Origin of the sequence: Streptococcus constellatus subsp. constellatus (genome assembly GCF_023167545.1) — a bacterium.
GTDB lineage: Bacteria > Bacillota > Bacilli > Lactobacillales > Streptococcaceae > Streptococcus > Streptococcus constellatus.
Genome location: NZ_AP014647.1, coordinates 57,672 through 519,044 on the forward strand (window position 1 = coordinate 57,672; position 461,373 = coordinate 519,044).

The window sequence follows — 461,373 nt, forward strand, 5'->3', positions numbered from 1 at the left end:
TAAAAAAATATTATCCAGAGTATCCACAGAGAGAGCCTTTGGTAAAAGAAACGTTTGAGTTAAAGAATATTCCGCTCAGTGAGAAAGTTAGCTTATTTGAGACTTTAGAAGATATAGCGCAGCCAATCGAGAGTCTGTATCCTATGAAAATGGAGGAGTTGGGCCAAAATGTTGGTTATCTGCTCTATCGTACACAAGCAGAATGGGATGCGGATAAGGAACGGGTTCGTGTCATTGACGGGCGTGATCGGATGCAGCTTTTTGTAGACGGGAACTTTATTACGACCCAATACCAGACAGAAATCGGACAAGACATCTTTGTTGCTGCTGAAAAAGGTACCAATCACACAATTGACATTCTCATGGAAAATATGGGACGGGTCAACTACGGACATAAATTGCTGGCAGATACGCAGCATAAAGGTATTCGCACAGGAGTTTGTAAAGATCTCCATTTTATGCTTCATTGGAATCAGTATCCATTAGAGTTCAAAAATCCAGAAGCGATTGATTTTACGAAAGAATGGCATGACGATCAGCTAGCATTCTATGCGTTTGATGCGGAATTGAAAATGCTTAAAGATACTTATCTGGATTTGACCAACTTTGGCAAAGGAATTGTCTTTGTCAACGGTGTCAATATTGGCCGTTTCTGGGATGTTGGACCAACCTTATCACTTTATATTCCACATGGTCTATTACGGATCGGAAACAATCGCATTATTATTTTTGAAACCGAAGGAAAATATAGTAAATTCATTGATTTAGTTCATAAACCTACATTTAAACCAATAAAGGGGGACAAATTATGACAATTATAGCTAATCGGATTGATGGACGCTTGATCCATGGCCAAGTAGCCAATCTTTGGACTACAACATTAAATATTTCACGCATTATGGTTGTGGATGACGAAGTAGCAGAAAACGCTATTGAAAAGAGTGGCTTGAAGTTGGCGACACCAGCTGGTGTAAAATTGAGTGTGTTACCAGTTGCAAAAGCGGCAGAAAATATCCTAGCAGGCAAATACGATAGCCAGCGTCTGCTCATTGTTGCGAAAAAGCCAGATCGTTTTTTGAGATTAGTAGAAGCAGGAGTACCAATCGAAACGCTCAATGTGGGCAATATGTCGCAGACATCTGAAACGCGTTCGGTCACACGATCGATCAATGTGGTGGATGAAGATGTAGCCGTATTTAACAAATTACATGACAAAGGTGTGGTTCTAACAGCCCAAATGGTTCCAAACGACCCAGCCGAAGACTTTATGAAATTATTGAAATAAATTTAGGAGGTCATTGTTATGATACAATGGTGGCAAATTCTCTTACTAACGCTGTATTCAGCGTATTAAATTTTGGATGAGTTGACGATTAACTCATCAGCAGGATCTCCTGTTTTTGCAGGATTTATTACGGGTCTGGTCATGGGTGATCTGAAGACAGGCCTATTTATCGGTGGTAGTTTACAACTGGTTGTACTCGGTGTGGGAACATTCGGCGGTGCTTCTCGGATTGATGCAACCTCTGGTGCAGTTCTTGCAACAGCTTTCTCAGTAGCTACAGGTATCAAAGCGGAATTGGCGATTTCAGCTATCGCAGTTCCGGTAGCAGCGTTGCTGGTTTATACTGATGTTCTTGGACGCTTCTCTACAACTTACTTTGCACATCGTATTGATGCAGCGGTTGAAAAATTTGACTACAAAGGTGTTGAACGCAATTACTTACTCGGTGCTATTCCATGGGGGCTTTCACGAGCACTTCCAGTATTTTTAGCTTTGTGGCTTGGTGGGGATGCTGTAAAAGCATTCTCTGATTGGCTTGCCAATAATGCACAATGGATTGCAGATGGCTTGATTCTTGCAGGTAAAATGCTTCCTGGTGTCGGTTTTGCAATTTTGCTTCGTTACCTTCCAGTAAAGAAAAACCTTCATTATCTTGGTTTAGGCTTTGCCATTACAGCAATGTTGAAAGTTGTTTTTGACTATATTTCAACATTAGCGACAGCATCAAGTGCTGTCAAACCCATTGCAAAGGCTCTCGGTGGAGCTAAGTTTGAGGGGCTTCCAATGATTGGAATTGCGATTATTGGCTTTGCTTTAGCAGCTCTTAGCTATCAAAATGCTATCAACAAACAAGTGGTGACTGTTGCTGCGGAACAATCAGAAAATGGGGAAATTGACGATGACGAACTCTAATTACAAATTAACAAAAGAAGATTTTAAACAAATCAACCGTCGTAGTCTCTTTACTTTCCAATGGGGTTGGAACTACGAGCGTATGCAAGCATCAGGTTATCTCTATATGATTTTGCCGCAGTTGCGTAAGATATACGGTGATGGTACGCCAGAATTAAAAGAAATGATGCGAACACATACGCAATTTTTCAACACGTCTAACTTTTTCCATACTTTGGTGACAGGGATTGACCTTGCGCTTGAAGAAAATGAAGGGGTTGCGGCTAAAGATACTGTTACAGGGATTAAAACTGGGTTAATGGGTCCATTTGCAGCGATTGGTGATGCGATTTTTGGTTCAACTATTCCTGCAATCATGGGTGGTTTGGCAGCAGGTCTTGCCATTGATGGCAATCCTCTTGGTATTTTCCTTTGGATAGGAGTAACGATTGCGATTAACGTTTTCCGTTGGAAACAATTAGAATTTGCCCACAAAGAAGGCGTTAAATTAGTTACAACGATGCAGGATAAATTGTCCGCAATCACAGATGCTGCAACTGTTTTGGGAACATTCATGGTAGCTGCTTTGATTGCTACAATGATTAACTTTAAGTTTACTTATGTACAAAGTTTCGGTGGTGTAAAATTCAATCTTCAAGAAACGTTGGATAAAATCTTCCCGCGTCTGGTTCCGGCATTGTTTACTGGATTTGTTTATTGGCTACTTGGTAAGAAAGGTATGAATTCAACCAAAGCAATCTTTATTGTCATTATTATTGCAATTGGTGTTTCTGCGCTTTCACACTTTACTCATACGCCAATCTTAGGTGTTTAAAAGGAGCTTTTCTATAAATGACAAAACAACTTGTACTGGTCAGCCATGGTCATTTTTGTGAAGAATTGAAAAAAAGTACCGAAATGATTATGGGGCCTCTGGAATTTGTTCATACAGTTCCCTTACTTCCAGAAGAAGGAATAGACGACTTTACGGCTAAATTTTTAGCGGCTGTAAAAGAGTTAGACGATTACATTGTCTTTGCTGATTTGCTTGGAGGAACACCTTGTAATGTCGTTAGTCGCCTGATTTTGGAAGGACTTCAAATTGAACTCTATGCAGGAATGAATATGCCCATGGTGATCGAATTTATCAATTCTGCTTTGACTGGTGTGGAAGCGAAATATATTGAAAAAGCAAACAGATACATTGTGAAGGTCAATGATATGTTGGCAGCAATGAATGATGAGGAAGATGAATAAAAATATATCCAGTTAATAGTGGCTGAGAAAGCGCATACTTGGTATAATAAGGAAGAGGGGATAAGAAAATGGATTTCTTAGAAATCCTTATTTCCCGCCCCCTTCTTTTGGTTAATAGAAAACATCACATCTGCAAAGCAGAAAGGAGAAATATGCTCAATTATACAAAGGAAAAATTAGTTGAATTAGGTGCGGAAATCACCACGAGAGAAATTTATCAACAGCCACAGGTTTGGCAGACGGCTTTTGAAAATTATAAAGCACAAGTTGATGAGATTGTAGCGTTTCTAAATGGTATTGATGAAAAGCATGACTATATCAAGGTTATTTTGACAGGGGCTGGAACATCAGCCTATGTTGGAGATACGCTTTTACCTTATTTTAGAAAGCTGTATGATGAACGCAAGTGGAATTTCAACGCCATTGCAACAACGGATATTGTAGCCAATCCTTTGGCGTATTTACACAAAGAAATACCGACTGTTTTGGTTTCTTTTGCCCGTAGCGGAAATTCGCCAGAGAGTGTGGCAACAGTTGATTTGGCAAAGGACTTGGTTGAGGAACTGTACCAAATTACAATTACATGTGCAGCAGAAGGGAAGTTAGCGCAGCAAGCACATGGTGATGAACGCAATTTGCTCTTGCTTCAGCCTGCACTATCAAATGATGCTGGCTTTGCTATGACCTCAAGCTTTACGTCTATGATGTTAACCGCTTTGCTCGTCTTTGACAAGGCAGATTTAGCTGTAAAAGAAGGGAAGATTTCTGCTTTAATAGCTTTGAGTCAAAAGGTGCTAGATTCGGCAGAAATGATTCAAAAGATGGTATCCTTGGATTACAATCGAGTCATTTATCTGGGGGCAGGGCCATTCTTTGGTTTGGCGCATGAAGCCCAACTGAAAATTTTGGAATTGACTGCCGGGCAAGTGGCAACGATGTATGAAAGCCCTGTTGGTTTCCGCCATGGTCCAAAATCATTAGTAAATGAAGAAACGGTCATTGTGGTGTTTGGTTCGACAGACTCATACACCAAATTATATGATCTTGATTTAGTACGAGAAGTGGCTGGAGATGGTATTGCCCGCAAGGTGATTTTATTGACAGATCAGAGGGAAGATTTGGAAAATGTTGAACAGTTCATTCTTTCTAGCCAATCACTAGCAGATGACGTTTATCGCGTATTCCCTTATATTGTCTATGGTCAATTATTTGCCTTATTAACATCCCTTAAGGTTCAAAATCGTCCAGACACACCGTCTCCGACAGGAACTGTCAACCGTGTTGTGCAAGGTGTCATCATTCACCCGTTTGATAAAGAATAGGAAGGAATCTATGGAAAAATTAAAAATTAGTCACGAAAAGTTATCACATTTAAAGAAGCTGTCAGATGAAAATGGTATGATTGGAGCTTTGGCGATTGATCAGAGAGGTTCGCTGAAAAAAATGCTGGCAAGTGGTGCACGTACTGTATCGGGCAATGAAGCACTGATTGAGTTTAAACAATTGATTTCCAGTCAGTTGACTCCGTATGCAACTTCTATTCTTTTGGATCCAGAATATGGTGTCCCCGCTACTAAATTACGAGCATCAGAGTGCGGTCTTATTGTTGCTTATGAAAAGACAGGGTATGATGCGACAACAGAAGGTCGCCTGCCAGACTTGCTACCAAATTGGTCTGCTAAACGCATTAAAGAACTAGGCGCCGATGCAGTCAAAGTTTTGATTTATTATGATGTAGATGACAAACCTGAAATCAATGATATCAAACAAGCTTGGGTCGAACGAGTAGGGAGTGAATGTCTAGCAGAAGATATACCTTATTTCCTTGAAATTCTGACTTATGATACGAAGCGTGCTAGTGTAGTAGATGCAGATTATGCAAAAGTAAAACCTCACAAAGTCAATGAAGCCATGAAGCTCTTTTCAGAACCACGTTATAATGTAGACGTTTTAAAAGTCGAAGTTCCTGTAAATATGAATTTTGTAGAAGGTTTTGCCAAAGATGGAGTAGAACCAGTTTATAGTCTCGCAGAAGCTAAGGCTTTCTTTAAGGAACAATCTGATGCGACGCATTTACCATTTATTTTCTTGAGTGCTGGAGTTAGCGCAGAGCTTTTCCAAGAAACACTGAAAGTGGCGCATGAGGCAGGTTCTCAATTTAACGGTGTCCTTTGTGGTCGTGCTACCTGGAAAGAAGCTGTTACGGTTTTTGCAGATCAAGGAGCGGATGCAGCTAGAGCTTGGTTGGATGAAACAGGACGGCAAAATATTAATGACTTAAATCGTGTCTTACGTGAAACAGCTGTTTCGTGGATGGAGAAGTTAGAGATTTAAAATAGGAAAATGTAAAATGATAATAAAAACAAGGAAAGTTGTATGAAATCTTATCAAGAAGCTATTTTCGGAACATTTCAAGGGCAAGATATTGTTTCTTACACATTTGAAAATGATTTGGGCTATCGTTTGAAAGTCATGACTTATGGAGCGACTGTCTTAGAATATGTCACTCCGGACAGAAATCATGAATTTACAAATATCGTAGTTGGGTTTGATTCTTTTGATGCTTATGTAGGCAATAGCCCTAAATATGGCGCAAGCGTTGGACCAGTTGCAGGACGGATTGCAAAGGCTGAGTTCGAGTTGAATGGAGAAATCTATCCGTTAGAGGTCAATAATGCAGAAAATTGTAATCACAGCGGATCTACTGGCTGGGATAGTGCCATTTTTCAAGTGGAAGAGGTCACGAATGAAAGTGTCACTTTTTATATTGAACGCACAGACGGAACAGGTGGTTTCCCAGGAAATTTGAAGGTCTGGGTTTCTTATACTTTAACAGAATTGGGTGAGCTAGAGGTTTCGTATCAAGTTCAAACGGACAAGGACACTTTAGTTAATCCGACCAATCACAGTTACTTTAACTTAACAGGCGATTTCCGTCAGCCAATTGATCATTGTATTTTGCAGCTGAATACTCTTGGTGTCTATCCTATCGCACCAGATGGAATACCTGCTAAAATACCAGATTCAGAACATAACTTTGTAAAACAGCTTTGCCAAGGCGTTTCTATGAAGGATATTTTTGCAGATCAAGATGAGCAGATTCAGATTGTATCAGGCTTAGATCATCCATTTGTTTTGGATAAAAAACAGGAATATGCTGGCTCTCTTTATGAGCCAGAATCTAGACGTTATCTCACTTTCAAAACTAGTGCACCTTGTTTGGTGACTTACTCAGCAAACTTTGTGGATGACACGGTCATTTTAAATGGGCATCCCATGATTCAGCACAATGGCTTAGCTCTTGAAACTCAGGCACTTCCTGATGCCATTCATAGCGACTTGAAAGCAGATGTTATCTTAAAAGCGAGTGAGATTTTTACCAGCACGACCATTTATCATGCTACTGTGGAGCAGGATAAATAGCTATATCGAAAAAATATTGATAGATTATTCTGTATTTGAATACAAACAACCCAGCAGAATTGAACTGCTGGGTTGTTTTATATGAAGTGATAGCTTTATTTTTCTTTAACACTCGTTACAATACCATCTGAGTTAAAAGTGTAATATTTTCCGCGAATTAAAAGAGTTTCATCGTGTGCCATTTTTCCATCTTCCTTTAGATAATATTGGCCGTTCCATGCAGATGAGGACATAACGCCCATGCCTCTTGTGAAATGATACCAATCGCCATCAATTTTCCGCCAACCTTCAACTCTATGTCCATCTTCTGGATCAAAATAACGCCAGTAGTAAATGGTTTCCCCATTTGCATAGGAATGTGGTAATTTATGCCAACCTGTCTGCATATCGCCGTTGGTTGGATGGAGATAGTAATATTTTCTAACTCCAGGTGCGCCGATTTGTTTAACTCCCGTTAGCATATAACCTTCTGTTGGATCAAAATAGTACCATTTTCCATTAATGGCTTGCCAACCTGTTTTCATATCTCCGTTTGTGGGATCAAAATAATACCAGGATACCTCTTTGTGTTTATTAAAGCCAGTTAGCTGCTTCCATCCAGTAGTAATATAACCCTGATTGTTAAAGTAGTAATATCGGCTATTGATTTGTTTCCATTGGTTTTTCGGATATGTGCCATCAGGATATTTGAACCACCAACCAGTAGCGTCCTTAATCCATTGCCCATCAGCGCGATTGACCAATTCTTGTCCAGCTTGAGGTGTTTCTTCGGCAGTTGCAGGAACATTAGTGGCTAGAGCTATTGCACTAGCTGCCAGTCCTAAGAAGAAAAGCTTTGAACTGTATTTAAGGATGTTGTTCATTTGATATCTCCTCTCATAAAACAACAATGTATGCGCATACAAAATGAATCATATTAAAGGTAACATATTTTAAATGATAAATCAATCCGTAATCATCAAAGGGGTTCTTTGATTTCTAAATGACATTCTGTTTGATTGGAAAACAAAATGGAAGAGGATTGGTTTTTTAATAGTGAAAACTGCCAGTATCTGTATGGATGAGGAAGTGAATAGAAAGTAGGATGCCAAATTAGGCAGATTTTCTCTGGCTATTAATCTACTTTATCCATCTAACCTATTTTTTGTTATAATAATAGTTATGAATAGAATGTTAGATAATGAATTGATGGGAGACGAAGAGCTCGTTGAGCGGACATTGCGTCCCCAGTACTTACAAGAATATATAGGCCAAAATAAGGTTAAAAATCAACTGAAGATTTTTATTGAGGCAGCCAAGTTGCGAGATGAAGCATTAGATCATACCCTACTTTTCGGGCCTCCGGGATTGGGTAAAACGACGATGGCTTTTGTGATCGCCAATGAGCTAGGAGTCAATCTCAAACAGACTTCGGGGCCTGTGATTGAGAAAGCGGGCGATTTGGTAGCGATCTTGAATGATCTGGAACCAGGAGATGTCCTTTTTATCGATGAAATTCATCGCTTACCCATGTCTGTTGAAGAAGTGCTTTACAGTGCTATGGAAGATTTTTACATTGATATTATGATTGGTTCTGGTGAAACTAGTCGCAGTGTTCACTTGGATTTACCACCTTTTACTTTGATTGGAGCAACGACCCGAGCTGGTATGTTGTCAAATCCCTTGCGGGCTCGCTTTGGTATTACTGGACATATGGAATACTATGAAGAGACGGATTTGACCGAGATTGTAGAGCGAACGGCCGAAATCTTTGAGATGGAGATTACACATGAAGCGGCTGAGGAGTTGGCTTTACGTAGCAGAGGGACCCCTCGAATTGCCAATCGGCTTCTCAAACGCGTACGAGATTTTGCTCAAATCATGGGGAACGGATTGATTGATGATCGGATTACCGATCAAGCCCTGACGATGCTTGATGTGGATCAAGAAGGTTTAGACTATGTGGATCAGAAGATTCTTAAAACCATGATTGAGGTGTATGGAGGCGGACCTGTTGGTTTAGGAACCTTGTCTGTCAATATTGCAGAAGAGCAAGAAACGGTGGAAGATATGTATGAGCCATACTTGATTCAGAAAGGCTTTGTTATGCGAACTCGAGCAGGGCGTGTAGCAACGCGTAAAGCTTATGAGCATTTGGGTTATGAATATTTAGAAAAGTAGAATTTATGAAAATAGCAGAGCAGGATGTTTTAAAACAATTCGCAGCAGATAAAGATTTAATGACTATGTTGACGCTTATTCGCAGTTTGCGATTAAAAGATAGTTGGTTGGCTGCTGGTAGCGTACGAAACTTTATCTGGAATATTCTATCGGGTAAATCGGGTTTTGATGCAGAGACAGATGTGGATGTGATTTTCTTTGACCCAGATATTTCGTATGAGGAAACGATCAACATTGAAAACCGACTTAAGCGAGCTTACCCTAGTTATCATTGGGAAGTCAAAAATCAAGTCTATATGCATCTCCACAGTCCCAATACCCACCCTTATACTAGCTCACAAGATGCCATGAGTAGATATCCAGAGCGATGTACAGCTGTGGGGTTGCGTTTGCTAGAGAATGGCCAGTTGGAACTTTTTGCTCCTTACGGTTTAGATGATATCTTCCATTTTTATGTTCAGCCCACTCCGCATTTCCTAGAAGATGCAGACAGAAGGCAGCTCTATAACATGAGAATACAGAAAAAAGATTGGCAGAAGAAGTGGAACAATCTTCAAATTGAATTTCTTTAAAATTTTTTAGAAAAAGGTAAAATCTTTAAGAAAAATTTAAGTCAACATCGTTATACTATAATCACAAGTTGAGAAAAGCTTAACTTGAACTCCTAAAAACTTTTCTTTTTCATAATAATCTCCCTTAAAAACCACCTGTAGGTGGTTTTTATTTTTTAGGCAAAAACTAAAATATTAAATCCCAATGTAAGAGATAATGGTTTTCCCTAAAAAGAGTAAGATGTGTATAGTAAAAATGTTCATATAGGAATACCGCGGCACTCCAATTTAACTGCGTTCCATTCTGATCTATTTTTCAATCAAGTTCTGTCCAACTATTATCAAAAACTTATAGTCATTTTATATCTCAAAGTACTCCGTTCTAATGTGTAGTACATGTAAATTGCATTATATTTCTAGGGTGTTTTGTTAAAATTATATGGAAAGAAGTTGATTTCATTATAGAAAATACAAAAAAGAGTTGAAATTCTGAAATAAATATAGTATAATCTATAAGGGTTGAAATAAAAAATTATATTACATCCCAAATAAATCTTGAAGTAAAAATTGAGTTAAAACGTATTCTTAAATAAAAAAACCGTTTTGGGCTGGTATGACGCTAAAAAAATATGGAGTATTTTAACGTTAAAAAATTTTCAAGGATTGATTTTTTGCAGTTAGACTTGTGGAGGGTGACAGACAGTTGAGAACACGATCAGTGAGAAAAAAAGAAGAAAGAAATAGTTTAAAGAAGCTATCACGTTTGGAAATTCTTGAATTATTTCTTAAACAAAGTGAAGAACTGGCACAAGTCAAGGAAGAGCTAAAAATTGCTAAGGAAGAATTAGCAGAACGTAGAATAGCCATATCAGAGTCTGGGTCAATTGCTGAAGCTGCGTTAAAGCTTTCAGGTATATTTGAGGTTGCTCAGAAGGCAGCAAATGAGTATCTTGACAATGTGAAAACACAGAAGTCGACAGATACCCATGGCAGTACGGTGTTACAAGAAGCAGCAGAAGAATATGTTGAAGGTACAGTGCTCAAAAATCAATAGATTTATTCGTCTTTGAAAACCGACAAGGTTGCGGTTGCAAAGGTGGGAGAAAAAGGACTGCAAAAGCGTATGCCGTCTATCATTAAGGGCTGACTATTTGGATAGGATTGTTGGCAAAAGAGGAGATTGGATTGGCTCTATCAATTGTTAAGAAGAAAAAACGAACGGATATTCCGGAAATAAAAGAAATTGAAAAAGAGATTGAACGCGTCCGATATAAAGGGCGATATCGCTCAGTCTTTCGGAGCACATTGTTTACACTAGTAGTCGTTTCAGCTATAGCTGTACTGGTGGCGACATTGTGGATGCCAGTTCTGAGGATTTATGGACGATCGATGTCTCCAACCTTAGACAATGGTAATATTATGATTAGTTTTAAAGAAGGTCGATTTAAAACAGGTGATATTGTTGCTTTTTACTACAACAATAAAATTCTTGTAAAACGTGCCATTGCTCAATCAGGGGATTGGGTTGACATTGACAAAGATGGGAATGTCTCAGTCAATAACAAATCGTTAAATGAGCCTTACATTAAAACGAAGTCGTTAGGAAATTCAAACATCAAGTATCCTTATCAAGTACCAGATGGTAAAATATTCGTTTTAGGAGATAATCGTGATGCTTCAATTGATTCTAGAAATACAGCAGTTGGCTGTATTTCAGAAGAACAAATAGTTGGAAAACTTGTGTTTAGGATATGGCCACTGAAAGTTTCTGGCTTTATTAGGTAATAGATTGGAGAAAGATAGTGAAAAAAGAAAAGGGTTCAAACTCGATAGACAGATTAAAGTCGCTATTTCGCATGAAGAAATTCCATAAAAATTGGTTGAGAGTTTTAAGCATTTTAGGTGCGGTAGTTGTCTTCTGTACAGTTTATGCTTTGATCCTTCCAGCAGCTACAATGGAAAAAAATAAAGCGACCCAAGAAACAGGTGTCTATCTTGATAATAGCAAAGCATTAACAAAAGCTTCACAAGATAGTTCTGTTCCAAATTCTTCCACAGAGAGTTCTGTTCCAAATTCTTCCACAGAGAGTTCTAAAGCGAGTGGTACAGATTCGGAATATCTAAATGGGACTTTAACTCATGAAGTTGAAAACAGCGATGCTGTTGTTAAGCTCGAAGCTAAGAGCAGTGCTCGTATTCCTAAAACAGCCACCTTGAAAGTGGAAGAGTTGAACAAAGACTCAGAAGCGTACAAGGCAAATCTAAAACTGGCTAAAGAAAAGGCTGCTAAGAATGGGACATCCGTGTCTTTTGCTAATTTCTTTAACATTACACTTTTAGATGAAAACGGCAAGGAAATTCAACCACAGGATTATGTTTCTGTGAAAGTGGAGTTTAAAAAGGCTATTTCGACTCCTAAAGAAGCCAATGTTCAGGCTGTCCATATCAAAGGTTCTGATGTAGCAGAGGTTCTGAATGTTGAAGAGAGGGCAGAAAACAGAGGAAAGAAGAAAGAAATTACTGATGTTAAATTTAATGCTTCAGGATTTTCTGTTTACGGAATTGTAGGGACAAATAAACTTGAAACCAAGTACATTACTGCTGACGGGAAAACATGGTCTGTAAAAATAGCCTATGATTCATCTGCCAATATCCCTGAAGGCGCCACTCTAGATGTGAAAGAAATTGATAAAAACAGTAATACTTACGATGATCACCTGAAAGAAGCAATGGAAAAAGCTACACCTTCTAAAGATGAGTATGTGGTAGCAGCCAACTTTTTTAGTGTTAAAATCATGTCAGATGGCAAGGAAGTTCAACCTGCAACACCAGTCAAAATCAGCCTCAAATATGAAGACAAGAAAAACAGCAAGAAAGGCGACTACACTTATAAAGCAATCCATTTTGGGCATTCTGGAACAGAGGTAATCACGCCAGAGAAGAGCGAGAAGTCTGGCAGTAAAACAGAATTGGTTTATACACAGGAAGGTTTCTCTGATATCGGTGGCATAAGGGTTGAAAGGATTGGTTCAGGTCTTCCTAAAAATGCTCTTGAAGCTAATATTGGAGCGGAACCTGCGCATGAAAAAGTGTTGACCCCAAATGGAGATGGAACCTATAAGCTCTCCCTCAGTGTTACAGGGAAGTCTGCTTCTTCACATTTCCATACTGGTACCCGTGCCAATGTCCTATTCGTTATTGATACATCAAGCAGTATGTATGAACCAGCGAATGATGGCACAAATCGGACCAAAATGCAGGCTACCAAGCAATTAGCTCAAGATATGGCTACTCGACTGCTGAAGAACAACACTAGTACAAATCCAACTGCGATTGAATTGGGCTTAATATCGTTTGACAGAGAGGCTTATACGCAAAGCTCTTGGACAACAAATGAAAGAGAGTTCAACAAGAAAATTGCAAATCTGGAACAACATAAGGGAACCAATTGGCAAGATGCTCTGAACGCAGCTAGGAAAATGAGTTCTGATGGAGATCCAACCTATGTCATCTTCCTGACAGATGGGAAACCTACTCAGTATAGAGATGAGAATGGCGAGATTCAGTGGGGAACTCCCGGACCTCATGGCCAGCCATATCATGCTTTTACAAAGTCACTGGAACCTGCGAGAAAATTAGTGGAATCTGGTCGTACCCTTTATGGTATCTATGCTTTTGATGGTAGAGCGGAAAACCTTAAGGATCTGATTAATTATGCTTATAATTCTCAACAGGCTGCAAATAGATACCATTTTTATGCAGAAAACGTGAGTGCTTTAGAAAAGGCTCTAAAGCAAATTGAGACAGATATTATTACTAGTGTCGGTTTCAAGAATGTTTCTATTACTGACGGTTTGACGGACTGGACAGGTAGCACGCTCGTTGAAGGCAAGAGCGATGGCTTTACCTATTCTCGAAGCGGTGGTAGGTACGGTAAAGGTCAAAATTGGACAGATGGTCCCAAAGCAGTTTATTCCAATGGTAAAGTGACATGGGACTTGTCATCATTGGGAACGCTGGAAGATGGGGTGACCTACAAGGTTAGCTTTACCGTCTGGCCGAAGCAGGAAGCCTATGACTTGATGGCTGACTTGCACAATGGTAAGGTCTCTTATGATAACTTACCGCCTGAACAGAAGAGTATGATTGTCAATAAAAATGGCATCTATTCTCTGAAAACAAATACGGAAGCATTTGTTGATTATAAGAAAGTTAAGACAGAAAACGGAAAAGAAGTCGAGGGAGAAACAGGCTATTCAACATATGGTGATCCTGAGCCAATGCGTCTATCCTATACAATGATGAAGGTCACTAAAAAATGGGTTGATAACACATTGGACAATAAAAGTACTCGACCAAATCCAATTAAAGTTTGGATTCTTAAAGACGGTGCTAAGTACAAAGAGGTCACTCTCAGCCAAGCTAATAATTGGGAGCAGACGGTTTATATTGCACCAGGTCTTAAGGTCAAACCAGGAGATCATGGCACAGCCAAAACAGGTGCCAATGCTGGTATAATACAGTCTAGTTCTGGACATGTCTATACTGTGGCAGAAGAGAGGATTGATCGACGGTATGAGTTGGATGTCAGTCCAGTCAAGCCGTTGCTAGATGGTACAACTACTAACACTACTGATGACCTTATTGATGGCTTGTCTAATACCAAGTGGCAAGGCAACACTGCTACGATTACTGCTAAAAACATCTTAAAGAATAGTCTCAAGATTTCAAAGGTTGTAACGACTAAAGATGATGCTTCAGACAGCATCACAGTAGATAAGACTTTTAAGGTAAATCTTTCATTGACTAATCGCAATGGCCAACCATTGACAACAATGGATTACGATGCAGACGGGAAGATTAGTAAGGGTGGATTGCAGTATGCAATTTACGATCGATCTAATCCGCACAATCCAATTAAAACGGGTGCGATTGATTCACCGACTATGAGTTTTGATCTGAAGACAAGTCAGTATGTCAGAGTCTTTAACATCCCATCTGGTGCATCCTATATGGTAACAGAAGATGTATCAAGTATCCCAGCGGGTTATAAGCTCCTGAAGATTACTAATAAAACGGGTAAACTAGATGGAGATAAATCTGTAGATGTGACGGTCTATAACAAGCGCAATGCATTAAACGTTGCGATATTGAAAGTAGACACAGCGAATGTCAACAAAGTGCTTAAAGGTGCTGAGTTCGTTCTTTACAAAAAAGACGGCGTGACAGAAGCAACAAATGCAGATGGACAGAAGATTGGAAAACTGGTAACCAATTCAGAAGGTAAAGTTGTCATAGGCAATCTTCTTGAAGGTGAATATGTTTTGAAAGAAACAAAAGCTCCATCTGGCTACAAACTTGCAGCTCCAATTACTGTGAATGTATTAGGAAATAAAGTTGTATTTACCCAACAAGGTATACAAAAAGATGGAGTTCCGAGTGCGGATGGCTTTACCTATACAATGACAATTACCAATAGTTCTGGAACGGAACTTCCTGTGACAGGTGGTTCAGGAGTGAAACTGTTGATGATTATTGGTACAGTATTGGTAGTTATTTCCCTTTCTTATGGTTTTAGACTTTGGTATAGACGTGAAAGGGGGGAGGAATAAGAATCCCTCACTAAAAGGGTTATACCAAAGATAAAATAATATTTATTGGCATGGTAATTTGCTAAGACACATCTCATTAGATGGTTAAACTATTATACCGTCAAAGCAAATTATTCAACTTATTTCGTTATCAATTATATTTTTTAAGGAGTTTACTTATGAAGTTGATTAAGAAACTATTTGTTGCAGTGGCAGCGATTGCGATGGCACTGCTCACAACGACAGCAGTATCGGCTGCTGGAACTGGTTCGATTACAATCACACCTCCACCTGGACTAGATGCAAACGCTTCTAATACTTATACTATTTATAAGGTATTTGATGCGGATGGGAATGGTTCAGCTATCAGCTACAAACTGAAATCAAATCATTCCACTGCTCCTGCTGGTTTTTCAGTAGATGGTCAAGGAAATGTATCTTATACTGGTACTGGACAAAATGGTCAGTTAACACAGGCTGATATTGACGCCATCAAAGCTTATGTTACAGATGCAGATAAAGTTAAAGAAGTAACTGCAAAAGGTTCAGCTCCAGTAACTGTTGGTGGTCTTGAAAATGGGTACTACTATGTAACAACAACTACTGGTACTGCAGTCGTTATCAACTCTACGAATCCAAATGCTAGAGTTGAAGATAAGAATACTGTTCCAACAGTAGACAAGAAAATCACAGATGCCAACAGTTATGATGCCGATGGGAAAAAAGCATTGGCAGAAGTAGGCAAAACTGTTAAGTTCGAATCAACTATTACAATTGGTGCAGGTGCAAAAGGGTATGTTTACCACGATAAAATGACTGCAGGTTTGAAATACAACAGTGATGTGAAAGCATATGTTGATGGTACGGAAGTTCCTGCAGCAAACTATGAAGTTACAGCTGAAAACGGTGATACTTTCACAGTGAAATTCAAAGATACATATACTGCAACGCTTGAAAAAGGTAAGAAAATCGTCCTTAAATATTCTGCTGTAGTAACAAGTGATGCTTTATCTAAAAACCCTGCAAAAAATACAGCTTCTGTCAGCTACGGTTCAAACGGAAGTGTCAACACAACTCCAGAATCTAAAACAGAAGTATACAATGCTAAGTTCACTGTAACTAAACATGATGATAAGAGTAAGCCGCTTGCTGGTGCAGGCTTTGTTATCAAAAATGCGGCTGGTAAATACTACAAGTATGATGCTGCCACTAAAACTGTAACTTGGGTAGCTGATATTAATCAGGCAACAGAACATAAATCTAATGCAAAAGGTGAAGTTGAAGCATTCGCAGGTCTTGCTAACGGAACTTACACTCTTGTGGAAAAAACAGTTCCAGCTGGATACAACAAAGCAGCAGATGTAACCTTTACAGTTGCAGAACATAATTACACAGCTGCTAACCTTGAACAAAAAGCAACTGTTGTCAACAAACCAGGTACTGAACTTCCTAGAACAGGTGGATTAGGAACAATGTTGTTAACTCTTGTTGGCTCAATTCTTGTAATTGGTGTTGGTGTTCTTATCGTTACTAAGAAAAGAATGTCAGCAAAATAAACAATAAATCTATTATTAAATCTTTTAGGAACCTATCTGTTGGTACAGGTAGGTTTCTGAAGATTTTATAGTTAATCAACTTATTTTTTATACACAGTCATTTTGCAACCAATAAAAAAATAAGTTGATTAACTATAAAATCAAACTGAGTGGTATAATAAACAGTATAACGATGAAAATAAGGAGAAGTGTTGTGCGGAGGAGACCCGTCAGAATGTCAAAAAAGCAAAAGCAGAGTAAAGTTATGAAAAAAGGCAAGTTACAGATGTTCGGTCTGCTAGCTTTGTTTTTTATAGGAGTGGGTCTTCTCGTCTATCCTTCTTTTTCAGATTATTGGAATACATTTCATCAGTCTCGTGTCATTATGAAGTATGCAGATCGAGTATCTAATATGAATAAGGATGAATATGCACGACTGATTAAAGAAGCAAATCAATACAACCAGGAGCTTCAGAAAACAGGGATAAAATGGAATATGACAGATGCAGAAAAAGCGTCCTATAACCGGTATCTTGATTTTGAATCTTCTGGTGTTATGGGTTACATTACCATTCCTAAGATAAATGTTGAGTTACCTATTTATCATGGAACATCGGATAGCATCCTGCAGACATCTATTGGGCATATCGAGGGTTCTTCACTCCCGGTTGGTGGATTAGGGTCACATACAATCTTATCTGGACATAGAGGCTTACCTTCTGCACGTTTGTTTACAAATCTCGATCAGCTTGCAGCAGGTGATACCTTTACATTGACGGTTTTAAATGAAACTTATACCTATGAAGTAGATCAGATTCGAATTGTGGAGCCTACGGATTTGTCTTCATTACAATTGGAACCTGGTAAGGACTACTGTACGTTAGTGACCTGTACACCCTACGGGGTTAATACTCATCGCCTCTTGGTGCGAGGCCATCGTGTAGAAAATGTAAATGGGAACGCCGAGTTAGTTGCTGATGCCATTCAGATTCGACCAATCTATATCACTCCGTTTGTTATCATCCTACTTTTATTTGGACTGTTCTTGTGGTCTAAGCTTCGTAGAAATCGAAGGATATAGTTCTATCTTAGATATCACTGGAACAGGTATCATGGCTTATGTTGAGATTCCTAAGTTAAAGACTAAGCTTCCTATTTATCATGGAACAGATGAGGCTGTGTTGGAAATAGCAATCGGGCATATTCCAGGGACGACATTTCCCATTGGAGGGAAAGGGACTCATGCAGTTATTTCAGGTCATCGCGGTCTGCCTTCAGCAAAGTTATTTTCAAATTTAAATCAATTAAAAAACGGTGATACATTTATGATTCACGTTTTAGGAAGAACGCTGATTTATGAAGTAGATCAGAGTTTGACTGTGAAACCAGAAGATTTGTCTGCTTTAAAAATTGACCCTGTATAAGATTATTGTATGCTTGTGACATGTACACCTTATGGTGTGAATACACATCGTTTGTTAGTTAGGGGACATCGAATATTTAAAGAGAAAGAAAATTCAGAGGCAATCAATAAGTCGACTAGACAGCATCCTTTGTTACATCTTATTCTGATTACGGGAGGAACGATTCTTTTTATTATTTTTGCACTTGTCTATTTTCGACACAGAAGACGACAGCTCAAAATGAAAGTTTATTAAAATATTAAAGGCTGAGAAGAGTGTACTGACCTCCAAAAGTTAGACATAAAAAATCTAACTTTTGGGGATCAGTACAAAAGAGTTCAGTCTTTTTATTTGTGTGAGATAATCTTTGTTATGATAATTGTGTTAGCTTTGCAGCTTAGAAGTAAGAGATTGTAAGAGTCTATTTTGAATTTTTTTATTTACTAGAGAGGATTAAAAGTGATATTTCTTTAGATTTTGTTATAATAGTAAAGAGGTCTATGTTATGAAGAAAATTGTGTTTGTTTGCCTGGGAAATATCTGTCGCAGTCCAATGGCAGAATTTGTGATGAAAGATTTGACAGATGAAGTTTATGTTGAAAGTCGTGCGACTTCGGATTGGGAACATGGGAATCCAATTCACTCTGGAACGCAGGCAATTTTCAGGAAATATGCCATTCCTTATGATAAAGGTAAGACTTCGCAGCAAATATCAATACAGGACTTTGAACGTTTTGATTATATTATCGGAATGGACCAATCCAATCTTCAGGATTTAAAGAAAATGGCGCCAAAGCAATATGCTAGTAAAATTTTCCAATTTGAAGAGAAAAGTGTGCCAGATCCGTGGTACACAGGAGATTTTGATGAAACCTATCAGCTTGTATTGGAAGGTTGTCAAAAGTGGCTGGAGCAGATGAAGAACGAAGATTAAGTAAAAAATGGATACACTAAAAGCATTTTACGAAAAATATAAAATTTATCTTACAAGGCATAATTTAGAGTTGCTAACAGTAACAGTTATTGTCATATCAGCGATTGTTGCCTTTACATCAGGGATTCCAAGTCAAGGGGCTTTGACGTTGGATAAAGGAGCAATCAAGTACAATGGTAGCCTTGTTCGTGGGAAAATGAGTGGACAAGGAACCTTGACTTTTAAAAATGGCGATGTCTATAAAGGGCATTTTAAAAATGGAATGTTTAATGGGCAAGGAACTTTTACCGCTAAAGCTGGCTGGAAGTATGAAGGAAATTTTGTAAATGGTCAAGCAGATGGTCAAGGAAAATTGACGACAGAGGACAATGTTGTCTACAAGGGAAAGTTTAAACAGGGGATTTATCAAAATGCGCGTTAAATGGTTTTCATTAGTGAGGATTACAGGGTTACTTCTGGTCCTGCTCTACCATTTCTTCCAGAAAGCTTTTCCTGGCGGTTTTATTGGTGTGGATATTTTCTTCACTTTCTCAGGCTTTTTGATTACATCTCTCTTGATTGATGAATTTGCCAGAAACAAGGGAATTGACATCAAAGGATTTCTGAGACGGCGATTTTATCGGATTGTGCCGCCGCTTGTGCTAATGATTTTGGTTGTTATGCCTTTCACGCTTTTAATTCGGAGAGATTTTGTGGCGGGGATTGGAACGCAAATCGCTGCTGCATTCGGCTTTATGACCAATTTCTATGAAATCTTGTCCGGTGGAAATTACGAAAGCCAATTTATCCCGCACCTTTTTGTGCACACTTGGAGCTTGGCTTTGGAAATGCACTACTATATTTTATGGGGGTTGGCAACATGGTATTTAGCAAAGAAAAGTAAGAATGTTGGACAATTTCGTGGTGTCATCTTTCTTGTTTCGTCTGCTTTGTTCTTCATTAGTTTTCTTTCTATGTTTGTCAGAGGTTTTTTCTCTTCAAACTTTTCTGTGATTTACTTTTCGAGTTTTACTCATATCTTCCCATTTTTTGTAGGAAGTGTTCTAGCTACGGTTTCAGGTGTGAGCGACTTGGGAGCACCTTTCCGTAAAATAGAGCAAGCGCTTGATTTGAAAAAAACCTTTTATCTACTTGGTGGAAGTTTTGTAGCTTTGCTACTGTTGACTTTTCTTCTGAGGTTTGACAATTTATTGACTTATCTGTTTGGTTTTCTTCTTGCAACGGTATTTTCAGTAGTGATGATTTTAGCAACACGTGTGCTCCATGAGAAGACGCCACATGTTGATGAGCCACCGATTATCACTTTCATTGCAGATACGAGCTACGGTGTCTATTTGTTCCATTGGCCATTCTATATCATTTTCTCTCAATTGATGAGCAATGGTTTAGCTGTGCTCTTGACAACCATTCTCTCCTTTGCTTTCGCTGCCGGCTCTTTTTACCTTTTGGAGCCAACATTAGCAGGTAAAGAGCCCAAAGTATTTGGCTTGAAAATGAATATTAAGCAGATCACAACACCTGTATTTTATAGTTTGATTCCTTTTACTTTGATAACATTGATCATTATGATGATTGCTCCCAAAATCGGTGCCTTTGAAGAAAATTTATTGGTCAATGGACTCAATCAAGCTGATAATAAAATGCAAATCACTCGTACACAAGTTGATCATGCGACAGCCAGCCAATACAATGTTACGAAAGGAACAACTGTTATCGGAGATTCTGTTGCTTTACGGGCAAGCGAATGGCTCAAACAAGCTATGCCAGAGGCTCAAGTAGATGCAGCTGTTAGCCGTAATTTAGCATCAGGATTGGAGGTTTATCAAACAGATATTTCCAATAAAGTGCTTCTGGAAAATGTTGTGCTAGCGTTGGGCGCTAATACTGTTGATAACTATGAAAGTCTGCTCAATCAATTTATTTCAAAATTACCAAAAGGTCATCGCTTAATCTTGGTAACGCCTTATGACGGACGCACAGCGCATGATGGGACCAGTATCGCTGTAAAAACACGTCAGTATGAATTGGAATTGGCTAAAAAATACGATTATGTCTTTGTAGCAGATTGGTATCAGGTAGCTATCGAACATCCTGAAATTTGGTACGGTACAGACTACGTACACTTTGGTTCAGAGTCGACTACAATCACCAAGGGTGGAGAACTTTATGCTCAAACCGTCAAACAAACGATTGAGGAGGCAACGAAAAAAGGAACCGTTAAGAAATAATAGTAAATAAATTAGGAGTCATGGATTGCATTGCGATTCATGGCTTTTGTGTAGCGTAAGAAGTGAGTGTCATGTGAGCGGAGTAAATAAGGCAGCAAAAAAGGCTCTTTGATACAATCTTTTCGCCTATAAAACCTTGGCTCAAGTATGTGAAATATATTTTTTGTGTTTTGAAATTCACAAACAATGCTTTAAGACACAGCAGAAAACACATATTTTGAAACAGATTCACAATATAAAAGAAAAAGTTTGTGAAGTTTACTTGAAAGTGTTTACAAGAGAAAGAAAATAAGGTATAATAATCTTGTGAAAAAATTAACAAAGGATTTTTAAAAATCCTGAGAACCATTGGAGGAACACATGGCTGATAAAAAAACATTAACTCCCGAAGAAAAAAAGTTAGCTGCTGAAAAGCATGTCAACGAACTTGTTCAAAAAGGGCTAATTGCTCTAGAAGAAATGAGAAAATTAAATCAAGAACAAGTAGACTACATTGTTGCAAAAGCTTCAGTTGCTGCTCTTGATGCGCACGGTATCTTAGCTGAGCATGCTGTTAAAGAAACAGGTCGCGGTGTCTTTGAAGACAAAGCAACGAAGAACCTCTTTGCCTGTGAGCATGTTGTTAACAATATGCGTGGTGTTAAAACTGTTGGTGTTATTGAAGATGATCCAATTACAGGTTTGACTAAAATTGCTGAACCGGTTGGTGTTATCTGTGGTGTAACTCCTACAACCAACCCAACTTCAACTGCGATTTTTAAATCTTTGATTTCATTGAAAACACGCAATCCAATTGTGTTTGCTTTCCACCCATCTGCTCAAGAATCTTCTGCTCATGCAGCACAAATCGTTCGTGATGCAGCGATTGCAGCAGGAGCACCTGAAAACTGCGTGCAATGGATTACTCAACCATCTATGGAAGCTACAACAGCTTTGATGAATCATGAAGGTATTGCAACCATTCTTGCGACTGGTGGGAATGCTATGGTAAAAGCTGCTTATTCATGTGGAAAACCAGCCCTTGGAGTTGGTGCTGGAAATGTGCCAGCTTATGTTGAAAAATCAGCTAATATCCGCCAAGCAGCACATGACATCGTTATGTCTAAATCTTTTGATAACGGAATGGTTTGCGCATCTGAACAAGCAGTTATCATTGATAAAGAAATCTATGATGAATTTGTAGAAGAATTCAAATCATATCATACTTATTTTGTAAACAAAAAAGAAAAAGCCCTTCTGGAAGAATTCTGCTTTGGTGCTAAAGCGAACAGCAAAAACTGTGCTGGTGCTAAGCTAAATCCAAATATCGTTGGTAAATCAGCTGTTTGGATTGCAGAACAAGCTGGGTTCACTGTTCCAGAAGATACCAACATTCTTGCAGCAGAATGTAAAGAGGTTGGTGAAAAAGAACCTTTGACTCGTGAAAAATTATCACCAGTTATTGCAGTCTTGAAATCTGAAGACACTGAAGACGGACTTAAGAAAGCACGTCAAATGGTTGAATTCAACGGTCTTGGTCACTCAGCTGCTATCCATACAAAAGACGAAACTCTTGCAAAACGTTTCGGTACGGAAATAAAAGCAATGCGTATCATCTGGAACTCTCCATCTACTTTCGGTGGTATTGGGGATGTATATAATGCCTTCATTCCGTCATTAACGCTTGGATGTGGTTCATACGGACGTAACTCAGTTGGTGATAACGTATCCGCTATCAACCTTCTCAACATCAAGAAAGTAGGGAAACGTAGAAATAATATGCAATGGTTTAAAGTTCCTTCAAAAATCTACTTCGAACGTAACTCAATCCAATATCTTCAAACTTGCGAAGGCATTGAACGTGTTATGATTGTTACCGATAAATCTATCGAAAAACTTGGCTTTGTGCAACGTGTGATTGATCAATTGAATCTCCGTGCAAATAAAGTGACGATTCAAGTCTTCTCAGATGTTGAACCAGATCCAGACATCACAACAGTCCGCCGCGGTACTGAAGCAATGCGTGAATTTGAACCAGATACAATCATTGCACTCGGTGGTGGTTCTCCAATGGATGCGGCTAAAGGAATGTGGATGTTCTATGAACAACCAGAAGTTGACTTCAGCGATCTTGTTCAAAAATTCATGGATATTCGTAAACGCGCCTTCAAATTCCCATCACTTGGTAAGAAAGCGAAATACATTGGTATCCCAACAACATCTGGTACAGGTTCAGAAGTAACACCGTTTGCTGTTATCTCTGATAAAGCAAACAATCGTAAATACCCACTTGCTGACTATGCTTTGACGCCAACCATTGCGATTGTTGACCCAGCTTTGGTAGAATCTGTTCCAGCATTTATCGCAGCAGATACAGGTATGGATGTTCTAACTCACGTTACAGAAGCCTATACTTCAAACTTTGCTAATGACTATACAGATGGTATTGCCCTTCAAACTATTAAGTTGGTCTTTAAATACTTGGAAAAATCTGTAAAAACGGCTGACCCAGAAGCCCGTGAAAAGATGCATAATGCCTCTACAATGGCTGGTATGGCCTTTGCAAATGCCTTCCTTGGAATGAGTCACTCAATGGCGCATAAGATTGGTGCTGTTCACCACACCATTCACGGACGTACAAATGCTATTTTACTTCCTTATGTTATCCGTTACAATGGAACTCGTCCATCTAAAACTACAACATGGCCTAAATACAATTACTGGAAAGCTGATGAAAAATTCCAAGACATTGCTCGTATGCTTGGTTTGCCATGCTCAACACCAGAAGAAGCGGTTGAAGCGTATGCTAAAGCTGTTTATGACCTTGGTGTAGCGGTTGGTATCAAGATGAACTTTAAAGATCAAGGAATTGATGAAAAAACTTGGAAAGATAGCTTACATGATATTGCCGTTCTTGCTTATGAAGATCAATGTTCACCAGCAAATCCACGCTTGCCAATAGTTACTGACATGGAAGAAATTATGGCTGATGCCTACTATGGCTATGCAGAACGTCCAGGACGTCGTAAATAGACAGTAAAGTTTGTTCTAATTTGAATCGTTCGTCATTGTACAGACAATGTATTCAGATTTTTAGACATAAAACAGTTTATCAGTCACCATCTCCCTGCTTTTGTAGGGAGATTTTTCTATTTGGAGAGAGTGTCCTTTCTCTTGCTTGATATTGTATGCGCTTTCCTGTAAACTAGTTGTGAAAAAAGGAGGGCGGTCATGTTTCAATTGTTGGTATTTGATATGGACGATGTCATTGTGGATACGGAATATCTAGATTTTCAATTACAATAAGCATTTGTGTGCTTGTTTAGTTCAAGTCCAAATGAGTTGTCTCAGCAAGATTTTTCGATTTTAGTTGGAAAATCTTATACGGCTCTTTATCGTTGTATTAAACAGCTCAGCCAGACAAGTTTATCTTTGGAAACAATCGATCATCAACTAGACAAGTTTGCAGCAGAAAAATATCAAGAGGTAAACTACCAAGAATTGTTTCAGAAAGCTATCGTGCAGATTCTCTTATATGCTAGGAAAAATCATATAAAAGTAGCACTTGTATCGTCTTTTAGATATCAACATATTATAGAAGTTCTGACTTCTTGTGGAATTAAAGAATATTTTGACTTGATTGTCAGTGGTGAAGATTTTGCGGAAAGCAAGCCTAATCCAGCGATTTATCAAGTTATTTTAGAAAAATTGGATATAAATGTGGGAAATGCTGTAGCTATTGAGAATTCTTTTTGTGGTATTGCTGCTGCTAAGAGTGCAGGGTTAAAGATTATTGCTTATGAAGAAAAGAGGATGCCTGTTGACCAGAGTCAAGCTGACATGGTCGCAAAAGATATGATTGAGATTTTCTCAATACTACAAACCTTGAAGGAGAGTGAATGATTGTGATGCTTTGGGTATCGTTTTCTTGAAACTACTTTCAAGATTTAAGAGAAAAGTGAGCATTATCAGAAATTAGAACCTAAATATCGGATGTTATTGAAAGCGTTTTAAAAAACAGCTATAATAGCACTGTGAGATTGAAAGCGCTTTAAAAATCGATCTACAATAGTAAAGGAGAAGGCTGTCTATGGCAAAAATGACAAAAGACGAGCTGATTGCCAAAATAAAAGATGGCATCATTGTTTCCTGTCAAGCTCTGCCACATGAACCGCTTTATACTGAAGCAGGTGGGGTTATTCCTCTTTTAGTGAAAGCGGCTGAACAAGGAGGCGCTGTTGGTATTCGAGCGAATAGCGTTCGGGATATTAAGGAAATTAAAGAGGTCACTTCGCTACCCATTATTGGTATTATCAAGCGAGATTATCCACCTCAAGAGCCATTTATTACCGCAACGATGCGAGAAATTGATGAACTAGCAGCTCTGGATATTGAAGTGATTGCTTTTGATTGTACAAAGCGGGAGCGTTTTGATGGTTTAAAGATTGCGGATTTCATCAAGCAAGTGAAGGAGAAATATCCTCATCAATTGTTCATGGCAGATGTGAGTACCTTTGAAGAGGGAGCTGCTGCGGTAGAAGCGGGTGTGGACTTTGTAGGGACAACTTTGTCGGGCTACACTTCTTATAGTTTGCAAGGTGAGGGGCCGGATTTTGATTTGATAAAAAACTTATGTGATGCAGGTTTGGATGTTATCGCGGAAGGAAAAATTCATTATCCAAGTGAAGCCAAAACGATTCATGACTTAGGTGTTAGAGGAATTGTAGTAGGTGGTGCCATTACGCGTCCAAAAGAAATTACAGAGCGTTTTGTTGCAGCAGTAAGTGAAAAGTAGGAACAATTTTATCCTAAAAAGGATGACAATAAAAGGAGAAACAATATGAGGATGAAGAAAATACTTTGTTCGTTAGTTGCAGGAGCTGCAATTTTATCTTTGGCAGCATGTGGAAATTCAGGTGGTTCAAACAAGTCAGCTGATTCAGGTAATTCTTCTGGTAAGACAGAGATTACTTGGTGGGCTTTCCCAGTCTTCACGCAAGAAAAAGCAAACGATGGTGTTGGAACTTATGAAAAAGAAATTATCAAAGCATTTGAAAAAGCCAATCCAGATATTAAAGTGAAACTAGAAACAATTGATTTCAAATCTGGTCCAGAAAAAATCACAACGGCGATTGAAGCAGGAACAGCACCAGATGTCCTCTTTGACGCACCGGGTCGGATCATTCAATATGGTAAAAATGGTAAATTGGCAGAATTGAACGATCTCTTTACAAATGATTTTGTCAAAGATGTCAATAACAATCAAATCATTCAAGCCAGCAAAGCTGGTGACAAAGCTTATATGTATCCAATTAGCTCTGCGCCATTTTACATGGCATTGAACAAGAAAATGCTGAAAGAAGCTGGTGTGTTAGACCTTGTTAAAGAGGGTTGGACAACTGCTGACTTTGAAAAAGTATTAAAAGCATTGAAAGCTAAAGGGTATACTCCTGGCTCACTCTTCAGTAATGGTCAAGGTGGTGACCAAGGTACACGTGCTTTCATTTCAAATCTTTATGGTGGTTCTGTAACAGATGATAAGGTGACAAAATATACAACGGACAGTCCAAACTTTGTCAAAGGTTTGAACAAAGCAGTGAGCTGGATTAAAGATGGTTTGATGACAAATGGCTCTCAATTCGATGGTGGAGCAGATATTCAAAACTTTGCGAATGGGCAAACTTCTTATACTGTTCTTTGGGCACCTGCGCAAAAAGGCATCCAAGCTAAACTCTTGAAAGCCAGTGGCGTCGAAGTTGTGGAAGTGCCATTCCCATCAGATAACGGAAAACCAGCTTTGGAATACCTTGTAAATGGTTTTGGTATCTTTAACAATAAAGATAAAAAGAAAGTAGAAGCTGCTAAAAAGTTTGTCAAATTTATTGCGGATGATAAAAAGTGGGGGCCAAAAAATGTTATTCGTACAGGTGCCTTCCCAGTCCGTTCCTCATTTGGAAAATTGTATAATGACAAACGGATGGAAACAATCAGCACTTGGACAAAATATTATTCACCATATTACAATACGATTGATGGATTTGCAGAAATGAGAACACTCTGGTTCCCAATGTTGCAATCTGTTTCAAATGGCGATGAAAAAGTTGAATCTGCTTTGAAGACCTTTACAGAAAAAGCAAATGAAACCATTAAAAAAAGTAAAAAATAAATAATGTAACGATTTCCCTTTTTCTGTTGTTGGTTTCATAAAATAGGAAAAGGGAATTTTTTATCAAAAAGAGGAGGTCAGTATCTCCTCTAGCTAAATGAGGTGTTGAATGTGAAAGTGAATAAAATAAGAATGAGAGAAACGGTGATTTCCTATGCTTTTTTGGCACCAGTTCTATTATTCTTTATTGTCTTTGTATTGGCACCGATGGTGATGGGATTTGTAACGAGTTTCTTTAATTATTCTATGACATCCTTTTCATTCGTTGGATTGGACAATTACTCACGAATGTTTAAAGATCCAGTCTTTATTAAATCTCTCATTAATACGGTGATTATTGTTATTGGTTCAGTACCAATTGTTGTTCTGTTCTCTTTGTTTGTGGCTTCTCAAACCTATAGTCAGAATGCGATTGCACGGTCATTTTATCGGTTCGTCTTCTTCCTGCCAGTGGTGACAGGGAGTGTAGCTGTAACGGTTGTATGGAAATGGATTTACGACCCACTGTCAGGGATTTTGAATTTCGTCCTGAAGTCGGGTCATGTCATCAATCAGAATATTTCTTGGCTGGGTGATAAGCATTGGGCGTTGATGGCGATTATTGTGATTTTGCTGACAACTTCTGTCGGGCAGCCTATTATTCTCTATATTGCTGCTATGGGAAATATTGACAATTCATTGGTGGAAGCTGCGCGTGTTGATGGAGCGACAGAGCTGCAAGTTTTCTGGAAGATTAAATGGCCAAGTCTTTTGCCAACAACTCTGTATATTGCGATCATTACAACAATCAATTCCTTCCAATGTTTTGCCTTGATTCAGCTGTTGACATCCGGAGGGCCAAACTATTCAACCAGTACATTGATGTATTACCTGTATGAAAAAGCCTTCAAGTTATCTGAATATGGTTATGCTAATACCATGGGAGTATTTTTAGCTGTTATGATTGCTTTGATTAGCTTTGCCCAATTCAAGATTCTTGGAAATGACGTCAAATATTAAAGAAAGGAGAGACAAGATGAAACAGAAAAAAATGAATGCCTTTACGGTAATTTCAACGATTATTCTCTTGGTGTTGACCGTTCTCTTTGTTTTTCCTTTCTATTGGATTTTAACAGGGGCTTTCAAATCGCAGCCAGATACGATTGTCATTCCACCTCAATGGTGGCCTAAGATGCCAACATTAGAAAATTTCCAACAGCTGATGGTGCAAAACCCAGCCCTGCAATGGATGTGGAATAGTGTCTTTATCTCGCTAGCGACCATGTTTTTGGTCTGCATTACTTCTGCCTTAGCGGGTTATGTTCTGGCTAAAAAACGTTTCTATGGGCAGCGGATTCTTTTTGCAACTTTTATCGCTGCTATGGCTCTGCCTAAACAAGTAGTACTGGTTCCTTTGGTCCGTATTGTCAACTTTATGGGAATTCATGATACACTAGCTGCAGTTATTTTGCCTCTTGTCGGTTGGCCTTTTGGGGTTTTCCTCATGAAGCAATTTAGTGAAAATATCCCAACGGAATTGTTGGAATCTGCTAAGATTGATGGCTGTGGTGAAATTCGGACTTTTTGGAATGTAGCTTTTCCAATTGTAAAACCAGGTTTTGCTGCCCTTGCCATTTTTACCTTTATCAACACATGGAATGATTACTTTATGCAATTGGTCATGCTGACATCGCGGCAAAATCTAACGATTTCACTTGGAGTGGCAACGATGCAAGCTGAAATGGCAACGAATTATGGTTTGATTATGGCTGGTGCTGCTATGGCAGCTGTTCCGATTGTAACCGTCTTTCTTGTCTTCCAAAAATCCTTCACACAAGGTATTACCATGGGAGCTGTGAAAGGATAAGGAGGGAAAACGAATGATTTTCGATGAATTGGAAAATCTTGCCCATTACAAAGGTATCCATAAGCATTTGGATTGTGCCATTGATTATCTCCTAACTCACGATTTAAGCAATTATGAGTTAGGACGGTATGAGATTAATGGAGACAAAGTTTTCTTCTTTGTGCAGGAAAATGAGCTTAATCAAGAAGAGAATGATGAATTTGAATTTCATCATCGTTATTTGGATTTGCATTTTCTTTTGGAAGGGCGAGAAATAATCCAGTATGGCTATGAGCAAACGGAACTTCGCAACGTTTATGATGCAGAGAAAGATATTGGTTTTAACACTTGCAACCAAGTCTATCCGCTAGTTTTGGATCATCGGAATTTTGTGGCGTTTTTACCCGAAGAAGCTCATCACCCAAATGGTTTTGCTGGCAAGGGGTTGACGGTCAAGAAATGCGTGGTAAAAGTGCTATTTGACTAACTAGAAAAATAAAGGAGATTGAGCATGGAGAACAAAAGCTCTCAGTTAGTGAAATCTATTTTTAATACGGATAATTTATTCATGAGAATTTGTGAAAAAATTCTTGATTTAGTGACAGTCAATCTTCTTTTTCTGCTGTCTTGTCTACCACTTGTTATGATTGGTATTGCCAAAATTAGCTTGTATGAAACTTTGTTTGAAATCAAGGGTGCGCGTCGCGTAAAAGTCACAGCGATATACATGCAAGCATTTAGAAAAAATTGGAAAGTCGGTTTAAAACTTGGTTTGCTAGAACTGCTACTTGTAGGAATCAGTCTATTTGACCTCGTGCTTTTTTGGAGGCAGGAAACAATGCTGTTTCAAATGCTAAAAGCAACTTGTATCGGTGTCATCATTTTTACTAGTTTGCTGTTTTTATGCATCTATCCTTTGGCAGCTAAGTTTGAAATGACGATAAAAGATCTATTACAAACGGGACTGATCATGGTGAGTTTGCATTTCCCGTGGTTCTTTTTGATGATAGCCTTATTAGCTGTAATTGTCTTTTTCCTCTCTAGTTCAGGATTTGTATTGCTACTGGGCTTTACTCTTTTTGTATTAGTTGGCTTTGCAGCCTTAGGATTTTTGCAATTGCCTATTATGGAAACTATTTTTAATAAATATAAACGATAAAACCAATTAACTTGGAGAATAAAATATGAGAGATTTAAAAAAATATGAAGGGGTCATTCCGGCCTTCTATGCTTGCTATGATGATCAAGGCGAGATTAGTCCGGAGCGCGTGCGAGCTTTGGTAGAATATTTTCTTGAAAAAGGAGTTCAAGGCTTGTATGTTAATGGCTCATCTGGTGAATGTATCTACCAAAGTGTTGCTGATAGAAAATTGATTTTGGAAGAAGTAATGGCAGTGGCAAAAGGGAAATTAACTATTATTGCTCACGTCGCTTGCAACAACACCAAGGATAGTATGGAGTTAGCGCGCCATGCAGAAAGCTTGGGAGTGGACGCTATTGCGACCATACCACCGATTTATTTTCGTTTGCCAGAATACTCGATTGCTCAATATTGGAACGATATTAGCGCAGCTGCCCCACATACAGACTTTGTGATCTACAATATTCCGCAGTTGGCAGGTGTAGCTCTGACGCCAAGTTTATATACAGAAATGCTCAAAAATGAACGTGTGATTGGCGTGAAGAATTCTTCCATGCCTGTCCAAGACATTCAAACCTTTGCAGCACTTGGCGGGGAAGACCACCTCGTCTTTAATGGGCCAGATGAGCAATTTTTAGGTGGTCGCCTGATGGGAGCAAGAGCAGGTATCGGCGGAACATATGGGGTTATGCCAGAACTTTTCTTAAAGCTCAACCAATTGATTGCCGACAAAGAATTGGAGAGAGCAAAAGAATTACAATTTACCATCAATACTATTATCGGAAAATTAACTGCTGCTCATGGAAATATGTATTCTGTCATCAAGGAAGTCTTGAAAATCAATGAAAATCTAAACGTTGGTTCTGTTCGTGCTCCGTTAACACCAGTGACAGGCACAGATCGTCCGATTGTAGAAGAAGCAGCTCGTTTGATTCGTGCAGCTAAGGAAACGTTCTTGTAATAAAAAAGAGGTGGATTATGGGGAAATATATTGCCATTGATATTGGTGGAACAAATATCAAATATGGTCTGATTGATGATACTGACACCTTGCTGGAAGCACATGAAATCCCAACAGAGGCTTATAAGGGCGGTCCAGAAATTTTGCGCAAGGTAAAGGGAATTGTAGCACGTTATTTAGAACAAATTCCAGTTGCTGGGGTTTGTATCTCCTCAGCCGGAATGGTCGATCCAGATAAAGGAGAAATCTTTTATGCTGGTCCTCAGATTCCGAACTATGCAGGTACTCAGTTCAAGAAAGTGGTAGAAGAAACATTTGCCGTTCCTTGTGAGATTGAAAACGATGTCAATTGTGCTGGCTTAGCAGAAGTCATGTCCGGGAGCGGAAAGGGAGCGAACATTGCGATTTGTTTGACGATTGGGACGGGTATCGGTGGCTGTTTGCTGGTGGATGGTCAGGTTTTTCACGGCTTTAGTAATTCAGCCTGTGAAGTCGGTTATGTGTATCTGTCAGATGGTGCATTCCAAGATGTGGCTTCAACGACGGCCTTGGTCAATTATGTAGCAGAACTTCACGGAGAAGATCCTGCTATGTGGAATGGACGGCGCATTTTCAAGGAAGCAACAGAAGGAAATGCACGCTGTATCCAAGGCATTGACCGCATGGTTAACTATCTAGGACAAGGGATTGCGAATATTTGCTATGTAGTCAATCCAGAAGTGGTGATTTTAGGTGGCGGCATTATGGAGCAAGAGGCCGTTCTTCGTCCTCGAATTGAGGCTGCTATGAAAGCCTGCTTGGTACCAAGTATCGCTAAAAAAACCAAGCTCGCTTTCGCTTACTATCAAAATACAGCAGGAATGTTTGGTGCCTATTATCATTTTAAAAATAAACAACAATAGATAAAAAGAGCAAGTGAGGTTCTCAGGAAAATCTGAACTCAACTTGCTCTTTTGTTATTTATGTCGTTGGTAGTAACCATTTAATTTTTTATTTTCCCAATAGCTGTTGAAGATTTTTTCTTTTTTCTCCCGATCAATTTCAAGGAAAAAGGCATAGAGTAAGTCAATCACCAGCAACATAGAAAATTGAGCTGAGATGCGCAAAATATACTCTGGTTTGCTTTGAATGGCAACAGGAATGATTTCCGTAAATTGTTGGTCAACTTTGTCTGATTGGCCTGTTACCAATACAGTTTTAGCTCCCATTGCTTTGGCATCCATCAGACTATTGATGATAGATTGGGTTTGTCCTGATAAAGAGAAACCAATCACCAAGCAATTTTTGTCTAAAATACTGGTCGTCCAAGCAAAGCCGTCTTGATCTGTCAAAGCTTCGCAGATGACCCCAAGCCGCATGAAGCGCAGTTTCATATCACGAGCTACCAACCCTGAACTACCAATACCAAAAAAATACACTCGATCCGCTTCTTCGATAAACTGCACCACACGCAACAGTTTTTCTTCATCAATCAATTCCTCTGTCTGTTGTCGAATTTGAGTATAATTTCGCAAAACTCTACGGGACACATCGTGTTGTAAGTGATTGGTTTCTTCTACATTACTTTGCAATTGATGAATATATTGAAAATTAAACTCTCTGTAACCTTTAAATCCACATTTTTTTGCAAAGCGAGTAAGTGCCGCCTGGGAGATGAAAAGAGTTTGCGCAACTTTTTGCGAAGAAAGGTCGTCGTAGATACTAGAAGGATTTAAAAAGTAGTTTGCAATCCGCTTTTCTAAGTCGGTCATGCTGTCAAAATGGCTTTCGATTCTCGCCATAATATGTCGCGTATTTTTCATAGATGTACTCTCTTTACTTGTAGTGATATAGAACAAATGTTTTGAAAAACCTATTTGTATTATAACATAGTTTTACAAAATAAGACGCTGGGTAGCTTGATAAATAGCACACGGTGAAATGATTTCAATTAAGCGCAGAAAAGGAATAAAACTCTGTGACGAATGGTTTGAAAATGTGTTATAATTTACACAAGTAAACGTTACAGCCATTGTATGATACAAAGGAGGTGCAAGATATGACGAATGCTACTCTTGAGCAAATGCAAGAAATTGAGCGAGCAGCAGATGAAGTGCTAGCTGGTTATCAACATCAGATTCGGGAGTTGCAAGACCAAGCTGCTAGGGATTTGAAGCAGCTAGGGCGAGCCTATGATGAAGAAAAACAACAGTTGCTTATTGAGTTAAAGGAACAATCTGAAAAAGAGATTGCTAGCTTGACACAAGACTTGGAAAAAACGAAACAAGAGAACGAAGAAAAAGTCCAAGCAGCTTTGTCAAATAAAAAAGAGGCGTTACTGCAAATGATTGTAGACAGGGTGGTAGAAAAATATGGCAATTAGTCAAATGCAGGAGTTGTCGCTGCTGTTGCCAAAAGAATTGTTGGATGAAATCCTTTCCTATCTGCAAAATCTCCAATCGGTTGAAATTCAGGATTTACAAACAAAAGAGACCTGGAAAGGTGCTTTTGAGAAAGAGTTAGTGTGGAATCCTGATACATCTTTTTCGGAACACCTTCAAGCTTTGACTCGGCGGCAGGAAAAACTCGCACGTATGATTGAAAACCTGCAAGCATTTGTTCCTAAGAAAAAAATGCTGGAAGCATTGAAGGAAGCTCCGTTGGAAACAAGCTTTGTCAGTTTAGAACAGATGGGACAAGCGCGTGACGAAGAAGCGTTTCTTGCGGCGATTCAGCAACAATTTCAAGTGTTGGCAAGAGCACAAGAAGTCAAAGAAACGGCTCAGTCGGAAGTAGCGGAGTTGGAAAAATGGGTAAGTTTAGACGTTACTCCAGTAGCACTTAAGCAATTTAAACATCTTCGTGCGTTTGTTGGAACCATTCCAACCAGTGGAAACAATCAGTTCAATATTCGATTGCAGGATTATCCTAATCTGGAAGTTCAAGAGGTTTTTACTAGCAGTACAGAAAAAGGAATCCTTGTGTTATGTAAAGCAGAAGTTGCTAAAGAAACCCAAGCAGTTTTGACAGAACTTGGTTTCAAGCTGTTTGAATATGCTTTTGAGGAATTGCCAAAGGAGCGTTTGGTAGCATTACAAGCGACGATAAAAGAGCAAGAAGCACTCATAACTTCAACAAAAATACAACTGGCATCTTCAAATGAAGAATTAAAACAACTCAAGTGTCAGTTGGATTATGTATTGAATTTAACTTCTCGTCAAGAAAGCAAGGAAGCTCTTGCTAGTACACAGAATTTGGTTGCCTTAGAGGGCTGGATTGAGCAGGAGCAGATAGAAGATTTAAGAATGGGACTCACGCAGCAATTTGGTGGTGCTGTCTTGCTTCAAATCCATGAAATGACGGCAGCTGATCGACAGCGCGTGCCGACAAAACTCAAAAACAATGCGCTGATTGAGCCGTTTGAGTTGGTAACGGAAATGTATTCGCTGCCGAAGTACGAAGACAAAGATCCAACACCCGTTGTGTCGCTGTTTTATTTTATCTTTTTTGGTATGATGGCAGCTGATATTGGTTATGGTTTGTTGCTCTTTGGTGGAACAAGTTGGGCTTTGAAGGCTCTACATATCAAGTCAAATCTGGCTAAGAATTTACGCTTTTTTAGAATTTTAGGAGTCGGTGTTGCACTCTGGGGAGTCATCTACGGTTCATTCTTTGGTTTCAAATTGCCTTTTGCGATTGTTGATACCAGTACGGATGTGATCACCATTCTGATTATGTCGGTCGTGATTGGGTTTATTACAGTCATGACAGGGCTTTATCTCAGTGGTGCAAAGAATATTCGCATGAAAGACTATGCGGAAGCCTATAATTCAGGCTTTGCTTGGATGCTGATTCTCGTCGGGCTGGCTTTATTAGCAGCGGGTCGATTATTCCCATCGCTTGCTATTGCTGGTTTGATCGGACAATGGCTTGCTATTATAAATGCTGTGGGTATTGTACTCGTTTCTATTATCAGCGCTAAGAGTTTGAAAGGATTGGGGCCTGCATTGTTTAATTTATACAATATCAGCAGTTATGTAGGCGACTTGGTGAGTTTCACGAGGCTTATGGCTTTGGGTCTTGCAGGTGCGAGTATTGGTTCAGCCTTTAACTTAATTGTTAGTCTCTTTCCTCCTTTTGCTCGCTTCAGTATTGGTATTGTGCTATTTATCGCCCTTCACAGTATCAATATGTTCCTCTCCTTTTTATCAGGCTATGTACACGGAGCACGTTTGATTTTTGTTGAATTTTTTGGAAAATTCTACGATGGTGGTGGAAAAGCCTTTAAACCTTTGAAACCAGCAGGGAAATATGTTCGCTACAAAAAGTAGTTCAGCGAAATTGTTTTAATTGCTCAGACAGAATTTTATATCATTGACAATTAGAACAATCAAACAAATAGTATTTACTATTAGAAATGGAGTTTATTTATGCAAGCTTTTTCATCTTATTTTTCAACTTATGGCGGTGCCTTTTTCGCAGCACTAGGTGTGGTTCTGGCGATTTTTCTTAGTGGTATCGGTTCTGCGCGGAATGTCGGCTCGACCGGTCAGGCTGCGGCAGCCCTATTAAAAGAGCAACCTGAGAAATTCGTCAGCGCCTTGATTTTGCAGCTTTTGCCAGGTACGCAAGGCTTGTACGGTTTTGTTATTGGGATTTTGATTTTCTTTAAAGTTCAACCCGAAATGGCTCTCCAAACAGGCTTGGCACTCTTTTTTGCCGCACTGCCAATTGGAATTGTTGGTTATTATTCTGCTAAATATCAAGGAAATGTAGCGACAGCAGGCATGCAGATTTTGGCAAAACGTCCTGAAGACGTAATGAAAGGAGTAATCCTTGCTGCCATGGTCGAAACCTATGCTATCCTTGCCTTTGTTGTGTCTCTTTTAATGGTTTTGAATGTGAAATGAAAATGAGACAGTTTTTAGGGTCTTGAACCATCTGATTTCATAGAAGGAGGCAGATATGGGATTTGAATCTCAATTGAGGGATTCGGTTTTAGAGCAGGCGCATGAAAATGGGCGCCAGTTAGTAGCTAATGCCCAAGCAACCCTTGATCGCGAAACTAAAGAACAAAAAGCACGGCTGAAACAAGAAAAAATGCAACAACGTGAGCAAGAAGTAAAAGTGCTAAAACGTCAAGTACAGCGTGAAGTGCAGCAACTTGAAAATGAAAAACGTCAATCTACTTTGGTGACCAAGCAACGGATTTTGAAAGAATTATTTGCAGGAGCTTATGAGCAGATGGCGGCTTGGTCGCTCAAACAGGAACAGGCTTTTTTGGAGCAGATCTTAAAAAAGTATCCTCAAGAAGAGCTGGTTTTGACATTTGGTTCACGAACATTTGGTAAATATTCAGCCGTTCAATTAGAACAATTGTTAGAGCGTTATCCACAAGTGAAATTAGCTTCTTCAACTGTGAGTGGAGAAGCGGGTTTTCTCCTTTCTCGAGGGAATGTTGACGATAACTATCTCTACTGTTATTTGGTGGATTCTTTATGGCAGGAGGAAAGCTATCGGCTCGCTCAGGCTATTTTCCAAGATAAAGAAGAGTAAGGAGACTGTTCATGAATGACAATACTTTCGCACAAGTTAATACAGAAATTAGTATTCATGAGAGTAGTTTCTTAAGTCCTGCGCAGTATGAGCAGTTGTTGCGAGCTTCAAGTTCTGAAAGTCGATCAGCAGCTTTGGAAGGGACAGCATATAATCCGAATCATGAACAACTAACTGACTTAAATACGATTGAGAGATTTCTCATGAAGCATTTGTTTGCAGAGTATACATGGGCTTTTGAAGTCAGTCCAACATCTGCTTTGGTGGAGTTTTTCACGCTTAAATATACCTATCACAATCTTAAAGTGTTGCTTAAGCACAAGGCAACCGGCTTAAATTTAAGGCATCTGTTGATTCCTGTCGGGTCATATTCGTTAGACATGCTGGAGCAGCTGATTACAACTTTTTCTGCGGAATACTGTCCCAAATTGATGGTGGATGAAATAGAAGCAACTTGGGCAGAATATCAGGATTACCAAGATGTGCGTGTTCTAGAAATCGGAATGGATCTAGCTTATTTCGCGCACTTAAAAAGGTTGGAATCTGAATTTGAAGATGAGCGGCTTAAGCAGTTGGTGCGGTTGACGATTGATTTTTACAATGCAACAACGGTGCAGCGTGCCATTCGTCACCAAAAACCGCATAGTTTTATGACACAACTCTTATCTGATGATGGGTCTTTGACAAGTGCAGAGTGGATTGAGTTAGCAGAAAAAGGGCAACTAACGGACTGGTTTTCTCAAGTAAACCCATTAGAATTTGATGCAGAATTGCGCTCTTATGAAGAAAAAATGCATTTGGGGAAGCTGACAAATCTTGAACTGGAATATTTAGCAGACTTGGTTCCGTTTAAACTCTTAGAGCAAGGACGATTTGAAACAAGTGGTCCACTTCCATTAGCTCGCTATTTATTGGGAAAAGAGCTAGAAGTAAAAAATCTTCGACTTATTTTGACCGGTTTGACAAATCAGCTTCCAGTAGAAAACATTAAAGAAAGGATGAGACCGATTTATGGCCAGTAAAACTTATAAAATTGGTGTGGTAGGAAATCGTGATGCCATTCTACCTTTTCGTCTAATTGGTTTTCAGACTTTTCCAGTCACAGGAGCAGCTGATGCTGTGAATGCTTTACGCCGACTGAGTCGAGAAGATTTTGCCATTATTTATTTGACAGAGGATGTGGCTGCAGAAATCCCTGAAACATTGGCTTACTATGATAAGCAAGTATTGCCAGCGATTATTTTAATCCCGACTCATAAAGGAATAACGGGATTAGGACGGGGACGCATTCGTGAGAATGTAGAAAAAGCAGTCGGACAAAATATTTTAAATTAGAAGGAGCAAGACTTGAGTCAAGGAAAGATTATAAAAGTTTCAGGTCCTTTGGTGGTTGCTTCTGGAATGCAAGAAGCGAACATTCAGGATATTTGTCATGTAGGCAATTTGGGCTTGATTGGGGAGATCATCGAGATGCGTCAAGATGAGGCTTCTATTCAGGTATACGAAGAAACCTCTGGTCTTGGGCCAGGAGAACCAGTAGAAACAACAGGGAGTCCGTTATCAGTTGAGTTGGGGCCGGGTCTGATTTCGCAAATGTTTGATGGCATTCAACGTCCTTTGGCACGCTTTCAAACGGTGACACAGAGTGATTTTCTGGTACGTGGAGTTCAGCTACCTAATCTGAATCGTGAGACTAAGTGGGACTTTGTACCTTGTCTAGCTGTCGGCGATGAAGTCCAAGCTGGAGATATTCTAGGCACCGTTCAAGAAACCGAGCTGGTAGTGCATCGTATTCTGGTACCAGTTGGTGTTAGTGGTCGGCTGACAGCTATTGAAGCTGGTAGCTTCACGGTCGAAGAAGCAGTCTACGAAATTGAGCGTGCGGATGGTTCTGTCTTTGTCGGCAATCTCATGCAGAGGTGGCCAGTCCGGAGAGGCCGTCCATTTGCTCAAAAGCTGATCCCAGAGGAACCTTTGGTGACGGGTCAACGCGTGATTGACACCTTTTTCCCTGTGACCAAGGGCGGGGCAGCTGCTGTTCCTGGCCCATTTGGTGCTGGCAAGACTGTTGTTCAGCATCAGGTTGCCAAATTTGCTAATGTGGATATCGTGATTTATGTTGGTTGTGGCGAGCGGGGAAATGAAATGACGGATGTCTTAAATGAATTTCCAGAGCTAATCGATCCAGTAACTGGTCAGTCAATTATGCAACGAACTGTTCTGATTGCGAACACGTCCAACATGCCAGTTGCGGCGCGTGAGGCTTCTATCTATACAGGAATTACAATTGCTGAGTACTTCCGAGACATGGGCTACTCTGTGGCCATTATGGCAGATTCGACCTCACGTTGGGCAGAAGCTCTGCGGGAAATGTCCGGGCGTTTGGAAGAAATGCCGGGCGATGAAGGCTATCCTGCCTATCTCGGCAGTCGGATTGCTGAATATTACGAACGAGCTGGTCGGGTGAAAACCTTAGGTAGTGACGAGCGCGAGGGAAGTATTACTGCAATTGGTGCCGTTTCCCCTCCAGGTGGAGATATTTCAGAGCCAGTTACGCAAAATACTCTACGGATTGTCAAGGTCTTCTGGGGATTGGACGCTCAGTTGGCACAACGTCGTCACTTTCCGGCTATCAACTGGCTTAGTTCTTACTCACTTTATCTAGATGAGGTAGGGCACTATATCAATCAACATGAACAGTTGACTTGGTCAGAAAAGGTAACCAAGGCAATGAACATTCTTCAAAAAGAGAGTGAACTACAAGAAATCGTACGGTTGGTTGGCCTGGATTCGCTGTCTGAAAAGGATCGTCTTACCATGAATACAGCAAAAATGATCCGTGAGGACTACCTGCAGCAGAATGCTTTTGACGAAGTGGATACCTACACTTCCTTTAAAAAACAAGTAGCTCTTCTTACTAATATCCTAACGTTTGATGAAGAAGCTAATCGTTCTTTGAATTTAGGTGCCTATTTTACTGAGATTATGAACGGTACTGTGGAGTTGAGAGATCAGATTGCCCGCTCTAAATTTATCCCAGAGGATCAGTTGGAAGCAATTCGCAGTTTGGATACCGCTATTCGAGAAAAACTTCATGATATTCTCGCCCAAGGAGGAGCAACCAATGAACGTGATTAAAGAATACCGTACCGTCAGTGAAGTTGTCGGCCCTTTGATGATTGTGGATCGAGTAGAAGGGGTGCATTTCAATGAATTAGTGGAAATCCAACTCCATGATGGAACGAAGCGTCAAGGGCAGGTCTTAGAAGTGCAAGAAGATAAGGCGATGGTGCAGCTGTTTGAAGGCTCTAGCGGAATCAATCTAGGGAAAACTAAGGTGCGTTTTACCGGTCATCCTCTTGAGTTGCCAGTATCAGAAGATATGGTCGGAAGGATTTTCAATGGGATGGGTAAGCCTATTGATGGTGGTCCAGATATTTTGCCTGAGAAATACCTGGACATTGACGGTCAAGCGATCAATCCAGTAGCAAGAGATTATCCTGATGAGTTCATTCAGACTGGGATTTCAGCTATTGATCACCTCAATACTTTGGTACGTGGTCAAAAACTGCCAGTCTTTTCTGGATCGGGCCTGCCTCATAAGGAATTGGCTGCTCAGATTGCTCGTCAAGCTACTGTGCTCAATTCAGAAGAAAATTTTGCAGTCGTTTTTGCAGCTATGGGGACGACCTTTGAAGAAGCCGAATTTTTTATGAATGACTTGCGGGAGACGGGGGCCATTGACCGCTCTATCCTCTTTATCAATCTAGCAAATGATCCTGCTATTGAGCGGATTGCGACACCACGAATTGCCTTGACGGCTGCCGAATACTTGGCTTATGAAAAGGACATGCACGTTCTCGTCATCATGACAGACATGACGAACTACTGTGAGGCCTTGCGAGAAGTATCCGCTGCTCGTCGAGAAGTGCCAGGACGCCGAGGCTATCCGGGGTATCTTTATACCAATCTATCCACTTTGTATGAGCGTGCGGGACGTTTGGTAGGGAAGAAAGGCTCGGTCACACAAATTCCAATTCTTACCATGCCTGAGGATGATATCACTCATCCCATTCCTGATTTGACTGGTTACATTACTGAGGGTCAGATTATCCTGTCGCGTGACCTTTACAATAGTGGTTATCGTCCGCCGATTAATGTGTTACCGTCTCTTTCGCGCCTCAAGGACAAAGGATCTGGCGAAGGAAAGACTCGGGGAGACCACGCGGCAACGATGAATCAGCTTTTTGCGGCTTATGCACAAGGGAAACAGGCCAAAGAATTAGCAGTTGTACTAGGAGAGTCTGCATTATCTGATACGGATAAGCTCTATGTACAATTTACTGAGCGATTCGAAAAAGAATATATCAATCAAGGATTTTATACCAATCGAACGATTGAAGAAAGCCTAGATTTAGGTTGGGAATTGTTGTCTATCTTGCCACGGACGGAGCTGAAGCGGATTAAGGATGATATGATTGACCAATATTTACCAGAAAGTAGGCGGCAAGCTTAAGGAGGTGAGCCGATGACTCGTTTGAATATCAAACCCACTCGAATGGAACTCAACAATCTAAAAGAGCGCTTGAAAACAGCTACTCGCGGTCATAAACTTCTCAAGGATAAGCGAGATGAACTGATGCGTCGTTTTATTGAAGCTGTTCGCGAAAATAATCGCCTTCGCCAAAAAGTTGAAGAAGCTCTAGTTGGTCATATGCAGGACTTTGTGTTGGCAAAAGCTTTGGAAAGCGACCTTATGGTGGAAGAAATTTTTGCTGTCCCTATGCGAGAAATCAATCTCCATATCGAACAGGAAAATATCATGAGCGTGAGAGTTCCTAAGATGCATGCCCATATTGCGAATCCTTACGGTGATGATGAGGGAGATGTAGTTTATAGCTACGTGGCATCCAACAGCCAGATGGATGAGACGATTGAAGATATGAGTAACCTATTGCCAGATCTTTTGCGCTTAGCAGAGATTGAAAAGAGCTGTCAGTTGATGGCGGATGAAATTGAAAAAACTCGCCGCCGGGTCAATGGCTTAGAGTATGCAACTATTCCAGATCTCATAGAAACCATTCAATATATTGAAATGAAGCTAGAAGAAGCCGAACGCGCTAGTCTAGTGAGAGTTATGAAAGTGAAATAATGATGGGAGAGTGTTCAAAAAACTGAGGTAGCCAAATAATGTTGTGTAATAAGTCGGTAGTGGGATACTCGATATTTAAAATCACTGTCACTGACATTCAGTTCTATGGCTGACAACGATAATCAAAAAACAAAACGGACGATGCTTTGATGAGTTGACGTCTGTTTTTCTTTTCGATGATTAGACGTGCAAGCAAGAAGAAACCAAAAGTTTACGCACATTAGTATTTTCCATAGAAATGCGAGAATTTTCTGATAAGTCATGTTATAATAGAACAGACTACACGAAAGGGATAAAAATTTATGACTTTAGTTTATCAATCAACACGTGACGTAAACAATACAACGACAGCTAGCCGAGCTATTTTGCAGGGATTGGCAACAGATGGCGGTCTCTTTACTCCAATTTCTTATCCTCAGGTAGAGTTGGATTTTGCAAAACTAAAAGACGCTTCCTATCAAGAAGTAGCAAAATTAATTTTATCTGCTTTCTTAGATGATTTCACAGATCAAGAGCTAGACGATTGTATTGCCCATGCTTACGATAACAAGTTTGATACGCCGACCATTGCTCCCTTAATCAAGCTAGATGGTCAGTACAATTTAGAGCTTTTTCATGGTTCGACCATTGCTTTTAAGGATATGGCCTTGTCCATCCTTCCGCATTTACTGACGACTGCAGCGAAAAAGCATGGCTTGGAAAATAAAATTGTCATTCTGACGGCGACTTCTGGCGACACGGGTAAGGCAGCTATGGCAGGCTTTGCAGACGTTCCTGGGACCGAGATTATCGTCTTTTATCCGAAAGACGGTGTCAGCAAGGTTCAGGAGCTGCAAATGACGACTCAGACAGGGGACAATACTCATGTAGTAGCTATTGAAGGGAATTTTGATGATGCTCAGACCAATGTCAAGCAGATGTTTAATAACGCTGTGCTTCACAAAAAACTAGCAGAACACAAGTCGCAATTTTCTTCCGCCAACTCCATGAATATCGGGCGCTTGGTGCCGCAGATTGTTTATTATGTCTATGCCTATGCACAATTGGTCAAAACCGATCAGATTCGAGCTGGTGAAGCAGTCAATTTTTCTGTTCCAACTGGAAACTTCGGTAATATCTTGGCAGCCTACTATGCTAAACAAATAGGTCTTCCAGTTGGCAAGTTAATCTGTGCTTCCAACGAAAATAATGTCTTGACAGATTTCTTTAAAACACATATCTATGATAAGAAGCGCTGTTTCAAGGTGACATCTAGCCCGTCTATGGACATTTTAGTTTCTTCAAATCTAGAGCGCTTGATTTTCCACCTGTTAGGAAATAATGCCGAAAAGACAGCAGAGTTGATGACCAATCTCAAAAAACATGGTCAGTATGAGTTGACCAACTTTGACTCAGAAATGCTAGCACTCTTTGCGGCTGAATATGCCACAGAAGTGGAGACCGCGGCTGAAATCAAACGGGTTTATGAAATATCTAACTATATTGAAGATCCGCATACAGCAGTAGCATCAGCCGTTTATCAAAAATATCGGACCAAAACAGGTGACGACACGAAGACAGTCGTTGTTTCAACTGCCAGTCCTTACAAATTCCCAGTTGTTGCAGTCGAAGCTGTGACTGGACAAACCGGACTGAGTGATTTTGAAGCTTTGGCTCAGTTACATGATCTTACTGGTGTGTCAATTCCAGCAGCAGTGGATGGCATCGAAACGGCTGAAGTCCGCCATAAAATGATTGTTGCTGCTGACCAGATGCAGGCAGCAGTAGAAAAGGATTTAGGGCTTTAACCATTTTCAACACTCAGAGGGGACTCACCTGAGAGTTTTCGGCTTGTAAAAGTATATAAACAGTCTATTGCAAGTCTCGTACAGCAAAGGGTATAATCAAAGCAGGAGTTTCATAATGCATGACCACTTATAAAAAGATTTTAAACATAGCTTTGCCAGCCATGGTAGAAAACTTTTTGCAGATGCTAATGGGAATGGTAGATTCGTATTTAGTAGCTAGTCTAGGTCTGGTGGCTATTTCAGGAGTTTCGGTTGCTGGCAATATGATTAGCATTTACCAGGCCATTTTTATTGCGCTAGGATCAGCGGTATCCAGTCTAATTTCTAAGAGTTTAGGAGAAGGAGACCGAGATAATCTAGCTTATCATACTAGTGAAGCCATTAAATTGACCCTGATGCTGAGTGGGTTTCTGGGACTTTTCTCGCTTGCTTTTGGACGGCAAATATTGGCTTGGTTGGGAACGGAGCCTGCAGTCGCTAATGCAGGTGGTCTCTATCTCGCTTTAATCGGAGGAACAATTGTTCTTTTGGGAATGATGACAAGTCTAGGGGCTTTGGTTCGAGCGACCAGTAATCCCCGCCTGCCTATGTATGTCAGCTTTTTTAGCAATCTACTTAATGTTCTTTTTTCCAGCATTGCAATTTTTATTTTCCACATGGGAATTATTGGAGTGGCATTGGGAACTATTTTAGCTCGTCTGGTGGGCGTCTTCATTTTATGGAAAGAATTGTCACTACCTTTGGCGCATTGGAGTTGGAAGCCAGATTGGGAACTGCTGCGCTTATCTCTGCCAGCTGCTGGGGAACGATTGATGATGCGAGCCGGGGATGTTGTGATGATTGCTATTATTGTTAAGTTCGGGACAGATGCCGTCGCAGGAAATGCTATTGGAGAGGTTCTGACCCAGTTTAACTACATGCCGAGCTTTGGTGTCGCTACTGCAACAGTCATGTTGGTAGCTCATGCAGTGGGACAAGCAGACTTTCAAGCAGTTAGGAGGCTGACAAAGCAGACGTACTGGTTATCTCTAAGCCTCATGTTACCGATAGCTCTGTTTCTTTTTGGGCTTGGGCAGCCGTTAACACAACTTTATACAACTGACGGTGGTGCTGTTCAGGCTAGTTTGTCTGTTGTTCTGTTTTCACTTTTGGGAGTGCCTATGACATCAGGAACAGTCATCTATACAGCTGTTTGGCAAGGGTTGGGCAATGCTAAGCTGCCTTTTTATGCCACGACGGTTGGTATGTGGCTCATTCGCATTGTAGCAGGCTATTTTCTGGGGGTAACGCTGGGCTTGGGCTTATCTGGAGTTTGGACGGCTACTCTTTTGGACAATAGCTTTCGCTGGCTATTTTTACAAATACTCTACCAACGGAAAATGAGGGAGCGAACATGACAAGAGCTTTTATTTGGGATTTGGATGGAACATTACTAGATTCCTATGACGCTATTTTGGCGGGGATTGAAGAAACTTATACTCACTATGGATTGGACTTTGACCGAGAGGGTAGCCATGCTTATATTTTGCGGCATTCTGTTCAAAAATTGCTGGAAACAGTTGCAGTAGAAAAAGGCTTGAATGCAGAAGAGATGAATCGATTTAGAGGGCAAAGCTTGCAAGAGAAGAATGCTCAAATTAAGCTTATGGATGGTGCTAAGACAATTCTTGCTTGGGCGCAGGAAGCAGGTATTCAGCAGTTTGTTTATACCCACAAGGGGGAAAATGCCTACCAAGTTTTAGCTGATTTAGATATTTTGGATTATTTCACAGAAATTGTGACGACTGCTAATGGATTTGCAAGAAAACCTGATCCAGAAGGGGTGGATTATCTGGTGGAAAAATATCAGTTGAATAAAGAAATGACTTACTATATCGGTGACCGAATGCTAGATGTAGATGTTGCCTTTAACAGCGGTATTCAATCCATCAATTTCTGTGATTACCGACCAACGATCAATCAAAAAATCAATCAGTTAGTAGATATACAAAAGATAATCCGTTAAAGGGAAGCAAAATGGTTGCTTTTCTTTTTTATAGTCCACAATTGACTTGTCAATAGTTGACGAATCACCAAAACTAAAAAGGAGAACTAGGGTTCCATTCATCACCTACTATATCAACTACATTCAACGGAACAGGCTATCACGCAATTCTTTGCGTAATGAGCTTAACGTGGCATTTTTGATGAATCATATTCCGTGTAATCAGGCAGCTGTGCAAGAAGTCTTGAAAATTGATCCCGCGCAGTATTGCCCCAGCATTTCAGGCTCTTAGAAGGGCATGGATATGTTCAACGAAGTCGCAATCCCAAAAATAAACGAGAGATTAGATGTAATGAATCTTGTAAAAAAGCAACTTTTACAGGATTCACCGAGTCCCCATGTAGGTGTCCAAAATGAAGGCAGTCCTCGTCTAGAAATTGTGACTCTTTGTGTTTGGTCTGTCATTGGTATCGCAGGATATGGTGCAGTAACAGCTAATAAGAAAATCATCTTGATCCAAGGAGGTCCCGCTATTTTAGCTATTTTAAGTATTTTATTGTTTAAATAAGGCTAGCATTAACCTTTATAAAAGTTTAAGTGAATCACTATTAACGTTTTGTGCTCTAAATGATTTATTACTTCATTTTTCTCTAGAATAAATAGCTCAAAAGCGTTATAATGAAAGTGGAAAGATTCTCATATATGGAGGTGTCAAGATGGACGAATTGAAAAAAGTTTTGCTGGCAGGGATTGGATTGACTTCCATGACCTATGATAAAGCTAGTGAATTTGTCAAAGAATTGATTGCCAAAGGTCGCTTAACGGTGGATGAAGGCAAGCAACTTCAGTCAGAATTAAAGCGCAAAGCAAAAGAACAAACCGCTGAAAGTCAAGTTGAACAAATAGATAATGTATATGCAACCAAGCAAGATATTGAACGATTAGAAGACAAACTAGACCAATTGCTTAAAGGGCTTTCGAAAACAGAAGAATAGTCTTCCATGATAACGCAGTCACAACTTTATAAAGACTGCGTTTTTTGCTAAACTAAAAGCAGGATTTGAAAGAAAAATTGACAATTATAAATAGAAGGAGGATAACTTTATGGCAAACAAACGCTTACGAGAGATTCTAACAGCCTTTAGTGCTGTTGGTTGGTCCAATCTGAAAGATCGAAAGAAGCCACTGGACGAGAAAAAAGCTCCTAAGCAATTGCGAGAAGCTTTTGAGCAACTAGGACCCAGTTTTGTAAAAATTGGTCAAATTTTGTCCACTCGCAGTGACTTATTGCCAGAAATCTATATCAAAGAGTTAAGCAAGTTGCAAGATGACGTCAAACCTTTGGACAAAGAGACCGTCATGGTTGCGATTGAAGACGAGTTAAAACGCCCAATTGAGCAACTTTTTTTAGACGTCTCGCAGGAACATTTAGCAAGTGCTTCCGTCGCACAAACTCACCGTGCTGTTTTGTTAAATGGCGATGAAGTTGTGCTGAAAATTCAGCGTCCGCATATTCAAGAGCAAATTACAGAAGACATTGCGCTCTTGATTCGCCTAGCTCGTCATTTTCCTAAGCATTTGCTGCCTATGGTGGATTTGCCAAAGATTCTACAACAGTTGCAGACCACTCTCTTGAACGAAATTGACTTTCGCAATGAAGCTAAGTACATGGACGAATTTGCTCGCTACAATCAAGAGATTCCTTGTGTTGGCGTGCCAAAAGTCTATCCAGACTTTACTACTCCACACTTAATTGTGGAAGAATACATTCCTGGCGTCCGCATCAATCAATATGCTGTTTTACAAGAAGCGGGTTACGATTTGGCAGATATTGGTCAGAAACTCATGTTGAGCTTTATCAAGCAGGTATTTAAAGATGGCTTTTTTCATGGTGATCCACATCCAGGTAATCTTTTAATCTATGAAGGAAAGATTTATTTTATTGATTTTGGAATTACAGGGGAATTGGAAACGGGTTTTCGTGTGTCTCTAAATGACATGCTGTCTAGTTTTACGACACAAGACATTGATTCGATGACACAGGCTATTCTAACAATTACGACTACTAGTGAACCAATCAATAAATTGCAATTAGAGCAAGATATTGAGCGCATGTTAACCAAATACGGTAATTTAGAGTTGGGCTCCTTGTCGATTACAGATATGTTTGAGGATGTGGTGGCGATTTGTAGGCGTCATCATTTACAAGTACCTTCTCAGATGGCAATTTTAGAAAAAGCCGCTTTGCAAATTGAAGGTCTTTTTCGCGAGCTAGCTCCTAATATCAATCTGATGACCTTAGCCAAGCAATATTTCCTTGAAAATATGAAATCAGATATTTTACACCAAACCTTGAGTTATGATTCTTTCTTAATCGAACTACTCTATTTGCTGCGGCATGGGAAAAGCATTCCAAGACGGCTCCACCAGCTAGTGGAGCAGGTGGTGAATGGTCGCTTGGTTGTTAATCATGACTTGATAGACTACAATCAACGATTTCGTCGTATCGAATCTTTGACCAATCGTCTTGTACTAAGCCTTGTCTTTCTGGCTTTATTATTGACAGGGGGCATGTTAACCTTCAATCCGGAGCTGTTGCTTTTAGCGAGAAGTCTTTTTGCTTTAGCAGGATTGGTGTTGATATGGATTTTTTATCTGATTATCCAGTCCACAAAAAAATAACATAAAAAGAAAACGAGATAACTTGAATTATTGAAAATTACAATCTATCTCGTTTTCATCATTATTAAAAGCCTATACAACGATTGTATGTTGTAAGCTTATTATCTAAGATTAGGAATCTTATGAACCGCACCCCAAAAGTTAGACATAAAAAATCTAACTTTTGGAGGCAGTATAATCTTATCCTAGTCTTTTTCTTTACCTTCTAAACTATTTGTAACGATCAGTTTGTCATTAGAGGAAGTTTGCTTGAAACAAACATAGTCTGTGAGAGGGAAATGAATCAACTTTAAAAAGGTTTCTGCAAATTGTTCAGGAGGGGTAGGTTCAGGTTGGGTAATCCAAATTTCGATAAAGATCAAAATTCCTCTAACAAGAACTTGAGCAGCCTTTTCTTTTGGAATGTTTAATTTTTGATAGTCAATCGTAATATGCTGTTCAATCCATTGTCCATAGGTATTTCGTAAAAATTCCCTCCAATATGGATCTGCTGCTGTTGTAAAAAGACAGCTGATTTGTTTTCGGTGGGTGTATAAGATAGGAATCACTACCTCTGCAAAAAAGACAAAAGGATCAGGATAAACTTTCTTATCATAAGTTTGAAAAATCATTCGAAATTCAGCATCAAGTTCTTTATGAATATAGTCTAGAATTTCATGATTTCCATTGAAATGACGTTTGTAAATGGCTTGTCTTGAAATTCCAGCCTTTTTGGCAATTTCTGCTAAAGAAAAATGAATTTTATTTGGATGTTCCATAGCAAGCTCAAAAAAAGCCTCTAGAATTTTTTCTCTCGTATTAAGTACCATCTTGCTCCCTCCTTATAAATATTCTAATTTAAAAAATATATGTAGTCTAGCAAAATCATCGGAAAAAGTTTACGTTTTGTAAACCACCTGCACTATCCTGTTGTATATCAATGGGGTGTTTAAAACTTTACAGTTTGTCAAGAAATAGAACTAAAATATAGAGCATTTTGATTGAAAATACTATGAGGTAGTTGATATAATGGTATTAGTGGAGTTTTGTACTTTTGTACAAAGTCCTGAAAAACCATAGAAAGGAAATCGTCATGATTAAAAAAGCGATGAATCTTGTTGGGGTTGCATTATTGCTGGCTTCAACAATCTTATCACCAGCTAGTGCTGTTGCTCAGACATTGTCGAATCAATCTTCTACAGTGACAACTCAGTCATCTCCGAAAACAGGAACGACTGAACAGCCAACGTCTCCTACTGAGTCAACGCAAAAGGCAGCAGATACTAGTTCTAGTCAGGGGCAGCAGCCTGCTACTGAGAATAAAGCGGAAGCTAATTCAAATGAGCAGGAAAATAAGCCAAGCACCTCAAAAGAAGAAAGCTCTGATGCTAGCCAAGTAAAAGAAGATACATCTTCACAAAAAGCTAGTAAGGTAGAGGAAAAGAGTGAGACTCAGCCAGGAGCTCCACCTGCTGCTAAAGATACTAAAGATACCCAAGCAGCTCCTAAAACAAAAAGGGCAGCAAAAGAAATAGACGCGATTACGAAATTTAGTATTACAGATAAAGACGGGAAACCATTAAACAAACCGTTGCAACAATGGGAGCGGTTTAAAATAAATGGAACATTTACCTTACCTAATAATGAAGTTCAAGAGGGTGACTATACAACAATAACTCTTCCAAAGGAACTTGTTCTTGAAAAATCTTCTGATTTTGATATTGTAGATAAAAACGGTAATGTTGTGGCTCGTGCAGCTGTTGATGCAGAGAATCGAACGTTAAAGTTGACCTATACAAAATATGTTGAAGACAAATCAGATATCAAGGGTAGCTTTTATTTTTATACTTATATTAATCATCATATCGTAAAGGAAAAGAAAAAAGTTCCAATCGAAATTGCAGTTAATCGAAAAGTGATTAAGGTGGGAGAACCAGAATTTGGAGGTCCAAATCCGCCATCACAAGATAATTTGATAAAATCGGGTAATTTTCAATCGGACAGTACCATCACCTATGATCTTGTCGTGAATTCGTCAGGGAAAGCAATCCGTGATGCAAAAGTAACAGATATTTTAACAACACCGAAAATTTCCTATATTAGAAATAGTTTTAAAATTTACAAAGGGAAATGGGTTATTAAAGACAATCGTTGGGTTTTGCAAAACAGAACTGATGTTACAAGTCAATTTACAGTAGAGTTTCTATCTGATTCATCATTTTCTATCAGGTTAGGTAATATAAAAGCTGGTGAAGGCTACCATGTTATCTATAATGCGAAGCCAAACTATAAATTACAAAATGGTGAAATTATTAAAAATACTGCGACTCTTTGGTCAAGTCAAACTAAAATTGTAGAAACGATTCGCCCAAACATGTATCTAGAGGCGGGCGGAAGTGCAGAAGGCTATGTTTATTCTATAACCTTGCATAAAAAAGATGAAACCTCTGGAGCATCTTTGGCAGGAGCAGTCTTTAGAGTAACACGTGATCGGAATGGTGCTGTTGTAGGAGACTTCACTACGGATAGTACAGGAAAAGTCACGATTCCTAATTTGCTGAAAGATAATTATACTATTAAAGAAATCAAAGCGCCAGATGGTTATCAGTTAACAGGCAAAGAAATTAAGGTTAAACCAGAAGACTTTGGAACAACTAAATCCATAACAAAAGATATCGTCAATAAAAAAATTGAAAAAGTATTTACACAATTACAAATTGAGAAAGAATTAATTGGTCGGAAACTTAAAGATAGAGAATTTGAATTTGAATTGAAGAAAGAGGGAGACCAAAATCCAATTCAAACAAAAACAAATGATGTCAACGGTAAAGTAACATTTGATCCAATTAACTATACTGAAGAAGGTACGCATAAGTACATTATTTCTGAAAAACGCAAAGTAAACCCTGAAAAAGGGATTAATTATGATCCGAACGATATCTATGTGACAGTGGTTATTTCAAGAGATGCGTCTGGTAAGTTAGTGTCAACTGTCAAGTATGAAGGTATTGATGGCCAAGGTGGTAGAGAAGAAAAGAATAAGTTCACAAACTATTACCTTCCAGAGAAGACAAGCACAAAACTTTCTGTAACTAAGAAATTAATTGGTCGCAAACTTCAAAAAAATGAATTTGAGTTTGACTTAAAAGAAAATGGGCAAGTTCTCCAAACTGTAAAAAATGCGGCTGATGGTAAGGTTCAATTCAAAGAGCTTGAATATACTAAAGCAGGAACCTATCATTATACCATTAGTGAAAAGGCTGGTGATGTTCCAGGAGTTGAATATGAACCGAATCTTATCTCGGCAACTGTAACTGTCGAAGATAAGGGAGGAAAACTTGAAGTTACAAAGGTCACTTATTCGAAAGCTGGTGAGGAGACGAAGGCTCCAACCTTTATCAACCAATACACTCCAGGAAAGACTTTCGCTCGATTAGAAGTGAACAAAGTTCTGACAGGTCGTCAGCTACAAAAAGACGAGTTTGAGTTTGAGTTGACTGGTAAGGAAGATCATATTCACCAAACGAAGAAAAACACTGCAGATGGGAAAGTCCAGTTCGATCGGATTGAATATACTAAAGTAGGTGAATACCATTACACTATTAAAGAAAAAAACAATGGTCTAGGTGGCATCACTTATGATTCGAAAGAAATAAAAGTTACTGTCAAAGTTACAGATGACGGCAAAGGGAAACTGAATTCTGAAATTTTCTATGAAAATAATGATCAAACTTTCAAGAACACATACTCAGCTACTAAAACAAATATACAACTCTCCGTTAAGAAAGTATTGACTGGTCGCAAACTGAAAGCGCAAGAGTTTGAGTTTGATTTGGTTGATAATACTGAAGTTAGTCCAACTGTTGGTAAAATCTTGCAAACTGTTAAAAATAACGCCAATGGTGAGGTCAATTTCAAATCATTGGAATATACTAAAGCAGGAACTTATGAATATTTTATCCGAGAGAACAAAGGTTCTGCACCAGGAGTTACCTATGACCAAAAATTTATCACGGTAACAGTAGAAGTCAAGGAGAAATCCGGTAAACTTGAAGTTAGCAAAGTGACTTATATGACAGATGGAGAAGAAATTAAAAAACCAACTTTCAATAATCGCTATACTCCAGTTAAAACATCTGCTAAGTTAGAAGTGAAAAAGGTTTTAACAGGTCGTCCTCTTCAAGAAGGTGAATTTGAATTTGAACTCAAAGATCTACAACGAAATAAAAAGATTTTAGAAACTGTAAAAAATACGGCTGATGGTAAGGTTCAATTCAAAGAGCTTAAATATACTAAAGCAGGAATCTATCATTATACCATTAGTGAAAAAGCTGGTGATGTTCCAGGAGTTGAATATGAACCGAATCTTATCTCGGCAACTGTAACTGTCGAAGATAAGGGAGGAAAACTTGAAGTTACAAAGATCGCTTATTCGAAAGCTGGTGAGGAGACGAAGGATCCAACCTTTATCAACCAATACACTCCAGGAAAAACGTTTGCCCGATTAGAGGTAAATAAAATTCTGACAGGCCGTCAGCTACAAAAAGACGAGTTTGAGTTTGAGTTGACTGGTAAGGAAGATCATATTCACCAAACGAAGAAAAACACTGCAGATGGGAAAGTCCAGTTCGATCGGATTGAATATACTAAAGTAGGTGAATACCATTACACTATTAAAGAAAAAAACAATGGTCTAGGTGGCATCACTTATGATCCGAAAGAAGTAAAAGCTACTGTCAAAATTACAGATGACGGCAAAGGAAAACTACATTCTGAAATTGTCTATGAAAAAAACGACACTACCTTCAACAACACCTACACCACTCAAGCTACTTCTGCAACCTTCGATGTAACCAAGGAGTTAACGGGTCGCAAACTGAAAGCGCAAGAGTTTGAGTTTGAGTTGAAGGAAGATGGTAAGCCAGATGTTCTTCAAACGGCTAAAAATGATGCCAAAGGAAAAGTTCAGTTCCAAGCTATTAACTACGACAAGGCAGGTGAGTACCACTACACCATTACAGAAAAAAATAATGGTCTGACAGGAGTTACTTATGACTCGAGCAAAGTCAAAGTCACAGTTAAAGTAACGGATGATGGTAAAGGGAAGCTAAGTGCTTCCGTGACTTATGACGGTGGTAAAAAGACCTTTAAGAATACGTTCACACCAAAAGAAATCACAGTGCCACTGCAGGTGACAAAAGCCTTAACGGGTCGAAATCTACAAGATGACGAGTTTGAGTTTGAATTATACGATGGACAAAACAAGCTACTTCAAACAGTTAAAAATAAAGCAGATGGTACGATTCCTTTCAAAGCTCTTAAGTTCACCAAGACTGGTCTTTACAACTACCTTATCAAAGAGAAAGCTGGTAAGGTTCCAGGTGTTGGCTACGATAAACAACCAATTAAGGTTACCATTCGTGTTCAACAGGAAGAGGATGGACAGTTGATTTACAATATCGTCTACCTCGGTCTTGACGAGAGCGGTAAGAATCAAATTTCTAAACAAAGCTTTACAAATAAATATACTGCCAAAGGTACCGATGCTACTTTCTCTGTCACGAAGAAATTAACCGGACGTGCTTTGAAGGATGGCGAGTTTAGTTTTGAACTGAAAGAAGACGGCAAGGCAGACGTTCTTCAAACCAAGAAGAATGATAAAGATGGTAAGGTTCAATTTGATGCAATCAAGTATCAAACCGTTGGTACTCACAAGTACACCATTACAGAGAAAAACACAGGATTGGGTGGTGTGACTTACGACACCAAGACCATCAAGGTAACAGTTGAAGTCACCGATAATGGTAAAGGTCAGCTTGTTTCAAAAGTAACCTATGAAAACAATGACCAAACCTTCAACAATACATACTCTAGTCAAAAGGTTAGTGCACAACTAGGCGTGACTAAAGAACTGACAGGTCGTGCATTAAACGACCAAGAGTTTGAATTTGAATTAGTCGGATCTGATGACAACATTCGTCAAACGAAGAAAAATGCAGCAGACGGTCGTGTTACTTTTGATGCGATTGACTATACAAAAGTTGGCACTTATCATTACACCATCAAAGAGAAAGACAATGGCTTAGGTGGTGTGACCTATGATAAGAAAGAAATCAAAGCGACTGTCAAAGTTACTGATGATGGCAATGGTCAGTTAGTTGCCCAAGTATCTTATGATACAGCTAATCCAACCTTCCGCAATACTTACCTTGCTAAGGAAACAACTGCGACATTAGAAGCGAACAAAGTGCTAACTGGTCGCGACCTAGAAGCGAATGAATTTGCCTTTGACTTGATTGATCCAAACGGTAAAGTGGTTGAAACCGTTAAGAACGCTAAAGATGGTAAGATTTCATTTAAAGAGTTGGCATTCAAAACAACTGGAACCTATACTTATACCATTAAAGAACAAGCTGGTGCTTTAGGCGGTGTGAAATATGACACCAAAGTAATTAAAGCAACAGTCACTGTCACGGATGATGGTAAAGGTCAACTACATGCAACAGTTGCTTATGAAAACAACCAAAACACCTTCACGAATACTTATTCAGCAGATAAAGCCACTGCAACTCTTTCTGCTAAGAAGCTATTAGAAGGTCGTAACCTCAAAGAAGGGGAATTTGAATTTGAACTGACTGGTACAGACGATCAAGTTCGCCAAACGAAGACAAATGCACAAGATGGTAGCGTCACTTTCGATACCATTGAGTATACTAAGGTGGGTACTTATCACTACACCATCACCGAAAAAGATACGAAACTCGGTGGTGTGAAATATGACACCAAAGTGATCAAAGCGACTGTCACTGTTACAGACGATGGTCAAGGCCGCTTAGTGACAAAAGTTTCTTATGAAAAAGATGATCAGACCTTCAAGAACACTTATTCCGCTGCAAAAACAAACGCACAACTCTCTGTTAAGAAAGCCTTGACAGGTCGTGCTTTGAAAGATGGCGAGTTTGAGTTTGAATTGAAGGGCTCAGATGATAAAGTTACTCAAAGCAAGAAGAATGCTCAAGACGGTAGTGTCACTTTCGACACCATTGAGTACACAAAAACTGGCACTTATCATTACACCATCACTGAAAAAGATACAAAACTTCAAGGAATCACTTATGATAAGAAAGTCATTAAAGTTACAGTTGAAGTAACAGACGATGGCAATGGTCAGTTGCACGCTAAAGTAAGTTACGACAAGAACATCAAGACATTTGAAAATCGCTATACTCCACCGAAGAAGGGCTTACCTAAGACAGGTACTGTCATTCATACGTTAGCTATTTTCATTGGACTCATTGTTTTGGCTGGTGCAGTTTATCTTATTAAGAAAAAATCTTGATAGAATTAAGCTTGTAGGAAAAATATAAGTCTAAAATTGGAAATCTAGTGAGAATCCTCATGAAACATGTAGAGTCTCATTAGGTCTCCTTTTTTTGAGCTCAAAAAGAGAAAAAAGAATATAGATAAATGCTTCAAAAAGATGTATAACTATAATTATCTCAAAATACAGCATTTTAGGAGGTGTCTATATGGATCAAGAAGATCTGTTTTGGATAACGATTAGTTCTTATTACTATTTGTATATCGTTTATTCTCTATTGGTGGATCAAAACTTGTTTCGTGAGATTCAAGATACGGACTTGCATCTGGTATATAAGTATTCTGCTTGTCCTAAAACAAGTGTTTTCATACGTTGCTGCATGAAAAGTTTGTTTTATGTTGCCTTGCCTGTTTATCTCTTTTTAAACCGAACGCGTTATTATCAAGCTAGAGGTGAGGACGGGAAGCATCTGCACAAGCACGATTTTCTGTATCGCTATAGTGTTTACTTCACTTTTCCGCTGATTATTACTCGTATCATGGTTTATCTAGCGCAAGATGACACGAACGAAGTCGTCAATACGGTATCTAATCTATATTACACATTGATTTATCGGATTCCTTATTTTCAGTTATTATTTGCTTTATTTGTAGTGTATTTATATATTGTTGTGGCACATTATGTAGATAAAAGGTGTTTTCGATTTTACTTTATCAGCAATATAATGACAATTGTGGGCTCTCTTATCTTTATTATTCAATTTCTCGTTGGCTTCTATTTTTATTTTTTAGAGAGTGTTCCAGATGGGTTGAAGATTTTTTCTTTTTATTATGGAACAGTCCTAGCTTTAGAAAAGTTTTTGGCATGGTTAGTTATTTATATAGGCAATCACAACTATGGAGATCATTTGAGACAGTATGGTTTATATCAGAAAAAGAGATTGCTAGATTCACAGGCGATGAAACTTGTTCACTCTTTTGGAATGTGGATGATAAGTTTGTGGTTGTCTTTAAGGACACGGTTTGCTTTGGTTCTGCTAGCGGTGACTTCCATAAACCTATCTCGTATTATAGGATTTTTATCTAGAGGGAGTTTTCGCTGTGCAATGTGGCAGCTACTATCTATTTTTATTTTGTATCCAGCTTTATTTTTCCTTTTACCCATTTTCTTTCTTTATATTTTTCCGACGGATTCAAGCGATTCTCCGATAGGAAGTTACCTACTCATTCGAAAAACGGAAAGTCAAACGATTTATTATTCAACTCCATCTTTAAAAATATTTTCTAAAGGTCAAAAATTGCTCTATCGGCAGCAATTGTTTTTGTTGGTAGACAGCTGGGTGAGTAAGAAGAATGTTCACTATTTGCGGTATCATTCGGTAGAAACAGGAGTCACGTATTCTTTCATTTGGCAGCCACATACAAATTTGTTACGCTTGAATGGAGAAACATCGCAGGAGTTTATTCGAGATGGAACGAAAGATTATATTAAAAATTTGTCCAAGGATTCAATTACAAGTTTAGAAGGAACAGGATATGAAAAATGGGAACGACCAAAGGAAGAGTTGGAGCCATTTTCATGGCAAAAGCGAACGCGAAAGAAGCTATATAAAGGCTTGAGGTAATACTCGAGCCTTTCTGATGAAAAAGACACTGAAATTTTCACTTGACTCTTATTTTCTTTATGATATACTTAACTAGTAAAGAATTAACTGGTTAATCAGAAAGGGAGTAAAATGAGTCGGTTAGCACATGAAATTGATCGTTTTTTAAATGAAATCATTTTAAAATCTGAGAATCAACATGAGATTTTGATTGGATCTTGCACGAGTGGCATGCCATTGACTAATACTCAAGAGCATATTTTGATGTTGTTGTCTGAGGAATCTTTGACAAATTCAGAGTTGGCGAAACGTTTGAATGTCAGTCAGGCAGCGGTTACAAAAGCCATTAAGTCGTTGATTAAGCAAGAGTTGTTGGAGCCATTTAAAGATGTGAAAGATGCGCGCGTCATTTTTTATCGTTTGACAGAATTGGCGAAGCCTGTTGCAGCTGAACATCAACACCATCATCACCATACGATAGAAATCTACGAAAAAATTGCCAATCAGTATAGTTCTGATGAGCAAGTCATCATTCAAAAATTCTTAGAAACCTTAGTAGGAGAAATCGGAAGATGAGGTATATCACAGTTGAAGATTTGTCTTTTTATTATGACAAAGAGCCTGTGTTGGAGCATATTAACTACTTTTTAGATAGTGGCGAGTTTGTAACCTTGACGGGAGAAAATGGTGCTGCAAAGACGACCTTGATTAAAGCTAGTCTCGGAATTTTACAGCCTCGATTTGGCAAGATCACTATTTCTAAGACAAATACGACTGGTAAAAAGTTGCGGATTGCTTATTTGCCGCAGCAAATTGCTAGCTTTAATGCAGGCTTTCCAAGTACTGTCTACGAATTTGTAAAATCGGGTCGTTATCCACGAAAAGGTTGGTTTCGTCGTTTAAATGCTCATGATGAGGAGCATATTAAAGTCAGTTTAGATGCAGTTGGTATGTGGGAAAATCGTGATAAACGGATTGGCTCGCTGTCAGGTGGGCAAAAGCAGCGGGCAGTGATTGCACGAATGTTTGCTTCAGATCCGGATATTTTTGTCTTGGATGAGCCAACAACAGGGATGGATGCAGGCAGCAAGGATGAATTTTATAATTTGATGCACCATAGTGCTCATCGGCATGGCAAGGCTGTCCTGATGATTACACATGATCCAGAGGAAGTCCGAAAATATGCAGACCGCAATATCCATTTAGTGCGAAATCAAGATTCGCCATGGCGCTGCTTCAACGTTCATGAGAGTGACAAGGAGGTGAGCCATGTTTAATTTACTAACTTATGATTTTATGCAACGGGCTTTTCTGGCTGTGATTGCTATGAGTTTGTTCTCACCTATTTTAGGAACGTTTTTAATTCTACGTCGTCAAAGTTTGATGAGTGATACACTTAGTCATGTGTCGCTTTCAGGAGTTGCATTTGGCTTGGTATTGGGTATTTCACCTACAATTTCAACAGTCATTATCGTGATGATTGCGGCAGTTTTTCTAGAGTATCTGCGCACTATCTACAAAGATTTTATGGAAATCGGAACAGCCATTTTAATGTCGACAGGACTTGCTATTGCTTTGATTGTGATGAGCAGGGGCAAAAGCTCCAGTTCCATGAGCTTAGACCAATATTTGTTTGGCTCTATTGTTACGATTAGTACGGAGCAGGTGATTTCGCTGTTTGTTATTGCGGCGATTGTACTTGTGTTGACTTTTCTCTTCATTCGGCCAATGTATATTTTGACCTTTGATGAAGATACAGCCTTTGTGGACGGTCTACCTGTGCGTACTATGTCTATTCTATTTAATATCGTGACAGGTGTTGCCATTGCTCTCATGATTCCAGCGGCAGGTGCGCTGTTGGTATCGACCATTATGGTGTTGCCGGCAAGTATTGCTTTACGGCTTGGGAAAAATTTCAAATCTGTTATTCTATTAGCTAATTTTATCGGATTTGTAGGTATGATTGCTGGATTGTATATTTCTTACTATGCTGAAACGCCAGCCAGTGCAAGTATTACGATTATTTTTGTTGGTGTATTTTTACTAGTGAATCTATTAAAAAAATTTATCAAATAGGAGTGAAAAATGAAGAAAATTGGTCTATTAGTAGCAAGCTTACTAAGTCTCTTTTTAGTGGCTTGTTCCAATCAAAAAAGCGCAAATGGGAAGCTAAATGTTGTGACAACATTTTATCCAGTTTATGAGTTTACTAAGCAAGTGACAGGTGATACTGCTAATGTTAAATTGCTAATCGGTGCAGGGACAGAACCACATGAATATGAACCTTCTGCTAAGGCGGTTGCAACGATTCAAGATGCAGATACTTTCGTTTATGAAAATGAAAACATGGAAACTTGGGTGCCAAAATTGCTTAAAACCTTGAAAAAAGGTAAAGTGAATGTGGTGAAGGCGACTGGGAAGATGTTGCTACTGCCTGGTACAGAAGAGGAAGGAGATCATGATCATGGTAAAGAAGGACATCATCATGAATACGATCCTCATGTATGGTTATCACCAAAACGTGCTATTAAAATGGTGGAAAATATTCGTGACAGCTTAAGTAAACGCTATCCCGATAAGAAAGCGACTTTCCAAAAGAACGCAGCAGCTTACATTAAGAAATTAGAAACTCTGGATAAAGAATATACAACTGGTTTAGCAAATGCAAAACAAAAAAGTTTTGTGACGCAACATGCTGCTTTTCGATATCTTGCATTGGATTATGGTTTGAAACAAGTTCCTATTTCAGGTCTTTCACCAGATAGTGAGCCTTCAGCAGCGCGTTTGGCTGAATTGACAAAATATATTAAGAAAAACAATATTAAGTATATCTATTTTGAAGAAAATGCTTCTCAAGCATTGGCTTCTACATTGGCAAAAGAAACAGGTGTGAAGTTAGATGTCCTTAATCCGCTTGAAAGTTTGACTGAAAAGCAAACAAAAGATGGAGCAGACTACATTTCCATCATGCAATCAAACCTGAAAGCTTTGAAAAAGACGACAGATCAAGCTGGTACTGAAATTTCTGCTGAAAAAGAAAAAAATACAAAGACTGTACAAAATGGCTACTTTGAAGATAGTGCTGTCAAAGACCGTACGTTGTCTGACTATGCAGGTCAATGGCAATCCGTTTATCCATATTTGCAAGATGGAACTTTAGACCAAGTCTTTGATTACAAAGCAAAATTAAGCGGTAAGATGACAGCTGCTGAGTACAAAGCGTATTATGAAAAAGGCTATAAGACAGATGTGTCTCATATCAATATCACAGATAAGACTATGGAATTTGTAGTCAACGGACAAAAGAAAAAATTTACTTACAAATACGTTGGTAAGCATACATTGACTTATTCTAAAGGCAATCGTGGTGTGCGTTTCATGTTTGAAACAACGGATAAAGATGCTGGAAAATATAAATATGTGCAATTCAGCGACCATAATATTGCACCAACGAAAGCAGCACACTTCCATATCTTCTATGGTGGTGAAAGCCAAGAAGCACTTTTCAACGAATTAGAAAATTGGCCAACTTACTACCCAACTAAGCTGAGCGGACAAGAAATTGCCCAAGAAATGCTGGCACATTGATGAAGATGTAAGAGCGTAAAAACGTTCAGAAATTAGTCAAAGTTAGGATTGTTTTTATGCAAAATAATGAAAATCGAGTTGAGCAATCTTCTCGATTTTTTGCTTGACAATTTCCGGTTACAGATGTAAACTATAAAGGAATCAAAAATTACAATTGTAATCATAAGAGAGATGAGAGAATGGAGCAACAAAATATCAGTAGGGCAGAATGGCAAGTTATGCGCGTGCTCTGGGCGTATCCTCATAGCCGGAGTACCGAAGTGGTGGAACGTTTAGAAGCTGATTTTGATTGGAAACCAGCTACTGTTAAAACCTTGCTGAATCGCCTGAAAACCAAAGAGTTTATTTCAATGGAAAAGATTGAAGGGAAATTTTACTATGATGCATTGATTTTAGAAGATGAGCACTTGGAAAATAGTTGGCGTACCTTGCTTGACAATATGTGTAACACCAAGTATGGCGATTTAGTGGTTTCTATACTAGAAAGTAATCAATTTAGTCAAACGGATTTGTCTCGTATCCTAGATGTTGTAAAAGAAAAGCAGGTACAAGCACCTAAAAGAGTTCAATGCAATTGTCCGCTGGGTCAATGTACTTGCGGCGTGCATTGTCAAGATGAAATGAATAAATCCAAAATGGCGGAGTAAGAAATGGAAAATGATAAAAAAGAGTATAAATTGTCTGGAATGACTTGTGCAGCCTGCGCGATGACTATTGAAATGGTAGTCAAGGAACTTTCAACGGTAGAAGACGCTACTGTGAACTTGGCTACGGAAAAATTGACAGTTCTTCCCAAAGAAGGATTTGCAAGTGAGCAAGTCTTAGAGGCTGTGAAAGAAGCTGGCTACCAAGCGGCAGAAAAAGGAGAACAAAAGCAGTCTGATTATGCAAAACAGGTCGCAGAAAAGAAAGAAAAAGTACGCCAAATGGCGAGTCAGATTTGGTTTGCGGCAGGAGCAACTGTGCCACTTCTTTATATTTCAATGGGGAGCATGATTGGTTTGCCGTTTCCTTCCTTTTTGGATCACACGGTGCATCCCATTGCTTTTGTATCGGCGCAGCTTTTCCTTACTTTACCGGCTATTTGGGTAGGCTGGGGCTTTTATGTGCGTGGCTTTCGGAATTTGGCGAAACGGCATCCGAATATGGATAGTTTGATTGCTGTAGGAACGAGTGCAGCCTTTCTTTATAGTTTGTACTCGGTCGTTCAAGTGTTATTTGGGCATCATACTTTTGTACACCAATTGTATTTTGAATCAGTTGGTGTGATTATCACTCTTGTTTTACTGGGGAAATATCTGGAAGACAATGCCAAAGGACGAACCTCACAAGCGATTCAAAGTTTGATGAGCTTAGTACCCAATCAGGCAACTGTGATCCGTTATGGCGAAGTCGTAACAATTGATACGGAAGACATCAAGGTGGGAGACATTGTGCGAATTAAGCCGGGAGAACGCATGCCGGTTGACGGTGTGGTTATATCTGGACAAACCTATGTAGATGAGTCTATGATGACAGGTGAAAGTGTTCCTGTTGAAAAAAATGCCGGAGATGTGATTACGAGTGCCACTATAAATCAAACGGGTTCTATTGATTATAAAGCAACCAAAGTCAGTTCAGACACGACTTTAGCTCAGATTGTTCATTTGGTAGAGGAAGCGCAAGGGTCAAAAGCGCCTATTGCGGCTATGGCAGATAAAATCTCGCTTTACTTTGTGCCACTTGTCTTAGGCTTGGCAGTTTTAGCAGCTCTGTTGTGGTACTTTCTGGCGGGAGAGAGTTTGCAATTCTCACTTTCTATCTTTATTGCGGTGTTGGTCATTGCTTGTCCTTGTGCGCTTGGCTTAGCTACTCCGATGGCTATTATGGTAGGTACGGGAAAAGGAGCTGAAAATGGTGTCTTGATTAAGTCTGGGGAAGCTCTTGAAGCGGCTCATTTGGTAGATGTTATTGTTCTAGATAAAACAGGTACGATTACAGAAGGAAAGCCCAGTTTGACTGATGTACTGACTTTTAGCACTATTTCGCGAGAGGCTTTACTTAGTTTGGTAGCAAGTAGTGAGCAACATTCAGAGCATCTGCTAGCAATTGCCGTTTTGCAAGCAGCTCAAGCAGAAGACTTATCTTTGGCGCCGGTAACAGATTTTCAAGCGATTTCAGGTAAAGGAATTATAGCCCAAGTAGAAGCGCAAGAAGTGTTGATTGGGAATGAAAGTCTGATGAGACAATACCAAATTGAGCTTGGAGAACATATTTCTGATTTGATTTTCTTATCACATCAAGGAAAGACAGCTATGTTTGTCGCTTTGGATAGGCAATTGGTTGGGCTGGTAGCAGTCGCTGACCAAATCAAAAAAAATAGTCGTGAAGCTATTGCAAAATTGCAAAAAATGGGCTTAGAAGTGGTGATGTTGACAGGGGATCGTGAGGAAACAGCTCAAGCCATTGCAAGAGAAGCTGGTGTCGATCAAGTGATTGCAGAAGTATTTCCAGACGGCAAAGCAGATGTCGTAAGAACTTTGCAAACTCAAGGAAAGAAAGTTGCTATGGTAGGTGATGGGATTAATGATGCACCTGCTCTTGTACAGGCCGAAGTTGGGATTGCCATTGGTTCTGGAACCGATGTGGCTATTGATTCAGCCGACATTGTCTTGATGCATAGCGACCTTTTAGACGTGGTGACAGCCATTCGACTTAGTCAAGCCACGATTAAAAATATCAAAGAAAATCTTTTCTGGGCCTTTGCCTACAATACTCTAGGAATACCGGTCGCAATGGGACTCTTGCATGTATTTGGCGGTCCGCTGCTTAATCCTATGTTAGCTGGTCTTGCCATGAGCTTTAGCTCGGTTTCTGTCGTCACCAATGCGCTACGTTTGCGGCGCTTTAAAATAAAATCATAAAAGGAGAATTCATCATGAAACAAATCATCACTTTAGAAAATATATCTTGTCAAAATTGCGTAAAACACGTCACTGAGCACTTTCTGAAAATGGAAGGTGTATCGGATGTTCAAATTGATTTAGATACAAAGGTTGCTACTGTAACCACGGATCACATTTACAGCGCAGAAGACTACCAAGCAGCACTTACTAAAACAATTTATAAAGTTGTTGATGTTGCATAATTAAAAACGGATAGGCAAATATACTGACGCCTGTCCGTTTTTAGTTTTCTTTCTTTAATCCCTCTTCAAAACTTTCGGAAAAGGCTTCAATACTTAGTTTTTCAAGTGTAAAAGGATGTGTGAACGTTAAGCGATGAGCATGGAGCATGAGACGCTCTGTATTTTGCGAATTGTACAGTGGATCACCAATGATAGGATATCCGTGGTGAGCTAGATGTACCCGAATTTGATGAGTTCGTCCAGTTTTAAGCTGGCACTTGATGAGGGTATTGTTTCCAATCTCTTTGAGCTTGGTGACCTGTGTTTCAGCGTATTGACCGTTCTTGTGATCCACCAGACGTTTTCTGCGATCATGACGATTGCGTCCGATTTTATCCGTATAGATTTGATGTTTTTTTGGGAAAGTTCCTTGTACCAAAGCCCAATATTCGCGAGAAATTTCTTTGTTTTCTAGCAATCGATTTAAGATTGGCAGGATAAATGGATTTTTAGCAAAAAGGACAGCCCCACTAGTTTCCTTGTCCAAGCGATGAACGACATAGCACGTACTTCCAACATAAGCAGAGACATGATTTAAAAGCGCCAGCTCTGTCGGTTCATTGGCATGTGTTTTCATACCTTCAGGTTTATTGACAATGATGATGTGTTCATCTTGATATAATTCTTCCACAAGATCAGCTTTTCCTACTAGAATGAACTTTTTCGGATAATCTTCTTCGTCAAAAATCAATGTAATTTTATCATGTGGGTGGATAATGCTCTGCCAGTTAATCGGTTTTTGATTGACGAAGACATGTTTTTTGATACGCAAAAAATGGCGAATCTTCCGTGGAATCAGAAACTGTTCTTCCAGCAGTTCTTTGACTGTCATCTCTGGCAGACCTTGTGGAATCGTAATTGTAAAATGCATGATTTTATTGTAACAAAATAGTAGATGATTGCAAATAGTCAGCTAACTCTTGAACAATTTCTTAAAGTTTTCTAAACTACAAGCCTAATGAGAGGTCCTTTCTTGTCTGGATATGGAGAAGGTGATAGAATAGGGATATGAAAAAATTGAGTGAATTATTTGAAATAGTAGTGAATCATTTTAAAAAGGACAGTCCTGAGTGCAACCATCAAGAGGTGACAGAGGTAGAAGAAAGCGAATCACATTTGAGCCGTTCTGGGAAAAGCCGAAAAAAGCCAATTTCTCAGCATCCATTTCGTCAATTTTGGCGTCGCTATCACCTGACGAAGATTGTTTTGATTCTGGGACTTGGTTTTGGTTTGGTGACAGGGGGCTATCTCTTTTATGTTGCCAAATCCACTAATGTGAATGATTTACAGAATGCGTTGAAAGCAACGACATCAATTTATGATAAGGACGGAAAAAAAGCGGGCAGCTTGTCAGGGCAAAAGGGAACTTACGTAGAATTGTCCAAAATTAGTCCGAACTTACAACATGCCGTCATTGCGACAGAAGACCGTTCCTTTTATAAAAATAGTGGTATTAACTACGGTCGTTTTATTCTAGCAATTTTAACGGCTGGGCGTTCTGGTGGTGGTTCTACCATTACACAACAATTAGCTAAAAATGCTTACTTATCTCAGGATCAGACCATTGAGCGGAAGGCAAAAGAGTTTTTCCTAGCTTTAGAATTAACTAAAAAATATAGTAAAAAGCAGATTCTCACTATGTACCTCAATAATTCTTATTTTGGAAATGGTGTTTGGGGTGTAGAAGATGCCTCTAAAAAGTACTTCGGCGTATCTGCCAGTCAGTTGACCCTCGACCAATCTGCTACTTTAGCAGGAATGCTCAAAGGACCGGAACTATATAATCCGCTTGCTTCTATCAAAAACGCAACGAATCGACGCAATACCGTTTTACAAAATATGGTAGCAGCAGGTTATATCAATCAAAATACTGCAAACCAAGCAGCAGCAAATGGTTTAGGTAGTCAATTGGTAGATGCTTATACAGGAAAATCGGCAGATTATCGTTATCCGTCTTACTTTGATGCGGTTATCAATGAAGCAGTGCGAGATTATGGCTTAACAGAAGCTGATATTGTCAATAACGGCTATCGCATTTACACAGAGCTCAATCAAAATTACCAAGCTAGCATGCAAGTCATTTATGACCGTAAAGATTTATTTCCACAAGCAGCAGATGGTACGAGGGCCCAATCTGGCAGCGTAGCACTAGACCCTAAAACGGGAGGAGTTCGTGCGCTTGTTGGGCAAATCAATAGTACCAGTGCCAATTTTAGAAGTTTCAACTATGCCACACAATCTTCAAGAAGTCCGGGCTCTACCATTAAGCCCTTGGTTGTGTACAGCCCCGCAGTTGATGCAGGTTGGTCTATCAATAAAGAATTGGATAATAGTACAACAACGTATGGAAATTATACCGTGAATAACTATGCTGGGATTCAATCCAGTCCGACTGTACCAATGTATCAGGCTTTAGCACAATCCTTAAATATTCCCGCAGTTGCGGCTGCCAATGAATTGGGGCTGAAAAAGGTTTTTGAATATGGTAAAAAATTTGGCCTGAATATGGATAAAGTGAGTCAGACCCTTGGGGTAGCTCTTGGTAGTGGCGTAACAACTAATCCACTGCAAATGGCACAAGCCTATTCTACTTTTGCAAATAATGGGGTTATGAATGATGCGCATTTGATTACCAAAATTGAAAATGCTAGTGGGCAAGTCGTTAAAACTCATAAATCTACCTCGACTCGAGTACTCAACCGCTCAACAACAGAAAAAATGACGAGTATGATGCTGGGAACATTTACCAATGGTACTGGTGTGTATGCAGCACCTTATGGCTATACTATGGCTGGAAAGACGGGAACGACAGAAACTAACTTTAATCCAGATTTATCAGGAGACCAATGGGTTATTGGTTACACGCCAGATGTGGTGATTAGTCAGTGGCTGGGTTTCCCAAAGACAGATGAAAATCATTATCTTACAGGCACCAGTGCCAATGAAGCTTCAGCTATTTTCCGAAGTGTGGCAAATAGTATCCTACCGTATACAAAGGGTACGAAGTTCGGTGATGAAAATGCCTATGCAAAAAATGGTATTGCACCGGTTGATACGAGTGGTACAAATAACACTACGAATCAAAGTGACAATCGTTCAGATGTCTTGAAAGATGTGCAGGATAAAGCTAAGAACTTGGTTGACCAAGCTAAAAAAGCAATTGATGATGCTAAAATTCCTGAAAAAGCGAAAAATCTTTGGGATACAGTCAAGAGTTGGTTCCAATAGACTTGTCAAAAACGGGCTTTCCTGATATAATAAATAGAATGGAGGCGTTATGGCACTAAAAAGAGCAAGTCTGGCGTGCACGGTTTGTGGATCGAGAAACTATTCAATTAAATTGAGTAGTACGCCAAAACCAAAACGTCTGGAAGTAAATAAGTATTGTAAACATTGCAGTAAATATACAATTCATAAAGAAACTAGATAGGAGAAAGTTGTGAAATTCATCAGAGATACATTTCAAGTGTTAAAAGATACAACTTGGCCAACTAGAAAGCAAAGCTGGATAGATTTTATCTCAGTCATGGAATACACCGCTTTCTTTGTTGTTATTATTTATCTTTTCGATCTCTTTGTTACAAGAGGTTTAGTACGATTGTTAAATATCTTTTAATTTTTAACCTGCTTGCTATTTGTCAAGTAGGTTTTTATTGTAAAAAATAGCAGTTAAAAGGTTGCATTGGCTATTTTTGTGGTATAATAGGGCTAGAAAGAAACCGAAGCCCACAGGCTTTTTTATTTAGGAAAGGAAGAACTCATGGACAGTTTTGATAAAGGCTGGTTTGTTCTGCAAACCTACTCGGGTTATGAAAATAAAGTAAAAGAAAATCTTTTGCAACGTGCGCAAACCTACAATATGTTGGAAAACATTTTGCGCGTGGAAATCCCAACACAAACGGTACAAGTAGAGAAAAATGGAAAAACGAAAGAAGTTGAAGAAAATCGTTTTCCAGGTTATGTCTTGGTAGAAATGGTGATGACAGATGAAGCGTGGTTTGTCGTACGGAATACACCAAACGTAACCGGTTTTGTCGGTTCACACGGAAATCGCTCTAAACCAACTCCGCTTTTGGAAGAAGAAATCCGTCAAATTTTGATTTCAATGGGACAAACCGTTCAAGAATTCGATATTCATGTGAAAGTTGGCGATACTGTGCGTATCATTGATGGAGCTTTTGCAGATTATACAGGTAAAATCACCGAAATTGACAACAACAAAGTTAAAATGATTATCTCTATGTTTGGCAATGACACGGTTGCAGAAGTAAATCTGAATCAAATTGCAGAGCTATAATTCCTTGAAAAACATAAAAAGGGTTGGGAAAAATTTCCAGCTCTTTTTATATGCTATTTTAGCTTACTTACAAGTTTTGATATTCTCGCTAAGAGCTTATGCTCTTGATAATGATAGATTTCTAGTTGTTGAAAACGAATACATAATTCTTTGAAAATGTTATAATAAGGATTGATAGAACAAAAAAATCATCTTTAAGGAGAAGTTATGAAGACTATTTTTGAAAATCAAGAAGTCAAATTGAACCGTAAAAATGGAAGTACGGTCATTGTTAGAAATGATGGTTTTTCTTATCTAGATGCAAAAAGTGAAAAGAAAAATCTGAATATTTCATTTGATAAAGTTTCTACTATCTTGTCACTTCGTTATTGTAACTCTAATTCAAGTTATAATCTCATTTTTCGAGATAAGAATGGAAAGAATATGGCTGAATTTGATACAGATACCACCATTTACAATAATGGCCATAACATTTTAGAAACGAAAGCAATCCTACTGGCTTTTGCAGCAAGTAAACTTACAAAAGATTTCCCAAATAACCTAAGGGATCTTGATATAACACTGGCTTTTAGCATGAAAGAAAAAGAAATCCGTATTGCCAGTGGTATCATTTATGGCTCAAAGCATAAAATTAGTATTGAAGATATTCGTAGAGTACAATGTGTAACAAATGGTACGATTTCAAATCTTGCACTGTACAAAAGTGATAAAAAGACATTTTGGGATATGCCTGATATGAAGGTTCCTTGTAATGAAATTACTTTACCTTTATTTGAAGCGATTGTTACTAAAAATACAGGGAAGGGAATAGATTTCAGTCGTGGAAACGGTTTTGATCAAAAGACTTCTGAATTTATGATTATTCGTTACATGGATGCTAACTTTTTTGTCAATAGTGATGGAACTCTTGATAAAGAATGGCAAAAACAAATCTATGATAGAATGAGTGCATACAAATATGACCTTGCAACTTTATTAGAATGGGTATTGTAGATTGAGAGTATAATTTTTACATATAAGTTGCTTTGTAGAGATAGAAAAAGGGAATAAAATGAACTGTAGTCAGCTATTACAGTAAGCAATCCGTACAGAATTACGTGAATAAAATAGAAGCGGTCAGCGATGTCCGCTTTTTATGTATAAACAAAATAAAGTGTTACCAAATAGATAGCCTCAAATTTATTCCCAGATTAGTTTCAAAGTAAAACAAAAAGCCTGATTTCACAGGCTTTTTGTTCGGTTGATTCCTGACAGGTCAGGTATTGAAAGGCGGTAGACGGATTTGAACCGACGATCAAGCTTTTGCAGAGCCGTGCCTTACCACTTGGCTATACCGCCACAACTTTTACTATTTTATCGTAAAAAATCATTTTCGTCAAGAGTGTAGATTTGTTTCTATCGGTAAAATTGTAGTGCTTCATCATCTAAGATTAAACTCTAGAATAAACAGATGGAGATTGAGAAGACTATAAAAAAGCAGAATACCTCTTGTAAAATAGAAGAACTTTTGATATGATAGTAGATGTCGTGTAATCGGCAAATACTCATTTCAGATGAATTGTGAAATTGTTGCCTACGGGTGATTTTGCAAGTTGAAATCTGAAAGAGGAAAAAAACAAAAAGGAGATCTTACTCATGGCAGTAATTTCAATGAAACAACTTCTTGAGGCTGGTGTGCACTTTGGTCACCAAACTCGTCGCTGGAACCCTAAGATGGCGAAATACATCTTTACAGAACGTAACGGTATCCACGTAATTGACCTTCAGCAAACTGTAAAATTTGCAGATCAAGCATACGACTTTATGCGCGATGCTGCTGCTAACGATGCGGTTATCTTGTTTGTTGGTACGAAAAAGCAAGCTGCTGATGCTGTAAAAGATGAAGCAGAACGTGCAGGTCAATACTACATCAACCACCGTTGGTTGGGTGGAACTCTCACTAACTGGGAAACGATCCAAAAACGTGTTGCTCGTTTGAAAGAAATCAAACGCATGGAAGAAGACGGAATTTTTGACGTGCTTCCTAAGAAAGAAGTCGCTCTTCTTAATAAACAACGCGCTCGTCTTGAAAAATTCTTGGGTGGTATCGAAGAAATGCCTCGCATCCCAGACGTAATGTACGTTGTTGATCCACATAAAGAACAAATCGCTGTAAAAGAAGCTAAGAAGCTTGGTATTCCAGTGGTTGCGATGGTCGACACGAATACAGATCCAGATGACATTGATGTGATTATTCCAGCAAATGATGATGCTATCCGCGCTGTTAAATTAATCACTGCGAAAATGGCTGATGCGATTATCGAAGGGCGTCAAGGTGAAGATAACGTTGAATCAGTAGAAGTAGAATTAGCTGCAACTGATACACAAGCAGATTCTATTGAAGAAATCGTTGAAGTTGTTGAAGGCTCAAACGAATAATCAAGTAACGAACCTATGGGGCGGGGCCTAGCCCTCCCCTTTTTATTCAATCAAATCGTAATATCTTAATTGGAGGATCAAAATGGCAGAAATTACAGCTAAGCTTGTAAAAGAATTGCGTGAAAAATCTGGTGCTGGTGTCATGGATGCTAAAAAAGCACTTGTAGAAGTAGATGGCGATATCGAAAAAGCAATCGAATTGCTTCGTGAAAAAGGTATGGCAAAAGCTGCTAAAAAAGCAGATCGTGTTGCTGCTGAAGGATTGACTGGTGTCTATGTGAGTGGCAATATCGCTGCTATCGTTGAAGTGAATTCAGAAACAGATTTTGTAGCAAAAAATGCTCAATTTGTTGAATTAGTAAACGAAACGGCTCAAGTGATTGCAGAAGGCAAACCAGCGAACAATGAAGAAGCACTTGCTTTGATAATGCCTTCAGGAGAAACACTTGAAGCTGCTTATGTTAGTGCAACTGCTACAATTGGAGAAAAAATTTCATTCCGTCGTTTTGCAGTTGTTGAAAAAGCAGATGATCAAGTATTTGGTGCATACCAACACAATGGTGGACGTATCGGAGTTATTACTGTTCTTTCAGGTAGTGACGAAGATCTTGCAAAACATGTAGCAATGCACGTTGCTGCTATGAAACCGTCTGTTCTTTCATACAAAGAATTGAGCGAAGAATTTATCCATGATGAATTGGCTCAAATGAACCATAAAATTGACCAAGACAATGAAAGCCGTGCAATGGTTGGTAAACCAGCACTTCCACACTACAAATTTGGTTCTAAACTTCAATTGACAGATGAAGTAATTGCACAAGCTGAAGAAGATATTAAAGCAGGTCTTGCGGCTGAAGGTAAGCCAGAAAAAATCTGGGACAAAATCATCCCTGGTAAGATGGATCGCTTTATGTTAGATAACACAAAAGTCGACCAACAATATACACTCTTAGCCCAAGTTTATATTATGGATGACAGCAAAACTGTTGAAGCATTCCTTGAAAGTCAAGGGGCTACAATCGCTAGCTTCACACGTTTTGAAGTAGGTGATGGTATTGAAAAAGCTGCCAATGATTTTGAATCAGAAGTAGCTGCTACAATGGCTGCTGCACTTGGACAAAACTAAACCAGCCAATCCACTATCTAGAATTTAAAATAAGTAAAAAGGTTAGAGAACTAAGTCTGTTCTCTAACCTTTTCTAGTCCCATTTGCTATTATTTTACAATTCGTTTCGTGAATCCTTTGTGTGAAATGACTAAGTCTACAAAGATTAAAACAACTAAGGAGATAAGTAAATAAGTAATTTCAGAGTAGGTGAAAGCAATTCGATAAGTTTGTGTAAAAAGAATAGCAAAAACACTGGTAACAACAATGGCTAAATCAATTGTCCATTTTGTTTTGGGTTTTATTGAAGACGGTTCAAATAAAAACGGGGCAAATAAACAGGCGACTAATGTGGCGACTTGAACATCTACATAGTCAGCAGAAATAATTGTAAAAAAGAATAAAGTTGAAAACAACCAAACCAGTATATGACGTGTATATTTGAACCAATCCATTTTCATTCATTTGGCCTCCTTTTATTGATATCGTCAAATTTTCATCTATATTATAACGCTTTAAAATTAAAAGGCAAGCGTTTACACTTGAATTGTTGCTGATAGATAAGCTTTTTCACTTGCTTGAATAATCAGACTTTTCAGTTTTTCATTTAACTCTTTTTCTTTTAAAAAGAGAAGAATTTCGGTATAATATTAGTCAAAGATAGTCAATGTCAGTTGTGGGTAGTTGTTTATAGACTGAGACCAAAAAGAAAGGAGTTGTCATGAGTAATAAAAATACATCAGATAATATTGAAGAATATATTAAAGCTCTTTTGGCACAGGCAGGGATTGCGGAGCTGAAGCGAAGTGAGATTGCAGATGTTTTTCAGGTTGTTCCTAGCCAGATAAATTATGTAATAAAGACGCGCTTTACGGAGAGTCGTGGCTATGTTGTTGAAAGTAAGCGTGGTGGAGGAGGCTATATTCGGATTGGTCGAATTGAATTTTCCAATCACCATGAGTTGCTTTGTGATTTGTTGCATAGCGTTGGTGAGCAGATTAGCCATCAGGTCTTTACAGATATTATTCAGCTGTTATTTGATGAACAGATCATGACAGAACGAGAAGGGAATCTTCTTTTAGCAACGACAACAGACAGGGTGTTGGGGACAAATGCTGCACAGATTCGTGCGCGGATGTTAAAGAAAATTTTACAGCAAGTTGATAGAAAAGGGAAAAACTAATATATGAAACATTCAAAAGCTTTGACAGAAAGTATTGAATCAGCACAGCTATTAGCAAGTCATTTTGAAACGGATTATTTAGAGTCTTGGCAGCTGTTGATTGCTATGGCAAATAATCCTTATAGTGTTGCTGGTTCAGTTTTAAATGATTATCCACTTGAAATTGATGATTTTGAAAAGGCGGCTTTTCATATCACGGGGAAAGTCTATCAACAAGAGGGAGCTTTTACTATTTGGCCGTTTTCTTATCGCATGAAAGTGTTATTTTTGACTGCTGAACAAATTGCAGAGGCGGTTCATGCCAAGAACCTTGGGACAGAGCATGTGTTGCTAGCTATGTTATTTGACCGAGGAAGTTTGGCAGCGCGTATTCTTGAATTTATTGGTTTTAGTTACGAAGATAAAGAAGGTGCTCTACGCATGACAGATCTTCGGAAAAATTTAGAGCATAAGGCAAGCTGGAATAAAGAGGATTTAAAGGCGATTCGTCACCTAAATAAAAATGCTGCAGCAACAAGACAAACGATGGCTAATATGATGGGAATGCCTCCTGCAACCAGTGGCGGACTAGAAGATTATACTCGTGATCTAACTGAAATGGCTCATATGGGCCTTTTAGAACCGGTCATTGGGCGGGATAAAGAGATTTCTCGCATGCTTCAGATTTTAAGTTGCAAGACGAAAAATAATCCAGTTTTGGTAGGAGATGCAGGAGTTGGGAAGACAGCATTAGCCCTTGGTTTGGCGCAACGTGTGGCAGCTGGTCAAGTTCCAAATGAGCTTGCAAAGATGAGAGTTTTAGAGCTAGATTTAATGAATGTGGTGGCTGGAACTCGTTTTCGTGGTGATTTTGAGGAACGGATGAAGAATATTATCAATGATATTGAAGCAGATGGACATGTCATTCTTTTCATTGATGAGCTTCATACTATTATGGGGTCGGGTAGCGGGATTGACTCGACATTAGATGCAGCGAACATTCTCAAGCCAGCTTTGGCCAGAGGGACACTCAGAACGGTCGGCGCAACGACACAAGAAGAGTACCAGAAATATATTGAAAAGGACGCAGCTCTTTCACGGCGCTTTGCTAAGGTTGCTATTGAAGAGCCAACAGTAGCTGATAGTATTGCGATTTTACAAGGGCTAAAGAAAACTTATGAAGATCACCACAAGGTCGTGATTACGGATTCGGCCATTGAGACGGCTGTTAAGTATGCTTATCGTTATCTAACAAGCAAACATCTACCGGATTCGGCCATTGATTTGCTAGATGAAGCCGCTGCAACAGTACAAAATAAAGGTCCGCAAAATCACGTAAAAGCAGAATTAAGTGCAGCAGACGAGGCTTTAATGGCAGGCAATTGGAACAAAGTTAGTACGTTGTTGGAGAAAGAGAGTCAGCCGATTGTCTATAAATTAAGGGTGAAAGACGAGGATGTTTTGGCAACGCTCAGCAGTTTATCAGGTATTCCCGTGCAAAAGTTGACGCAAACAGATGCGAAGAAATACCTCAATTTAGAAAAGGAACTGCACAAGCGGGTCATTGGGCAAAATGAAGCAATTTCTGCTATTAGTCGAGCGATTCGGCGCAATCAATCCGGTATCCGCACTAGCAAGCGTCCAATTGGCTCCTTTATGTTCTTAGGGCCAACCGGAGTCGGAAAAACTGAGCTAGCTAAGGCTTTGGCAGAAGTTCTCTTTGATGACGAAACAGCACTGATTCGTTTTGATATGAGTGAATACATGGAAAAATTTGCTGCCAGTCGCCTCAATGGAGCGCCTCCAGGTTATGTTGGTTATGAAGAAGGGGGCGAATTAACTGAAAAAGTTCGCAATCGTCCGTACTCTGTACTCCTCTTTGATGAGGTAGAAAAAGCACATCCTGATATTTTCAATGTGCTTCTCCAAGTCTTAGATGACGGGGTGCTGACAGACAGCAAGGGGCGTAAGGTGGATTTTTCCAATACCATTATCATTATGACCAGCAATCTTGGTGCGACAAGTTTGCGGGACGACAAGACGGTTGGTTTTGGAGCACGTGATGTTCACTTTGATCATGAAAGCATGGAAAAACGGATGATGGAAGAGCTCAAGAAAAGTTATCGTCCAGAATTTATTAACCGAATTGATGAAAAGGTTGTTTTTCACAGTTTGACTAGCGAAGACATGCAGGAAGTGGTGAAAATTATGGTGCAACCGCTCATTTCTAGTCTTGCAGAAAAAGGAATTAAACTCAAATTCCAGCCGAGTGCTTTGAAGCTTCTAGCTCAAGAGGGCTATGATCCTGAAATGGGAGCTCGTCCATTGCGTCGAATTCTACAAACTCGGGTGGAAGACCATTTATCAGAATTACTTTTAGCAGGTGAGCTAAAAACGGGACAAAGCTTGAAAGTCGGTGTCAAGGCTGGAAAATTGAAGTTTGAAGTGCTCTGAGTTTTTATTCGAAGCATTCATCAGGGAATAGATAAGGTATTTTAATATGAACATTCGTGAAATGGTAGAAGCAGATTACGACCAAGTTTACCAATTATGGCTGTCATGTGCAGGTATGGGCTTAAATCATTTGGATGATTTTAAGGAGGGAATTGCACAGTTTCTAAAAAGAAACCCTCAAACTTGTCTGGTAGCAGTAGAAAATCAACTAATTCTTGGAGCGATTTTAGTTGGCTTTGATGGTCGAAGGGCGTATATCTATCATACAGCTGTTCATCCGCATTACCGTAGGAGAGGGATTGCTCGACAGTTGGTTGAAACAGTTTTAACTGTCTTAGATGAGTTGAAAATTCATAAGGTTGCCTTGGTTGTCTTTAAAAGGAATGTAGAAGGAAACAAGTTTTGGGAGAAATTAGGATTCTCTGTTCGAGAAGATCTCATTTACCGCAATCAACCAAGGACTGAAATGGTTCGGCTGGATACCTAGTAGAAATGACTAATAAAAAACATCAATCATTTAGGAATAATTTCCCAGATGATTGGTGTTTTTTTAATGTTTAAACTTGTAGCAATTCTTCAATTTCTGCAAGGCTGTTGGCTTGGGAAATAGCGCTGCGGAGTTTGGCAGCTCCTGCCGTTCCGCGGAGGTAATGAGGTGCTAAGCCACGAAATTCTCTAATGGCGATATGCTCGCCCTTGAGGTTAATTAGACGTTTCAAATGATCGTAAGCGACTTGCATTTTATCCTCAAAGCTGAGATCAGGCAGGATTTCTCCTGTTTCAAAATAGTGGTTAATCTGATGAAAGAGATACGGATTGCCCATAGCAGCGCGCCCAATCATGACAGCGTCAGCACCGACTTCTTCTATACGCTGTTGAGCATCTTGAACAGTACGAATATCGCCATTGGCAATAAAAGGAATCTTGGTTAAGGCTTGCGCAACATTGTGGAGGGTTTCAAGATCAGCGTGCCCAGTGTACATCTGCTCGCGTGTACGACCGTGCATAGCAAGAGCCGCCACACCAGCAGCTTCAGCTGCAAGGGCATTTTCCACAGCTAGTGAGGCATCTGCCCAACCAGTACGCATTTTCACGGTCAACGGAATATCTAGAACAGAACGAACTTTATTGATAATAGAATAGATTTTTTCTGGATCTTTGAGCCATTTTGCTCCAGCTTCGTTTTTGACAATTTTATTGACAGGACAGCCCATATTGATATCCACAATATCTGTTTGGGTATTTTCTTGGATAAATTCGGCAGCGCGCGCCAAACTATCTTCGTCACTCCCAAACAACTGAATGGAAACGGGATGTTCTTCTTCGTCAATATGCAACATATGGAGTGTCTTTTTGTTATTGTATTGAATGCCCTTGTCTGAGACCATTTCCATGACGACAAGTCCTGCGCCAAGCTCTTTTGCAATCGTCCGAAAAGCTGAATTGGTGACGCCTGCCATGGGAGCAAGAACAGTCCGGTTGGGAATTTTTACATCACCAATCAAAAAAGCGGTATTAAGATTTGTCACGAATGAGTTCCTCCAAGTCTTTTTCGTCAAAATGATATGTGCTTTGGCAGAATTGGCAAGTGATTTCAGCGCCGTGGTCTTCATCTCGCATTTCTTCAAGATCTGACTTAGGTAGGCTTGAGAGGGCATTTAAAAACCGTTCTTTGCTGCAATCACATTGGAAGCGGAGCTCTTCTTCTGACAAGCGTTTGTAGGGTTCGTTGCCATAGATAGCTGAAAGCAAGGCTTCAATATGGTTTTCAGATTCCAAAAGTGTTGAAATAGCAGGCATTTCTTGGATTCGTTTTTCAAAGCGGGTGATTTCTTCTTCTTTGGCACCAGGGAGAACTTGCAAGAGAAATCCGCCAGCAACCTTGACCTTGTCGTTGGTATCTAGTAGTACATTCAAGCCAATGGCTGAAGGAGTCTGTTGACTTTCTGTTAGATAGAATGCAAGGTCTTCTCCAATCTCACCAGAAACGAGTGGAGTCATAGAATGATAAGGATTTCCAGTTCCATAATCCGTAATAACGAGAAATTCGCCATTTCCAACGAATGGTCCAACCAACACTTCACCTGTTGCAGTTTTTTTAATGTCCACACCGGAATTTTGCACATAGCCTTTGACAGTACCTTTTGTATCTGCGACGGTGATAATCGCACCAAGGGAGCTTGTCCCTAGTACTTTGACGGTGATTTTTGTATCTCCTTTTTCGTTTGCGGCAAGGATTTGACTGGCAATGAGTGTGCGACCTAACGCTACGGTTGAGCTAGCAAGGGTCTGGTGTTTTTCCTGAGCTGTTCGAACAGTTTCGGTACTATCTAGTACATAAGCTCGGAAAGCTCCGTTTTCTGAAATAGTTTTAATAATCTTATCCATACCTTTTATTGTAACATAAAAAAGAAAAGGGAGCGGGACAAAAATCAGTATTTCGTAAGAAAGTGACTTTGTTGTCCTGCCCCGCACCATTGACGAGGTTGGTCATTATTTACATAGCAAAGAGTTAGTGCTATATACTGTTACTTTGTTTGGATGAAACAGCATACCACAAGAGTTTATTTTTGTATTACGTCTATGTTTCAGCTCGTTATGTTTCACTTGTAGTCGGTTTATCCACTTCTTTTTGGATTTCTTTTCCCTGATTTAGCAAAGCTTGGATAATTTTTTGGTCGCGTAGTTTAACAGAGTCATTAATGGTTTCAGCGGATTTGATTACAGTTGCTTCAAGGAGAGCGCGTTTTTCCCGCCCTTTATCAATGGCAGAGATGATTCCTTGGTTTTGAGCGACTAAGCTTTCAGCTAATTTGGTAACGGATTCGACAGCGATTGTTGGATTTTGGGAAATCCTCTCCATTTGTGGAATGATTTCTTTGCTGGTTTCAGCTAGCATTTGCAGCGCTGCATTGTTGGCATTAGAAATAGCGTCTGCTACTTGACCAGATTTCATTGATTGCTGCAGGATTCCTAGTTGAGCGATAGAGAGCTTCATAGTCGGAATGGTATTGCGACGGAGCATGCCAAGTTTTTGGCGCATATCAGAAGATACTTTTACGAGATTACGCATTTGCGGGGTAGTGGCCCAAGCGACATATAGACGGCTGATGTATTCTGTATGTTGTTGTTCCAATGTATTAACAACCTCAGTTAAGCGAGCCAATTCTTGTGATTTGGTTTGGTAATCGAGAGTGGCAGTATCTAATTGTGCCACCTCATTTTGAAGAGTCGAGGCACGCGCACCAGCTTCTTTTTGAGTGGCTTCGATAAAGGAAATGACACCGACTAGATTTTCAATGGATTTGGTGTTATCTTCAATTAACATTTCGGCAGAAACGATATTTCGTGCGAGCAGATCTTCTTGCTTGACGACAGTGGCAGCCATACTATCCATTTTTTGCTCAATATTTTGTGAATCAAAATAGAACTCTTGCAAGGTGTTCTTACTTTGTTTAAAGAGTTTTTCTAAAAAATTTGGCTTTTTATCTAGTTCTGCAATTTGAGTATCCTTATATTTAGCAACAAAACCATTTAACTCTTTGTTGGTGTTTTTTAACAATTCATCTACTTGTGGGATTTGAAGTTTCTTTTGTTCGGCTAAAATGCGATTAACAGTATTATTAACTTCTTCGACTGCAGCCTGCCCAAAATCTAAAAGAGTATTTTGATCGGAAATAAAGTTATTTAGCAGCTGAGGGACTTTTGCTATGATCGCATCTTGTTGTTCAGGAGTTAATTTCTCCAAAAAGTTCATCTGTCCGTTTGCTTGTGTTTCGGTTGATTCGATGATTTCAGTAGTTCTGTCTGTTTTGGAAATGGCATTATTAGCGATTTTGTCGATGTCAAAGTTAAATTCTTGGCTCATAAGGTCTCCTTTTGATGGTTATAGTTCGGTATTGGGTTCTTTTTTACTTAAAATCCTCAAGCTGATATCAAAATCTCGTAGATCTGCTTCATTGAGTTGACGGAGTGTTTCATCCAAGTCTAAATCAAACTGCTCAATAGCTGCTTTGGCGCTAGAAAGTCGTTCTTCTGCATTATAAAAATCTTTCGGTGAAGTCTTGATTTTTAGGTAGCCTTCCAAAATATCCTCATAATGCTCCATTTGAGACTGATGGATCGCAGTTAATTCTTCCTTGTTGTTGCTTTCTGACTGAGAAATTTTCTTGAGAATCGCTTCGTGGTCGATTTGAATATTGTGAATAGTTTCAAGTAATTCAGGTGCTAATTCCTCCAAGTTTGATTTTAAACTTTCGGAAGTTTGAGCGCGAAGATTGTGTAGTTGCTCATGGATATCGGTTGTTACATTTTGCACTTTCCGTTGAATTCGCTGGTAAATTTCAGGCGAGATATATTTTTTTAAGGTGTCAGCTCGGCCTTGAATATAACTCAATTGAGGCAAGAGCTGGTCAGCTAATTGTTGGTAATTTGCATAAGATTTTTCTTTCAGATAATTGTCCAGCTGTTTGATTCGACTATCTGCAGCTCTGATTTCCTGTTTCAAATCTTCAATTTGCTGACTGGCGCTGGGCTCTGTGATTTTTTTCGGTTTATGAGTTGCATAGTAGTAAATTCCGTAGCCTATGCCGATGGAAAGAAGGATTGGAATGAGGTACTGTATAATAATACCAACTGCGATAAGAATAAGCAGTATACCGATCCATCTTCTAGAACGTACATTGTTATAATTTCTTCTGGGCATAAATTATCTAATCCTGTTTCTTCTGAAATTTCTAAGTCTATTTTAGCATAAAAATGTATAAAAGACGGTACTGAATGATATGTTTAATAAAAAGTTTAGTTGAGTATAAGCAGAGGCTAGCAAGATTTTTCAAAAAATTCTTGACTTCGAGTTGACTCTAAGGTATATAACGAAAATATAACTGTTTCATCTTTTTAATAGAGAAAGGGGAAATAAGATGAAGGCAGCAGTATTTGTGAAGCTGGGGAGAATGGAAGTATAGGAAGTTGCGCGTCCAGGTGCTATTGTCGGACGAGTCGGCGTACCTCATACAGGAGACATCAATATTGGTGACTATTGGATGGTTAACTTGGCAATGGCTGGCGGACCAGCTTCTTGCACCACTTATGACAAAGAAGTCTTGCTAAAAGCAGTTCTAGACGGTCAAATCAATCCTGGAAAAGTGTTCACTCAATCTTACAAATTGGACGAGATTGACCAAGCCTACAAAGACATGGCTGACAGAAAAACGATTAAAGCTATGATTGTGATGGAGTAAGAGCGGTTCCTATTTTTGCAATTCAATCTCAATTTAATGAGCGGTCGACGACATTGTCTCGATCACTTTTTTATCGTTTGCATTTTTGCCCCAAAGTTCTCAAATATCTTAATTTTTGGTAAAATAAAAGAAAAATGGGTTAGAAAGAGGAAAGCGATGTCCTTAACTAGTCAAATTATTACAGCCGAATTTCCGGATTTAGAAAAAGTAGAACAACTCAATACAGAAGCCTTTCCTGAGGAGGAGCGTGCACCGCTATCCGAGTTGCTACGCTATGGAGATGGGGAATATTCTCATTTTTTTGCCTTTTATGATGGCAATGAATTTGTCGGTTTTGCCTTTTCAGTTTACAATGAAAGAGCCTTTTATATCAGCTTTTTTGCGATTATGCCTCATTTGCGTAGTCATGGTTATGGCGGGAAGATTATTGATAAGTTGGTGGATTTTTATCAAAGAACCATGGTTTTAGAAGTAGAACGTCTGGATGAGCCTTGTGATAATCTAGAACAACGAAAAGCTCGAATGGATTTCTACAAGCGAAACGGTTTTTGCTCTTCGCACGCCTATTTAGAATACGATGGGTTGAGTTTTGAAATCCTTTATAAAGGAGCGTTTTTTGATGAGGAAGCCTATCGGGACATTTTCAAAAAGATTCAAGAAGATGGCTATTTTGAATTTGAAATCAAACATGGTCATGGAAGAGACTGGGAGTAAGCTGCGAAGCATTATCAAACCGTTCTATTTTTATGCGAAAGTTATATATAAAAACGAGCTGTTTTGCTCGTTTTTTGTGGTATAAAGATTAATAGATTTCTGGGAAAAGTTTCGCTAAAATGTTAGGCGTAATGCTTTGACCGGGTCCTTCTGTACAATAGGTGTGCATATACATGGATGGGTTAAAATTAAGCTCAATGCAAGTACAGTTGGGCTCTTTTTTGCTGGCTGGCAATGTGCTATCTGGGATAATGAGATCTACACCGCAGACCCAAGCTCCTATAGCAGTTGCCATTTCTGCTGCTAGTTTCTTGTAGGAAGGATGCATAGCTTCAGTCATATCTATTGAATCTCCGCCAGTAGAAATATTAGAATTGCGACGGAGAAAAACTTGACCTCCTTTTGGTAAGATATCGTCTGCTTTATAACCTTGCTGTTCTAGCATGAGTAGCTCGATCTCTCCTAGTTTGATTCTTTCCAAAGGAGAGCGGTGATCTCGACCGCGCAGGGGATTGGTATTTTTCGTAGCGACCAACTCTCGAATAGTGTGCTGACCGTCTCCTCTAACGTTTGCCGGCAAACGTAGGAGCACCGCCTCACATTTGCCATCTAGGACGAAAAAGCGGTACTCGGTTCCTGCGATAAATTCCTCAACAAGAACAGAGCTGTCTTCTGAAAAGGCAATTTCCAATGCTTTTTGGTAACTATCTAGATTGGTAGGTTCTTGAAAAATAGAAATTCCTAAACCGAAGTTAGTGGATTTAGGCTTGATGACAATCGATTTGTCCTTGATCAAAGAATAGTAAGCTATACCTTCTTCTAGAGTGGAAAATTCGGCTCCAGCAGGAACAGGAAAACCAGCAGCAGATAAAATTTTCTTGGTTACCGTCTTATTTGCCATGGCTAAAGGGACAATGTAGTTATCTTTAGAAGTCATATTGCCATTTTTGACATACTCGATATGATCTTTATGTTGAAGCTTTAAAAACTGGTCACTTTCGTCTAAGATTTCTACTTGCACTCCTTTTTGAATAGCATCAAAGAGGAGCATTTGAGTGGAGAGTTCCATATTTTCATAGCCTTTCAGCGCATAATGTGCATGCCAAGCGTAGTTGTGGTATTCCTTGGCTTTTTCTAAACCAAAGGCTTCTAAGGACTGGTTTCGAAGATAAGGCAAGAGCTGAGCGGCAAGGGTCAGGTTGGGATCAGCTACTGCATTTCTTGCATGTTGAAGCAAGTTTTGATAGTAGGGACTTAGTTCAAAATGATGAATAACAGCTTGCATGGATTCAAGAAGTAAGTCGGTATCAGCTTCAACTGGTAGCGGAGCCAGAGGGTGGCTAAGAGCGATTTGCTCATTTAGAGCATGGGCTTGATTTAGAAGTTCATCAGGTTCTGCTATATCATCGAGCCAGAGCAAGGCAAGCAAAAAGAGATGAACCGTGTCCATTGTCTCCTGACTGATTCCCAGCACCTCAAAAGGATCAAGGTCAAAGCAGCGGAATTCTAAATAGGTGATTCCTTTTTCTAAGTAAAGTCGATTTTCTTTTTGCCCACGGAAACGAACAGGCATGTAGCATTCTTTCTCAGCAATTAAATCACCTTGTGCTACGTATTTCTCTATATCGCTCACATAAGATTCTAGTGAGGCATAAGAGATATGAATCTTTTGATCATTGACATAACCAAGATCACTATTGCGGATAGAGCGAACAGGCTGAGAAATCTCCCTGGTCAAGAATCCTTCCTCAGCAATTGGTGCTGCCCCGTATAAATAAGTCAGAAACCAGCGAAAACGTAAAAAGTTTCGAGCCAATTTGAGATAGAGGTCATTTTTAAACAGACGAATATTCTTGTAATCACTGACCTTGAAAAGAGCTTGGATCAAGTCTGGTCCCAACTCCATGTTGTAGTGAATGCCTGAGATAGCTTGTAGTGTTTTTCCATATTTTTTCGCCAGCCCCTCTCGATAATAGCGCTCAAAATCATTTTCTAAATGAGCGATTTGAATTTCTGCTGGCGATAATTTGGGGGGCATAGAGAGTGGCCAAATCACTTCGTTTTTGGGAATGGTTCGTCCAGCCACATCAGTAATTGCAGCAAGAAAACGCCTTGCTTCTTTTGTAGAAGGAGCAATTGGAGTGATGAGTTCTAACTGCTGCTCGCTAAAATCTGTCTGAATCGTTGGATGAAAATTGCGACTGCCAAATGCTTTTGGATGAGAAGTTTGTGCTAATTTCCCGTTTTGATTGACACGCAAGCCCTCTCTTTCCAATCCGAAAGTGGCTTGTAGAATAGGAGCATCTACTGCTATTTTTTCTAACAAATGATTGATGTTCATGGTAAATCCCTGTTTGTTTTCTAATACTTTTAGTCTATTATAAAAATGCTTAGAAGACAAATTTCTACTACGTTTTCCGAACTTTTTTAAAAGAAAATGATCATAATTTTAGATAAGATACAGATTTTACAAAGGCGGGATGTTCAAACTTCGTCATTTACAAATAACAATGGCGGTCTTATCTTGAAAAAAGAAGGAATTTTTCTTATAATAAAGTATAAGATATAATTGCAGGTGAGACTCCTGCCATGTAGACAAGAAAGGACGAGCACTTAGCTCAGACAAGATTATGACATCAGTTGTTGTTGTAGGGACCCAGTGGGGAGATGAAGGGAAAGGAAAGATTACAGATTTCCTTTCAGCCAATGCCGAAGTCATTGCCCGTTATCAAGGCGGAGATAATGCGGGTCATACCATTGTAATTGGCGGTAAAAAGTATAAATTGCATTTGATTCCTTCAGGTATTTTCTTCCCAGATAAAATTTCTGTTATCGGGAATGGAATGGTGGTTAATCCAAAATCTTTGGTACATGAATTGACTTATTTGCACGAAGAAGGTGTTACGACGGATAATCTTCGGATTTCAGATCGTGCTCATGTTATCCTACCTTATCATATTGAATTAGATCGCTTACAAGAAGAAGCAAAAGGTGATAACAAAATCGGGACGACTATTAAGGGAATTGGACCAGCTTACATGGACAAAGCTGCTCGTGTGGGAATTCGAATTGCTGATCTTTTGGATAAGGATATTTTCAGAGAGCGTTTGCAAAGGAATTTGGCTGAGAAGAATCGTCTGTTTGAAAAACTCTACGATAGCACAGCTATCAGATTTGACGATATGTTTGAGGAATACTATGCATATGGTCAGCAAATTAAACAATACGTGACAGATACTTCTGTTATCTTGAACGATGCTCTTGATCAAGGCAAGCGAGTACTCTTTGAAGGGGCGCAGGGAGTGATGCTAGATATCGATCAAGGTACTTATCCATTTGTAACGTCATCTAATCCTGTTGCAGGTGGTGTGACGATTGGTTCGGGAGTAGGACCAAGTAAAATCGACAAAGTTGTCGGAGTTTGTAAAGCTTACACCAGTCGTGTTGGTGATGGACCATTTCCAACAGAATTGTTTGATGAAGTAGGTAGCCACATTCGTGAAGTTGGCCATGAATATGGAACGACAACAGGACGTCCTCGCCGTGTTGGTTGGTTTGACTCAGTTGTGATGCGCCATAGCCGTCGTGTATCTGGAATTACCAATCTTTCTCTCAATTCGATTGATGTTTTGACGGGACTTGATACAGTTAAAATCTGTGTCGCTTATGATTTAGATGGTGAGCGCATTGATCATTATCCAGCTAGTCTGGAGCAGCTCAAACGGTGCAAGCCAATCTATGAAGAATTGCCAGGGTGGTCAGAAGATATTACAGGTGTTCGCAGTTTAGAAGAGTTGCCAGAGAATGCTCGCAACTATGTCCGCCGTGTCAGTGAATTGGTCGGTGTTCGTATTTCTACTTTCTCTGTCGGTCCTGGTCGTGAACAGACAAACATCCTGGAAAGTGTTTGGTCAAGTTTGTAATAGAAGTAGACAAAGCGGGTTTCGGCTCGCTTTTTATTGACGCAATAAAAAAGTTTAAAGAATAATTCTCTCTTAAGTTAATTTTAAGCTGGCTGGGTTATACTAAAATCATCAGATGAAGACCTCCTAACTTTATTTGATAGAAATCCTAAACTTTTTCATAATAATCTCCTGAAAGCCATCGAAAGGTGGCTTTTTTTATATTTTCAGGTTTATAACATGATATAATAAATGGAGAGCAAAGGAGATAAATAATGAACTTTACAGATTTATCTAATAAAGAGCAGGAAAAAATAATGATAAGTGAAATTATCAGGAATTTAAAAAAGCTAGGTGGCTATGCAACCAAACGAGAGTTGCTAGATGCTATTAAAAAGGGAGAAAATACGATAGAGGAGAAATTTTTTTGAGGAAGAAAAAGTGTCTTAAAAAAGTGGAAAAATTTATAAACCTAGTGATTACACTTTTAATTTTTCAGCCAAAAGTTTACTTACCACGGGCTATCTTTCTAAACCAAGCAATCGACTTTTGAATTGACAGAATTAGGTAGAAAAGTGAAACTGGATGAGCATTTTGCTAGCGATATTCAACAGAAAGCCATTCAATTTTGGAAAAATGAGAAGAAGTCAAAACAATTCTTCAAGTTATCCTTTGAAAAGGAACTAAAACATTCACTAGATGACTCAAAAGAAAATTGGAGAGTTGAGTTGACAAGAGCTTTAAAATCTATGTCACCACAAAAATTTGAAACTTTTGCTCGTGGTCTAGTCAAGGAGATGGGTGTCAAACTAGATGAAAAAATTGGAGTTAGTTATACTAATGATGGTGGTTTAGATGGTTTTGGCTTATTACTAGTACAGATGACTTCAGAACCAATCGTGTAGCTATCCAAGCAAAGCGTTGGGAAAACAATGTTCCTTCTCCGGAGATTGATAAATTCCGTGGTGCAATGGATAAATACAATGCAGAATATGGTATTTTTATTACAACTTCTGATTTTTCAAGAAGTGCTATTGAAGCAGTTCGTCAAGGGACTAGAGTCATTACTTTAATCAATAGCGAGGATATTGCGGATCTAGTTGCCAAATATAAACTTCATGTCAGAGAAGTCACGACTTATGAATTAGGAGATTTTTATCATACAGAGGATTATACGGTTAAAAGATGAACTACACAGTTGAAGAAAAAGAGTTTTTCATGCGGGAGGCTTTGAAAGAAGCAGAGATTGCGCTTGCTAATGATGAAATTCCGATTGGTTGTGTTATTGTCAAGGACGGGAAGATTATCGGTCGTGGACATAATGCACGTGAGGAATTGCAGCGAGCGATTATGCATGCGGAAGTGATGGCGATTGAGGAGGCCAATCAGCATGAGCATAGCTGGCGTCTGCTGGATACGACCCTTTTTGTTACTATTGAACCTTGTGTGATGTGCAGTGGTGCTATTGGTCTGGCTCGCATTCCACAGGTTATCTATGGTGCAAAGAATCCAAAATTCGGCGCAGCAGGCAGTCTTTATGACATTCTAACGGATGAACGTCTTAATCACCGAGTTGAACTTGAAACTGGGATTTTGGAGGTCGAATGTGCGGCAATCATGCAGGAATTTTTCAGACAAAGAAGAAAAAAAAGATAAAACAAAAGCAATGGCTTATTTCAGCTTTCTTACTTGGACTGGCAGCCTTTTTTATCAGCTTGTTAGTGCTGAATTTGGATTTTCAAGCTTGGGCTTTTAAATGCCACCAAAACCAGTTAAGCTGGCACACCCATCCTATTTTACTCCTTCCAATTTTATTTTTTCTTATCGGCGACAAATACTTGGTTATTTGTCAGTATTCTAGCTCTATTTACCAGTATGATTTGGTTTCCTGTTCCTCGGACAACGCTTCTCTTGGTTAAAGAATTTTTAACTTATGAACGGGAGTTTTTACAGGCTGGTTTGACGGGGGAAATTTATTCTTTGCTTTTCTTGTACTCAGTTTTTTTATTTTGCTGATTCGTGCCACCTGGTTGCATAGTTGGAAAATGGTGGGGCTTATTTTGGTTGTAACAGCTTTTTTAAAAATCATTTGGTCCGTAGACAGCGGACAGGCTGGTTTGACAATTATTCAGCTGGCTTTGATAGGATTAGTAGTTTGTCTGTTAGCCATCTCTTTTCTAAAAAAAGAAAAAATTCTAACTTTGCAGTTCAGATATTTTATGTTATAATGTTTATGGAGCAACAATTCTGCGTGAAGCGGGTCAGAGGAGGAATCCAGCAGCCCTAAGCGAGTGTGAATTGTGTGCTCTTTTTATTTTGAAGAATGGGATTAGAGAACGAAGTTTAGTATAGTCAAATGATGTAGTTTAAGCAGGAACAAACTTATTAATATTTTAGCTATTTACATAGCCCATTGCCTATAAGTCAAGTATGTGACTGTGATTACTGAGGATTGGAGTCAACAAATAATTAGAATCTTTCTAAAGTTTCTTTTTAAGGACACTATTGACAAAAAACTGATAGTGCTCTATAATATGAATGAATAATATTTTAGATTCATTCACATCCTGCTATTGTACGCTACTTAGGAAGGAGTTCATCATGTCGCAAGATAAAAAACAAAGATTAAAATCTGCTGCCTATGTCATTTTTTCAAGAAAAGGTTATAAGGCAACAGGAATTTCTGAGATTGCCAAGCAAGCTGGCATGGCGGTTGGTTCTTTTTACAACTATTATGACTCCAAGGAAGCCATTTTTCTGGATGTTTATATTGATGAAAATAACCGTGTGCGTCAAGCAATGAGAGACGATATTGATTGGCAAGGAGATGCGGTCGAACTCGTCGGGCAGATTTTTAGTCAGTCGCGAAATCTCGTTTCGTCCAGTAAAATTCTGGCAGAATGGTATAACCCGGCTATTTCTGATGAGCTGCATAGCTATTATTCTTCGGAAAAAGGCAAGGACGCGAATCCATTTCATCAGTTTTTAGTGGAAACCTTTACCAATCGTATGCTGGCAGAAGGCTATTCTCAAGAAAAAATCCAAGAAGTGCTGCAGGTTTATCAGCTTTTCTACTATATGGATACCCATATCACTGAAGAGGATTTCCCTCATATCAGTCAAACCATTGAAACCTTGGCGACTTACTTTGTCAAAGGACTTTTTTAATAAAGGATTGCGATTCTTTATTTTTTAAACAAAAATGAATGAATATAATTATTTGTTCATTCAAGATTTTTTTATGAATTGATTATTACGTAGTCACTCAAATTTTAAAATAAAAGGAGGAAAAGCATGAATACGAACGGAGGAAAACAAATGAACGGATTAACCATTAGTGGTCTTAGCCTAGCAGTAATCGGTATTTTAGTGATTATTTGGGGAACTACCAAAGTGTCTGTTAATCTAGCAAAACCTGATTTTATGTCATTTGCGACTGGTGGTCTGATTTTGCTTGCAATAGGTCTCTGTATGGTGCCTCGATTATCATTTATCTATCAAATTGTAGGAATTTGGTTGGCGGCAGTAGCTGTTATGGCTTACATTTACAGTCTGCCTAATATGGATTTTATTGTGATGGCAATAAGCTTCATTGTGATTATTGCGCTAGCACTATGGATATCATTTAAATTTTGGAAATAAAAGTTTTAAGGAGAAATCATGAAAGGACGTTCTAAAATGTTAATGATTACTGTATCAATCCTTGCTGTGGGCCTTCTTGGATGTCTCATTATTTGGGGTGCGATTGTCTATTTTGGGGACAGTCAATCTTTATCGGTTAAATGTATTGAAAATCCTAGCGACGATATTCACCTCATTCATCTGACAAAACCTAAAAATATGACTTGGAAGGCCGGTTCTTATGCTAAGATTGCCTTACCTAATATTAAAGAGAGCGGACAAAAGAATCGCTGGCTGACCATCGCCTCCAATCCTGATGACAATGAGATACTTATTCTGACGCACAATAACGGCAGTCTTTATAAGAAAACCTTAACCAGCTTGCCAGCAGGTAGTAAAGTTGAGATGAGTTGGTTAACCTCTAATTTATCAGTTGCAAACGACAAGGAACCCCTTGTTTGCTTTGCATCTGATGTCGGTATTGCAGCCATGAAGCCTATTGTCAAAGAGTGGGCTGGTAAACGTTCCATTGTTCTCAGCCACTTGGACAAAGGTGTCTTGGTTTTTGATAAAAAATTGTCTCAAATAGCTCAAAAATATAGTAACTTGGATTATAGCAAAAGTGCCAACCTTTCTCAAAGTAAAAAAAGACTGAAGCAAGCAGCAGAACAGTATGGCAACAAAGCAATTTATCTCTTGGCTGGTCGTCCTGGTGATACAGAAGCGATGAAAAAATTTCTTGAAGACAAGGGGATTGATAGCAAACAGATTAAGTTAGATTCTTTTAGGGGATTAAAATAATAAATTGGAAACGTTTTAGTCAAGAAAATCGCTTGATAAAAAAGCGGTAAAGCGGTATCATAGTAGGGAAGAAAAATTGGAGGACTATAATGACACATATTCAATTTAATTACTCAAACGTTCTTGGAAAATTTGTTGCACCACATGAAGTGGACTATATGCAAACGCAAGTTTCTGCAGCAGATGAACTATTGCGCAAAGGAACTGGTGCAGGAAGTGACTTCCGTGGTTGGCTTGACCTTCCAGAAAACTATGATAAAGAAGAATTTGCTCGTATTTTGAAAGCAGCAGAACAAATCAAATCAAACAGCGATGTTTTGGTGGTGATTGGGATTGGTGGTTCATACCTTGGAGCAAAAGCAGCGATTGATTTCTTGAACAATCATTTTGCGAACTTGCAAACCAAAGAAGAACGCAAAGCTCCTCAAATTCTATATGCAGGAAATTCTATCTCATCTACTTATCTTGCAGACTTGGTGGAATACGTTTCGGATAAAGATTTCTCAGTCAATGTGATTTCTAAATCAGGGACAACGACAGAACCTGCCATCGCATTCCGTGTCTTCAAAGAACTCTTGATTAATAAATACGGTCAAGAAGAAGCTAACAAACGTATCTATGCGACAACTGACCGTCAAAAAGGTGCTGTTAAGGTTGAAGCAGATGCTAACGGTTGGGAAACATTTGTGGTTCCAGATGACATCGGTGGACGCTTCTCAGTATTGACAGCAGTTGGATTGCTTCCAATCGCTGCATCAGGCGCTGACATCAAAGCCCTTATGGAAGGTGCCAACGCAGCACGTAAAGACTACACTTCAGACAAGATTGCAGAAAACGAAGCTTATCAATACGCAGCTCTTCGTAATATCCTTTACCGCAAAGGTTATGCGACTGAAATTTTGGTTAACTACGAGCCATCACTTCAATACTTTTCAGAATGGTGGAAACAATTAGCTGGCGAGTCAGAAGGAAAAGACCAAAAAGGTATTTATCCAACATCTGCCAACTTCTCGACAGATCTTCACTCTCTTGGACAATTTATCCAAGAAGGTGCGCGTATTATGTTTGAAACAGTTGTACGTGTGGACAAACCACGCAAGAACGTGACGATCCCTGAATTGGCAGAAGACTTAGATGGACTTGGCTACCTCCAAGGAAAAGATGTTGACTTCGTTAACAAGAAAGCGACAGATGGTGTGCTTCTGGCTCATACTGACGGTGACGTGCCAAATATGTATGTAACGCTTCCTGAGCAAGATGCCTTTACTCTTGGTTACACCATTTATTTCTTTGAGCTGGCTATCGCTCTTTCCGGTTACTTGAATGCGATTAACCCATTTGACCAACCGGGCGTAGAAGCTTATAAGAAAAATATGTTTGCTCTTCTTGGAAAACCAGGATTTGAAGAATTGAGCAAAGAATTAAACGCTCGTTTGTAATTTGTAAATGAGTGACAGAGAGGCTGGGACAAAAGTTTCCAACTTCTGAAAGAGTTTCGTGATAAACAAATGACGCAGTAGCTGATTGGACTCTTTTTTCGCTGTTCAAGCTCGCAAGAGTTCCTAATCATCTTTGCGGGGGTGGGACTACGAACTTAAAATTTTTAATTTTGAGTTCTGTCCCACTTCCTTTTTATATGTCTGAACTCGGATTCAAGTGAAATTTTCACAAAAACAGAAGAAAAAGATAGAAAGAAAACGCTTTATTGTGTATAATAAAAATAGAACATACAATGGAGGCGTTTTATGTCACAAGAAACTTATATCATGGCGATTGACCAAGGGACAACCAGTTCGCGGGCGATTATTTTTAATAAAAAGGGCGAACAAGTTGCCACGAGTCAAAAAGAGTTTACTCAGATTTTTCCACAAGCAGGCTGGGTTGAGCACAATGCAAATGAGATTTGGAATTCGGTGCAGTCGGTCATTGCAGGTGCCTTTATCGAAAGTGGCATTAAGCCAAATCAGATTGAAGCGATTGGGATTACCAATCAACGGGAGACAACGGTTGTGTGGGATAAAAAAAGCGGATTACCCATTTACAATGCGATCGTTTGGCAGTCTCGGCAAACAGCTTCTTTAGCAGAAAAGCTCAAACAAGATGGATATGTAGACTTCTTTCATGGAAAAACAGGTTTGATTATAGATGCTTATTTCTCTGCGACCAAGGTGCGCTGGATTTTAGATCATGTGGAAGGAGCACAGGAACGTGCAGAGCGAGGAGAATTGCTCTTTGGAACGATTGATACATGGTTGGTCTGGAAATTAACGGATGGTGCAGCTCATGTGACTGATTATTCCAATGCAGCGCGGACCATGTTATACAACATCAAGGATTTGAAGTGGGACGACGAGATTTTATCCTTGCTCAACATTCCTAAGGCTATGCTACCAGAAGTTCGCTCAAACTCAGAAATGTATGGCAAAACAGCACCTTATCATTTCTATGGGGGAGAAGTACCGATTTCAGGAATGGCAGGCGATCAGCAAGCTGCTCTCTTTGGTCAGTTGGCATTTGAGCCGGGAATGGTGAAGAACACTTATGGGACGGGCTCTTTCATTATTATGAATACTGGGCAGGAATGCAATTTATCAAAAAATAATCTTTTGACAACCATTGGTTATGGGATAAATGGCAAAGTGACTTATGCTTTGGAAGGTTCGATTTTTATTGCGGGTAGTGCTATTCAGTGGCTTCGTGACGGCCTGCGCATGATTTCTAATTCACCTGAATCTGAGAAATATGCAAAAAATTCCACCAATGAAAATGAAGTGTATGTTGTTCCAGCTTTTACAGGCCTTGGAGCGCCTTATTGGGATCCAGAAGCAAGAGGTTCTATTTTTGGCTTGACACGTGGAACGAGTAAAGAAGATTTTATCAAAGCAACTCTGCAATCCATTGCTTATCAAGTGCGCGATATCATTGATACGATGCAAATGGACACAGATACAGCTATCCAAGTCCTGAAGGTAGATGGTGGTGCTGCCATGAATGATTTCCTCATGCAGTTTCAAGCAGATATTCTGGGAATTGAGTTAGCGCGTGCGGCAAATTTGGAAACAACGGCTCTTGGAGCAGCTTTTCTAGCAGGACTTGCGGTTGGCTATTGGAAAAACATGGAGGAGTTGAAAACATTAAATGCGGTTGGGGAAATATTCTGTCCAACTATGTCAGAACTAGAGCGCCAAAAATTGTACAAAGGCTGGAAAGCAGCAGTTGCAGCCACACAATTTTTTGCAAAAGAATCTAATAAATAATTGGAAAATATGGTGTTGCCCAAATTTATAAATACGTGCAATCATTGAGTATCAGACGTAGAGAAGCGATTAGGAATAGATCTTAGTCGCTTTTTCGTTGTTCACCATTTTAAATAGCTTTCGCATAAAATTTTAAGAAGAACAGCTCACAAAATTCATTCTAATTTAGCTTGGAAAATTAGTAAAATGGCGAATATACCTGCTCTTATTGGTTTTTTTGAAAATTATGGTATAATAGATATAATTTTGGTAGATGGAGTTGAGTTTTGAAGAAAAGCTATCGCGTCAAGAGCGAGAAAGATTTTAATGCGATTTTCAAAGTTGGGCAAAGTTTTGCCAATAGAAAATTCGTCATTTATAAATTAGAAAAGAAACAAAAACACTTTCGAGTAGGAATATCTGTCAGTAAAAAACTAGGAAACGCGGTCATGCGCAACAAGATTAAACGTCGTATTCGACACGTTTTGATAACTCATAAACTAAAGTTAGCAACGCTTGATTTTGTCGTCATTGCACGGAAAGGTGTAGAAATTCTGACTTATCCAGAATTGGAACAAAATTTACTTCATGTACTAAAAATAGCAAAAATTTATCAGGAAGGTTTGAGTTGTGAAAAAGAAAAGTAAGTTGGTGGTGCTTTTAGCTCTGGCTTTGCTCATTCTAACAGCATGTGGAACGAGTGAGGTTACAGCGAGTTCGCCAGATTTATGGGAAAGATTTGTGTATTTCTTCGCTGTAACGATTCGGTTTCTTTCCTTTAATGGAAGTACGGGGATTGGGATTATCCTCTTCACTTTAATTATCCGGACTGTTCTTCTGCCAGTTTTCCAATTGCAGATCAATGCTTCGCGCAAAATGCAGGAAGCACAGCCATTGGTGAAAGAATTGCAGGCGAAGTATCCAGGGCGTGATATGGAAAGCCGTAATCGTCTGGCTCAAGAAACGCAAAAACTATATAAAGAATTAGGAGTGAAGCCTTCGGCATCATTTTGGCCCTTGCTCATTCAAATGCCTGTGCTGATTGCGTTATACCATGCTTTGATCCGTGTTGAGTTTCTTAAAGTTGGGCATTTCTTATGGATGAATCTTGGGGCGACAGACCCTTATTATATTTTGCCAGTTTTAGCAGCTGCGTTCACCTTTTTGAGCACTTGGTTGAGCAATAAGGGAATGGCAGAACGTAATGGTTTGATGACAGGAATGATGTTTATCATGCCAATCTTTGTCTTTTTCTTTGCGGTCAACGTAGCGAGTGGGGTTGCATTATACTGGAGTACGTCGTATGCTTATCAAGTGTTCCAAACGCTTTTACTGAGCAATCCATATAAAATCATTGCAGAAAGAGAAGCAAAGGCGACTGTCGAGCGTGAACGTGAAGAAAAGAAAAAACGTGCCTATCGTAAAGCACAAAAAAAGAAAAAGTAAGGAGGCGCTTGTATGGTATTATTTACAGGAGCGAGTGTTGAAGAAGCTATTCAAAATGGCTTGCGTGAGTTAGAGATTCCAAGGATGAAAGCACATATCAAAGTGATTTCTCGTGAGAAAAAAGGATTTTTGGGATTATTTGGCAAGAAATTAGCCCAAGTTGACGTAGAACCCATCAACGAAACGACAGTAGTAAAGGCGAATCAAAAGGCTGTCAAAGGTGTTCCAGAAGAAATCAATGCTCAAAATGAACCTGTCAAGAGCGTCAGTGAAGCAACTGTTGACTTAGGCCACGTTGTTGCAGCTATTAAAAAAGTTGAAGAAGAAGGCAAAGAAATTTCAGATGATGTCAAAGCTGAAATCTTGAAGCATGAAAAAGAAGCCAGCACGATTCTTGAAGAGACAGGAACGATTGACTTGTTGAAAGATAGTGATATCGTAAATTTTCAAAAATCGGTCGCTCAAGAAGAAAAGACAACCGATAAGATTATTTCTTTTGATCAGGCTATAGAAAAGCGCTCGGAAAGTCAACCGATAGCTGAAGAGCCGGCTGATTTTGAAGATTTGGGCATTCAAGTTGAAGAAAATTATGATGTTGAAGAAGTTGTTGCGAGTGTGACGGGTTATGTGCAAAACATCGTGGATGAAATGGACGTAGAAGCTAGCCTTGCAAGTGCTCATAATCGTCGGACAATCAATATGCAAATTGATACCAATGAGCCTGGTCGCATTATCGGCTATCACGGAAAAGTGCTGAAAGCTCTTCAATTATTGGCACAGAATTATCTTTATAATCGTTACTCTAAGAGTTTTTACATTTCTATAAATGTCAATGATTATGTAGAACATCGAGCAGAAGTTCTACAAAGCTACGCTCAGAAGCTAGCTGATCGTGTGTTGGAATACCAACATAGTCAAAAGACTGATCCTATGTCTAACAATGAGCGGAAAATTATTCACCGAATTATTTCTAAAATGGATGGGCTTACCAGCTATTCAGAGGGTGACGAACCAAACCGTTATGTTGTAGTGGATATTGATAGTGAATATAATTAAGGACTGAGAAGAATTTCTTTTCAGTCTTTTCTTTCCATTTAGTCCACTATTTGATGTGCTTGAGATTGAGAAGAAAGGAGCTTGCATGTCTATTTTTCCAGCTATTGAAGCTTACTTAGTGTTGCAAGGAAATAAATATATTTCTCCTGATAAAGCGGGAGAATTGAGAGGGACGATGCTTGATTTTAAACAGAAGGGGGGCAGGCTGCCCGCAAGGAATTTGTCGATTTGGTAAAGCAATTTCAAGCATTTTATCCAAAATTAACTCTGGAGTGCAGCAGCAACTGGATGAATCAAGCTCAAATTTTGCGATCCCATTTTTGGAACTACTTGCGTGGTTATGGCAATATCACAGAACCCATGTTTGCCTTGCGATTATATGGGAATCCGAAGGAATTTGGAGTGTCGCTAGAAGTTAGTTTTATTGAGCGTAAGAAAGATGAGACCAGTCTGACAAAGCAAAATCGAGTGCTGCAGGTATCAATCACAGATCCAGTTTATTATTTGGCTCAAATAAATGGTGTCAGTCAACGATTTGTTGGAACAGAAGAAAATCGGCAATATTTGACTCGACAAGTAAAAGCAGGGCAAATTCGTAAAGTCTTAGTGAAATACGATGTGGATTTAGCTCAAGCCACTTCAATAGGGGAAGTGCTGAATGAACTCCAAACTGCTATGACAACACTTATTCCTTTCTATGAGGCAACTCGATTGCTTTAAGAGATAGTAATGATGAAGAAGGCGTTTACTTGTAAGGGGCTATTGACAAATGTTGAAGAATCATATAGAATAGTTAAGTATGTTTAGTAACTGATCACATAGCCGGCTAAACGAATACAAGAATCTAAGAGGAGGTATTCAAAGTGAAACGTACTTATCAACCAAGTAAAATCCGTCGTGCGCGCAAACACGGTTTCCGTCATCGTATGGCAACTAAAAACGGTCGTCGCGTGCTTGCTAGCCGTCGTCGTAAAGGACGCAAAGTTTTGGCTGCATAATCCAAACGAATACAAGATGAAGAACCAACGGAAACTCGAGACCGCTGGTTTTTTTGTTGGATAACAACGAGACAAACTGCATTTACCGCGAGATTTTGATATAATAGAAAATGATATAAAGAGGATTGAACTGATGAATATTTTTGATACACATACACACCTTAACGTGGATAATTTTGCAGGAAAAGAAGCTGAAGAGATTGCTTTCGCACGCGAGCTAGGTGTTACCAAGATGAATATTGTGGGTTTTGATACAGAAACCATTGAAAAGTCGCTAGCGCTGTCTCGTCAATATGATGAACTATACAGCACGATTGGTTGGCATCCAACTGAGGCAGGCTCTTATACGCAAGAAGTTGAAAACATGATTGTCAGTCATTTGCACGATTCCAAAGTTATTGCCCTCGGTGAGATTGGTCTGGATTATCACTGGATGGAAGATCCGAAAGATGTGCAGATTGAGGTCTTCAAACGTCAGATTCAGCTGTCGAAAGACCACGATTTGCCATTTGTTGTTCATACGCGTGATGCGCTGGAAGATACTTATGAAGTTATTAAGGAAGCTAGTGTTGGCGAACAGGGTGGTATTATGCACTCGTATTCAGGCTCTTTAGAAATGGCTGAACGTTTTGTTGAGCTTGGTATGATGATTTCTTTTTCTGGTGTGGTGACTTTTAAAAAGGCTGTAGATGTGCAAGAAGCTGCGCAGAAGTTGCCTTTAGATAAGATTTTAGTTGAGACAGATGCACCTTATCTAGCCCCTGTACCAAAACGTGGTCGTGAAAATCGAACGGCTTATACTCGTTATGTTGTAGATAAAATAGCAGAGCTTCGCGGCTTGACGACGGAAGAAGTGGCGGAAGCAACCTATCAGAATGCTCTGCGCATTTTTGATTTAAAGGAAAAATAAATGAAAGAGAAAATTTCTCAAATCATTGTGGTTGAAGGTCGGGATGATACGGTTAATCTTCAACGATATTTTGATGTGAAAACCTATGAAACCAGAGGTTCAGCGATTAACCAAGAGGATTTAGAGCGAATTGCAAGACTTCATGATTTACATGGGGTTATCGTTTTTACTGATCCAGATGTCAATGGTGAACGGATTCGTAGGATGATTATGACCGCCATTCCTAGTGTTCAGCATGCTTTTCTCAATCGTGATGAAGCAGCGCCTAAGTTTAAAAGTAAAGGGAAATCATTGGGGATCGAGCATGCTTCTTATGACGATTTAAAAGCTGCTCTTTCTCAGGTAACTAAACATTTTGAAAAAAAGACTGATTTTGATATCACACGTTCAGATTTGATTCGCTTAGGATTTCTGGCAGGCAATGACAGCCGCAAACGTCGTGAATTTTTAGGAGAAGAACTCCGCATTGGCTATTCAAATGGAAAACAGTTGCTTAAACGACTAGAATTGTTTGGGATTGGATTGACAGATGTTGAAAATGTAATGAAAGAGTACGAAAGGAAGCGACATGGCAAATAGAAGTTATATTTATTTTAAAAACGGAGATGAGACACGTGTTTTAGCGGAGGGAATTTATAGTATTCCCTATTTCTGGCAACTGTTTTGGAATGAAGAAGATCTGCAAGCAGCTATTGATTTGTGGAAAAAAGTAGAAGAGCTTGAAAAAGAAGATAAAGAGAAAGCAGAAGAATTTTATCAAGAGCAGAATATGGGAGTTACTCTTTCCATTGAAAAATTCCAGCAAAATGCCCGCCACAATCGGTCTTTTTTAGAGCAACATGCTCCACAGGTGTTGCAACTGTATGATGATTTTGTTCGCTATATTATTGCAAATGTCAAAGAGGATGATACGCTGGGATTTGACGTTTTAGAAATTGTTTCTATGGACGAATTGCCTATCGCTTCTGATAAACTTTTAAAAAATATCCGTGCTATTCAGCAAAATCAACCAGAAGATTTAGATTTCTCTCTAACGGATAAGGACTTGCTTGGGTTAGCTATGGGGTTTCCAGATGATTATGCTTCAGACATGTTGCCAGAAGACAATATTCTAAAATCAGCTGCTTACCAAGATGAGTTGAAGAAGCGGCAAAATCAAGAAAGCAAGCAGGCAGATAATGTGATTGAATCCGATTCAAAAGGTAACAAACGCCGGATTCATCCAGCATTTTGGATTTTGCTTGTGCTAGGAATTATGCGGATTTTATATATTTTATTTAGCTAATGGATAGAAATGAGAATTATGAGAATTGCGGATTATAGCGTGACGCGAGCTGTACTTGAGCGTCATGGTTTTACTTTTAAAAAATCATTCGGTCAGAACTTCCTGACAGATACCAATATTTTACAAAAAATTGTGGATACAGCTGAAATTGATAAACATGTTAATGTGATTGAAATCGGACCGGGCATTGGGGCACTGACTGAGTTTTTAGCGGAAAATGCAGCAGAAGTCATGGCTTTTGAGATTGATGAGCGTCTAATGCCGATTTTGGCAGATACCCTGCAGGAATTTGAAAATGTTAAGATTATCAATGAAGATATTCTTAAGTCAGACTTACAAGCTTGGATCAAGGAATTTGCTAATCCAGAATTACCTATCAAAGTGGTGGCTAATCTGCCTTATTACATCACGACTCCGATTTTGATGCATCTGATAGAAAGTCGGATTCCTTTTTCAGAATTTGTTGTGATGATGCAGCGAGAAGTAGCTGATCGCATCTCGGCGCAGCCCAATAGTAAGTCTTATGGTAGTTTGTCAATAGCTGTGCAATATTACATGACAGCTAAGGTCGCTTTTATCGTACCGCGGACAGTCTTTGTTCCCGCCCCAAATGTGGATTCGGCAATTCTGAAAATGACTCGTAGAGACAAGCCGGCAGTTGAGGTCAAAGATGAACCCTTCTTCTTCAAGGTCTCAAAAGCTAGTTTTACTCACCGTCGGAAAACCCTCTGGAATAATCTAACTAGTTGTTTTGGCAAATCGGATGAAATTAAAACAAGACTGGAGATCGCTTTGAATAATGCTGATCTGTCTCCAAATGTTCGAGGAGAAGCACTTGATTTGCAAGAATTTTCCCGCTTATCAGATAGCTTATATGATGAGGGATTCAGATAAACTGAATAATAAGTATCACATAACAAAGAACCTCGCTAAGTTCATCTTAGTGAGGTTCTTCATAAGGAAAGGACGGGATTTGAACCCGCGCATGAATAAAATCCATTTGCCGGATTTCGAGTCCGGTGCCGTACCAAGCTGGGCCACCTTTCCAGAATTTAAAATAAGCACTTAATGGGGTGTATCCAACTATGTTATTTCGTTCCAAACGAGAAGACAAAGCGTAGCATAACTTGAGTAAGGTGCGCTACAATTGACGAAGTCTCAAACGAAATAAAAATGCGGAAAAAGGGATTTGAACCCTCACGTCCGAATGGACACATGCGCCTGAAGCATGCGCGTCTGCCGTTCCGCCATTTCCGCTTGGTTTCTATTATACCATATTAAAAACGTTTTTCATCATTTTTTTGCACTAAAAAGCAAAATACTGCTTTTTTTGTTATAATGAACTTATTAAGCGTTAAAGGAGTCCATTTGAAAGGAACAATTGTGAAAGCCTTAGCAGGCTTCTATTATGTAGAGTCAGAAGGCAAGGTTTATCAGACTAGAGCTAGAGGAAATTTCCGCAAGAAAGGACAAACTCCCTATGTGGGGGATGAGGTCGAATTTTCTGCTGAGAAAGATTCTGAAGGTTATATCTTAAAAATAGCAGAGCGAAAAAACAGTCTGGTACGACCACCTATTGTCAATATAGATCAAGCTGTTGTAATAATGAGTGCTAAAGAGCCAGATTTCAATCCTAATCTTTTGGACCGTTATTTAGTCCTCTTGGAGCAGAAAGCTATCCACCCGATTATCTATATCAGTAAATTAGATTTGTTGGCGGACGACAAGGAATTAGACGTTTTCCTTGATATTTATCGCTCTATCGGCTATGATACTGCCAAGACAATAACAGAACTGTTGCCGTTTTTAACAGCTAAGACGACTGTTTTCATGGGACAAACTGGGGTTGGCAAATCTACTCTGCTCAATAAAATGGTACCAGATTTACAGTTGGAAACCGGAAAAATTTCAGAAAGTTTGGGTCGTGGTCGCCACACAACTAGAGTGGTTAGTTTTTACAATCTCAATGGGGGAAAAATTGCAGACACACCGGGATTTTCTTCGCTGGATTATGAAGTGGACAATGCAGAGGATTTAAATCGAGCATTTCCTGAAATTGCAAAAGTCAGTCATGGCTGCAAATTCCGGACCTGCACGCATACGCATGAACCGAATTGTGCGGTAAAACCTGCCGTTGAAAAGGAACAAATTGCAGCTTTTCGTTTCGAGAATTACTTGCAATTTCTGAGTGAAATTGAAAACCGTCGTGAAACCTATAAAAAAGTAGCTAAAAAGCAACCTAAGTGAGGAGGAAGTCAAATGAAACCTTATAAAATTGCACCATCTATTTTAAGTGCAGATTATGCTAATTTTGAATCGGAACTAAAAAAGCTAGAAGCAACTGGTGCAGAATATGTTCATATTGATATTATGGATAGTCATTTTGTGCCCAATATCAGCTTTGGTGCGGGTGTGGTCGCAAGCATGCGACCGCACAGTAGATTGGTATTTGATTGTCATCTTATGGTATCTAATCCAGAACATCATATTGAAGAATTTGCTCGTGCGGGTGCAGATATTATCAGTATCCACGCTGAAGCAACCCCTCATATTCACGGAGCTTTGCAAAAGATTCGGACAGCAGGTGTCAAGGCAAGTGTCGTTATCAATCCAGGGACGCCTGTTGAAGTGGTGAAAAATGTTTTGAATTTAGTCGATCAAGTCTTGGTTATGACGGTCAATCCAGGCTTCGGTGGACAAGCCTTTCTGCCAGAAACAATGGATAAAGTACGGGAATTAGTTGTTTTGAGAGAAGTGAACCAACTAGACTTTGATATTGAAGTAGATGGTGGTATTGATGATGAAACCATTCGCGTTGCCAAAGAAGCCGGTGCCAATGTCTTTGTAGCGGGCAGTTACGTTTTCAAAGGAGATGTAGCTCATCAGGTTCAAACATTGAAAGAAGCATTGCATGACTAAAATTGCTCTTTTTGCTGGCGGGATGATAGATAGTTTTCAAGTGGATTTTGACATTTTTATCGGAGTGGACAGAGGAAGCCTGTTTCTCATTGAACAAGGCATTTGTCCAGACTTAGCGGTCGGTGACTTTGATTCTGTTTCGGAGGAAGAGCTGGCTTTGGTTTGTTCTCAATCTAAGGAGGTACTTCAAGCACAACCTGAAAAAAACGACACAGATTTAGAACTAGCTGTCAAGACTGTTTTTGTACGTTATCCGCAGGCACAAGTGACTATTTTTGGTGCTTTTGGCGGGCGCTTGGATCATACTTTGGCAAATATTTTCTTGCCGAGCGATCCAGAAATCACGCCTTATATGCAACAAATTCGGCTTTGTAGTGCGCAAAATGAGCTCAGCTATTGTCCTCAAGGGCGTCACGAGATAAAGCCGGTAGTTGGTATGGATTATCTAGCTTTTATGTCTGTGAGCAATAGTCAGTTAACGATTGAAGGAGCCAAATATCCTTTAAACGAATCCAATTATTTTTTCAAAAAAGTGTATGCTTCTAACGAATTTATAGATGAGCCCGTTTTTTTAGAGTGCCAATCAGGTTATGTTATTGTCATTTATAGCAAAGACAGGAGTTAGTATGGAGTTTATAATTATCCTCTTATTGCTGGGAAATCTTGTTGTGACCTTTCTTTTATGGCAAAAGAATCAGCAACAGGCAGATCAGGTACAGAAATTGTTGGAAGATCAAGCTGATCACTTATCTGATCAGTTGGATTACCGTTTTGAGCAAGAACGGCAACGAAGTCTTCTGACACAACAACAACTGGAATTGGCTCTGGGAGATCGTTTGGGTGAGGTGCGTACGGATTTACATCGGAATTTAACGGAAATGCGTTTAGAAATAAGTGAAAATCTAACCCAAAATCGTGATAAGACAGATGAACGAATGCGCCAAATTCAAGAGTCAAATGACCACCGTTTAGAACAAATGCGCCAAACGGTGGAAGAAAAATTAGAGAAGACACTGCAAACAAGATTGCAAGCTTCCTTTGAAACGGTCTCAAAACAATTAGAATCGGTCAATCGCGGTTTAGGAGAAATGCAAAATGTAGCGCGTGATGTGGGCACTCTAAACAAGGTACTCTCCAATACTAAAACGCGCGGGATTTTAGGCGAATTGCAGCTTGGTCAAATCATTGAAGACATTCTGACACCGAGCCAGTATGAGCGTGAGTTTGCAACAGTTCCAGGCTCTAGTGAACGTGTAGAGTACGCGATTAAATTACCGGGGCAAGTAGAAAAAGAATACATTTATTTGCCAATTGATTCCAAGTTTCCGCTTGCTGACTACTATCGCTTAGAGGATGCTTATGAGTCAGGAAACAAAGAAGAGATTGATTTGTACCGCAAGTCTTTGTTGGCTAGTGTCAAACGTTTTGCCAAGGACATCAATAAGAAATATTTAGCGCCTCCTGCAACAACGAATTTTGGAGTGATGTTTTTACCAACAGAAGGGCTTTATTCAGAAGTTGTTCGCAATCCGGAATTCTTTGACAGTTTGCGTCGGGACGAGCAGATTGTGGTCGCAGGGCCATCTACTTTGTCTGCTCTACTCAATTCGCTTTCGGTCGGTTTTAAAACGCTCAATATTCAAAGAAGTGCAGATGACATCAGTAAGGTTTTGGGCAATGTCAAATCAGAATTTAATAAATTTGGTGGCATTTTGCTCAAGGCGCAAAAACATTTGCAACACGCTTCTGGAAATATTGATGAATTGCTGACGCGCAGAACCAATGCTATCGAGCGAACTTTGCGCCATATTGAAATTTCGAACAAATCGGACTTAAATGGTCTGCTAGATTTCCAAGATGAAGAGGAAGAATATGAAGATTAACCAAATGAAGAAAGACGAGTTGTTTGAGGGATTTTATCTCATCAAATCCGCTGAACTGCGTCAGACAAGAGCTGGAAAAAATTATTTGGCATTCACCTTTCAAGATGATACGGGAACGATTGAAGGAAAATTATGGGATGCCCAACCTCACAATGTAGAAGAATTTACTGCTGGAAAAGTCGTGCACATGCAAGGGCGCAGAGAAGTGTATAACAACACCCCTCAAGTCAATCAAATTACCTTGCGATTGCCTAAAGTTGGCGAGCCAAACAATCCAGCTGATTTTAAGGAAAAACCACCAGTTGATGTCCAAGAACTACGTGAATATCTGTCACAAATGATCTTCAAAATTGAAAACCCAATTTGGCAGCGTGTGGTGCGAGCCTTGTATGCTAAATACGATAAAGAATTTTATTCTTATCCTGCTGCTAAAACGAATCATCATGCTTTTGAAGCAGGACTTGCTTTTCATACAGCTACAATGGTGCGGTTGGCAGATAGCATCGGAGATATTTATCCGCAGTTAAATAAAAGTCTTTTGTTTGCAGGGATTATGTTGCATGATCTAGCAAAAGTGCTGGAATTGACGGGTCCTGAACAGACAGAATACACTGTTCGAGGCAATCTCATCGGACATATTGCCTTGATTGACGAAGAAATGACAAAGGTATTGGTAGAATTAAAAATCGAAGATACCAAAGAAGATGTCATCATTCTCCGTCACGTATTACTAAGCCATCACGGTTTGTTGGAATACGGCAGTCCTGTTCGTCCCAAAATCATGGAAGCAGAGATTATCCACATGATTGACAATTTAGATGCGGAAATGATGATGATGACTTCAGCTTTAGCCTTAGTTGGTGAAGGTGAAATGACCAATCGAATCTTTGCTATGGACAACCGCTCCTTCTATAAACCAAATTTTGATAAGTAAAAAACGAAAAACGAATGTTATTGCAAAAATAATGTTCGTTTTTTGGTCTTATTATGATATAATGAAGAAAATAAAATAAAATTGGTGAAAAAATGAAATTAAGAAGAAGTGAACGCATGGTAGTCATTTCTAACTACCTAATCAATCATCCTTATGAACTAACTAGTCTCAATACATTTGCTGAAAAGTATGAGTCCGCAAAATCCTCCATTTCCGAAGATATTGTCATCATTAAACGTGCTTTTGAAGAAATGGAAATCGGATATATCGAAACCATCACAGGGGCAGGAGGAGGTGTTATTTTTACTCCTTCTATCTCGGATAAAGAAGCTAAGGCAATGGTAGAAGAACTTTGTACGAAATTGTCCGAAAGCAATCGGATTCTACCTGGTGGCTACATTTATTTGTCGGATTTGTTGAGTACGCCTTCTATTTTAAATAACATTGGGCGCATTATTGCAAAGACATTTAGAAACCAAAAAATTGATGGTGTTATGACCGTTGCTACAAAAGGAGTACCTTTGGCAAATGCAGTGGCAAATGTATTAAATGTCCCATTTGTCATCGTGCGCCGCGATTTGAAAATTACAGAGGGTTCAACGGTTAGCGTCAATTATGTGTCAGGTTCAAGTGGGGATCGTATTGAAAAGATGTTCTTGTCGAAACGCAGCCTAAAAGCTGGAAGCCGTGTTTTAATCGTAGATGATTTCTTAAAAGGTGGTGGGACAGTCAACGGCATGATTAGCCTTTTACGAGAATTTGATTCGGAATTGGCTGGTGTAGCAGTTTTTGCGGAAAATGCACAGACAGAGCGTGAGCACTTAGATTACAAATCTTTGTTGAAAGTAACAAATATTGATGTGAAGTCTAACAAAATCAGTGTAGAAGTTGGCAATATTTTTGACAAATAGATGAGGTGAGAATTTGAAAAATATATTGGATAAATTGGATCAAAGCTCTTTGTGGCTGAGAATTTCGATTGTTATAGCTTTGGCGCTCATTCTTGCTGCTGGATTATTTTTCGTTAAAAAGCAAGATGATGCGACGCGTGCAGCTGCTCCGACTGTAAGGCGAACCATTTCAACATCAAAATCTTCAGAATCGAAAGCAGAAAAAGAGAAAAAAGAGCAAGCCAAAATTGTACAAGAGGCAGAAGATGCTGTTAAAAAATTGGAGACAGAGCAGACGACGGCTAATGTAACGCCTGCTCAAGAAAAAGTGGACAAGTTGAAAGACGAAGCTCAAAAAGCTCAACTTCAACAACGGATTAAGGCAGTTAGTGACGCGATTGCTGCGCGTGAAGCCAATGAAGCAGCTGCTACAGCAAATCAAAACGCTGTGACGCCTCAAACAGATGCAGGGCAAACTTATCAACAAACCTATCAAGCTCCTGCAACTTCAGCTACCACAGGACAGGCTGAGACCAATTCAGCTCAAACTCCAACGACTAACGGAGCAGGTGTCCCAGCCACAAATACTGCGGGGCAATAGATGGGAACTCAGCAAGAAAACTATAAAAATATATTGACAAAGAAAGTGTCGTCGTGTTATACTAATAGACGGTACTTTTTACTTTTGGTCTCTCAAAAGTGTACAGAGACGTGCTGACAAATGTTGCAAAAGTACACGCAGATGATAGCTGTCACCAAGTGTATCATCACCAAAATTAAAAAAATACAGGAGAAATGTAGATGCCTACAATTAACCAATTGGTTCGCAAACCGCGTAAATCAAAAGTAGAAAAATCTAAATCACCAGCTTTAAACGTTGGTTATAATAGTCTGAAACGTGTGCCTACTCGTGAAAACTCACCACAAAAACGTGGTGTTGCAACTCGTGTTGGTACTATGACACCTAAAAAACCTAACTCAGCTCTTCGTAAATTTGCTCGTGTACGTTTGAGCAACTTGATCGAAGTGACTGCTTATATCCCAGGTATCGGACATAACTTGCAAGAACACAGTGTTGTGCTTCTTCGTGGTGGACGTGTAAAAGACCTTCCAGGGGTACGTTATCACATCGTTCGTGGTGCACTTGATACAGCAGGTGTAACTGATCGTAAGCAAGGCCGTTCTAAATACGGTACCAAAAAACCAAAAGCATAAGGAAAGGGGATAAAGATAAATGAGTCGTAAAAACCGTGCGCCTAAGCGCGAAGTATTGCCAGATCCGCTCTACAATTCAAAATTAGTGACACGTCTTATCAACCGCGTTATGCTTGATGGGAAACGTGGTACAGCCGCTTCAATTGTATATGGCGCTTTTGAGCAAATCAAAGAAGCTACTGGAAACGATGCACTTGAAGTATTTGAAACAGCTATGGAAAACATCATGCCTGTACTTGAAGTACGTGCTCGCCGTGTTGGTGGGTCTAACTATCAAGTCCCAGTTGAAGTTCGTCCAGAACGTCGTACAACTCTTGGGCTTCGTTGGTTGGTAACTATTTCACGTTCACGTGGAGAACACACTATGCAAGATCGTCTTGCGAAAGAAATTATGGATGCGGCAAACAATACTGGTGCAGCTGTTAAAAAACGTGAAGATACTCACCGTATGGCTGAAGCTAACCGTGCTTTTGCTCACTTCCGTTGGTAAGATTGCTACTCTTTTTAGAGACTTGCAAAAAGCTCAGTACTCTTACTAATTAGCATGAGTAATCAACAAGCGGGTAGGATTTGCCTACTCGCTTTTCTTAAAATATGTTATAATAAACTGTAAATAAAATAATAGGAGAAATAACCAAATGGCTCGCGAATTTTCACTTGAAAAAACTCGTAACATCGGTATCATGGCTCACGTCGATGCTGGTAAAACAACAACGACTGAACGTATTCTTTACTATACCGGTAAAATCCATAAAATTGGTGAAACACACGAAGGTGCTTCACAAATGGACTGGATGGAACAAGAACAAGAACGTGGTATCACCATCACATCTGCTGCAACAACAGCGCAATGGAAAGATTACCGTGTCAATATTATCGACACACCAGGGCACGTGGACTTCACTATCGAAGTACAACGTTCACTTCGTGTATTGGACGGTGCTGTAACTGTTCTTGATTCACAATCAGGTGTTGAACCTCAAACGGAAACAGTTTGGCGTCAAGCAACTGAATATGGTGTTCCACGTATCGTATTTGCTAACAAAATGGATAAAATTGGTGCTGACTTCCTTTATTCAGTAAGCACTCTTCACGATCGTCTTCAAGCAAATGCTCACCCAATTCAATTACCAATTGGTGCAGAGGACGACTTCCGTGGAATCATTGACTTGGTTCGCATGAAAGCTGAAATCTATACAAATGACCTTGGAACAGATATTCTTGAAGAAGATATTCCAGCAGATTACCTTGAACAAGCTCAAGAATGGCGTGAAAAATTGGTCGAAGCAGTTGCTGAAACTGATGAAGATTTGATGATGAAATACCTTGAAGGTGAAGAAATTACTGAGGCAGAATTGAAAGCTGCAATCCGTAAAGCAACGATCAATGTTGAATTCTTCCCAGTTCTTGCTGGTTCTGCCTTCAAGAACAAAGGTGTTCAAATGATGCTTGATGCAGTTATTGACTACCTTCCGAGCCCACTTGATATTCCAGCTATTAAAGGTGTAAACCCAGATACAGACGAAGAAGAAACTCGTCCAGCTTCTGATGAAGAACCATTTGCAGCACTTGCTTTCAAGATTATGACGGACCCATTTGTAGGTCGTTTGACATTCTTCCGTGTTTACTCAGGTGTCTTGAACAGCGGTTCATACGTATTGAATACTTCTAAAGGTAAACGCGAACGTATCGGACGTATCCTGCAAATGCACGCAAACCACCGTAACGAAATCGAAACTGTTTACGCAGGTGATATCGCTGCAGCTGTTGGTTTGAAAGATACCACGACTGGTGACTCATTGACTGATGAAAAAGCAAAAATTATCCTTGAATCGATCGAAGTCCCAGAGCCAGTTATCCAATTGATGGTGGAACCAAAATCTAAAGCTGACCAAGACAAGATGGGTATTGCTCTTCAAAAATTGGCTGAAGAAGATCCAACATTTCGTGTTGAAACAAACGTTGAAACTGGTGAAACAGTTATCTCTGGTATGGGTGAGCTTCACTTGGATGTCCTCGTAGACCGTATGCGTCGTGAATTCAAAGTGGAAGCAAATGTAGGTGCTCCTCAAGTATCTTACCGTGAAACCTTCCGTGCCCAAACATCAGCGCGTGGATTCTTCAAACGTCAATCAGGTGGTAAAGGTCAATTCGGTGATGTTTGGATTGAATTTACTCCAAATGAAGAAGGAAAAGGCTTCGAGTTTGAAAATGCTATCGTTGGTGGAGTGGTTCCACGTGAGTTTATCCCAGCCGTAGAAAAAGGTTTGGTTGAGTCAATGGCAAACGGTGTACTTGCAGGTTATCCAATCGTTGACGTGAAGGCAAAACTGTATGATGGTTCATACCACGATGTTGACTCATCTGAAACAGCCTTCAAGGTTGCAGCTTCACTTGCGTTGAAAGAAGCTGCTAAGACTGCACAACCAACTATTCTTGAACCAATGATGCTTGTTACCATTACTGTTCCAGAAGAAAACCTTGGTGATGTTATGGGACATGTAACAGCTCGTCGTGGACGTGTTGATGGTATGGAAGCTCATGGTAACAGCCAAATCGTGCGTGCTTATGTACCACTTGCTGAAATGTTCGGTTATGCAACAGTTCTTCGTTCAGCATCTCAAGGACGTGGTACTTTCATGATGGTCTTTGACCACTATGAAGATGTACCGAAGTCAGTACAAGAAGAAATCATTAAGAAAAATAAAGGTGAAGCTTAATTAAGCAAAACTTACACGTCCGCAGCTGCGGGCGTTTTTTATGTGACTTTCAATCCGTCTCGCTCCGTAAGGTGCGAGACAAATAAACCACCCGTTTGACGGATGGTTATGATTATAAAAGAGTTCAGATTCTTGTGGAATCTGAACAATTAATATTCAACCTTACGGAGAAAAGAGAAACTTAGCCGCATCATCGGAACTATCAAGAGCTTTTAAGGAGCTTTGACTTAAAAGAAAGACAGTATCACATACTTTGAAGACTTCAGATAAATTGTGAGAGGTCAGTAAAATAATCTTTTCAGGGCTGTATTCTTTTAGCAAATCGTATGCGGCGAAACGTCTTCGTTCATCCAGCCCGTCCAGCAACTCATCTAAAATAAGAATATCGCTTTGAATAGACAGAGCATATAAGAAAGCGAACAGCTCTTTCATTCCTAGAGAATATTTTCCGATTTTTTTCTTGAAATAATTAGCTCCGCCCATTCTAGCTAAATTTTTCTGAAATGTACTTTGCTCCTCTGAGGACAATAATGTGAGATAGTCATGGGCTGACAGATGCTTGTCAAAAATGTCTAGGCTTGGAATGTAAGCAACTTTTCCGCTTTGGATTTCTCCATCGAATCCTTTGATTTCTCCGTTGATTAGACTAAAGAGGGTGCTTTTGCCAATGCCGTTTGGTCCGATCATTCCATAAAGCCCTGGAGTTGTCAGTTCAAACGTTAACTGTTGAAAGATAGTTGTTGTTAGATTGTTTATAGAGAATCCTGTCATAATTTCCCATCCTTTCTATAATAGTAATGCTGATATAGATAATGGGAAGCTAGTATAAATCCCAAACTCAAAACGAGCAGATAAACAACTCCTATGAGGAAGGCATTCTGAGGGAGAATTTTAATGTCATTGATGAGCTGCCCATAGCCAAGATATTCAAAAGGAAAAAATTTCTTGAGAGGCTGGAACCATTCTTCTTGAGATAAAGTGAGAAAACCAGTCAAGAAGACAACAATCAGGCCGATGACAACCAGGCTTTTCTTGAAAATGAGAGACAGGAGCTGACCCAGGCTGGCCAGGAAGAGGAGGGCGACCAGAAAGAGGGGCAGGGTTTGCAGGACAATCTGCCAGATGGGCACAATAGTCCGGTCCAGGTAGAGATAAGGATAGTTCCAGGTGCCGAAACTGTCCAGCAGGCCTTTGGCTACATAGAGGACAGCGAAGAGCAGGAGGGTGAACAGAAAGGTCACCAAGATAGGAACCAGCAGTTTGATGAGCAGGTGCTTGAGCTTGCGACCGCCCAGCAGCTGATAAAAACGAATCTGCGAACTCTCAATCTCGCTACTGAGGGAATCGGCTATAAGGACGGTGATGAGAACAAAGATGGTGGTAGAGGACAGCCAGGCTGTCATGATGTGGCCTATGCTAAAGGCAGCTTCGCTTGTGCTATTAAATGAAAGACTCGGACTTCCTCCGACTGCTTTTACAGCTTCGCGGTAACGGATACTAGCTTTTAAATTCTGATAGTCATCAGAGTTTTTGTCTGTTGTGGAGTTAAGTAGGGTTAACAAGCCCTGATATTCCAGTTGAGCAACTTTTTCTAGATCCTTCTTTTTTAAAGCGGCTAATTCTTCTGATAGAAGAACTTCTCTTTCTTGTTCCAATTTTAGCTGTTGACTGATAACCTTATCGGCAGGATTTAGCTGAGCCTGACTTTGTAAATTTTTCACCGATTGTTTGCTTTGTTGGAGCTGCTCTCTGATAATAGCCAGATTGCTATTGAAGCTCTGCTTGTTTATTGCTGTTTGGTTGAAGATAAATAGCCCCAAAAAGATGGCAGCCAGCAGGATTAGACAGATTTTATTTTTGGGACTTTTTAGAAAGCGTTTCAGTTCAAAGCGAAAAAAATCCATAAATATACCTCGTACAAAAGGAACATAGAGGCTAGATTGATAGCCTCTATGTTTAGCTATTAATAAGTCTGATAGTGATAGATATAAAGAAATGCTGGATTAATACCTTCATAACGATTAATCCGTTCTATTTTGGATACACGAAAACCTCTGTGATAATACAAGTTCATCCAAGAATAGGATGTTCGAGTGACTCCACCCATAACAAGATGAACCTCATATTTAGTGTGTACAACTGAGGCTATGTTAGCAGCTGAGACGATATTTTTGGCACCTAGACCAAGTAAAGTTGCAAGAATTGCAATCAATAAAGCGTTTTTCTTAACTTTTTTCACCATTGTATTTATCCTCCTTACAATAAATATAAAAGTGTTTGTCTAGACATTTTTTATTATATGATAAATTGCAAAAAAAAGTGCAACAAATCTAAAATTCATCCATAAGAGCCTCAAATGCTGTTTTGTAACCTAAGCATTTTCTTGGACGGTGATTTATAGCAAGTAAAGCATTTACTAACGATTCATCAGTAATGTCGGTTAGATTAGTCCTCTTAGGAAAATATTCTCTAAGCAATCCATTTGAATTTTCATTACTTCCTCTTTGCCAAGATGAATAAGCGTCCGCAAAGTAAAAGTCTATTCCTAAAGCTTCCACTTGAGGATAACAAGCAAATTCTTTTCCTCTGTCTGATGTAAATGTTTTTAAAAAGTTCTTAGGAAAAATCTTCTGAAGTGTTTCTATGACTGAAAACATTGACCTAGCTGATCGGTCAGGTATTTTAAATGCCAGATAAAAACGTGTTTTTCGCTCTACAAATGTAGCCAAGCATCCTTTGCTTTTCCCTCTGGAAGAAACCATGGTATCTAATTCCCAATGACCGAAACTTTGCCTACTCTTCACTTCTTTAGGTCGTTTGGAAATAGGTTTACCAATAATGAATTTCCCTCTCGTCTCATGGGGTTCACGTATTTTACCTTTTCGTCTTAACGTCTCTACACTCACTTCGAGTTGGCCATTATATATCCAATTATAAATCGTTTTAAACGATACGATTGGCTTATTTTCGTACTGATAACGCCCATGAATCTGCTCGGGTGACCAGGATGCTTTTAAATGACGTTCTATATTTTTCTTCATCAGTGAAGTACATGCAGTTTTCCTTCCCTTAAGTCTAGATAATTCCTCATATTGCCTTTGTGCTTCTTCGGCAGAATATTTATTTGGACACCGTTTGATTTCTCGGCTAATTGATGAACGGTGAAAACCTAACTTAGTTGCAATATAGGACTGATTAAAACCTGCTTCAAGATATGCTTCTATCTTTAGCCGATCAATTATGGTAATATGTAAGTAGCTCATAGGATCTCCTCGTGTCTGTTTGTGTGCTTACTTACAGTTTACACGATTTGAGAACCTATGGGTTTTTTGTTGCACTATATTTTACAATTTATCATATCATAAAAACTGCAAAATGTAAAGCGCTTTCACATATAAAATGTCCACATTCTTGTTCTTTTTTTGATAATTTAGAAAAATCAAAAAATAGTTTATAGATAAATTACAGAACCTAAAAAGAATGAAAATGCTAATATTAGAAATCAAATGAAAACTACAAATAAATTTTATGATAAGGCATAGTACTTTTAGTAATGAATCTTTCTGTAATGTATGGGAGCTATCGTGAAAAAAGTTTGAAAAAACAAAAAGTGGTTTCTTTTACTATGCTGAAATCAGTTGCAATTTTAAGAGAGAAAGTATATAATAGATATGTTGAAAGGTGATTTGTAGCGACTCAAGTTACTCTTTTCACATAAAAATTTTTTTGATTTTCATAAGGAGGAAATCACGAATGGTAGTTAAAGTTGGTATTAACGGTTTCGGTCGTATTGGTCGTCTTGCATTCCGTCGTATCCAAAACGTAGAAGGTGTTGAAGTTACTCGTATCAACGACCTTACAGATCCAGTAATGCTTGCACACTTGTTGAAATATGACACAACTCAAGGTCGTTTCGACGGTACTGTGGAAGTTAAAGAAGGTGGATTCGAAGTTAACGGTAAATTCGTTAAGGTTTCTGCTGAACGTGACCCAGAACAAATCGATTGGGCTACTGATGGTGTAGAAATCGTTTTGGAAGCAACTGGTTTCTTTGCTAAGAAAGATGCTGCTGAAAAACACCTTAAAGGTGGTGCTAAGAAAGTTGTTATCACTGCTCCTGGTGGAAGTGACGTTAAAACAATTGTATTTAACACTAACCACGATGTTCTTGATGGTACTGAAACAGTTATCTCTGGTGCTTCATGTACTACAAACTGCTTGGCTCCAATGGCTAAAGCACTTCAAGACAACTTCGGTATCGTTGAAGGTTTGATGACTACTATCCACGCTTACACTGGTGACCAAATGATCCTTGACGGTCCACATCGTAAAGGTGATCTTCGCCGTGCTCGTGCTGGTGCTGCAAATATCGTTCCTAACTCAACTGGTGCTGCTAAAGCTATCGGTCTTGTTATTCCAGAATTGAACGGTAAACTTGATGGTTCAGCTCAACGTGTTCCAACTCCAACTGGATCAGTTACTGAATTGGTTGCTGTTCTTGAAAAGAACGTTACTGTTGATGAAGTAAATGCAGCTATGAAAGCAGCAGCTAATGAATCATACGGTTATACTGAAGATCCAATCGTTTCTTCAGATATCGTAGGTATGTCATTCGGTTCGTTGTTTGATGCAACTCAAACTAAAGTTCTTGACGTTGATGGAAAACAATTGGTGAAAGTTGTATCTTGGTATGATAACGAAATGTCATACACTGCACAACTTGTACGTACTCTTGAATACTTTGCAAAAATCGCTAAATAATTCATTAGTATATAGAGAAGAGAGGTTTGCCCTCTCTTTTTTGTTGTTATTTGAAAACCGTATATAATTACTCCGATTATGATTTGCTCCACGAAAAAAAGAACTTGAATCTAAATAGATTTAAGTTCTTTTTATATCTATGTAAGAATTCTGTTATAAAGTATCTTCATCTGGTGTTAAAATCATTGGAATAATGATAGGCTCACGCTCTGTATTTTCATATAAAAATGGTCGAAGAGCATTTACAATAGCTCCATTGACAGACTGGATGCTGGCATCTTTATTTTTCAATGCGATACGTATCGCATTGAAAAGAATACGTTGGCTATGACGGATCAGTTCACCTGATTCCCGCATATAGATGAAACCGCGACTGAGAATGTCAGGACCGGCTAAGATCATCTTCGATTTAAAGTCAACGGTAGCGACTGCAAGGACGACGCCATCTTCGGAAAGGTCACGTCTGTCACGGAGGACTGCAGCACCAATTTCTCCGATACGATTGCCATCGACATAAATATCTTGTGCATTGAAACTTCCGGCAATGCGAGCAGAATTAGCAGTTAAGGCTAAAACGTCTCCATTACTCATGATAAAGATATTGTCTTTAGGCACTCCAGTATCCATTGCAAGTCCCGCATGCACTTTTTGCATACGGTATTCACCATGGACTGGCATGAAATACTTCGGTTTTATCAAACGAAGCATAAGTTTTTGTTCTTGCTGTCCACCGTGTCCGGAAGTATGAATATTGTTGATTTTACCGTGGATAACATCAACACCAGCTTCTGAAATGGTGTTGATAAGCTTATTGACACTAGTAGTATTTCCTGGGATAGGACTAGAAGAGAAAATCACTGTATCACCTGGTTGAAGCTGTACTTGACGATGTGTTCCATTGGCGATACGTGAAAGAGCCGCCATTGGCTCTCCTTGGCTTCCTGTACACATGATAAGTATTTCGCCAGCAGGATAATCTTTAATCTCATTTGGCTCGATGAAAGTACCTTTAGGCGCCTTGATGTAGCCAAGTTCAATTCCATTGGCGATGGCTTTCTCCATTGAACGACCAAAAACTGCAATTTTCCGTCCTGTTTTGACGGCCGCATCAGTAGCCTGTTGTAGGCGGAAAATATTGGAAGCAAAGGAAGCAAAAATAATCCGTCCATGGATGTTTTCAATGATTTTCATAATAGACTGACCGACCACTTTTTCCGAATTTGTAAAAGTCGGAATTTCTGCATTGGTTGAGTCAGAAAGAAGAACTAGAACCCCATCCTCGCCAAGAGCTGCCATTCGATGCAAATCCGCTGGTTCTCCAACGGGTGTAAGGTCAAACTTGAAGTCACCTGTACATACAACTTTCCCTTGAGGTGTGTGAATGACAATTCCTAACGGCTCTGGAATAGAGTGGGTTGTGCGGAAGAAAGTTGCTTTTAAATGTTTAAATTGAAGTTCAGTGTTTTGATTGATCTCATAGAGCTTAGCATCACGTAAAAGACCGTGTTCTTCTAGTTTCCCGCGGATAAGTGCTAGAGCAAGTGGTCCTGCATAAATCGGAACATTGGCTTGTTTGAGTAGGAAAGGAATCCCACCGATATGGTCTTCATGTCCATGAGTAATCAGAACACCTTTGATACGGTCAACGTTTTCTACGATATAGGAATAATCAGGAATAACATAATCAATCCCTAAAAGGTCATCTTCAGGAAATTTGATACCAGCGTCAACGATGATAATTTCATCTTTGTATTCAATTCCGTAGGTATTTTTTCCAATTTCTCCTAAGCCACCAATGGCAAATACACCGACTTCTTCGGGTTTTAAAGTATAAGACATGGTTTAGAGCTCCGTAATTGTAAAGTTGCCTGATTCTTTTTCATATTCTAAATGTTTATCAGACAAGCGTGTGATAAATTCGACATTGTAAGGCGTTTTTTCTTCAACGAGTTTACGCGCTTTAATGCGTCCTTCTAATTCATCCTTAGCGTCAATATCCAAGTAAAGCGACTGTGTATTTTCGCGTCGTGGATTGCGCTCTTTTGTTTCTTGATAAAAAACTTTGTAAATCATTTAATTTCCTTTCTCATTCATAATCAATCTACCAGAAAATAGCCACCTTATTTTCAAGGGCGGTCTTCATCTATTTAATTTTCCGGGTAATAAATTGATTTTGATACGTTACAATTATAATCATTATATCATAAAAAGCTGATTTAGTAAAAGAAAGAAGTTGGAAAATCTAGGAAAATGATTTTCACAAGGTCTTATTTTTTTGGAAATCATATTGAGGAAATCCGTATTTTTTGTAGTATAATAGAAACTAGATTATCACGAAGGAAATATAAAAATGAAAATTTTAGCTTTTGATAGCTCTAGTAAAGCATTGGCAATTGCGATTTTAGAGGATGAACAGTTGCTTGCTGAGATGACAATAAATATTAAAAAAAATCATAGCATTACATTGATGCCAGCAATTGATTTTCTCATGGAAAGTTTGGATTTAAAACCAACGGACCTAGAACGCATTGTGGTTGCAGAAGGTCCGGGTAGTTATACAGGTTTGCGGATTGCTGTAGCAACAGCTAAAACACTGGCTCATACCCTTAAGATTGGCTTGGTTGGAGTTTCTAGCTTACGGATTCTGGTACCAGAAAGTATTGATGGCTTGGTTATTCCTCTCATGGATGCTAGACGCAATAATGTTTATGCTGGTTTTTATAAAAATGGTAGGATCGTTCAGCCAGAAGCTCATTTATCTTTTGAAGAGGTCTTGGAAAAAGCCAAGCCTGATTCTCAAGTAACCTTTGTAGGAGAAGTTGAAAATTTCACAGAGCAGATTCAAGCTGTTCTGCCAAATGCTCTTATCAAAGGAACTCTGCCAGATACTATACTTCTTGCAAAAATCGGGTTGCACTTGCCAGTTTGCTCTATCCATGACTTCGTTCCTAAGTATCTCAAGAGAGTGGAAGCGGAGGAAAATTGGTTGAAAAACCATGAAGAAACGAAAGATTCTTACATCAAACGCTTATGATTGAGATTAAAAAAGATGAAAAAAAGCAGACCGTTGATTTGACAGAGCGGATTTATCAGGTATTGAAAGACGTGTATGCAGTCAGTCCGTGGAGTATGGAACAAATAGAGAAAGATTTACAACATCCTTTGTCGAGCTATATTTTAGCTCTAGAGGGTCAAAATTTAATTGGTTTTCTGGCTTTTCAGGAGTCAGATTTTGAAGCGGAAGTTTTGCAAATTGCGGTTAAGAAGGCTTATCAAGGTAAGAAAATTGCGACCGCTTTGTTTGAACATCTGCCAATTAACAAAGAGATTTTCCTTGAAGTGAGGGAGTCCAATAAGCCAGCTCTGCTATTCTACAAAAAAGAAAGATTTGAAGAAATCGCGCGGCGGAAGGCCTATTACCATGCGCCAGTGGAAGACGCGATCGTCATGAAAAGGGAGAACTATGGAAGATAGATATATTTTAGCTTTTGAAACGTCTTGTGATGAGACCAGCGTGGCGGTTCTGAAGAATGAGACTGAGCTTTTGAGCAATGTCATTGCCAGCCAGATTGAGAGTCATAAGCGTTTCGGCGGCGTGGTACCGGAAGTGGCCAGTCGCCACCATGTGGAAACTATCACGGCTTGCATTGAGGAAGCCTTGGCAGAAGCAGGCATTATCGAGCAAGATGTGACAGCCGTAGCTGTGACCTATGGACCTGGTTTGGTGGGGGCTCTTTTGGTTGGATTGGCGGCTGCCAAGTCCTTTGCGTGGGCACATCATTTACCACTTATTCCTGTCAATCACATGGCGGGACATCTAATGGCTGCTCAGAATGTCGAGAACTTAGAATATCCTCTTTTAGCACTACTAGTCAGCGGAGGGCATACAGAGTTGGTTTATGTTAGCGAAGCCGGTGATTATCAGATTGTAGGGGAAACACGTGATGACGCGGTCGGAGAAGCCTATGATAAAGTTGGTCGTGTGATGGGTTTGACTTATCCAGCAGGGCGTGAGATAGATGAATTGGCCCATAAAGGACGGGATATTTATGATTTTCCGCGGGCTATGATCAAGGAAGACAATCTAGAATTTTCATTTTCTGGTCTCAAATCAGCCTTTATTAATCTACATCATAATGCCAAGCAAAAAGGTGAGTTTCTTTCCAAGGAAGATCTGGCAGCTAGTTTTCAAGCTGCTGTTTTAGATATTCTCATGGCAAAGACAAAGAAGGCTTTGGATAAATATCCTGTCAAGACCTTGGTGGTTGCGGGTGGTGTTGCAGCTAATCAAGGCTTACGTGAACGTTTAGCAGCTGAAATAACAGATATTAAAGTTATCATACCGCCTTTGCGTCTCTGTGGGGACAATGCAGGAATGATTGCTTATGCCAGTGTCAGTGAGTGGAACAACGCCAATCTTGCAACATTAAATCTGAATGCCAAGCCAAGTCTGGCGTTTGAGACAATGGAAGAATAAGAATGATAGGAAAAAATTTTAAGGCTGGTGTTAAGGCAGCCGTGCCAACAGCTCTGGGTTATATTAGTATTGGGTTAGCCTGTGGCATTATTGGTGCTTCTTATGTCACTCCTCTTGAAATGGCACTGATGAGTATTCTTGTCTATGCAGGAAGTGCTCAGTTTGCTATGCTAGCGCTTCTCGCCATCCATGCACCGGTGACAGCTATTGTTCTGACAGTCTTTTTGATCAATTTGCGTCTATTTTTGCTGGGACTTCACACATCTACTTTTTTTCGACATGCAAGTCTATGGCAAAATATCGGTATCGGAATCCTTTTGACAGATGAAACATATGGCGTTTTACTAAGTGAGCACGTTCATACAAAGGATATTTCGCTTCAATGGATGTATGGAAATAATATAACAAGCTACCTTGCTTGGATGATAGGAACGGTGGTCGGAACGACATTAGGAAGTCTTTTGCCAAATCCAGAAGTGTTTGGCTTAGACTTTGCGCTTGTGGGCATGTTTATTGGTATTTTTTCTTCCCAATTTTTAGTGATGCTACATAAAACAAAACTTCAAAAACTAATCGTAATTTTGGTTGTGGTAGCTTTATCGTTCTATGCTTTAAGTATGCTTGTTTCTTCGTCTTTAGCTGTTCTAATGTCGACCTTATTAGGCTGTGCTGTGGGGGTAATGCTAGATGATAAATAATTATATTTTTGCTGCCATTCTTTTCTCAGCTTTGGTGACATGGTTATCCCGAATTACTCCATTTATATTGGTGAAATATCGTGGTTTGCCTAAGATTGTAGAACGGTTTTTACAGTATTTACCAATTTCTATTATTTTTGCTTTAATTTTATCCAGCATTACAAATGGGAAGATAGGGCAGTTTCCAACCTTCAAATGGCTAGATTTAATAGCTGTTTTTCCAACAATTTATGTTGCTTTTCGCTATCGTAACTTAGTGGTGACCGTGATTTTTGGTGTGATATTGGTAGCTGGTCTGCGATTTATGTTTTTATGATGTGATGGAGAACCTTTATGATTGATAAAATGGAACTAGGTGAATTTTATAGAGAATTACGGGTAGCAAGAGGTGTGAAGCAAAATGAAGTTGCGTGTGAAGGACTGACAGCCTCACAGCTTTCTAAGTTTGAGTTAGGGCAATCTATGCTGTCGGCAGATAAATTATTTCTTGCCATTGAAGGAATCAATATGACATTTGCAGAGTTTGCATATAAACTCAATAGTTATCAAGAATCTCAACATGTTCAATTGGGACATCAAGTTGTTGATTTATTTGTTCATCAGGATAAAGACGGCTTGGAGGATCTGCTTCACAAAGTTCAAGAAAAAGTATCCTCTCAACAATATATCCGTCTGAATAAAATTGTGATTCAAAATGCCTTGCACTCCTTGGATTCTAGTTATATTTTAAAAGAAGAAGATAAGCAATTTATAACAGCTTATCTTTTTGCCATTGATTCATGGACTTGGTTTGAGCTCTATCTTTTCTGTAATGCTATGCCCTTTTTGGAGAATCAAGATTTAATTTTTCTTTCAACAAGTTTGATGGAGAAATCTAAGGAATTTAAAGAGTTAGTCTATAATCAAATTTATATGAAAAGTTGTTTCTTAAATGTCATTTCAGAAATGATGGAACGTGAACTCTATCAATACATCAGCATTTTTGAAAGTGAGCTAGAAAAGTTGCTGACACCCTACGATGTCTTTGAAAAATTACTTTTGCAATTTTTAAGAAAAATCAATATCTATCTTCAGACAGGAGGAGAAAATCAAAAAGAGATTGAAGATTTCATTCAATCTCTGAAAGTACTGGATAATCCGCAGTTAATAGCATTATTAACTTTGAAATTACAGCAATATGAAAAATTATTAAAAACAGAAGATAACAGGACAGAAAATAATAATATCCATGATAATAGTGAATAGAATGGCGATAAATTTGCGTTTGCTCATTTGGGATCTCCTTTTTAAAAAGTAGTATACTCTAAAAATTCAGAAAATTGCAAGAATTGCAAATTAGAAAGTTTATAGAATAAAAATGTCAAATATGCGATTTTAAAGAAATGGTGAATTTTAATGATATACTAGTCACATTAAGCATTAAATGATAAGAAAGAGTTGCAAGAAAAAATCAAAAGAATATTCATAACACGTTCTTATCGAGATAAACATCATTTATTAGTTTTTCAAAGTGAAAATAATCGGCAAGATGTTTTTGATTTTGGAATTGGGACATTGGGAATTTATTGGACATTATTGGGGAATAAATTCCCGTTTGAAATACACTTGGAGGAATGAAATTGAATATTTTTCTTTCAAATCGAAACTTTAGGCAACTTTCAATAAATGAATGGATTTCTACATTTGGTGATACAGTTTTTTACTTAGCGTTTATCAATTATGTATCTTCTTATGCTTTTGCACCTCTTGCGATTCTTATGATTACAACATCTGAAACATTGCCGCAAATTATGCAGATATTCACAGGAGTTGTAGCGGATTTTCAAAAGAATCGGATTGGAAAGTACTCTGTTTTGATGTTTGTTAAGTTTGTCCTGTACGCAACTGTAGCATTGATACTGGTCGGGACAAAATTTTCACTTGTTTCTGTTTTTCTTATTTGCCTCATCAATTTTGTATCGGATACGATTGGTTATTTTTCAAGTGCTATGATAACGCCTATTTATGTAAAAATTATTAACAATGATATGACATCTGCGTTAGGTTTTAAGCAAGCGACAGCAAATTTAGTTCGTGTCTTTGGTAATCTAAGCGGAGGCGCTTTGATTGGTTTTATCAATATTGGGATGTTTGCTGGGATGAACGCCTTAACTTTTTTATTTGCGTTTTTTGGTATCTTATTGATTAGAACAAATCTTGTTCGTTTTGAAGAACAGATTGAAATTACGCAGGCTTTAGATAGCAAAAATTTTTGGAAACATTTGCTGGATTCTTTAAAGATTTTAGGAAGCCTTGGAAATATTATTAAACTGATTGGGATTTTATCCATCAATCAAGCTGTCATAAATGTAACGATTCCTGTGACGACGCTTTTGTTAATAAAGTATCCTTTCGCTGGTTTAGAAACTGGTCAATCCATAGCTATCTTAACAACAGTTGAATTGATTGGTATAGTGTGCGGTAATTTCCTAAGTGGCAATGTGATGAAAAAAATGTCAACAAAAACAAGTGTTTATCTTAGCCAAGTGATGGAATTCGTGATTTTAGTCGGATTTTTGAACAATAATTTTCTAGTTGTCTTACTTGCTGCTTTTTTCAATACATTTTCAATTGGAATACTAAGCCCTCGTCTTCAACAATCTGTTTTTAGATTAGTACCGGAGCAATCAATGGGTGCTGTACAGTCTGGGATTAGTATGCTCAGTATTGTTTTACCAGGAATTTTATCTATAGTACTTGTTGGGATAGCAAGTAGTCTGGGGATAGTATATGTTGCTGTATCATTAGGAGTTCTATTATTTTTAGGAATGTTTTTAGTTTATTCAATAAAGAATATTGCTGAATAGAAATTAAAGTGAGGCATCATTTAGACAATCTGTGACTTTCATCTATCAAATAAACATTCTGCTTTGGAAATGATTTGCAATCAATTACTAAAGTAGAATTTTTTTGGTAAAAATACCATTCAGGATTTTGATGAATTTTTTTGATGGAGATTTGATAGAATAAAGGAGATACAAAATTAAATACAACCTTTCAATTGTTAGAAGAACAGGATTTAGCACAAATAACGGGCGGAAATCTAGCAAAAATCACTCCTGGCGGTGGTCCGGGTGCCCCTTATGGAACCTCCCGGCATCTATATGGGATGGGGAAATTCTGGTGGTAACGGTGCTTGGGGCTGGGTTGGTCAGCTAGCACCTGCTTTTTCAAAGAAAAGACCATAATGTGATGTTATAAAAGATAGAGGGAGGATGCTCTATGTGGAAGAAGACAATAGGATATTATGTATGCATAGGCTGTATTTGCCTATCTTATTATTCTGGTTTAGGGCTTCTGTTTCATTTAGACTTCGTTAGAAGTTTATCAGATGCTTGGTATTATTTTTGGCTAGCAATTGCTACAGCTTGCCATGTGGCTTTATTGACTTTTGTCATTTATAAACATAAAGAAAAATTGATTATCGTTAAACCGCAATTCAAATGGTCTTATATAGGTTATAGTGTAGCAGGTTTCGTTATGAATTTGCTGTGGAATGCATTGGCGACACTGATCTTTCCGCATGGACAAAATCAAAATGCCATCAATGAAGTTTTGCAATCAATAAGAGGTGCTGCTTTATTTTGGGGGATGTGGATTATTCTGGGTATTCTGACCCCCATTTGGGAAGAATTGATTTATCGAGGCGTTGTCATGACAGCCTTAAAGAGATTTCAAAGGTTCCGTTTGGATTTAGTCGTTTCTGCTAGTCTATTTAGTATGGGTCATATTGTGCAGTTTGGCTGGTCAACGACAGATTTTATCTTATATTTTGTTCCCGGGCTCATTTTAGGTTGGGTCTTTAGGAAAACAAATAGGATCTACTATAGCATGGCAACTCATGTTGCATGGAATAGCTTTCTTGCTCTCTTATATACTCTTTCACAAAGATAGTTTCTCCCAGCTATCTTTTTTTGATAAATATTTTAAAAATGTGTTGACTATGACCTTAGGTCAGGGTGTATAATCATCATTGTAAGGAGGAAATCATGTATCAAATCAAAGAAGCTGCGCAGCTTTCTGGTATTTCTGTTAAAACGTTGCATCACTACGATAAAATTGGACTTTTGATTCCGCAAAAGTCTGAAAACGGGTATCGCGTTTATAGTGAGTCAGATTTGGAGCGGTTGCAAATTATTTTATTTTACAAATATCTTGGATTTTCTTTAAAGGAAATAGCAGAGCTGCTAAGTCAGCAAGAGCAGGAATTATTGCCTCACTTGAACAAACAATTGCAGTTTTTGCAGCAGGAAAGGAAACATTTAGATACCTTGATTTCTACCTTACAAAAGACAATTCAAGCGCAAAAAGGAGAAAGAAAAATGACAACACAAGAAAAATTTGTTGGATTTACCTATCAAGATCATCAAAACTATCGCGACCAAGCTGTCGAAAAATATGGGCAAGCTGTTATAGATGAAGCGGCAAGCAGACAAGCAGGTCAAGAGGAGCAAGCAACGGAAGCCTTTAATCAAGTATTCCGAAATTTGGCAGAAAATCTACAAGTAGGTTTGAAAGTAGATGCAGCAGAAAATCAAGTGCAAGCAGCTAATCTTTTACAGGCTATCCGAACTTATGGTTTTGATTGCTCGTTGGAAGTTTTTGCTTCTATCGGAAAAGGCTATGTGGCAAATCTTGAGTTTAAAGAGAATATTGATAAATTTGGTTCAGGTACAGCTCAGTACGCTGCAGAAGTGATTGCGGCTTATGTTCGAACCAATGCGGAATAAATGAGTCTGAGACAAAATAGTTCTCAGTCACAAAAAAGCTAGAGATTCCCAATTATGGAACTCTAGCTTTTTAAGTTTGAGTCGTTCTCTTATTGTATTTAAGGAGATTATTGGCCATGAGCACTAAACCCATGTCAATTTTCACCTGACGCTTGCCTCTTAGGTTACATCTCTTGTAACCCAAATAAGCCTTTATCTGCCCAAAGACAGGTTCCACATCAATCTTACGTTGATTGAAAATCTGTCTACCTTCGGGAGATAAAAGCGCTTGGCATTCTTTAGCTTTTAAGTGTTGATAACGTTCGTTGATATATAGTCCCTTTTGAGGGGCTGATTTAGGTTCATCAGCGTAGTAAACCTTGATTTCCTGTTGAAAGTCCGTCTGTGTTTTCTGATGTTTGATATGATGAAAACGATAGCACCAGCCATCAGGATGAGTGTAGCTATCCTCCTTGTCATCATAGTACCAATTCGCTAAGTTTCTAGCCGACTGTTTATACCCTTTCTTCTGTTCCTGATCAAACATGGCATATTTAATCAGGTGGTTCACCTCCTTTTCATCTAAACGAAGGAGGTTCTCTTCACTTTCATATCCAGCATCTGCGACAACGGTCTTCAAGTCATGCGGATAGGTTTCAAGGAATGGCAGGAGAGTCTTGGTATCTGTCGGATTTGAGAAGACATCATAATGAAGAACAAATTGATTTTCAGTAGCGATTTGAAGATTATAACCAGCTTTGAGCTGACCATTCTTCATGTGGTCTTCTTTCATCCGCATAAAAGTGGCATCTGTATCTGTTTTGGAAAAGCTGTTACGCCCTTCAAATGTCTCTTGGTAGCCTTCATATTTTTCAGCACGTACTGAAAAATCATCCTTGACTTTACGCAGGACTTTCTTGAGTTTCCGACGTTGAGTTTTACGTTTATCCTTTCCTTTAACGGGTGTCTCCTCAATGTCTTGGTTCAGTTTTTCCAATTCTTCTTCGAGGACTTGAGCGAATTCAATCAACTGCTCTGAAGCAATCGGTTCTTCTTCGTCCAGCCTAATGGCCTGATGGATAAGGGGAGTGATTTCTTCTTGAAAATAGACCTGTATCTGTTCTTGAAGTTTGACGGAAAACTTGTCTGTGGCCTTTTTCCACACGAAACTATACTTGTTAGCGTTGGCTTCAATCTTAGTCCCGTCAATAAACAGACAATCTAAGGTCACTAACTCTTCCATTTTTAAACGAAGATTGAGGTCGATGAAAAGATCACGAATGAGCTCTTCCATTCCTTCAGCGACTCGAAAACGATTGATGGTGCGATAGCTGACAACCAACTGTCCTGTTAGGTATTGCATAGCCAGATTTTCAATCATCATTTTTTCGATTTTTCGTCCAGAGAAAATCCCTTGCGAGTAGGCAAATAGTAGAGCGGCTAAAAGCATTTTAGGGTGATAAGACGGGCGACCAAAGTTATGATAGAACGTGTGGAAGTGACGATCCTCCAAGGCATTCACCACTTTTTCAATAGTAAAGACGAGATGGTCTTGTGGCAAGAAAGAACTGATTTCTAGTGGTAAAGTTGTTTGATTTGTGTTATAGTGAATATGCATGGGATAGCCTTTCTAAATGGTTTATTGGGCAATTCTATTTTACCAAGACTATCGCAACCATGCAAAAAGCAACGGCAAATCCGTTGCTTTTTTTGTAGCAAAGGGACTATTGTCCCAGACTCATTTTGTTCTACTTCAAGTCTATCCAATCTGGAAACTCACCAAGAACAGCGTTGACAAATTCTACATTTTCGAGTCGATTCATTTTATGATTCCTTTTGTTTGAGCTGAATAGTAAAATATGAGCAATCACTCATAATGCATACTCCCTGCCACCCAGCCGGTACAAAGAGCTACGGTGATGTTAAAACCGCCAGTATGAGCATTGATATCTAACACTTCACCAGCAAAATGTAGACCAGGTACGAGCTTGCTTTCTAAGGTTTTTGGATTGATTTCTTTGAGACTGACTCCGCCTTTTGTGACAAAGGACTTAGCAAGGGACATTTTACCAGTCACGGAGATTTTGAGAGCCTTGATGGACCGGATGAGTTGATTACGTTCTCTATCCGTTAGCTGTTTGACTTTTTCAGGAAAGCCTTGAACAAAAAATTCAGCCAAGCGTTCAGGGAGTGAGGCTTTCAAGGCATTCTTCAAGGATTTTTCCCGATTTTCTTCTAAAAAGTCTGCCAAATCCTGTTTACTCATCTGTGGCAGAAGATCTAGATAGATGGTTTCGCCGCCTTTGACAAAGCTAGACAAGCGCAGAACTGCCGGACCGGATAGGCCAAAGTGGGTAAAGAGCAAGTCGTGAGTGATGACATGTTTATCGTAGCTGAGAGTGACGTCTTGAAGGGAAATTCCTTGTAAATCCTTGTGTGGGAAGTCAGTCAAAAGCGGGCTTTCAGCAGCTTCTAGCTCGGTAATCGTATGTTTGAAATGGCGAGCAATCTCATAGCCAAAGCCGGTAGAGCCAGTTGAAGGATAGGACTTGCCACCTGTTGTGACAATTAAGCGGTCGCAGCTCCACATGCATTTACTTGATTTGATGATAAAGCAATCTTCATTTTTCTTTACGGAAACCACTTCTGTCTGTGTTTTAATTGTAGCACCTAGCTCTTTCATTTTTTGTTCTAAGGCTTCAATAATCGTCCGAGACTTGTCTGTAGCTGGAAAAACACGACCGTGGTCTTCGACCTTGAGTTTGACACCATTCTCTGTAAAAAAGTTGATGATATCATAATTGTCAAATTGAGAGAAAACGCTGTAGAGGAAGCGACCATTGCCAGGAATGCCAGCCATGAGGTCATCCAAGTTACCGTTATTAGTCACATTGCAGCGACCGCCACCTGTTCCAGCTAGTTTTTTACCTAATTTTTTATTTTTTTCAAGGAGCAGGGTTTTCTGTCCATAAAAAGAACTGGAAATGGCAGCCATCATGCCGGCAGGACCACCTCCGATAACGATTGTATCAAAGTGTTTCATAGTATCTCTTTCTTTAGATAAATCTGTAAGGAATCTTTAAATTTCATTGTATCATAAATGCAGTGAAATTCCCTAAAATCCAGAGCAAATTTGACAGTTAAGCCTTGATATGATAAGATTTAGGTATCTATATCTAGAAAAAGTTTCAGAGGAAATTATGGCAATTGAAAAAACAGTCAGCGAGTTAGCCGAAATTTTAGGAATTAGCCGTCAGGCAATGAACAATCGAGTTAAAACTCTTGCACCCGAAGATACTGACAAAAATGAAAAAGGGGTCACTGTTGTAACGCGTAGCGGTTTGATAAAACTGGAGGAAATCTACAAAAAGACGATTTTTGAAGATGAACCAGTCAGCGAGGACGTGAAACAGCGTGAACTCATGGAAATTTTAGTAGATGAGAAAAATGCTGAAATCGTGCGCTTGTATGATCAGCTAAAAGCAAAAGATGTTCAATTGGCTAAAAAAGATGAGCAGTTGCGTGTGAAAGATGTTCAAATTGCTGAAAAAGATAAGCAATTAGATCAACAGCAACAACTGACTGCAAAGGCCATGAATGAACGTGAAACGTTGCTATTAGAATTAGACGAAGCTAAGGAAAAAGTACAAGCACAAGAACAAAAAGGCTTCTTTGCAAGATTATTTGGAAGATAATGAGAATCTCGGTTGAAGAAACTGGGATTTTTTTATAGAATGAAAAGTATGGTAAAGGAAGAACTAGCAAACAATATCAATATCCTTGGCTCTTTTTGTGGAAAACGCGATTTGCCAGAATTAACACAGTTAGCGTTGAAAAAGAAATATCACTTGAAACAAGTTGATGTCATGGTTCTGTTTGGCGGAAGTATTTTGGCTGGTGGAGACGTTTTGGCGCAGGCTATGTTAGAGGGAGTAGCAAAGACTTATATTATTGTCGGTGGGGTAGGACATACGACGGAGATTCTTCGGCAAGTGGTCGCAAAGGAATATCCGAAAATAGGAACCCAAACTTTTTCGGAGGCAGAAATTTTTAATGCTTATTTGAAAGAAAGGTATAATTTAACGGCTGATTACTTGGAATTTCACTCGACTAATTGTGGGAACAACATCACTTATTTGTTGGATTTGCTGAAAAGAAAAAAGATTGATTTTCATTCTATCATTCTTAGTCAAGATGCGACAATGCAGGCGCGTATGGAAGCGGGAATCAGGAACTATCTTTCTCCAGATACATGTATCATCAATTTTGCTACTTATCAGGCTGATGTAACCGTAAAGAATCAGAAGCTTGAATTTAAACAGTCTATTTACGGTATGTGGGAAATAGAGCATTATATCAGTCTGTTGATGGGAGAAATTCATCGTTTGTCAGATGATGAATCGGGCTATGGACCAAGGGGAAGAGGCTATATTTCGCATGTAGAAATTCCTATAGAGGTTAGAACTGCTTTTGAAACATTAAAGAAAAGTTATGGAGATTTGATTCGCATAGCAAATCCTCTCTATGCTTCTACTGATGAGATAGATAAAGGAGAATGATGAAACAACGTTTAGACTTTCATAAGCTGTATTACAACCTTGATAAAATTTTATTTTTATTTTTTATCATTTTTATGGTAATGGAGTATCTCTGGTTACCTTTTAATTCCTGGGCTGCAGATTCTTTGCTGAGGCTGACAGGTTATCAATTTTTATCGTACAATAATGTCTTAGCGGTACTATCCAGCAATCTGTTGCTAACTCTAGCATTTATTGTATTATTTCTGGTGAACCTGCTAGTCGCTTATTTTCAGGTTGGTTTGCTCTTTTTAGGTGCTCATAATTTGCTGACTCAGCAGGGAAGTACACTTTTTGCATTCACTAAAAAAACAGTCTCTGATGGTTTTTCACTTTTAAAACAAGTTCGTCCCAGCAAAGTTGCATTTGTTTTATTGTACATTGCTTTGCTTTTTCCGTTCATTCGGAAAATCTTGAAAATTTATTATTTAAATAAAATTTTAATTCCGAATTTTATCGTGTCTTATTTACGAGATACTTACTTTTTAGCTGGAATTGGACTTGCTTTACTAGTATTGCTGATGCTGTTGATTGCTGTCCGTTTGATGTTTGCGTTACCAAAAATTCTGATTGAGAATGTCTCCGTCGGAGAAGCGGTTCGATTTAGTTTGGAAAAAACACATAAGCGTTTGCTGTTCTATTCTTGGCACTTGTTTTGGATTGTTACCAAGAGTTTTCTACTCTTTTTCGCTATAACGATTCCATTATTGTGCCTTCAAACTTATACGGACGATCAGTCCAATCAAACTGCGCTTATAGCCGGAGTTGTCAATTATGTGCTGATGAAAACGACTCACTATTTGATGTTGACCTATTTTTTAGTTAAATTTGTAGCTTTTTTGACAGAGAAAAGACTTTGTCACAGTGCACGCAGGAAGTTAGATCGACTCTATCGTTGGGTTGTTATGTCGATTGCTTTTTTAGTATTTGCAGCTGAGGGTTATAGCTATCTTCAGATTCCGTTGAGCAACAATCCTGCTGTGATTTCGCATCGTGGTGTTTCACAGGCAAACGGTGTCCAAAATACGATTCAATCGTTAGAGAAGACAGCCTTATTAAAGCCAGACTATATTGAAATGGATGTTCAAGAAACAAAGGATGGACAATTTGTCATGATGCATGATGCGAATTTATCTGCCTTGACTGGAGTCAACGCGAAGCCACAAGATTTGACGTTGACAGAATTAACAGCTTTGGATGTTACTGAAAATGGCTATCGTACAAAGATTTCGAGTTTTGATGCTTATTTAAAACGTGCTAATGAATTGGGTCAACGCTTGCTGATTGAAATAAAAACTAGTAAGAAAGATTCGCCTGATATGATGGATCGCTTTCTGAACAAATATGGGAACACCATTAAACAATATGGCCACCAAATGCATTCACTGGATTATAAAGTCATCAACAAAGTAGTTAAATATGATGCCAGCATTCCAACTTTTTTCATTCTCCCTTACAATACCATTTTCCCACGCACTAAGGCAAGTGGCTATACAATGGAGTACTCCACACTTGATGATAATTTTATTTTCAAGCTGTGGCAAACGGATAAGAAACTGTATGATTGGACGGTCAATGATGAAAATGCTATTTCAAAATCGTTGCGTTTAGGTGTAGATGGCATTATCACTGATGATGTGCAGTTGGTACAAACAGCTATTAAAGAATTGCAAAATAATCCTAAATACGCCGACTTGCTAATCAATCAAGCTTTTGACTTTTTTAATTTTACATAAGGTAAGCCCCTCTTAGTAATGAACTAGGAGGGGCTGGTTTTTTAGTGTATTTAAAATGGTAACTTCCCTGCGAATGCACCCAATTTTTTCTTTGTTGCATTATCAATCTCATCAAGAGCTGCATTGATGGCTTGGGTTGTCATGTCAGATAAAGTTTCTAAATCTTCTGGATCTACAACGGCTTCTTGAAAGTCAATTTTGACGATTTTTTTATCACCTGTAAGGGTTGCGACTACGAGACCTTGGGCAGATTTGCCAATAAATTCTGTCGCAGCCAGTTCTGCCTGTCCTTTTTCCATTTGTTTTTGTAGCTTTTGTGCTTGTTTCATCATTGATTGCATGTTCATCATAATAATTGGTGTCCTTTCAATTTTAAAAATATCTCTTGCCATTATATCATGTTTCCTTGGAAATTCCTCTTAAAAACTGCGTTTTTATGCTATAATGAGGATAGAAGTATCAAGAGGAAAAGTTATGAACACCAGAGAACAGGAAAATTCAAAATTTTATATTATTGTTCCTAGTACTTCATCAAAAAATTGTTGTTATATTCCGATTGGCTTTTTAGGTGGTAGTGTTATTCCGACAAATTCAGCGATTATTATCGAAAACGCCACTCTATACGACCTCGGCATTCTCACCTCCAATGTTCACATGTCTTGGATGTGGGCGTTAGCAGGTCGTTTAGAAATGAGCTATCGCTACTCAGCTAAGAGTTCTCTACAACAATTTTCCATGACCTAAAGTAACAGAAGTGCAGAAGGACAAGATTACCCAAACTGATCAAGCTATTCTCAATGTGCATGCCCGTTCCCTCGACAGCTCCCTCGCAGACCTCTATGACGAACTCACCATGCAACCCGGATTCCGTAAAGTTCATCAAGCCAACGATCGTGCGGTCATGGGAGCTTACAACATGCCCAAAAAACTCAATGGCAAGAAAACCTGGAAAACCTGGATCAACGAAAGTGAAATTGTAACACAGCTGTTTGAGATATATGAGGGGACGATAGGAGGATAAAAGTGCCTATAAGTAATGAAAATTATGTTTTTAAATTAAATGTTCAGCCTCAAGTGCTAAAAAGATTTGGGATTAAGGGTTTTGAAACATTGAAATCAGAAGTTATTCCGAATGCCATCTTTAATTCATATAATGATTTGTTGGTCCAAGTGGATATTCAACTAGATGGATTGTCTTTTATTATAAGATAAATTGTAAAATATAGTTCAACCAAAAAACTCATAGCGTTTCATTGGTGTAAACTGTAAGTAACCACACAAACAGAACCCGAGGAAAAACTATGAGCTACTCCCATCTTACCATAACCGACCGAATAAAGATAGAAACCTACTTGGAATTAGGTTTAAAACCTTGCCAAATTGCAAGTAAACTTGGCGTCCATAAGTCTACCATTTCAAGAGAGTTAAGACGATGTCAAAATGGTTATTCCGCAGTCTTAGCACAGGAACAGTACGACCACAGGGCTAAGCAAAAAGGTCGGAAGTCTTGTTTAACACCAAAGTTGAAAAAGGAAATTGAGAACGGTTTAAAATCCTCCTGGTCGCCTGAACAGATTTGTGGGCGCTATCAGCTTGAACAAAAGCCAATGGTAGCTTTTAAAACCATCTATAACTGGCTCTATGCTGGTTTGATTGATCTGGATTTAAGCGTCCTCCGTCGTAAAGGAAGAACTCGACAACCCAAAGAAACACGTGGGACATTTAGGATTGGCACGCCGATTGCCAAACGTCCTAAAGAGGTTCGGAATCGTGAAACTTTTGGCCACTGGGAGCTTGATACTGTAGTGTCTTCCAGAGGCAAAAGCAAGGGGTGTTTAGCGACTTTTCTAGAGCGAAAAACTCGTTTTTACTTAGCTTTCAAGATACCAGATAGAACAGCCAAAGCCATGTTTTCAGCCATCGAACAACTTTGTAGGCTATTTCCAAAAGAGACTCTTAAAACCTTCACTTCAGACAGGGGAAAAGAGTTCGCCTGCTATCCTCTAGTAGAGAATTTAGGAATTTCCTTTTTCTTTGCGGACGCCTATTCATCTTGGCAGAGAGGAAGTAATGAAAACGCAAATGGCTTACTAAGAGAATATTTCCCAAAGAAAACAGATTTAGCTGCTATCTCTGATGAGGCTTTGAACAAGGCCTTATATGATATCAATCACCGACCACGAAAATGTTTAGCTTACAGAACGGCTTATGAAGCTCTAGTGGATGAGTTAGAGTAAATGTTGCACTTATTCTTGCAATTTATCATAACAAATGATTTTAGTTACATTTCACAATCATATGAATTTAATACATTATTAGAAGTAACGTCTGAAATAGCCTCTATGTATAAGGAAATTACGATTGATTATCAAAAAGAAAAGGGAATTTTTTATACACCGGTATTTTTGGATAAGCTAGATGAGGCTATTGAGTTAAGAAAACAATTAATATCTCTATATCCTATTTTATATCAATCTTCTTCACATTATCTAAATACTATGATTGAGAAAGAGATAGAAAAACAATATGACTTTAAAATTGATAATGATGTTGGTAAAGGAATAGACCATTTAAGACGAGTTAAAAAGATTGAATTATACATAAATGAATTGCTTGAAAAAGATGAAGAAGATGTTTCGGTTTATTATGATTATGATAAAGAACAACTCATTATATACAATGTTAGTATAGAGGACGCCTTAGAACATAGTAAAAGAATTGAAGAAAAAATAAATAGCCAAAAAACGGAGATTGGGAAGATAAAAATCAATCCTATTTATGAAACAGTCGTGCTAACGAAAAATGACTTTTCTAGTATCGAATTAGTTACAACCTACCCTAACGGAACTAATGATGAACTTGATATCTTAGAGGAATCAGCCTCTCGTACGGGAGCACGAGAGGTAAGGACTAAGCTCCTGGCTGCTGATGGACAACCTCTTGAACATTTTACAGATAAAGCCATAGAGTTGGCTAGACCAGCAGCACAAAAGGGCTATTTAAGTGATGTAAAATCAAATTCTAAAGGTGTTATTAATTACATTAAATCAAAAATAAGGAAAGTTTAAATGAAATCAGAAGAAACAGAGAAAAATCCACTAAAGATTGTTTGGATTGCTAGAAAAAATTTATTGCCTAAAAGCATCTGGAAAGTATTTATCTCCGTTATTTTACTAATTTGGATTCTTGATAATTTTGTACCTGATAGTATAGTTAGAATAAATTATAGTGCTGTTTCATTAGACAAGTTTATTGTTTTATCTGTATCCGCTCTAGCATTTATCTTGTCAATGTTCACTTTTTGTAGAGAGACATACAGTATGAATGATTTTTCTGATTTTTTTGTAACAAGACCTAAAGTTTATTATGAGTATTTGGCAGATTATTTATTTCCAAGTTTTTTATGGTTTTCAATTTTAATAATGTCTGTTATACGCTTGATAATAATATTAACATTACCAGACACGATAATTCATAATTTGAAACTGTTCTATCTATCGGTAGTATTTTTGGCGTTAATAACAACAATGACAGTTATTATTCGGAATATGAATAGATTTACTAATAAAGTGGTTATGCAAGGAAAGCGGGATGAAACTTAATGGTGTTTTTCTCCCTTATATCTTTCCCTTTTCTCATTTTAAACTAAATATAGAAAAAGGAGTTGCGCTAATAATCTCCTTGCAGAACCGTTAAAGAAGGTAGCTTTATTTAAAGATTATTTTTTATCGTGTATCAGGATTTAGCAAACTGGTGATGCTGGTATTAGGTTGATTGTCTATAATTAATAACAATTAAAAAATGGCTAGCATTAACTTTAAAAATAACTCTCTTTTTGTAGTGTTTTCTTTTAAAAAATGATAAAATAATTAAAAGAAACACAGAGGTGATGTAATGGAAAATCCTACAGATTTATTTGATGAGATTCAAGGACAGAAAGTTGTAAATGCTTTGATGCTGGGGCAGAGGCGCTATATTGATGAGCGACTAGAGAAACAGAGAACAATGGCGGTGTCTGATGGTTATGCTTGGACACGCTCTAATCATATAGATGATGCTTTTGCTAAATCTGAAATGTTTCCTTATCAATTAAAACGTGCAGGGCAAGCTTGGGGTTACTTAGAGTTTAAAGCAGATGCGGAACAATATGGAAATGTACTGCTAATTATTAAAGGTAAAAAACGTATTGAGTCCAAATTTTCAGAAGTACAAAAAAGTGGAACAGGGTATTTGTTTGAATACGCTACAATTAATACTCCTTATCTAAAGAGAGCTGGATTGGTAGATCAAACTGATAGTTCAGTGCTTCTTGGTGTGCAGATGGAGTTGATCTCTGATGATATGATACAAGAAATTGAAGAAGCAACTAGTCAGTCAAATATTGATAACTTCTTTATTTTGACACATGAGGCTGATAGTGAAAACAATATCGTATCAGTTCAAGTCTATATGCCAGATGCACGCAATGGGAAATTGCATCCGATTCAAGATTTATCAGAATATATTGCAAATAGTCCTTATACTTTAGCAAATGAGACCTATCAAAATCTTCCTAATTTCTCTGAACTGACTGAAACAGAAGAATTTGGTATCATTCCAGGAACGGCAGAACAAGAACAAGAAAACTAATAAGAGGTACACTATGTTTAACGGCCAAGTGTTAAAGGAGTTACGTCTCCTAAATGGGATGAGTAGGGCAGATCTTGCTCAGAAAATGGACTTGACTGAGCAGGCAATTTGGCAGTTTGAGTCCAACACTACTCAACCAAAACTCGAAACACGTTTACAGCTTGCCAATCAATTTTATGTTGATTTAACTTATTTTGAGCAAGAAGAAGAGGTGGAAAATTTTGATATCTCAGCTATTGCTTTTAGAAATGCGGACTTATCTACACGAAAAACTATAGATATTCAAACAGTTTATCTACACAAGATTGACCAATTTATTGATTATTTGGAAGGTTTTGTCATTATTCCCAATATTACCATTTATGATTTGAGTGAGAGGACGAACAAAGAGTATCAAGCTGGAAAATCCATAGAAGAGATTTCTCTTTTTGCGAGAAACTTTTTAGAGATTGCTGAAGATAATCATGATATCCTTTATAAAATAGAGCGTTCGGGCGTTTATGTATCAGAACGACTGATAAATGGTCAGGCGGATGCTTATAGTGCTTGGTCAAAATCCGACAGACCCTATATTGTATTAGGAACAAATAAATCAGCCGTTCGGAGAAATTTTGATTTAGCTCATGAGTTAGGACATCTTCTACTACATAAAAGCTGTGAAAAGGATGAAAATTTAGAGTTGTTAGAGCAGGAAGCAAACTTTTTTGCATCATGTTTTCTCTTGCCCAAAAACGATTTTTTTAAAGTATTTACAGAAAAAGTGGGAAAACGAGTAAGTAATCCAGATAGCTATGTTTCCATGAAAGTATTAAAGAATGTTTCTATCCAAGCTTTGGAATATCGTGCTTTCAAACTCGGTTTACTGACACCACAACAGCATTCGTATTTTTATCGTCAGATTGCTAAGAAGAAGTACAAGGTGGTAGAACCGTTGGATGAAGATATTCCTATCAGACGTCCAAGTAAAGTGAAGAGCATTTTAGATGTTATCTTGACGAATGGTTTAGCGAGTTTAACAACTTTAACTTCCCAACACAAAGTACATTTGAAGTATATTAGTGAACTTTTTTCATTTGATACTAGTTTTTTTGATAAGTATAAGGAAAGTAGTACGACTGAGCGACTTGATAATATTATTCCATTACTAAATGGGAAAAAAGCTAAGTAGAGATTATATCAAACAACCTCCTAGTCTCCTAGGAGGATTTGTTTTACTTCATCGTTGGTACTTCAAGACTAGACTGGCTCAGATCAATAGTCAAGTAATAGTCTGTATGATCACGGACGGTATGTTCAAAGTCAGTTGTGTAGAGAACGAGGCGGAGAGTATCGCCTGCTGCCATTTTATAGATAGTGGGTTGAAGTTCAAACGAAAATTCCATCCATTGGTCTGGTGTGACTTCTTCAACGGTTAGCAAATCAGTGCGATTTTGCAGGTTTAGGAATCCTTTGGTGATGACGCGGTGCGGTGTTTCCTTGAATGGCAATTCCATTAAATGATCGAGCATGTAAAAACGACCGTTGTCCATGACTTTTGGTGCAAGAACAGCAGGTAGAGGAAGAAGACGCTTAGCTGAACTAATATCTAATAGTTGTGCAGAAATCAAGCCTTTGTCAATGCTTGATTTGAGTCGAAGGTTGAGTTTGACAGGACCGTTTAAGAACAAATCCTTTTCTAGTAGCATATCAACTGTTACTTGATTGGCTTTTCCATCAAATAATTCATTTTTGAAGGTTTGATAGGTCTTGCTAAAGCGGTCGTAATCTTCTTGAGTATATTGATTTTTGATTTCTTGAGTGCTTTCACCCAGATTGAAATGAGTGTAGTGCTCTTGGTCGCCAAATGTTTCCAAAGACAGCCAACTTTGTGCTTGACGATTATCCTGCCAGATGACAGTTGGCAATTCAAACTGAGAATCGTATCCTAGCAATTTTTTGCTAAGAAGCGCATTCATGGACTCACGAAAGTCAATGGATTGCCAGTTATTCATATAGATATGGGCGCCATTGTGGAAGAAGAGGTGCTTTTTGATGTGTTCTGGTAGCGCGTGGAACATATTGTAGACATTCAGCGGCTTGACATTCCAGTCTTGAGAGCCATGCGTAAAGACAACTTCAGCTTTGACTTTGTGCGCGTGAATCAGATAGTTCCTGTCATGCCAAAATTGATTATAATCACCCGTTTCGCGATCTAAATTTGCCTTTAATTCTGTTAGACGAGATTGGTATGCTGCATTGTGGCGGAGATTTTCACCTGCCAGAAGATTGCGTGAGTAAGTTAATTCTGTCAAAGAGTCAAAATCTTCACCAGGATAGCCCCCAGGACTTGTCACCAAACCATTTTCACGATAATAATTGTACCAAGAAGAAATGCCAGCTTCAGCAATAATGACCTCAAGACCATCTACGCCAGTTGTAGCTAGCCCATTTGACAGAGTTCCGAGGTAAGAGATTCCTGTTGTAGCAACCTTCCCATTGGACCAAGTGGCTTTGATTTCTCGTTGTCTGGTATGGTCTGTGAAAGCACGACAGCGACCATTTAACCAATCAATAACATTTTTATAAGCCTCGATTTGATAATAATCTCCGCTCGTCATAAGACCGTCAGAGTCCTTTGTTCCCACACCTGATACATATAAATTAGCAAAACCACGAGGAAGAAGGTAGTCATTGAGTGTATAAGTTCCGATATGACCGAGTGTTTCTTCCGTTTGCTCAACTAATGTAGCTTGTCCTTGAGGTTCAACCAAGTGCAGTTCTGGGTCATGAACAGTAATTTTTCCAGTTTCTTTTTTAATCAAGTCCACATTCATGTTATACAGAGCTTTGTCGCTAGCCTTATCATTCGTTCCTTGATGATAGGGACTAGCAGTCATAACCGCAGGAATTTGTCCGTCAAAACGAGGACGAATGATACTGACCTTAATCAAATCAGGTAGACTATCCTTATCAGTATCCACGCGCGATTCTACATAAGCAACTTCACGGATAGCATTGTGACTGGTAAAAGTAGCTAAACTCTTTCCGTTGAAATAGTGATAGGTGTTGTCTTCGGGGATCAAGCCGTCGCTGATGAGTTTGTCAATCAAAAGATTACCATTTTTGGTGCGCGTATTGAGCAACTGATAGAGATTTTCAAGTAGGTTTCCATAGATAATGGGGAAATTTACGTTCTTTCGGAACTTTTCTACATCGTCAAAGTCAACAAATGGCACAAATTCTAGCAATTGAAAAGCAATCGTATAAAAAATTTTTGCTGTCAATTTCTGATTGGACGTAAAAAAGCTGAGTAAGTCTGTTTTTGAATTGGCAACCAAAGATTTTAAGGCATAGTCTGTATTTTTATAATTAAAAAAAGTTTTACGTACAAAAGTCTCTAAATTTTCTTTATCAGAATACTCTTGGCGGAAAGAAAATCCAATGCTTTCCATTTCAGCTAGGATTTTTTCGCTTGTTTCTGGTGTATAACTATACTGGTTGTAACGCATATTTTTACTCCTTTTTTACATTTTGTCAAAAAATAACCTTTACATTATCCATTGTAACTGATAAAATAGGATTTGTCTAAAATTTTTTAATGAAAGAGGAGAACAAAAATGGACGTCACATGGATTGTGAAATATATTACAGAATTTCTTGGAACGGCAATTCTCATTATCTTGGGGAACGGAGCTGTTGCCAATGTTGAGTTAAAGGGTACGAAAGGTCATCAAAGTGGCTGGTTAGTCATTGCAGTTGGTTACGGTATGGGGGTTATGATTCCTGCTCTTATGTTTGGAAATGTATCAGGAAACCATATCAATCCTGCTTTCACACTAGGACTTGCGATTAGCGGTTACTTCCCTTGGGTGCAAGTCGCACCTTACATTATTGCACAGTTATTAGGAGCAATGTTTGGTCAAGCACTAGTAGTAGCAAGTCACCGCCCTTATTACTTACAAACAACCAATCCAAATGCTATTTTGGGTTCGTTCTCAACCATTGTGAATACAGATGATGGAAGCAAGCAATCACATGCTGCTTCTATGATAAATGGTTTTATCAATGAATTTATTGGATCGTTTGTGCTGTTCTTTGCGGCAATGGCGATGACCAAAAATTATTTTGGTGCAGAAGTTATCAAATACGCTGCAACTCGAGGAGTTGATGCAACACAACTTCAAGGAAAAGTTGCCATTGGATCCCACATCAATGCTGGTCTCGCTGTGGCTCATTTAGCGCTTGGTTTTCTTGTGATGGCATTGGTGACATCACTCGGTGGTCCTACAGGTCCAGGTCTGAACCCTGCACGTGACTTAGGCCCACGTATTCTTCACTTCCTTCTTCCGAAATCAGTTCTTGGTGAACATAAAGGAGATTCAAAATGGTGGTATGCTTGGGTACCAGTCGTATCTCCGATTCTTGCCGGTATTGTTGCTGTGGCACTTTACAAGTTGATTTATGGATAATCCGTAAAAATGAAGAACGGTTCTTGCGAGCCGTTTTTTGATGGGCAAGCGACAGATTGAGCTAAAAATGGGAAAGTGACTAGACGCTTACTGAGTGAAAATGTTATACTGGCAGGTTAGAGATAACAAATGTAATGAGTTTGAGACCAAAATGTTTCAGCCTCTTACAATATATATTATTTTTACAACGAAACGCAGTGGTTGACTGGTAGTTCTAAATTCTTGCTGTGTGAAAAATGACAACAAAGTTAGTCATTATGCGGGAGTGAGAAGGCAAAATCGTTTTTTGCGAAATACCGATTTTGTCCTGCTCCCATCTTTTATTTGGGAGAGATGAGATGGAATTAGATAGATTAAGTGGCAGACGGACACTGTTATTCGGCATTTTGGCGATTCTTTTTGGAGTCATTATTATCGCAAATGGTGTTGATGTTACAAAATTCGCTCTAGATTTATTAGGTATCTACTTTATATTTGTCGGAGTTAGCAACCTCTTCTTTCGTTTTTTAGTCAAGAAGAATCGTATTAGTCTAAGCTCTGCTTTTTTTCATGTTCTTGTAGGACTGGTTGTTGGCTTTTTCAACCGTGCCAGTAATTTGCCGGTCAATATTATCATTATTATATTAGGTTGTTATCAGTTGTGTACGGCGGCAGTTTATGGTATTACTTATCTTCTTTATCGTCAAAATAAATTAAAAGGTGGTTTTCGCTATTTTTTTGATACCGTACTTTATGGAGGAATTGGTTTAACAACCATTTTTTCACCCAGTACAGATGGGCGTTTACAATTTTTGATCGTTGGTATTTACCTGATATTGTTAGGCTTTTCCAATGTTCGTGATGGTGCTTTTTTCAATACAGATTTGGAACAAAAACAGCTTTGGCGCCGTATTCGGATTAATCTGCCTGTCATTATTGCCGCCTTTTTTCCAGCAGAGCAATTGAATCGTTTCAATCATTTGTTGCAGGGTGAAAAACGAGGTCACCAAAAAGTTTACAGCCGTATTCAAAATGATCAAAAGTCGGTTGACTTAGAAGTGCTCGTTCATACATCGGATCAAAATCTTTTTGGGATGATTGGGCATGTTGATATTTGTTATCAAGGAAAAGTTATTTCTTATGGCAGTTATGATGTCTTTTCAGAGCGTTTATTTGGTACGATCGGAGATGGTGTTTTGTTTAAAGTGGATAAAGATGCTTATATTGAACTGTGTAAGCAAGAAAGCAAGAAAACCTTGTTTGGCTATGGTTTATATTTGACGGATGAGCAGAAGATCGCTGTGGAGAAACGCTTGGCTGAAATTGATGAACTACTGGCAGTGTGGAATCCATCGGCTGAGTTAAAAAATAATGACCATACATATGCTTATAAATTGAAGCATGGATTAGGAGCTCAATTATATAAGTTTAAAACGAGTCGTTTTAAAACCTATTTTGTCTTGTCTACTAATTGTTGCTTGCTTGCAGATAGTATCATTGGACAAGCTGGAACAGCCATTTTAGATATGCGTGGGATTATTACTCCGGGAACTTATCAATCTTACCTTCAATATGAATTTGAGTCAGCGAATGATTTAGTAGTGGCGCAAAATATTTATCAGTAATAGTACAATTTTTTCTATTTGAACATAAATATTTGTAAAATATACAAAAATTATTTAAAATAGAAAGGCTTGGAGGAAGTTATGCATTCAACAAATAAAATTGTAAATACGATACCAGTATTAAAAATCAATAATCGGAAAAACAATCTTGCCTTTTATTGTCAAACTTTAGGGATGAAAGATCTGTTAGAAGAAGGAGCTTTTGTCAGTCTTGGAGATCAAACAAAGGTTGAAAAATTACAGCTAGAAGAGTCACCCAGTATGCGGACTCGCAAAGTTGTAGGAACAAAGAAATTAGCTAAAATTATTATCAAAGTAGCCAATCCACGAGAAATTGAAGCACTTTTAGCGCGTGGCAATAAGATTGATACGCTGTATCAAGGGAAAAATGGTTATGCCTTTGAAGCAAGCTCTCCAGAAGGAGATAAGTTTTTATTGCATAGTGAGGAAGACTGGACGACTTTGGATAGAATGCTGATAGTCCCAGCATTTGAGCCGCTAGAGGATTTTATTGGACTTAGTCAATTTACCATAGAGCAAATTCAGATTAACGTTCTAGATGAGGAAAAGGCAGTCACTTTTTATCGGGAATGGCTAGAAAATCAGTCTATTCTAGCATTCTCACAAGCAGATGGGCCAGATTTGGTGACAGAGAGCAGTCAAACTTGGGACTTGGCAATGTTTAAATTTACCGTTGAACAGTTCGACGTAGCAGCTTTGCAAACCTTATTTCAAGGAAGAGAAAATTTTATACCTAAATCGGGTAAATTTTTCTTAACAAAAGATGACAGCCAGATTGAAGTTTGGATTGAAGCAGTATGAGTTTGAATAAGATTCTCTCAAAAGTCGAACAGCAGATATTGCAGCAAATCTATCCTGGAGCTAGCTTAGCTTTATATGCTCATGGAAAGTGGCAAGAATACTATTTTGGTGAGAGCAATCCTGAACAGGGTGAGAAAAGTCGGGCGGGATTATTGTATGACTTGGCAAGCGTCAGTAAGGTTGTGGGTGTCGGAACGATACTTGCTTTCTTGGTGGATCAGCAAGCTGTTGATCTTAATCAGCCTTTGACGAATTACTACCCAGCTTTTCAGGATGATTCTGTCACGGTGAGGCAGCTAGCCACTCACACATCAGGGGTCGATCCTTTTATTCCCAATCGTAATAAACTCAATGCCACAGAATTAACGGATGCCTTGAATCATTTGACAGTACTAGACGACAAGAGTTTTCGTTATACAGATGTGAATTTCTTGTTGTTAGGGTTTATGTTGGAAGAAATCTTTGGTCAATCTTTGACTGACATATTTAAGCAGAAGATTTTTCAACCATGGAATATGAAAAAAACAGTCTTTGGACCTGTCGCACAGGCAGTTCCGACTGTTCGTGGTGTAAAAGCAGGAATTGTACATGACCCAAAAGCGCGTGTATTGGGCAGACATGCAGGGAGTGCGGGTCTGTTTTCTACTGTTCAAGATTTAGAAATATTTTTGGAACATTATTTGCAGGATGATTTCGCAGCAATCTTGACGCAAAATTTTTCAAGAGAAGTTGGGAAAAAGCGCAGTCTTGCTTGGGATTTAGATGGAGAATGGTTGCAACACACAGGTTATACAGGAACGTTTATTATGCTTAATCGTGCGCAGCAGAAAGCAGTTATTTTTCTTTCCAATCGGACGTATGAGAAGGATGAACGTGAGCAGTGGATTTTAGAACGCAATAAGCTCATGGATTTTATAAAACAAGAACTGTAAAAATAAAGACAGTAGGAGTAAGAGCTGGGTTTCCTGCTCTTTTTCGCTGTTTTAAGGGTTGAAATAAATTAGTTTGTAATATAAAAGGAATTGAAAAATAACGATCGCTTTTTTCTCTGAATTATATTAAAATAATAGATGAAGTATGTGATATAGAGAGAGACTATGACGAAAAAAGTAGGTGTCGGTCGGGCACACAGTAAAATTATTTTGATAGGGGAACATGCTGTTGTATATGGTTACCCTGCGTTAGCCTTGCCTTTAAATAATATCGAAGTGACTTGTCGTATTCTACCGTCAAATCATACGTGGGTTTTATACGAGGAAGATACCCTCTCTATGGCGGTTTTTGCTTCTTTAGAATTTTTAGGGATACAAGAGGCTGATATTCGGTGCGAGATTGAATCAATGGTACCTGAAAAGCGGGGAATGGGTTCTTCGGCAGCAGTGAGCATTGCTGCGATTCGAGCTGTCTTTGACTATTATGAGCAAGATTTAGATAAAGAAACTCTTGAGATTTTAGCGAATCGAGCGGAGATGATTGCCCACATGAATCCGAGTGGATTGGATGCGAAGACTTGCTTGAGCGATCGTGCTATTAAATTTATCAAAAATGTTGGTTTTTCAGAGTTCGAGACGAATCTTGGAGCTTATCTTGTGATAGCAGATACAGGGATTTATGGGCATACACGCGAAGCGATTCAAAAGGTGGAAAGTATTGGAAGAAGGGCTTTGCCACATTTGCATCAGCTTGGTAAATTGACGAATGAAGTTGAAGCGGCGTTGAAAATTAAAGATTTAGAAGCAATTGGTATGGCTATGTCAGAAGCTCATCTAAGCCTAAAAAGTTTAGGTGTTAGTTGCTCAGAAGCAGATAAACTGGTTTCCATAGCGCAAGCAAATGGAGCAGTTGGTGCGAAAATGAGCGGTGGTGGTCTTGGCGGTTGCATCATTGCTCTAGTGGCTAACAAAGAAAAAGCTAGTTGGCTATCCCAGTTATTGAGAGAGAAAGGAGCGGTGCATACATGGATCGAAAGTCTGTAAACGTGCGGTCTTATGCCAATATTGCCATTATCAAATATTGGGGTAAGAAAGATACTGCTAAGATGATTCCTGCGACGAGCAGCATTTCTTTGACCTTGGAAAATATGTACACAGAAACGAGCTTATCAAGTTTGCCGGTCAGTGCCCAGTCAGATGAATTTTACATCAATGGTATTTTGCAAGATCAAACTGAACACAAAAAAATGGGTGAAATCATAGATCGTTTCCGTCCTGCAGGATCTGGGTTTGTGCGAATTGATACAAAAAATAATATGCCGACAGCAGCAGGGTTATCTTCTAGTTCAAGCGGTTTATCTGCCCTCGTTAAGGCATGCAATGAATTTTTTGGACTACACTTGTCCACAAAACAACTGGCGCAAAAAGCAAAATTAGCTTCTGGCTCGTCTTCGCGGAGTTTTTATGGTCCAATTTCGGCTTGGGACAAAGATAGTGGTGAAATTTATCCAGTAAAGACGGATTTGAAATTAGCCATGATTATGTTGGTCTTATATGATCAGAAAAAGCCTATTTCGAGTCGTGAAGGTATGAAACGGTGTGCAGAAACTTCAACAATATTTGATGATTGGGTGAGACAGTCAGAAGAAGATTACAAAGCTATGCTGATTTATCTTTCTAACAATCATTTTTCTAAAATTGGAGAACTAACAGAAAAAAATGCGCTTGCCATGCATGCTACCACTCAGACTGCAAGCCCTCCTTTTTCTTATTTGACCGAGAAAAGTTATGAAGCAATGGATTTTGTTAAGCAATTACGAAGTGAGGGAGAGCGCTGCTATTTCACCATGGATGCAGGACCAAATGTAAAAGTTTTGTGTTTAGAAGAAGATTTGGAACACTTAGTACCAATATTTGCTGAAAAATATCATCTCATTGTTTCTAAAACGAAGGAATTACCAGATGACTAAGACAGTAAGAACATGTGGGAAATTATATTTAGCAGGAGAATATTCTGTCTTGACGGCGGGGCAAGGAGCGATTTTGAAACATATTCCTATCTACATGACTGGGAAAATTCATTTTGCTGAACAGTATCGCCTATTTTCAGATATGTTTGACCATGCTGTGGATCTGACACCTGATGATGATTACAGTCTCATTCAAGACACGGTTGCTGTCATGGATGAGTTTTTACAAAGTCAATCTATTTCATTAAGCCCTTTTTCTTTAACCATTACTGGAAAAATGGAACGAGATGGGAAAAAAATCGGTTTGGGGTCTAGTGGTAGCGTAGTGGTTGTGACGATAAGGGCGATAGCATCTTTGTTTGATGTGCCATTATCTGCGGATGAAACCTTTAAGTTGGCAGCCTATGTCCTCCTTAAACGGGGAGATAATGGTTCAATGGGGGATGTAGCTTGTATCGCCTATGAGGACTTGATTTATTACCAATCTTTTAATCGAAAAAAAATAGCAGAGCAGATCAATGAGCTTCCTTTAGAAAAGATAGTGACACAAGATTGGGGATACATTATCCGGACAATCCATCCACAGCTTCCATGTGATTTCCTCGTGGGCTGGACGAGAGAACCAGCTATTTCTAGCGTTCTCATCAATCAAGTCAAAGCAAAAATCTCATCAAGCTTTTTAACACAAACGCAAGATGAAGTCCTTCGACTGGAGAAAGCGTTGCTTGTTGGTGAGAAAGAAATTGTGAAGCAAAGTCTAGAAAAAGTTAGTTGCCTCCTGCTGCAACTTAGCCCTGCTATTTATAATGAAAAATTGAGAGCTTTAAAAAGGTCTAGTCAAGGATTGGACTGTATGGCAAAAAGCAGCGGTGCTGGCGGTGGTGATTGTGGCATAGCCTTGTCTTTTGATTCCGAAGCCAGTCAAATCTTAGTGGAGCGTTGGCAAGCGGCAGGAATCGAGGTTTTATATAAGGAGAGGTGGGATAGATGAGCCGAAATCGTAAAGATGAACACATAAAGTACGCACTCAAGTACGAGTCGCCTTATAATAGTTTTGATGACATGGAGCTCATTCATTGCTCGCTTCCTAAGTATGATTTGGACGAGATTGATGTAACAACGCATTTTGCAGGTAGAGACTGGGAGTTTCCGTTTTACATCAATGCTATGACAGGTGGAAGCGAGAAGGGGAAAGACATCAATCAACGCTTAGCTCAAGTAGCGGAAGCGTGCGGTATTCTGTTTGTCACAGGATCTTACAGTGCTGCTTTGAATAATCCAGCGGATGATTCTTATGCCGTTAAAAAAGATAAGCCAGATCTACTCCTTGCAACGAATATTGGGCTGGATAAGCCGTATGAGTTAGGTCAGCATGCAATCACAGCTCTTCATCCTCTTTTTTTGCAAGTGCATGTGAACCTCATGCAAGAATTGCTCATGCCAGAAGGAGAACGCTCCTTTAAAACTTGGCGAGCACATTTAAAAGACTATGCTGAAAAAAGCACAGTTCCAATCGTACTAAAAGAAGTTGGTTTTGGTATGGACTTAGCGACGATTCAAACGGCTTATGACTTGGGTATCCGAACAGTAGACCTTTCTGGACGTGGCGGAACGAGCTTCGCCTATATTGAAAACAGGCGTGGCGGCAATCGAGATTATCTCAATGATTGGGGGCAGTCTACTCTCCAAGCCTTATTGAATGCTCGGTCGATGATGGATAAAATGGACCTTCTTGTTAGCGGCGGAGTACGTCAGCCGCTTGATATGGTTAAGGCATTTGTTTTAGGCGCTAAAGCTGTTGGGCTTTCGCGCACGATGTTAGAATTAATCGAGAGGTATTCAGTAACCGAAGTCATTTCTATTATCAATAGTTGGAAGGAAGATATACGCTTGATTATGTGTGCACTTGCTTGTCAAAATTTGACGGAGTTAAGGCAAGTACCTTATCTTTTGTATGGACGTTTGCGAGAAGCACAAAATCAAATGAAAAAAGAAACCCGATGAGTTGTTCACTTATCGGATTCTTTTTTGCTTATGATTTTTGACGAAAGTCTTCTAAAATTTCTTGCGCTCTTTTGAGACTAAAATTTTTCTCGGAAATGAGTTGAGAAACCAAAGGAGAGATTTCTGTGTCTTGAGCTCCGGCTAAAAGAGCGAGAGATTTAGCTTGCAGTTTCATGTGACCCTGCTGAATGCCGGTGCTGACCAGTGCTTTCAAAGCCGCAAAGTTTTGTGCTAAACCAATAGACGCAATGATACTGGCTAACTCTTTGGCGGTTGGTTGGTTTAGCAAGTCAAAGCTAACTTCTACTGTAGGATTGAGTCCGATGGAACCGCCTTTTGTAGCGATGGGAAGTGGAAGAGTAATCTCTCCGTAGAGTGTTTGAGTAGCTTCCTTGATGGACCAAGTCGTCAATCCTTGATAAGTTCCATTTCTGCTAGCATAGGCATGTGCGCCCGCTTCAATTGCCCGCCAGTCATTTCCTGTTGCCAGTACGACGGCGTCAATCCCATTGAAGATTCCTTTGTTGTGGGTGCTGGCGCGATAAGGATCTTGCTTGGCAAATTGGCTTGCTAACACTATTTTCTTAGCAATATCAAGGGCTTCTGACTTATTTCGGTCGAGAAAACGGATATCAATTTCACAGGTGGCAGTTACTAAGGCTTCCGTCGCATAATTTGATAAAATTGCCATCAAACTTTTACCACCAGATAACTCTTCTAATGGTGATTTTAATGCTTCTAGCATGGTATTGAGGATATTGGCTCCCATAGCTTCTTGGGTGTCAACTGTTAGGTAGACGATTAGAAATTCAGCTTCACCATTTAGGTATTCCGCATGCAAATGGCGTGCTCCACCTCCACGTTTGACAATTGATGGATGGGCTTGATTTGCCAATTCTAGTAACTTTTGCTTCTTTTCCTGAATGTTGTTTATGGCATTTTTAATATCTGGCACATGACAGAGGGCAACTTGTCCAATCATTTGGCGATTGTGAATGGTTGTTTTGAAGCCTCCAGAACGTTTAATCATTTTTGCTGCAAAGCTGGCAGCCGCAACGACAGAAGGTTCTTCTGTTACAAAAGGAACTTGATAAACTTGTCCGTCTACCATGACATCGGGAACGAAAGCGTAAGGAAGGGCAAAGGTTCCGATGACATTTTCGCTCATTTGATCAGCCGTTGAAAGAGGAAGTGTGTGATTATATTCAAGGTTTGCTTGATTGTTTTCGGTTAGCAAGTGATAATCTTGCAGGAACTTTAATCGTTCTTGTAGCGATTTTTTAGAAAAACCTGTCCAACTTAACTTCATGTTATTTTTCCACCTTGATGTATCTACGTTGGTGCTCAACAATTTCTGCTAAAGCAAAGTCCTGGTTTTCATAGTTTGTAAAGCTAGCAGATCCGTTTTTATCCAGATTTGCTTCTTCAAAAAATAGTTTCTCATAATCTGGAATGCTTAACAGCGTGCGATTGTTGAGTATTTCCAGATGATTGGTTTGCAGTTGCTGCTTAAAGCCTGCTACGAGCTGACCACTAAAGATTTCTGACACAGCCCCGCTCCCATAGCTAAAAAGTGCAATCCGGTCACTTGCTTTAAGAGACGTACTATTTTCAAGCAGAGAAAGTAGACCTAAAAAGAGAGAGCCTGTGTAGATATTCCCAACCTTTTGGCTGTAAAGAATAGATTGCTCGAAATTCGCTTGTAGTTGCTCTTGCTGCTCAATTGGCAAACTCTTATCCATAATCTTTTTCAGCCCTTTTAAGGCTAGTTTGGGATAAGGCAGATGGAAGCAAATTGCTGCAAAATCTTTTAAGGACACTTGGTTGCGTTTTTGATATTCTATCCAAGTCGTTTCTAAACTATCCAAATATTGCTGAGTAGAATATAGACCATTGACAAACGGCGTTGTAGAATAATTTGGTCGCCAAAAGTCCATAATATCTCGCGTCTGAGCAACATTATCTTCATTAAAAATGAGAATCCGTGGGTTATTTGTGATGAGCATAGCCACTGCTCCAGCCCCTTGTGTTGGCTCTCCCGGTGTTTCAATACCATACTTGGCAATGTCACTTGCAATGACCAATACTTTTGAACTAGGATGCTTTTCGACATGCAGCTTCGCATAATCCAGTGCGGCAGTAGCGCTATAGCAAGCCTCTTTCATTTCAAAGCTGCGTGTGAATGGCTGAATTCTGAGCAGACCATGAACAAAAACAGCGGAAGCCTTGCTTTGGTCAATTCCAGATTCGCTGGCTACGATAACCATGTCAATCTCATTTTTATCTTCTTCTGTCAAAATGGCTGCAGCAGCGCTTGCTCCCATCGTTACAATATCTTCTGTAACAGGAGCGACACTGAATTCCTTTACCAGAAGTCCCTTACTTAATTTTTCTGGCGCAATATTACGTGCCTCTGCTAAATCGGCTAACTTTAATACATAATTGGCTGTTGCAAAGCCAATTTTATCAATTCCAATGTTCATCATTACCTCTATATATTTTTCGGTTTGATACCAAACTTATTCTATTCCATTTTATCATAATTAAAGTGGAAACTGAGAAAAAAGCCTTCTTGCGAAAAGAAAGACTTGGGACATTTTCAGGAGTTATGTCGAATTATGAGGAGCGATGCTTTTGTAGATAATGGTATAGTCTAAGCACCACTGTGCCACTTGCCATTCCGATCGAAATCACTAAGGCCAGAATTACCACTAGTGTGGCATTTACCATAGCGTGGCTATAATTTCCGGTAACGAAAAAAGCGGTTGTACGATAGGAAAGGTAACCTGGAACCAAAGGAGCCAAAATGGCTAAGATAAAAACGACTGCGGGCGTTTTGTAGAGAATACTCAACACTTGACTAATGCAAGACCCAATAATAGCTGCGATGAACGTAGCAATGATGACATTTGTCGGACCTTTTAGTACATAATATAATAGCCAGATAAACATTCCAAGAGCTCCCCCTGGAATGAGCATGCTTTTTTGAACATTTAAAACGATTAAGAACGTTACAATCGCAAGAAAACTTGCTGCAGCTTGTAGTAAGACAATCAATGGATTCACCTTTTATTTCATTAGGACGAGAGCTACGGAAGTGCCTGCTCCTAGCGCTAGGGTAATTAGCAATGTTTCAAAGATTTTGCTCATTCCAGAGTTGAGATGATTGGTCATTAAATCACGTACAGCATTGGTTAGAGCAATACCAGGAACAAAAGGCATGACAGCACCTGCGATGATTAAGTCAGCACTTGAAGGAAAGCCAGAATAGCGTGCCCAGATTTGTGCCAGCAGTCCAAAAACAAAAGCACCGGCAAAAGCTGTGACAAAGGGAATACGCACATATTTATTAACCAAAAGAGAAAAAGAAAAGCCAAAAAAGGTCGCAAGAGCAGCTCCGAGTGCATCATAGAGATTGCCACCAAACATGATGGAGAAAAAAGGGGCACTAATAGTAGCAGCTAGCGTTAGCTGTTTATTTGTATAAGGCGCTTTTTTCTTTTTTAGCTGAACTAATTTCTCAAATGCTTCTTCAAGAGTGATATCTCCACTAACAAGCTCGCGTGATACTTGATTGACATCACATACTTTTTCAATATTATAATTTGAGTGAGTAATCCGTTTCATACGCGAAATATTGGTGTTTTCAATTGAAAAGAAAATGGCAACTGGCATTGCGAGTGCATTACAATCCATAATTCCTTGAGAATGAGCAATCCGAATCATGGTATCTTCAACCCGATAAATTTCAGAACCACTTTGAAGCAGAAGCGTACCTGCTAACATCAGGACATCAACAGTTAGATTAAATTTGTCTTCCCTTTCTACATCTCTTTTCTCCATCATCTGTACACCCTTTTCTTTTAACTAACAATACCTCTATTATAGCATAAAAAAGAAGAAAACCAGCTGGAATTTCCAACTGGTTTTTGAGAATAGAATTGAATTAGCTAAGGGCGTCATCCATTGAAAGCACTTCGTGGAAGACACGTTGAGTCAATTCAGTTTTTTGTTCTTTAGTAAGGTATTTGGTATTGACACAGTAACCTGAGATACGAACGATAACATCTTCACCATTCATAATCTTATCATAGACATCTTTAAGATCCATAACGTTCAAGTTGACGTGTTGTCCTCCATTTTCAAAGTAACCGTCAAGAATTGTGACCAAGTTATCCACTTGTTCTTCACGAGTCTTACCAAGAGCACGAGGTGAAACTTGTGTAGTGAGAGAGATACCATCTGCTGCATAGCCAAAGTCAAGGCTGGCTAGTGAGTTGAGGTTTTGCAACCAACCACCACGAGCTTTGTTAGATGGGTTTGCACCTGGTGAGAAGAATTCCAATTTAGATAAGTTCACTGAACCATCTTCGTTGAGGTATACCCCTTTGTGGACCGGTGAGTTACCAGTTTGTTTAGAGTAGGCAACGTTAGACGTGATTGTAAGAAGGGATACAGTAGCTTCTGCGTTCTTGTAGAGTTTGTGGCTGCGCAGACGAGTAGTGTAAGCTTCAATCAACCATTCAGCCAATTCGTTTGAGCGAGGATCGTCTTCGCCCCAACGTGGGTATTCGCCAGTAGTTTCGTAGTCGTAGATATAACCATTTTCGTCACGGATTGGTTTGACCGTCGCATACTTAATAGCTGACAATGTATCAACTGTATTGGCAAATCCACAGATACCAAATCCCATATTAGCACGTTGGTGGGTTGGCAAGAAGGCCATTTGAACAGCTTCGTAGTTGTACTTATCTGTCATGTAGTGAATGATATTCAATGCATCTACGTAAGTATCTGTCAACCAATCGAGCGATTTTTCAAAGTTTGCCTTAACAGTATCAAAGTTAAGGACTTCATCACGAATAGGTTCAATGTCAAATACTTTGTAATCTTTGTGAACATCATCGTAACCACCGTTAAGACCTGTAAGAAGAGCTTTTAACACGTTTACACGAGCACCGAAGTATTGGATATTATGGCGTTGTTCTTCATTTTCTGGGTCAAGCGGAGACACACAGCATGAAATACAACTCATTTCACCATAGCCATCTTTCGCCATTGTTGTTACACCTTCGTATTGGATAGAAGAGTGTTTGTGACTCATGTGCATGCAGTAATGACGGAATGCATATGGTAATTTATCTGTCCAAAGAACTGTTAAGTTTGGCTCTGGTGAGTTACCGATATTGTCAAGTGTATTCAAGAAACGGTAGTCCATTTTTGTCACACGGTGACGACCATCATTTCCCATACCTGCCATAGACGTTGTGATGAAGGTTGGGTCACCTGAGTAGAGTTGATCGTATGCTTTTGTACGAGCAAATTTTACAGTACGAAGTTTCAAGACGAAGTCATCAACGAATTCTTGGATTTCTGATTCTGTGAAAGTACCACGAGCAAGGTCGCGTTCTGCATAAATATCAAGAACGATTGGCACACGTCCAAGAGAAGTAGCAGCACCATTTACGACACGGCAGACAGCCATGAAAGCGATATTCACCCATTGAATAGCTTCTTTTACATTCATAGCAGGTCTGCGAACATCAAGACCATAAAGGTCACCTAGACGGACAACTTCTTTCAATGATTGGTATTGAAGGTTGATTTCTTCGCGGAGACGGATTGTTTCTTCGTCAATTTCAGTTAAAGCATTCCAATCTTCAACTTTTTCTGCCATCAAGTAATCTGCACCGTAAAGAGCAAGACGTGCGTAAACACCAATGATACGTCCGCGTGAGTAAGCATCTGGCAAACCTGTAACAGTATGCGCATGGCGTGCACGGCGGATATTTGTTGTGTACGCACGGAAAATACCGTCATTTACAGTTGTTACATATTTTGTAAAAATTTCATGCATTTTAGGATCTGGTTCATAGCCATGTTCCTTCAAAGCAGTTTCCGCCATACGGATACCACCTTTTGGCATGAAATTCAACTTAAACAATTCATCATTTTGGATACCATAAATCAATTCATTATCTTTGTCAATATATCCAGCTGGGATGTCAGCGATTGAAGTGGCGCGTGTATCCATTGGGAAACGCGTTTCTTCATAGTGTGCTTTTGTATCTTCAATGATTTTTTTAATGTGAAGAGAACGTTCAGTTGGTCCAGCTAAGAAACTTTCATCTCCATCATAAGGAGTGTAGTTTGCTTGTACAAAACGAGATACACTGGCTTTTTCTCGCCAATCTTCACCCTTGAAGCCTTCCCAGGCTTTGTCAAAAATATCTTGTGCTTCGACAACAGTTTTAACAACCATGTTTTTTCCTCTTGTATCTTTCTAGCAACAGAAAACTGTTACATTTATAAAGTAAGTATATCATATAGTAATCGTTTCCACAAATAGAATCTGGTTATAAAAGCACTTTCTTTTATAATACAGATTTAAAAACAAGAAATAATTGTATTATATATTTGAAAAAGCACAAGCTATTTTCAAATATTATATAAAAATTGTATAATGAAAGAACAGAAGCAAGAAAGGAGTTGTGTTGATGTTAATCTTTCCTCTAATCAATGATACGTCTCGGAAAATTATTCACATTGATATGGATGCCTTTTTTGCCGCTATAGAAGAAAGAGATAATCCAGCACTAAAAGGTAAACCAGTCATCATTGGAGCTGATCCCCGTTTGACAGGTGGACGAGGCGTTGTCTCGACTTGTAATTATGAAGCGCGAAAGTTCGGCGTGCATTCAGCAATGAGTTCCAAAGAAGCGTACGAACGTTGTCCGCAAGCGATTTTCATTTCGGGAAATTATGAAAAATATCAGGCAGTAAGCCAGCAAATTCGAGAAATTTTCAGGCGATATACAGATGTGATTGAGCCCATTAGTATTGATGAAGCCTATCTAGATGTGACCAAAAATAAGCTGAGAATGAAATCTGCTGTCAAGATAGCCAAGTTAATCCAGCACGAGATATGGACAGAGCTTCATTTAACAAGTTCTGCGGGTGTTTCCTATAACAAATTTTTGGCAAAAATGGCTAGTGACTATGAAAAGCCTCACGGGCTGACCGTGGTTTTGCCGGGAGAAGCAGAATCTTTTCTGTCTCAAATGGATGTTGCCAAATTTTACGGTGTTGGGAAAAAGACAGTAGCAAAGCTGCATGATATGGGTGTTTATACGGGGGAAGATTTGTTGAAAATTTCTGAGCTGACCTTAATTGATTTGTTTGGGCGGTTTGGTTTTGACCTTTATCGCAAGGCAAGAGGCATCAGCAATTCACCAGTGAAAGTCAATCGTATTCGTAAGTCTATTGGTAAGGAAAGGACTTACGGAAAATTACTATATGACGAAGACGACATAAAAAAGGAATTGACACTTTTATCGCAAAAGGTTGCTCGTAGTTTAAAAAAACATGAAAAGTCTGGAAAGACGATTGTCCTGAAGATTCGTTATGCAGATTTTTCGACGTTGACAAAGAGGCAAAGTTTAGTGACCAGGACGCAAGATGCAGAGCAGATTGAGCGCATTGCACATGAGATTTATGATAGCTTAGATGAGCAAGCAAGAGGTGTACGCCTTTTGGGTGTGACAGTAACTGGATTTGGAATGTAAAATGAGGCTGAAACGAAAGTCTTCAGCCTCAAAAGATATGATGCAATAAATCAAGAGTGTAGTAGCTAATGGCTCAAAGTGATGCTTTGGGGTTGAAGTTAGGATTTGCGAAGGAAGTCCTTCTTCATTCACTTTTTTAGATCGGAAGAGGATTTTTGATGAACGCTTCGTTTTTGTCATTCACCAACTCAACAGTTTTCGGGTTGTTGAGCAATTCTATGGGGGTGAGGTTAGGAATTAAAAATTTTCAAGTTTTAGTTCTGCCTCGCTCCTATTTTATATCATTCTCCAAAAACACTTTGAATATCCTCATCCGTTATTCCAATCATAGGGTTGATTTTCAAGAAATTTTCCTCAGTCAAGATATATTTTTCCACAGTTGTTTCCAAATTATCCACAGAAGTGTGTATAACTTTTTCTACATTGAGAAAGTCTTCAAAGCGCTCTTTCAGATAGGTTTTACGTGTTGTCCCAGTATTTTGGACAGCAAAAGCAAAGGCAGACTTTTCCCCAAGAAGAATCAATTTGCTCTTGGCACGGGTGATAGCAGTATAGATAAGATTGCGTTGCAGCATACGGTGGCTGCTGGATGTAATCGGTAAAATGACTACAGGAAATTCACTACCCTGAGATTTGTGGATACTCATAGCGTATGCCAGACGAATTTTATACCATTCACTGCGTTGATAAACAATCTCATTGCCGTCAAAGTTGATAGTCAATTCGTCCTGTTTAGAGTCCGTATATTTTGCTGGCAGCAAATCGGTGATATAACCCAAGTCACCGTTGAACACATTGCTTTCCGCATCATTGACCAGATGAATCACCTTGTCGCCTTGTCGGTATTGGCAATCCGTTGCTTCAAAGACGAGTTGTTCTTTTTCGGCAGGGTTGATTAGATTTTGCATGAGTTGATTGATGTGGTCAATCCCAGCCTGTCCGCGGTACATAGGCGCAAGTACCTGCACATCTTGAGCTGGAATGCCACTGCGGATAGCAGCTTCTACAATACGTTCAATCATCTGCGGAATATGTTCACTACGCGCTTCAAAATAAGAACGGTCAGCCTTTTTTTCTATAAAATCAGTTGGCAGGATGCCTTTTTGAATCTGACTGGCTAAGGTAACGATAGTGGAATCTTTGCTTTGTCGATAAATTTTTTCTAATTTGGTCTGTGGAAGAAGAGGGATTTTCAGTAAATCTGCCAGCACTTGTCCGGGGCTGACAGAAGGCAGCTGATCAGCATCTCCGACAATTAGGAGTTTGGTGTTTGATGAAATGTTGCTGAGGAGTTGATTGGCTAACCAAGTATCTACCATTGAAAATTCGTCGACAATAATAAAGTCTGCGTCCAAATAATCGTCTAAATGGCTAGTGTCATCGTCTCCTGTCATGCCTAAATGCCGATGAATCGTAGCGCTTGGAAGCCCTGTTAATTCATTCATGCGTCTGGCAGCACGCCCAGTCGGAGCTGCTAGCAGGATAGGCAAATCGTGAGATTTACGCAAATCCAACCCATTCAGCAGAGCGTAAACAGCAATGATTCCATTGATGACGGTCGTTTTTCCCGTTCCGGGACCACCCGTTAGGATAAAAATTTTGTGATTGATAGCGTCACAAATCGCTTGTTTTTGAATCACATCATAGGAAATGGCAAACTCAATTTCGATTTGGGTAATAGCAGCTTCGATTTTTTCCGGTTCATATTTATTTTGATTTTCCTTCTCCAGAATGCGTAAGAGATTGTTGCAGATTCCTTCTTCAGCAAAAAAGAGACTGTTTTCAAAAATCTTCGTATCGACATTTTGGACTTTATCTTCTTCAATCAAATGAGCTAGCTCATCTGCAACAGAATTTGGAGCTAGTTCGATCTGTCGGGAGCTTTCCAGAAGTTCAATCGTATGTTCCAGAAGCTCTTTTGCTTCAAGATAGGTGTCGCCTTTTTCCATGGACTGGGTTAGAAGTGTGTGGAGTAATCCTGCACGGAAGCGCTCTGGAGCAGTACTTTCAATTCCTAAGCTTTGCGCCAGTTGGTCGGCAATTTTAAATCCTATTCCTTGAATATCTTCCACTAATTGATAAGGATAGTGTTCGACAATTTCGAGAGTCTCTTCTTTGTAAAAATCTTGAATCTGAAAGGCAAGTTTATTTGAAATGCCGTATTCAGATAGCTTTGCAAGGACTCGCTCGGTACCGTAGTTCTGTCTTAGTTTCATAATAAAGGCTTCGCGATTTTTAGCAGAAAGGCCTACAATATCATGTAATTTTTCGGGTTCTGCCAAGACCTTATCAATCGTGTTATCGCCGTAGAGATCCACAATTTTTTGTGCTGTTTTTACACCGATTCCTTTAAAATGGTCGCTTGAAAAATATTTGACCAAGCCTTTGCTGGTTGGTTTAGCACGCTCATAGCGTATTAGTTTGAGCTGTTCACCATATTTAGGGTGTTGCACGAGATTTCCCCAGAAAGTATAGTCTTCCCCCTCTATAATATCTGCCATAGTGCCGGTGACAATAATCTCAAAATCATCAAAATCCGCATCGGTGTCGTCAATATTTAGCAACAGAATCCGAAAAAAACTGCTGGGATTTTCAAAGATAATACGTTCGATGGTACCTGAAAAGTAAAATTCCATAATTTTCCTGTTTAATACTAAAAGAATGGGAATGGGACAAAAGTCAGTATTTCGTAAGAAGTTACTTTTGTCGTCCCGCCTTCACATAAGCAACTAGCTTATCCACCTTTCTTGCTTGACAAGGAGCTAGAATGATTAACCAACCGTTATGATTTGTCATCAAAAAGATATGGTAAAAGCCTGGAAACGGATGTTCCAGACTCAAATAATCAAAGTAAAATTCCTTGACTAGAAAGTGCCGATTCTATTCAAAGGCCAGAAGCGGAATTTTGCTTCACCTTGAAGTTGACTAGCTTTAAACGTTCCTACCTGACGGCTATCTTTTGAAACGAGACGATCATCTCCTAGAAGTAGGTACTCACCTTTTGGAACTTCAATGGTGAAGTTTGTGTTGCCATTGGCATCTTGCGTAAAGGACTTGGCTTTATCTGCTAAAGATTGGAAATAACTATTATAAGAATAGGTTGACTGCAATTTATCTTCTTTGAATCTTGCTATATAGTTTTTAAGGTAGGGTTCATTAGTCTTTTTACCATTTATATAAAGTTGGTCATTTTCGTAACGGATAGTGTCTCCGGGAAGACCGATAACACGCTTGACAATTTGCTTGGTTTTTCCATCTTCGTCTTTTTCGCTTGCAACGACAATATCAAAGCGATTGACAGGGAGGTGTTTGACCACAAATAAATATTCTCCGTTAGCTAAAGTCGGATCCATTGAATGACCATCTACCTTGACAGGAACCCAGAAAAAGGCGCGTGATAAGAATAGAATCACCATAAAGAGGATAAAAAATCCCCATTCTTTCATAAATTTTGAAAAAGTAGTTGATTTTGCTTGCATAACTTACCTTTCTAGAAGTTTTTTTGCTTTTTCAGTATTTTTAAAATGTAGTTTTGCGCTCGCTTCCAAACTCTTCATACCGTAGGTTTGAAGAAGCTGACTTGCGATTTTATCGGACTTTACTCCTGCTCCACTAGGTAATTCGTAGCCGAGCTCTTGACTTAAATTTTCAAGATTTTCTAAAAATAAGTCGCGTGCGATCATAGAACTGACTGCTACCGCTAGGTATTTGCCTTCAGCTTTTTCCTCCAACGTAATAGAGTTTGGAAAGTGATTGCTTTCTCGCTGGAGATATTTTTGATAATTTTTGTCGCTGGTGAAAGCATCAATAACGATTTTTTGAGGCTGTACTCCTGTTTGTAGTAACAAATAAATAGCTTGATTGTGGAGAGCAACCTTGACAGAAACTGCGTTATAGCCAGCAGCAATGACTTGATTGTATTTTTTTGGAGACAGTAACAGAGCTTGGTGCTGAATCTTTTCCTTTAACAAAGGAACGATTTGCCTGATTTTCTGGTCTGTCAGGCTTTTAGAGTCATCAACTCCCAGCTTTCGTAGAAACCTATGCTGTTCTGGTGTGACAAAAGATGCCACAACAGCAAGCCCGCCGAAATAAGAGCCATTTCCGACTTCATCTGTCCCGATAAGAGGACAATTTTGCTGAGGAACTGTCGTTTCTTCTCTGGAAGACTGATAGCCAAAAAATTGTGCTGCCTGCTCTGCTTTTTCTCCTTGGAAGAGGACTTTTCCTGAAGTGTAGATGGAGGCAGTTGCCTTATCAAGCTTAAAAAGGTAACGAATATAAGGATTTTTACTAGAAACAAGCTGTTCCTGGTATTGGGCAACAAAATCTTGAATTTGTTTCTCACTGGGTTGTAAGGTAATACTTTCCATATTGTTATTGTACCATAAAAGTGATAAATTTCTTTAAAAACTGACAAAATGGCTTCCTTTTGGTATAATATTTTGAGGTGATTTTATGGCAAACTTAAATCGATACAAATTTATTTTCGGAAAGAAAAGCGTAACCTTAACAACAGAACACGATAATTTATTCATGGAAGAGGTCGAAAAGGTTGCGACAGAAAAATATCACGCAATTAAAGAAAAGATGCCTATGGCTGATGATGAAACACTAGCTATTTTACTGGCAGTCAATAGCTTAGCGACACAATTGTCACGTGAAATTGAGTTTGATGACAAGGAGCAAGAGCTGGAAGAACTTCGTAAGAAAGTGCTAGAAGCCAACAAGCAAAAAGTGAGCGAGCAAGAGGAAACCGTATGATTTCGTTAGTGATTTTGCTGATTTTAGCTTGGAGTTTTTACATTGGCTACTCGCGCGGAATTGTACTACAAACTTATTATACTATTTCGGCGGTCGTTTCAGCTATTATCGCAGGGCTACTATACCAATCTTTAGGTGAACAAATCAATCTTTTAGTACCTTATGCGAGTGCCCAGGAAGGGACATTTACGTATTTTTTCCCAAGTAGCCAATTGTTCCAGTTGGACAAGGTATTTTATGCTGGTCTGGCTTATCTCGTCATTTATACGATTGTGTATAGTGTAGCTCGTTTTATTGGAATTTTTATCCACTTGGTTCCAAATAAAAAAGCTAAAGAGCGTTGGTACAATGTTGCTAGTGGTGTTTTAGCTCTTTGTGTTACCTTGTTTGGGATTCAAATGTTCCTAACCGTTTTGGCGACGATTCCCTTGCCAGTTGTTCAAAATCATCTCAATACAAGTAGTATAGCTCGTTTTATTATTAGTCACACACCGATTACTTCAGGAGTGTTAAAACAACTCTGGGTGACCAAAATCATTGGATAATACAAAGACTCAGTTGGTGGTGCTAGCTGAGTTTCTTTTTCATCGAGAAAGATAAGCATATGAATAGAAAAATTTTAGAAACATTAGAATTTGGGAAAATCAAGGCACTCTTTGAACCCTATCTGTTAACAGAACAAGGCCGTTTAGAGCTAGGACAGCTTTTTCCATCTAATAAACAGGAACGGTTGGAGACAGCATTTTTAGAAATGACGGACATGCAGCAGATTTTTGTGCAACGTCCGCATTTCAGCTTAGCTGCGACTCAAGACATTACTGGACTGACCAAGCGTTTGGAGCTGGAAGGCGACTTAAATATTGAAGAATTTCTTGCTCTGAAGCGTATTTTAACTGTCACGCAAGAATTAACTGATTTCTATGATAAGTTGGAAAATGTTGATTTGCAACGCTTGAACCGTCTTTTTGAAAAATTACTGGCTTTTCCTAACCTGCAAGGATTGCTGCAAGCCATCAATGAGGGTGGATTTGTCGAAAGCTTTGCGAGTGACAATTTAGCTCGCATTCGCCGGAAAATTCAAGAAAATGAAGTTCAAGTGAGAGATATTTTGCAAGATATTCTCAAAACGAAGGGCGATATGTTGGTAGATCAAGTAGTAGCCAGTCGAAATGGTCGCAATGTTTTGCCAGTTAAGAATACATTTCGTAATCGGATTTCAGGCGTGGTACATGATATTTCTGCTAGTGGAAATACAGTATATATCGAGCCGAGGGCGGTAGTCAACCTCAATGAAGAAATCACCAATGCGCAGGCAGACGAGCGTCATGAGATTCTACGTATCTTGCAAGAGTTGTCCGATCGAATACGTCCTCATATTGTTGAAATTGCTAATAACGCTTGGATTATTGGGCATTTGGATCTAGTTCGGGCAAAAGTGTGTTTTATGCAGGAGAGAGGCGCGGTGGTGCCGATGCTGTCTGATAGTAAGTATATTCGCCTGCTCCATGTTACTCATCCCTTGATAGAAAATGCAGTGGCTAATGATTTGTACTTTGCATCGGATTTAACGGAAATCGTCATTACTGGTCCTAATACAGGTGGGAAGACAATTATGCTGAAGACCTTGGGCTTGGCTCAGCTCATGGCGCAGTCTGGTCTGCCTATTTTGGCGGATAATGGTAGTCGAGTGGGGATTTTTGACCAAATTTTTGCCGACATCGGAGATGAGCAGTCTATTGAGCAGAGCTTATCGACTTTCTCTAGCCACATGACCAATATTGTTGCCATTTTAGAGCAGTCAGACGAAAATTCTTTGGTGCTTTTGGACGAGCTGGGAGCTGGAACCGATCCGCAGGAAGGAGCAGCTCTTGCAATGGCTATCCTTGAGGACTTGCGGCTGCGGCAGGTCAAGACAATGGCAACGACTCATTACCCAGAGCTTAAGGCTTATGGGATTGAAATGGCTGGCGTACAAAATGCTAGCATGGAGTTTGATACGGCAAGTCTAAGACCAACTTATCGCTTTATGCAGGGAGTGCCGGGCTGCTCCAATGCCTTTGAGATCGCAAGGCGTTTAGGTCTATCTGATAGAGTGGTCAAGGATGCTCAAGAATTGACCGATACGGACAGCGATGTTAATCGAATCATTGAGCGACTGGAGGAGCAAACGCTGGAAAGCCGCAAGCGCTTAGACAATATCCGTGAGGTTGAGCAGGAAAATCTCAAATTTAACCGAGCACTTAAAAAACTTTACAATGAGTTTAACCGAGAGAAAGAAACCGAGCTCAATAAGGCACGGTTGGAAGCTCAGGAAATTGTTGATCTGGCTTTGTCAGAGAGTGAGAGCATTCTCAAAAATCTCCATGATAAGTCCAGTCTTAAACCGCATGAGATTATCGAAGCCAAAAGCCAGCTGAAAAAATTAGCTCCGGAAACGGTGGACTTGTCACAGAATAAAGTGCTGAAACAAGCTAAAAAAGCACGGAAACCAAAGGTGGGAGACGATATTCTGGTGATTAGCTACGGTCAGAGAGGGACACTTGTCAATCAGCTCAAGGACGGCCGGTGGGAAGCACAAGTTGGACTCATCAAAATGACCTTGGAGGAAGCAGAGTTTAATCTGCTCAAATCCGAAAAAGAACAACCTAAGCGCAAGCAGGTCAATGTGGTGAAACGAACAACCACAAGCGGACCAAGAGCCCGACTGGATTTGCGAGGAAAACGTTATGAAGAAGCCATGCAAGAGCTGGACACCTTTATCGACCAAGCCCTGCTCAACAATATGGCACAGGTGGACATTATCCACGGAATTGGGACAGGCGTCATTCGCGAAGGCGTCACCAAATATCTCCGCCGTAACAAGCATGTCAAGAGTTTTGGCTATGCACCGCAAAATGCCGGAGGCAGCGGAGCAACGATTGTGGTGTTTAAGTAAATAGAGAGTTGATGAACAAAGCAAGGCTATTCAGGATAAAAAAAGAAAGATAGAAGAGAGGAAACATTTATGAGACAAAAAGGTATGCAAGATTCTTGTACGACGATTTTAGTTGGGAAAAAAGCGAGTTATGATGGTTCAACTATCGTTGCACGTACAGAAGATTCACAAAATGGTGTGTTTACGCCCAAGAAATTTATTGTTGTTAGCCCAGAAGATCAGCCGCGGCATTACAAATCTGTGCTGTCAACCTTTGAGATAGATTTACCGGACAATCCAGTCCGCTATACAGCAGTACCTGACGCCATTCCTAAGGACGGGATTTGGGGCGAAGCAGGCATCAATGTTTACAATGTAGCCATGAGCGAGACAGAGACGATTACCACGAATAGTCGAGTATTGGGAGCCGATCCTTTGGTGGCGACTGGTATCGGAGAAGAAGACATGCTGACCTTGGTGTTGCCTTATATCAAAACGGCGCGTGAGGGCGTGCTGCGCTTGGGAAAGATTCTTGAAGAATACGGCACTTATGAGTCAAACGGGATTGCCTTTTCTGATGTGGACGAAATCTGGTGGTTGGAGACAATCGGCGGACATCACTGGATGGCACGACGCGTGCCTGACGATGCCTATGTGACCAATCCAAACCAGCTAGGCCTTGATTATTTTGAATTTGATAACCCAGAGCATTTCCTCTGCCATCCAAATCTTAAAAGTTTTATCGAGGAAAATCATCTCAATCTTAATTACTCGAATGAGGGCTTCAATCCGCGCTATGCTTTTGGTAGCCAGAAGGACAAGGATCGCCATTACAATACACCGCGGGCTTGGGATATTCAGCGTTTTCTCAATCCGGAAATTGAGCAAGACCCACGCTCCTTTTTCCTTCCTTGGTGCCAAAAACCATACCGTAAAATCACGATTGAAGATGTCAAGTATGTTCTCAGCGGTCATTATCAAGACTCTCCTTATGATCCTTATGACTTAGAAGGTACATCTCACAGTCAGCGGACCTTCCGCACGATTGGGATCAACCGTACAAGTCAAACGTCGATTTTACAGTTGAGACCCAATAAACCGCAAGAAACGACAGGCGTTCAATGGTTGTCCTATGGTTCTATGCCTTACAATACGGCGGTGCCTTTCTTTACCCAAGTCTCTACAACACCAGCCTACTTTGCCAACACGACGGACAAGGTTTCGACGGATTCCTTCTACTGGACCAATCGCTTAATTGCTGCTTTGGCTGATGCTCATTTTTCTAGTCATCTGGGAGATTTAGATGATTACCAAGAAACAACCATGGCTCTGGGGCATGAAATGATTGGTCGAGTTGACCGATCTTTGGCAAATGGCGATCCAGTTGACTTTGAAGCAGAAAACCAGACGATAAGTGATAAAGTACAAGAAGCAACTGACCAACTTCTAGATAAAATCCTCTTAGACGCTAGCAACTTGATGACGAATCATTTTTCTTTGAGTGACTAACTCTGCTCTGTAACACATTCTGTCACAATCGATGATTAATCTTAAGAACTTGCTGATTTATAAAAGACTATTTCTGGAATTATTGAATGCTAATCTGCTCCGTAGCAAATATTTTGCAAATTTCTCTTTTTAGTGTAGAATGTTGTCAAGAAATGAAATAGAGCGATGGCATCGGTCATCGTCAGAGGAGAACAATATGGTAACAGCAATTACAGATGCAAATTTTGCAGAAAAAACAAAAGATGGACTTGTCCTCATTGACTTTTGGGCAGCATGGTGTGGTCCTTGCCGCATGCAAACACCGATTTTAGAGAAATTAGCTGAAGAAGTGCATGAAGATGAATTGAAGATTTTCAAAATGGACGTGGATGCAAATCCAGCCACACCAGCTGAATTTGGGATTATGTCTATTCCAACACTTCTCTTTAAAAAAGATGGGCAAGTAGTGAAAAAACTGGTTGGTGTTCATTCAAAAGATCAGTTGAAAGCTATTGTAGCGGAATTGAGCTAATGATCCTATCAAAAAGAGTCTGGGACAATAGTCCCTTTGCTACAAAAAAAGCAACGGATTTGCCGTTGCTTTTTGCATGGTTACGATAGTCTTGGTAAAATAGAATTGCCCAATAAACCATTTAGAAAGGCTATCCCATGCATATTCACTATAACACAAATCAAACAACTTTACCACTAGAAATCAGTTCTTTCTTGCCACAAGACCATCTCGTCTTTACTATTGAAAAAGTGGTGAATGCCTTGGAGGATCGTCACTTCCACACGTTCTATCATAACTTTGGTCGCCCGTCTTATCACCCTAAAATGCTTTTAGCCGCTCTACTATTTGCCTACTCGCAAGGGATTTTCTCTGGACGAAAAATCGAAAAAATGATGATTGAAAATCTGGCTATGCAGTACCTAACAGGACAGTTGGTTGTCAGCTATCGCACCATCAATCGTTTTCGAGTCGCTGAAGGAATGGAAGAGCTCATTCGTGATCTTTTCATCGACCTCAATCTTCGTTTAAAAATGGAAGAGTTAGTGACCTTAGATTGTCTGTTTATTGACGGGACTAAGATTGAAGCCAACGCTAACAAGTATAGTTTCGTGTGGAAAAAGGCCACAGACAAGTTTTCCGTCAAACTTCAAGAACAGATACAGGTCTATTTTCAAGAAGAAATCACTCCCCTTATCCATCAGGCCATTAGGCTGGACGAAGAAGAACCGATTGCTTCAGAGCAGTTGATTGAATTCGCTCAAGTCCTCGAAGAAGAATTGGAAAAACTGAACCAAGACATTGAGGAGACACCCGTTAAAGGAAAGGATGAACGTAAAACTCAACGTCGGAAACTCAAGAAAGTCCTGCGTAAAGTCAAGGATGATTTTTCAGTACGTGCTGAAAAATATGAAGGCTACCAAGAGACATTTGAAGGGCGTAACAGCTTTTCCAAAACAGATACAGATGCCACTTTTATGCGGATGAAAGAAGACCACATGAAGAATGGTCAACTCAAGGCTGCTTACAATCTTCAAATCGCTACTGAAAATCAATTTGTTCTTCATTATGATGTCTTCTCAAATCCGACAGATACCAAGACTCTCCTGCCATTCCTTGAAACTTATCCACATGACTTGAAGACCGTTGTCGCAGATGCCGGCTATGGAAGTGAAGAGAACCTCCTTCGTTTAGATGAAAATGAGGTGAACCATCTGATTAAATATGCCATGTTTGATCAGGAACAGAAGAAAGGGTATAAACAGTCGGCTAGAAACTTAGCGAATTGGTACTATGATGACAAGGAGGATAGCTACACTCATCCTGATGGCTGGTGCTATCGTTTTCATCATATCAAACATCAGAAAACACAGACGGACTTTCAACAGGAAATCAAGGTTTACTACGCTGATGAACCTAAATCAGCCCCTCAAAAGGGACTATATATCAACGAACGTTATCAACACTTAAAAGCTAAAGAATGCCAAGCGCTTTTCTCTCCCGAAGGTAGACAGATTTTCAATCAACGTAAGATTGATGTGGAACCTGTCTTTGGGCAGATAAAGGCTTGTTTGGGTTACAAGAGATGTAACCTAAGAGGCAAGCGTCAGGTGAAAATTGACATGGGATTAGTGCTCATGGCCAATAATCTCCTTAAATACAATAAGAGAACGACTCAAACTTAAAAAGCTAGAGTTCCATAATTGGGAATCTCTAGCTTTTTTGTGACTGAGAACTATTTTGTCTCAGACTCCTTTTTGTGATAAAAATAGAGGGGCATTTGCCCCTCTACCTCTCTGCTAAGGCAGAGATATTAATGATTCTCTTTATCTAGCCAACGATAAACAATGTATGCAGAAGAAGTAGTTGCAATAGTAATCCACCATCTAAATGGAATTTTTAAAAATCTAGTTAATACGAATATAATGATCAAAGCCAGAATGTTATACATAAACAATTCTTTAAAGTATTTATTTCTTTTCATAAATCAAATATTAAAAATTGATTCGTCCATTATTTGGGACAGCATCTCTTGGTTTCATAGTTATCCTTTCCTAAAATTAGAAGTAAAAAAGTAGTAATAGTATTTTGATAATATTTAGATATGGTTGTATTTGTAGAATAATTATTTTAATGATTGTTGTCGTATTACAAATCGTGCATTTGAGTTGGCTAGGAAGTTGAAACGTTATGATCAATTGGGCTTCTCGCAGGTTCGGTTGGGTATCTGTAGGCATGACGAACAGTTAATTACTCAAGGGCTACAGTTATTAGAATTAACAAGGGAATTAGAATTTCATCGTATCCTTACAGAAGAAGTTCGTCATTTCCATCGTTCGGATTTTTAATCATTCTTTTTCAGAAAATTTCCTATAATTTCCCATTCATGTTATACTAAATGAGATGATTTTTCTGAATTTTGTTGACTGATGAGGTGAAACGAGACAATTTCACTTCGTCCGCGCGGCTGACAAGGCAAACGGCTTGTAGTTCAGACCGTCCGCCCGGCGGACGAGATAAATTTCTTTTGATTCATGCTGTCCGCCGAGCGGACGGAGTAAACCAAAAGGAAGAGAAACTTTCCGCCGAGCGGACGAAGCAAACGAAAAGTAGTTGAGGTCATCCGCCGCGCTGACGGAAAAAGGAGAGGTCATTGAGACTGTTGCTTTAAGTGACAAGTAAAAGAGGAAAGAAGGAATGTATGAAGCAAGAAAAGCTCATTGGACTTAAAATTAGCAATCTCCGCTCAGCCGAGTTTGTTCAGTTTATCACTCGGTTTTTGGATGATGTGGAAAAAGAAGGGTTAGACTTCAAAAATGAAGAAGTGTTAGCTGCTTTGGTAAAGAAGCTAAAAGCGGCTCTGCCATCTTATCAGGCTTCGCTGGGTCAGATTCGGGCGAGCGAAAAGTCAGCTTCGATTAGCGCGGCTGACGAGTTGCGTGACGCGGATTTGCAAGCTCTTCGTGATGCGATTAAGCCTTATCGAGCAGCCAAGCGTGAAGAGGAAAAGTCAGCGTATGAAAGTTTGAAACGCCTCTTTGAGCAGTACAAGGGTGCACACACCAAGCACTACGAGGAAGAAACAGCCCTCATTGACAGCTTGCTGGAAAAACTCAAAACAGCCCCCTATAAGGAGCAGGTGGGGACTTTGGCGATTGGGAAATTTGTCGACAATCTGACGGAGAGCCACGCCGCTTTTGAGCAACTCTTTGCCTCGCGCTCACAAGAGAAGTTACAAAAAGTGAGCTATGATGTCAAACAATTGCGCAAAGAAGTGGCGACGCCTTACCAACAGTTGGCAGACTATGTCGAAATTTTAAGTCAGGTCAAATCCGATGAGTTTTACCAAAATGTCCTTTCCGTACTCAACAACAGCCGCAAACATTATGCGGATATCCTTGCCCGCCGCAAGGGGAAAGTGCCTAAAGTAGAAGTGAACTAATTAAAAAATGAGGTTGGGATCTTCCCAACTTTTTTGTACTCGTAGATGAGGTGAAAGCCAGATAAATTATCCTTGACGACAGAGTACGTGCGCCGATAAGACTCGGATATGGTATAATAGAAATAAGTAGGAGGTAGCTATGCTATTTGCGAACAAGAATGTATTCTCTCGTTATTTTGAAAAACTCAACTGGTCTCATTTGGTAGATGATGTCTTTAGCAAGCTCGTTTCACTTTTGCTCTTGCTAGCTCTCTTTTACCTCGCTAAAAAGCTGGTACATGTACTCGTAAGAAAGATTATCTCCCCCTCTTTGAAACTCTCTAGTCAAGACGAAGGGAGGCAAAAGACCCTCACTCGTTTGATGGAAAATTTGCTGAATTACACCCTTTACTTTCTCTTGATTTATTGGATATTAGCGATTTTAGGCTTGCCGGTGTCTAGTTTACTAGCAGGAGCTGGGATTGCTGGGGTGGCAATCGGGATGGGAGCGCAAGGCTTCTTGTCTGATTTAGTCAATGGTTTCTTTATTTTGTTGGAGCGGCAGTTGGATGTCGGAGACAGCGTTCGTCTGACTAATGGCTCGATTAAAATCGCAGGAACAGTTGTGAGTGTCGGAATTCGGACGACACAAGTGCGCGATGCAGATGGCACTTTGCATTACGTTCCTAATCGCAATATTACTGTCGTCAGCAATCTCTCACGCGGTAATATGCGAGCGCTCATTGATATTCCATTATACGCTCAGACGGATTTGGAGAAGGTCACTCGGATTATCCAGCAGGTCAATCAAGAATATGCGGGCGATCAAGTAGAAATTTTGCAGGAACCGACGATTTTAGGTCCGCAAGTTAGCGAAAATGGTCAATTTTATTTTCGTATTAGTATCACCGTCCAAAGTGGTAGCCAAAGCATCGTTTACCATCAATTTTACAGACTGTATCATGACGCTTTATTAAAGGAAGGAATTGATTTGCCAACGATTTATGCACCAGCGTAAGCAGAAAGGAGATTATTATGGAAGAACAAGTACCGCATGAAATAAAAACCCCTGCCGGTCACGTCTATCGCTTGAAACAGCCCCTGTATAAGCAGCCTTTGTTTTGGACGACCATCATTAGCTGTGTCATGCTTGTATTCATGACCCTCGTGGTGGCTGGTTTAAGTATTTTTAACTTTGCCGTTCTAGGGCATGGTGTTCGAACTGCAGTTTATCAAGATAGTTATAAACATCACCGTCTGGGAGACAGCGTGCGTTTTGAAAATGGAATGAAAATCACTGTTCAATACATTCATGTGGACTCCAAAGAGCGGATGAAAGGGCAAGCAACAGGAGCAATGATTACCGCCAAGGTCATTATCGAAAATACCTCTAGCGAATCTCTCCCTCTCAATGTCTATGACTTTGATTTACAAGACGAAATGGGAGAATCCTATGTCTTGGATGACGCTACTTTTGACACTGCCAACATAAAAGAGGAGCTTGCGGCGGGCGAAAAGGTGGAATGGAAGCTGATGTATGACGGTGAGGACGGCTCGCAGCAGCCCTATACTCTCGCTTATGACAATGTCAAGTGGGGAGAAACCAAAAGCGTGAAGTTTTAGAAATAGCGATTGATTGCTTATTTCAGCAGAAGAACAGTAAAAGGCTGTGGACAAACCTGTCCACAGCCTTTTGTCATGTATTCGTTTAAACAATTCCTTGGGCAATCATCGCATTGGCAATATTTTCAAAAGCAGCAATGTTTGCTCCGGCTAGATAATCGTTACCAAGATCGTAGTTTTCAGCGGTTGTCTTAGCGGTGTTGAAAATATTTGTCATGATGTTTTGGAGACGACTATCAACTTCCTCACGCGTCCATGAAAGACGGAGGCTATTTTGGCTCATTTCGAGTGCAGATACAGCAACTCCACCAGCATTGGCGGCTTTAGCAGGACCATAAAGGAGATTATGTTCTTTGTAAACGGCAATAGCATCCAAATTGCTTGGCATATTGGCACCTTCTGATACACAGCGAACTCCTTGAGCAACCAAGCGTTTTGCTGCCTCACCGTTGATTTCATTTTGAGTAGCACATGGCAGAGCAATGTCAAAGGAACCTTCGTAAGTCCAGACAGAGCCTTCGTAGTAAGTGGCACTTGCTCTTTCGGCAGCGTATTCTGTCAGACGAGCACGGCGTTTTACTTTCACATCTGTCAGAAGATCAAAGTCAATTCCGTCCTTGTCAATGATATAACCATTTGAATCAGACACAGAAATGACTTTGGCACCGAGTTCAGTTGCTTTTTGCACAGCATACTGAGCTACATTACCAGCACCGGATACGACAACGGTCTTTCCGTCAAAACTTTCACCGTTTGCCTTGAGCATTTCTTGTGTATAGTAAACAAGTCCATAACCAGTTGCTTCTGGACGGATTAGAGAACCTCCAAATCTAAGTGGTTTACCCGTCAAGACACCGGCATCAAACTGACGTAGACGCTTGTATTGACCATACAGATAGCCAATCTCGCGTCCACCAACCCCAATGTCACCAGCAGGGACATCAAGAGAAGGACCGATGTATTTTTGCAATTCTGTCATGAAACTTTGGCAGAAACGCATGACTTCAGCGTCCGTCTTGCCTTTCGGATCAAAGTCAGCTCCACCTTTACCACCGCCGATTGGTAGACCGGTCAAGACATTTTTAAAGATTTGTTCAAAACCGAGGAATTTCAAAATCCCTTGGTTGACTGTTGGGTGGAACCGAAGTCCGCCTTTATAGGGGCCAACTGCGGAATTGAATTGAACGCGGTAACCGCGATTGACTTGCACCTTGCCGTTGCGATCAACCCAAGGGACGCGGAAGCTAATCACACGTTCTGGTTCGGTAATGCGTGCCAAGATATTTTCTTCGATGTATTCAGGATGTTTTTCAAAAACGGGCTCAAGTGTGTTTAAAAATTCTTCCACTGCTTGCAGAAATTCTGCTTCGTGAGCATTGCGAGCTTTCACCAGTTCAAAAGTGTTTTGGATATATTCTTTAGCAGTTGTCATAGACTTCTCCTTAAATAAGATACTAAGACCGTGAAAAACAAAAGAAAAATAGGAAATATGACGAAGAAGCGATGCTTCAAGGAATATTTATCTTTTTTCTGAAGTTTTTAGGTCGAGTTCAATTACGCTGAACATGCTAGACTTTCGTCCGAGTTCGGTTGCAATAAGATACTAAGACCGTGAAAAACAAAAGCATTCACATGACTATGTTTCTTAATATCCATGTCCGTAATTCACTATGCTCAAACGGTCATGGAAAAAATAGGTAGCCGAATAGAGATTGCTTTATATGATTAGTTAGATTTATCTCTTCTAGCTTTCAACAATCCTAGCTCCATCACAGAACGAGACTTTCGTCCAAATCAGTGTAGATTATCGTTTATTACGTGTGTCATTATAGCAGAAAAATTTTATACTGTAAAGAAAAAAGTTGAATTTTCTGAAAATTCCGACGGAGTTTGATGCCAGAATTTTGCGTATCAAAAATTTATTTGTTTATCCCGAACATTTTTTTCTTCTATTCTGTTCAAAGAGTCATATTTCTGCTTTTAGTGGTACAATAGAAAAAACTAAAGGAGTATTTCATGGTATCAACTCAAACACAAATTGCTGGTTTTTCTTTTGACAATTGCCTGATGAATGCGGCTGGAGTAGCTTGTATGACAATAGAGGAGTTAGAAAAAGTCAAACAATCTGCTGCAGGAACCTTTGTCACTAAGACAGCCACTTTGCAAGCGAGAGTAGGAAATCCTGAACCTCGCTACCAAGATGTGCCGCTCGGCTCAATCAATTCAATGGGGTTACCAAATCATGGACTAGATTACTATCTGGATTACTTGTTAGATTTGCAAAAGATAGAACCCGATCAAACATTCTTTTTATCTCTTGTGGGGCTGTCACCAGAAGAAACTCACATTCTTTTGAAAAAGGTACAAGACAGTGATTTTAAAGGATTGACCGAGCTTAATCTGTCTTGTCCCAATGTTCCTGGCAAGCCACAAATTGCCTATGATTTTGAAATGACGGAAAAAATTTTGAGTGAAGTATTTGCCTATTTCACTAAACCGTTGGGGATTAAATTACCACCTTATTTTGATATTGCGCATTTTGATCAGGCAGCAGCGATTTTCAATAAATTACCACTTTGTTTTGTCAACTGTGTTAATTCAATTGGTAACGGGCTGTATATTAACGATGAAACAGTTGTCATTCGTCCGAAAAAAGGCTTTGGTGGTATTGGTGGTGAATACATCAAACCAACTGCACTTGCTAATGTTCATGCTTTTTATCAACGACTTAATCCTTCGATTCAAATCATTGGTACGGGCGGTGTATTGACAGGTCGGGACGCTTTTGAGCACATTCTTTGCGGAGCCAGTATGGTGCAAGTTGGAACAACGCTGCATAAAGAAGGTGTAGGGGCTTTTGAGCGCATTACAAATGAGCTGAAAGCGATTATGGAAGAAAAAGGCTATGAAAGCATAGAAGATTTTCGTGGGAAATTGCACTATCTGGACTAACCACAAGTGGTATTTGGCAGTTCATTGCCACATCATTCTCAAGAAAGTTCTAATCAAATCCTTATAACATTTTAGGAATTTGTGAGAAAATAAGAACAAAGAAATGAGGTGTTTTTATGTCTGAAATTTATCTAGCAGGAGGCTGTTTTTGGGGGTTAGAAGAATATTTTTCTCGTATCAAAGGTGTGACTGCTACAACTGTCGGTTATGCCAATGGGCAGGTTGAGACGACAAACTATCAGCTGGTTAAGCAGACAGACCATGCGGAAACGGTTCATGTGACTTATGATGAAAATCTGGTTAGCTTGCGAGAAATTCTGCTCTACTATTTCCGTGTGATTGATCCGCTGTCTATCGATAAGCAAGGAAACGATGTTGGCCGTCAATACCGCACAGGTATTTATTATACAAATGACACGGATATGTCAGTCATCAATGAAGTCGTGAAAGAGCAAGAGCGGCAATGTGGTCAGGAGATTGCAGTAGAAGTAGAAGCACTGCGTCATTATGTATTGGCAGAGGACTATCATCAAGATTACCTCAAGAAAAATCCCAGTGGCTATTGTCATATCAGTGTTAATGACGCTTACCAACCTTTAGTAGATCCGAAACAATATGTGAAACCGAGTGAGCCAACTTTAAAGGAAACATTGTCTGAAGAAGCTTATCAGGTCACCCAACATGCTGCAACTGAACGACCATTCCAAAATGAGTATTTTGCAACTTTTGAAGAAGGCATTTATGTAGATGTGACAACAGGAGAACCACTGTTCTTTGCCGGTGATAAATTTGATTCGGGTTGTGGTTGGCCGAGTTTTACAAGACCAATTGCCAAAGATGTGATTAAGTATTATCAAGATAAAAGTCACGGTATGGAGCGAATCGAGGTACGTTCTCGTTCTGGAAATGCGCATTTGGGGCATGTCTTCACAGATGGTCCTCAAGACCAAGGCGGACTGCGCTACTGTATCAATTCAGCAGCACTACGCTTTATCAAAAAAGAAGAAATGGAAGCAGCAGGATATGGCTACTTACTTTCACATATGAAGTAGCGTGGGACGAACTGCCATTAGAATAAAAAAGAAGGACTGGGCAAAAAGCTTAGTCCTTTCATCTTTTATAAGTACGATTGAAATAATTTGTTATAAATATAAAAAGAGGCTGGGACAAAAGTCCGACCTCAAATATAAAAAGCGAACAAAACTAGTTTTCTGGTAATCAGAATTCTGCTTTATTCGCTTTTCGCATTTAATTATAGATTAGAAGGGCTTAATAATTAAGATTTTTAAAAATTGAAATCTTTTTGTCCCAAACTCTTTTTTACTTAAACACTCAGCAATTCTTTTTGCAGACAAAGCGCAACGCCAGCTGTTGCACCAGTGAAGTCATTGTAGGGCTCGATAATGAGTTCAGGCAAGTCTTTGAAGAGTAGTTTTGGTTGTTGTGAGATTTCTTGATAGAAAGCTGCAATGACTTTGTCATCAGTCAAGATGGGACTGTGCAGATAAATTTTCTTTGCATCAATCATCATGCTAAGGTTTAGCAGGGATTGTGCCAAATACTTAAATGCCAAATGCAGGAGATTGAGAATAGCTTGGTCTCCTAAGTTATATGCTGTGAGGATAGTTTGAATCGTGATCTCTTCTTTATCTGTGACAAGTGATTTTAAATGTGTCAACTCGGCAGTTTCAAAGATGATTTTTGCTTTTTTTATCAGCCAGCTTTCACTAGCATAAGTCTGTAAACAGCCTCTGCGTCCACAACCACAGACTTCTCCGTCAGGACAAACGACGGTATGACCAATTTCGCCGATGACAATATTGCTTTTGCCGTAGATTTTGCCATTGTACATATAAGAGCAGTGCATACCCCGTGCAAAATGAAAATAGATAAAATTCTCATCCAGTTGGTAAGCAGAAAAAAGGCGCTTTGCTAGTGCCATGCAATTGACATTATTAGAAAAGTAAATTGGAAAAGAAAACTCGTTTTTAATCTTCGCTAGATCAAATTGTTTCCATGTTTGATTGTTTGTTGTAATCAAATCATTGTGCAAATAGCGTCCAGGGATAGCTACTCCCACGGCTTGAATTGTATAGGAATTGTTCCGAAAAATGAATTGTTCAAGTAAATGACAAAATAAATCAGCGCCTTCTGCTAGAATTTTTTCCGAGGTGATGGTTGCTTTATCTTTATCAATCACATTTCCTGTATTATCACTCAACACAAAAGAAAAATATTTTTCTGATAGTTCGCAACCGATGAAATAAGAGTGCTGTTTTTTTATACCCAAGAGGATTTTCTTTCGCCCGACTTTTGTGTGTTCTTCATCTTCCCCCAGCTCATACAGCAGTTTTTCTTGGATCAAACTTCCTGTAATCGCACTAACTGTAGCAGGAGTAATGCCCGTCTCTTTTGAAATATCAATGCGAGAAATTGGCCCCTTGGCGTAAATTTTATCTAAAATAATTGTTCGTAATTCAGCTTGTTTTTTCGTTTGATTCATTATCTACCATCCTTCCCTGCATCTATTATATATTGATTATAAAAAATTATCAAATATAAGTGAAAGCGCTTGACTTTTTGGAATAATTGTTTTAAAATATAATTAAAAAGCGAGATAAAGTTGATTTTGTCTGCTATTTAATAATATATTATAATCAAAGGAGATTGTAAAGATGGATAAATTTTTACAAGCAAAACTAATGCCTATTGCTATTAAGTTGGGGAACAATAAAGGCTTAGTAGCAATTCGGGACGGCATTACGCTTGCGGTACCATTACTGTTGATTGGTTCTTTGTTTATGGTCATTGCTAGTTTTCCTGTTCCAGGATGGGAAGCTTATTTGACAAAAATTGGGGTTTCTGCCTATCTATGGAAAGGCGTGGATAGTAGTTTTGGTCTGATTGGTTTGGTAGCCAGTTTTGGGATTGCCTACTATATGAGCCGCCAATACAAAGTGGATGGGATTCCTTCTGGGATTATCTCGCTTGCTGCCTTTATCACAGTGACACCATTTCTTGCTACTAAAACAGGAAACGGTGTTCCCACAGCATTTTTAGCTTCACAAGGCCTTTTTGTAGCAATCATTCTTGGTTTGGTAAATGGTTATATCTATCAATGGTTCATCAATCATAATGTCCAAATTAAAATGCCTGATGGTGTTCCACCAGCAGTTTCAAAAAGTTTCAGCGCCATTATTCCAGGTGCAGTGATTATCACAGGCTGGTTGTTGGTTTATGCCCTTTTAGCCAGTTTAAAACTACCAAATTTGCATGCGGTAGCTCAAACTGTTTTAGGAAAACCGCTAGGTCTACTAGGTAATAATTTATTTGGTTTGATGATTCTAGTTGCTTTAAATAGTTCATTCTGGTTTGTTGGACTTCATGGAGGAAATGTTGTCAATGCGGTTATGAAACCATTGTGGCTTTCGAATCTCGATGCCAATAAAGTTGCTTATCAAGCAGGGGAAAAACTACCGCATATCTTTACCAGTGTCTTTATGGATAATTTTGTCTTCATTGGCGGTGGCGGCGCAACTATTGGCTTGGTATTAGCGATTGGTTATTTGGCGAAAAAGAGAAAATCAAGCAAGCAGATCAAAACACTGGCACCTATTACAGTGGTTCCAGGTTTGTTCAATATCAATGAGCCAACGATGTTTGGTGTTCCAATTGTCTTAAATATCTTGCTTCTGTTCCCATTCATTTTGGCACCGATTGCGAATCTCATCGTTGCATGGTCATCCATGGCAAGTGGTCTTGTACCGTTAACATATACTGACCCAGGTTGGACAACTCCTCCGATTATTAGTGGCTTACTGGCAACGGGAAGTTTTAAAGCGTCTATTTTACAAGCTGTTCTTATTGTGATTGATATTTTAATCTATATTCCATTTGTAATTACTATTGAAAAACGCTTTAAAGCAGAAGAAAATCAGTAGGGAGATGAGAATATGAAACGATTAATTAGTGCAAATCCTTCGGAAATTTTGAATATGACAGCCCAAGAGCTCAAGCAAAGCATTCAAGCGAGTGAAGGGCGAGTTGTTTTATCCGAAAATGTTGTCATTCGTGAAACCTTTATCGGAGATATTACCAATGCTGAGATTGCAAGAGCTTTTGGTGCAGATATGATTTTGCTGAATTGCTTAGATGTTTTCCAACCAGAAATATTTGGCTTAGATTGTAAAAAAGAGCAAATTGTTCACGAATTGCATCGCTTGGTAGGCGCTCCGATTGGAGTGAATTTAGAACCTGTTGATTTGGAAGTTGATATGTTGGAAGAAGTGCAAGTGATTGCTGCTGGTCGGCAAGCTAGTCAGGCTTCTTTTGAACAAATTGAAAAATTAGGCTTTGATTTTGTCTGCTTAACAGGTAATCCAGGAACAGGAGTTAGCAATAAAGAAATTATTGATGCAGTAAAATTAGCTAAGCAGCATTTTTCAGGTTTGATTATAGCTGGGAAAATGCATGGTGCAGGGGTATCTGAGCCGGTTGCAGACATTCAGATAGCTGAACAATTATTAGAAGCTGGTGCAGATGTGATTTTGGTGCCAGCGGTTGGTACAGTTCCTGCTTTCAGTGATGAAGAAATGAGAGCTGTCGTAGATCTAGTACATAGTAAAAGAGGTTTAGTCTTAAGCGCTATTGGCACTAGCCAAGAGACGTCGGATATTGAAACAATTAAACAAATCGCACTTCGTAATAAAATTTGTGGTGTTGATATTCAACATATTGGGGATGCAGGTTATGGTGGTTTGGCAGTAGTGGATAATATTTATGCACTGAGCAATACTATTCGTGGTGTTCGACATACTGTGTCACGTTTAGCAAGATCCGTTAATCGGTAGAAAAGATCGTTAACTTTAATGAATAGAAAGGAACAATTATGACTAAAGTTACCATTATGTTGGCATGTGCTGCGGGTATGAGTACCAGCTTGCTTGTTACAAAAATGCAAGCTGCAGCCGATGAAAAAGGATTAGATGCAGAAATTTTTGCAGCTCCAGCACCAGAAGTAGATGATATCCTTTCTGAGAAGAAAGTAGATGTTTTGTTATTAGGTCCACAGGTGCGCTATCTTTTAGATCAATTCACAGAAAAGTTAGCACAAAAGAATATCCCAGTTGGAGTTATCCCAATGGTGGATTATGGCATGATGAACGGTTCAAAGGTGCTAGCGTTAGCTGAGGAACTGATCGGAGGCTAGAAGATTGATATGGAAAATTCAAATTTAGAAAGTATCATGTCCCTCATTATGTATGGTGGCGAGGCGAAGAGCAATGCTTTTGAAGCGATTCAAAAAGCTAAGAACGGTCTCTTTGAAGAAGCACATGAAAAGTTAAAAGCAGCAGATGAGGCATTAGTTTTAGCACACAAGTCACAGACAGTGATGCTGACACAAGAAGCTCAAGGTGAAAAAATTGAGCTCAGTCTTTTGATGGTGCATGCTCAAGATCACTTGATGACGAGCTTAACGTTTATTGATTTAGCAAAAGAAGTTGTTGTAGTGTATGAACGACTAAATCAAATGGTTAAATAATCTAATAACATTCTCTTTAAGAACTTTGATAGGTTGAACGACTTGTCAAAGTTTTTTTAAATAATTAACAGACGATTATTTTATTTATCACCTGATAATTATTTAAAAAAGTTTTAGAAACCGCTCGCAAATCTCAAAATTTGTGCTATGCTTAATTCATGGATTGTTACTGGTCATGCAGGCAAAACCTAGACAAATACGAGATATAAGGTAGGAAAACTACTTTCTATTTGGTGTATGTTTAGGTTTTTTGTTACAGTTTTCTATATTTATATGTGTAACAAATGGCTGGCCTAAAAATTAAAGGAGGTCTATTATGGAAAAAGATTATACGGACTTAGCTCAGGATATTCTCAATCACGTCAGAGGCTGTGATAAGTTAGCAGTGTTAAGCACTGTGTAACCCGTTTACGCTTTACTCTAAAAGGTAAAAGCAAGTCAGATACTGACTATCTTATGGCGCGTGATAGTGTAATGACCGTAGTGAAGGCTGGAGGTCAGTATCAGGTTGTGATTGGAAATCATGTCCCTGATGTTTATGCAGCGGTATTGGCAGTCGGTGGTGTGCAGGTGTGGAAGCACATGAAGAAGCGGTGAAGAAAAATCCACTCGATGCCTTTATTGACTTTCAACCCTTCCTTGGTCCTTTAGCGGCAGCTGGGATTATTAAAGGTGTGGTCGCTATCCTGACCGCAATCTTAGGCTGGACAGCAAAGAACAATGGTGTTGCACTTGTCTTGACAGCAGCAGGTGACGGATTCTTCCAATTCTTACCGATTATGATTGCTCTCAATGCTGCTCGTAAGTTCAAAATGAATGACTTCACTGCATTAGCAATTGCAGCGGCTCTAGTCTATCCGAACTTGGAAGCTACTATGACAGCTTTGGGGAAAGTTGGAGCAGTAAACTTCTTTAGTATTCCATTGATCTTGCCGACAGGAGACTATCTGTCAACGGTTATTCCTGCTATTTTGGTAGTTTGGGCAGCATCTCACATAGAGAAATTCATGAAAAAAATCACGCCAGACTTTGTCAAAGTGTTCATGGTTCCATTCGTGACTCTTATATTGCAGTATCTTTGACCTTCTTACTTGTGGGACCAATCGCTAATACAGCTTCTAGCTTGATTGGTTCTGGTTTGACAGCTATTCAAGGTTTCAGACTGATTCTTTATGGTGTGCTGCTGGGTGCTCAGTTACGACTCCTATCATTGTTACCGATACAGCTAATTATAAGGCAGTTGAAGCGCTAGCTCATGGTGATGTACGGATAGGCAACGCATTATTAAAAGTAAGTAAATAATTTAAGAAAAAGGACAAGTATTTATACAGTTTCAAACAGTTGGTCGAAAAATCCAATTGAAGAACAGTATAATCTGCTTCGTCCTTTTTATTATTTATCATTTCTTGCGTCATGTTTGCTTCTTTGTGCTACAATGTAGATAGAGGAGAATGGAACATGAAAAGATCAGAACGAAAAATACAGTCAGCAACTAATTGGCAGTTTATTTTAGGCTTGCTTTGCGTAGTGTTTTTAGTAGCAAGTGGGATTTTATTAGCTGAGAAAATAAACGATAGTGTTAAGATTAAGGCAAAGCCGACAAAAACAAATGTTGTACAAAAGAAAAAAACGTCCTCTTTCCCAAACGGTGTACAGACGGCTCGTATCATGGCAAATGGAGATTTGCTGTATCATGACCTTCTATATATGAGTGTCTTACAGTCAGATGGGACCTATGATTTCACAGAAAATTATCAATATGTCAAGCCTTGGTTGAAAAAGGCGGACTTGGTATTAGGAGACTTCGAGGGGACTATCCGACCAAATTATCCTTTGGCGGGTTACCCACTGTTCAATGCGCCAGAGTCGGTGGTGTCAGCTATCAAAGATGCTGGTTATCAAGTTGTGGATTTGGCACACAATCATATTTTGGATTCTCAATTGAAAGGTGTTTTTTCAACGGCAAAAGCATTTGAGCAGCACGGAATTACACCGATTGGGGTTTATACACATAAAAATAGGGACAAAACCTCACTTGTGATTAAAAAAGTGAATGGGATTAAAATTGCGCTCTTAGCTTATTCCTATGGATTTAATGGCTTAGAGGAAAATCTCTCTCAGGCAGACTATAATCATCATTTGTCGGATTTAAATGAAGAAAAGATGAAAAAAGAAATTGAGCGAGCCGAAAAAGAGGCTGACATTACCGTTGTCATGCCACAAATGGGCGTGGAATACAAGCTTGAACCGACAGAGGAACAAGTCACTCTTTATCATAAAATGATTGAATGGGGAGCGGACATTATTTTTGGAGGACATCCGCATGTCGTTGAGCCGTCAGAAGTCGTCACACAAAATGGGCAAAAGAAATTCATTATCTATTCTATGGGAAATTTCCTCTCCAATCAACGAATCGAGACGATGGACGGTGTGGAAAATAAGAAATGGACAGAACGCGGCGTGCTCATGGACGTGACAGTTGAGAAATCAAAGAAAGGGACGATTATCAAGAAGGTACAGGCACATCCAAGTTGGGTTAGTCGTGTGGCGAAAGGGACGTATTCACCAGAAGGCTATCCTCTCTACACCTACCAGACCTATATTTTAGAAGATTTCATTGAAGGTGGAAAATACCGTAATCAATTAGACCAAGCCACCAAAGAACGAATTGACACAGCTTATCAGGAAATGAATGAGCATGTAAATTTGAAATGGGACAAATAGTTGAGATTAAAATAAAAAGCGCTTAAAAGAGTCTTGCAGCAGACAATGTTTAAGCGTTTTTTAGATATTCAAAATGGCTTTAGTTTAACCGGGCAGAAAATTGTTTTCCTAACCAAAGTGCAAAAAATAGATTGCTGATAACGATGAGAACGCCAATGAGACTGAAAACAAGAAGTTCAATTGTGTTGATATGAAGTAAAGTGGTGGTTTTCCAAATGATAATACTGCTAACAGGTAAACACAAGATAGAGGTTGCAAGAGCTGGTATATAGCGCCTAATCCAGATAGCTTGCAGGATATGAAGCACCAGATGAAGAGCGAAAGCGACGAATCCACCCAACCAGATGAGGTAAAGGAAGCGAGTATGGTAAAAAATAGCAAAGAAAGAGACAAAGAAAACCACGACAAATTCTTCTGCTACAGCTAGTGCGAACCCTTCTGTGGATAAGTCTTTGTGGGCCTTTAGAATGACCGTGGCTTTTTTGACCAGTAGCTGCTCATTCCGCTGTAGCCATGGTATGAAACCAATGATTTCTTCTAAATCATGAAAAATGAAAAGCAGCGGAAATAACCAGATAATATCTTTCATGGAGTCCCTCCTTGTTATTTTTTACGATATTGACTAGGAGTTAGTTGGTAATACTTTTTAAACTGCCGATTGAAGTTAGAGAGGTTGTTAAAGCCAGATTGGGCAGCAATTTCTAGGACGGGTAAGGTAGAATGCTGCAAGAGTTCAGCCGCTTTTCGCAAGCGAAATTGAATTACATATTCTATACAAGACACCCCCAAATGTTTTTTAAAGAAATTCATGAAATGCGTATCGCTGTAACTACAAATTTTGGCAAGTTGGTCAATAGTGAGCTCTTCTTGATAATGAGCGCTGATATAGTCAATAATGGTACGGATTTTTTCTTCCTTGCGATAGCCTTCTAAGGTTTGCTCTTTTGAAATGACATAACCATTTTCAAATAAAAGATAAAAGAGTTGATTGAGCTGGGCTTTGAGTTGAAATTCAAAATATTTTGTGCGATAATAGCCTATTTTCATAGCATCAAGTAAACATTGCCGAATGTCTGTATAGGCTGGTTGATTAGGCTTGATGACGTGTACAAAATCTAATTGTCCATTGTAAAGTGGCTGCAAATAGTCAATACTGGCTTGGTCCATAGTAGAATAGCCCATCAAATCCAAATGAAAGTTGAGAGCATCCATGTAATGGCGGCGATTTTCAATCGGGTGAATCGAGTGAAGAGCATTGGGACGAATAAGGATAATATCACCTGCTTCACTATTAAAGTAATCATAATCAATGTGAAACTGTGCTGTCCCCTCATGGACGTAAATCAGTTCAATATCCGTATGCCAATGAAAGAGAATGTCTGGTTGACCATTTCGGGTAATGGTTCGTGTGAGAGAGTACGGAGTACCTTGGTTTTTGTAAACGATATCTTTATGTAATGTTCCCAGATCCATAAGTGTAGCCTCTTTCGTAGAATAATACCAATTTATAAGAGAATTGTGCTAGAAAATACTCTTGCCTAAGATTATAATATAATTAAGTGAAAAATAAAAGAGGTAGAAGCCATGGGTAAATTTCCAGCAGATTTTCTTTGGGGTGGTGCAACAGCTGCCAATCAATACGAGGGTGCTTACGATGTGGACGGTAAAGGTCTTTCGGTTCAAGATGTGACGCCAAAAGGTGGCATACCAGCTAATGCAGGTGATCTCAATCCTTTGATTACAGATAAGCCAACAGCTGATAACCTAAAATTGGAAGGAATTGACTTTTATCATCGTTACAAAGAAGATATTGCCCTTTTTGTAGAAATAGGCTTCAAGGTTTATCGTACTTCTATTGCTTGGTCACGGATTTTTCCAAATGGTGATGAAACGGAGCCAAATGAAGCAGGTCTAAAGTTTTATGACGACCTTTTTGATGAATTGGCCAAATATAACATTGAACCTTTGGTGACTTTGTCACATTATGAAACACCTTTGCATTTGGCGCGTCAGTATAATGGTTGGGCAAATCGTGATTTGATTGGCTTTTATGAGCGCTATGTTCGTACCGTCTTTACTCGTTACAAAGACAAGGTGAACTATTGGTTGACCTTTAATGAAATCAACTCTGTTCTTCATGCGCCGTTTATGAGTGGAGGGATTGCAACTCCAGTAGAAGAATTGTCCAAACAAGATCTTTATCAAGCTGTTCATCACGAACTAGTGGCATCAGCTCTTGCAACTAAAATTGGGCATGAAATCAATCCAGATTTTAAGATTGGGTGTATGGTGCTAGCTATGCCGACTTATCCGATGACGCCAAAACCAGAGGATGTACTGGCTGCCCGTGAGTTTGAAAATCAGAATTATCTCTTTTCAGATATTCATGCGCGTGGTAAATATCCAGCATATATGAACCGTTTTTTCAAGGAAAATGGAATCAAGATCCAATTTGCACCAGGTGATAAAGAATTGATGGCAGAGCATACCGTAGATTTCGTCTCCTTCTCTTATTACATGAGTGTGGTTGCTGCCCATGATCCGGAAAGTTATTCTTCTGGTCGTGGAAATGTGCTGGGTGGGTTGCAAAATCCTTATCTAACTGCTTCAGAATGGGGCTGGCAAGTGGATCCAATTGGTCTGCGTCTGGTTCTCAATGCTTTCTATGACCGTTACCAGTTACCACTTTTTATCGTAGAAAATGGTCTTGGTGCGAAAGATGTCTTGGTAGATGGTCCTGATGGTCCGACTGTTGAAGATGATTATCGCATTGATTATCTTAAACGGCATTTACAGCAGGTCGGCGAAGCAATTGAAGATGGTGTTGAACTCTGGGGCTACACCACTTGGGGCTGTATTGACCTTGTGTCTGCTTCAACAGCTCAGATGAGCAAGCGGTACGGATTTATCTATGTTGATCGAAACGATGATGGAACAGGGACTTTGGCTCGCTATAAGAAGAAATCATTTGATTGGTATAAAGAAGTTATTGCAACGAATGGAGGAAAACTCTATGAAGATTGAGCACGCAGCCCTTTATGTTCGAGATTTAGAAGGAGCTAAACGCTTCTTTGAAACATATTTTGAAGCGAAAAGTAATCAGCTTTACCATAATAAAAAAACAGGTTTTCAGTCTTACTTCCTCAGCTTTGACGAAGGGGCGAGATTGGAAATCATGACTCGAAAGGAAGGTTTAGCGGAGAACAACCAAGAACTTCTCTTTTTGGGGTATCACCATTTGGCATTTAGTCTAGGAAGTAGAGAAAAGGTAAATGAACTGACAGCGAGGCTTCAAGCAGACGGCTATCAGCTTTTAAGCGGACCGCGTCTGACAGGTGATGGTTACTATGAAAGCTGCATTCTGGCTTTAGAAGGCAATCAGATTGAATTGACAGTATAATTTGATAAATTTGCTCCTTATAAAAAAGGCCGAATCTTTCGATTCAGTCTTTTTCAGATTACACAAATGAATTGAAGAATTGTAACAGAGGGGCAAGGGAAAATGGTTGAAGTGTAGATTATTGTAGTTTTGTCTTCAAAAATTTCTCAATAGAGAAATCATTTTAATAGTATTCTTTTTCAGTGGTATTTATTGGCTGGAAATCAAAAAGACAAACCTCAAAAAGAAGTTTGTTTTCGCGTTTTTGTCAGTGTTCGCTAAATAGTCATGTGCTTGCAGTTTAACCCCAAAATTTCTTAGCAATTTCTTGGCCTTGTTTGATTTTGGCCCATTGCTGCGGGATAGCCAACTCATTGCCAGAATCACAAGAAGCAAAACCGCATTGATGGGACAGCAGCAAACGTTCCTTAGGCAAAATGGTGCTGGCTTGTTCTAATAACTTGAGAACACGTTCTTCATCATCAAGATCAGTTGTCTTACTGGAAAGGAGTCCAAGAACAACCTCAGCATCTTTATCTTTAAGAGAAGCAAGGGCTTTCAAATCACCTGAGACGTCACTGTCCCATTCTAAGAAGAAGCGGTCATAGTGTTGCTCACGCAAGAATTTTTCCGCAATCGCTTCATAAGTTCCGCCTGAGGCAGAACGGCTTTCATAATTTCCGCGACAGTTATGTGTCCAAACTTTGAGTCCTAATTGATGACCGTAATCAGCTACTTCGTTATTGATCGCAATAAATTCATCCGCTAAGTCAGCTAGCGCAGCATTGCCATCAGCAAAAAACGAAGCAGGATTTGATTCATCAAAAAGTTCCCAAAGGCAATCATCAAACTGGATGATTGCCCCGCCAGCTTCCTTGTATTCTGTCAAGAATTCCTTGTAGGCCTTGATAAGACCAGCTTTTAATTCGTCATTGGTTTTGTAAACTTGCCCTTCACCAGCAAGTTTATCAAAGATAGCCAGTTCAGTATAAGCATGCGCAGGTCCCCAAATCGTTAATTTTGTTTGCGTATCACCAGCTTCTTCCTTGAGCAGTTTGTAACTATCTAAGAAATGATGATTTTTACCTGAAAGTGGCTGTCTAATGCGAATACCGATGTCTTTACGTGTTTCGTACTGTCCGCCATCATGGTCTTTAAAAGTGTAGCCGTGGTCTGCAATGTAACGTTCAATACCTTTAAGTCCCCAAATAAAATCTAAATGCCACATGGACTTAGAATATTCACCATCTGTCAAAATATCAATACCATTTGCCTTTTCATCAGCAATGACCTTTTTAATCTCTGCTGTTTCTGTTTCACGATAACCCGGAAAACTATCATAAAAAGGATACTGAATGTCATCACGATGTTCAATTTTATTTTTATAATTAAGCAGATCAGCTGGACGAAGAAGAGATCCAACTAGTTGGAATTTTGATTGTGTCATATACATGCCTCTTTCTAGATTTCTTGCTTTTTATTGTACAAAAGCTGAGCATGTTTGAAAAATAGTTAATTTAGAGAAAAGAATATAGTTTTAAACTATAACTAAAAAGACCAATCCTTGCTGGAATACAATTGTTTCCTCTTCAACTCTCTTTTTGGTAAAATAAAAGAAAAACTTTGTTTACTGGGATATATTTAGACGTAATATAATCCTTTTGAAATAAGATGTAAATGTAGCCAATAATGTTTTGCATTATCCAAGCGGAATTATAGAAATGGCGAAAGGATAGTCGAACATTATGAAATAAATGGATGACGAGATTTGAATTTGAAATGAATGATTGTTAGAGGTGATAACATGACAATTAAGATGATTGTGACCGATATGGACGGAACGCTCTTAGATGAAAAAGGGGAATTCGATCGAGGTCGGTTGAAAAATATATTGGATGAGCTGGACAAGCGGGAGATTCGGTTTGTGGTGGCAACGGGCAATGAAATTCACCGAATGCGCTTGTTATTTGGTGATTTGCTGGAGCGCTTGACCTTGATTGCCGCAAATGGAGCGCGGATTTTTGATAAAAATGAGGTACTGCTGGGCACATGTTGGTCTCCGGACTTGGTGGCACAGGTTTTGTCTTATTTTGAAGGGAGAGAATGCGATGTACACTTAGTTGTTACAGCTGAAAATGGTGCCTTTGTCAAAACGGGGACAACTTTTCCTATGATTGAAAAAGTTATGACAGCAGAAATGGCACGAGAATTTTATCGAAAGATAAACTTTGTCGAAGCATTGCGCCCGGACGATTTTCCACAAGTCTTGAAAATGAGTATGATGGTAAACGAGCAAGTAGCAGTTCAAGCTACTCGACAGCTCAATCAGGATTTTGAAGGTACCTTAAATGCGGTCACAAGCGGTTATGGAGCGATTGATATTTTACAAAAAGGGATCCATAAAGCTTGGGGATTGAAACAACTGATGCAGAAATGGAAAATTCAAGAGCAGGACATCATGGCCTTTGGAGATAGTGAAAATGACATTGAAATGCTGCAATTAGCAGGGATTTCCTATGCTATGGAGAATGCTGATCCGAGAGTAAAAACAGTTGCCAATCACCTTGCACCAGCCAATACAGAGGCGGGCGTCCTGACAGTATTAGAGAACTATTTGATCAAAGGAGCGTGTATATGACAGTTCAATTACTAGACCAATGGCTTTTAAATGAACAAGAACAAATTAGAAAAAAATACCAAGATTTGAATTGTATATCCATCAAAGATCCCGATGTACTTTTTCTGGGAGATTCTATAGTTGAATATTTTCCATTGTACGAGCTGTTGAAGACGCCCAAAACAGTGATAAATCGTGGTATTCGAGGTTATCGGTCGGATTTGCTACTAGAGCATTTAGACTCTCTCTTATTTGGGCAGGCAGTTGATAAGATTTTTCTTCTCATCGGCACTAATGATATTGGAAAGGAAATTCCGCAGCAAGAAACGGTGAAAAATGTGGAAACTATCATCCAAACGATTGCTAGAAATTATCCTCTTGCAGAAATCTGCCTTCTGTCTGTTTTACCAGTCAATGAAAGCCCTACTTACAAAAAGCGCGTTCATCTAAGAAGCAATCGAAAAATTCAAAGTCTCAACCATGTCTATCAAGAGTTGACTTCTGCTTATATGAATGTGACTTTTGTCAATGTCTACGACAGTCTGTTAGACGAAGTAGGACAATTGGCAGAAGCATTTACCACTGATGGACTGCATTTGACCGTTGCGGGATACCAAGTGTTGGCAGGGCGAATAGCCATGCAGTTATAATTTTTGCGTCAACTATAGATTAGCAATTTTGGCCTCGTTTCAATGAAACTAATATAAAAATCACTATTGTCATATAAAATTAATTTTATATAATTTAACTCATATGATATAATGAAAAATAAATTATAAAATGTTAAGGGAGTAGTATGAGTACATTATTAGCCACAAGATTAAAAAGTAAACGATTGGAATTAGGGCTATCCCAAAAAGAATTAGCAGAAGGGGTATGTGAACAAGGTCAAATTAGTAGAATGGAAAAGGGCAAGTATATGCCTGGTTCGGATCTTTTATATTCATTATCAAAAAAAATGAATGTTACAATGAACTATTTTTTTGATGATAGTGTACTTGGCGAGACATCTAAGTTGGTACAATTTAAAGAGTTGGTAGAATCTTTTCTAGTAAAGCGTGAGTATGATTCATTAAAATATTTATACAGTTTAGAAATTGATAAATGGCATAGATTGTCACTATCAGATCAAAATTATCTTGAATGGATAGGAGCAATTGTTTCATTTCATTGTGATAATAAAAGAGAGGAGGCTATTATAAAATTAGAACAAATGCTTGTGCGATTAAATAAAGATGAGTTAATGTACCTTCGTATCTCTAATACCTTGCTTGATTTCTTTTTAGAAGAAAAAAATAATGATGAATTTGAAAAATGTTATCAAGCAATAATATCTAAACTTCAAAATATTGATTTTACTCATACAATAGAACTGAAAATTTATATTAAAATTAGATATAATTTTTGCCGATATCTTTGGAAAAGTTTTCAGATTGAGAAGGGAATAGAAGAAACGCTTGATGTTATTGAAAAATGTAATGAATACAGTTGTAGTTATTTATTAGCAGATTTATACTGTATATTAGCGAATATTAGCGAGGATTTTTCTAGCCAAAGTATTGTAAAACAATATTTTACAATTTCGCAGGTATTATATAAACTAAGCGGCAATGAAAAAATGACATTAACGCTTGAAAAGTATCTTCGTGATAATTTTCAAAAAGTGTAAGTTAAAGATAAATTATAGAAAACACGAATAATCTTATGTCCAGTTGATCATGGGGCTAATTTTATTCGTGTTTTATTTTTGAAACTGCTACATTAAAACTAGAGGAACATATCCAAATACGCTAGATGATTATAGTTATAATTAAAAAAAAAATAACTATTATTATAAAAATCTATTGAAATAGTTTATTCAAAGGTATATAATGTGTACCTAGAAAGGAGATTTAACTCTGTTAAAACCATGAAAAATGTTATCAAAATTTTGTTGTTCCTATCAGGAATATGAGAATAAGGTAATTGTTACAAATAAATTACAAACATTTCTAAAATGTGTTGAATTTTACAAAACAAAGTTATATAATGACTTTGGAATTTAAAGATTTCTGAAAAAGAAAGGAAATACAATGAAAAAATCATATAAATTAGCAAGTGTAACCATGTTGTGCTCTATGCTCTTACTTGGTGCTTGTCATAAAAAAGAAGTCAAAAGTGGGACAAATGGACATTCAGTAAAAACAACGAAAACAACAAAAAGTAGTAGCTCTAAAAAGACAAAAGCTTCTCAAAATAACAAAACGTCTACTAATAATAATAAAACAACTGATAAAGAGCAAGACAATTCGGTTACAAATGCTCAATCATCAGAGATTAGTAATTCAAATAGCCAAAATAGTGCAAGTAGTCAGCGATCTTCGACACCTTCAATTGTTCAATCTCAAGGAGGAGGTACTCAAGTGACCTCTGGAACTCTTGAACTGTACCAAGACACGCCAGTTTATGCTTCACCAGATAAATCAAGCGAAGTTGCCTATACTTATCCTAAAGGAAATGTTGATTGGGATCAGTATGTTTTTGAAAACGGTGAAAATTGGTATAGTTTTGTAGTTTCTAATGGAGCAGAGTCTAAGCGTTACTACATAGCCTATTCAGATGTAAAACATTAAAGATATTGTTAACCTTTTTTCTTGGGCAAGAAAAATATTACAAATAAATTACAAACATTTCTAAAATGTGTTGATTTTTACAAAATAAAGTTGTATAATGATTTTGGAATTTGAGGATTCCTGAAAAAGAAAGGAAATACAATGAAAAATTCATATAAATTAGTAAGTATAACTATGTTGTGCTCTTTGCTTTTACTGAGCGCTTGCCATAAAAATGAAACAAAAAGTGATTCGAATGACCATTCGACAGTAAAGACTGCACAAAGTAGTTCTAAAAAAGCAAAATCATCTAAAGCTAAGAAAAAGATGACTGCTAACGCGAGTAGTAATAAAAAAGCAGGGGACAGTACTCAATCTGCTGCTAGTGAACAGATGTCACCTGCTCAATCGTCAACTACTCAACCCTCTTCAAGTACAACTAACGCCGATAGTAATACTTCTCCTGCAGCAGAAGCAAAGTCTACAGTTGACGTAAACGCTCTTGCTAGTGGTGATTTTTCAACAATTTCAGGAACTTGGAGTAATGACTTGGGAAAAAGTATTACCATTAATCCTAATGGTCAAGCTGCTTTTGCAGGTGAGAAAAGAGAGTATGGTCTTACTTCTGAAAAAATAGTCGCAAACACATTTTGGGGAACGATTTATCCTAAAGACGCTCAAGTAGGTGGTGCTGCTTTTATTGTGGTTCCTGCTGGTGTAGCTGATCCTGTTACGGGACAGGTTTCTAATACAGACCGGATTTTGAGTGGGCAAGATGAAAATGCCAATACACATCCTTTCTACAGAAATTAAGATGATAGAAATAAATTAGAAAGTAGGATAAGTGATGAAAAAAATGTTTGATCACAAAGAACAACGTTTTTCCATTCGTAAATATTCGTGTGGTGCAGCTTCTGTTTTGATTGGGTGTGTCCTCTTTATGGGTGGTCAAGCAGTATCGGCTGATGAACAAGTTACAACAGACACTAGTATTGAAACGTCTCAAGTAAATACTGCCGCAAAAAATAATATTCAAAACACAACTGGATCAACTGCTGTGGCTCCTCAAACAGCAACAACTCAAAAAGAAACTGCTGTAACAACAACTGCGCCAACTAGTTCTTCAGCGGATAAAGCTGTTTCTGTAGCTACAGAGACGACACCTTCTCAAACAACGACTGTTGATGCAGCGACACAGACAGAAGACGAAACAACAAATTCATCTGTTGATGCAACAACAGACACAGCTGATTCTTCAACAACTGCAAAAGTTGAAAAGAGTCCTGTCGAAAAAGAAGCAAGGAAAGAAGAAATTGATGTTGCGAAATTGATGGATAAAACGCAACCAGCACAACAAGCTCGTCTTGCAGAATCCAAAGTAACGCAAAGTGTACCTTCTTTACCAAGTCAGGGCTATTACACTTATACGAAACGTACGGAAGTGAAAAATGAACCGAAAGCAAGTGCAGCATTGCAATTTTATGTAAATGCGGGGGATCGTGTTTTTTACGACCAAGTTTTGATTGCAGATGGATACCAATGGCTAAGTTACCGCTCTTATAGTGGTGTTCGTCGCTATGCGGCTATTAACAAGCTGATTCAATCTGAACCTCAACAGCCAGCAAAGCAAACACCTTCTTCAACAGGAACTTTCCCTTCTAGAGGAAGATATATTTTCTCTGGAACGACAGAGGTTAAGAATGAAGCCAAATTGTCAGCTCCGACACAATTTACTTTTAATAGAGGCGATAGCGTTAACTATGATAAAGTGCTGGAAAATGATGGTTATCAATGGATTAGCTATATTTCTTATAGTGGAATGCGTCGTTATGCAGCTGTTACAAAGTTAGCTCAGCCAGCACCTCAAAGACCAGCTCAAAGTCAAGTGACAGGTACGATTCACATTGAAAATAAGACCTCGCAAGGCTTTGATGTGGTGGTGACGAATGTCAACTCGACCAAGGGTGTGAAGACGGTGAAGTTGCCTATTTGGTCTAGCCAAGGCGGTCAAGATGACATCATCTGGTACGATGCCACTAAGCAAAATGACGGCACTTATAAATTGAGTGTGAACATTCGTCGTCATAAGAATAACTACGGTGACTATAATGTGCACATGTATTACGTTCAGTCAGACGGCAGCTTGCAAGGTGTGACGGGTACCACGACTAAGGTGGAAGAACCTAAATATAGTGTGACCGGCACGATTCACATTGAAAATAAGACTTCGCAAGGTTTTGATGTGGTAGTGACAGATGTTAGCTCCACCAAAGGCGTGAAGACAGTGAAGCTGCCTGTTTGGTCCAGTCAAGGCGGTCAAGATGACATCATCTGGTACGATGCAGCCAAGCAAATAGACGGCACCTACAAGTTGAGTGTGGATATTCGTCGCCATAAAAATAATCGAGGCGAATACAACATTCACATGTATTACGTTCAGTCAGATGGTAGCTTGCAAGGTGTAACGGGTACCACGACTAAGGTGGAAGAGCCAAAATATAGTGTGACTGGCACCATTAACATTCAAAATAAGACATCTCAAGGCTTTGATGTCCTGATTACAAATGCGTCAGACAGCAATGGAATTTCTAGAGTGAAAGTTCCTATCTGGACAGATAAGGGCGGTCAAGATGATATTATTTGGTATGATGCCGCTAAGCAAAGTGATGGAAATTATAAAGTTTCTGTCAATATTGATAAGCACAAGGGTGAACGTGGCACCTATAATATTCACCTTTACTACATTGAATCAAACGGTAAAGTAAAAGGTGTTAGCGGCACTAAGACAAGTGTAGCTGAGCCAAGTTCTGCGAGAGAAATCATTCCGTCTCAAGGAGTTTATACTTTTAAAAAAGAGGTTGAAGTCAAAAATAGTCCCGTAATGGCGGCTAAGACTGAATTTACCTTTGCAAGAGGAGAACGGATTCGCTATGATAAGGTATTAGACGCAGATCATCATCAATGGATTAGTTATGTTAGCTACAGTGGTACACGCCGTTATATCCCAATTGCAACCTTAACAAATGAAGAAACTCCTAAGCCTGTTCAGGTGACTGGCACGATTCACATTGAAAACAAGACCTCGCAAGGTTTTGATGTGGTGGTGACGAATGTCAGCTCGACCAATGGCGTGAAGACAGTGAAGTTGCCTATTTGGTCTAGCCAAGGCGGTCAAGATGATGTGATCTGGTATGATGCAGCCAAGCAAACAGACGGCACTTACAAGTTGAATGTGGACATTCGTCGTCATAAGAATAACTACGGTGACTATAATGTGCACATGTATTACGTTCAGTCAGACGGCAGCTTGCAAGGTGTGACGGGTACCACGACTAAGGTGGAAGAACCTAAATATAGTGTGACCGGCACGATTCACATTGAAAATAAGACTTCGCAAGGTTTTGATGTGGTGGTGACGAATGTCAGCTCGACCAAGGGTGTGAAGACGGTGAAGTTGCCTATTTGGTCTAGCCAAGGCGGTCAAGATGATGTAATCTGGTACGATGCCACTAAGCAAACAGACGGCACCTACAAGTTGAGTGTGGATATTCGTCGCCATAAAAATAATCGAGGCGAATACAACATTCACATGTATTACGTTCAGTCGGATGGCAGTTTACAAGGTGTAACGGGTACCACGACTAAGGTGGAAGGCCCTCAAACAGGTGCAAAAGAAGTACAATATAATGGCTCCTACTACTTTATCCAAGGTAAATATGATGAAATTGTAGTGGCAAACAAAAAGCATCCGATGGCTGCTAACTACAATCCTGGTGAAAATCCAACTGCAAAAGCTGCCTTTCTTCGATTAAGAAATGATATGATTGCTCAAGGCTATAATGTTGGTTATGCTTACAGCGGATTTAGAAGTTATGATTATCAAAAAGTTCTGTATCAAAATTATGTGAACAAAGATGGTCAAGCTGCTGCGGATCGTTACTCTGCACGTCCGGGTTATAGTGAGCACCAAACAGGTCTTGTCTTTGATTTAACGGATAAAGCGGGCAATCTTTTAGAGGACGCTGCTGCAAGTAATTGGTTGAAGAACAATGCACATCGCTACGGTTTTGTAGTCCGTTACCAACCAGGGAAAGAAGCTTCGACAGGATACATGCCAGAAGCATGGCATATTCGTTACATCGGTAAGGAAGCTGATGAAGTTTACCATTCTGGTTTGAGTTTAGAGGAATATTATGGCTTTGAAGGTGGAGATTACGCTTCATCAGTAACCCCGTCAAAACCAACGACTCCGTCTCCCCAAACACCCTCTATCCCTGCTCAAGGTGTATATCGTTTTACAAAACGCTCCTCTATCAAAGCAGAAGCTAGAATGTCAGCTCCTGAATTGGCTTATTATGATGCCGGGCAATCGGTCACTTATGATAAGGTTTTGAATGCAGATGGTGCGACATGGATTTCTTACATTGCTTTTAGCGGAAAGAGACGGTATATTGCTGTTGCTTAATTCAAACTTTACAACATCTACGGTTGGGAATCCGTAGGTGTTTTTTTATATTTGAAAAGCATTGTTTATTATGTCACAAACTTAGATAAAGCATAAAAGGAAATGCTGTTGTGTATAAGCTTTTTGATATTTTCTGAGATTGTGAAAATCTGTGAGCAAATTTTTTGTAAACGAATTCAAAAAGTATTATGATATTACCGTAACTAAAAAACAGATTTTGAAATTGCAATTCCATTCTCTGAGATGGAGGATTATTATGTCTAATGTGAAAACAGTGCCTGCTGCTGTTGCTATGCTTCGTGTATTGGAAGCATGGGATGTGGAAAATGTTTACGGTTACCCTGGTGGTTCTGTCAATTCAACTATGAATGCGCTGGATCTGGAAAAGGAAAACCTTCACTTTGTTCAAGTTCGTCACGAACAAGTTGGAGCTCTTGCAGCTGCAGCTCATGCTAAATTGACTGGAAAAATAGGCGTAACTCTTGGGTCTGCTGGTCCTGGTGCTGTCAATCTTTTAAATGGCTTGTACGATGCGCGGGAAGATCATGCTCCGGTTTTAGCTTTGGTCGGTCAAGTGCCTAGCACAAACATGAACTATGATTATTTCCAAGAGTTTTCTGAATTACCGATGTTTAGTGATGTTGCGGTTTACAACCGAGTGGTTATGACACCAGAAAGTCTCCCTTATGTTGTTGATAAAGCGATTCGTGAGGCTTATAAACATAATGGTGTAGCTGTTGTTATCATGCCAAATAACTTTGGTTATGTAGAAATTCCAGATGTAGATTATGCTTCTCATACAGCAGAAAAAAACTTACCGCTGCCCCAAGCAACGGATGCCGAAGTGGATCGATTTCTTGAACTAGTAAAAGCAGCTAAGCGTCCTATTTTTCATGTGGGTTCTGGTATCGGGAACAATGCGCAGTTATTGATAGAACTGTCTCAAAAATTGCAAATTCCGATTGCTGTCGTGGGTCTTGCAAAGGGGAAAATCCCCGAAGACTTTGAAGCGAATTTAGGCACACTTAATCGGGCTGCTTCTAAGGTTGGTGATGAAGCATTTGCAGCAGCTGATCTTGTCATTGCTATTGGGACAAACTTTCCATTTGCTAACTTAGTTTATCGTTCTCATTATTTCAAGTTTGTATCGGTGGATATTGATGTGGCTAATTTTGGTCGTCATCACTATCTAGATTTAGGAATTTTATCGGACTCTGGAAGTTTTCTCCAAAAAACTTTGGAACGTAGTGCAACCATTGCTCCGCGTCCATTTTATCAAGCTAGTGTGGCAGCCATGAAGGATTGGAAATCCTATCTGGAACGTTTAATGCAAAAAATGGATGGACCATTAGAATTTGAACAAGTCTATCGTGAGATCAATCGTATTTCAGATGCCAATGCTGTTTATGGCATTGATGTCGGGGACAACATTATCAATAGCTTCCGTTTTTTGAACTTTACACTAGAGAAGAAATGGACAATTTCAGCTCTCTTTGCTACGATGGGGTATGGCTTACCAGCTTCTATCGCAGGTCAATTTGCTTTTCCAAATCGTCAAGTTTTCAATATTGCTGGAGATGGTGCGTTTTCAATGGTCATGCAAGATTTGACGACCCAAGTCAAATATCAGTTGCCAGTTATCAATATTGTCACTTCTAATAATTCACTCAACTTTATCAAGTCTGAACAGGAAGATTTGGTCATGAACTTTTCAGGTGTGGATCTTTATGAAGTAGATTTTGCTAAAGTCGCGGAAGGAATGGGTGTAGAAGGAATAACAGTTAAAACTTTAGAAGAATTGCTAGCTGCTTTTGATCGCGCCCTTGAAGTTTCAAGAGCTGGAAAACCTATTCTGATTGATGCCAAAATCACCGATAAGCGTGGCATCCCTGTGGAAGAGTTAGAGCTAGATATTGTTGATGGCGAATTTGTCGAAAGAATCTCTGCTGGTTACCAAGAAACTCATGGACAAATGAGTCCGGAAGAATTCTTTGCAACTTATGATGGGCAAGAACTTCGTCCGATTACAGCTTATTTCAAAGAATATGGTGTCAAGCCATAACACGCTAGACCATTTATTTTAATTTTTACAATCATTATAGGTGCAAGGGTGGGAAGTGATTTCCCGCTTCTGCCCTATTACAAATTGTAAAAGTTGTTTCAATTTATCAAAATGGTATAAATTTTATACATATTGCTATTATTCTCATCTGTTAGAGAATAGGATTGAGTTTTGTCACATAAAAATGAAAGCGCTTGCTTTAAAGACTCGATTGAATTTTCTCTATGGATATGCGCATATAAGACAGGAGGAAATATGATGTCTTACCAAACTAGTAATGCTGAAGGTCCAATTGATTTCATCAACACGTATGATTTAGAACCGATGGCTCAAAAAGTCATTCCAAAAGCTGCATTTGGTTACATTGCAAGTGGAGCTGAGGATACCTTTACTTTGCGAGAAAATATTCGTGCCTTTAATCATAAGCTAATTGTACCTCACACGCTTCGCAATGTAGAGAATCCAAGTACAGAGATTGAATTTGATGGGGATAAATTGTCTTCTCCAATCATTTTAGCACCAGTAGCCGCTCATAAGTTGGCAAATGAACAGGGAGAAGTAGCTTCAGCTAAGGGAGTGCACGAATTTGGCTCTCTTTATACCACCAGCTCTTATTCCACAGTTGACCTTCCAGAAATTTCCCAAGCCCTTCAAGGAACCCCCCATTGGTTTCAATTTTATTTCAGTAAAGATGATGGTATTAACCGTCACATTATGGATCGAGTCAAAGCTGAAGGATATAAAGCAATTGTCCTGACAGCCGATGCAACTGTTGGGGGGAATCGTGAAGTGGATAAACGAAATGGCTTTGTTTTTCCAGTTGGAATGCCAATTGTGGAAGAATACCTCCCTGACGGTGCTGGTAAGACGATGGATTTTGTTTACAAATCTGCTAAGCAAAAATTATCCCCTCGTGATGTAGAATTTATTGCTGATTACTCTGGTCTTCCGGTCTATGTCAAAGGACCGCAATGCCGTGAAGATGTGGAACGCTCACTTGACGCAGGTGCTTCTGGGATCTGGGTGACAAACCACGGCGGTCGGCAAATTGATGGTGGGCCAGCAGCCTTTGATTCCTTGCAAGAAGTAGCAGAAGCAGTGGACAAACGAGTACCAATTGTCTTTGACTCTGGTGTTCGTCGTGGTCAGCATGTTTTTAAAGCGTTGGCTTCTGGAGCAGATTTAGTGGCTATCGGACGACCAGTTATTTGTGGTTTAGCGCTTGGTGGTAGTATAGGAGTTCGCCAAGTCTTTGAACACATCAATGAAGAATTGAGAACCGTCATGCAACTGTCTGGTACACAAACGATTGAAGAAATTAAACATTTCAAACTTCGTCACAATCCCTATAATCCAACATTTCCAGTAGATCCACGAGATTTGAAATTGTATTAAATTGATAAAAAACACAGTTTCCTTTCAATCAAAGGAGGCTGTATTTTTTTGCTTCACAGTAAGATTAACATCATCTAGAGCCAGCTGTTGACCAAGTCTCTTACTGATGTGTTTCACATTCAAAATAGTTTCCATAATGTGACCTTCATTTTTTCTATCGTAGAGTTTCTCCTCTCTTCAAGGATTAGTATACAAAATGTTTGTCAAATAAGTCTCAAGTAATTCTCAAATATTTCTAAAATTTACAGAGTTAAGCTTTTTACGTGTAAAAAGAAGACTAAAATATAACGCAAACGCTTGCAAAGAAGTGAAAAATTATATAGTATGGAAGGTGAAAAAGATGAAAGTGAGATGCATAATGCAAAGAAAATGGTGGCATGATGCCGTAATTTATCAGATTTATCCAAAAAGTTTTATGGATAGCAATGGAGATGGAATTGGCGATTTACAAGGAATTACAAGTAAATTGGATTACTTGAAGAAACTTGGAATTACCGCTATTTGGCTTTCTCCGGTTTATAAGAGTCCGATGGACGATAACGGTTATGATATTGCTGATTACGAAGCAATTGCAGATATTTTTGGCTCTATGGAGGATATGGAGGAACTGATTGCAGAAGGAGAGAAGCGCGATATTAAAATCATTATGGACTTGGTGGTCAATCATACTTCTGATGAGCACGCTTGGTTTGTAGAGGCGCGAGAACATCCAGATAGTCCAGAGCACAGTTATTATATCTGGCGAGACAAACCAAATGATTTAGATTCTATTTTTGGCGGCTCTGCTTGGCAATATGATAAAAAAGCTGGTCAATATTACCTACATTTCTTTAGCACAAAACAACCGGATCTTAATTGGGAAAATGAAGCTCTACGTCAAAAAATTTACAAGATGATGAATTTCTGGATTGACAAAGGAATTGGTGGCTTTCGCATGGATGTGATTGATATGATTGGCAAGATACCTGACCAGAAAATTGTCAATAATGGTCCAATGCTACATCCTTACTTGCAGGAAATGAACCGTGCGACTTTTGGGGATAAGGATTTATTGACAGTTGGTGAAACTTGGGGAGCAACTCCTGACATTGCAAAACAGTATTCAGATCCAAAGAATCATGAATTATCTATGGTTTTCCAATTCGAGCACATTGGTCTTCAACATAAGCCGAATCAACCAAAATGGGACGTAGCAGATGAATTGGACGTACCAAAATTAAAAGAAATTTTTGCCAAATGGCAAAATGAACTAGGTGTAGAGGAGGGTTGGAATTCGCTTTTTTGGAATAACCACGACCTTCCGCGCGTTGTCTCCATATGGGGAAATGATACGAAATACCGCGAAAAGTCAGCGAAAGCTTTAGCAATTCTCCTTCATCTGATGCGTGGAACTCCTTACATTTATCAAGGGGAAGAAATTGGTATGACCAATTATCCTTTCAAGAACTTAGAAGATGTTGAAGACATTGAATCTCTCAACTATGCCCGCGAAGCCCTTGATAAGGGTGTGCCGCTTGATGATATTATGGCCAGTATTCGTACGATTGGGCGGGACAATGCTCGCACGCCTATGCAGTGGAATGCCCATCAACATGCTGGTTTTTCAACTGGTCAACCTTGGCTGGCTGTCAATCCTAATTATCCAACAGTCAATGTTGAAGCAGCTTTGGAAAATCCGAATTCTATTTTCTATACTTATCAACAATTGATTCAATTGAGAAAGAGCAATGATTGGTTGGTGACAGCAGATTTTAAACTACTTGAAACGGCTGATAAGGTGTTTGCTTATTTACGAGAAACGACAACAAAGAAATATCTGGTCGTGATGAACTTCTCAAATGAAGAGCAAAGTTTTGTCTTGGAAAATACTGTAAAGGAAGTTTTGATTGCTAACACAGATGTAACTAAGATACTTCAAACCCATAAATTACAAGGCTGGGATGCTTTTTGTGTGGAAATTGAGTAGAAAGATTGGCAAGAACAAAATCATAAAAAATACTGTGAGAAATTCCACAGTATTTTTTGTGTCGAGTTCTATCTTGGGATCAAAAGAGTCAAATTGATAAGGAGGAAAATCAAGAAGCAAGTAAGACTTGCACTTTTGGGTGTTTCCAATTGTCGGTAACAACTTCGCTTGATTGTTTCATCAAATCCGTGGGCGTACATAGCTTCTACGTAAGAATCTCGCCAATTAAAAGCGATAAAAATAGCTTTGATATAAAAGAGTGGTGACCAGAAATGAAGTGTTTTTCCTCGCAGGAGACTTGCTTCTCGGACAGCTTGGATTTCTTTTTGAATGACTGGAATGGCGTTTAGTACAACGAGCAGTCCATAGGTGAAGTGACTTGGAAGCCCTTTTTGATGCCAATAGCGCAAGAGCTGATTGAGATGAACGCTATATAAAAAGGTCATTCCCAAAGCTGCTAAAGCAAAAGATCGGGTAAACAGTATCATTGCTTGACTGTTATCTCCATGAAGTTGAATAGCCCAGTAATTTGCTAGTGCTGGTAGCAAAGGTAAGAGCAGTGTCCAGAAAATGCCCCACCATTTCTTTAGGTAAATGAGGTGGGCGAGTACTCCTACGACAATAGCACAGTTGAGCCACGTTGATCTGATAAAGGAGATTTCTAATGTCAAGGCAATGAGAAGGAACACAAGTGCGAAGACATTTGTTTCTTCTTTTTTCATAGCGACCTCCTTTCTGTCAGCCCGTCGGACGTCAGCTCGACCAAATGATCACTAATGCCGTCCAAGGGCTCCAAACGATGAGAAATAATTATAAAGCTTTGTTGAGCAGCCTTGTCTTTAATCCAATTGGCAAAAAAATCACAGGATTTTTTATCTAAGCCAGTAAATGGTTCGTCCATGAGTATAACAGGGGTTTCCAAGGTCAAGGTAGCCAATAATTGAATGATTTTTTTCTGCCCACCACTTAAGTGGAAAAGACTAGAATCCATTTTTCTGTCTAAACCAAATAAAGTTAAGGCTTCTTGTACCTTTGCTTGGTTTTCATTGGAAAGAGAGGGCAGGTTTAATTCCTCTGCGGGGGTCGTCCGAATGAATTGCTTTTCAGCATCTTGAACAACAGCAGTAATATGGCGATATAACTTCTTGTTCTTCTTAATTTTTCGGCCCTGATAACGCATACTGCCTTTGTATTTTTGCAATTGCAAAATGGCACGAAAGAGAGTGGATTTGCCGACACCGTTAGCTCCGATGAGAGTCGTAATACTTTGCTGAAAAGTAAAGTCCTCAATTGTAAAAAGTATTTTTTTGTCAAATTGACAGGAAACATGTTGCAATTGTAAGAGAGGACTTCGCTGGGTATTTTTACGTACCAGTTGATAGCTTGGGTGAGCCTTTTTTAAAAGAGCTACATCTTGTTCAAAAAGTTTCCCATTTTTTAATTCAACAAGGCAGTCGACATAGTCAGCATAGAGGCTACGATCATGGTCACATAAAATAACAGTCTTCCCCATTTTTGTCAAATCTGCTAGTAAATGAATCAAGCGTTTGCGTGCTACTTGATCGACAGAAGCAAAGGGTTCATCCAACAAAATAATTTGTGAATCCATAGCTAGCAGAACGGCTAGAGAAACTTGTTGTTTTTCTCCGCCAGATAAGGTCAGAAAATTACGATGGAGCAAGTGTTCCACTTTCCCAAGAGTGACAGCGTGCTTGATTTTTTCATCAATCTGTTCAGCAGGCGTTTGGAGATTTTCCAAGGTAAAAATCAATTCCTCATAAAGGGTTGTCATGGTGAATTGACGGCTTGGATTTTGGAACATCATACTGAGGTAGGTGACTCGTTCATGAATCGGTAAATGAGACAGCAATGTATGACCTAACTTTACCTCTCCAGCGAAGTCTAGTTCGTTGAAATTCGTTAAAATCCGAAAAAAAGTTGATTTGCCAGCACCAGTATCACCAATTAAGAGTGTCATTTTCCCTGTTTCAAAGGCGAAGGTTAAATCTTTAAAGACATCTCTAAAATAAATGTGCTCTAATGTTAGTTTCATCTTATTTACCAGCAGCTTGGTTAATCTTGTCGTAAAGATTCATAATAGTTTTGACTAGAACAGCACAGAAAAAGAACACAGAAAGGAAGCGGACAACAAGCAATGCTAAGACAAAACCGGGTTTGAAAGCGTAGTAACCAATTTTGAAATATTCATAGGTAAAGCTCAAAAGGGTCGTACCAATGGCGCTGTAAGTAAGTGACAACCAATCATAGCGTTTGTATCTGGTCGCAGCAAATCCAAGCTCGCTACCAAATCCTTGTATGAAGCCAGAAATCAAAGTGCTCATGCCAAATTGGCTACCGTATAGTACTTCAGCAAGCGCAGCTAAAAGCTCACCAATCGTGGCGCTCCCTGGTTTGCGCAGTAACATAGCTGCCATCGGAGCTGCCATACACCACAGACCAAAGAGAATTTCATTGGCAAAAGGCTCGAGCCCGATAGGTGCCAGAACAGCTGATAAGATATTGTAGAGAAAGCTAGAACCGACAAAGATTCCACCGAAAAGAATAGCCAAAAGAGCTAAGAGGATAACATCTCGTAAACTCCATTTTTGAAACATAAAAAACTCCTTCTAACAGAGCAGATGAGGAGTTTTAGCGCGACAAAATGAAATCTAATCAAAAGAATGGTTAGATTTTCTAGTTTTTCATTATACATTTCCCTGCGCCAGTATTAACTGTATCAGGTTCAATGGGTATAATCTCAGCCTCAGCACCCCAAATGTTCTTTGTTGTTTTATTATGCTGTTATTTTAACATTGATTTCTTAAAATAGCAAGGGACTAGGTTTGTCAATTGTACTGTCTAGTTCTTATCATTCAATAAGAAACAATGATAGATTTACTGATATGACAAGAACGAATAGCTATTTATACTAATTGTTCTTTAGCTAAGTCGCGAGCTAATTCATCTTTAATCGTAATGCCTTCGTGTTCTAATTTTTCAATCGCCTTTGCAAATTGCAGTAAATAGCTTTTGTGAGCTAAAAACAGCTCATCCCGATAAAGGCGATCGCCATATTACCTTGCTGGCGGGATCCTTATAAAGTTCAAATAAATCGTGTTCAATTTGTTTGACCTGCTCAGCACGCGTACCGATTGTCCGATATTCCTCTAAGTTATGAGTTGATATTTCTTCAAAACGATAATAATAGCGATGATAATCACAAGGAATCATCTTCATTTGTTGAAGCTGTTCTTTAAAGTAAGGAATTTCGTAAATATTCTTAGGAATTCCTTTACTGTTATCAAATAATTTATCAATCAAGGTTAAGGCGATATCATTGCTGTCTTTATCTGCAACCTTATGCCAATGAAAATGATTGACTCCAGCGAATTGGTAAATTAAATTTTCTGAATCCATACCAAGAACTTCAGCTTCTCGCATCTTGGCTGCAACTGGTATATTACAAATCCTGATGACTTTTTCCCAATTTCCATAACGCAAAACAGCTTCTGTGACCATACCTACTGGATTTGTAAAGTTGATGAGCCAGGCATTGGGGCAGAGTCATTTCATGTCTTCGACAATTGCTAAAATCACTGGAATCGTTCGAAGGGCTTTGAAAATTTCTCCAGGCTCCTTTGTTTCTTGCCCAAGTAGTCCATAGGAAGCAGGGATTGCTTGGGCAAGAATGCGAGTGGAGAGTTGTTCCACGCGAAACTGTGTTGTTACAAAATCAGCGTTCTTCAGAGCTTCTGTCCAATCCAAGGTTGAATGAATTTTCACATTATGTCCCGAAGCGTTCCACATTTTTTGAGGCATGGCGGCTATGATATCTTGTTTTTCTTTCCCAGCAGGAACATCAAGCAGCCAGATTTCTTTAATAGGAAGATCGGTATAACGTTTGGTAAATCCTTCCATTTGTCATTGCTGTCAATAAAGTGAAAACAGTAGAAGAATAATTGTAACTTTTAAAATAAATATGAACCTTTCCAGCTAGCTTTCTTTTATCTGTTGAAAAGGCTTTTTACTATTTTGAATTCTGATGAATCTGTGATGAGTAGATTGTTTTCTCTTTGCATTAGATGTGTATTTAGAAATATATTTCATAGAATAGTATCAGTATTTGTGAATATCTATAGAAAAGAGTAGGAAAAGAAAAATATAATAGAATAGTAGAAAATAATTTATTGACGAAAGCAGGTGAACTATAATGAAGGAAATTATCTTTTTAGATGTAGATGGTACGATTGTTGATTATGCGAATCATATTCTTTCCTCTGCTGTAAAGGCTATTTGTCAGGCGCGTGAAAAAGATCATCTGGTTTATGTCTGTACTGGACGTAGTAGGGCTGAAATGCCTGAGAAAATCTGGAAGATTGGTTTTGATGGTATGGTTGGTGGGAGTGGTTCTTATGTAGAGCACGAAGGTCAGATTATCATGCATCAGTTAATTCCGTTGGATGTGGAAAAACGAGTAGTGGACTGGTTGCATAGACGCGGCTTGGAATTTTACTTGGAGAGCAATAATGGTCTGTTTGCCAGTGAAGATTTTCGTGAGGTAGCTCGTCCAGTATTACGCGCCTATGCTCAGGGAAAGGAAGCGAGTGCAGAAGAAGTAGGACAATTGGAAGCTGAAGAAGCTCTTCATGGGTTAGTTTATGGAGCTGAACTTTATCGTGCAGATCTCAATAAAATCAGTTTTATTCTCAAATCTTATCAAGATCATTTGGATTCTAAAGAAGCTTTTCCGGAGTTGAAAGCTGGTACATGGGGTGGCAAAGGAGAGCACGCTCTTTTTGGTGATTTGGGAGTCAAGAATATTACAAAGGCTCACGCAATTGATGTATTGCTCGAATATCTAGGAGCGAAAAAAGAAGATACGATTGCTATTGGGGACGCTAAGGTAGATATTCCTATGCTGGAATATTGCCAAGTTGGAGTTGCTATGGGAAATGGTGGACCAGAAATTCTAGCCATGGCTGATGTGATTACTGATGATGTGGTTGAGGACAGTTTCTACAATGCTTTTGAAAAATTAGGACTTCTTTAGAGGAATAGTTTATGACAAAAACACTTTATTTGATGCGACACGGGCAAATTTTATTCAATAAGCGGTATCGGATTCAAGGTTGGTGTGATGCTCCCTTAACGCCTTTGGAGATTTATCAAGCTCAGGAGGCAGGTCAATATTTTAAGGATGCGGGCATTGTTTTTGATGATGCTGCCTACAGTTAACCTCAGAGCGAGCTTGTGACACATTAGAGCTAGTGACGGACGGACAAATTCTTATTTACGAGTAAAGGGGCTAAAAGAATGGAATTTTGGTCTTTTTGAAGCGCAGCCTGAGCGACTGCAATCTAAGTTTCGCGCAGGAGCCACTTCTTTTGAAGATTTATTTGTTCCTTACGGAGGAGAGGCTGTTGAACAAGTTGGTGAGCGGGTGTTGATGACATTGACTGAAGTTATGGAAAAAGCTCAAGCAGAACCAATTCTAGCAGTCAGTCCGGTGGTGCTATGTGGGCCTTCTATCTCAAGGCTACAGCTCAAAATCTGGATCCCAAGGAGCGCTTTGGTAACTGTGCTATCTGTCATTTCCATTATGACCAGGAGCATTTTAAGTTAGCAGAAGTTATTGATCCACTGACAGGTGATGTTTATGACTGTAAATGAAAAAAGTCTGGGAAAATAAGATTTCTCAGACTCTTGTTTTGTAAAGAGGGGGAACTATGATGCTTTAAGTTCTGTATGTGTTAATCCTTTTTGGTATCTTGTATGTCTATCTCCCATACGCTTCTGGTAAAAATCATTGAGAGTAGAGCTAGCCCGGCTAATCCAATTCCAACATACCAGTAAGGTAAATCCAGTGTGGTAGAGCGACCAGATAGATTGACAATACCGCGAAAAAGAACGCCAACGGCAATGGTTGCGACCGCAGAATTCCAAAGATTGAGACTGAGTCGCGAAAGATTAGGAATAAGTTTTTGAAAAATAAGGAGCACAACCCCACCTATCAGCGGTACTCCGAAGAGCCAGTGCATATAGACTGAAGTCTCTCCAAAACTGAAGTGTTCGTAAATGCGACTAAAGATAAAGAAGAATACTGTAATTAGGGTATAGACCACCGCTGTCTTTTTAAAACGTTTGTTGTTTGTTTTAGTAACCAATGTAGACAATGTCACTCACCGCCCTTTCTGAAATTGTTCCGTTAGTCGTTGGTTTATTGACGACTTTTCGATTAAAGTAAAGAGTAGACGAACCACCGCCATCCAGATTATAAGCAGTTTTAACACCATAGGATTTCATCACCTGAGCTAGTTGGTAAAGAGACAGGCCTTGACTTTCAGATGTTCGGCCGTCTGATACAACGATGACATAATGGGTTTTATCAATTATCCCAATAGCTGTACGTGGATTAGAAGCCATGGATTGCCCCACTTCCGAATTACTTGAAACAGTAATCTTACCGTTGTTAACTAAAGTAGGACCAAAGGCAAGAAGGTTTACAACACCATTTTTAACCAAGTCTTCAGCAGAAACATCATTTTCGTAAACAATTCCGAAACTCCCATCTTTATAAATCGCTAGATCACCATTACTAGCATCTTCACGAACGGTATTTCGATAGACAACACCATTGCGGATGACGTAACCAGTTGTATTTGCTCCGTAGAAATCACCGTTGATAGCCAGAATGGCATTGTTATTGGCTGCTGTAACCGAAGTCTTAGCGGTTACGTTATTTCCATATGTATTTTGTGCTAGAGCAGTTTTAAGATATTTGGGGGAGCTGACCGTAATATCTGCAATGTACACTTTTGTGTTGCTGACGTTTTTTGTAGTTAGGTTAATGGAAACATTATCGTCCTTATAGCTTTTATTTGTCTTTGTCGCATTTGTTGCTGTTTTAGCATTTGTTGTGCTGGTGGAGGTAGAAGAGGATTTGACTGTTGTAATAGCTTCTGATAGAACAAAAGTTTTTAACATGGAGTAGGTAAACGATCCTGTTAGCAACATACCAAAGAGACTAGCATAGGTATAGGATTTTTTTAAAATTTCATGATAAGGTGTGAGTCCCTTCTTTGAAAATAATTTTTTTTGAACGAGCCAAGATAGGCAAAAGAGCAGTGATCCGACAATGATTTTAACAATCAGCAAATTGAGACCGAAAATGGCGTAAAATAGTCTGATTAAAAGGGTGTCGAGGATAAACAAGCCCAAGGCTAACCCGAAATAACCAGTCCCTGTTTTGGTAACGCTGTCTTTATTTTTAAAGACCAGTTTTTTATTTGTGGAATAATTGACAATTGAGCTCGTGACACGAGCTACTCCATTTGCCAGTAAAATTTTGAGACTAGTTGGCACTGTAGCAAGCACCAAAAGGGCTAGCGCATAGACGATATAGTCAATCAAAAAACTACTAATTGAAGAAAGAGCAAATTTAAACATCTTTTTGTAAATCATGAATCCGTCGCGTATTGGTCTAAAGTGAGAAGCTTGATTGTCATTGATATAAATGGTTTCAATTGGAACTTCGCTGATAGGATATTTTGTAGAAGCAGATAACAGCATATTCATTTCGTATTCATAACGCTGTCCTTCAATCTCTAACATAAATGGAATCATATTGGTTGTAAAGCCACGAAGTCCGGTCTGAGTATCTGTCACAGAAACACCAGTCTGTCGCTGAAATGGGAATCGTGTTACTTTATTTCCAAAAGCCGAGCGCAAAGAGACCTTTCCAGAAAAAGAACGAACTCCCAGAATTAAGTGGTTGGGGTTTTCTTGAGCTTTTTTGCTCACGCGAAAAATATCCCATACGTTGTGTTGACCATCCGCATCAGCTGTAACTACTGTCCCATATTGTCCTAAGGTATCAATATAAGTAAAAGCGTTTTTCAATGCCTGTCCTTTTCCTTGATTGCTTGGATAGCATAAAATAATAGCGTATTTCTGAGCTTCTTGAAAAATCGAATCATAACTAGCTGGGCTACCGTCATTAACAACAACGACATGCAAGGAACTCTTTGCCTTCACCCTTTGTAAAAGATGAATGAGAGTGAGGTCAGGTTTGTAAGCAGGAATGACTAAAAAATCCATGTGCGCACTCCTTTCTTAGACGAATGATAGAAAAGATACACATTAGTATAGAGATGCTAACTTAAAGCTAACTGATATCAGCTTTCTTTAAGGTTTTGGAGTAGGAAATGTAAGGAACATGTACTAAAAAAGAAGATATTAGAGAACGTTTCAAAAAACACATACGGGTTTTTCTTGCTATTTCCCAAAAAGTTTAGTATAATAGTTATTCGTGAGAAAACCTCACTTACCCCTTGCAATGGCTGGGGGTCATTAGACCAAAAGGAGGAAAAATCAATGGCTAAATACGAAATTCTTTATATTATTCGTCCAAACATTGAAGAAGAAGCAAAAAACGCTTTGGTAGCACGCTTTGACTCTATCTTGACTGGCAATGGTGCAACTGTTGTTGAATCAAAAGACTGGGAAAAACGTCGTCTTGCATACGAAATCCAAGATTTCCGTGAAGGACTATACCATATCGTGAACGTTGAAGCTGAAGACGCAGTTGCTTTAAATGAATTTGATCGTCTTTCAAAAATCAACGCTGACATTCTTCGTCACATGATCGTCAAACTTGACGCATAAGAAGGGTTACTATGATAAATAACGTTGTACTTGTGGGTCGGATGACCCGAGATGCCGAGCTTCGCTATACGCCGCAAAATCAAGCGGTCGCAACTTTTACTCTTGCTGTCAATCGCAATTTTAAAAATCAAAGTGGCGAGAGAGAAGCAGATTTCATTAACGTTGTAATTTGGCGCCAGCAGGCAGAAAATCTTGCAAATTGGGCTAAAAAAGGAGCGCTTATCGGAATTACTGGTCGGATTCAGACACGTAACTACGAAAACCAGCAAGGTCAACGTGTCTATGTGACAGAAGTCGTAGCGGATAATTTCCAACTATTGGAAAGCCGTGCTAGTCGTGAAGGTCAATCTTCTGGTGGCTATGCTTCCAACAACTTCGGAAATTCATCTTCCAATTTTGGTAACGCAACTTCTGCCAACCAAGTACCTAACTTTTCTCGTGATGAAAATCCATTTGGGAATACCAATCCAATGGACATCTCAGATGACGATCTACCATTTTAATGGACAAACAGAATAATGATATAAAGGAGAAAGAACATGGCTCAACAACGTCGTGGCGGATTTAAACGCCGTAAAAAAGTTGATTACATCGCAGCAAACAAGATTGAATATGTTGATTACAAAGATACTGAGCTTCTTAGCCGTTTTGTTTCAGAACGTGGGAAAATTCTTCCTCGTCGTGTAACAGGAACTTCAGCTAAGAACCAACGTAAAGTAACAACAGCGATCAAACGCGCTCGCGTAATGGCTTTGATGCCGTTCGTAAACGAAGATTAAAATATAAAAAAGAGCTTGAATTTATAAAAATCAGGCTCTTTTTATATAAAGTCAAGTGAGTAACTTAACGGGTTGCTTTTCTTATGCTCGAAATTGATTTGAAGTGGTAATTTCTTATTCAAAACATCCGCTTGTTTCAGTTTCAACAAGCAGATGTTCAAATAAAAATATGACTAAAGTTGTCTTGGTGCGGTTAAAGCACTGCGGATATTGAATTTCTTTTTGAGATAGAAACGAAGTGCCAAAGTTGCTCCGCCAAACACTAGAATAAATAAGTTTGGCAGCTTTGGATTTAAAACTGCTGGCAACAGGAAGGTTGTTCCATAAAGAACAATAGCCCATAATATCGTAGCAGCTGAAATGATTAGGAGCGATTTGAAAAATGGTGGCTTTTGACTTTGGTCTTGGTCGGAATAATAAAAGCGGTAAATAAAGTAATACATTCCGTAAAATACGAGTGCACCTACTGCACTACCGAGCACAATCGTCACAATACCATAATTGCTAGGATTTTTGGAGAATAAGTTAACACTACTATTTAAGATAGCAAATAAACTAAAGACAAATAAGAAAGCGTCCATAATCATGAGATACGGATTGGTATTTTCTTTGATAGTTTGAGCTTCTTTTTGTTTTGCTTCTGAAAAATTCGCTGCCCAAACAGTAGGTGCTCCATAAAGTCCGCGAGCGGTAATTCCTTTTGCTTGATTTTCAAGAATCGTTGGGATGATTTCCTCTAGCAGGGCTTTGATTTCTTCGTTTGTCTTTCCATCTTTGATGAGTTGGTGGGTTGCGATACGGACAAATTCTTGATTTTTTTTGCTGAGTTTATCCAAAGAAACTTGTGTCATAAGATCTCCTTTTAATTAAAATAATTTTTTGTGAATGAGGTAAACTGTCAGTGAAACACTGATCGCAAAGGCGATGAAAATAATAATCCAAAAAGCATGTGGCTCCCCATTGAGTGGTAAGTCATTGTTTTTGAAATTCATTCCATAGGCTGAGAAAATCATAGTTGGAATGGACATGACAATCGTCACTAAAGCTAGAGCTTTCATGATGTTATTTTGATTATTTGAAATGATAGAAGCAAACGTATCTGTCATACTGTGCAAGATATTTCCATAAATATCTGCCATCTCAATTGCCTGTTGAGTTTCGATGAGTGTATCTTCTAGCAAATCCTCATCTTCCAAATATTTTTTGATATTACTTGTAGCACTGGTTAATTTTTTTATTACACGCTCATTGGTTTTTAAGGACGCTTTGAAATAGACAATCGTTTTTTCAAGTTCCATGAGTTCAATTAGTTCTTCATTCCGAGTTGATTTGTGTAGCTGACTTTCAATTTGCTCGCTTTTACGATCAATGGAACGAAGCGCTGTCAAATACAGCTCGGCGTTTCGATAAAGAATTTGGAAAATAAAGCGAGAACGCATAAACGTATAGAAATTACGTAATCGTCGATTAATAAAAATATCAAGTAATGGAAGTTTTTCCAAACAGGTAGTAATAATCGCATCTTCAGTGATGATAATTCCCAGAGGAATGGTGACATAGTAAGTCTGATTATTTCGCTCCTCTGTAATTGGAACATCCACGATAATCAAAGTATATTCATCTTCGATGGTAACACGAGACATTTCCTCTGCGTCAAGGGGTGCTCGTAAGTCCGTAATATCAATGTCAAAGGCATTGGAAATTTCAGTAGACTCACTTTGAGAAGGGTTGACTAAATTGATCCAAGTCCCCGACTCAAGTGTATCAATTTCTTTAAATTCAGTTGTTGTTGATAGAAAGACTTGTTTCATGTTTTCCTCCTTCAGTTATTTGCACACCGTACTATTATACTATAAAATTCCGAGTTTTTGGGTAAAAGATTGAAGAAAATTTTGTTATAATAGAAAGAAGTTTAAAATAAAGTGTGGTAAGAATGCAGGATAAAATTATCATTCATGGAGCACGAGCTCATAATTTAAAAAATATTGATGTTACGATTCCGCGGGACAAACTGGTTGTAGTGACTGGTTTGTCTGGTTCGGGCAAGTCTAGTTTAGCTTTTGATACTCTTTACGCAGAGGGACAACGGCGTTATGTGGAAAGTCTGTCGGCTTATGCTCGTCAATTTTTGGGTAACATGGAAAAACCGGATGTGGATTCAATTGACGGTCTTAGCCCTGCTATTTCTATTGACCAAAAAACGACTAGCAAGAATCCTCGTTCAACAGTCGGAACAGCTACAGAAATCAATGATTACCTCCGTTTGCTCTATGCGCGTGTGGGAACTCCATATTGTATCAATGGGCATGGAGCCATTAAAGCTTCTTCTGTAGAACAAATCGTCAATCAAGTTTTGGAATTACCCGAACGTCAGCGATTACAAATTCTAGCGCCAGTTATCCGTAAGAAAAAAGGACAGCACAAGACAATATTTGATAAAATCCAAAAAGATGGGTATGTACGAGTGCGCGTGGACGGGGACGTTTATGATGTAACCGAAGTCCCAGAGCTTTCTAAAACGAAAAAGCATGATATCGAAGTAGTGGTAGACCGGATTGTCATTAAGGGCGGTGTACGCAGTCGTCTCTTTGACTCGGTAGAAGCGGCTCTTCGTCTGGCTGAAGGCTATGTGGTGATTGATACGATGGATGGAAAAGAGTTGCTTTTTTCCGAGCACTATGCCTGTCCAGTCTGTGGCTTTACGGTTTCTGAGCTAGAACCGCGCCTTTTCTCTTTTAATGCCCCATTTGGGTCCTGCTCTGACTGTGACGGCTTAGGTATCAAGTTAGAGGTTGATTTGGATCTTGTAGTGCCTGATAGTAGTAAAACATTACGTGAAGGAGCTCTAGCACCGTGGAATCCAATTTCTTCTAGTTATTATCCGCAAATGTTAGCTCAGGCGATGGAAGCCTTTGGCATCGATATGGATAAGCCTTTTGAGGAATTGAATGAGGAAGAAAAACAGCTGATTTTCTTTGGCTCAGATGGTCGGGAATTCCATTTTCACTATGAAAATGAATTTGGTGGCGTGCGGGATATCGACATCCCTTTTGAAGGAGTAGTAACCAATATCAACCGCCGCTATCATGAAACTAATAGTGATTTTACCCGTAGCCAAATGCGACTTTATATGAATGAGTTGACTTGTGCAAGTTGCCATGGTTATCGACTGAATCCACAAGCCTTGTCTGTTAAAGTAGGCGGTGAAAATGGTCTCAATATTGGTCAAGTGTCTGATTTGTCTATTGCAGATCATTTAGAATTACTTTCTCATCTGACTTTGACTGAAAATGAAGTGGCCATTGCAACACCGATTATCAAAGAAATCCGAGATCGCTTGACTTTTCTGAATAATGTCGGGCTTAATTACTTGACACTATCTCGTTCTGCTGGAACTCTATCAGGTGGTGAGAGTCAGCGGATTCGCTTGGCAACTCAAATTGGCTCCAACCTTAGTGGAGTCCTTTATATCTTAGATGAACCGTCTATTGGCTTGCACCAGCGGGATAACAATCGCTTGATTGCCAGTCTCAAAAAAATGCGTGATTTGGGCAATACTCTCATCGTAGTTGAACATGACGAGGACACCATGCGCGAGGCTGATTGGTTGATTGATGTTGGACCTGGAGCAGGTGTTTTTGGTGGTGAAATTGTTGCGGCAGGCACTCCAGAGCAAGTTGCAAAAAGCAAGAAATCAATTACAGGTCAGTATTTATCGGGTAAACGTGAAATTCCACTGCCATTGGAGCGCCGCGTAGGAAACGGCCGCTTTATTGAAGTCACAGGTGCGCGCGAGCACAATTTGCAAAACATCACGGTCCGCTTCCCGTTGGGAAAATTTATAGCCGTGACAGGGGTTTCCGGTTCTGGGAAATCGACCTTGGTTAATTCCGTTTTGAAAAAAGCAATCGCTCAAAAACTCAATCGTAATTCAGACAAACCGGGTAAATTCAAAAATATTTCAGGAATTGAGCATATTGATCGTTTGATTGATATTGACCAGAGCCCGATTGGCCGAACACCAAGATCTAATCCAGCGACGTATACTGGCGTCTTTGATGATATTCGCGATCTCTTTGCTCAGACTAACGAAGCCAAGATTCGTGGGTATAAAAAAGGGCGTTTCTCTTTCAATGTGAAGGGGGGGCGCTGCGAGGCCTGCTCTGGGGATGGGATTATCAAGATTGAGATGCACTTTTTACCAGATGTTTATGTCCCTTGTGAGGTTTGCCATGGAACACGGTACAATAGTGAAACCTTGGAAGTGCACTACAAGGAGAAAAATATTGCTCAAGTTTTGGATATGACGGTCAATGATGCAGTGGAATTTTTTAAGCATATTCCTAAAATTGAGCGGAAACTTCAGACCATCAAAGACGTAGGACTAGGATATGTAACGTTAGGACAACCTGCCACAACTCTGTCTGGTGGGGAGGCTCAGCGGATGAAACTAGCCAGCGAACTTCACAAGCGCTCAACAGGTAAGTCTTTCTATATTCTGGATGAACCAACTACAGGTCTGCACACGGAGGATATTGCGAAACTTCTCCAAGTGCTATCACGTTTTGTAGATGATGGCAACACGGTTCTCGTCATCGAGCATAATTTGGACGTTATTAAGACGGCCGATCACATTATTGACCTTGGACCAGAAGGTGGTATTGGTGGAGGTACTATTATTGCTACTGGTACACCAGAAGAAGTAGCTGCAAACTCTGTTAGCTATACTGGCCAGTATCTAAAAGGAAAGTTAAAATAAGATTTAAAAGAGGCTGGGACAAAAGTCCGACCTCAAATATAAAAAGCGAACAAAACTAGTTTTCTGGTAATCAGAATTCTGCTTTATTCGCTTTTCGCATTTAATTATAGATTAGAAGGGCTTAATAATTAAGATTTTTAAAAATTGAAATCTTTTTGTCCCAAACTCTTTTTTATAATAAATTACGAATTTTTTCTTTTATAAATGGGTTAAGAGAATAGTGTTTATCCAGATATTCTAGGAGTGCTTGAGCAGACTCAGAAATGCGTTCGTAACCTTGCAAAAAAGTGAGGCAATTGCTTGGCTTCCTTGGGATAACCTTCTTCAAATCGTCTGTTGGTATTAAAGACATCTATAAAATTAGATTTAGAAGTTGTTTCCAAACTGATTAGTTCAGTCCAAAGCTTGACGGATCTGTTTTGGATGAAATCATAAGCAGCTAATTTTTCGCCTCGCTGATAGCGACCTAGCCCTAAATATAGATTACATGAAATTTCTCCCAACAGCCATTCACAGTCTCTGTTTTCTTTTGATGGCAGTCTTTGTGGCTGACAGATTGTTTCATCAAAACCGACCTCCTTCCAGATAATCTTGCCTTCAGCGAAGGGAATGTTTGCTAGTTCATGAGCTTCAAAGACAGCAAATTCACAAAAAACATCATCTTCAAATAGAACTTTATGTCCATCTACTGTATTTTGGTAGTGAAATGCAATTGGTTCTAGCTTACTTAACCAGGTTAGGTCTTGGATATAGGTCTGCTTGTAACCATCTTTTACAATAACAAAGAAGTCTAAATCTGAGTACTGATCCAATCGTTCTCTTTCTGTTCCGCAAGAACCAAGTGCCAGCAAAGCTAGTGCTTGGTTCGAATCTTTTAGAGACTGACCAATCTCATCTAGTCTTTGTAACAGTAATTCTGTTTTATTCATATCGTTACCTCATTCTTTCTTGTTTAACAAAAATTATACATTTAGCGCTTTCAAATGTCAATTTCATCTAATCCTAGCTATATAGATTGTATTATTTTCGGTATTTTTTTGCTATAATAAATTGAATCATTTTACGGAGGTTTTCTCATGTTATCAAGAGTTGAAAAATTTGAAGTAGCCTTAAAACAGACAGAGTGTGATGCTGTCTTAGTAACCAATTTGAAGAATATTTACTATCTGACGGGTTTTAGCGGAACAGAAGCGACGGTTTTTATTAGCAAAACGCGACGGATTTTTTTGACAGATTCCCGCTACACCTTGATTGCCAAAGGTGTGGTCAAAGGATTTGATATTATTGAAACGCGTGATGCTTTGGGGGAAATCGCTAAAATTATCGGGGACGATAAGTTAGAAAAAATTGGTTTTGATGATCAAGTGTCCTATGCTTACTTCGAGATGCTGAAACGCGTGTTTGCAGCCTATAAACTGATAGCTATGAGCAGTTTCATCGAGAATCTACGCATGATAAAAGATGCGGAAGAAATTGATACGATTCGAAAAGCTTGTCAAATTTCCGATCAAGCCTTTCTAGATGTATTAGACTTTATCAAACCAGGTGAGACAACTGAGTTGGCAGTTATGAACTTTTTAGATGCTCGCATGCGCAAACTTGGTGCTTCAGGTGCGTCTTTTGACTTCATCATCGCCTCAGGATACCGTTCTGCCATGCCTCATGGAGTAGCTAGTGAGAAAGTGATTCAAACTGGTGAAACCTTGACGATGGACTTTGGTTGTTATTACAATCACTATGTTAGCGATATGACACGAACTATTCATGTAGGTCATGTGACGGATGAGGAGCGTGAGATTTATGATATTGTCTTGCGTGCCAACAAGGCTTTGATTGATCAAGCCAAGGCTGGAGTCAGTCGTATTGACTTTGATCGGATTCCACGTCAGATCATCAATGATGCGGGTTACGGAGCTTATTTTACTCATGGGATTGGTCATGGAATCGGGCTTGATATTCATGAAATTCCTTACTTTGGTAAGTCCTCTGAGTCGATTGAAACAGGGATGGTTTTAACAGATGAGCCAGGTATCTATCTGGATGGTAAATATGGCGTCCGTATTGAAGATGATCTTGTCATCACGGAAACGGGTTGTGAAGTATTGACTCTTGCCCCAAAAGAGCTAATTGTGATTTGAGAATTGTCAATCTTTATGATAAAATAAAGAGAAATCTATTTTAAAAGAGGTAATAATAATGATTGAAGCAAGTAAGCTGAAAGCTGGTATGACGTTTGAAACAACGGATGGGAAATTGATTCGTGTCCTTGAAGCAAGCCACCATAAACCAGGTAAAGGGAATACTGTTATGCGTATGAAACTACGTGATGTACGTACAGGTTCAACTTTTGATACAACTTACCGTCCAGAAGAAAAATTTGAACAAGCGATTATTGAAACACGTCCAGCACAGTACTTATACCAAATGGATGACACGGCTTATTTCATGGATACAGAGTCATTTGAACAATATGAAATCCCAGTAGCAAATGTAGAGCAAGAATTGAAATTTATCCTTGAAAATTCAGAAGTGAAAATTCAATTCTACGGAAGTGAAGTTATTGGTGTTACGGTTCCAACGACCGTAGAATTAGTTGTAACAGATACACAACCTTCTATCAAAGGAGCAACAGTAACAGGTTCTGGTAAACCAGCTACTCTTGAAACGGGTCTCGTAGTAAACGTACCAGACTTTATCGAAGTCGGACAAAAATTGATTATCAATACGCAAGAAGGAACCTACGTTTCTCGTGCATAATTTATTCTAAGAACTAGAAGTTCTTAATTACTATTAAACGGGGACTTGGAGTCTAGCAATCATTGAACAGACTCCCAGAATATCTTTGTGTCTTAAGAAAGGACAAGTTATGGCAACTGAACAATTAGGCGAAATCGTTATCGCACCACGTGTCTTAGAAAAAATTATTGCTATTGCAACCGCTAAAGTAGATGGTGTTTACTCTTTCGCAAATAAAAGTATGTCTGATAACCTTGCAAAACGTTCTTTAGGACGTGGTGTCTATCTTCATACCGCCAGTGACGGCGAAGTAACTGTTGACATTTATTTATATTTAGAATACGGTGTAGGTGTTCCAGCGGTAGCAGTGGCTATTCAGAAAGCAGTGAAAAGTGCTGTTTCTGATATGGCAGAGGTTGAATTATCTGCAGTGAACATTCATGTAGCGGGTATTGTGCCTGAAAAAACACCAAAACCAGATTTAAAAGATTTGTTCGATGAGGATTTCCTCAATGACTGATGTACAACTGGAAGCAAGAAGAGAACTACGTGAACGTGCATTTCAAGCATTAATGAGTTTGGAATATGAAAAAGACATTGTAGAAGCGTGTCGTTTTGCATATCTCTATGATAAAGATATGACAAACGATTCTGATGTGGAACTTCCAGTCTTTTTATTGAACCTTGTCATGGGTGTTGAACAGTCTAAAAACGAGTTGGATGACAAGCTTAGCCAGTACCTAAAAGAAGGTTGGACTTTGGAACGTCTTACATTGATAGAAAAAAATATTCTTCGCTTGGGATTGTTTGAGATGACAGAGTTTAATACCCCTCAACTAGTCGCAATCAATGAAGCAATTGAGCTATCTAAGAAATTCTCAGATGAAAAATCGAGCAAGTTTATCAATGGTATTTTAAGTAAATTTGTTATAGAATAATTTTTAAGAAGAAATGAATATAGAATTGAGAGGACGAATTTCGTTCTCTCTTTTTCAATTTTTTCGCTGAACAGTTTCAGAAAACCTCTGAAGTTACAGGGATGCTGCTCACGAGACCCAGAAGAGATGCGCTAAGATAAAAAATAGATAGAAGAAAACCAAAGGTTTCTCCTTCATGCTATCCTTAAAAGGTAAGTAAAAAGAAGGAGAAGGAAATGGACTTCAAGGAGTTGTATGACAAGGTGAGAGGGATCGTACTGAAGTGTCGCCGGGAATATTATGTCCACCTGTGGGAGTTAAGTGATTGGGACCAAGAAGGGATGCTGGTCTTATATGAGTTGGTGAGTCGCTATCCGCAACTGGTAGAGTCAGAAAGTCGTCTCTATGTTTACTATAAGACCAAGTTCCGTAATCACATCAAGGACATCCTGCGCAAACAAGAAAGCCAAAAGCGCAAACTAGACCGTCAAGCTTATGAGGAAGTGAGCGAGATAGGTCACAAGCTCAGCCTGAAAGAACTCTATTTGGATGAATTGGTGATTCTCCGAGCCCAACTAAAGAGCTATCAAAAGCAGCTAAGTCCAGAGAAACAAGAACAGTATGAGCGCTTACTAGCAGATGAACGGTTTCAAGGACGCCAAGCGATGCTTCGGGAGTTACGGGCCTACTTACAAGATTACGATGAAAGAAAAAGCTAGAGGAAAATAAAAAAAGATGAAAAAAAGTATTGACAAGAAGAGGAGGAGGTGATATACTAAGATAGTTGTCGCTTGAGGGCGATAAAGACCTTTGAAAACTGAACAAGACGAACCAATGTGCAGGCGACTGTTGAGAGACAGTCCGTCAAACAAAAGAAAAATAAATCTGTCAGTGACAGAAATGAGTGAGAGCTCAAACTTTATATGAGAGTTTGATCCTGGCTCAGGACGAACGCTGGCGGCGTGCCTAATACATGCAAGTAGAACGCACAGGATGCACCGTAGTTTACTACACCGTATTCTGTGAGTTGCGAACGGGTGAGTAACGCGTAGGTAACCTGCCTGGTAGCGGGGGATAACTATTGGAAACGATAGCTAATACCGCATAAGAACATTTACTGCATGGTAGATGTTTAAAAGGTGCAAGAGCATCACTACCAGATGGACCTGCGTTGTATTAGCTAGTTGGTGAGGTAACGGCTCACCAAGGCAACGATACATAGCCGACCTGAGAGGGTGATCGGCCACACTGGGACTGAGACACGGCCCAGACTCCTACGGGAGGCAGCAGTAGGGAATCTTCGGCAATGGGGGGAACCCTGACCGAGCAACGCCGCGTGAGTGAAGAAGGTTTTCGGATCGTAAAGCTCTGTTGTTAAGGAAGAACGTGTGTGAGAGTGGAAAGTTCACACAGTGACGGTACTTAACCAGAAAGGGACGGCTAACTACGTGCCAGCAGCCGCGGTAATACGTAGGTCCCGAGCGTTGTCCGGATTTATTGGGCGTAAAGCGAGCGCAGGCGGTTAGATAAGTCTGAAGTGAAAGGCAGTGGCTCAACCATTGTAGGCTTTGGAAACTGTTTAACTTGAGTGCAGAAGGGGAGAGTGGAATTCCATGTGTAGCGGTGAAATGCGTAGATATATGGAGGAACACCGGTGGCGAAAGCGGCTCTCTGGTCTGTAACTGACGCTGAGGCTCGAAAGCGTGGGGAGCGAACAGGATTAGATACCCTGGTAGTCCACGCCGTAAACGATGAGTGCTAGGTGTTAGGTCCTTTCCGGGACTTAGTGCCGCAGCTAACGCATTAAGCACTCCGCCTGGGGAGTACGACCGCAAGGTTGAAACTCAAAGGAATTGACGGGGGCCCGCACAAGCGGTGGAGCATGTGGTTTAATTCGAAGCAACGCGAAGAACCTTACCAGGTCTTGACATCCCTCTGACCACTCTAGAGATAGAGTTTCCCTTCGGGGCAGAGGTGACAGGTGGTGCATGGTTGTCGTCAGCTCGTGTCGTGAGATGTTGGGTTAAGTCCCGCAACGAGCGCAACCCTTATTGTTAGTTGCCATCATTCAGTTGGGCACTCTAGCGAGACTGCCGGTAATAAACCGGAGGAAGGTGGGGATGACGTCAAATCATCATGCCCCTTATGACCTGGGCTACACACGTGCTACAATGGCTGGTACAACGAGTCGCAAGCCGGTGACGGCAAGCTAATCTCTGAAAGCCAGTCTCAGTTCGGATTGTAGGCTGCAACTCGCCTACATGAAGTCGGAATCGCTAGTAATCGCGGATCAGCACGCCGCGGTGAATACGTTCCCGGGCCTTGTACACACCGCCCGTCACACCACGAGAGTTTGTAACACCCGAAGTCGGTGAGGTAACCGTAAGGAGCCAGCCGCCTAAGGTGGGATAGATGATTGGGGTGAAGTCGTAACAAGGTAGCCGTATCGGAAGGTGCGGCTGGATCACCTCCTTTCTAAGGAAAAATCGGAAGCCATTGAGTTCGTTTTGTTTAGTTTTGAGAGGTCTTGTGGGGCCTTAGCTCAGCTGGGAGAGCGCCTGCTTTGCACGCAGGAGGTCAGCGGTTCGATCCCGCTAGGCTCCATTATCTAGGATGCAAAGAAATGAGATTCTTGTTCAACTAGATAAGATAGGATAGGTGTTCAACGGGTAAAGAAGTTGAACACGAACCTAATTAGCCCATTGAAAATTGAATAACGATATCAAATAGTAACAAGAAAATAAACCGAAACGCTGTGAATATTAATGAGTTTATGACTGAAAGGTCAAAATAAGGTTAAGTTAGTAAGGGCGCACGGTGGATGCCTTGGCACTAGGAGCCGAAGAAGGACGTGACAAACGACGAAATGCCTTGGGGAGCTGTAAGTAAGCGTAGATCCAGGGATGTCCGAATGGGGGAACCCAACAGGTACTACCTGTTACCCATATCTGTTAAGGATATGAGGAGGAAGACGCAGTGAACTGAAACATCTAAGTAGCTGCAGGAAGAGAAAGCAAAAGCGATTGCCTAAGTAGCGGCGAGCGAAAGGGCAGGAGGGCAAACCGAAGAGTTTACTCTTCGGGGTTGTAGGACTGCGAAGTGGACGTAAAGATTATAGAAGAAGACCTTGGGAAAGGTTGCCAGAGAGAGTAATAGCCTCGTATTTAAAATAGTCTTTATACCTAGCAGGATCCTGAGTACGGCGAGACACGTGGAATCTCGTCGGAATCTGGGAGGACCATCTCCCAACCCTAAATACTCCCTAGTGACCGATAGTGAACCAGTACCGTGAGGGAAAGGTGAAAAGCACCCCGGGAGGGGAGTGAAAGAGAACCTGAAACCGTGTGCCTACAACAAGTTCGAGCCCGTTAATGGGTGAGAGCGTGCCTTTTGTAGAATGAACCGGCGAGTTACGTTATGATGCGAGGTTAAGTTGAAGAGACGGAGCCGTAGGGAAACCGAGTCTGAAAAGGGCGACTTAGTATCATGATGTAGACCCGAAACCATGTGACCTACCCATGAGCAGGTTGAAGGTGCGGTAAAACGCACTGGAGGACCGAACCAGGGCACGTTGAAAAGTGCTTGGATGACTTGTGGGTAGCGGAGAAATTCCAAACGAACTTGGAGATAGCTGGTTCTCTCCGAAATAGCTTTAGGGCTAGCGTCGACATGAAGATTCTTGGAGGTAGAGCACTGTTTGGGTGAGGGGTCCATCCCGGATTACCAATCTCAGATAAACTCCGAATGCCAAAGAATTATGGTCGGCAGTCAGACTGCGAGTGCTAAGATCCGTAGTCGAAAGGGAAACAGCCCAGACCACCAGCTAAGGTCCCCAAATAATTGTTAAGTGGAAAAGGATGTGGGGTTGCACAGACAACTAGGATGTTAGCTTAGAAGCAGCTATTCATTCAAAGAGTGCGTAATAGCTCACTAGTCGAGTGACCCTGCGCCGAAAATGTACCGGGGCTAAAACAATTTACCGAAGCTGTGGATACCTTTATAGGTATGGTAGGAGAGCGTTCTATGTGTGGCGAAGGTGTACCGTGAGGAGCACTGGAACGCATAGAAGTGAGAATGCCGGTATGAGTAGCGCAAGATGGGTGAGAATCCCATCCACCGTAAGACTAAGGTTTCCAGGGGAAGGCTCGTCCGCCCTGGGTTAGTCGGGACCTAAGGAGAGACCGAAAGGTGTATCCGATGGCCAACAGGTAGAGATTCCTGTACTAGAGTATAGAGTGAAGGAGGGACGCAGAAGGCTAACTCAAGCGTGCGAATGGAAGAGCACGTCTAAGCAGTGAGGCGTGGTATGAGTCAAATGCTTATATCTGTAACGTTGAGCTGTGATGGGGAGCGAAGTTTAGTAGCGAAGTGAGTGATGTCACCCTGCCAAGAAAAGCTTCTAGCATTAATCTATATTCTACCCGTACCGCAAACCGACACAGGTAGTCGAGGCGAGTAGCCTCAGGTGAGCGAGAGAACTCTCGTTAAGGAACTCGGCAAAATGACCCCGTAACTTCGGGAGAAGGGGTGCTCAGTTTAACTGAGCCGCAGTGAATAGGCCCAAGCAACTGTTTATCAAAAACACAGCTCTCTGCTAAATCGTAAGATGATGTATAGGGGGTGACGCCTGCCCGGTGCTGGAAGGTTAAGAGGAGTGCTTAGCGGTAACGCGAAGGTATGAATTGAAGCCCCAGTAAACGGCGGCCGTAACTATAACGGTCCTAAGGTAGCGAAATTCCTTGTCGGGTAAGTTCCGACCCGCACGAAAGGCGTAATGATTTGGGCACTGTCTCAACGAGAGACTCGGTGAAATTTTAGTACCTGTGAAGATGCAGGTTACCCGCGACAGGACGGAAAGACCCCATGGAGCTTTACTGCAGTTTGATATTGAGTGTCTGTACCACATGTACAGGATAGGTAGGAGCCAATGAGATCGGGACGCCAGTTTCGATGGAGGCGATGTTGGGATACTACCCTTGTGTTATGGCCACTCTAACCCGGTAGGTTGATCATCTACGGAGACAGTGTCTGACGGGCAGTTTGACTGGGGCGGTCGCCTCCTAAAGAGTAACGGAGGCGCCCAAAGGTTCCCTCAGATTGGTTGGAAATCAATCGTAGAGTGTAAAGGTAGAAGGGAGCTTGACTGCGAGAGCTACAACTCGAGCAGGGACGAAAGTCGGGCTTAGTGATCCGGTGGTACCGTATGGAAGGGCCATCGCTCAACGGATAAAAGCTACCCTGGGGATAACAGGCTTATCTCCCCCAAGAGTTCACATCGACGGGGAGGTTTGGCACCTCGATGTCGGCTCGTCGCATCCTGGGGCTGTAGTCGGTCCCAAGGGTTGGGCTGTTCGCCCATTAAAGCGGCACGCGAGCTGGGTTCAGAACGTCGTGAGACAGTTCGGTCCCTATCCGTCGCGGGCGAAGGAAATTTGAGAGGATCTGCTCCTAGTACGAGAGGACCAGAGTGGACTTACCGCTGGTGTACCAGTTGTTCTGCCAAGAGCATCGCTGGGTAGCTATGTAGGGAAGGGATAAACGCTGAAAGCATCTAAGTGTGAAACCCACCTCAAGATGAGATTTCCCATGATTTTATATCAGTAAGAGCCCTGAGAGAAGATCAGGTAGATAGGTTAGGAGTGGAAGTTGTGTGAGCAATGGAGCGGACTAATACTAATAGCTCGAGGACTTATCCTAGATTAGTTACTAAGGGTGTAAAATCCACTTGAGAAATAGGGAATGGGAGTAGTGTTCGATGAACACCAGACCATTTATCTTTTTTCCAAGGATTTAACCCGAGTACAATTTTATTGAGAACACAGAATGTTTAGTTTATGCTTGAAACGATTTGAGAGCGTTATTCAATTTTGAGTGGACGAAATATCCAGTGGATGTTTTGGCTTGGGAGATAGAGGAAGCGAAGCTTTTGACCGAGTCCATTCATATAGTTAAGTGACGATAGCCTAGGAGATACACCTGTACCCATGCCGAACACAGCAGTTAAGCCCTAGAACGCCGGAAGTAGTTGGGGGTTGCCCCCTGTGAGATAAGGTAGTCGCTTAGCATTTATCCGGCATAGCTCAGTTGGTAGTAGCGCATGACTGTTAATCATGATGTCGTAGGTTCGAGTCCTACTGCCGGAGTTGTATATGATTAGAAATCTTGTTTAAACAAGATTTCTTTTATTATGTGTTCTTTGTCTGTCTGGGTCTGTGAGGCGGAAGATAAATATCTTCCGCTATGCGGGTGCGTATCAAAGGTTATACCTAAAGAACTCCAAACACCCTACAATAACGGTGCTCAAGCCTACCGTAAAGTAAAGGGAGAAAAATATGATACAAAAGGCACATAGTTTATCACACAAAGTGGAATTGTAAAGCTTGTTACTTTCTCTTCTTTATTTTTTATGGTTCTTGTATAATGTAGCTAAGATATTTCAATGGTAATAAAAATTGACTCTATCATGACTGTCATGATAGAGTCAATTTTATGCAAAAAATGCTTTGTATAGTGCTTTAATAGCTGCTTTTTCTTGTTCGGAATTGATAACAATCATGATTGAAACTTCACTAGATCCTTGTGAAATCATTTGGATATTAATGTGATTATCTGATAATGCTTTTGTTGCGGTAGCAGTCAAACCAATGTGACTTTTCATTTTTTCGCCGACAATCATAATGATTGAAAGATCATGTTCAATTTCTGCGTGGTCGACCTCTAATTTTAGTCTTAATTGGCGAAGAATCTCCTCTTCTTTAATGGGGGTCAACTCACGATCCCGAAGAATAATAGATAGGTCATCGATACCAGTAGGCATGTGCTCCCAACGGATATTTAGATCTTCCAATATTTGCAAAACTTTTCTACCAAAACCTATTTCACGGTTCATGAGGTATTTAGACATGTTGATGCTGGTGAAATGGGCATCTGCAGCGATACCTACCACAGGAATATCCCCGTTGCTATGCTTTAAAACAATTCTCGTTCCAGGATGAGTAGGGTTATTTGTATTTTTAATAACGAGTGGAATTTTTCCGCGGTAAGCTGGAATGAGTGCTTCATCATGTAATACAGTAAAACCTGCATAAGCTAATTCACGCATTTCACGATAGGTTAATTCTGGAATGGAATGTGGCATGTGAATAATGCCAGGATGAGCTGCGAAAATACCATCAACATCTGTAAAATTTTCATAAAGATCAGCTTTTACACCTGCAGCAATAATGGAGCCAGTAATATCAGACCCACCACGTGAAAAAGTGCAAATCTGGTCGTCTTTTGTTACTCCAAAGAATCCTGGTATAATCAATACTTCATCAGCTTCATTTAATTCTTCGATTTTATCATAACTGGAGGGGAGAAGTCGCGCATTTCCTGGTTCACTGGACACAATAAGTCCTGCTTCTCTGGGATGAACATAACGTGCATTTATCCCATTTTGGGAAAAATAGGCTGCAATAAGTTTCGCATTATTATTTTCACCTGCAGCAAGAAAAGTATCATATAGGAATTTATTATTTTCGATAGGAAGGCTTGCGAGCTTTTGGATACTTTTTGAAATTCTTTCTAGAATATTTGGCTTGAGCTCCAGTTCTATCGCCATGTCTTGATAGCGATGAATAATCCATTGTTGATGTTTTGTTACGTCATTACCAGCAACATGGTCTCGATAATATTTAATGAGGGCATCTGTTACCTTTGTATCTTGCGCGTTTCGTTTTCCGGGAGCAGATACAATCACAAAACGCCGTTCAGAATCTTCTTTGATAATCTGTAATACTTTTGCTAATTGGGTAGCAGAGGCAAGTGAGCTTCCTCCAAATTTAACAACTTTCATAACTTCTCCTATTGACTAATTGTTTAAATTATAGCAAAATTCTGAACTTTTTTCAAATTTACCTTCCCTCCTTGCAAAAGCAATTATTTTATGCTAGAATGTAATCGCATTATTTGATAGTCAAATAATTTAATTTACAAAGAAAATAATTGTCGGAGGCAATTAAATGCAATTTGAAAATATTTTATATAGTGTTAATGACGGTGTTGCAACATTGACTTTGAATCGCCCAGAGGTTTCCAATGGGTTTAATGTTCCCATGTGTGAAGAAATTTTAAGAGCGATAAAAATGGTTTCTGGAGATGAATTGGTTCAAATATTGCTAATTAATGCAAATGGAAAAGTGTTTTCTGTTGGAGGGGATTTGGCAGAAATGCAGCGTGCGGTGGAGGCAGATGATATTCAGTCTTTGGTAAAAATCGCTGAATTGGTAAATGAAATTTCTTACTCAATGAAACAATTACCTAAACCGATCATTATGAGTGTGGATGGACCAGTTGCTGGTGCAGCAGCTAATATGGTAGTAGCTGCGGATTTCTGTATTGCGACGGAGCGTTCTCGTTTTATTCAAGCTTTTGTGGGAGTAGGTCTCTCTCCGGATGCGGGAGGATTGTATTTGCTTGCAAGAGCGATCGGTGTGACGAGAGCAACTCAATTAGTGATGACAGGTGAGGCATTGAATGCTGAAAAGGCCTTGGATTATGGGCTGTTGTATAAGGTTTGTGAAGTTGAAAAATTAGGTAACGTGACAAGTCAGTTGATTAAGAAATTAAAGCGACATTCTATAAATTCCTACCAAGCTATTAAGGAGTTGATATGGGAGAGTATGTTTGCAGGTTGGCAAAAATATGCTGATTTGGAATTAAAATTGCAGAAATCTCTCGCTTTTACAGAGGATTTTAAAGAAGGAGTTCGAGCCTATGCAGAAAAACGTCGTCCTAAATTTTCTGGGAAGTAAAAAAGTAGTTGCAATTTATTTTGATATCTGATATACTTTTTTAGTCAAATGTTTTGATGATAAAAGTTTTTTGTTAGAGGAGGATAGATTTTTGGATTACCAATTGGTCAATGATTATTTAACGTCTATTTTCAATAATGTATTGGTTATTGAAGAATCTAGTTTGAGAGGCAGTCGCTTCAAGGATATCTCTATCAAAGAAATGCATACGATTGATGTGGTTGGAAAGAATCCCAATGCAACCCCTAGCAGTGTTGCGAAGGAATTGATGGTGACATTAGGAACCGTAACAACTAGTTTAAACAACCTTGAAAGAAAAGGTTATATTGAACGAACACGTTCGGAAGTTGATCGCCGTGTGGTTCATCTAAATTTGACAAAAAATGGCCGACTGATTTATCGTTTGCATAGACGATTCCACAAGAGAATGGTTGAGAGAATCATAGACGGAATGGACAGCAATGAGATGGAAGTGATGGGGAAAGGGCTAACTAATCTGTATCATTTTCTAGAGGATTTGAAATAATGAATTATGCTAAAATTAGTCAAGTTGCTCATTATGCTCCGAGTCAGGTGGTTACAAATGATGATTTGACAAAAATCATGGATACGAGCGATGAATGGATATCCAGTCGAACAGGAATAAAGCGTCGACATCTGTCACGAACGGAGTCAACGAGTGATCTGGCTACTAAAGTGGCAAATCAATTGTTGAAAAAGGCGAACATTAATGCAAATGAGCTTGATTTTATCATTGTGGCAACTATTACCCCAGACTCTATGATGCCTTCAACGGCTGCACGAGTTCAAGCAAATATTGGCGCCCATCATGCCTTTGCGTTTGATTTGACAGCAGCTTGTAGCGGCTTTATTTTTGCCCTGTCGATGGCTGAGAAGTTAATTTCCTCAGGTCGTTATCAGAAAGGTCTTGTTATAGGAAGTGAAACTTTATCAAAAGTCCTTGACTGGTCTGATCGATCAACTGCGGTTCTTTTCGGTGATGGTGCTGGAGGAGTGCTTCTTGAAAGTTCCTCGAAACAGCATTTTCTCGCTGAAAGTCAATTTACGGATGGTTCGCGTGGGGAAAGCTTGACTTGTGGTAAATATGGTTTGTCCTCACCTTATTCCGAAAAGAAAGAAGCGGCACTATATTTAACGATGGATGGTCGTAAAATTTTTGATTTTGCTATTCGAGATGTGGCAGCTTCTATTAAAGACACGATTGAATCCAGTAATGTTCAAGTAGAGGATATTGACTATTTACTATTACATCAGGCCAATATTCGTATTTTAGATAAAATAGCGAAAAAAATTGGTGTAGCTAGGGAAAAACTTCCTGCGAATATGATGGAATATGGGAATACGAGTGCGGCAAGTATTCCAATTCTTTTATCTGAGTGTGTTGAAAAGGGGTTCATTCATCTTGATGGCAGCCAAACAGTTTTGCTATCAGGATTTGGTGGAGGTTTGACATGGGGCACACTTATTGTTACAATTTAGTTATTATGTGGTAATCACATGAATATAAATATTTATTTTTAAAGGAGTCTATCATGGCAGTATTTGAAAAAGTACAAGAAATTATTGTGGAAGAACTTGGCAAAGAACCTTCAGAAGTTACTCTTGAGTCAACTTTTGATGACCTTGACGCAGATTCATTGGATTTGTTCCAAGTTATCTCAGAAATTGAGGATGCATTCGATATTCAAATTGAAACCGAAGAAGGATTGAACACAGTTGGTGACTTAGTTGCCTATGTTGAAGAAAAAACAAAATAAAAAGTTGAAACGGGGCTGAGATAAGATTCTCGCCCTCTTTTGAAAAAAGTATTGAGGTAGGCAGTGAAGTTAACTGTATAACCGATTTGCTTGAGAAAAAAGAACAGTAAAGAGTTAATTTTGTCGGAGTGGGATAATGAAGTCTATAGTTGGATGATATGTTCCGCTCCCTCTTGTTTAGGTAATAGTTTGATTTTCAAAGTATACAAGTGCTTGAATTGAAAGAATTGAGCCATTACTTAAGCAACATGTAAGGAGGTATTATGCAAACACGTGTCACAGAATTGTTAAATATTAAATATCCTATTTTTCAGGGTGGGATGGCCTGGGTTGCTGATGGTGATTTAGCTGGGGCTGTATCTAAAGCTGGAGGTCTTGGAATTATTGGTGGTGGTAATGCACCAAAAGAAGTTGTTAAAGCTAATATTGATAAGATTAAATCATTAACAGACAAGCCTTTTGGCGTGAATATTATGCTGTTGTCTCCTTTTGTGGAAGATATTGTTGATTTGGTCATTGAAGAAGGTGTCAAGGTTGTGACAACTGGTGCAGGAAATCCAAGTAAATATATGCAACGATTTCATGACGCTGGGATTACAGTCATTCCAGTGGTACCAAGTGTAGCATTGGCTAAGCGAATGAAAAAAATTGGCGCAGATGCAGTTATTGCTGAAGGGATGGAAGCAGGAGGTCATATCGGAAAATTAACGACTATGACACTGGTTCGTCAGGTTGTTGAAGCAATTGATATCCCTGTGATTGCAGCAGGAGGGATTGCAGATGGTCGTGGTGCAGCTGCAGGCTTTATGCTTGGTGCAGAAGCTGTGCAAGTGGGTACACGTTTTGTTGTCGCAAAAGAGTCAAATGCACATCAAAATTATAAAAATATGATTTTAAAAGCCCGTGATATTGATACGACTATTTCTGCTCAACATTTTGGTCATGCAGTACGAGCTTTGAAAAATAAACTGACTAGAGAATTTGATCAAGCAGAAAAGGATGCGTTTAAGCAAGAAAATCCAGATTTAACTGTTTTTGAAAACTTGGGTGCAGGAGCTTTGGCAAATGCAGTTGTTCGGGGTGATGTGGAATATGGATCAGTCATGTCAGGACAAATTGCGGGGCTTGTCAGCAAAGAAGAAACAGTTGAAGAAATTTTGAAAGATATTTACTATGGTGCAGCAGAGGTAATCCAAAAAGAAGCTAGCCGTTGGGCAGGAGTAACTAGAAATGACTAAAACAGCCTTTCTATTTGCAGGTCAGGGAGCTCAGTATTTGGGAATGGCTCGTGACCTTTATGATCAGTACAATGTAGTGCGAGCAACCTATGATGAAGCAAGCCAAGTGTTAGGTTATGACATAAGGAATTTAATTGATCGTGAGGAAGAAAAACTCAATCAGACACGGTATACTCAGCCAGCGATTTTGACGACTTCGGTTGCTATCTATCGGTTATTGCAGGAGGAAGGAATACAAGCTGCCATAGTAGCAGGTCTTTCTCTTGGAGAATACTCTGCTATGGTAGCCGCTGGTGCTTTGGAGTTTACAACGGCGGTTGCTTTGGTGGCAAAGCGTGGTGCTTTAATGGAGGAGGCAGCTCCTGCTGGCTCTGGTAAAATGGTTGCGGTTTTAAATGCTGATTTGGCTACGATTGAAACGGCCTGTCAAGAGGCTAGTCAGCTGGGAATTGTATCACCAGCAAACTACAATACACCTAGCCAGATTGTTATTGGCGGTGAAGTTAAAGCAGTTGACAAAGCTGTGGAATTGTTAAAAGAAGCTCGCGTGAAACGTTTGATTCCACTCAAAGTTTCTGGCCCATTTCATACAGCTTTGTTAAAGCCAGCTAGTGATAAATTGTCAAAAGTTTTAGCAGCAGTCGAATTTACTGATTTTAAACTCCCTTTGGTAGGAAATACAGAAGCTACTGTCATGGAAAAAGAACGGATAAAAGAGCTATTAACCCGTCAGGTAATGGAGCCGGTTCGTTTTTATGACAGCATTGCCAGAATGCAAGAAGCTGGTGTAACAAAGTTTATCGAGATTGGTCCTGGAAAAATTTTGTCTGGTTTTATGAAAAAAATTGATAAGACAGCTAATGTTTATCAAGTAGAAGACGCGAAGAGCTTGTCTGTTCTTCTAGAAAAAAAGGAATAGGTATGGAACTTAAAGGAAAAAATGTTTTTATAACTGGTTCAACACGTGGCATTGGACTTGCAATGGCTCATAAGTTTGCAAGCTTAGGTGCCAACATTGTTTTAAATGGTCGCCGTGAGATTGGTGAGGAGCTCATTTCTGAATTTTCAGATTATGGAGTTCAGGTGATTCCGATATCTGGTGATGTATCAGATAGTACAGATGCTAAGCGAATGGTAGAGGAAGCTATTGAAAAACTTGGAAGCGTGGATATTCTGGTCAATAATGCTGGTATCACAAAAGATAAACTTATGTTGAAATTAACTGAGGAAGATTTTGAGCAGGTTTTGAAAGTGAATCTTGTTGGTGCTTTTAATATGACACAAGCGGTTCTGAAGCCAATGACAAAAGCTCGTCAGGGTGCTATTATCAATGTATCTAGTGTTGTCGGCTTGATTGGGAATGTCGGTCAAGCAAATTATGCAGCTTCTAAAGCTGGGCTTATTGGTTTCACTAAATCTGTAGCACGTGAGGTAGCAGCTCGTAATGTACGAGTAAATGCTATTGCACCAGGCATGATTGAGTCAGATATGACCGATGTTTTGTCTGATAAAGTAAAAGAAACTACACTAGCTCAGATTCCAATGAAGCGTTTTGGTAATACCAGTGAAGTGGCAGAAGTAGCGACCTTTCTAGCTCGTCAAGAGTATTTAACAGGACAAGTTATTGCTATTGATGGTGGCTTAGCCATGTAACGATAAATTAAGTTGGACAAAAATAGAAGGTTTTGAAGAGATATTTTTCTTAGCTATAAATCAGAATAAAGGAGTTCGATATGAAACTAAATCGAGTTGTTGTAACAGGATACGGACTGACTTCACCGATTGGGAATACACCTGAGGAGTTTTGGAATAGTCTTGTAAACGGCAAGATTGGAATTGGTCCAATCACGAAGTTTGACAATAGTGATTTTGCTGTTCACAATGCAGCAGAAGTTCAAGACTTTCCTTTTGATAAATATTTTATCAAAAAAGATACCAATCGTTTTGATAACTATTCTCTTTATGCACTTTATGCCGCACAGGAAGCTGTAAATAACGCAAAGTTAGATGTTGAAAGCATCAATCATGACCGTTTTGGTGTTATTGTCGCATCAGGTATTGGTGGCATTAAAGAAATTGAGGATCAGGTTCTTCGCTTGCACGAAAAAGGTCCAAGACGTGTCAAACCAATGACGCTACCAAAAGCTTTGCCGAATATGGCAGCTGGGAATGTCGCTATGCGCTTTGGCGCAAATGGAGTTTGTAAATCCATTAATACAGCATGTGCTTCATCAAATGACGCTATCGGAGATGCTTTTCGCTCTATAAAATTTGGTTTTCAAGATGTTATGCTCGTTGGTGGGGCTGAAGCATCTATTACACCATTTGCTATCGCTGGTTTCCAAGCTTTGACGGCTTTATCTACAATTGAAGATCCAGTTCGTGCTTCTATTCCATTCGACAAAGATCGGAATGGATTTGTTATGGGTGAAGGTTCTGGGATGCTGGTTCTAGAAAGTTTGGAACACGCTGAAAAACGTGGAGCAACGATTTTAGCAGAAATTGTTGGTTATGGTAATACTTGTGATGCTTATCATATGACCTCCCCACATCCAGAAGGAGCTGGTGCGATTAAGGCGATGAAAATGGCACTTGAGGAAGCTGAAATTTACCCTTCAGACATTGCTTATGTGAATGCTCATGGAACTTCTACACAAGCTAATGAAAAAGGTGAAAGCCAGGCAATTGTCGCTGCTTTAGGAAAAGAAGTACCAGTTTCTTCCACAAAGTCTTTTACAGGTCATTTACTTGGAGCAGCTGGAGCTGTTGAAGCTATTGCAACTATTGAAGCGATGCGTCATAGCTTTGTACCAATGACTGCGGGAACACAAGAACTCTCAGACTACATGGAGGCAAATGTTATCTATGGTCAAGGGAAAGAGTATGATATTCCTTATGCTATCTCAAACACTTTTGGTTTTGGTGGGCATAATGCGGTTCTTGCATTCAAGCGCTGGGAGGCTTAAATGAATATTAATGAAATCAAAGATTTGATGGCTCAATTTGACCAATCAAGTTTACGCGAATTTTCTTATAAAAATCAAAGCGATGAATTAACTTTCAGTAAAAATGAAGGACAAGTTGCGACACCATCTGCCAAAGTAGTTCCGCAAGTAGCGCCAATCCAGCCTTCGGTAGGTATCGCAAATACTCTTTCACAAACAGAAATGCTGGCTCCAGATACAACTGAAGAAACAATATCTGTAGCAAAGTCGGATGCAGCTGAAGGTGATGTTGTAGAAAGTCCTTTGGTTGGGGTAGCTTATTTAGCCGCTGGTCCGGATAAGCCACCGTTTGTATCAGTTGGTGATCAAGTGAAAAAAGGTCAGACCTTGATGATTATTGAGGCCATGAAAGTCATGAATGAAGTTCCGTCACCTAAAGACGGTCTAGTTACAGAAATTCTGGTTCAAAATGAAGAAATGGTTGAATTTGGGAAAGGGCTGGTACGCATTAAATGATTGATATCAATGCAATAAAAGAAGCGCTTCCTCACCGCTACCCGATGCTGTTGGTGGATCGCGTTTTGGAAGTCAGTGAAGATGAAATTGTCGCTCTTAAAAATGTGACAATTAATGAGCCTTTCTTTAACGGACATTTTCCTCAGTATCCTGTTATGCCTGGCGTTCTCATTATGGAAGCTTTGGCTCAGACTGCTGGTGTGCTGGAATTGTCTAAAGAAGAAAACAAAGGTAAGCTAGTCTTTTATGCTGGTATGGATAAGGTCAAGTTCAAGAGACAAGTTGTTCCAGGTGACCAGCTTATCATGACTGCTAAATTTGTCAAACGTCGTGGAACAATTGCTGTTGTGGAAGCTAAAGCAGAAGTTGACGGGAAGTTGGCAGCAAGTGGTACTTTAACTTTTGCACTCGGACAATAAAAGGAGATTTCACCATGTTTCGTAAGATTTTAATTGCCAACCGTGGGGAAATTGCGGTACGAATTATTCGAGCGGCCAGAGAATTAGGAATTACGACAGTAGCAGTTTATTCAAAAGCTGATAAAGAAGCTCTCCATACCTTACTGGCAGATGAAGCAGTTTGTATTGGTCCAGCAAAGTCTACAGAATCTTACCTCAATATGAATGCAGTATTGTCAGCAGCTGTTTTAACAGGCTCTGAAGCAATTCATCCGGGTTTTGGCTTTTTGAGTGAAAATTCTAAGTTTGCGACCATGTGCGAGGAAGTTGGCATTAAATTTATTGGTCCGTCGGGAGCGGTAATGGATTTAATGGGTGATAAAATCAATGCGCGTGCTCAGATGATTAAGGCGAATGTGCCTGTAATCCCAGGTTCTGATGGTGAAGTTCATACGTCAGACGAAGCACTTGCGATTGCAGAAAAAATTGGCTATCCAGTCATGCTCAAAGCTTCTGCTGGTGGTGGTGGCAAAGGTATTCGGAAAGTTGAAAAGGCAGAAGATTTAGCAGCTGCCTTTGAATCGGCTTCTAGTGAAGCCAAAGCAGCTTTCGGAAATGGTGCTATGTACATGGAACGGGTCATTTACCCAGCTCGGCATATTGAAGTTCAAATTTTGGCTGACCAACATGGTCATGTCGTTCACTTAGGTGAACGCGATTGCTCGCTTCAAAGAAATAATCAAAAAGTGTTGGAAGAAAGCCCGTCGGTTGCAATTGGTAAGACCCTTCGTTGTCAAATTGGTGAAGCTGCTGTACGAGCTGCTCAATCTGTTGGCTATGAAAATGCAGGGACGATTGAATTTTTGTTTGACGAAGGAAAAAGAGAATTTTATTTCATGGAAATGAACACTCGTGTTCAAGTTGAACATCCGATAACAGAATTTGTAACAGGGATCGATATTGTTAAGGAACAGATAAAAATCGCTGCGGGGCAAGAGCTAGCTTTTGGTCAAGAAGATATACATATAACGGGACACGCTATTGAATGTCGAATCAATGCTGAAAACCCTGCCTTCAACTTTGCACCAAGTCCAGGAAAGATTTCCAATCTCTATTTGCCAAGTGGTGGTGTGGGGCTGCGTGTAGACTCAGCAGTTTATCCAGGTTATACGATTCCACCTTATTATGATAGTATGATTGCCAAAATTATTGTGCATGGTGAAAATCGTTTTGATGCACTAATGAAGATGCAACGCGCACTCTATGAATTAGAAATTGATGGTGTGGTGACAAATACTCGCTTTCAAATGGATTTGATTGCTAATCCAAATGTTATTGCTGGAGATTATGATACAGCTTTTCTTATGGAGAAATTTTTACCAGCTTATCAAGATAAAAAATAAAGGAGTAAGTAGAATTCATGGCTTTGTTTTCAAAAAAGGATAAATATATTCGCATCAATCCAAATCGTTCTAATCGCGAAACGCCTCAATCAAAGCCTGAGTTTCCCGATGAATTATTTTCAAAGTGCCCAGGTTGTAAACATATCATTTACCAAAAAGATTTAGGAAGTGAACGTATTTGTCCACAGTGTGGTTATACGTTTCGTATTTCAGCTTTTGAACGTCTCAATCTGACCGTAGATGCCAATAGCTTCGAGGAATTGTTTACAGGGATTGAAACGAAGGATCCTCTGAATTTTCCGAATTATCGTGAGAAATTGAAAAAGATTCGCGAAAAAACAGACTTGGATGAAGCAGTGCTCACAGGAATTGCTACAATTGATGGACAAAAGACGGCTTTGGGAATTATGGATTCAAACTTTATCATGGCTTCTATGGGAACAGTTGTTGGAGAGAAAATTACCCGCCTTTTTGAATATGCAACAGAACACCAGTTGCCAGTTACGCTGTTCACATCTTCTGGTGGCGCTCGTATGCAAGAAGGAATTATGAGTTTAATGCAAATGGCTAAAGTGTCCGCAGCAGTGAGACGACATTCCAATGCTGGTTTATTTTATTTGACAGTTTTAACTGATCCAACAACAGGTGGAGTGACGGCTTCATTTGCTATGGAGGGAGACATCATCTTGGCTGAAACTCAAGCGCTGATTGGCTTTGCAGGTCGCCGAGTGATTGAAACCACTGTCCGCGAAAAATTGCCAGACGATTTTCAAAAAGCAGAATTTCTGCTTGAGCATGGTTTTGTTGATGCCATTGTCAAGCGCTTGGAATTGCGTTCCACCATTGCTAGACTGCTTGCTTTCCATGGAGGTAAACAATGACGAAGATTACTCGAATTATTAAAGAAGCACGAGATCAGGCGCGGTTGACAGCTTTGGATTTTGCACAAGGAATTTGTGAAGATTTTATTGAATTGCATGGAGATCGCTCTTTCCGAGATGACGGAGCGGTAATTGGTGGTATTGGAACTCTGAATAGCCAGCCAATCACTATTGTAGGGATTCAAAAGGGACGGAACCTTCAGGATAATTTGCGCCGTAATTTTGGTCAGCCTCATCCAGAAGGGTATCGGAAGGCACTTCGTTTGATGAAGCAGGCAGAGAAATTTGCTCGTCCTATTGTGACCTTTATTAATACAGCTGGTGCTTATCCAGGGGTTGGGGCTGAAGAGCGTGGCCAAGGAGAAGCGATTGCGCGTAATTTGCTCGAAATGAGTGATTTAATGGTGCCAATTATCGCTATTATTATCGGTGAGGGCGGATCTGGTGGTGCGCTCGCTTTAGCGGTCGCAGATAGAGTGTGGATGCTCGAAAATTCGATTTATGCCGTTCTCAGCCCAGAAGGTTTTGCTTCCATTTTATGGAAAGACGGCAGTCGTGCTATGGAAGCAGCGGAACTCATGAAAATCACCTCTCATGAACTTCTTGAGATGAAAGTAGTAGATAAAGTCATTGCTGAGACAGGGCTTAGAAATCAAGATTTACTGAATGCTGTGAAGCAGGAAATTGTAGAAGAGCTTACTCATTTATCTAAGCAATCGGTTGAAGAATTGTTAGAAAATCGCTATCAACGATTTAGAAAATACTAATAAAATAGAGCAGAAGATAGTTTTCTACACTGCTCTTTTTATTTTTGCAAATCAGTTTTTTCGCTTTATTTTTTGATATAATAGGTAATAGACAAAAGGAGAAGAGATGTTTATTATTGATTTTATCTTGCATATTGACGAGCATATTTACAATATTGCCAATGCAGTAGGTGGCTGGACTTATCTGATTTTATTTTTGGTGATTTTTATTGAAACAGCTGCTGTTGTATTTCCGTTTTTGCCGGGAGACAGCTTACTTTTTGCCGCCGGTGCCTTATCAGCCAATCCAGAAATGCATTTTAATGTTCTGCTTTTTATGCTCCTATTTTTCGTTGGGGCTTTTGTTGGTGATACCTGTAATTTTTTTATTGGCAGAACCTTGGGCTATCGTTTTGTACATTATAAATTTTTCAGCAAGTTGATAAAAGAAGAGAATATCAAAGAAGCAGAGGTATATTTTGAAAAACATGGCTCCTCTTCCATTATTTTAGGACGTTATATTCCCATTATTCGTACCTTTGTGCCTTTTGTAGCAGGCATTAGTCAATTCCCTATTCATTCTTTTCTGAAACGAACTTTCCTTGCTGCCTTATCTTGGTCTTTGATTGCGACAGGGGCGGGTTATCTTTTTGGGAATATTCCCTTTGTGAAAACTCATTTTTCAGCTATTATTTTTGGAATTGTCATTGTTACCTTACTTCCAACTGTGATAAGTGTTATTCGCAGTGCAATGATTAAAAAGCGAAACAATCAAATGAAGAGATAAGAAAACTCTGAGATGATTTGAAAATCTCAGAGTTTTTATGTTACTTCGGTGCGATGACATCTACACCACCCATGTATGACCGTAGCACTTCTGGAATCGTAACAGAACCATCTTCATTTTGATAATTTTCAAGAATAGCTGCAACGGTACGACCAACTGCAAGACCAGAACCATTCAAAGTATGTAGAAGTTTAACTTTGCCGTCTGCTTCGTCACGGTAGCGGATTTGGGCCCGGCGAGCTTGGAAATCTTCAGTATTAGAACAGCTGGAGATTTCACGGTAGGTGTTTTGAGCAGGAATCCAAACTTCCAAGTCGTAGGTCTTAGCAGCAGAGAACCCCATATCCCCTGTAGAAAGTGCGACGACGCGGTAAGGAAGATTCAGCTTTTGCAGGATGTTTTCAGCGTTTGCAGTCATCTTTTCCAGCTCTTCATAAGATTCTTCTGGCTTGGCAAATTTGACCATTTCCACTTTGTGGAATTGATGCAAACGAATCAAACCACGGGTGTCACGGCCGGCAGAACCAGCTTCGGAACGGAAAGACGGACTCATAGCTGTGAAGTAGATTGGCAAGTCTTTCCCGTCTAAAATTTCCCCTCGGTAGTAATTTGTCAAAGGAACTTCAGCAGTTGGAATGAGAACATAATTAGTGTCGCTCAATTCAAAAGTATCTTCTTTGAATTTTGGATATTGACCTGTTCCAAACATTGAATCATGATTAACCATGTAAGGGGGGATGATCTCTGTGTAGCCCTCTTTTTGATGCTCGTCTAACATGAAATTGTAGATAGCACGTTCTAAACGAGCGCCAAGTCCCTTGTAGAAGAGGAAGCGAGCGCCAGTGACTTTTGCTCCGCGTTCCCAGTCTAGAATATCAAGATTTTCTCCAAGATCCCAGTGAGCTTTTACTTCAAAATCAAATACACGTGGTGTTCCCCAACGGCGGACTTCTACATTATCATCTTCATCAGCGCCTACTGGTACACTATCGTGAGGAATATTTGGTAATGTGGTTGTAAATTCAGTTAATGTAGCGTCAATTTCTGCTAATTCTGCGTCTAATGCTTTCACTTCGGTAGATAATTTTTGCATGGCAGCAATTTTATCATCAGCATTTTCTTTATTACGTTTTGCTTGGGCAATTTCTGCTGACACCGTATTTCGTTCTGCTTTTAAATTTTCGACTTTAACCAAGAGTTCACGGCGTTTGCTATCAAACTCTTTCATTTTATCAAGTGTTACAGCATCAACGCCACGAGTTGCTAGTTTTTGTGCAATAGTATCAAAATCTGTGCGAATGCGTTTAATATCTAACATAAGACCTCCTAGAGAATAAAAGTGCACCTGTGAAACTGTTGGAGTGGCAGGGCCACGGTTCCATCCAACTTCACATAAGTGCACTTGATTATTTATGAAATTAGTATTACGGTAGAATTTCAAGCTAGCTCTCTATCTGCTCACAGCTGCCGCAGACTTTCTGAAAGAGATACTAGATTTACTTATCCGTTTCTTACGATTATACAAAAATTCTTATTTTTTTGCAAATAGATTTTTAAAAAATTGACCAATTGTTTGAATCAGTGTTGGTAGTTTAACGACTTTGTCATTACCGATATGATTTCGGGCATGTTTCAAAATAGTCCCAGCATCTTTTGAGGCAAAGAGGAATTTACCTTTGTCGGTAAAAACTTCAAAATGACGACTAATTCGTTTGCCTGAAACATTAGCGCCAATTTGATTGATAGTATCCCAAGGGATTTGGATGTAATCTTCAACATTGGCATCCGCATAAAATTCAAGTGCTTTATCTCCAATTAAAAATTTACCAACTTTTCCTCCAATTCCCAGATAAGAAGTTCCGGTTGTTTGAAAATCAATTTTTGTATTTTGTGATTGTGCCATCTTTCCCTCTTTTTCTTAAATCTTTCCTTTTCATTATACCATATTTGCATTGAAAAATTTTTATTTTCTTCTTTGAAAGGTGTCTTTGATTGCCAAATTTTAAAAATTTAACAGTAAAAAAAGAAGGCTTCTGCCTTCTTTTCATTTTACATCAAACCAATAACCTTGGCGATAATACCAACGATGAATAATCCGATGATGATAGTAATTGGTGAAACTTTCTTCTTAAGCAACCACATGCAAAGGAAAGTAAGGAGAAGTCCCATCAAACCAGGAATCAATGAATTCAATTGACCTTGTAGCGTGTTTGCTCTTTCAGGAGTTAAGCTAAGTCCATTTGCGACATCGCCTAAGATTTTTTGAAGCTGTTCACCACTTACAGCACCTTTAGGGAAATTGATGTAAGCTCCTTCTGAGAGTTTTGTTGAAGGAAGTTGAAGTGCAAAGCTAACATTTACCCAGCGTTCAACAAGCACAGCAAGGATGAACATACCGAGAATAGAAGCTCCTTTAGTGATATCTTGAAGGATACCGCCTGACATATCTTTAGTAATTTCAGAACCAGCTTTATAACCGAGTTCTTGAGTGTACCACAAGAAGGCCATACGGATAAGATTCCAAAGAACGAAGAAGAGGATTGGTCCTATGATGTTCCCTGTTGAAGCAAGAGAGGCACCAAGAGCACCAAGGATAGGACGAACTGTGAACCAGAATACAGGGTCACCGATACCAGCAAGAGGCCCCATCATACCGATTTTAACCCCTTGAATGGCAGCATCATCAATTTCAACACCATTTGCTTTTTCTTCTTCCAAAGCAAGTGTAACCCCGATGATAGGTGCAGCTACGTATGGGTGAGTGTTAAAGAATTCCAAGTGACGTTCAAGAGCAGCAGCTTGGTCTTCTTTGTTAGTGTAGAGTTTTTTGATAGCCGGAATTAACGCATAAGCCCAACCTAAGTTTTGCATCCGTTCATAGTTCCAAGAACCTTGCAAGAAAGTTGAACGCCACCAAATTTTTTGACGATCTGATTTTGATAATTGAATTTTTTCTGTCATGATATTAGTAGCTCCTTTCTTAGTAGTCTTCTAAAATATCACCAATTGGGTCATTTGATGTAGCAGAACCTCCGCCGCCACCATTGCCACCTTTTTTAGAAAGGTTAAGGTAGATAAGAGCGATTGCAACACCGATTGTACCAAGAGCGATAAGAGTTAATTGGCTAACAGCTGCAAGTGCAAAACCGATAGCAAAGAATGGCCATACTTCGCGAGTTGCCATCATATTGATAACCATAGCGTAACCAACGGCAACGACCATACCACCACCGATAGCCATACCATCTGACAACCATGCAGGCATTGCAGAAAGTAAGTTTTGTACTGATTCAGCTGGGATAGCAAGAAGAAGCGCAGCAGGAATAGCGATACGCAAACCTTGAAGGACAAGAGCAAACAAGTGAGCACGTTCTACACTTGCGATATCACCTTTTTTAGCAGCGGCATCAGCACCATGAACAAGGGCAACTGAGATAGTACGAACGATCATTGTAAGGAAAAGACCAGCAACAGCAAGTGGGATAGCAACAGCAGTTGCGACAGCAACACCTTTGTTTGTAAAGTCTCCACCTTGTACCATAATAATAGCGGCAGCAACAGATGCAAGAGCAGCATCAGGCGCAACAGCAGCACCAATATTTGCCCAACCAAGAGCGATCATTTGTAGTGAACCACCAAGCATTACACCTGCTTCCAAGTGTCCTGTTACAAGACCGATAAGTGTACATGCAACAAGTGGTTGGTGGAATTGAAATTGGTCTAAGATTCCTTCAAGTCCAGCAAGAAAGGCAACGAAGACCACTAAAATCATAGAAATAATTGACATATTCTAAATCCTTTCTATTATTGAACGTTGGCTTTATTAATTAAGTCAAACAAATCTTTTTTAGAGTCGTTTGGTACTTTACGTACGTCAAATTCGACTCCTAGGTCACGCAATTTTTCAAAGGTTGCAACGTCATCTTTATCCATTGACAAGACGTTATTGACCATTGTTTTACCCGTTGAGTGAGCCATTGAGCCAACATTAAGTGTTTTGATATCGACACCGCCTTCAACCGCACGGAGTGCATCTTGAGGAGTTTCAAAAAGAATCAATGCATGTGTGTTACCAAAACGAGGATCTTTTGCTACTGCAATCAATTTGTCGATTGGGACAACATTTGCTTTGACATTACCAGGTGCAGCTTGCTTGATCAGCTCCTTACGAAGCTTATCTTGCGCTACTGAGTCAGAAGCAACGATGATACGATCTGCTTTAGAATCTGGTGTCCAAGCAGTCGCAACTTGACCATGCAGAAGACGTGTATCGATACGTGCAAGATTGATTTTTAACTTGCCATCGCCAATAACGGTTCCTTCTGGAATAGTAGCCTGAGCAGTCGGTGCAGTCGGCGCACTTGCTACTTCAGCTACAGGATTTAGTTCTTCAGGAAGAGCTTTTACTCCTTCCTTGGCTTCTTTGATGATGTTTGCGACAACAGTGTCAACGCCAGCATTGGCATCCATCATTCGTTCTGTATAAGCTTGAATCAACATTGGCAGATTCAAACCTGTAATGATCGCGAACTTACGGTCAGGATTTTCACCCATTACGCGGCTAGCTTGGTTAAATGGAGAACCACTCCAAAGGTCAGCCAAAACTAGAACTTCATCGTTCGCGTCAAAAGCAGCCACAGCATCATTGAACTTAGCATACAAATCATCAGGACCTTCGTTTGGCATAAAAGTTACAACTTGAACTTTTTCTTGCTCACCAAAAATCATAGAACCTGATTGATGAATACCAGCAGCAAATTCACCATGGCTTGCAATAATGATTCCGATACTCATTATTGTCTTTCCTCCTTATAAAATGTTTGACTTAAGTTTAAGAAAAATTTAAGACTATTTAAGTATAAAACGTTTTCATGAAAAATGCAATAGTTTAAGCTAAAAAAAGTCAAATTCTTTCATATTTTTGACAGATTGTAAACAGATAAGGCTAGTCATTTAAACAATATATTAACCTTGAAAAACGTTTACAAAAAATTATGAAAGTATGAAAAATATTCTTTCTTTTCTTGGAAAACATCGAATAGAAAAAGAAAACTCAATAAATAATTTAGAGAAATGTTAAATCCAAAAAGCTAAATTCATCATATAAAATTTATAGCATAAAACTGAATCCACTTTACTACATGATTTTGTAACAAACTACTAAAAAGAATCGGGCAGAAGACCTGTCCAACTCTAAGCATTGTTATAAAAATAGTTTCAATAATTGATGAGCCACTCCATCTTGATCATTGGTCAGTGGTAGTTGTTCATCTGCATAGGGAAGAAGTGTTTGACTAGCGTTTTTCATAGCATAGCCTGTACCGGCAAATGCTAACATCTCTGTATCATTGTGCTCGTCTCCGAAAGCAATTAAATCTTTTCGATCTACGTTCAGAATATCTAATAAATATTTTAAAGCAAAGGCTTTGTTTACGCCCTTTGGAGTGCATTCAAGGATATTTAGCGGTCCTCCCCAAGTGTTGATAGAGAGCTGCTGTTGATAAAATTGATTTAATTCATCAGCTAAGGCATATTTATCAGTAGCGTGTGTTTGCAAGAGGATACAATTGGGATTTTTAGTCACTAAGTCAGGGATGAATTGATTTTCAGGTCGAAAGGATTCCACACCGAACAATTTTGGATCGGCAATTGCTTCATTTGGTGTTGTAATATAAAATTTCTTTCGGTACTCACCAGCGATGAAGTCTGCTTTAATTTCTTGTTTCCGTTTGACAATATCCAATAGATATTCTTTGTCTAAGGTGATGCATCTTTCTTGTTGCCATTTTTTCTCAGGAATATGAGTCAAAGAACCATTGAAATTAATCATTGGCGTATGTAACTCCAACTCTTTGTAAAATTCTCGTGCCATCCGATAAGGTCGTCCTGTTGTGATAACAACATGGTGGCCTTTTTTAGAAATTTTTTTAATGGTTTCTTTTGTAAATTCAGAAAGTTTGCTGTCAGAATTGAGCAAAGTTCCATCTAAATCTACTGCAATTACTTTTTTAGTCATAATTTACTCTTTCATTTGTGCTGTTTTCTATTATAGCAGATTTTAAGATGAAAGTGCAGAATTTGTGATATAATGTTTTCTTATATAATGAAGGAGGAAATCAAGCATGCGTAAAACAATTGTCATTCATATTTTCTTTGCAATCATTTCTGCTATTGTTTATGTCGAAGGAATTTTAACGAAGGGGCCGGATTTGATCTGGAATATGTTTTTAGCTTTGATTGCCTATGATGCGGCTTTTCTAGCCATTCAGTTTAAAAAGAAATGGTTTTTCCTACCTGTCATTCTTCCTTGGCTAGCATTTTACCCCAATACGTTCTATATGATTACGGACCTGGTACACATGCACTGGGTGAGTGATACCTTGTGGAATCGAGAAAGCTTACATCTTTTTATGGCATTTGTTCCAAGTATTTTCTTTGGAGTTTTATGTGGAATTGAGAGCTGGAACATGATTGTACATTATTTAAAGTTGAATTGGTGGATAGAGTATTTAGCTATTGGAGCAGTGTCGTTTTTATCTAGTTTAGCCATCTATATAGGTCGTTATGATCGACTTAATTCTTGGGATTTAGTTAGTCATCCCACACTAGTTTTTGAGCGTCTGGCAGCGTCTTTGCAGCGGGAGAGTCTGCTGTTCATTTTAGGGTTTACCTTTATTCAAATCATGTCCTTGGTCTTTTTGAGTAAAAATCAGTCTAAATAAAGATTTTATATGAAAATTACTGTGATAATTTGTTTGTTTTTTGAAAATCTGTTGAAATTATGAATGTTTTGTGTTATTATATCTACTATCGTTCGTAAATTTTAAGGAGATTTAAAAATGGACAAGTTTTTTAAACTAAAAGAAAACGGTACAACTGTTCGTACAGAAGTTCTTGCTGGTTTAACCACTTTCTTTGCAATGAGTTACATTCTCTTTGTCAATCCTGAGATGCTCAGTCAAACAGGGATGCCAGCTCAAGGTGTTTTTTTGGCGACAATCATTGGGACTGTTGCTGGAACGCTGATGATGGCTTTGTATGCCAATATTCCTTATGCTCAGGCTCCTGGTATGGGATTGAATGCTTTCTTTACTTATACCGTTGTTTTTGCGCTTGGTTATACTTGGCAAGAAGCGTTGGCGATGGTTTTTCTTTGCGGGATTATCAGCATTGTTGTTACTCTAACCAAAGTTCGTACAATTATTATTCATGCAATTCCAGAAAGTTTAAAATATGCTATTTCTGGTGGGATTGGGATTTTTCTAGCTTACATTGGAGTTAAAAAAGCTGGACTTTTAAAATTCTCAATTGATCCGGGAACTTATAGCGTTACAGGAAAAGGTGCTGATAAGGCACAAGCAGCTATTACAGCCAATGGAATGGCAACACCGGGCTTGGTAGATTTTAACAACCCAGCTGTTCTTGTAGCTTTGTTTGGAATTTTCATCACCATTTTCTTTGTTTTGAAACGTGTGCGCGGAGGTATTGTATTATCTATTGCGGCAACCACAATCGTAGCCATTTTGGTGGGAGTTGTAGATCTTTCAAAAATCAATTTTGCTTCCAATAATATCGGTGCTGCTGTTCAGGATTTAGGAAAGATTTTTGGTGCAGCTTTAGGCAAAAACGGCTTATTAGCTTTATTTGCAAAACCTTCTCGCATCCCAGAAGTGCTTCTTGCTATTTTGGCCTTTTCATTAACAGATATTTTTGATAACATCGGAACGTTGATCAGTACAGGGCGCAAAGCGGGCATCTTTAACATTGCAGATGAAGAAGCTGCTAAAGATTCGTCTGGCCTTCAAACTAAAATGGATAAGGCATTATTCTCAGACATGGTTGGGACAACTATTGGTGCGATTGCAGGGACTTCAAATGTTACGACTTATGTAGAAAGTGCAGCTGGAATTGAAGCGGGCGGTCGTACTGGCTTGACAGCGCTTGTCGTTGCAGCTTTGTTTGCTGTGTCAAGTTTCTTTAGTCCACTTCTTGCTATTGTACCAACAGTAGCGGTAGCACCTATTCTTATCATTGTGGGAATGATGATGCTCTCTAGCATGAAAGATATTGAATGGGACGATTTATCAGAAGCAGTACCAGCATTCTTTACATCCGTTTTCATGGGCTTTACTTACAGTATTACTCATGGTATTGCTGCAGGTTTCATCATGTATGCTTTTGTGAAAATCATCAAGGGTGAAGCTAAGGAAGTTCATCCCATTATCTGGGTGTTGGATGTCTTATTTATCCTAAACTTTATCAGTTTAGCTCTGGCTTAATGATTGAAAAAAATGAGGTTGGAACGAAAGTTCCTAGTTTCAAGCACACTGTTGAATAAATCACCGATACAGCAGTTGATTGCTCAAAGCACAGCTTTGAGAGGCGAATAGAGATTGCGAAGCAAGTCTCAAGAATAGTTGCTTTTTAAACTCAGAAGAGTCCTTTTAACAAAAACTCTATTTTCTTTATGCATTACCTCAATAGTCTCTCAGACTGTTGAGCATCTTTGTGGAAGTGAGACTACGAACTAAAAATTTTCAAAACGAGTTCTGTCCCACTCCTTTTTCTTTTGTCAAATTTTAGCAGAAAACGAAAAATTTTGATATAATAGTAAAATGTTTAGTCATAATGAAAATGAGTTAATGGCGTGGGGCGAGAAATTAGGCGCTTTACTCCAAAAACAAGATGTTTTGATTTTAACAGGTGATCTAGGAGCTGGAAAAACAACCTTTACCAAAGGATTAGCACGTGGGCTAGATATCAAACAAATGATTAAAAGTCCGACCTACACGATTGTTCGGGAATATGATGGCCGCCTTCCACTCTATCATTTGGATGTGTATCGCATTGGGGAAGATCCAGATTCGATTGATTTAGATGACTTTCTCTTTGGTGAAGGGGTGACAGTCATTGAATGGGGTGAATTATTGGAAGATAGTTTACCAAGCGATTATCTCAAATTGACGATTCTAAGAAAAAATGATGGTCGAGAATTGATCCTTGACGCAAAAGGCCATCGAGCTGAGAATTTACTTGAGGAACTTTTCAATGGCTGAGTTAGAATTGCTGATAAGAGAAGCAGAGATTCAGGATGCTGTACATTTGATTGATTTTCTTAATCATGTTGGGCAAGAGTCAGATTACATGACATTAGATGACGCAGGGATTTTGATGACAGAGGAGCAGATGAGCTCTTTCATTGAACATCAGGCCGCGTCAGATAATCAGATTTATCTAATTGCACTATTAGATAATGAAATTACTGGTCTTGTGAGTATCACAGCTGATTTTCATGAGCGGATTCGGCATATTGGGCAGATCTTTATCGTAGTTAAAAGAGCATTTTGGAATCAAGGTATAGGCAAGTTTCTTTTAGAAGAGGCGATAAATTGGGCAGAGAATTCTGGAGTGATTCGGCGATTAGAATTGACTGTACAAGCAAGAAATGAACGTGCTGTTCATTTGTATCAGGCATTTGGGTTTGAGATTGAGGGCGTTCAAAAAAGAGGGGCCTATCTTACAGAAGGGGAATTTCTTGATGTTTATCTAATGGGAAAACTGATAGACTAGAATAAATATGTTTAAAAAAATTATCTTAATGTTTTTGAGCTTGTGTCTTGTAACTATCGCGGGGCTAGGCGTTTATGGATTTACTATTTATAACCAATCAACAGATGCTTTGTCTAAGACTTATAAAAGCTTTGGGAAAGAAACAAATGTGATTGCCGCTACCAAACCTTTGACCTTGCTTTTGATGGGGGTAGATACAGGTAGTGGATCACGGTCAGATCGGTGGGCTGGAAATAGTGATTCCATGATTCTCGTAACAGTTAATCCTAAGACAAAAAAAACGACAATGATGAGTTTGGAAAGGGATATTCTTACCAAAATTAAAACCGCTGATGGGACGACGCAAGCAAAACTTAATGCAGCTTATGCTAATGGTGGTGCCGAACTAGCGATTTCAACGATTCAAAAAATGATGAATATTCACATTGATCGTTATGTTCTGATCAATATGAAAGGTCTGGTACAATTAGTTGATGCTGTTGGAGGCATTACGGTCAATAACACTCTTGGTTTTCCTATCTCGATTGAAGAAAACGAGCCAGAATACAAAGCAGTTGTTGAACCAGGGGAACAACATATCAATGGTGATCAAGCACTTGTTTATTCTCGTATGCGTTATCAAGATCCAGAAGGAGATTATGGTCGTCAAAAGCGTCAACGAGAAGTCATTCAAAAAGTGGTCCAAAAAGTGCTGAGCTTAAACAGTGTCAGCCACTATCAAGCAATTTTAAAAGCTGTTAGCAACAATATGCAGACCAATGTAGAGTTGTCTTCTGGCAGTATTCCGCAATTATTAGGTTACCAAGATGCTTTTAAAAATATTGAAAGTAAGCAATTGAAAGGTGAGGGTGTCACTTTACCAGACGGTGGATCTTACCAAATCGTAACTTCGGAGCATATGTTGGAAATGCAAAATGTTCTGAGAAAATCGCTTGGCTTGGACGAAGTGACTGAATTGGAAACCAATGCGGTTTTATATGAAGAATTGTATGGCAGTGCTGCTCCTAGTTCCAGTCAGTCAGGAAATGGCGCAACAACTGGTGCTGCTGATTCTTCTGCGTATTCAAGCAATCCTTATGGAACAGATCAAAATGGACAGTATTACGGTCAATACGGACAATGACATAATAAAAAAGAATTTAGCGTGTGTCTAAATTCTTTTTAACTTCTTAGTTGATGTGAGCATTCCAGATATCTTGAATTTGCTGAAGTCGAGTAGTAGCGTCTTGCTCAAAAAGTTTGAATTGGTAAGTCAAATCCTGTGAAATTGTTTGGAGATTGTCTTTTTGCTCTTGAACGACTTGGAGATTTCGTTGAATATTTTGTAGATTGTCTTGAATCCTGTCCATTAGCTCATAACTTTCAACAGCCTCGTTCATGAGTTTTTCTCTATTTTTAACAAGGGAAAAGCTGGCTGCAGCTGCACCGGTGAATAATAATAAATTGCTAAGTTTCATGGTTTCTCCTTATGCTTTTGAAATTTTTTCGGCTAATTCTGCAAGAGCAGGGAAGTTCGGTTCGTGCGCCACGAAAGTCAGTTTTAAATCATCATTTTCTGTATAGCGTGGTGCTAAATGAACATGTGTATGAAAAACAGATTGACCGGCAATTTCTTCGTTGTTATTGATGATATTCATCCCCCTTGCACCAGTCGCCTTCATCACTTTACGAGCAATATCTGGAATGCGTGCAAAGAGTTGACTGGCAGCTTTACTGTTCATTTCAAGCATATTACGAAAATGTTTTTTGGGGACAACTAAGGTATGCCCGGGCGTTACTTGTGAGATGTCTAAAAATGCTAAAATTTCTTCGTCTTCATATACTTTAGAAGCTGGAATTTCTCCTGCAATAATCTTACAAAAAATGCAATTTGCCATCAAATTTACCTCTACTTTGCTAGATTTTGTTATAATATAAGAACATTATACCAGAATTTGGAGAAAATATGTTAGAAATAAAAGGGCTTACAGGGGGCTATGTGAATATCCCTGTTTTAAAAGACATCAGTTTCACAGTAGGAAATGGGGAACTGGTGGGGTTGATTGGTTTGAATGGTGCGGGTAAATCCACTACAATCAATGAAATTATCGGACTTTTAACTCCTTATAAAGGGGAAATTTTAATTGACGGCGCTAAACTGCAAGACAATCCCATGGCTTATCGTAAGAAAATTGGATTTATTCCAGAGACCCCTAGTTTATATGAGGAATTGACTTTAAGAGAGCACATTGAAACAGTTGCTATGGCTTATGATGTCGATCAAGAGGTAGCTTTTGCGCGCGTGGAGCAATTATTGACCAAGTTTCGCTTAAAAGAAAAATTGGATTGGTTCCCCGTTCACTTTTCAAAGGGAATGAAGCAAAAAGTCATGATTATTTGCGCCTTTGTAGTTGATCCGAGTCTCTTTATCGTGGATGAGCCATTTTTGGGACTCGATCCAGTAGCGATTGCTGATTTGATAGAGCTTTTGAAAGATGAAAAGGCAAAAGGCAAGTCTATCCTGATGAGTACGCATGTGTTGGACTCAGCAGAAAGAATGTGTGATTCATTCGTGATTTTGCACAAGGGGGAAATCCGAGCGAAAGGTAACTTATCAGAGTTGCAATCAGAATTTTCTATGCCAGAAGCTAGCCTGAATGAGATCTATCTGGCATTGACGGAAGAGGCAAGCCTATGAAAGAAGTGTTTCAAAAGCGCAAGCAAGTATTTCGCAATCAATGTTTGAAATATTCACGCTATGTTTTTAACGACCATTTTGTTCTATTTTTATTAGTTTTTATTGGCTTTTTAGCTGTTCAATATAGTCAACTGTTGCGAAATTTTCCTAAAAATCACCTGCCAATTATTCTTGCTTTAGCAGTTCTTTTGGTGTTCTTGTTGCCTTTGGGAAGAATTGCAACGTATATGGAAAAGCCAGATAGTCTATTTTTGTTGGTCAAAGAAGAAGAATTAAAAAGTTATTTACAAAAACAAATGTGTTCATCTTATTTATTATGGAGTGTATTTCAAACGGCTATTCTATTACTAGCAGCGCCACTCCTTTTGGCGCTAGGATTACCATTTTGGGGATGGTTTATTCTTGTATTTTTTATGTTAATAGCAAAATGGTTTCTATTTTTGAAAAAGAGCCAAAGATTTTATCAAGGTGTAGGCATAAATTGGAGCTATCTCATTGACTACGAGGAGAGACGAAAGCAGACAATCTTGCGTTTCTTTGCTCTCTTTACCAATGTAAAAGGAATCTCCAATAGCGTGAAACGCCGAGCCTATCTTGATAGTTTGACAACTATTTTGCCAAAAAGGCAATCAACAACCTGGCAGAATATGTTTTTACGCTCTTATTTGCGAAATGGTGATTTTCTGGCTTTGACCATGCGGTTGCTATTTCTATCTCTTTTAGGAATTGGCTTGCTCGGTCAATCTTGGATTGCGGCTGTTTTTGTGATACTGTTGAATTATCTTTTGCTATTTCAATTGACCGCTTTGTACAATGCTTTTGATTATCAATATTTGACATTCTTATTTCCTCTAGAAATCGGATTAAAGTTAAAGGGTGTGAGACAAGTGATTGTTCTTGTTGGTTACAGTGTGCTGTTAGTTGAAACAATTATGGCGTTGCTATTTTTCCAAGATAGAGTTGCATTGCTTTTCATGGCAGGAGTTACACTATTGCTTTATTTTCTCTATTTACCAGTTAAATTAAAAAGTTTGGTTGACTAAAGGAAGTAAAATTAGTAAAATAGATAGGAAACTTTTTACGGAGGGGAATCATGGACTTGGTTGATAATGAGCTAACTCTGACACCGATTGCAGGTAAAAGTGGAAAAGCCTACATGGGCACCTATCCAGATGGGGCGCGCGTTTTCGTCAAGATGAATACAACCCCAATCTTAGTAGGTTTAGCTAGAGAACAAATTGCACCACAGCTATTGTGGAGTCGTCGCATGGCAGATGGTAATGTCATGAGCGCGCAAGAGTGGCTGTCAGGAAAAATTTTGACACCGGATGAAATGGATAAAAAGCAAATTGTGAATATTTTGACAAGATTGCACCGTTCACGTCCGTTAATGACGCAATTACGCCGGCTAGGTTATGCTCTGGAAACTCCAGCAGATTTAGTTGAGTCTTGGTTAGATCGTGCGCCAATTGCACTTAGTCATAATCATTATTTGCGATCTGTTTTAAAAGATATGCACAGTAGTCTGCCACAATTTCGTGAGGATTATGCAACGATTGTACATGGCGATGTTCGACATAGCAATTGGGTTGAAACAGATAGCGGTTTGGTGTATTTGGTAGATTGGGATTCTGTGCGTTTGACAGATCGAATGTTTGATGTAGCCCATATGTTAAGCCACTATATTCCAGAAGTACGTTGGAAAGAATGGTTGACCTATTATGGCTATCGGTATAATGCAACCGTATTGAAGAAATTATACTGGTATGGTCAATATGCTTACTTGTGCCAGATTGCCAAGTACTATGAGAATGCAGACTTAGAAAATGTGAATCGGGAGATTTATGCACTACGTAACTTCCGTTCAAAATACGGAAGAAAGGTACTATGAGAGTCAGGAATCGTAAGGGAGCGACGGAATTACTAGAAGCAAATCCCCAGTATGTGATTTTAAATCCTACTGAAGCAAAAGGCAAGTGGCACGAGATTTTTGGAAATAATTACCCTATTCATGTTGAAGTAGGGAGTGGAAAAGGTGCATTTATTTCAGGAATGGCAAAAGCTCATCCAAAAATTAACTATATTGGAATCGATATTCAAAAATCTGTTTTGAGTTATGCTTTGGACAAGGTTTTAGCGACAGATGTTCCAAATATCAAACTTCTTTGGGTAGATGGTTCTGATTTGACTAACTATTTTGAAAATGGGGAGATTGATCGCTTGTACCTGAATTTTTCTGATCCTTGGCCCAAGAAACGTCATGAAAAGCGTCGTTTGACCTATAAATCTTTTCTAGATACCTTTAAGCGGATTTTACCAGATCATGGTGAAATTCACTTCAAAACAGATAATCGTGGTCTCTTTGAGTATAGCCTTGTTAGTTTTTCCCAATATGGTATGAAACTAAATGGCGTTTGGTTGGATTTACATGCGAGTGACTTTGAAGACAATGTGATGACAGAATACGAGCAAAAATTTGCTAATAAAGGCCAAGTCATTTATCGAGTCGAAGCAGCGTTTTAATGTAAAATAAATAATGAAAAAGACCATGCGGTCTTTTTTGGTTTTCAGGAAAATAGTTTAAATAACGAAGTAGTAGCCGATATTTCAAGCAATAAAATGAGTCTGAGACAAAATAGTTCTCAGTCACAAAAAAGCTAGAGATTCCCAATTATGGAACTCTAGCTTTTTAAGTTTGAGTCGTTCTCTTATTGTATTTAAGGAGATTATTGGCCATGAGCACTAAACCCATGTCAATTTTCACCTGACGCTTGCCTCTTAGGTTACATCTCTTGTAACCCAAATAAGCCTTTATCTGCCCAAAGACAGGTTCCACATCAATCTTACGTTGATTGAAAATCTGTCTACCTTCGGGAGATAAAAGCGCTTGGCATTCTTTAGCTTTTAAGTGTTGATAACGTTCGTTGATATATAGTCCCTTTTGAGGGGCTGATTTAGGTTCATCAGCGTAGTAAACCTTGATTTCCTGTTGAAAGTCCGTCTGTGTTTTCTGATGTTTGATATGATGAAAACGATAGCACCAGCCATCAGGATGAGTGTAGCTATCCTCCTTGTCATCATAGTACCAATTCGCTAAGTTTCTAGCCGACTGTTTATACCCTTTCTTCTGTTCCTGATCAAACATGGCATATTTAATCAGATGGTTCACCTCATTTTCATCTAAACGAAGGAGGTTCTCTTCACTTCCATAGCCGGCATCTGCGACAACGGTCTTCAAGTCATGTGGATAAGTTTCAAGGAATGGCAGGAGAGTCTTGGTATCTGTCGGATTTGAGAAGACATCATAATGAAGAACAAATTGATTTTCAGTAGCGATTTGAAGATTGTAAGCAGCCTTGAGTTGACCATTCTTCATGTGGTCTTCTTTCATCCGCATAAAAGTGGCATCTGTATCTGTTTTGGAAAAGCTGTTACGCCCTTCAAATGTCTCTTGGTAGCCTTCATATTTTTCAGCACGTACTGAAAAATCATCCTTGACTTTACGCAGGACTTTCTTGAGTTTCCGACGTTGAGTTTTACGTTCATCCTTTCCTTTAACGGGTGTCTCCTCAATGTCTTGGTTCAGTTTTTCCAATTCTTCTTCGAGGACTTGAGCGAATTCAATCAACTGCTCTGAAGCAATCGGTTCTTCTTCGTCCAGCCTAATGGCCTGATGGATAAGGGGAGTGATTTCTTCTTGAAAATAGACCTGTATCTGTTCTTGAAGTTTGACGGAAAACTTGTCTGTGGCCTTTTTCCACACGAAACTATACTTGTTAGCGTTGGCTTCAATCTTAGTCCCGTCAATAAACAGACAATCTAAGGTCACTAACTCTTCCATTTTTAAACGAAGATTGAGGTCGATGAAAAGATCACGAATGAGCTCTTCCATTCCTTCAGCGACTCGAAAACGATTGATGGTGCGATAGCTGACAACCAACTGTCCTGTTAGGTATTGCATAGCCAGATTTTCAATCATCATTTTTTCGATTTTTCGTCCAGAGAAAATCCCTTGCGAGTAGGCAAATAGTAGAGCGGCTAAAAGCATTTTAGGGTGATAAGACGGGCGACCAAAGTTATGATAGAACGTGTGGAAGTGACAATCCTCCAAAGTATTCACCACTTTTTCAATAGTAAAGACGAGATGGTCTTGTGGCAAGAAAGAACTGATTTCTAGTGGTAAAGTTGTTTGATTTGTGTTATAGTGAATATGCATGGGATAGCCTTTCTAAATGGTTCATTGGGCAATTCTATTTTACCAAGACTATCGCAACCATGCAAAAAGCAACGGCAAATCCGTTGCTTTTTTTGTAGCAAAGGGACTATTGTCCCAGACTCATTCACGAGTACAAAAATAGTGACAGCATAACGCTTCAAAATGTTACAGAAGATTGTGCTATCCATCAGAGGGCTTTTCCTTAACTTTAAAGTTAGCTATAATTTGTTACAATTATCTTGCCTTATGTTTGCTAAACAGTAAAGTTATCATTTTTTGAGTAGATATCTAAGGAATTTTATCTTAAAATAGTGGAACTTTTCTCATTTTCCGATTTTTTATTGTGTCCTATGAGATTTTTATTTATAATAATTCTAAATAAAAAAGAAAAGAGAAGTTTTAGGATGACAAATAATCAGGAGATTGATAAGAACTTTAGCGGTCGACTAAATATTTTACGGGCTGGAGTATTGGGGGCTAATGATGGTATTATTTCTATTGCGGGTGTCGTTATAGGAGTAGCAAGTGCAACGGAAAGTGTTTGGATTATATTTCTTTCAGGTTTAGCGGCAGTATTTGCAGGAGCTTTTTCCATGGCAGGTGGTGAATATGTATCTGTTTCAACCCAAAAGGATACGGAGAAGGCTGCAGTTGCCAGAGAACGAGTACTTTTAACAAAAAATCCAGAGATTGCTAGACAGTCACTTTATGCAGCTTATATCCAGAATGGCGAGTGTGAGACATCTGCCCAACTCTTGACCAATCGAGCTTTTTTGAAAAATCCGCTTAAGGCTTTGGTAGAAGAAAAATATGGACTTGAGGTGGAAGAATTTACAAATCCATGGCATGCAGCAATATCTAGTTTTATTGCTTTTGCAGTAGGAGCCATCTTTCCAATGTTAACCATAGTTTTCCTTCCTGCTAGCTATCGCATTCCAGCAACAGTCATTGTTGTTGCTTTAGCATTGTTAGGGACGGGATATACTAGCGCTAAATTAGGAAAAGCACCGATAAAAAATGCCATGATTCGAAATTTAGTCATTGGACTTTTGACCATGACAGTGACTTATCTTGTAGGTCAATTGTTTGTTATTTAAGTCCAAAATAAAAATTGTGTGGGGCGTGGTTTTAATGATAATTTCTTTTATTGAGTGTTATGGTGAATTTGCTTAAGAATGATTTGTTAGACACAATTATCAAATCAAATAAAATACAAGAATAAATTTTCTTGTATTTTCCTTTTTCTTATGCTATAATGTAGATAATGAATATGAAAGAGAGGCGAGGAAATATCTTCGCCTCTTATCTGTGAGGAGGTGTAGTCTTATCACAACGATTGTCAAATTAGTAAAAGAAGTTGTTGAACCGGTCGTTCAAGAGCCGTATGAATTAGTGGATATTGAGTACGGTAAAATGGGGAGTGACCATGTTCTTAGTATTTTTGTAGATAAGCCAGGAGGAATCACTGTAAATGATACGGCAGAATTGACGGACATCATCAGTCCACTTTTGGATACGATTAAGCCGGATCCCTTTCCTGAGCAGTATTTTCTTGAAGTAACTAGCCCAGGGTTGGAACGTCCGCTGAAAACGAAAGAACAACTAGCAGCTGCAGTTGGGGAATATATCCATGTTAGTCTGTATCAAGCACTTGATAAAAGTAAAGTCTTTGAAGGGACACTGCTTTCTTTCGAGGAAGATCATTTAACAATGGAATATATGGATAAGACTCGTAAGAAAGTTGTTCAAATTCCTTACCAGCTAGTATCCAAAGCAAGATTAGCAGTCAAATTTTAGCAAGAATATAATAAAGAAAGGATTGCTTTTGTTTCCACAAAAGCTGAAAAAACATGAGTAAAGAAATGCTAGAGGCCTTCCGTATTTTGGAAGAAGACAAAGGGATCAAAAAAGAAGATATTATCGAAGCGGTGACGGAGTCACTTCGTTCGGCTTATCGTCGTCGCTATGGTCAAGCAGATAGTGCAGCCATTGAATTCAACGAAAAAACAGGAGATTTTCGTGTTTATACCGTTCGTGAAGTGGTAGACGAAGTTTTTGATAGCCGTTTAGAAATCAGTTTAAAAGATGCTCTTGCTATTAGCTCGGCTTATGAACTTGGTGATAAAATAAAATTTGAAGAGGCACCAACTGAATTTGGACGGGTAGCAGCTCAGTCTGCTAAGCAAACAATTATGGAAAAAATGCGCAAGCAGACACGCGCAATCACTTACAATAAGTATAAAGAACATGAAAATGAAATCATGTCAGGAACAGTCGAGCGCTTTGACAATCGTTTTATCTATGTCAATCTAGGTAGCATTGAAGCACAGTTGTCGAAGCAAGACCAGATTCCTGGTGAAGTATTTGCCTCGCACGATCGTATTGAAGTTTTTGTTTATAAAGTAGAAGATAATCCTCGCGGTGTAAATGTTTTTGTTAGCCGGAGTCATCCGGAAATGATTAAACGTTTAATGGAGCAGGAAATTCCAGAAGTTTATGACGGAACAGTTGAAATCATGAGTGTTTCTCGTGAAGCAGGTGATCGGACTAAGGTTGCTGTACGCAGTCACAATCCCAATGTTGATGCAATCGGTACAATTGTTGGTCGTGGTGGTGCAAATATTAAGAAAATTACCAGCAAATTTCATCCGGCTAAATATGACGCCAAATCTGGTCGTATGATTCCTGTAGAGGAAAATATTGATGTCATTGAATGGGTGGCAGATCCTGCAGAATTTATCTACAATGCGATTGCTCCTGCAGAAGTCGATCAAGTTATCTTTGATAGTGAGGATAGCAAGCATGCTCTTGTTGTTGTACCAGATAATAAGCTATCACTTGCTATTGGGTGTCGAGGGCAAAATGTACGCTTAGCAGCTCATTTGACAGGTTATAGAATTGATATCAAATCTGCAAGTGAATTTGAAGCTATGGAAGAAGCAGGTGAGCTTGGTGGATTTGCTGAAGAAGCAGATGAATTTGCAACAATTGAAAGTCCTGTGGAAACAGAATTTTTAGAAAGTGAAGTTGAAGCAGAAGATTAAGGAGGGGGAAATGGCAAAAACAAGAAAAATCCCTTTACGAAAATCAGTAGTTTCTAATGAAGTTATTGACAAGCGTGATTTGCTTCGGATTGTCAAAAATAAAGAAGGCCAAATTTTTATTGACCCGACAGGAAAGGCCAATGGACGAGGAGCTTATATCAAGCTTGATAATGAAGAAGCACTTAAAGCTAAGAAAAAGCGAGTTTTTAACCGTAGCTTCAATATGGAAGTCGAAGAAGCATTTTATGATGAGCTGATTGCTTACGTGGATCATAAGGTTAAAAGAAGAGAGTTAGGTCTTGAATAAGCAAAAACTAGCAAATTTACTTGGCTTAGCACAACGAGCAGGTCGCATCATATCGGGTGAAGAATTGGTTGTTAAGGCTATACAAGATAGGAAAGCAAAGTTGGTCTTTTTAGCCAACGATGCTGCTCCAAATTTGACCAAGAAAATTACTGATAAAAGTCATTACTATAAAGTAGAAGTATCAACCGTGTTTTCAACACTGGAATTAAGCACCGCTGTGGGCAAGTCTAGAAAAGTGCTTGCCATCACTGATGCTGGATTTACAAAGAAAATGAGGTCTCTTATGGAATAGAAGAGGAGGACAAGATTTGTCTAAAGTAAGATTATACGAAATCGCGAAAGAACTGGGAAAAGAAAGTAAGGAAGTTGTGGCGCGTGCAAAAGAGCTTGGTATTGAGGTGAAAAGTCATGCCAGCAGCGTTGAAAATGAAGTGGCCGCGCGTATCACAGCCAGTTTTTCCCAAGTAGCAGCTCCTAAAAAAGAAACGAATCAAAAATCAGATCAACCTTTGGCTAAAGAGCAGCAGTCGGCTTCAGCAGCAAAAGAAGTAACAATGACTGAAAAAGTAATGCCTAAGCCAGCAGCGCCGACACAAAAGTCGGAAGTAGAAAGAAAAGCTGCACCAGCGAAGCCAAAAAGTCGTAATTTTAAGGCTGAGCGAGAAGCGAAAGCGAAAGAACAGGCAGAACGACGAAATAAACAGCGAGAAAATCGGCCACAAAAACAACAAAATGGTGAAAAGCGAAATCGAGAAGAGCGCAATCCGCGTAATAATCGAAACAACCAAAATCGAAATGACCGTGGGAATCGCAGCGAGAAACGCGACAATCGCGATCATCGCAATCAGGATAATCGTCGTCAAGAACAAAATCGTTCAAATATTGCAAATCAGAATCGCCCTCAATCAAATCAAGGACCACGCATTGATTTCAAGGCGCGTGCAGCAGCTCTGAAAGCTGAACAGAATGCCGAATATGCTCGTGGAAGCGAGGAACGTTTTAAACAGGCTCAAGCTGCAAAAGCAGCTCAACGTGAGCAGAAGAAACGGAAAGAACCGGTAGAAGAATTATTCAAAGCAGCAGCGCCTATCGTGGAGGCTACGAAGCCGGCTCCACAGTCTCAAGTTGCCCCTGAGGGGGTTCCGACTCCTGCAGTTGATACTCGTCGGAAAAAACAAGCTCGACCAGACAAGAAACGTGATGACTTTGATCGCGAAGAAGATGGTCCAAGAAAACAACAAAAGAATCGAAGCAGTCAAAATCAAGTGAGAAATCAAAAGAATAGTAATTGGAATCATAACAAAAAAAATAAAAAAGGCAAGAACAATCGGAATAACACTCCAACTCCAAAACCAGTTACAGAACGCAAGTTCCATGAATTGCCTAAAGAATTTGAATACACAGAAGGTATGACCGTTGCAGAAATTGCAAAACGGATTAAACGTGAACCAGCCGAAATTGTCAAGAAACTCTTTATGATGGGGGTTATGGCAACGCAGAATCAATCGTTGGATGGCGATACTATTGAACTTCTGATGGTAGATTATGGCATTGAAGCACATGCTAAAGTTGAAGTCGATAATGCAGATATCGAACGCTTCTTTGTGGATGAAGATTATCTTGATCCAGATGCTTTAGTAGAACGTCCGCCAGTTGTGACCATCATGGGACACGTTGACCATGGTAAAACAACACTTTTGGATACCTTGCGTAATTCTCGTGTTGCTACAGGTGAAGCAGGTGGGATTACACAACATATTGGTGCTTACCAGATTGAAGAAAATGGTAAGAAAATTACCTTCCTTGATACACCAGGGCATGCCGCTTTCACCTCTATGCGGGCGCGCGGTGCTTCTGTCACAGATATTACGATTCTTGTCGTAGCAGCAGATGATGGAGTCATGCCTCAAACAATTGAAGCGATTAACCATTCAAAAGCAGCCAATGTGCCAATTATTGTAGCGATTAACAAGATTGATAAGCCAGGTGCTAATCCTGAACGTGTCATCGGTGAATTAGCTGAATATGGAGTTATGTCTACAGCATGGGGCGGTGATTCTGAATTTGTTGAAATCTCAGCTAAGTTCAACCAAAATATTGATGAACTGCTCGAAACCGTTCTCCTTGTAGCTGAAATTCAAGAGCTAAAAGCTGATCCAAAGGTTCGCGCAATTGGTACAGTAATCGAAGCGCGCTTGGATAAAGGAAAAGGTGCAGTTGCAACCTTGCTTGTTCAACAAGGTACCTTAAATGTACAAGATCCAATTGTTGTTGGTAATACTTTTGGTCGTGTGCGTGCTATGACTAATGACCGTGGACGTCGAGTGAAAGTTGCGGGGCCATCGACACCAGTATCTATCACAGGTTTAAATGAAACACCAATGGCTGGTGACCATTTTGCCGTATATGAAGATGAAAAAGCAGCGCGTGCAGCTGGTGAAGAACGTGCAAAACGTGCTCTCATGAAACAACGTCAAGCAACGCATCGTGTTAGTTTGGAAAATCTCTTTGATACCCTTAAAGCTGGTGAAGTCAAGTCTGTCAATGTTATTATCAAAGCCGACGTACAAGGTTCAGCGGAAGCATTAACAGCATCTCTTCAGAAGATTGAAGTGGAAGGTGTTAAAGTAACAATTGTTCACTCAGCAGTTGGTGCGATTAACGAATCAGATGTCACTCTTGCGGAAGCTTCCAATGCCTTTATCATTGGTTTCAATGTTCGTCCTACTCCACAAGCTCGTCAACAAGCTGAAGCGGATGACGTCGAAATGCGTCTTCACAGTATCATTTATAAAGTGATTGAAGAAGTAGAAGATGCCATGAAAGGGATGCTTGATCCAGAATTTGAAGAAAAAATTATTGGCGAAGCTATCATTCGTGAAACCTTCAAGGTTTCTAAAGTCGGTACCATCGGCGGATTTATGGTGGTTAGCGGTAAAGTAACTCGTGATTCTAAGGTTCGTGTCATTCGTGATGGCGTTGTTATCTTTGATGGTGCCCTTGCTAGTTTGAAACATTATAAAGATGATGTGAAAGAAGTCGGAAATGGACAAGAAGGCGGTCTCATGGTTGAGGATTACAATGACATCAAAGTGGATGACATGATTGAAGCTTACATTATGGAAGAAATCGCAAAATAATATAAATGAAAGGGAGACAGACTGTGATATATTGAAGTCTGCCTCAACCTTTTTCTAAAATAAGTGAAAGGAGACATCATGGCAAATCAATTTCGTGTGGATCGTGTGGGGATGGAAATCAAACGCGAAGTCAATGAAATTTTGCAAAAAAAAGTTCGTGATCCACGTGTTCAAGGAATTACCATTACAGATGTGCAAATGTTGGGCGACTTGTCAATGGCAAAAGTGTACTACACGCTGATGAACAACCTTGCTTCTGAACAAGAAAAAGCTCAGACCGGTTTAGAAAAGGCGAAGGGAACCATCAAACGTGAATTGGGTCACAACTTGAAGATGTACAAAATCCCTGATTTGACTTTCATCAAGGATGAATCGATTGAATATGGGAACAAAATTGATCAAATGCTCCGTGATTTAGATCAAAAATAAGGCGTGATTTTAGCTATATCAATATATTTAAAAAGAAAGGAAATTCTATTTTTCTTTCTTTTTTTGATAAAAATGCTAAAAAAGGCTTGTTACTTTTACACTTATCCTTTAAAATAGAAAAGGAGATAATCCGCTACAGATTTTTCGGAGGAGAAAAGATGTCCATCAATTGGCAGCAAATTATATTTAGCTTTTTAGGCGGTTTAGGACTTTTCCTATATAGTATTCGGATGATGGGAGATGGTTTGCAGCAGGCTGCAGGTGATCGGCTTCGTTATTTCATTGACAAATATACCAGCAATCCATTTTTTGGTGTTCTAGTTGGAATTGGTCTAACAGCCTTGATTCAGTCAAGTTCAGGTGTGACAGTTATTACAGTTGGATTGGTGAGTGCAGGTCTTTTAACGCTCAGACAAGCAATTGGGATTGTCATGGGGGCCAATATTGGAACAACGGTGACCTCTTTTATCATTGGTTTTAAACTGGGCGATTATGCATTACCCATTCTCTTTTTAGGAGCGATTTGTCTCTTCTTTACCAAAAAACGCTCTATCAATAATATCGGTCGCGTTCTATTTGGGGTGGGGGGGATCTTCTTTGCTTTGAATTTGATGAGTGGTGCTATGGAGCCATTGAAAAATTTAGATGCTTTTCGTGAGTATATGATAAAGTTGAGTGGAAATCCAGTCCTAGGTGTATTTGTAGGGACAGGTATTACCTTGTTGATTCAAGCCTCATCAGCAACCATTGGTATTCTACAAAATTTATATGCGAGCGGCTTGATTGAGTTAAAGGGAGCCTTGCCAGTCCTTTTTGGGGATAATATCGGGACAACGATTACAGCGATTATTGCATCATTAGGAGCCAATATTGCTGCTAAACGTGTGGCAGGTGCCCATGTCACTTTCAATGTGGTCGGTACTGTTTTATGCTTGATCGTTTTAGGTCCATTTACGAGCTTAATTCATTGGTTTCAAGCAGCACTCCATTTAAGCCCAGAAATGACCATCGCCTTTGCTCACGGAACTTTTAATGTTACCAATACGATTATTCAATTTCCATTTATTGGCTTGTTAGCTACCTTGGTAACAAAACTGATTCCAGGTGAAGATGAAGTTGTGAAATATGAACCGCTTTATTTAGATCCGATTTTAATCAAACAAGCTCCGTCTTTGGCGCTTGGAAATGCCAAAAAAGAATTGCTTCATTTAGGACGTTATGCGATGCGTTCATTTGAGTTGGCTTATGATTATATTGTGAACAATACTGAAAAGTCAGCAGACAAGGGACACAAGGTAGAAGAAGCAATCAATAAAATTGATGAAGATCTCACACGTTACCTCATTGATTTATCTAGTGAGCCTCTTAGCCAAAAAGAAAGTGAAGTGCTGACAAATATTTTGGATTCATCTCGAGATTTAGAAAGAATCGGAGACCATGGTGAAGCGTTGATTAACTTGACAGATTATATCCGTCGGAAAAAGGTGGAATTTTCTCCAGCAGCTTTGCAAGAGTTGGAATTGATTTATAACATGACTCTGACTTTCATTAAAGAATCCCTGGCTTCTGTAGAAAATAATGACCTTGAGTTGGCGGATAGCTTAGTAACGAAGCATGAAGCGATTGATAAAATGGAACGAAAGCTACGGAAAACGCACATTCATCGTCTGAATAGAGGAGAATGCTCGACACAAGCAGGCGTAAACTTTATTGATATCATCTCTCACTATACGAGAGTAGCGGATCACGCCATGAACTTAGCGGAAAAGGTCCAAGCGGAACAAATATAATCATGAGAAACAAACTGCTGGTGCAGTTTGTTTTTTTGTACTCTACTTATCTTGCATGATCAAGTAAAAAGTTTATTAATAATGGCTCTATGAGATCAAGTTGGGTACACAAGAAAAAGTGGAACATCTGTGCTGTAATACTAGCTTGACTCTGTTATTAATCCAATGTGATAGAGCAAATAGAGGTTGAATAGAACTTGAAAGATGTCACAGTTTATCTTTATCAAAACTTACAAACTCTAAACCAGTTCATCAAGGAGAAAAATACAAATTTCGAAATATACTTTTTATTTTTGATTAAATCTTTCTTGTAAAATTGCATTTGTTAAACTATTCGAACCTCTTATTGCTGGCTATCAGTAGATTGTGGGTATTGAATTAAAAAAAGTTTTAGTATGTTCTATAAGCCAGACTCATGTTTTTTGATGAGAATATTATGGTGATGGGGAGATTGTCATAACTAGTTTATTAAGGATGTTCGGAAACTAGTCATATAAAAAGCCAATCCTCATAAAGCGAGGAATGGCTGGTTGTTTAATTTATTATTAGAACAATATGTATTGAAAGTTAATTTAGCTGCTATGTACTGTATACATACATGATGTGAGAGAAGCTAAACATTAGCTCCTACTGAATTATTCAAAAGTAACCTTAATTGGTACTTTGGCTATGGTTTCTGTGATATCAAAAATGACTTCTAAATTGCATTCTAGAACTTTTGGCTTAGTAATACTAACCGCTTCCAATGCATTTATTGGTAATTTAATCCCACCTTCAGAAACAGCAGAAGCTTTTAAGGTATCAGAACAAATGATAATTTTATGGTCATCACTATTAGAAATATTATTGACTTTACCATTACGAGTTTGCACTTCATATTCCTTATTGGAAGTATTTTTATAAGCTAGTTTAAGAGTATATTCATAATCATCTTTTTCCAACCCTTTATAGGTGACCGTAAGACCTTTGCTTTCATAAATAACTGTATCAGTAGCTGTGGTAGAAAATTCAACAACTTTTGATTTTTGTTCTGCTTTTTGACTAGAACTAGTCTTGGGTACTTCAGAAGATGATGTGTTTGTTGATTTCTTATTATTACCACAAGCAGTTAAAAACAGAATAGCAAGTAAGGAAACAACAACTGTAAAGACTTTCTTTTTCATGGTACACCTCCAAAGATAAGTGTGCTAGGTGAAGACTAAAGTCATTTAAAGCTGATTTGTCTCTTCTAAATTTGAATTTGGAATCAGCTCCTTGTGACAACAATCAACACAAAATACTTTTTCCTACTTTTATTATAGCATTATACAAATAATTATTCAATAAAAGATAGAACATAAAGACTTAAATAAGGTAGTAACCGGAAAGTCGAATATAAACTTGATGGTTTAGGTTGAGTGCCTTAATTGATTCATTTGACAGAAATTATCTATTTAGTACTAAAAATATGAAAACAACAAGAAAAAACAAGACGACTATAAGGTTGGTCTGAATTTAATATCGAAAAATATCTAGCAAACAAGACTTGCAAATGGAATGAGTACTAGTATTTGTCCTAAAATAAGCAGCATCAAAGTCGGCTCCTGCCAATATGGAACTTAGATCACTCTTTTAAACGAAGTGTACTACAAGTTTGTTAAATGGACAGTATAGAAAATAGTATAAACAGTAGTGTTTATACAATCACTTAAAATCTAGCAAGATAGGTCTATACCATTTACAAAAAGAAAAGAAAGCGATATAATGAAAGAGACATAATGAACAATGCGAGAGTGATTTAAAATACCATTTACAGTTGTCTAAAGTGACAGCTTATATAAACTCTCACTGAAAGAAGGAGGTTTTATTATGCCTAAATATATTCAAGCAGATCGATTTTTCTATCCCCATGGTATCCGTCAAGGTGGCTACTTAGAAATCACAGATGGTAAATTTGGCAAATGGACGAAAGCTATTCCGGCAGGTGCGGATGTGATAGATTATACAGGTTATTCTATCGCACCGGGACTGGTGGATACCCATATTCATGGTTTTGGCGGTGTCGATGTCATGGATAACAATATTGAGGGCACCCTTCATACGATGAGTGAAGGTCTCTTAACGACGGGGGTGACTAGTTTTCTGCCAACGACTTTGACTTCAAGCTATGAACAACTCTTGGCTGTGACAGAAAATATCGGTGCTCATTATCAGGAAGCGACAGGCGCCAAAATTCGTGGCTTATATTTTGAAGGTCCGTATTTCACAGAAAAATATAAAGGAGCCCAAAATCCAATTTACATGAAAAATCCTCGAATGGATGAATTTCGTGCTTGGAAAAAAGCATCGAATGGTTTGCTCAATAAAATCGCTTTAGCTCCAGAACGAGAAGGTGTTGAAGATTTTGTTCGAACCATTACTGATGAAGGCGTAACAGTTGCACTTGGGCACTCAAATGCAACTTTTGATGAAGCTAAAGTTGCGGTAGATGCTGGCGCTAGTGTCTGGGTTCATGCTTATAATGGCATGCGTGGTCTGACTCACCGTGAGCTGGGCATGGTCGGCGCTATGTACGAGCTGCCACACACTTATGCTGAGCTGATCTGTGATGGACACCATGTGGATCCAAAGGCTTGTGACATTTTGATGAAGCAAAAAGGTCATGAACATATTGCCCTCATTACCGACTGTATGACAGCTGGTGGACTAGAAGATGGCGATTATATGCTGGGTGAATTTCCGGTTGTAGTGGAAAATGGCACTGCTCGACTCAAATCAACAGGCAACCTAGCCGGTTCTATCTTGAAATTAAAAGATGGTCTAAAAAATGTTGTAAAATGGGGTATTGCTAATTCGCACCAAGCTGTTATGATGGCGACGCTCAATCCAGCAAAATCCGTTCATATTGAGGATGTTTGTGGTCAAATCAAGGAAGGTCACGACGCTGACTTTATCGTTCTTGACAAGGATTTGGAACTGGTTGCAACCTACTTGGATGGCGAAAAAAGATATGAAGCTAAATAGAATCTTTTTATCTTGAAAGAGTTGGGAAACCGACTCTTTTCATTTTACTTTTTAAAATACATGTAGTTAAGAAAAGGTTTTTAAGGATTTGAATTGCAATAAGGGGCGTGATATAATGAGGTTATCTGAGTCGTATGCTCATGATTGTAGTTGGCATAACTTTTATTACTTATAGTTTTCTCGGCAGGGGAATGGCACCAACCAAGGAGAATGTCTTTAAACCCAAATCTTTGAAAAAGAAAGCTAAGAAATAGATTTTTTGTTGGAAGGGGTAGTTGACTGGGCTGCCTGCTTGCTTAGTAAAGGAGACGGAGATGGAACGTTATCAATTAAACAATGGTGTAGAGATTCCGGTTTTGGGCTTTGGAACTTGGAAGGCTCAAGATGGTGAAGAGGCCTATCAGGCGGTGCTAACAGCACTTGAAGCAGGCTACCGACACATTGATACTGCGGCTGTTTATAAGAATGAGGGAAGTGTGGGTAGTGCAATCAAAGACAGTGGTATACCGCGAGAAGAGCTCTTTATTACGACCAAGCTCTGGAATGGTAATCATACTTATGAGGAGACTCAAGGAGCTTTTGCCCGCTCCTTAGAGCGTTTGGGGCTGGACTATCTGGACCTCTATCTTATCCACTGGCCCAATCCAAAACCTCTGCGAGAGCAGGAAGCTTGGAAGGAGCGCAATCGGGAGGTTTGGCGGGCTATGGAAGACCTCTATCGGGAGGGGAAAATCCGAGCTATCGGTGTCAGCAATTTCCTGCCTCACCACCTAGAGCCTCTGCTTGAGACAGCGCGTATTTTGCCCGCGGTCAATCAAATTCGTCTGGCGCCTGGTGTCTATCAGGCTGAAACGGTGGACTATTGTCGTAAGCATGATATTCTCCTAGAGGCTTGGGGTCCCTTCGGTCAAGGGGAACTTTTCCACAATGAAGAAGTCAAGGCTGTGGCCGATAAATACGGCAAATCTGTCGCTCAAATCGCTCTGGCTTGGAGCCTGCAAGAGGGCTTCCTGCCCCTGCCCAAGTCGGTTACGCCTGAGCGAATCAAGAGCAATCTGGACTGCTTTGACATTACCCTTAGCCCGGCAGACCTAGAAGTGCTGAAAAACATTCAAGGTCTTGAAGGTGGTGCTCCGGACCCAGATAAGATGGATTTTTAGATGATGATTGACTGAAACTGTAATCAAAACTTTCTCTTCTGTGCGATAAAGAAATCAAAGGGCTGATTGAGGAGGTTATTGAGCTACTGGGAGTGGGAAGATAAGGAAGAAAAGAAGCAGTCAAGGCTTCAGTCAATATCATTTATCAACGTCCTACTCCAATCTAGGAGTCGAATCGTCTTCCTTACTAAAATTTGGAGGGAATCTAGCTTTCAGATAGTCCTATTTATGAAAATTTCCAAATAATCTATCCCTCGAATGACAGGATTTACTAAAATTGATTGGCATTCTATGTCTAGGATGACACTAATCACTAAAGTTTCTAGGTATTCTAAGTCTTGAATGCTCGGATGATTCGTTTTTTATAGACAAATAGTTCCCATCTGAAGGTTTACTAGCAATCAGATGGGGATTTTTGCTGTCTTTTTTCTTTGATAAATTGTAAAATATAGTGCAACAAAAAACCCATAGGTTCTCAAATCGTGTAAACTGTAAGTAAGCACACAAACAGACACGAGGAGATCCTATGAGCTACTTACATATTACCATAATTGATCGGCTAAAGATAGAAGCATATCTTGAAGCAGGTTTTAATCAGTCCTATATTGCAACTAAGTTAGGTTTTCACCGTTCATCAATTAGCCGAGAAATCAAACGGTGTCCAAATAAATATTCTGCCGAAGAAGCACAAAGGCAATATGAGGAATTATCTAGACTTAAGGGAAGGAAAACTGCATGTACTTCACTGATGAAGAAAAATATAGAACGTCATTTAAAAGCATCCTGGTCACCCGAGCAGATTCATGGGCGTTATCAGTACGAAAATAAGCCAATCGTATCGTTTAAAACGATTTATAATTGGATATATAATGGCCAACTCGAAGTGAGTGTAGAGACGTTAAGACGAAAAGGTAAAATACGTGAACCCCATGAGACGAGAGGGAAATTCATTATTGGTAAACCTATTTCCAAACGACCTAAAGAAGTGAAGAGGAGGCAAAGTTTCGGTCATTGGGAATTAGATACCATGGTTTCTTCCAGAGGGAAAAGCAAAGGATGCTTGGCTACATTTGTAGAGCGAAAAACACGTTTTTATCTGGCATTTAAAATACCTGACCGATCAGCTAGGTCAATGTTTTCAGTCATAGAAACACTTCAGAAGATTTTTCCTAAGAACTTTTTAAAAACATTTACATCAGACAGAGGAAAAGAATTTGCTTGTTATCCTCAAGTGGAAGCTTTAGGAATAGACTTTTACTTTGCGGACGCTTATTCATCTTGGCAAAGAGGAAGTAATGAAAATTCAAATGGATTGCTTAGAGAATATTTTCCTAAGAGGACTAATCTAACCGACATTACTGATGAATCGTTAGTAAATGCTTTACTTGCTATAAATCACCGTCCAAGAAAATGCTTAGGTTACAAAACAGCATTTGAGGCTCTTATGGATGAATTTTAGATTTGTTGCACTTTTTTTTGCAATTTATCCTTTGAAAAAGAGAAAAATGCCTTTTCGGAGCTTAAAAACAACATTTCAGGGCATCCTTGCCAAAGATTTATCACCACATGCTATACTTGTTTTATCATATTTTTGGAAAGGATTATTATGACAAAAACCTACACCATTCGCCCCCTGCCTTACAGCAACTTTACTAACCGTGAGTTTGAGAGCCTGATGACGGACTCTCATCAGGTTCTTACTAGCTTTGCCAAGTCCTACAAGGATGAGGCTATGTATGATGATCATCTTGAAGTCTTTGATAGTAAGCTGGAGCAATTCCAAGCCCAGTTGGCCAGCGTAGAAAATAAACAAACCTTGAGTCTAGCAGAAGTGGATAAGGAGCGGGACAGTGCCCTAGTCGGACTGTTTACCTTGCATAGGGGCTTTGCCAAAATCAAGGAGCCCAATCTCAAAGCCGCCCACGAAACCCTAACGCCAGTTCTTGCGAAGTATAAGGACATCACCAAGCATACCAACGATGTCGCAACTGCTGAAATCAAGAGCCTCCTCAAAACCCTCAAGGAGGAACCTTATGATGCAGCAGTGACTACCTTGGGTCTTCTGCCGATGCTTACCGCCGTGGCAACAGCTCAGGAAGACTATGACCGGGCAGAAGCTCTGGCGCGTGCAGCCAAGTCCAGCAAAGAAGTCGGCAAAACCAAGCAGTTGCGTACCGAGCTCTCCCGTATCTATGACCTCTTTATGCGCTATACCGCAGCCTCCGCAGAAGCCTATCCCGAAAAACTCCACTTTGCTAAACTCCTCAAAGACCTCAACACCATCCGCGACAGCAAGCGCCGCCTATCCAGTCCAAGCAAGAAAACAAAAACGGAACCAGCAGTGGAAGTGGCTGGGTAAAGTCAATCCCTTAGAATGATTTCTAGGGGATTTTTGGTGCTTAATAGACATTGGCTAAGGAATGTGAAGGAAACCATATTATTAACAAAAAAATGAATTTTTAGGAATATCCAGAGAATTTTATTGCATAAAAACTTTATGGATTATATAATAACTGATATAATGTGAAGTGTATTTATCAAACAATGCTGGTTAAGAACTCAGGAGATAAAATGGAAGAAGAAATCATTACCAAGCAGTTAAGTTATTTTATAATGACTAAAATTAAAAATAATATTTTGATTTCTAATTTATGAAAAAGGGGAGTGATTAGTATAGTTAATATTGAATTTAAAAAAGAGTTATCTAAACGTATTTATGAGGCAAGAAAAAGATCAAGGCCTAAAAGATGTCTGCTTTGTGATAAAGAAATTACGAATCTTTGCAATTCACATTCAGTACCTCAGTTTGTCCTAAAAAATCTTGCTGAGAACGGGAAAATAGTCCAATCTACAATGCTTATGTCGTTTGAAGATATTGATTTTTTTGATATAGAAAAAGGAATAAATAATTCCGGAACTTTTAAATACATATGTGATAATTGTGATAATACTTTCTTTAAAGATTATGAGTCCGAAGAATCTTTATTGGGTGACATAACAGATAAAATGTTAGCTGAAATTGCTTTAAAAGATGAATTATTAAATGTTGCTAAAAGGAGTCAGGAGAAGGAACTATATAAGCAAATGGAAGATAGGATCTTTGGAATTGACATGTTAATGGAGCAACATGATTTAGATTTAAGAGATTTTCATTTTGATATAGAACTTCATAAAAAAGAAATCATAGATAATTCAAAAGGGGCATATCAAATTATATATAAAGAGTTGCTTCCATATGTTGTCCCGATTGCAACTCAAGTTTCAGTTACATTAAAGTCCGATATGTATGGATATCCAGTAAATGACATTTATGATTTTTCTCCTGATGTGAGAATGGAAGGGTTACATTTAGTTATATTCCCGTTAAAAAAACAAACACTTGTTTTAACCTTTTATCACAAGAAAAATAAAAAATATAGGAGTCTCAGGCATCAATTTAATAGTGAGAATTCAAACAAAGTGAAAAAATTTTTGAATTATGTTTTATTTGCCTACACTGAACATTATTTTCTATCTAAACAAATTAGTGAGAGAATCCTTCAACATGATAAATTGATACAATTAAGTAAAGAGATATTTCAGCGGCCTAAATTTAGTCGGACTATACAACCAAATTATGTTCCTGTGAAACCAGATGAAATTCCAAATTTACTGTCAAAAGAATGGGCGATTGGTGAATAAAAGATGAAAAAAGTACCTAAGACTAGATTTACAAATTACCAGGATATCTGGAGTGAAACAAATTTATCAACTATCTCTCCTTTGCGAGGAGGCTTTGCCTCTCGTTGAGGCAATTGACCAAACCTACTTTGGCCAGCTGGGCAGTCAGGTGTCAGATTTTAATCGGCTTTTACTAAAATTGGAGGAAAACGATGGTTAAGTTCTGGGTTGGTGTTGTTTCAGAAAATCATGTTAAACGTGGTGTTACTGGTGGTTTTTGCCAGGTTTGTCATGGGAAGGGCGGTCCTTTAAAACGCATGAAAAAAGGCGATTACCTACTCTACTACAGTCCTAAAATTGATCTTGATTCTGATCAAAAACTGCAGGCTTTCACAGCTGTGGGTAAAATGACAGGTGACGAGGTTTATCAATTTGAAATGGCACCAGATTTTATCCCTTTCAGGCGGGATGTTGAGTATTACAAATCTGTCCGGCCTTGTCCGATTGGAACTGCCAGGCAGCACCCAGACTGGAAAAACTATGCCAGCTAGCTACGCTACGGGCATTTTGAGGTCAGTCAAGATTTCTTTATGTATGTTTTTAATTCTATGAAGTTGGAGTAAGTCTGGACAAGATTGCCCTTTTTTGCTATAATACTAGTCAGAAAGAAAGTCTTATGGCATTTCTCAAGCGAGCCTGAGATAGTGGAAGTCGGGTGAAATAAAGTATGAACGGGCGCTTTCGGTAAATTTTAGTCCTTGATGTTATCTTAAGGCTATATTAACAATGAAGTAATAAACTAGGGTGGAACCGCGTTTTGACGCCCCTATGCAAAGCTGTATAGGGTGTCGTATCGATGCAGTTCTACTTTTTTTGATGATAAGGGATAAGGAGTTATAAATGTCTAAAAAATTAACCTTTCAGGAAATTATTTTAACGTTGCAGCAGTTTTGGAATGAACAGGGCTGTATGCTCATGCAGGCCTATGATAATGAAAAAGGTGCTGGAACCATGAGCCCATATACTTTTCTTCGTGCCATTGGACCTGAGCCATGGAATGCGGCTTATGTCGAACCTTCGCGACGTCCAGCAGATGGGCGTTACGGCGAAAATCCGAATCGCCTCTACCAACATCATCAGTTTCAAGTTGTAATGAAACCAAGCCCAAGCAACATTCAAGAGTTGTATTTGCAGTCGTTAGAATTGCTGGGGATTAACCCGTTGGAGCATGATATTCGTTTTGTAGAGGATAATTGGGAAAATCCTTCGACTGGTTCTGCAGGTTTGGGTTGGGAAGTATGGCTTGATGGGATGGAAATCACGCAGTTTACTTATTTCCAACAGGTCGGTGGTTTGTCTACTGATCCAGTTACCTCAGAAGTAACTTACGGTTTGGAGCGGCTAGCGTCCTATATCCAAGAGGTGGATTCCGTTTATGATATTGAGTGGGCAGATGGAGTTAAGTACGGAGAAATTTTCCGTCAGCCAGAATTTGAACATTCAAAATACAGTTTTGAAGTGAGCGACCAAGCCTTGCTTTTAGAAAATTTTGATCATTTTGAAGCAGAAGCAAAACGCTGCTTGGAATATAATCTTGTGCACCCTGCTTATGATTATGTATTGAAATGTTCTCACACCTTTAATTTATTGGATGCTCGCGGAGCTGTTTCTGTGACAGAGCGAGCGGGTTACATTGCTCGGATTCGTAATTTAGCACGTATTGTTGCTAAAACCTTTGTGGCTGAGCGCAAACGGCTAAGCTATCCGTTGTTAGACGAAGCAACACGTGAGAAATTATTGGCTGAGGAGGAATAAAAATGACGAAGAATTTATTGGTTGAGTTAGGGCTTGAAGAAATGCCTGCTTATGTTGTAACACCAAGCATGAAACAATTGCGTGATAAAATGGCAGCCTTTTTAACAGACAATCGTTTGACATTCGATAAGATTGAAATGTTTTCCACTCCTCGTCGCTTGGCTGTACGTGTGTCCAATCTAAGTGAAAAGCAAACAGACCTGACAGAAGACTTCAAAGGACCAAGTAAGAAAATTGCTTTGGATGCAGATGGTCATTTTACGAAAGCTGCGCAAGGCTTTGTTCGTGGAAAAGGCTTGACGGTTGAAGATATCACATTTCGTGAAGTAAAAGGTGAGGAATATGTCTATGTCACCAAACAAGAAATCGGAAAACCCGTTGAGGAATTGATTGACGGTATTGTGGATGTATTGAAATCATTAACTTTTCCTGTAAATATGCACTGGGGTAGTCATACATTTGAATATATTCGCCCTGTTCATACCCTCACCGTGTTATTGGATGACGAATCTTTTTTGATGAATTTGTTTGATATTGAAAGTGGACGGACAAGTCGAGGCCATCGTTTTCTAGGTCATGAAGTGAAGATTCAGTCTGCAGATTCTTATGAAGAAGATCTGCGCGAAGTTTTTGTCATTGCGAGTCCAATGGAACGGGAAAACATGATTTTGGATCAAATCAAAGAAATTGAGAGAATGCACAATGTTCATGTGGAAATTGATGAAAATTTGTTAGATGAAGTGTTGAACTTGATTGAGTATCCAACCGCCTTTATTGGGCGTTTTGACGATCGTTACTTAGATGTGCCAGAAGAAGTCCTTGTTACGTCTATGAAGGTTAATCAACGTTATTTTGTTGTTCGCAATGAAAATGGCAAGCTTCTTCCATATTTCGTATCGGTACGCAACGGAAATGCAGAACACCTCGAAAATGTCGTTAAAGGAAATCAGAAAGTTTTAGTGGCTCGGTTAGAAGATGCAGAATTTTTCTGGCGTGAAGATCAACGATTGATTATTTCTGACTTGGTTGACAAGTTGAAAAATGTAACTTTCCATGAAAAAATTGGCTCATTAGCGGAGCACATGGAACGAACAGCAAAGATCGCAGCTCTTTTAGCAGAAAAAGCACACTTATCTACTCGGGAAGCAAAAGATGTAGCCCGTGCCGCATCTATTTACAAATTTGATTTATTGACCGGTATGGTTGGAGAATTTGATGAATTGCAAGGTATCATGGGAGAAAAATATGCTCTACTTGCAGGAGAAAACACAGCAGTAGCTAGAGCTATTCGAGAGCATTATTTACCAACTGCCAGTGACGGTGAATTGCCAGATACGAAAGTTGGTGCTATTTTAGCCATTGCAGACAAGATAGACACGATTCTTTCGTTCTTCTCAGTCGGACTCATTCCAAGCGGTTCAAATGACCCTTATGCTCTTCGTAGGGCAACACAAGGTGTTGTGCGCATTTTGGATAAATTTGGTTGGCATATTGCCTTAGATGAATTGATAGAACAGCTCTATGCGCTGCAGTTTGATAGTCTCACATATAGTAACAAAGAGCAGGTACTTGATTTCTTCCGTGCGCGTATTGAAAAAATGATGGATAATGATATTCCGAAAGATATCGTAACAGCTGTGCTCAACAGCTCGACGTTTGTTGTACGTGATTTGGTCGAGGTGGCGGCCCTTCTAGCAGAAAAAGCACAAGAAGATTCTTTCAAACCAGCAGTTGAAAGTTTGGCACGTGTCTTTAATTTGGCAGAAAAAGCAGAAGCAGTGAGTGTTGTGGATGAAAGTCTGTTTGAAAATGAAGAGGAAAAAGAACTTCATACAGCAATCGAGCGCTTGACTTTATCTGATGACTTGGCGGATAATATTGAACAATTATTTGCTTTAAGTCCGGTCATTGATGCATTTTTTGATAACACTATGGTCATGGCAGAAGATGAAGCAATCCGAGCAAATCGTTTGGCGCTTTTAGTCGTTTTAATGACAAAGGCTAAAAAGGTAGCACAGTTTAATCAAATCAATACAAAATGATAAGAGGTGAATCTTATGGAACCGAAGAAAATTGCACGAATCAATGAGCTTGCCAAGAAAAAGAAAACAGCTGGCTTAACACCCGAAGAGAAAGTAGAGCAAGCTAAGTTGCGGGAAGAATATATCGAAGGGTATCGTCGTAGCGTTCGTCACCACATCGAAGGAATCAAGATTGTAGATGAAGCAGGAAATGACATCACGCCAGAAAAGCTCCGTCAAGTCCAACGAGAAAAAGGCCTGCACGGTAGAAGTTTGGATGATCCAAATTCGTAACAGAAATGATATAAAAATCGCTGAGAAATATTCTCAGCGATTTTTGGCTATTTGGTAATATCCTCAAAATGATCAAATGTTTGACTATCAACGACAGCCATTAACAGTTCTTTATCTTTAAAAATGTAGCTAGGTGGTGTATCAATATTAAGTACACCATCAGGATTTTCTCGAAAACCGATAATATTCAGATTATAGTTTTGACGAAGTTTCAATTGTGCTAAATTTTTACCAATCCAGGATTGAGGTGGATAAAATTCAACAATGGCTACATTTTTGTCTAATTCAATCACATCAGTAGTGGCTTGGTGCAAGATATTTTTAGCAAGTGAAATCCCAGTTTCACGTTCAGGGGAGATGCAGCGATCAGCTCCAACTTTTAGCAACACTTTTCGGGTTGTCTTGCTTTTTACCTTAGCAATCACTTTTTCAACGCCTAAAGATTTACAGTGCATGACGGCAAGGACGCTGGATTCTAGATTATCCCCAGTAGCGACCACTACAGTATCACAGGTATCAATTCCTGCTGCCTGTAGCAAATCATAGTCTGTAATGTCTCCTACGACTCCACGTGCCAAAACTGGTTCAAAATGATTGATGACATCATCATGATCGTCAACTGCAATAATATCGCAGTTGTATTTGCAAAGTGTGTTAATGATACTGCGACCAAAAACTCCTAGCCCTAGTATACCAATTGTTCGTTTATCCATGAAATTCCTTCCTATCCAACGATAATATTTGCATTGGCAAACTTAATCGCTTCTTTTTTATTTGGTTTTCGATTGGAGAGACTGACAATTAATGTCAACGGTCCAATCCGTCCGATAAACATCAAAAACATGATAACTGTTAAAGCTGCATGATTTAAAGTAGGTGTTAAATTTGCAGTCACTCCCACCGTTCCAAGAGCAGACATCGCTTCAAACATTAAATAGATGAACCGATGCCCATTATCTGCAGTCAATGTTAAGAATGTCAGTCCTAAAATAAAGGTTGTCGTAAAGACAATCAAAACACTGAAAGCTTTTTGAATGGTGGATGGAGAAAAGGTATGGTGTCCGAAATTTGTATTAGGCAAACCAAGAATTTCTGTTCGAGCAAAGGCTAATACAACTAAGAAAGTGGTAATTTTCAGTCCGCCTGCTGTTCCTCCAGGAGCACCCCCTAGAAACATTTGAATGATGTAAAGAAGTAGTGTCACCGGACGAGCTTGAGTATAGTCAATCGTTGCAAATCCAGCTGTCCGCATGGTGACGGTTTGAAAGAAACTAACTAAGAGTTTATTTCCCATAGGAAGCCGACCGATTGTGTTTGCATTGTGATATTCCGTTAAGAGTGTCAAACAGGTTCCGCTTATTAAGATAATGGCAGTCAAAGCTAGAACTAATTTTGTATGAAAACGTAGTTTTCTTTTTCGACCATTTGTTTGAATATTTGTTTTTAGGTCGAACCAAACTGAAAAACCTAAACCACCCATGATAATTAAAGCAGCAATGGTTAAATTAACCAGAGCATCTGTTTGATAGGCTAGTAAACTATTACTACCTAAATTATCAAATCCGGCATTACAAAAAGCAGAAATAGCAAGGAAAATGGAAGTTAGAGCGCCCTTTCCCCAGCCTAAAAGAGGGATAAAACGAAAACTGAGAATCAAGGCTCCAAGGGTTTCTATACTAAAAGTGATTAGAAAAATCGAGCGGAGAAAATCACGTATAGAATTTGTTTCGTTTTGACTGAGACTTTCTTGCAAAGTGGTCCGATTGGAAAGGCTGAGTTTCTGATTGGAGCGGACGTAAATCAGCCCGATGAAGCTAATCAGCCCCAAACCACCGATTTGAATAAGAAGCATGCAGATAATCTGTCCCCAAATATTGTAAGTATCTGCAACAGACTGCGTAAAAAGTCCGGTCACACAGACCATTGAAACCGACGTGAAGAGATGGTCGAAATAGTTGGCTTTAGAAGTTGCTACCTGCACGAAAGGCAGATCTAAAAGAAGAGAGCCCACCACGATAACGAAGGCAAAACTCAATAAAATACGCCTCGCAGGAGACAATCTTGATAAAAAACGTGACATTCTTATCTTCCTTCATAGAATAATGACTTTATTTTACCACAAAGCAGCTTAAAAAACGAGAAGGAAGGCGCAAGAAGTCTAATCCTTCTTCAAAAATTTTCGACCGAGAAAGATGCAGCAAGCAATCACTGCCACATCTATCCAAAACAATATCGGATCTGTCAAGGTGAAGAAAAAGTAGAAGGAAATGATAAAGAGAATAGCTAGAAGAGGTAAGATAATTTTTTTGTATTGTTGAAGATTCATTTGAATTTAGTCTTTCTATTTTTTACTTGTTCCAAAAAAGTGTATTTAGGTCTGTCTTCAAAGCTAGTGCTAAACTAATGCAAAGTTCTAGTGTTGGGTTATATTTGTTGTTTTCAATCATGTTAATTGTCTGCCGCGAAACGCCAATCTTTTTAGCAAGGTCCAATTGTGAGAGATCTAATTTTTTTCGGAAATCTTTTACTCGATTCATGCTTTTATCCTTGGTTTGATGTCAAATATAACTGACTTTTATAATTATATTATTATAGAAGAAACTAAGTAAATATGTCAAGTATAATTGACAAAAAACTTTACATGATTCTGAAATTCATTTTTTAAATCTTTATGGTATAATAGTAAAGATATGACAAATGAATTTCATCATGTAACAGTTCTTCTACACGAAACCATTGATCAGCTTAATGTAAAACCAGATGGAATCTATGTTGATGCGACATTAGGTGGGGCAGGGCATAGCGAATATCTTTTGAGTAAATTAGGAAAAAACGGTCATTTATATGCTTTTGATCAAGATCAGACCGCTATTGATTATGCTCAAAAACACTTAGCGCTTTATGTAGCGCGAGGAATGGTGACCTTTATTAATGATAATTTTCGTCATTTAAAGGAACGTTTGCATGAGCTAGGTGTTGAAGAAATTGATGGCATTTGTTATGATTTAGGGGTTTCTAGTCCGCAATTGGATGAGCGCAAGCGTGGGTTTTCCTATAAACAGGATGCTCCGCTTGACATGCGGATGAATCAGGATGCAAAGTTGACGGCTTATGCAGTAGTCAATCAATACAGCTATCACGATTTGGTGCGGATTTTCTTCAAGTATGGAGAAGATAAATTTTCAAAGCAAATTGCTCGGAAAATTGAGCAAATGCGTGAAAAGAAACCGATTGAGACCACTACGGAGTTAGCAGAGATTATCAAATCTGCTAAGCCTGCCAAGGAATTGAAAAAAAAGGGGCACCCTGCTAAACAGATTTTTCAAGCCATTCGCATCGAAGTTAATGATGAGTTGGGAGCGGCAGATGAGTCCATTCAACAAGCGATGGACTTGTTGACGGTTGATGGGCGTATTTCGGTGATTACGTTTCATTCGTTGGAGGATCGCTTGACCAAGCAGCTTTTTAAAGTAGCCTCAACAGTAGAAGTACCGAAAGGGTTGCCGTTTATTCCAGAGGAATTACAGCCTAAAATGAAGTTGGTCACTCGGAAACCCATTTTACCAAGTCAAGAAGAATTAGATCAAAATAATCGAGCCCATTCAGCTAAGCTGCGTGTGGCGCAAAAAGTACATAAGTGAGGATTGAGATGGCAACTAGAACAAGAACAACTGGCCAGATACTTCAGGCACGAATTCAAAAATTTTCTCGTGTTGAGAAAGCATTTTATGGAGCGATAGTCTTGACAGCGGTTATCTTAGCAACCAGTGTTGTCTTTATGCAAACAAAATTATTGCAGGTGCAACGTGATTTAACGACTGTCAATTCAAAAATTGAAGCAAAGCGCACAGAACTAGATGATGCTAAACAAGAAGTAAACGAATTGATTCGTAGTGAACGTTTGTCAAAATTAGCAAGTTCACAGGAAATGACCCAAAATAATGAAAATATCAGAACGGCGGAATAAAGCATGAATGGACTCAAAAGACAAATTTTAAACCATGCTTTGAAAAATCGGAGAAATCCTAACTATAACCGTAGACGAGTGGGGAAAAACCTAAGCGTTTTGACGGTTTTTGTCTTTTTTGTTTTCTTGATCAATTTTGCAATTATCATTGGAACTGGAAAAAAGTTTGGTGTGAACTTGGCTAAACAAGCAAGTCTGGTGCATCAGGTGACAAGGATTGTACCCGCAAAGCGTGGAACGATTTATGATCGCAATGGTCTTCCAATAGCTGAAGACGCAACTTCCTATAATGTTTATGCTGTTATTGATAAAAACTATAAGTCAGCAACTGGAGAAATTCTTTACGTAGAAGAATCTCAATATGACAAAGTAGCTGAAGTGTTTAATAAGCATCTCGGCATGGATAAGGATTACGTCAAAAAGCAATTATCTCGAAAAAAATTACAGCAAGTTTCATTTGGTTCCCAAGGAAATGGAATCAGTTATAGTAATATGAATACCATTCGTGAGGAATTGAAAAAGGCAAAAATAAAAGGAGTTGATTTTACAACTAGTCCAAATAGAAGTTATAAAAATGGGAATTTTGCTTCAGTGTTTATTGGATTAGCGCAACTTCAAGAAAATAAAGATGGTAGCAAAACGCTTGTTGGTACGACAGGTTTAGAAGCTGCTTTAAATAAGACATTAGCCGGAACAAATGGAGTCATCACCTATGAAAAAGATAAAAACGGAAATATAGTACCAGGATCTGACAAGGTTTCAAAGAAAACACAAGATGGAAAAGATATTTATACAACCTTATCCTCAGACTTACAGTCTTTCCTTGAAACGCGGATGAATGCGTTTGTAGAAAAAGCTAAGGGAACTTATGCCAGTGCCACATTAGTCAGTGCAAAAACTGGGGAGATTCTTGCAACGACACAGCGTCCAAGCTTTGATGCTGATACGAAGCAAGATCTGACAAAAGACTTCGCTTGGTCCAGTGCTCTCTATCAAAATCAATATGAACCGGGCTCAACGATGAAAGTCATGACACTTGCTGCGGCGATAGATAACAAGACTTTTCCAGCAAACGAAACCTATAATAATAGTGGGCTGCAAATTGCAGATGTGACGATTCGTGACTGGCTTGTCAATATGGGGCTTTCTGAAGGGCAAACACTAACATATGCCCAAGGTTTTGCCCTTTCTAGTAATGTGGGAATGGCTTCTCTTGAAAAGAAAATGGGAGATGAAAAATGGCTAGACTACCTTAGCAAATTTAAATTTGGATTACCCACGCGTTTTGGAATGAATTATGAAGATTACGGTGGTCTTCCGGCAGATAATATCGTAACCTATGCAATGAGTGCCTTTGGTCAGGGAATTTCAGTTACGCAAGTACAAATGTTACGGGCTTTTTCTTCCATAGCCAATGATGGCGTAATGGTTGAACCAAAATTCATTAGTGCTATCTACGATTCAAAAAGTGGTCGTGCACGCAAGAGTTCTACAGAGATTGTTGGGCGTCCTGTTTCAAAAGAGGCTGCTAAGACAACGAGAGATTATATGGTAACTGTCGGTACAGATCCTGTTTACGGAACCTTGTATAGTAAGGCGGAAGGTGGTCCAATTATCAGAGTGCCTAACCAAAATGTGGCGGTTAAATCAGGTACAGCGCAGATTGCAGGTGAAAATGGTAGTGGTTATCTAACAGGTGAAAATGATTACATCTATTCTGTTGTGGCTATGACACCAGCTGAAAATCCCGATTTTATCATGTATGTAACTCTGAAGCAACCTTCAGAATCTTTCCAACCCATTTTCTGGAAAGAAGTTGTTAACCCTGTATTGGAAGAGGCTGCAGCGATGAAAGATACGCTGAACTTGACGACACAATCTCCTGTTCTAAAATCTGTTTCAAAAGAATTGACTTATAAAATGCCCTCCGCTAAGAATACTAGTCCTGGTGATTTGGCTGATGAATTACGACGCAATCTTGTGCAACCTATTGTTTTGGGAACCGGTAAAAATATTAAGAAAGTTTCCGCGAAAGCAGATGAAGAGCTGAAGTCCAATAAGCAAATTCTTATCCTAACAGATGATTTTACAGAAATGCCTGATATGTATGGTTGGACGAAGAAAAATGCTGAAACATTTGGTGATTGGTTAGGCATAAAAGTCCATGTCAAAGGTAAAGGCTCAAAAGTTGTAGCTCAAAGTGTCAGGACCAACGCATTGCTTAAAAAAATAAAAGAAATAACAATTACATTAGGAGATTAGCATGTTACAAGCTATCATTGCAGGTATTGTGACTTTTATTCTAACTTTAGTTGGAATACCTGCTTTTATTCGTTTTTATCACAAAGCCCATATTTCCGGCCAACAAATGCACGAAGATGTGAAACAACACCAAGCAAAAGCTGGAACTCCTACTATGGGAGGAACTGTGTTTTTGGTAGCCTCTGTGTTATCTAGTTTTGTGACAGCTCTCATTTCTAAAGAACTTTCAAGTGCTGCCTTGATGGTACTATTTATTCTGGTTTTGTATGGTATCGTTGGTTTCTTGGATGATTTTTTAAAGGTTTTTCGTAAAATAAATGAAGGTTTAAATCCCAAGCAGAAACTAGCTCTTCAAATTATCGGTGGCATTGTTTTTTACTTCTTTTTTGATACCCACGGTGGGGGAGATTTACTCAATGTTTTTGGTTTCCCACTTCATTTAGGCTATCTTTATATTGCTTTTACTCTCTTTTGGTTGGTTGGCTTTTCCAACGCAGTCAATTTGACAGATGGCATTGATGGATTGGCCAGTATTTCTGTTACAATCAGTTTAGTAGCTTATGCAGTCATTGCGACAGTTCAACATCGTTTAGATATTTTAATTGTTATTTTGAGTATGATTGGTGGTCTGCTTGCATTCTTTATTTTCAATCATAAACCAGCCAAGATTTTTATGGGGGATGTAGGAAGTTTGGCTCTTGGTGGTATGTTAGCAGCAATTTCGATAGCGCTTCACCAAGAATGGACGCTTCTTATCATTGGGATTGTCTATGTCTTTGAGACAACTTCAGTTATGATGCAGGTTTCTTATTTCAAATTGACTGGAGGCAAACGGATTTTTCGGATGACACCAGTTCACCACCATTTTGAACTAGGTGGTTTGTCAGGTCATGGTCAAGCTTGGAGCGAATGGAAAGTTGATTTCTTTTTCTGGGGAATCGGTCTTATAGCTAGTTTACTAACACTTGCGATTTTATATTTATAAGAGAAATGACTCATTTTAAAGTACTTTAAAATGAGTTTTTTTATATAATATCTGAAAAATTTTCTAAAAATTCATAATTTATCTTGTATTTATATAAAAAAAGTGTATAATAGGTTCAATATTTAGTCAAAGGAGGGTAGCGGTTGCTGTTTTAATAAAGTAGAGTATCTTATTTTTTTAACTGATAAATTGCAAGAATAAGTGCAACATTTACTCTAACTCATCCACTAGAGCTTCATAAGCCGTTCTGTAAGCTAAACATTTTCGTGGTCGGTGATTGATATCATATAAGGCCTTGTTCAAAGCCTCATCAGAGATAGCAGCTAAATCTGTTTTCTTTGGGAAATATTCTCTTAGTAAGCCATTTGCGTTTTCATTACTTCCTCTCTGCCAAGATGAATAGGCGTCCGCAAAGAAAAAGGAAATTCCTAAATTCTCTACTAGAGGATAGCAGGCGAACTCTTTTCCCCTGTCTGAAGTGAAGGTTTTAAGAGTCTCTTTTGGAAATAGCCTACAAAGTTGTTCGATGGCTGAAAACATGGCTTTGGCTGTTCTATCTGGTATCTTGAAAGCTAAGTAAAAACGAGTTTTTCGCTCTAGAAAAGTCGCTAAACACCCCTTGCTTTTGCCTCTGGAAGACACTACAGTATCAAGCTCCCAGTGGCCAAAAGTTTCACGATTCCGAACCTCTTTAGGACGTTTGGCAATCGGCGTGCCAATCCTAAATGTCCCACGTGTTTCTTTGGGTTGTCGAGTTCTTCCTTTACGACGGAGGACGCTTAAATCCAGATCAATCAAACCAGCATAGAGCCAGTTATAGATGGTTTTAAAAGCTACCATTGGCTTTTGTTCAAGCTGATAGCGCCCACAAATCTGTTCAGGCGACCAGGAGGATTTTAAACCGTTCTCAATTTCCTTTTTCAACTTTGGTGTTAAACAAGACTTCCGACCTTTTTGCTTAGCCCTGTGGTCGTACTGTTCCTGTGCTAAGACTGCGGAATAACCATTTTGACATCGTCTTAACTCTCTTGAAATGGTAGACTTATGGACGCCAAGTTTACTTGCAATTTGGCAAGGTTTTAAACCTAATTCCAAGTAGGTTTCTATCTTTATTCGGTCGGTTATGGTAAGATGGGAGTAGCTCATAGTTTTTCCTCGGGTTCTGTTTGTGTGGTTACTTACAGTTTACACCAATGAAACGCTATGAGTTTTTTGGTTGAACTATATTTTACAATTTATCAACTCAAAAAGAATGTTTATTCAACTTAGTCTAGATAGCGGAATTTGTAATTTTTGATTCTTTATGCATAATTAAAACTATTTTGATTGTATAACCCAATAAATGACTATTATTTAAATGGATAATATTTTTTGTTAAAAAATGATTTTTACTTTTTAAAACTGTTTTGGCATAATATGCGATGTAATTAAATGTGATATTAGAGGAGGTTTATCTATGAAATCATCAAAATGGATTATTGCAACGGGAGTTGTGCTAAGCACTGGAATCTTATTAGCAGGTTGTGGCAAGTCAACTTCTAATACGTCAACATACTCATATGTGTATACACAAGATCCAGACACGTTGAATTATCTGATGGCTAATCGTGCGACAACTTCAGATGTTGTGACCAATTTAGTTGATGGATTATTAGAAAATGACCGATACGGAAACTTAGTTCCAGCACTCGCTAAGTCATGGACAGTCTCCAAAGATGGTTTGACCTATACCTATAAATTACGTAAAGACGCAAAATGGTACACATCAGAAGGTGAAGAGTACGCAGGTGTAAAAGCACAAGACTTTGTGACAGGTTTGAAATATGCTGCAGATAATAAATCTGAAGCCCTTTACCTTGTGCAAGATTCTGTCAAAGGATTAGATGCGTATATCAAAGGGGAGACAAAAGATTTTTCAACAGTTGGTGTGAAAGCTGTAGATGATTATACAGTACAGTATACTTTAAGTCGTACGGAACCTTATTGGAATTCAAAAACAACTAATAATATTCTCTTTCCAGTGAATTCGGACTTTTTGAAATCACAAGGAAAGAATTTTGGTTCTGTGAAACCGAGTAGCATTCTTTACAACGGTCCATATCTGCTGAAGTCTTTGACGGCTAAATCCTCTATGGAATTTGCTAAAAATCCTCATTACTATGATAAAAAGAATGTTCACTTGGACAATATCAAATTGACTTATTATGATGGATCAGACCAAGAAGCGCTTATCCGAAACTTCACAGATGGCGCCTATAGTGCGGCTCGTCTCTATCCAAATAGTTCAAGTTTTGCTTCTGTCAAGAAACAATATGCCAACAATATCATCTATAGTTTACAAGATGCAACTAGTTATTATTACAATTTTAACTTAAATCGTCAGTCTTACAATCACACATCTAAGAAAACAGATGCTCAAAAATCTTCAACGCAAGAAGCGGTACTAAACAAAGCCTTTCGTCAAGCTATCAACTTTGCTTATAACCGCACTTCTTACGGTGCACAAAGTAATGGGAAAGATGGTGCAGCAAAGGTGTTGCGGAACACGCTCGTGCCACCAACATTTGTTTCCATTGGAGATAAGACTTTTGGCGATGTGGTATCCTCTAAGTTAGTAAATTATGGTTCAGAATGGTCTAATATGAATCTGACTGATGCGCAAGATGCTTACTACAATCCAGAAAAAGCAAAAGCTAAATTTGCTCAGGCAAAAGCAGAATTGCAGGCCAAAGGTGTTCAATTTCCCATTCACTTAGACGTACCAGCTGATCAAACTAGTAAAATCGGTGTTCAGTGGGAAAGTTCTATGAAACAATCTGTTGAGTCTGTCTTAGGAGCCGATAATGTTGTGATTGATATTCAGCAGATGAGCTCAGATGAACTGAACAATATCAGTTATTTTGCCAATACTGCCGCTCAAAAAGATTATGATTTGTACAATGGTGGTTGGTCAGGAGACTATCAAGACCCATCCACTTATCTAGATACCTTGAATACTAAAAATGGTGGTAGTTTGCAGAACTTTGGCTTAGAACCAGGTCAAGAGAATGCTAAGATAAAGGCTGTTGGTTTGGATACCTATACTACAATGCTTGAGGAAGCAAATGCTGAAACCAATGAGACGAAACGTTATGAAAAATATGCTGAAGCACAAGCGTGGTTGATTGATAGTGCTTTGACAATGCCTAATCTCTCTCTTGGAGGGACTCCGTCTGTGACAAAGACTGTTCCGTTTAGTCGTTCTTACTCTCTGGTAGGGATTAAAGGTGGTTCAAGCAACTACTTTAAATATGTTAAATTACAAGATAAAATTGTGACGACTAAAGAATACGAAAGTGCTAAAAAGAAATGGCTGAAAGAAAAAGAAGCGTCTAATCAAAAAGCACAAGATGATTATGAAAATCATGTAAAATAAAACGGGTACAAGAAATTTCTATGAACGATAAGTTTCATAGAAGTTTCTTTTTTGTACGAAAAGAGCTGTTTTAAAACGATACTGCTTAAAATGCATGTTTCGGATTGTTTACTGACAGTTCCATTTTTTCAAAAAAATTTCTTGACAAGGTGGTTCTATCTTGTTATACTAATAAAGTACTCAATCGCGGGGATGGCGGAATTGGCAGACGCGCAGGACTAAGGATCCTGTGACCGCTTTAGGTCGTGAGGGTTCAAGTCCCTCTCTCCGCATTAGATAGGCTGGCTTCGGTCAGTTTTTTTGTTTTGCCATTTTGAAATATGAGAATGAGAAAATTGTTTTATATGAGAAAACGCTTAAAAGATTAGGAAATGCTGGTATTTTTTCCTGAAAAGTGATAAAATAAACAATGTAAGTGGGGAAACCCATAAAAATAAATAGGAGGCCTAATACTAATGGCAATCGTTTCAGCAGAAAAATTTGTCCAAGCAGCTCGTGACAATGGTTATGCAGTTGGTGGATTTAATACAAACAACCTTGAGTGGACTCAAGCTATCTTGCGTGCAGCAGAAGCTAAAAAAGCTCCAGTTCTTATCCAAACTTCTATGGGTGCTGCTAAATATATGGGTGGTTATAAAGTATGTAAACTCCTCATTGAAAGCCTTGTAGAATCAATGGGAATTACTGTACCAGTTGCTATTCACCTTGACCATGGTCATTATGAAGATGCACTTGAATGTATCAAAGTTGGTTATACTTCAGTTATGTTTGATGGTTCTCATCTTCCAGTTGAAGAAAACCTTGAAAAAGCTCGTAAAGTGGTTGAATTTGCGCATGCAAATGGAGTATCAGTGGAAGCTGAAGTTGGCACAATCGGTGGCGAAGAAGACGGTATCATCGGTGACGGTGAATTGGCTCCAATCGAAGATGCAAAAGCAATGGTTGAAACTGGGATTGACTTCCTTGCAGCAGGTATTGGGAACATTCACGGACCATATCCAGCTAACTGGAAAGGTCTTCACCTTGATCACTTGCAAAAATTGACAGAAGCTGTTCCTGGCTTCCCAATCGTATTGCATGGTGGTTCAGGTATTCCTGATGACCAAATCCAAGCAGCTATCAAATTGGGTGTGGCAAAAGTTAACGTAAATACTGAATGTCAAATTGCTTTTGCTAAAGCTACTCGTAAATTTGCTGCTGAATACGAAGCAAACGAAGCAGAATACGATAAGAAGAAACTCTTTGACCCACGTAAATTCTTGAAACCAGGTTTCGAAGCAATTACAGAAGCTGTTGAAGAACGTATCGACGTATTCGGTTCAGAAGGTAAAGCTTAATTAAGCTTACCAAATAAAAAAGAAAATCTCGCTTTGGCGGGATTTTCTTTTGACTTGAGTTGTTTGTGATGTAGTATAGGATTCATTATTTTTTCTTTTCCTCTTGACAAATCAAATTTGCATGCTAGAATAGATTTATACGTTTATTTCGCCGATTTAGCTCAGTTGGTAGAGCAACGCACTCGTAACGCGTAGGTCGTAGGTTCAAGCCCTATAATCGGCATCATTGAAGGTCTTCATTGAATTGAAGGCTTTTTTGTTGTTTATACAGTACGTAAAAAGGGGCTATAATCTGGTCAGCTCATGAAAAACAAGTAAGTTATTCAGATTTCACGACCACTTACCTATCCAAATGAACCACTTACTGAAAATCGCTTGAATTTCATGTGACAATTGTTATAATAAAATAAAGAAAAGCGAGGGGAGCGTTTATGAAAATTCGAGTAGAGTTAGATTCGAATCTGGAAGAAGCAGAAATTGTCATTAAGGCACCTCGCTTTGATGAACAGATAGAGCGCATTCAACGTTCTCTGGAAGAAGTTGCCAAGCCATCTATACTTTTTTACAAAGATACGAGTGAATATTATGTTGATTTAGCAGATATCCTCTTCTTTGAAACGGATGGAAATAAAATTTTTGCGCATGCTCGAAATAATGCTTATGAAGTCAAACTGAAATTGTATGAGCTAGAAGAATGTTTGCCGCGGTATTTCTGTCGTATTTCTAAATCAACGATTACGAATATTAAAGCAATTTATTCATTAGAAAAGTCTTTTTCAGGAACGAGCAGTATTCGCTTTTATGATACCCATAAGCAAGTGCATGTGTCTAGGCATTATTTTCAATTCCTAAAAGAAAAATTAAGTGAAATGAGGTAAATATTATGAGAAAAACATTGTTTGGAGTGGGGCTTTTGGTATTAGCCGGCTGGGTGCTGCTACAAGGAAATTTTGGTATTCCGCTTATTGATTTCAATTTTTGGCCAATGCTTGTTGTGCTTGGATTTGCTTACTTTGCAATTGAAAATTTTTGGAGAGGAAATTTATCTGGCGGGATTATTTTAGCCATTATTTCCTTAATCGTTGCAAATAGCAGCTATCATTTTTTGCCCATCTCATCTGGAACGATTTTCCTAGCAGGGATTTTGGCTTCTATTGGTATTGGATTGATTTTCAAACCAAAACGAATTTGGGGTATTTATCATGGTCAAAATGCTCGTCGTGTCATAAATGGAGACATCAATTTTGGAAGTGGTACACGCTATATCCATTCGGATGATTTTACTTATGAAACACTAGATTGTGCTTTTGGGAATGCTACGGTTTATTTTGACAATGCTATCATTAAAGGAGACTCTGCAACTTTTGATATTGATGTATCTTTTGGGAATGCTACATTATATGTACCAAGTAATTGGCGTGTAGAGTTAGATGTGGATAATGCTTTTGGTACAGTGACGAATCCCCGTAATATCAATGAGAAAGATAAGACTCTTTATGTAAAAGGAGATGTATCTTTTGGTCGCTTAGGAATTATTTATATTTAAAATTTAAGAAAGTCATTGATCTACTTGAATTTTGAAATATAAGAAAAATAGTCTTGCAAAATCTTAAAAATTGTGATAAAATTTTACGGTATGTGGTATAAAGCCCGTGAAACTAATCAGGAGGACAAGTATAAATGGCAAAAGTATGTTACTTTACAGGTCGTAAAACTGTATCAGGAAACAACCGCTCTCACGCAATGAACCAAACAAAACGTACTGTGAAACCAAATCTTCAAAAGGTGACAATCTTAGTTGATGGTAAACCTAAGAAAGTTTGGGCTTCAGCACGTGCCCTTAAATCTGGCAAAGTTGAACGCGTTTAATTAACGAAAGGATGGACCTTTGAGAGGTTCATTTTCTTTTGCATAAGAAAGCGGATTACGGATATGTTTGTTTTAAGATAAGTAAAAGAAACATTCCATATTGATTGAATCCTTTTTAATGATGTACTCTCTCTTGTACAGTCCGCGTAAAATATGGTAAAATAAACTATAAAATACTTTTGAGGTAGAAATTATGACTGTAAAAATCAATACAAAAGATGGTCAAATCGAGCTGACAGATGATGTTATTGCGACAATCGTTGGCGGAGCGGCAACTGAAATTTTTGGTGTAGTCGGAATGGCCAGTAAAAATGCCATTAAGGATAATTTCCAAGCTTTGTTGGGCAAAGAAAATTATGCAAAAGGTGTTGTAGTAAAAACAACGGAAGAAGGAAGCATTGCTGTTGATGTGTATACAGTTTTGAGCTATGGTACTAAGATAAGTGAAGTGTCTAAAAATATTCAAGAGCGTGTGAAATTCAGTCTTGAGAATCAGCTTGGAATTACTGCTGAAACAGTAAATGTCTATATCCAAAATATTAAAGTTGTAGGAGAATAATCGTGTCAAATATTACTACTAGTTTATTTCAAGAAATGGTGCAGTCTGCATCTACTCGTTTGAATAAACAGGCTGAATATGTCAATTCTTTAAATGTTTTTCCTGTGCCGGATGGTGACACAGGTACCAATATGGGAATGACCATTGAAAATGGAGCAAAGGAAGTTGCAGATAAATCTGCTTCTACTGTTGGTGAAGTGGCTGGAATTTTTGCTAAAGGTCTCTTGATGGGGGCGCGTGGGAATTCTGGTGTTATTACTTCACAGCTTTTCCGTGGTTTCTCTCAGAGTGTGAAAGAAAAGGAAGAATTAACAGGACAAGATTTAGCTCTTGCTTTTCAGTCTGGAGTTGAAGTGGCCTACAAAGCTGTGATGAAGCCTGTTGAAGGAACGATTTTAACTGTTTCTCGCGGGGCTGCAATCGGTGCTAGAAAAAAAGCAGAAGAAACAGACGATGCTGTTGAGGTGATGAAGGCAGCTCTTGAGAGTGCTAAGATAGCTCTTGCGAAGACACCAGATATGCTTCCGGTCTTAAAGGAAGTGGGAGTTGTGGACTCTGGTGGTCAAGGTTTGGTGTTCATCTATGAAGGCTTTTTGGCAGCGTTGACAGGTGAATACATTGCATCCGAAGAGTTTCAGGCAACGCCTGCAACAATGACGGAAATGATTAATGCAGAGCATCATAAGTCAGTAGCGAGTCATGTGGCAACAGAAGACATCAAATTCGGTTATTGTACTGAAATCATGGTGGCTTTGAAAAAAGGTCCAACGTATGTAAAAGAATTTGATTATGATGAATTTCGCAATTATTTGAATGAATTGGGGGACTCACTCCTTGTCGTCAATGATGACGAAATTGTAAAGGTTCATGTCCACACGGAAGATCCAGGTTTAGTCATGCAGGAAGGCTTAAAATATGGAAGCCTTGTCAAAGTCAAAGTAGATAATATGCGCAATCAACATGATGCACAAGTTGAAAAGGAAGAGCGTGAGAACAAGCAAACTGCTGAAGAAAAGGAGTATGCTGTTATTGCAGTTGTGGCTGGTGAAGGTTTGGCAGAAATCTTTAAGGCACAAGGAGTAGACTACATCATCTCCGGTGGTCAAACGATGAATCCTTCAACAGAAGATTTTATTAAGGCAGTTGAACAGGTCAATGCTCGCCATATCATTATCTTGCCAAACAATAAGAATATTTTCATGGCGGCACAATCGGCAGCTGAGGTAATTGAACAACCTGCTGCAGTAATAGAAACAAGAACGATTCCGCAAGGTTTAACAAGCCTATTGGCTTTTGATTCAAGTAAATCTATTGAGGAAAATCATGACCGAATGACGGCTGCTCTTACGGATGTGATAAGTGGTAGTGTGACAACAGCTGTTCGCGATACAACGATTGATGGATTGGAAATTCATGAAAACGATAATCTTGGTATGGTAGATGGAAAAATTGTTGTGTCTAATCCGGATATGTTGACAACATTGAATGAAACATTCAGTAAAATGTTAGATATAGACAGCGAAATTGTGACGATTTACATCGGTGAAGATGGAAGTGAAGATTTGGCGAATGAATTAGCACAAGATATTACTGAAAAATTTGAAGATGTAGAAGTGGAAATCCATAAAGGTGGACAACCAGTTTATCCATATCTTTTTAGTGTTGAATAAAATCAAAGAATCATTGAAAGGCGACTCAACCGAGTCGCCTTTTTTGTGACATTTGTCATGTGAAACGATGACAAAATCATCTAGTTGGAATTTTTGACAAAATATATAATAGAATTATCAAAAGGAAAGGCAGCTGGTTTATGAAAAAGATGTTTGATTCTTTTGTTGCTTATGATAATGATGTTCAGCTCTCTATATTTTAGTGATTCAGCAATCAATGAGAATTGGTCATTATAATGTAATATCTTGATGAAGACTGATAACGAGTATTCTGTACGGCTTGTTCTTTGGAAGTAGGATTTCCAATCAAGATAGGACCGCTGGTATTTTACACTATTTTTGGAGTGTCTTTGCAATCTTGGTTGCTCAGTCTTTATGTATGTACTTATCAAGGAGGAAAAAGATGAATTTGATTGAAGTAAAGGATTTGTCCAAAGAGATTCGTGGGAAAGAAATTTTGAAAAATATTTCTTTTACAATTAACGATGGAGAATGTGTGGCGTTGATTGGTCCAAATGGGGCTGGGAAAACGACATTAATGGATTGCTTGTTGGGCGATAAGTTTCTTACAGGTGGACAGGTCAGGATTCAGAGTTTGCAGCCGACAAATAATCAATTGAAACAGGTAGTTGCTATTTTGCCACAAGAAAACACAGTCGTGGCAGACTTGAAGGTAAATGAACTATTAAACTTTTTCCAAAGTATTTACCTAAATAGTCTGAGCAATCAGGAAATTGATGTTCTGTTGAAATTTACGGATAAACAAAAAGAACAGTTGGCCAGTAAATTATCTGGTGGACAAAAACGGTTACTTTCTTTTGTTTTAGCTCTTATCGGGCGTCCGAAGATACTCTTTTTAGATGAACCAACTTCTGCTATGGATACTTCTACAAGACAGCATTTTTGGGAAGTTGTGGATGAACTAAAGAAAAATGGTGTGACTATTGTTTATTCTTCTCACTATATCGAAGAAGTGGAGCATACAGCGGATCGTATTTTGGTGCTACATAAGGGAGAACTAATCCGAGATACGACGCCGTATGCCATGCGTAGTGAGGAACAGGAAAAACACTTCACTATTCCACTTTCTTACCGAGCTATTGTAGAAAACTTACCTGAAGCAACCGAAATCGAAATCAAGCAAAGTGCTCTGTCCTTTGCAACTAAAGAGGCCAGTAAAGTATGGCAAGTCTTGATCCATAATGGCTGTACGATTGAGGAAATTGAAGTACGCAACCGAACGTTGTTGGATAGTATTTTTGAGACAACGCAAGAGTAAAAGGAGATCTATCATGAAATATATGACTAGTTTAATGAAGATTGAGTTAATTTTGATGAAGCGACAAGCAGCTTATTATTTACTGTCTATCGGCTTACCCAGTGTTTTTTACTTAATATTTTCTGGTATGATGTCGGGGAATGCACCAGCTAGTGTACTTCAGGCATATCTCTTTTCAATGACTGTTTTTAGTATCATGTCTAGCGCCTTCTTTAGTATTCCAAGCACTTTGCAGTCTGATAAAAATAATAACTGGCAAAAAATGATTCAGCACTCGCCGATTTCTATGGTAAAATACTATATATCAAAACTCTGTAGTACGCTGTTGACTTTCATGCTTTCCATTATCGTGGTCTTTTCAGTCGGGCATTTTGTACGCGGTGTTGATCTGCCAATGGTGGACTGGCTCGTTATTGCCTTGATACTTCTGGTGGGAAGTATGGTCTTTATTGCCATGGGTGTATTGGTTAGCCTCTTGCCAAGTGCTCAGCTCATGTCTGTAGTAGGCAATATCGTCTATATGGCACTGGCTGTTCTGGGCGGGCTATGGTTCCCTCTGACCATGTTCCCAAAATGGCTCCAATCCATCGGTAAGCTGACGCCAAGTTATCAACTGATGCAGGTCGTGTCTTCTTATCTAGAACACCATCAATTCAATGGTAAGGCCGCTTTGATTGTTCTGATTTATACAGTTTTGGTTAGCATTCTTGTGTTGCAACTCAAAAATCGAATTGAGGTAAAATAAAACCATGTGGGAAAAATTTAAACAAGTCCACTATATGTTTCATATTGCGCTGGTCTTTATCATCTTTCCAGTGGCGGGAGTGATTAGCGGGGAATACCCGCTTTTCCTCTTGCTCTGGACAGCTACTTTTGTTGTGTCTTACTATGCGGTCTTGTTAAGTAACCATCGCCTTATCCAGTTTTTTTCTTGGTGGTTCTTGGTAGCTTACATATATTATGGTTCTGTCTGGTTAAATGGAGGGTTTACTTGGTACATTTTTTATCTATCTAATCTGCTTATTTACGAACTAGATGATATTTCTTTTAAATCCTGGCGTTTTTTAACCTTTATCGCCTTGCAGCCTATTATTGTGATGACTAATTACTTGGTGGGTAATGTTGGTCCAGCAGAGCTACTCTTCTTTGTTGTAACCTTTCTCTTTTCGGATGGCTTGACCTTTGGTCTCCATCGGATTCAAATGACAGAGCGGATCAAGGAAGAAAAGGTCAAACAAAATGCCCAGCTGAATCTTTTTCTAGCAGAAAATGAGCGTAATCGGATTGGTCGAGACTTACATGATAGTCTAGGGCACACCTTTGCTATGCTCAGTATCAAGACAGAATTGGCGCAACAGTTTCTTCAAATGAAAGCTTATGAGAAAGCTGGCAAAGAATTGCAAGAAGTGCATGAAATTAGCAAGCAATCTATGGCGGATGTACGACGAATTATTGATAATCTCAAAACACGAACGTTAGATGATGAATTGGTGACGATTCAAGTGATGTTAGAAATGAGTGGGATTCAAGTACAAGTACTGAATCAACTCAATATAGCTAGTATTGCACCAACTATGCAATCAAGCTTAAGTATGGTTTTACTAGAATTGGCGACGAATATCATCAAACATGCTCAAGCAAGTCATTGTAAAATTCGTTTATATTCTGAAGACAAATGCTTAATTGCTGATGTTGAGGATAATGGGAAAGGTTTCAAAACTGTCACAGGAAAAGAATTACATTCGGTTCAGGAGCGTGTAGAAGCTTTGTCTGGACAAGTAGAGATTTTAAATTATAAACAGCCAACTAAGATTCGAGTACATTTGCCAATGGAGGGATACAGATGAAATTATTAGTAGCCGAAGATCAAAGTATGTTACGGGATGCTTTGTGCCAATTACTAGAAATGCAGCCAGATGTCGAAATGGTTCATCAGGCTTCTAATGGTCAGGAAGCACTGGATCTTCTCCAATCCCAAAATATTGATGTTGCTATTTTAGATGTGGAAATGCCAGAAAAAACAGGTTTAGATGTTTTAGAATGGGTTAAGGAGCAGCAATCAGTTGTTAAAGTTATCATTGTCACCACGTTTAAACGTCCGGGCTATTTCGAACGTGCTGTAAAGTCTAATGTAGATGCTTATGTTTTAAAAGAACGCAGCATAGCTGACCTTATGAAAACGATTCAAACAGTATTAGCCGGAAAAAAAGAATATTCTCCTGAGTTAATGGAAGTCATGATGACAAGTAAGAATCCCTTGTCCAATCAAGAAATTTTAGTTTTGCAAGCAACAGCAAGAGGCTTATCTAGTAAAGAAATTGCGCAAAAGCTTTATCTATCAAATGGTACCATTCGCAATTATATGTCGAGTATTCTAACGAAATTAACAGCAGAAAATCGTTTGGAAGCAGTTCGAATTGCTCAAGAAAATGGTTGGATATAAATAAGTTTTTGTGAGATATGGATGCAGAGAAATTTAATATAATAACTTAACTAGCTTTTATCGCTTTTGTTTGATAAACACGTTTAAGTATGCTATAATCTTGAAAAAGAAGATAGGAGTTTCATATCATGTTATTTTTAGTATTGCCAATTATTGTTATCGTACTGATTGTTATTCTTTTTAGTTCCTTATATGTTGTTCGTCAACAGTCTGTAGCAATTATAGAGCGCTTTGGTAGATATCAAAAACTTAGTAATAGCGGAATTCATTTACGCTTGCCATTTGGCATTGATCATATCGCAGCGCGTGTGCAATTACGTCTGTTGCAAAGTGAGATTGTTGTCGAAACGAAGACACAAGATAATGTATTTGTCATGATGAATGTTGCAACGCAATATCGTGTGAATGAAAATAACGTAACAGATGCTTACTATAAATTGATTCGTCCAGAAGCTCAAATTAAGTCTTATATTGAAGATGCCTTGCGGTCATCTGTTCCTAAATTGACATTGGACGAATTGTTTGAAAAGAAAGATGAAATCGCACTTGAAGTACAAAAGCAAGTAGCAGAAGAAATGTCTACTTATGGTTATATTATCGTAAAAACCTTGATTACAAAAGTTGAGCCAGATGCAGAGGTTAAGCAATCAATGAACGAAATCAATGCTGCTCAACGGAAACGTGTCGCTGCTCAAGAATTAGCTGAAGCCGATAAAATTAAAATTGTCACTGCTGCAGAAGCAGAAGCAGAAAAAGATCGTCTTCATGGTGTTGGGATTGCAGAACAGCGTAAAGCGATTGTGGATGGCTTGGCAGACTCTATCAAAGAGTTAAAAGGTGCAAATGTTGAATTGAAAGAAGAACAAATCATGTCAATTCTTTTAACCAACCAATATCTTGATACATTGAATAATTTTGCAGATAATAAGGGAAATAATACAATTTTCTTACCAGCCAATCCTGACGGAGTAGAAAGTATCCGAACGCAAATTTTATCAGCTCTTAAAGCAAAATAAAGAATATTCTGAATTATTTTATTCGTCAAAATAAGTTGTCTTTTCCATTGACAAAACAAATAAAAACATTTAAAATGTTTAGTTAGAAATAATAAATAGGAGAAGGAAATGGCTAAATCTAACTTTGAAAAAGTAGAATCAGTTGTTAGCTGGGTTCGTGATAAAAAAATCACGGGTTATCGCATCAGTAAAGAAACGAACGCTCGTGAAATGTCTATCATTGCTCTTGCTCAAGGACGTGCTAAAGTGAAGAATATTTCATTTGAAACCGCTCTCGGATTGATTGATTTTTACGACAAAAATCACGAAAAATTTGAAAACTAATCATCGAATTTTTAGCAGGCTGGCAGCCTGCTTTTTTTATTTACTATCGTACAATAATGTGGTTTGAGATTAAAGTAATGAATAATTATATATAAAAAAACTTATTTATTCAAAAAATACCATACGCTTTAAACGAATATTTTTACAAAAAAATCATAAAACGCTTTCTTTTATAGATTATATTATAAAAAATATTCCAAAAAATTAGAAATTTACTTTTTTATAGTATATTTTCTAAGAAATATATATTCAAACGTTTTGTTTTGTTTGAATAAAAATTAGTTTTCAAAAGAGATAGTAACTATTTTGGATAGAAAAAAAGACGAGGCTTGATGTTTTAGTCTCGTCTTTCCTATTTTTATCGTAAATAGCGTTGTAAGAATTCTTTCGTACGTTCTTTTTTAGGATGAGTGAAAATATCATCTGGTTTACCTTCCTCAGCAATGATGCCTTTGTCCATGAAAATGACACGGTTTGAAACATCACGCGCAAATTCCATTTCATGGGTGACGACAATCATGGTTAAACCTTCTTGAGCAAGGTCTTTCATAATTTTTAGTACTTCACCGACCATTTCAGGGTCGAGGGCTGATGTTGGTTCGTCAAATAAAATGGCATCTGGATTCATAGATAAGGCGCGTGCAATAGCGACACGTTGCTTTTGTCCACCAGAGAGTTGTTTTGGCTTTGCTTGCCAATAAAGCTCGCCCATACCGACTTTTTCAAGATTATCTTTGGCAATTTTTTCAGCCTCTGCGCGTTCTCTCTTGAGAACGGTTGTCTGTCCAACAATAGTATTTTCAAGAACATTGAGATTTTCAAAAAGATTGAAACTTTGGAAAACCATCCCCAATTTTTCACGGTAGTGGGTGAGATTATACTTTTCTTCTAGCACATTTTCTCCACGGTAAAGGATTTCACCGCCACTTGGTTCTTCGAGGAGATTGATAGAGCGCAAGAAAGTTGATTTTCCGCTACCAGAGCTTCCAATGATAGAGATAACTTCGCCGGAGTGGACAGTGAGAGAAATATCTTTTAAAACTTCATTTTGGCCATAAGATTTTTTGAGATGCTTAATTTCTAAAATGATATCACTCATGCTTTTATTCCTTTCGTTTGCATTTGATTAGCGCCTGTTGTGTACTCGTCTGTGTCAAAACGGCGTTCTACATAGCGAAGAATGCGAGTGACAGTAAATGTTAGGACAAAGTAGATAACAGCAATAATAGTGAAAGTTTGGAAATATTGGTAAGTTTGAGTGGCAATCGTATTTCCTGAGAAATAAAGTTCAACAACGGAGATAACATTCAGTACAGAAGTATCTTTAATGTTTATGACAAATTCATTCCCTGTAGCAGGTAGAATATTTCGTACGACTTGTGGAAGAACAACTTTGCGCATGGTTTGATTATGTGTCATTCCTAGAGCGGTTGCGGCTTCAAATTGTCCTTTGTCAACGGCGAAAATTCCTCCGCGGACAATTTCACTCATATAAGCGCCGGTGTTGATTGAAACAATAAAGATAGCAGCGATTGTCCGATCAATAGAAACCCCAAAAGCTTGTGCTGTACCGTAGTAAATAACCATCGATTGAACAATCATAGGCGTTCCACGGAAAATTTCAATATAGATATTCAAGAACCAGCTGAATAAGGTTTGTAACATCGCTAGAACTTTATTTTTGGCAGTAGGAGCTGTGCGATAGACACCGATTAAGAGTCCAATGATGAGTCCTGCAATTGTGCCAGTAATGGAGATGAGAAGAGTTAAACCAGCTCCACGCAGAAACTGGGGCCAGTTATCTTTTAGAATCTTTGTCACTTGTCCAAAGAAACTTGTCTTATCTTGGCTAGAGTCTGTCTCAACAGGCTGATTTCGAATCATCTTATCCATTAAAGCGGTTTGGTCTTTGGCACTGATTTTAGCGATAGCAGCATTAACTTGCTCTATACGATTGTCGTTTTTGCGCATTCCAATTGCAATGGTAGCGTCTTCTTGATTCACTTCAAAACCTTTTTTGAACTGAATCATTTTAAATTTTGAGTTCGCAGCTTCTGCAGTGAGGGCTTCAGGGCGCTCAGAAATGTAGCCGTCTATCACTCCTGACTCAAGTGCTTGGCGCATTTGAGCAAAGTCTCCCATTGCAGTTTCTTGCTTAGCACCAGTCAATTGTGAAATTAGATTATAAAGATAGACACCTTGCTGGGACGTGATTTTTGCCCCTTTGAAGTCATTTAAGGTTTTGGCATTGGCGTAGGCACTATCTTTTTTGACAAGTAGCACTGGCTCACTAGTATAGTAGCTATTTGAAAAAGCAATTTCTTTTTTCCGCTCGGCAGTCGGGCTCATACCTGCTATAATCATGTCCAATTTTCCTGATGTTAAAGCAGGAATCAAACCATTCCAAGACGTTTTGACTACTAACGGTTTTTTGCCTAATTCTTTTGCGACTTGTTTTGCAATTTGGACATCATAACCGTTGGCATATTGATTGGTACCTTCGATTTTGACTGCGCCGTTTTTGTCATCGTCCTGCGTCCAGTTGAACGGAGCGTAAGCTGCCTCCATTCCGATACGTAAATATTCATCGGCATGAACGGTATTTACAAATCCTAAACTGAACAGAAAAAGTGTAAATAGAGATAAGCAAATTTTCTTCATATTATTCTCCTAATTTTAAAATAGGTTCCTTGTATTATATCGAAAAAAGCAATGCTTTTCAATATTGGGTAAACCCTTACTTGAAAAAATGGTATAATAAATCTAACCAGTAAAAGGAGGTTGTCAGATGAAAAAGTTCTTTTGGAGTATAGTGATTTTTTTCTCGTGTTTGTTCATTAGCCAGCGAGTTTTGGCAGTGAGTTACGATATTGAATCCTATAAAGGCAATTTACAGATTCATTCTGATAATACAGCGACATTTGTTGAAACAGTCAATTACCATTTCTTAAGCGGCTACAGGGGACAAATCATTACTTTGGGGACATCTGGTAAAGTTCCTCTGGGCTTTGATGTGGAAGGAAAGCCGACGATTCTAGCTTTAAGAAATGGACAACCAAAAACGGATATTACTGCTGTTCAGGAATACATTGCGGGTGGTTATAAATATAAAATTTATAATGCCGGTAATAAAGGAGACCGTGTAACCATTACGGTTACTTGGAAGTTGAAGAATATGTTGTTTGTCTACAATGATATTGTAGAATTACACTGGATTCCAATCAGTGATTGGGATAAAAAATTAAATAATGTAGAATTTCGGATTACTCCTCCAGCTACTTCACAACAGACTGAATTGTATGCTCACACGGGTTATTTTATGAAGCCAGCTCAAGTGACACGAGAGGGAGATAGCTATCTGATCCGTGTCGCTAGTATTGCTAAAAATAGAAATTTAGAATTTCATGCATATTGGGATCGATTGCTAGTAACTGTTCCTGAAAATAGTTTAGCTGTTACAAAACGCAATCGGTTGCAAGAGTTTCGTCAAGTTGAAAAGGAAGTTGCCACCAGTACAAAAAAATACCAGAGATTAGTAGACTGGGACTTACCACTTGCTTTGGTATTGGTTGGCCTAATTAGTTTGGCTTTTTACATTATTTTTCATCTTAGAACAAAATCCCGTGTAACGTTTCCTAAGCATGCTCGTTTGTATGAAATACCGCAAGATTTACCACCAATGGTCATTGCTTCAAATGTTTATTCAGTAGATTTGACAGAATTGGATCCGACTGAGCGACAAGCTACATCTCTGAAATTTGAAAATCTTGTCCAAGCTACTTTATTAGATTTGATTGATCGAGGCAATCTTGTTTTTACAGATGATACGAAACAGCAAAAATTACAAAGAGTGACAGATAAGGGTTTAGCTGATTTTGAAAAAGAATTTTTAAAAATGGCTATGGGAAACAACAAGCAGTTGCTTGTGAAAAATTTGTTTTCAGATTTTAAAATTGACGATAAGATATATAATAGTGGCGAGAAAGCTGTTCGTAGCGCAGGCAACAGAGTGAGAAAACTATTAAAATGCTATTTAAAACTTATTACAGAAAATATACATGAAATTATTGAGCGTGAGCAATTGCCAAATAATTATCGCCCTGTTGCTAAAAAGGAGCTCTTGTGTTTATATCTTTCAATGATCCTTATGAATCTTATTGTGTTTGCTTCTCTTGGCATCTTAGCTTGGATTTTCTTGGAGTATGGACTCGTATTTTATCAATTTGTAGTTAGCTTCTTCATTGCTGGCGGAATGCTGTATTACCTTTTGAGAAAATGCAAAATGGTGAAGCGTGATGGCGTCTTAAATGAAGAAGGGGCAGAAAACTATTATTACTGGAAGAGTTTTGCTAATATGCTGCATGAGATTGCTCATTTAAAGGATACAGAAGTGGAAGGAGTGATTTTGTGGAACAGATTATTGGTTTATGCTGCTATGTTTAATTGTGCAGATAAGGTGACCAAGACGATGAAACTACGAAAAATCACAATTGATAATCCATCGATGAATGCTTTTGTTTATCAGGATATGGTGTATGATTTTCATGCGAGCTCACATGCTTTTGTTGGCTATGGGGCAGCAGCTAATTCGGCTAGCAGTTTCTCTGTTTCATCAGGTGGAAGTAGCGGTGGCGGCTTCTCTGGTGGTGGCGGAGGCGGAGGAGGCGGCGCTTTTTAAAAAAGTGCCCTATTCTCTTGTTTGAAATTATGCTATAATAAAACAAATCAATCTTAGGAGAAGAAAATGTTTATCGTTGAAATGTTGAAGTCCATTATCTTTGGGATTGTAGAAGGAATTACCGAGTGGTTGCCGATTTCGAGTACAGGTCACTTAATTTTAGTGCAAGAATTTCTCAAATATAAAGATCAGAATGCTGCTTTTATGGAGATGTTCAATGTTGTAATCCAATTAGGAGCGATTTTAGCGGTTGTCGTGATTTATTTTGATAAATTAAATCCGTTTAAACCTGGAAAGACAGCGCGTGAAGTGCAGAAAACATGGCAATTATGGGCGAAAGTGGTGATTGCAGCTGCGCCGGCTGCTATTATTGGCTTACCTTTGGATGATTGGTTTGATGCACATTTTTATAACTTCATTTCTGTCGCTTGTATGTTAATAATTTATGGTGTTGCCTTTATTTTGTTAGAAAAACGCAATAAAACTGTGGAACCAGCGATTACCAATTTGGATCGCTTGCCTTATAAAACAGCGCTTTACATTGGGCTATTTCAAGTATTGTCGCTTTTCCCAGGAACAAGTCGTTCAGGAGCAACCATTGTAGGTGGGCTTTTGAATGGGACCAGTCGTTCTGTGGTGACAGAGTTCACTTTCTTTTTGGGAATTCCTGTCATGTTTGGTGCCAGTGGTTGGAAGATTTTGAAATTTATTATCAAAGGAAACACACTTGGATTTGGGCAATTCTTCTTGCTGCTTGTAGCAATGGGCGTTGCGTTCGGGGTCAGTCTCTATGTGATTCGTTTCTTGACGGATTATGTGAAAAAGCACGACTTTACGATCTTTGGGAAATATCGTATCGGGCTCGGTGTTTTGCTTATCGTGTACGGAATCTTTAAAGCTATTTTTTAAGTATTCAAAACTCAACAGTTTTTGTTGAGTTTTTTATTGGTAAAAGAAAATGAGGTTGTCTATTTTTTGTAAAAAGCCCGAAATTTTAGTATAATGAAAAGACTAGAAGTATGAGGTAATGCGATGGAAATGAAGCAAATTAGTGATACAACGATTAAGATCACAATAAAATTAGAAGATTTAGAAGAACGTGGAATGGAGATGGCAGATTTTCTCGTTCCGCAAGAAAAGACAGAAGAGTTTTTCTATGCAATTTTAGATGAGTTGGAAATGCCCGAGAGTTTTTTGGATAGCGGTATGCTCAGTTTTCGTGTAACTCCTAAACCAGACCGACTGGATGTTTTTGTCACCAAGTCTAAGATTGATAAGAATCTGAACTTTGATGATTTGGCAGATTTACCAGATGTAGAAGAGCTGTCTCAAATGTCTCCAGATGAATTTTTAAAGACATTAGAAAAAAATATTTTTGAGAAAAGCAAAGACGATATTGAAGCTGTTCGGTCTTTGGAAACGGCAGAAGCAGAAAATAATATGAGCACTTCTGACATAGAAGATCAAGAAGAAAACAGTGACGACCTTACTCAAAAATATATCTATTATATCTTGAAATTTTCCAGCTTGAAAGAAGCGATTGTCTTTTCTAAAACAGTAGACTATGCTGTTAACACTTCGGAGTTGTACAAAATGGATGGTTACTATTATTTAACAATCTTGGTTGATATTGAAGGACATCCTAAGCGTTATCCAGCTTGGCTTTTGGCTTCTATGCGTGAACATGCGGAAGACACAGATGTGACAAGAGCTGTTTTGCAAGAGCATGGTTATTTATTGCTTGTCAACGAGGCGGTTGCCAGTCTTCAAAAGGTTAAATGCTCATGATTCCTTTCCCTTTAAAATTCATTTTGGTGTTGCTTGGAACCTTTTTTATTGGTGTGATTCTCACACCTTTAGTGCGTCTATTGGCATTTAAGATAGGCGCGGTTGATTATCCAAATGCTCGAAGAATCAACAAAAAACCAATGCCAAGCAGCGGAGGTTTAGCGATTGTCATTTCTTTCTCGGTTGCTACACTTGTTTTTATGCCGATGATTGTGCAAGCGACCTTTCATGGAAAGGGTTATTTTGATTATATTTGGCCGGTTGTCTCAGGCGGCGGTATCATTGCTTTAACAGGGCTTATTGATGATGTGAAAGAGTTGAAGCCTTTAGCAAAGATGTCAGGAATTGTGTTGGCTGCCAGTTTGATTTGGTTATTGACTGATTTCCGTTTGAATCATTTTAAAATTCCTTTTGGCGGACCGCTATTGCACTTTGCCCCTTGGTTATCTTTTATTTTGACGGTTATCTGGATTATTTCGATTACCAATGCCGTCAATTTGATTGACGGGTTAGACGGATTAGTGAGTGGTGTATCGATTATTTCGCTGGTGACAATGGGAATCGTTTCTTATTTTTTCTTGCCGGATCACAATGTGTTTTTAACCTTAACTATTTTTGTTCTGGTCATGTCTATCGCGGGATTTTTTCCTTACAATTATCACCCAGCTATTATTTATCTGGGTGATACGGGAGCACTGTTTATCGGTTTTATGATTGCTGTTTTGTCACTGCAAGGCTTGAAAAATGCGACAGCCGTCGCGGTGATTACTCCGATGATTATTCTGGGTGTGCCGATTACAGACACATTTTTAGCGATTGTGCGTAGAACTTTATCTGGTCAAAAATTTTATACGCCAGATAAGCGTCACCTTCATCATCGCCTGCTCTCTTTGGGCTTGACTCATCGTGGGACAGTCTTGGTTATTTATGGCATTTCGATGATTTTTGCCATGATTTCTCTTTTGCTAAATGTTTCAAGTCGAATTGGTGGTGTACTATTAGTGATTAGTCTGCTCTTTGGAGTGGAACTTTTATCGGAACTTATCGGTGTTTTGGGTCAAAATCGGACACCACTCCTTAATGTTCTTCGGTTCATTGGAAATTCTGCTTATCGAGAAGAAATTCGTACAAAATTCAGAAATAGAAGAAAGAAATAGAATCTTAAATTAAAACAAAATAAAAGCCTTTTTGGCTTTTTTTTGCTATACTTATAAGGTATATTATGGTTACAAAGAAAGGAAAATTTACCATGTCTGTCTTAGAAATCAAGGATCTCCACGTAGAAGTCGAAGGAAAGGAAATTTTAAAAGGAGTTAATCTGACTCTTAAAACAGGAGAAGTAGCCGCCATTATGGGCCCAAATGGGACAGGTAAATCAACTCTATCAGCCGCCATTATGGGAAATCCAAATTACGAGGTAACTGAAGGGGAGGTTCTGCTCGATGGTGTCAATGTTTTAGAACTGGATGTGGACGAACGAGCTCGTATGGGGCTTTTTCTTGCTATGCAGTACCCAAGTGAAATTCCAGGTATTACCAATGCAGAATTTTTGCGTGCAGCTATGAATGCAGGTAAAGAAGACGACGAAAAAATCTCTGTTCGTGATTTTATCATGAAATTGGACGAAAAGATGGAATTGCTGAATATGAAAGAGGAAATGGCCGAGCGTTATCTGAATGAAGGCTTTTCTGGTGGTGAAAAGAAACGCAATGAAATCTTGCAATTGTTGATGCTAGAGCCAACTTTTGCGCTACTGGATGAAATTGACTCTGGATTAGATATTGATGCGCTGAAAGTGGTATCTAAAGGTGTTAATGCCATGCGTGGTGAAAATTTTGGAGCTATGATTATTACGCACTATCAACGCTTGTTGAATTACATTACGCCTGATGTGGTGCATGTTATGATGGATGGGCGAATAGTGGCCTCAGGTGGCCCAGACTTAGCTGTTCGTTTAGAGCAGGAAGGCTATGCCAAATTAGCTGAAGAACTTGGTTTTGATTACCAAGAAGAAGTTTAGTTACCCCTTCTTTTTGCTTGAAAAAGATAGGAGAATGAAATGACAAAAGAAACCATTAAACATTTTTCACAAATGCATGCGGAGCCTGAGTGGTTGGTGAATCTTCGTCAAGCTGCTTTTGATAAAATAGAAGAGTTGAAGTTACCGATTATTGAGCGCGTGAAATTTCACCGCTGGAACTTGGGAGACGGCACGCTTTCAGAAAGTGAATCTCTTGCAAATGTACCTGATTTTACAGAACTGGATAATCATTTGAAATTAGTTCAGATTGGAACGCAGACTGTTTTAGAGCAATTGCCGGCTGACTTGGCGGAGCAGGGTGTCATCTTCACAGACTTTTATTCTGCTCTTGAGGAAATTCCAGAAATCATTGAGAAACATTTTATGTCTGCTGTTAAATATGACGAAGATAAGCTAGCAGCTTACCATACAGCTTATTTCAATAGTGGAGCGGTGCTATATATTCCGGATAATGTTGAAATCAATCAGCCCATTGAAGGCATTTTTTACCAAGATAGTGAAAGTGATGTGCCATTTAACAAGCATATTCTGATTATCGCAGGAAAACATTCTAAAGTGACTTATTTAGAACGGTTGGAAACTTATGGTTCTAGCAGTGTTTCTGCGACAGCAAATATCACGGTGGAAGTCATTGCCCAAACAGGAGCGCAGATTAAGTTTTCAGCTATTGATCGACTAGGAGAAAATGTGACCGCTTATATTAGTCGTCGGGGCAAGTTGGACGATGATTCTATGATTGATTGGGCGATTGGAGTCATGAATGAAGGGAATGTGATTGCTGATTTTGACAGTGATTTGTTTGGGCGCGGAAGTCATGCAGATATGAAAGTGGTGGCTCTCTCTCGTGGTAAGCAGATTCAGGGGATTGACAGTCGCGTCACCAATTACGGCTGCAATTCGATCGGCAATATCCTCCAACATGGAGTGATTTTGGAAAAGGGAACGTTGACTTTTAACGGAATTGGTCACATTATCAAGGGAGCCAAGGGAGCAGATGCGCAACAGGAAAGTCGAGTGCTCATGTTGTCTGACAAAGCACGTTCAGATGCTAATCCTATTCTTTTGATTGATGAAAATGATGTGACAGCAGGGCATGCGGCGTCTATCGGTCAGGTAGATCCAGAAGATATGTACTATCTTATGAGTCGAGGGCTAGATCAGGCAACGGCAGAACGGTTAGTCGTGCGTGGTTTCTTAGGTTCTGTTATCGTTGAAGTTCCGGTCAAAGAAGTCCGTGTTGAGATGATTGAAACTATTGATGAAATTTTAGCTAAAAATAAAAGATAGGAAAAGAAATGTCTAAACTTGATGTTGAAGTCCTTTGGAAAGATTTTCCGATTTTGGATCAGATCGTCAATGATGAGCCACTGGTTTATTTGGATAATGCAGCAACGACTCAAAAGCCAAGGCAGGTTTTAGGAGCAATTACGGATTATTACGAAAAAGATAATGCCAACGTTCATCGTGGTGTTCATACGCTGGCTGAACAGGCAACGGCAGCTTATGAAGCTGCGCGGGAACGAGTACGCTCTTTTATCCATGCTGCTTCAACGAAAGAAGTTCTCTTTACGAGAGGTGCGACGACTGGGCTCAATTGGGTGGCGCACTATGCTGAAAGTGTGTTGCAGCCAGGAGATGAAGTGCTGATTTCTGTTATGGAACACCATTCTAACATCATTCCTTGGCAAGAAGCCTGTCAGAAAACAGGTGCCAGATTGGTTTATGCTTATTTGAAAGACGGTATGTTAGACCTTGCTGACTTTCAGTCAAAATTGACTGAAAAGACGCGGTTTGTTGCCTTGGCTCACGTTTCTAATGTATTAGGTGTGGTGAATCCTATAAAAGAAATAGCAGGGCTAGTGCATCAGATAGATGCTCTTTTGGTAGTGGACGGAGCCCAATCTGTACCTCACATGGAGATTGATGTTCAAGACTTGGATGTTGATTTCTTTGCTTTTTCAGGTCACAAGATGCTAGGTCCGACGGGTATCGGTGTGCTTTATGGAAAAGAGAAACTCTTGAATCAAATGCCTCCGGTAGAATTTGGCGGGGAAATGATTGATTTTGTTTATGAGCAGAAAGCAACATGGAAAGAGCTCCCTTGGAAGTTTGAGGCGGGCACACCCAATATAGCTGGAGCTATTGGTTTAGCTGCCGCTATTGATTATCTGGATAAGATCGGAATGGAAACTGTTCATCAATATGAGCAAGAATTACTGGCTTATGTCTTTCCCAAATTACAAGCTGTTGAGGGTCTCACCATTTATGGTTCGGAGGATTTGGCTCAGCGGTCAGGTGTTATTTCTTTTAATCTAGCTGGTCTTCACCCCCATGATGTAGCAACAGCTCTGGATTATGAAGGCGTGGCTGTACGAGCCGGACATCACTGCGCTCAACCCTTGTTGAGTTACCTAGGAGTGGTAGCGACTGTTCGAGCTAGCTTTTATATGTATAATACCAAAGCAGACTGTGATAAGCTCGTTGAAGCTTTGCAGAAAACAAAGGAGTTTTTCGATGGCACTTTCTAAACTAAATAGCCTTTATAAGGCAGTTGTGACGGATCATTCAGCTCACCCTCATCATCAAGGTCGTTTGGAAGGAGTGGAGCAAGTGAATCTCAATAATCCTACCTGCGGAGATGTCATCAGTCTGTCGGTTCAGTTTGATGAGCAGGGAGTGATTGAGGATATTGCATTTGTGAATTCTGGTTGCAGTATTTCTACAGCATCAGCTAGTATGATGACTGATGTAGTCCTAGGGAAGACGAAGTATGAAGCACTAAAGTTGGCAGAGATTTTCTCTCAAATGGTTCAAGGGAAAGAAGATAAGCAGCAAGCGGAATTGGGAGATGCAGCTTTTTTGGCTGGTGTTGCTAAATTTCCTCAGCGTATTAAATGCTCAACCTTAGGCTGGAATGCTCTTAAAAAGGCAATTGAAGAAGCTGAAAAGTCTGAAAAAGATTAATAATTGAGGTTAAATAAAAAATGCACCGCACCCCAAAAGTTAGATTTTTTCTGTCTAACTTTTGGGGTGCGGTGCATTATCGCGATTTTTTATAATTTTTCATTGACATATTGGACAAATTCATTCCACCAAGATTTGAGGAAGAAGGGGCGTTCTATTCTTTCTGCTGAAAGCATGGAAATAGTCGGTGGTTTCTTGTCAAGATAGCCTTTTCCAATCAAATCATTGTCTGTATAGGTCAATTTTCCAACAACGACACCCTTTTTTAAAGGCGTAGGATAACCTTTTTTATCGGTTGTAAAGTGGACAGTAGGTTTTTTATGATTGTATCTCCGCACAATAGTGAGTTTCTTACTTGCAACGGCAGTGACTTCATCTTTTTGACCGTTGATAATGCGAGCAGAACTTTTATCATAGGCTTCACCTTTTTTTACAAGAGTTTGGACAGTAAATTGCTGATAAATATAAGACATAAACCTAGAAGTAGCTGTGAAACGGGCGTTTTCATCTTTATCTGCATGATCGACATTGAGAAGGACTGTAATCAAACGCATGCCTCTCTGCTGGATTGTTCCGACAAAGGAAGTTCCTCCTTTATCAGAAGAACTAGTTTTTAGACCATCCACTCCAGCTCGAAAAGCCGGCATATCTTTAAGCATATGATTGGATGATGTAAGCGTCATACCTGCAAAGTTAGATGTAGCTTTTTTGGTAATTTCTAAAACTTCTGGGTAATCAAGAATTAAACGACGAGCAACAATTGCAATATCATAAGCACTCAATTTATTTTCATCATCTTTGTTTGAACCAGGATAAATATGTTCTTCTCCTAAAACAGAATTTTTAAGTCCAGAAGCATTGACAATAGTGGCATTTTTGATTCCCCATTGTTGTAATTTAGCTTTCATTAAATCCACAAATTTTTTCTCACTACCTGCGACCTTCTCAGCCAAAGCAATCGCTGGGCTATTGGCACTGGCTATTAAGGAAGTTTCTAATAGTTCTTCGATAGTGTACCGTCTTGCTTCCAACGGAACGTTACTGGCATCTGGATTAACGGTTAGTTGATAAGGATAGTCAGAAATATCCACTGGGGTTTGTAGAGTGAACTTTCCTTGATGAATGGCTTCATAGACCAAATAAGCTGTTAGCAATTTAGTAATAGAAGCAACTTCAACTGGCTGATCAGCATCTTTTTCATACAAGATTTTTCCAGTTGTGGCATCAACCGCAATAGCGTGCTTGGCGCCTACGTCAAAATTATCGGCCCAGACAGTAGGAGTTAAGATAAGTAAGAGAGTTGTTACAAGAGTAATAATAAATTTTTTCATGGTAATCCCTTTTTGTGAACTTAACATTATTGTATCATAAAAAGAGAGAGCTTCATAGAAAAGGGCGGGAAATGACAAAAGAAATGATTCGTTTTTATTTTTAAAGTAAGTTCTGGTATAATAGGTAGGACAAGTAACGAATAGAGGAAAACATGAAATTTACAGAATTTAAGTTTAAAGATTATATTCAAGAGGCATTAATAGATTTGAACTTTGTCGAGGCGACAGAAGTACAGGAAAAATTGATTCCAATCGTACTTGCGGGTCGAGATCTAGTTGGAGAGTCCAAAACAGGTTCAGGGAAAACCCACACTTTTTTATTACCGATTTTTCAAAAGATGAATGAGGATGCAGATAATGTTCAGGCTGTCATTACAGCTCCCAGTCGTGAATTAGCCACGCAGATTTATCAAGCTGCACGCCAAATTGCTACTTTCTCTGATAAGGAAATTCGAGTGGCTCATTATGTTGGTGGGACTGATAAAAATCGTCAGATTGGGAAATTGGCTTTCAGTCAGCCGCATATCGTTATTGGAACACCGGGACGTATCTATGATTTGGTGAAATCAGGTGATTTGGCTATTCATAAGGCGAATACCTTTGTAGTAGATGAAGCAGATATGACCTTGGATATGGGCTTTTTAGAAACAGTGGATAAGATTGCGTCCAGTTTGCCAAAAGAATTGCAATTTTTAGTCTTTTCAGCAACGATTCCACAAAAATTACAGCCATTTTTAAAAAAATATCTATCAAACCCTGTCATAGAGCAGATCAAAACCAAAACAGTCATCTCTGATACGATTGAAAACTGGCTGATTTCGACTAAAGGTCAGGATAAAAATGCGCAAATTTACCGAATCACTCAGCTTTTGCAGCCTTATCTAGCCATGATTTTTGTTAATACTAAAACACGAGCTGATGAGCTGCACAGTTATTTGACAGCGCAAGGACTTAAGGTCGCTAAAATTCACGGAGACGTTCCTCCGCGAGAGCGCAAACGGATTATGAATCAAGTGAAAAATCTGGAATTTGAATATATTGTGGCGACCGATCTAGCAGCAAGAGGGATTGATATTGAAGGGGTCAGTCATGTTATCAATGATGCAATTCCGCAAGATTTGTCTTTCTTTATCCACCGAGTTGGTCGGACAGGACGAAATGGGCTGCCAGGCACTGCCATTACCCTATATCAGCCAAGTGATGATTCAGATATTCGCGAGTTAGAGAAATTGGGAATTCAGTTCATTCCTAAGATGATAAAAGCTGATGAGTTTCAGGATACTTATGATCGAGATCGTCGTTCTAATCGTGAAAAACGCCAAGAAAAATTGGATACAGAGATGATTGGTTTGGTTAAAAAGAAGAAGAAAAAAATCAAACCGGGCTATAAAAAGAAAATTCAATGGGCTGTCAATGAAAAACGCCGAAAAACCAGGTGTGCTGAAAATCGAGCACGCGGTCGTGCAGAAAGAAAAGCGAAACGTCAGAGCTTTTAGTCTTAAAATTTCTTTATCACTCTCATAAATAAAAACAATTATTTTTTATAAAACGAATGTGATAGACTAGTCTTGCTAGTCTATTTTTATCGTAGTAAATAATTGGTGAATTTATAAAATTGTGATAGAATTAGACATTATTGAGAAAGAGAAGTTACAATGATGGTTACAACAGTGATTTTAGCGTCTAATTGGTATCAAGAATTGATTCAGAAAATTCCAGACGAGCAGCTTTTTAGCTGGCGATCTGTGTTTGACGGACTGCCAAGAATTATCGAAAAATTACCGACAACTTTGCTATTGACTTTTGGAGGAGCTTTTTTTGGCTTGATTTTGGCTCTCATTTTTGCGATTGTCAAAATCAATCGTGTGAAGATTTTGTATCCTCTTCAAGCCTTTTTCGTTAGCTTTCTGCGCGGGACGCCTGTGCTTGTTCAGCTCATGTTAACGTATTATGGGATTCCTTTGCTTCTGAAAGCAATCAACTTGCGATTCGGTACGGGTCTAAATATAAATGCTATTCCAGCTTATCTATTTGCAATTGTAGCTTTTGCCTTTAATGAAGCAGCTTATGCCAGCGAAACTATTCGAGCAGCGATTTTATCAGTGGATTATGGAGAGATCGAAGCGGCTCGTAGTTTGGGCATGACAAATAGGCAAGTTTATCGTCGTATCATTATCCCAAATGCAGCAGTCGTTGCTACACCGACACTAATTAATTCTCTGATTGGTCTGACCAAAGGTACTTCTCTGGCTTTCAGTGCTGGAGTTGTGGAAATTTTTGCTCAAGCGCAGATTTTGGGCGGTGCAGATTACCGCTACTTCGAGCGCTTTATCTCGGTAGCTTTTGTCTATTGGGGCGTGAATATTGTGATTGAACTATTTGGGCGGTTTATCGAAAAGAAAATGGTTATTGAAGTGCCTGATAATCTCAATCCACAAATACGAACGAAAGGAGATGTTCGTTAATGATTCGTATTTCAAATCTCAGCAAATCCTTTTCTGGACAAATGGTTTTAAATAATCTTAGCTTAGAGATTCAAAAAGGTGAAGTAGTTGCTTTGATTGGCTCATCTGGTGCAGGGAAATCTACTTTCTTACGCAGTTTGAATTATTTAGAGCAACCAGATAGCGGAACGATTACAATTGATGATTTTACAGTTGATTTTTCCAAGATTAGCAAAGAAGAAATTCTAACTTTGCGGCGAAAGTTGGCGATGGTATTTCAACAGTTTAACCTTTTTAATCGTCGGACAGCTTTGGATAATGTCAAAGAAGGTTTGTTGGTTGTAAAAAAATTCTCAGACCGAGAAGCAACGAATCTTGCCAAAGAAGAACTGGCAAAAGTTAGTCTGTCGGATCGTGAAAATCACTATCCACATCATCTGTCAGGTGGACAAAAACAACGGGTCGCTTTGGCACGAGCTTTAGCGATGAAACCAGATGTGTTACTATTGGATGAGCCAACATCTGCCCTGGATCCTGAACTAGTAGGAGAAGTTGAAAAATCTATTGCAGATGCAGCCAAGGCTGGTCAGACCATGATTCTAGTTAGTCATGATATGTCCTTTGTCTCTCAAGTGGCAGACAAGGTACTCTTTTTGGATAAAGGACACATCATTGAAATGGGAACTCCCGAAGAAATAATGAACCATCCTAAAGAAGAACGCACAAAAGAATTTTTTGCCAGTTACAAACGGACATATATTTGATATAATAAAAAAGAAGCCCAGTTCTTGCTAGCTGGGTTTATTTCAAGCATTTTATGTTAAGTAAAAGTTAATTTGATGGGGAGAATGACATGTTATTTCGAGTTTTTATACTTTATTTAGAGAGTTTACTGATTACAGCGCTACTGGTAGGGAGTTTTTTAGGATTATGGATTGGTCTTCGCGCTGTCCGGCGTGTTGATAAAACGGTCAGAGATCGACGAGCTCATCTGTATGACATGTTGCTAATCGCAGTGATGACAATTCCGATTTTATCTTTTGCTATGATGGGGATTTTACTTGTCTTAAAAGCATAATTCTTGAAAAAAAGCTCTACTAACGTTAGAATAACAGTGATTACAATAAAGGAAGTGACGATATGTACGATACAATTATTATTGGATCAGGACCAGCGGGAATGACAGCAGCTTTATATGCTGCTAGAAGTAACCTCAAAGTTGCTCTTTTGGAGAGAGGCATTCCAGGCGGGCAAATGAATAATACCTCAGATATTGAAAATTATCCTGGATATGCTAATATTAGTGGTCCAAAACTAGCAGAAAAAATGTTTGAACCGCTCGAAAAATTGGGAGTAGAGCATTTGTTTGGCTATGTTAAAAAGATTGAAGATCATGGAAATGTGAAAAAAGTATTCACAGAAGATGAAGTTTTTGAAACAAAGACTGTTATCATTGCTTCGGGAGCTTTCCACCGCCATCTTGGCGTATTAGGAGAAGAAGAGCTCAACAGTCGTGGTGTTTCCTACTGTGCAGTTTGTGATGGTGCCTTTTTCCGTGATGAAGATTTGTTGGTAGTCGGTGGAGGCGACTCTGCAGTGGAAGAAGCTGTATTTTTGACTCGTTTTGCAAAAACGGTGACGATTATTCATCGGCGCGATGAACTCCGTGCACAAAAAGTGCTTCAAGATCGTGCATTTGCCAATGAAAAAATCCGCTTTATTTGGGGTTCAGTTGTGAAGGAAATCAAAGGAGACAAGCGTGTTAGCAGCGTTATAGTAGAAAATGTCAAAACAGGTGAAATATCTGAACATGAATTTGGCGGTGTCTTCATCTATGTTGGATTAGAGCCAGTCAGTGAGTTTGTCAAAGATTTAGGCATTACCAATGAAGCTGGCTGGATTGTGACTGACAATCATATGAAAACGGCTATTTCTGGCATCTATGCCATTGGTGATGTTCGAGAAAAGAACCTTCGTCAAGTAACGACAGCTGTTGGTGACGGAGCAATCGCAGGACAAGAAGTTTATAAATATATTACAGAGAATTTTTAAGACTGGGTTCATATCCAGTCTTTTCTGATTAGCAAAAACACATCAATGCACTGATGGAGTGATAATAAGAGTGCTTCTTTGGACTTGTTCAATTCTCCTGCCTTCATAAATGACTAGTGAAATTGTCAGAATTGTGGTACAATAGAAAAGTTCACGTAAAAAGGAGACTTGTATGAGTGATAAACATTCTGAAAAAAATCAAAACAAGATGGAACGTGGTTTGCAAAATCGCCATGTGCAAATTATAGCTATCGCTGGGACTATTGGGACGGGTCTCTTTTTGGGAGCTGGACGTTCGATTAGTCTGACAGGACCGTCTGTTATCCTCATTTATATGTTGACAGGTGTCTTTATGTATTTGATGATGAGGGCGATTGGAGAAATGCTGTACTATGATCCAGACCAGCATACATTTATCAATTTCATCACAAAATATCTTGGTAATGGTTGGGGTTATTTTTCTGGCTGGTCGTATTGGATCTCCCTCATTTTTATTGGTATGGCAGAAATCACGGCAGTTGCGCAATATGTCCAATTTTGGTTCCCAACTTGGCCTGCTTGGTTGATTCAAATTGTCTTCCTTGCTATTTTGAGCATGGTCAATCTGATTGCGGTACGAGTCTTTGGCGAGGTTGAATTTTGGTTTGCCATGGTTAAGATTGTAGCGATTATTGCTTTGATTGTGACAGCTATTTTTATGGTGTTGACAGGCTTTAAAACCCCAAATGGTGTAGCCAGTTTAAGTAATATCAGTCAAAATTTCCAACTTTTCCCCAATGGCTTTATGAGTTTTGTCATGGGCTTTCAAATGGTTTTCTTTGCTTATCAGGCGATTGAATTTATTGGAATTACGACTTCAGAAACAGCCAATCCTCGTCAAGTATTGCCTAAAGCAATAAAGGAAATTCCTTTACGAATTGTCTTGTTCTATGGTGGCTCACTTTTGGCAATTATGGCGATCATCCCGTGGAGAGATTTAGCAACAACAGACTCTCCTTTTGTTATCGTATTTAAGTTAGCAGGGCTTAAATGGGCGGCAGCTTTAATTAATTTTGTGGTACTGACCTCAGCCGCTTCGGCCTTGAACTCTACTTTGTATTCAACAGGACGTCATTTGTATCAAATTGCTCATGACTCGCCAAACCGCTTTCTGAATGGAATTGGTGCTGGCAAATTATCCAGACAGAACGTTCCGAAAAATGCTATTTTGACATCGGCGGTAGTGATTGCATTGGCTGCTTTTATTAAGGTTTTACCGGGAGTGTCCGATTCCTTTGTTTTGATTACAGCCTCTTCATCAGGTGTTTACATTGCTATCTACGCCCTCACTATGATTGCTCACTTGAAATACAGAAAATCAAAAGAATTTATGGCAGATGGTTATCTAATGCCAGCTTACAAATTTCTCAACCCACTCACCTTACTCTTCTTTGCTTTTGTATTTGTCACGCTCTTTTTACAAAAGTCAACTGTTGTGGGTGCTATCGGATCAGCCATCTGGATAGTTGGATTTGGAATGTACAGCCAATGGAAGTTTAAATCAAAATAAATATGTCATAAAGCTAAGAAAAATGATACGATGTTTTCAAGTTGTTTCAAGACTTTCTTAGCTTTTTATATTGGTAATGAGATTGTCAACAGGGAGAAGTTTCTGATGAAAAAAGTAATGGATAAACATTCTAATATATAATCAAACGCAATCTTATAATCACTAAAAGTTAAAAATAATTGTTTTTGCCATTCAAAGATTGACAAGATTTCCGCTTGCTCTTTTTATTTGTGGTATAATAAGTGAAAATATATCTTACAAGGAGTCATTATGTACCCAGATGATAGTTTAACTTTGCATACAGATTTGTACCAAGTCAACATGATGCAAGTTTATTTTAGAAAAAATATTCACAATAAACGAGCAGTTTTTGAAGTATACTTCCGCAAAGAGCCTTTTCACAGTGGTTATTCTGTTTTTGCAGGCTTGGAACGGATGATCCATTATTTAAATCATTTGACATTTTCAGAAAGTGATATTGCCTATCTTCGTTCTCTTGGCTATGATGAAGAATTTCTAGCTTATCTAGCCAATTTAAAATTGGAATTAACAGTACGCTCTGCACAAGAGGGCGACTTGGTCTTTGCCAATGAGCCAATTGTTCAAGTAGAAGGCCCACTTGCCCAATGCCAACTGGTGGAGACAGCGTTATTAAATATTGTCAACTATCAAACTTTGGTAGCGACAAAAGCAGCCCGGATTCGCTCAGTCATTGAAGATGAGCCTTTAATGGAGTTTGGTACCCGCCGAGCACAAGAAATGGATGCAGCTATTTGGGGGACTCGTGCGGCAGTTATTGGTGGAGCAAATGGAACCAGTAATGTGCGTGCTGGAAAACTTTTTGATATTCCAGTCTTGGGAACGCATGCTCATGCGCTCGTTCAAGTCTATGGTAATGATTATGAAGCTTTCAAAGCATATGCTGAAACGCACCATGACTGTGTTTTCTTAGTGGATACCTATGATACGTTTCGTCTGGGGGTGCCAGCAGCTATTCGTGTGGCACGTGAAATGGGAGACAAAATCAATTTCCTCGGTGTACGGATTGACTCAGGTGACTTGGCTTATATTTCTAAAAAAGTCCGGCAGCAACTGGATGAAGCTGGATTCCCAAATGCGAAAATCTATGCATCAAACGACTTGGATGAAAATACAATCCTCAACTTGAAAATGCAGAAAGCCAAAATTGACGTTTGGGGCGTAGGAACGAAGCTCATCACTGCTTACGACCAGCCAGCACTGGGAGCAGTTTACAAGATTGTGGCTATTGAAGATGAAAATGGCAATTTGCGCAATACGATCAAGCTCTCTAATAATGTGGAAAAAGTATCAACACCAGGTAAAAAACAAGTTTGGCGCATTACTAGCCGTGCAAAAGGGAAATCAGAAGGAGATTACATCACTTATGACGGTGTAGATGTCAATGCGATAACAGCATTAGAAATGTTCCATCCGACTTACACCTACATTAATAAAACTGTGACAAATTTTGATGCAGTACCTCTGTTGGTAGACATTTTTAAACAAGGTCAACTTGTGTACCAATTGCCAAGCTTAACAGAAATCCAAACATATGCTCGCAAAGAGTTTGATAAGCTGTGGGATGAATACAAACGGGTTCTCAATCCACAAGATTATCCTGTGGATTTGGCACGTGATGTATGGCAAGATAAGGTGGATTTGATTGATCAAATGCGCAAAAAAGCAAGCCAAATGGGAGAAACAAAATGACCTTACAGGAAACGATTATCCAGCAATTAGGTGTGAAACCTGTCATTGATCCACAAGAAGAAATCCGTAAGTCTATTGATTTTTTAAAGACTTATCTAAAAAAACATCCGTTTTTGAAAAGCTATGTTTTGGGAATCTCAGGTGGACAAGATTCAACCTTAGCAGGACGTTTAGCACAATTGGCCATAGAAGAAATGCGAGCTGAGACTGGCGATAATAACTATCAATTTATCGCAGTGCGTTTACCATATGGAGTGCAGGCTGACGAAGCTGATGCCCAAAGAGCGCTCGCTTTTATCCAACCAGATGTCAGCCTTGTAGTAAATATCAAGGAATCCGCAGATGCGATGACAGCTACTGTGGGAGCAACTGGTGCTAAGGTTTCAGACTTCAATAAAGGCAATATCAAAGCGAGGAGCCGTATGATTGCGCAGTATGCTTTAGCTGGTTCCTATAATGGGGCGGTTATTGGAACGGATCATGCTGCAGAAAATGTGACAGCTTTCTTTACGAAATTTGGTGATGGTGGTGCAGACATTCTACCACTTTATCGTCTCAATAAACGTCAAGGGAAACAGCTATTGGCTGCCTTGGGTGCGGACCCCATTCTCTATGAGAAAGTGCCGACAGCAGACCTAGAAGAAGAAAAACCAGGGATTGCAGACGAGGTTGCTCTCGGTGTTACTTACAATGAAATTGATGATTATCTGGAAGGCAAAACTGTATCAGAAGAAGCACAGGCGACTATTGAATCTTGGTGGAAAAAAGGTGAGCACAAACGTCATTTGCCAATTACCATCTTCGATAATTTTTGGAAATAAGCAGAAGAATTGTTCTAACTTACGTTTTTTAAATCCGTAGGTTATTAAAATCAGATGTAGAACGAAAAAGTTAGGCACACCTAACTTTTTATTTGAAGAATTTTAAAAATAAGCTATAATAGTGTGTAGAATTAGAAGGAGGTATCTATGAATTCATTAGATCAACAATTTACAGATAAATTATATGCTAATTATGAAGCAAATGTAAAATATGCTGCAATTGAAAATGCAGTCAGTCACAATGGCTTATTAACTTCACTGGAAAAACGCAATAGCGCTGCTGAAAACAATCCTGTATTTTCAATTGATTTGACCAAAGATAAGGTCAGCAATCAAAAAGCTTCTGGTCGCTGCTGGATGTTTGCAGCACTCAATACATTTCGCCACAAAATGATTGCGGGCTTTCAATTAGAAGAATTTGAATTGTCACAAGCCCATACATTCTTCTGGGATAAATATGAAAAATCGAACTGGTTCTTGGAGCAAGTATTAGCAACTGCAGACCAAGAATTAACCAGTCGCAAGGTCAAATTCTTACTTGATACACCTCAACAAGACGGTGGTCAATGGGATATGGTTGTGGCACTTTTTGAAAAATATGGTGTGGTGCCAAAATCTGTTTATCCAGAATCTATTTCATCAAGTAACAGTCGTGAGCTTAATCAATATCTCAACAAATTACTCCGCCAGGATGCACAAATTTTACGTGACTTGGTTACTAGCGGAGCTGATGCAGCAGCTGCTCAAGAAAAGAAAGAAGAACTTTTGCAAGAAATTTTTAATTTCTTGGCAATGACCCTTGGACTCCCTCCTCGTACTTTTGATTTTGCTTATCGTGATAAAGACAATAACTTCCATGGCGAAAGTGGATTGACACCACAAGCATTTTACAAGAAATATGTGGATATTAAGCTAGATGACTATGTATCCATCATCAATGCCCCAACAGCTGACAAACCTTATGGTAAATCTTACACTGTCGAGATGTTAGGAAATGTCGTAGGAGCACGTGATGTCCGCTATTTGAATGTCGATATGAATCGTTTGAAAGAACTGGCCATTGCTCAAATGCAAGCAGGAGAAACGGTTTGGTTTGGTTCTGATGTGGGTCAATCTAGCAATCGCAAGGCTGGTGTGATGGTGAATGATATGTATGATTTTACTTCCAGCATGGATATTGAATTGATACAAGACAAAGCAGGGCGCTTGGATTACAGTGAAAGTCTCATGACTCATGCTATGGTCTTGACAGGTGTTGACTTGGACGAAAATGGCAAATCGACAAAATGGAAAGTGGAAAATTCTTGGGGTGATAAAGTTGGGAACAAAGGCTATTTTGTTGCTAGCGATGACTGGATGGACGAATACACTTATCAAATCGTTGTCCGCAAAGAATTTTTAACAACTGAAGAACTAGCAGCCTATGAAGCAGAGCCAAAAGTGCTTTCTCCGTGGGATCCAATGGGAGCTCTGGCTAGCAAATAAGAATAAAAAGAAGTAGGATAAATTTTTAAGTTTGCTTTAAAAGACTCTGTAAGAGAATGAAATAGAAAAACACGAGCAATCAAGACCAGTAAGCAACCGGATTTGAATTGTTCGTGTTTTTTAATTTTTACAAAACTCTGATTTAAAGATGTTATCTTCTAAACTGCTTGGCTTTCAGAAACTTCTTCGTTATTGATTTCGTGAAGGAGGAGTTTCCGAATTTCTACTGTTATTAGGAGAATTTGTAGACGTGGAAGCACTGGGTTCCGTACTTGATGAGGAACTGCTTGATGAAGAACTACTTGATGACTCTTGAGTAGAGCTTTCTTGACTATTTGAAGATGTAGACGATTCTTCTAAGCTAGAACTTGAAGTAGAATTATAATAATTTTGTTGATATCTATTAGTTGCATTGGCTAAAAAGACATAACTTCCGCTACGATAGAGACCGCTAGGCATCTCCCAGTCTTCTGTCCCACTTTCAGACAAGTAAGACATCATAGCACGGTAAACATCTGTTGCAACTTTCACACCGTCATCCAGAACAGGAGTGAGACGATTGGTGTAACCTGTCCACACTGCCATTGAATATTTCTGTGTATAACCAACAAATAGTTCATCTGGAGTCACAACACTTGAACCACCATAAGGTTTTGTTAGTTTCGCCAATTCATCATCAGAATAATTGGAAGTCCCTGTCTTACCGGCTTGGTAGACACCTGATATAGCTGCGTTGGTTCCTGTACCTGAAGTGAGAACTGTTTTCAGCATATTTGTCATCATGTACGCAGTTGTTTCTTTCATTGCGGTTGTGCCTTGATTAGCGAAGTTTTTTGAAGTTCCGTCACTAAAGACAACACGGCTGACGTATTGAGGTTTATAATAAGTTCCTCCATTTGCAAAAGCAGCATAGGCAGCAGCCATTTTTTCACTGCTGGCACCATATTTCTTATCTGATTTTGTGGTATTACTTGAAATGGCATTTGCATAGACCATATCTGGATAATCAATGCCAAGTCCATTAAGGAATTTCTTTGATTTGCTGAGACCAACAGCTTCTAATGTTTTGACAGCTGGGACGTTCCGAGATTCCTGAAGTGCATACTGAATGGTGATGTTTCCGAAATACCGCATATCCCAGTTGTAAACCGGAGTAGTTGTTCCAGGATAATGATAAGGGGTATCGCTAATATAAGCAGCTGTCGAAGTGTAAATTCCGTTTTCAATGGCTGGAGCATAATCGGTGATTGGTTTCATGGTTGAACCCCAGTCACGATTGGTTTCAACGGCTTGATTGGTACCAAAAGAAACATTTGAAGTTTGATTTCGAGCTCCTAGTTGAGCAATCACCTTGCCATTTGTAACATCCATAATCGTAGAAGCTACTTGCAGTTCATTATCTGGATAGGCAACATATTCATTGCTATTATAAATGTTCCAAAGGCGTTCTTGAACAGCTCTATTGACGTTAGTATAGACTTCCATTCCTGTCGTCAGCAAGTTATAGCCAGTTTCTTGCTGAACTTGCTCAATTACTTGTTTTAAGTAATTGTCCATGTAAGCCGGATAAGAAGCAGAATTTTTTAAGCTTTGCAGACCATCGGTAATAGGGGTGTTGACTGCCTTTTCGTATTGCTCAGCAGAGATGTATTTGAGTTTATACATTTCTGATAAGACAAGATTCCGACGATTTTTAGCAGCCTCTGGTTGTGTATAGGGATCGTATTGATTTGGTGCTTGAGGCATCCCTGCCAATAAAGCAGTTTGAGCCAAGCTCAAATCTTTCAAATCTTTGCCGTAATAACTTTTAGCAGCTGTTTGCATACCGTAGTTACCATTTGACATATAGACCTTGTTTACATAATAAGTAATGATTTCTTGCTTAGTGGCTTTGCGCTCCAGCTGGACTGCTAACCAGGCTTCTTGGATTTTACGTGATAGCGTTTGATCGGCAGTTGAGGTAGAGAAATAAGTCAATTTAATCAACTGTTGTGTCAGAGTGGAGCCGCCTTGCCGATTTCCTTTGCGCAAGTTATTTAAAAAAGCACCTAAAATACGAACAGAATCCACACCACGATGGTTGAAGAAACGGTGATCTTCAATTGCAACGATAGCTTGAACTAAACCAGTTGGAATATTACTTGTTGCTGCGTTTACTCTTTTTTCAGAGCCTAAGTCCGCAATAAGATTGTTTTCACTATCATAGATTTTACTGGAAGTTGTAGCAACTAGTTTCTTTTCTGACAAGGCGGGCGCCTTGTGAACTTGATAGAGAAAGATTCCTCCGCCAGCAACAACTCCTAGAAGAAATAATGAGATGAGACCGATAGCAGCATATTTAGCAGCTGTCAGTAAAGATTGCTTATTCATTTATTTTACCACCTAGTAAGTTTTGTTGAATGATTTCAAGATACGGAATGCTAGGAAGTCCATTCTGTGAAATAGAATATCCATGTTGTTGAATGTAATCAAGTGGCATGGATTTTGTCCCTTTGTCAATCTTGAAGAAGTTAATCAGATAAGGAGCAGGAAGCAAATACGTCAGTTTTAAGGCTGAAAAGTGTAATAAAACGAAACAAATTCCTCCTTGTTTGACGACTTGTTCCATGTGTTCAATTTGATGCGCATGAAAATTTTTCATAGGCATAGAAGCCTTTTGACGAGTTTCTTTTGCTTCAAAATCTATGTAACGCCCCTGGTAGACACCAGAATAGTCTGTTGTAGAGGCTTGTCGAAAGTAGGCTTCTACAATTTTTGCCCGACTACGCCTAGGATAATCTACTTTTACGATTTGAATAGGTGTCGGTTTTTTGTGAATGACCGCCAACCCATGACTAAGATAATAATCATTTGTTTCATTGATCATTTTTTCAAAAGACATTCCTCGATTGGCAAAATCAACTGATTTCTTTTTAGGAAATTTCAATGAGTTGCGCGAGGAAACTTTATGTGGATAGTTGACCATATATCTCCTTATTGGTACAATAACATCACTCTATTATAACATAAAAAAGGAAATAAAGGGATAATTTAAGTGGTTAGTATATTAGTAGTGGGCTATCGAAATTTTGATCTGGGAATTTTTGATGAAAAAGATCCTCGAATCAAGATTATTAAAAAAGTGATTCAACGTAATTTGACTCGATTATTGGAACAAGGAGTGGAATGGCTGATTTTCACTGGAAATTTAGGCTTTGAAGTTTGGGTACTAGAAGTTGCAAAAGAATTACAGCAAAACTACGATTTTCAAATGGCAACAATTTTCACTTTTGAGAATCAGGGGGAAAATTGGAATGAAGTCAATCAAGAAAAATTAAACCATTTCAAACAGGTCGACTTTGTAAAATATGCTTATCCGCATTATGAAAACCCGAGTCAATTTCGTGACTACAACCATTTTCTACTCAACAATACAGATGGTGCCTATATTTTTTACGATGAAGAAAATGAGACGAATTTGAAATATCTTTATCAAATGATGAAAAGTCAAGAACAATATTTTATCAAAAAATTAACATTTGATGACTTGAACGAAGTCGCAGAAAATTTTTCCGAAAATTAGATGTTTAATCTTGATTTTTGCGGTTCATTTTTTATATAATTAAAGTAATGAACGAGAATGGAGAGAGAAATGGCAAGTATTATTTACACACCGAAAGATATTTTTGATCAAGATTTTAAAGTTGGCGTCCGAGGTTATAGTAAAGTAGAAGTAGATGAATTTTTAGACGATGTCATTAAAGATTACGAAACGTATGCTGCTTTGGTAAAGGAACTTCGTGAAGAAAATACTCGTTTAAAGGCTGAACTCGCTAAAAAGTCAGCTGAGTCGGCAACTTCACCTTTAACACAGTCTATCATGGAAACTCCTCAAACAGCTTCTGCTACGTTGACAAATTTTGATATTTTAAAGCGTTTAAATCGTTTGGAAAAAGAAGTATTTGGCAAGCAAATCTTAAATAACGAAATTTAATAAGTAATGTGCAATTTTTGGATAATCGCGTGAAGAGTCGTCTTTTCATGAGGAAAGTCCATGCTAGCACGGGCTGTGATGCCCGTAGTGTTTGTGCTAGGTGAAACAATAAGCCTAGGGACGAGAAATCGTTACGGCGGACGAAACAGCTACGTCTCTGGATATGCTGGAATAGTCCTGAAAGTGCCACAGTGACGTAGTTTTTGCGGAAACGCAAAAAGTGGAACGCGGTAAACCCCTCAAGCTAGCAACCCAAACTTTGGTCGGGGCACGGAATGCGTGGAAACGAACACAGCATTCTGACTGGAAACAGTAGACAGATGATTATCGAAGGAAATGATACCTAGTTATTTCTGGAACAAAACATGGCTTATAGAAAGTTGCATATAGGTTTAGCTAGCGTATTATGCTAGCTTTTATTTTGAGAGGGTAAATGAAAACAAAATTTAAGTTGATTGCGACTGCTGCGGCTGGTTTAGAGGCTGTAGTTGGTCGTGAAATCAGAAATCTTGGCTTAGAATGTCAAGTGGAAAATGGACGTGTTCGATTTGAAGGAACTGTCGAGACCATTATTGAAACCAATCTCTGGTTGCGTGCAGCAGACCGTATTAAAATTGTTGTTGGCAACTTTCCAGCTAAGACTTTTGAGGAATTATTTCAGGGGATTTTTGCTTTAGATTGGGAAAACTACCTGCCACTTGGGGCAAAATTTCCAATTGCTAAGGCAAAATGTGTCAAATCAAAACTCCACAATGAACCAAGTGTGCAAGCTATTTCTAAAAAAGCAGTAGTCAAAAAGTTGCAAAAGCACTATGCTCGACCAGAGGGTGTCCCCCTAATGGAAAATGGAGCTGAGTTTAAAATTGAAGTTTCTATCTTGAAAGATGTAGCGACTGTTTTGATTGACACGACAGGCTCTAGCCTTTTTAAACGTGGCTATCGGACTGAAAAAGGTGGCGCGCCCATTAAAGAAAATATGGCGGCTGCAATTTTACTCTTATCCAATTGGTATCCAGATAAACCTCTGATTGATCCGACTTGTGGTTCAGGAACTTTTTGTATTGAAGCAGCTATGATTGGCATGAATATGGCGCCGGGGCTTCATCGCCATTTTGCATTTGAAGAATGGAATTGGGTTGACTCAGACTTGGTTGGGTGTGTTCGCGCTAGATCTTTAGGGCAGATTAAGCAAGATATTCAGTTGGATATTTTAGGAACTGATATTGATGCGCGGATGGTAGAGATTGCCAAGCGAAATGCTGAAGAAGCAGGTGTTTCTGAGCAGATTGTTTTTAAGCAAATGCGTTTGCAAGATTTGCACACCAACAAGATAAATGGTGTCATTATTTCCAATCCACCCTATGGAGAGCGATTGTTGAATGATGATGCTGTGACCAAACTTTATCAAGAAATGGGACAGACTTTTGCACTACTAAAGACGTGGAGTAAATTTATCTTAACTAGTGATGAAACATTTGAAACAAAATTTGGTAGTCAAGCCGATAAAAAACGTAAACTCTATAACGGGACTTTAAAAGTAGATTTATATCAATATTTTGGCCAGAGAGTCAAGCGCCGGATAGATTAGAAAGGATTTGCCGTGAGTAAAGACGAAAAATATTTGTCAGAACAAGAAGAATCAATTCTTGATTTTGAAACAGCTAAAGAAATGACAATTGGTCAGGCTGCTCGAAAAAGCGAAGAGCTTGAAGCAGGGGTGACGGAAGAGGATAATGTGCTGGATAAATACATTAAACAACACCGTCAAGAAATTGAAGCTGGAAAATTTTCGGCTCAATCTGCAGAGAAAGCGTCTGAAGTAGAGGGACAGGAACAACTGAGTCAGTTAGATTTGGCAGAATTTATCCGAGAGATGCACGAGGGTGTTCAAGAGGAAGAAGTCTTAGAAGCTGCGGATGTAGCGTCTGAGGAGTCTGCCTTTGATGAAACGGTAGCTGCACTTGCAGCCAGCGAAGCAGAGCCGCAGGAAACTTTGGAAAAAAACAGCACACAGATTTCGGAGGAATCAGAGGCTGAGACGAAAGTAATGGAAGCAATTCAGCCTGAAATGGATAACATTCCTGTGAGCTCAACTGAGACAATGGAAAGTTATTCAACTTTTACAGTATCTGATGAAGAAATGGAAACAGGGAACGTTCCATTTTATAAAAATAAGAAAGTCCTGTATTCTGCAGCAAGTGTAGCTTTACTGGCTTTAATCGGTGGGACTGTTTATCTGTCTTTGAATAGAAAGCAAGCAAAACCAGTTACAAATTCAACAAGCCAAACAAGTAAATCTTCTACTACTTCTAGCTCTGAAAATAAGGATTTGAAGGCTTTCAACAGTCTTTATGATTCATTCTTTACGGATGCAAATAAATTAGCTTTGAAAAATAGTAGTTTTGGCAATGTAGATAAATTGAAAGCAGCATTAGAAAAGTTAAAGAATACAAAGGAATACAATGTTGCTAAGGGAAAATACGACAGCTTGCTCAAACAAGTTGAAGCTGTAAAAACTGTGAATGCACAGTTTACTTCAGTAGCCATTACAGATGGTATTTTAGATACTAAAGCAAAAATTAAAAATGATGCTAAATTTACAGATATTACAACAGGAAATACAGATTTGGATAAAGTCTTGAAAGCTGCTATCAGTCTAGGAAAGAGCCAGCAATCAGCGATTTCTGCTCCTAAATCTGAGACCGCCACTACACCGTCTCAAAGTCCGGCACAAACTCAAACGCCGAAAACTGAGGCACCAGCAGCTACTCCAGCCACACCAGCTTCTGGTCCAACTTTACAGCGACATTTAAGTCGAGTCCCGTACGACCAAGCAAAAATCAATGATACTAGTAATCCTTCTTGGAATTTCAATCCTGGTGTGTTAGAGAAAATCTTAGCAACCTCACGGGAACGTGGATATTTCACGGGAGATGATTATATTCTTGAACGTGTGAATATTATCAATGAAAATGGTTATTACAATCTATTTAGAACAGACGGAACGTATCTCTTTAGTATCAACTGTAAAACTGGCTATTTTGTAGGAAATGGCGCGGGTTATGCAGATGCTTTAGATTATTAGGAAACGTTTTCAAGCAAATTATTAGACTCTAAAAACCTTATACGCTATAATAAAACGTATAAGGTTTTTATTTTATAATTAAACTATTTTTGGAGGTAATCCTTATGTCACTTATTGGTAAAGAAATTGTCGAGTTTACAGCAGATGCTTATCATGCTGGAAATGGGAAGTTTATCACAGTTTCTAGCGAAGATTTAAAAGGTCATTGGAGCGTTGTTTGCTTCTATCCTGCTGATTTTTCATTTGTTTGCCCGACTGAGTTGGAAGATTTGCAAGAGCAGTATGCAGCTCTTAAAAAGTTAGGTGTAGAAGTATATTCTGTTTCAACAGATACCCATTTTACACACAAAGCTTGGCATGATCATTCAGATGCCATCGGAAAACTTGAATACATCATGATTGGCGATCCATCTCATACCATTTCACTTGGTTTTGATGTGTTAGATGAAAGTGGATTGTCTCAACGTGGTACTTTTATCATTGACCCAGATGGAGTTGTACAAGCACTTGAAATCAATGCAGACGGTATTGGGCGTGATGCTTCTGTCTTGATTGACAAAATCCATGCTGCACAATATGTTCGGAGTCATCCAGGTGAAGTTTGCCCGGCTAAATGGAAAGAAGGAATTGAAACACTTACACCAAGTCTTGATTTAGTTGGTAAAATTTAAGGAGGCTTCTTATGGCTTTAGATGAAACAATTAAAGCGCAACTTAAGCAGTATTTGGAGCTTCTAGAATCTGATGTTGTGTTTCAGGCTTCTTTAGGTCAAGATGAGCGTTCTGAGCAGGTACGAGCTTTTTTAGAGGAAATCGTAGCGATGTCTCCACGTTTATCACTGGAAAATACAGAAACTAATCGCCAACCAAGTTTTACTGTTACACAAATTGGTCAAGCAGGGCGTGTGCAGTTTGCAGGACTTCCCTTGGGACATGAATTTACATCTTTTGTGCTTGCTTTGCTACAAGTCTCTGGTCGCGCACCCAAAGTAGAAGATGCTGTTATAAACCGAATTCAGGCTATCCAATCCCCGCTTCATTTTGAAACTTATGTCAGCTTAACCTGTCATAATTGTCCAGACGTTGTGCAAGCTCTCAATGTGATGGCTATTTTGAATCCTAATATCAGCCACACAATGGTTGAAGGAGGCATGTTTAGACAAGAAGTTGAAGATAAAAAGATCATGGCTGTTCCAACGGTTTTCCTAAATGGTGAAGAATTTGCGAATGGTCGTATGACAATTGAGCAACTGCTTGATAAGATTTCTGGACCTGCTTCAAGTGAGGAATTTGACAATAAAGAACCATTTGATGTGTTGGTTGTTGGAGGCGGACCTGCAGGGAGCAGTGCAGCGATTTATGCCGCTCGTAAAGGCATTCGTACTGGTATGGTCGTTGAAACTTTTGGTGGACAGGTGATGGAGACTGTTGGTATTGAAAATATGATTGGTACTCCTTATACAGAAGGACCTAAGCTGATGGCGCAAGTGGAAGAACATGCCAAAAAATATCCAATTGATATCATGAAGAACCAACGTGTTAAAAACATTGAGAAAAAGGATTTGATTGAAGTGGAACTTGAAAATGGAGCTGTTCTGAAAGCGAAAACGGCAGTTCTTTCTGTTGGTGCTCGCTGGCGAAATGTCAATGTTCCTGGTGAAGAAGAATTCAGAACCAAAGGTGTAACTAATTGTCCACATTGTGACGGTCCTATTTTCACAGGTAAAAAAGTGGCTGTTATCGGTGGAGGTAATTCTGGAATTGAAGCAGCAATTGACTTAGCTGGTCTGGCAGAGCATGTTTATGTATTAGAATTTCTACCAACTTTGAAAGCTGATCAAGTGTTGCAAGACCGCGTGCATCAACTTGAAAACGTGACGGTTCTAACCAATGTAGCAACAAAAGAAATTCATGGTTCCGATCAAGTTGAAGCTATTACTTATCTCGATCGTGCGAATAATGAAGAACATAAAATTGAGCTCAGTGGTGTCTTTGTTCAAATCGGTCTTTTGCCAAATACAGACTGGCTTAAGAATAGCTCAGTGGCTTTAAATGAGCGTGGTGAAATCATTGTTGACAAACATGGTGCTACAAATGTGCTAGGAATTTTTGCAGCAGGTGATTGTACAGATAGCGCTTATAAACAAATCATTATTTCAATGGGCTCAGGAGCGACGGCAGCTTTGGGAGCATTTGATTATTTGATTCGTCAATAAAAAAGAAAACGAGCAGGAGAATTTGCATTTCCTGTCCGTTTTTTTATTTTATACAAGATGCCGCTCAAAAGGATCGTCAGAGATCCCTTGAGCTAAAATTAACTTGCACCATTCTTTGGCAGAAAAGAGACTGTGGTCTTTGTAATTTCCACAGGATTCAATGCTTGTTCCGGGAACATCAGTCCAGGTGGTTTCTCCAGCAATTTCCTCTAAAGAGGCTTTTATGACTTTGGCAATTTCGGTTGTACTATGTCGTCCCCACATAATCATGTGAAAGCCAGTACGACAGCCAAAAGGTGAGCAGTCAATCATACCGTCAATCCGAGTGCGGATGAGCTTTGCTAGGAGATGCTCAATTGTGTGTAGTCCAGCGGTTGGGATAGAATCCTCGTTAGGTTGAACCAGACGAATATCAAAATTCGAGATAACGTCACCTTTTGGACCGATTTCTTCGCCAATCAAACGTACATAAGGGGCTTTGACAATCGTGTGGTCTAACTCAAAACTTTCAACAATGACTTCTTTGACCATAAAATAGAACTCCTTTTACTTTTACTAAATTATAGCATATTTTACCTTAATAAAGAAAAATTTATTTTTTTAAGAAACCTTGGCTGAGAGAAGGGCGAATAAAATAATATGTGAAAATGTTCACTTTCGATAATAATTTAGTTTGTGAAAAATGGATTTTTATGATAAAATAATTAAGAATTTTACAATTCAATATCAATAATTTGAGGTAAAAACATGGAAATGATTTTTGCAGGTGTTTTTGCCGTCATCATTGGTTTAGTCATTGGGTATGTAAGTATCTCAGCTCGCATGAAATCAGCGAAAGAAGCTGCGGAACTTACTCTTTTAAATGCTGAACAAGAAGCAACTAATTTACGTGGACAAGCTGAGCGTGAAGCGGATTTGTTATTAAAAGAAGTCAAGCGCGAAAGTAAATCCCTTAAAAAAGAAGCACTGTTAGAGGCAAAAGAAGAAGCCAGAAAATATCGAGAAGAAGTTGAGGCAGAATTTAAATCTGATCGTCAAGAATTGAAGCAACTTGAAAGTCGTTTGACAGAACGTGCGACAAGTCTTGATCGTAAAGATGACAATTTGACCAACAAAGAAAGAACACTCGATCAGAAAGAACAAAGTATTTCTGACAGAACAAAAAACCTTGAGGCGCGTGAAAACAAACTGACAGAGTTGGAGCAACACAAAGAAGCAGAATTAGAACGTGTTGCCGCACTCTCACAAACAGAAGCCCGAGATATTATTCTCACTCAGACTGAAGATAAGTTATCGAAGGAAATTGCGACACGGATTCGTGAAGCAGAGCAAGATGTCAAAGAACGTTCTGATAAAATAGCGAAGGATATTTTAGTCCAAGCCATGCAACGAATTGCAGGTGACTACGTTGCTGAGCAAACCAATTCAACTGTTCATCTGCCAGATGATACGATGAAGGGGCGGATTATTGGACGGGAAGGTCGGAATATTCGGACCTTTGAAAGTTTGACAGGTATTGATGTCATTATTGATGATACACCAGAAGTGGTGACCTTATCTGGATTCGATCCAATTCGTCGTGAGATTGCTCGTATGACAATGGAAGGATTATTGAAAGATGGTCGCATCCATCCAGCTCGTATTGAAGAATTGGTAGAGAAGAATCGTCTGGAAATTGATCATAAGATTCGTGAGTATGGTGAAGCAGCGGCTTATGAAATCGGTGCACCAAATTTGCATCCCGATTTAATGAAGATTATGGGACGCTTGCAGTTCCGTACATCCTACGGTCAAAATGTACTGCGCCATTCTGTTGAAGTCGCGAAATTATCTGGTGTCATTGCAAGTGAACTTGGTGAAAATGCTGCCTTAGCTCGCCGTGCTGGTTTCCTTCACGACATTGGAAAAGCTATTGACCGTGAAGTGGAAGGTAGCCACGTGGAAATTGGAACAGAATTGGCTCGTAAGTATAAGGAACATCCAATTGTGGTTAACACGATTGCCAGTCACCATGGTGATGTAGAGGCAGAAAGTGTCATTGCTGTTATCGTAGCTGCAGCAGACGCTCTCAGTGCCGCTCGACCAGGCGCACGCAGTGAATCTCTGGAAAGCTATATCAAACGTCTCCAAGATTTGGAAGAAATTGCCAATAGCTTTGAAGGCGTGAAAAATAGTTTTGCCTTACAAGCAGGTCGTGAAATCCGAATTATGGTTAATCCTGGTCAAATCAAGGATGATAAGGTCACGATTCTCGCTCATGATGTGCGTGAAAAGATTGAAAACAATCTGGAATATCCAGGTAATATCAAAGTTACCGTTATTCGTGAACTGCGCGCTGTGGATTACGCAAAATAGACACTGCTTAAAATGAGTTGCGCATCTATGATATATAACTTTCTGTAAGCAAATGTGCCTGTATTGATTTTCAAAAACAGGCACATATCTATGAGAAAAAGCAGTTGAAAAAATACTGCTTTTTTGTTACACTAGTTAGAAAGATAATGAAGGAGATATGATGGCGGATCGTGGCTTGTTAATCGTTTTTTCTGGTCCCTCAGGTGTGGGAAAAGGAACGGTTCGACGTGAGATTTTTGAAAGCTCGGACAATCAGTTTCGATACTCTGTATCCATGACAACTCGTGCTCAGCGTCCCGGTGAAGTGGACGGGGTGGATTATTTTTTCCGTACGCGAGAAGAATTTGAGGAGTTGATTCGACAAGGTCAGATGTTGGAATATGCAGAGTATGTCGGTAATTACTATGGAACTCCTTTGAATTATGTGAATGAAACCTTAGATAAAGGAATTGATGTTTTCCTTGAGATTGAAGTTCAAGGGGCACTTCAAGTGAAGAAAAAAGTTCCAGATGCTGTTTTTATCTTTTTGACGCCACCTGATTTGGCAGAATTACAAGATCGTTTGGTGGGGCGCGGAACAGATAGTGCTGAGGTAATTGCTAGACGCATTGCTAAGGCAAGAGAAGAGATTGCTCTCATGCGCGAATATGACTATGCGATTGTCAATGATGAAGTTCCCTTAGCAGCAGAGCGCGTCAAACGTGTGATTGAAGCTGAACATTTTCGAGTGGAGCGTGTTATTGGTCACTATCAAGATATGCTATCAGAACAACTTTCAGTTAGATAAGAATTTAGAAATTAGGTAAAGAATTATGATGTTAAAACCTTCAATTGACACCTTACTTGATAAGGTACCTTCAAAATATTCCTTGGTGATTCTTGAAGCAAAACGTGCTCATGAATTGGAAGAGGGGGCTACTCCAACCCAAGAGTTTAAGTCTGTCAAATCAACACTTCGTGCTTTGGAAGAAATCGAATCTGGCAATGTTGGGATTCACCCAGATCCTGAAGGCAAGCGAGAAGCTGTTCGTCGTCGCCTTGAAGAAGAGCGACTTCGTAAAGAAGAAGAAGAGCGTAAAATTAAAGAACAAATTGCCAAGGAAAAAGAAGAGGGTGAAAAAATTTAAGGTTGGGTCAGCTCAATCTTATTTTTTCTTTTACTGAGAAATGCGAGGTGGTGAGAAAGTGCAGATTGCAAAAGTCATTGTGGATGTTCCTCTAATGCAGACAGATAAACCTTATAGTTATGTGGTACCGAAAGAATTTTCGACGATGCTAGAAATTGGCATGCGTGTGCATGTGCCTTTTGGGAAAGCCAATCGCTTGATTCAAGGGATTGTCGTAGAGCTAGAAGAAGAAACGACGACAGAATTGAAAGAAATCGTAGAGGTATTGGATTTTACACCAGTTTTAAATGAGGAGCAGCTGTGGTTGGCGGAAGAATTGAGAAAATCTGTTTTTTCTTACAAAATTTCAATTTTAAAAGCTATGTTGCCGAGGTTTCTAAACTCCAGTTATGATAAAATTCTCCATGCTCAACCCTCTTTGAATGAAGAAGATCGACTGCTCATTTTTGGCAATGTAGATCAGCAGCATTTCTCATCACTTGATAAAGAACTGCAAGCTAAGGTCATGCGTTTAACGCGGCAAGGAGCGATTCAGTTGGAATATCAGGCAACCGATCAAAAACATATCAAAACAGAAAAATGGTATCGGGTTGATCACGAGGTTTTAGGTCAATTGGTCATTCCCAATCGGGCGAAAAAAAAGCAAGTCTTACGGGAAGTTTTACAGGATCAGACTGGAATACACCTTTTAGCAGATTTGAAAGAGAACTTTTCACGGGAAGTTATTCATTATTTTATAGAGCAAGCAGCCTTACAAATCGTTGAAAAAGAGGTGAGTCGTTCTAAGGTTTATTTTGAGAATGTTTCAGCGACGTCTGCATTGGTGTTAAATGAGGAGCAAAAAGTGGCTGTTCAAGCTATTACTCAGCAAATCGGGCACACGGGGAAGCCATTTCTACTAGAAGGAGTAACAGGGAGTGGCAAAACGGAAGTGTATTTGCAGGTTATTCAAGAAGCACTCAGCCGTGGTAAAACAGCTATTATGTTAGTTCCTGAAATCTCTTTGACACCGCAAGTTACTAATCGCTTTATTTCTCGGTTTGGTAAAAAAGTTGCTATTCTTCATTCGGGACTTTCTAATGGTGAGAAATATGATGAATGGCGTAAGGTTGAGCGAGGAGAAGCGCAAGTTGTTGTTGGTGCGCGTTCTGCTATTTTTGCTCCATTAAAAAACATTGGCGCTATTATCATTGATGAGGAACATGAGGCGAGCTACAAACAAGACTCTAATCCGCGCTATCATGCACGAGATGTTGCCTTGCTACGTGCAAAGTACAATCAAGCCGTTCTGGTATTAGGGTCGGCGACGCCGAGTTTAGAAAGCAGAGCGCGGGCTAGCAAAGGTGTTTATCATTTTTTGCAACTGACCAAGCGAGCAAATCCGCATGCTCAGATTCCTGAAGTAGAAATTGTGGATTTTCGTGATTATATTGGGCAAAACGAAGCTAGTGATTTTACTCCGGTTCTTTTAGAAGCAATTAAAGACCGGTTAGAAAAAAAAGAGCAAGTTGTTTTGATGCTGAACCGACGGGGCTATTCTAGTTTTGTCATGTGTAGAGAATGTGGGACGGTTGACACTTGTCCAAATTGTGACATTTCACTGACCTTGCACATGGATACCAAAAGTATGAATTGTCACTATTGTGGATTTTCAAAAGGTATTCCTCATAGTTGCCCGAATTGTTCCAGTCGGAGTATTCGTTACTATGGGACAGGAACCCAAAAAGCCTATGATGAATTAGTAGAAGCCTTTCCGCAAGCTCGAATTTTGAGAATGGATGTTGATACTACTCGAAAAAAGGGCAGTCACGAACAAATTCTCAAAGAGTTTGGGGGAGGAGAAGCAAATATTTTACTGGGAACCCAAATGATTGCAAAAGGACTAGATTTTTCAAATGTCACTCTCGTAGGAGTGCTCAATGCAGACACGGCTCTGAATTTACCTGATTTCCGCTCATCTGAGCGAACTTTTCAACTTTTGACTCAGGTTTCCGGGCGTGCAGGACGAGCTGAAAAAGCAGGTCAGGTGATTATTCAAAGTTACAATCCGAATCATTATGCGATTGCATTTGCGAAAAATCAGGATTATGAAGGCTTTTATGCTTATGAAATGCGTGTTAGAAGGCAGTTGGCTTATCCACCTTATTATTTTACGGTGGGCATTACCTTGTCTCATAAAATAGAAGAAGCGGTGATTAAAAAGTCGTACGAAGTGTTGAATATACTACGTTCTGGCTTGTCAGATAAGGTTCAGATATTAGGTCCAACTCCCAAGCCGATTGCTCGCACGCATAATCTCTACCATTATCAGTTGATGATTAAATACCGTTTTGAAGATCATTTGCCAGATGTTTTAAATCAGATTTTGGATTGGACGCAACAAAAGGACAATAAAGATTTACGTTTGAGCATAGATCATGAGCCACAAAGCTTTATGTAGGGATATTTTTAGCTTTTTTTGAGGAAAAGCGTGACTTCTTCTGATATAATAGTAAAAAGAATATGAGGAAACCATGACAAAAATTATTTTTATGGGAACGCCGGATTTTTCTGCAACAGTGCTCAAAGGATTATTGGAAAGCAAGCAGTACGAAATTTTGGCAGTTGTAACCCAGCCAGATCGTGCAGTAGGACGCAAAAAAGAAATCCGTATGACACCAGTCAAGCAGGTGGCTGTAGATCATCATTTAGCCGTTTATCAGCCAGAAAAGTTGTCTCGAAGTGAGGAACTGGAGAAAATAATGGCACTTAGTGCAGACGGGATTGTCACAGCAGCTTTCGGTCAATTTTTGCCGAGTCAACTACTGGATTCGGTCAGTTTTGCTGTCAATGTGCATGCATCGTTGTTGCCTAAATATCGTGGAGGGGCACCCATTCACTACGCCATTATCAATGGTGACAAAGAAGCTGGTGTGACCATCATGGAAATGGTCAAAGAGATGGATGCGGGTGATATGATTGCGCGTCGAGCGATTCCTATCAAGGAAACAGATAATGTTGGTACGATGTTTGACAAGCTAGCACTTGTAGGGCGTGATTTACTGCTTGAGAGCTTGCCTAGTTATATAGCTGGGGATTTAAAACCAGTTCCGCAAGACAAAGATCAAGTTACTTTTTCGCCAAATATCTCATCAGAAGAAGAGCGCATTGACTGGACTAAGACAAATCACCAAATTTTTAACCAAATTCGAGGAATGAATCCTTGGCCAGTGGCACATACGCTTTTAAATGGAGAACGTTTTAAAATTTACGAAGCTACTCCAGTAGAGGGCTCAGGACAAGCTGGAGAAATTCTTGTTATTGGAAAAAAAGAATTGATTATAGCAGCTGGTGAGGGTGCAATCTTTCTTAAAGTTGTACAGCCAGCAGGAAAGCCTAAAATGGCTGTCGTTGATTTTCTGAACGGTTTGGGGCGACAATTATCGGTAGGTGATTTCTTTGGTCGATAAGAAAAAGACAGCGCGTCAAACAGCTTTTGCTGTTTTAGAAAAGGTCTTTTCAGAAGGAGCTTATTCAAATATTGCCTTGAATCAAGCCTTGCTAGAGGCGTCGTTAAGTTCTGTTGATAAAAGGCTTGTAACAGAAATTGTATACGGAACAGTTGCGCGCAAAATGACCTTAGAATGGTATTTGTCTCATGTTGTTGAAGACCGTGAAAAGCTGGATTCTTGGCTTTATATTCTCTTGTTGATGAGCTTGTATCAATTACAGTATCTTGATAAAATTCCGACGCATGCAGTTGTTAATGAAGCGGTAGAACTGTCAAAGGCACGAAAAAAGGGAAGCGAAAAGTTCGTCAATGCAGTGTTGCGAAGACTATTGCGGGATGGTGTGGCAGATATAGCCAGTATTAAGCGTAAAAATAAACGGTACTCTATTCAGTATTCTCTGCCGGTTTGGTTAGTGAAAGTCATTATCGAAGAGTATGGTGAAAAACGAGCTTTAGCCATTTTTGAGAGCTTATTTCTTCGGAATAAAGCTAGCGTTCGAGTGGCGGACTTAAGTCGCAAAGAAGAATTAAAACAATTGTTGCAGGCAGAAGATTCACTATTAGCTCCGAGTGCGTTGGTGAAAAATCATGGTCATTTTGCAGGGCATGCCTTGTTTGAAGAAGGAGTAATAACCATTCAAGACGAGTCTAGCCAATTGGTTGCGCCAACACTTGATTTACAAGGTGACGAGAAAGTGTTAGATGCATGCAGTGCACCGGGGGGCAAAACCATGCACATTGCTTCTTACTTAACGACAGGGCAGGTTACGGCATTAGATCTCTATGATCATAAGCTGACTTTAATAGAAGAAAATGCACAACGTTTAGGTTTAGCAGATAGGGTCATTACCAAAAAATTGGATGCCAGAAGGGTTTTTGAGACTTTTGGAGTGGATGCCTTTGATAAAATTTTAGTCGATGCACCATGTTCAGGAATTGGTCTGATCCGGAGGAAGCCAGATATTAAATACAATAAAAAAAATGCAGATTTTATCTCGTTGCAAAAAATTCAGCTAGAGATATTGGATAGTGTTTGTCAAAGCTTGCGAAAAGGTGGTATAATAACTTACAGTACCTGTACGATTGTTTCGCAAGAAAATTTTCAAGTGGTTGAGCAGTTTTTGGCAGCTCATCCAAATTTTGAACAGGTAAAACTAGAACATAATAGACAGGATATTCTAAAAGACGGTTGTATCTTAATTACACCGGAATTATATGGAAGTGACGGATTTTTCATCAGTCAATTTAAACGAATATCTTAACAGGAGGAAACTGACAGTATGGAAATTTCATTATTAACAGATGTTGGTCAGAAACGTACAAACAATCAAGATTATGCCAATCAATTTGTTAATCGTGCTGGTATGACAATGATTCTTTTGGCAGATGGCATGGGCGGACATCGGGCAGGCAATATTGCTAGCGAGATGGCTGTCACAGACCTTGGTGCTGCTTGGGTGGACACTCAAATTGATTCTATTAATGGTGTCCGTGAATGGTTTGCAGAGTACCTTGAAACAGAAAATCAAAAGGTTCACCAATTTGGTCAAGATGAAGAGTATAAGGGAATGGGGACGACGCTTGAAGCGTTAGCTGTTATTGGCAATCAAGCCATTTATGCTCATGTGGGGGATTCTCGTATCGGTCTAATTCGTGGTGAAAGTTATAAACAGTTGACGAGCGACCATTCCTTGGTAAATGAATTGCTTAAAGCAGGACAAATTACGCCTGAAGAGGCAGAACGTCACCCGCAACGAAACATTATCACACAATCCATCGGTCAAAGAAGTGAAGTGCAACCGGATGTCGGCATGATTAGTCTAGAGGACGATGATTACATTGTTTTAAATAGTGATGGTTTGTCTAATATGATTTCAGAAAGTGAAATTTATGATATTGTGACAAGCGACATCACTCTTTCAGAGAAAGCAGAAACCTTGATTCGTTTTGCGAATAACGCAGGTGGTTTGGACAATATTACAGTTGCCCTGATTCATTATCATAAGGAGGATGCAGAATGATTCAAGTCGGCAAGATATTTGCCGGGCGATATAGAATCATCAAACAAATTGGGCGAGGTGGCATGGCAGATGTTTACTTGGCCAAAGATTTGATTTTAGACGGGGAAGAAGTCGCGGTGAAAGTTCTAAGAACGAATTACCAGACGGATCCGATTGCTGTGGCGCGCTTTCAAAGAGAGGCGCGAGCGATGGCAGACTTGGATCATCCTCATATTGTCCGGATTACCGATATTGGAGAAGAAGAAGGTCAGCAATATCTAGCAATGGAATATGTGGCTGGGCTTGACTTAAAACGCTATATTAAAGAGCATGCTCCTTTATCTAATGAAGAAGCGGTTCGGATTATGGGACAAATTCTTTTGGCGATGCGTTTGGCGCATACGCATGGAATTGTTCATCGTGATTTGAAGCCACAAAATGTTCTTTTAACTCCAGATGGCGATGCAAAAGTAACGGACTTTGGAATTGCAGTAGCTTTTGCTGAAACGAGCCTGACGCAAACAAATTCAATGCTGGGATCTGTGCATTATCTATCACCAGAACAAGCGCGTGGTTCAAAAGCGACCGTTCAAAGCGATATTTACGCTATGGGGATCATTTTCTATGAAATGTTGACAGGACATATCCCTTATGATGGGGATAGTGCTGTCACAATTGCTTTGCAACATTTCCAAAAGCCTCTTCCTTCTGTGATTGCTGAAAATCCAAATGTGCCACAGCCTCTAGAAAATGTAGTCATCAAGGCAACGGCTAAAAAATTAACAGATCGTTATCAATCTGTTGCAGAAATGTATGTGGATTTATCAAGCTGCTTATCCGCAGATCGCCGAAATGAGAAAAAGTTGGTTTTTGATGATACTGCCAAAGCAGATACCAAGACGCTTCCTAAAGTGTCACAAAATACCTTAATTTCTGCAAGCAAACCAACTACTCCTACGCCTATAAAAGAAACAGTCAGTAGTAATTCTAAACCCACAACCAAGCCAAAAACAAAGAAAAAGCGTCGTTTAAGAACGCGTTATAAGGTTCTGTTGTCGGCAGTAGTTTTAGTGATTGCTGCTCTGGTGGCATTAGTCTATTTGAGTCCGTCAAATGTAAAAATTCCAGACGTTACTGGAAAAACTGTTGCACAAGCTCGTTCTGCAATTGAAACAGCAGGTTTGAAAGTTGGTAAGGAAAAAGATGAATATAGCGACTCTGTCAAAAAGGATTCTGTTATTCGCACCAATCCAGAAGCGGGAACACAGCGTCGCGACGGAAGCACGGTGGATCTGATTGTTTCCAAAGGTACAAAAACCTTTATTATGGAAGATTATAAAGGTCAGAAAAGAGCGGATGCTATCAACAATCTAGTCCAAAAATACAAGGTTTCAAAAGGTTTAATTAAAACAGAAGAAGTTGAAAGTAGTGAGCATGCGGCTGGAACAGTCGTTGGTCAAACGCCAGCAGCAGGTAGTACATATGATTTGACTTCAAAAGCTCGTATTACTTTGAAAGTAGCCAAGTCCGTTTCAAGTGTTGTCATGCCAAGTTATATCGGTTCAACCTATGAATTTGCCTATAACAATTTAACGCAAGTGCTTGGCATTCAAGGTGCTAATATTGAAAAACGAACGGTTCCAACAGCTCCGGCGGGAACACAAGCAAATACGATTATTAAACAAACGCCAGAAGCAAATCAGTCCTTGGATTTGAAGAGCGACCGCATTGTCCTATATGTATATGAGCCGAAAACCGAAAGTTCGTCTACATCTGAAAGTAGTTTGCAATCTGAAAGTAGTTCAGAAAAAAATAGTCCATCGTCTAGTAACTCATCAACTAGTGGTAATGATGGTTCAAGTTCAAAAACGCCAGACACAAGTGCTAGTGCAAGCAATTAAACAAGTGAGAGGATAAAGTCGTAGTTTTCAACCGATTTTCCCTCACTTTTTTTGCGCTCGTTTTACAGCATTGATAAGCGTTGTTTCTGATTAATCAAGTTTATCCAGTATATTGTAAATAAACATGTTAATTTCTAGGACTACATACTAGAACCTGAAAATATTTAGTTCCATTTCATTGCTTTATTTTCATACCTTAGTCGGAGGAATTTTTAAAAGTTTTTGATACAATAGAAGCAGAAAGGTATCGAGATTATGCGAAAGATCCAATTTTTCATTTTTGTTGAATCTATTCTATTAACATTTGCATTAGTGACGATTTTGTCTGGTCACTTTTCACGTGTTATTCTTTTTTTGGTGCTTTTCTTGTTGCTGCTCTATTATTATTTTGGTAAACAAAGAGGAAATTTTCTGCTAGTAACTTCTACCATATTGCTTTTTTTCATTATTATGCTCAATCCTTATGTCATTGCTGCCTTGCTCTTTGCGGTCATTTATGGCATGATTGTAGCTTATCCCTATATTTATAAAGAAAATGAAGCGACAACTCTCATCTTTGATGATGCAATGGAGCAAAAACGAGAGAATAATCAATGGTTAGGAAATCTTCATCATTTTGCTTCGTCTGATACCTGTCAATTTGACGATATCAACCTTTTCCGTCTCATGGGCAAGGACACGATTCATTTGGAGCAAGTGATTGTTACAAACCATGATAATGTGATTGTTTTGCGAAAATTTTTCGGAAATACAAAAATTATTGTGCCAGTTGATGTGGCAGTCAGCTTGAAAGTGAATAATCTATACGGTGAATTGCAGTTTTTAGACCAACCTATCTATGAATTGCGAAATGAAAGTTTCAGTCTAACGACGCCAGACTTTAAACGAGCACATAAAAGTGTCAAAATTATCCTATCAACATTTGTAGGGAATATTGAGGTGGTTCGTAAATGAAAAAAGTCTACTATCTCTTGATTAGTTTTTATTCCTTACTCATTTTAGGGATTATTATTCATTATATTTTTGCTCTATTTGATTTTGACTGGCAATTGGTTTTTAGTAATGTAGAGCGACTGGAAAAATTCAGTTTCTTTGTGATTGTGCTCACTGTATCTCTAACGATGCTGATGATTTTAGGAATCAAAGTGATTCAAACGGTAACATTGTCGACCATTCAGTCGAATTTGAAAAATATTTTGGAAGGTCGAAAATTACAAGAAGTACAGCAACCGGAAATTGACGCTTCCTTTCGGCAGGTATCAGAGAAAGTAAATCATTTAACAGAAAATCTACAAAAGTCAGAGAACCGTGCCTTACAAAATGAAGAGACGATTATTGAGAAAGAGCGCAAGCGAATTGCGCGTGACCTACATGATACGGTCAGTCAAGAACTTTTTGCTGCCAATATGATTTTATCAGGTGTGACAGGGCAAATGGAGAACTTAGATACGGACACCTTATCGAAACAATTGACGGGCGTATCAGGAATTTTAAATACTGCTCAGAGGGATTTGCGTATCTTGCTTCTACATTTGAGACCGACAGAGTTGGAAGGGAAAAGTTTGGTTGAAGGGTTAAACCTTATTTTAAAGGAGTTATCAGACAAGAGTGATATTGAAGTGAGTTTTCATCATGATGTTCAACAATTACCGAAACAGATTGAGGAGCATATTTTTCGAATTGCTCAGGAAATTATCAGTAATACGCTCCGTCACGCCAATGCGAATCATTTAGATGTATATCTGTATCAAACTCAGAATGAATTGCAGTTGAAGATGACAGATGATGGGATTGGTTTTGAGCACACTTCGTCTGATGAGTTGAGTTATGGTCTGAAAAATATGGAAGAAAGAGTAAATGATATGGCGGGAACGATGCAGATTTTAACAGCTCCGAAGCAGGGAGTAGCGATTGATATTCGTGTACCATTATTGAAAGGAGCTTGAGATGCAGATTTTATTAGTAGATGACCATGAGATGGTACGACTTGGCTTGAAAAGTTATTTGGATTTACAAGATGATGTTGATGTAGTGGCAGAAGCTTCAAACGGTCGTGAAGGAGTTGAAAAAGCTTTAGCATTACGACCAGATGTTATTATGATGGATATTGTTATGCCTGAAATGAGTGGAATTGAAGCAACTCTAGCTATTTTAAAAGAATGGCCTGAAGCTAAGATTCTCATTCTGACTTCTTATTTGGATAATGAAAAAATTTACCCAGTTTTAGATGCAGGAGCTAAAGGATACATGCTTAAAACATCTAGTGCTGACGATATCTTACGAGCAGTTCGAAAGGTAGCCAAGGGTGAACTTGCTATTGAAACAGAGGTCAGTCAGAAAGTGGAATACCATCGAAATCATATTGAATTACATGAAGAGCTAACAGCGCGTGAGCGCGATATTTTAGGACTACTGGCGAAGGGGTATGAAAATCAACGCATAGCAGATGAGTTGTTTATTTCTTTAAAGACAGTGAAAACGCATGTGTCGAATATTTTGTCCAAATTGGCAGTAAGTGATCGTACACAAGCTGTTGTCTATGCCTTCCAGCATCACCTCGTCCCACAGGATGATATTTAGTGGTATAATAGAAAAATAAATAAATTGCTATTGTTAGAGGGAGATTATGGACGCAAAATTAAAATACAAATCCAAGAAGATCAAAATCGTCTTTTTTGATATTGATGATACCCTGCGAGTAAAAGCAACTGGTTACATTCCAGAATCGATCAAAACGGTTTTTAAACAATTAAAAGAAAAAGGAATTTTGACGGGAATTGCTTCAGGGAGAGGAATTTTTGGTGTGGTGCCGGAGTTGAAAGCGTTGCAGCCTGATTTTTTTGTCACCTTGAATGGATCCTATATTGAAGATAAAGCAGGAAAGGTTATTGCGCAAACCCCGATTGATCGAAATTTAGTAGAAACTTATATCGCTTGGACGAAGGAAGTTGGGATTGACTTTGGCCTCGTTGGTAGTCATGAGGCAGCGCTTTCGACGCGAACACCGCTTATTGATGAAGCCATTGATATTGTTTATCCTAATTTACCTATTCAGCCGGATTTGTATCAAGATCACAACGTTTATCAAATGTGGACATTTGAAGATATCGGAGATAGCTTGCAATTGCCCAAAGAGTTAGAAGAACATCTACGATTGGTTCGCTGGCATCCGCATTCATCAGATGTAGTTCTAACAAATGGTTCAAAAGCATCTGGAGTTGCGACAGTTGTGGAGCATCTAGGGTTGAAGCCTGAGAATGTGATGGCTTTTGGAGATGAACTCAATGATTTAGAGTTGTTTGATTATGCAGGTATCAGTATTGCTATGGGCATTTCACATAAAAAAATAAAAGCCAAGGCTGACTTTGTGACAAAAAAAGTAGAAGAAGATGGCATTTTTTATGCTTTGGAGGAATTAGGAATGATAGAAAAAGAATTACATTTTCCACAAGTAACGATGGAAACAGCAGAAGGACCGAAAGCCACTATTAAAACCAACCACGGTGATTTGAAATTTCAATTATTTCCAGAACAAGCACCGAAGACAGTGGCTAATTTTATTGCTTTAGCAAAAGATGGCTACTATGATGGAATCATTTTTCATCGGATTATCAAGGACTTCATGATTCAAGGTGGTGATCCAACTGGTACGGGTATGGGTGGCGAATCTATTTATGGAGAAAAGTTTGAAGATGAATTTTCTCCGGAATTGTACAATATCCGTGGTGCACTTTCGATGGCCAATGCTGGTCCGAACACAAATGGCAGCCAATTTTTTATTGTGCAAAACAGCAAGATTCCTTATGCACAAAAGGAATTGGAACGTGGTGGTTGGCCGACACCAATTGCTGAAATCTATGCAAGCAATGGTGGAACGCCGCATTTGGACCGCCGCCATACTGTATTTGGTCAATTATTAGATAAATCTTCTTATCAGGTATTGGATAAGATTGCAGCTGTTGAAACTGGTGCGATGGATAAACCACTTGAAGATGTCGTGATTGAAACCATTGAAATTGAGGATTAAAATGAGAATTGGTGAAAAACTAAAAGGAAGAATTACAGGAATTCAGCCTTACGGTGCATTTGTAGAATTGGAAACAGGAACAATAGGCTTGATTCATATTTCAGAGATTCGGACAGGTTACATCGAAAATATCCGTGATATTCTGCATGTGAATGATCCGGTCTTGGTGCAAGTGATGGACTATGATGAATTTTCAGGTAAGGCTAGTTTGTCGATGAGAACATTGGAAGAGGAAAAACATCATTTACCGAAACGCCATCGTTTTTCAAATGATCGGTACAAATTTGGTTTTGCACCACTTGCTAAAAGTTTACCAACTTGGACAAAAGAAGCGATGAATTTTCTGAATCAGAATCAGTCAAAAGAAGAAACTGACGGAGAAACGGAAAAATAAACACATAAAAGAATCCTACTAAAAATAACAAAGAGTCTGAGACAAAATAGTTCTCAGTCACAAAAAAGCTAGAGATTCCCAATTATGGAACTCTAGCTTTTTAAGTTTGAGTCGTTCTCTTATTGTATTTAAGGAGATTATTGGCCATGAGCACTAAACCCATGTCAATTTTCACCTGACGCTTGCCTCTTAGGTTACATCTCTTGTAACCCAAATAAGCCTTTATCTGCCCAAAGACAGGTTCCACATCAATCTTACGTTGATTGAAAATCTGTCTACCTTCGGGAGAGAAAAGCGCTTGGCATTCTTTAGCTTTTAAGTGTTGATAACGTTCGTTGATATATAGTCCCTTTTGAGGGGCTGATTTAGGTTCATCAGCGTAGTAAACCTTGATTTCCTGTTGAAAGTCCGTCTGTGTTTTCTGATGTTTGATATGATGAAAACGATAGCACCAGCCATCAGGATGAGTGTAGCTATCCTCCTTGTCATCATAGTACCAATTCGCTAAGTTTCTAGCCGACTGTTTATACCCTTTCTTCTGTTCCTGATCAAACATGGCATATTTAATCAGATGGTTCACCTCATTTTCATCTAAACGAAGGAGGTTCTCTTCACTTCCATAGCCGGCATCTGCGACAACGGTCTTCAAGTCATGTGGATAAGTTTCAAGGAATGGCAGGAGAGTCTTGGTATCTGTCGGATTTGAGAAGACATCATAATGAAGAACAAATTGATTTTCAGTAGCGATTTGAAGATTGTAAGCAGCCTTGAGTTGACCATTCTTCATGTGGTCTTCTTTCATCCGCATAAAAGTGGCATCTGTATCTGTTTTGGAAAAGCTGTTACGCCCTTCAAATGTCTCTTGGTAGCCTTCATATTTTTCAGCACGTACTGAAAAATCATCCTTGACTTTACGCAGGACTTTCTTGAGTTTCCGACGTTGAGTTTTACGTTCATCCTTTCCTTTAACGGGTGTCTCCTCAATGTCTTGGTTCAGTTTTTCCAATTCTTCTTCGAGGACTTGAGCGAATTCAATCAACTGCTCTGAAGCAATCGGTTCTTCTTCGTCCAGCCTAATGGCCTGATGGATAAGGGGAGTGATTTCTTCTTGAAAATAGACCTGTATCTGTTCTTGAAGTTTGACGGAAAACTTGTCTGTGGCCTTTTTCCACACGAAACTATACTTGTTAGCGTTGGCTTCAATCTTAGTCCCGTCAATAAACAGACAATCTAAGGTCACTAACTCTTCCATTTTTAAACGAAGATTGAGGTCAATGAAAAGATCACGAATGAGGTCTTCCATCCCTTTAGCGACTCGAAATCGATTGATAGTGCGGTAGCTGACAACCAACTGTCCTGTTAGGTACTGCATAGCCAGATTTTCAATCATCATTTTTTCGATTTTTCGTCCAGAGAAAATCCCTTGCGAGTAGGCAAATAGTAGAGCGGCTAAAAGCATTTTAGGGTGATAAGACGGGCGACCAAAGTTATGATAGAACGTGTGGAAGTGACGATCCTCCAAGGCATTCACCACTTTTTCAATAGTAAAGACGAGATGGTCTTGTGGCAAGAAAGAACTGATTTCTAGTGGTAAAGTTGTTTGATTTGTGTTATAGTGAATATGCATGGGATAGCCTTTCTAAATGGTTTATTGGGCAATTCTATTTTACCAAGACTATCGCAACCATGCAAAAAGCAACGGCAAATCCGTTGCTTTTTTTGTAGCAAAGGGACTATTGTCCCAGACTCTTTACTTATTCTCAGATATTTTTAAGCAGCCATCAATCTTGTATGCTTCAGATTTTGTGCTATCATATCAAAGTATATTCATCTGGCAGCATAATGGTTTCTTTACCGTTATTGTCAGTTACAAAGATTTCTCGTGGAAAAAATGGGTCGAAAGTGTCATTAAAATCAAAGGTGAGAATGGTTGCTAGACTATCTTGTGAAAATCGGAAAGTTGTTTTTCCTTTGTTGTTGATGAGTTCAAACTGAAGCAGTTCGTCTAGCTCAAACACACCCTTTAGAAAATTATCAATAATATACCAGAAAGAATCAATGATATTATCTGGTAAACTTGTTACAACGCCAAAGCTAGCATAGCGTCCACGTGTATTTGTAAAAGCCATTGTCTCTTCCTTTCTGTACTTATTCATCAAAGGATTTTCTATATGATACATAAAATAACCTTGAATTGCAAGAAATTGTTCTTTGAAAATCAAAAAGGACCAGTGGTCCTTTGGAAACTTTAGCGACTCTTTAGCTCTACATAACGTTTGTACCAAATATTAACATAGGCTTGCGAAAAAGGTCCGCGCTTATTGTTAATCCAATCTACTAAGATTTTGACATTCTCTTTGAGGATATAATCTAAATCATTAGAGTAGTTCATCTGCCGTTTGTGACGCTCGTATTCATCGACATCAAGTAATCGCTTTTCACCATTGGTAAAGACTTTGACGTCTAAATCGTAGTCTATGTATTTTAATGCTTCTGCATCAAGATAATACGGACTGGCTAGATTGCAATAGTAAGAAACTCCGTTTTCGCGAATCATAGCGATAATATTGAACCAATATTTTTTGTGAAAATAGATAATAGCTGGCTCACGCGTTACCCAGCGTCGGCCGTCACTTTCTGTGACCAAGGTGTGGTCATTGACACCAATAATGGCGTTTTCTGTTGTTTTTAGTACCATGGTGTCGCGCCAAGTACGGTGCAGATTTCCATTATGCTTATAACTTTGAATTGTAATAAAGTCGCCTTCTTTTGGAAGCTTCATCTTCTACCAACTTTCTACAATTAATCAGGTTATCGCTCTTATTGTAACATATTTTCATGAAAAAACATAAATAAACCTTACATTTTTTATAGATATTCTCTGAGAGCGCTAGCAATATCAGAAAAATCATAACCTTTGCGAGCGAGTGCTTGGGTGAGGTGTTGTTTTAACTCATATTCGTCATATTTTTTAGAATATTTGCGGTATTGCTTGTCTAATTCTTTGTACAGTAATTTCTGCTGAATTTCCTCATCTTCTTTGATGTCTAAGGTTTGATAAGCTGCCTTAGCTTCGGTATAGGAAAAGCCTTTGCTCAACATAGATTGAAGAATTTTATCCTGCAGGGCCTTACTTGGTAGTTTGCTTTGATAGTTGCGGAGTAGTTTTGCAGCAACTTTTTGACTTACTTCTGTAAAATCAAATTTGCATAATTCTTCATCAATAATAGGAGCTGTGATACCTTTTTGAGCCAATTTTTGCTTGAGGACAAAAGCACCTTTATCACCAGATAGAAGATTGGAATGAATAAAGGAATAAGCATATTGTCTGTCATCTATCCAGTTATCTTTTATGAGAATCGTTAGCACTTTCTCGATGGTATCTAAGGAAATCTCGTATTTTGTCAAATAATCCCGCACTTCTTTGACAGTTCTTTGCTTGAAAGAAAGATAATATAGAGCTAGATTTTTTCCGTAAGAAAACTGTGCGTAGTCCTGAATTTCTTTTAATTCTTGCTCACTGATATTCATGCCTTTTGATAACATAAAGTGAACGATAGTATCTTCAGTGATGTAAAGTTTGTCAATTTCGTCCAATTCTAAAAGATAGAGACGCTTTTTCTTTTCAATTTTAGTGATTTTCATAATCATTCTTTCGATAACTTGTGTGAAATTTGGAGCTGATAGATGGAATAGTAAGTGTGACTATTAGCCAAATGCTTCAAAAGCTGCGATAAGTCGTAATTTCTCGGAGTTGATATTTTCTCGACCATAGTAGTCCCAAAATAGGTCGCCGTATTTTGGATTGCCTAGATTATAATTCAGTGACCAGATAGCCCAGTAAAGGTCAATGTGGCGATCACTAAAGCCAGATAGCCCAACATCAATGAAACAGGAGAACGTCTTAGCGTCTTTTAAGATAAAGTTGGGCAAACAAGCGTCACCGTGAATAAATGCATCTCTTGTAAGAAGATGTCCCTGTTCTTGGATAAGCTGATAGGCTTCTTTTCTACTGCGAATCTGAAATTGTGGCAGGAGAGCTTTTTCATAGAAAAGCCCTTTTTGATAATTCTCTTCCGCTAGCTGAATATAGTTCTTTAGAAGTGAGTTTGTGGGAAAGTGGACTGGTTTGAGGTTATGGAGCTGTCTTAGCACTGTTGCCATGGTTTGGCAGAGGACTTCTGGTTGGTCTAGCACTTCCAATCCTGATATGCCGGATGCTTCTTTAGTGAGCAAGTAGTCCCTGTCTTGGCTGATGTATGTCAAGACAGGAACACCGAGCCCTTGTTTGTCAAACCATTTAGCACATTGTACCTCTCGTGCTAGCTTTCCTTTTTGGTCTATTTTAAGATAGTAGCCTGTGTCTAGATAAAGCACGGTTGCGCCTGAGTGGGAAGAACTGTCATACAAAGTGGCTTTCTCTGTATATATTCGTAATTCTTCTGGGAATTGAGAAATTGTGAGAGTTACTTTTTCTTTTTTCATACTGATTATTGTATCATATTCTCAACATTATCGTGTTAGCGTGGTATAATAGAAACATGAATCTGAAAGTAAAACAAAAAATCCCTTTAAAAATCAAGAAAATGGGAATTAACGGGGAAGGGATTGGATTTTATAAAAAGACCTTAGTCTTTGTACCAGGTGCTTTAAAGGGTGAGGATATTTTTTGTCAAGTTACGACGGTTAAGCGCAATTTTGTCGAAGCAAAGCTCTTGACGATTAATAAGCATTCTAAGTATCGAGTAGAGCCGCCTTGTGAGATTTATGAAAAATGTGGGGGCTGCCAGATTATGCACTTGCATTATGATAAACAGTTAGAATTTAAGACGGATTTATTACGGCAGGCTTTGAAAAAATTTGCACCAGCTGGTTATGAAAACTACGAGATTCGTCCAACGATTGGAATGCAAGAACCACTTTACTATCGGGCTAAGCTTCAATTTCAGACACGGAAATTAGGAGATGAAGTCAAAGCAGGGCTTTATGCGCAGAATTCCCATTATCTGATTTCTTTGAAAAACTGTTTGGTTCAGGATAAGGTAACGCAGAAAATCATCAATAAAGTGGCTCTCCTTTTGGGGAAGTACAATCTTCCTATCTACGATGAGCGTAAGAGAGCAGGCGTTCGGACGGTTATGATTCGCAGGGCTCGGAAAACGGGACAGGTGCAGATGATCTTTGTCACGGGAAAGAAGTTGGACTTCTCTCCAGTCATTCGAGATTTAACAGCAGAATTTCCAGAGTTAGAAACAGTGGCGGTCAATTACCATACGACAAAATCAAGTGAAATTTATGGAGATAAGACGGAAATTATCTGGGGAAAAGAGACAATTCAAGAAGGTGTTTTGGATTACGAGTTTTCCTTATCGCCTAGGGCTTTTTACCAGCTCAATCCAGAGCAGACAGAAGTGCTTTACAGTGAAGCAGTCAAGGCGCTTGATGTGACATCTGAAGAGCATTTGATTGATGCTTATTGTGGCGTGGGAACGATTGGCTTTGCCTTTGCTAAAAGAGTCAAGTCTCTGCGAGGTATGGACATTATTCCGGAAGCTATTGAAGATGCTAAGCGAAATGCTGCTCGCTTAGGCTTTAACAATACTCATTATGAGACTGGGACTGCTGAAAGCATTATTCCTCGTTGGTATAAGGAAGGCTATCGGGCGGATGCTTTGATTGTCGATCCACCACGAACTGGCTTGGATAAAAAGCTGCTTGAGACGATTGTCCGTTATGCACCTAAGAAAATGATTTATGTCTCTTGTAATGTCTCTAGTCTAGCCAGAGATTTGGTGCAATTAAGCAAGATCTATGATGTCCATTATATCCAATCGGTGGATATGTTTCCGCACACAGCTAGGACCGAGGCTGTAGTGAAATTGGTGAAGCAGGAAGAAAACAGCTGAGGTCAAAATAAATTTGACTTGTGTTCAATTAAAGATGATGTCTTGAGAAAAAAATTAGTTTTAATAGAGTGGGAAAATGACAATGAATCAGAAATGAAGCCCAAAGATTTCCAAATTGTCTATCTGACAAAGAAGCGTCTATTACAACATTAGGGACATTATGGAAATAAAAATAGATGGAGAAAAGTCCTATCCTGAATATAGCGAACGAGCAAATTCTTAGTGAAAATGCTCGTTTTATTTTATTCGTGTTTTTAAATGGATGTATTTGAATTAAATTTTGTGATTTTTGCTGTTTAGTTTGCAAAATATGTCTATAAATTGGGAGAAATAAAATCAAAGGTTGCCTTAAAATGTGGAAGTATTAACTTATAATAAAAAGACAAGTTGTCAATCAATTTATTAAACATTATTCATCTTAAAATCTTTTAGACAATTCTCTATTTGAATATACATGAGCATATTTTCATAAATTTTGCACAAATTCCGAGAGTCAATAAGATATCCTAGGATTTCTTCAGTATTTAATATATCTTCTCTTGCATTTACTAGTATTGTGAATTCTAATTTCTTCAATAAAGAAAATATTGCTAGTGTTGCATTTTAAAAAATGGAAATATTATAATAAAGGGAATTATATACCTGTTTACACAACTACAAAGTATAGTTGTCAAATTTATAAAAATCTTATTTTAAGATACTATATATTGTGATTAGGGTAAAGTGCTATATAGTTCCCATAATAAATTCAGATAATTATTGTGGTAAATAGTAAAATTTTAAACCGCACCTCAAAGTTTAGATTTTTCTCTAACTTTTGGGGTGCGGATTATTTTCATAAACATTTACAGCCTAATCTCTGTATTTTCCAGCACTTTTTGGGCATTGGCTACGATGGTTTCAATGATGTCTTTGCATGGTCGGATTTCGTTTATCATGCCAGCGATTTGACCGCACATCATGGAGCCATGTTTGGTATCTCCTTGATAGACAGCTTTTGAGAGGGCACCGATTGTGATTTCTTCTAGTTCTTCACGATTGGTCCCTTTGTTTTCAAGTTCTATGTAGTGATCGGTCATTTCGTTTCGAATACAGCGAACAGGTGCACCGGTAATGCGCCCAGTTACAGCTGTGGCTGTGTCATTGGCGTGGATGACAGCTTCTTTATAGCTTTCGGCAATGGGGCATTCTTCTGAGGCGAGGAATACAGTTCCAAGTTGTGCGCCTTGTGCACCTAAAACAAAAGCAGCAGCCAGTCCACGCCCATCCGCAATTCCACCTGCTCCAATCACGGGAATGTCAACAGCGTCAACAATTTGTGGCAACAGAGCCATCGTATTTGTTTCTCCGATATGACCGCCCGCTTCTGATCCTTCTGCGATAACGGCATCAACACCTAATTCTTGCATTTTTTTAGCATGCTTCACGCTTGCAATAACTGGGATAACTTTGATACCGGCTTCTTTTAAAAAGGGTAGAATGAATTTTGGAGTACCTGCACCAGTTGTGACAACAGGGACTTTCTCTTCAATGATGACTCTGACAATTTCTTCGATATTTTTCATCATTAGCATCACATTAACGGCAAAGGGCTTGTCTGTTAGCTTGCGTAATTCACGAATTTCTTTACGCAGTTGTTCACCAGTCATGCCACCTGAAGCGATAATTCCCAAACCGCCTGCCTCTGAAACAGCAGCAGCTAACTGATAGTGAGAAATTTGAGCCATAGCACCTTGAACAATTGGATATTTGATGTTCAGTAAATTTGTAATAGACATAAAATCTCCTTAATCTGTTTTTTCTATTATTATATCACGGGTAGAAAAGCGTTTTCAACTCTAGTATTTATTAAAATTTCTTTTGTTTGTGATACAATTCACTCTGAGTACCTGATTTATCAATTCCATTTATTGTGAAAAAGAGTAAAATAGATATCCTATAACAATAATTTATAGTCTATTAAAAATAGTTATAGGTTATTTCAATGAAGAAAAGCAATTTATAAAGCAGAATTTGGGAATCCCTTAAAGAGAACAATGCTGGATTTCATTTTACTGAGAAGTCGACACTTTTTTATGTTATAATGATAGAAAAATGAGGATGAGGTGAGGAATGGACAATATCATTGATGTATCAATTCCTGTTGCAGAGGTGATTGACAAACATCCAGAGGTGCTGGAAATTTTAGTGGAGCTTGGGTTTAAACCTTTGGCAAATTCTCTCATGCGTAATACAGTTGGGCGGAAAGTTTCGCTGAAGCAGGGGTCTAAGCTGGAAGGCACACCGATGGAGAAAATTGTTAGGACCTTAAAAGCAAATGGCTATGAAGTGATAGGACTAGACTAATGGTAGATGAACGAATTGAGGTTTTGAAGAATATTTTGCTTGATTTGCACCATGGAGCAAAGGCAGAAGCAGTTCAAGAAGAATTTAATAAACATTTTACCGGTGTTTCTGCTATTGAAATCAGCTTGATGGAACATGAGCTGATGAATTCTGACACGGGTGTAACCTTTGAGGATGTGATGTCTCTTTGCAATATCCATGCGAATCTGTTTAAGGGAGCTGTTAGAGACGTTGAAGTTGCAGATACGGATCATTCAGGTCATCCTGTGCAGATTTTCAAGCAGGAAAATTTGGCTTTGCGAGCAGCTCTGATGCGAGTAGGTAGACTGCTGGATACTTATGCAAATTCTGATGAGGAAATGCAGGAAGAAATTCGCAAGGGCTTGAAACGACAGTTGAGCTTGGTGGAACAATTTGAGCGCCACTACAAGCGCAAAGAAGAACTCATGTTTCCAATCATGGAGAGCTATGGACATGATTCACCACCTAAGGTCATGTGGGGTGTGGACGACCAAATCCGTGAATTATTTAAAGAAGTAAAAACAGCGGCAGAGCAGTTGCCTGCCTTAGACATTGAAGAGGTCGCAGAAAAGTTTCGATTATTTGCAACTGAGTTTGAAGCCATGATTTTTAAGGAAGAATCAATTTTACTCATGATTCTGTTGGAATCTTTTACACAGGATGATTGGTTGAAAATTGCGGAAGAAAGTGATGTTTATGGTTATGCAATCATTCAGCCGGCAGAGAAGTGGATTCCGCATCGTCATTCATTCTCGGAGAAAGAAACAGACAATTCTACTAAGGTGACGAGCGAGGCGCTAGCCCGTTCAGAGCAAACTAATGATGGCAAGTTTCAGCAAGTTATTGACACACCTGATGGGCAGGTCACCATTTCTTTTGAGCCAAAAAAGAAAAAGGTAGAAAACAACTTTGATCGGCAGACCCAACAGCCATTTGGACATGGCTATTTGTCAGTGGAGCAAGCAAATCTGATCCTGAATCATTTGCCAATGGAGATTACCTTTGTCAATAAGGAAGATATTTTCCAGTATTATAATGACAGTGTGCCAGCTGATGAGATGATTTTCAAACGGACGCCGGGTCAAGTGGGGCGCAATGTCGAGCTGTGCCACCCGCCTAAGTTTTTGGAGAAAGTTCGCTTTATTTTTAAGGAATTGCGTGAAGGCAAGCGAGACAAGTTTGTTATGTGGTTCAAGTCGGAATCGCGGGGAAAATTTGTCCATGTGACTTATGCCGCAGTACATGATGAAGCGGGAGAATTTCAGGGGGTGTTGGAATATGTGCAGGATATTCAACCTTTCCGTGAGATAGATGGTGATGTTTATCGTGGTTTGGATTAGAAAGAAGGAACAATGACGTACGAACAGGAATTTTTAAAGGACTTTGAAGCTTGGGTTGAAACTCAAGTTAAGATTAACCAGATGGCGCTCAAGGAAAGTCAAGCTGTCTATGAAGCTGATAAAGATGAGCGAGCAAAGGATGCTGCGATTCGTTATGAAAGCCGGTTAGATGCTTATGAGTTTCTTTTAGGAAAATTTGCTAATTATCGAGCAGGAAAAGGATTTCATGATTTGCCAGACGGGCTTTTTGGTGAGAGAAGTTATTGATTTTCCGTAGGAAACATGATAGAATAAGGTCATTAGAGGTGTTTTGAGTCCCATTTGTCACAGAAAGCGGTGCTGCTGAGAAATCCGCACAAATGTCAAAATTGGTTGCTGATGGTTACAATGAAATAAAGAAAGCTGCGGGTCCTTGGCCCGAAATTGGGTGGTACCGCGGAGTGATTCGTCCCTGTCATGTATGGCAGGGGCGAATTTTTATAAGCGGAATGGGGAGAGAAATTATGATAAATATTTTAGGTCAAATTGAAGATAATAAACTTCCTGATATTGAGACAGAGCGGCTGTATTTGCGCGAACGTCTAGTCTCAGATGCTAAAGAGATTTTTGCTTATGCGAGTTTGGCAGAGGTGACTTGGCCAGCTGGTTTTCCACCTGCAGAAAGTGTGGAAGAAGAGGAAAATTATCTCGAAAACATTATGCCAAAGCGCTGGATTGAGCAAAAAATACCGTCTGGTTATGGTATCTGCTTGAAAGGAACAGATGAAGTCATTGGCTCGATTGATTTTAATAATCGCTATGCTGATGATGTTCTTGAAATGGGCTATTTGCTTCACCCAGATTATTGGGGGCAAGGGATTGTGACAGAAGCTGCGCGTGCGCTGTTGGAAGTTGGATTTACCCTACTCAATCTTCACAAAATCGAAATTGAATGCTATGGATACAACAAAGCAAGCCAGCGTATTGCTGAAAAACTTGGCTTCACCCTCGAATCTCGCATCCGTGACCGCAAAGATAGCCAAGGCAAGCGCTGTGATGATTTACGATATGGATTGCTAAAAAGTGAGTGGGAGTGTTAGAAGTTGTTAGTTGAACTGTTAGAAAATTTCGAACAGTTGGGAAAAGAAAAAAGAGAGAGATAATGAATTATCTATTTATGGACGAAAAAGGTCCACAAAATTCCTTTAAAATTACAAAGCCATTTGATAAGCAAAATAAATTATCTTATGCTAATGATAATATGCATTGTTACGTTGCTAATGTGATTCAAATTGATGAAGTAGTGTATGAAACAATTAAACAGGAGTATAATCAAATTGTTGAAACTTATTTATCAAGTAGAAAACAACTCCAGCAATCATTAAAAAAGAAGAATAGGGAACTTAAAGGTTTAGATTTGTTAAAGACAAATTTTAACCTTGGAATTGCCTCTATGAAAGATAATGAAGTTCAATTTTATACATCAGTTTTTAGAATGTTGAATCGATACGGTGTTGATAATTTACTTTTTATGATTAGCAAAATGTCGATTATTACCTCCTCAAGATTAACTAACTTCTTTTATTTTTTAGATGAAGAGACAGAATTTTCACCGTTTATCGCTAAATATGTTTTAACCAAATATGCTGAAATTGAGGCTTCAAAAAAAGTTATTGAAGCTTTATTGGATAAAACATTGCCAACAAGACCTTTGTTGAAACTAATAAAGCAGGATTTGAATAGGATAATTAATAATAATCAAGGAAATATGAGGATGGCTCAGCAATTAGTTATTTACCAACAACTCATTATTTCAATGGATAGGGTAATTAATGACCATAAAATTAAGTTATCTGACCCGGACTTAAAACTATCTTTCGATTGGAATAAAGTAAAGTGGGCATTTGATTTGTGGATGACTGAGCAAAGATATCCTGATGATAACATTGAATGGGTCCTTTTCTTAGATGAAGGAATACCTAGTGACATATTTAGTAGTTTAAAGATTAATAAAATTGAAGAGTCTTGTAATTCTAGAGACTATGTCGGATTACAAATAACAGATATGATTGTTGTTTTGATTGGAAAGTTAGTTTCACAAATGACTACAGATACCAGGTATGATTTTAATAAACCTGATAAGAGGGTATTATTAAATGAGGAATATTTTGATTTAAATGAACAACAATATAACTTAATTACAGAGTTGAATAAATTTCTTTTAGATAAAAAAACAAATTATCATTTTGTTAATGATGCTTATTTTGACGAATCTTTGTTAATCCAAGTTTATATTGGTTACATTGCTTCGTTTGAAAATTTTGAGCAGTATAAGTCAGTTGATTCAAGTGACCATGTTGAGTGGTATTTCCGTAATTTTGCTGAGAAATCTGAAAAAAAATATTCTGAAGGAATGAAAAATGAAGCAATGACAAGAGTTTGTTTTAGCAGTTTAAAAAAAGGAATAGAAGAAGGTCTAGTTAGGCCGTTATAAAAAGATAGGAGCACATACATGTCTAAAGAACTTTCACCTAAATACAATCCAGCCGAGGTTGAGGCTGGTCGTTATCAGAAATGGCTTGATGAGGATGTTTTTAAGCCGTCAGGCGACAAGAAGGCACATCCTTATTCAATCGTTATTCCACCACCAAATGTGACGGGGAAACTGCACCTTGGTCATGCTTGGGATACGACTTTGCAAGATATTATTATTCGTCAGAAGCGCATGCAAGGTTTTGACACGCTTTGGCTTCCAGGGATGGACCATGCTGGGATTGCAACACAGGCAAAAGTTGAAGCACGTCTTGCTGAAGATGGTATCTCACGCTATGACCTCGGTCGTGAAAAATTCTTGGATAAAGTCTGGGAATGGAAAGACGAGTACGCTACCACTATCAAGGAGCAATGGGGTAAAATGGGGATTTCTGTCGATTACTCTCGTGAACGTTTCACCCTTGATGAGGGTTTGTCAAAAGCGGTTCGTAAAGTCTTTGTTGAACTTTACAAAAAAGGCTGGATTTACCGCGGTGAATTTATCATCAACTGGGATCCAAAGGCTCGTACAGCTCTTTCTGATATTGAAGTTATCCATAAGGACGTGGAAGGTGCTTTCTACCATATGAACTACATGTTAGAAGACAGCTCACGCGCCCTTGAAGTAGCAACAACCCGACCCGAAACCATGTTTGGGGATACGGCTGTTGCTGTCCATCCAAATGATGAGCGTTACAAAGATTTAATTGGGCAAAATGTTATCTTGCCAATTGTTAACAAGCTGATTCCAATCGTAGCAGATGAACATGCTGACCCTGAGTTTGGAACAGGTGTGGTTAAAATTACTCCAGCACACGACCCTAATGACTTTTTAGTCGGTCAACGTCATAACTTGCCACAAATCAACGTCATGAATGATGACGGAACCATGAATGACTTGACCGGAGAATTTTCTGGCATGGACCGCTTTGAAGCTCGCAAAGCAGTCGTTGCTAAGTTAGAAGAAATTGGTGCTCTTGTCAAAATCGAAAAACGTGTTCACAGTGTTGGTCACTCAGAGCGGACTGGCGTTATGGTCGAGCCACGCTTATCAACTCAATGGTTTGTTAAAATGGACCAATTGGCTAAGAATGCCATTGCCAACCAAGATACTGATGACAAAGTGAAATTCTACCCACCACGTTTCAACGATACTTTCCTTCAATGGATGGAAAATGTTCACGACTGGGTCATTTCCCGTCAACTCTGGTGGGGCCACCAAATCCCTGCTTGGTACAATGCAGATGGCGAAATCTATGTGGGCGAAGAAGCGCCAGAAGGTGATTATTGGACGCAAGATCCAGACGTGTTGGACACTTGGTTCAGTTCAGCTCTATGGCCATTCTCAACAATGGGTTGGCCTGACACAGAAGCAGAAGACTTCAAACGTTACTTCCCAACTTCAACCTTGGTAACAGGTTACGATATCATCTTCTTCTGGGTGTCTCGTATGATCTTCCAATCCTTGGAATTCACAGAACGCCGTCCATTTGAAAACGTGCTTATCCACGGTCTTATCCGTGACGAGCAAGGACGCAAGATGTCTAAGTCACTTGGTAACGGTATTGACCCAATGGATGTTATTGAAAAATACGGTGCCGATGCCCTTCGTTGGTTCCTTTCAAACGGTTCTGCACCAGGGCAAGACGTGCGCTTCTCTTACGAGAAAATGGATGCATCTTGGAACTTCATTAACAAGATCTGGAACATCTCTCGCTACATCCTCATGAACAATGAAGGCTTGACCCTTGAGCAAGCGAGTGAAAATGTTGCAAAAGTTGTGGCTGGTACAGCCGGGAATGTTACTGACCGCTGGATTCTTCACAACTTGAATGAAACAATTGCCAAAGTTACTGAAAACTTTGATAAATTTGAATTTGGTGTGGCTGGTCACATCCTTTACAACTTCATCTGGGATGAATTTGCCGACTGGTACGTTGAATTGACGAAAGAAGTACTTTACAGCGAAGATGAGGCTGAAAAAGTTATTACTCGTTCTGTTCTTCTTTACACACTTGATAAGATTTTGCGCCTCCTTCACCCAATCATGCCATTTGTAACAGAAGAAATCTTCGGTCAATACGCAGATGGTTCGATCGTGACAGCAGCTTATCCAACTGTTAATCCTGCTTTTGAAAATCAAACGGCGCATTCTGGCGTGGAAAGTCTCAAAGACCTGATTCGTGCTGTACGTAATGCGCGTGCAGAAGTCAACGTAGCTCCAAGCAAACCTATCACCATTCTTGTTAAAACAAGCGATAGCAACTTGGAAGACTTTTTCAAGGCCAATGTCAACTACATCAAACGTTTCACAAACCCAGAAACACTTGAAATCAGCTCTGCCATTGCCACCCCAGAACTAGCCATGTCAGCAGTTATTACAGGTGCAGAAATCTTCCTGCCGCTGGCAGACTTGCTCAACGTCGAAGAAGAACTAGCCCGCCTCAACAAAGAACTGGCCAAATGGCAAAAAGAACTAGACATAGTTGCCAAAAAACTCGGTAACGACCGCTTCATCCAAAATGCCAAGCCCGAAATCGTCGAGAAAGAGAGACAAAAACAAGCTGATTACCAAGCTAAATACGATGCCACAGTGGAACGGATTAAAGAGATGGAAAAACTCCTAAAATAAACATAGAAACACGGAATAAAAGCCGTGTTTTCTTATGGACTTATGACCGTTAATAGGAATTATGTTTTGATTATTTCAAATATAATGTATTCGTTTTCAAAAGTTTTAAAAAGTGTTACAATATTATTGCGAAACTTTATGGAAAGTACTCATTGAGAGGTAAATGATGAAATGATTTTAGCGCATTATGAATGTGAAACAAATAAGAAACAGTCGTTGGAAGAACATTCCTTTAATGTAGCCAACAAGGCAAGGGAAGAAGCTGAATTGATTGGTCAAGGTGATTTACTCTTTCTTCTGGGCCTTTATCATGATTTAGGAAAAGCCGATAATAAATTCCAAGATAAATTAACCAAGAACCCTGCTATGCACGTCGATCATTCCTATGCTGGTGCTAAATATTTGTTTGAGAAAATCAATATATGTCTTTCGGCAAAGGCTGTTGATAAAACAACGCGTTTACAATTTAATGAAGTTGTTGCTTATGTTATTTCTGCTCATCATGGAATGTTTGATATTTTTGATAAGGAATCAGCTCAATACGCTTATAACAAACTTAGAAATCGTATTGCTAAGGAAAGGGTAGACTATCATTATGATAGCGATGTGAAGAATTTTGCCAACTTTTTAGAAGATAAATTGCAAGAATAAGTGCAACATTTACTCTAACTCATCCACTAGAGCTTCATAAGCCGTTCTGTAAGCTAAACATTTTCGTGGTCGGTGATTGATATCATATAAGGCCTTGTTCAAAGCCTCATCAGAGATAGCAGCTAAATCTGTTTTCTTTGGGAAATATTCTCTTAGTAAGCCATTTGCGTTTTCATTACTTCCTCTCTGCCAAGATGAATAGGCGTCCGCAAAGAAAAAGGAAATTCCTAAATTCTCTACTAGAGGATAGCAGGCGAACTCTTTTCCCCTGTCTGAAGTGAAGGTTTTAAGAGTCTCTTTTGGAAATAGCCTACAAAGTTGTTCGATGGCTGAAAACATGGCTTTGGCTGTTCTATCTGGTATCTTGAAAGCTAAGTAAAAACGAGTTTTTCGCTCTAGAAAAGTCGCTAAACACCCCTTGCTTTTGCCTCTGGAAGACACTACAGTATCAAGCTCCCAGTGGCCAAAAGTTTCACGATTCCGAACCTCTTTAGGACGTTTGGCAATCGGCGTGCCAATCCTAAATGTCCCACGTGTTTCTTTGGGTTGTCGAGTTCTTCCTTTACGACGGAGGACGCTTAAATCCAGATCAATCAAACCAGCATAGAGCCAGTTATAGATGGTTTTAAAAGCTACCATTGGCTTTTGTTCAAGCTGATAGCGCCCACAAATCTGTTCAGGCGACCAGGAGGATTTTAAACCGTTCTCAATTTCCTTTTTCAACTTTGGTGTTAAACAAGACTTCCGACCTTTTTGCTTAGCCCTGTGGTCGTACTGTTCCTGTGCTAAGACTGCGGAATAACCATTTTGACATCGTCTTAACTCTCTTGAAATGGTAGACTTATGGACGCCAAGTTTACTTGCAATTTGGCAAGGTTTTAAACCTAATTCCAAGTAGGTTTCTATCTTTATTCGGTCGGTTATGGTAAGATGGGAGTAGCTCATAGTTTTTCCTCGGGTTCTGTTTGTGTGGTTACTTACAGTTTACACCAATGAAACGCTATGAGTTTTTTGGTTGAACTATATTTTACAATTTATCGAAACAAAATTGAAAGATTATGGCTATCAGGATTTAGAAATATTAATTAATAAAGCATTTAAAAATTATCAACAAGCCATGTCAATTTTAGAATGTCAGGATAGTAGTGAGGAAGCTTATTATCAATCATGTTTTGTACGGCTATACCTATCATTATTAAAAAATACTGATATTCTCGATACAATTAATGCCTATGGGCTGCTTATAAATCCCCTAAAACAGGAAGAAAAAATCAAACTAAATAAGTCTTATCTGGAAGCTATTGAGAAGAAGTACGGTGAGTTTGGGAGTCCAACCACAAGGCTTAATGAAATTCGCTCACAAATTGCTGAACGAGTAAAAAGTAGGGGAGAAAGTGATTCAACGGGTATCTATCGATTAGACTTACCCACTGGTGCTGGGAAGACGAATCTTAGTATGAGGTATGCTTTTCATCAATTGGTTGACCAAAATAAATCAAGATTTTTCTACATTACACCATTTTTATCTATTTTAGAGCAGAATGCTGCTGAAATTCGAAACGTAACTGGTGATGCAGGTGTATTGGAACATCATTCTAATGTTATTAGGCAGACTGATGATAACGATGAAAAAGAAATATTAATGTCTGAGTATTTGATTGACAGTTGGGACGGTCAGGTTATTTTGACATCGATGGTACAATTTTTTCAAACTTTATTTAAAACTAAATCAGCCAATATTCGTCGTTTTTCTAGTTTAGCTAATAGTGTTTTGATTTTAGATGAAGTGCAATCCTTGCCTATTGAGGTGACAACTTTATTTAATTTAACCATGAATTTTTTAAATAAAGTGATGAACACAACCATTATTTTATGTACGGCTACACAGCCAGCTTATGATTCTACTGCTATTAAACATAAACTTTCTTATGGAGGAAAATATGGTGAAGTTGCTGATATTGTTGAGTTAACTCATGACGAAAAAGAAGTCTTTTCAAGAACAGAACTTAGAAAATTTGATGAAAATAATCAACATTCGAATCTGTCAGATTTAGTAGATTTTGTACTGGAAAATGACGAGTCTATTCTTGCGATTTTTAATACCAAAAAGACAGTTGACAAATTTTATACCTTACTTAAGGAGTTGACAGATAGGCCGATCTATCAGCTTTCAACGAATATGTGTGCGCAGCATAGATTGGATATTATTTCGGAAATTAAACAAGGTTTGAAAGATGGTCTACCACTTATTTGTATCAGTACCCAGCTAATTGAAGCGGGTGTTGATGTCGATTTTAATCACGTCATTCGCTCGTATGCAGGAATTGATTCGATTGTACAAGCTAGCGGACGTTGTAATCGTGAAGGAAAACGGGATAAGGGACAAGTTACCTTAGTTAATCTGACAAGTGAAGAAGAAAATATCTCACCACTCAAAGAAATAAAAGCTAAGAAAGATGCGACAGAATGTATTCTACATAAGATTTCATCGCCCATAGACACTTCACTTTTAAATCGTGATTTTTTTGAATATTATTATGCCAATAATCAAGGTTTAATGGATTATCCTTTGTCGGACGGTGAGTCAGTTTTTGATTATTTAAGCACAAACTCATATCAATACAGAAATAATTTTAAAGGAAAGTTAAAACAAGCCTTTAAGACTGCTGGTTTGAAATTGAATCTGATAAACAATGAAACGGTAGGTATACTAGTTCCTTATGGAGACGCTATTGAAAAATTATTAGACTTGGAAGAATTATGTGAATCTGATTATCCATCAGAGGAAGATTATCAAACGATAAAGATTCTCTTGAAGGCCTTGCAGCCCTATACGGTAAATGTTCGTGAACGCGATTTGTTACTTGAAGCGACAAAATCGTATCTGAACGGCCAAATTCAGATATTGTCAGATGGTTATTATGATGAGAAAAAGGGGATCACCCTAGAGTCAGGAAGTTTCCTGATGTAAAAGTTAAAAGAAAACAGGCCAACGAGAGTCAGTAGAGGACTTCGTTGACCTGTAATTCAGTATAAATAAGCACTAAATATAATTTCAATCCACATAGATAGCACTATGATGCTTAGATTATATCAAAATTGATTCATACAAGCAATATTGAAATTATAAACACTACATATAGAAATAAAAAAATTGACTTTTGAAATTTCAAGTGCTAAGATAGGATTATAAAATAACATAAGGAGGTTTTAACCTTGTACAGATCAAGAAATTTCTATGCGAGGGTGCGTGGTGATCAGGCCCTCTTTACAAACCCTGCAACTAAAGGTGGTGGAGAGAGATCATCATATTCTGTTCCTACTCGGCAAGCTTTGCAAGGCATAATTGATAGTATTTATTATAAGCCAACATTCATAAATATTGTCACTGAAGTTAAGGTTGTTAATCAAATTCAGACAGAATTACACGGCGTTCGTGCTTTGTTACATGATTACAGCGCAGATTTGAGCTACGTGTCCTATTTGAGTGATGTGGAATATCTAGTGAAATTCCATTTCATTTGGAATGAAAATCGTGAAGATTTAATGCAAGATAGGCTGCCTAACAAGCATGAAGCCATTATGGAACGCTCGATTCGAAAAGGTGGACGACGCAATGTTTTTTTAGGAACCAGCGAATGCTTTGGCTTAGTCGATGAAATTAGTCAGGAAGAATATGAGAACACCCCTTCTTACTATGATGGCGTTACTATTGATTTAGGTATTATGTTCCATTCTTTTGCTTATCCCAAAGACGAAACGACACCATTAAAATCTTATTTTACAAAAACAGTGATGGAGAATGGGTTGATTAAGTTTAAGCCTCAGTCTGAGTGTGAAATTGTAAATACTTTGTCTAGTTATACCTTTAAGACACCTGGCCAGATTAAGTCCGTTGATGATGAACTTAAGGAATACGATGCTATGGAGAAAGGAGAAGGCTAATGGATTTTTTTACTTCTCTCTTAAAAGCTTATGAAAAAGCAGAAGAAATTGAATTAGTTGACCAACAAAATGGGGACAATCCTGTTTTGCTTCCGCTTTATCATACTAGTTTGAAGTCAAATGGTAAAAATATTATTGCAGTTAAGTTGGATCAGGATGGTAGTTTCTATAAGGCAGAGGTCATGGATGATAATCAAATGATTATATTTCCTGTGACTGCAAATTCTGTAGCAAGATCTGGTAGCAATCCTGATCCACATCCTCTAGTAGACAAGTTTTCTTATTATATACCAGAGGTGAGTCAATCACAATATGATGATTTTCATAAACAATTAGCTAGTTGGATTGCTTACTGTGAGGAAGGTAAAGTCAAGGATTTTTTGATGAAAATTCAGCATTTTATTCTCCAAACAGATTTTCTAAGTAGTATTCTTCGGTCTTTATATGGTGATCATTACCAAAGGGAGGGATTGAAAATCACCTATTCTGACTCTGATGGAAAAAACAAGACTGTTGATTTGTCCGCTTATTTCCTAGAGTTTTCAATTGTACAATTTCATGGCTTTAAAGATGAATCAGTGACTAGCTACAAGGCCTTACACCAATCCTTTATTTCGTTTATGACTGCTAATCAAGATAATTTGAGAACGTGTAATATTAGTGGACGTATGGAACAAATTACAAATAAACATAGAGGACTAATGGGAACTGCGAAAATCATTTCAGTTAGTAATAAAGGAGAGGCTTATAAAGGGCGATTCAAAGAGCGGGAAGATGTTTTTAGTGTTGGTTATGAAACTTCGGAAAAAATTCATTTAATGATTAAGTATCTGCTGGAAAATAAAAACAGCAGTACTTGGTTGGGATCGTCACAATATCTCATCAATTGGTTTAGTGATGATTTAGTGAATGAGAGTCAATTGGATATTGTGAAGCCGATATTTAATGATTTATTTGAAGATGATGAAGAAGAAAGTTTAGTTCCCATTAAACCGAACGAAGAAAGTAGGCAAATAGAATCTTCGTTTATCAAGGGACAAAAATTGTTTGGTAACGATGCAACCTATTATATTGCAATATTGAATAAAACAAGCAATGGTCGGATTGCTTTAAAATATTTCCGTCAGGTTCAAGTTTCCCAGTTATTGAAAAATCTGGAAACTTGGCAGGAAGACTATTCTTGGGAGGCAAAAACTAAATCTGGAAATTATAAATTAAGAACACCTACTTTTAATGAAATAATCAACGCTGCCTACGGTGTTGACAGAGAACGTTATTTGGAATTGGATAATGACAGTTTTAAGAGCGATCAATATCAGCAATTAGTAACAGCTTTGATTGATGGAAGGTCAATACCAAACAGTGTTGTAAAAAAATTAGAAGATAACATTAAACAAAGACAGAAGTATTCTAAGCACTGGTATCAAGTACAACAAGTTAGTTTAGCGGTTTTACAAAAACAATATGGAAGGGAGTTCACACCAATGTTAGACCATCAAGAAACAGATCGTTCTTATCTATTTGGACGCTTACTTGCAATTTATGAGCTGTTTGAAGCGCAGCGCTATGCTCTAGATGGCAGTAGCCAAGAACGCATCACGAATGCTGAGCGTTACTGGAATGCTTATACAGGTCAACCAGCCAAGATGATGAAACATTTAGAAAATAAAATTAAGCCTTATGAGGAAGTTTTGAAATTGAATAGACCTGGTATTTGGCATAAATTGGAGAAAGAAAGAAAAGAAATTATTCAACTTTTAACCCCATTATATGCTAATAAAGAGTTTACTCAGCCATTAGATTATAAATTTATCTTTGGCTACTATGCTGAAAAACAATTTTACTACACTAAACAAACTAAAGAAAACGAGGGATAAGATATGTTGGAACACAAAATTGATTTTATGGTGACGATTGAGGTACGTGAGGCAAATGCAAATGGCGATCCTTTATCTGGTAATATGCCAAGAACAGATGCTAAGGGCCATGGCTTGATTTCAGATGTGGCTATTAAACGTAAAATTAGGAATCGTATGCAAGATTTTGGTTGTCCTACTTTTGTACAGGCAGGTGATCGCATTGAGGACGAGTTTCGCTCGCTTGAAAAACGTTTCTCTAATCAATTCACTTCAAAAGATTCAGATGCAGAAATTGAAGAAAAAGCTAATCAATTATGGATGGATGTGCGTTCCTTCGGTCAAGTATTTACTTATCTTAAAAAGTCAATCGGTGTTCGTGGTCCAGTTTCGCTGAATATGGCTAAATCTTTGGAACCAATTGTGATTTCCAGTCTACAGATTACTAGAAGTACCAACGGTATGGAAGCAAAAAATGAAAGCGGTCGTTCGTCAGACACTATGGGAACTAAGCATTTTGTTGATTATGGTGTCTATGTCATCAAAGGTTCGATTAATCCAAATTTTGCTGAAAAAACAGGATTTTCTGATGAAGATGCTGAGGTAATTAAGAAAGCACTTATCAGTCTGTTTGAGAACGATGCGTCATCCGCTCGTCCTGAAGGTTCTATGCGCGTGAGGGAAGTCTTCTGGTTTACTCATTCTAATAAGTTAGGAAATGTTTCCAGTGCGCGTGTTTTTGATTTGATTGAATTTGACAAAGAAAAACAGGATAAAGATAATTACGATGACTACAGCATTCATCTTAATCAAGAAAAATTAGCAGAATATCAAGCTAAAGGATTGAAAGTTGATATCTTAGAAGGACTGTAAAATGGTTTATGCTGAAAGTGACTATTTGATGTTATCTGGTATTCAGCATTTCCAATTTTGCAAGCGCCAATGGAGTTTGATTCATATTGAGCAGCAGTGGGCTGAAAACGAAGCGACAGCTCATGGGCAGATTTTGCATCAGAAGGCGGATAATCCTTATATTAAAGAAAAGCGAAAGGATGTCATTACCTCACGAGCCATGCATGTCTCATCAAAAGAGCTTGGTCTCTATGGGATATTGGATGTGGTTGAATTCCATAAGGATGAAAAAGGAGTTCCGCTAAAAGGAAAACGTGGCAAATGGCTTCCTGTCATTATTGAATATAAGCGTGGAAAACCTAAAAAGGATACTCGTGACATTGTTCAGCTGGTTGCTCAAACGATTTGTCTTGAAGAAACTCTTGGATGCGAAATCGAGTATGGTTATCTTTACTATCATAGTGTAAATCAAAAGAAGCGAATAGAAATTACTTCTGATTTTCGAAAAGAAGTAGCCGAGTTGGCTTGCCAAATGCATGAATATTATGACAAAAAGCTTATTCCGAAAGCTGAATATTTTAAAAACTGTCAGTTATGCTCCTTAGTTGATATTTGCATGCCGCGTTTGAGCAAAAAGGCGCGCAATGTTGACAATTATATTTTCCAAGCACTAAAAAGTGAGGATAGCTTATGAAAAAGCTACTTAATACTCTATATTTGAATACTCTATATTTGACTCAAGATAATTTTTATTTAACGCGTGAAAGAGACAACATCGTTATCAAGCAAGAAGGTAAAGTTATCAGTCGTTTCCCGTATCGAATTATTGATGGCATTGTTTGTTTTTCTTATTTAGGAGCGTCTCCTTCTTTGATTGAACTATGTGCTGAAAATCAGATTAATTTGTCCTTCCATACACCACAGGGACGCTTTTGCGGACGATTTGTTGGGCAAACAAATGGGAATGTTTTGCTAAGGAGACAGCACTATCGTTTGGCGGATGAAGAACAGTCTCTAGAATATGCAAAACGTTTTATTCTTGCTAAGATTTCAAATTCTAGAAAATATTTATTGCGTTTCAAGCGTGACCATCGGGATCGGATCGATAGCCGTCTCTTTGAAGAAGTGAATACAGAATTGACGTGGGCCTTGGAACAGGTTCAAGCAGCTGAAGACAAGGATTCTCTTTTAGGAATTGAAGGTCAGGCAGCCAACCAATATTTTCGTGCCTTTAACAACCTCGTTTTAACTGATAAGGAAACATTTCAGTTCAACGGACGCACGCGACGGCCGCCTCAAGATTGTGTCAATGCTCTTTTGTCATTTGGCTATAGTTTGTTAACCTATGAATGTCAGTCTGCTTTGGAGGCTGTTGGACTAGACAGTTATGTTGGTTTTTATCATACTGACAGGCCGGGTCGTGCAAGTTTAGCCTTGGATTTAGTGGAAGAATTTCGTTCTTATATTGTTGATAGATTTGTTTTTTCTCTGATAAATAAAGGGCAATTAAATAAAAAGCATTTTGACATCAAGGAAAATAGCAGTGTTATTTTAACTGAAAAGGGACGTGCTATCTTTATTGAAGCTTGGCAGAAGCGTAAGCATACAGAAACTGAACATCCTTTCACTAAGGAAAAAGTCAAGCTGATGCTGTTGCCTTATGTCCAAGCTCAGCTATTGGCCAAAGCAATTCGTGGAGAATTAGAATCCTATCCGCCATTTTTAATCTAGGAGTAAATTTATGATGGTTTTAGTAACTTATGATGTCAATACGGAAACTTCCGCAGGCAGGAAACGTCTGAGGCATGTCGCAAAACTTTGTGTTGATTATGGTCAGCGTGTGCAAAATTCCGTTTTTGAATGCTCAGTAACTCCGGCTGAATTTGTAGAAATAAAAAATAAACTGTTGACAATCATTGACCAAGAATCAGATAGTATACGATTTTACTTGCTTGGTAAAAATTGGCAAAATCGTGTAGAAACCCTTGGTCGAAATGACAGTTATGACCCTGATGTCGGGATATTACTTTTATAAAAACTTGTGTGCGAACCTAGGTTGCACATCAAAACCTAGGACATTCGCGCATAAAAACAGAATGATAGTGGCAAAAATCCAGTTTTTATTAAATGAAATAGCTCAATAGATTCTTAGATATAGTCACAAACGGTGCAACCATGCGCTGTCGCACCCTTCGCGGGTGCGTGGATTGAAATAGGAACGGCCACTCGACGTTGGCCCATTTTGACTGTCGCACCCTTCGCGGGTGCGTGGATTGAAATGTTGCATAAAAGCTGTTATTACCTGTCAAATCCAGGTCGCACCCTTCGCGGGTGCGTGGATTGAAATATGGACGAAAATGGCGACAAGTTACTAGCTAAGAGTCGCACCCTTCGCGGGTGCGTGGATTGAAATTCTAGCAAATATAGCCCATGGCAGTCTGACTTTGTCGCACCCTTCGCGGGTGCGTGGATTGAAATCAAAATGCTTGTGAGTGCACCTTGCATCAATTTGTCGCACCCTTCGCGGGTGCGTGGATTGAAATATCGATAAAACGTTTTTGCCAATCTTCCATTTTTGTCGCACCCTTCGCGGGTGCGTGGATTGAAATACTCATGGATTGGGATAGCGACAACGTGATTACAGTCGCACCCTTCGCGGGTGCGTGGATTGAAATTACAAACAAAAATTAAAGAAAACAGTCTACACAGTCGCACCCTTCGCGGGTGCGTGGATTGAAATAGACAAGAGGAGCCTTAAACAATGCGCATGATGTGTCGCACCCTTCGCGGGTGCGTGGATTGAAATATAAAGCTAGTGTGTACGATGTGATTGAGTTATTGTCGCACCCTTCGCGGGTGCGTGGATTGAAATTTCGACATTTAATCACTCCCCGTAAATAGCAACAGTCGCACCCTTCGCGGGTGCGTGGATTGAAATAGACCTGTATAGCTCGTTTGAAATGATGTATTTCGTCGCACCCTTCGCGGGTGCGTGGATTGAAATTATTTCCAAACTCTGTTATTTTACTAAAAAATGTGTCGCACCTTTCGCGGGTGCGTGGATTGAAATAATAAAAGTTTTGGAAAAACTATCTTTAAATTTAGTCGCACCCTTCGCGGGTGCGTGGATTGAAATATCTTGATTGGATATTAAATTTAAAGACCGATTTGTCGCACCCTTCGCGGGTGCGTGGATTGAAATATTAAAAATATCTATTTTTTGTAACGTTGGATTTTTGTCGCACCCTTCGCGGGTGCGTGGATTGAAATAAAATTTGCGAAAATGCTTGCCTTTATCGGCGAAGGTCGCACCCTTCGCGGGTGCGTGGATTGAAATTGAAATAATAAAATAAATATCTTGTTTTTTCAAAGGTCGCACCCTTCGCGGGTGCGTGGATTGAAATCGGATCGCCTAGCTCATAAACTCCCGCTGCTGAGTCGCACCCTTCGCGGGTGCGTAAATTAATATACACCTAAACTCTTGTTTGCTTTCAAAAACATGCTAAATTTTTCCGAGATATCTTGGCTTTGGATGATGCCAAAATTTTGCAGAAATGTCTCGAGTTTTTGACTGCATTTTGCGAAACTCTCTTACTTGATGGAGAAAATGACCTGTCTAGTGAGGAACTGTACCAAAAATTAGGTTTGGATAAATAGCGGAGTAAACTAACATCTGAGGACAGAAAGGTTCCAACTATACATATCTGAAGTAGAGTACCTGAAATAATAAAGTTCCCTATATTTCCAACAAATAAGTCAACATTACTTCAACAAAAAAACAGCTCAATAGTAAAGCTGTTTTTTTTACCTATTTGAAAGTTTAAAATTGTGATTGGTCTTGTATTTACGGATGATTAGACGTTTAAACTTCAACATTATAAAGATCTGTTGATAAATAGCGTTCGCCATTATCTGGAGCAAGAGCTAGAATTTTTTTACCTGTTCCTAGTTTTTTGGCTACTTCAAGTGCAGCATAAATAGCTGCAGCAGAAGAAATACCTACCAGAAAACCTTCTTGTCCACCGATACGACGTCCAAGTTCAAGTGCTTGATTAGAAGTAACGCGAACAATACTGTCGTAAGCTTGAGTGTCTAGTGTTTCTGGGATAAAACCAGCAGAAATACCCTGAATCTTGTGAGGCCCAGGCTCCTCACCGGACAGGATAGCGGACTCATCGGCTTCAACTGCATAAACTTGTATATCTGGATTGACTTTTTTGAGAGCATGAGAAACACCAGAAATGGTACCACCTGTGCCAACTCCTCCGACAAAGGCATCCAAACCTTTCTTACCGAAAGCAGCAATAATTTCTGCTCCTGTTATTTTTTCGTGTATTTCTGGATTAGCTGGGTTGTTAAACTGAAGTGGTAGCCAGCCGTTTCGTTCTTTAGCAATTTCTTCAGCTTTGGCAATCGCTCCCTGCATTCCTTCGCTTCCGGGAGTTAATACTAATTCTGCACCATAAGCTTGGATAATTTTGCGACGTTCAACACTCATAGTTTCTGGCATGACAATAACAACCTTATAACCTTTTGCAGCACCAACCCAAGACAAACCAATTCCGGTATTTCCACTGGTTGCTTCGACAATGGTTGCACCTGGTTGAATCAAGCCCTCTTGCTCAGCAGTCTCAATCATGCTGAGAGCAATGCGGTCTTTGACAGATGAGCCTGGATTAAAAGCTTCTAATTTGACATAGACATCAGCAGCACCTTCTGGAACAAGTCTGTTTAATTTCACGATAGGAGTATTTCCAATGAGTTCTGTAATGTTACGATAAATTTTTGCCATAAAATAATACCTCAATTCTGTTGATAGCATCAGTATAAAACGAAAAGAAGTCTTTGTAAAATATAAAAAAACTATCAAGGTGATAGCTTTTTTTAATATTTAGGATAAAGAAATGGGAACTTCAACTTTCCGCAATCCCTGGTCAGTAATGTCGATTTTTCCATTAAACAACTCAATCAACTCCTCTATAACGCTGTCCTTATCATCTTTATCAACAAAAATGGTCGTTTGGACTTGTTCTGTAAAGGATGTATCTTGTTCTTGTAAATGGTTAGCTTTAAGAAAATTGGGTAATTCTTGATATTGACTGTAAGAGAGAGCGATCCTCAGTCCAAGTTGTTCTTTTATATGGACGATCCCGATTTCTTTGATAGCTAAAGCAACGTTGCTGCTATACGCCCGAATAAGACCTCCTGCCCCTAGCTTGATACCACCAAAATAGCGTGTCACGACAGCACAGACATTAGTTAGTTGATGATTTTCTAAAACGCCTAACATAGGTACACCAGCAGTCCCACTTGGTTCTCCATCATCACTACTTCGCTTCATTTCACTCCGCTCTCCTAATATAAAGGCAGAGCAGTTATGAGTAGCTTTGTAGTGTTCTTTTTTGACAGCCTGAATAAAATTTCGTGCTTCGTTCTCTGTTGTTACACGCTTGATGTGACAAATAAAGCGCGATTTTTTGATTTCTTCTTGGACTTGTCCGTCCTCTTTGATTGTTCTAAACTCCATATCTTCATTTTACAAAAAAACTTGTATTTTGCCAAAGTTTTTTCGAATAAATAGATATGATAGAATTACAAGATTGCTTAGGTCGTATGTTTACAAAAGCACAACTACCAGCAGAATTGCAATTATATGCGCAAACTTTACCAGCAATGAAAGAAGAAAAAGGGAAATTATGTTGCAATCGCTGTGGGCAAGCAGTTGATAAAGAAAGACACCAACTGCCAATAGGTGCTTACTACTGTAGATCCTGCTTGATCTTAGGAAGGGTCAGAAGTGATGAAGAACTCTATTATTTTCCACAGGAAGAGTTTCCTAAAGCGGATGTCTTAAAATGGCAAGGAACGTTAACAGAATTTCAAGCCAAGGTTTCTCAAAGACTTGTGGAGGCAGTTGCCAAGCGAAAAGATAGCTTGGTCCATGCAGTCACGGGAGCTGGAAAAACAGAAATGATCTATCAGGTGGTAGCACAAGTTATTGATCAAGGCGGGGCCGTCTGCTTGGCTAGCCCACGAATTGATGTCTGTTTAGAACTTTATCGTAGACTGAAAATAGATTTTGCTTGTGATATTTCACTCCTGCATGGCGAATCAGAAGCGTATTTTCGCAGTCCTCTCGTAATTGCCACAACGCATCAGCTTCTCAAATTTTACCGAGCATTTGATCTGCTCATCGTTGACGAAGTGGATGCCTTTCCTTATGTAGACAATCCAATGCTTTATCATGCGGTTCATCAAGCAGTCAAAGAACAAGGCACGAAAATTTTCTTGACAGCAACCTCCACAGATGAGCTGGACAAAAGAGTTAGCAAGGGAGAGTTGAGCCGCTTAAGTCTCCCTAGACGTTTTCATGGTAACCCTTTAATTGTTCCTCAAAAAGTTTGGTTGGAAAATTTTCAAAAATACTTGAATCAAAAAAAGCTAGTTCCTAAGTTGGAACAATTTGTTAAAAAGCAAAGAAAAACAGGTTTTCCTCTTCTCATTTTTGCTTCTGAGATTAAAAGAGGACAAGAATTTGCAGAGGTTCTCCAAAACAATTTCCCTAATGAAAAAGTTGGCTTTGTTGCTTCGACGACTGAAAATCGACTAGATATTGTAGAGAAATTTCGTCAAAAGGATATCACAATTTTAGTAACAACGACGATTCTAGAACGTGGTGTAACTTTTCCTTGTGTAGATGTTTTTGTGGTGGAGGCTAACCATTGTCTGTTTAGTCGCAGTGCTTTGGTACAAATTGCTGGTCGTGTTGGTCGTAGTATGGAGCGACCAACAGGCGAGTTAATCTTTTTTCATGATGGTACAACTATGGCGATAGAAAAAGCTATTAAAGAAATTCGGGAGATGAATCAGGAGGCTGGTTTATGAATAACTGTCTGTTATGTGAAAGTCTACTTGATGAAAAGCTAACATTTTGTGATTTGCTGACTTTGAAGAAGCCCAAAGCAAAAGCTTGTGATGCTTGTTTTGAAAAATTCCAGCGTATTTCAGCGCAACATTGCCCTAAGTGCTATCGTGACGGAATAGATGAAATCTGCATAGACTGTGATGTGTGGACAAAGAAAGGAAAAGAAGTTTGCCATAAGAGTTGTTTTGTCTATAATGAAGCTATGAAAAACTTCTTTAGTCAATATAAATTTCAAGGAGATTATGCTCTTTCTTCTGTATTTACTGAAGTTTTGCATCAAGAATTAAAAAATTATAGCGATTATACGCTCGTGCCAATTCCTGTGAGTGTAGAAAAGTATCAAGCAAGAGGGTTTAATCAAGTAACAGCTTTTCTTGAGGGTACAAAGTTGCAATTTAAGGAAATTTTAGAAAAATATGATACAATTGCTCAATCAAGCAAGATGAGAGAGGAGCGATTGCAGAGCCAGCAGTGCTTTAAAGTAAAAGACAAGGTTACACTTCCAGCAAAAATTCTTTTGATAGATGATATTTATACCACAGGAGCAACCTTACAACTTGCCAAAGATATTTTAGTGGAAGCGGGTGTGAAAGAAATTTTGACATTTTCATTAGCAAGATAACAAAAAATTTGCAAAAAAAAAATGAAAGCGTTATAATGAAGTAAAGAAAAACAAAATGCTTAGAAAGAAGGTACTTATATGATTAAATATAGTATCCGTGGTGAAAATCTAGAAGTAACAGAAGCGCTTCGTGATTACGTAGTTTCTAAACTTGAAAAAATCGAGAAATATTTCCAAGCTGATCAAGAATTGGATGCTCGTGTAAACTTGAAAGTATATCGTGAAAAGACAGCTAAGGTTGAAGTAACCATCCCACTTGGCTCTATCACTCTTCGTGCAGAAGATGTTTCCCAAGATATGTATGGTTCTATTGATTTGGTGACAGATAAAATTGAACGTCAAATTCGTAAAAATAAAACAAAAATTGAACGTAAAAACCGTAATAAAAAATCAACTAGTCAGTTATTTACAGATGCTGTTATTGAAGAAGTAGAAGCTGCACCTGCAAAAGTGGTACGTTCAAAACAAATCGACTTAAAACCAATGGATTTAGAAGAAGCTCTTCTTCAAATGGATTTATTGGGACATGATTTCTTCATCTATACTGATGTAGAAGACAACACAACCAATGTTCTCTATCGTCGTGAAGATGGTGACGTTGGCTTGCTTGAAGTGAGATAATCAATCGGTCCTCTGATTTATATCAGGGGATTTTTGTTTGGTTTGCAATTATCTTGAATTAATTGCAAAAAAACTGTATTGAGAAATCATCATATTTGAGCTGCATTCCAAAAGTAGGACAGAAAAAACAATTGATTTACAGCTATCACAGAAGAAAAACTGATACATTCTTTAGAGATTTTGTTATAATATTCTTTATGAGAGTTGTGGCAGGGAAATATGGGGGACGTCCTCTCAAAACGTTAGCAGGTAAAACGACTAGACCAACGACCGATAAAGTTAAGGGAGCTATCTTTAATATGATTGGTCCTTATTTTGATGGAGGGCGGGTTCTAGATTTGTATGCTGGAAGTGGTAGTCTCGCTATTGAAGCTATTTCGCGAGGCATAGCATCGGCTGTTTTGGTTGAAAAAGAGCGCAGAGCGCAAGCGATTATCAGCCAAAATATCAAGATGACTAAAGAAGAAAAGCGGTTTGAACTTCTTAAAATGGAGTCTAATCGAGCACTTGAATTACTAGCAGGGCAGTTTGACTTAGTTTTGTTAGATCCTCCGTATGCAAAAGAGCAGATTGCTGCAGATATTGAAAAATTGGCTGAACGAGAGCTTTTGAGTGATGATATACTGGTTGTTTGTGAGACAGACAAGTCGGTGGATTTACCAGAAGAAATCGCAGGGTTAGGTATCTGGAAGCAAAAAATATATGGAATTTCAAAGGTGACGGTTTATGTCAGATAAAATTGGATTATTTACGGGTTCTTTTGACCCGATTACAAAGGGGCATGTTGACTTGATTGAGCGAGCTAGCAAGCTCTTTGATTGTCTTTATGTTGGTATTTTTTATAATCTTGAGAAAACGAGTTTTTTTAGTATTGAAGCGAAAGAAAAAATGATAGCAGCTGCTCTAGTTCATTTGGATAATGTTAAAATTGTTATTTCTCATGACGAATTAGCAGTAGAAGTGGCACGAAGATTAGGAGTGACAACTTTTGTACGGGGATTACGAAATAGCCAAGATTTGGATTATGAGGGAAAGCTCAACTTTTTCAATCATGAATTGGCACCTGAATTGGATACCATCTTTTTGATTAGCACCCCAGCTTATCAGCATCTCAGCTCATCAAGAATTCGTGAATTGATTGCTTTTGAGCAGGATGTTTCAAAGTATGTGCCCGAAAGTGTCGTAAAGGAGTTAAAGAAACAACATGGAAAAATCACGAACTAAATTTAAAAAATGGCCGATAGTGGCTGTAGTAGGGCTGCTTCTACTGTTCATGTCTTTTATAGTTCCTCTGCCTTATTACATTGAGGTGCCAGGTGGTGCAGCAGATGTTCGGCAAGTATTACGTGTAGATAATAAAGTGGATAAGGAAAAAGGTTCTTATAACTTTGTCACTGTTGGGATTCAGCATGCAACCTTTGCTCATTTGGTTTATGCTTGGTTGACTCCTTTTACAGATATTTATTCGGCGAAAGATCTGACTGGCGGAACTTCTGATAAAGAATATATGCGAATCAATCAATTTTATATGGAAACATCACAAAACTTAGCCAAATATCAAGGTTTGAAAAAAGCGGGCAAGGATATTAGCTTGAAATATTTGGGTGTTTATGTGTTGCAAGTTACCAAGAATTCAACCTTTAAAGGGATTCTAAATATTGCAGATACTGTGACAGGCGTGAATGATAAGACTTTCAACAGTTCAAAAGATTTGATTGATTATGTAGGCTCACAGAAAATTGGCAGCAAGGTCAAGGTGAACTATGTAGAAGACGGTCAGAAAAAATCTGCTATAGGTAAAATTATCAAACTTGAAAATGGAAAAAATGGAATTGGTATTAGCTTAATTGACCGAACAGAAGTCGCAAGTAATATACCAATTGAATTTTCAACAGCGGGGATTGGTGGACCAAGTGCGGGCTTGATGTTTAGCTTGGCGATTTATACACAGATTGCAGACCCGACATTGAGAGATGGCAGAAATATTGCTGGGACAGGATCGATTGACCGTGAAGGAAAAGTTGGTGATATTGGTGGGATTGATAAAAAAGTTGTTTCAGCAGCTAAAAATGGCGCAGAAATTTTCTTTGCGCCAAATAATCCAGTCACCAAGGAAGTGAAAAAATCCAATCCTAAAGCGAAAACAAACTATGAGACAGCTTTGGCAGCTGCTAAAAAAATTAAAACTAAAATGAAAATTGTACCTGTCAAGACCTTGCAAGACGCAATTGATTACCTCAAAAGTACTAAAAAATCTTAAATAATGAAGAAAACTAAAAGAACCAGTTGGCAATATGAGACTGAGATGAAGGTCTTCAGTTTCAAAGAATACAATGCAATAGTTGAATGATTTCTAATGTGCTGAGGCTATCAGCTTTTGCAGACTTACTCAACTTTGCCGGGGGTGAGACGATAAAATCGATTTCTTACGAAATATCGATTTTTGTCCCATTCCCTTTTTTCATTCCATATTTCAACTGTCAAAAACACTTCTTTTTATGGTAAAATAAGATAATACAAGTAAATAACGTTTATAAAGGATAACTATGCGAAAAGAAATTGCACCTGAATTATATAATTACAATAAATTTCCTGGACCGGAATTTCGGCAAATAGGAACAAAAGTGATGGCTGAGACAATTGAATTTGATTTGGTGGACAACTACAAAGAAGGTTTTGATGTCACAGCTTTTAATCAGCGTTTTTCAGATATTTTAACAAAATTTGATTATATTGTTGGCGACTGGGGCAACGAGCAGTTGCGTTTGCGTGGATTTTATAAAGATGACAAGGCAAATGAAAGCGAGGAAAAAATCAGTCGCTTAGAAGATTATTTGTTAGAATACTGCAATTATGGCTGTGCTTATTTTGTCTTGGAAAATTTGAAACCGCGTCGTGCATCATTTGATAAAAAATCTCATCACAAAAAGGAAAATGAAATCAAACCACGCCGTTCTAAACAGGCTCGCTCCTATAAGGAGCAAGAGCAGCCGAAGCGTGAAAATCGTCAGCGTAGCAGACGCCAAAAACAGAGAACAAAAAGACAGAATGAGGGAAAGCAGCAGACAAACAATCAACGTCACTTTGTTATTCGTCAAAAATAGCAAAAACTGGGAGCTGGTATAGAGAGGAAGAACATGAAACCATCAATTTATAGTTTGACTCGTCAGGATTTGATAGATTGGATAGAAAGTAAGGGAGAAAAGAAATTTCGAGCCACTCAAATTTGGGAGTGGCTCTATCGCAAACGGGTTCAATCTTTCGCAGAAATGACTAATATTTCAAAGGATTTGTTAACAAAATTGGATGATGAATTTGTCGTTAATCCGCTGGAGCAAAGAATTGTACAAGAGTCTGCAGACGGGACAGTGAAGTATCTGTTTGAACTACCCGATGGTATGCTGATTGAAACTGTTTTGATGCGTCAACATTATGGGCTTTCAGTTTGTGTAACCACTCAGGTGGGCTGTAACATTGGCTGTACATTTTGTGCTAGTGGACTAATTAAAAAGCAGCGTGACTTGAATAACGGAGAGATTATGTCTCAGATTATGTTGGTACAAAAATATTTTGATGAGAGAGGACAAGGTGAGCGAGTTAGTCATATTGTGGTCATGGGGATTGGAGAGCCCTTTGATAACTATGACAATGTTCTCAAATTTGTGCGAACCGTCAATGATGACAAGGGACTGGCTATTGGGGCTCGTCACATTACGGTTTCAACCTCTGGATTAGCGCATAAAATTCGTGATTTTGCAAATGAAGGAGTGCAGGTTAATTTAGCTGTTTCTCTTCATGCACCCAATAATGAATTGCGCTCCAGCATTATGAAAATCAATCGTGCCTTTCCAATTGAGAAGTTATTTGCGGCAATTGAATATTATATTGAAACGACCAACCGCCGAGTGACCTTTGAATATATTATGTTAAATGAAGTCAATGACGGAGTAGAGCAGGCATTGGAATTAGCTGAATTGCTCAAAAACATCAAAAAGCTATCGTATGTCAATTTGATTCCTTACAATCCAGTTAGCGAACATGATCAATATAGTCGCAGTCCCAAAGAACGTGTAATGGCTTTCTACGATACTCTGAAAAAGAATGGCATTAACTGTGTTGTTCGTCAGGAGCATGGTACGGATATTGATGCAGCTTGCGGTCAATTGCGCTCAAACACCATGAAGCAAGACAAGGAGAAAGCTCTTACCAAGCATGCTTAAATTGAACAATCTATTGAAAACAGATGGTGAATTAACTGTTAAGGGACGTACTTTTCTTACTTGGGGAAGCATTTTCTACATTTTATTATTGTGTCTAATGTGTTTTCTCCCTCAAGTGCCAGAAAAGGGAATGGAGACGCCGGGGATTCAGCAGTTTGGTCGTATTGTAGTGCTTCTCATTCCTTTTAATTCTTTTATCAATCTTGGGCAAATTACTTCTTTCTTTCAATTAATTAAGGTTTTTGTACAAAATATAATGAATATTTTTCTGCTTAGCCCACTAATTTTTCAACTTCTCTGGCTTTTTCCTAAGATGAGGAGCGCTAAGCGTGTGCTATTTGCCAGTTTTTCAATGAGCTTGTTTATCGAATGCACCCAGATTTTACTAGATATTTTAATTGATGCCAATCGTGTTTTTGAAATAGATGACTTATGGACAAATACATTAGGCGGATATCTAGCTTTTCTATTTTATAAATTTTTGGTAAAGCAACTCTCAAATAAATCATAAGGCATTTTGGTGAAGAACGATAAATTGTATCATTATCAGGATGCTGCTACCACAGAAAAGACAGGGAACAAAGGCTAACCTGTCTTTTTTTGATTTTAAACCAAAAAGGAGCAGACCAATGATACTAGCAATTTGAATAATGAGAAGAACTTCAGTCAGATGAAAAATAGTTGAGCAAGATGCCAGAAAAAGAAAGTCTCCTGCACCGATACGTAAATCAACGAAGTGAGCCAAAATCCCAAGTGCTAAAAAAGCAACCATTAAAAGATTGAAGCTTGTCAAAAAAAGGAGAAAAATATGAAAGATTAACCAGATGAGGAGAGGATATTCTTGTTCTCTTTGATCATAAAGGGATAAGGTCATTCCCATTGCAAGCAAAACGAGCCGGTTGATGTTTAGATAACCTAAAGATGTTGCAAGAAAGAGACAGCCACCAGTTAGTTCTAGAAGGATGTAACGGATGGGAATTTTTGAGTTGCAAAAACGGCAACGCAGCCGATTGATAAGCTGTGAAAGAACAGGAATTAAATCACGAGGTGCTAATTTCTGTCCACAAACGTTGCAATGACTAGCAGGTGTGATAATAGACTGTTCAGGAAAGCGATCAACGACCAGTCCTAAAAAGGAAGCTACAATACTTCCAACCAAGAAAAAATAAAAATGAATCATACTTTTTTATTCGTAAATTATTCTAAAAAATTGCAACTTCTCTAATAAAAGAAATTTATGAGTTTAATTAGTTGACTTTCTTATTTAGAAACATTATAATTAAATTATAATAAAAATTAGAATCATTCTAAATAAAGTGAGGTAAAGAAAATGATTAAAGTAAACAACGAAGCAGTCAAGGATGTTGCAACTTTCTCAAGTGTTGGATCTTTGAATAAGTCTCTTCCCAAAACAAAAGTGGTATTGAACCAAGCGGTAGCAGATTTATACACTGCTCGTATTGCCCTTCACCAAGTACATTGGTACATGCGTGGAGCTGGTTTCATGGTTTGGCATCCTAAGATGGATGAATATATGGAATCCTTGGATACAACTTTGGATGAAGTGAGTGAACGTTTGATTACTCTGGGCGGAACTCCATATTCAACTTTGAGTGAATTCATCCAACACAGCAATATTGAAGAAAAAGAAGGAAAATTTAGCAAGAGTGTCGAAGAAAGTTTGGAACGTGTCATCGAAATCTTCCGTTACTTGGTGGGTCTTTACCAAAAAGCTCTGGACGTAACAGATGAAGAAGGAGATGATGTAACGAACGATATTTTTGTCGGTGCTAAAGCTGATCTTGAAAAGAATATCTGGATGTTAACGGCTGAAATTGGACAAACTCCAGGAGTGTAAGCAAATATTTGAGAATAGAAAATAAAATTTTAAAATCTTTTAGAGTTTAAGATAAATTTAAGGAGGTAGCGTTATACTAATACCATCAGATGAAGACCTCCTAACTTTATTTGATAAAAATCCTAAACTTTTCTTTTTCATAATAATCTCCCTATAGAAGTCACCAAATTCGGTGGCTTTTTTGTCTGTTTTTGAATGCTTAAAGAGATAAACATCCTCTTTTTAACCTTGAAATACTCTTAAAATTCTGGTAAAATAAGGCTCATGAAAACACTTTATGATGTACAGCAATACCTCAAAAGTTTTGGCATTATTATCTATATGGGGAAGCGCTTGTATGATATTGAAATGATGAAAATTGAGCTAGAGAGGATTTACGATGCAGGCTTGATAGAAAAACTAGATTATCTAGAAGCTGAAAGCATCTTACGAAGAGAGCATCGATTAGAATTACAATATTTGAAAAAGAATGAGGAGAAAACATGTTAAACTGGATTTTATTGGCAATTATTGTTGGAATGTTAGGATGGATGGGCTTTAACTATGTACGTGTCCGTCGTGCGGCTAAAGTGGTAGATAATGCGGAATTTGGTGATATGATTCGTCAAGGTCAGTTGATTGATTTACGAGATCCAGCCGATTTTCGTCATAAACATATTTTAGGGGCACGAAATATTCCGTCACAGCAATTAAAAACAAGCTTAGGAGCGATTCGTAAGGACAAGGCTGTTTTACTATATGAAAATAGTCGTGGACAACGTGTGATGAATGCAGCTATTCTATTGAAAAAGCAAGGTTATCAAAATATTTACATCCTCTCTACAGGACTAGATGGATGGAAAGGAAAAGTTAAAAGTGAGTAATCTAAAAGGATTGCTCACTTTTAATAGCTTTTTTCTAGGTAGTGCTTCACTATTTCGAGTTCTGATTGGTTGAATGCTCGATATTCTCCTGCGGCTAAGTTTGGGTCTAACTCAAAAGCTCCAAAATGAGTCCGTTTAAGAGAAGTAACTTTGACACCGACAGTCAAAAACATTTTTTTGATTTGATGAAATTTTCCCTCAGAAATAGTGACTGTCGCAGTACTTTTGTTTGGAGTAGAAGAATGAATTGTAAGTAGAGCTGGTTTACAAATAGTTCCATCAAGAAAAACAATCCCTTTTTGAAAGGCTTTTATCATCTGGTTATCTAGGAGACCATTAACCTCTACCTCATACATTTTTGTGATGTGATACTGAGGATGTAGTAGTTGAAAACCGAGTGGACCATTGTCAGTGATTAACAGCAATCCACAGGTATCTCGATCAAGTCGACCAACAGAATATAGGTCTTCATTGAAGTCTTCAGGTCTGATGAGATCCAGAACGGTTTGGTGTTTCCTATCAGAGTTAGCAGTCACAACACCAAGTGGCTTATTCATCATAAAATATTGATGTGAATTGATGAAGATAGGTTGTGCCTCTATTGTAATCGTCTGCAAGCCTGTATCAACATTTTGGCTAAGTTTTCGAGCAGGGCAGTCATCTACCAAGATTTTCTTTTTTAGGAGAGCTTGCTTCATTTTTTTACGGCTAATGTGAGCTTGAGCTAGTAGGACATCTAAACGCATATCATTTCCCTTGAATTTTTTCTTATCATACCATAATTTTTTGTGATAAGAAATGGAAATAAAATTGGAGAAGATTGATTTTTTAATGAAAACATTTACACCTGGTTTAACCGTGTTTTTTACCTCAATCTGTGATATAATTGTTCAGTTAGAAATAAAACATAAGATATAGAGGACAAAATGACAAAATTAAGAGAAGACATTCGCAATATCGCTATTATTGCTCACGTCGACCATGGGAAAACAACCTTGGTTGATGAGTTGCTTAAGCAATCACATACATTGGATGAGCGTAAAGAGTTGCAAGAACGAGCAATGGACTCCAACGATCTTGAAAAAGAACGCGGGATTACCATTCTCGCCAAGAACACAGCTGTTGCTTATAATGGTGTTCGCATCAATATTATGGATACGCCAGGGCACGCGGACTTTGGTGGAGAAGTTGAGCGGATCATGAAAATGGTTGATGGGGTTGTTCTAGTTGTTGATGCTTATGAAGGAACTATGCCACAAACTCGTTTTGTGTTAAAAAAAGCTTTAGAACAAGATCTTGTACCAATTGTAGTAGTAAATAAGATTGACAAACCATCAGCTCGTCCAGCGGAAGTCGTGGATGAAGTTCTTGAACTTTTCATTGAACTCGGTGCTGACGATGACCAATTAGATTTCCCAGTTGTTTATGCTTCAGCTATTAATGGGACATCTTCTATGTCAGATGATCCAGCTGACCAAGAACACACTATGGCACCACTTTTTGATACAATTATTGATCATATCCCAGCACCAGTTGATAACTCAGATGAGCCCCTTCAATTCCAAGTTTCTCTTTTGGACTACAATGACTTTGTGGGGCGTATCGGGATTGGTCGTGTTTTCCGCGGAACGGTGAAAGTTGGTGATCAAGTTACTCTTTCTAAACTAGATGGCACAACGAAAAACTTTCGTGTTACCAAGTTATTTGGTTTCTTTGGGCTAGAGCGTCGTGAAATTGACGAAGCCAAAGCGGGTGATTTGATTGCTGTATCTGGTATGGAAGATATCTTCGTTGGTGAAACCATTACTCCGACGGATGTGGTAGAACCATTGCCGATTCTTCACATTGACGAGCCAACACTGCAAATGACTTTCTTAGTGAACAATTCACCATTTGCTGGTCGTGAAGGGAAATGGGTAACGTCTCGGAAAGTTGAAGAACGCTTGCAGGCTGAATTGCAAACGGACGTTTCACTTCGTGTGGATCCGACTGACTCACCAGATAAATGGATTGTGTCAGGTCGTGGGGAATTACACTTATCAATCCTAATCGAAACCATGCGTCGTGAAGGCTATGAGTTACAAGTATCGCGTCCAGAAGTTATCGTCAAAGAAATTGACGGTATGCAATGTGAGCCATTTGAGCGTGTGCAAATTGACACTCCAGAAGAATATCAAGGTTCGGTTATCCAAAGTCTTTCTGAACGGAAAGGTGAAATGCTAGATATGGTATCAACAGGAAATGGACAGACTCGTTTGATTTTTCTTGTTCCTGCACGTGGTTTGATTGGGTACTCAACTGAATTCCTTTCTATGACGCGTGGTTACGGGATTATGAACCATACTTTTGACCAATACCTACCATTGATTCCAGGTGAGATTGGCGGTCGTCGTCGCGGAGCTCTTGTTTCGATTGATACAGGAAAAGCAACGACTTATTCAATCATGTCTATTGAGGAACGTGGAACCATTTTTGTCAATCCAGGTACAGAAGTTTACGAAGGAATGATTATTGGTGAAAATTCACGTGAAAACGACTTGACGGTCAATATTACAAAAGCCAAACAAATGACTAATGTACGTTCTGCAACGAAAGATCAAACAGCGGTTATAAAAACACCTCGTATTTTGACATTGGAAGAATCACTCGAATTTTTGAATGATGACGAATACATGGAAGTGACACCAGAATCGATCCGTTTGCGGAAACAAATTCTTGATAAAAATCAACGTGCCAAAGCTGCTAAAAAGAAAAAATCAGCTGAATAATGAAAGAACGATTTGCTTCGTTGCTAATATATTAAAGAAGCAAATAGGCTAGAAAGGAGCAGAAATGTTTTATTTAATCTTTGGAATTCTCATTCTGTTATTTTACATTTTTGCTGCTCCGCAAAGCATTAAAGGGACTTTAAATGTAGTAGTTTTAGTGATTGCCCTAGTAGCCTTTATCATTTTATTAGGATTAGCAGTATTTCAAATTTTTCAATTACCGTCTGAATTTTTCATAGGAATTGCAATGATTGGCGTAGCATATTTTTCGCTACGTGATATTTCAAAATTGTCACAAAAAGATAAAAAAATATCGTTTCACTCAAAACTTCGTGACAGATAAGAATAAAAAGCCATAAAGGATTTTTTATTTTCTGAAAAAAAGGTAAAATAGAGACAGAAGAATTAAAAAGAGGCGTGTTATGAAGCACATTACAAATTTTGCAAATAAGAAAGTTTTAGTTTTAGGCTTGGCCAAGTCTGGTGAATCTGCTGCTCGTTTATTAGATAAGTTAGGAGCGATTGTTACAGTGAATGACGGGAAGCCATTTGAGGAAAATCCTGCTGCTCAGTCTCTCCTTGAAGAAGGAATCAAAGTTGTAACAGGTGGTCATCCTTTGGAACTCTTGGATGAAGAATTTGAACTAATGGTCAAAAATCCTGGTATTCGTTACGACAACCCTATGGTCAAGAAAGCATTGGAAAAGAAAATTCCAGTCATCACTGAAGTTGAGTTGGCTTATTTGATTTCAGATGCTCCAATTATTGGGATTACGGGCTCTAATGGAAAAACAACAACGACAACAATGATTGCGGAAGTCTTGACTGCAGGTGGTCAAAATGGTTTGCTTTCTGGGAATATTGGTTTTCCAGCCAGTCAAGTTGCAACAACTGCAACAAAAAATGATACTTTGGTCATGGAGTTGTCTTCTTTCCAACTCATGGGCATTGAAACCTTTCATCCAAAAATTGCAGTGATTACCAATCTGATGCCAACTCATATTGATTATCATGGCTCTTTTGAGGAATATGTAGCGGCTAAGTGGAACATTCAAAACAATATGACTAAAACAGATTTTCTTGTATTGAATTTCAACCAAATATTAGCGAAAGAGTTGGCTGCAAAGACGCAAGTAACCGTTGTGCCCTTTTCAACAAAAGAAAAAGTAGATGGTGCCTACTTAGAGGGAAATGTTTTGATGTTTCGTGGGGAGGCAATTATGGCAGCTGATGAGCTTGGTGTGCCAGGGAGTCATAATGTTGAAAATGCCCTCGCAACTATTGCAGTTGCAAAACTACGTGGCATTGAAAATCAAGTCATCAAAGAAACATTGGCAGGTTTTGGTGGCGTTAAACACCGCCTTCAATATGTTGGTGAAATCAACCATGTAAAATTTTATAATGACAGCAAATCCACAAATATTCTAGCAACACAAAAAGCCTTATCTGGTTTTGAGAATAGCAAGGTTATCTTGATTGCTGGTGGACTGGATCGTGGCAACGAATTTGACGAATTGATCCCAGATATTCAAGGATTGAAGAAAATGATTATTCTTGGAGAATCCGCAGCACGTGTCAAGAGAGCAGCGGCTAAAGCAGATGTTAGCTATATTGATGCTACTGATGTGAAAGATGCAACACGAAAAGCTTTTGCTGAAGCTCAAGCAGGCGACATTATTCTGCTCAGTCCTGCAAATGCTAGCTGGGACATGTATCCAAATTTTGAAGTTCGGGGCGATGAATTTATTACAACATTTGAAGAATTAAAGGGTTAAGATGAAAAAGATTATATTTACAGGTGGAGGAACAGTTGGTCATGTGACGCTAAACCTTTTGCTCATTCCAAAATTCCTAGACGCAGGCTGGCAAGTTCACTATATTGGTGACAAACATGGGATTGAATACCAAGAAATCCAGAAGTCAGGTTTGGATATCACTTTTCATTCTATAGCGACAGGGAAATTACGTCGTTACTTTTCTTGGCAAAATATGCTGGATATTTTCAAAGTAACGTGGGGGATTTTACAATCTTTAGGGATTATGGTAAAGGTTCGTCCACAAGTTCTCTTTTCCAAAGGGGGGTTTGTATCGGTTCCTCCTGTCATTGCAGCGCGTTTATCTAGAGTACCAGTTTATGTGCATGAGTCAGACCTCTCTATTGGTCTAGCAAATAAAATTGCTTACAAATGTGCTACGAAAATGTATTCGACTTTTGAACAAGCTCATGCTTTGACAAAAATTGAACATATAGGAGCTGTAACAAAAGTAGGAGAAAAAATAACTGCACCAAATGAGCAGATTCAAAGGATTCAGCAACATTTTGATAAAAATCTTCCGACCCTTCTGTTTGTTGGTGGATCGGCTGGTGCTAAGGTCTTTAATGATTTGGTAACGGAAAATAAAATAGAATTAACTCAGCACTACAATGTTATCAATTTATCAGGAGATGCTCATTTAGATGAATTATCCAATCATCTCTATCGGGTTGCCTATGTGACAGATCTCTATCAACCGTTGATGAACTTAGCAGATGTCGTTATAACACGTGGCGGATCTAATACTATTTTTGAGTTATTGGCTATGGCAAAACTCCATGTGATTGTTCCTTTGGGACGAGAAGCAAGCCGTGGTGATCAGATTGAAAATGCAGATTATTTTGTAAAAAAAGGCTATGCTAAGAAGTTGGACGAGGGTCAACTAAACTTTGAAAATCTACAAAAAATGATAACAGAATTGCTTGAACAGAAAGAATTTTATGAAGAAAACATGAAACAGTCCCACGAAATAAAATCGTTAGATGAATTTTATAACCTTTTAAAAAATGACATGAACAAAGGAAGAAAATGACAAAAAAGAAGCAAGAGGATCAGAAAGAGCAAGAAATAGAAAAACTTTCTGAGTGGCAAAAAAGAAACAAGGAATACCTTGAAAAAAAGGCTCAAGAAGAAGCTGAAAAAGAGAAAGAACTAGCAGAGCAAAAAAAGCAGCATTTGCCAAATTCTGAAAAAAAGAAAGTCGAAAAGAATGATGAAAGTGCAGAAGAAGTGACAGCGGATACTCAAGAGAACGAGTCAGAGGAGGCAGAAAAGCCTACCGAGACAGAAACTTCTGAGGAAGAACAAGATGAACCTCTTGATAAAGCAGCCTTGCGAAAAAAGAAGAAAGCAGAACGCAAACAAGCCAAACAAAATGAAAAAGAGACTAGAGAAAAAATTGCTCCTCGTCATGTTTACCGTGCTCTTCCAGTCTTGATTCTCAGTTCTGTTTTGTTGATTTTAGCTGTTTATTTTATTAGTCCTTATTCAAAATTAAAGAATATAGAGGTGACGGGGAATAAACAACTGTCCAAAACAGAGGTTCTGGAGGCTTCTAGTATTCAAAAAGAGGACTACACCTTGACAACCTATTTGAGCCAAAAAGCCCATGCTAAGAATATCAAACAGTCAAATTTATGGGCTGAAAAGGCAGAAATAACGTACCGGTTCCCCATTACATTCAAAATTAAAGTGACAGAATATAAAGTTGTCGCTTATGATTATTCTGGAGAGCAATATTTTCCAGTATTATCTAGCGGAGAAGAAATTGCTAACCCAGTTACTAAATCACAATTACCTAAAAGTTATATTAGACTTGATTTTTCAGATAAAGCTATGCTTAAGAAATTTGTGCGACAATTAGCAGGTATTTCCGATACGATCAAATCGGAAATTCAAACAGTTCAGCATACACCAAGTAAAGCGACCGAGGATTTGTTGACTCTCATGATGACAGATGGAAATAAAATTATAGTTCCTCTGTCAGAAGTGGCCAAAAAGCTACCTTATTATGAAAAAATTAAACCACAATTAACCGAAGCAAGTATTGTGGATATGGAAGCAGGGATATTTAGTTATCGAATTAGCTAAAATAATGCAGAAAATCTAACCACTTTTTAAATTTTTATGTTATAATATGCTTTGAATAACTATACTTTTTTGATAGTTAAATTGATAAGTGAGAAACTTGGTAAACAGAGAGGAATGGTCTAATGGCTAGAGATGGCTTTTTTACAGGATTAGATATCGGAACAAGCTCCATTAAGGTCTTGGTAGCAGAACACGTAAACAATGAATTAAATGTAATTGGGGTTAGTAACGCCAAAAGTGCTGGTGTCAAAGATGGTATCATTGTAGATATCGAAGCAGCAGCAAGTGCTATAAAGTCTGCAATTTCACAAGCAGAGGAAAAAGCAGGGATTTCAATTAAGTTGGTGAATGTTGGTTTGCCTGCTAACTTGTTGCAGATTGAAGCAACACAAGGTATGATTCCTGTGACAAGTGAAACGAAAGAAATTACAGATGCAGATGTTGAAAATGTTGTACGATCTGCTTTGACAAAAAGTATGACTCCAGACCGGGAAGTTATTACCTTTATTCCAGAGGAATTCATCGTAGATGGTTTCCAAGGAATTCGTGATCCTCGCGGAATGATGGGAATTCGTTTAGAAATGCGTGGTCTTCTATATACAGGTCCACGTACTATTCTTCATAATTTGAGAAAAACGGTTGAGCGTGCAGGAGTTCAAGTTGAAAACATTATCATTTCTCCGCTCGCTATGACAAAATCCGTTCTGAATGAAGGAGAGCGTGAGTTTGGTGCAACTGTCATTGATATGGGGGGCGGCCAAACAACTGCAGCTTCTGTTCGCAATCAAGAATTACAATTTACCAATATCTATCAAGAAGGTGGCGAATATGTTACAAAAGACATCTCTAAGGTTTTAAAAACATCTAAGAAGTTGGCAGAGAGCTTGAAGTTTAACTATGGAGAAGCATACGTACCTGCCGCAAGCAATGAGTCTTTCCAAGTGGAAGTAATTGGTGAAGTGGAACCAGTTGAAGTGACAGAGCGTTATTTAGCAGAAATTATTTCAGCGCGTGTTAAACATATCTTTGAACAAATCAAGCAAGATTTAGAGAGAAGACATTTATTAGAGCTTCCAGGTGGTATTGTTATTATTGGAGGCGGTGCGATTTTGCCGGGCGTGGTTGAATTGGCACAAGAAGTTTTCGGTGTTCCCGTTAAATTATATGTTCCAAATCAAATCGGTATTCGTAATCCAGCGTTTGCCCATGTTATTAGTTTATCAGAGTATGCAGGAAACTTATCTGAAGTGGATGTTCTAGCACAAGCTGCTGTTCATGGTGATGAACTTTTACGGCATCAGCCAGTTGAATTCTCTCGTTCAACACAGCAAAGTCAGTCGTTCAATCCGTTGCAACGCTTTACTCAACCACAACAGCCAACTGCGGCTTTGGTTGATGAAGCAGTAGAAGAAGTTGAACGTCCAGAACCACTTCCAACACAATCTCAACAGCCAAAAGAAAAATTGACAGATCGTGTTCGAAATCTGCTTGGTAATATGTTTGATTAAAGGAGAAGGTAATACATTATGACATTTTCATTTGATACAGCTGCGACACAAGGAGCAGTAATTAAAGTTATTGGTATCGGTGGTGGTGGTGGCAATGCCATTAACCGCATGATTGATGAAGGAGTATCAGGCGTTGAATTTATCGCTGCCAATACAGATGTTCAAGCTCTTAGTGGTTCAAAAGCAGAAACAGTCATTCAGCTTGGTCCAAAGTTGACGCGTGGTCTTGGGGCTGGAGGACAGCCTGAAATCGGTCGTAAAGCGGCTGAAGAAAGCGAAGAAACATTGACAGAAGCTCTTACAGGAGCTGATATGGTTTTTATTACAGCTGGTATGGGCGGTGGCTCTGGTACAGGTGCTGCACCGGTTATTGCTCGTATTGCAAAAGGACTGGGAGCTTTAACAGTTGCAGTTGTCACTCGTCCATTTGGCTTTGAAGGAAGTAAGCGCGGGAACTTTGCAATTGAAGGCATCAATGAACTTCGTGAGCATGTAGATACGCTTCTCATCATTTCAAACAATAATTTGCTTGAAATCGTTGATAAGAAAACCCCTCTGCTTGAAGCTTTGAGCGAGGCAGACAATGTCCTTCGACAAGGTGTGCAAGGAATTACAGACTTGATTACAAGCCCAGGACTTATCAACCTTGACTTTGCTGATGTGAAAACAGTTATGGCAAATAAAGGCGATGCTCTTATGGGAATTGGTATTGGTAGTGGTGAAGAACGTGTTATTGAAGCTGCGCGTAAGGCTATCTATTCACCACTTCTTGAAACAACGATTGATGGAGCTGAAGATGTTATCATAAATGTTACAGGTGGGCTTGATATGACTTTGATTGAAGCAGAAGAAGCATCAGAAATTGTCAATCAGGCAGCTGGTCATGGTGTGAATATCTGGCTAGGAACATCTATTGATGATAGTATGAAAGATGAAATTCGTGTGACAGTTGTTGCAACAGGTGTTCGTCAAGAAAAAATTGATCGAGTAAGTGGTGTTCGCCCAGTTTCTCAACAAAATTCTTATTCAACTGCAGTTCGTGGAAATCGTAATTCTCGAGGAACTCAAGGCTACGATCGTAACTTTGACTTGACTGAAAATCTTGAAGTACCAAAGCCAAGCCATCAACGAGCAGAAAGCCCAAAAGTTTCAGCATTTGGTGACTGGGATTTGCGTCGTGAAAATATTGTTCGTTCAACAGAAACGAATACTACACCAGCTGTAGAACGTTATGAAGATACTAGTTCTGATGACGATGAATTAGAAACACCACCATTCTTTAAAAACCGCTAAAATGGATTTAGAAAAGAATACATCTCAAGTTTTGGAGAATGTAGCACAGGCTACACAACAAGTTAATCGCTCAGAAAAATCAGTAGAAGTAATAGCTGTCACCAAATATGTTGACAGCTCTACTGCTAAAGAACTGATTAAAGCAGGGATTCATCATATCGGTGAAAATCGAGTAGATAAGTTTCTAGATAAATATCAGGCTCTACAAGATGAACATGTGATTTGGCACTTAATTGGTACGCTTCAAAGGCGAAAAGTGAAAGATGTCATTAACTATGTAGACTATTTCCATGCCTTGGATTCAGTAAAATTAGCTCAAGAAATCAACAAAAGAGCAGAGCATATCATTAAATGCTTTTTACAAGTCAATATTTCCAAAGAAGCCAGTAAACATGGTTTCACTGTAGAGGAAATTGATACTATTTTACCTGAGCTAGAAAAACTTGAAAAGATTCAGATTGTTGGTTTGATGACAATGGCACCATTTGAAGCGAATGAGGCTGAATTAAATGCTATTTTCCAACAAGCTAATCAATTACAAAAAAGATTACAACGTAAACAGTTACCCAACATGCCTTTTACTGATTTAAGTATGGGAATGAGCCGCGATTATGCAATAGCCATTGCAAATGGTTCGACTTTTGTCAGAATTGGTACCGCATTTTTTAAATAGGAAAGTATTATGTCTCTTAAAGATAGATTTGATAAATTCATTGATTACTTTACAGAAGATGGTGAAGACGCAAGCGTTCAAACGCCAGAGTTACCACCGCGTGTGAGTAATCAATCTACACCTACCAAAGAAAGACTAGTACATACAGCGAGTAGCTCTTCACAATCTTCTACAAAGTCGGGAGCAAATGAGAACATTACTCGTCTGCATGCACGTCAGCAAGAATTGGCACAACATCGGACAATTTCAGATGACAAAGTGACAATCAATGTTCGTTATCCAAGAAAATATGAAGAAACAACTGAAATTGTTGATTTGTTAATTGTTAATGAAAGCATTTTGATTGATTTTCAATATATGACAGAAGTGCAAGCTCGTCGTTGTTTGGATTATTTGGATGGTGCTCGTTATGTGCTTGCAGGAAATATAAAAAAAGTTGCAAGTACAATGTACCTTTTAACACCAATCAATGTTGTTGTAAATGTTGAGGATTTGAAATTACCTGAGGATTTACAAAGTGGCGAATTTGATTTTGATATGAAACGTAGATAAAAACATGGTTTGGATTGTAAATATACTTTATAATTTGGTAAGAGTGTATTCATTTATTTTAGTGGTGTATGCTCTCTTATCTTGGTTTCCGGGTGCCTATCAAACATCACTTGGTCAGTTGATTTTACGGATAGTAGAGCCTGTTTTGAAACCATTTCAACGTTTCAATTTACAATTTGCTGGTCTTGATTGGACGATTCTTATCGTTATCTTTCTTTTGAATTTGATTTCTGGCATCATTTTGAATGCTCTTTTGCTTTTAGCTTAAATTCATGAGGAATATTAAACATTTATACCAACATTTTACAGAAGAAGATCGTGAATTTGTTGATAAAAGCTTAGAAAAGATGCAGCGAGTTGAGGATTCTTATTCTTTTGAAGTAACTTCGTTTGTGAATCCACACCAAGTTGAAATTTTACGAAATCTTGGAAATCATTTGCAATTGCAAATATTTTCAAGTTCGGATTATTATACGAGTGAATTGGCTAAAGTCATTATTGCTCCTCTCTACTATGAGTTGCAAGTAAGTGATTTTGAAATAGATCTGTTAGAAATCAGCTATGCGAATAAATTTCACCACTTAACCCATTCGCAAATAATGGGAACAGTGCTGAATCAATTAGGAATTGAGCGCAAAGTTTTTGGTGATATTCTTGTTGCTTCTGGTAGAGCACAAATTATGGTAGATAGAAAATTTACTCAATTTTTCATCGATCATATCTCAAGGATAGCAAAGACATCTGTAAAATTGAAACAAGTGGATTTTTCACAACTGATAGCTGTTCAAGCAGATTCAAAGCTAAGAGATGTGCTTGTTTCTAGTATGCGTTTGGATAAAGTCTTAGCTGCTTCATTTCGTTTGTCACGAAGTGTTGCGACTAAGTTGATAGCAACAAAGCAAGTTAGGGTAAATTATTCTATGTTGGATAATCCTAGTCATCATTTGTTATTAAATGACTTGATTAGTGTACGAGGATATGGAAGAGTAAAAGTTTTAAGAGAAAATGGCTTTTCAAAAAATGGAAAGTACAAATTAACTGTTGAATTATTGTCTAGTAAGTAAGGAGAAAATATGGCTATTACATCATTAGAAATTAAAGATAAAGCTTTTGCTCACAAATTTAGAGGATATGATGTTGACGAAGTAGATGAATTTCTTGACATCATTGTCCAAGATTATGAAGATTTAGTTCGTGTCAATCATGAACAAGAGTCAAAAATTAAAAATCTGGAAGAACGTTTGACTTACTTTGACGAGATGAAGGATTCCCTTAGCCAGTCTGTATTGATTGCACAAGATACAGCAGAACGTGTGAAACAAGCGGCAAATGACCGTTCTGAAAACATTGTTCATAAAGCTGAGCAAGAAGCCCAACATTTGTTAGATGAGGCAAAATACAAGGCTAATGAAATTCTTCGTCAAGCGACAGATAATGCTAAGAAAGTGGCTGTTGAAACAGAAGAGTTGAAAAATAAAACGCGTGTCTTCCACCAACGTTTAAAATCAACAATTGAAAGTCAATTAAGCATTGTGAATTCTTCAGAATGGGAAGATATTCTTCGTCCAACAGCTACTTACTTGCAAACAAGCGATGAAGCTTTTAAAGAAGTTGTTCAATCAGCTCTAGGGGAAGTTGTTGAGACAGCAGAAGAAGATGAAATTGATCTGACACGTCAATTTTCTCCGGAAGAAATAGAAGAACTACAGCAACGCATTGAAGAAGCAAATCGTGAATTAGCAGAAACACAAGCATTTGAAACTTTAGACGAGTCTGTTTTGGGTTTGCATTTAACAAATGATGAGAACTCAACAGAATCAGTAGATATTTTATAAGAAAATGTAAAAACAAGATGCTAACAAAATATTCGCAGCGAGCAGGTGACGGTGAGAGACCTGTAATCCCTTTTGTTAGGATTATCATTTTACAAACTTAGATCTGAAAAACAGTAAGATTTAGCGCCTAACTCACGTTACGAGTAAGAGGGATAGGAATATTATTCTTGTCTAAATGAAGGTGGTACCACGAATTTTCGTCCTTTGGATGAATTTGTGGTTTTTTTATTTTAATATGTTACTAATATGAAAAAGGAGAACTTATGAAATTAAAGGAAACTCTTAATCTTGGAAAAACAGCTTTTCCAATGCGTGCTGGTTTGCCGAATAAAGAACCTCTTTGGCAAAAAGAATGGGAAGATGCAAAATTGTATCAACGCCGTCAAGAATTGAATGAAGGAAAACCGCATTTCACACTTCATGATGGACCTCCATATGCCAATGGAAATATCCATGTTGGTCATGCTATGAATAAGATCTCAAAAGATATTATTGTGCGTTCAAAATCAATGTCTGGCTATTATGCACCTTACATTCCAGGGTGGGATACGCATGGTCTTCCAATCGAGCAAGTTCTAGCGAAGCAAGGTGTGAAACGAAAAGAAATGGATTTGGCAGAATATTTAAAGCTTTGTCGTGATTATGCACTGAGTCAAGTGGATAAACAACGTGAAGATTTCAAACGCCTAGGTGTCTCAGGTGACTGGGAATATCCATATGTGACTTTGACTCCAGACTATGAAGCTGCTCAAATTCGTGTTTTTGGAGAAATGGCGAAAAAAGGCTATATCTATCGTGGTGCGAAACCAGTTTACTGGTCTTGGTCATCTGAATCAGCCCTTGCTGAAGCAGAGATTGAATACCATGATTTGGTTTCAACTTCACTTTACTACGCCAACAAAGTCAAAGATGGAAAAGGCGTTCTAGATACAGATACTTACATTGTTGTATGGACCACAACTCCATTCACCGTCACAGCTTCTCGTGGGTTGACAGTGGGTGCAGATATTGATTATGTTTTGGTACAGCCAGCAGGTGAAACTCGCAAGTTTATTGTAGCGTCTGAATTGTTGAATAGCTTATCTGAGAAATTTGGCTGGATTGATGTTCAAGTGTTGGCTACTTACCGTGGTCAAGAGTTGAACTACATCGTGACGGAACACCCGTGGGATATTGAAGTAGAAGAACTTGTCATCCTTGGTGACCATGTTACAACAGATTCTGGTACTGGTATTGTCCATACAGCACCAGGCTTTGGTGAGGACGACTATAATGTCGGTGTTGCCAACGGCTTGGAAGTGTTTGTCACTGTTAACGAACGCGGTATCATGATGGAAAATGCTGGTCCTGACTTTGAAGGCCAATTCTATGACAAGGTTGCACCAACTGTTATTGAGAAACTTGGTGACTTGCTCCTTGCTCAAGAAGAAATCTCTCACTCTTACCCATTTGACTGGCGTACGAAAAAACCAATCATCTGGCGTGCCGTACCACAGTGGTTTGCATCTGTATCAAAATTCCGTCAAGAAATCTTGGATGAGATTGAAAAGGTTAAATTCCACTCAGAATGGGGAAAAGTGCGTCTTTACAACATGATTCGTGACCGTGGCGACTGGGTTATCTCTCGTCAACGTGCTTGGGGAGTGCCACTTCCAATCTTCTATGCAGAGGATGGGACACCGATTATGACAGAAGAAACGATTGAGCATGTGGCAGAACTTTTCGCTGTTCATGGTTCGATTGTTTGGTGGCAACGGGAAGCGAAAGACTTACTTCCAGAAGGATTTACTCATCCAGGATCACCGAATGGTATATTCACTAAAGAAACAGATATTATGGATGTGTGGTTTGATTCAGGTTCTTCCTGGAATGGCGTAGTTGTGAATCGCCCAGAATTGACTTATCCTGCTGACCTGTATCTTGAAGGTTCAGACCAATATCGTGGTTGGTTCAATTCTTCTCTGATTACTTCTGTTGCAAATCATGGTGTGGCTCCTTATAAACAAATTCTTTCACAAGGGTTTGCTTTGGACGGTAAAGGCGAGAAAATGTCGAAGTCTCTCGGCAACACGATTGCTCCAAGTGATGTTGAAAAACAATTTGGTGCGGAAATCTTGCGGCTCTGGGTAACGAGTGTAGACTCCAGTAACGACGTTCGTATCTCTATGGATATTTTGAGCCAAGTTTCTGAAACTTACCGTAAGATTCGGAATACCCTCCGTTTCTTGATTGCCAATACATCTGATTTCAATCCGAAAGAAGATACTGTTGCTTACGATGATCTTCGCTCCGTTGATAAATATATGACTGTTCGTTTTAATCAACTTATTAAGACCATTCGTAAAGCTTATGCGGACTTTGAATTTTTAGATATTTATAAAGCAATTGTAAACTTTGTGACAGTTGATTTATCAGCTTTCTATCTTGATTTTGCAAAAGATGTTGTTTACATTGAAGCAGCTAAATCATTAGAACGTCGTCAAATGCAAACCGTCTTTTATGATATTCTAGTAAACATTACAAAATTGTTGACTCCTATTATTCCACATACAGCAGAGGAAATCTGGTCTTACTTAGAGCATGAACCTGAAGAGTTTGTTCAGTTAGCGGAATTGCCAGATGCGCAGACTTTCCCTAATGAGGAAGAACTGTTGGATACTTGGACAGCCTTTATGAACTTCCGCAGTCAAGCTCAAAAAGCTTTGGAAGAAGCACGTAATGAAAAGGTTATTGGAAAATCCTTGGAAGCTCACTTAACGGTTTATCCAAATGAAGTAGTGAGAACACTACTTGAAGCAGTTAATAGCGATGTTGCACAACTTCTCATTGTGTCTAAATTAACAATCGCAGATGAACTAGTTCCTGAAAATGCTCTTGCTTTTGAGGATGTAGCCTTTACAGTAGAGCATGCAGTAGGTCAAGTTTGTGAACGTTGCCGTCGAGTAGATGAAACAGTCACAGAACGTAGCTATCATGCAATTGTTTGTGATCACTGTGCAGAAATTGTTGAAGAACATTTTGCGCAAGTGCTTGCAGAAGGTTTTGAAACGAAATAAAGAGATAGAACACACACTTAGTCTCTGGTCAACATAAAGGAATGAACAATAACAGAAAAGATTAAGCTCAACGTTTTTACTAACTTGGGCTTAGTTTTTTGTATAACGAGAATATTTGAAAGGGAGAAACTATTTACTTTGGTTGTGTTCTAACGGTGACATTTGCTCGCAGTCAAGGACTTGGGTGCAAGTTGATCCGGAGACTTGTGCTGAAAAATGGCTTGAAAGAGAGATTCGGATAGAGGAGCAAGAGTAGGTTGTTGGTTTGTATGAAAAATTTGGGTTTAAATCTATTAGCGAACCCTTTATTCTAGAATCACGAGTCTATGTTATCATGATTTATAAGCAAGCGAGAAAAATGAACTAGTTTTTGGAATTGTGAGATAGAAGTACATCTTCTTAAAAAATAATTTGATTCATTTTTAAAAAAGCACTCATTTTTCCTGGAAAATATGATAGAATAGCTGTTAGGAGGAACTGTATGTTTCATAAAAGTAAGTTATTTTTTTGGACCACCGAAGTCTTACTACTGACAATTATCTTTTTTATCTGGCGACAAATGGAAGGTCTGATTTCCCCCTTTGTGAGTGTTTTAAATACGGTTTTAATTCCTTTTCTTATCGCAGGCTTTTTATATTATGTAACCAATCCATTGGTGAAATTTTTGGAGAAAGAACTGAAAGTTAAGCGGATTTTTGGTGTTTTAATTACCTTGGTGCTTTTGTTTGGGCTTATTACCTTGGGGATCATTTATCTCTTGCCTATTTTAATTACGCAGTTGACCAGTTTGATCAATTCTACTCAGGATGTTTATGAAGGGTTACAAAAGTGGATTAATCAACTTTCTCAGAATGAATTATTTAAAAACTTTAATATTCAATCAATCTTGCGGCAGTTAAATTTATCTTATGTGGATATTTTACAAAATATCCTAAATGGTGTAACTAATAGCTTGGGAAGTGTTGTGTCAGCTGTTTTAAACACGCTTTTAATCTTGATTATGACACCGATTTTCTTGGTTTATTTCTTAATTGATGGAGACAAATTGCTTCCGATGTTGGAAAGAACTGTTCTGAAGCGAGATAAGCTGAATATCAGTAAGCTGTTGACCAATCTAAATGCAACGATTGCACGATATATTAGTGGGATTTCGATTGATGCTTTTATTATAGGAACGTTGGCTTTCATTGGTTATAGCGTCATTGGTTTGAAGTATGCTTTGGTATTTGCTATTTTTTCTGCTATTGCAAATTTAATTCCCTATATTGGGCCAAGTATTGGTTTAATTCCAATGATTATTACCTATTTGATTATGGACCCTCAAAAAATGCTCATTGCTGTTCTTTATATGCTCATTGTGCAACAAATTGATGGTAATATTCTCTACCCACGAATTGTAGGTGGTGTGATGAAGGTGCATCCGATTACCATTATGGTTCTCTTACTTTTGTCGAGTAATATCTATGGGATTGTTGGGATGATTGTAGCGATTCCAACTTATTCCATTCTGAAAGAAATTGCGAAGTTCCTAGCAAATTTATATGATAATCACCGATCAACACAGGAACAAAAGAAAAACGAAGAGTATGGGATTATCAACAAGTAAGAAGGGAAACAAAATCGGTATTGCGAAAGCAATTGATTTTGTCAGCCCACTTTCAACTACTGCGCTTCGTTATAAAAACAATATCTTGTAAGAGTTTGGGAAATTTGTATCCCAGACTTTTTGTTTTAAAGTTATCTGAATTACGTTCCGAGCTGGAAAAGACTTCTTTTTTATAATGCGTTTTATTAAAACTAAAAATGTATTTTTATGCTAAAATAGAACTAATAAGATAGAGGAGGTGCACTTATGGTAACACGTCGTAAATATTCTCCGCAGGAAATAAGAAAAGATTCTTCTTATTTTTCTCCCTTGAAGGCAATAATTGAAACAGCTTTTTATGAAAATCAGGTTGTTGCAATAAAAACAGTGGAAGAAGCCTATCAATTAGCTTCTACAGCTGCTGGAACAGTTGTCCTAGATATGCCTGTGATTCATACAAAGGAACTAGGCTTGCCTTCTTATGCACGCGTTTTATTAACAAATTCCGGAGCTGTAGTGGGTCGAACGGCTAAAGCTCGACGGATTTTTGGTAGAGACAGTGAGGAAGATGAAAGGCTGCTTTCAATTGTACGTAGTGCAATCTACCAGGCTCATCATCGGAGATTTTATAAGGCAGATGCAGTTGTGGGGCTTGATGAGGCTTTTATGGCTTGTGCTCATCTCATGGTTCCCGAGGATGAAATCAATAATTTGTATTCATGGCTTTTAAATTTCCAAATTTTAGATGAAGAATTTAAAAATCGGTTGAGAGCTTCTAAAAAGTATGATGAAAATGATATATTTGTCTTTTTTGATCCCAAATGGAAGCATCCAGATTATCCTGAAGGATTGGTATATTTTGATACTCAGCACAATTGTGTTACTATTCTGGGCTTAAATTACTTTGGTGAGTTAAAAAAAGCAACCTTAACCTTAGCTTGGGCAACAGCTGCCAGAAATGGTTATGTGGCGTGTCATGGCGGCTTGAAAATTTTTAAACAAGAAGCGGATAAACAAGATTATGTAGCTTCTTTCTTTGGTTTATCTGGTTCAGGGAAATCCACACTGACACATGCCAAACACAATGGAAAATATGATATTAAGGTTTTGCATGACGACGCCTTTATTATTTCTATAAAAGATGGCTCGTCCATTGCTTTGGAACCATCCTACTTTGATAAAACGAATGATTATCCAATTGGACATAAGGAACAAGATTTCTTTGTGACCGTTCAGAATTGTGGTGTAACACTAGATGACAATGGATTAAAAAAATTAGTGACAGAAGATATTCGAAACGGAAATGGTCGGACAGTCAAGTCTCGTTTTGCAACGCCAAATCGGGTCGATCGAATTGATGAGTCTATCCAAGCTATTTTCTGGATTATGAAAGACGATTCTCTCCCGCCTTTAGTTAAAATCAATGATCCGCTGATGGCTTCTACGATGGGGTGTACATTGATGACCAAGCGTTCTAACGCTGAAAATGTGATTGGTAAGCATGATGATTTGGTGATTGAACCTTATGCTAATCCATTTAGAGTGTATCCATTGGTAGAAGACTATCGGAAATTTCGCAGCCTTTTTGAATCTGGTGTCGACTGTTATATTATCAATACTGGATTTTATATGGGAAAAGGAATTTCAAAAGAGATTAGTCTGAGTATTATTGAAAAAATTGTTGATGAAGAGGCAATTTTCAAACCATTTGGCTCGTTGGAAGGTTTTGAATATATGGAATGTGAAGGCTATCCTATTCCAAGTTTTGATTCTCGCTATAAACAATTAATCAGAGAAAGAATGCAGGTACGGTTAAATTTCTTGCTTGCTTTCAACCAAAAATATCCAAAAACGGCGCTTCCTGTTGATGCAATCTCACGCCTGGAAACCGTTTTGCAAAATTTAGAATCTTAATAAATAATTTTCTTTGTAATTTCCTTCCAAATTTTTCTTTTTAATACTCCCTGTGCAAGAAGTCAAAAAGTATGCTATAATTAAGATTACTTATATATGAGGAGAGAACATTCATGGAAGACCCTAGCAGTCAGACCTTGTTACTGCAAGCTTTACTATTATTGGTTTTAACACTATTAAACGCCTTTTTTTCAGCAGCTGAGATGGCGATGGTATCCTTAAACCGTGCTCGTGTGGAACAAAAGGCTGACGAAGGCGATGCAAAATATATTCGCTTATTGAAAGTCTTGGAAAAACCTAATCACTTTTTATCCACCATTCAAGTTGGAATTACTTTGATTACAATTTTATCAGGAGCTAGTTTGGCTAATACACTCGGTCGGGAAATTGCTTCTTGGATGGGAAATTCTGAGACAGCAAGAGCGATTGCAAGCTTCTTATCTGTTGCTATTTTGACTTATGTTTCTATTGTTTTTGGGGAATTATATCCAAAGAGAATTGCTTTGAATCTCAAAGATGCTCTAGCAGTTCATACAGCACCAGTTATCATTTTCTTAGGGAAAATTGTTGGTCCCTTTGTTTGGCTTTTATCAGCCTCCACTAATCTGCTTAGTCGGATAACGCCGATGACCTTTGACGATGCTGATGAGAAAATGACTCGTGATGAGATTGAATATATGCTAACGAATAGTGAAGAAACCCTGGATGCTGACGAGATTGAAATGTTGCAAGGAATTTTTTCACTAGATGAGATGATGGCGCGTGAAGTGATGGTTCCTCGTACCGATGCTTTTATGGTGGATATCAATGATGATACCAAGGAAATTATTGAAAGCATTTTGAAGCAGAACTTTTCACGGATTCCGGTTTATGATGATGATAAAGACAATGTTATTGGACTGATTCACACCAAGCGTCTATTAAATGAGGCTTTTACCAATGGTTTTGATAACATTGTGCTGCGAAAAATTTTACAAGAACCACTCTTTGTACCAGAAACCATCTTTGTAGATGACTTGTTGACAGAGTTGCGAAACACCCAAAATCAAATGGCGATATTGCTAGATGAATATGGTGGTATGTCTGGCTTAGTAACACTTGAAGATTTATTGGAAGAGATTGTTGGCGAGATAGATGATGAAACAGATAAGGCTGAAGTAGAAGTGTATCAGGTTTTTGAGCATACTTACTTTGTCCTTGGAACCATGAGTTTGAATGATTTTAATGAGTATTTTGAAGTGGAACTGGAAAGTGATGATGTTGATACGATTGCTGGTTATTATCTGACGGGTGTTGGATCCATACCGGATGCTAAGGAACGTTTGAGTTATGAAGTAGAAAGTCAGAATAAAAAGCTCATTTTAACCAATGATAAAGTGAAAAATGGACGTGTGACAAAACTCAAAGTAGAAGTCTCTGAAATAGTAGAAGAAGAAAAAAGAGAGGTAAGATAGTGGAAATCATTTTATATGCCCTAGTTGTATTTATTGCCACTGCTCTAGGGGCTACTTCAGGTGCAGGTGGTGGTGCGATAATTAAACCCGTATTTGATTTTATTGGTATTGACAATGTTACCGTAATTGGAATGTACTCGACTATTGCTGTATTTGCAATGTGCCTTTCTTCAATTTACAAGCATAGTAAATCTGGTGTTGCATTTGAAAAAAAAGTTCTTTATGGTCTTTCAGTTGGTTCTCTACTGGGGGGGCTAGTTGGAGATTTTATTTTTAAGCTGGTTACACTTGAAATTTCAAATTCAAAAGTTACCTTATTACAGTCTTTCTTGTTATTCTTCGTACTACTTTCAGTGTTCCTTTTTACTAGGTTAAGTGATAGATTGCCCAAATATAGAATTAGAAATTCAGTTACTATTTTTTTTATTGGCACATTAGTCGGAGCCCTATCAGTGTTTTTAGGTATCGGAGGTGGACCACTCAATGTTATCGTATTAGTAGGTTTTATGTCTTACAATACAAAAGATTCTGCACCCTACTCTATTGCAATGATCTTTTTTGCGCAAATACCCAAAATAATTAAGATGATAATGATAGCTCAACCAGATAGTTTTAGATGGAAGTTGGTACCGCTTATTGTTATCGCTGCAATCTTTGGTGGAAGTATTGGAACAAGTATTAATCGAAAATTTTCCAACAAGCAAGTCAATTTTATTTATTCCTGTATGATGCTAGCATTACTAATTTTGTGTTGTTATAATATTGTTTTTAATTTATAATAGCTAGTCCTACAGAAATTTGAAATAAATATATTACTTGTCTACAATAATGCTATGTAGTTGGACGAAAATGAATAAATGAAAATCCACATGCTTGTACTGACCCCAAAAAGTTAGACAAATAATTTAAGTAAAGGATTTAGTTTTGTACTGCACAGGACTAAGTCCTTTTAGTTAGGCTCTTTGTCAACTGTAGTGGGTTACCCAAAAGTCATACCCTGGAGAGGACCGAATTGGTTCTCTCCTTTTTGATATTCAAAGCGATGAGAATTCTAGTTTTAAAGTTATCAAAGTTCCGGAAGCCGAAAGCGTTGCGCTTGATGACCTTGATGAGGTTGTTAGTAGCTTCTAGTTTTGGGCAGTTCCAGTGCGTTCAGGATCTTGTCCTCGTCTTTCATAAAGGTCTTAAAAACAGTTTGAAAGATAGGATTTATACAAGAAATTGTTTCTTCAATGAGTCCAAAGAAATGTTCAGCTTGTTTCTCTTGAAAATGAAAAAAGTAAAAGTTGGTAGAGCTCATAATGTTCTCGTAGTTCTTGAGAGTAAGAGAGCAGTTTTTCCAGAATCTCTTGATTTGTCAAATGCATACGAAAAGTTGGGCGATAAAAACGTTTATCGCTGAGTTTCCGGCTGTCTTGTTGGAGCAATTTCCAGTAGCGTTTGATCGCCCTGTACTCGTGCGATTTTCGGTTCAATTGATTCATGATTTGGATGCGAAGGCGGTTCATAGCTCGACTTAGATGTTGTACAATGTGAAAACGATCCAGCACGATTTTAGCGTTTGGAAATAGTTTTCTGGCACTATCGTAGTAGGGGCTAAACATGTCCATGGTAATGACTTTCACCCCATTTCGGACCTGTCTGGAATAGCGCAGGAAGTGATTGCGAATCGTCACTTGGGTTCGTCCGTCTAGGATAGCTATAATCTTTCTGGAATCGAAATCCTGTGCAATGAAGCTCATCTCTATCTGCCGATTGAAACAGTCACTTCCCTGACTGTTTCCACATCCCAGCTCATGTGTTCTGGAAGGTAGTTGAGTTCCGTCTTGAACTCAAACTCTTTCAGTTTGCGAATAACTGTGGACGTGGAGACAGCTAAGCTTTCAGCGATGGCAGTCATAGAGACTTTCTCAATTAGTTTTTGAGCGATTTTCTGCTTGACGATGGTTGCGATTTGGTGATTTTTCTTGACTAAGGAAGTCTCAGCTACAGCCATTTTTCCGCAAGCCTGATAGCAGAAACGGCGTTTTTTCAAACGAATCAGCGTTTTGTATCCCGCACACTCTAGATAGGGAATTTTTGATTCTTTCTGGAAGTCATATTTAGCCATTTGTCCTTGGCAGTGAGGGCATTTAGGCGCAGGATAATCAAGCTTAGCAATGATTTCTTTATGCGTTCCAGCATCTAGAACATCCAAAATAGTGATGTTAAGGTCTTTTATTCCGAGTAAGTTTGTGATAAAATTTAATTGTTTCATAAGATTCTTTCTAATGATGGTTTGGTCACTTTTCATTATAGGTCTTATGGGACTTTTTTTCTACAACAAAATAGGCTCCATCATTTCTACAGTGGTGGTACCCACTACAGAAATTATAGAGCCGAAATAATCTCAGATTCTTTTAGTTTTTTTAAGTTGTGAAAGTGGTATTTCTGAAAGGTAGTTATCATTTTTGTCGCTTAGCAAAGTCAATAAAACGGAATTTTTCCAGTTTATGGCGACTATCTGTGAATTGAAATTGCTGTCCATCTGTAAGATAGACTTTGGACTTAACAGAAACGACATGTTGATCATTTTCAATGTCCATCAAAATTTTATCGCGGTTTGTAGCTGGATCAATTGTGATTTCTTTTTGGGCATAAGCAATGTGCAGCCCTAGTTTTCCTTCTAGATAAGCATAAATCGATTGTTCTGCTATTTCTCGAGTCATGGAAGGGACAAGGCTCTTATCAAGGTAATCAATATCTAAGACGGAAACGACGTCATCTACAACTCTCTGGCGGACAATTCGCCATACCAGACGATATTCAGGAAAGCCTGTGAGATTGGATAACTTTTTATCAACCGTGATTTTTTCTAACTGAATGACATTTGTTTTAGAATTTATCCCATGCTGTTGCACGAGTTCTTGGTAACTAGTCAGATTGGAGACAGGAAAGTCAATCTGTTCTTGTTTAGTAACTTTAGAGCCCTGCCCTTTCAGTTTTTGGATAAGACCAGCTTTTTGAAGTAAATCAAGTGACTTGCGAATGGTATCACGGCTGACTTTGTAGGTTTGGACGAGTTCATGCTCGCTAGGGAGATAATCATTAACTTGATATTTTTCATTTAGAATATCTTGTTCTATGAGTTTAAAAATTTGTTCATATTTCTTCATAATCCCCTCACTTGTTTGTTTTTTATCATACAACTATACTAATTTTATCAAAAATATGAGGAATATGCTACACACAACTTGCATACATCTTTACTATCGTTTACAATAAAAACATCAATTGTACAATGATGAAAAAAGAAGGAGAGTGTTAGGTTGATCCTAGCCAAGCAGAAAATGGGAAAATTTGAGAAAGATGCCAAGATTTTATTAGATGCCATTGGTGGCAAAGAGAATATCTCCGCAGTTAGCCATTGTGCGACTCGGATGCGTTTTGTGCTAGCTGATGAGAAGAAAGCAGATGTAAAAGCGATCGAAGCCATTCCGGCGGTTAAAGGAACTTTTACTAATGCAGGGCAGTTTCAGGTTATTATTGGAAATGATGTTCCAATTTTTTACAATGACTTCACAGCTGTATCAGGGATTGAAGGTGTTTCAAAAGAAGCAGCAAAAGCCGCTGCTAAGAGCAATCAAAATCTAGTGCAGCGTGTGATGACAATGTTGGCGGAAATTTTCACCCCAATCATTCCAGCGATTATCGTTGGGGGGCTGATTCTAGGATTCCGTAATATTTTGGAAGGTGTGCAAATTCAAGCTCTGGGGCAAAAGATCGTTGATGGTGTAGCACAGTATGCTAAAGATGGTACACCAGTTTATAATACGATTGTGGATGTTTCACAGTTTTGGAGCGGTGTTAACTCTTTCTTGTGGCTTCCTGGTGAAGCGATTTTCCACTTTTTACCAGTTGGAATTGTTTGGTCGGTCTCTCGTAAGATGGGAACTAGTCAGATTCTTGGGATTGTCTTGGGAATCTGTTTGGTATCTCCGCAATTGCTCAATGCTTACTCAGTAGCTGGTACGCCAGCTTCAGAAATTGCCAAAAAATGGGTTTGGGATTTTGGCTTCTTTACCGTCAGAAAGATTGGTTACCAAGCACAAGTTATTCCTGCCTTACTTGCAGGCCTGTCTCTTTCCTATCTTGAAATTTTCTGGCGGAAACGGATTCCAGAAGTTGTATCCATGATTTTTGTGCCTTTCTTATCATTAATTCCGGCATTGATTTTAGCTCATACAGTTCTTGGACCTATCGGTTGGACACTTGGGCAATGGTTGTCAACAGCAGTGCTTGCAGGGTTGACTGGTCCCGTTAAATGGCTCTTTGGTGCGATATTTGGTGCTCTCTATGCTCCGTTTGTTATCACTGGTTTGCATCATATGACCAATGCTATTGATACACAGCTCGTTGCCGATACAGGTGGTACAGCTCTATGGCCAATGATTGCTTTGTCAAATATCGCTCAAGGATCAGCTGTATTTGCTTATTATCTGATGAATCGTCATAGTGAACGTGAAGCACAGATTTCCCTACCTGCAACAATTTCTGCCTATCTTGGAGTCACAGAACCGGCACTCTTTGGAGTTAATGTGAAATATGTTTATCCATTTGTGGCAGGGATGATTGGTTCTTCTATTGCAGGCCTCTTGTCTGTAACATTTAATGTTACAGCAAATGCTATCGGAATCGGTGGGATTCCGGGTATCTTGTCTATTCAAGCGAAGTACATGCTACCGTTCTTATTTGTCATGCTGGTGGCTATTGCAGTACCAATGATTTTGACGTTCTTCTTCCGTAAGACAGGTGTGTTTACAAAAGCAGAAGATGAAAGTGTCAAATCACCGCAAATTGAAGCCATTGACGAAGCAAAAGAAGCAGCTCCAAAAGTGGATTTTGCAGAAATTGCTAGCCCACTTGCTGGAGAAGTGAAAGAATTAAGCCAAGCAACTGATCCTGTTTTTGCACAAGGTGTCATGGGACAAGGTGTAGTAATTGAACCGAGCGAAGGTGAACTTGTTGCACCAGTGAATGGTGTTGTGTCAGTTCTTTTCCCAACCAAACATGCTGTAGGAATCGTTTCTGATGAAGGTGTCGAGTTATTGATGCATGTCGGTATGGATACGGTGAATTTAGAAGGAAAAGGCTTCGAAGCTCATGTGGCTCAAGGAGATAAAGTTAGTGTGGGAGATAAGTTGATTTCTTTTGACATGTCAGCAATTAAAGAAGCAGGTTATGTGACAGAAACGCCGGTGATTATCACCAACCAAGATCAATTTCAGGCAGATGAACGTGGTCAACTTCCACGGATGATTGAACTTGGTGATAAGCTCATGACGGCTACACGAATTGGCTAACATTCGTCGCAGGTAGACTGAGCTAGGTGAATGAATAACTGAACAAAGTATAGTCTGCAATAAAATATTCTTCTCTGATAAGTATGAAGTTTGAAGAAATTCGTGATACAATATAAAACTATACAGGGGTGGGAGCGTAAGCCCCATCTCTTTCTTTTGTAAAATAGAAAAGGAAAACAAATGACATTCGATAAAAGAAAAGTAGTCTATCAGATCTATCCAAAATCTTATAAAGACACTACAGGAAATGGTATTGGAGATTTACAAGGGATCATTGAAAAAATTCCTTACCTTGCTAAGTTGGGGGTGGATATGGTTTGGCTCAATCCTTTCTATCCTAGTCCACAGCATGACAATGGATACGATATTTCTGATTATACTGCGGTAAATCCACTCTTTGGGAGTATGGACGACTTTGAAGAAATGATTCAAGTTGGAAAAGAATATGGCATCGAGTTTATGTTGGACATGGTGCTCAACCATTGTTCGACAGAGCATGAGTGGTTTCAAAAAGCCTTGGCTGGAGATAACTATTATCAGGATTTCTTTTTCCTACGTGATGAGCCGACAGACTGGTTGTCTAAGTTTGGCGGCAGCGCTTGGGCTCCTTTTGGAGACACGGGTAAGTATTACCTGCATCTTTACGATGTGACGCAGGCTGATCTCAATTGGCACAATCCTCGTGTCCGTGAAGAACTTTTTAAAGTTGTTCATTTCTGGTTAGATAAGGGTGTGAAGGGGTTCCGTTTTGATGTTATTAATGTCATCGGGAAGGATGAAATATTAGAGAATTGTCCGGAGAATGACGGGAAGCCAGCCTATACTGATAGACCTATCGTACACGAGTATCTTCACATGTTGAATGAGGAGACTTTTGGAACGGATGAGGCTATTATGACTGTTGGTGAAATGAGCGCTACGAACATTGAAAATTGTATTCTTTATACAGCTCCAGAACGCCACGAATTATCTATGGCTTTCAATTTTCACCATTTAAAAGTAGATTATGAAAATGGACAAAAATGGACGTTGAAGAATTTTGATTTTGAAGAATTAAAGCGCCTTTTCCATACATGGGGCAAAGAAATGAGCGACCATAACGGTTGGAGTGCTCTGTTTTGGAATAATCATGACCAACCCCGTGCACTGAATCGTTTTGTAGATGTTAAGAATTTTCGCAATGAAGGAGCGACCATGCTTGCGGCAAGCATTCATCTGTCTCGCGGAACGCCCTATATCTATATGGGAGAAGAAATCGGTATGATTGACCCCGACTATGACAGCATGGAAGATTATGCAGATGTCGAATCTTTCAACGCTTATCAAATGCTATTAAATGCTGGCAAAACACCAGAAGAAGCGTTTAAGATTATTCAGGTTAAGTCTCGTGACAATTCCCGAACTCCTATGCAGTGGGATGATTCAGAAAATGCTGGCTTTACAAGTGGAACACCTTGGTTAAAAGCAGCTAAATCCTACTCTGAAATCAATGTTAATAATGAAATTCAAGGTCCAATTTTTACTTTTTACCAAAAATTGATTGCTCTTCGTAAAAAATTGCCTCTTATAGCGGAGGGCAGCTACAAACCAGCTTATGAAGATAGCCAGCAAGTATATGCCTTCGAGCGTCAATTGGGTGATGAAAAACTGTTAGTGCTCAATAACTTCTACTCAGATCCGATTACAGTAGACGTGTTACCGGAGTACCAGAATGGTGAAGTTCTCCTTTCTAATTGTGAGGTAGCTCAAATAGCAGCAGTTGTGACCTTGAGACCTTATGAAAGTTTGGCAATTATTGTGAATAAGCGCTAGATACAGTAAGAAATTCCAAAATCGACTGAATCATTCAGCCGATTTTTAAAGCCCGAGAGAAAGCGCTTGCAATATTCTTCCGTTTTATTTATAATAGTTACGGTAGAAATACATCTCAAGGAAAGCTGATTTCCAATTTATGATGTAAAGGAGAATATATGAAAAAAACATCAAAACAATTACCTGTTTTGTTTGCGACAGCTATTTTGCTCGCTAGCACTGTTTTAAGTCCTCTTGCTCAGGCGAATGAGACAAGTTCTTCATCTTCGAGCTCAGAATCATCTGTAACGACTTCGAAATCTAGCTCAGTTGCTTCAACGACACAATCACAGCCATCAGAAGCAATTTCTGACAGTTCAACGAGCAATACGAATGAGCCAAGTAGTACAAGCGAAGAGACGCCTAAGACAGAAGCTGCAAGCGGTGAAGCCCATGTTACAACTTCTGAATTTACAACAGTGGTAAATATCGGTCAAATACAAGGGGAAGCCCATGAATCACCTTATAATGGGAAGAAAGTCAAGGTTTCAAATGTTGTTGTAACAAAGACAGATCGGTATGGCTTTTATGTACAAGATCTCAAAGCTGATGGCAATGCTAAGACCTCAGATGCTATTTATGTCGTCTCAAAAGAAAAGGTTGCAGTTGGCGATCAGTTGACGATTGAAGGTCAAATCAAAGAAGGTTATATGGAAGAACTCAGTGTTCGTCCTGGACAAACTTTCCGTAAACCAACTGACAGCTTAACTGTAACACAATTGTTTGCTTCTAAGGTAACGAAAAACGGTACAGCCGCACTACCAGAACCAGTTAATATTTCAGATCGTATGCCAAAAGATATCGTGGATAATACTCCGACTACTTATGATCCAGAACATGATGCATTGGATTATTGGGAAAGTCTGGAGGGTATGTTGACAACAGTGAAAAAACCTCGTGTGCTTGGCCCACAATATCGAGGAGATATTTATCTCTTGCCGAATGGTTATCAAGCGCTGCCGCTCAATAATATCGGTGGTGTCAACCTTCGCCCTAATGTCCAAAATACAGCAACTATCCCCGTTTATGTTGGGAATAAATATATTGCAAAAGCTAAAGATTACTTTAATGAAGATGTTTCTGGTGTTGTAACTTATCGCAGCAAGGTTTATAAGTTGGAGCCAACGAAGTTGCCAGATCTGCAAGATGGCGGTCTACAAAGAGAGGTTTCTAAGATTTATCCAAGTGAAGATAAATTGACTATTGCTTCTTACAATATTGAAAACTTCTCGGCGAACAATGCAGCGGGTGAAACACCTGACGCAAAAGTAGACAAAATTGCTAAATCTTTTATCAACGAAATTCACAGTCCAGATATTATTACCCTTATAGAAGTTCAAGACAATAATGGAAGCGTTAATGATGGTACTGTCAGCGGTGTGCAAAGCGGTGAAAAACTGGCTGCTAAAATTAAACAATTAGGTGGCAAAGAATACAAATATACCGAAGTCGCCCCTGTTGATGGAGCAGATGGTGGAAAGCCGGGCTCCAATATTCGTGTGGCTTACTTGTATAATCCTCAACGAGTGAAGCTAGTTGAGCGTGAAGCAGGAAGTAGCACAGAAGCAGCTGCCTTCAAAGATGGGCATTTGGTGAAAAATCCTGCAAGGATCGATCCAACCAATCCAACCTTTACGAAAGTTCGAAAATCTTTAGCAGCAGAGTTTGAATTTAAGGGCGAGCATATTGTCGTGATTGCCAATCATTTAAAATCCAAACTCGGTGATGATGCAGTATATGGTTCTAAACAACCAGCAGTGCAAAATACATTAGCACAGCGGATTGAGCAAGGGAAGTTGTTGAATGCTTTTGTTAAAGAAGGTTTAAAGCAAAATCCTAATTTGAAGTTTGTCTTAACTGGTGACTTTAATGACTTTGAATTTTCAGAAACTGCCAAAGCAGTGGCTGGTAATGAATTAGTCAATATGATGCTGAATCACGACGCAGCAGACCGCTATTCTTATTTTTACCGTGGTAGCAATCAAAGTTTAGACAATATCTTCGTTTCAAAAAATATTGCTGATAAAACAGTATTCTCACCAGTTCATATCAATGCTTCCTTTATGGAGGAGCACGGTCGGGCGTCAGACCATGATCCCGTCATTGCACAGCTTGACTTCAGTAAGAAGGATGAGCCACAACCAACTCCTCCTTCCGGTGGTGATAGTACAACGCCACCAAATAAAGATGATAAACCAACTAAAAAGAGAATTTTACCATCTACAGGAACAACAGGCGCTGAAGTCGCTGTTGTAGGGATTGTCATCTTAAGCGCAACCATCCTTTGGCGAAAGAAAGTGACGGATTTAAAGACATAGATAAACGAGAGAGTTTTAATTTTGGTGTTAGAGCATAGGCGAAGATTTGTACAAATGTTCAGCAAGAAAAAGAATTTTCTAAAATGGTTTAGATTTAGCATTAAAAAATGCTGTATTTAAGCCATTTTCTTTTTGATATTAGACTAGTTTTACATATATCTTTCTATTTCTGTTGTACAACCCTGTAACATAGACTCTAGATTAGCTAACTTTAAAAGCTGTAGTCCGGTTTCTACTAAGATTGAATCTTTTTGACAAATCCCTAAACGAATAGTAGCAAAACCCAATTGATCAACTCTCAGAGTTTCTTGAGCAATCTGATAAGTGATTTTAGTAATTTTTAAACATTCTTTTATCATTCCTTTATTTAAGAAAATGGTGCTCATATTAGTTAGAAAAGCAAATTCCCATGATTTTATTTCTTTAAAATTCTTGTATTTTTTTAAAGATAATAAAATTTTATCCATACTTTCCGTTATCTGTTCTATAGGAAAAAGAATCATAGCAGCGTTTAATTTACGTAAATCAGATAGATACCATGTGTCACATTTATCAAGTTCTTTCCAAAGTTCTTGTGCAAGAAAATATGAATGTTCATTATCTCTATTTTTACAAATTGAGAGACATAAGTGAGAAATTTTTGCAATATTTTCAATAGGAAGGTCGTTGTGAGTTTTTAAATAATGGTTACTTTCTTCTAAAATGTTTTCATAATGTTTAGCTGTTTTATACACAGTATGAGAATTTTCAAAATGTTGAATAATTTTTGAGCGTTCTGAGGGGAGATAAGTGTGACAAATGTAATTAAACTCTTCAAAGCTCATATCTAACTGCTTTAAGATATATTCAAAATTTTCTACATTAGGAATTTCTTTATTATTCTCAATCTTAGAGAGTGTTGCACGTGATAAGTTATCTCTGCAAATGTCTAATTGTGTCAAACCCTTTGATTGTCGAATTTCTTTTAAGATTGTACCAAAATCCCATCTCATAATTTTATCTCCTTATATAAAATATGTTCCTAAAGTTGACAGTTTATGTAATTTTTCTGTTCTCATGATATCATATAGAAAAAGGGAAAATAAATCTTAAAAAACTTTTTGGGAGGAATTTTTATGAAACGCTTAGCTGCTTCACTGGTATTTTTCACTGTACTTATTTTTTCATTTTTATCGTCAGATGGATGGATACACTGGTGGAAATTATAATAAAGTAAATTTTTTTACCACTATGGAAAGGAGAAAAACAAACGGAAACTATATTTAAGTGGTGAAGAAATATGTTACATATTGGTATAGTTTTTTTCATAGTATTGATAGAAAGTAAGTAATACTGTTCAATTTAGGGTATAATTAAGAAAGAAAATCAAAATGAGAAAAGGCTATAAAAAATGTATCATTTTATCGTTAACTATCTTAGGATTAAGTAATACTGGAGTAACAGCATTTGCTGCGACTTACGGAAACGGTTCTAATGGTGTTAGAAATACTGAACAATTTCAGGTTCGCTATATCGGTGAAGCATGGACTAATCATCGTGGGAATAGCACATGGATTAAATATTATCGAAATGGCTCATTTCTAGGCGGAGCAACAGCGTATAAAGATAGCTGGCGTACAGATAATGGAATGGTATACGATAGTGTAACAATATGGGACTCAATGAATCCTTGGGCTCCAAAAACCACATTCCGCTATAAATTATAGTTAATGTTGTTTATTATTTAAGATAGAGGAGAGAGGTATGAAAAAGTTAATCAACGATTATTACAAAAAAATAATTGTACTAGATTTTGGGACAATTTCATTCTTATCTCTCCTTTTTTATAACAATCGTGAAAGATGGTTTTTGGTTGTTGCTTGTATATTTGTGAATAGTGCGATGACCATTTTTACACTACGATCATATCGTCGTGAGTTTTCAATTCATCATTTTCTGGGAAAAGCACGGATTCGTTTTTTATATGATTACAGTTGTATTCATGGATTAACATTGGTTACTACACTTATTTCTAGTGTTATTATTTGTCAGTTATGTAAGAGGGTAGTATCTCTTATTCTTTTATGTCATTTAATAGGGATAGGATTTCTATTATTTTTTATCAATCTACCTCTCTATTTTATTTCTTTAAGGAGGTTCTTATGAAAAGCATTTATATAGTAATTCTCAAAAAGCGGTGGTATCTTTTCGGATTTTTGATTTTTATTGGATTTTGTATGAACCTTTTTTTATGGAATGAAAGTAGTCAATTGATTCGAGTATACCCAGCACTACAAATTTTGAAAAAAGAAAGTAGACAAAATAGTTATGAAACAGTCTATAATCCTTCTGCAGATTCCTCTGGTCTAGTAAAAGATGCTAGTAAAGAAGAGAGGAGGTCCTTGTATAAAGTGTTATCTACTTATCTTCGGAAACTAGGTGAGACATCACCATTTTACTATCAAAAGTTGAATTACTTAAAAGGTGGAAAATTACAGCCTTTAACGGATTCTGTATTACAATCATCGCTCTTATCAAATGATTGGGATAGCTTATTATTGGATAATATTTTAATTCGCCGTTTAGAAAAACAACAAGCCCAAGAGTTAAACGCAGAATTTAAAAAAATTAATTTTCCAATAACTCTTCGTACTCTTTCTAAAACTTATCAATCACAGCATGATTATTATATCACCAATTTTATTTTTGGAATAAGTATCTCAAGCATTCTATTTATCTTTAGTTCAATAATAATTTATTGGTTGTTAGGAGTAACAATAAAAATCTGTCAATCAGAAATAAAGGTTTTGCGGCTTATTGGTTTGAGCGGGGAACAAATAAGTCAAAATTTAAGTTATTTGTTGATTGCTCCCATTATCTTTGCTTTCCTTGGATTTTTTGTTTATGTAAGTATTTTAAATATAAAGTTTATTTGGGCGGATTATATCTATCTTGGAGGTTTAAATATTCTACTTTTTGTTGCTGCTTTTATCATCAGTAAACGTCGTTTGAAAGGAGTTCTCTATGATTTGTCTTGAACATGTTTCAAAATCCTTTAAAGGAAAAACAATTTTCACAGATTTGAACTTTCATGCAGATTTTGGAGAAATATCTGTGCTTTTTGGAAAATCTGGTATTGGAAAATCTACACTCTTAAATATTATTGCAGGATTAAAACCTATTGATGCTGGACGATATTTTTATCAAGGGGAGATGCTTAATACGAAAGATGACAAAGAAATGAGCTCCTTTCGTAGTTTGCATATTGGGTATATACCACAAGATTTTGCACTAATAGAAGATTATACTGTCAAAGAAAACCTAATGCTTCCGTGTCTTTATCGAAAAGATTTATCTAAAACAGAAATTGAAACAAAAATGCAAGTTTTGATAAGATATTTTGAATTATCAACCATTCTTAACAAAAAGGTTCGATCTCTTTCTGGTGGACAAAAGCAACGTGTTGCTATTATTCGTAGTCTTATGATAGAACCAGACATTATTCTTGCAGATGAACCAACTGCTAATCTGGATAAAGAGAATCTTCAGCTAGTAATAGATTTATTTATGAAAGAAAGAGAAAGTGGGAAAATTATTATTATTGCCACTCATGATGAAAGAATACAATCAATAGCAAACCATATCTATAATATAAAAAATTATAGACTAGATGAATGGAAGAAATAAAATTTTAAATTATTCTATCAATTCTTATCTTTTGAAAAATATTGAAAATGAAACTGAAAAACAGATTATTTTCTAAAAAATAGATAAATTGTCCCTCTATCTAGAAAAGAAGTGTTATAATAGTATTATAAAACGTTTTCAAGAGGATAAGACGATGGAAAAAGAAGTCATTGATTATGGAAAAGTAACAGGTATGGTCCATTCGACTGAAAGTTTTGGAGCTGTTGATGGGCCTGGTATCCGTTTCATTGTCTTTTTACAGGGTTGTAAAATGCGTTGCCAATATTGCCACAATCCAGATACATGGGCAATGGAAACCAATAATTCAAGAGAGCGAACGGTTGAAGACGTTTTGCAAGAAGCGCTTCGTTATCGTGGCTTTTGGGGTAAAAAAGGTGGGATTACAGTAAGTGGTGGTGAAGCTCTTTTGCAGATTAATTTTGTGACTGCACTTTTTACCAAAGCTAAAGAATTGGGAATTCATTGCACTTTAGATACTTGTGCGATGCCGTTCCGCAATACACCAGAGTATCTCAAAGTTTTTGATCGCCTGCTTGAAGTGACAGATTTAGTGTTGCTGGATATTAAAGAAATCAATGATGCCCAGCATAAATTTGTGACAGGGCACACCAATAAGAATATTTTGGAATGTGCAAAATATCTGTCTGATAAAGGTGTTCCAATGTGGATTCGCCATGTTTTGGTTCCAACGTTAACAGACCGTGATGACGACTTAAAAGAATTAGGTGAGTTTGTTAAAACGTTAAAAACAGTTGATAAATTTGAAGTGCTACCTTATCATACAATGGGAGAATTTAAATGGCGTGAATTGGGCACTCCTTATCCATTAGAAGGTATAAAGCCGCCAACTGCTGATCGAGTAGCAAATGCCAAAGAACTTATGAAAACAGAATCTTATACCGAGTATATGAACCGCATACATAATAGTTAATAAAAGCAGGAAGTGAGATTTTGATCAGCACTCAAAAAGTTAGACAGGAAAACTAACGATTGGGTGCTTTTCTATTCCTCTCTTTGTGAAAATCTTAAAATTGTGCTAAAATAAAGTATATAAAAAGTTTACGAGGTACGATCATGTCTAAAATTTTAGTTTTCGGTCATCAAAATCCAGATTCAGATGCGATTGGCTCAGCTGTGGCCTTTGCTTATCTTGCGCGTGAAGCTTATGGCTTGGATACAGAAGCGGTTGCTTTGGGAGAACCAAATGAAGAAACAGCTTTTGTTTTGGATTATTTTGGAGTAACGGCACCGCGTGTGGTGACATCTGCCAAAGCAGAAGGAGTTGAGCAAGTCATTTTAACAGACCATAATGAATTTCAACAATCTATTTCTGACATTGCAGAAGTAGAAGTCTATGGCGTTGTGGATCACCATCGTGTGGCAAATTTTGAAACAGCTAGTCCACTTTATATGCGTTTGGAGCCTGTCGGTTCAGCTTCTTCTATCGTTTATCGCATGTTTAAAGAATCTGGTGTAGCTGTACCAAAAGAACTCGCAGGTTTGATGCTCTCAGGTTTGATTTCAGACACGCTTCTTCTGAAATCACCAACCACTCATCCGAGTGATAAAGTGATTGCACCTGAGTTGGCAGAGCTTGCAGGAGTTGATTTGGAAGAATACGGTTTGGCTATGCTTAAAGCTGGAACCAACTTAGCTAGCAAAACAGCCGAGGAATTGATTGATATTGATGCTAAAACATTTGAATTAAACGGAAACCAAGTTCGTGTAGCACAAGTCAACACAGTTGATATTGCAGAAGTCTTAGGACGTCAAGCTGAACTGGAAGCAGCTATTGAAAAAACAAATGCGGCTAATGGTTATTCTGACTTCGTTTTGATGATTACCGATATTATCAATTCTAACTCAGAAATCCTTGCACTTGGAGGCAATATGGATAAAGTGGAAGCAGCTTTCCATTTCACACTTGAAAATAATCATGCTTTCCTTGCTGGTGCGGTTTCTCGTAAAAAACAAGTTGTACCACAATTGACTGAAAGTTTTAATGGATAAAAATTTGGAAGAAAAAGGAGTTTCGGCTCCTTTTTTGATACAATAGTTCTATGAAGATTCAAGATTTACAAAATGGAGATTTAATTTTTGTATCCAGTCAATCTGATATAGCAGAGGCCATTCAGCGATCAACTGGTTGGTATAACCATGTGGCAATCTTCTTTGCTGGTTGGATTTACCATGCGACAAGCAAGCGCGGTGTCATTAAAGAACCGATAGATCAATTTTTACAGGTTGATGAATGTTATGCTGTTTATGCTTGTTCTGACATAGATGTAAAAGCTGTCTGGAAAAGAGCAGAGCAACACCTTTATAAACCTTATAATAATAGCTTTTATCCAGATACGACAGGCTTTTATTGTTCTGAATATATTGCAGAAATCCTCCCCATTTTTGAAACCATTCCTATGCAGTTCGGTGATGAAAAAGAGAAAATAGCTCCTTTTTGGCAGCAGTATTACAAAGAGTTAGGTTTAGCAGTTCCTCTTCATCAGCCAGGAACCAATCCTAGCCAATTGGCTCAATCCGAAAAATTAGTTTATAAAGGAAGATTAGATGATTAAAGTAATCAATCCCAGTCGTTTAACACGTCAGCCTTTTTTTCATGAATTGATAAATTATTTAGACCGACATGATGATGTTACTTTGCGAGAGATAAAGTGCGAATTTGCAAACTTTTCCAATATTGATCGCTCTATAGAGGACTATATCAAGGCAGGCTATGTGGTTCGAGCAAACAAACGGTATCAACAAACCCTTCCTCTACTGCAAAATGTGACGGATTTGTCTTTGGATCAGGAAGTATTTGTACGAGATGACAGTTCTCTTTATAAAGAATTGCGGAATGTGCGCTTTAAGACACGCTTGACCAATCAGACCAACCAGGTTATTTTAGTGGAAACAACAGATTTTCTCAGAGAGCAGCTGACACTTTCCAATTATTTTTATAAGCTAAAGCAACAATATCCATTGAATAATCAGCAACAAAAGCTTTATAAGTTGATAGGAGATGTTAATCCGGAGTATGCTCTAAAATATATGACAACTTTTCTGCTAAAGTATGGTCGTAAAACTGAGCTGATGCAAAAACGGCACGATATTTTTGTAGATGCTCTAGTGATTTTAGGCTATATCGTACCTAACGAATCAGGAAACTATGAGTTGAAACTGGATTTTGATAAAGAAACCTTAACCTTTCGTGTACAAAAGTCTGTAGACTTTTACAATAAACATCATAGAATAATAAAATTTTGAGATTTTTTGATAGATTTATAGGTACAATGGTTATGGTTGGTATGAGGCTGGGATGAAAGTCTCTAGCTTCAAAGGATACGGTGCAATAAATCAACGATGCAGTAGCTGATTGCTCCAATAGTCCACTGGACTATTGGAGGTTGAAAAGAACCCTTCCATGAAGATGTGTCAAAAACACAGCTTTGAATTGGCGGATAGGGGGGTAAAGCAAGTTTCAAGGTTTGTTCGCTTTTCAAGCTCGGAAGAGTACTTTTGATGAAAATTTCGTTTTCCGCACTCGCCACCTCAACAGGCTCCCAGACTGTTGAGCAACCTTGCGGAGTGAGACTATAAACTAAAGATTTTTAGTTTTGAGTTCCGTCCCTCTCCCATTTCGTTTTATGAAAGGAATATATCGTGAATCTTTTAGCAAGAATTTGTCCCACTCAACCCCTGAAGTATCTGAAATGGTTTGATATTGTCATCGTGACGGTCTTGCTATTTGGGCGATTTATCTATCGTTCAACAGAACTTTATCTTGCTAGCTTGTCTCCGTCCACTACAACAGCAGTAGCAGATGCAACTAGTAAAACAGCAAATGACGGAGCCGCTTATTCTAGTAACTTAGAATTACAACTTCTCATGTTAGCTCTGACGGTAGTATATTTGTTGTTTCGTCGATTTGACTTTAAGCAGTTGCCGATTCGTCTATCGTGGTCGGTACTCTTTTGGATTCCTTTTATCTTTGCGGTGATGGGGATTCTAGCAGATACCGTGACGACCCTTAGCGGAGAATATAACTATTTTGATCCCCAGTTATGGAAATACATTGATCTATTAGAAATTTTCCGTAAGTTTACCGATTTGACACCGATGATGATTCTCTATGCTTTGCTAAATGGCTTTTATGAAGAATTTTTCTTCTTAGGCTTATTAACCTCGGTAAAAGAAAAATATAAATGGTGGGTTCTTCTTTATTCGATGATCATTCGTGTTTCTTTCCACACTTATTATGGAATGCTCTGGGCACTGACGATCGGTGTTGGTTTTGGACTTCTATATTATTGCCTTTACAAATATAAGGTTAAAAATCTCTTACCTTTCTTCCTCGCGCATGCTCTTGCGGATATCTATGGTTCAAGTCTAATGTATGTTTTGATTAGTTGGAGAAAGTAAAATCATAAGGCAAGATTCTGATTTCTAAAAAATGATGCTTATTTTACTTTACTAATATAAAGTTGTTGTTTTTTCAATAGATAAATTGCAAAAAAAAGTGCAACAAATCTAAAATTCATCCATAAGAGCCTCAAATGCTGTTTTGTAACCTAAGCATTTTCTTGGACGGTGATTTATAGCAAGTAAAGCATTTACTAACGATTCATCAGTAATGTCGGTTAGATTAGTCCTCTTAGGAAAATATTCTCTAAGCAATCCATTTGAATTTTCATTACTTCCTCTTTGCCAAGATGAATAAGCGTCCGCAAAGTAAAAGTCTATTCCTAAAGCTTCCACTTGAGGATAACAAGCAAATTCTTTTCCTCTGTCTGATGTAAATGTTTTTAAAAAGTTCTTAGGAAAAATCTTCTGAAGTGTTTCTATGACTGAAAACATTGACCTAGCTGATCGGTCAGGTATTTTAAATGCCAGATAAAAACGTGTTTTTCGCTCTACAAATGTAGCCAAGCATCCTTTGCTTTTCCCTCTGGAAGAAACCATGGTATCTAATTCCCAATGACCGAAACTTTGCCTCCTCTTCACTTCTTTAGGTCGTTTGGAAATAGGTTTACCAATAATGAATTTCCCTCTCGTCTCATGGGGTTCACGTATTTTACCTTTTCGTCTTAACGTCTCTACACTCACTTCGAGTTGGCCATTATATATCCAATTATAAATCGTTTTAAACGATACGATTGGCTTATTTTCGTACTGATAACGCCCATGAATCTGCTCGGGTGACCAGGATGCTTTTAAATGACGTTCTATATTTTTCTTCATCAGTGAAGTACATGCAGTTTTCCTTCCCTTAAGTCTAGATAATTCCTCATATTGCCTTTGTGCTTCTTCGGCAGAATATTTATTTGGACACCGTTTGATTTCTCGGCTAATTGATGAACGGTGAAAACCTAACTTAGTTGCAATATAGGACTGATTAAAACCTGCTTCAAGATATGCTTCTATCTTTAGCCGATCAATTATGGTAATATGTAAGTAGCTCATAGGATCTCCTCGTGTCTGTTTGTGTGCTTACTTACAGTTTACACGATTTGAGAACCTATGGGTTTTTTGTTGCACTATATTTTACAATTTATCAATAATTAAAGGTCGAAGACTGTTATCTCGACCTTTATTCAATTCTATAAATACCTTTCCGCAATCGCGTAATCGCCTAGATAGTCTGTTTTTTCTCCATTTATGATTTGGTAACAATCAGCACCTTTACCAGCTAGAATAACAGCATCGCCTTCTTTGTTTGTTAAGCTAAGAGCTTTTTTGATAGCTTCTTTGCGGTCTGCAATCGTGTAAACGTCAAAAGAAATGTAGCTGGCAATTTCTTTAGCAATGGCAATCGGATCTTCGTAGTTAGGGTCATCTGCTGTCAAGATAACTATCAATTCTGGATGGCGATTGAGTAGTTGTCCAAAATCTTTGCGACGACTTTCTCCTTTATTTCCGGTTGCACCAAGCACTAAAACAATTTTGCCTTTTTGGTGTTCTTGAACGACAGATAGGAGATTAGCCAGACTGACACCATTGTGCGCATAATCAACAAAAACTTTTGCACCATTGTTTTGAGTCAGCACTTCCATGCGCCCAGGTACACGTGTAGCAGCAATGCCTTTTTTTATATCAGAAATAGTGGCACCTAAGCGTAGACAGGCAAGGCTAGCAGCAAGTGCATTTTCTTGGTTAAAACGTCCGATTAGCTGAATGTCAAATTTTTCTGTGAGGATTCCGCTTGTTTCAAAAGAAAATGCTTGCGAATGATGAATTTGATTGTCGGAATATTGTCCATAGAAATCATGTTCTATAGATGCAACTTGCTCAGCCACCACTTGGAAATAATCCATTTCGCTATTAACGACAACAGTTCGGCTATTTTCCATGAGGAGTCGCTTATGATAAAAATAATCTTCAAATGTCGGATGTTCAATTGGTCCGATATGATCAGGGCTGATATTAAGGAAAACACCAACGTCAAAGGTTAAACCGTAAACTCGCTTTTTTAAATAAGCCTGACTGGAAACTTCCATAATCAGATGAGTTCGGCCATTTTCAACCGCTGTCGCCATCATTTTGAACAAATCTAAGCTTTCCGGTGTTGTCAAAGTAGATTTGAAGAAATGTTCTCCGTCAAGCGTCGTGTTCATAGTAGACAACAAGGCAGGCTGATGACTTTGTTGGAGGATGTGATAAGCAAAATAAGCCGAAGTTGTCTTTCCTTTGGTTCCTGTAAATGCGAGCAGTTTGAGTTTGTCTTGCGGATTTCCATAAAATTCCATGGCAAGAAGACTCATGGCTTGTTTGACATCATTGACTAGAATCACTGGGATAGTTACTTCAAAATCCGTCTCACTGACATAGAACCGTAAGCCTGATTCAATCGCTTTTCCCAAAAATTCTTTTTTAAAATTATCACCTTTGACAAAGAAAAGAGTTGAAGCAGTCACATCGCGGCTGTCATAGCTGATGTTATCAAATGTGACATCAGTAATGTTATAATAGTATTCACCTTTATCAATGATTTCGCGGAAATTGTGATCATTTTTTAAAATTTTTAATGCGTTCTCAATTGTTATCATATTTCTATTGTAAACCTAATGGCGAGGTTTTACAAGCGGAAAGGAAAAGTTTATAATAAGATAAGACTACTTTTAGAGGTTATGTATGGATCAACAAACAACAACTCAACAAAAACAAATGCTTCTAGGGACAGCTTGGTTGACAGCAAGTAACTTTATCAGCCGTTTTTTAGGGGCGATTTATATCATTCCTTGGTATATCTGGATGGGCAAACATGGTGCAGAAGCTAATGGCTTGTTTACGATGGGATATAATATTTATGCTTGGTTTCTTCTGATTTCCACAGCAGGCGTACCTGTTGCGGTCGCTAAGCAAGTTGCGAAATACAACACAATGGATCAAAAGGATCATAGTTTTACCCTCATTCGTGAATTTTTGAAATTTATGCTCTTGTTGGGAGCCATTTTTGCAGTGGTGATGTATCTCTTATCACCTTTCTTTGCGCATGTATCAGGCGTTGGAAAAGAACTCATTCCTGTCATGCAAAGCCTATCTTGGGCAGTACTGGTATTCCCAGCTATGAGTGTTATCCGTGGCTTTTTCCAGGGATTTAACAATTTAAAACCATATGCAATCAGTCAAATTGCTGAGCAGGTGATTCGTGTTATTTGGATGCTTTTGACAACATTCTTTATTATGAAATTGGGTTCTAAAGACTATGCTGCTGCAGTTACACAATCAACATTTGCTGCTTTTATTGGCATGTTTGCCAGTATGGCGGTTTTGGTTTATTTCCTCTGGAAAGCGAATTTGCTGTCATCCATTCTGCATAAGCCAGTGTCAAGCACCAACATTAACAGTCGTGCTCTTTTAGTGGATACGATTCGGGAAGCTATTCCGTTTATTATTACTGGTTCTGCCATTCAGCTTTTCCAGATTATTGACCAAGTAACTTTTATCAATGTTATGAAATGGTTTACGAACTATACGAATTCTCAGCTGGTGGTTATGTTTAGCTATTTCTCCGCTAATCCCAATAAAATTACGATGATTTTGATTGCGGTAGCGACTTCTATCGGGGGTGTAGGAATTCCACTGCTAACAGAAAACTATGTCAAAGGTGATTTGAAGTCTGCAGCACGTCTTGTTCAAGATAACTTAAGTATGTTACTGTTATTTCTCTTACCAGCAACAATTGGCTCTGTCTTAGTGGCGCGTCCATTATACACAATTTTTTATGGGCGACCAGATCGTTTAGCTTTAGGTTTGTTCATTTTTGCTATGTTACAGACAATTATTTTAGGCATTTATACTGTCTTGTCGCCAATGATTCAAGCGCTTTTCCAAAATCGCAAAGCTATTATCTATTTTGGCTATGGAGTTCTTGTTAAGCTTATTTTGCAAATTCCATTTATTTATTTATTCAGAGCCTATGGTCCGCTTCTTGCAACGACAGTCGGACTGATTGTTCCAATTGTTTTGATGTACCAACACATTCGCCAAGTAACAGGACTCAATCAAAGAATTCTCGTTAAACGGAGTTTATTGATAGGGATTTTAACTGCTATCATGTCTCTTTTAATTGCCATTGTGGAAGTGGTACTGGGAGTTGTCTTTTATCCAAATGGACGCATTTCTAGCATGCTTTATTTAATTATGATTGGTGGTCTGGGAATTATCATTTATGGAGCAATGGCTTTGCGGGTTCGCTTGTTAGATCGATTTATTGGTGAAAAAGCTCAAGTTTTACGTGAAAAATTTCATATTCATTAAAAGGTCGTAAGGCTTTTTAATGTTGTAGAAAATTTATAAAAATTAAGCTATAATAAAAATAGCTATTCTTGCAATAAAAGTTTATAAATGATGAATCCTTCAATAAAAATTATAGAGCAGCTTTTTTGAAAGGATATTTAATGCTAGGCTATTCTAGCGAAGATATCAAGATGCTATGATTTAACAGATGATTTTTTCCGATTGTCCATTGGGATTGAGGATAGCCAAGATTTGATAACAGATTTAACATTTGCTTTGGAGGTATAATATGAGCAAATACAATTTTCAAACAGCACCGAATCGCTTGTCTCATCACACTTATAAATGGAAAGAAACAGAGACTGATCCTCAATTGCTACCAGCATGGATTGCAGATATGGACTTTGAAGTCATGCCAGAAGTGAAAAATGCGATTCACGACTATGCAGAACAGTTAGTTTATGGCTATACGTATGCGAGTGATGAGTTGCTCCAAGCGGTGTTGGATTGGGAAAAAAGCGAACATCAGTATTCGTTTGATAAGGATTCTATTGTTTTTGTGGAAGGTGTTGTGCCAGCCATTTCTATTGCGATTCAAGCCTTTACCAAAGAAGGAGAAGCGGTCCTAATCAATTCTCCTGTCTATCCACCCTTTGCTCGTAGTGTCCAGTTAAATAATCGAAACTTAGTATCCAATTCTCTAAAAGAAGAACATGGTCTGTTTCAAATTGATTTTGAACAATTGGAAAACGATATTGTTGAAAATGATGTGAAACTCTATCTTCTTTGTAATCCGCACAATCCAGGGGGACGTGTTTGGGAAAGGGAAGTTTTAGAACAGATAGGTCATCTTTGTCAAAAACACCATGTTATCTTGGTATCAGATGAAATTCATCAAGATTTGACGTTATTTGGCCATGAACATGTTTCCTTTAACACTGTTTCACCGGATTTTAAAGACTTTGCTCTGGTACTTTCTAGTGCTACCAAGACTTTTAATATTGCAGGCACCAAAAATTCCTATGCCATTATTGAAAATCCTACGCTATGTGCACAGTTTAAACACCAGCAACTTGTTAATAACCACCATGAGGTGTCAAGTTTAGGCTACATTGCGACAGAAACGGCCTATCGTTATGGGAAACCTTGGTTAGTGGCATTAAAAGCTGTGTTAGAAGAAAATATTCAATTTGCAGTGGAGTATTTTGCCAAAGAGGCTCCGCGTTTAAAAGTAATGAAACCACAAGGGACCTATCTGATTTGGCTTGATTTCAGTAACTATGGTTTGACAGATGATGAACTCTTTACTTTATTGCATGACCAAGCAAAAGTCATTCTCAATCGGGGAAGTGATTATGGAAGTGAGGGTGAGCTGCATGCGAGACTAAATATTGCAGCGCCTAAGTCTTTGGTAGAAGAGATTTGTAAGAGAATCGTGTGTTGCTTGCCCAAATAAAATAAAAAGAAATGTTCGAAAACAGTCACTTTTGGTTGACAATCGTTCTTAAGAGGAGTATAGTTAGTATGAAAAATCGGTAGGTGAGGCTACCATAGGGATACGGATGACTACCGCAAAGTAGTGGAGACACTATGCGCTGGTTAGCAGTTGAGATCGCTAAGGTTTTGACTAATGTCATTTCACTGCCCTACGGAGTTAAAGCTTGAACGGTAACACAAGACATACAGTCCTGCCATGTTTTTCATGGTAGGATTTTATCGTTTTGAGCTGATTTTTTAAAGAAAAAATGCAAGGGAAAGGGGTGGAGAATATGCCGAATGATGATCACCCGAGTCAACAGGAAAACAGTCGATTACCATATCTGAGCATTCCTCACGCTCCCTTGGAATCGACTCTAGCAAATGAATGACATCTGAGTAAAAAGGCTGTATGCAGCTATTTTGTCACTCGGATGTATCTTATATAGAGGAGAAAATCAGTGAAAACAGCAAAAGAAAGATTAACAGATGCTCTTCGTATGTCTGTAGTGGATACGATGACATTTTTCAACACATCTAGATTGGGTTTGACAGAGGAGCAAGTAGAAGAAAATCGCGATCTATACGGTGAAAATGAATTGACCAAAGGGCAAGAAGATTCAATTGTTAAAAAAATTTATGAGTCTATTATCAACCCATTTACCGTTATTCTTTTACTCATTGCATTGGTGTCCTTGGTTACCAATGTTTGGCTGGCAAAGCCAGGGCAAGAAGATCCGACAACGTTTATCATTATTGTTGTCCTTGTCTTGCTGTCTGGTAGTATTCGCTTTGTGCAAGAATTGCGGAGTGACAAAGCTGCCAGTAATCTTTCGCGTATGATTGTCAATACAGTGACAGTTGTTCGTGAGGGAAAAGAGCAAGAAATTCCGATTACAGAATTAGTGGTGGGAGATATTATCCGCTTGAGTGCAGGAGACATGTTGCCAGCAGATGTGCTAATTTTGGATTCGCGCGACTTCTTCGTACAACAGTCAGGTTTGACAGGTGAAAGTGACGCTGTTGAAAAAATGGCACTGGATAAATGTGAGATAAAAGAAACTGAGAGTTTACTTGAATCTGACTCACTTGCCTTTATGGGAACCAATGTAATCTCTGGTCGTGCTATCGCGCTTGTGCTTGTTGTTGGCGACGACACAAAAATGGGAGCTATTGAGCAAACGCTTAACACTTATGATGAACCAACTTCATTTGAACGAGAAATGAACAGTATTTCATGGTTGTTGATTCGTCTTATGTTGGTACTCGTACCTATTGTCTTTTTTATCAATGGTCTGACAGATGGGGATTGGCTAGAAGCTGGTGTATTTGCACTCAGTGTTGGTGTCGGTTTGACGCCAGAAATGCTTCCTATGGTCATCACAGCAAGCTTAGCGAAGGGGTCAATTCTTATGGCAAAAGAAAAAGTTGTCATCAAGAAACTCAATGCCATTCAAGATTTAGGAGCAATTGATATTCTTTGTACGGATAAAACAGGGACATTGACACAAGATGAGATTGTCTTGGAGTATCCACTTGATATTCATGGAGATCTTGATTTGGCTGTGCTTCGTCGGGCTTACTTAAATTCTTATTATCAAACAGGGTTAAAAAACCTGATGGATCGTGCCATTATCAATCGGACAGAAAAAGAAGCTGAAAAGCATGAAATCGTTCGCAATTTAGACCAAGCTTTTAAGAAGATTGATGAATTACCTTTTGATTTTGAACGCCGTCGTATGAGTGTACTGGTTCGAGATGATGAGAATGTCGTTAGCATGGTGACAAAGGGTGCTTTAGAAGAAATGTTGACTATTTCAAATTCTGTCGAATATAAAGGGAACATTCTTCCCTTGACAGAAGAAATCCGTCAAGAAATTTTAGCAGAAGTCGCACAGTTAAATGAGCAAGGTCTGCGTGTGCTGGGAGTCAGTTATCGTTCGGACTTGGATGCTGATTATGAATACACGGTCAAAGATGAGTCTGACATGATTCTGACAGGTTATCTTGCTTTTCTCGATCCACCAAAACCGTCAGCAGCCCCTGCTATTAAAGCATTAGCCGAGTATGGCGTAGCTACCAAAATTTTAACAGGTGACAATGAAAAAGTTACAGAAGCAGTTTGTGAGAAGGTTGGCTTAGATGCAAAGAACATCTTGCTAGGCTCTATGATTGAAACGATGTCGGATGAAGAATTGAGCAGAGTTGTTGAAACCACAACTGTTTTTGCTAAATTATCGCCTGACCAAAAGGCGCGCATCATTTTACAACTGAAAGCAAACGGGCACAAGGTTGGTTATATGGGTGATGGAATCAATGATGCTCCTTCTATGAAAGTAGCTGATGTAGGTATTTCAGTTGATACAGCTGTTGATATTGCAAAAGAAACAGCTGATGTTATTCTGTTAGATAAAGACTTATTGGTGCTTGAAAAAGGCTTGGTGGAAGGTCGCAAAGTCTATGCCAACATGACCAAGTACATCAAGATGACAGTGAGTTCCAACTTCGGAAATATCTTTTCTTTGCTAATCTCAAGTATTTTCTTACCATTTTTGCCTATGGCACCGATTCATTTGATTGTGTTGAATTTGGTCTATGATATTTCTTGTATCGCTTTACCATTTGACAATGTAGACCGTGAATTTTTGCAAAAGCCTCGCATTTGGAGTGCAAAATCCATTACTCGTTTCATGGCCTGGATTGGTCCAATTAGTTCTATTTTTGACTGTACAACCTTTTTAATTTTGTTCTTTATTATTGCACCAATGATAACAGGGTCTGTTTATCATCATGGTATGTCTAGTAATTTCATTACGATTTTCCAAACAGGTTGGTTTATTGAGTCCATGTGGACGCAAACGATGGTTATCTATATGTTGCGCTCACCCAAATTACCATTTATTCAAAGTAGACCGGCTTTATCCGTAGTCATGACCACTCTAGCGGCAGTCTTCTTTGTGACTTTATTGCCCTACGGTCCTTTTGCAGCTCTTTTAAAAGTCACTCCATTAAATGGGATGTATTTCTTATTCCTAATCCTCATTATGGTATTGTATATGGCAAGTGTTACATTTGTGAAGCATTTATATATAAAAAAATACCACGAATGGTTATAAGGACTTGGTAATCTTTGAAAAGGCTTGTTTATTATAAGCCTTTTTTATGTTTTTTTGTTATAATAAGAAGAATAAATTGAAAGAAGGAACACCAATCATGGAAAAATTTCAAGTGATCGCACATCCGCTCATTCAGCATAAATTGTCTATCTTACGCCGTACAGATACATCTACCAAGGCTTTTCGTGAGTTAGTAAATGAAATTGCTATGCTAATGGGTTATGAAGTTTTACGTGACTTACCATTAGAAGATGTGGAAATTGAAACACCCATTACAAAGACAGTTCAAAAACAACTAGCTGGTAAAAAATTAGCTATTGTCCCAATCTTACGTGCAGGTATTGGTATGGTAGATGGTCTTTTGAGTCTTGTACCAGCTGCTAAAGTCGGACATATTGGAATGTATCGTGATGAAGAAACTTTGAAACCAGTTGAATACCTTGTGAAATTACCGGAAGATATTAGCCAACGTCAAATTTTCGTAGTGGATCCGATGTTAGCAACAGGTGGCTCAGCTATTTTAGCTATTGATTCACTGAAAAAACGTGGAGCACACAATATTAAATTTGTCTGTCTTGTTTCGGCTCCAGAAGGCGTGAAAGCTTTACAAGAAGCTCACCCAGACGTAGAAATCTTTACGGCAGCCCTTGATGATCACTTGAATGAAAATGGCTACATCGTTCCAGGATTGGGAGATGCAGGAGATCGTCTTTTTGGTACAAAATAATAAGTTTTATGTTTGACCTTTTTTGACCAAAAGACTATAATAGTCTCATATTTGAAAAATCTTACTAAGAATTGTTGGTCAGATTAAAATATCAGATGAAAAGGAGAATACAATGATTCCTGTAGTTATTGAACAAACAAGCCGTGGGGAACGCTCGTACGATATTTACTCACGTCTTTTAAAAGATCGCATTATTATGCTAACTGGAGCAGTTGAAGATAACATGGCCAATTCTATTATTGCCCAACTGCTTTTCCTAGATGCTCAAGATAGTACAAAGGATATTTATCTTTATATCAATACGCCAGGAGGTTCTGTATCGGCGGGTCTAGCGATTGTCGACACAATGAACTTCATCAAATCAGATGTTCAAACAATTGTCATGGGAATGGCTGCGTCCATGGGAACAATCATCGCTTCAAGTGGTGCTAAAGGCAAACGCTTTATGTTGCCAAATGCAGAGTACATGATTCACCAACCAATGGGTGGAACTGGTGGCGGTACGCAACAAACCGATATGGCGATTGCTGCTGAACATTTGCTGAAAACTCGAAACAATTTGGAAAAAATTCTTGCAGATAACTCTGGTAAGACCGTTAAGCAAGTTCATAAAGATGCTGAACGTGACTACTGGATGAGTGCTCAAGAAACACTAGATTATGGTTTCATTGATGAAATCATGGCAAATAACAACTTGAACTAATGCTCTATTTGCTATTATCTGAAAAAAATGTCCTCTGATGGGCATTTTTTTGATATACTTATAAATGAAAAAATATTAGAAAGAAAACTCATGTTTAAAAAAGAAGAACGAACAGGTATCATTGTCTATTTATATTATAATCGTGACATAAAAAGAATTGCGTCCATTGGTGATATTGTCTATCATTCCAAAAAGCATCGTTATCTTCAGTTGTATGTAGATACTGTGCAAGTAGATGGTATTGTTGAGAAACTATCTAAGGAAAAATATGTCAAACAAGTACGGGTTTGTCATATTCAAGAATTGGATACAGACTTCGTTGGAAGTTTGTTTAGAGAGAAGGAAAACGTAAACATGTAAAAAAATTCTGTTGACTACTTGACAATTGTCAGATAATTCGGTATATTCTTAACATATTATTTTGAAACAAGGAGTTAAGAATATGAAAAAGAGAATTGCGCTATCATTTGTTGCTCTTGCAAGCGTTGCTCTTCTTGCCGCTTGTGGGGAAGTGAAGTCAGGTGGATCTAATGCAACAGGTACAAAAGTTGCTGATAAGACGATTAAAATTGGATTTAACTTTGAAGAGACAGGCGCAACAGCTGCTTATGGTACAGCCGAGCAAAAAGGCGCTCAGCTTGCAGTTGAAGAAATCAATAAAGCAGGTGGTATTGACGGAAAAAAACTAGAAGTAGTGGACAAAGATAATAAATCTGAAACAGCAGAAGCAGCTTCTGTAACGACCAACTTAGTAACCCAATCGAAAGTCAATGCAGTTGTAGGACCTGCGACTTCTGGTGCAACGGCAGCAGCTGTTTCTAATGCGACAAAAGCAGGTGTACCGTTGATTTCACCTAGTGCTACTCAAGATGGCTTGACAAAAAATCAAGAGTATTTATTCATTGGGACTTTTCAAGACAGTTTCCAAGGGAAGATTATTTCTAAGTATGTCACAGAAACGTTAAAAGCGAAAAAAGTTGTGCTTTATACGGATAATTCAAGTGATTATGCTAAAGGTGTCGCAAAAGCTTTCCGCAATGCGTATAAAGGCAAGATTGTTGCAGATGAAAAATTTGTCGCTGGTGATACGGACTTCCAAGCAGCTTTGACCAAGATGAAAGGGAAAGATTTTGATGCAATTGTCATCCCTGGTTACTATACTGAAGCTGGTAAAATTGTCAATCAAGCGCGTGGTATGGGAATTGATAAACCAATCGTTGGTGGTGATGGCTTTAATGGTGAGGAATTTGTCCAACAAGCAACTCCAGCCAAAGCCTCAAATATCTACTACATCTCAGGTTTTTCTTCGACAGTTGATGTCTCAGCGAAAGCTAAGAAATTCCTAGAAGCTTACAAGGCTAAATACAACAATGAAGAACCTTCAACATTTGCAGCGCTAGCATATGATTCTGTTTATCTTGTTGCCAATGCCGCCAAGGGTGCGAAAACATCTGTTGACATCAAAGACAATCTTGCCAAGACAAAGAATTTTGAAGGTGTAACAGGTGATACCAGCTTTGACAAGAATCATAACACTGTTAAAACAGCCTTTATGATGACCATGAATAATGGGAAAGTCACAGCAGCTGAAACAGTTAAGCCATAATCTTTCATAAAGAACTGCTTAAAATATATTTTATAGTGTATAGAAGAGTAACTATTTATGGTGGACATCGTAGATAGTTACTTCTCTTTATGTGGATTAAAAGAAGTAGTTAGGATAGATATCTTAGTTTTAAGAATGTAGCTCATTATGATTTGTAAGATAGAGTAACTGCTAGATCTGTCTTAAATTGTTTAACATCAATCAGCTATAAGGTGAGAAAAAGGAACTGACGACTTCTTTTGCTCAAACTTGGAATAGAGAGTAAGGAGAACCAATTTCTTTGAAACCGCGATTTACTCACTCTTTTTTTGCGATAGGATAAGAAAGATGTGAATCACCACATCATCCTTTCGTCGATATTATATTTAGAAAGTGTGGTGGCCATGCTCCAACAACTTGTTAATGGTCTAATTTTAGGGAGCGTCTATGCTTTGCTCGCTCTCGGCTATACCATGGTTTATGGAATTATCAAACTCATCAATTTCGCTCATGGAGATATTTACATGATGGGTGCTTTTATGGGGTATTTCTTGATAAATTTCCTTCATCTTAATTTTTTCCTTGCCTTAATCTTTGCAATGATTGGGACAGCGGCTTTAGGCGTACTAGTCGAATTTTTGGCTTATCGCCCGTTGAGAAATTCGACTCGAATTGCAGCTTTGATTACTGCAATTGGTGTTTCGTTTTTCTTGGAGTACGTGATGGTGTATTTTGTAGGAGCCAATACTCGTTCGTTCCCCCAAGTGATTGAAACGGTTCGTTATAGTTTTGAACCGATTAGTCTCACCAATATCCAATTAATGATTTTGGCTGTTTCCCTAATTTTAATGGTGTTGTTACAAGTCATCGTTCAAAAAACAAAAATGGGAAAAGCCATGCGGGCAGTTTCGGTCGATAGCGATGCGGCGCAACTAATGGGAATTAATGTCAATCGTACGATTAGTTTCACTTTTGCTTTGGGTTCGGCTTTGGCAGGAGCGGCAGGTGTGCTCATTGCGCTTTATTATAATTCCCTTGAACCATTGATGGGAATGACTCCAGGGCTGAAATCGTTTGTTGCTGCAGTTCTTGGTGGGATTGGCATTATCCCCGGAGCAGCATTAGGAGGCTTTGTTATTGGTTTGTTAGAAACCTTTGCAACAGCTTTTGGTATGTCAGATTTCCGTGATGCGATTGTGTATGGTATTTTAATCTTAATTTTACTCGTTCGTCCTGCAGGGATTCTTGGTAAGAATGTGAAAGAGAAGGTGTAAGCTATGAAGAAGAATTTAAAAATAAATATTTTATGGTTTGTTCTCCTTCTTGCTGGGTATGGGTTGATTACCTTGCTTGCTAGTGCCGGAGTTTTGAATGATTTTTATCTACAAATCTTACAACAAATTGGTATTAACATCATTTTGGCAGTAGGTTTAAATTTGATTGTTGGCTTTTCAGGTCAATTTTCTCTGGGACATGCTGGATTTATGGCAATTGGCGCCTATGCAGCTGCGATTATTGGCTCGAAATCAGCTACTTATCCGGCCTTTTTTGCAGCTATGGTATTAGGAGCGGTGATTGCAGGAACAGTAGCTTTGATTGTCGGGATTCCTACTCTTCGCTTGAAAGGTGATTATTTAGCGATTGCAACGCTTGGGGTCTCTGAAATCATTCGCATTTTAATCATTAACGGTGGTGATTTGACCAATGGAGCTGCGGGTATCTTGGGTATTCCTGCCTTTACCAATTGGCAAATGGTATATTTCTTTGTAGTTATTACAACTATTTTGACCATCAATTTTTTCCGTAGCCCAATTGGACGAGCAACCTTATCAGTTCGTGAAGATGAAATTGCGGCAGAATCTGTAGGGGTCAACACTACTAAAATTAAAGTGGTTGCGTTTGTCTTCGGAGCTATAACAGCTAGTATTGCAGGCTCACTTCAGGCTGGATTTATTGGTTCTGTTGTGCCGAAAGATTATACCTTCATCAATAGTATCAATGTCTTGATTATCGTGGTCTTTGGTGGTCTTGGTTCTATGACAGGTACTATTGTTGCAGCAATTCTCTTAGGCATCTTAAACATGGTGCTACAAAATGTGGCAAGTATTCGTATGATTATTTACTCTCTTGCTTTGATTTTAGTGATGATTTTCCGACCAGGTGGACTTCTTGGTACTTGGGAATTGAACTTCTCACGCTTTTTTAAAAATGATAAGGAGGTCAACTAATGGCGCTTCTTGATGTAAAAAATCTAACAAAAAATTTCGGCGGGCTGACCGCTGTTGGTGATGTAACCTTGGAGCTGAATGATGGGGAATTAGTTGGTCTCATTGGTCCAAACGGTGCAGGGAAAACAACGTTGTTCAACTTGTTAACGGGTGTTTATGAACCAAGTGAGGGAAGTGTGACTTTGGATGGCCATTTGATCAATGGTAAAGCTCCTTATAAGATTGCTTCGTTAGGGCTTAGTCGCACATTCCAAAATATTCGATTATTTAAGGATTTGACAGTGCTAGATAATGTCCTGATTGCTTTTGGAAATCATCATAAAGCACATGTCTTTGCTAGCTTCTTTCGTTTGTCAACTTTCTATAAAAATGAGGCAGCATTGCGTGAGAAAGCTCTCAAATTACTGAAAATTTTTGACTTAGACGGAGAAGCAGAGACTCTTGCTAAAAATTTAGCTTACGGACAGCAGCGGCGGTTGGAAATTGTGCGTGCTCTAGCAACAGAACCCAAAATTCTCTTTTTAGATGAGCCTGCTGCGGGAATGAATCCGCAGGAAACAGCAGAATTGACAGAGTTAATCCGTCGTATTAAAAATGAATTTCAAATCACAATTATGTTGATTGAGCACGATATGAGCCTCGTCATGGAAGTAACCGAGCGAATCTATGTATTAGAATATGGTCGGTTGATTGCACATGGGACTCCTGATGAGATTAAAAATGATAAACGTGTTATCGAAGCTTATCTGGGAGGTGGAGCCTAATGTCTATGCTAAAAGTTGAGAATCTTTCTGTTCATTATGGCATGATTCAGGCAGTCCGAGATGTCAGTTTTGAAGTCAACGAAGGAGAAGTTGTTTCTCTTATTGGTGCAAATGGTGCTGGAAAAACGACGATTCTTCGGACAATTTCAGGACTGGTTCGCCCAAGTTCAGGAAAAATTGAGTTTTTAGGAAATGAAATTCAGAAAGTTCCTGCTCAGAAAATTGTGGCGGCAGGACTGTCTCAGGTACCGGAAGGACGCCATGTATTCTCAGGTTTGACCGTTATGGAAAATCTGGAAATGGGTGCCTTTCTGAAAACAAATCGTGATGAAAATCAAGCAAATCTAAAGAAAGTTTTTTCACGTTTTCCGCGTTTGGAAGAGCGTAAGAATCAAGATGCTGCAACTCTTTCTGGAGGTGAGCAGCAGATGCTTGCCATGGGACGGGCTCTCATGTCTACTCCTAAACTCTTGCTTTTAGATGAGCCCTCAATGGGATTGGCTCCTCTTTTCATCCAAGAAATTTTTGATATTATTCAAGATATTCAAAAGCAAGGCACAACTGTCTTATTGATTGAGCAAAATGCTAATAAAGCGCTCTCAATTGCTGACCGTGGCTACGTTTTAGAAACAGGAAACATTGTTTTGTCTGGCACAGGAAAAGAATTGCTCGCTTCTGATGAAGTTCGCAAAGCTTATCTTGGTGGGTGAAACGAGGACAAAAAGAAGTGGTTTTCTGCTTCTTTTTTATTCACTAATTTATTATTGGAAAGCGGAACAATGACTTTGAAAGCGTTTGAAATAAGCTGAAAAATACAGTATAATAGAACTGAAAAATCAGAGATAAAGGAGATTTCCATGGCAGTTAAAGATTTTATGACACGAAAAGTGGTGTACATTAGTCCAGACACGACGGTAGCACATGCTGCTGATATTATGCGTGAGCAGGGATTGCATCGACTTCCTGTGATTGAAAATGACCAATTGGTCGGTTTGGTGACTGAAGGAACGATTGCAGAAGCAAGTCCTTCAAAAGCAACAAGTTTGTCTATTTATGAGATGAATTATTTGTTAAACAAGACCAAAATCAAAGATGTCATGATTCGTGATGTGGTGACAGTGTCGCAATTCGCTAGCTTGGAAGATGCAACTTATTTAATGTTAAAAAACAAGATTGGAATTTTACCAGTTGTGGATAACCAACAAGTTTATGGTGTCATTACAGATCGTGATGTTTTTAGAGCCTTTCTGGAAATTGCTGGCTATGGAGAAGAAGGCATTCGTGTCCGCTTCATTACAGAAGATGAAGTCGGTGTGTTGGAAAAAATTGTGCATTTAATTGTTGAAGAAAATCTTAATATCTCTAATGCTGTCAATATTCCACGAAAAGATGGGAAAGTTGTTATTGAAGTGCAAATCGATGGTGATATTGATTTGCTAGCTTTGAAAGCAAAATTTGAAGATAAAGACATTCAGGTTGAGGATATAACCCGTACTTCAGCAAAAGCTTTATAACAAAATAAAAACGCATGGAATCAGTAAAAACTAGTAGCATGCGTTTTTTTATAGTTATTATCTTTGAAGTGGTTGTTTATTAGCATCTAGAGTAAAGCCTTCACCCAGGATTTCATGAGCATCTGTAATCGTAATAAAGGCACGTGGATCAACACTATGAATCACATTTTTCATCGTTTGCATTTCGTTCCGTCCAACGACACAGTAAATGAGTTTTAAGTTGTTTTCACTATAGTAACCTTGTCCATTGATGAAAGTAACTCCGCGGCCGAGATCTTCATCGATTTTCTTTGCTAACTCTTCTGGATGATTTGTGATCACCATAAATCCTTTACCAGCATAACCGCCTTCACTAATCAAGTCAATCACTCGTGAAGCGATAAAGACAAAAATCAAGGTATAAGTCACTAGGCGAACATCTTTAAAAACAAGTACAGTGAAAATAAGGACGCAGAAGTCTACAGTAAACATCAATTTTCCCATGGAGATGTTCGTATACTTGTTAGCGATTCTAGCAATGATGTCCGTACCACCAGTGGTGCCACCAGCATTGAAAACAATTCCTAATCCAACGCCAGCAATAACCCCTGTTAGGAGCGCTACAATTACGAGATCGCCTTCAAGGTTAATCACGAAAGGAATTTTCTCAAAGATAGTCAGCCAACCAGAGACTGCAAAGGTTCCTAAGATGCTAGAGTATAATAGCCGTGAGCCAAAGACTTTCCAGGCAATGATGAAAAGAGGAATGTTGATGATGAGATTCATCAGTGAAACGGGAATTTTAAGTAAATAGTATGTGATGAGAGTCACCCCAGTCGCGCCCCCTTCATACAAATGATTTGGAATAATCAGATAATTGATGGCGAAAGCAAAAATTCCAGCTCCTAGAATAATCGTCAGATAGTTTTTAAACTTAGACATGATAACCTCCTAATAGTTTCTGCACACTCTATTGTATCAAATCTTGAAAGCTTATGTACAATTTTGAAACTAATTTTTAAAGTTTTTTTGTCGGTGATTTTTCTTTCTTTTTTTGATAAAATAGAGAATAGAAAAATTAGAAATGAGTTACTATGTCAAAAGGAATGTTCATCTCTTTAGAGGGACCAGATGGTGCAGGGAAATCAAGTGTTTTAGAAGCTTTGATTCCTATTTTAGAAACAAAAGGGCAGGCGTTTATCACAACGCGAGAACCTGGTGGAGTAGCGGTTGCTGAAAAAATCCGTGATATTATTTTAGATCCTAAGCATACAGAAATCGATGAAAAAACAGAATTGCTACTTTATATTGCTAGCCGCAGGCAGCATTTGGTAGAGCGCATCGTACCAGCCTTGAACCGCGGTGAGCTTGTGTTAGTAGATCGTTTTATTGATAGTTCTGTTGCTTATCAAGGATTTGGTCGCGGGCTTAAGGTAGCAGACATTGACTGGCTAAATAATTTTGCGACAGACGGTTTGAAGCCAGATTTGACTCTTTATTTTGATATTGAAGCAGAAGAAGGCTTAGCCCGCATCGCTAAGAGTAAGGATAGGAGAGCAGATCGTTTAGATCAAGAAAGTGTGGAATGGCATAAACGAGTCCGTGAAGGATATTTATCTATTCTTGAAAAAGAGCCAAATCGTATGAAAAGGATTGACGCCAGTCAGCCACTTGAAAAAGTAATTTCCGATACGGTAGCAGTGCTAGCAGAGCATGTTGAGAGTCTAAAATGAAAATAGAAGAATTAGCTCAGTTACAGCCAGTCTTGTTTGAGCGTTTTGAAGAAATTTTAAGACAGGATCGTCTAAATCATGCTTATCTGTTTACAGGAGCTTTCGGTAGTTTTGAGATGGCTCAATGTTTAGCACAGAGTTTATTTTGTACCAATAAAAATGGTGTCTTACCCTGTGGTGAATGTCGAAATTGCTGCTTGATTGAGGCAGAGGATTTTTCAGATGTGACGGTTGTTCGACCAATCAATAATATTATAAAGACAGAGCGAGTCAGAGAATTGGTACGCAATTTTTCGCAGTCTGGATTTGAGAGCAACAAGCAAGTTTTTATCATTTGTGACGCAGAAAAAATGCATGTCAATGCGGCTAATTCACTGCTGAAAGTGATTGAAGAGCCGCAAAGTGAAGTGTATATTTTTTTACTGACGGCAGATGAAAACCTTATTTTGCCGACCATTAAAAGTCGAGCGCAGCGATTTTATTTTCCGAAAAATAGTCCTTATTTACTAGAGAAATTAGAACAAGCTGGAGTGATGAAGACGCAAGCAGAATTGTTGACGGTTTACAGTCAGACGGAAGAAGAAGCTATGCGTTTGGCAGCTAGTTCATCATTTTTTGAACTAGTTAATGAATGTGAATGTTTTGTATCTTTTTGCTTGAATCAAAAAGCAATCGCCTATTTGCAGGTTGCGAAGTTAGCTGGTCTGGCTGATGATAAGGAAAAGCAAGGACAGGCTTTGAAGGTGCTGGAAATTTTATTTGCTAAAGAGATGGAAACAGAGTGTGGACGCTATTATTTAGACGGTATATTTACAGCGAGGAAAATGTGGCAAGCAAATGTTAGTTTTCAAAATGCACTCGAATATATGGTGTTACAAGAAAGAATCTGATGTGCTGTATTAGCATAGGAAAATGGTAGTGGGGATGAATAAAAAAGAATTATTTGATGCGCTGGATGAATTTTCTCAAAATCTGCTTGTGACTTTGGCAGAAGTAGAGGCAATTAAGAAAAATCTGAAAGGCGTAGTAGAAGAAAACGTAGCGCTTCGTTTGGAAAATGATAAATTACGAGAGCGGTTGGGCCAAGTGGAGCATACAACAACACCAAAAACAAAAAGAAATCGCGATAATCTGCGCAAGTTGTATGAAGATGGTTTTCATGTCTGTACGGATTTTTATGGTCAACGCCGTGAAAATGATGCAGAATGCATGTTTTGTGACGAGTTGCTGTTTAGGGAGTAAGCATGCAGATTCAAAAAAGTTTTAAAGATCAGTCGCCTTATGGGAAGCTTTATCTAGTGGCTACTCCGATTGGGAACATGGATGATATGAGTATCCGTATGGTGAATACTCTGAAAGAAGTCAATTTCATTGCAGCAGAAGATACTAGAAACACTGGTCTTTTGCTTAGACATTTTGACATTGCGACGAAGCAGATTAGCTTTCACGAGCATAATGCCAAAGAAAAAATTCCTGATTTGATTCGTTTGCTGAAAAGCGGGCAGGATATTGCTCAGGTTTCGGATGCCGGCTTACCTAGTATTTCTGATCCAGGGCATGATTTAGTCAAGGCTGCTATTGCTGAGGGAATCGCAGTAGTAACTGTGCCTGGACCGAGTGCGGGAATTTCAGCATTGATAGCAAGCGGTCTAGCTCCGCAACCTCATGTTTTTTATGGATTTTTGCCACGCAAGGCTGGACAACAGAAAGAATTTTTTGAAAGTAAGAAATCTTATCCTGAAACTCAGATTTTTTATGAATCTCCTCATCGGGTCAAAGCTACTTTAGAAAATATGCTCAGTATCTATGGGGATCGTTCTGTAGTACTAGTACGGGAATTAACTAAGATTTATGAGGAATACCAGCGTGGATGGATTTCCGAAGTGATAAATTCTGTTTCGGGAAATCCACTCAAAGGAGAATGCTTGTTAATCGTAGAAGGTTTTAAGGAAGAAGAGGTTGAACAGTCAGAAGCGGATTTGTTGGTAGAGATTGAACAGTTAGTAGCAGCGGGGACAAAGAAAAATCAGGCTATCAAACAAGTGGCAAAAAAATACGGTTTGAATAAAAGTTCGCTTTATGCACGGTATCATGAACAAGCGAAATAGTGAGAAAAATCATGATTTTTTACAAACAAATGTATCTCTCTCCTTTAGGAGAAATGTCTCTTGTTGCTAATGAATCAGGTCTTGTTGGAGTTTGGTTTTTACAGCAGAAATATTTTGAACATGGTTTAGAAGAAGGAAACCTGCTTCTGGAAAAAAATGATGTTTTGAAAGAAACGGAACTTTTGCTAGAACACTATTTTAGCGGAGATTGTCCAGATTTTTCGAGTCTTCCTTTAGCTTCTGTTGGGACAAATTTTCAACAACAAGTTTGGGCTTATCTGCAAACTATTCCTTACGGAGAAACAGTTACTTATGGTCAGATAGCAAAGAAGTTAGGTAATCGTTCTGCGCAGGCTGTTGGCGGTGCTGTAGGTAGAAATCCTTTTTCTATCATCGTTCCTTGTCATCGGGTGCTAGGCAGTCAAGGACAACTAACTGGCTATGCTGGGGGGCTGGACAAGAAACGGTGGCTTTTGGAGCATGAGGGCGTTGAGCTTAACGAGAAAGCTTTAGATAAATGATAAATGGAGGAGAAAATATGTTACGATTTATTGAATATCCAAAATGTTCGACCTGTCGCAAAGCTAAAACTGAATTAAACCAATTGGGTTTGGACTTTGAAGCAGTAGATATTGTCAAAGAAACACCGAGTAAAGAGGAGATTCTAACTTGGATTGAAAATTCTGATTTGAGCCTTAAATCTTTCTTCAATACTAGCGGACTCAAATACCGTGAGTTAGGTTTGAAAGACAAACTATCAGGATTGTCAATTGAGGAAGCCGCAGATCTTCTAGCAGCAGACGGCATGCTCATCAAGCGTCCGATCTTAGAAAAAGATGGGAAAATCCTGCAAATAGGCTACCGTACAGAGTATGCGACATTAGATTTATAGAATAAAAAGGAAGTGAGATGACGAAATGGATTTCTTTGAAACCATGACGGTTGTCCCACTTTTTTAAGCTCTACATTTTGGTATCATTGGCGTTCATGTTATAATATTTTTAATAAACAAAGGGAAAGGGAAAAAATGGTTTTATCAAAAAAACGTGCACGAAAGGTGATTGAGGAGATAATTGCCCTATTTCCAGATGCCAAGCCCAGCCTAAATTTTAGAAATCATTTTGAACTGCTGGTAGCGGTCATATTGTCAGCTCAAACAACAGATGCAGCGGTTAATACGGTTACACCAACCCTTTTTAAAGCTTATCCGACTCCATTAGAAATGGCTGCGGCGTCAGAAAGCGAAATTGCTAGCTATATCGCTCGTCTGGGACTGTATCGTAATAAAGCTAAATTTTTGAAAAAGTGTGCTCAGCAATTGCTCGATGACTTTGATGGTCAAGTTCCTCATACATGGGAAGAATTAAAAAGTTTGGCTGGTGTAGGGCGTAAAACAGCGAATGTGGTCATGAGTGTTGGATTTGGTATTCCTGCTTTTGCAGTGGATACCCATGTGGAGCGAATCTGCAAACACCATGATATTGTCAAAAAGTCAGCTACCCCGCTAGACGTTGAACAACGAGTGATGGAAGTTTTACCAAAAAGTGAATGGTTGCCTGCGCATCAGGCTATGATTTGCTTTGGACGCGAAATTTGCCATCCTAGAAATCCTAAATGCGATCAATATCCGCAGTTGTACTATTTTGATTGAAAAAAAAAGAGGAGAAACCTCTTTTTTTATAACTCAATTTCCAATACAATTGGTGTGTGGTCTTGCCTTGTACCTGAGTCAATCATTTCTGACTTGGTTACTTTATCTGCAATTCGATTGCTGGTCAGCCAGTAATCAATTCTCCAGCCACTGTTATTGATTTTGCTGGTCTTGCTGCGTTGTGCCCACCAGCTATAAACATTTGGAATATCGCCGTGAATGTAACGGAAAGTATCAGTAAAACCACGATTTAACAGATTGGTAAATCCGGATCGTTCTTCATCTGTAAATCCAGGTGAGCGACGGTTGCTAGAAGGATGAGCGAGGTCAATCTCATTGTGGGCTACATTGTAGTCCCCTGTCGCAAGGACAGGTTTTTCTATGTCTAAAGCTGTTAGATAGTCAGCATATTTTTTGTCCCACACTTGGCGTTCTACTAGGCGTTTAAGTCCATCACCGGCATTTGGCGTATAAACTTGTGTAACGAAAAAATTGTCAAATTCCAACGTAATGATGCGCCCCTCGGAATCCATAGTAGAAGGTGCACCGATTTCTGGGAAGGTTATTTTTGGAGATAGATTCTCTTTGTATAAAAACATAGTTCCAGCATAACCTTTACGTGCAGGTTCTATAGAAGAGCGCCATGTAGTTTCATAATGTGGGAATAATTCATCCAAAACTTTTAGATGTTTTTTAGTTGGTCCGTTAGCAGATAATTTAGTTTCCTGAATGGCGATAATATCAGCGTCTAATCCTACTAAAGTCTGTAAAACAGCCTGTGACAATTGCGCGCGTGCAGAATCGCTGGTCAAAGCTGCGTTGAGAGAGTCAATATTCCAAGAAATGAGTTTCATATAGATACCTTTTCTAGATTCATTTTTTTCTATTTTACCAAAAAAAGGCTAAGCAGGCGAGTTTTGGGTTTGTCATTTTCTTTGTTACCATAGGAATGGAATGATTTTTGTAGTGACTTGATTTTTGTATTCTTGATAGCCTTCTAGATTCTTTTCTAAGAAAGCCTCTTCTCCTTTTATGCGCTGGTTGATAATAGGAAGATAAAGAAGCATGACAAGGAAAGCTAAAAGTGAACCTAAAATGAGCGGAATGCTCAGAAACAGGCCAAGGGTTGCTAGATACATAGGATGTCTGACGATTCCGTAAAGCCCAGTTGAAATGACGTTTTGCTGGTCTTGAACATCAATAATTCTAAATAAATGGTTATTTTCTCGCAGAACTTCAGCATAGAGGAGATAGGATGCTAGAAAAATGAAACTTGCACACCATGTGATTCGGCTGGAAACTTGAAACCAAGAGAAACGATAGTCTAAACCAGCTAAGATAAAGGTAGCAAGAAAGAGTAAAGCACTCAAAAAAATGATCTGCTTTTGTTCCTTTTCTTTCTCTTTCATTTCCAGTCTTTTTCTGAGGAGGTCAGGTTTATAAAGGAACAGAAGGCTTCCAATCAAGAGCATTGGTAGAAAGACCAATCCCAAGAGAAGCCAGCCCTTCCAAAAGTCTAAACTTCCTGCTGGTATAAAAATGAGCAAAATCAAAAACATAAGACCAGACAGGTATTTTAGAATAACTTGGCTAATAAGATGTGTTTTCATTTTTAGCCCTCCTTTGCTCCATTATACTAAAAATCTGTGTAAAAATTCACTCGGAAGGCATCGATTCCTAAAAATTATTTGCAAAAATTCACTCGAAGAGCATCAAATACAAAAATTTATTTGTAAAAATTAGCTAGAAAGGCACAAATTCCATAGATTTACTTGTGAACGAGTTGTCGAATGGGAATAATTCAAAAGATTTATAGGTAAAAAGTTCGTCGAAAAGCGTGACTTCCCATAAATTATTGTCAAAAAGTTCGTCGAGAGACTGACTAAAAGCGGTTATCCTGACATTTCTAATATTTTTATCGCAGAGTAAGAAAGCGGCATTTTATTTATGTTTACTATAGGTGACTATCTTTTCGCAAACCCCGTGAAATATGATATAATGAGGTGTTATCAAAAAAGGTTTCATTCGCCTTGAAAGGATTAAAAAATGACTGAAAAACAACCATTTTATATTACGACACCGATTTATTACCCATCTGGCAAGCTCCATATAGGGAGTGCTTATACGACCGTTGCTTGTGATGTCCTCGCTCGTTACAAGCGTCTCATGGGGTATGATGTTTTTTATTTGACAGGGCTTGATGAGCACGGTCAAAAGATTCAACAAAAAGCAGAAGAAGCGGGCATAACTCCTCAGAAATATGTGGATGGAATGGCAGAAGAAGTAAAAGAACTCTGGGAATTGTTGGATATCTCTTATGATCAATTTATCCGCACAACTGATGACTACCATGAAAAAGTTGTGGCAGATGTCTTTGAACGTCTCTTAGCTCAAGATGATATTTACTTGGGTGAATATTCAGGCTGGTACTCTGTTTCTGATGAAGAATTTTTCACTGAAAGTCAGTTAGAAGAAGTTTTCCGTGATGAAACTGGCAAGGTTATCGGAGGAATTGCCCCATCAGGTCACGAAGTTGAATGGGTGTCAGAAGAATCTTACTTCTTGCGTTTGGGTAAGTACGCTGACCGTTTGGTAGATTTTTTCCATGCTCATCCTGATTTTATCCAGCCAGATGGTCGTATGAATGAAATTATCAAGAACTTTATTGAGCCCGGTTTGGAAGATTTAGCAGTTTCGCGTACCTCATTTACGTGGGGCGTTAAAGTACCTTCAAATCCTAAGCATGTGGTTTACGTATGGATTGATGCCCTTCTCAACTATGCAACAGCTCTTGGTTATGCTCAAGATGACCATGCCAACTTTGATAAGTTCTGGAATGGTACAGTCTTCCACATGGTTGGGAAAGACATTCTACGCTTCCACTCTATTTATTGGCCAATCATGCTCATGATGTTAGACTTGAAATTACCAGAACGTCTGATTGCTCATGGTTGGTTTGTCATGAAGGACGGCAAGATGTCTAAGTCTAAAGGAAATGTCGTTTACCCAGAAATGTTGGTAGAGCGCTTTGGACTTGATTCGCTTCGCTATTATCTCATGCGTAGTCTTCCAGTAGGTTCTGATGGCACTTTTACGCCAGAAGATTATGTTGGTCGTATCAATTATGAACTTGCCAATGACCTTGGAAATCTCCTCAACCGTACGGTTGCTATGATTAACAAGTATTTTGACGGTCAAGTGCCGATTTATAAAGAGAATGTGACAGAATTTGATGCGGACTTGGCAGCAGTGGTAGCAGAAAATATCGCAATCTACCACAAACAGATGGATGCCGTGGATTATCCACGCGCCCTTGAAGCAGTTTGGAATATTATTTCTCGTACTAACAAGTATATTGACGAAACAGCACCTTGGGTGTTGGCTAAAGATGAAACTAAGAAAGCTGAACTGGGTGCAGTTATGAGCCATTTGGCAGCTAGCCTGCGTGTGGTGGCTCACCTCATTCAGCCATTTATGATGACCACATCAAATGCCATCATGGAACAGCTTGGTTTGGGGGCAGATTTTGACCTAGAAAATCTAAATTTAGCAGGACTGCCAACGGGTATTAAAGTAGTTGCCAAAGGGACACCAATCTTCCCACGTCTTGATATGGACGAAGAAATTGCCTATATCAAAGAGCAGATGGAAAGTGGCAAGCCAGCTATTAAGAAGGAATGGAAGCCAGAAGAAATAGAACTCACACTCAACCGTAAAGAAATCAAATTTGACGACTTTGATAAGCTGGAAATTCGTGTCGCAGAAGTCAAAGAAGTTTCTAAAGTGGAAGGGAGTGATAAATTACTCCAATTTCGCTTGGATGCTGGAGATGCAGAAGATCGTCAAATCCTCTCTGGGATTGCTAAATACTATCCAAACGAACAAGAGTTAGTCGGTAAGAAAGTACAAATCGTAGCCAACCTTAAGCCACGCAAAATGATGGGGCGTATCAGTCAAGGCATGATTCTCTCAGCCGAATATGGGGACCAATTGACCCTTCTCACAGTAGACTCAAGCGTACCAAATGGTAGTTTGATTGGGTGATTTAGAAAGAATAATATTAGAATAAAAAATGAATGACGGTCTTACAAATGTGATTAGTCATTCATTTTTTGATTAAATTAGTTAAAGTACTATTCATCTTTATTTAAAAATGAAAGCCTCTCCGCCAGACTAGCCCAATTCCCTCGCATATCGGTCATAAAAGTGGCTGGATTGGGTGTTTTAAAATCATCTATCCAAGTTTGGTAACGGATTGAAATGAGGAGCCGAGTTAAGCGGTTCAGCATTTCTTTTTCTTGTTCTGTTAGGGCTTGGGCATTTTGGACAATAGTCAGTAATTTTTTGATACTGTTGGGTTGGAAAAAATCATCAATAGATGTAATTTGAGCGTCTAAAATGAGACCGAAAAAGACATCAAAGAAATCTTTTAGATCGTCATCTGGAACAGCATCCACCCATTCTTTTAGAGTTTTGTCTGTCTGAATGCTGTCTGGATTGAGCGTGTTAAGTAAAACAAAGTGCTTATTTTCAATCTGCCAAGAGAAAGTGTCATGTTGAGCAATTCCACCAATGGCTACGCTTTTAACAATGTGAGCTTGTTTAGGCGTTTCCAGCATCATTCCGACGATAGAGCCCTGCGGAATGTAGCGTTTGATTTTTGAAGCAATGCTTTGATATCCCTCTGTTTCAATAATCGTATGGTTTAATCCTGGAGCATCAAAACTGTAGATTTGCTTGATTCTATCTTGCAAAGCAGGCTCTACTTGGCTGCTAGCATAAGTCGCTAGATTACCACCTTTGGAATGTCCGGTCAAGATAAAGGTGGCTTTTGGAAATGCCTTCATAACCTTTTGAACGTAGTGCACAGCAGTTTGCTGGGCAGGGACATGTTCCATATAAGTCATATGGAAATCTTCTTTCCAGCCGATAATGGAATCATCTGTTCCGCGAAAAGCAATGACATAGGTGTCTAAGTTAATTTTATAAACCATAGCGGCAAATTGCTTTTGCATCTCAAGATCAATATCGTTTACATAACCAAAGAGTTTGAGGTTTTTATAACGCTTCACTATAGCAGCCTGCGTCAAAAGCTTTAAGCGATGTTTGGTATTCATCAGGGAGTTTACTTCAGACATATATTGTGGTACATCAATTAAACGGATCGCTTTTTGTAGTTCAAGACTGTCCGTGACGATTGTATCGTAGTTTAAGTAAGTAATTTCGGTTAGGAGCAAAAAATCCAGCTCTGTAAAGGGCTGATCATAGATGTTATCGTATTGTATGTCTTCTAAATAGTTAAAAATATTTCCCATAGTCATTCTCTTTCGTAGATTTACTGTTAGTATAGCATATTTCATCAAGTCTTTGTTATAATAGAAAAAGGAGACAGAAGAGAGGGATAGCATGCACAAGATATTATTAGTGGAAGACGATGCCGTCATTCGTCAACAAGTCAAAAAAATGCTGGAACAATGGGGATTTGAGGTGATTGCTGTAGAGGATTTTATGCAGGTGCTGACGATTTTTGTCAAGGAAGAACCGCATCTAGTCCTGATGGATATTGGTCTACCGTTGTTTAATGGTTATCATTGGTGCCAAGAAATTCGCAAGATTTCTAAAGTGCCTATTATGTTTTTATCTTCACGTGATCAGGCGATGGATATTGTCATGGCGATTAACATGGGCGGAGATGATTTTGTGACGAAGCCATTTGACAATAATGTCTTGTTGGCTAAGGTTCAAGGACTCTTGCGTCGTTCGTATGAATTTGGGACAGATCAAAGTTTGTTGGAATACCATGGGGTTATTCTCAATCTCAAGTCCATGGATATGATGTATGATGGAGAAGTGATTGCGTTAACGAAAAATGAATTTCAAATTCTGCGTGTGCTATTTGAGCATTCTGGCAGTATTGTTTCGCGTGATGATCTCATGAAAGAACTGTGGAACAGTGATTTCTTTATTGATGACAATACCTTATCAGTCAATATCGCCCGTCTGCGCAAGAAATTAGAAGATGCTGGACTGAAAAGTTTTATTGAAACCAAGAAAGGAATTGGGTACGGATTGACGAATGAATTCTCAAAATAAATGGTTGTTTTTCAGATATTATCTGCGTTCGCGTCAATTTTCTTTTATTATTCTGCTGATATTTTATGTGATATTATTTGCTTTTAGTCTACTGTATGATGATGCGCAGGCTGTATTGTACTATGTCATGTTGATGCTGTGTTTGCTTAGCATGATTGGTCTTGTGTTTGATATTGTTAAGCACTATCAAAACTTTCGACGAGCTGCTTTATATGGCGAGGGACAAGCAGATACACCTTTAGAAGCTCTGCTATTTTCCAAAATAGAAAAATTAGAGGATGAAAAAAAGGAGCTGAAAGCGCAGGAGCGAGTTAGGCAGAATGATTTGCTGGATTATTATACACTTTGGGTGCATCAGATAAAAACACCAATTGCTGCTAGTAAGCTTTTGGTGCAGGATTTGGGTGAGCAAACACTGAAAAAGCAGCTGGAGCAAGAAATTTTTAAAATCGATTCTTATACCAATCTGGTATTGCAATATTTGCGCTTGGAGAGTTTTCATGATGATTTGAGTGTCCAGAAAGAAAACATAGAGGAAATGGTCAAGGAAGTTGTCAAAAAATATGCCATTTTCTTTATTCAGCAAGGCTTAAGTTTGGACTTGCATGATTTGAAACAAACGATTATTACGGACAAAAAATGGTTTGTGGTGATTTTGGAGCAAATTCTCTCAAATAGTCTGAAATATACCAGTCAAGGTGGCATTGAGATTTATTTTAAAGATGATACGCTTTATCTGAAAGATACAGGTCTGGGCATTCAAAACAGTGATATTTTGCGTGTGTTTGAGCGTGGCTTCTCTGGTTATAACGGTCGTTTAACCCAGCAATCATCTGGTTTAGGACTTTACCTGTCTAAGAAGATTGCGGACGAGTTAGGACATGAACTGCACTTGCAGTCGGTTGTAGGTGAAGGGACAACTGTCATGGTTACGTTTAAAGAGCAGAAACTGCTGTTTGAATGAGCTGACAATCTTACAAAAGTGTAAGAAAAAACGATACAAATGAAAGGTTATGTTATGGTGGCAACCTTTCTTTTTTTTGTATCATAGAGTTAGAAAATAAGTTCATATTTAGGAGAAACTAAAATGAAAACAAAAGGTTTAAATGCTTTTCAGCTAAAATTGTTAATGGCTTTTCTCATGGTCTTTGATCATCTGGATAAAATACCAGGTTTGTTATCGGGGGAATGGGCTGGTATTTTTCATGCTTTGACACGCTGTGTTGCGGCTTGGTTTGCTTTTGCAGCAGTGGAAGGTTTTATTTATACTCGCAGCCGTTTGCTTTACAATTTCCGTCTCTTTTCTTGGGCTGCTATTATGTTTATAGGAAATACAGTTATCAATTTTCTTTTCCAGGCAAAAAGCGTTCAGCTCAACAATAATATTTTCTTAACCTTGGCATGTGGCGTGCTTGTGCTCAATCTTTTTTTCGGCATTTCCAAGAGTAATCATACTTATCGAATGAAAGAAAATCCTATTCGTTTTCTTCTGGGGACTCTTGTTTTGCTGGCAGCTAGTTTCATAACGGAAGGTGGCCTGCCCTTGATTCCATTTATGCTGATTACGTATATCTGTCGAGAAAAGAAAAACTTACGAAATCTGCTGTATGGTATTTTAACGCTTGCCCTATTTTGTATGAGCATTCAGATTTATCCGACATGGGTTACAACCCTCTCAATGATGCTTTATAATTCGGATTGGCTCTTTATTACAGTGCTGCCATTCATTTCGCTCTATAATGGTGAGCGCGGTCCTGTGACTAAGTGGAGTAAATATTTCTTTTATGTATTTTACCCTACTCATCTCTGGTTGATTGCTCTGATTGCTTATCTAGTGCAAAAATGAATCTTACAAAAATGTAAGATAAAAGCAATAAATGAAAGATTAAGTTATGGATGAACACCACAAGATATCTTACAATAAACTTGTCAGAAAGAAGAAGGAGCAGAAGATGAGACGATTGAAAAAACAATTCAAAAGCAAAACTTCACAAGGTCAACCTAGTTTGAAAGAAATTGAACGAGCAGAATTTGGCTATGCAGTTCGTCAATCTGTTCAAACTCTCTACTTAGGATTTTAAAATAGATAGGAGAAAAACGATGACATTATTAGATGTTCAACATGTTAAAAAGATTTATAAAACGCGCTTTCAAGGTAATCAAGTCGAAGCGCTGAAAGACATTCATTTCACAGTGGAAAAAGGTGATTATGTCGCCATTATGGGGGAGTCTGGTTCTGGGAAATCCACCCTCTTGAATATTCTTGCCATGCTGGATAAGCCAACCGAAGGACGCGTCTTTCTTAATGGCACCGATACCGCAACGATTAAAAACAATCAGGCTTCTAGTTTTCGCAGGGAAAAACTCGGCTTTGTCTTTCAAGATTTCAATCTGTTAGACACGCTTTCGGTCAAGGATAATATTCTCTTGCCACTCGTTTTATCTCGTCGTCCGATTTCTGAAATGATGAAAGAGTTAGTGGTGACTTGCAATGAACTAGGGATTAACAGCTTACAAGAGAAGTTTCCTTATGAGATTTCAGGTGGTCAAAAGCAACGGGTGGCAGTGGCACGAGCGATTATTACTGAGCCGGAGATTTTATTAGCGGACGAGCCAACTGGAGCGTTAGATTCAAAATCCTCTGCGGCGCTTTTAGATGTGTTTGATGACATCAATGACCGCGGACAAACCATTCTTATGGTAACGCATTCGACAGCGGCGGCAAGTCGCGCCAAACGTGTGCTCTTTATCAAGGATGGGATTTTGTACAATCAGATTTTCCGAGGCGACAAGACGGAGCGGCAGATGTTCCAAGAGATTTCAGATACCTTAACAGTCATGGCAAGCGAGGTGGGCGATTATGTTCAAACTAACCAATAAACTTGCACTTTCAAACTTGGTAAAAAATCGGAGCTTATACTATCCCTTTGCTCTGGCAACCATTGTAGCGACAGCAATTTTATATAGTTTTGTATCGTTAGCTTATAGTCCTAATCTGGAATCTACTTATGGTGGATCGGCTGCTCGTACGACCTTGCAATTTGGAATTTGGGTAATTCAGATTGCCGTCTTGATTCTCGTGACCTATGCCAATAGCTTTGTCATGAAAAATCGCTCCAAAGAGCTGGGAGTTTACAGCATTTTAGGAATGGAAAAGCACCAGTTGCTTCTGATGACTTTCTTTGAACTGTTTTATTTTGCTTTAGTAACTGTGGGGCTAGGACTTGGTTTGGGTCTCGTTTTAGACAAATTATTGTTTGCTGTTCTATTGAAATTTATGGGTCTGAAAGTCGTCATTGCTTCAACTTTTCAATGGTTGAATGTCTTTACTGTTCTAGTCAGTCTGAGTGTTGCCTTTGCGATCATTCTCTTGTTAAACTCTATACGCCTGCTTCGTTACAGCTCGCTTCATTTGATGAGAGAAAAGAAAGCTGGAGAAAAAAAGGGACGCTTCCTTGGCTTGCAAACATTCCTAGGACTGGGACTGCTAGCTATGGCTTATTACATTGCCCTCACAGTTGAGAAACCAGTTGCCGCAATTTTGAATTTTTTTATCGCAGTTCTCATGGTTGTGCTAGCAACTTATCTCCTCTTTAATGCAGGAACGATTACACTATTGCAATTTTTAAAGAAAAGAAAAAGATACTACTACAAAACGCAGAATTTTATTTCGGTTTCTAATTTGATTTCTCGTATGCGCAAGAATGCAGCTGGATTAGCAACGATTTCCATTCTTTCAACCATGCTCTTAGTAACACTGGTGGGCTCGCTTAATATTTATGTTGGCGGGAAAGATTACATGACTTCTTTGTATCCAAAGGATTACAATATCTCAATTACAGGTGAAACAACGACAGATAAAAATGCTGCAATTTTACAGGCGGTGAAAGACGTCGTGCGCAAAAAGGGAATACGCAATGCTCAGTATGAAGATTATAGTTATCAAATTTCCACTATTTCAAAAATCAAGGGAAACCAATTAACAGTTTCTGAAAATACAAAGCAACTAGGCATAGAAGAAGCTCAAAAAATGTTTGGAGGTTTTCTTATTATCAGTCGTCAAGAATACGAAAAAATGACAGGAAGGAAAGTTCATTTAGCTGATGATGAAGCGCTCCTTTATACCAAAAATCTTCAAATCAATCAAAAACAAGCTCTCACAATCAACGGAAAATCATGGAAAATAAAAGAGTATCTGACAACAGATTTCACACATGGAAAGATTAGTACTGACTTTAACTTCATATCACAAAAATTTATCTATATGGTGGTTAATCAGCCTAATCAAATTGGTCTTAAAGAAGCCTACACTTATTTTATAGGCATTCAATCTTCTGATAAAAAGGTCAAACTTCAAGAGAGTCTTTTCGATGCGATTCATGAGCAGCAAGGTCAAGAAAAAGGAGGCGTTGGTGTTTCTGAACGTAAAAGGATTGAAAAAGAATACCAAGGTGTAACAGGGACTCTCCTCTTTATTGGTATCTTCTTATCAGTGATTTTCTTGCTAGGAACAGTATTGGTTATTTACTACAAACAAATTTCTGAAGGATACGAAGACCGGGAAGGATTTGTTATTTTGCAAAAAGTCGGTTTAGATGAAAAGCAAACCAAGGCAATCATTCGCAAGCAGATTTTAACAGTCTTCTTCTTGCCGCTTATTTTTTCCTTTCTTCACATTGCTGCTGCCTTTCACATGTTGCAGCTGATTGTAGCCCTCTTAGGCGCAACAAATGTACCACTTTTAATCCAAACAACCATTACAACCTGCGGGATTTTCCTACTCGTTTATATTCTTGTTTTCATGTTAACATCTAGAAGTTATCGAAAAATCATAGCAAGATAAGTATTTTGAACCATTCGTCTTTTGGCGAGTGGTTTTATCTTGCAATTCTGACCTCTTGTCTAGCCAGCAAAACCTCTTATCCAAAAATACGAGATTTTTTAAAAAATGAGGAGTATGATAAGCTCATAAAATCTATTGGAGGAACGTTATGATACTAGAAACACGACATCTTAGTAAAATTTATGGTAACAAGAGAGCAGTTCATAATCTGAATCTTCAGATTGAAGCAGGTAGTTTTACGGCTATTTTAGGGCCAAATGGTGCTGGAAAGTCCACAACAATTCAAATGTTAACCAGACTTTTGCAACCTACAACAGGAGAGATCTTGTATAATAGTAACATTAAATTAGGCGTTGTTTTCCAAAATAGTGTTTTGGATGATATGCTAACAGTACGAGAAAATTTAGACATTAGGGCAGGTCAATATAATATGATTGACAAAGGAAAAGTTGATAGTTTAATTGAGCAATTAGGGTTGAAAAAATTTTCAACACAATTATATGGGACTTTATCAGGTGGGCAAAAGCGACGAGTAGATATCGCACGTGCTTTATTGAATAACCCAGATGTTCTCTTTCTTGATGAACCAACTACAGGTTTAGATATTCAAACTAGGAAAGCCATTTGGGAGCTGATTCACCAGTTGCAAATAAAAGAGAAGATGACGGTTATCTTAACCACTCATTATTTAGATGAAGCAGATGATGCAGATATGATTTATATTGTGGATCACGGTCAAGTGATTGCTAAGGGCTCTGCTAATCAGATTAAAGAGAACTATGCTCAGAATTTTCTCAAGGTATTCGTGACCGATACTGCTGATTTTAAAGAAATTTTGAAGGAAGAGATTCCTTTTGAGGAAGTAAGAGTGAATGAACTGTTGATTCACCCAGAAACGACAGAAAAGGCTTTAGAAATTCTAACATGTGGTCGCTCTTTTATTCGACAATTTGAATTTCGACCAGGAACAATGGACGATGCTTTTATGGCGTTGACAGGAAGAGAGGTACGTTAACATGATGATGCTAATGAAAAGAAATATTTTGCTCTATTTTCGTAATCGTAGTGGGGTAATTTTATCGCTTCTTGGAGCTATGATTTCCTTTATTTTGTATTTAGTTTTTTTAAAAGTAAATATCAAGGATTCATGGAGTCAGGTTCCTCATAGCAATCAATTGTTGGATTCGTGGCTCATCGGTGGGACACTTGCTATTACAGGATTGACCACGACATTTTCCAGTTTCTCTCAACTAGCAAAAGATAGAGGAAGCAAAGTAACACAAGATTTGATTCTGACAGACTTGGGACGTTGGGGCTTGTCTATCAGTTACCTTCTGAGTACGACCTTTATTGGATTTTTGATGCAAATCATTATGTTTGCTGTCATGGAAGGCTACTTTATCTGGGAAGATCAGATTGTCTTTGATTGGACTTTGCTGCCTCAAATTCTCTTTATTATGGTGCTCAATGCACTCTTATGTTCTATTTTTAATGGTATTCTTGTGAATCGTTTCAAATCAGTAGATACGCTTGGAAAGTTAGCAACAATTATCGGAGCTGCTTCTGGCTTCTTAGTTGGAACTTACATTCCAATAGGAGTTCTGCCATCGTTTGCTCAAATGATTATGAAATGTACCCCCTCTACTTATGTTGCATCTCTCTTTAGGCAAGTAATGATGAAAGATAACTTAGCTACTACTTTTCATCATAATACAGCAGCGCAAGATTATTTTAAAAAGATGATGGGGATTCAATTAAAATGGGACTCTCTATTGACAATAAAAGAAACATGCTATATAGTTGTAATAGTTTTAGTTGCTTTGCTTTTTATTTGGATAATCCAACAGATTGCTACCAATCGGTGGACTAAAACTGCTTAAATTGATGGAAAGTTAGAGATATTCTTTTGCAGACTAAATTTACAATGGATCCGACCATTCCTTCAAACGATCCACTTGTCATGATTAAAGCGGATAGGTTGGAAGATGAAGCTAAAGAAATTTTTGAATATGTACATCGTTATAAGTCATCCTATAACAATGTGATTCCTATAAAAACAGATGATAAAATTGTTATGCTGAAAACGGATCAAATTATCCTGGCAGATATCAACCAAACAACACTGATGTTGTATTGTATGGATGCTATTTATACTACAAAAGAAACGCTTACGCATTTTCAAAATCGTGTCAATCGCCAAAATTTTGTTCAAATTTCTAAGCATGCGATTATTAATATCGATCATTTGTTGTCATTATCGGATAGTTTTTCAGGGAATATGACAGCTAGATTGACAAACAATATTAAATCAAGTGTCAGTCGAAAATATGTCAAGTTGTTGATGGATTATCTGGGTCTGTAGAAAGGAGCGAACATGAAAAAAATTGCAACTTCTATGTTAGAAGGCCTGCGTACGGGTTCTTTAGCATATTTACTTGTTTTGGCTTTTCGAATCCAAGAATCACCTGTTACGACTTCTAACATTCTCAGTATTTTGATAATGAGCGCTTTGATTGGCTTGTTTTCCTTGCTGTTTGAAATTGAACGTTTTTCTTATTTGGTGCAGTTGACGATTCATTTTTTTCTTACTTTAATGGTGGTTAGTGTCATGATGGTCTATAATGGTTGGGCTTTTAATCTGGCACGGACTGAATTTTGGTTGGATTTTATTGTTATCTACATTTTAATTTGGCTGTTCGTTCGTTTAGACATTTATCTAAAAACAAAGAAAATCAATGAGGCACTTGTAAAATTAAGAAGAAATCGTACAAGAGAATAAGTTCGATATTGTGGTTATATTCAGAAGGCTGAGAACACATGTTCAAGCCTTTTTTCTTACAAAAATGTAAGTTTTTAGAGCCTAAATGAAAGGTTAAGTTATGGTAAGGCTGTGCTTGGAGTTGTATCATATAAATGTAAAGAAAAACAGAAAGTTTATAAGAATTTCTGATGACATTCAACTTTTACAAGGAGGCAGATCATGAAAACAAATTTATTAAAGAAAAAATCCATTGCAAGAACAGAAAAGATTTCCAAAGAGGAGATTGAAAAGACAAAAATGGGTTGTGCAACTAGTCAATATTATTTCTGGCTGCAATATAGTCATTGAGATATACCTTTTATATCAGTACAGATTCAAGCAATCTTACAAAAATGTAAGATAAAGTGAAAAAATGAAAGGTTAAAGTATGGAAAGTTGCTTTTCTTTTCAGTATGATAGATGTATAAAAATTATTAGGAGAAAACGATGACATTATTAGATGTTCAACATGTTAAAAAGATTTATAAAACGCGCTTTCAAGGTAATCAAGTCGAAGCGCTGAAAGACATTCATTTCACAGTGGAAAAAGGCGATTACGTCGCCATTATGGGGGAATCCGGTTCTGGGAAATCCACCCTCTTGAATATCCTTGCCATGCTGGATAAGCCAACCGAAGGACGCGTCTTTCTTAATGGCACCGATACCGCAACGATTAAAAACAATCAAGCTTCTAGTTTTCGCAGGGAAAAACTCGGCTTTGTCTTTCAAGACTTCAATCTGTTAGACACCTTGTCTGTGAAAGACAATATTTTACTGCCTTTGGTCTTATCGCGCCGTCCGATTTCTGAAATGATGAAAAAGTTGGTGGTAACTTGTAATGAACTAGGGATTAACAGCTTACAAGAGAAGTTTCCGTATGAGATTTCAGGTGGTCAAAAGCAACGGGTGGCAGTGGCACGAGCGATTATTACTGAGCCGGAGATTTTATTAGCGGACGAGCCAACTGGGGCGCTTGATTCAAAATCCTCTGCGGCGCTTTTAGATGTATTTGATGACATTAATGATCGTGGTCAAACGATACTTATGGTGACGCATTCGACCTCTGCAGCAAGTCGTGCTAAGCGGGTACTTTTCATTAAGGATGGCATTTTGTATAACCAAATTTTCCGAGGTGACAAGACGGAGCGGCAGATGTTCCAAGAGATTTCTGATACCTTAACGGTCATGGCAAGCGAGGTGAATCAAGGTGCTTAGATTAGCGGGAAAATTAGCGGTTTCTAACCTAGTGAAAAATCGTAGATTATACTATCCATTTGCGTTGGCAACTTGTTTAGTCGTCGCTATTTCATATATTTTTAACTCTTTAATGTTTAATCCTCATTTACAAAAAATGCAGGGGGCAAGTTCTATTTCATTTGTCTTGGCTCTTGGAGTAATTATTGTGACGATTGCTGCAGCGATTATCGTTTTTTATGCTAATAGCTTCGTCATGAAAAATCGTTCGAAAGAGCTAGGTCTTTATGGAATGCTAGGGCTTAATAAACGTCATCTCTTTACCATGGTGTTCATTGAGTTATTGATTTTAGGATCAACGACTGTCATGATTGGTCTTGGATTTGGTATTGTATTTGATAAACTGATTTATGCCTTTTTACTGAAATTGATGGGGTTAAAAGTTGTCTTAGTATCCACGTTTCAATGGGTAGTTCTTATTTCAGTTGTTGTCATCTATGGCGTTATTTTTGCGGGCTTGGTGCTTGTCAACGGTTTGAGGATTCTACGTTTTAATGCTTTGCAATTGGCCAAAGAAAAGAATAGCGGTGAAAGAAAAGGACGATTTCTTCTGATTCAAACGATTATTGGATCGATTTCTTTAGGCTATGCTTATTACCTAGCTCTGAGTGTCAAAAATCCACTGACAGCAATTGGTATATTTTTTATAGCTGTTCTCTTTGTTATTTTAGGGACTTATCTGCTGTTCAATGCAGGAGTTACGGTATTTTTACGGTTGCTTCAGAAAAATAAACGGTATTATTATCAACCTAATAATATGATTTCTGTGTCCAATTTGATTTTTCGGATGAAGAAAAATGCAGTGGGATTGGCAACGATTGCGATTCTTTCAACGATGGTTTTGGTCACCTTGGCTGGAGGTGTCAATATTTATGCAGGTACTGGTTATCTTAAAAGCGTGATGTATCCCCAAGATTATACGATAAAGGGGAAGGGAGTGCCAGCTGCTCAATTGGATCAGGCATTGACAGAATTTGCAAAAGAGAATCATTTAACAGTCACTAAGAAAACTGCTTATCAATATTATTCGATGGGAATTAAAAATCAAAAGGGCAATCAGCTTGATATTTATCCAAAAGGTGAAACACAAGTTTCTCCACAGGCTTATATTCTGCTGTTTTCAGCTGATGATTATCGGAAAATGACGGGCAAAACATTGAATTTAAAAGATAATGAGACAGTAATCTTTGCAAAAGGAATCTCTATCAGGCAAACTCAGCCTCTTAAGCTGAACGGGCAAGAATTGATAGTTAAAGAACTTTTAAAAGAGGACTTTGTTCTTGGAAATATTACAGATCAGTATAATATCATTATCCCTCAGTCACTTTTTATGGTGGTCAATGACCCACAAAAATTGGTGGATTCACAAAAGCAACATTACACGATTAATACAGAATTATATGGCGGTTTGAATATCAGGGCTTCTAATAAGAAAAAGGGCGATTTGGATACAGCTTACCAGAAGAAGCTGAAACAGTTCAATACGACGCTCCCCGATAATGCCGGTGTGTATGGTTATACAAGAATCCAAGGTGTGCAGGAAATTATGAGTATGTTAGGTGGCGTTTTCTTTATTGGTATTTTCCTTTCAATTGTCTTTATGCTGGGAACGGTTTTGGTAATCTACTACAAACAGATTTCAGAAGGGTATGAAGACCGAGACCGCTTTGTAATTTTACAAAAGGTAGGATTAGATGAAAAGCAGACCAAGCGCACCATTCGCAAACAAATTTTGACTGTGTTCTTCTTACCGCTTGCTTTCGCTTTTATGCATCTGGCATTTGCTTATCATATGCTGAGTCTCATGTTGAAAGTTTTAGGTGTGTTGAATGCATCATTAATGCTAACTGTTACGCTTAGTGTTTGTACTATCTTCTTTATCGTCTATATACTTGTCTTTCTCATCACATCGCGCAGTTACCGTAAGATTGTGTCAATGTAAGTTGGAGATTAGTGATAAGCATAATGAAAAATGTTATTGACATAGTAATTAAAACAGGAGTAAGTTAAATCTTACTCTTGTTTGAATTTCCTTCATAAAAAATAGTCTGTCGGATTCCTTTTTAGTTGCTTTTATGGTAGAATAATTCAATCTAGGAAATTGGAGTTTGGGATGGGTATATTTAGAAAAAAAGATGTTAGTCGAGATCGGACTGGCATGCGGCGTCATTTACGATTGTTGGATTTGATTTTGTTAGGAATTGGCGCTATGGTAGGGACGGGGATTTTTACGATTACTGGAACGGCAGCTGCCACATTAGCTGGTCCTGCTTTAGTTGTTTCGATTATTATTTCTGCTCTTTGCGTGAGCATGTCTGCTTTCTTTTATGCAGAATTTGCATCGAGGATTCCTGCAAATGGGGGTGCTTATAGTTATCTTTATGCTGTTTTAGGTGAGTTTCCAGCTTGGATAGTAGGCTGGCTGACCATTATGGAATTTATGACGGCTGTATCTAGTGTTGCCTCTGGTTGGGCATCCTATTTGAAAGGTTTGCTGAATGGATTTGGTTTGAGTATGCCCAAGATGCTCAATGGAACCTTTAATCCGCAGGCGGGGACTTATATAGATTTACTGCCGATACTGGTTTTGGTATTTGTAACTGGTGTGGTGCTGTTAAATTCTAGAGCAGCTTTGCGGTTTAATTCTGCTTTGGTTGTCTTGAAGTTCTCGGCACTTGCTCTTTTTATTCTGGCAGGAATCTTCTTTATTAAGCCTGAAAATTGGTCTCATTTTGCTCCATTTGGGTTTGGTAAACTGTATGGTGGTGAAGTTGGTATTATGGCTGGTGCTTCTCTGATGTTCTTTGCCTTTTTGGGTTTTGAGTCCATATCTATGGCGGTGGACGAGATAAAGGAGCCACAAAAAAATGTTCCACGAGGGATTGTGTTGTCTCTATCCATTGTAACAGTTCTTTATATATTAGTGACATTGGTTTTGACAGGGATTGTTCACTACAGCCAGTTAGATGTAGCCGATGCAGTCGCTTTCGCCCTTCGTAGTGTGGGGCTTAGCTGGGCGGCTAATTATGTGTCGGTAGTGGCTATTTTGACGTTGATTACTGTCTGCATTTCCATGACTTATGCTCTGTCGCGCATGATTTATAGCATTGCGCGTGATGGTTTGCTGCCAAAGTCCTTTAGAAAATTAACTGCTACTAGCCGGGTTCCGAAAAATGCTACGATTTTGGTGGGAATAGCTGCAGCAGTTTGTGCGGGGATGTTTCCTTTAGCAAGTATTGCCTCCTTTTTGAATATCTGTACATTGGCTTATTTGATGTTGTTAGCAGTTGCTATTCTGAAGCTTCGAAAGGACAAAGGGCTTCCTCAAGCAGGGGAATTTAAAACTCCTTTGGTACCTTTGACGCCTATCCTATCGATTATTATCTGCCTGTCTTTCATGAGCCAATATGGCTCTGACACTTGGCTAGCATTTGGGCTTGCTTTACTAGTCGGAACGATAATCTATTTTATCTATGGCTACCACCATTCGGAAATCAATTGATGAGTTTTAATCCAGACAGCCAGCTAGGCTGTTTGTTGATATAATAGAAGCAGAAATGAGGTGTTTTGATGATTTGTCATGCAAAATTGTCAGATGCAGCAGCTATCCAAAAAATCAACTTGGAGATCTTGGGTTACAATTATGATGTTGGAGCAACGAAAGCTCAATTAGCACGAGTTTTGCAGCAGCCAGAACAGATTATTTTAGTAGCCAAAAACCAAGCTGGACAAGTGATTGGCTATGCTCATGCAGCTAGCTATGATTGCCTCTATTTTCCGCCTTTACTCAACCTGTTGGCATTAGCAGTTGACAAAGATTTTCAAGGTCAGGGATATGGCAAAGCTTTGATGCAGGCTATTCGTGAAGAGGGCGTGGCAGCTGGTTACACAGGTATTCGAATAAACTCTGGTATTTCACGAATGAAGGCTCATGAGTTTTATCGAAAATTGGATTGTGAGGAAAAAGCTGATCAGAAACGTTTTTATTGGGAATTTTGAGAAATGATATCTATGAAGATTGAACCATTAAGGCAAAGTAATGCAGAAGAAATTGCTAATGATTGGCATTATGAAGGAATTTATAGCTTTTATGATATGCAAGCAGATCCTGAGGATTATGAAGAAATTTTATCTCCTGAAGCGCGTGGCAATCACTATTATCAAATTCTCAAAAATGATGAATTGTATGGTTTTTTCTGTCTTTTCCCAGTTGGCAAAGACAAGCAAGAGCTAGGTTTAGGGATGAAGCCAGAGTATTGTGGTAAAGGTCAAGGGGAAGAGTTTTTACAAACTATTCTGCAGTTTATTGAAGAAAATATCTCAGTAAAAAGCCTAACTCTCTCAGTTGCAGATTTTAATCAAAGAGCTCAAAAGCTCTATCTTAGCTGTGGTTTCAATGTGATTGGGCGGCAGCCTCAGGAAAGCAATGGCGATAGTTACCTTTTTGTCAAAATGGAAAAGGAGTTGAAATGAGAGTTGCGGTTATCCAAGGAACCACTCGAAGAAATATGAATTCGCTGCTATTTGAATCTGTAAAAAAAGCAGTCCAATCGTCTGACGAAGTGCTGAATTTTGGTATTTTTGAGGAGGAGAACGAGCAGTATTCTTATAGTGAGATAGCGATGATGATTAGTCTCTTAATAGAAAGTGGAGCAGTAGATTTTGTTGTAACAGGTTGTTCTTCAGGTCAAGGTATGATGCTTGCCTGTAATAGTTTACCAGGTCTTTTGTGTGGCTATATAGAGACCCCACAAGATGCTTTCCTCTTTGGACGAATCAATGGAGGAAATGTTACTTCCCTGCCATTAGGGTTAAATTTTGGTTGGCAAGGAGAATTGAACCTACAATATACATTGGATAAATTATTTGATGGTGAGTTTGGTATGGGTTATCCTGAAAATGAAGCGGAAAGAAAACGGTTGGAAGCAAGTGCCCTAAAGGACCTGAATCAGTTGACGAAACGAAGTTGGGAAGAATTAGTAGAACAACTTCCAACTGATACTTTCACTAAATTGTTGCAAAGAAAGATAGTGATGAATGCTATTATAACGAATGGAACCAATGAAGAGTTCATCCGTTTGCTGAAAGAAAAAATAGGTAAAAAGTGAAATGAAAAAGCGGAGGCACTAAGTAGATGTCCCTACACATTTCATTATCTTTGCAAATTTGACTGTTTATGGTAAAAAAGTGAGCTTGACATTATAACGTCATTTTAAAACAATAAAAAGACTGGGATTTCCAGTCTTGTCTTGTTTTATGCTAATGTCGTAATATTGACTGCTTGAAGACCACGCTGACCTTCTTCAATGTTAAACATTACTTTGTCACCTTCATTCAGTGACTTGAATCCGTCAGATTGAATCGCTGAAAAGTGAGCAAAAACGTCTGGTCCATTGTCCTGTGAAATAAAACCATAGCCTTTTTCAGCATTGAACCATTTTACTGTACCTTGTGTCATACATCTTACTTCCTTTCTCTAAAAGATTGTGTAAAAAATAGAAAAAGTAAAGATGAAAAACAAAAATACTTACTCAAAATTAATTTACTCTTGCTAGTCTAGCAAAAGTAGCAGCAAAAGGCAAGGAAAAAACAGCGTAGGACATCATATTTTGCTATACTAGTTATATGATATGAAAAGAAGAAAGAGGTATAAGATAATGACATTTGAAGAAATTTTACCAGGTCTGAAAGCTAAGAAGAAATACGTTCGTACTGGTTGGGGTGGGGCAGAGAACTACATCCAGCTTTTTGACAGCATTGAACAAAATGGAGTGACACTTGATGTGACTCCGTACTTTCTTATCAACGTGTCAGGCGAAGGGGAAGGCTTTTCCATGTGGAGCCCGACTCCTTGTGATGTCTTAGCAGATGACTGGGTGGAAGTTCATGACTAAGACAGTATTGGTGACGGGAGTCAGTTCAGGGATTGGACGAGCACAGGCACGGCTCTTTTTGGAAAATAGCTGGCGCGTCTATGGTGTAGACCGGTCTAAAGAACCAAACCTGACAGGAGATTTTCATTTTCTTCAACAAGATTTAACGCTGGCGCTTCAGCCGATTTTTGACTGGTGTCCGCAGGTAGATGTCCTCTGCAATACAGCTGGAGTACTAGATGATTATAAACCTTTACTGGAGCAGACTGCTCAAGAAATCCAAGAAATTTTCGAGATTAACTATGTGACACCGGTAGAATTAACTCGTTATTATCTGACACAGATGTTGAAGAAAAATTCAGGCATCATTATCAATATGTGCTCTATCGCATCGAGTTTAGCTGGTGGTGGCGGTCATGCTTATACCTCTTCTAAGCATGCTTTAGCAGGATTTACCAGGCAATTAGCACTTGATTATGCTGAAGCAAGAATTCAGATTTTTGGAATTGCACCAGGAGCAGTCAAAACCAAGATGACTGCGGCAGATTTTGAACCAGGTGGCTTAGCAGATTGGGTGGCAAATGAAACCCCTATTAAGCGTTGGATAGAACCAGAGGAAGTAGCTGAGTTGACTCTATTTCTCGCCTCAGGAAAAGCTCAGCCCATGCAGGGCGAAATTCTCAAAATCGATGGTGGCTGGAGTTTGAAGTGAGGGAATCAAAGGTGAAAGCAATGAAGACTAAGTATTTTTACTCTTGGTCTAAAAACATGGTTGTTTACGGCTTGGATGCTGGCCTAGGGAAGCTCTTCATAAATGAATCTGAGACAGCCTGCCTATACCAATTAGGGAATTTCATTTTTCCGGCTGGTCAGGCGGATTCAGATTTTTGGCAGGAGTATAGCACTAAATATAGCTTGGCTGACAAGGTCATTATCTCCGAGGAGCTTAGTTGGCAGGAGTTCTTGGATAGCCAGAGTGTGCTGCATCGGTTTACTCGCTATGCTTTTGCGGACAGGGTCGACTTTAACACAGAGGCTTTGGAGAAATGGCAGAGCAGGATACCAGCAAACTGCCAACTTTTTCTGATTGATGAGACGAGATATGAGCGTCTAGCTGAGGAAGTTTGGTCCCAGGATTTACAGGGTGACTTTGCTGATTTTAAACAGTTTCAAGCAGCGGGTGGTTTTGGCTTTATACTCTGTTCGGGAGAAGAAATCATTGCTGCTGTATCAACAGGATTGGTCTATCAAGGAGCCCTTGAGATTGAAATTGCCACAAAGCCAGCATACCAAGGGCAGGACTTGGCCAAAATCCTAGGAGCCCAGATGATTCTAGAAGCTCAAAAGCGCTCACTCTTTCCTCTATGGGATGCGCACAATAGAGCTTCCAAGAAGGTTGCAGAAAGCCTCGGCTATCAGTGCCTAGGAGCTTATCCGGCTTATGAATGGAAAGGGAGTTTTGACCAATGAAGAAAAACCAAACCTATTTCTTAAAAGACATCATTGAGGCTGTA

Annotated in this window: 424 protein-coding genes, 7 tRNA genes, 3 rRNA genes, 2 other RNA genes, 21 pseudogenes, 1 CRISPR repeat array and 2 riboswitches (2 of these 460 running past the window's edge); of the genes and pseudogenes, 367 read left to right on the forward strand and 90 right to left on the reverse strand. The window is 38.8% G+C overall.

The genetic code is table 11. The features are described 5' to 3' along the window. The 8 genes and pseudogenes from SCSC_RS00355 to SCSC_RS00390 all read left to right on the forward strand — a co-directional run. A protein-coding gene (locus SCSC_RS00355; protein ID WP_022524531.1) for a glycoside hydrolase family 35 protein crosses the window boundary here: on the forward strand, positions 1–812 show its 3' portion. It extends 976 nt beyond the left edge of the window; the window shows 812 of its 1,788 coding nt (coding positions 977–1,788); its start codon lies beyond the left edge, outside the window; its stop codon occupies positions 810–812. Beyond that, positions 809–1,285 carry a PTS sugar transporter subunit IIB gene (locus SCSC_RS00360; RefSeq protein WP_006270402.1) on the forward strand — a complete coding sequence of 159 codons (477 nt, stop codon included), beginning with the start codon at positions 809–811 and terminating at the stop codon, positions 1,283–1,285. Before SCSC_RS00355 ends, SCSC_RS00360 begins: the two co-directional genes overlap by 4 nt. 69 nt (positions 1,286–1,354) lie before the next feature. Next, positions 1,355–1,979: pseudogene (locus tag SCSC_RS00365) on the forward strand (PTS mannose/fructose/sorbose/N-acetylgalactosamine transporter subunit IIC); the annotation flags it as partial. 204 nt (positions 1,980–2,183) lie between these two features. Continuing rightward, positions 2,184–3,011, forward strand: a complete 828-nt coding sequence (locus SCSC_RS00370) for a PTS system mannose/fructose/sorbose family transporter subunit IID (RefSeq protein WP_006270396.1) — start codon at positions 2,184–2,186, stop codon at positions 3,009–3,011. Between the two features lie 17 nt (positions 3,012–3,028). Beyond that, a complete protein-coding gene (locus SCSC_RS00375; RefSeq protein WP_006270387.1) occupies positions 3,029–3,433 on the forward strand; it encodes a PTS sugar transporter subunit IIA in 405 nt (134 codons plus the stop codon). Positions 3,434–3,585: 152 nt separating this feature from the next. Next, a complete protein-coding gene (locus SCSC_RS00380) occupies positions 3,586–4,755 on the forward strand; it encodes an SIS domain-containing protein (protein WP_006270417.1) in 1,170 nt (389 codons plus the stop codon). Between the two features lie 10 nt (positions 4,756–4,765). Further along, positions 4,766–5,767: a tagatose-bisphosphate aldolase gene (gene lacD, locus SCSC_RS00385; protein WP_006270377.1), complete on the forward strand. Its 1,002-nt coding sequence runs from the start codon at positions 4,766–4,768 to the stop codon at positions 5,765–5,767. A gap of 42 nt (positions 5,768–5,809) precedes the next feature. Next, complete coding sequence (locus SCSC_RS00390) at positions 5,810–6,856, forward strand: aldose epimerase family protein (RefSeq protein WP_006270392.1); 1,047 nt, start codon at positions 5,810–5,812, stop codon at positions 6,854–6,856. Between the two features lie 95 nt (positions 6,857–6,951). Here SCSC_RS00390 and SCSC_RS00395 read toward each other — a convergent pair whose 3' ends face one another. Next, entirely contained in the window at positions 6,952–7,719 is a 768-nt protein-coding gene (locus SCSC_RS00395) for a PspC-like choline-binding domain-containing protein (protein ID WP_006270376.1), read from the reverse strand. Between the two features lie 298 nt (positions 7,720–8,017). On the opposite strand from SCSC_RS00395, the gene ruvB reads away from it, so the two are divergent. The 21 genes and pseudogenes from ruvB to SCSC_RS00500 all read left to right on the forward strand — a co-directional run bounded on the left by ruvB (position 8,018) and on the right by SCSC_RS00500 (position 32,232). Then, positions 8,018–9,016, forward strand: a complete 999-nt coding sequence (ruvB, locus tag SCSC_RS00400) for a Holliday junction branch migration DNA helicase RuvB (RefSeq protein ID WP_022524530.1) — start codon at positions 8,018–8,020, stop codon at positions 9,014–9,016. A gap of 5 nt (positions 9,017–9,021) precedes the next feature. Beyond that, positions 9,022–9,588: a nucleotidyltransferase family protein gene (locus SCSC_RS00405; RefSeq protein ID WP_006270378.1), complete on the forward strand. Its 567-nt coding sequence runs from the start codon at positions 9,022–9,024 to the stop codon at positions 9,586–9,588. Between the two features lie 682 nt (positions 9,589–10,270). Beyond that, entirely contained in the window at positions 10,271–10,621 is a 351-nt protein-coding gene (locus SCSC_RS00410) for a DNA repair protein (RefSeq protein WP_232565283.1), read from the forward strand. Positions 10,622–10,752: 131 nt separating this feature from the next. Beyond that, on the forward strand, positions 10,753–11,352 hold the full coding sequence (lepB, locus tag SCSC_RS00415) for a signal peptidase I (RefSeq protein ID WP_006270403.1): 600 nt from the start codon (positions 10,753–10,755) through the stop codon (positions 11,350–11,352). A 17-nt stretch (positions 11,353–11,369) separates the two neighbouring features. Beyond that, positions 11,370–15,179 (forward strand): DUF7604 domain-containing protein, encoded by a 3,810-nt coding sequence (locus tag SCSC_RS00420; protein WP_006270382.1) that lies wholly within the window; start codon positions 11,370–11,372, stop codon positions 15,177–15,179. Between the two features lie 158 nt (positions 15,180–15,337). Continuing rightward, a complete protein-coding gene (locus SCSC_RS00425) occupies positions 15,338–16,714 on the forward strand; it encodes a SpaH/EbpB family LPXTG-anchored major pilin (protein ID WP_006270394.1) in 1,377 nt (458 codons plus the stop codon). 214 nt (positions 16,715–16,928) lie between these two features. Further along, on the forward strand, positions 16,929–17,774 hold the full coding sequence (locus tag SCSC_RS00430) for a class C sortase (protein WP_006270370.1): 846 nt from the start codon (positions 16,929–16,931) through the stop codon (positions 17,772–17,774). Beyond that, positions 17,758–18,351: pseudogene (locus tag SCSC_RS00435) on the forward strand (class C sortase); the annotation flags it as partial. The gene SCSC_RS00430 and the pseudogene SCSC_RS00435, both read left to right, overlap by 17 nt. A gap of 250 nt (positions 18,352–18,601) precedes the next feature. Next, positions 18,602–19,030 (forward strand): low molecular weight protein-tyrosine-phosphatase, encoded by a 429-nt coding sequence (locus SCSC_RS00440; RefSeq protein WP_003027217.1) that lies wholly within the window; start codon positions 18,602–18,604, stop codon positions 19,028–19,030. A 7-nt stretch (positions 19,031–19,037) separates the two neighbouring features. Beyond that, complete coding sequence (locus SCSC_RS00445; protein WP_006270404.1) at positions 19,038–19,451, forward strand: MORN repeat-containing protein; 414 nt, start codon at positions 19,038–19,040, stop codon at positions 19,449–19,451. Continuing rightward, positions 19,441–21,258: an acyltransferase family protein gene (locus SCSC_RS00450; RefSeq protein ID WP_006270412.1), complete on the forward strand. Its 1,818-nt coding sequence runs from the start codon at positions 19,441–19,443 to the stop codon at positions 21,256–21,258. The genes SCSC_RS00445 and SCSC_RS00450 overlap by 11 nt, the downstream gene beginning before the upstream one ends. Before the next feature lie 360 nt (positions 21,259–21,618). Next, positions 21,619–24,270 carry a bifunctional acetaldehyde-CoA/alcohol dehydrogenase gene (adhE, locus tag SCSC_RS00455; RefSeq protein WP_006270399.1) on the forward strand — a complete coding sequence of 884 codons (2,652 nt, stop codon included), beginning with the start codon at positions 21,619–21,621 and terminating at the stop codon, positions 24,268–24,270. A 279-nt stretch (positions 24,271–24,549) separates the two neighbouring features. Beyond that, positions 24,550–25,140, forward strand: a complete 591-nt coding sequence (locus SCSC_RS00460; protein ID WP_006270418.1) for an HAD family hydrolase — start codon at positions 24,550–24,552, stop codon at positions 25,138–25,140. Positions 25,141–25,327: 187 nt separating this feature from the next. Further along, entirely contained in the window at positions 25,328–26,032 is a 705-nt protein-coding gene (locus tag SCSC_RS00465; protein WP_006270386.1) for an N-acetylmannosamine-6-phosphate 2-epimerase, read from the forward strand. Positions 26,033–26,077: 45 nt separating this feature from the next. After that, the gene (locus SCSC_RS00470) at positions 26,078–27,403 is read left to right on the forward strand and encodes an ABC transporter substrate-binding protein (RefSeq protein WP_006270395.1); all 1,326 of its coding nucleotides are present in this window, start codon (positions 26,078–26,080) and stop codon (positions 27,401–27,403) included. Positions 27,404–27,514: 111 nt separating this feature from the next. Next, the gene (locus SCSC_RS00475) at positions 27,515–28,402 is read left to right on the forward strand and encodes a carbohydrate ABC transporter permease (RefSeq protein ID WP_037566036.1); all 888 of its coding nucleotides are present in this window, start codon (positions 27,515–27,517) and stop codon (positions 28,400–28,402) included. Between the two features lie 16 nt (positions 28,403–28,418). Beyond that, positions 28,419–29,249, forward strand: a complete 831-nt coding sequence (locus SCSC_RS00480; protein ID WP_006270401.1) for a carbohydrate ABC transporter permease — start codon at positions 28,419–28,421, stop codon at positions 29,247–29,249. Positions 29,250–29,262: 13 nt separating this feature from the next. Continuing rightward, positions 29,263–29,715 carry a NanQ anomerase/TabA/YiaL family protein gene (locus SCSC_RS00485; RefSeq protein ID WP_006270413.1) on the forward strand — a complete coding sequence of 151 codons (453 nt, stop codon included), beginning with the start codon at positions 29,263–29,265 and terminating at the stop codon, positions 29,713–29,715. Between the two features lie 24 nt (positions 29,716–29,739). Continuing rightward, positions 29,740–30,387 (forward strand): DUF624 domain-containing protein, encoded by a 648-nt coding sequence (locus tag SCSC_RS00490; RefSeq protein WP_006270380.1) that lies wholly within the window; start codon positions 29,740–29,742, stop codon positions 30,385–30,387. A 25-nt stretch (positions 30,388–30,412) separates the two neighbouring features. Then, positions 30,413–31,330 carry a dihydrodipicolinate synthase family protein gene (locus SCSC_RS00495; protein WP_006270405.1) on the forward strand — a complete coding sequence of 306 codons (918 nt, stop codon included), beginning with the start codon at positions 30,413–30,415 and terminating at the stop codon, positions 31,328–31,330. 17 nt (positions 31,331–31,347) lie between these two features. Beyond that, on the forward strand, positions 31,348–32,232 hold the full coding sequence (locus SCSC_RS00500; RefSeq protein ID WP_006270385.1) for an ROK family protein: 885 nt from the start codon (positions 31,348–31,350) through the stop codon (positions 32,230–32,232). Positions 32,233–32,286: 54 nt separating this feature from the next. Here the strand turns inward: SCSC_RS00500 and SCSC_RS00505 are convergent, their stop codons facing one another. Then, complete coding sequence (locus SCSC_RS00505; protein WP_006270388.1) at positions 32,287–33,132, reverse strand: MurR/RpiR family transcriptional regulator; 846 nt, start codon at positions 33,130–33,132, stop codon at positions 32,287–32,289. A 236-nt stretch (positions 33,133–33,368) separates the two neighbouring features. Here SCSC_RS00505 and SCSC_RS00510 point away from each other — a divergent pair, with 236 nt between their 5' ends. The 15 genes and pseudogenes from SCSC_RS00510 to SCSC_RS00580 all read left to right on the forward strand — a co-directional run bounded on the left by SCSC_RS00510 (position 33,369) and on the right by SCSC_RS00580 (position 48,470). After that, on the forward strand, positions 33,369–33,692 hold the full coding sequence (locus SCSC_RS00510) for a hypothetical protein (protein WP_003027241.1): 324 nt from the start codon (positions 33,369–33,371) through the stop codon (positions 33,690–33,692). Next, positions 33,682–35,640: a V-type ATP synthase subunit I gene (locus tag SCSC_RS00515; protein ID WP_006270373.1), complete on the forward strand. Its 1,959-nt coding sequence runs from the start codon at positions 33,682–33,684 to the stop codon at positions 35,638–35,640. Before SCSC_RS00510 ends, SCSC_RS00515 begins: the two co-directional genes overlap by 11 nt. Before the next feature lie 99 nt (positions 35,641–35,739). Beyond that, on the forward strand, positions 35,740–36,219 hold the full coding sequence (locus tag SCSC_RS00520; protein WP_003071156.1) for a V-type ATP synthase subunit K: 480 nt from the start codon (positions 35,740–35,742) through the stop codon (positions 36,217–36,219). A 55-nt stretch (positions 36,220–36,274) separates the two neighbouring features. Next, positions 36,275–36,865: a hypothetical protein gene (locus SCSC_RS00525; protein ID WP_006270374.1), complete on the forward strand. Its 591-nt coding sequence runs from the start codon at positions 36,275–36,277 to the stop codon at positions 36,863–36,865. A gap of 11 nt (positions 36,866–36,876) precedes the next feature. Beyond that, a complete protein-coding gene (locus SCSC_RS00530; RefSeq protein WP_006270400.1) occupies positions 36,877–37,887 on the forward strand; it encodes a V-type ATPase subunit in 1,011 nt (336 codons plus the stop codon). Then, entirely contained in the window at positions 37,877–38,200 is a 324-nt protein-coding gene (locus SCSC_RS00535; RefSeq protein ID WP_006270371.1) for a V-type ATP synthase subunit F, read from the forward strand. Before SCSC_RS00530 ends, SCSC_RS00535 begins: the two co-directional genes overlap by 11 nt. A gap of 12 nt (positions 38,201–38,212) precedes the next feature. Continuing rightward, positions 38,213–40,003, forward strand: a complete 1,791-nt coding sequence (locus tag SCSC_RS00540; protein WP_003071149.1) for a V-type ATP synthase subunit A — start codon at positions 38,213–38,215, stop codon at positions 40,001–40,003. Continuing rightward, the gene (locus SCSC_RS00545; protein WP_003071147.1) at positions 39,990–41,381 is read left to right on the forward strand and encodes a V-type ATP synthase subunit B; all 1,392 of its coding nucleotides are present in this window, start codon (positions 39,990–39,992) and stop codon (positions 41,379–41,381) included. Before SCSC_RS00540 ends, SCSC_RS00545 begins: the two co-directional genes overlap by 14 nt. 12 nt (positions 41,382–41,393) lie before the next feature. Beyond that, positions 41,394–42,017, forward strand: coding sequence for a V-type ATP synthase subunit D (locus SCSC_RS00550; protein WP_003036990.1), 624 nt, complete (start codon positions 41,394–41,396; stop codon positions 42,015–42,017). 302 nt (positions 42,018–42,319) lie between these two features. Continuing rightward, on the forward strand, positions 42,320–43,804 hold the full coding sequence (gene thrC / locus SCSC_RS00555) for a threonine synthase (RefSeq protein WP_006270375.1): 1,485 nt from the start codon (positions 42,320–42,322) through the stop codon (positions 43,802–43,804). A gap of 119 nt (positions 43,805–43,923) precedes the next feature. Then, on the forward strand, positions 43,924–45,201 hold the full coding sequence (locus tag SCSC_RS00560; protein ID WP_006270390.1) for an MATE family efflux transporter: 1,278 nt from the start codon (positions 43,924–43,926) through the stop codon (positions 45,199–45,201). Continuing rightward, a complete protein-coding gene (locus tag SCSC_RS00565; protein ID WP_006270384.1) occupies positions 45,198–45,809 on the forward strand; it encodes an HAD-IA family hydrolase in 612 nt (203 codons plus the stop codon). The genes SCSC_RS00560 and SCSC_RS00565 overlap by 4 nt, the downstream gene beginning before the upstream one ends. A gap of 400 nt (positions 45,810–46,209) precedes the next feature. Beyond that, positions 46,210–46,356, forward strand: a pseudogene (locus SCSC_RS09490) (DUF1304 family protein); the annotation flags it as partial. A 148-nt stretch (positions 46,357–46,504) separates the two neighbouring features. Next, a complete protein-coding gene (locus tag SCSC_RS00575) occupies positions 46,505–46,783 on the forward strand; it encodes a phasin family protein (RefSeq protein WP_006270381.1) in 279 nt (92 codons plus the stop codon). 109 nt (positions 46,784–46,892) lie between these two features. Next, the gene (locus SCSC_RS00580) at positions 46,893–48,470 is read left to right on the forward strand and encodes an ABC1 kinase family protein (RefSeq protein WP_006270397.1); all 1,578 of its coding nucleotides are present in this window, start codon (positions 46,893–46,895) and stop codon (positions 48,468–48,470) included. Positions 48,471–48,655: 185 nt separating this feature from the next. Here the strand turns inward: SCSC_RS00580 and SCSC_RS00585 are convergent, their stop codons facing one another. Next, on the reverse strand, positions 48,656–49,279 hold the full coding sequence (locus SCSC_RS00585; protein ID WP_006270368.1) for a TetR/AcrR family transcriptional regulator: 624 nt from the start codon (positions 49,277–49,279) through the stop codon (positions 48,656–48,658). A 263-nt stretch (positions 49,280–49,542) separates the two neighbouring features. Here SCSC_RS00585 and SCSC_RS00590 point away from each other — a divergent pair, with 263 nt between their 5' ends. From SCSC_RS00590 to SCSC_RS00630, 9 genes are all read left to right on the forward strand, one after another. Continuing rightward, on the forward strand, positions 49,543–55,788 hold the full coding sequence (locus tag SCSC_RS00590; RefSeq protein WP_172459560.1) for a Spy0128 family protein: 6,246 nt from the start codon (positions 49,543–49,545) through the stop codon (positions 55,786–55,788). Positions 55,789–55,978: 190 nt separating this feature from the next. Then, the gene (locus SCSC_RS00595; protein WP_006269698.1) at positions 55,979–57,394 is read left to right on the forward strand and encodes a hypothetical protein; all 1,416 of its coding nucleotides are present in this window, start codon (positions 55,979–55,981) and stop codon (positions 57,392–57,394) included. A 111-nt stretch (positions 57,395–57,505) separates the two neighbouring features. Continuing rightward, positions 57,506–57,949, forward strand: a complete 444-nt coding sequence (locus SCSC_RS00600; protein ID WP_006269708.1) for a zinc-dependent MarR family transcriptional regulator — start codon at positions 57,506–57,508, stop codon at positions 57,947–57,949. Beyond that, the gene (locus SCSC_RS00605; RefSeq protein WP_006269725.1) at positions 57,946–58,650 is read left to right on the forward strand and encodes a metal ABC transporter ATP-binding protein; all 705 of its coding nucleotides are present in this window, start codon (positions 57,946–57,948) and stop codon (positions 58,648–58,650) included. Before SCSC_RS00600 ends, SCSC_RS00605 begins: the two co-directional genes overlap by 4 nt. Beyond that, complete coding sequence (locus SCSC_RS00610) at positions 58,643–59,449, forward strand: metal ABC transporter permease (protein ID WP_006269729.1); 807 nt, start codon at positions 58,643–58,645, stop codon at positions 59,447–59,449. Before SCSC_RS00605 ends, SCSC_RS00610 begins: the two co-directional genes overlap by 8 nt. A 9-nt stretch (positions 59,450–59,458) precedes the next feature. After that, positions 59,459–60,961, forward strand: a complete 1,503-nt coding sequence (locus tag SCSC_RS00615; RefSeq protein WP_006269706.1) for a zinc ABC transporter substrate-binding protein AdcA — start codon at positions 59,459–59,461, stop codon at positions 60,959–60,961. Between the two features lie 179 nt (positions 60,962–61,140). Beyond that, on the forward strand, positions 61,141–61,608 hold the full coding sequence (locus SCSC_RS00620) for a CopY/TcrY family copper transport repressor (protein ID WP_006269709.1): 468 nt from the start codon (positions 61,141–61,143) through the stop codon (positions 61,606–61,608). 3 nt (positions 61,609–61,611) lie between these two features. Further along, the gene (locus tag SCSC_RS00625) at positions 61,612–63,864 is read left to right on the forward strand and encodes a heavy metal translocating P-type ATPase (protein WP_006269726.1); all 2,253 of its coding nucleotides are present in this window, start codon (positions 61,612–61,614) and stop codon (positions 63,862–63,864) included. A 14-nt stretch (positions 63,865–63,878) separates the two neighbouring features. Next, positions 63,879–64,088, forward strand: coding sequence for a heavy-metal-associated domain-containing protein (locus SCSC_RS00630; RefSeq protein ID WP_006269702.1), 210 nt, complete (start codon positions 63,879–63,881; stop codon positions 64,086–64,088). 40 nt (positions 64,089–64,128) lie between these two features. Here SCSC_RS00630 and SCSC_RS00635 read toward each other — a convergent pair whose 3' ends face one another. Further along, positions 64,129–64,998, reverse strand: coding sequence for an RluA family pseudouridine synthase (locus tag SCSC_RS00635; RefSeq protein WP_006269714.1), 870 nt, complete (start codon positions 64,996–64,998; stop codon positions 64,129–64,131). Positions 64,999–65,135: 137 nt separating this feature from the next. Here SCSC_RS00635 and pbp2a point away from each other — a divergent pair, with 137 nt between their 5' ends. The 5 genes from pbp2a (at position 65,136) to SCSC_RS00660 (ending at position 69,417) form a co-directional block, all read left to right on the forward strand. Beyond that, entirely contained in the window at positions 65,136–67,355 is a 2,220-nt protein-coding gene (pbp2a, locus tag SCSC_RS00640) for a penicillin-binding protein PBP2A (RefSeq protein ID WP_006269711.1), read from the forward strand. A gap of 49 nt (positions 67,356–67,404) precedes the next feature. Next, positions 67,405–67,557 carry a 50S ribosomal protein L33 gene (rpmG, locus tag SCSC_RS00645; protein ID WP_020997544.1) on the forward strand — a complete coding sequence of 51 codons (153 nt, stop codon included), beginning with the start codon at positions 67,405–67,407 and terminating at the stop codon, positions 67,555–67,557. Positions 67,558–67,566: 9 nt separating this feature from the next. Continuing rightward, complete coding sequence (gene secE, locus SCSC_RS00650) at positions 67,567–67,743, forward strand: preprotein translocase subunit SecE (RefSeq protein WP_003071100.1); 177 nt, start codon at positions 67,567–67,569, stop codon at positions 67,741–67,743. Between the two features lie 144 nt (positions 67,744–67,887). Further along, positions 67,888–68,424, forward strand: coding sequence for a transcription termination/antitermination protein NusG (nusG, locus tag SCSC_RS00655; protein ID WP_003071098.1), 537 nt, complete (start codon positions 67,888–67,890; stop codon positions 68,422–68,424). A gap of 207 nt (positions 68,425–68,631) precedes the next feature. Further along, entirely contained in the window at positions 68,632–69,417 is a 786-nt protein-coding gene (locus SCSC_RS00660) for a hypothetical protein (RefSeq protein WP_003071095.1), read from the forward strand. 274 nt (positions 69,418–69,691) lie between these two features. Here the strand turns inward: SCSC_RS00660 and SCSC_RS00665 are convergent. Further along, a tRNA-Cys gene (locus tag SCSC_RS00665) sits at positions 69,692–69,762 on the reverse strand. Positions 69,763–70,059: 297 nt separating this feature from the next. Between SCSC_RS00665 and rpsB the strand changes: the two genes are divergently transcribed. Together rpsB and tsf are read left to right on the forward strand one after the other, a co-directional pair. Further along, positions 70,060–70,842, forward strand: coding sequence for a 30S ribosomal protein S2 (rpsB, locus tag SCSC_RS00670; protein ID WP_006269699.1), 783 nt, complete (start codon positions 70,060–70,062; stop codon positions 70,840–70,842). A gap of 82 nt (positions 70,843–70,924) precedes the next feature. Further along, positions 70,925–71,968: a translation elongation factor Ts gene (gene tsf, locus SCSC_RS00675; RefSeq protein WP_006269703.1), complete on the forward strand. Its 1,044-nt coding sequence runs from the start codon at positions 70,925–70,927 to the stop codon at positions 71,966–71,968. Between the two features lie 89 nt (positions 71,969–72,057). On the opposite strand, the gene SCSC_RS00680 is transcribed toward tsf, so the two are convergent. Beyond that, a complete protein-coding gene (locus tag SCSC_RS00680) occupies positions 72,058–72,408 on the reverse strand; it encodes a hypothetical protein (protein ID WP_003071086.1) in 351 nt (116 codons plus the stop codon). A 260-nt stretch (positions 72,409–72,668) separates the two neighbouring features. On the opposite strand from SCSC_RS00680, the gene SCSC_RS00685 reads away from it, so the two are divergent. From SCSC_RS00685 to SCSC_RS00695, 3 genes are read left to right on the forward strand one after another with little or no spacing between them, the layout of a single operon-like run. Then, a complete protein-coding gene (locus tag SCSC_RS00685) occupies positions 72,669–73,130 on the forward strand; it encodes a CtsR family transcriptional regulator (protein WP_006269722.1) in 462 nt (153 codons plus the stop codon). Between the two features lie 3 nt (positions 73,131–73,133). Further along, positions 73,134–75,563 (forward strand): ATP-dependent Clp protease ATP-binding subunit, encoded by a 2,430-nt coding sequence (locus SCSC_RS00690; protein ID WP_006269705.1) that lies wholly within the window; start codon positions 73,134–73,136, stop codon positions 75,561–75,563. Between the two features lie 46 nt (positions 75,564–75,609). Further along, positions 75,610–76,050: a GNAT family N-acetyltransferase gene (locus SCSC_RS00695; protein WP_006269712.1), complete on the forward strand. Its 441-nt coding sequence runs from the start codon at positions 75,610–75,612 to the stop codon at positions 76,048–76,050. A gap of 70 nt (positions 76,051–76,120) precedes the next feature. Here SCSC_RS00695 and dusB read toward each other — a convergent pair whose 3' ends face one another. The 4 genes from dusB to SCSC_RS00715 form a co-directional block, all read right to left on the reverse strand. After that, positions 76,121–77,092: a tRNA dihydrouridine synthase DusB gene (dusB, locus tag SCSC_RS00700; protein WP_006269716.1), complete on the reverse strand. Its 972-nt coding sequence runs from the start codon at positions 77,090–77,092 to the stop codon at positions 76,121–76,123. Then, the gene (hslO, locus tag SCSC_RS00705) at positions 77,079–77,951 is read right to left on the reverse strand and encodes an Hsp33 family molecular chaperone HslO (protein WP_006269717.1); all 873 of its coding nucleotides are present in this window, start codon (positions 77,949–77,951) and stop codon (positions 77,079–77,081) included. The genes dusB and hslO overlap by 14 nt, the downstream gene beginning before the upstream one ends. Positions 77,952–78,159: 208 nt before the next feature. Beyond that, a complete protein-coding gene (locus tag SCSC_RS00710) occupies positions 78,160–79,431 on the reverse strand; it encodes a toxic anion resistance protein (RefSeq protein WP_006269710.1) in 1,272 nt (423 codons plus the stop codon). Between the two features lie 18 nt (positions 79,432–79,449). Further along, on the reverse strand, positions 79,450–80,268 hold the full coding sequence (locus SCSC_RS00715; RefSeq protein ID WP_006269727.1) for a hypothetical protein: 819 nt from the start codon (positions 80,266–80,268) through the stop codon (positions 79,450–79,452). 262 nt (positions 80,269–80,530) lie between these two features. Here SCSC_RS00715 and SCSC_RS00720 point away from each other — a divergent pair. Together SCSC_RS00720 and SCSC_RS00725 are read left to right on the forward strand one after the other, a co-directional pair. Then, positions 80,531–80,806: pseudogene (locus SCSC_RS00720) on the forward strand (alcohol dehydrogenase); the annotation flags it as partial. A gap of 156 nt (positions 80,807–80,962) precedes the next feature. After that, a complete protein-coding gene (locus SCSC_RS00725; RefSeq protein WP_006269719.1) occupies positions 80,963–81,520 on the forward strand; it encodes a GNAT family N-acetyltransferase in 558 nt (185 codons plus the stop codon). A gap of 88 nt (positions 81,521–81,608) precedes the next feature. Here the strand turns inward: SCSC_RS00725 and gshAB are convergent, their stop codons facing one another. Further along, on the reverse strand, positions 81,609–83,861 hold the full coding sequence (gene gshAB / locus SCSC_RS00730) for a bifunctional glutamate--cysteine ligase GshA/glutathione synthetase GshB (RefSeq protein WP_006269713.1): 2,253 nt from the start codon (positions 83,859–83,861) through the stop codon (positions 81,609–81,611). 289 nt (positions 83,862–84,150) lie between these two features. On the opposite strand from gshAB, the gene SCSC_RS00735 reads away from it, so the two are divergent. The 21 genes and pseudogenes from SCSC_RS00735 (at position 84,151) to rsmA (ending at position 99,669) form a co-directional block, all read left to right on the forward strand. Beyond that, positions 84,151–85,443: an adenylosuccinate synthase gene (locus tag SCSC_RS00735; protein WP_006269704.1), complete on the forward strand. Its 1,293-nt coding sequence runs from the start codon at positions 84,151–84,153 to the stop codon at positions 85,441–85,443. Between the two features lie 254 nt (positions 85,444–85,697). Beyond that, positions 85,698–85,853 (forward strand): hypothetical protein, encoded by a 156-nt coding sequence (locus SCSC_RS00740; RefSeq protein WP_006269701.1) that lies wholly within the window; start codon positions 85,698–85,700, stop codon positions 85,851–85,853. Between the two features lie 144 nt (positions 85,854–85,997). Then, entirely contained in the window at positions 85,998–86,327 is a 330-nt protein-coding gene (locus SCSC_RS00745) for a restriction endonuclease (protein WP_006269715.1), read from the forward strand. A 2-nt stretch (positions 86,328–86,329) separates the two neighbouring features. Beyond that, positions 86,330–86,611 (forward strand): restriction endonuclease, encoded by a 282-nt coding sequence (locus SCSC_RS00750; RefSeq protein ID WP_232565275.1) that lies wholly within the window; start codon positions 86,330–86,332, stop codon positions 86,609–86,611. Beyond that, entirely contained in the window at positions 86,608–87,078 is a 471-nt protein-coding gene (gene tadA, locus SCSC_RS00755) for a tRNA adenosine(34) deaminase TadA (RefSeq protein WP_006269700.1), read from the forward strand. Before SCSC_RS00750 ends, tadA begins: the two co-directional genes overlap by 4 nt. Beyond that, a pseudogene (locus tag SCSC_RS00760) lies at positions 87,027–87,650 on the forward strand (hypothetical protein). Before tadA ends, SCSC_RS00760 begins: the two are co-directional and overlap by 52 nt. 2 nt (positions 87,651–87,652) lie before the next feature. Beyond that, an RNA gene (ffs, locus tag SCSC_RS00765) (signal recognition particle sRNA small type) lies at positions 87,653–87,739 on the forward strand. Between the two features lie 284 nt (positions 87,740–88,023). Then, complete coding sequence (locus SCSC_RS00770) at positions 88,024–88,590, forward strand: TetR/AcrR family transcriptional regulator (protein ID WP_006269728.1); 567 nt, start codon at positions 88,024–88,026, stop codon at positions 88,588–88,590. A 126-nt stretch (positions 88,591–88,716) separates the two neighbouring features. Continuing rightward, positions 88,717–89,064, forward strand: coding sequence for a hypothetical protein (locus tag SCSC_RS00775; RefSeq protein ID WP_003071033.1), 348 nt, complete (start codon positions 88,717–88,719; stop codon positions 89,062–89,064). Between the two features lie 18 nt (positions 89,065–89,082). Beyond that, the gene (locus SCSC_RS00780; protein ID WP_006269721.1) at positions 89,083–89,844 is read left to right on the forward strand and encodes a ferredoxin reductase domain-containing protein; all 762 of its coding nucleotides are present in this window, start codon (positions 89,083–89,085) and stop codon (positions 89,842–89,844) included. Between the two features lie 89 nt (positions 89,845–89,933). Then, positions 89,934–91,283, forward strand: a complete 1,350-nt coding sequence (locus SCSC_RS00785; RefSeq protein WP_003071028.1) for a glucose-6-phosphate isomerase — start codon at positions 89,934–89,936, stop codon at positions 91,281–91,283. Positions 91,284–91,589: 306 nt separating this feature from the next. Next, positions 91,590–93,101, forward strand: a complete 1,512-nt coding sequence (gene glpK, locus SCSC_RS00790) for a glycerol kinase GlpK (protein ID WP_006269430.1) — start codon at positions 91,590–91,592, stop codon at positions 93,099–93,101. A gap of 266 nt (positions 93,102–93,367) precedes the next feature. Next, positions 93,368–93,727 (forward strand): ribonuclease P protein component, encoded by a 360-nt coding sequence (rnpA, locus tag SCSC_RS00795; RefSeq protein ID WP_003071021.1) that lies wholly within the window; start codon positions 93,368–93,370, stop codon positions 93,725–93,727. After that, positions 93,711–94,526 (forward strand): YidC/Oxa1 family membrane protein insertase, encoded by an 816-nt coding sequence (locus tag SCSC_RS00800; RefSeq protein ID WP_006269439.1) that lies wholly within the window; start codon positions 93,711–93,713, stop codon positions 94,524–94,526. The genes rnpA and SCSC_RS00800 overlap by 17 nt, the downstream gene beginning before the upstream one ends. Positions 94,527–94,538: 12 nt before the next feature. After that, the gene (gene jag, locus SCSC_RS00805) at positions 94,539–95,582 is read left to right on the forward strand and encodes an RNA-binding cell elongation regulator Jag/EloR (RefSeq protein ID WP_006269429.1); all 1,044 of its coding nucleotides are present in this window, start codon (positions 94,539–94,541) and stop codon (positions 95,580–95,582) included. Positions 95,583–95,667: 85 nt separating this feature from the next. After that, positions 95,668–96,302, forward strand: a pseudogene (locus tag SCSC_RS00810) (HI_0552 family protein). 143 nt (positions 96,303–96,445) lie between these two features. After that, entirely contained in the window at positions 96,446–96,580 is a 135-nt protein-coding gene (rpmH, locus tag SCSC_RS00815) for a 50S ribosomal protein L34 (RefSeq protein WP_003026476.1), read from the forward strand. Between the two features lie 133 nt (positions 96,581–96,713). Then, positions 96,714–97,490, forward strand: coding sequence for a TatD family hydrolase (locus SCSC_RS00820; RefSeq protein ID WP_003071005.1), 777 nt, complete (start codon positions 96,714–96,716; stop codon positions 97,488–97,490). Continuing rightward, a complete protein-coding gene (gene rnmV / locus SCSC_RS00825) occupies positions 97,491–98,069 on the forward strand; it encodes a ribonuclease M5 (RefSeq protein WP_006269434.1) in 579 nt (192 codons plus the stop codon). After that, positions 98,059–98,775, forward strand: coding sequence for a hypothetical protein (locus SCSC_RS00830; RefSeq protein ID WP_003070999.1), 717 nt, complete (start codon positions 98,059–98,061; stop codon positions 98,773–98,775). Before rnmV ends, SCSC_RS00830 begins: the two co-directional genes overlap by 11 nt. Positions 98,776–98,793: 18 nt before the next feature. Then, entirely contained in the window at positions 98,794–99,669 is an 876-nt protein-coding gene (gene rsmA, locus SCSC_RS00835; protein WP_006269432.1) for a 16S rRNA (adenine(1518)-N(6)/adenine(1519)-N(6))-dimethyltransferase RsmA, read from the forward strand. Between the two features lie 64 nt (positions 99,670–99,733). On the opposite strand, the gene SCSC_RS00840 is transcribed toward rsmA, so the two are convergent. Together SCSC_RS00840 and SCSC_RS00845 are read right to left on the reverse strand one after the other, a co-directional pair. Beyond that, positions 99,734–99,822: transfer RNA gene (locus SCSC_RS00840), tRNA-Ser, on the reverse strand. 127 nt (positions 99,823–99,949) lie between these two features. Continuing rightward, a tRNA-Leu gene (locus SCSC_RS00845) sits at positions 99,950–100,032 on the reverse strand. Between the two features lie 111 nt (positions 100,033–100,143). On the opposite strand from SCSC_RS00845, the gene rsgA reads away from it, so the two are divergent. The 10 genes from rsgA (at position 100,144) to fusA (ending at position 109,336) form a co-directional block, all read left to right on the forward strand. Continuing rightward, entirely contained in the window at positions 100,144–101,022 is an 879-nt protein-coding gene (gene rsgA, locus SCSC_RS00850) for a ribosome small subunit-dependent GTPase A (protein WP_006269428.1), read from the forward strand. 12 nt (positions 101,023–101,034) lie between these two features. Next, positions 101,035–101,694: a ribulose-phosphate 3-epimerase gene (rpe, locus tag SCSC_RS00855; protein ID WP_006269426.1), complete on the forward strand. Its 660-nt coding sequence runs from the start codon at positions 101,035–101,037 to the stop codon at positions 101,692–101,694. Beyond that, the gene (locus tag SCSC_RS00860) at positions 101,687–102,319 is read left to right on the forward strand and encodes a thiamine diphosphokinase (RefSeq protein WP_003070985.1); all 633 of its coding nucleotides are present in this window, start codon (positions 101,687–101,689) and stop codon (positions 102,317–102,319) included. The genes rpe and SCSC_RS00860 overlap by 8 nt, the downstream gene beginning before the upstream one ends. Position 102,320: 1 nt before the next feature. Continuing rightward, positions 102,321–103,577 carry a DNA recombination protein RmuC gene (locus SCSC_RS00865; protein WP_006269435.1) on the forward strand — a complete coding sequence of 419 codons (1,257 nt, stop codon included), beginning with the start codon at positions 102,321–102,323 and terminating at the stop codon, positions 103,575–103,577. Continuing rightward, positions 103,567–104,511 (forward strand): 3'-5' exoribonuclease YhaM family protein, encoded by a 945-nt coding sequence (locus SCSC_RS00870; RefSeq protein WP_006269437.1) that lies wholly within the window; start codon positions 103,567–103,569, stop codon positions 104,509–104,511. The genes SCSC_RS00865 and SCSC_RS00870 overlap by 11 nt, the downstream gene beginning before the upstream one ends. Before the next feature lie 92 nt (positions 104,512–104,603). Then, positions 104,604–105,422, forward strand: a complete 819-nt coding sequence (gene purR / locus SCSC_RS00875; RefSeq protein WP_006269438.1) for a pur operon repressor — start codon at positions 104,604–104,606, stop codon at positions 105,420–105,422. Between the two features lie 13 nt (positions 105,423–105,435). Further along, positions 105,436–106,002 carry a hypothetical protein gene (locus SCSC_RS00880; protein ID WP_006269425.1) on the forward strand — a complete coding sequence of 189 codons (567 nt, stop codon included), beginning with the start codon at positions 105,436–105,438 and terminating at the stop codon, positions 106,000–106,002. A gap of 200 nt (positions 106,003–106,202) precedes the next feature. Further along, on the forward strand, positions 106,203–106,616 hold the full coding sequence (rpsL, locus tag SCSC_RS00885; protein ID WP_003026451.1) for a 30S ribosomal protein S12: 414 nt from the start codon (positions 106,203–106,205) through the stop codon (positions 106,614–106,616). 19 nt (positions 106,617–106,635) lie between these two features. Further along, the gene (gene rpsG / locus SCSC_RS00890; protein WP_003026449.1) at positions 106,636–107,106 is read left to right on the forward strand and encodes a 30S ribosomal protein S7; all 471 of its coding nucleotides are present in this window, start codon (positions 106,636–106,638) and stop codon (positions 107,104–107,106) included. A gap of 148 nt (positions 107,107–107,254) precedes the next feature. After that, a complete protein-coding gene (gene fusA / locus SCSC_RS00895; protein ID WP_003070974.1) occupies positions 107,255–109,336 on the forward strand; it encodes an elongation factor G in 2,082 nt (693 codons plus the stop codon). 162 nt (positions 109,337–109,498) lie between these two features. Here fusA and SCSC_RS00900 read toward each other — a convergent pair whose 3' ends face one another. The 4 genes from SCSC_RS00900 to SCSC_RS00915 all read right to left on the reverse strand — a co-directional run bounded on the left by SCSC_RS00900 (position 109,499) and on the right by SCSC_RS00915 (position 112,599). Beyond that, entirely contained in the window at positions 109,499–110,107 is a 609-nt protein-coding gene (locus tag SCSC_RS00900) for an ATP-binding cassette domain-containing protein (RefSeq protein WP_006269431.1), read from the reverse strand. Beyond that, on the reverse strand, positions 110,104–111,240 hold the full coding sequence (locus tag SCSC_RS00905) for an ABC transporter permease (RefSeq protein WP_006269427.1): 1,137 nt from the start codon (positions 111,238–111,240) through the stop codon (positions 110,104–110,106). Before SCSC_RS00905 ends, SCSC_RS00900 begins: the two co-directional genes overlap by 4 nt. A 59-nt stretch (positions 111,241–111,299) precedes the next feature. Further along, positions 111,300–111,578, reverse strand: coding sequence for a hypothetical protein (locus SCSC_RS00910; RefSeq protein ID WP_003077743.1), 279 nt, complete (start codon positions 111,576–111,578; stop codon positions 111,300–111,302). A gap of 88 nt (positions 111,579–111,666) precedes the next feature. After that, positions 111,667–112,599, reverse strand: coding sequence for an IS30 family transposase (locus SCSC_RS00915; RefSeq protein WP_115342901.1), 933 nt, complete (start codon positions 112,597–112,599; stop codon positions 111,667–111,669). A gap of 490 nt (positions 112,600–113,089) precedes the next feature. Between SCSC_RS00915 and gap the strand changes: the two genes are divergently transcribed. Beyond that, positions 113,090–114,097 (forward strand): type I glyceraldehyde-3-phosphate dehydrogenase, encoded by a 1,008-nt coding sequence (gene gap, locus SCSC_RS00920; RefSeq protein WP_003070973.1) that lies wholly within the window; start codon positions 113,090–113,092, stop codon positions 114,095–114,097. 153 nt (positions 114,098–114,250) lie between these two features. Here the strand turns inward: gap and rnjA are convergent, their stop codons facing one another. Next, positions 114,251–115,936, reverse strand: a complete 1,686-nt coding sequence (rnjA, locus tag SCSC_RS00925; protein ID WP_003070971.1) for a ribonuclease J1 — start codon at positions 115,934–115,936, stop codon at positions 114,251–114,253. A 3-nt stretch (positions 115,937–115,939) separates the two neighbouring features. After that, the gene (locus tag SCSC_RS00930; RefSeq protein ID WP_003070969.1) at positions 115,940–116,170 is read right to left on the reverse strand and encodes a DNA-dependent RNA polymerase subunit epsilon; all 231 of its coding nucleotides are present in this window, start codon (positions 116,168–116,170) and stop codon (positions 115,940–115,942) included. 277 nt (positions 116,171–116,447) lie between these two features. Here SCSC_RS00930 and tsaB point away from each other — a divergent pair, with 277 nt between their 5' ends. The 9 genes from tsaB to SCSC_RS00975 all read left to right on the forward strand — a co-directional run bounded on the left by tsaB (position 116,448) and on the right by SCSC_RS00975 (position 124,041). Beyond that, positions 116,448–117,131, forward strand: coding sequence for a tRNA (adenosine(37)-N6)-threonylcarbamoyltransferase complex dimerization subunit type 1 TsaB (gene tsaB / locus SCSC_RS00935; protein WP_006269957.1), 684 nt, complete (start codon positions 116,448–116,450; stop codon positions 117,129–117,131). Next, positions 117,128–117,571, forward strand: coding sequence for a ribosomal protein S18-alanine N-acetyltransferase (rimI, locus tag SCSC_RS00940; RefSeq protein WP_006269968.1), 444 nt, complete (start codon positions 117,128–117,130; stop codon positions 117,569–117,571). The genes tsaB and rimI overlap by 4 nt, the downstream gene beginning before the upstream one ends. Continuing rightward, positions 117,561–118,574, forward strand: a complete 1,014-nt coding sequence (tsaD, locus tag SCSC_RS00945) for a tRNA (adenosine(37)-N6)-threonylcarbamoyltransferase complex transferase subunit TsaD (RefSeq protein WP_006269960.1) — start codon at positions 117,561–117,563, stop codon at positions 118,572–118,574. The genes rimI and tsaD overlap by 11 nt, the downstream gene beginning before the upstream one ends. Before the next feature lie 2 nt (positions 118,575–118,576). Continuing rightward, entirely contained in the window at positions 118,577–119,272 is a 696-nt protein-coding gene (locus tag SCSC_RS00950; RefSeq protein ID WP_006269959.1) for an AzlC family ABC transporter permease, read from the forward strand. Beyond that, positions 119,262–119,588: an AzlD domain-containing protein gene (locus SCSC_RS00955; RefSeq protein WP_006269964.1), complete on the forward strand. Its 327-nt coding sequence runs from the start codon at positions 119,262–119,264 to the stop codon at positions 119,586–119,588. The genes SCSC_RS00950 and SCSC_RS00955 overlap by 11 nt, the downstream gene beginning before the upstream one ends. Positions 119,589–119,605: 17 nt before the next feature. Continuing rightward, positions 119,606–120,517 carry a helix-turn-helix domain-containing protein gene (locus SCSC_RS00960; protein ID WP_006269967.1) on the forward strand — a complete coding sequence of 304 codons (912 nt, stop codon included), beginning with the start codon at positions 119,606–119,608 and terminating at the stop codon, positions 120,515–120,517. A gap of 374 nt (positions 120,518–120,891) precedes the next feature. Then, positions 120,892–122,118, forward strand: coding sequence for an MFS transporter (locus SCSC_RS00965; RefSeq protein WP_006269963.1), 1,227 nt, complete (start codon positions 120,892–120,894; stop codon positions 122,116–122,118). A 415-nt stretch (positions 122,119–122,533) separates the two neighbouring features. Continuing rightward, positions 122,534–123,205, forward strand: coding sequence for a CPBP family intramembrane glutamic endopeptidase (locus SCSC_RS00970; protein ID WP_006269965.1), 672 nt, complete (start codon positions 122,534–122,536; stop codon positions 123,203–123,205). Between the two features lie 95 nt (positions 123,206–123,300). Next, positions 123,301–124,041 carry a MerR family transcriptional regulator gene (locus tag SCSC_RS00975; RefSeq protein ID WP_006269961.1) on the forward strand — a complete coding sequence of 247 codons (741 nt, stop codon included), beginning with the start codon at positions 123,301–123,303 and terminating at the stop codon, positions 124,039–124,041. A 70-nt stretch (positions 124,042–124,111) separates the two neighbouring features. Here SCSC_RS00975 and SCSC_RS00980 read toward each other — a convergent pair whose 3' ends face one another. Together SCSC_RS00980 and aao are read right to left on the reverse strand one after the other, a co-directional pair. Further along, complete coding sequence (locus tag SCSC_RS00980; protein WP_115342902.1) at positions 124,112–125,638, reverse strand: IS1182 family transposase; 1,527 nt, start codon at positions 125,636–125,638, stop codon at positions 124,112–124,114. Between the two features lie 249 nt (positions 125,639–125,887). Then, positions 125,888–127,063, reverse strand: a complete 1,176-nt coding sequence (aao, locus tag SCSC_RS00985; RefSeq protein WP_006270180.1) for an aminoacetone oxidase — start codon at positions 127,061–127,063, stop codon at positions 125,888–125,890. A gap of 157 nt (positions 127,064–127,220) precedes the next feature. Between aao and SCSC_RS00990 the strand changes: the two genes are divergently transcribed. From SCSC_RS00990 to SCSC_RS01000, 3 genes are read left to right on the forward strand one after another with little or no spacing between them, the layout of a single operon-like run. Then, complete coding sequence (locus SCSC_RS00990) at positions 127,221–127,715, forward strand: DUF536 domain-containing protein (protein WP_003029403.1); 495 nt, start codon at positions 127,221–127,223, stop codon at positions 127,713–127,715. Between the two features lie 48 nt (positions 127,716–127,763). After that, positions 127,764–128,579: a hypothetical protein gene (locus tag SCSC_RS00995; protein WP_006270184.1), complete on the forward strand. Its 816-nt coding sequence runs from the start codon at positions 127,764–127,766 to the stop codon at positions 128,577–128,579. Beyond that, on the forward strand, positions 128,576–130,333 hold the full coding sequence (locus tag SCSC_RS01000; protein WP_037565925.1) for a glycerophosphoryl diester phosphodiesterase membrane domain-containing protein: 1,758 nt from the start codon (positions 128,576–128,578) through the stop codon (positions 130,331–130,333). The genes SCSC_RS00995 and SCSC_RS01000 overlap by 4 nt, the downstream gene beginning before the upstream one ends. 50 nt (positions 130,334–130,383) lie before the next feature. On the opposite strand, the gene SCSC_RS01005 is transcribed toward SCSC_RS01000, so the two are convergent. Further along, complete coding sequence (locus tag SCSC_RS01005; protein ID WP_003070954.1) at positions 130,384–130,683, reverse strand: YbaB/EbfC family nucleoid-associated protein; 300 nt, start codon at positions 130,681–130,683, stop codon at positions 130,384–130,386. 124 nt (positions 130,684–130,807) lie between these two features. Between SCSC_RS01005 and SCSC_RS01010 the strand changes: the two genes are divergently transcribed. The 8 genes from SCSC_RS01010 to SCSC_RS01045 all read left to right on the forward strand — a co-directional run bounded on the left by SCSC_RS01010 (position 130,808) and on the right by SCSC_RS01045 (position 136,130). Beyond that, on the forward strand, positions 130,808–131,077 hold the full coding sequence (locus tag SCSC_RS01010) for a type IIL restriction-modification enzyme MmeI (RefSeq protein WP_006270182.1): 270 nt from the start codon (positions 130,808–130,810) through the stop codon (positions 131,075–131,077). A gap of 10 nt (positions 131,078–131,087) precedes the next feature. Next, positions 131,088–131,354, forward strand: coding sequence for a type IIL restriction-modification enzyme MmeI (locus SCSC_RS01015; RefSeq protein ID WP_022524701.1), 267 nt, complete (start codon positions 131,088–131,090; stop codon positions 131,352–131,354). 2 nt (positions 131,355–131,356) lie between these two features. After that, positions 131,357–131,545, forward strand: a complete 189-nt coding sequence (locus SCSC_RS01020) for a hypothetical protein (RefSeq protein WP_115342903.1) — start codon at positions 131,357–131,359, stop codon at positions 131,543–131,545. Positions 131,546–131,634: 89 nt separating this feature from the next. Next, positions 131,635–132,570, forward strand: coding sequence for an IS30 family transposase (locus SCSC_RS01025; protein WP_006269888.1), 936 nt, complete (start codon positions 131,635–131,637; stop codon positions 132,568–132,570). Further along, positions 132,571–133,401 (forward strand): hypothetical protein, encoded by an 831-nt coding sequence (locus tag SCSC_RS01030; protein WP_115342904.1) that lies wholly within the window; start codon positions 132,571–132,573, stop codon positions 133,399–133,401. It begins immediately after the preceding gene. Continuing rightward, complete coding sequence (locus SCSC_RS01035) at positions 133,402–133,935, forward strand: hypothetical protein (protein WP_006270636.1); 534 nt, start codon at positions 133,402–133,404, stop codon at positions 133,933–133,935. Between the two features lie 292 nt (positions 133,936–134,227). After that, positions 134,228–134,962 carry a spr1630 family ClpXP-sensitive toxin gene (locus SCSC_RS01040; protein ID WP_006270646.1) on the forward strand — a complete coding sequence of 245 codons (735 nt, stop codon included), beginning with the start codon at positions 134,228–134,230 and terminating at the stop codon, positions 134,960–134,962. Positions 134,963–134,975: 13 nt separating this feature from the next. Beyond that, on the forward strand, positions 134,976–136,130 hold the full coding sequence (locus tag SCSC_RS01045) for a spr1629 family repressor/antitoxin (RefSeq protein ID WP_006270631.1): 1,155 nt from the start codon (positions 134,976–134,978) through the stop codon (positions 136,128–136,130). 43 nt (positions 136,131–136,173) lie between these two features. Here SCSC_RS01045 and SCSC_RS01050 read toward each other — a convergent pair whose 3' ends face one another. Continuing rightward, on the reverse strand, positions 136,174–138,450 hold the full coding sequence (locus SCSC_RS01050) for a Xaa-Pro dipeptidyl-peptidase (protein WP_006270625.1): 2,277 nt from the start codon (positions 138,448–138,450) through the stop codon (positions 136,174–136,176). Between the two features lie 108 nt (positions 138,451–138,558). Here SCSC_RS01050 and gla point away from each other — a divergent pair, with 108 nt between their 5' ends. The 8 genes from gla (at position 138,559) to fni (ending at position 146,742) form a co-directional block, all read left to right on the forward strand. After that, complete coding sequence (gene gla, locus SCSC_RS01055; protein WP_006269234.1) at positions 138,559–139,410, forward strand: aquaglyceroporin Gla; 852 nt, start codon at positions 138,559–138,561, stop codon at positions 139,408–139,410. Positions 139,411–139,748: 338 nt separating this feature from the next. Next, the gene (locus SCSC_RS01060) at positions 139,749–141,014 is read left to right on the forward strand and encodes an HdeD family acid-resistance protein (protein WP_006270644.1); all 1,266 of its coding nucleotides are present in this window, start codon (positions 139,749–139,751) and stop codon (positions 141,012–141,014) included. An 81-nt stretch (positions 141,015–141,095) separates the two neighbouring features. After that, a complete protein-coding gene (locus tag SCSC_RS01065) occupies positions 141,096–141,836 on the forward strand; it encodes a CppA N-terminal domain-containing protein (protein WP_006270626.1) in 741 nt (246 codons plus the stop codon). Next, complete coding sequence (locus SCSC_RS01070) at positions 141,833–142,768, forward strand: serine hydrolase domain-containing protein (RefSeq protein WP_006270629.1); 936 nt, start codon at positions 141,833–141,835, stop codon at positions 142,766–142,768. Before SCSC_RS01065 ends, SCSC_RS01070 begins: the two co-directional genes overlap by 4 nt. A 165-nt stretch (positions 142,769–142,933) precedes the next feature. Beyond that, entirely contained in the window at positions 142,934–143,812 is an 879-nt protein-coding gene (gene mvk, locus SCSC_RS01075) for a mevalonate kinase (protein ID WP_006270628.1), read from the forward strand. Next, entirely contained in the window at positions 143,794–144,738 is a 945-nt protein-coding gene (gene mvaD, locus SCSC_RS01080; RefSeq protein WP_006270634.1) for a diphosphomevalonate decarboxylase, read from the forward strand. Before mvk ends, mvaD begins: the two co-directional genes overlap by 19 nt. After that, positions 144,731–145,729 carry a phosphomevalonate kinase gene (locus SCSC_RS01085; protein WP_006270643.1) on the forward strand — a complete coding sequence of 333 codons (999 nt, stop codon included), beginning with the start codon at positions 144,731–144,733 and terminating at the stop codon, positions 145,727–145,729. Before mvaD ends, SCSC_RS01085 begins: the two co-directional genes overlap by 8 nt. Beyond that, on the forward strand, positions 145,726–146,742 hold the full coding sequence (gene fni / locus SCSC_RS01090) for a type 2 isopentenyl-diphosphate Delta-isomerase (RefSeq protein ID WP_006270648.1): 1,017 nt from the start codon (positions 145,726–145,728) through the stop codon (positions 146,740–146,742). Before SCSC_RS01085 ends, fni begins: the two co-directional genes overlap by 4 nt. 28 nt (positions 146,743–146,770) lie before the next feature. On the opposite strand, the gene SCSC_RS01095 is transcribed toward fni, so the two are convergent. The 5 genes from SCSC_RS01095 to pflB all read right to left on the reverse strand — a co-directional run bounded on the left by SCSC_RS01095 (position 146,771) and on the right by pflB (position 153,004). Continuing rightward, complete coding sequence (locus tag SCSC_RS01095) at positions 146,771–148,051, reverse strand: hydroxymethylglutaryl-CoA reductase, degradative (protein ID WP_006270641.1); 1,281 nt, start codon at positions 148,049–148,051, stop codon at positions 146,771–146,773. A 1-nt stretch (position 148,052) separates the two neighbouring features. After that, complete coding sequence (locus SCSC_RS01100) at positions 148,053–149,225, reverse strand: hydroxymethylglutaryl-CoA synthase (RefSeq protein WP_006270630.1); 1,173 nt, start codon at positions 149,223–149,225, stop codon at positions 148,053–148,055. A gap of 133 nt (positions 149,226–149,358) precedes the next feature. Continuing rightward, positions 149,359–149,799, reverse strand: coding sequence for a threonine/serine exporter family protein (locus tag SCSC_RS01105; protein ID WP_006270632.1), 441 nt, complete (start codon positions 149,797–149,799; stop codon positions 149,359–149,361). Positions 149,800–149,811: 12 nt separating this feature from the next. Further along, on the reverse strand, positions 149,812–150,588 hold the full coding sequence (locus SCSC_RS01110) for a threonine/serine exporter family protein (RefSeq protein WP_006270637.1): 777 nt from the start codon (positions 150,586–150,588) through the stop codon (positions 149,812–149,814). Between the two features lie 100 nt (positions 150,589–150,688). Continuing rightward, on the reverse strand, positions 150,689–153,004 hold the full coding sequence (pflB, locus tag SCSC_RS01115) for a formate C-acetyltransferase (RefSeq protein WP_006270642.1): 2,316 nt from the start codon (positions 153,002–153,004) through the stop codon (positions 150,689–150,691). A 235-nt stretch (positions 153,005–153,239) separates the two neighbouring features. Here pflB and dinB point away from each other — a divergent pair, with 235 nt between their 5' ends. After that, on the forward strand, positions 153,240–154,307 hold the full coding sequence (dinB, locus tag SCSC_RS01120) for a DNA polymerase IV (protein WP_006270639.1): 1,068 nt from the start codon (positions 153,240–153,242) through the stop codon (positions 154,305–154,307). A gap of 281 nt (positions 154,308–154,588) precedes the next feature. Here the strand turns inward: dinB and recD2 are convergent, their stop codons facing one another. The 3 genes from recD2 to rnhC all read right to left on the reverse strand — a co-directional run bounded on the left by recD2 (position 154,589) and on the right by rnhC (position 158,680). Next, complete coding sequence (recD2, locus tag SCSC_RS01125) at positions 154,589–156,943, reverse strand: SF1B family DNA helicase RecD2 (RefSeq protein WP_006270635.1); 2,355 nt, start codon at positions 156,941–156,943, stop codon at positions 154,589–154,591. Between the two features lie 228 nt (positions 156,944–157,171). Continuing rightward, positions 157,172–157,786: a signal peptidase I gene (lepB, locus tag SCSC_RS01130; RefSeq protein WP_006269005.1), complete on the reverse strand. Its 615-nt coding sequence runs from the start codon at positions 157,784–157,786 to the stop codon at positions 157,172–157,174. 3 nt (positions 157,787–157,789) lie between these two features. Then, complete coding sequence (gene rnhC / locus SCSC_RS01135; protein WP_006270627.1) at positions 157,790–158,680, reverse strand: ribonuclease HIII; 891 nt, start codon at positions 158,678–158,680, stop codon at positions 157,790–157,792. A gap of 85 nt (positions 158,681–158,765) precedes the next feature. Between rnhC and SCSC_RS01140 the strand changes: the two genes are divergently transcribed. The 5 genes from SCSC_RS01140 to trxA all read left to right on the forward strand — a co-directional run bounded on the left by SCSC_RS01140 (position 158,766) and on the right by trxA (position 164,005). Continuing rightward, entirely contained in the window at positions 158,766–159,071 is a 306-nt protein-coding gene (locus SCSC_RS01140; RefSeq protein WP_003070932.1) for a hypothetical protein, read from the forward strand. After that, complete coding sequence (locus SCSC_RS01145) at positions 159,068–159,616, forward strand: CvpA family protein (protein WP_006270633.1); 549 nt, start codon at positions 159,068–159,070, stop codon at positions 159,614–159,616. Before SCSC_RS01140 ends, SCSC_RS01145 begins: the two co-directional genes overlap by 4 nt. Positions 159,617–159,675: 59 nt before the next feature. Further along, on the forward strand, positions 159,676–162,006 hold the full coding sequence (locus SCSC_RS01150; protein WP_006270647.1) for an endonuclease MutS2: 2,331 nt from the start codon (positions 159,676–159,678) through the stop codon (positions 162,004–162,006). Between the two features lie 69 nt (positions 162,007–162,075). Beyond that, the gene (locus tag SCSC_RS01155; protein WP_006270638.1) at positions 162,076–163,494 is read left to right on the forward strand and encodes a C69 family dipeptidase; all 1,419 of its coding nucleotides are present in this window, start codon (positions 162,076–162,078) and stop codon (positions 163,492–163,494) included. Between the two features lie 139 nt (positions 163,495–163,633). Continuing rightward, positions 163,634–164,005: a thioredoxin gene (gene trxA, locus SCSC_RS01160; RefSeq protein ID WP_304364684.1), complete on the forward strand. Its 372-nt coding sequence runs from the start codon at positions 163,634–163,636 to the stop codon at positions 164,003–164,005. On the opposite strand, the pseudogene SCSC_RS01165 reads toward trxA, so the two are convergent. Then, positions 163,983–164,182, reverse strand: a pseudogene (locus SCSC_RS01165) (hypothetical protein). The gene trxA and the pseudogene SCSC_RS01165 sit on opposite strands and share 23 nt — an antisense overlap. On the opposite strand from SCSC_RS01165, the gene SCSC_RS01170 reads away from it, so the two are divergent. From SCSC_RS01170 to SCSC_RS01190, 5 genes are all read left to right on the forward strand, one after another. Next, positions 164,143–165,669, forward strand: a complete 1,527-nt coding sequence (locus tag SCSC_RS01170) for an IS1182 family transposase (RefSeq protein ID WP_115342905.1) — start codon at positions 164,143–164,145, stop codon at positions 165,667–165,669. The pseudogene SCSC_RS01165 and the gene SCSC_RS01170 overlap by 40 nt on opposite strands. Before the next feature lie 495 nt (positions 165,670–166,164). After that, positions 166,165–166,332 (forward strand): hypothetical protein, encoded by a 168-nt coding sequence (locus SCSC_RS01175; protein ID WP_022524705.1) that lies wholly within the window; start codon positions 166,165–166,167, stop codon positions 166,330–166,332. A 353-nt stretch (positions 166,333–166,685) separates the two neighbouring features. Then, entirely contained in the window at positions 166,686–167,426 is a 741-nt protein-coding gene (locus SCSC_RS01180; protein WP_006270616.1) for a DUF6261 family protein, read from the forward strand. Positions 167,427–167,565: 139 nt separating this feature from the next. Next, positions 167,566–168,423 carry a mechanosensitive ion channel family protein gene (locus SCSC_RS01185; RefSeq protein ID WP_003070923.1) on the forward strand — a complete coding sequence of 286 codons (858 nt, stop codon included), beginning with the start codon at positions 167,566–167,568 and terminating at the stop codon, positions 168,421–168,423. Between the two features lie 17 nt (positions 168,424–168,440). Next, complete coding sequence (locus SCSC_RS01190) at positions 168,441–169,028, forward strand: DUF4352 domain-containing protein (protein ID WP_006270619.1); 588 nt, start codon at positions 168,441–168,443, stop codon at positions 169,026–169,028. An 85-nt stretch (positions 169,029–169,113) separates the two neighbouring features. Here the strand turns inward: SCSC_RS01190 and gdhA are convergent, their stop codons facing one another. Further along, positions 169,114–170,460 (reverse strand): NADP-specific glutamate dehydrogenase, encoded by a 1,347-nt coding sequence (gene gdhA, locus SCSC_RS01195; RefSeq protein WP_006270617.1) that lies wholly within the window; start codon positions 170,458–170,460, stop codon positions 169,114–169,116. 584 nt (positions 170,461–171,044) lie between these two features. Here gdhA and SCSC_RS01200 point away from each other — a divergent pair. Both SCSC_RS01200 and msrB read left to right on the forward strand, forming a co-directional pair. Next, entirely contained in the window at positions 171,045–171,980 is a 936-nt protein-coding gene (locus tag SCSC_RS01200) for a dihydroorotate oxidase (protein ID WP_006270618.1), read from the forward strand. Between the two features lie 116 nt (positions 171,981–172,096). Then, positions 172,097–173,032, forward strand: coding sequence for a peptide-methionine (R)-S-oxide reductase MsrB (gene msrB / locus SCSC_RS01205; protein ID WP_006270620.1), 936 nt, complete (start codon positions 172,097–172,099; stop codon positions 173,030–173,032). 272 nt (positions 173,033–173,304) lie between these two features. Here msrB and SCSC_RS01210 read toward each other — a convergent pair whose 3' ends face one another. After that, a complete protein-coding gene (locus tag SCSC_RS01210) occupies positions 173,305–174,483 on the reverse strand; it encodes an ROK family transcriptional regulator (protein WP_006269812.1) in 1,179 nt (392 codons plus the stop codon). Positions 174,484–174,655: 172 nt separating this feature from the next. Between SCSC_RS01210 and SCSC_RS01215 the strand changes: the two genes are divergently transcribed. The 5 genes and pseudogenes from SCSC_RS01215 to SCSC_RS01235 form a co-directional block, all read left to right on the forward strand. Further along, a complete protein-coding gene (locus SCSC_RS01215; protein ID WP_003026394.1) occupies positions 174,656–175,921 on the forward strand; it encodes a PTS sugar transporter subunit IIC in 1,266 nt (421 codons plus the stop codon). A gap of 12 nt (positions 175,922–175,933) precedes the next feature. After that, on the forward strand, positions 175,934–176,830 hold the full coding sequence (locus tag SCSC_RS01220; RefSeq protein ID WP_006269803.1) for a DUF7916 family protein: 897 nt from the start codon (positions 175,934–175,936) through the stop codon (positions 176,828–176,830). A 38-nt stretch (positions 176,831–176,868) separates the two neighbouring features. Further along, on the forward strand, positions 176,869–177,189 hold the full coding sequence (locus SCSC_RS01225; RefSeq protein ID WP_006269806.1) for a PTS sugar transporter subunit IIB: 321 nt from the start codon (positions 176,869–176,871) through the stop codon (positions 177,187–177,189). Between the two features lie 9 nt (positions 177,190–177,198). Further along, a complete protein-coding gene (locus SCSC_RS01230) occupies positions 177,199–177,522 on the forward strand; it encodes a PTS sugar transporter subunit IIA (protein WP_006269810.1) in 324 nt (107 codons plus the stop codon). A 316-nt stretch (positions 177,523–177,838) separates the two neighbouring features. Further along, a pseudogene (locus SCSC_RS01235) lies at positions 177,839–178,729 on the forward strand (PTS transporter subunit EIIC); the annotation flags it as partial. Between the two features lie 46 nt (positions 178,730–178,775). On the opposite strand, the gene SCSC_RS01240 reads toward SCSC_RS01235, so the two are convergent. Then, positions 178,776–178,937: a hypothetical protein gene (locus SCSC_RS01240; protein ID WP_006269813.1), complete on the reverse strand. Its 162-nt coding sequence runs from the start codon at positions 178,935–178,937 to the stop codon at positions 178,776–178,778. Between the two features lie 43 nt (positions 178,938–178,980). Between SCSC_RS01240 and SCSC_RS01245 the strand changes: the two genes are divergently transcribed. Continuing rightward, positions 178,981–180,246: a CapA family protein gene (locus SCSC_RS01245; RefSeq protein ID WP_006269821.1), complete on the forward strand. Its 1,266-nt coding sequence runs from the start codon at positions 178,981–178,983 to the stop codon at positions 180,244–180,246. A 79-nt stretch (positions 180,247–180,325) separates the two neighbouring features. On the opposite strand, the gene SCSC_RS01250 is transcribed toward SCSC_RS01245, so the two are convergent. Both SCSC_RS01250 and SCSC_RS01255 read right to left on the reverse strand, forming a co-directional pair. Further along, positions 180,326–180,835, reverse strand: a complete 510-nt coding sequence (locus SCSC_RS01250; RefSeq protein WP_006269820.1) for an HXXEE domain-containing protein — start codon at positions 180,833–180,835, stop codon at positions 180,326–180,328. Positions 180,836–180,849: 14 nt separating this feature from the next. Beyond that, entirely contained in the window at positions 180,850–181,719 is an 870-nt protein-coding gene (locus SCSC_RS01255; protein ID WP_006269816.1) for an AraC family transcriptional regulator, read from the reverse strand. A gap of 111 nt (positions 181,720–181,830) precedes the next feature. Between SCSC_RS01255 and SCSC_RS01260 the strand changes: the two genes are divergently transcribed. Beyond that, complete coding sequence (locus tag SCSC_RS01260; RefSeq protein WP_006269807.1) at positions 181,831–183,270, forward strand: glycoside hydrolase family 1 protein; 1,440 nt, start codon at positions 181,831–181,833, stop codon at positions 183,268–183,270. After that, positions 183,260–183,646 (forward strand): VOC family protein, encoded by a 387-nt coding sequence (locus SCSC_RS01265; protein ID WP_006269802.1) that lies wholly within the window; start codon positions 183,260–183,262, stop codon positions 183,644–183,646. The genes SCSC_RS01260 and SCSC_RS01265 overlap by 11 nt, the downstream gene beginning before the upstream one ends. 280 nt (positions 183,647–183,926) lie before the next feature. Here the strand turns inward: SCSC_RS01265 and SCSC_RS01270 are convergent, their stop codons facing one another. Beyond that, positions 183,927–185,072: a cobalamin-independent methionine synthase II family protein gene (locus SCSC_RS01270; RefSeq protein ID WP_006269815.1), complete on the reverse strand. Its 1,146-nt coding sequence runs from the start codon at positions 185,070–185,072 to the stop codon at positions 183,927–183,929. A gap of 357 nt (positions 185,073–185,429) precedes the next feature. On the opposite strand from SCSC_RS01270, the gene SCSC_RS01275 reads away from it, so the two are divergent. From SCSC_RS01275 to SCSC_RS01315, 9 genes are all read left to right on the forward strand, one after another. After that, entirely contained in the window at positions 185,430–186,263 is an 834-nt protein-coding gene (locus SCSC_RS01275) for a Cof-type HAD-IIB family hydrolase (protein ID WP_006269818.1), read from the forward strand. After that, on the forward strand, positions 186,260–186,892 hold the full coding sequence (locus SCSC_RS01280; protein ID WP_006269804.1) for an SGNH/GDSL hydrolase family protein: 633 nt from the start codon (positions 186,260–186,262) through the stop codon (positions 186,890–186,892). The genes SCSC_RS01275 and SCSC_RS01280 overlap by 4 nt, the downstream gene beginning before the upstream one ends. 146 nt (positions 186,893–187,038) lie before the next feature. After that, positions 187,039–187,911, forward strand: a complete 873-nt coding sequence (locus tag SCSC_RS01285; protein WP_006269805.1) for a helix-turn-helix domain-containing protein — start codon at positions 187,039–187,041, stop codon at positions 187,909–187,911. A gap of 403 nt (positions 187,912–188,314) precedes the next feature. Next, positions 188,315–188,854, forward strand: coding sequence for an SH3 domain-containing protein (locus SCSC_RS01290; RefSeq protein WP_006269817.1), 540 nt, complete (start codon positions 188,315–188,317; stop codon positions 188,852–188,854). A gap of 141 nt (positions 188,855–188,995) precedes the next feature. Next, positions 188,996–189,646 carry a DUF6287 domain-containing protein gene (locus SCSC_RS01295; protein ID WP_006269814.1) on the forward strand — a complete coding sequence of 217 codons (651 nt, stop codon included), beginning with the start codon at positions 188,996–188,998 and terminating at the stop codon, positions 189,644–189,646. Positions 189,647–189,680: 34 nt separating this feature from the next. Continuing rightward, a complete protein-coding gene (gene ldcB, locus SCSC_RS01300; RefSeq protein WP_022524645.1) occupies positions 189,681–193,298 on the forward strand; it encodes an LD-carboxypeptidase LdcB/DacB in 3,618 nt (1,205 codons plus the stop codon). 256 nt (positions 193,299–193,554) lie between these two features. After that, positions 193,555–195,360: a pyruvate oxidase gene (gene spxB, locus SCSC_RS01305; protein ID WP_006269787.1), complete on the forward strand. Its 1,806-nt coding sequence runs from the start codon at positions 193,555–193,557 to the stop codon at positions 195,358–195,360. A gap of 258 nt (positions 195,361–195,618) precedes the next feature. Continuing rightward, the gene (lctO, locus tag SCSC_RS01310; protein ID WP_037565752.1) at positions 195,619–196,755 is read left to right on the forward strand and encodes an L-lactate oxidase; all 1,137 of its coding nucleotides are present in this window, start codon (positions 195,619–195,621) and stop codon (positions 196,753–196,755) included. A 358-nt stretch (positions 196,756–197,113) separates the two neighbouring features. After that, the gene (locus tag SCSC_RS01315) at positions 197,114–198,721 is read left to right on the forward strand and encodes a glycoside hydrolase family 13 protein (RefSeq protein ID WP_006269801.1); all 1,608 of its coding nucleotides are present in this window, start codon (positions 197,114–197,116) and stop codon (positions 198,719–198,721) included. A gap of 68 nt (positions 198,722–198,789) precedes the next feature. Here SCSC_RS01315 and SCSC_RS01320 read toward each other — a convergent pair whose 3' ends face one another. The 4 genes and pseudogenes from SCSC_RS01320 to SCSC_RS01335 form a co-directional block, all read right to left on the reverse strand. Next, the gene (locus SCSC_RS01320) at positions 198,790–199,443 is read right to left on the reverse strand and encodes an energy-coupling factor transporter transmembrane component T (RefSeq protein ID WP_006269792.1); all 654 of its coding nucleotides are present in this window, start codon (positions 199,441–199,443) and stop codon (positions 198,790–198,792) included. Then, on the reverse strand, positions 199,440–200,774 hold the full coding sequence (locus SCSC_RS01325; RefSeq protein ID WP_006269797.1) for an ATP-binding cassette domain-containing protein: 1,335 nt from the start codon (positions 200,772–200,774) through the stop codon (positions 199,440–199,442). The genes SCSC_RS01320 and SCSC_RS01325 overlap by 4 nt, the downstream gene beginning before the upstream one ends. A 1-nt stretch (position 200,775) precedes the next feature. Then, positions 200,776–201,336, reverse strand: coding sequence for an ECF transporter S component (locus SCSC_RS01330; protein ID WP_006269793.1), 561 nt, complete (start codon positions 201,334–201,336; stop codon positions 200,776–200,778). Positions 201,337–201,418: 82 nt separating this feature from the next. Then, positions 201,419–201,506: riboswitch (TPP riboswitch) on the reverse strand. 302 nt (positions 201,507–201,808) lie between these two features. Then, positions 201,809–202,639 (reverse strand): annotated as a pseudogene (locus tag SCSC_RS01335) (family 4 glycosyl hydrolase); the annotation flags it as partial. Between the two features lie 292 nt (positions 202,640–202,931). Here SCSC_RS01335 and SCSC_RS01340 point away from each other — a divergent pair. Continuing rightward, positions 202,932–203,771: a Cof-type HAD-IIB family hydrolase gene (locus SCSC_RS01340; RefSeq protein ID WP_006269794.1), complete on the forward strand. Its 840-nt coding sequence runs from the start codon at positions 202,932–202,934 to the stop codon at positions 203,769–203,771. Between the two features lie 11 nt (positions 203,772–203,782). Further along, a pseudogene (locus SCSC_RS01345) lies at positions 203,783–204,391 on the forward strand (histidine phosphatase family protein). 80 nt (positions 204,392–204,471) lie between these two features. Here SCSC_RS01345 and SCSC_RS01350 read toward each other — a convergent pair. The 3 genes and pseudogenes from SCSC_RS01350 to SCSC_RS01360 all read right to left on the reverse strand — a co-directional run bounded on the left by SCSC_RS01350 (position 204,472) and on the right by SCSC_RS01360 (position 206,818). Beyond that, a complete protein-coding gene (locus tag SCSC_RS01350) occupies positions 204,472–204,900 on the reverse strand; it encodes a hypothetical protein (protein WP_020997594.1) in 429 nt (142 codons plus the stop codon). Continuing rightward, complete coding sequence (locus SCSC_RS01355) at positions 204,875–205,735, reverse strand: phosphodiester glycosidase family protein (RefSeq protein WP_052029540.1); 861 nt, start codon at positions 205,733–205,735, stop codon at positions 204,875–204,877. Before SCSC_RS01355 ends, SCSC_RS01350 begins: the two co-directional genes overlap by 26 nt. A 40-nt stretch (positions 205,736–205,775) precedes the next feature. Continuing rightward, a pseudogene (locus tag SCSC_RS01360) lies at positions 205,776–206,818 on the reverse strand (GtrA family protein). Between the two features lie 276 nt (positions 206,819–207,094). Between SCSC_RS01360 and rpsF the strand changes: the two are divergent. From rpsF to rpsR, 3 genes are read left to right on the forward strand one after another with little or no spacing between them, the layout of a single operon-like run. Then, positions 207,095–207,385 (forward strand): 30S ribosomal protein S6, encoded by a 291-nt coding sequence (rpsF, locus tag SCSC_RS01365; RefSeq protein ID WP_003074536.1) that lies wholly within the window; start codon positions 207,095–207,097, stop codon positions 207,383–207,385. A gap of 11 nt (positions 207,386–207,396) precedes the next feature. Further along, complete coding sequence (locus tag SCSC_RS01370) at positions 207,397–207,888, forward strand: single-stranded DNA-binding protein (protein ID WP_003030533.1); 492 nt, start codon at positions 207,397–207,399, stop codon at positions 207,886–207,888. 36 nt (positions 207,889–207,924) lie between these two features. After that, complete coding sequence (rpsR, locus tag SCSC_RS01375) at positions 207,925–208,164, forward strand: 30S ribosomal protein S18 (protein ID WP_000068664.1); 240 nt, start codon at positions 207,925–207,927, stop codon at positions 208,162–208,164. 173 nt (positions 208,165–208,337) lie between these two features. Here rpsR and SCSC_RS01380 read toward each other — a convergent pair whose 3' ends face one another. Further along, on the reverse strand, positions 208,338–209,015 hold the full coding sequence (locus SCSC_RS01380) for a DUF1129 domain-containing protein (protein WP_006269791.1): 678 nt from the start codon (positions 209,013–209,015) through the stop codon (positions 208,338–208,340). A gap of 15 nt (positions 209,016–209,030) precedes the next feature. Continuing rightward, positions 209,031–209,975, reverse strand: coding sequence for a magnesium transporter CorA family protein (locus SCSC_RS01385; RefSeq protein WP_003070861.1), 945 nt, complete (start codon positions 209,973–209,975; stop codon positions 209,031–209,033). 122 nt (positions 209,976–210,097) lie between these two features. On the opposite strand from SCSC_RS01385, the gene uvrA reads away from it, so the two are divergent. Further along, positions 210,098–212,923 carry an excinuclease ABC subunit UvrA gene (uvrA, locus tag SCSC_RS01390; RefSeq protein WP_006269795.1) on the forward strand — a complete coding sequence of 942 codons (2,826 nt, stop codon included), beginning with the start codon at positions 210,098–210,100 and terminating at the stop codon, positions 212,921–212,923. A gap of 172 nt (positions 212,924–213,095) precedes the next feature. Here uvrA and SCSC_RS01395 read toward each other — a convergent pair. Then, positions 213,096–213,852, reverse strand: a pseudogene (locus SCSC_RS01395) (hypothetical protein). 147 nt (positions 213,853–213,999) lie between these two features. Between SCSC_RS01395 and SCSC_RS01400 the strand changes: the two are divergent. From SCSC_RS01400 to SCSC_RS01445, 10 genes are all read left to right on the forward strand, one after another. Then, positions 214,000–215,061, forward strand: a complete 1,062-nt coding sequence (locus SCSC_RS01400; protein ID WP_006270623.1) for a M24 family metallopeptidase — start codon at positions 214,000–214,002, stop codon at positions 215,059–215,061. 58 nt (positions 215,062–215,119) lie between these two features. Beyond that, positions 215,120–215,680: an elongation factor P gene (gene efp, locus SCSC_RS01405; RefSeq protein ID WP_003026309.1), complete on the forward strand. Its 561-nt coding sequence runs from the start codon at positions 215,120–215,122 to the stop codon at positions 215,678–215,680. A gap of 109 nt (positions 215,681–215,789) precedes the next feature. Then, positions 215,790–216,179, forward strand: coding sequence for an Asp23/Gls24 family envelope stress response protein (locus tag SCSC_RS01410; protein ID WP_003074522.1), 390 nt, complete (start codon positions 215,790–215,792; stop codon positions 216,177–216,179). Continuing rightward, on the forward strand, positions 216,172–216,597 hold the full coding sequence (nusB, locus tag SCSC_RS01415; RefSeq protein ID WP_006270622.1) for a transcription antitermination factor NusB: 426 nt from the start codon (positions 216,172–216,174) through the stop codon (positions 216,595–216,597). The genes SCSC_RS01410 and nusB overlap by 8 nt, the downstream gene beginning before the upstream one ends. A gap of 215 nt (positions 216,598–216,812) precedes the next feature. Further along, on the forward strand, positions 216,813–217,295 hold the full coding sequence (locus tag SCSC_RS01420; protein ID WP_037598771.1) for a sigma-70 RNA polymerase sigma factor region 4 domain-containing protein: 483 nt from the start codon (positions 216,813–216,815) through the stop codon (positions 217,293–217,295). 200 nt (positions 217,296–217,495) lie between these two features. Beyond that, positions 217,496–219,051, forward strand: a 16S ribosomal RNA gene (locus SCSC_RS01425). A 56-nt stretch (positions 219,052–219,107) separates the two neighbouring features. Beyond that, a tRNA-Ala gene (locus tag SCSC_RS01430) sits at positions 219,108–219,180 on the forward strand. Between the two features lie 190 nt (positions 219,181–219,370). Further along, positions 219,371–222,273 (forward strand): 23S ribosomal RNA (locus tag SCSC_RS01435). 251 nt (positions 222,274–222,524) lie between these two features. Next, positions 222,525–222,640: ribosomal RNA gene (gene rrf, locus SCSC_RS01440) — 5S ribosomal RNA — on the forward strand. Together the 16S, 23S and 5S rRNA genes with 2 tRNA genes alongside form the textbook arrangement of a ribosomal RNA operon. Positions 222,641–222,645: 5 nt before the next feature. Further along, positions 222,646–222,719: transfer RNA gene (locus SCSC_RS01445), tRNA-Asn, on the forward strand. 344 nt (positions 222,720–223,063) lie between these two features. Here SCSC_RS01445 and SCSC_RS01450 read toward each other — a convergent pair. Continuing rightward, on the reverse strand, positions 223,064–224,413 hold the full coding sequence (locus tag SCSC_RS01450) for an aspartate kinase (RefSeq protein ID WP_006269348.1): 1,350 nt from the start codon (positions 224,411–224,413) through the stop codon (positions 223,064–223,066). Between the two features lie 166 nt (positions 224,414–224,579). On the opposite strand from SCSC_RS01450, the gene SCSC_RS01455 reads away from it, so the two are divergent. From SCSC_RS01455 to SCSC_RS01520, 14 genes are all read left to right on the forward strand, one after another. Continuing rightward, on the forward strand, positions 224,580–225,371 hold the full coding sequence (locus tag SCSC_RS01455) for an enoyl-CoA hydratase (protein ID WP_006269346.1): 792 nt from the start codon (positions 224,580–224,582) through the stop codon (positions 225,369–225,371). Between the two features lie 91 nt (positions 225,372–225,462). Then, complete coding sequence (fabT, locus tag SCSC_RS01460) at positions 225,463–225,897, forward strand: fatty acid biosynthesis transcriptional regulator FabT (RefSeq protein ID WP_003070414.1); 435 nt, start codon at positions 225,463–225,465, stop codon at positions 225,895–225,897. Further along, positions 225,897–226,871 (forward strand): beta-ketoacyl-ACP synthase III, encoded by a 975-nt coding sequence (locus SCSC_RS01465; protein ID WP_006269360.1) that lies wholly within the window; start codon positions 225,897–225,899, stop codon positions 226,869–226,871. The genes fabT and SCSC_RS01465 overlap by 1 nt, the downstream gene beginning before the upstream one ends. A gap of 53 nt (positions 226,872–226,924) precedes the next feature. Then, positions 226,925–227,149 (forward strand): acyl carrier protein, encoded by a 225-nt coding sequence (locus SCSC_RS01470; protein WP_003026017.1) that lies wholly within the window; start codon positions 226,925–226,927, stop codon positions 227,147–227,149. Positions 227,150–227,412: 263 nt separating this feature from the next. Next, entirely contained in the window at positions 227,413–228,387 is a 975-nt protein-coding gene (fabK, locus tag SCSC_RS01475) for an enoyl-[acyl-carrier-protein] reductase FabK (RefSeq protein ID WP_039676482.1), read from the forward strand. Beyond that, on the forward strand, positions 228,380–229,306 hold the full coding sequence (gene fabD / locus SCSC_RS01480) for an ACP S-malonyltransferase (RefSeq protein ID WP_006269347.1): 927 nt from the start codon (positions 228,380–228,382) through the stop codon (positions 229,304–229,306). The genes fabK and fabD overlap by 8 nt, the downstream gene beginning before the upstream one ends. Before the next feature lie 2 nt (positions 229,307–229,308). Beyond that, on the forward strand, positions 229,309–230,040 hold the full coding sequence (fabG, locus tag SCSC_RS01485; protein ID WP_006269354.1) for a 3-oxoacyl-[acyl-carrier-protein] reductase: 732 nt from the start codon (positions 229,309–229,311) through the stop codon (positions 230,038–230,040). Between the two features lie 80 nt (positions 230,041–230,120). Further along, positions 230,121–231,353 carry a beta-ketoacyl-ACP synthase II gene (fabF, locus tag SCSC_RS01490; protein WP_006269350.1) on the forward strand — a complete coding sequence of 411 codons (1,233 nt, stop codon included), beginning with the start codon at positions 230,121–230,123 and terminating at the stop codon, positions 231,351–231,353. Further along, positions 231,354–231,848 carry an acetyl-CoA carboxylase biotin carboxyl carrier protein gene (gene accB / locus SCSC_RS01495; protein ID WP_006269356.1) on the forward strand — a complete coding sequence of 165 codons (495 nt, stop codon included), beginning with the start codon at positions 231,354–231,356 and terminating at the stop codon, positions 231,846–231,848. Further along, positions 231,845–232,267: a 3-hydroxyacyl-ACP dehydratase FabZ gene (gene fabZ / locus SCSC_RS01500; RefSeq protein WP_003070400.1), complete on the forward strand. Its 423-nt coding sequence runs from the start codon at positions 231,845–231,847 to the stop codon at positions 232,265–232,267. The genes accB and fabZ overlap by 4 nt, the downstream gene beginning before the upstream one ends. Before the next feature lie 14 nt (positions 232,268–232,281). After that, positions 232,282–233,649, forward strand: a complete 1,368-nt coding sequence (gene accC / locus SCSC_RS01505; RefSeq protein WP_006269349.1) for an acetyl-CoA carboxylase biotin carboxylase subunit — start codon at positions 232,282–232,284, stop codon at positions 233,647–233,649. Between the two features lie 17 nt (positions 233,650–233,666). Continuing rightward, a complete protein-coding gene (gene accD, locus SCSC_RS01510; protein WP_006269364.1) occupies positions 233,667–234,530 on the forward strand; it encodes an acetyl-CoA carboxylase, carboxyltransferase subunit beta in 864 nt (287 codons plus the stop codon). After that, the gene (locus tag SCSC_RS01515) at positions 234,527–235,297 is read left to right on the forward strand and encodes an acetyl-CoA carboxylase carboxyl transferase subunit alpha (RefSeq protein ID WP_006269353.1); all 771 of its coding nucleotides are present in this window, start codon (positions 234,527–234,529) and stop codon (positions 235,295–235,297) included. The genes accD and SCSC_RS01515 overlap by 4 nt, the downstream gene beginning before the upstream one ends. Before the next feature lie 106 nt (positions 235,298–235,403). Continuing rightward, the gene (locus SCSC_RS01520) at positions 235,404–236,063 is read left to right on the forward strand and encodes a VTT domain-containing protein (protein WP_006269362.1); all 660 of its coding nucleotides are present in this window, start codon (positions 235,404–235,406) and stop codon (positions 236,061–236,063) included. A gap of 40 nt (positions 236,064–236,103) precedes the next feature. Here SCSC_RS01520 and serS read toward each other — a convergent pair whose 3' ends face one another. The 6 genes from serS to SCSC_RS01550 form a co-directional block, all read right to left on the reverse strand. After that, positions 236,104–237,381 carry a serine--tRNA ligase gene (gene serS, locus SCSC_RS01525; RefSeq protein ID WP_006269351.1) on the reverse strand — a complete coding sequence of 426 codons (1,278 nt, stop codon included), beginning with the start codon at positions 237,379–237,381 and terminating at the stop codon, positions 236,104–236,106. Between the two features lie 213 nt (positions 237,382–237,594). Next, complete coding sequence (locus SCSC_RS01530) at positions 237,595–237,966, reverse strand: DUF956 family protein (protein WP_003070388.1); 372 nt, start codon at positions 237,964–237,966, stop codon at positions 237,595–237,597. Positions 237,967–238,112: 146 nt separating this feature from the next. Next, entirely contained in the window at positions 238,113–239,024 is a 912-nt protein-coding gene (locus SCSC_RS01535; RefSeq protein WP_003070386.1) for a PTS system mannose/fructose/sorbose family transporter subunit IID, read from the reverse strand. A gap of 19 nt (positions 239,025–239,043) precedes the next feature. Then, positions 239,044–239,850 (reverse strand): PTS mannose/fructose/sorbose transporter subunit IIC, encoded by an 807-nt coding sequence (locus SCSC_RS01540; protein WP_003070383.1) that lies wholly within the window; start codon positions 239,848–239,850, stop codon positions 239,044–239,046. A 17-nt stretch (positions 239,851–239,867) separates the two neighbouring features. After that, a complete protein-coding gene (locus SCSC_RS01545; RefSeq protein WP_003070382.1) occupies positions 239,868–240,857 on the reverse strand; it encodes a PTS sugar transporter subunit IIB in 990 nt (329 codons plus the stop codon). A gap of 409 nt (positions 240,858–241,266) precedes the next feature. Next, positions 241,267–242,079: a Cof-type HAD-IIB family hydrolase gene (locus SCSC_RS01550; RefSeq protein ID WP_003070380.1), complete on the reverse strand. Its 813-nt coding sequence runs from the start codon at positions 242,077–242,079 to the stop codon at positions 241,267–241,269. Positions 242,080–242,185: 106 nt separating this feature from the next. Between SCSC_RS01550 and SCSC_RS01555 the strand changes: the two genes are divergently transcribed. The 5 genes from SCSC_RS01555 to lytR all read left to right on the forward strand — a co-directional run bounded on the left by SCSC_RS01555 (position 242,186) and on the right by lytR (position 246,756). Continuing rightward, positions 242,186–242,785 carry a DUF1361 domain-containing protein gene (locus tag SCSC_RS01555; protein ID WP_006269355.1) on the forward strand — a complete coding sequence of 200 codons (600 nt, stop codon included), beginning with the start codon at positions 242,186–242,188 and terminating at the stop codon, positions 242,783–242,785. A gap of 117 nt (positions 242,786–242,902) precedes the next feature. Beyond that, a complete protein-coding gene (locus tag SCSC_RS01560; RefSeq protein WP_003070376.1) occupies positions 242,903–244,342 on the forward strand; it encodes an NCS2 family permease in 1,440 nt (479 codons plus the stop codon). A gap of 336 nt (positions 244,343–244,678) precedes the next feature. Beyond that, positions 244,679–245,119 (forward strand): tRNA (adenosine(37)-N6)-threonylcarbamoyltransferase complex ATPase subunit type 1 TsaE, encoded by a 441-nt coding sequence (gene tsaE, locus SCSC_RS01565; protein ID WP_006269361.1) that lies wholly within the window; start codon positions 244,679–244,681, stop codon positions 245,117–245,119. Continuing rightward, positions 245,112–245,633: a GNAT family N-acetyltransferase gene (locus SCSC_RS01570; RefSeq protein WP_006269358.1), complete on the forward strand. Its 522-nt coding sequence runs from the start codon at positions 245,112–245,114 to the stop codon at positions 245,631–245,633. The genes tsaE and SCSC_RS01570 overlap by 8 nt, the downstream gene beginning before the upstream one ends. 7 nt (positions 245,634–245,640) lie before the next feature. Next, positions 245,641–246,756, forward strand: a complete 1,116-nt coding sequence (gene lytR / locus SCSC_RS01575) for a glycopolymer--peptidoglycan transferase LytR (protein WP_006269345.1) — start codon at positions 245,641–245,643, stop codon at positions 246,754–246,756. A gap of 46 nt (positions 246,757–246,802) precedes the next feature. On the opposite strand, the gene SCSC_RS01580 is transcribed toward lytR, so the two are convergent. Together SCSC_RS01580 and SCSC_RS01585 are read right to left on the reverse strand one after the other, a co-directional pair. Next, positions 246,803–247,090, reverse strand: a complete 288-nt coding sequence (locus SCSC_RS01580; protein WP_006269352.1) for a hypothetical protein — start codon at positions 247,088–247,090, stop codon at positions 246,803–246,805. A gap of 9 nt (positions 247,091–247,099) precedes the next feature. Then, positions 247,100–247,510, reverse strand: a complete 411-nt coding sequence (locus SCSC_RS01585; protein ID WP_006269359.1) for an HIT family protein — start codon at positions 247,508–247,510, stop codon at positions 247,100–247,102. Positions 247,511–247,578: 68 nt separating this feature from the next. Between SCSC_RS01585 and SCSC_RS01590 the strand changes: the two genes are divergently transcribed. Genes SCSC_RS01590 through trmB form a run of 4 tightly spaced genes read left to right on the forward strand, consistent with a single transcriptional unit; the run spans position 247,579 to position 250,833 of the window. After that, complete coding sequence (locus SCSC_RS01590; RefSeq protein WP_006269366.1) at positions 247,579–248,310, forward strand: ABC transporter ATP-binding protein; 732 nt, start codon at positions 247,579–247,581, stop codon at positions 248,308–248,310. Further along, positions 248,307–249,353, forward strand: coding sequence for an ABC transporter permease (locus SCSC_RS01595; protein WP_006269357.1), 1,047 nt, complete (start codon positions 248,307–248,309; stop codon positions 249,351–249,353). Before SCSC_RS01590 ends, SCSC_RS01595 begins: the two co-directional genes overlap by 4 nt. A gap of 50 nt (positions 249,354–249,403) precedes the next feature. Further along, positions 249,404–250,201, forward strand: coding sequence for a cell cycle regulator CcrZ (gene ccrZ / locus SCSC_RS01600; RefSeq protein ID WP_006269344.1), 798 nt, complete (start codon positions 249,404–249,406; stop codon positions 250,199–250,201). Next, entirely contained in the window at positions 250,198–250,833 is a 636-nt protein-coding gene (gene trmB / locus SCSC_RS01605; protein WP_003078354.1) for a tRNA (guanosine(46)-N7)-methyltransferase TrmB, read from the forward strand. Before ccrZ ends, trmB begins: the two co-directional genes overlap by 4 nt. Positions 250,834–250,999: 166 nt before the next feature. On the opposite strand, the gene SCSC_RS01610 is transcribed toward trmB, so the two are convergent. After that, positions 251,000–252,526, reverse strand: coding sequence for an IS1182 family transposase (locus SCSC_RS01610; RefSeq protein WP_115342906.1), 1,527 nt, complete (start codon positions 252,524–252,526; stop codon positions 251,000–251,002). On the opposite strand from SCSC_RS01610, the pseudogene SCSC_RS09455 reads away from it, so the two are divergent. The 9 genes and pseudogenes from SCSC_RS09455 to SCSC_RS01650 all read left to right on the forward strand — a co-directional run bounded on the left by SCSC_RS09455 (position 252,487) and on the right by SCSC_RS01650 (position 261,236). Next, a pseudogene (locus SCSC_RS09455) lies at positions 252,487–252,668 on the forward strand (hypothetical protein). The gene SCSC_RS01610 and the pseudogene SCSC_RS09455 overlap by 40 nt on opposite strands. 262 nt (positions 252,669–252,930) lie before the next feature. After that, on the forward strand, positions 252,931–253,623 hold the full coding sequence (locus SCSC_RS01615; RefSeq protein WP_003073834.1) for a VIT1/CCC1 transporter family protein: 693 nt from the start codon (positions 252,931–252,933) through the stop codon (positions 253,621–253,623). Positions 253,624–253,834: 211 nt separating this feature from the next. Then, positions 253,835–254,323, forward strand: a complete 489-nt coding sequence (gene rimP, locus SCSC_RS01620; RefSeq protein ID WP_006269953.1) for a ribosome maturation factor RimP — start codon at positions 253,835–253,837, stop codon at positions 254,321–254,323. A 53-nt stretch (positions 254,324–254,376) separates the two neighbouring features. Then, positions 254,377–255,570 carry a transcription termination factor NusA gene (gene nusA / locus SCSC_RS01625; protein WP_006269956.1) on the forward strand — a complete coding sequence of 398 codons (1,194 nt, stop codon included), beginning with the start codon at positions 254,377–254,379 and terminating at the stop codon, positions 255,568–255,570. Positions 255,571–255,580: 10 nt separating this feature from the next. Next, positions 255,581–255,877, forward strand: a complete 297-nt coding sequence (rnpM, locus tag SCSC_RS01630) for an RNase P modulator RnpM (protein ID WP_003070354.1) — start codon at positions 255,581–255,583, stop codon at positions 255,875–255,877. Next, on the forward strand, positions 255,870–256,169 hold the full coding sequence (locus SCSC_RS01635) for a YlxQ-related RNA-binding protein (RefSeq protein ID WP_006269949.1): 300 nt from the start codon (positions 255,870–255,872) through the stop codon (positions 256,167–256,169). Before rnpM ends, SCSC_RS01635 begins: the two co-directional genes overlap by 8 nt. A 16-nt stretch (positions 256,170–256,185) precedes the next feature. Continuing rightward, positions 256,186–259,017 (forward strand): translation initiation factor IF-2, encoded by a 2,832-nt coding sequence (gene infB / locus SCSC_RS01640; RefSeq protein ID WP_006269948.1) that lies wholly within the window; start codon positions 256,186–256,188, stop codon positions 259,015–259,017. Between the two features lie 78 nt (positions 259,018–259,095). After that, positions 259,096–259,446, forward strand: a complete 351-nt coding sequence (gene rbfA / locus SCSC_RS01645; RefSeq protein ID WP_006269951.1) for a 30S ribosome-binding factor RbfA — start codon at positions 259,096–259,098, stop codon at positions 259,444–259,446. A gap of 158 nt (positions 259,447–259,604) precedes the next feature. Further along, positions 259,605–261,236: a Na/Pi cotransporter family protein gene (locus SCSC_RS01650; RefSeq protein ID WP_006269954.1), complete on the forward strand. Its 1,632-nt coding sequence runs from the start codon at positions 259,605–259,607 to the stop codon at positions 261,234–261,236. Positions 261,237–261,871: 635 nt separating this feature from the next. On the opposite strand, the gene SCSC_RS01655 is transcribed toward SCSC_RS01650, so the two are convergent. Then, positions 261,872–262,399, reverse strand: coding sequence for a hypothetical protein (locus SCSC_RS01655; RefSeq protein ID WP_006269952.1), 528 nt, complete (start codon positions 262,397–262,399; stop codon positions 261,872–261,874). A 685-nt stretch (positions 262,400–263,084) separates the two neighbouring features. Here SCSC_RS01655 and nagA point away from each other — a divergent pair. The 10 genes and pseudogenes from nagA to SCSC_RS01705 all read left to right on the forward strand — a co-directional run bounded on the left by nagA (position 263,085) and on the right by SCSC_RS01705 (position 273,189). Continuing rightward, positions 263,085–264,239, forward strand: a complete 1,155-nt coding sequence (gene nagA / locus SCSC_RS01660; protein ID WP_006269950.1) for an N-acetylglucosamine-6-phosphate deacetylase — start codon at positions 263,085–263,087, stop codon at positions 264,237–264,239. 314 nt (positions 264,240–264,553) lie between these two features. After that, the gene (locus SCSC_RS01665; protein ID WP_006269955.1) at positions 264,554–265,399 is read left to right on the forward strand and encodes an aldo/keto reductase; all 846 of its coding nucleotides are present in this window, start codon (positions 264,554–264,556) and stop codon (positions 265,397–265,399) included. 526 nt (positions 265,400–265,925) lie between these two features. Then, entirely contained in the window at positions 265,926–266,858 is a 933-nt protein-coding gene (locus SCSC_RS01670; RefSeq protein WP_022524711.1) for an IS30 family transposase, read from the forward strand. Positions 266,859–267,005: 147 nt separating this feature from the next. After that, positions 267,006–267,758, forward strand: a complete 753-nt coding sequence (locus SCSC_RS01675; protein WP_006270108.1) for a DUF6261 family protein — start codon at positions 267,006–267,008, stop codon at positions 267,756–267,758. Positions 267,759–268,063: 305 nt separating this feature from the next. After that, entirely contained in the window at positions 268,064–269,080 is a 1,017-nt protein-coding gene (locus SCSC_RS01680) for a hypothetical protein (RefSeq protein ID WP_006270113.1), read from the forward strand. A gap of 88 nt (positions 269,081–269,168) precedes the next feature. Continuing rightward, a pseudogene (locus SCSC_RS01685) lies at positions 269,169–269,279 on the forward strand (MarR family transcriptional regulator); the annotation flags it as partial. Further along, a pseudogene (locus SCSC_RS01690) lies at positions 269,272–269,682 on the forward strand (EVE domain-containing protein). The pseudogenes SCSC_RS01685 and SCSC_RS01690, both read left to right, overlap by 8 nt. 277 nt (positions 269,683–269,959) lie before the next feature. After that, on the forward strand, positions 269,960–270,874 hold the full coding sequence (glyQ, locus tag SCSC_RS01695; RefSeq protein WP_006270107.1) for a glycine--tRNA ligase subunit alpha: 915 nt from the start codon (positions 269,960–269,962) through the stop codon (positions 270,872–270,874). A 2-nt stretch (positions 270,875–270,876) separates the two neighbouring features. Further along, positions 270,877–272,916 (forward strand): glycine--tRNA ligase subunit beta, encoded by a 2,040-nt coding sequence (gene glyS / locus SCSC_RS01700; protein WP_006270104.1) that lies wholly within the window; start codon positions 270,877–270,879, stop codon positions 272,914–272,916. 15 nt (positions 272,917–272,931) lie between these two features. Next, complete coding sequence (locus SCSC_RS01705; protein WP_022524689.1) at positions 272,932–273,189, forward strand: DUF896 family protein; 258 nt, start codon at positions 272,932–272,934, stop codon at positions 273,187–273,189. Between the two features lie 47 nt (positions 273,190–273,236). Here SCSC_RS01705 and SCSC_RS01710 read toward each other — a convergent pair whose 3' ends face one another. From SCSC_RS01710 to SCSC_RS01720, 3 genes are all read right to left on the reverse strand, one after another. Beyond that, the gene (locus SCSC_RS01710; protein WP_006270110.1) at positions 273,237–273,902 is read right to left on the reverse strand and encodes a potassium channel family protein; all 666 of its coding nucleotides are present in this window, start codon (positions 273,900–273,902) and stop codon (positions 273,237–273,239) included. A gap of 11 nt (positions 273,903–273,913) precedes the next feature. After that, positions 273,914–275,269, reverse strand: a complete 1,356-nt coding sequence (locus tag SCSC_RS01715) for a TrkH family potassium uptake protein (protein ID WP_003070328.1) — start codon at positions 275,267–275,269, stop codon at positions 273,914–273,916. Between the two features lie 268 nt (positions 275,270–275,537). Further along, positions 275,538–275,726: a helix-turn-helix transcriptional regulator gene (locus SCSC_RS01720; protein WP_003070327.1), complete on the reverse strand. Its 189-nt coding sequence runs from the start codon at positions 275,724–275,726 to the stop codon at positions 275,538–275,540. A 153-nt stretch (positions 275,727–275,879) separates the two neighbouring features. Here SCSC_RS01720 and rsmH point away from each other — a divergent pair, with 153 nt between their 5' ends. From rsmH to mraY, 4 genes are read left to right on the forward strand one after another with little or no spacing between them, the layout of a single operon-like run. Next, positions 275,880–276,830 carry a 16S rRNA (cytosine(1402)-N(4))-methyltransferase RsmH gene (rsmH, locus tag SCSC_RS01725; RefSeq protein ID WP_006270105.1) on the forward strand — a complete coding sequence of 317 codons (951 nt, stop codon included), beginning with the start codon at positions 275,880–275,882 and terminating at the stop codon, positions 276,828–276,830. A gap of 8 nt (positions 276,831–276,838) precedes the next feature. Then, complete coding sequence (gene ftsL, locus SCSC_RS01730; protein ID WP_003070323.1) at positions 276,839–277,156, forward strand: cell division protein FtsL; 318 nt, start codon at positions 276,839–276,841, stop codon at positions 277,154–277,156. A gap of 3 nt (positions 277,157–277,159) precedes the next feature. Next, positions 277,160–279,418, forward strand: coding sequence for a penicillin-binding protein PBP2X (gene pbp2x / locus SCSC_RS01735; protein WP_006270111.1), 2,259 nt, complete (start codon positions 277,160–277,162; stop codon positions 279,416–279,418). A 1-nt stretch (position 279,419) separates the two neighbouring features. Beyond that, positions 279,420–280,403, forward strand: coding sequence for a phospho-N-acetylmuramoyl-pentapeptide-transferase (gene mraY / locus SCSC_RS01740; protein ID WP_006270115.1), 984 nt, complete (start codon positions 279,420–279,422; stop codon positions 280,401–280,403). A gap of 210 nt (positions 280,404–280,613) precedes the next feature. On the opposite strand, the gene SCSC_RS01745 is transcribed toward mraY, so the two are convergent. Beyond that, positions 280,614–281,549: an IS30 family transposase gene (locus SCSC_RS01745; RefSeq protein ID WP_006269888.1), complete on the reverse strand. Its 936-nt coding sequence runs from the start codon at positions 281,547–281,549 to the stop codon at positions 280,614–280,616. A gap of 310 nt (positions 281,550–281,859) precedes the next feature. Here SCSC_RS01745 and SCSC_RS01750 point away from each other — a divergent pair, with 310 nt between their 5' ends. The 15 genes from SCSC_RS01750 to SCSC_RS01820 all read left to right on the forward strand — a co-directional run bounded on the left by SCSC_RS01750 (position 281,860) and on the right by SCSC_RS01820 (position 294,315). Beyond that, positions 281,860–283,818: a peptide ABC transporter substrate-binding protein gene (locus SCSC_RS01750; RefSeq protein WP_006270051.1), complete on the forward strand. Its 1,959-nt coding sequence runs from the start codon at positions 281,860–281,862 to the stop codon at positions 283,816–283,818. 186 nt (positions 283,819–284,004) lie between these two features. Continuing rightward, positions 284,005–284,090 (forward strand) — tRNA-Leu (locus SCSC_RS01755). Between the two features lie 183 nt (positions 284,091–284,273). After that, positions 284,274–285,155, forward strand: a complete 882-nt coding sequence (locus SCSC_RS01760) for a class II fructose-bisphosphate aldolase (protein WP_003070319.1) — start codon at positions 284,274–284,276, stop codon at positions 285,153–285,155. A gap of 150 nt (positions 285,156–285,305) precedes the next feature. Beyond that, positions 285,306–285,378: transfer RNA gene (locus SCSC_RS01765), tRNA-Thr, on the forward strand. A 208-nt stretch (positions 285,379–285,586) separates the two neighbouring features. Beyond that, positions 285,587–286,033, forward strand: a complete 447-nt coding sequence (locus SCSC_RS01770) for a LytTR family DNA-binding domain-containing protein (RefSeq protein ID WP_003025913.1) — start codon at positions 285,587–285,589, stop codon at positions 286,031–286,033. A gap of 5 nt (positions 286,034–286,038) precedes the next feature. Then, entirely contained in the window at positions 286,039–286,701 is a 663-nt protein-coding gene (locus SCSC_RS01775) for a LiaF transmembrane domain-containing protein (protein ID WP_006270081.1), read from the forward strand. Positions 286,702–286,835: 134 nt separating this feature from the next. Further along, positions 286,836–287,024, forward strand: coding sequence for a 50S ribosomal protein L28 (gene rpmB, locus SCSC_RS01780; protein WP_003025909.1), 189 nt, complete (start codon positions 286,836–286,838; stop codon positions 287,022–287,024). A gap of 193 nt (positions 287,025–287,217) precedes the next feature. Beyond that, positions 287,218–287,583, forward strand: coding sequence for an Asp23/Gls24 family envelope stress response protein (locus SCSC_RS01785; RefSeq protein ID WP_003025907.1), 366 nt, complete (start codon positions 287,218–287,220; stop codon positions 287,581–287,583). Positions 287,584–287,585: 2 nt separating this feature from the next. Then, on the forward strand, positions 287,586–289,253 hold the full coding sequence (locus tag SCSC_RS01790; protein WP_006270062.1) for a DAK2 domain-containing protein: 1,668 nt from the start codon (positions 287,586–287,588) through the stop codon (positions 289,251–289,253). Between the two features lie 403 nt (positions 289,254–289,656). Next, entirely contained in the window at positions 289,657–290,532 is an 876-nt protein-coding gene (locus SCSC_RS01795) for an ABC transporter ATP-binding protein (protein ID WP_006270055.1), read from the forward strand. 13 nt (positions 290,533–290,545) lie between these two features. Continuing rightward, positions 290,546–291,277, forward strand: a complete 732-nt coding sequence (locus SCSC_RS01800; RefSeq protein ID WP_006270050.1) for an ABC transporter permease — start codon at positions 290,546–290,548, stop codon at positions 291,275–291,277. A gap of 4 nt (positions 291,278–291,281) precedes the next feature. Beyond that, the gene (locus SCSC_RS01805; RefSeq protein WP_006270061.1) at positions 291,282–292,379 is read left to right on the forward strand and encodes a sensor histidine kinase; all 1,098 of its coding nucleotides are present in this window, start codon (positions 291,282–291,284) and stop codon (positions 292,377–292,379) included. After that, entirely contained in the window at positions 292,376–292,975 is a 600-nt protein-coding gene (locus tag SCSC_RS01810; protein WP_006270048.1) for a response regulator transcription factor, read from the forward strand. Before SCSC_RS01805 ends, SCSC_RS01810 begins: the two co-directional genes overlap by 4 nt. Positions 292,976–293,103: 128 nt before the next feature. Beyond that, positions 293,104–293,991 carry an SPFH domain-containing protein gene (locus tag SCSC_RS01815; RefSeq protein WP_006267612.1) on the forward strand — a complete coding sequence of 296 codons (888 nt, stop codon included), beginning with the start codon at positions 293,104–293,106 and terminating at the stop codon, positions 293,989–293,991. Between the two features lie 108 nt (positions 293,992–294,099). Further along, positions 294,100–294,315: a capsule biosynthesis transcriptional regulator gene (locus tag SCSC_RS01820; protein ID WP_003025899.1), complete on the forward strand. Its 216-nt coding sequence runs from the start codon at positions 294,100–294,102 to the stop codon at positions 294,313–294,315. Between the two features lie 358 nt (positions 294,316–294,673). Here the strand turns inward: SCSC_RS01820 and SCSC_RS01825 are convergent, their stop codons facing one another. Continuing rightward, positions 294,674–295,414, reverse strand: coding sequence for an amino acid ABC transporter ATP-binding protein (locus tag SCSC_RS01825; protein WP_006270073.1), 741 nt, complete (start codon positions 295,412–295,414; stop codon positions 294,674–294,676). Further along, positions 295,411–296,976, reverse strand: coding sequence for an ABC transporter substrate-binding protein/permease (locus SCSC_RS01830; RefSeq protein ID WP_006270065.1), 1,566 nt, complete (start codon positions 296,974–296,976; stop codon positions 295,411–295,413). The genes SCSC_RS01825 and SCSC_RS01830 overlap by 4 nt, the downstream gene beginning before the upstream one ends. 127 nt (positions 296,977–297,103) lie before the next feature. Between SCSC_RS01830 and SCSC_RS01835 the strand changes: the two genes are divergently transcribed. The 8 genes from SCSC_RS01835 (at position 297,104) to sufU (ending at position 305,786) form a co-directional block, all read left to right on the forward strand. After that, positions 297,104–298,993, forward strand: coding sequence for a DUF2207 domain-containing protein (locus SCSC_RS01835; RefSeq protein WP_006270057.1), 1,890 nt, complete (start codon positions 297,104–297,106; stop codon positions 298,991–298,993). 66 nt (positions 298,994–299,059) lie between these two features. Then, positions 299,060–299,902: an undecaprenyl-diphosphate phosphatase gene (locus SCSC_RS01840; protein WP_003070301.1), complete on the forward strand. Its 843-nt coding sequence runs from the start codon at positions 299,060–299,062 to the stop codon at positions 299,900–299,902. Between the two features lie 123 nt (positions 299,903–300,025). Next, positions 300,026–300,781: an adaptor protein MecA gene (gene mecA, locus SCSC_RS01845; protein ID WP_003070299.1), complete on the forward strand. Its 756-nt coding sequence runs from the start codon at positions 300,026–300,028 to the stop codon at positions 300,779–300,781. After that, positions 300,772–301,938 (forward strand): glycosyltransferase family 4 protein, encoded by a 1,167-nt coding sequence (locus SCSC_RS01850; RefSeq protein ID WP_022524656.1) that lies wholly within the window; start codon positions 300,772–300,774, stop codon positions 301,936–301,938. The genes mecA and SCSC_RS01850 overlap by 10 nt, the downstream gene beginning before the upstream one ends. A gap of 92 nt (positions 301,939–302,030) precedes the next feature. Then, entirely contained in the window at positions 302,031–302,801 is a 771-nt protein-coding gene (gene sufC, locus SCSC_RS01855) for a Fe-S cluster assembly ATPase SufC (protein WP_006270068.1), read from the forward strand. A gap of 39 nt (positions 302,802–302,840) precedes the next feature. Then, positions 302,841–304,109, forward strand: coding sequence for a Fe-S cluster assembly protein SufD (gene sufD / locus SCSC_RS01860; protein WP_003070294.1), 1,269 nt, complete (start codon positions 302,841–302,843; stop codon positions 304,107–304,109). A gap of 8 nt (positions 304,110–304,117) precedes the next feature. Next, positions 304,118–305,350 (forward strand): cysteine desulfurase, encoded by a 1,233-nt coding sequence (locus SCSC_RS01865; protein ID WP_003070293.1) that lies wholly within the window; start codon positions 304,118–304,120, stop codon positions 305,348–305,350. After that, on the forward strand, positions 305,337–305,786 hold the full coding sequence (gene sufU / locus SCSC_RS01870) for a Fe-S cluster assembly sulfur transfer protein SufU (RefSeq protein WP_006270080.1): 450 nt from the start codon (positions 305,337–305,339) through the stop codon (positions 305,784–305,786). The genes SCSC_RS01865 and sufU overlap by 14 nt, the downstream gene beginning before the upstream one ends. An 89-nt stretch (positions 305,787–305,875) precedes the next feature. Here sufU and pbp3 read toward each other — a convergent pair whose 3' ends face one another. Next, positions 305,876–307,117, reverse strand: coding sequence for a D-alanyl-D-alanine carboxypeptidase PBP3 (pbp3, locus tag SCSC_RS01875; protein WP_022524654.1), 1,242 nt, complete (start codon positions 307,115–307,117; stop codon positions 305,876–305,878). A 152-nt stretch (positions 307,118–307,269) separates the two neighbouring features. Between pbp3 and SCSC_RS01880 the strand changes: the two genes are divergently transcribed. The 9 genes from SCSC_RS01880 (at position 307,270) to pepC (ending at position 317,199) form a co-directional block, all read left to right on the forward strand. Next, positions 307,270–308,613, forward strand: coding sequence for a DEAD/DEAH box helicase (locus tag SCSC_RS01880; RefSeq protein ID WP_006270075.1), 1,344 nt, complete (start codon positions 307,270–307,272; stop codon positions 308,611–308,613). A gap of 162 nt (positions 308,614–308,775) precedes the next feature. Then, entirely contained in the window at positions 308,776–309,582 is an 807-nt protein-coding gene (locus SCSC_RS01885) for an amino acid ABC transporter permease (RefSeq protein ID WP_100207688.1), read from the forward strand. After that, positions 309,582–310,325 (forward strand): amino acid ABC transporter ATP-binding protein, encoded by a 744-nt coding sequence (locus tag SCSC_RS01890; protein WP_006270082.1) that lies wholly within the window; start codon positions 309,582–309,584, stop codon positions 310,323–310,325. The genes SCSC_RS01885 and SCSC_RS01890 overlap by 1 nt, the downstream gene beginning before the upstream one ends. Before the next feature lie 89 nt (positions 310,326–310,414). Next, positions 310,415–310,639: a DUF4059 family protein gene (locus SCSC_RS01895; RefSeq protein ID WP_006270072.1), complete on the forward strand. Its 225-nt coding sequence runs from the start codon at positions 310,415–310,417 to the stop codon at positions 310,637–310,639. Positions 310,640–310,701: 62 nt separating this feature from the next. Beyond that, positions 310,702–311,613 (forward strand): thioredoxin-disulfide reductase, encoded by a 912-nt coding sequence (gene trxB / locus SCSC_RS01900; RefSeq protein WP_006270074.1) that lies wholly within the window; start codon positions 310,702–310,704, stop codon positions 311,611–311,613. 172 nt (positions 311,614–311,785) lie between these two features. Continuing rightward, positions 311,786–313,162, forward strand: coding sequence for an amino acid permease (locus SCSC_RS01905; RefSeq protein WP_006270063.1), 1,377 nt, complete (start codon positions 311,786–311,788; stop codon positions 313,160–313,162). A 270-nt stretch (positions 313,163–313,432) separates the two neighbouring features. After that, positions 313,433–314,893: a nicotinate phosphoribosyltransferase gene (locus tag SCSC_RS01910; protein ID WP_006270056.1), complete on the forward strand. Its 1,461-nt coding sequence runs from the start codon at positions 313,433–313,435 to the stop codon at positions 314,891–314,893. Beyond that, the gene (gene nadE / locus SCSC_RS01915; RefSeq protein ID WP_006270070.1) at positions 314,890–315,714 is read left to right on the forward strand and encodes an NAD(+) synthase; all 825 of its coding nucleotides are present in this window, start codon (positions 314,890–314,892) and stop codon (positions 315,712–315,714) included. Before SCSC_RS01910 ends, nadE begins: the two co-directional genes overlap by 4 nt. Before the next feature lie 147 nt (positions 315,715–315,861). Beyond that, entirely contained in the window at positions 315,862–317,199 is a 1,338-nt protein-coding gene (pepC, locus tag SCSC_RS01920; protein WP_006270060.1) for an aminopeptidase C, read from the forward strand. A gap of 189 nt (positions 317,200–317,388) precedes the next feature. Here pepC and pbp1a read toward each other — a convergent pair whose 3' ends face one another. Then, entirely contained in the window at positions 317,389–319,569 is a 2,181-nt protein-coding gene (pbp1a, locus tag SCSC_RS01925) for a penicillin-binding protein PBP1A (protein WP_003070267.1), read from the reverse strand. Next, positions 319,562–320,164: a Holliday junction resolvase RecU gene (gene recU, locus SCSC_RS01930; RefSeq protein WP_003070265.1), complete on the reverse strand. Its 603-nt coding sequence runs from the start codon at positions 320,162–320,164 to the stop codon at positions 319,562–319,564. The genes pbp1a and recU overlap by 8 nt, the downstream gene beginning before the upstream one ends. Before the next feature lie 69 nt (positions 320,165–320,233). Between recU and SCSC_RS01935 the strand changes: the two genes are divergently transcribed. The 7 genes from SCSC_RS01935 to ahpF all read left to right on the forward strand — a co-directional run bounded on the left by SCSC_RS01935 (position 320,234) and on the right by ahpF (position 326,472). Further along, on the forward strand, positions 320,234–320,761 hold the full coding sequence (locus SCSC_RS01935) for an SLOG family protein (RefSeq protein WP_006270047.1): 528 nt from the start codon (positions 320,234–320,236) through the stop codon (positions 320,759–320,761). 69 nt (positions 320,762–320,830) lie between these two features. Continuing rightward, positions 320,831–321,172 (forward strand): cell division regulator GpsB, encoded by a 342-nt coding sequence (gene gpsB / locus SCSC_RS01940; protein WP_003070262.1) that lies wholly within the window; start codon positions 320,831–320,833, stop codon positions 321,170–321,172. Positions 321,173–321,185: 13 nt separating this feature from the next. After that, positions 321,186–321,550: RNase P RNA component class B (rnpB, locus tag SCSC_RS01945), an RNA gene on the forward strand. Positions 321,551–321,605: 55 nt separating this feature from the next. Then, entirely contained in the window at positions 321,606–322,760 is a 1,155-nt protein-coding gene (locus SCSC_RS01950; protein ID WP_006270067.1) for a THUMP domain-containing class I SAM-dependent RNA methyltransferase, read from the forward strand. Between the two features lie 12 nt (positions 322,761–322,772). After that, positions 322,773–324,257, forward strand: a complete 1,485-nt coding sequence (locus SCSC_RS01955) for a cell division site-positioning protein MapZ family protein (protein ID WP_006270054.1) — start codon at positions 322,773–322,775, stop codon at positions 324,255–324,257. A gap of 104 nt (positions 324,258–324,361) precedes the next feature. Further along, entirely contained in the window at positions 324,362–324,928 is a 567-nt protein-coding gene (gene ahpC, locus SCSC_RS01960) for an alkyl hydroperoxide reductase subunit C (RefSeq protein ID WP_003070257.1), read from the forward strand. A gap of 11 nt (positions 324,929–324,939) precedes the next feature. Beyond that, the gene (gene ahpF / locus SCSC_RS01965; protein ID WP_006270071.1) at positions 324,940–326,472 is read left to right on the forward strand and encodes an alkyl hydroperoxide reductase subunit F; all 1,533 of its coding nucleotides are present in this window, start codon (positions 324,940–324,942) and stop codon (positions 326,470–326,472) included. A gap of 48 nt (positions 326,473–326,520) precedes the next feature. On the opposite strand, the gene SCSC_RS01970 is transcribed toward ahpF, so the two are convergent. Beyond that, positions 326,521–327,003 carry an S-ribosylhomocysteine lyase gene (locus SCSC_RS01970; protein WP_003070253.1) on the reverse strand — a complete coding sequence of 161 codons (483 nt, stop codon included), beginning with the start codon at positions 327,001–327,003 and terminating at the stop codon, positions 326,521–326,523. A 216-nt stretch (positions 327,004–327,219) separates the two neighbouring features. On the opposite strand from SCSC_RS01970, the gene SCSC_RS01975 reads away from it, so the two are divergent. The 13 genes from SCSC_RS01975 to SCSC_RS02035 all read left to right on the forward strand — a co-directional run bounded on the left by SCSC_RS01975 (position 327,220) and on the right by SCSC_RS02035 (position 341,766). Next, complete coding sequence (locus SCSC_RS01975) at positions 327,220–328,827, forward strand: ribonuclease Y (protein WP_003070251.1); 1,608 nt, start codon at positions 327,220–327,222, stop codon at positions 328,825–328,827. 160 nt (positions 328,828–328,987) lie between these two features. Beyond that, positions 328,988–329,614 (forward strand): guanylate kinase, encoded by a 627-nt coding sequence (gmk, locus tag SCSC_RS01980; protein WP_003070249.1) that lies wholly within the window; start codon positions 328,988–328,990, stop codon positions 329,612–329,614. Between the two features lie 25 nt (positions 329,615–329,639). Beyond that, complete coding sequence (gene rpoZ, locus SCSC_RS01985) at positions 329,640–329,954, forward strand: DNA-directed RNA polymerase subunit omega (RefSeq protein WP_003070247.1); 315 nt, start codon at positions 329,640–329,642, stop codon at positions 329,952–329,954. Positions 329,955–330,012: 58 nt separating this feature from the next. Further along, positions 330,013–332,394 carry a primosomal protein N' gene (locus SCSC_RS01990; protein ID WP_006270077.1) on the forward strand — a complete coding sequence of 794 codons (2,382 nt, stop codon included), beginning with the start codon at positions 330,013–330,015 and terminating at the stop codon, positions 332,392–332,394. A gap of 73 nt (positions 332,395–332,467) precedes the next feature. Further along, the gene (gene fmt, locus SCSC_RS01995; protein WP_006270052.1) at positions 332,468–333,403 is read left to right on the forward strand and encodes a methionyl-tRNA formyltransferase; all 936 of its coding nucleotides are present in this window, start codon (positions 332,468–332,470) and stop codon (positions 333,401–333,403) included. Further along, the gene (gene rsmB, locus SCSC_RS02000; protein ID WP_003070239.1) at positions 333,393–334,706 is read left to right on the forward strand and encodes a 16S rRNA (cytosine(967)-C(5))-methyltransferase RsmB; all 1,314 of its coding nucleotides are present in this window, start codon (positions 333,393–333,395) and stop codon (positions 334,704–334,706) included. Before fmt ends, rsmB begins: the two co-directional genes overlap by 11 nt. Positions 334,707–334,724: 18 nt before the next feature. After that, entirely contained in the window at positions 334,725–335,465 is a 741-nt protein-coding gene (locus tag SCSC_RS02005) for a Stp1/IreP family PP2C-type Ser/Thr phosphatase (protein ID WP_003028411.1), read from the forward strand. After that, positions 335,462–337,345 carry a Stk1 family PASTA domain-containing Ser/Thr kinase gene (gene pknB / locus SCSC_RS02010; RefSeq protein WP_003070235.1) on the forward strand — a complete coding sequence of 628 codons (1,884 nt, stop codon included), beginning with the start codon at positions 335,462–335,464 and terminating at the stop codon, positions 337,343–337,345. The genes SCSC_RS02005 and pknB overlap by 4 nt, the downstream gene beginning before the upstream one ends. Positions 337,346–337,600: 255 nt before the next feature. Further along, on the forward strand, positions 337,601–338,299 hold the full coding sequence (gene liaF, locus SCSC_RS02015; protein WP_003070232.1) for a cell wall-active antibiotics response protein LiaF: 699 nt from the start codon (positions 337,601–337,603) through the stop codon (positions 338,297–338,299). Further along, the gene (locus SCSC_RS02020) at positions 338,296–339,291 is read left to right on the forward strand and encodes an envelope stress sensor histidine kinase LiaS (protein ID WP_006270078.1); all 996 of its coding nucleotides are present in this window, start codon (positions 338,296–338,298) and stop codon (positions 339,289–339,291) included. The genes liaF and SCSC_RS02020 overlap by 4 nt, the downstream gene beginning before the upstream one ends. Before the next feature lies 1 nt (position 339,292). Further along, positions 339,293–339,925 (forward strand): response regulator transcription factor, encoded by a 633-nt coding sequence (locus SCSC_RS02025; RefSeq protein ID WP_003070225.1) that lies wholly within the window; start codon positions 339,293–339,295, stop codon positions 339,923–339,925. 46 nt (positions 339,926–339,971) lie between these two features. Continuing rightward, the gene (locus tag SCSC_RS02030) at positions 339,972–341,372 is read left to right on the forward strand and encodes a bifunctional Cof-type HAD-IIB family hydrolase/peptidylprolyl isomerase (RefSeq protein WP_006270079.1); all 1,401 of its coding nucleotides are present in this window, start codon (positions 339,972–339,974) and stop codon (positions 341,370–341,372) included. A gap of 1 nt (position 341,373) precedes the next feature. Beyond that, on the forward strand, positions 341,374–341,766 hold the full coding sequence (locus tag SCSC_RS02035; protein WP_022524708.1) for a S1 RNA-binding domain-containing protein: 393 nt from the start codon (positions 341,374–341,376) through the stop codon (positions 341,764–341,766). 100 nt (positions 341,767–341,866) lie between these two features. Here SCSC_RS02035 and SCSC_RS02040 read toward each other — a convergent pair whose 3' ends face one another. The 5 genes from SCSC_RS02040 to SCSC_RS02060 form a co-directional block, all read right to left on the reverse strand. Beyond that, the gene (locus tag SCSC_RS02040; protein WP_115342907.1) at positions 341,867–343,393 is read right to left on the reverse strand and encodes an IS1182 family transposase; all 1,527 of its coding nucleotides are present in this window, start codon (positions 343,391–343,393) and stop codon (positions 341,867–341,869) included. A gap of 184 nt (positions 343,394–343,577) precedes the next feature. Beyond that, positions 343,578–343,895, reverse strand: coding sequence for a DUF960 domain-containing protein (locus SCSC_RS02045; protein WP_006269734.1), 318 nt, complete (start codon positions 343,893–343,895; stop codon positions 343,578–343,580). Positions 343,896–344,014: 119 nt separating this feature from the next. Beyond that, positions 344,015–344,548, reverse strand: coding sequence for a nucleoside tri-diphosphate phosphatase (gene ntdP / locus SCSC_RS02050; RefSeq protein ID WP_003073655.1), 534 nt, complete (start codon positions 344,546–344,548; stop codon positions 344,015–344,017). 86 nt (positions 344,549–344,634) lie between these two features. Beyond that, positions 344,635–345,411 carry a recombination regulator RecX gene (gene recX / locus SCSC_RS02055; protein ID WP_006269735.1) on the reverse strand — a complete coding sequence of 259 codons (777 nt, stop codon included), beginning with the start codon at positions 345,409–345,411 and terminating at the stop codon, positions 344,635–344,637. Between the two features lie 63 nt (positions 345,412–345,474). Then, complete coding sequence (locus SCSC_RS02060) at positions 345,475–346,251, reverse strand: aminoglycoside 3'-phosphotransferase (protein WP_006269731.1); 777 nt, start codon at positions 346,249–346,251, stop codon at positions 345,475–345,477. Between the two features lie 56 nt (positions 346,252–346,307). On the opposite strand from SCSC_RS02060, the gene rlmD reads away from it, so the two are divergent. Beyond that, entirely contained in the window at positions 346,308–347,672 is a 1,365-nt protein-coding gene (gene rlmD / locus SCSC_RS02065; protein ID WP_006269730.1) for a 23S rRNA (uracil(1939)-C(5))-methyltransferase RlmD, read from the forward strand. Positions 347,673–348,517: 845 nt separating this feature from the next. Here rlmD and SCSC_RS02070 read toward each other — a convergent pair. After that, entirely contained in the window at positions 348,518–349,450 is a 933-nt protein-coding gene (locus SCSC_RS02070) for a nitronate monooxygenase (protein ID WP_003070210.1), read from the reverse strand. A 334-nt stretch (positions 349,451–349,784) separates the two neighbouring features. Here SCSC_RS02070 and SCSC_RS02075 point away from each other — a divergent pair, with 334 nt between their 5' ends. The 7 genes from SCSC_RS02075 to SCSC_RS02105 all read left to right on the forward strand — a co-directional run bounded on the left by SCSC_RS02075 (position 349,785) and on the right by SCSC_RS02105 (position 357,173). Continuing rightward, entirely contained in the window at positions 349,785–350,018 is a 234-nt protein-coding gene (locus tag SCSC_RS02075) for a DUF1858 domain-containing protein (protein ID WP_003070208.1), read from the forward strand. Continuing rightward, a complete protein-coding gene (locus tag SCSC_RS02080) occupies positions 350,018–351,379 on the forward strand; it encodes a DUF438 domain-containing protein (RefSeq protein WP_006269732.1) in 1,362 nt (453 codons plus the stop codon). Before SCSC_RS02075 ends, SCSC_RS02080 begins: the two co-directional genes overlap by 1 nt. Before the next feature lie 12 nt (positions 351,380–351,391). Beyond that, complete coding sequence (locus SCSC_RS02085) at positions 351,392–351,646, forward strand: DUF1912 family protein (protein ID WP_006267273.1); 255 nt, start codon at positions 351,392–351,394, stop codon at positions 351,644–351,646. 236 nt (positions 351,647–351,882) lie between these two features. Further along, complete coding sequence (locus SCSC_RS02090) at positions 351,883–352,458, forward strand: GNAT family N-acetyltransferase (protein ID WP_037565715.1); 576 nt, start codon at positions 351,883–351,885, stop codon at positions 352,456–352,458. A 62-nt stretch (positions 352,459–352,520) separates the two neighbouring features. Continuing rightward, on the forward strand, positions 352,521–353,852 hold the full coding sequence (locus SCSC_RS02095; protein ID WP_006269736.1) for a hypothetical protein: 1,332 nt from the start codon (positions 352,521–352,523) through the stop codon (positions 353,850–353,852). A gap of 18 nt (positions 353,853–353,870) precedes the next feature. Further along, entirely contained in the window at positions 353,871–356,522 is a 2,652-nt protein-coding gene (locus SCSC_RS02100; protein WP_006269737.1) for a valine--tRNA ligase, read from the forward strand. 171 nt (positions 356,523–356,693) lie between these two features. Next, on the forward strand, positions 356,694–357,173 hold the full coding sequence (locus tag SCSC_RS02105; RefSeq protein WP_115342908.1) for a CRISPR-associated endonuclease Cas3'': 480 nt from the start codon (positions 356,694–356,696) through the stop codon (positions 357,171–357,173). A 9-nt stretch (positions 357,174–357,182) separates the two neighbouring features. On the opposite strand, the gene SCSC_RS02110 is transcribed toward SCSC_RS02105, so the two are convergent. After that, positions 357,183–358,118: an IS30 family transposase gene (locus tag SCSC_RS02110; RefSeq protein ID WP_006269888.1), complete on the reverse strand. Its 936-nt coding sequence runs from the start codon at positions 358,116–358,118 to the stop codon at positions 357,183–357,185. A gap of 91 nt (positions 358,119–358,209) precedes the next feature. Here SCSC_RS02110 and cas3 point away from each other — a divergent pair. The 8 genes and pseudogenes from cas3 to SCSC_RS02150 all read left to right on the forward strand — a co-directional run. Beyond that, positions 358,210–360,144: pseudogene (cas3, locus tag SCSC_RS02115) on the forward strand (CRISPR-associated helicase Cas3'); the annotation flags it as partial. 245 nt (positions 360,145–360,389) lie between these two features. After that, positions 360,390–361,118: a type I-C CRISPR-associated protein Cas5c gene (gene cas5c, locus SCSC_RS02120; RefSeq protein WP_022524675.1), complete on the forward strand. Its 729-nt coding sequence runs from the start codon at positions 360,390–360,392 to the stop codon at positions 361,116–361,118. Continuing rightward, a complete protein-coding gene (gene cas8c / locus SCSC_RS02125; RefSeq protein ID WP_006269870.1) occupies positions 361,118–362,995 on the forward strand; it encodes a type I-C CRISPR-associated protein Cas8c/Csd1 in 1,878 nt (625 codons plus the stop codon). Before cas5c ends, cas8c begins: the two co-directional genes overlap by 1 nt. A gap of 3 nt (positions 362,996–362,998) precedes the next feature. Beyond that, the gene (gene cas7c / locus SCSC_RS02130) at positions 362,999–363,847 is read left to right on the forward strand and encodes a type I-C CRISPR-associated protein Cas7/Csd2 (RefSeq protein ID WP_006269879.1); all 849 of its coding nucleotides are present in this window, start codon (positions 362,999–363,001) and stop codon (positions 363,845–363,847) included. Between the two features lies 1 nt (position 363,848). Continuing rightward, positions 363,849–364,520, forward strand: coding sequence for a CRISPR-associated protein Cas4 (cas4, locus tag SCSC_RS02135; protein WP_006269857.1), 672 nt, complete (start codon positions 363,849–363,851; stop codon positions 364,518–364,520). Next, positions 364,517–365,557 carry a type I-C CRISPR-associated endonuclease Cas1c gene (cas1c, locus tag SCSC_RS02140; protein WP_006269871.1) on the forward strand — a complete coding sequence of 347 codons (1,041 nt, stop codon included), beginning with the start codon at positions 364,517–364,519 and terminating at the stop codon, positions 365,555–365,557. The genes cas4 and cas1c overlap by 4 nt, the downstream gene beginning before the upstream one ends. Before the next feature lie 10 nt (positions 365,558–365,567). Further along, complete coding sequence (gene cas2 / locus SCSC_RS02145) at positions 365,568–365,861, forward strand: CRISPR-associated endonuclease Cas2 (protein ID WP_006269853.1); 294 nt, start codon at positions 365,568–365,570, stop codon at positions 365,859–365,861. A 147-nt stretch (positions 365,862–366,008) separates the two neighbouring features. After that, positions 366,009–367,295: a CRISPR direct-repeat array (repeat unit 32 nt; unit sequence GTCGCACCCTTCGCGGGTGCGTGGATTGAAAT). Between the two features lie 20 nt (positions 367,296–367,315). Continuing rightward, positions 367,316–367,483 (forward strand): annotated as a pseudogene (locus SCSC_RS02150) (cell filamentation protein Fic); the annotation flags it as partial. 205 nt (positions 367,484–367,688) lie between these two features. Here SCSC_RS02150 and cysK read toward each other — a convergent pair. After that, positions 367,689–368,618, reverse strand: a complete 930-nt coding sequence (gene cysK / locus SCSC_RS02155; RefSeq protein ID WP_006269877.1) for a cysteine synthase A — start codon at positions 368,616–368,618, stop codon at positions 367,689–367,691. A gap of 99 nt (positions 368,619–368,717) precedes the next feature. Beyond that, positions 368,718–369,353, reverse strand: a complete 636-nt coding sequence (locus SCSC_RS02160) for a YigZ family protein (protein ID WP_006269864.1) — start codon at positions 369,351–369,353, stop codon at positions 368,718–368,720. 56 nt (positions 369,354–369,409) lie between these two features. On the opposite strand from SCSC_RS02160, the gene SCSC_RS02165 reads away from it, so the two are divergent. The 9 genes from SCSC_RS02165 to SCSC_RS02205 all read left to right on the forward strand — a co-directional run bounded on the left by SCSC_RS02165 (position 369,410) and on the right by SCSC_RS02205 (position 376,725). Next, positions 369,410–370,711 carry an ATP-dependent helicase ComFA gene (locus tag SCSC_RS02165; RefSeq protein WP_037565799.1) on the forward strand — a complete coding sequence of 434 codons (1,302 nt, stop codon included), beginning with the start codon at positions 369,410–369,412 and terminating at the stop codon, positions 370,709–370,711. Further along, a complete protein-coding gene (locus SCSC_RS02170) occupies positions 370,708–371,373 on the forward strand; it encodes a ComF family protein (protein ID WP_003043136.1) in 666 nt (221 codons plus the stop codon). The genes SCSC_RS02165 and SCSC_RS02170 overlap by 4 nt, the downstream gene beginning before the upstream one ends. A 78-nt stretch (positions 371,374–371,451) precedes the next feature. Then, the gene (gene hpf / locus SCSC_RS02175; protein ID WP_003032381.1) at positions 371,452–371,994 is read left to right on the forward strand and encodes a ribosome hibernation-promoting factor, HPF/YfiA family; all 543 of its coding nucleotides are present in this window, start codon (positions 371,452–371,454) and stop codon (positions 371,992–371,994) included. Positions 371,995–372,191: 197 nt separating this feature from the next. Continuing rightward, positions 372,192–372,731: a 16S rRNA (guanine(966)-N(2))-methyltransferase RsmD gene (gene rsmD, locus SCSC_RS02180; protein WP_037565796.1), complete on the forward strand. Its 540-nt coding sequence runs from the start codon at positions 372,192–372,194 to the stop codon at positions 372,729–372,731. Further along, positions 372,721–373,218, forward strand: a complete 498-nt coding sequence (gene coaD / locus SCSC_RS02185) for a pantetheine-phosphate adenylyltransferase (protein WP_003070176.1) — start codon at positions 372,721–372,723, stop codon at positions 373,216–373,218. Before rsmD ends, coaD begins: the two co-directional genes overlap by 11 nt. Next, positions 373,199–374,254, forward strand: a complete 1,056-nt coding sequence (locus SCSC_RS02190; protein WP_003070174.1) for a SepM family pheromone-processing serine protease — start codon at positions 373,199–373,201, stop codon at positions 374,252–374,254. Before coaD ends, SCSC_RS02190 begins: the two co-directional genes overlap by 20 nt. A 286-nt stretch (positions 374,255–374,540) precedes the next feature. After that, positions 374,541–375,098: a YutD family protein gene (locus SCSC_RS02195; protein ID WP_003070172.1), complete on the forward strand. Its 558-nt coding sequence runs from the start codon at positions 374,541–374,543 to the stop codon at positions 375,096–375,098. Between the two features lie 33 nt (positions 375,099–375,131). Then, positions 375,132–376,214, forward strand: coding sequence for a dual-specificity RNA methyltransferase RlmN (gene rlmN, locus SCSC_RS02200; protein WP_006269861.1), 1,083 nt, complete (start codon positions 375,132–375,134; stop codon positions 376,212–376,214). Next, positions 376,207–376,725, forward strand: a complete 519-nt coding sequence (locus tag SCSC_RS02205; protein ID WP_003070167.1) for a VanZ family protein — start codon at positions 376,207–376,209, stop codon at positions 376,723–376,725. The genes rlmN and SCSC_RS02205 overlap by 8 nt, the downstream gene beginning before the upstream one ends. Here the strand turns inward: SCSC_RS02205 and SCSC_RS02210 are convergent. Beyond that, positions 376,720–377,394, reverse strand: coding sequence for a prepilin peptidase (locus SCSC_RS02210; protein WP_003070165.1), 675 nt, complete (start codon positions 377,392–377,394; stop codon positions 376,720–376,722). The two genes, SCSC_RS02205 and SCSC_RS02210, sit on opposite strands and share 6 nt — an antisense overlap. Before the next feature lie 150 nt (positions 377,395–377,544). Here SCSC_RS02210 and SCSC_RS02215 point away from each other — a divergent pair, with 150 nt between their 5' ends. From SCSC_RS02215 to SCSC_RS02225, 3 genes are all read left to right on the forward strand, one after another. Then, positions 377,545–378,072 (forward strand): Dps family protein, encoded by a 528-nt coding sequence (locus SCSC_RS02215; protein ID WP_003070162.1) that lies wholly within the window; start codon positions 377,545–377,547, stop codon positions 378,070–378,072. 264 nt (positions 378,073–378,336) lie between these two features. Next, positions 378,337–378,561 (forward strand): YqgQ family protein, encoded by a 225-nt coding sequence (locus SCSC_RS02220; RefSeq protein WP_003070161.1) that lies wholly within the window; start codon positions 378,337–378,339, stop codon positions 378,559–378,561. Then, positions 378,555–378,935 carry a rhodanese-like domain-containing protein gene (locus SCSC_RS02225; RefSeq protein ID WP_003070160.1) on the forward strand — a complete coding sequence of 127 codons (381 nt, stop codon included), beginning with the start codon at positions 378,555–378,557 and terminating at the stop codon, positions 378,933–378,935. Before SCSC_RS02220 ends, SCSC_RS02225 begins: the two co-directional genes overlap by 7 nt. 20 nt (positions 378,936–378,955) lie before the next feature. Here the strand turns inward: SCSC_RS02225 and SCSC_RS02230 are convergent, their stop codons facing one another. Beyond that, positions 378,956–379,681 carry a 16S rRNA pseudouridine(516) synthase gene (locus tag SCSC_RS02230; RefSeq protein ID WP_003070158.1) on the reverse strand — a complete coding sequence of 242 codons (726 nt, stop codon included), beginning with the start codon at positions 379,679–379,681 and terminating at the stop codon, positions 378,956–378,958. Positions 379,682–379,861: 180 nt separating this feature from the next. Between SCSC_RS02230 and typA the strand changes: the two genes are divergently transcribed. From typA to SCSC_RS02315, 18 genes and pseudogenes are all read left to right on the forward strand, one after another. After that, entirely contained in the window at positions 379,862–381,703 is a 1,842-nt protein-coding gene (gene typA, locus SCSC_RS02235) for a translational GTPase TypA (protein WP_006269878.1), read from the forward strand. Between the two features lie 64 nt (positions 381,704–381,767). Beyond that, positions 381,768–382,046: a DUF3165 family protein gene (locus SCSC_RS02240; protein ID WP_003070154.1), complete on the forward strand. Its 279-nt coding sequence runs from the start codon at positions 381,768–381,770 to the stop codon at positions 382,044–382,046. A 79-nt stretch (positions 382,047–382,125) separates the two neighbouring features. Next, on the forward strand, positions 382,126–383,478 hold the full coding sequence (murD, locus tag SCSC_RS02245) for a UDP-N-acetylmuramoyl-L-alanine--D-glutamate ligase (protein WP_006269882.1): 1,353 nt from the start codon (positions 382,126–382,128) through the stop codon (positions 383,476–383,478). A 1-nt stretch (position 383,479) separates the two neighbouring features. Then, complete coding sequence (locus SCSC_RS02250) at positions 383,480–384,550, forward strand: UDP-N-acetylglucosamine--N-acetylmuramyl-(pentapeptide) pyrophosphoryl-undecaprenol N-acetylglucosamine transferase (RefSeq protein ID WP_006269885.1); 1,071 nt, start codon at positions 383,480–383,482, stop codon at positions 384,548–384,550. Then, positions 384,547–385,608, forward strand: a complete 1,062-nt coding sequence (locus SCSC_RS02255) for a cell division protein FtsQ/DivIB (protein ID WP_006269887.1) — start codon at positions 384,547–384,549, stop codon at positions 385,606–385,608. Before SCSC_RS02250 ends, SCSC_RS02255 begins: the two co-directional genes overlap by 4 nt. Positions 385,609–385,730: 122 nt before the next feature. Further along, entirely contained in the window at positions 385,731–387,116 is a 1,386-nt protein-coding gene (ftsA, locus tag SCSC_RS02260) for a cell division protein FtsA (protein WP_003032354.1), read from the forward strand. A gap of 18 nt (positions 387,117–387,134) precedes the next feature. Then, on the forward strand, positions 387,135–388,409 hold the full coding sequence (ftsZ, locus tag SCSC_RS02265; RefSeq protein WP_003070147.1) for a cell division protein FtsZ: 1,275 nt from the start codon (positions 387,135–387,137) through the stop codon (positions 388,407–388,409). A gap of 1 nt (position 388,410) precedes the next feature. Then, on the forward strand, positions 388,411–389,082 hold the full coding sequence (locus SCSC_RS02270; protein WP_003070145.1) for a YggS family pyridoxal phosphate-dependent enzyme: 672 nt from the start codon (positions 388,411–388,413) through the stop codon (positions 389,080–389,082). Between the two features lie 9 nt (positions 389,083–389,091). Next, positions 389,092–389,182: pseudogene (locus tag SCSC_RS09495) on the forward strand (cell division protein SepF); the annotation flags it as partial. 86 nt (positions 389,183–389,268) lie between these two features. After that, positions 389,269–389,634, forward strand: a pseudogene (locus SCSC_RS02275) (cell division protein SepF); the annotation flags it as partial. Between the two features lie 4 nt (positions 389,635–389,638). After that, the gene (locus SCSC_RS02280; RefSeq protein ID WP_006267366.1) at positions 389,639–389,902 is read left to right on the forward strand and encodes a YggT family protein; all 264 of its coding nucleotides are present in this window, start codon (positions 389,639–389,641) and stop codon (positions 389,900–389,902) included. 4 nt (positions 389,903–389,906) lie between these two features. Then, positions 389,907–390,698, forward strand: coding sequence for a YlmH family RNA-binding protein (locus tag SCSC_RS02285; protein ID WP_003070141.1), 792 nt, complete (start codon positions 389,907–389,909; stop codon positions 390,696–390,698). 9 nt (positions 390,699–390,707) lie between these two features. After that, complete coding sequence (locus SCSC_RS02290) at positions 390,708–391,469, forward strand: DivIVA domain-containing protein (protein WP_003070139.1); 762 nt, start codon at positions 390,708–390,710, stop codon at positions 391,467–391,469. Positions 391,470–391,732: 263 nt separating this feature from the next. Beyond that, positions 391,733–394,525, forward strand: a complete 2,793-nt coding sequence (gene ileS, locus SCSC_RS02295) for an isoleucine--tRNA ligase (protein WP_006269876.1) — start codon at positions 391,733–391,735, stop codon at positions 394,523–394,525. Positions 394,526–395,006: 481 nt separating this feature from the next. Then, positions 395,007–396,131 (forward strand): AI-2E family transporter, encoded by a 1,125-nt coding sequence (locus SCSC_RS02300; protein WP_006269873.1) that lies wholly within the window; start codon positions 395,007–395,009, stop codon positions 396,129–396,131. 246 nt (positions 396,132–396,377) lie between these two features. Beyond that, positions 396,378–398,024, forward strand: coding sequence for a phosphoenolpyruvate carboxykinase (ATP) (locus SCSC_RS02305; RefSeq protein ID WP_006269851.1), 1,647 nt, complete (start codon positions 396,378–396,380; stop codon positions 398,022–398,024). A 113-nt stretch (positions 398,025–398,137) separates the two neighbouring features. Continuing rightward, positions 398,138–399,478 carry a hemolysin family protein gene (locus SCSC_RS02310; RefSeq protein ID WP_006269852.1) on the forward strand — a complete coding sequence of 447 codons (1,341 nt, stop codon included), beginning with the start codon at positions 398,138–398,140 and terminating at the stop codon, positions 399,476–399,478. Next, entirely contained in the window at positions 399,478–400,257 is a 780-nt protein-coding gene (locus SCSC_RS02315) for a sulfite exporter TauE/SafE family protein (protein ID WP_006269875.1), read from the forward strand. Before SCSC_RS02310 ends, SCSC_RS02315 begins: the two co-directional genes overlap by 1 nt. Before the next feature lie 211 nt (positions 400,258–400,468). Here the strand turns inward: SCSC_RS02315 and SCSC_RS02320 are convergent. Continuing rightward, a pseudogene (locus SCSC_RS02320) lies at positions 400,469–401,735 on the reverse strand (ISL3 family transposase). A gap of 187 nt (positions 401,736–401,922) precedes the next feature. Then, positions 401,923–402,633 (reverse strand): trehalose operon repressor, encoded by a 711-nt coding sequence (gene treR / locus SCSC_RS02325; protein ID WP_115342909.1) that lies wholly within the window; start codon positions 402,631–402,633, stop codon positions 401,923–401,925. Between the two features lie 174 nt (positions 402,634–402,807). Here treR and treP point away from each other — a divergent pair, with 174 nt between their 5' ends. From treP to SCSC_RS02340, 3 genes are all read left to right on the forward strand, one after another. Continuing rightward, positions 402,808–404,820, forward strand: coding sequence for a PTS system trehalose-specific EIIBC component (treP, locus tag SCSC_RS02330; RefSeq protein ID WP_037565804.1), 2,013 nt, complete (start codon positions 402,808–402,810; stop codon positions 404,818–404,820). A gap of 180 nt (positions 404,821–405,000) precedes the next feature. After that, positions 405,001–406,632 (forward strand): alpha,alpha-phosphotrehalase, encoded by a 1,632-nt coding sequence (gene treC, locus SCSC_RS02335; RefSeq protein ID WP_006269850.1) that lies wholly within the window; start codon positions 405,001–405,003, stop codon positions 406,630–406,632. A gap of 158 nt (positions 406,633–406,790) precedes the next feature. Next, complete coding sequence (locus SCSC_RS02340) at positions 406,791–408,989, forward strand: DUF8508 domain-containing protein (protein ID WP_006269883.1); 2,199 nt, start codon at positions 406,791–406,793, stop codon at positions 408,987–408,989. 149 nt (positions 408,990–409,138) lie between these two features. Here SCSC_RS02340 and SCSC_RS02345 read toward each other — a convergent pair whose 3' ends face one another. Further along, positions 409,139–409,981 (reverse strand): helix-turn-helix domain-containing protein, encoded by an 843-nt coding sequence (locus SCSC_RS02345; protein ID WP_006269872.1) that lies wholly within the window; start codon positions 409,979–409,981, stop codon positions 409,139–409,141. 378 nt (positions 409,982–410,359) lie between these two features. Between SCSC_RS02345 and SCSC_RS02350 the strand changes: the two genes are divergently transcribed. From SCSC_RS02350 to SCSC_RS02385, 8 genes are all read left to right on the forward strand, one after another. Beyond that, positions 410,360–410,695, forward strand: coding sequence for a hypothetical protein (locus SCSC_RS02350; RefSeq protein WP_006269863.1), 336 nt, complete (start codon positions 410,360–410,362; stop codon positions 410,693–410,695). A 435-nt stretch (positions 410,696–411,130) separates the two neighbouring features. Then, positions 411,131–412,006: a hypothetical protein gene (locus tag SCSC_RS02355; protein WP_006269867.1), complete on the forward strand. Its 876-nt coding sequence runs from the start codon at positions 411,131–411,133 to the stop codon at positions 412,004–412,006. Beyond that, positions 411,993–412,655, forward strand: a complete 663-nt coding sequence (locus SCSC_RS02360) for an ABC transporter ATP-binding protein (protein WP_006269884.1) — start codon at positions 411,993–411,995, stop codon at positions 412,653–412,655. Before SCSC_RS02355 ends, SCSC_RS02360 begins: the two co-directional genes overlap by 14 nt. 154 nt (positions 412,656–412,809) lie before the next feature. Next, a complete protein-coding gene (gene pflA, locus SCSC_RS02365; protein ID WP_006269862.1) occupies positions 412,810–413,607 on the forward strand; it encodes a pyruvate formate-lyase-activating protein in 798 nt (265 codons plus the stop codon). Positions 413,608–413,750: 143 nt separating this feature from the next. After that, positions 413,751–414,686, forward strand: coding sequence for a manganese-dependent inorganic pyrophosphatase (locus SCSC_RS02370; RefSeq protein WP_006269856.1), 936 nt, complete (start codon positions 413,751–413,753; stop codon positions 414,684–414,686). 50 nt (positions 414,687–414,736) lie between these two features. Next, complete coding sequence (locus SCSC_RS02375; protein WP_006269874.1) at positions 414,737–415,249, forward strand: YiiX/YebB-like N1pC/P60 family cysteine hydrolase; 513 nt, start codon at positions 414,737–414,739, stop codon at positions 415,247–415,249. Beyond that, positions 415,242–415,940 (forward strand): DUF1803 domain-containing protein, encoded by a 699-nt coding sequence (locus tag SCSC_RS02380; RefSeq protein ID WP_006269858.1) that lies wholly within the window; start codon positions 415,242–415,244, stop codon positions 415,938–415,940. The genes SCSC_RS02375 and SCSC_RS02380 overlap by 8 nt, the downstream gene beginning before the upstream one ends. A gap of 396 nt (positions 415,941–416,336) precedes the next feature. Continuing rightward, entirely contained in the window at positions 416,337–417,095 is a 759-nt protein-coding gene (locus SCSC_RS02385; protein WP_006269860.1) for a CPBP family intramembrane glutamic endopeptidase, read from the forward strand. A gap of 108 nt (positions 417,096–417,203) precedes the next feature. Here SCSC_RS02385 and SCSC_RS02390 read toward each other — a convergent pair whose 3' ends face one another. Both SCSC_RS02390 and SCSC_RS02395 read right to left on the reverse strand, forming a co-directional pair. Further along, entirely contained in the window at positions 417,204–418,136 is a 933-nt protein-coding gene (locus SCSC_RS02390) for an IS30 family transposase (protein WP_022524711.1), read from the reverse strand. A 137-nt stretch (positions 418,137–418,273) separates the two neighbouring features. Then, positions 418,274–419,719, reverse strand: coding sequence for a UDP-N-acetylmuramoyl-L-alanyl-D-glutamate--L-lysine ligase (locus SCSC_RS02395; RefSeq protein WP_006269845.1), 1,446 nt, complete (start codon positions 419,717–419,719; stop codon positions 418,274–418,276). Between the two features lie 85 nt (positions 419,720–419,804). On the opposite strand from SCSC_RS02395, the gene SCSC_RS02400 reads away from it, so the two are divergent. The 12 genes from SCSC_RS02400 to SCSC_RS02460 all read left to right on the forward strand — a co-directional run bounded on the left by SCSC_RS02400 (position 419,805) and on the right by SCSC_RS02460 (position 433,525). After that, entirely contained in the window at positions 419,805–421,433 is a 1,629-nt protein-coding gene (locus SCSC_RS02400) for a putative polysaccharide biosynthesis protein (protein ID WP_006269843.1), read from the forward strand. A 268-nt stretch (positions 421,434–421,701) separates the two neighbouring features. After that, positions 421,702–422,868: a MalY/PatB family protein gene (locus SCSC_RS02410; protein ID WP_006269830.1), complete on the forward strand. Its 1,167-nt coding sequence runs from the start codon at positions 421,702–421,704 to the stop codon at positions 422,866–422,868. Positions 422,869–422,936: 68 nt separating this feature from the next. After that, a riboswitch (M-box (ykoK) riboswitch) is annotated at positions 422,937–423,089 on the forward strand. 260 nt (positions 423,090–423,349) lie between these two features. Then, positions 423,350–426,004 (forward strand): magnesium-translocating P-type ATPase, encoded by a 2,655-nt coding sequence (mgtA, locus tag SCSC_RS02415; RefSeq protein WP_006269838.1) that lies wholly within the window; start codon positions 423,350–423,352, stop codon positions 426,002–426,004. 97 nt (positions 426,005–426,101) lie between these two features. Beyond that, positions 426,102–426,731: a uracil phosphoribosyltransferase gene (upp, locus tag SCSC_RS02420; RefSeq protein WP_003025639.1), complete on the forward strand. Its 630-nt coding sequence runs from the start codon at positions 426,102–426,104 to the stop codon at positions 426,729–426,731. 88 nt (positions 426,732–426,819) lie between these two features. Beyond that, entirely contained in the window at positions 426,820–427,434 is a 615-nt protein-coding gene (locus SCSC_RS02425; RefSeq protein WP_225791046.1) for an ATP-dependent Clp protease proteolytic subunit, read from the forward strand. A 90-nt stretch (positions 427,435–427,524) separates the two neighbouring features. Then, a complete protein-coding gene (locus SCSC_RS02430; protein WP_006269844.1) occupies positions 427,525–427,794 on the forward strand; it encodes a DUF2129 domain-containing protein in 270 nt (89 codons plus the stop codon). An 82-nt stretch (positions 427,795–427,876) separates the two neighbouring features. Next, positions 427,877–429,040 (forward strand): ABC transporter substrate-binding protein, encoded by a 1,164-nt coding sequence (locus SCSC_RS02435; RefSeq protein WP_006269829.1) that lies wholly within the window; start codon positions 427,877–427,879, stop codon positions 429,038–429,040. A 383-nt stretch (positions 429,041–429,423) separates the two neighbouring features. Beyond that, positions 429,424–430,293, forward strand: coding sequence for a branched-chain amino acid ABC transporter permease (locus SCSC_RS02440; RefSeq protein WP_037565780.1), 870 nt, complete (start codon positions 429,424–429,426; stop codon positions 430,291–430,293). A gap of 3 nt (positions 430,294–430,296) precedes the next feature. After that, the gene (locus SCSC_RS02445; protein WP_006269828.1) at positions 430,297–431,247 is read left to right on the forward strand and encodes a branched-chain amino acid ABC transporter permease; all 951 of its coding nucleotides are present in this window, start codon (positions 430,297–430,299) and stop codon (positions 431,245–431,247) included. After that, positions 431,247–432,011: an ABC transporter ATP-binding protein gene (locus tag SCSC_RS02450; protein ID WP_006269840.1), complete on the forward strand. Its 765-nt coding sequence runs from the start codon at positions 431,247–431,249 to the stop codon at positions 432,009–432,011. Before SCSC_RS02445 ends, SCSC_RS02450 begins: the two co-directional genes overlap by 1 nt. Then, a complete protein-coding gene (locus SCSC_RS02455) occupies positions 432,011–432,721 on the forward strand; it encodes an ABC transporter ATP-binding protein (RefSeq protein WP_003070044.1) in 711 nt (236 codons plus the stop codon). Before SCSC_RS02450 ends, SCSC_RS02455 begins: the two co-directional genes overlap by 1 nt. Positions 432,722–432,868: 147 nt before the next feature. Beyond that, complete coding sequence (locus SCSC_RS02460; RefSeq protein WP_006269836.1) at positions 432,869–433,525, forward strand: CBS domain-containing protein; 657 nt, start codon at positions 432,869–432,871, stop codon at positions 433,523–433,525. A gap of 57 nt (positions 433,526–433,582) precedes the next feature. On the opposite strand, the gene SCSC_RS02465 is transcribed toward SCSC_RS02460, so the two are convergent. Then, positions 433,583–434,446 carry a YitT family protein gene (locus tag SCSC_RS02465; protein ID WP_003070041.1) on the reverse strand — a complete coding sequence of 288 codons (864 nt, stop codon included), beginning with the start codon at positions 434,444–434,446 and terminating at the stop codon, positions 433,583–433,585. 152 nt (positions 434,447–434,598) lie between these two features. On the opposite strand from SCSC_RS02465, the gene tmk reads away from it, so the two are divergent. From tmk to nth, 7 genes are all read left to right on the forward strand, one after another. Then, positions 434,599–435,237: a dTMP kinase gene (tmk, locus tag SCSC_RS02470; RefSeq protein ID WP_006269846.1), complete on the forward strand. Its 639-nt coding sequence runs from the start codon at positions 434,599–434,601 to the stop codon at positions 435,235–435,237. Next, entirely contained in the window at positions 435,234–436,127 is an 894-nt protein-coding gene (locus tag SCSC_RS02475) for a DNA polymerase III subunit delta' (protein ID WP_006269834.1), read from the forward strand. The genes tmk and SCSC_RS02475 overlap by 4 nt, the downstream gene beginning before the upstream one ends. Before the next feature lie 34 nt (positions 436,128–436,161). Beyond that, complete coding sequence (yabA, locus tag SCSC_RS02480) at positions 436,162–436,479, forward strand: DNA replication initiation control protein YabA (RefSeq protein WP_003025601.1); 318 nt, start codon at positions 436,162–436,164, stop codon at positions 436,477–436,479. A 2-nt stretch (positions 436,480–436,481) separates the two neighbouring features. Next, the gene (gene rsmI / locus SCSC_RS02485) at positions 436,482–437,345 is read left to right on the forward strand and encodes a 16S rRNA (cytidine(1402)-2'-O)-methyltransferase (protein WP_006269835.1); all 864 of its coding nucleotides are present in this window, start codon (positions 436,482–436,484) and stop codon (positions 437,343–437,345) included. 11 nt (positions 437,346–437,356) lie between these two features. Continuing rightward, positions 437,357–437,866: a methylated-DNA--[protein]-cysteine S-methyltransferase gene (locus tag SCSC_RS02490; protein WP_006269848.1), complete on the forward strand. Its 510-nt coding sequence runs from the start codon at positions 437,357–437,359 to the stop codon at positions 437,864–437,866. A 17-nt stretch (positions 437,867–437,883) separates the two neighbouring features. Next, positions 437,884–438,237 (forward strand): arsenate reductase family protein, encoded by a 354-nt coding sequence (locus tag SCSC_RS02495; RefSeq protein ID WP_003034329.1) that lies wholly within the window; start codon positions 437,884–437,886, stop codon positions 438,235–438,237. 135 nt (positions 438,238–438,372) lie between these two features. After that, positions 438,373–438,996, forward strand: coding sequence for an endonuclease III (gene nth / locus SCSC_RS02500; protein ID WP_006269842.1), 624 nt, complete (start codon positions 438,373–438,375; stop codon positions 438,994–438,996). Between the two features lie 26 nt (positions 438,997–439,022). Here the strand turns inward: nth and SCSC_RS02505 are convergent, their stop codons facing one another. Continuing rightward, positions 439,023–439,850, reverse strand: coding sequence for an exodeoxyribonuclease III (locus SCSC_RS02505; protein ID WP_006269832.1), 828 nt, complete (start codon positions 439,848–439,850; stop codon positions 439,023–439,025). 84 nt (positions 439,851–439,934) lie between these two features. Further along, entirely contained in the window at positions 439,935–440,606 is a 672-nt protein-coding gene (locus tag SCSC_RS02510) for a methyltransferase family protein (RefSeq protein ID WP_006269831.1), read from the reverse strand. A 436-nt stretch (positions 440,607–441,042) separates the two neighbouring features. On the opposite strand from SCSC_RS02510, the gene metG reads away from it, so the two are divergent. Beyond that, the gene (gene metG, locus SCSC_RS02515) at positions 441,043–443,040 is read left to right on the forward strand and encodes a methionine--tRNA ligase (RefSeq protein WP_006269841.1); all 1,998 of its coding nucleotides are present in this window, start codon (positions 441,043–441,045) and stop codon (positions 443,038–443,040) included. Positions 443,041–443,129: 89 nt separating this feature from the next. On the opposite strand, the gene SCSC_RS02520 is transcribed toward metG, so the two are convergent. After that, positions 443,130–444,311 carry a DUF2974 domain-containing protein gene (locus tag SCSC_RS02520; protein WP_006269837.1) on the reverse strand — a complete coding sequence of 394 codons (1,182 nt, stop codon included), beginning with the start codon at positions 444,309–444,311 and terminating at the stop codon, positions 443,130–443,132. A gap of 91 nt (positions 444,312–444,402) precedes the next feature. Between SCSC_RS02520 and SCSC_RS02525 the strand changes: the two genes are divergently transcribed. The 17 genes from SCSC_RS02525 to SCSC_RS02595 all read left to right on the forward strand — a co-directional run bounded on the left by SCSC_RS02525 (position 444,403) and on the right by SCSC_RS02595 (position 459,094). Continuing rightward, positions 444,403–445,089 carry a response regulator transcription factor gene (locus tag SCSC_RS02525; RefSeq protein WP_003069999.1) on the forward strand — a complete coding sequence of 229 codons (687 nt, stop codon included), beginning with the start codon at positions 444,403–444,405 and terminating at the stop codon, positions 445,087–445,089. Beyond that, positions 445,073–446,053, forward strand: coding sequence for a sensor histidine kinase (locus SCSC_RS02530; protein WP_006269847.1), 981 nt, complete (start codon positions 445,073–445,075; stop codon positions 446,051–446,053). Before SCSC_RS02525 ends, SCSC_RS02530 begins: the two co-directional genes overlap by 17 nt. A 123-nt stretch (positions 446,054–446,176) precedes the next feature. Beyond that, on the forward strand, positions 446,177–446,935 hold the full coding sequence (locus tag SCSC_RS02535) for a TraX family protein (RefSeq protein WP_003069997.1): 759 nt from the start codon (positions 446,177–446,179) through the stop codon (positions 446,933–446,935). Between the two features lie 106 nt (positions 446,936–447,041). After that, positions 447,042–447,170 (forward strand): hypothetical protein, encoded by a 129-nt coding sequence (locus SCSC_RS09405; RefSeq protein ID WP_006269833.1) that lies wholly within the window; start codon positions 447,042–447,044, stop codon positions 447,168–447,170. A 19-nt stretch (positions 447,171–447,189) separates the two neighbouring features. Then, positions 447,190–447,969: an ABC transporter ATP-binding protein gene (locus SCSC_RS02540; RefSeq protein ID WP_003069995.1), complete on the forward strand. Its 780-nt coding sequence runs from the start codon at positions 447,190–447,192 to the stop codon at positions 447,967–447,969. Next, the gene (locus SCSC_RS02545) at positions 447,950–449,932 is read left to right on the forward strand and encodes an ABC transporter permease (protein WP_006269822.1); all 1,983 of its coding nucleotides are present in this window, start codon (positions 447,950–447,952) and stop codon (positions 449,930–449,932) included. The genes SCSC_RS02540 and SCSC_RS02545 overlap by 20 nt, the downstream gene beginning before the upstream one ends. A 148-nt stretch (positions 449,933–450,080) precedes the next feature. Continuing rightward, positions 450,081–450,947 (forward strand): ABC transporter ATP-binding protein, encoded by an 867-nt coding sequence (locus SCSC_RS02550; RefSeq protein WP_006269827.1) that lies wholly within the window; start codon positions 450,081–450,083, stop codon positions 450,945–450,947. Position 450,948: 1 nt separating this feature from the next. Next, positions 450,949–451,812: an ABC transporter permease gene (locus SCSC_RS02555; RefSeq protein WP_006269826.1), complete on the forward strand. Its 864-nt coding sequence runs from the start codon at positions 450,949–450,951 to the stop codon at positions 451,810–451,812. A 26-nt stretch (positions 451,813–451,838) separates the two neighbouring features. After that, positions 451,839–452,294: a LytTR family DNA-binding domain-containing protein gene (locus SCSC_RS02560; RefSeq protein ID WP_014829592.1), complete on the forward strand. Its 456-nt coding sequence runs from the start codon at positions 451,839–451,841 to the stop codon at positions 452,292–452,294. Between the two features lie 12 nt (positions 452,295–452,306). Beyond that, positions 452,307–452,711 (forward strand): DUF3021 domain-containing protein, encoded by a 405-nt coding sequence (locus SCSC_RS02565; protein WP_006269825.1) that lies wholly within the window; start codon positions 452,307–452,309, stop codon positions 452,709–452,711. Positions 452,712–452,912: 201 nt separating this feature from the next. After that, positions 452,913–453,041 carry a hypothetical protein gene (locus SCSC_RS09410; protein WP_006269823.1) on the forward strand — a complete coding sequence of 43 codons (129 nt, stop codon included), beginning with the start codon at positions 452,913–452,915 and terminating at the stop codon, positions 453,039–453,041. Positions 453,042–453,179: 138 nt separating this feature from the next. Then, positions 453,180–453,947 (forward strand): ABC transporter ATP-binding protein, encoded by a 768-nt coding sequence (locus SCSC_RS02570; RefSeq protein ID WP_022524537.1) that lies wholly within the window; start codon positions 453,180–453,182, stop codon positions 453,945–453,947. Then, positions 453,940–455,928: an ABC transporter permease gene (locus tag SCSC_RS02575; RefSeq protein ID WP_006270148.1), complete on the forward strand. Its 1,989-nt coding sequence runs from the start codon at positions 453,940–453,942 to the stop codon at positions 455,926–455,928. Before SCSC_RS02570 ends, SCSC_RS02575 begins: the two co-directional genes overlap by 8 nt. Positions 455,929–456,099: 171 nt before the next feature. After that, positions 456,100–457,488 carry an APC family permease gene (locus SCSC_RS02580; RefSeq protein ID WP_006270166.1) on the forward strand — a complete coding sequence of 463 codons (1,389 nt, stop codon included), beginning with the start codon at positions 456,100–456,102 and terminating at the stop codon, positions 457,486–457,488. A 68-nt stretch (positions 457,489–457,556) separates the two neighbouring features. Further along, positions 457,557–457,985: a GNAT family N-acetyltransferase gene (locus SCSC_RS02585; protein WP_006270154.1), complete on the forward strand. Its 429-nt coding sequence runs from the start codon at positions 457,557–457,559 to the stop codon at positions 457,983–457,985. A 12-nt stretch (positions 457,986–457,997) separates the two neighbouring features. Next, the gene (locus tag SCSC_RS02590) at positions 457,998–458,459 is read left to right on the forward strand and encodes a GNAT family N-acetyltransferase (protein WP_006270143.1); all 462 of its coding nucleotides are present in this window, start codon (positions 457,998–458,000) and stop codon (positions 458,457–458,459) included. After that, complete coding sequence (locus SCSC_RS02595) at positions 458,456–459,094, forward strand: RpiB/LacA/LacB family sugar-phosphate isomerase (RefSeq protein ID WP_006270137.1); 639 nt, start codon at positions 458,456–458,458, stop codon at positions 459,092–459,094. The genes SCSC_RS02590 and SCSC_RS02595 overlap by 4 nt, the downstream gene beginning before the upstream one ends. A gap of 146 nt (positions 459,095–459,240) precedes the next feature. On the opposite strand, the gene SCSC_RS02600 is transcribed toward SCSC_RS02595, so the two are convergent. Then, entirely contained in the window at positions 459,241–459,444 is a 204-nt protein-coding gene (locus SCSC_RS02600; protein WP_003069970.1) for a cold-shock protein, read from the reverse strand. Between the two features lie 199 nt (positions 459,445–459,643). On the opposite strand from SCSC_RS02600, the gene SCSC_RS02605 reads away from it, so the two are divergent. The 4 genes and pseudogenes from SCSC_RS02605 to SCSC_RS02620 form a co-directional block, all read left to right on the forward strand. Next, positions 459,644–459,880 carry a DUF2829 domain-containing protein gene (locus tag SCSC_RS02605; RefSeq protein ID WP_003028259.1) on the forward strand — a complete coding sequence of 79 codons (237 nt, stop codon included), beginning with the start codon at positions 459,644–459,646 and terminating at the stop codon, positions 459,878–459,880. Continuing rightward, the gene (locus tag SCSC_RS02610; protein ID WP_022524538.1) at positions 459,873–460,571 is read left to right on the forward strand and encodes a 3-oxoacyl-ACP reductase; all 699 of its coding nucleotides are present in this window, start codon (positions 459,873–459,875) and stop codon (positions 460,569–460,571) included. The genes SCSC_RS02605 and SCSC_RS02610 overlap by 8 nt, the downstream gene beginning before the upstream one ends. A 20-nt stretch (positions 460,572–460,591) precedes the next feature. Continuing rightward, on the forward strand, positions 460,592–461,329 hold the full coding sequence (locus SCSC_RS02615) for a GNAT family N-acetyltransferase (protein WP_006270141.1): 738 nt from the start codon (positions 460,592–460,594) through the stop codon (positions 461,327–461,329). Then, positions 461,326–461,373, forward strand: a pseudogene (locus tag SCSC_RS02620) (DUF7716 domain-containing protein) (it continues 285 nt past the right edge of the window). Before SCSC_RS02615 ends, SCSC_RS02620 begins: the two are co-directional and overlap by 4 nt.

Excerpts from the sequence above, each read along its gene's own strand:
- SCSC_RS01745 (WP_006269888.1), bottom strand. The coding sequence starts at position 281,549 with ATGAGCTACTCCCATCTTACCATAACCGACCGAATAAAGATAGAAACC.
- tsaD (WP_006269960.1), top strand. The coding sequence starts at position 117,561 with ATGGAAGATAGATATATTTTAGCTTTTGAAACGTCTTGTGATGAGACC.
- SCSC_RS02440 (WP_037565780.1), top strand. The coding sequence starts at position 429,424 with ATGCTCCAACAACTTGTTAATGGTCTAATTTTAGGGAGCGTCTATGCT.
- SCSC_RS02220 (WP_003070161.1), top strand. The coding sequence starts at position 378,337 with ATGAAAACACTTTATGATGTACAGCAATACCTCAAAAGTTTTGGCATT.
- rpsR (WP_000068664.1), top strand. The coding sequence starts at position 207,925 with ATGGCTCAACAACGTCGTGGCGGATTTAAACGCCGTAAAAAAGTTGAT.
- SCSC_RS01880 (WP_006270075.1), top strand. The coding sequence starts at position 307,270 with ATGAAATTTACAGAATTTAAGTTTAAAGATTATATTCAAGAGGCATTA.
- fmt (WP_006270052.1), top strand. The coding sequence starts at position 332,468 with ATGACAAAAATTATTTTTATGGGAACGCCGGATTTTTCTGCAACAGTG.
- SCSC_RS01010 (WP_006270182.1), top strand. The coding sequence starts at position 130,808 with ATGAACACCAGAGAACAGGAAAATTCAAAATTTTATATTATTGTTCCT.
- treP (WP_037565804.1), top strand. The coding sequence starts at position 402,808 with ATGGGAAAATTTGAGAAAGATGCCAAGATTTTATTAGATGCCATTGGT.
- cas4 (WP_006269857.1), top strand. The coding sequence starts at position 363,849 with ATGGTTTATGCTGAAAGTGACTATTTGATGTTATCTGGTATTCAGCAT.
- SCSC_RS01970 (WP_003070253.1), bottom strand. The coding sequence starts at position 327,003 with ATGGTCAAAGAAGTCATTGTTGAAAGTTTTGAGTTAGACCACACGATT.
- gla (WP_006269234.1), top strand. The coding sequence starts at position 138,559 with ATGGACGTCACATGGATTGTGAAATATATTACAGAATTTCTTGGAACG.
- SCSC_RS01005 (WP_003070954.1), bottom strand. The coding sequence starts at position 130,683 with ATGATGAACATGCAATCAATGATGAAACAAGCACAAAAGCTACAAAAA.
- SCSC_RS00955 (WP_006269964.1), top strand. The coding sequence starts at position 119,262 with ATGATAAATAATTATATTTTTGCTGCCATTCTTTTCTCAGCTTTGGTG.
- SCSC_RS02570 (WP_022524537.1), top strand. The coding sequence starts at position 453,180 with ATGACATTATTAGATGTTCAACATGTTAAAAAGATTTATAAAACGCGC.
- lepB (WP_006269005.1), bottom strand. The coding sequence starts at position 157,786 with ATGCAAGCAAAATCAACTACTTTTTCAAAATTTATGAAAGAATGGGGA.
- SCSC_RS00715 (WP_006269727.1), bottom strand. The coding sequence starts at position 80,268 with ATGCCCAGAAGAAATTATAACAATGTACGTTCTAGAAGATGGATCGGT.
- rpsL (WP_003026451.1), top strand. The coding sequence starts at position 106,203 with ATGCCTACAATTAACCAATTGGTTCGCAAACCGCGTAAATCAAAAGTA.
- SCSC_RS01255 (WP_006269816.1), bottom strand. The coding sequence starts at position 181,719 with ATGGATCTGGGAACATTACATAAAGATATCGTTTACAAAAACCAAGGT.
- ileS (WP_006269876.1), top strand. The coding sequence starts at position 391,733 with ATGAAATTAAAGGAAACTCTTAATCTTGGAAAAACAGCTTTTCCAATG.
- SCSC_RS00430 (WP_006270370.1), top strand. The coding sequence starts at position 16,929 with ATGTCAAAAAAGCAAAAGCAGAGTAAAGTTATGAAAAAAGGCAAGTTA.
- SCSC_RS02595 (WP_006270137.1), top strand. The coding sequence starts at position 458,456 with ATGAGAGTTGCGGTTATCCAAGGAACCACTCGAAGAAATATGAATTCG.
- SCSC_RS02555 (WP_006269826.1), top strand. The coding sequence starts at position 450,949 with ATGATGATGCTAATGAAAAGAAATATTTTGCTCTATTTTCGTAATCGT.
- SCSC_RS02195 (WP_003070172.1), top strand. The coding sequence starts at position 374,541 with ATGCGAAAAGAAATTGCACCTGAATTATATAATTACAATAAATTTCCT.
- SCSC_RS02095 (WP_006269736.1), top strand. The coding sequence starts at position 352,521 with ATGAATTATCTATTTATGGACGAAAAAGGTCCACAAAATTCCTTTAAA.
- fabG (WP_006269354.1), top strand. The coding sequence starts at position 229,309 with ATGGAACTTAAAGGAAAAAATGTTTTTATAACTGGTTCAACACGTGGC.
- SCSC_RS01530 (WP_003070388.1), bottom strand. The coding sequence starts at position 237,966 with ATGGCACAATCACAAAATACAAAAATTGATTTTCAAACAACCGGAACT.
- SCSC_RS00695 (WP_006269712.1), top strand. The coding sequence starts at position 75,610 with ATGAACATTCGTGAAATGGTAGAAGCAGATTACGACCAAGTTTACCAA.
- ftsL (WP_003070323.1), top strand. The coding sequence starts at position 276,839 with ATGGCAACTAGAACAAGAACAACTGGCCAGATACTTCAGGCACGAATT.
- SCSC_RS01280 (WP_006269804.1), top strand. The coding sequence starts at position 186,260 with ATGACAGTTCAATTACTAGACCAATGGCTTTTAAATGAACAAGAACAA.
- SCSC_RS02410 (WP_006269830.1), top strand. The coding sequence starts at position 421,702 with ATGAGCAAATACAATTTTCAAACAGCACCGAATCGCTTGTCTCATCAC.
- SCSC_RS00905 (WP_006269427.1), bottom strand. The coding sequence starts at position 111,240 with ATGGATTTTTTTCGCTTTGAACTGAAACGCTTTCTAAAAAGTCCCAAA.
- SCSC_RS01045 (WP_006270631.1), top strand. The coding sequence starts at position 134,976 with ATGTTTAACGGCCAAGTGTTAAAGGAGTTACGTCTCCTAAATGGGATG.
- lytR (WP_006269345.1), top strand. The coding sequence starts at position 245,641 with ATGTTTAAAAAAATTATCTTAATGTTTTTGAGCTTGTGTCTTGTAACT.
- rsmD (WP_037565796.1), top strand. The coding sequence starts at position 372,192 with ATGAGAGTTGTGGCAGGGAAATATGGGGGACGTCCTCTCAAAACGTTA.
- SCSC_RS00970 (WP_006269965.1), top strand. The coding sequence starts at position 122,534 with ATGTGGAAGAAGACAATAGGATATTATGTATGCATAGGCTGTATTTGC.
- SCSC_RS01785 (WP_003025907.1), top strand. The coding sequence starts at position 287,218 with ATGACTGTAAAAATCAATACAAAAGATGGTCAAATCGAGCTGACAGAT.
- rnpM (WP_003070354.1), top strand. The coding sequence starts at position 255,581 with ATGGCAAAAACAAGAAAAATCCCTTTACGAAAATCAGTAGTTTCTAAT.
- SCSC_RS01540 (WP_003070383.1), bottom strand. The coding sequence starts at position 239,850 with ATGTCAATTATTTCTATGATTTTAGTGGTCTTCGTTGCCTTTCTTGCT.
- SCSC_RS00490 (WP_006270380.1), top strand. The coding sequence starts at position 29,740 with ATGGAGAACAAAAGCTCTCAGTTAGTGAAATCTATTTTTAATACGGAT.
- rlmN (WP_006269861.1), top strand. The coding sequence starts at position 375,132 with ATGAAACCATCAATTTATAGTTTGACTCGTCAGGATTTGATAGATTGG.
- SCSC_RS00505 (WP_006270388.1), bottom strand. The coding sequence starts at position 33,132 with ATGAAAAATACGCGACATATTATGGCGAGAATCGAAAGCCATTTTGAC.
- SCSC_RS00375 (WP_006270387.1), top strand. The coding sequence starts at position 3,029 with ATGACAAAACAACTTGTACTGGTCAGCCATGGTCATTTTTGTGAAGAA.
- SCSC_RS02605 (WP_003028259.1), top strand. The coding sequence starts at position 459,644 with ATGACATTTGAAGAAATTTTACCAGGTCTGAAAGCTAAGAAGAAATAC.
- pbp1a (WP_003070267.1), bottom strand. The coding sequence starts at position 319,569 with ATGAATAAGCAATCTTTACTGACAGCTGCTAAATATGCTGCTATCGGT.
- pknB (WP_003070235.1), top strand. The coding sequence starts at position 335,462 with ATGATTCAAGTCGGCAAGATATTTGCCGGGCGATATAGAATCATCAAA.
- gmk (WP_003070249.1), top strand. The coding sequence starts at position 328,988 with ATGGCGGATCGTGGCTTGTTAATCGTTTTTTCTGGTCCCTCAGGTGTG.
- SCSC_RS00625 (WP_006269726.1), top strand. The coding sequence starts at position 61,612 with ATGGAAAATGATAAAAAAGAGTATAAATTGTCTGGAATGACTTGTGCA.
- fabD (WP_006269347.1), top strand. The coding sequence starts at position 228,380 with ATGACTAAAACAGCCTTTCTATTTGCAGGTCAGGGAGCTCAGTATTTG.
- SCSC_RS00465 (WP_006270386.1), top strand. The coding sequence starts at position 25,328 with ATGGCAAAAATGACAAAAGACGAGCTGATTGCCAAAATAAAAGATGGC.
- SCSC_RS02290 (WP_003070139.1), top strand. The coding sequence starts at position 390,708 with ATGGCTATTACATCATTAGAAATTAAAGATAAAGCTTTTGCTCACAAA.
- SCSC_RS09410 (WP_006269823.1), top strand. The coding sequence starts at position 452,913 with ATGAAAACAAATTTATTAAAGAAAAAATCCATTGCAAGAACAGAAAAG.
- SCSC_RS02090 (WP_037565715.1), top strand. The coding sequence starts at position 351,883 with ATGATAAATATTTTAGGTCAAATTGAAGATAATAAACTTCCTGATATT.
- SCSC_RS01795 (WP_006270055.1), top strand. The coding sequence starts at position 289,657 with ATGAATTTGATTGAAGTAAAGGATTTGTCCAAAGAGATTCGTGGGAAA.
- rpsG (WP_003026449.1), top strand. The coding sequence starts at position 106,636 with ATGAGTCGTAAAAACCGTGCGCCTAAGCGCGAAGTATTGCCAGATCCG.
- ccrZ (WP_006269344.1), top strand. The coding sequence starts at position 249,404 with ATGGACTTGGTTGATAATGAGCTAACTCTGACACCGATTGCAGGTAAA.
- SCSC_RS00390 (WP_006270392.1), top strand. The coding sequence starts at position 5,810 with ATGAAATCTTATCAAGAAGCTATTTTCGGAACATTTCAAGGGCAAGAT.
- metG (WP_006269841.1), top strand. The coding sequence starts at position 441,043 with ATGACTGAAAAACAACCATTTTATATTACGACACCGATTTATTACCCA.
- dinB (WP_006270639.1), top strand. The coding sequence starts at position 153,240 with ATGTTAATCTTTCCTCTAATCAATGATACGTCTCGGAAAATTATTCAC.
- SCSC_RS01580 (WP_006269352.1), bottom strand. The coding sequence starts at position 247,090 with ATGAAACTTAGCAATTTATTATTATTCACCGGTGCAGCTGCAGCCAGC.
- SCSC_RS01050 (WP_006270625.1), bottom strand. The coding sequence starts at position 138,450 with ATGCGTTACAACCAGTATAGTTATACACCAGAAACAAGCGAAAAAATC.
- SCSC_RS00585 (WP_006270368.1), bottom strand. The coding sequence starts at position 49,279 with ATGGTACTTAATACGAGAGAAAAAATTCTAGAGGCTTTTTTTGAGCTT.
- SCSC_RS02590 (WP_006270143.1), top strand. The coding sequence starts at position 457,998 with ATGAAGATTGAACCATTAAGGCAAAGTAATGCAGAAGAAATTGCTAAT.
- SCSC_RS00870 (WP_006269437.1), top strand. The coding sequence starts at position 103,567 with ATGAAGATTAACCAAATGAAGAAAGACGAGTTGTTTGAGGGATTTTAT.
- ftsA (WP_003032354.1), top strand. The coding sequence starts at position 385,731 with ATGGCTAGAGATGGCTTTTTTACAGGATTAGATATCGGAACAAGCTCC.
- trxB (WP_006270074.1), top strand. The coding sequence starts at position 310,702 with ATGTACGATACAATTATTATTGGATCAGGACCAGCGGGAATGACAGCA.
- tsaB (WP_006269957.1), top strand. The coding sequence starts at position 116,448 with ATGAAAATTTTAGCTTTTGATAGCTCTAGTAAAGCATTGGCAATTGCG.
- SCSC_RS00910 (WP_003077743.1), bottom strand. The coding sequence starts at position 111,578 with ATGGTGAAAAAAGTTAAGAAAAACGCTTTATTGATTGCAATTCTTGCA.
- ntdP (WP_003073655.1), bottom strand. The coding sequence starts at position 344,548 with ATGAAGCTTCCAAAAGAAGGCGACTTTATTACAATTCAAAGTTATAAG.
- SCSC_RS02225 (WP_003070160.1), top strand. The coding sequence starts at position 378,555 with ATGTTAAACTGGATTTTATTGGCAATTATTGTTGGAATGTTAGGATGG.
- SCSC_RS00830 (WP_003070999.1), top strand. The coding sequence starts at position 98,059 with ATGGCAAATAGAAGTTATATTTATTTTAAAAACGGAGATGAGACACGT.
- fabK (WP_039676482.1), top strand. The coding sequence starts at position 227,413 with ATGCAAACACGTGTCACAGAATTGTTAAATATTAAATATCCTATTTTT.
- lacD (WP_006270377.1), top strand. The coding sequence starts at position 4,766 with ATGGAAAAATTAAAAATTAGTCACGAAAAGTTATCACATTTAAAGAAG.
- SCSC_RS01380 (WP_006269791.1), bottom strand. The coding sequence starts at position 209,015 with ATGACACAAGTTTCTTTGGATAAACTCAGCAAAAAAAATCAAGAATTT.
- SCSC_RS01515 (WP_006269353.1), top strand. The coding sequence starts at position 234,527 with ATGACGAAGATTACTCGAATTATTAAAGAAGCACGAGATCAGGCGCGG.
- SCSC_RS00370 (WP_006270396.1), top strand. The coding sequence starts at position 2,184 with ATGACGAACTCTAATTACAAATTAACAAAAGAAGATTTTAAACAAATC.
- SCSC_RS00450 (WP_006270412.1), top strand. The coding sequence starts at position 19,441 with ATGCGCGTTAAATGGTTTTCATTAGTGAGGATTACAGGGTTACTTCTG.
- SCSC_RS02540 (WP_003069995.1), top strand. The coding sequence starts at position 447,190 with ATGACATTATTAGATGTTCAACATGTTAAAAAGATTTATAAAACGCGC.
- SCSC_RS00405 (WP_006270378.1), top strand. The coding sequence starts at position 9,022 with ATGAAAATAGCAGAGCAGGATGTTTTAAAACAATTCGCAGCAGATAAA.
- jag (WP_006269429.1), top strand. The coding sequence starts at position 94,539 with ATGGTATTATTTACAGGAGCGAGTGTTGAAGAAGCTATTCAAAATGGC.
- treR (WP_115342909.1), bottom strand. The coding sequence starts at position 402,633 with ATGAAGAAATATGAACAAATTTTTAAACTCATAGAACAAGATATTCTA.
- SCSC_RS01225 (WP_006269806.1), top strand. The coding sequence starts at position 176,869 with ATGACTAAAGTTACCATTATGTTGGCATGTGCTGCGGGTATGAGTACC.
- SCSC_RS02075 (WP_003070208.1), top strand. The coding sequence starts at position 349,785 with ATGGACAATATCATTGATGTATCAATTCCTGTTGCAGAGGTGATTGAC.
- SCSC_RS01650 (WP_006269954.1), top strand. The coding sequence starts at position 259,605 with ATGTCCATCAATTGGCAGCAAATTATATTTAGCTTTTTAGGCGGTTTA.
- SCSC_RS01260 (WP_006269807.1), top strand. The coding sequence starts at position 181,831 with ATGGGTAAATTTCCAGCAGATTTTCTTTGGGGTGGTGCAACAGCTGCC.
- SCSC_RS01265 (WP_006269802.1), top strand. The coding sequence starts at position 183,260 with ATGAAGATTGAGCACGCAGCCCTTTATGTTCGAGATTTAGAAGGAGCT.
- SCSC_RS00775 (WP_003071033.1), top strand. The coding sequence starts at position 88,717 with ATGAATACGAACGGAGGAAAACAAATGAACGGATTAACCATTAGTGGT.
- SCSC_RS00930 (WP_003070969.1), bottom strand. The coding sequence starts at position 116,170 with ATGATTTACAAAGTTTTTTATCAAGAAACAAAAGAGCGCAATCCACGA.
- recU (WP_003070265.1), bottom strand. The coding sequence starts at position 320,164 with ATGGTCAACTATCCACATAAAGTTTCCTCGCGCAACTCATTGAAATTT.
- SCSC_RS01170 (WP_115342905.1), top strand. The coding sequence starts at position 164,143 with ATGCATATTCACTATAACACAAATCAAACAACTTTACCACTAGAAATC.
- SCSC_RS00780 (WP_006269721.1), top strand. The coding sequence starts at position 89,083 with ATGAAAGGACGTTCTAAAATGTTAATGATTACTGTATCAATCCTTGCT.
- SCSC_RS01370 (WP_003030533.1), top strand. The coding sequence starts at position 207,397 with ATGATAAATAACGTTGTACTTGTGGGTCGGATGACCCGAGATGCCGAG.
- SCSC_RS01200 (WP_006270618.1), top strand. The coding sequence starts at position 171,045 with ATGGTATCAACTCAAACACAAATTGCTGGTTTTTCTTTTGACAATTGC.
- SCSC_RS00615 (WP_006269706.1), top strand. The coding sequence starts at position 59,459 with ATGAAGAAAATTGGTCTATTAGTAGCAAGCTTACTAAGTCTCTTTTTA.
- rnjA (WP_003070971.1), bottom strand. The coding sequence starts at position 115,936 with ATGTCTTATACTTTAAAACCCGAAGAAGTCGGTGTATTTGCCATTGGT.
- SCSC_RS00545 (WP_003071147.1), top strand. The coding sequence starts at position 39,990 with ATGAACGTGATTAAAGAATACCGTACCGTCAGTGAAGTTGTCGGCCCT.
- SCSC_RS02085 (WP_006267273.1), top strand. The coding sequence starts at position 351,392 with ATGACGTACGAACAGGAATTTTTAAAGGACTTTGAAGCTTGGGTTGAA.
- SCSC_RS01270 (WP_006269815.1), bottom strand. The coding sequence starts at position 185,072 with ATGACACAATCAAAATTCCAACTAGTTGGATCTCTTCTTCGTCCAGCT.
- SCSC_RS01295 (WP_006269814.1), top strand. The coding sequence starts at position 188,996 with ATGAAAAATTCATATAAATTAGTAAGTATAACTATGTTGTGCTCTTTG.
- SCSC_RS00980 (WP_115342902.1), bottom strand. The coding sequence starts at position 125,638 with ATGCATATTCACTATAACACAAATCAAACAACTTTACCACTAGAAATC.
- SCSC_RS01850 (WP_022524656.1), top strand. The coding sequence starts at position 300,772 with ATGCTCATGATTCCTTTCCCTTTAAAATTCATTTTGGTGTTGCTTGGA.
- serS (WP_006269351.1), bottom strand. The coding sequence starts at position 237,381 with ATGTTAGATATTAAACGCATTCGCACAGATTTTGATACTATTGCACAA.
- SCSC_RS02240 (WP_003070154.1), top strand. The coding sequence starts at position 381,768 with ATGTTTTATTTAATCTTTGGAATTCTCATTCTGTTATTTTACATTTTT.
- SCSC_RS01465 (WP_006269360.1), top strand. The coding sequence starts at position 225,897 with ATGAATTATGCTAAAATTAGTCAAGTTGCTCATTATGCTCCGAGTCAG.
- SCSC_RS00865 (WP_006269435.1), top strand. The coding sequence starts at position 102,321 with ATGGAGTTTATAATTATCCTCTTATTGCTGGGAAATCTTGTTGTGACC.
- SCSC_RS01550 (WP_003070380.1), bottom strand. The coding sequence starts at position 242,079 with ATGACTAAAAAAGTAATTGCAGTAGATTTAGATGGAACTTTGCTCAAT.
- aao (WP_006270180.1), bottom strand. The coding sequence starts at position 127,063 with ATGAAACACTTTGATACAATCGTTATCGGAGGTGGTCCTGCCGGCATG.
- SCSC_RS00535 (WP_006270371.1), top strand. The coding sequence starts at position 37,877 with ATGGCCAGTAAAACTTATAAAATTGGTGTGGTAGGAAATCGTGATGCC.
- tadA (WP_006269700.1), top strand. The coding sequence starts at position 86,608 with ATGAACTACACAGTTGAAGAAAAAGAGTTTTTCATGCGGGAGGCTTTG.
- SCSC_RS02215 (WP_003070162.1), top strand. The coding sequence starts at position 377,545 with ATGATTAAAGTAAACAACGAAGCAGTCAAGGATGTTGCAACTTTCTCA.
- fabZ (WP_003070400.1), top strand. The coding sequence starts at position 231,845 with ATGATTGATATCAATGCAATAAAAGAAGCGCTTCCTCACCGCTACCCG.
- SCSC_RS00515 (WP_006270373.1), top strand. The coding sequence starts at position 33,682 with ATGGCAATTAGTCAAATGCAGGAGTTGTCGCTGCTGTTGCCAAAAGAA.
- SCSC_RS01570 (WP_006269358.1), top strand. The coding sequence starts at position 245,112 with ATGGCTGAGTTAGAATTGCTGATAAGAGAAGCAGAGATTCAGGATGCT.
- cas8c (WP_006269870.1), top strand. The coding sequence starts at position 361,118 with ATGGATTTTTTTACTTCTCTCTTAAAAGCTTATGAAAAAGCAGAAGAA.
- rpsF (WP_003074536.1), top strand. The coding sequence starts at position 207,095 with ATGGCTAAATACGAAATTCTTTATATTATTCGTCCAAACATTGAAGAA.
- SCSC_RS00735 (WP_006269704.1), top strand. The coding sequence starts at position 84,151 with ATGACATCAGTTGTTGTTGTAGGGACCCAGTGGGGAGATGAAGGGAAA.
- SCSC_RS02100 (WP_006269737.1), top strand. The coding sequence starts at position 353,871 with ATGTCTAAAGAACTTTCACCTAAATACAATCCAGCCGAGGTTGAGGCT.
- SCSC_RS02510 (WP_006269831.1), bottom strand. The coding sequence starts at position 440,606 with ATGAAAACACATCTTATTAGCCAAGTTATTCTAAAATACCTGTCTGGT.
- SCSC_RS01180 (WP_006270616.1), top strand. The coding sequence starts at position 166,686 with ATGAAGCAAGAAAAGCTCATTGGACTTAAAATTAGCAATCTCCGCTCA.
- mecA (WP_003070299.1), top strand. The coding sequence starts at position 300,026 with ATGGAAATGAAGCAAATTAGTGATACAACGATTAAGATCACAATAAAA.
- SCSC_RS01720 (WP_003070327.1), bottom strand. The coding sequence starts at position 275,726 with ATGAATCGAGTAAAAGATTTCCGAAAAAAATTAGATCTCTCACAATTG.
- SCSC_RS02040 (WP_115342907.1), bottom strand. The coding sequence starts at position 343,393 with ATGCATATTCACTATAACACAAATCAAACAACTTTACCACTAGAAATC.
- ruvB (WP_022524530.1), top strand. The coding sequence starts at position 8,018 with ATGAATAGAATGTTAGATAATGAATTGATGGGAGACGAAGAGCTCGTT.
- nusA (WP_006269956.1), top strand. The coding sequence starts at position 254,377 with ATGAGTAAAGAAATGCTAGAGGCCTTCCGTATTTTGGAAGAAGACAAA.
- SCSC_RS01710 (WP_006270110.1), bottom strand. The coding sequence starts at position 273,902 with ATGGATAAACGAACAATTGGTATACTAGGGCTAGGAGTTTTTGGTCGC.
- SCSC_RS02165 (WP_037565799.1), top strand. The coding sequence starts at position 369,410 with ATGATAGAATTACAAGATTGCTTAGGTCGTATGTTTACAAAAGCACAA.
- SCSC_RS02300 (WP_006269873.1), top strand. The coding sequence starts at position 395,007 with ATGTTTCATAAAAGTAAGTTATTTTTTTGGACCACCGAAGTCTTACTA.
- SCSC_RS00605 (WP_006269725.1), top strand. The coding sequence starts at position 57,946 with ATGAGGTATATCACAGTTGAAGATTTGTCTTTTTATTATGACAAAGAG.
- SCSC_RS01595 (WP_006269357.1), top strand. The coding sequence starts at position 248,307 with ATGAAAGAAGTGTTTCAAAAGCGCAAGCAAGTATTTCGCAATCAATGT.
- SCSC_RS00975 (WP_006269961.1), top strand. The coding sequence starts at position 123,301 with ATGTATCAAATCAAAGAAGCTGCGCAGCTTTCTGGTATTTCTGTTAAA.
- SCSC_RS00950 (WP_006269959.1), top strand. The coding sequence starts at position 118,577 with ATGATAGGAAAAAATTTTAAGGCTGGTGTTAAGGCAGCCGTGCCAACA.
- accC (WP_006269349.1), top strand. The coding sequence starts at position 232,282 with ATGTTTCGTAAGATTTTAATTGCCAACCGTGGGGAAATTGCGGTACGA.
- SCSC_RS01810 (WP_006270048.1), top strand. The coding sequence starts at position 292,376 with ATGAAATTATTAGTAGCCGAAGATCAAAGTATGTTACGGGATGCTTTG.
- rsmA (WP_006269432.1), top strand. The coding sequence starts at position 98,794 with ATGAGAATTGCGGATTATAGCGTGACGCGAGCTGTACTTGAGCGTCAT.
- pepC (WP_006270060.1), top strand. The coding sequence starts at position 315,862 with ATGAATTCATTAGATCAACAATTTACAGATAAATTATATGCTAATTAT.
- SCSC_RS02610 (WP_022524538.1), top strand. The coding sequence starts at position 459,873 with ATGACTAAGACAGTATTGGTGACGGGAGTCAGTTCAGGGATTGGACGA.
- SCSC_RS01665 (WP_006269955.1), top strand. The coding sequence starts at position 264,554 with ATGGAACGTTATCAATTAAACAATGGTGTAGAGATTCCGGTTTTGGGC.
- SCSC_RS00445 (WP_006270404.1), top strand. The coding sequence starts at position 19,038 with ATGGATACACTAAAAGCATTTTACGAAAAATATAAAATTTATCTTACA.
- sufU (WP_006270080.1), top strand. The coding sequence starts at position 305,337 with ATGGCACTTTCTAAACTAAATAGCCTTTATAAGGCAGTTGTGACGGAT.
- SCSC_RS02355 (WP_006269867.1), top strand. The coding sequence starts at position 411,131 with ATGAAAAGCATTTATATAGTAATTCTCAAAAAGCGGTGGTATCTTTTC.
- SCSC_RS00525 (WP_006270374.1), top strand. The coding sequence starts at position 36,275 with ATGGGATTTGAATCTCAATTGAGGGATTCGGTTTTAGAGCAGGCGCAT.
- efp (WP_003026309.1), top strand. The coding sequence starts at position 215,120 with ATGATTGAAGCAAGTAAGCTGAAAGCTGGTATGACGTTTGAAACAACG.
- SCSC_RS02170 (WP_003043136.1), top strand. The coding sequence starts at position 370,708 with ATGAATAACTGTCTGTTATGTGAAAGTCTACTTGATGAAAAGCTAACA.
- glyQ (WP_006270107.1), top strand. The coding sequence starts at position 269,960 with ATGTCTAAAAAATTAACCTTTCAGGAAATTATTTTAACGTTGCAGCAG.
- hslO (WP_006269717.1), bottom strand. The coding sequence starts at position 77,951 with ATGGATAAGATTATTAAAACTATTTCAGAAAACGGAGCTTTCCGAGCT.
- rpoZ (WP_003070247.1), top strand. The coding sequence starts at position 329,640 with ATGATGTTAAAACCTTCAATTGACACCTTACTTGATAAGGTACCTTCA.
- SCSC_RS02550 (WP_006269827.1), top strand. The coding sequence starts at position 450,081 with ATGATACTAGAAACACGACATCTTAGTAAAATTTATGGTAACAAGAGA.
- SCSC_RS01975 (WP_003070251.1), top strand. The coding sequence starts at position 327,220 with ATGGAAATGATTTTTGCAGGTGTTTTTGCCGTCATCATTGGTTTAGTC.
- SCSC_RS01400 (WP_006270623.1), top strand. The coding sequence starts at position 214,000 with ATGTTATCAAGAGTTGAAAAATTTGAAGTAGCCTTAAAACAGACAGAG.
- ahpC (WP_003070257.1), top strand. The coding sequence starts at position 324,362 with ATGTCACTTATTGGTAAAGAAATTGTCGAGTTTACAGCAGATGCTTAT.
- SCSC_RS01155 (WP_006270638.1), top strand. The coding sequence starts at position 162,076 with ATGAGACAAAAAGGTATGCAAGATTCTTGTACGACGATTTTAGTTGGG.
- SCSC_RS00690 (WP_006269705.1), top strand. The coding sequence starts at position 73,134 with ATGAAACATTCAAAAGCTTTGACAGAAAGTATTGAATCAGCACAGCTA.
- SCSC_RS01340 (WP_006269794.1), top strand. The coding sequence starts at position 202,932 with ATGAAGGAAATTATCTTTTTAGATGTAGATGGTACGATTGTTGATTAT.
- SCSC_RS01330 (WP_006269793.1), bottom strand. The coding sequence starts at position 201,336 with ATGTTTCAAAAATGGAGTTTACGAGATGTTATCCTCTTAGCTCTTTTG.
- SCSC_RS02465 (WP_003070041.1), bottom strand. The coding sequence starts at position 434,446 with ATGTCTAAGTTTAAAAACTATCTGACGATTATTCTAGGAGCTGGAATT.
- SCSC_RS01535 (WP_003070386.1), bottom strand. The coding sequence starts at position 239,024 with ATGACAGAAAAAATTCAATTATCAAAATCAGATCGTCAAAAAATTTGG.
- SCSC_RS02105 (WP_115342908.1), top strand. The coding sequence starts at position 356,694 with ATGATTTTAGCGCATTATGAATGTGAAACAAATAAGAAACAGTCGTTG.
- gpsB (WP_003070262.1), top strand. The coding sequence starts at position 320,831 with ATGGCAAGTATTATTTACACACCGAAAGATATTTTTGATCAAGATTTT.
- SCSC_RS00860 (WP_003070985.1), top strand. The coding sequence starts at position 101,687 with ATGACTAAAATTGCTCTTTTTGCTGGCGGGATGATAGATAGTTTTCAA.
- SCSC_RS01220 (WP_006269803.1), top strand. The coding sequence starts at position 175,934 with ATGAAACGATTAATTAGTGCAAATCCTTCGGAAATTTTGAATATGACA.
- SCSC_RS01085 (WP_006270643.1), top strand. The coding sequence starts at position 144,731 with ATGACTAAGACAGTAAGAACATGTGGGAAATTATATTTAGCAGGAGAA.
- SCSC_RS02210 (WP_003070165.1), bottom strand. The coding sequence starts at position 377,394 with ATGATTCATTTTTATTTTTTCTTGGTTGGAAGTATTGTAGCTTCCTTT.
- SCSC_RS02205 (WP_003070167.1), top strand. The coding sequence starts at position 376,207 with ATGCTTAAATTGAACAATCTATTGAAAACAGATGGTGAATTAACTGTT.
- SCSC_RS00600 (WP_006269708.1), top strand. The coding sequence starts at position 57,506 with ATGAGTCGGTTAGCACATGAAATTGATCGTTTTTTAAATGAAATCATT.
- SCSC_RS01560 (WP_003070376.1), top strand. The coding sequence starts at position 242,903 with ATGGACAAGTTTTTTAAACTAAAAGAAAACGGTACAACTGTTCGTACA.
- rlmD (WP_006269730.1), top strand. The coding sequence starts at position 346,308 with ATGAATCTGAAAGTAAAACAAAAAATCCCTTTAAAAATCAAGAAAATG.
- rbfA (WP_006269951.1), top strand. The coding sequence starts at position 259,096 with ATGGCAAATCAATTTCGTGTGGATCGTGTGGGGATGGAAATCAAACGC.
- SCSC_RS02475 (WP_006269834.1), top strand. The coding sequence starts at position 435,234 with ATGAAAATAGAAGAATTAGCTCAGTTACAGCCAGTCTTGTTTGAGCGT.
- SCSC_RS01110 (WP_006270637.1), bottom strand. The coding sequence starts at position 150,588 with ATGATGGAGAAAAGAGATGTAGAAAGGGAAGACAAATTTAATCTAACT.
- SCSC_RS01950 (WP_006270067.1), top strand. The coding sequence starts at position 321,606 with ATGAAAACAAAATTTAAGTTGATTGCGACTGCTGCGGCTGGTTTAGAG.
- SCSC_RS02585 (WP_006270154.1), top strand. The coding sequence starts at position 457,557 with ATGATTTGTCATGCAAAATTGTCAGATGCAGCAGCTATCCAAAAAATC.
- pflA (WP_006269862.1), top strand. The coding sequence starts at position 412,810 with ATGGAAAAAGAAGTCATTGATTATGGAAAAGTAACAGGTATGGTCCAT.
- SCSC_RS01100 (WP_006270630.1), bottom strand. The coding sequence starts at position 149,225 with ATGAACATTGGAATTGATAAAATTGGCTTTGCAACAGCCAATTATGTA.
- SCSC_RS01095 (WP_006270641.1), bottom strand. The coding sequence starts at position 148,051 with ATGAAGTTAAGTTGGACAGGTTTTTCTAAAAAATCGCTACAAGAACGA.
- SCSC_RS00770 (WP_006269728.1), top strand. The coding sequence starts at position 88,024 with ATGTCGCAAGATAAAAAACAAAGATTAAAATCTGCTGCCTATGTCATT.
- SCSC_RS02455 (WP_003070044.1), top strand. The coding sequence starts at position 432,011 with ATGTCTATGCTAAAAGTTGAGAATCTTTCTGTTCATTATGGCATGATT.
- msrB (WP_006270620.1), top strand. The coding sequence starts at position 172,097 with ATGTCTGAAATTTATCTAGCAGGAGGCTGTTTTTGGGGGTTAGAAGAA.
- purR (WP_006269438.1), top strand. The coding sequence starts at position 104,604 with ATGAAATTAAGAAGAAGTGAACGCATGGTAGTCATTTCTAACTACCTA.
- SCSC_RS00480 (WP_006270401.1), top strand. The coding sequence starts at position 28,419 with ATGAAACAGAAAAAAATGAATGCCTTTACGGTAATTTCAACGATTATT.
- SCSC_RS01675 (WP_006270108.1), top strand. The coding sequence starts at position 267,006 with ATGACAAAAACCTACACCATTCGCCCCCTGCCTTACAGCAACTTTACT.
- treC (WP_006269850.1), top strand. The coding sequence starts at position 405,001 with ATGACATTCGATAAAAGAAAAGTAGTCTATCAGATCTATCCAAAATCT.
- recD2 (WP_006270635.1), bottom strand. The coding sequence starts at position 156,943 with ATGGAATTTTACTTTTCAGGTACCATCGAACGTATTATCTTTGAAAAT.
- SCSC_RS02460 (WP_006269836.1), top strand. The coding sequence starts at position 432,869 with ATGGCAGTTAAAGATTTTATGACACGAAAAGTGGTGTACATTAGTCCA.
- SCSC_RS02400 (WP_006269843.1), top strand. The coding sequence starts at position 419,805 with ATGGATCAACAAACAACAACTCAACAAAAACAAATGCTTCTAGGGACA.
- SCSC_RS00530 (WP_006270400.1), top strand. The coding sequence starts at position 36,877 with ATGAATGACAATACTTTCGCACAAGTTAATACAGAAATTAGTATTCAT.
- SCSC_RS00990 (WP_003029403.1), top strand. The coding sequence starts at position 127,221 with ATGGCAATTGAAAAAACAGTCAGCGAGTTAGCCGAAATTTTAGGAATT.
- SCSC_RS01890 (WP_006270082.1), top strand. The coding sequence starts at position 309,582 with ATGATTCGTATTTCAAATCTCAGCAAATCCTTTTCTGGACAAATGGTT.
- sufD (WP_003070294.1), top strand. The coding sequence starts at position 302,841 with ATGACAAAAGAAACCATTAAACATTTTTCACAAATGCATGCGGAGCCT.
- hpf (WP_003032381.1), top strand. The coding sequence starts at position 371,452 with ATGATTAAATATAGTATCCGTGGTGAAAATCTAGAAGTAACAGAAGCG.
- SCSC_RS01145 (WP_006270633.1), top strand. The coding sequence starts at position 159,068 with ATGATTTCGTTAGTGATTTTGCTGATTTTAGCTTGGAGTTTTTACATT.
- SCSC_RS01000 (WP_037565925.1), top strand. The coding sequence starts at position 128,576 with ATGATGAAACAACGTTTAGACTTTCATAAGCTGTATTACAACCTTGAT.
- SCSC_RS01025 (WP_006269888.1), top strand. The coding sequence starts at position 131,635 with ATGAGCTACTCCCATCTTACCATAACCGACCGAATAAAGATAGAAACC.
- SCSC_RS00680 (WP_003071086.1), bottom strand. The coding sequence starts at position 72,408 with ATGAAAATGGATTGGTTCAAATATACACGTCATATACTGGTTTGGTTG.
- upp (WP_003025639.1), top strand. The coding sequence starts at position 426,102 with ATGGAAAAATTTCAAGTGATCGCACATCCGCTCATTCAGCATAAATTG.
- SCSC_RS01670 (WP_022524711.1), top strand. The coding sequence starts at position 265,926 with ATGAGCTACTTACATATTACCATAATTGATCGGCTAAAGATAGAAGCA.
- pbp2x (WP_006270111.1), top strand. The coding sequence starts at position 277,160 with ATGAATGGACTCAAAAGACAAATTTTAAACCATGCTTTGAAAAATCGG.
- spxB (WP_006269787.1), top strand. The coding sequence starts at position 193,555 with ATGTCTAATGTGAAAACAGTGCCTGCTGCTGTTGCTATGCTTCGTGTA.
- SCSC_RS01215 (WP_003026394.1), top strand. The coding sequence starts at position 174,656 with ATGGATAAATTTTTACAAGCAAAACTAATGCCTATTGCTATTAAGTTG.
- SCSC_RS00565 (WP_006270384.1), top strand. The coding sequence starts at position 45,198 with ATGACAAGAGCTTTTATTTGGGATTTGGATGGAACATTACTAGATTCC.
- SCSC_RS00740 (WP_006269701.1), top strand. The coding sequence starts at position 85,698 with ATGAACTTTACAGATTTATCTAATAAAGAGCAGGAAAAAATAATGATA.
- SCSC_RS01060 (WP_006270644.1), top strand. The coding sequence starts at position 139,749 with ATGGAATTAGATAGATTAAGTGGCAGACGGACACTGTTATTCGGCATT.
- SCSC_RS00440 (WP_003027217.1), top strand. The coding sequence starts at position 18,602 with ATGAAGAAAATTGTGTTTGTTTGCCTGGGAAATATCTGTCGCAGTCCA.
- SCSC_RS00425 (WP_006270394.1), top strand. The coding sequence starts at position 15,338 with ATGAAGTTGATTAAGAAACTATTTGTTGCAGTGGCAGCGATTGCGATG.
- ahpF (WP_006270071.1), top strand. The coding sequence starts at position 324,940 with ATGGCTTTAGATGAAACAATTAAAGCGCAACTTAAGCAGTATTTGGAG.
- yabA (WP_003025601.1), top strand. The coding sequence starts at position 436,162 with ATGAATAAAAAAGAATTATTTGATGCGCTGGATGAATTTTCTCAAAAT.
- uvrA (WP_006269795.1), top strand. The coding sequence starts at position 210,098 with ATGCAGGATAAAATTATCATTCATGGAGCACGAGCTCATAATTTAAAA.
- SCSC_RS02250 (WP_006269885.1), top strand. The coding sequence starts at position 383,480 with ATGAAAAAGATTATATTTACAGGTGGAGGAACAGTTGGTCATGTGACG.
- SCSC_RS01355 (WP_052029540.1), bottom strand. The coding sequence starts at position 205,735 with ATGTTGCTAACAGGATCGTTTACCTACTCCATGTTAAAAACTTTTGTT.
- recX (WP_006269735.1), bottom strand. The coding sequence starts at position 345,411 with ATGAAAATCACTAAAATTGAAAAGAAAAAGCGTCTCTATCTTTTAGAA.
- SCSC_RS02035 (WP_022524708.1), top strand. The coding sequence starts at position 341,374 with ATGAGAATTGGTGAAAAACTAAAAGGAAGAATTACAGGAATTCAGCCT.
- SCSC_RS00595 (WP_006269698.1), top strand. The coding sequence starts at position 55,979 with ATGGATCAAGAAGATCTGTTTTGGATAACGATTAGTTCTTATTACTAT.
- SCSC_RS02340 (WP_006269883.1), top strand. The coding sequence starts at position 406,791 with ATGAAAAAAACATCAAAACAATTACCTGTTTTGTTTGCGACAGCTATT.
- mvk (WP_006270628.1), top strand. The coding sequence starts at position 142,934 with ATGACGAAAAAAGTAGGTGTCGGTCGGGCACACAGTAAAATTATTTTG.
- SCSC_RS02490 (WP_006269848.1), top strand. The coding sequence starts at position 437,357 with ATGATTTTTTACAAACAAATGTATCTCTCTCCTTTAGGAGAAATGTCT.
- rnmV (WP_006269434.1), top strand. The coding sequence starts at position 97,491 with ATGAAAGAGAAAATTTCTCAAATCATTGTGGTTGAAGGTCGGGATGAT.
- SCSC_RS00995 (WP_006270184.1), top strand. The coding sequence starts at position 127,764 with ATGGTAAAGGAAGAACTAGCAAACAATATCAATATCCTTGGCTCTTTT.
- SCSC_RS02525 (WP_003069999.1), top strand. The coding sequence starts at position 444,403 with ATGCACAAGATATTATTAGTGGAAGACGATGCCGTCATTCGTCAACAA.
- SCSC_RS01410 (WP_003074522.1), top strand. The coding sequence starts at position 215,790 with ATGGCAACTGAACAATTAGGCGAAATCGTTATCGCACCACGTGTCTTA.
- SCSC_RS01035 (WP_006270636.1), top strand. The coding sequence starts at position 133,402 with ATGAAATCAGAAGAAACAGAGAAAAATCCACTAAAGATTGTTTGGATT.
- rpmB (WP_003025909.1), top strand. The coding sequence starts at position 286,836 with ATGGCAAAAGTATGTTACTTTACAGGTCGTAAAACTGTATCAGGAAAC.
- SCSC_RS02520 (WP_006269837.1), bottom strand. The coding sequence starts at position 444,311 with ATGGGAAATATTTTTAACTATTTAGAAGACATACAATACGATAACATC.
- nagA (WP_006269950.1), top strand. The coding sequence starts at position 263,085 with ATGCCTAAATATATTCAAGCAGATCGATTTTTCTATCCCCATGGTATC.
- typA (WP_006269878.1), top strand. The coding sequence starts at position 379,862 with ATGACAAAATTAAGAGAAGACATTCGCAATATCGCTATTATTGCTCAC.
- SCSC_RS01715 (WP_003070328.1), bottom strand. The coding sequence starts at position 275,269 with ATGTCACGTTTTTTATCAAGATTGTCTCCTGCGAGGCGTATTTTATTG.
- nth (WP_006269842.1), top strand. The coding sequence starts at position 438,373 with ATGGTTTTATCAAAAAAACGTGCACGAAAGGTGATTGAGGAGATAATT.
- SCSC_RS02230 (WP_003070158.1), bottom strand. The coding sequence starts at position 379,681 with ATGCGTTTAGATGTCCTACTAGCTCAAGCTCACATTAGCCGTAAAAAA.
- lctO (WP_037565752.1), top strand. The coding sequence starts at position 195,619 with ATGTCTTACCAAACTAGTAATGCTGAAGGTCCAATTGATTTCATCAAC.
- SCSC_RS02380 (WP_006269858.1), top strand. The coding sequence starts at position 415,242 with ATGATTAAAGTAATCAATCCCAGTCGTTTAACACGTCAGCCTTTTTTT.
- SCSC_RS02370 (WP_006269856.1), top strand. The coding sequence starts at position 413,751 with ATGTCTAAAATTTTAGTTTTCGGTCATCAAAATCCAGATTCAGATGCG.
- SCSC_RS02600 (WP_003069970.1), bottom strand. The coding sequence starts at position 459,444 with ATGACACAAGGTACAGTAAAATGGTTCAATGCTGAAAAAGGCTATGGT.
- SCSC_RS02255 (WP_006269887.1), top strand. The coding sequence starts at position 384,547 with ATGACAAAAAAGAAGCAAGAGGATCAGAAAGAGCAAGAAATAGAAAAA.
- SCSC_RS02345 (WP_006269872.1), bottom strand. The coding sequence starts at position 409,981 with ATGAGATGGGATTTTGGTACAATCTTAAAAGAAATTCGACAATCAAAG.
- cas2 (WP_006269853.1), top strand. The coding sequence starts at position 365,568 with ATGATGGTTTTAGTAACTTATGATGTCAATACGGAAACTTCCGCAGGC.
- nadE (WP_006270070.1), top strand. The coding sequence starts at position 314,890 with ATGACCTTACAGGAAACGATTATCCAGCAATTAGGTGTGAAACCTGTC.
- SCSC_RS02005 (WP_003028411.1), top strand. The coding sequence starts at position 334,725 with ATGGAAATTTCATTATTAACAGATGTTGGTCAGAAACGTACAAACAAT.
- SCSC_RS01800 (WP_006270050.1), top strand. The coding sequence starts at position 290,546 with ATGAAATATATGACTAGTTTAATGAAGATTGAGTTAATTTTGATGAAG.
- SCSC_RS01140 (WP_003070932.1), top strand. The coding sequence starts at position 158,766 with ATGGCAAACTTAAATCGATACAAATTTATTTTCGGAAAGAAAAGCGTA.
- SCSC_RS00660 (WP_003071095.1), top strand. The coding sequence starts at position 68,632 with ATGAAGACTATTTTTGAAAATCAAGAAGTCAAATTGAACCGTAAAAAT.
- SCSC_RS01245 (WP_006269821.1), top strand. The coding sequence starts at position 178,981 with ATGAAAAGATCAGAACGAAAAATACAGTCAGCAACTAATTGGCAGTTT.
- ftsZ (WP_003070147.1), top strand. The coding sequence starts at position 387,135 with ATGACATTTTCATTTGATACAGCTGCGACACAAGGAGCAGTAATTAAA.
- accB (WP_006269356.1), top strand. The coding sequence starts at position 231,354 with ATGAATATTAATGAAATCAAAGATTTGATGGCTCAATTTGACCAATCA.
- rpsB (WP_006269699.1), top strand. The coding sequence starts at position 70,060 with ATGGCAGTAATTTCAATGAAACAACTTCTTGAGGCTGGTGTGCACTTT.
- SCSC_RS02045 (WP_006269734.1), bottom strand. The coding sequence starts at position 343,895 with ATGGCTTTTACAAATACACGTGGACGCTATGCTAGCTTTGGCGTTGTA.
- SCSC_RS02080 (WP_006269732.1), top strand. The coding sequence starts at position 350,018 with ATGGTAGATGAACGAATTGAGGTTTTGAAGAATATTTTGCTTGATTTG.
- trmB (WP_003078354.1), top strand. The coding sequence starts at position 250,198 with ATGAGAGTCAGGAATCGTAAGGGAGCGACGGAATTACTAGAAGCAAAT.
- SCSC_RS00395 (WP_006270376.1), bottom strand. The coding sequence starts at position 7,719 with ATGAACAACATCCTTAAATACAGTTCAAAGCTTTTCTTCTTAGGACTG.
- SCSC_RS02450 (WP_006269840.1), top strand. The coding sequence starts at position 431,247 with ATGGCGCTTCTTGATGTAAAAAATCTAACAAAAAATTTCGGCGGGCTG.
- SCSC_RS02395 (WP_006269845.1), bottom strand. The coding sequence starts at position 419,719 with ATGATAACAATTGAGAACGCATTAAAAATTTTAAAAAATGATCACAAT.
- cysK (WP_006269877.1), bottom strand. The coding sequence starts at position 368,618 with ATGGCAAAAATTTATCGTAACATTACAGAACTCATTGGAAATACTCCT.
- nusG (WP_003071098.1), top strand. The coding sequence starts at position 67,888 with ATGGACAGTTTTGATAAAGGCTGGTTTGTTCTGCAAACCTACTCGGGT.
- fabF (WP_006269350.1), top strand. The coding sequence starts at position 230,121 with ATGAAACTAAATCGAGTTGTTGTAACAGGATACGGACTGACTTCACCG.
- tsaE (WP_006269361.1), top strand. The coding sequence starts at position 244,679 with ATGTTTAGTCATAATGAAAATGAGTTAATGGCGTGGGGCGAGAAATTA.
- SCSC_RS02615 (WP_006270141.1), top strand. The coding sequence starts at position 460,592 with ATGAAGACTAAGTATTTTTACTCTTGGTCTAAAAACATGGTTGTTTAC.
- SCSC_RS01590 (WP_006269366.1), top strand. The coding sequence starts at position 247,579 with ATGTTAGAAATAAAAGGGCTTACAGGGGGCTATGTGAATATCCCTGTT.
- SCSC_RS00725 (WP_006269719.1), top strand. The coding sequence starts at position 80,963 with ATGTCCTTAACTAGTCAAATTATTACAGCCGAATTTCCGGATTTAGAA.
- SCSC_RS01545 (WP_003070382.1), bottom strand. The coding sequence starts at position 240,857 with ATGAGTATCGGAATCATTATTGCAAGCCATGGTGAATTTGCTGCTGGT.
- rpe (WP_006269426.1), top strand. The coding sequence starts at position 101,035 with ATGAAACCTTATAAAATTGCACCATCTATTTTAAGTGCAGATTATGCT.
- SCSC_RS01895 (WP_006270072.1), top strand. The coding sequence starts at position 310,415 with ATGTTATTTCGAGTTTTTATACTTTATTTAGAGAGTTTACTGATTACA.
- SCSC_RS01325 (WP_006269797.1), bottom strand. The coding sequence starts at position 200,774 with ATGAAACTAACATTAGAGCACATTTATTTTAGAGATGTCTTTAAAGAT.
- fni (WP_006270648.1), top strand. The coding sequence starts at position 145,726 with ATGAGCCGAAATCGTAAAGATGAACACATAAAGTACGCACTCAAGTAC.
- SCSC_RS02375 (WP_006269874.1), top strand. The coding sequence starts at position 414,737 with ATGAAGATTCAAGATTTACAAAATGGAGATTTAATTTTTGTATCCAGT.
- SCSC_RS02495 (WP_003034329.1), top strand. The coding sequence starts at position 437,884 with ATGTTACGATTTATTGAATATCCAAAATGTTCGACCTGTCGCAAAGCT.
- SCSC_RS02435 (WP_006269829.1), top strand. The coding sequence starts at position 427,877 with ATGAAAAAGAGAATTGCGCTATCATTTGTTGCTCTTGCAAGCGTTGCT.
- SCSC_RS01840 (WP_003070301.1), top strand. The coding sequence starts at position 299,060 with ATGTTTATCGTTGAAATGTTGAAGTCCATTATCTTTGGGATTGTAGAA.
- SCSC_RS00380 (WP_006270417.1), top strand. The coding sequence starts at position 3,586 with ATGCTCAATTATACAAAGGAAAAATTAGTTGAATTAGGTGCGGAAATC.
- glpK (WP_006269430.1), top strand. The coding sequence starts at position 91,590 with ATGTCACAAGAAACTTATATCATGGCGATTGACCAAGGGACAACCAGT.
- SCSC_RS00485 (WP_006270413.1), top strand. The coding sequence starts at position 29,263 with ATGATTTTCGATGAATTGGAAAATCTTGCCCATTACAAAGGTATCCAT.
- glyS (WP_006270104.1), top strand. The coding sequence starts at position 270,877 with ATGACGAAGAATTTATTGGTTGAGTTAGGGCTTGAAGAAATGCCTGCT.
- rimI (WP_006269968.1), top strand. The coding sequence starts at position 117,128 with ATGATTGAGATTAAAAAAGATGAAAAAAAGCAGACCGTTGATTTGACA.
- SCSC_RS01910 (WP_006270056.1), top strand. The coding sequence starts at position 313,433 with ATGTACCCAGATGATAGTTTAACTTTGCATACAGATTTGTACCAAGTC.
- SCSC_RS02390 (WP_022524711.1), bottom strand. The coding sequence starts at position 418,136 with ATGAGCTACTTACATATTACCATAATTGATCGGCTAAAGATAGAAGCA.
- SCSC_RS01815 (WP_006267612.1), top strand. The coding sequence starts at position 293,104 with ATGTTATTTTTAGTATTGCCAATTATTGTTATCGTACTGATTGTTATT.
- SCSC_RS01040 (WP_006270646.1), top strand. The coding sequence starts at position 134,228 with ATGGAAAATCCTACAGATTTATTTGATGAGATTCAAGGACAGAAAGTT.
- SCSC_RS00820 (WP_003071005.1), top strand. The coding sequence starts at position 96,714 with ATGAATATTTTTGATACACATACACACCTTAACGTGGATAATTTTGCA.
- SCSC_RS02565 (WP_006269825.1), top strand. The coding sequence starts at position 452,307 with ATGAAAAAAATTGCAACTTCTATGTTAGAAGGCCTGCGTACGGGTTCT.
- adhE (WP_006270399.1), top strand. The coding sequence starts at position 21,619 with ATGGCTGATAAAAAAACATTAACTCCCGAAGAAAAAAAGTTAGCTGCT.
- mraY (WP_006270115.1), top strand. The coding sequence starts at position 279,420 with ATGTTACAAGCTATCATTGCAGGTATTGTGACTTTTATTCTAACTTTA.
- gap (WP_003070973.1), top strand. The coding sequence starts at position 113,090 with ATGGTAGTTAAAGTTGGTATTAACGGTTTCGGTCGTATTGGTCGTCTT.
- SCSC_RS02020 (WP_006270078.1), top strand. The coding sequence starts at position 338,296 with ATGAAAAAAGTCTACTATCTCTTGATTAGTTTTTATTCCTTACTCATT.
- rnhC (WP_006270627.1), bottom strand. The coding sequence starts at position 158,680 with ATGGAAAGTATTACCTTACAACCCAGTGAGAAACAAATTCAAGATTTT.
- liaF (WP_003070232.1), top strand. The coding sequence starts at position 337,601 with ATGCGAAAGATCCAATTTTTCATTTTTGTTGAATCTATTCTATTAACA.
- SCSC_RS01240 (WP_006269813.1), bottom strand. The coding sequence starts at position 178,937 with ATGACGCAAGAAATGATAAATAATAAAAAGGACGAAGCAGATTATACT.
- SCSC_RS01835 (WP_006270057.1), top strand. The coding sequence starts at position 297,104 with ATGAAAAAGTTCTTTTGGAGTATAGTGATTTTTTTCTCGTGTTTGTTC.
- SCSC_RS01420 (WP_037598771.1), top strand. The coding sequence starts at position 216,813 with ATGGACTTCAAGGAGTTGTATGACAAGGTGAGAGGGATCGTACTGAAG.
- SCSC_RS01865 (WP_003070293.1), top strand. The coding sequence starts at position 304,118 with ATGTCTAAACTTGATGTTGAAGTCCTTTGGAAAGATTTTCCGATTTTG.
- murD (WP_006269882.1), top strand. The coding sequence starts at position 382,126 with ATGAAGCACATTACAAATTTTGCAAATAAGAAAGTTTTAGTTTTAGGC.
- SCSC_RS02070 (WP_003070210.1), bottom strand. The coding sequence starts at position 349,450 with ATGTCTATTACAAATTTACTGAACATCAAATATCCAATTGTTCAAGGT.
- coaD (WP_003070176.1), top strand. The coding sequence starts at position 372,721 with ATGTCAGATAAAATTGGATTATTTACGGGTTCTTTTGACCCGATTACA.
- SCSC_RS02025 (WP_003070225.1), top strand. The coding sequence starts at position 339,293 with ATGCAGATTTTATTAGTAGATGACCATGAGATGGTACGACTTGGCTTG.
- SCSC_RS01555 (WP_006269355.1), top strand. The coding sequence starts at position 242,186 with ATGCGTAAAACAATTGTCATTCATATTTTCTTTGCAATCATTTCTGCT.
- SCSC_RS02160 (WP_006269864.1), bottom strand. The coding sequence starts at position 369,353 with ATGGAGTTTAGAACAATCAAAGAGGACGGACAAGTCCAAGAAGAAATC.
- SCSC_RS02190 (WP_003070174.1), top strand. The coding sequence starts at position 373,199 with ATGGAAAAATCACGAACTAAATTTAAAAAATGGCCGATAGTGGCTGTA.
- SCSC_RS01385 (WP_003070861.1), bottom strand. The coding sequence starts at position 209,975 with ATGAAACAAGTCTTTCTATCAACAACAACTGAATTTAAAGAAATTGAT.
- SCSC_RS00500 (WP_006270385.1), top strand. The coding sequence starts at position 31,348 with ATGGGGAAATATATTGCCATTGATATTGGTGGAACAAATATCAAATAT.
- sufC (WP_006270068.1), top strand. The coding sequence starts at position 302,031 with ATGTCTGTCTTAGAAATCAAGGATCTCCACGTAGAAGTCGAAGGAAAG.
- SCSC_RS02505 (WP_006269832.1), bottom strand. The coding sequence starts at position 439,850 with ATGAAACTCATTTCTTGGAATATTGACTCTCTCAACGCAGCTTTGACC.
- SCSC_RS00575 (WP_006270381.1), top strand. The coding sequence starts at position 46,505 with ATGGACGAATTGAAAAAAGTTTTGCTGGCAGGGATTGGATTGACTTCC.
- SCSC_RS01905 (WP_006270063.1), top strand. The coding sequence starts at position 311,786 with ATGAGTGATAAACATTCTGAAAAAAATCAAAACAAGATGGAACGTGGT.
- SCSC_RS01585 (WP_006269359.1), bottom strand. The coding sequence starts at position 247,510 with ATGGCAAATTGCATTTTTTGTAAGATTATTGCAGGAGAAATTCCAGCT.
- SCSC_RS01275 (WP_006269818.1), top strand. The coding sequence starts at position 185,430 with ATGACAATTAAGATGATTGTGACCGATATGGACGGAACGCTCTTAGAT.
- SCSC_RS01705 (WP_022524689.1), top strand. The coding sequence starts at position 272,932 with ATGGAACCGAAGAAAATTGCACGAATCAATGAGCTTGCCAAGAAAAAG.
- SCSC_RS00685 (WP_006269722.1), top strand. The coding sequence starts at position 72,669 with ATGAGTAATAAAAATACATCAGATAATATTGAAGAATATATTAAAGCT.
- rpmG (WP_020997544.1), top strand. The coding sequence starts at position 67,405 with ATGGCACTAAAAAGAGCAAGTCTGGCGTGCACGGTTTGTGGATCGAGA.
- SCSC_RS02545 (WP_006269822.1), top strand. The coding sequence starts at position 447,950 with ATGTTCAAACTAACCAATAAACTTGCACTTTCAAACTTGGTAAAAAAT.
- cas7c (WP_006269879.1), top strand. The coding sequence starts at position 362,999 with ATGTTGGAACACAAAATTGATTTTATGGTGACGATTGAGGTACGTGAG.
- SCSC_RS01320 (WP_006269792.1), bottom strand. The coding sequence starts at position 199,443 with ATGAAAAAAGAAGAAACAAATGTCTTCGCACTTGTGTTCCTTCTCATT.
- SCSC_RS00550 (WP_003036990.1), top strand. The coding sequence starts at position 41,394 with ATGACTCGTTTGAATATCAAACCCACTCGAATGGAACTCAACAATCTA.
- SCSC_RS02530 (WP_006269847.1), top strand. The coding sequence starts at position 445,073 with ATGAATTCTCAAAATAAATGGTTGTTTTTCAGATATTATCTGCGTTCG.
- SCSC_RS02060 (WP_006269731.1), bottom strand. The coding sequence starts at position 346,251 with ATGAAAAAAGAAAAAGTAACTCTCACAATTTCTCAATTCCCAGAAGAA.
- SCSC_RS00610 (WP_006269729.1), top strand. The coding sequence starts at position 58,643 with ATGTTTAATTTACTAACTTATGATTTTATGCAACGGGCTTTTCTGGCT.
- SCSC_RS01315 (WP_006269801.1), top strand. The coding sequence starts at position 197,114 with ATGCAAAGAAAATGGTGGCATGATGCCGTAATTTATCAGATTTATCCA.
- SCSC_RS02110 (WP_006269888.1), bottom strand. The coding sequence starts at position 358,118 with ATGAGCTACTCCCATCTTACCATAACCGACCGAATAAAGATAGAAACC.
- SCSC_RS00510 (WP_003027241.1), top strand. The coding sequence starts at position 33,369 with ATGACGAATGCTACTCTTGAGCAAATGCAAGAAATTGAGCGAGCAGCA.
- pbp3 (WP_022524654.1), bottom strand. The coding sequence starts at position 307,117 with ATGAAAAAATTTATTATTACTCTTGTAACAACTCTCTTACTTATCTTA.
- SCSC_RS00520 (WP_003071156.1), top strand. The coding sequence starts at position 35,740 with ATGCAAGCTTTTTCATCTTATTTTTCAACTTATGGCGGTGCCTTTTTC.
- rsmI (WP_006269835.1), top strand. The coding sequence starts at position 436,482 with ATGCAGATTCAAAAAAGTTTTAAAGATCAGTCGCCTTATGGGAAGCTT.
- SCSC_RS01285 (WP_006269805.1), top strand. The coding sequence starts at position 187,039 with ATGAGTACATTATTAGCCACAAGATTAAAAAGTAAACGATTGGAATTA.
- SCSC_RS02535 (WP_003069997.1), top strand. The coding sequence starts at position 446,177 with ATGAAAACAAAAGGTTTAAATGCTTTTCAGCTAAAATTGTTAATGGCT.
- SCSC_RS00785 (WP_003071028.1), top strand. The coding sequence starts at position 89,934 with ATGACACATATTCAATTTAATTACTCAAACGTTCTTGGAAAATTTGTT.
- ldcB (WP_022524645.1), top strand. The coding sequence starts at position 189,681 with ATGAAAAAAATGTTTGATCACAAAGAACAACGTTTTTCCATTCGTAAA.
- SCSC_RS01455 (WP_006269346.1), top strand. The coding sequence starts at position 224,580 with ATGCAATTTGAAAATATTTTATATAGTGTTAATGACGGTGTTGCAACA.
- SCSC_RS01250 (WP_006269820.1), bottom strand. The coding sequence starts at position 180,835 with ATGAAAGATATTATCTGGTTATTTCCGCTGCTTTTCATTTTTCATGAT.
- SCSC_RS02030 (WP_006270079.1), top strand. The coding sequence starts at position 339,972 with ATGGACGCAAAATTAAAATACAAATCCAAGAAGATCAAAATCGTCTTT.
- SCSC_RS02270 (WP_003070145.1), top strand. The coding sequence starts at position 388,411 with ATGGATTTAGAAAAGAATACATCTCAAGTTTTGGAGAATGTAGCACAG.
- SCSC_RS02580 (WP_006270166.1), top strand. The coding sequence starts at position 456,100 with ATGGGTATATTTAGAAAAAAAGATGTTAGTCGAGATCGGACTGGCATG.
- SCSC_RS02445 (WP_006269828.1), top strand. The coding sequence starts at position 430,297 with ATGAAGAAGAATTTAAAAATAAATATTTTATGGTTTGTTCTCCTTCTT.
- mvaD (WP_006270634.1), top strand. The coding sequence starts at position 143,794 with ATGGATCGAAAGTCTGTAAACGTGCGGTCTTATGCCAATATTGCCATT.
- SCSC_RS01750 (WP_006270051.1), top strand. The coding sequence starts at position 281,860 with ATGAAATCATCAAAATGGATTATTGCAACGGGAGTTGTGCTAAGCACT.
- nusB (WP_006270622.1), top strand. The coding sequence starts at position 216,172 with ATGACTGATGTACAACTGGAAGCAAGAAGAGAACTACGTGAACGTGCA.
- SCSC_RS01775 (WP_006270081.1), top strand. The coding sequence starts at position 286,039 with ATGAGAAAAACATTGTTTGGAGTGGGGCTTTTGGTATTAGCCGGCTGG.
- SCSC_RS01520 (WP_006269362.1), top strand. The coding sequence starts at position 235,404 with ATGTTTATTATTGATTTTATCTTGCATATTGACGAGCATATTTACAAT.
- gshAB (WP_006269713.1), bottom strand. The coding sequence starts at position 83,861 with ATGAACATCAATCATTTGTTAGAAAAAATAGCAGTAGATGCTCCTATT.
- SCSC_RS01030 (WP_115342904.1), top strand. The coding sequence starts at position 132,571 with ATGTTGCACTTATTCTTGCAATTTATCATAACAAATGATTTTAGTTAC.
- SCSC_RS01805 (WP_006270061.1), top strand. The coding sequence starts at position 291,282 with ATGTGGGAAAAATTTAAACAAGTCCACTATATGTTTCATATTGCGCTG.
- SCSC_RS01190 (WP_006270619.1), top strand. The coding sequence starts at position 168,441 with ATGGAAGAACAAGTACCGCATGAAATAAAAACCCCTGCCGGTCACGTC.
- SCSC_RS01230 (WP_006269810.1), top strand. The coding sequence starts at position 177,199 with ATGGAAAATTCAAATTTAGAAAGTATCATGTCCCTCATTATGTATGGT.
- SCSC_RS02280 (WP_006267366.1), top strand. The coding sequence starts at position 389,639 with ATGGTTTGGATTGTAAATATACTTTATAATTTGGTAAGAGTGTATTCA.
- SCSC_RS00495 (WP_006270405.1), top strand. The coding sequence starts at position 30,413 with ATGAGAGATTTAAAAAAATATGAAGGGGTCATTCCGGCCTTCTATGCT.
- SCSC_RS01825 (WP_006270073.1), bottom strand. The coding sequence starts at position 295,414 with ATGAGTGATATCATTTTAGAAATTAAGCATCTCAAAAAATCTTATGGC.
- SCSC_RS02360 (WP_006269884.1), top strand. The coding sequence starts at position 411,993 with ATGATTTGTCTTGAACATGTTTCAAAATCCTTTAAAGGAAAAACAATT.
- SCSC_RS01830 (WP_006270065.1), bottom strand. The coding sequence starts at position 296,976 with ATGAAGAAAATTTGCTTATCTCTATTTACACTTTTTCTGTTCAGTTTA.
- SCSC_RS02350 (WP_006269863.1), top strand. The coding sequence starts at position 410,360 with ATGAGAAAAGGCTATAAAAAATGTATCATTTTATCGTTAACTATCTTA.
- rsmH (WP_006270105.1), top strand. The coding sequence starts at position 275,880 with ATGACAAATGAATTTCATCATGTAACAGTTCTTCTACACGAAACCATT.
- SCSC_RS01610 (WP_115342906.1), bottom strand. The coding sequence starts at position 252,526 with ATGCATATTCACTATAACACAAATCAAACAACTTTACCACTAGAAATC.
- SCSC_RS09405 (WP_006269833.1), top strand. The coding sequence starts at position 447,042 with ATGAGACGATTGAAAAAACAATTCAAAAGCAAAACTTCACAAGGTCAA.
- SCSC_RS00590 (WP_172459560.1), top strand. The coding sequence starts at position 49,543 with ATGATTAAAAAAGCGATGAATCTTGTTGGGGTTGCATTATTGCTGGCT.
- pflB (WP_006270642.1), bottom strand. The coding sequence starts at position 153,004 with ATGGTTGTTAAAACTGTTGTCGAAGCACAAGATATTTTTGACAAAGCC.
- pbp2a (WP_006269711.1), top strand. The coding sequence starts at position 65,136 with ATGAAAAAATTGAGTGAATTATTTGAAATAGTAGTGAATCATTTTAAA.
- SCSC_RS01450 (WP_006269348.1), bottom strand. The coding sequence starts at position 224,413 with ATGAAAGTTGTTAAATTTGGAGGAAGCTCACTTGCCTCTGCTACCCAA.
- SCSC_RS01655 (WP_006269952.1), bottom strand. The coding sequence starts at position 262,399 with ATGAAAAAGAAAGTCTTTACAGTTGTTGTTTCCTTACTTGCTATTCTG.
- SCSC_RS01065 (WP_006270626.1), top strand. The coding sequence starts at position 141,096 with ATGCATTCAACAAATAAAATTGTAAATACGATACCAGTATTAAAAATC.
- SCSC_RS00630 (WP_006269702.1), top strand. The coding sequence starts at position 63,879 with ATGAAACAAATCATCACTTTAGAAAATATATCTTGTCAAAATTGCGTA.
- SCSC_RS02305 (WP_006269851.1), top strand. The coding sequence starts at position 396,378 with ATGGTAACACGTCGTAAATATTCTCCGCAGGAAATAAGAAAAGATTCT.
- SCSC_RS00360 (WP_006270402.1), top strand. The coding sequence starts at position 809 with ATGACAATTATAGCTAATCGGATTGATGGACGCTTGATCCATGGCCAA.
- SCSC_RS01070 (WP_006270629.1), top strand. The coding sequence starts at position 141,833 with ATGAGTTTGAATAAGATTCTCTCAAAAGTCGAACAGCAGATATTGCAG.
- tmk (WP_006269846.1), top strand. The coding sequence starts at position 434,599 with ATGTCAAAAGGAATGTTCATCTCTTTAGAGGGACCAGATGGTGCAGGG.
- SCSC_RS00900 (WP_006269431.1), bottom strand. The coding sequence starts at position 110,107 with ATGACAGGATTCTCTATAAACAATCTAACAACAACTATCTTTCAACAG.
- accD (WP_006269364.1), top strand. The coding sequence starts at position 233,667 with ATGGCTTTGTTTTCAAAAAAGGATAAATATATTCGCATCAATCCAAAT.
- gdhA (WP_006270617.1), bottom strand. The coding sequence starts at position 170,460 with ATGACAACTGCTAAAGAATATATCCAAAACACTTTTGAACTGGTGAAA.
- SCSC_RS00710 (WP_006269710.1), bottom strand. The coding sequence starts at position 79,431 with ATGAGCCAAGAATTTAACTTTGACATCGACAAAATCGCTAATAATGCC.
- fusA (WP_003070974.1), top strand. The coding sequence starts at position 107,255 with ATGGCTCGCGAATTTTCACTTGAAAAAACTCGTAACATCGGTATCATG.
- cas1c (WP_006269871.1), top strand. The coding sequence starts at position 364,517 with ATGAAAAAGCTACTTAATACTCTATATTTGAATACTCTATATTTGACT.
- SCSC_RS02285 (WP_003070141.1), top strand. The coding sequence starts at position 389,907 with ATGAGGAATATTAAACATTTATACCAACATTTTACAGAAGAAGATCGT.
- SCSC_RS01185 (WP_003070923.1), top strand. The coding sequence starts at position 167,566 with ATGCTATTTGCGAACAAGAATGTATTCTCTCGTTATTTTGAAAAACTC.
- SCSC_RS00560 (WP_006270390.1), top strand. The coding sequence starts at position 43,924 with ATGACCACTTATAAAAAGATTTTAAACATAGCTTTGCCAGCCATGGTA.
- tsf (WP_006269703.1), top strand. The coding sequence starts at position 70,925 with ATGGCAGAAATTACAGCTAAGCTTGTAAAAGAATTGCGTGAAAAATCT.
- SCSC_RS01760 (WP_003070319.1), top strand. The coding sequence starts at position 284,274 with ATGGCAATCGTTTCAGCAGAAAAATTTGTCCAAGCAGCTCGTGACAAT.
- SCSC_RS01290 (WP_006269817.1), top strand. The coding sequence starts at position 188,315 with ATGAAAAAATCATATAAATTAGCAAGTGTAACCATGTTGTGCTCTATG.
- SCSC_RS01820 (WP_003025899.1), top strand. The coding sequence starts at position 294,100 with ATGGCTAAATCTAACTTTGAAAAAGTAGAATCAGTTGTTAGCTGGGTT.
- SCSC_RS00915 (WP_115342901.1), bottom strand. The coding sequence starts at position 112,599 with ATGAGCTACTTACATATTACCATAATTGATCGGCTAAAGATAGAAGCA.
- SCSC_RS01885 (WP_100207688.1), top strand. The coding sequence starts at position 308,776 with ATGGTTACAACAGTGATTTTAGCGTCTAATTGGTATCAAGAATTGATT.
- SCSC_RS00620 (WP_006269709.1), top strand. The coding sequence starts at position 61,141 with ATGGAGCAACAAAATATCAGTAGGGCAGAATGGCAAGTTATGCGCGTG.
- SCSC_RS00960 (WP_006269967.1), top strand. The coding sequence starts at position 119,606 with ATGATTGATAAAATGGAACTAGGTGAATTTTATAGAGAATTACGGGTA.
- SCSC_RS01210 (WP_006269812.1), bottom strand. The coding sequence starts at position 174,483 with ATGAATCAAACGAAAAAACAAGCTGAATTACGAACAATTATTTTAGAT.
- SCSC_RS01150 (WP_006270647.1), top strand. The coding sequence starts at position 159,676 with ATGAATAGAAAAATTTTAGAAACATTAGAATTTGGGAAAATCAAGGCA.
- SCSC_RS00470 (WP_006270395.1), top strand. The coding sequence starts at position 26,078 with ATGAGGATGAAGAAAATACTTTGTTCGTTAGTTGCAGGAGCTGCAATT.
- SCSC_RS02310 (WP_006269852.1), top strand. The coding sequence starts at position 398,138 with ATGGAAGACCCTAGCAGTCAGACCTTGTTACTGCAAGCTTTACTATTA.
- thrC (WP_006270375.1), top strand. The coding sequence starts at position 42,320 with ATGACTTTAGTTTATCAATCAACACGTGACGTAAACAATACAACGACA.
- SCSC_RS00635 (WP_006269714.1), bottom strand. The coding sequence starts at position 64,998 with ATGCATTTTACAATTACGATTCCACAAGGTCTGCCAGAGATGACAGTC.
- SCSC_RS00580 (WP_006270397.1), top strand. The coding sequence starts at position 46,893 with ATGGCAAACAAACGCTTACGAGAGATTCTAACAGCCTTTAGTGCTGTT.
- SCSC_RS02430 (WP_006269844.1), top strand. The coding sequence starts at position 427,525 with ATGTTTAAAAAAGAAGAACGAACAGGTATCATTGTCTATTTATATTAT.
- SCSC_RS01615 (WP_003073834.1), top strand. The coding sequence starts at position 252,931 with ATGACAAATAATCAGGAGATTGATAAGAACTTTAGCGGTCGACTAAAT.
- SCSC_RS01770 (WP_003025913.1), top strand. The coding sequence starts at position 285,587 with ATGAAAATTCGAGTAGAGTTAGATTCGAATCTGGAAGAAGCAGAAATT.
- trxA (WP_304364684.1), top strand. The coding sequence starts at position 163,634 with ATGTTGTCAAGAAATGAAATAGAGCGATGGCATCGGTCATCGTCAGAG.
- SCSC_RS01470 (WP_003026017.1), top strand. The coding sequence starts at position 226,925 with ATGGCAGTATTTGAAAAAGTACAAGAAATTATTGTGGAAGAACTTGGC.